Here is a 428,586-nt window from a genome sequence, read left to right on the forward strand (position 1 = left end):
CAGGGGCGGAACACACTCCGCTGTCATCCTCGGGCGCGCGAAGCGCGACCCGGGGATCCAGCAATCACCGACCTGCCTTGGTTGGCCCACAGGACGTATCAAGACAGGGGTTACTGGATTGCCCGGTCAAGCCGGGCAACGACACTGAATTCGCGGTAAGGGCTGCGCCCCGCCCCCATACTTAAGCGTCATACTGAGGTGCTCGGCGTGCAACGCCGAGCACCGAAGGATGGGACACACGCCGGGGCCACGCCTCCTTCGAGGCTCGCTACGCTCGCACCTCAGTATGACGGGGCTCGAGCACCGGAGAAGAGCAGTCCTTAGCCCCGGTCCTCGGGCATGCGGAGGCGCTCCAGATGAGAGCGCATGTCGATCACGGCGAGGTTCACGCCGCCGACATTGCTGGCCTCCCGCGCGGCTTTGGAGGCCAGGGTCACGATATCCTCGGCGTGCTCGTTGCCGGTCATGTTGGTGAGAATGCCGATGCTCGGGATGAGATAGATCTCCCTGGCATCGTGGATGATGGGCGCATCGAACTGCCGCTTGATGCGCGCGGCGAGATCGGCCGCGTCGGCATCCGCCTTCCCCGCCTCGTGCAGGACGACGAACTCGCCTTCACGCCAGGCGCAGAGAGAGTCGGCCGCTTCGAGGACATGGTCGATCCGGCCGGCCACATTGTCCATGGACCGGCTTTCGGAGAATTCGTTTCGCCCCGCAGTCTCGGGGGGCATGCCGGCAAGGCGGACGACGGCCAGGCTCGCAGGTGCCGCCAGACCCGCCCGCTTCCGCCGAAGGGCCATCTCCAGCCGGTCCAGGAAGACGGCGCGGTCCGGCAGCCTGGTGCCGGGATCGCGCGGCGCCTTCGCGCGGGGCGGCTCGCGCCGCTGGCGCGCGAGATCCGTCACGAAGCCTTCGACGCCGAGGAGCTCGCCGCTGATGGAGAAATTACCCTTTCCGTATTCGTGCACCCATTTCTCGATGCCCTGGGCGGTCCTGATCCGGTATTCCAGCTCGAAGGGTACGTTCTGGCACAAGGAGATCTGCACGCCGTTCCAGACCTGCTCGCGGTCCTCCGGAACGATCAGATCGGCATAGGTCAGCTGCTGGCTGTTGATGAGGGCCTCGGTGGGATAGCCGGTCAGGCGTTCGCAGCCCTTGCTCATATATTCCATCGTCCATTGCCGGTTGTTGCGGCAGCGATAGACAAAGCCGGGAAGGTTGTTGATCAGAGTCTCGACGGTGCGATGGCTGGCGGCACGCATGCTTTCCGCCCGCACCCGGGTGCCCACATCGGTGAGCGTGCCGACGAAGCCGATGCAGCGGTCGTTCTCGGCGATGACGGCCTGGGCGCCCGCCTCCAGATGCATCGTCTCGCCGGACCGGGTCAGGAAACGCAGGACGATTGTCTCCGCCGATTCTGCAGATTGCGGTTCGCCGCGCCGTGCCTCCAGAAAATCGAGCCAGCGTGCCTGATCCTGTGGATGCAGATAGGCGGAGCGCAGAAGCGATCGCGTCTCCTTCAGAGAAAAACCGGTGAGCCGCGACCAGGCCGCATTGACGAAGCAGAGCGTGCCGTTGGGATCGGCCACGAAGACCACCGTGTCGATGGCATCCAGGAGCGACGCAAGCAGCGGCATGGAGGCCGCACGCGGACCGGACGCCGTGGGCGCCGGAAACTCGCCTTCCTTGACCAGGAACTGGGTCAAGCTCTCGATATGGGCGGTCATGTCCACAGGCAGTCGGCTCTCAGTCAGTCCTGGTCCCCCGGTTCTTACCCGGCTATTGGCCCCGATGCCGCGCACGCGCGCATGGGTGTTTCGCTAGCTTAGCGCTTGACCAACGCTAGCAGGAGACGGTGCGGGAACAAATGCGGAGTACCCCCTGGGGGGTAGCGGGCGGGCAGCTCAGCTTGCAGTCAGAGCCCAGACGGCGGCTTCAAGGCGGGATTGCAGGTTCAGCTTGCGGAGCAGGTTCTTGACGTGAACCTTGACCGTGCCGTCGCTGATATTGAGCTCGCGGGCGATGTGCTTGTTGCTCTTGCCGGCGCAGATGAGGTGGAGGATCTCCCGCTCCCGGGCGGTCAGGCACTCCTCGCTGGGGGGCGGTGACGGCGCGGTGCCCTCCCGAAGCGCGCCAACGAGCAGGCTCATGAGAGGCTCCACGAAGACGGTTTCGCCGCGGACCGCCTGGCGGACCTTCTCCAGGATCTCCTCCGGCTCGGCACCTTTTAAGAGATACCCGTCGGCGCCCGCGCGGACCGCGCCCAGAAAATCGTTCTGGTTCTCTGAGACGGTGAGCATGATGACCCGCGCCTTCAGGCCCGATTGCTTGATGGCCTTCAAAGCCTCAAGGCCGCTGCCCTCCCCCATGTTGAGATCCATGAGGATGAGGTCCGGATCGAGCGCTCCGGCGAGGGCAGTGCCTTCGTCGGCGCTGGCCGCCTCACCGACGACTTCGATATCGGGCTCGCCCCCGATCAGCTCGGCGACGCCGCGGCGGAACAGCGGGTGGTCGTCGACAAGAAGGACGCGGCAGGATGGCTCGCTCATACGGGCAGCTCCACATTGACCGTCTTCGAGGCCGCGCCTCCACCGGGCAGGCTGACGGTCAGGCGCGTGCCCCCGCCGGCTCGGTCCTCGATCGAGAAGCTCCCGTCGAGGCTGCGGGCCCGTTCCTGCATGATGGACAGGCCATGATGGGACTGGGCGTCGCCGGTCGCTGGCTTCGTGCCGATGCCGTTATCGTCCACCGTGAGATGCACGGCACCGTCGTCCTTCAGGCGCAGCGAGACCCAGCAATAGCTGGCATGGGAATGGCGCACGACATTGCAGAGTGCTTCGCGAAGGATGAGCAGCAGCTGCATTTCATCGGCGACGGAAAGCTTGCCGGCGGAGAGCCGGTTGTCGAGATCGAAGGCGATGGAGCTGCGCCCTTCGAACTCCTCGATGGAATCCTCCAGGGCCTGAGCAAATGTCCGGCCGTGCATGGTCAGCCGGAAGGTCGTGATGAGCTCGCGGAGCTGGACCGATGCGGTGGTCAGCGTGCTGCGCAGCCTCTCCATGGCCTCGCCGGCCTCGCCCGGCTGCGCTTGGGCCTTATCCAACGCGCCTTCCTTAGCCAAAGCGGCTTGGAGCATGCTCACCTGGATCTTCATGTAGGCCAGGGACTGGGCGAGGGAATCGTGCAGCTCCCGGGCGATTGCCGCCCGCTCCTCGCTTTGGGCGTTGCGCAGCTTCATGCGGGCGGAGCGGGCGCTGTAGAGCACGCCGGCCAGATAGTCGCCATATTCGCGGGCCGCGTCGATCATGGCAGGGGAAACATGGCCGGCTTGGCCCGGCAGCCTCAGCAGGAGAATGCCTCGGCCGCTTCTGCCCTGCTCGAACCCCTGGATGAGGATGGTCGCGTCATCGTCCTCAGGATCTGCGCGGGTGATCGGGGCCGGCCCCGCGCGCTCCCTGAGAGACAGATCGCGCTGATCGTGAACCAACCGGATCCAGCGGTCGCGGTCCTCCGGCGTGGTCGAGGCGAGAAGGACAAGCTGGCGGCCGCTTTCGGTGCCGACGAAGATTGCGCCGGCTTCCGCGCCGGATAGCTGAAGGATGTGGTCGAGAACGAGATTGAACGGCTCAGCCGAATCCGGATCGGCGAGGAGCTGGGTCAGAACCTGATTGAGGAGGCGAATCTCGCCATGTGCGGCCGGCCGTGGCGGGGCGGCCTCCGGCGCCGGAGATTGCCGTTCCGGCGGGTCGACCCTGGACCGGTCGGCCCGCGTCGCCAGCCTGGCGCCACGGTCGGCGGTCATTTGAGCCTCTCCCTCATAACCGAACACCTCCCACCTGCAATTCCGGTCGCCGCAGCGAAAGTCACATCCGGAAAAGCCGTGGTCCCGTAGAGGTTTATCTCAATACCAGAAACGCGAGCGGGCATTGGCTCAGTCTACTGATCTTTGCAGGAATAGCATTGAATCATTCGCATCAACAGTGCCGGGGTCACTGGCTAGAGGGGCGGATGAGCCCGGCTTTCTGACCAGACCGGCTCGAAGCCGACGATCTCGGTGTCGGCATCCAGATTGGGGTTGAAGAGAAAGTTGTGCCACCAGGTGGCTTCGCGCAGCGGATCGGACCGATCGAGCTTGCGGACGTTGCAGCTGAGATCGAAGCGCCGCGAATAGGCCTGGAACGTGAGCACGCATTGGCGCGCTTCACGCAACCGCGCCAAGCCGGGCGAATCCGGCTGGAAGGTCGCCGTGAGGAGGCCTGCGAACTCTTCGGGCTTCTGATAATAATTTGCGGAGAAGAAGGTCAGCGCCTGCTCGCGGCGCTGGGCCGGGTCCATGGTCTTGCGCGCCATATGCATCAGCTCCGGCGTGACAGATGCTTCGGGCTTGCGTGGCATGACTGTGATGACGTGACCGAGCGGCTCATCCGCGCCCGCCGGGGTGACCAGCGGCATGATGGCGTCGTCGGGGCGGCCGCCGTTCTCCCGCATGACAATCTGCCGGACCCGGCATTGCCAGCGCTGGAAGGCATTCTTGAGCGGATTCTCGAACAGCTCTGATTGGGCTTGTGCCGACACACTCAAACTCCCTTTTTCACATCTCCCTCGAACGAAGGGTGCGCTCCCCCGCAAATCGCGGAGGAGCGCCGTCTTGAATCGGCCTTTTCGGCCTAGAGATGGAATATCTGGTTGGCGGCGATCACCAACCCGATACCCGTGGCCAGAGCGACGTAAGGCCAAATGCCCGCGCGACGGACGGTCAGGTCGCGAGAACTCATATGCAGATCGTCGAGCATTTCCTTCGGGAAATGACCGCCATCCTGAATGTAATGGCGGTATGCGAAGATCGGCACGATGAGCGCCGCGGCGATCACGCCGGACATCAGCGTGCCCTCGCCCCACACATTGGCACCCGCGCCCAGCAGCACCGCATTGACGAAGCTGAAGAACACGGCGGCGACCATGATCGGGGTCGGGCACCTCCACGGCCGGGGCGTCTCGGCGCTATCGATCCGATGGATCCAGCCTGCATGCAGGTTCAGGAAGTTGAAGATCAGATAGCAGCAGTTGGAGACGGCCAGGACGAACAGATAGTCCGACATCATCAGCAGACAGAGGTTGAAGCCTAGATCCGTCCACATCGCATGGGTCGGCGCGCCGTGATGGTTCACATGGTTCAGATAGCGCGGCAGCCAGCCGTCCACCGAGCCCTGATAGAGAGTCCGGGAGGAGCCGGCCATGGACGTCATCACCGCCAGCAGCAATGCCATGATCAGCATGACCACCATGAGCGAGAAGACCACGGAACCGCCGCCGACCATGTGCGCCATGGCGCCCGCGACGGCAGAGCCGTCGACGATGCCCGGTTCCAGCATGCCCTCAACGCCGAGCACGCCCTGGAAGGTCAGCGGAACCAGCGTGTAGACCAGAATGCAGAGCAGACCGGCCGATAGGATGGCCTTGCTGGTGTCCGAGCCGGGATTGCGGAACTCCGACGTGTAGCAAATCGCGGTCTCGAAGGCGTAGGCCGACCAGGCCGCGATGAACAACCCGCCGAGGAACAGCGTCCAACCGGAGATGTCCCAGGTTCCTTCCGTCACCGCGCCGTCAGCCGTGAAGGCGAGCGGCTTCAGAGGGAACAGGTTGCTCGCAAGCACGTCGCCCGTCAGCAGCGGCACGATGCCGACAATGAGGAGCGGAATCACCACCGCGAGACCGACGACCATCTGGAAACGGGCAGCCCGCAGAACGCCGCCGTGCTGGACGGCGAAGACGCAGAGCAGGATCAGAGCACCGATGACGAAGGTGGAGTCGATCCGGACCGTGAGCCCCTCCTTCAGCGCGTCGAGGCTGAAGAGGGTGATCTTCCAGGTCCGCAATGCCGATTCCGGGTCGAAGAAGACGTTCAGAATATAGCCCGCGGCCAGACCTGCGCCGATCGCGAGAACCGGCGTCCAGGCGAGCCAGTTACACCAGACCGAGATCGGTGCGAGCGACTTACCGTAGCGCACCCAGGCGGCTGCGCCGTAGACGGATGCGCCGCCGCTCTTGCTCGGGAAAAGCCCGGCGATCTCGGCGTAGACGAATGATTGAATAAAGCCGATGCTGACCGACAGAATCCAGACGACCCAGGACGGCGTTCCGACCGTTCCGGCAATACCACCAATCGAAAAGAGAACGAGCGCGGGCACGCCACTGGCGAGCCAAAACGCACCCTTCCAATCAATCGCTCTATGGAGAGACTCGCTCTCCACTGGCCCCGCTGCGGAGCCTGCTACCTCTGTTGTCATCATTCCCTCCCCTGGGAAGCAATCGCTACTGTTGCTAGATTTTCGGCGGCAAGCGCTGCGGGTGCTCCTTTCCTTACGCCGCCTATCCCTCTGTAGCCGCGATCTGCGCACCTCTTCCGCCGTTCGCATGGAAGAAGACGTGCGGGATCACGACGATCTCTCGCCTGGCTTTTGCCGATTGATTTTTTGGGCGAGAAAAAAAGAAAGGCCGGCGCAGAAATATTGCGCCGGCCGAATCCCCAATCCCGGCATCGCGCAGCCCGCTACGCTCCGGAAGATGGAGGGCTTGCCGGGGGGTGCGTAGCGGGCGGCGATGTCCGGTCCGGGAGTGCATGGCTAGAACTTCATGTACGCCTTGCGCAGGGTGACCAGCGGATGCCGGTCGGACATCTGGAACTTGATCAGCAGCTCGCGTGCGATCATGTCCCGGTCCTGCTGGTTGTCAGGAAGATCGATGGAATCCGGCACCCGGACCCAACCGTTGATGTTCCTGTCGAACACCGCGGGTTTGCCTTCCTCGTAGCCCATATGGATGTCTTCGAGCCAGTTGAGGTCTTCCCACCCCATCACCTCGATATACTCCTTGAGGAAGGGGGTGAGCCGGTCGTAGTCGGGCACGAGGTTGACGTCGTACCGGTAGCCGATGTGCTGGCCGATTTCCTTCTCGCGTTCCGATTCGAGGCCCGAGGAGTCTTTCAGAAACTGATCGACGTCCTTGATGTCCGAACCTCTGTATTGTGTTCCCGCCATCGGGTCCTCCTAGAGATGGTGATAGTCTTCGACGCCGACCGTGTAGTCCGTGCCGGCGAGCGGAACGCCCGCAATGGCCGAAGCTTCCATGGTCAGCGCGGCGAGATCTTCGGGCTCGAGGCTGTGGATGTTGGTCTTGCCGCAAGCGCGGGCGAAGAGCTGTGCCTCGATGGTGAGCGAGTGCAGGAAGTTGTAGACCCGCTCGGCGGCCGCATCGGGATCGAGGCGCGCGCGCAGCTTGGGATCCTGGGTCGCCACGCCGACCGGGCAGCGCCCGGTATGGCAGTGATAGCAGTGCCCAGCTTCCACACCCATTTCCTCGGGGAAGTCGGCTTCCGGGATGTCCTTGTTGCAATTCAAGGCCATCATGGCGGAGTGACCGATGGCGATGGCGTCAGCGCCGAGCGCGATCGCCTTGGCCACGTCGGCCCCGTTCCGGATACCGCCGGCATAGACCAGGCTGATCTCGCCGCGACGGCCGAGATCGTCGATCGCCCGCCGGGCCTGGCGGATCGCCGCCATGCCGGGAACGCCGGTGTCCTCGGTCGCAAGATGCGGACCCGCGCCGGTGGAGCCTTCCATGCCATCGATATAGATGGAGTCAGGATTACACTTCACCGCCATGCGGACGTCGTCGTAGACGCGCGCCGCACCCAGCTTGAGCTGGATCGGGATCTGCCAGTCGGTGACTTCGCGGATCTCGTTGATCTTCAGCGCCAGATCGTCCGGGCCGAGCCAGTCAGGGTGACGGGCGGGGGACCGCTGGTCGATACCGGCCGGCAGCGAGCGCATCTCGGCGACCTGGTCGGTCACCTTCTGGCCCATCAGATGTCCGCCGAGGCCGACCTTACAGCCCTGCCCGATGAAGAACTCGCAGCCATCCGCCAGCACCAGGTGGTGCGGGTTGAAGCCGTAGCGGGACTGAATGCACTGATAGAACCACTTGGACGAATAACGCCGCTCGTCCGGGATCATTCCGCCCTCGCCCGAGCAGGTCGCCGTGCCGGCCATGGTGGCACCGCGGGCCAGCGCCGTCTTTGCCTCGTAGCTCAGCGCACCGAAGCTCATGCCCGTGATGTAGATCGGGATGTCGAGCTCGAGCGGCCGCTTGGCCCGCGGGCCGATCACCGTCTTGGTATCGCATTTCTCGCGATAGCCCTCGATGACGAAGCGGGTCAGCGTGCCCGGCAGGAAGGTGAGGTCGTCCCAATGGGGTATCTTCTTGAAGAGCGAGAAGCCCCGCATGCGATACCGGCCGAGCTCAGCCTTGATGTGAATGTCGTCGATGACACGGGGCGGAAAGATAAAGGAGTCTCCCAACCGGTAGACATCGCGATCCGTCTTGTGCTTCGACGGCACCTTACCGTTCTCCATTTCTTGATCCTTTCCCTGACTAGAGGATGAGCTTCTTTTCGGACGGCTCGAGGTTGTCGTAGTTCCAGAGCTGCTTGCCGGCGACGATCTTGGTGAAGTGGTCGACGCCTTTTTCGGGAAGCATCTCGTACTGCGTGAGCTTCCGGGTCAGCCAGGCACGGTCGAGGTCCGTGAGCTCGGTGGGAACGGCGTCCACGCCGAGGGACTGAATGTCACCGCCGACATAGATGGTGCCGTCGTACATGGAGTCGCCGAGGTTCTTGCCCGCGTTGCCGCAGAAGACCATTCGGCCGCGCTGCATCATGAAGCCCGACAGGGCGCCGGTGTCGCCACCGACGATGATGCTGCCGCCCTTCATGTCGATGCCGGTCCGGGAACCGACGGAGCCGCGGCAGACCAGATCGCCGCCACGCATTGCGGCGCCGAAGGTGCTGCCGGCGTTCTTCTCCACGACGATCACGCCCGACATCATGTTTTCGCCGCAGGACCAGCCCACGCGGCCCTGGATGCGGACCATGGGACCGTCGATGAGGCCCACGCCGAAATAGCCGAGGGAGCCTTCGACGATCAGGTTGAGGCGGCTCAGGATGCCGACGCCAACGGAGTGCTTGCCGCGCGGATTCTTGATGACGATGGTGCCGTAGCCCTCCTTCATCAATTCGCGAATCCGCTCGTTGACCTCGGTGGTCATCAGCTTGTCGCTGTCGATCTCCGCTCGTTTGTTGAAGTCGACATCGGGAAGCCACGGATAGGTGAAGCGCTCTTCCTCCTCCGGCTTGAACTCGATGAACATCGAGCGTCCGGTGAGCTCTTCCGTGGTCATGCCGAGAGCCTTGACCCGGTCCTCCTGGGTCATCTCCCGGAGTTCGGTATCGCTTACGCCTGCCATACCCGCACCTCCTCATCGTAAGGGTCGTAAGTGTCGATCTCTTGCGGAAGGATGGCGCGGATCGCGACCTCCTCGGAGGCCATGGCGATCAGGTCGTCGCTTTCGTAGAGAACGAGAGGCTTGGCGGCCATGGTGTCCTTGGCCATGCCCAGCTGGTCCTTGGTGGCGACCAGATAGGTGAAGACGCCATCGATCTCGTCGATGGACTCGCGCAAGGAGTCCTCGAGGCTCGCGCCCTCGGCGAGATTGTGCGCGGTGTAGACCGCCAGCAGTTCGCTGTCGCAATGGGACATGAACCGGTGGCCCGCGCGCTCCATCTTGCGGCGCATGATCCAGTAATTGGTGATCTGGCCGTTATGGACGACGGAAACGTCGTTGTAGGGGAAGGCCCAGTAGGGATGGGCGGAGCGGATATCGACATCGGATTCCGTCGCCATCCGGGTATGCCCGATCCCGTGGGAGCCATCGAAGTGGCCGAGCTCGTACTGTTCGGAGACGGTGGTCGCGTCGCCCAGGTCCTTGATGAGCTCCAGGGAGTTGCCCAGGCTCAGGATCTCGACCTTGTCGACATCCTCGATGTAGCGGGCCAGGTTCTCCATGTCGCCGTCATAGCGGATGATGAAGCGCTGGGCGTAAGGCGTCGCTTCCTGGCGGTCGCGAACATCCACCCCCTTTTCCTGCATCCGCCGCTCGACTTCCTGGAGACGCTCCTCGACGATCTTCTCGTTCTGGAAGTCCACATGGGCGTCCATGTCGTCGGAGCGCTCATCGAGCTTCAGGCGCATGATGTACTCGCCCGGATGGGGCGGACCGTAGACCGCGAACCCGGTCGAGTCCGGTCCCCGGTGTTTCAGCGCCTGCAGCATGGAGGTCATCTCCTTGCCGACATTCGCGACCTTGCCTCGGTGCATGAGGCCGGCGATTCCACACATTTTGGTTTTTCCTCCTTCGATAGAGTGTTTTGTCGTGGCGGGCCGAGCCCGCTCCTTCGCGTTACGGCAGGTAGTCGAGATAGGTCTCGAGGTCCCAGTTTGTTGTGGTGTGCATGAAGCGTTCCCACTCGTCGCGCTTGTACTCGTCGTAGAGGCGGTACATCTCGCCGGGCATGGCGGATTTGACGACGTCGTCCTTGGCCAGCGCCTCGAGGGCGTCGCCGAGGGACATGGGGAGCTTCTCCACCTTCTTGCCTTCCTCGATGGCGGCGTAGATGTTGCGCTCCTCCGGCTTGCCGCAGGGGATCTCGTTGTCCAGGCCGTCATCCATGGCCTGCAGGAGACCGGCGCCCATCAGATACGGGTTCACCATGGAGTCCACGGAGCGGAACTCGAAGCGGCCGGGCGCGGAGATGCGCAGACCCGTGGTGCGGTTCTGGAAGCCCCAGTCCTTGAAGACCGGCGCCCAGAAGCCGGTGTCCCACAGACGCCGGTAGGAGTTCACGGTGGAGCAGCCGATGGCGGTGAGCGCATCGAGATGCTTGGTGATGCCGCCGATGGCGTACTGGCCGATCTGGCCGGGCATCTGGCTGTCGTCGCCTTCGGGCATGAAGGTGTTGTCGCCGCCGGAGCGATAGGTGAAGACCTCGTCCTGGCCGGCGCGGACCTTCTGGCCGAGCGGCTTGACGCCGTCCTCGCCGCCCTTCCACAGAGAGATGTTGTGGTGGCAGCCCGAGGCGGACACGCCCATGAAGGGCTTGGTCATGAAGCAGGCGATGAGGTTGAACTCGCGGGCGACCTGGGCGCAGATCTGACGGTAGGTGGTCAGGCGGTCCGCGTTGCGCACGACGTCGTCATAGGTCCAGTTGAGCTCCAGCTGGCCCGGCGCGTCCTCGTGGTCGCCCTGGATGATGTCGAGGCCCATGGCGCGGGAGTACTCGATCACCTTCATGTAGACCGGGCGCAGGCTCTCGAACTGGTCGATGTGATAGCAGTAGGGGTTGGAGTAGCCGCCGTTGGGCTGGCCGTTCTCGTCCTTCTTCAGCCACATCATCTCCGGCTCGGTGCCGCAGCGCAGATGCAGGCCGTGCTTCTCCTGGAAGGTCTCGTGGAGGCGGCGGAGATTGCCGCGTGAATCGGCGGTGAGGAAGGCACCCGGATCCTCACGCTCCTCGCGGTTGCGGAACAGCGTGCAGTAAAAGCGGCCGACGCGCTTGTCCCAGGGGAGCTGGCAGAAGGTGTCGGGCTCGGGGATGCCGACCAGCTCGGCGGCCTCGGGGCCGTAGCCGAAATAGTCGCCGTTGCGGTTCGTGAACAGATTGACCGTGGCGCCATAGACGAGCTGGAAGCCCTTCTTGGCGATGGACTCCCAATGGTCGGCCGGGATGCCCTTGCCGCAGATCCGGCCCGTGATCGACGGGAACTGCAGATAGAGATACTCGATCCCAAGCTCGTCGATCTGCCGGCGAACCTCTTTCACCAGCTCAGCGCGGCCGGGGGCGTCTACAAAATTCTCAATGTCCGTGCTCATAAGGCCATTCCATTCCCAAGCTTCAGTCTGAGCGTAACGTTGCTCAGAGGGAGACCTTTGGCAAGGCCAATCGCGGACCAATTTTTGGGCTTTTGCCTAAATATCGGGCGGCAGTTGAAGTGATGAAAAACAGGTCATGGCCTGAAATCGGGTGTCCGCAACCTGCTATTGGTCCTGTTATGGCAATAAAAACAATATGTTATGAATATGGATCGGAACGCCAGATTTGCGCCCAGCAGGGCGAAGCAGGTTCGTAAGCTGAGGGCAGTGGTTCAGAGGATTGTGTTTTGGTTCAGGAGGTCGTATAAAGAGCGAAACCAATCAGAGACCAATTCAGCAGGCAAGCCGCTATGACCGCTGTAACCTCACCGATTTCCGCCATGCGCGCGGGGCTGAATGCAGAGACCCTGGAGCCGGAGCGCGACGCCGAGCTGTCGCAAGACGATCCGCTTCGCGCGCTCAATGACCTGGCCGATCATGGCGAGGGGAAGAAACGTTCGGGGCGGAACGCGTCCTCGATCACCGATCAGCTAAAAAACGCCATTGAATCGGGCGTTTACAAGAAGGGGTCACAGCTTCCGCCGGAGCGGGATCTGGCCGAGAGCTTCGGGGCGGCACGCAGCACCGTGCGGCGGGCGCTGGACCGGCTGGAGCGGGCCGGCTTCATCTCCCGCAAGGTGGGTAGCGGTACCTTCGTCAATTGGTCGGCGGGGCTGGATGCGCTGGAGGATATCTCCGACGCGGTGAGCCCTCTGCAGCTCGTTGAGATGCGGTTCGCCATCGAGCCCTATATGACCGAGCTCGCCGTCCAGCACGCGACGCGCCAGGAGCTCAAGGCCATGGAAGAGCTGCTCGACCGGCTGGAGGCCCTGGAGCATGACAAGGATGCCTTCTCCAAATGGGATGCGGAATTCCACCTGTCTCTGGCGGAGGCCTCCCGCAATCCGCTGATCGTCTTTTTCTATAAGCAGATCAACGAAGTGCGGCTGCATGCTCAATGGGATATGCAGAAGGAGAAGACCCTGCACCCGGCGCGGATCGCCACCTATAACGATCAGCACCGCGAGATCTTCAATGCGCTATGCGAACGGGACGCGGAGACTGCGAAAGGTCTCATCCGCGAGCACCTGACGCTTGCCCGCAACGACCTCATCCACAATCAGAGCGACTAAGACTCAATCGGCTGAGGCGAAGCCCTGCTTCTTGCGCTCTACTTCTTGCGATTCTTGCCGAAGCGCATGTCGAGGCCGTTGCTGCAGTCGGTCTGCAGGAAAACGGACTGCACCGGCTCGGCATAGGAGTTTAGTCCGCCGGAATCGGCTACCTGCACATTGACGAAGCGGTTGTAGCAGATCTCCGTGGAGCGGATGTTCGGCGCGCGCTTGATGCGGATCGGATTCGGGCCTTCGAACACGTTGCGCATGATGCGGACCTTGGCGATCTTGCCCTTCCAGCCATTGATGCTAACGCCGCCGCCGACATTGTTGGCGAATTTGGAGTGCTCGATATCCACCTCGCGCACTACCTCATGGTTCTTGTTGGGCTCGATATCGATGCCGGCGCCAGGCGCCGTCCCTTGGGTGTCGCGGAATTCGGAGCGGGTGACGAGAATCCGGTTGCCGCTGATGATGGAGAGGCCCTGGCGGCGGTTGCCAAGCGCCCGCACGGCGCAAAAGGCGATATCGGCGGATTCTTTTAGGTAGAAGCCGTCGCCCCACATCTCGGTCGCGGTCACGCCTGCGATGGTGACGCGCCGAGCCTTGGGGCCGATCTCGATCCCCATGCCGCGCCCGCCATCTTTACCCTTGTGGTGTCTACGGTCGCCAAGGATCGTCCCGCCGACGATGTTGACGTCCGATGCGTTCTCGACCGTGAGGGCGGCATAGCTCTTGGAGTCGTTGGGGATGAGCTTTAGCACGGCGCGGTCGGCGAGCTTCAGGGTCATCTTGCTCTTGAGCGCCAGGGACTTCTTGCCCGTCGCGCGGACCATATAGGTGCCGTTGGGCACGTGAACCGTGCCGCCTGTGCCGGCCACGGCGTCGATGGCCTTCTGGATCGCGCGCGTGTCGTCAGTCCGGCCGTCGCCTTTGGCGCCGGTGTCCCGCACATTCACCACCCTCTTGGAGGGCGTTTGGATGGCGCAAGCGTCGGCGGTCGCGGCGTGCGCCGGCACGGCGAGGGAAGCTGCCAGAAAGGCGAGGATCGCGAGGAGGGGGCCGAAGCGCTGCATGGGGGATCCGGGGCTGGGGCAATCGAAATGAGCCCCAACCCTATACCGGATCAGCTCGTTTCCAGATAGCGGGCACGTTCGAAGCCGGAGACATGGGCGTGGAAGGCCGCAGCCTCGGCGGCGCAGCGGGCCGCGTAGTGCTTCACGAAGGCCTCGCCGAACAGCGCCTTGGCCGCATCGGACTGAGCAAAGCGCCGGGCCGCGGTCTCAAGCGACAGGGGCAGGGCACGGTCTTCGGGCACGTCCACCAGGCGGCCATTGCCCGTCACGGGCTCGCCCGGATCGGCCTTATTCTCGATGCCCCAGAGCCCTGCGCCCAGCATCATGGCAGCAGCCACATGAGGCTCGATATCCGCACCGGGAAGGCGGAACTCGAAGCGGGTTTCTTCCGGCGTATGGGTCACGACCCGGACGCCGCAGGTGTAGTTGCCGATGCCCCAATTGGCGGCGCGAGGCGCCCAGTTGCCCGGCCGCAGGCGCCGATAGGCGTTCACGGTGGGGGCGAACATGCTCATGAGCTCGGGCGTCAACGCCACGATGCCGCCGAGGAAGGCGCGGCCCGTCTCGCTCAGGCCGTGAGGTCCGTTGGGATCGGCGAGGGCCGGCTCGCCGTTCTTGTTCTTCAGAGAAAGGATCACGTGGCCGCACTGTCCGGGGAATCCGTCGTCGAGCTGGGCCACGAAGCTGGCCGTCATGTTCTCCTGGCGAGCCAGAGCCTTGGTGAAGTCCTTGAAGAGGGCGGCATCGTCGGCCGCTTTCACCAGCGGGTCGGTACCGAGGGTGTATTCCACGCAGCCCGGCCCGAGCTCCATGCAGTGATGGTCGAGACTGATGCCGGCGGCGCGGATCTGATCCTGCACATGGGCCAGGAAATCGGCGTCGGTGGCGGGCGCCACGGCCGACCAGCAGCGATTGTGGAGCATGGCGGGCTCGACATCGTCCCAGCCCTTGGCGCGCAGGGTCTCGCCGTCCTCTTCCAGGTAGATGACCTCGAACTCGAAGCCGCCGAACGGTTCCAGCCCCATCTCGCCGGCCTTCTCGACCAGGCGCTTCAGGGTGGCGCGGGGAGAGATGGCCGCGCTGTCGCCGCTGTAATCGGCGATGGCGAGGCAGGCATCGGCCTCGAAGGGATAGGGGCGGAGGCTGTCGGGATCGACGGTCACCGCCTCGTCGACATAGCCCTTGTCCTCGAAGCAGGTCTCGTCCGGCATCCAGTAGGGGAGGCAATCGATGAAGTGCCAGCCGTTCTTCAGGGCCTTCTCGAAGGCTTCCGCATCGAGCCTCTTCTCGCGGAAGGTGAGAAAGTCGAAGATGCCGAGATGGACGTATTTGCAATCGTCGAGGTGGACGGAAGCGGTCACGAGGAGACTCCAGGGTTTAGGCGGCGCAAAGGCTCATTGAATAGGTTTGCGCGGCACTATGCGAATGCGCGCCCCGTCCCACAAGCGACAGGGGCGCGCAACCACTGAATGGTCTCGCTCAAAAGTTCGCCTATGGCGCAACTGCGCGATCGAACAAGTCGGCTAACGCGTCTGTCCGGCTTCGTAGAGGAACCAGACCCGCCGCTCTGCCTCGTCGATATAGGGCTCCAGGATGCTGACGGTCGCAACATCGCCAAGCTCGTCGCAAAGGCCGTGGGCCTCGCGCATGCTGGCGGCAAGCTGAAGGTTGTCCTCGCGCAGCTCGGCGAGCATGTCCTCAGGCGTCACGAACTCCGCATCGTTGTCCTCGATGCGCTGGAGCCGGCTCACCTCGCCGATGGAATGAAGCGTGATGCCGCCAAGCTTGCGGACGCGTTCTGCAATCGGATCGGTGGTGGCGAAGATCTGGGCCGCCTGCTCGTCGAGCAGCAGGTGATAGTCGCGGAAATGGGGGCCCGACATGTGCCAATGGTAGTTCTTCGTCTTCATGTAGAGGGCGAACATGTCCGCCAGCAGCGCATTGAGCGAGCCCTGAATGTCCTTGATCTCGTTGGAGCCGAAATTAGAGCGGGTCTGCAGAGGAGCGGTACGGCGCTTGGCTGCGTCTTCGGTGCTCATGGCGTCTCCTTTATATTCTGGATGGCAGTCGATGAATCCGCAGGCTCTGAATGGCCCGAATATATGGAGATATAGTTACAGCCTGGCGCCCTCGCCATGCGGGCAGGACGAGCCGAGATGCCGCAGGAAAGCTTCCTGCGGATGGGGTGAAATCAGAGCGCTGGAGAGCGGCTTCCCCGGTTAGAACTCGACGTCGAGCTCTTCCAACTCGTCGGGCTCGGCCTTCGCCTCCTCGATCCATTCCGACATCAAAGGCCAGTTGAGGATCGTCGCGCTGTAGCTCGCGCTCGCCGGGTCCAGCTTCACGTCGTAGGTCTGGAAACGGGTGCAGACCGGCGCGTACATGGCGTCCGCAAGATTCGGCTTTTCGCCGAACAGGAACGGGCCGCCATAGGTCTGGAGGCATTCCTGCCAGATGGTCAGTACCCGGTCGATATCGGTCTTTACGCCGGTCCAGGTGCCGAAGGCGGGTAGCCGGGCTTTCAAGTTCATCGGCAGCGCCGAGCGCAGGTTCTGAAAGCCGGAATGCATCTCGCCGGCAATCGACCGGCAATGGCACCTTGCCGAGATATCCTCCGGCAGGAGGCCGGCATCGGGAAACCGCTCCGCCAGATATTCGGCGATCGCCAGGGTGTCCCAGACCCGGACCTGCTCGTGGGTCAGGCAGGGGACTAGAAACGAGGGCGAAAGCAGAAGCAATTCGGCCCGGGTCGACGGGTCGTCGGAGGGAAGCTGCTCTTCCTCGAACTCCAGCCCCGCCATCTTGCAGAGCAGCCAGCCGCGCAGCGACCAGGAGGAATAGTTCTTGCTGCTTATTGTGAGGACGGCCTCGGTCATGGTCGCCGGTTCCTTCGCTGGAGGTTGTTCACATAGGGGCGGCTTCTTGACACGCGTGTGTCAAAAAAGTGCTCGCTGCCACGCAAAGGATGCACTAGCGTTTGCCGGCTGCGCAATGGCCGCCGTCCCGAATCATCGCGGGTGCGGCGACCTGTCTGATAAGGAACGTATGCTGTATCGCGCTTACCAAGCCCAGAATCAGCTCTTCGAACCTGCCAAGACGATGGCCCGGACTTCGCTGGCCTGGATGGATGCGTGGCGCAACGCCACCCCGTTTCCGTGGATCGATGCGTTCGCTGCCGGCTTCGAGCTGATCGCGCGCGCCGAGCTGACCCATAAGCGGCCCGATTACGGAATCGACCATGTGACGGTGGGCAACCGCCAGGCTCAGGTGACCGAGGAGTCGGCGCTGACGCTGCCCTTCGGGACGCTGCTCCATTTCAAAAAGGATATCGAGGCGAAGCAGCCCAAGGTGCTGATCGTGGCGCCGCTTTCGGGCCATTTCGCCACGCTGCTGCGCAATACGGTGCGCACCATGCTGCCGGAGAACGACGTCTACATCACCGATTGGCACAACGCCCGGGATGTGAGCCTGGAGGACGGCGGCTTCGGCTTCGACGATTTCGTGGAATATCTGATCCGCTTCCTAGAGGAGATGGGGCCCGGGTCCCACATCGTCTCGGTCTGCCAGCCTTGCGTTCAGGCGCTGGTGGCTGTCGCCGTCATGGCGAAGGACGAAAACCCGGCTACCCCGCGCAGCATGACGCTGATGGCGGGGCCGGTCGATACGCGGATCAACCCGACCAAGGTCAACGAGCTTGCCATGGACCACCCGATCGAGTGGTTCGAGCGCAATCTGATCGCGACCGTGCCGTCGGACTTCGAAGGCGCTGGCCGCCAGGTCTATCCGGGCTTCATGCAGCTGACGGCGTTCATGTCCATGAACATGGAGCGCCACATGAAGACCCATCGGGATCTCTACGGCCACCTGGCCAAGGGCGAAACGGCGGAAGCTGAGCGCATCAAGACCTTCTACGACGAGTATTTCGCGGTCATGGACATGCCGGCGGAATTCTACCTGGAGACCGTTCAATGGGTGTTCCAGGAAGCGCGACTCGCCAAGGGCGAGCTCACCTACAAGGGAGAGCCCGTGGATCTGGGGGCGATTCGGAAGACCACGCTTCTGACTGTGGAAGGCGAGCGGGACGACATTTGCGCATTAGGGCAAACTGCCGCGGCTCAGGACCTCTGCACGGGCCTGAAACCCCATCGGAAGATGCATCACATGCAGCCCGGCGTCGGCCATTACGGTGTTTTCAGCGGCAGACGCTGGGAAAATCAGGTGTATCCGACCGTGCGCAACGTGATCCTGGCCAGCCACTAAGGCCAACCGGCTGACCTGGTGCACAAAATCAACGCGCTGGTAACTTCTCTGTTTTAGTGTCATTTTCGCGCTGCAATGACGGAACCAATCTGTTATGCGTTTGTTTTCCAGTTGCCGTTTGGGCCGGCGTGCCCGACGGACCATTGCAGGAGATGCGGACCTCATGTGAGGTTCGTTGTTTAGTCCAAGGGGGAACGGATATGAAAAATCCCGTTAAAGTCATCGCGGCCCTCGCGATCATGGCCGCTGGCCTGACGCTTGGTGGTTGCTTCCATCATCACCAGCAGGCTGTGGTCACCGAGCCGCTGCCGCCGGCAGCTCCGCCGCTTAAGTAAGCTGCGAGCTCAGCAGGGTTATACGAGCTTGGTCAGGGTGCCTAACGGCTCCCTGACCCGCTCGGTTTTAGTATCTGCGTAGCCCTGTCTCATACCTATTCCAAACGGCCCGGACTCTTCACGGAGTGCGGGCCGTTTTGCGTCTGGGGTCTCTCTTTGCGCCTTCGACCCTGTGAAGCCTAGGTGGTGAGCTGGCGTGAAAGACGCTTAGGCGGTCGCTCGTGGCTCTGCTGGCCTCAGTGGCCAGTCGCCGTCTATCAGGCGCGAAACGCGGGTCCGCGTTGACGGTGGGGACCTGCTCAGGCCGCCCAGGTGGGGCGTGAGCGGGCACGGATGGTGCCCACGGCGCCTCAGATCATCTCTTTGGGAGGAAGGCCGGTCAGAAGGGCCCTAAACGCAACGACGCCGCTCACGGGATGAGCGGCGTCGGCAAGTTGCGTCTTAGAAGTCGCGTCTTAAGCGTCCGGTCCGATCAGAGCCGGGCAGGGGCCTTGTTATTCGGCAGCCACGGTTTTTGGGCCGGCCTTGACCTCCTGGAGGCTGGTGAAGCCTTCGAACTCGGGATGGCCCTGATAGAGCGGCTTGTTGTTGCCGGCGCCCGCATGGGCCTTGCGGAAGGCCTCGGACTTGGTCCAGGCATCGAACGCCTCGTAGGACTCCCAGACCGTGTGGGAGGCGTAGAGGGTGTAGTCCTCGTGCTCCGGGCCTTTGAGCAGATGGAACTCGACGAAGCCCGGAAGCTCCTCGAGATGGGTCTCGCGGCTCAGCCACACATTCTCGAAATCCTTCTCCGAGCCCTTGTTCACCTTAAAGCGGTTCATGGCGATAAACATGGATTGCTATCCTCCTCAACGTCTCGCGGCCGGCAGCGGCCTTTCCTCTTCTCCAATATAGCGAACGCACCGGCAGGGGCGAATCCCACCGGTGCGTCCACTCAGCTCACATGAGTCCCGGCCGGCACTGCCACCGGACCGGTCCCATATTTCGTCCTTCCTAGAACTGCGCGCGGGCAGAGAGGTAGAACGTCCGGCCACGACCGAGGTCGATGTCCGTGTCGTCGAGTCCGGTCGCGATCGTGCTAAGCGCCGGCGTGTACGCCCGGTCGAATAGGTTCTCCACGGTGAGGCCGAGGTTCAACCACTCCCGCACCTGATAGTTGGTGAAGAAGTCGGCCAGCTCATAGCCCGCGAGATCCTGGCCGTCGCCGAGGTCGGTGGAGGAGACGAAGGTCCCCCGCATGCCGATCGTCCAGCGCTGATCCATCAGGCGGATACCGCCGGTGACGGTCGCGTAATGCTCCGGCAGGTAGCTCTCCGCACCCAAACCGCTTCCCTGGTGGGGGAGATCGGTGTGGGTATAGGTGTACGAGAAGCCACCGAATGCGGTCCCGGTATCGTAGAGGCCTTCCATTTCGACGCCATCGACATCGGAAACGCCGAAGTTGTTACAGAAATATGCGGTCTGGATGATGTCGATGCTGGGCGGTCCGAAGAAGCCGTTCGGGAAGCTCACATTCACATCCGACGGGCCCGCACACTCGGTGATGTAGTTCTCGACCTGCTGAGTGTAGTAGTCGGCCTTCAAGAGCAGCTTGTCCCCGGAACGGAAGACGCTTTCCTTCGCAACGTTGAAGCCGAACTCCCAGCCCTTCTGATATTCGGGCTCAAGGAACGGGTTCGGGAGGAAGGTCAAGTTGAGGGTCGGGCCACCGATTGGGATCGGATGCAGGCCGGTCATCAAGGTCTCCTGAACCGTCGGTGCGCGCATCGATTCGGAATAGGTCACGTAAGGCTGGAGCCATGGAGTGACCTGAGCCGCCAAGGTGACCTTGGGATCCCAGCTCGAATACTCGTTGTCGATGTCGTAGTCGCCCGCCGGCAGACCATACGGGTTGGTCGCCGCCAGGAAGGTGTTCCCGTTGAGGCTATACTCATTGTAGCGGAGGCCAGCGGTCAGATCCCAGATCCCGTAGGAGAAGGTGGTCTGATTGTAGGCACCAAGGAGATCGGACTCGCCCGCGGGGTTCACGCCGCCATTCTCGGTGCTGACGTCATCGCGGAAATATTCGACACCGAACTCGCTCGCCACCGCGATCTCACCGAGTTTGAAACGAGAGATATTCGAGGTGTTGAAGCCCCATCCCTTGTCCTGGATTACGCGATCCGTGCCGTCAGCAACGATGGGGGCGACCCCTGTGAAATAGTCGCCATAGTCCATCTCGACGTCGGTGTAGGAAAGCTGCGCCCGGAAATCGATCAGGTCGTTGGCTGCCGGCGCATAGGAGTAGTTGGCCGTATAGATGTTCGACTGCAGCTTCTGATCGTAGGAGTTGGCGACGAACTCGTTGTTGTAGAGAACGGTCCCGAACGAAAGACGCTGCTCTGGGGTAATGTCGATATGCACCTTGCCCAGGCCGGAGATCAGGTCTTCGCCGGTATAGGGGATCGTGACCCCGTTGCCGTTCTTGTAGTCCTTCTCGTCGTGCTTGCTGATCGCACCGGCGACGCTGATCTTGCCGGCCTTGGCTGCGGCGGCGCCCATCTCGGCCCAGCCGACACCGTTGCTGCCCCAGTTGAGCGAGGTCAGGGCACCGGAATTCTGCCCGTCCCTGATGATGTCCTGCACATCCAGGGTGCGGAAGTTCGCGGTACCCGCCAGGGCACCGCCACCGGTGGTGGTGACCGCACCGCGTTGGATATCGATTCCGGCGATGAGCAGGGGATCGACATAGGTGAAGCCGCCGGCCTCGTGGCCGGTAAAGCGGAAGTTCTGCCGGACACCGTCGATCATGGTGTTCACGCGGCCCTGGCCTTCGAATCCGCGAATATTCACCGCGATGCCTGGATTGCTGGTGCTCTCCCGCGTGAAAGTGCCGGGCATGGAACGGATGACGTTGTCCAGACGATCCGTGCCAAAGGTTTCGATTTCACCGCGTCCGGCCGTGCTCACGCTGGCGGGCGTGTAGTACGGCAGTTCGGCTTCGCTGATTACCTCGGTCTCGATCGTATCGGAGGTGTCGGCGGCCACCGGCTCGACCGGCTGAGGCGTGATGGCAGGTCGCGGTGTCGCGCGGCGCGTCACGGTGCGGGCCGGTTGACCGGCTTCGACGGTGATTTCCGGCAGGGTCGCTTCCTGACCGAAGGCCTGGCTGGACAGTCCCAGGGCCAGGGCGGATGCGGTCGCGATAAGAACGAGAGGCCCCCAGGGCACGCGGGACGTACCGCACGCTTCTGCGGGCCTGCGTGGATCTCTCAAGAAGTTCTGTGGTGCCTCGCCGTCCGGCTGGACGGACGAGGAGATGGCCGCGCCCAGGCGCGATCCATGGTGTGGTGACATCATGCCAACCCCCGTTGATCCCCAAATATTTTTGTTTTCGGGCTGGCTGGCTGTCCGCGACTCTACGCGCTAGCGGGCTCGCCTCACTCGTCCGGCACGTCTTTGCAAAAACGTCAGCCGGAACAGCCTGATCTCAGGTCAGGCTTGCGCAAGCTATAAATCATGACTATCAAAGTCAACAAAATGCATCGCGCTAAATCCTCGTATTGGCGAGGGAAATCGGCTTAGCCGAATGGCGTATCTTTTTTGCCACAGGCCGTCTCGAGAGGGTGGATTTTTGCCTCTCTGGCGGCAGTTACACAAAGGTGGGGTTCATGGAGTGCGCGCAATCCAGGAATGACGGGGCGTCATCTGAAGGAGAGGTGACCGCTCAAGAGGTGGTGCAGGGAAGCGCCGCGCCGGTCCGCTGGCCGATCGCCGAGATCTTGAAGGGCGGCCGGGTCGCCATCATCGAACATGCCGGTGAGGAATACCGACTCAGGCTCACCGCGAACGACAAGCTCATCCTTACGAAATAGAGGCTATCGATCATGACAGCAGCATCCTTGCGCGTGTCCGCCCGGGCCGCGCTGCTTCTCCTTACCCTCGCGGTCGGCGCCTGGTGGGTGCAGCCCGCACCGTCCCTGGCGGTGACCGTCACCGATGCGGCGGGAGATACGGTCGAGGTGGAGGATCTTTCCCGAATCATCTCCATCGGGGGTGACGTCACCGAGATCCTCTATGCGCTCGACAAGCAGGATCAGATCATCGCCGTCGACACCACGAGCCAGTATCCGGCGAAGGTGCTCGATGAGAAGGACGATGTCGGCTACATGCGCGCGCTCTCCGCAGAAGGCGTGCTGTCGATGAATCCCAGCGTGATCATCGCATCCGCCGGCTCCGGTCCGCCGGAGGTCGTGAAGCTCCTGAAGTCGTCTTCCGTGCCTTACGTGGAGGTGCCGGACGAGACCTCGCCGGAAGCGGTCGCCGACAAGGTCCGCTTCGTGGCCGAGGTCGTGGGCGAGCAGGAAGCCGGCGAGAAGATCGCCAAGAGCGTCGAGGATGATTTCGCGCTTCTCGCCGAGCTGCGGGAGAAGATCGAAACGCCCCAGCGCGCGCTGTTCATTCTCTCGGTGGGCGACGGCAAGGCGAGCGTCGCGGGCACGGGCACCGGCGCCGATGCCATCATCAAGCTTGCGGGCGCTGAGAACGCGGCCGAGATGCTTACGGGCTACAAGCCGGTGGTGAATGAGTCGGCGATTGAGCTTGCCCCCGATGCCATCATCACCATGCAGCATGGCGGACCCAGCTCGAACAGCCTGGAAAAGATCAAGGCCGTCAAGGGGATGGAGATGACGCCTGCGGTGAAGAACAACCGCGTCATCAGCATGGACGGGCTCTATCTTCTGGGGTTCGGACCGCGCGCCTCCAAGGCTGCCCGCGATCTCATGGCGAAGCTCTATCCGGAGCTGGATATCCCGCCGTCGGAAGGCCATGAGACCGCTCACCACAAGGCCGAAGCACAAGACGCAGACGCCGCGCAATGAGCGTCGAAAGCGCTGATAGGCCCCGGGCGCTCCCCATGACGGGGCGGGCCCGGCTGGTGCCTCGATTCCTGGCCGCATCCGCCGTGATCCTGCTGGTGACGGCGCTTCTGTCCCTATCCCTGGGGCCGACGGGAATTACGCTCACCTCCCTGCCGCGGGCGCTCGATGCCGCGTGGTTCGGGGCGGGCGATGCGGCGACGGCGCGGGAGCGGCTGGTGCTGCTCGATATCCGCCTGCCACGCACCTTGCTCGGCATGTTCGTGGGCGCTGGGCTCGCCGTGGCCGGGGCCATGATGCAGGGGCTATTCCGTAATCCCTTGGCCGATCCCGGTTTGATCGGTGTCTCGGCCGGTGCGGCGCTCGCCGCGGTCGCCACCATCGTGCTCGGCAATACGGTGCTCGGGCCCTTCATCGAGCCCTTCGGCATCTATGCGCTGCCGTGCGCGGCGTTCATCGGCGGGGCGGTCTCGACCACCATCCTTGTCGCCATCGCCGGCCGGCACGGGCAGCTCGCCATCGGCACACTGCTGCTGGCGGGCATTGCGCTCGGTGCGCTCGCCGGTGCGCTGACCGGTTTGCTGGCCTATGGCAGCGACGACCGGGAGCTGCGCGATCTCACCCTCTGGTCCATGGGCAGCCTGGGCGGGGCGAGCTGGCCCAAGGTCTTCGCGGTGATCCCCTTCGTTCTGCTGGTGCTGCTGGTCGCGCCGCGGCTGATCCGGGCGCTGAACGGCTTCCTGCTGGGGGAGGCCCAGGCCTTCCATCTCGGCGTCAACGTGGAGAAGACCAAGCGGCTCGCGATCCTGGCGACGGCGGCCTCCGTCGGTGCTGCGGTGGCAGTCGCCGGCGTGATCGGCTTCGTGGGCATCGTGGTGCCCCATGTGGTGCGCATCATTGCAGGCCCCGATCACCGCGTGGTGCTGCCGGGCAGCGCGTTGCTCGGAGCGACGTTGGTCCTCATGGCAGACATCTTCGCGCGCATCGTAGTCCGCCCGGCGGAGCTTCCCATCGGCATCGTCATGGCTGCGATCGGCGCGCCGGTCTTCCTGCATCTCGTTCTGAAGCGCGGCGTGGGAGGGTTCGGCTAGGCCATGCTGGAAGCTCAAGACGTTACTTTCGCGGTTGGGGCCAAGCGGCTGGTGGACGAGGCGGATCTCGTCGTTCCGCCGGGCAAGGTGGTCTCCATCGTGGGCCCCAACGGCGCCGGCAAATCCACGTTGCTGAAGCTGCTCTGCGGGGAGATCCATCCGACGGAGGGGACGATCCTGCTGGAGGGGCGGGATCTGGAGGAGGTCCCGGCAGGCGAGCTTGCCCGGCGCCGGGCGGTGGTCTCTCAGTCCACCGTCCTCTCCTTCCCCTTCACGGTGCTCGAGGTCGCGCTGCTGGGCGCGAGCGTTCCCGGGTTCGGCATGCGCGATGAGCAGATGGTGGCCCTGGCCATGGACTCCATCGAGGCGGTCGGTCTGAAAGGGTTCGAAGAGCGGCTCTATACGGAGCTTTCCGGCGGCGAGCGCCAGCGGGTGCATATCGCGCGCGCTCTCTGCCAGCTTGAGGCGCCCGAACGGCCCCCCGGCGAGACGGCCGCGTTCCTCCTCGACGAGCCCACCGCGAGCCTCGACTTTTCCCATCAGAGCATCGTGCTGGGGGAGGCGCGCCGTCAGGCGAGGCTCGGCCGGGCAGTGCTGGTGATCCTGCACGACCTCAATCTCGCCGCGGCCTATGCGGACGAGATCGTCCTGATGCATCGCGGGCGGGTGATGGCGCGCGGACCGGCCGAAGAGGTGCTGCTCGATGATCTCCTGACGGATGTCTATGGCTGCCCCGTGCGCACCAACACGGTGCCGGCGGACGGGGTGCCTTTCGTGCTGCCTTACGTGGGCGCATAGGCGAAGCCGAAGCCCATCCGGTACCCAAGACCGGGCCGTCCAGCCTTCCGTCGTGGCGCAAGACGTGGAACTTCAACCTGCGTGTAAAGCTTTCACTCGCAATTGCACGGTCAAGATGCCGTGACTTTTGGGAGGAAGTGAGAATGCGAAACACGATTATTGGACTTGCGAGCCTGGCCATCGCCGGGGTCGCGTTGTCGGGCTGTAGCGATCAGGCCGCGCCTGAATTCGCTGAGAGCGCTGCCATGTCGGACCTCTACGAGATCGAGTCCGGACGTATCGCGGTGGAGAGGGGGCAATCGGAAGCCATCCGGTCCTTCGGTCAGAAGATGATCGATGCCCACAGCGAAACCTCGGGCAAACTCAAGCAGATCGTCGAATCGGAAGATATCGAAGTTGATCTTCCAAACAATCTCGACGCGTCCCATCGGGACATGATCGAGGAGCTGGAAGAGGCTGAGGCGGCTGAGTTCGACGAGGAATATGCCGAGCAGCAGGTCGACGCCCATCAGGCGGCGGCCGACATCTTCGAGGATTACTCCGAGGATGGCGAAGACGGTGCGCTGAAGGACTTCGCCGGCGAGACCCTGCCGCATATCGAGGAGCATCTCGAAGAGGCCAAGCAGCTTCAGGATCGCGCTGACGAGATGGAGGAGAGCAAGGAAGGGGGCGATCAGGCGCCGCCGGCCGGCGACTCCATGCAGTAGATCGAGGCAAAGAAGCTAGAGCGAAGGGGCTGCCGGGATGGCGGCCCTTTCTTTATGTCCGGGTGGTATTGCGCTTCGGAAGTCCTTCTTTCGGAAGAGATTTTCGCCGGTTTTACCGGGCCAATAAGGTTACGGGGCGTTCACGCTAAAAGGTTCAATTTCTCGCCAAACGCCGTCTTCTTCTCTACCGTCTTGGTTCTTCTATAAGAAATGTGGGACCAGGATGTTGGGCAGGGCGGAGTCTTCTCCCAAAGGGACGCGGGAGGCAGCCGGGCGCGAACCGCTCGCGCTCGATCTCGACCATGCGCTTCTGAAGACCGATCTGCTGTTCGAGACGGCGGCCGCCTATCTCAGCGTCAATCCCTTGCGGGTCTTCCAGCTCATTCTCTGGCTGTTCCAGGGCAAGGCGGTCCTGAAGCGTCAGCTTGGCGAGAGGGTGCTGCTCGATGTCGACAGCCTGCCGGTGAACGAGGCGCTGGTCGCCTATGCGCGCCGGGCGAAGCGGGCCGGGCGGAAAGTCGGAATCGCCTCGGCCAGCGACGAGCTTTTGGCCCATCGATTGGCCAAGCGCTTCGACTTCATCGATTTCGTGGTGGCCAGCGACGGCAACAGCAACCTCAAAGGCCGCGCCAAAGCGGAAATGCTGGCCGAACGCTTCCCCCATGGCTTTGCCTATGCCGGCGACAGCCGCTCCGATCTGGCGGTCTGGAAAGAGGCCGATGCGATCATCCTGGCCGGGGCCTCGCCGTCCACGACCCGCGCGGCGGAACGGCTGGATAAGCCCATCGAGGCGGTATTTCCTCGGGAGCGGCTAGGGCCGAAAGGCTGGCTCAAGGCCGTCCGGGCCCATCAATGGGCCAAGAACCTCTTGGTCTTCGTGCCTTTGGTACTGGCCGGCATGGCTGCCGATCCCATGGCAGTGGCTCGGGCGTTTGCGGCCTTCGTCGCGCTCTCCATGATGGCGTCCGGCACCTATCTCATGAACGATCTGTTCGATCTCGCCGACGACCGGCGGCATTGGAGCAAGAAGGAGCGGCCGCTCGCGGCGGGCTCCATGCGGGTGTCAGACGCCATGGTGATTTCGCCGGCGCTTGTGCTCGGCGCTTATGGGATCGGGCTTTATCTCGGCTGGGGCGTCACGGCGATCCTGTTTGCCTATATGGCCACGACGCTCGCCTATTCGGTCTATCTGAAGCGCCAGCCAATCGCCGACGTCTTCACCCTGGCGCTGCTTTTCACCCTGCGGTTGGGACTCGGCATCGTCGCTGTCAGCGCGGAGCCCTCCGCCTGGCTGCTGGTCTTCTCCATGTTCCTGTTCATCTCGCTCTCCTTCGCCAAGCGGCAGACCGAGCTGCAGCGCAGCGGCATCGTGGGCGAGGAGATGCTGAAGGGCAGGGGCTATCGCGGCGGCGATGCGGGCTTCGTGCTCGCCATGGGGGTGGCGACCGGCATGACGGCGGTCACCATCATGGTGCTCTACATCATCAACGATGCGTTCAACGCCGAGTTCTACAGCCAGCCGCTCTTCCTTTGGGCGTTCCCGGCGGTGCTCTTCATGTGGATCTCGCGCATCTGGATGCTCTGCCATCGGGGCGAGCTGAACGACGATCCGGTGGCCTTCGCGCTTCGGGACCGGATGAGCATCGCACTTGCCGGTTTGATGGGAGCGGCGTTCCTGGCAGGCTGGCTCTCGTGAAACGCCTGATCCACGTCTCCAAGCGGCTCTCGCAACACCAGGGTGTGCGGTTTCTCGCCCTGGGCGGCTTTGCGGCCGCGGTGAACTGGCTGGTCCGGTTTCCGCTCTCTCTGATCATGCCCTTCGAGGCGGCGGTGCTGCTGGCCTACGCCATCGGCATGTCCGTCGGCTTCTCGCTCTATCCGCGCTTCGTCTTCCCGGGCTCCGACCGCCCGGTCTCCCAGCAGATCGTCATCTTCGTCGTGGTGAATTTGGTTGGCGCGGCGGTGGTCGTGGCGGTCTCCTACGTTCTGCTCCTGGCCCAGTCGGGATTCTCTTATCCGTTGATCGTGAAGCAGGGCCTGGCCCACGGGATCGCTATCGGGGTCGGAGCGCTGGCCAATTTCTTCGGCCACAAGAAGATCACCTTCCGGGTGCCGCCGCCCCAGAACGGGCCCGCGGGCTCCCAGGTCTGAACTTCCAAGTCTTACAAGCTAGGCTGCGAGCAGGCCGCCGATGGCGATCATCGCCAGGGTTATTCCCATGGAATAGGCGGTGAGGATGGAAAGCGGCGGGGCGTATTCGCGTTTCAGCCCGAGAGCGACGAACACCAGCATGATGGGCAGCCAGTCAAGCGCATAGCGTTGGGTGCTGTACTGGGAGAACCCGTTCGAGTGATAGAACAGGGTGACGCCCAGAATGAAGGCGCAGGTGATCAGCCCGATCCAGAAGGCGCGCGTCCAGCGGGCCAGGAAGGCGAAGAGCAGGGCGGGCGTCACAAGGAAGAGGGCCGCGCCGTTGTTGTCGAACTCCTTCAACTGGGTCAGGTAGCGCCCGGTGAACTCCACATGGGGTCCCTGGAAGAACATGTAGAAGGCGTTGAAGGGGAAATACTCCAACGCGAAGGGGCCGAGCTCGCGCAGGCGATGTTTGATGAAGCCGGGATCCTCGCCGGGCGTGTCCATCGAGATCGGAAAGAGATAGGCGTAGCCGGTCTCCAGCGGCGAGCCGAAGCGCACCCAGTTATAGGCGAGATAGGCTGCCACGGCGGCCACGGGGAAGGCGATCAACCGCAAGCCCCGGGCAAAGGCCGCCCGGTCGATATGCCAGAGGGGACGCTCCTCCTCCATCAGCAGCACGTAGAGGAACGGTAGATAGAGGATCGACATCTGCCGGCACAGGAACGCCAGCGCGATGAACAGCCCGGCGAGCAGCGCGCTGCGGCTGATGAGGGTCGCGTAAAGCGCGGCGGTCGTGAACAGGAAAGCCCAGACCTGGGCGAAGAACCAGATGTGGTCGCCGCGGAGGGTGACGAAGATCAGGGGCGTGGCGAAGAGGACCAGGAGCAGGAACAGCATCCGAAGATCACGGTCCTCGGTAAGCGTGCCGCCGATGCGCCACCAGAGCATGGCCGTGGCGGCGAAGGCGAACAGGGTGATCGGCATGAAGTAGTGGAAGTCCATGCCGAAGATCGCCACGAAGGGCATGGCGATGATCGCTGGCAGTGGCGGGAAGACGACATAGGCCTTGCCGTTGTAGATGGCGCAGTCCTCGTCGAAGCAGCCATTCACGTGGAGCTGGCCGTGGAGGAAGGCGTCGGCGAGGGCGACATAGGAGTTGCTGCCCGGCTCCTCCCGGAACACGGCCATGACGAGGACCGCAAGAAAGAGAAGCGTCAGCCCGGAAAGCAGGGCTGTGATGGTAAAGCGTTGTGCCGTCATATTCCCTCAGCCTTTGGCCGGGACCTTAGGTGGGAACACACTTCCGAATCGTGAATTTCCCGGTGACCGAGATATTCATCCGGGTTTGGCGTCGTATACGGAGGAACCTGCGCAGCTTTTCAGCGGCATTCGGCTTTCTGTCGCAGTGCTGCCCGGTTCCGTTGGCATCAAGCCTCGCCCGTTGTTATACGATTGCTCGCATCTCTTACTGTCTCCACCGCCATGGGTAGCAAATTAATGTCGATCGTCGCGCGCTCGAAGACTGCCTTCCGGGATTTCGTGCATGCGGAGTCGGCGGGCGGGTTGGTGCTTATCGGCGCCGCCGCTGTCGGCTTCATCATCGCAAACTCTGCCTGGTCGGAGGACTACACGCACGTCCTCCACACCAAGGTCGGCGGTCTCGATGTGCTGCATTGGATCAATGACGGTCTGATGGCGCTGTTCTTCCTGCTGGTCGGTCTCGAAATCAAGCGCGAGATGATCGAAGGCCAGCTGAACACCTGGTCGAAGCGCATCCTGCCTTGCGTCGCGGCGGTCGGTGGCATGATCGTACCGGCGGTCATCTTCATGATCGTCAATTACGACGTGCCGGAGGATTGGCGGGGCTGGGCGATTCCGACCGCGACCGACATCGCGTTCGCGCTCGGCGTGCTGTCTCTCTTCGGCAACCGGGTGGTGAACTCGCTCAAGGTCTTTCTGACCTCGCTCGCCATCATCGACGATCTTCTGGCGATCCTGATCATCGCGCTGTTCTATTCCGGCGATCTGTCTCTTCCCTTCCTCGGGGCGGCAGCGGGCGCGGCCGCTATCTTGTTCCTGATGAACTGGTTCGGCGTGATGCGCATCTGGCCGTATCTGATCGTGGGTGCCGGGCTATGGGCGGCCATGCTGTTTTCCGGCATCCACGCGACCCTCGCCGGCGTGATCCTGGCGCTTTCCATTCCGATCGGCGGTGGCCATGAGGCGGTCGGCGAGGACAACGTTCCTTCGCCGCTGCACGACATGGAGCATGCCCTTGAAAAATGGGTGGCGTTCCTGATCGTGCCAATCTTCGGCCTTGCCAATGCGGGCGTGTCGCTCGCCGGCGTCGGCATCAGTCATCTCATCGAGCCGCTGGCGCTGGGCATCATCCTCGGACTGTTCATCGGCAAGCAGCTCGGCATCATGATGACGGTCTGGATCGCGATCAAAACCGGCCTGGCGGCCTGGCCCGACGGGGCGACCTGGCGGCAGACCTACGGCGTGGCCGTGTTCTGCGGCATTGGCTTCACCATGAGTCTTTTCATCGGCTTGCTGGCGTTCCCCGATGTGGAGCGTGAAGAGATCACCAAGCTCGCCGTGCTTGTCGGCTCGCTGCTATCGGTGGCGTTTGGCTCGATGATCTTCCTCTTAGGCGGACGTCAGACCCTCGCCGAGGAAGAGGCGGAAGAGGGCCGGGTGCCGCGCTACTAGGCGCCGTAGAGCCAGTCGAACTGGCCGAGAGCCTTTTCCGCCGATTGCCTGGAAATCGCAAGATTGCGCGCCGCGGCGAAAGGCTGGCCGAGGTGGTAGATCCGTCCCAGCCTGGCCGACTGACGCGTGACGCGGGCGGCGCGCACCCGCCGCATGGCTTCGTAATGAGAAATCGCCTTGGCCGGATCGTCGCGGGAGTCCGCGAGTGCGTCGGCAAGGGCCACGGCATCCTCGATGGCCAAGGCCGCGCCCTGGGCCATGAAGGGCAGCACCGGATGGGCCGCATCGCCGAGAAGCGCGACGCGCTGGGTCGTCCAGCGCCGCAGCCCGTGCAGCCGATAGAGAGACCATTGCCGCCAGGTGCCCGCACGGCCGAGCAGGTCGCGGGCTGAATCGTGCCACTGGGTGGCAGCGCGCGTGACGTCCTCGGCGCGGGCTTCGGCGTTCCAGCCTTGCTGTGGCTGGCCGCCATGGGAGGCGAACACCACATTCAGCGCCTCGCCCCGTGCGACGGGGTAGGTGACGAGATGGCTGCCCCGGCCGAGCCACAAGGTCACCACCGGCGCATCGAAGGGGGCGGGAAGGTCCGTTGCCGGCAGCATGCTGCGGGCCGCCGTATGGCCGGTAAAGACGAGATGGGAGGTGGGGGCGATGGATTTGCGGACCGACGACCAGATACCGTCGGCGCCGATCAGCAGCTTCGTCTTTATCTCCCAGGGCCCCTTGAGGGCCACGTGGTCGTTCTGCTCGGCGACATGAGCGACATTGAAGCGATCGTGCAGCTCGATCCGTCCGGAGGCTTCACTGGCTTCGAAGAGGGCGCGTGCCAGGTCGGCCCGACGCATGGCGAGATAAGGCACCCCGTAGCGCTCCTCATAGGCCTTTCCGAAGGGGAGCTGCTTCAGCCGCTTTCCCGAATAAGCGTCGAAGATATGCAGGGCCGCGGGGCGGACGGCCTCGGCCTCGATGGCTTCGCGCATGCCCAGCGTCTCCAGACGGCGCACCGCATTGGCGCCCAGCTGAATGCCGGCGCCGAGCTCTTCTGCGAAGCCGCCGCGCTCCAGAACGCGAGAGGGTATACCGTGGCGTGCGAGCGCAAGCGCCGTGGTGAGCCCGCCGATACCGCCCCCGGCGATTGTCAGCGGCATGACGTCACTGCTCACGTGGGAAGGTCTTATGCGCCTGCAGGCTCGGTCGCCACATAGACGCAAGCCTCAGGTTCGGTTTCTTCCGGCGCGAGCTCCGGATCGTAGATGTAGAGCGTGGAGCAGTAGGGGCACACGAGCTGGGTGCCGCTGCCCATGTCGAGGAAGACATGAGGATGATCGAAGGGCGGCGAGGCGCCCATGCACTGGAACTCTTTGACGCCGATCTTTATGCGATCGACTCCCTTATCGTTGACGTAATGGGGCACCACTGTTTGTGCCATGTCTCGCGTCCCTGTTTACTCGGCGCTTTCGATGACGATCAGCATAATGGCCCGAAGGGGCGGATGGTAGGGGCGAATGCAAGACTCGCTGGTTGAAGATTCCAACTTCGCAGAATTCGATTCAGACGGCGTGACGATCCACTATCTGGATGTCGGCGAGGGCGATCCCGTCCTGCTGATCCATGGCTTCGCCTCCAATATCGAGGCGAACTGGGTCGCGACGGGCTGGGTCAGGACGCTTGTCGATGCGGGCAAGCGCGTGATCGCGATCGACAACCGCGGCCACGGGAAGAGCGAGAAGCTCTACGACCCGGAGCGCTACGGGGCGCCGGCCATGGCGGAGGATGCTGTGCGGCTGATGGACCGTCTCGGCATCGAGCGCGCCGATATCATCGGCTATTCCATGGGCGCGCGCATCGCCGCCTTCCTGACCTTCGCCCATCCGGAGAGGGTGCGTAGCCTGGTCTTCGGCGGTCTCGGGATCACCATGGTGCGCGGCATGATCGGGGCAGGGCCGCTGGCCCATGCCCTGGAGCAGCCCAGCATCGACGACGTCACCAACGCCACGGCGCGCTCCTTCCGGCGCTTCGCAGAATCCACCAAGAGCGACCTCAACGCGCTCGCCGCCTGCATGCGCGGACCGCGCGAAAAGGTGAAACCGGAGGCGCTGGCGGAGATTTCCGTACCCGTCTTCGTCGTGGTGGGCAGCGAAGATGTGATCGGCGGATCCCCGGGAGAGCTTGCAGCTCTCATCCCGAATTCCCAATATCTTGAATTGAAAGGCCGCGATCACATGAAGGCGGTTGGAGATAAGGAATTCAAACGGGCCGTACTCGACTTTTTAAGAGAGCGGCGTTAAGCCAGCCCCTAGCCACCCCTGATGGCCGTGGCTATTGGAGAAGCGGCCAGTTTGAAAGCGGCTAAGAGGTTTAGCCATGCACAAGACTGCAGCGGCACGGCGGCCGGAGCTCAAGAGGGTCGATCCCATCTGGAGCCGGCTGCAGGACGAAGCGGAGCAGGTTCGCGCCAACGAGCCGGCGCTCGCCGGATTCGTCTACGCGACCATCCTCAGCCATGCGAGCCTGGAGGATGCGCTCTGCCACCGCCTGTCCCAGCGCCTGCAGCATACCGTCGGCGACGCTGGCCTGCTGAATCGCACCTTTCTTGAGGTGATCGAGGCGGCGCCGGAGGTCGGCGAGGATGTGCGGGCGGATCTTGCCGCGTGGGCGACCCGCGATCCGGCCTGCGAGCGGGTGATCGAGCCGCTGCTCTATTTCAAGGGCTTCCATGCGCTGGAGACCTACCGTCTGTCCCATATCCTTTGGCATATGGGCCGCCGGGATCTGGCGCTCTATCTCCAGAGCCAGGCCAGCCGGGTGTTTGCCGTGGATATCCATCCCGCGGCGCAGATCGGCAAGGGCATCATGATCGACCATGCGACCGGCATCGTGATCGGCGAGACGGCCGTGGTCGGCGACAATTGCTCGCTTCTGCACGGCGTGACGCTTGGCGGCACGGGCAATGAGAGCGGCGACCGCCATCCCAAGATCGGCACCGGCGTAATGCTGGGGGCCGGAGCCAAGGTTCTCGGCAATATTAAAATCGGCGATTGCGTCCGCGTGGCGGCCGGCAGCGTTGTGCTGAAGGACGTTCCGGCCCGCCGTACCGTGGCGGGCGTTCCGGCCCGCGAGATCGGTTTTGCGGGCTGCGAGGAGCCGGCCATCGCCATGGACCAGTTCGTGGCCGGCATCGTCGACGATGCCGATTCTGAGTGAGCGGCCGGACCGTCCGGCTGCTTCCTACCGCTTAAATCAAAGCGCCCGCTTGGGCGCATGAAGGAGTTTTCGTGACCCGGGAAGAAATCATCAAGCTCGAACAGTATCTCCAGAAGAAGTTCCAGCTTCCCTCCCTGGAGGTTCGGCAGCGGCCCCAAAAGGACGACTCCTCCGAGGTTTATATCGGCGACGAGTTTATCGGCGTGCTGTTCCGCGACGACGATGACGACGATCTGGCTTACCAGTTCCAGATGGCGATCCTCGACTTCGATCTGGCCGGAGGCTAGGGGCTTTCGGAGGGCCTCACAGGCTCTGACCAAAATCTTATCGAACGCGTCTAAGCCGTTCTTTTGGAGCGGCTTTTTCGTGTCCGGCTTTCGATGGTTAACCAAGGGTAAAGATAATATCCACCGTCGCCGCTCTCCTGGATAAACTTCCTAAAATTCAGGGAAAATTCTAGGGGGCGTTGATGTCCACCCTTGGCGTCAATCTTTACATCATGGCCGTTGGATTCGTGACGGCGGGGATCATCTCAAGCTTCGTTCAGCTTGTGTCCGGCAAGCCTGCGCGCTTCGAGCTGGCGCCTGAAACCCTGGTGGGATCGATCGGCGGCGTGATGCTCGGGCTGACCGCAGGACCCGCCATCCTGATGCGCAATGCCTGGCGCGGCATGCGGATCGAGGCGAGGCCACCCTTCTGGTTCGTGCTTTCGCTGATGATCGCCGGCGTGTGGAGCCTTTTCTCCGGCGCCATCGTTCTCGTCGTCCTGATCAACGTCTAGCCGAAGCACGCGCCTGACAGACTCCGGATAAGAAAAGAGCCGGTCTCTGCTTGAGAGACCGGCTCAGTCCAGCCCGGCTGGGTCGGGGATGGGTGGGATGATCGCCGGGCTTCGGGGGGGGCTGCCATGTTCTGTGCGGCCGTCACTGCGGCCTCTCGGGCGTTTCTCCTTAGTTGCTCTGGGACGCGGAGACCGGTGTCTGGCCTTCCTGCTCCGGCGGCACCAGCGAGATCCAGATCAGCGGATTGCGCTCGGACTGCCGCTTGACGAAGCTGTAGGGCGTATCGCGCCAGGGCATGATCGCCTTCTGCTTATTGTCGAGGACGAGATCGCCCTGATCGGTGCGGACGGTGAGGACGGCGTGGCCCTCATTGTTCTCGTCGCGCACCACGGTGATGAGCAGGGCGGAGGTCGGCCAGCCGCGCTGCAGAAGCATCTTCCGCTTCAAAAGAACGTAATCTTCGCAATCGCCGCTGCCGGCCGGATAGGTCCAGCGCTCGGTCTCGCCGTAGAGCTCGAGATCGGTTTTCGGCGCCACGGCCTCGTTGACCATGCGGTTGATGCTGACCAGCTCGGCCGCGCGGTCCTCGGTCAAGGCGATGCGTCCGGCGAAGCGGCGCACCGGTGCGCAGTCGGCGCGATGCAGACGGCAAAAATTCACATAACCGATTGGCGGTAAAGTCTCGGAAAAGGTTTGCATCTGCGTAACCTTTTCGACCGCCTGTCCAGGCTCCAAGGAAATGACCCGTTCATTGGTCGCCTCGGCAGAAAAGGATGATGCAGACATCAAAAGTGCAAGTCCTAAAGCAAAGTGCCTCATTTCAGCCCCCGTTTATTCTTGATGGGGACTGTCTCACAAAGATTTTTACATCCGAATAAGTCGGAAAATTCGTTTCAACGCGAAGTCGAGATAAATTTGTCTAAAATTTTAGACAGTCTGGCCGTTCGATAAAATTTTATCGAATTTGGTACAAAGCATAAACCAAACGGGAAAATCGCAGCATCGAGCGCCGCCGGGGCAGAGCGCCGGCGAAAAGAAGCGGATTCTAAGAGGTCGAGAGAGCTAGAAGCCCCGGCGGTGCGCCGGGGACGAATACTTACCCGAAGGACTGCTCGATACTGTCCGGGTTCTGGACGCTGGCGAACTGGATGGCCACGCCCTTCTCGTGCTGGCGCACGATGAAACCACGCATGCGGCCCAGCACGACAACGGTGCCGATGGGTGGCTTGCGGTCGACGGCAATGGATGCGCCGCTCAAGGATACGTCGATCACCCTGCAGTCCAGGGTCTCGCCATTGGGAAGAATGAGCTTGGATTGCGGCTGGGCCGGCACTTTGCGCTCATGGGCGCGGGTGTCTGAGGAGAGGCCGAGATTTTCCTCGTTGACCGCCCAGGTCAGGAGGTTCGCGATCTTCTCCCGGCGCACCGGGGTGGCGGTGATCTCTATGGCGAAGCCGCCTTCGAAGCAGCGAACGACGGTGCCTTCGATGCGGCCGAAATTATCGAGATAGGCGACGATGCGCTCGCCCTTCTCACAGGCGACCGGGGCCAGCATGGCCATGCCGCCAGCAGACATGTTGATGATGCGGCAGGGGAATTCCTGCTTATCTTCGCGCATGAAGCGGCCGAAGATCCGCACGTTCACACGACGGTACTGCCGGCGATCTTCAACGATCTTGGGAGATTTGCGGTCGGCACTAGCGGTCGGCTCAACATCGTTGTGCGACCTTGGCTTGTGTCTGACCGGTGCTTCCTCGGTGTTGGGCGCGCTTATCATTTTTGGACCCTCGCCGCGGTTCCCATGGCGGCGGTATTCATGAGGAGCCTCTGTCCAGCGTGCCCAACCTAGGCCTTCTTCGTTAACGAAGGAATAAACGCCTGTAAGAAATAAAAAATCGTCGCTTCGGCGTGGGGTGGGGCGCCTCAGCCTTTCGGCTGAGACAGCCCGCCATCATAGACCTTGAAGCGCGGCCGGCCGTTGAGGCTCCCGGCGAAGCCCGGATCGTTGCCGGGTGCCGGCATGGCCGGCGCGGCTGCGGCGGGTTTGCTCATCGGCCAGTCGAGGGCGACGTCGGTCAGATCCAGATGGACGATCGGATCGGCGCCCAGCCAATAGTGGGGCTCCAGGGCGGTGATCGAGCCCAGGCAGCGGTTCACGCTATGGGAGGTCGCCGTCAGGGGCAGGAGCAGCATGGAGAAATTGCAGTGCCGGCCCTCCAGGGAGAGACCTTGAAAGCGCACATGGCCAACCGCACCTTCGCCAAACAGATTGGCAAGGAGAGAGGTCATGGCGTGGCGGTCGGCGCCGTCCCAGAGCGCGAGGAACTCGGTGCCCCGCAGCTCGCGGCCGAATTGATCGCAGATCCGCGTACCGGCGAGCCGGAACCGGAACTGGCCGGGTCCCGCATATTCCACAATGAACGTTTCCGCGAGCAGGGGCGCGATCGCCGCAGGCTCGATTTCCGCCCGGTTAGGGGCGATACGTCCGTTGCGCACGCGGTCCCAATAATCGTAAAGCTGCTTGTCTGTTGAACTCTGCATTTACCCACCCCAGGCTTACGCTACATCTTCACTGAGGCGCCGCCCATCTCAGGTCCAAACCAAGGTAAACGTCCCGATTTGGCACAATTCGTTAACAGCGCCGGCTCATTTCACAGGGGTGTTGCAGTGGTCGTGCCAGGGGGTGAACTCTCTGACAGATATGGAATTTTTGGCGAGATTGGCGGGGCACAGACTGTTCCGTTGGTTAACAGAAACGGGAATTTGCGCCGGAAGGGTAAATTTCTCCGGGCACAGCCGATGGTTGTGTTCGATTTAAGGAAATAGCGAACGGCCAATGTCTCAGAATGAACCAATCTTTAACGTTCCGCGGAGCGTTCTGGCACTGATGGTGCTGATGATCGCGGTTCACGCTATCCGCATCTCGCTACCCGACGAGACGGACATCACGGTTCTTCTATTGTTGGCGTTCATTCCCTCCCGCTACGCGGGCGAGGCGATGCTGCTGCCGGGAGGCTATCTGGCCTGCATCACCTCGTTCGTCACTTATACGATCGTTCACGGCGGTTGGCTGCACCTGGCGGTAAATCTCTTGTGGATGCTTGCATTCGGAAGCGCAGTGGCGCGCCGAATCGGGGGCCAGCGCTTCCTGATTTTTTCAGCCTGTGCAGGCGTTGCAGGGGCCCTTGTGCACCTGATGCTGCATTTCGGCGAGCAGGCGCCGATGATCGGGGCGTCAGCCGCGATCTCGGGCCAGATGGCCGGTGCCCTGCGCTTCGTGTTTCGGGCGAGGCCGGGCGCCTATGGCCCTGGTATGGGGCGGGATTTGGCCGCAGCACCTTTGGCCACTCTCGGCGAGACCCTCAGCGATCCGCGGATTCTGCTCTTTCTGGCGATCTGGCTGCTTCTCAATGGCGCCTTCGGGTTGAGCGCGCTTCCCATGGCGGGCGTGCCGTCGGGCAGCGGGGTGGCGTGGGAAGCTCATATCGGCGGCTTCCTGTTCGGTCTCTTCTTCTTCGGCTATTTCGACCGCCCGGCAGAGCCCATGCCGGAGCGGGACGGGACGGCTTGATCTCCCAGATTTTCCGATAATCGCACGGATTTTCGGCATCTCGCCGAGCCTAATTGGCTTGTCATGCGTTGTCCTACACGCAAGAATACGCGTTTAGACCGGGCGCCAAGTTCGGCAAGGGAGGAAGAAATGAATGTGGCGACTATCCTTAAGGATAAGGGGAGGGAGGTGCTCACCGCGCTTCCCGACGCGTCGCTACTTGAGGTAGCGAAGCTGTTGAGTACTCATCGGGTCGGCTGCGTGGTCGTGGCCGATGAGGCCGGCAAGGTTGTCGGCATTGCCTCGGAGCGCGACATCGTGCGTGCCATCGGGACGGAAGGGATCGGAGTGCTCGAGCAGCCGATCACGACCTGCATGACGTCGGACGTGGTGAGCTGCCAGGAGGCGGACACCATCGAGCAGCTCATGAGCGAGATGACCGCTCATCGCTTCCGGCATATGCCGGTGGTGGAGAAGGGCAAGCTCAACGGGCTGGTTTCGATCGGCGACGTTGTGAAGATGCGGATTGCCGAGGCCGAGATGGAAGCGGCGGCCATGCGCGAGTATATCGCGACGGGCTAGACCGCCAGGCTCCGAACAGTGTTCAGGATGTCGTCGAGGTGGCGATGGGTCGCCTCGGCGCCTTCCTGTATGGCCTCTTCGGCCCTGTGAAAGTCGAAGGGGCGGATCGAGCCGACCCGCGGATTGATCGTGACATCGGGCGGATCGCCCGCCAGCCGGGAGCGCGAGATGCGGTCCTGGGTGATGTTAATCGCATCCATCATGACAGATGAGATTCCGGGCGCCCCGTCGCGGCGGCCCAGCAACTGCCGCTGCAGGAGCCGCACGGCCGAGCTGCCCCTTTCCGGCTGCATCGCATCGTCGGGGAAGTCCCCGTTCTGGGTAATCGCCGCCTGGTCGGGAATGACGGTGCCGCGGGAGTAGACATCGGACGACAGATTGACGGCGATGACGAAGCGCGCGCCGAGCGCCCGGCAGACGGACACAGGCACGGGATTGACCAGGGCGCCGTCGATGAGCCAGCGGCCTTCGATCTTCACGGGCTTGAAGATGCCGGGCAGGGCGTAGGAGGCTCTCAGCGCATCCACCAGATTGCCTTTGCTCAGCCAGACCTCGTGACCCGTGCCGAGCTCGGTCGCCACGGCGACGAAGCTGCGGGGCAGATCTTCGATCTTGTACTTGGCGAGATGGGTCTCGAGACGGGCGCTGAGCTTCTGACCGGTGATCAGTCCGGAGCCGCCGAAATTCAGATCCATGAAGCCGAAGACGCTGCGCCGGGTCAGGCCGGTGGCAAATTCATGAAGTCCGTCGAGCCGGCCGGTGACGAAGCAGGCGCCGGCAACCGCACCAATCGAGGTGCCGGCGATGACGTCGATCTCGAGGCCTGCTTCGGCGAGCACCCGCAAGACACCCAGATGGGCCCAGCCGCGGGCAGACCCGCCGCCAAGCGCGATGCCGATTTTCGGTCTCGCCATGTAGCTCATTCTTCGCGACCTCTTGTCTTTTCCGCGCGCGGAGCGCGGAGACGACCTCAAGACGTCGCCGCGGCATCGTTGTGCTCTTTGCGGCTACACCAGAATATTGTGGAGTCTTTAAGGTTTGGTTGGGGCGCTAAGAAGTCGCAGAGCTTTTTATTTGCCGTAGACCTTCTTGGGATCGAAGAGGCGTTCCGCATCGGCGAAGCGCAATTCGCCGTTCGTCTCCCCGATGGGGGCGACCCGGTAAAAGCAGGAGCGGCGGCCGGTGTGACAGGCGGCGGGCGAGCCTACCATCTCCACCTTCATCAGGACGGCATCCTGGTCGCAGTCAGTCCGGAGCTCGAGAACCTTCTGGACGTTGCCGCTGGTCTCGCCCTTCTTCCAGAGCTTGCCGCGGGAGCGGCTGAAGTAGTGGGCCTCGCCCGTCTCAAGCGTCCGGTCGAGAGCTTCCTGGTTCATGTAGGCGAGCATGAGGACCTCGCCGGTGGTGGCGCAAACCGCCACCGCCGGCAAAGTGCCGTCGGGTCCGAATTTCGGTGAAAACCGCCTGGTTTCCTCGATCGTGGCGCTGGTCTCAGTGCCCTCCTTGGTCGGGGAGGGCATGGGCTACTTCCCGGATGAGACGAGGGTCATGAAGCGCGCCTGCTGGGCCGGATCCTCTTTGAAGATGCCGGTGAACTGGGTCGTGATGGTCGCCACGTCAGGCTTCTTCACGCCCCGCAGGGACATGCACTGGTGCACCGCCTCGATCATGACCGCCACGCCTTTCGGCTTGAGCACATCGTCGATCGTCTCGGTGATCTGCGCGGTCATCGTCTCCTGGGTCTGCAGGCGATGGGCGAACACATCGACCACGCGCGCAAGCTTGGAGATGCCGACCACGCGATCGGTCGGGAAATAGGCGACATGGGCCTTCCCGATAAACGGGATCATGTGGTGCTCGCAGTGGGAGTTCACCTCGATGTCGCGCAGCATCACGATGTCGTCATAGCCGCCGACCTCGTCGAAGGTGCGCGACAGGACGTCATGGGCGGACTCGTGATAGCCGGAGAAGAACTCCTCGTAGGAATCGACCACGCGCTTGGGCGTATCGAGAAGGCCTTCGCGGTTCGGGTCGTCGCCTGCGTAAGCGATCAGCGTACGCACGGCCTCTTCGGCTTTCTGGCGGTCCGGCCGGACGATATCCGACTGCTGCTCGGCTTCGCGGCGCTTTGGCTTCTCTACGAACGCATCCATCAAACTATCCTTGTCAGTCCCGACACCCAGGTCGTTATTCGCGTGAAGTTGGTAAGGGGGATAATGCACGCCTGAAACTCTAGCTCCCAATACCGATTTAGAGAATCGGGGTTATACCTTTAGGCTGAGGTCGAAGTTTCCAGTCGAAATACCCCGCCTGCACGCCCCATGCGCGGCCTCCGTCGCCGGGGCCGCCTGCAAACCAAATCAACAGAGCATATATAATGCGGTAGGCTGACGTTCAAGTTGGGGTTCATACGAACGGTTCAATGACTTTGCAGGATAACATCTACAGTCAGCGCATCTTGAGGCTGGCGGGAGACATTCCGCGCTGCGAGCGGCTGGCCTCCCCGCAGGCCAGCGCGACGGCCCATTCCAAGCTCTGCGGCAGCACGGTGAGCGTCGATCTCGCCATGGATGGCGATGTGGTGACCGATTACGGGCAGGAGGTGAAAGCCTGCCTGCTCGGCCAATCCTCGGCTTCTGTGATGGGGCGGGAGATCATCGGCTCCACGGCGGAGGAGCTGCGCGGCATTGCCGAGATCATGCGCAAGATGCTCAAAGAAGACGGGCCCGTGCCGACCGGGAAATGGGCCGATCTCGCGGCCTTGGAGCCGGTGAGGGACTACAAGGCGCGGCAGCCCTCGACGCTGCTCGTCTTCGATGCGGTGGAAGACGCGATCTCTCAAATCGAGGCGCAGCGGCAGGGGCGGAACCTGCCTCTGAGCCAGCGTCCTAAGAACCGGCAGGTCTCCCCCATGAGCCGCCCCGCCACGAGACAATCAACCTCCATCGGACAGAAGATCGCGCGAGCGGTCGTCACCGCCCCGATCCTGGCCTATCGCTACACGTTCTCCGGGCTCGTCGGTGGGCATTGCCGGCATCTGCCGACCTGCTCCGACTACGCCCGCGAAGCGGTCGCGGTGAACGGGGCGTGGCGCGGCGGATGGCTGACGCTCGCCCGGCTCTGGCGCTGCTCCCCGTGGGGAACCCATGGCTTCGACCCCGTGCCCGATATTCGGGGCGAAAACCATCCTTTCGCCCCTTGGCGCTACGGGCGTTGGCGACTATGTTCCGAGCGCTCGCCGGCAGACGGCGGGAAGGCGGAGCGGCGCGCTTAGCGGCTCCGGCCTGATTTTCAAAGACCAGCTCTTACCTGCGGTGGTTCGCAGGAGTGAGAGGAGAGAGATATGATTTCACTGACGTTTCCAGACGGTTCTGCACGCGAATTCGAGCCCGGCATCACGGGCAAGGCGGTTGCCTCCTCGATCGCGAAATCCTTAGAAAAGAAAGCTGTTGCGGTCGAACTCGACGGCGAGTTGAAGGATCTCGGCCAGCCCATCGAGGACGACGCCAAGATCCGCATTATCACCCGGTCGGATCCGGAAGCCCTACAGCTCATCCGCCACGACGCGGCCCATGTGATGGCCGAAGCGGTGCAGGAGCTCTATCCGGGCACGCAAGTCACGATCGGCCCCGTGATCGAGAACGGCTTCTATTACGATTTCGCCCGGGAGGAGCCCTTCACGCCGGACGATCTGCCCCTCATCGAAAACAAGATGGCGGAGATCATCGCCCGCGATCATCCCTTCACCGTGGAGGTGTGGGACCGCGAGAAGGCGAGACAAGTGTTCGCCGACAAGGGTGAGATGTTCAAGGTCGAGCTGGTGGATGCGATCCCGGAAGGGGAGAGCGTCAAGATCTATCACCAGGGCGACTGGTTCGATCTCTGCCGCGGCCCCCACATGGATTCCACGGGCCGGATCGGGAAGGGCTTCAAGCTCCTGAAGATCGCCGGCGCCTATTGGCGGGGCGATTCAAACAACCCGATGCTGCAGCGGATCTACGGAACCGCCTGGTCGAACGAGGACGAGCTCAAGGCCTATCTCGAGCAGCTGGAGGAGGCGGAGAAGCGCGACCATCGCCGGCTCGGCCGCGAGATGGACCTGTTCCACTTCCAGGAAGAGGCGCCGGGTGCCGTGTTCTGGCACGCCAAGGGCTGGACGCTGTTCCAATCCCTGATCGGCTATATGCGCCGGAAGCAGCAGGCGTGGGGCTACCGGGAGGTGAACTCGCCGGACATGATGGACCGGGCGCTCTGGGAGCAGTCGGGCCATTGGGAGAAGTTCGGAGAGAACATGTTCGTCTCCGAGACGCCCGACGAGCACATCTATGCCTGCAAGCCCATGAACTGTCCCGGCCATGTGCAGATCTTCAAGCACGGGCTGAAGAGCTATCGCGAGTTGCCGCTGAAGATTTCGGAGTTCGGCAAGGTGCACCGCTACGAGCCGTCAGGCGCGTTGCACGGGCTTTTGCGCGTGCGTCACTTCACCCAGGACGATGCGCATATCTTCTGCACCGAGGATCAGATCACCGATGAATGCGTGAAGCTGAACGAGCAGATGCTCGCCATCTATCGCGACTTCGGCTTCGAAGACGTGCGGATCAAATTCTCCGACCGGCCCGAGAAGCGGGTCGGCGACGATGCGGTCTGGGACAATGCGGAAGCCGCTCTGAAGCGGGCGGTCGAGGCGGCCGGTCTCGAATACGAGGTCAATCCGGGTGAGGGCGCGTTCTACGGCCCGAAGCTGGAATACGTGCTTCGCGATGCCATCGGCCGCGACTGGCAGTGCGGCACCATCCAGGTGGATCTCAATCTGCCCGGACGGCTCGGCGCATTCTATATCGGGACGGATGGCGAGAAGACGGTGCCGGTGATGATCCACCGGGCCATGTTCGGCTCGCTTGAGCGCTTCACGGGCATCCTGATCGAGCATCACGCGGGCCATCTGCCCCTGTGGCTGGCGCCGATTCAGGCGGTGGTCGCGACCATCGTCTCCGATGCCGACGAGTATGCGCAGGAAGTAGCCGCCAAGCTGAACCAGGCGGGCGTGCGCGCCGAGGCAGATCTTCGCAATGAGAAGATCAACTACAAGGTGCGCGAGCACTCGGTCACCAAGGTGCCGGTGCTGTTCGTGGTCGGAAAACGGGAAGCGGAAGAGGGCACCGTGTCGGTGCGCCGTCTGGGCAGCCGGGACCAGGAGGTCCTGCCGCTCGACGAGGCGATTACGGCACTGTGTCGTGAAGCAGTGCCCCCGGATTTGCGAACCCGCCAATCGAAGCAGGCGGCGTAGAGGACTCGCCGGCAAAGCCGAACGCCTCTCCGTCGCCGCCGGTCGGGAATTCCGGGGTCATGATCTTGCGCAGCGCCTCCGGGGAGGAGGGGCCGTCGGCGACGGCCACTTCCACCTGGTCGGCATTCCCCGCCGCGACGGTGAACTTCCGAGTGTAGCTGAGGCCGTTATGGCGGGCCACAACGGCGTAATCGCCGGCGGCGAGGATATGGGTCGGCAAGGCGCCGGCCCCTTCCTTCACGATGTCGCCGGTGGGCGTGATGATGGTCCAGCGCGTGTCGGCCAGCGCCTCGCCGCCTGATTCCATGACAAGCTTGAAGGTGACGGTCGCCGCTGCGTGTTTGACTGTCGCCACGGTCAGCTTGCCGGGCTCGACGGTGACGTCGGCGCGGACGGTCGCGTTGCAATCGCCATAGGTGGAGACGACGTGATAGCCGCCGGCGTTGAGCCGGATCACGCGGCTGGGCTCCACATCGGCCAGGATGACCCGGCGGCGGCCGAACTGATCCTGCTCGTCTGACAGGATGTCGAAGCGGAGGTTCGAGCCGATCTCAGTCTCGTCGGAAAGCTCCGCGGAGAGCTTCAGCCCCCCAGTGTTCAGAACGAAGCTCTCCTCCACGGACTTTCCGCGGGAGACCTGAATCTTGCGGGTCAGGTTGGAGAGGCCGTAAGCGGCATTGACCAGATACTCGCCGGGAGCCAGGGCGGCCGTGGGCTGGGCCTCGCGATGGGTGCTGACCAGCTCCTGACCGCCGGCGGGGGTGCCGGGGGTGAAGATGCGCCAGATCACGCCACCTTTGAGGGGCGGGCCTTGCTCGGTGAGCATGGCGCGGAAGCTGACAGGAACGGGCTTGCCGCTATCGTCGCCGTCCTCGGCTGGATCGGCGTTGGCGCGTCGGCTGGAGGACGAATCGTCCGCGCGATACGAATCAGCGCGGGGCGGCGATCCGAACAGCGTGTTGGTGGATGGCGGCCTGCTGGGAGGCGTCGCCGTCGTGGCGCCGCTCTGCAGACCAAGCGGGGCATCGATGGCAGACGAGTTCGAGCCTCCGCCCAAGATGCTTTGTGCGCTCGCAACTTGCGGCGTCAAAGCGATCAGAGCGGCGGCCAAAAGCAATTGCTTTAGCCGGGCCCGGCTGGTCCCCCTCATGCTCAGCATTCCGTCCCGCGTGCCATCGTAAGCAGGTCAGTCCCTCATTGCGGCGAAAGATCGACGCACAGGCCCGACCACAGCACCTACAAGAGTAGTAGATTTAGGCAGTGTTAAGGCCTGAATTCAAAACAAAAGCAAGGGGTGGCGCAATTGTGGACTGCGCCGTTTCGGCGTAGGAAGGCAGCGCAACCGCTTATCGCCCATGATCAATCCAAACACCACCAAGCCAATCCTCACCAATCCGATCGTCGATCATCTCCTGACCCGCCGCTCCGTCTCCGCCGCCCAGCTGGGCGAGCCGGGGCCGACGCCCGAGCAGCTCACGCAGATTCTCACCGCAGCGGCGCGGGTCCCGGATCACAAGAAGCTCGCGCCGTGGCGCTTCATCCTGTTTCGCGGCGAGGCTCGTGCAGCGTTCGGGGAGGAGCTTGCGCGGATTTTCGAAGCGCAGCAAGACGACGCGACGCCGGCGCGGATCGACTTCGAGCGCAACCGGTTCTTGCGCGCGCCCTTGGTGATTGCGGTCATCTCGCGGGTGGTCGAAAATGCCGCCGCACCCGCATGGGAACAGGAGCTTTCTGCGGGGGCGGCTTGCTTGAACCTGCTGCATGCCGCAAGCGCGCTCGGCTTCGGGGCGCAATGGATCACCGAGTGGTGCGCGTTCGATGCGGAGGTGGCGAAGGTCCTCGGGCTGGCCGCCAATGAGCGGGTCGCCGGCTTCGTCTATATCGGCACGGCGACCGTCAAGCCGGAGGAGCGGGACCGGCCGCAACTCGGTGACATCGTTACGGATTTTCCGGGCTGACGTTTCAGGCCCGATTGAGGGAAGCTCATGTTCTACGACGCCGTCGCCAATAGTCACGGGCTGCAATACGACCCGTTCAAGGCGCTGGTCGCACCGCGGCCCATCGGCTGGATCTCGACGCTCGGCAAGAACGGGGTCGTCAATCTCGCGCCCTACAGCTTCTTCAACGCCGTGTCGGAGAACCCGCATTATCTGATGTTCGGCTCCGGCGGCCGGAAGGACAGCCAGATCAATGCGGAGGAGACCGGCGAGTTCGTCTGTTCGCTGGCGACCTATCCCTTGCGTGAAGCGGTGGGGAAGACCTCAATGGCCGTCTCTCCGGATGTGGACGAGATGGCCCTTGTCGGTCTGACGCCGGCAGCCTCTCATCTCGTGTCGCCGCCGCGGGTGAAGGAATCTCCCGTGGCGTTCGAGTGCAAGTACTACAAGACGATCACCCTGCCGGGGCTCGACGGGGAGCCGGGCGACAACGCGATCATCTTAGGTCAGGTCGTCGGCATCCATATCGACGACGAAATGATCGAGCCGGATCAGACCGTCGACGTGACCAAGCTCAAACCAATCGCGCGGCTCGGTTATCGCGATTACGCGGTCGTCGATTCGGTGTTTTCGGTGGGCGACAAGAAGTAGCCGTTAGAGCGAAACGCGCTTGGCGTCTTCCGCTATTCGGCGGCGACCAGCCCGTCCAGCAGGGTATCGGTCCTGCGGGTCATCTCATCCACCAGCGCATAGGCCACCCGGTCGGCGATGTCCGGATCGTGACGCCGATAGACGCCGTCGATGGCCGCGACATGCTCCGCGGCGAGCTCGATATGGGCCTCGTTCGGCACCCAATGGCTGAGCAGCTTGCAAAGAGACCCGGCGAGCTTGGCGATCTGAGGCTGGCCCAGCGTGCCGGCCTGACCTTTCAGGGTGTGGGCGGAGAGATAGATGCCCTGGCGGGATTGAACGGAAAAGTCTTCCGCTTCGGCGGCGCGGCAGGCCTCGACCAGGGCCTGTACCTCTTCCCCCAGCCAGGAGCGGAAGGAGGGCGACAGGGCTTGGACGGCGGCTTCGGCTCTGCGTATGGAATCCGATGGCGAAGGCATAAAACTGAACTCTCGAAAATGAATTTACTCAAATATCGCGATGGCATGTCGGACGACATCGTGGCCGCTCCGGGGCGCGGAAGCGTGGCCGGTCCCCGTGATATGCGTCGCTGTTCCCCGTGACTGGAAGCTGCTCCCGAAAGGCGGGAAAGCGCGACGATGCTACACGAAGTTTAAGGTTCGTTGAATCGACCGGGGCCGTCCATCCACGGCCGATCCGGCTCAGTATTCGAACTGCTCCGACAGGATGCGCTCGGTGAGGCTGTGGCCGGAATCGAACATCATAAAGATGTCTATCTTGCCTTCCTGCTTCACGTCGACGGTGGCGATGTCCCGGAACTCCGTGTGGTCGGCCACGGCGCTGACTGGCCGTTTCTCCGCTTCCATCACCTCCACCCGGACGGTCGCCTCGTTTGGCAAAAGCGCGCCCCGCCAGCGGCGCGGCCGGAACGGGCTTATGGGCGTGAGCGCGAGCAGTTCGGCGCTGATGGGGAGGATCGGCCCGTGGGCGGAAAGGTTATAGGCCGTGCTGCCGGCCGGCGTTGAGACCAGCACGCCATCGCAGATCAGCTCGTTCAGGCGGACGGTGCCGTCCACGGAGATCTTGAGCTTGGCCGCCTGGTAGGTCTGGCGGAAAAGAGAGACCTCGTTGATGGCGAGCCCTTGATGCTCGGTGCCGCTGCAATCGAAGGCGGTCATCCGCAAGGGATGGATGATGTTGATCTCCGCCGTCTCCAACCGCTCCAGCAGACCTTCTTCCCGGTACTCGTTGAGGAGGAAGCCGACGGAGCCGCGGTTCATCCCGTAGATCGGGATACGGTCCGTCATGTGCCGGTGCATGGTCTGGAGCATCAGCCCGTCGCCGCCGAGCGCCACGATGGCATCGGCCTCGCCGACAGGTGCATTGCCGTAGCGATCGGTCAGCCGCTCTAAGGCCGCCTGGGCCTCCTCGTACTCGCTGGCGACGAAAGCAATTTTCTGGAAGCGTGACATATAAAACCGGTGGCGAAGCGGGCATGATGGAAGCGGCCATCATAAAGACGAGGCTTTGCGGCCAACGCAAGCCCGCTCACATGTTTCCGAGCATTTGTTTTCAAGCCATTCAGAGGGCAACCGAAAAGGGGGAAGGATGCAAGCCAGCGAACAACCTGTGCTGATCTATACGACTTTCGGGTCGCTCGACGATGCCAAGCGGGTGGGCGGCGCGCTGGTGGAGAAGCGGCTTGCGGCCTGCGTGAACATTTTCCCCGGGATGATCTCCATCTTCGAATGGCAGGGCGAGCTCGACGAGGACGCGGAGATCGCCATGATCATCAAGACCCGCCGGGGGCTGGCCGAAGCCGTGCTTGCCGAAACCACGGAGCTTCACCCCTACGAGGTGCCGGCGCTCCTCGTTCTGCCGACGGAAGCGGCGGGAGACGGCTATCGCGACTGGATTTTGGAGCAGACGAAATCAGTGTCGTGAGGCGCGTTGCTGCGGCCCTACGGCCCTCCAGATAGGCCGTAATCGCACGGCCAGCGAAAACCTATCTTAATCTTCGGCGTGTAACCTGATTGTTCGAGGGATGACGGCTCGCGGCGTGTTTCGCCTGCGGGCCCACAGTTTCGAGCAAGTCTGGAGTTGCGCGTGTCTTCGCTCAATCGATTGATTCAAGCGGATATCGCCGAATCTGAGCCCATGGAACGAGATGGGGTCGCGGCCAACATTCATCCCACCCGAGACGACCTTTTCCGCGAGACGCCGTATGACTGGGCGAAGCGGGTGGTGCTGGGCACCGCCTGGTCGCTGAAGCCCGGCAATATCGGCGATATGCCGGGGCTCACGAAGCTCTGGCTGAAGGATCAGCTGGGGCAGCTGCCCCGCATTCCTAATCCGCGGTCGAAAGCGCATGCGGGCATCGTGGTCGGTATCGCCCGCGATCTTTCCGTGCCGACGCTCATCGCCGCCGCCAAGCGGGGCATCTATCCGCTGGGTCATGTGGGCCACCCGAAATGGTGCTCGCCGGAGACCCGCGCGGTCCTCTTCTTCGAAGATTTCCATATTTCCAAGAGCGCGCGGCGCGCCATGCGCAAGGGCCATTACCGGGTCACCTTCGATCAAGCCTTCGACGAGGTGATCGTTGCATGCTCGGAGCCAAGGCCCGGACATTGGCATGTGAACTGGATCACGCCGGCGATGATGCACGCCTATGCGCGGCTGTTCGATGCGGGCTACGCCCATTCCATCGAGGTCTGGGACGATGACGGCAATCTCAAGGGCGGCGGCTACGGCGTCGCCATCGGCAATGTCTTCATCGGTGAATCCCTGTTCTCCCGGGAGCGGGACACCTCGAAGATCGCGGTCGCGGTGCTGATCCGCCACCTCGTGGAGTGGGGCTTCTCCTTCGTCGATACGAAGCTGATGAACCCGCTCATGGAGAGCTTCGGCTTCCACGAGGTCCCCCGCGAGCAATTCCTTTCCATGAACGAGAAGGCGATGTCGGCCCCCGGCCGGAAGGGGCGCTGGAAGGTCGAGATCGATCCCGAGACGGTGGCCGCCTGGCACCCGGACCGGGAGGCGAGCACGAAGCCGAAATCGGCTTCCACCTGAGTCACTTGTAGGAGCGTATGATGGTTTTTGGCGAAGTTCCCGCCACGCTGGGTCTGATGGCCCGCCAGGTTCTCGGTCAGACCGCCGAAGGGCGGGTGCTGCCTGATCCGAACCGGATCAACGAGGGCTCAGAGGGGCTCGCCGGGCTGTGCGGCGATCTCGACGTTTCCACGCTGCTTTCCGCCTATGCCAAAGGGTTCTATCCGCGCTCGACCTTCGGGCCGCAGAAATGGTGGGCGCCGGAAGAGCGCATGGTGCTTTTCCTGGAACAGTTCCAACTCGGCAGCCGGATCGCCCGGAAGCTTGCCGGCGGTTTCTATCGCATCGGCTTCGACGAGAGTTTCGGCGAGGTGGTCGAGGCCTGCGCGCGCCCCAACGGCCGCCAGGGTAAGCGCCGCTGGATCCGTGCCGATCTGTCGGCTGCCTTCCGCGAGGCTCACGATGCGGGTGTCGCTCATTCCGTCGAGGTGCGCGATTTCGAAGGCAATCTGGTGGGCGGCGCCTACGGGCTTGCCGTGGGCAAGGTGTTCTTCACCGAAGCGCAGTTCTCGATGCGTCCCGATGCAGGCCGCATGGGTTTGGCGGCTCTAAACTGTCATCTCCAGGCGCGGGGCTTTCTTGCCAACGATGCCAAGCATCTCTCCGGAACGCTCTGTCAGCAGGGCTTTTGTCTGGTGCCGCGGGGCTCGTTCAACCGGTTCTTGGAGAAGGCCTGCGCCGGGCCTGCAGCGCTCGGGTCCTGGCGGCTTGCCGACGGTGCTGGTGCCGCGGAACGTGCGCCGCAGACGGCCGCTTCTTTCGGAGCGGCGTAAGCGGCATTCCGGTCGCGCCTTTGCCGCGCGACGGGCCTCGGCTTTCCCCCTAGGCACTGCCCCCAAAACCTGTATAAGTCTGGCTTTGGCCGGTGTTGCATTCCGCATTTTGCGGCATGGGTAACCGTAACCTGCACGTTTGCGGACCATGGCCGGCGATGGCCCAAACGCTCCTGAACCAGAAGCGCTCTTGTCTCCGCTCCGCATTCCCATACTCAAGCGTCCCGATGGACCGCAGGCCGCCTCGCTCGGCCGCGATGTCCTTGCGGGCGGGATCGCGGGCGTGGTGCAGATCGCCTACTGCATCTCCTTCAGTGCGCTGATTTTCCAGGGCTCGCTGGCGGCCGGCTTCCCGTTGGGGCTGGCCTCGCTCCTGATGGGTACCATCGTTACCGGCGTCATCGTCTCGCTGACGACGAGCCTGGTGCCGTCCGATGCCGGTCCCGATACGCCGGCGGTCGCGGTGATGAGCGTGCTGGCGACGACCATTGCCGCGACGCTCGCCTCCCAAGGGGCAAGCCAAGAAACCATCATTATCAATGTGCTGCTGGCCCTGGTGGTCAGCACCTTTTTCACGGGCTTGCTGCTGTTCGGCCTCGGCGCCTTCCGGGCCGGGCAGTTCCTGCGCTTTGTACCGTATCCGGTGATCGGCGGCTTCCTGGCGGCGTCGGGCTGGCTGCTCATGACCGGTGGCATCGAGGTGATCACCGGGACAAGTCTGACCATCCAGCCGTCGAGCTGGTTTGAGACCTTCTCGGCGGAGAATGCCGCTCAGCTCGGAGTGGCTGGGCTGTTCGCGCTCACCATCGTGTTCCTGCGCCGCTGGGTGCACAGCTTCCTCGCGCTGCCCATCGCGTTCGTGACCTTCATGATCGTGATGGATTTCATCCTGTTCGTGCTGCTCGACACGTCCCATTCGAGCGGCTGGTTCCTAGCGAGCGTCGGCGAGCTGACGCCTTGGTCGCCGATCAAGGCGGCCATGCGCACCGATATCGATTGGACCGCCATGCTGACCAGCAGCGCCGAGATCGGGGCGGTTTGCGGCGTGACCGCCATCTCCATGCTGCTCGACGTCTCCAGCCTAGAGGTGGCGCGCCAGAAGACGGCCAATCTCGATCGCGAACTGCGGGTGAACGGACTCGCTAACCTGCTCGCATCCGTGTTCGGCGGCGTGGCGGGCAATCTGTCCCTCAACGGCAGCATCCTGATCAACGAGGCGGGCGCCGTCAGCCGGTTGAGCGGCGTGTTCGTGGCGCTCACCTGCGGGCTGGTGCTGTTCGTCGGGCTGGATGTGGGGATGTTCGTTCCCAAGGCGGTGCTCGGCGGGATGCTGGCTTATCTCGGCGTGGTGATCCTGGTGGAGGCGCTGTTCCATGCGCCGGCCAAGCGGTCCTATGCGGACTTTGCGCTGGCTTTGGCGATCACCATCGTCATCTGCTATTTCGGCTATCTGCTCGGCGTGGTGCTCGGTGTCATCGGCGCCTGCCTGATGTTCGCCCTCAGCTACAGCCGCATCGGCGTCATCCGGCGGCACCTGACCCGTCAGGAATTCGCCGGCAATGTGGAGCGGGCGCCGGATCAGGCGCGCATCCTCCGGGAGGAGGGCGGCCGGATCCACATCTTCTGGCTCTCCGGCTTCATCTTCTTCGGCTCCTCCAACGGGCTGTTCGAGCGCGTCCGGCGCACCATCGACGGGCAGGCAGCCCTGATCGACGGCGAAGCGGAGATGCCAGTCGGTTTCGTGGTGCTCGATTTCGGCTCCGTCTCGGGGTTCGATACCTCCGCCGTGCTCAGCCTGATCAAGTTGCGGAATTATTGCGACGAGACGGGCGTGACATTGGTCTTCTCCGGGCTCGACGACACGATGCGCGGCAATCTCGCGCGGGCCGGTTTCTTCGAGGACGGCCATCGCCACCGCAGCTTCCGGAGCCGCAACGAGGCGATCGAATGGTGCGAGGAGGAGTTGCTGCGTGAGCATGCGGCGCCCACCGTGTCTCATGAGACCTTTGAGAGCTGGATCAAGGCTGAGTTTGGCGAGCTGGCGGATCTCGGCCGCATCGAGCCTTATCTCGATCGCTGCGAGTTTCAGCCGGGCGACGTGCTTTTCCGCCAGGGGGAGCCCTCGGATTCCGTCGACATGATCGCGGAAGGCTGCGTAGCCGTGACGGTGACCGACGAGATGGGCCGGACGATCCGCCTGCGCCGCATGGTCGGCCAGACGGTGGTGGGCGAGATGGGCTTCTATCGCGATCTGCCGCGCACCGCCGACGTCGTGGCCGAGCAGCCGACGTTGGTATTCCGGCTCTCGCGAGAGTCGTTCGAAAAGATGCGGGAGAAGGACCCGGCGGCCGCCGCCGCCTTCCATCAGCTCATCGTGCGGCTGCTGGCGGACCGGCTGGATTTCGCGAACCGCGAGATCTCCGCGCTGCTTCTCTGACGATCCTCTATACGGCTATTTGCTGAGGGCTTCGGCGCTGCCGTCCCAATCGGGCGGGGGCGGGGTCTTCTTGTAGATGGCGATGCGCTCCAGATAGAGCCCGTAGAGGGTTTCCAGACCGTGGGGCTGCTCTTCTGAGAGGGCCTTCGCTGTCTCCTCCGCCGCCTTCCAATCCCGGGAGCGGAAGGCGTCGAGGAAGCCGTTGTGCCTGTCTCGGAAGGCCTTGAACTCCTCATCCTCTAGAAGCGCCTGATCTCCGAGCAGGGCGAAGATGCGAACCGCCTGGGTCTTGCCTTTCACCTTCAGGAGATCGAGCTCCAAGAAGGCGTAGCCGGGCGCACGCTCCACGGTGGATTCGCCGATCACCGCACCAACGCCATAGGTCTTGGACTGACCCTCGATGCGCGAGGCGACGTTCACGTTGTCGCCGATCACCGAATAGTCGAAGCGAATCTCCGAACCCAGATTGCCGACGCAGCATTCGCCTGTGTTGATGCCGATGCCAAGGGAGACGGGGCGGTAGTCGCGGCCGGTTTCCTTGGCGTGGTCCCGCCATTTGTCGTTCAGGCGGCGCATCTCTTCCATCATGAGGAGGGCGGCGCGGCAGGCATGCTCCGCATGGTCCGGATCGTCGAGGGGCGCGTTCCAGAAGGCCATGAGAGCATCGCCCATATATTTGTCGATGGTGCCGTCCTGGGCGAGGATGATGTTGCTGAGGGGCGTGAAAAGCTCGTTCAGAAATCGAGTCAGCTCTTCCGCATCAAGTCCTTCCGAAATCGTCGTAAATCCGCGCACGTCGCTGAAGAGCAGCGTCATGTTGCGCATCTCGCCGCCGAGCTTCAGGCGGGTGGGGTCGGCGGCCAGGCGCTCGACAAGGGCCGGCGCCATGTAGTGGCTGAAGGCGTTGCGGACCCGGTTCCGCTCATGCTCGGTGCGCAGGAACATCAAGAGGCTGCCGGTTAGGTAGATGGCCAGCAGCGACAGGGCCGGGAAGACGGGATCGACCAGCCAGCCGAGGCTCGAATAGGCGTACCAGGAGAAGCCGATCACGCCGGCGATGGCCGCGATCGCGATAAGCGCGCTGGATGCGGCGCCCGTCCAATAGATCAGGGCGGCGATCAGAATGCCCAGCACGAGGATGTAGAGGAGTTCACCCGGGAGCGCGAGGTCAGGCCGGAGCAGGAAGTTGCCGGCGATGATCTGCTCCACCGCCTGGGCGTGGAGCTCGACGCCGGGCACGGAGGGCTCCAGGGGTGTGGCGCGCAGGTCGAGCAGGCCGGCGGCGCTGGTGCCGATGATCACGATGCGTCCGGCGATCTCGGCTGCGGGGATGTCGCCTTCGAGCAGTTTCCAGGCGGGCAGGTACCGGCCGGGCGCGCTCTTGGAGAACTTCATCCACATCTGACCGTTCGGATCGGTCGGCACCTCGAAATCGCCGACACGGACGCGGGTTATGCCGGTCTGCTCACCAAAGGATTCAACGCCGCTCGCTCCCGACGACTTGATCATGTAGGTGGATGCGCCCTGAGCGACCCGGAGCATCTCGCCGGCGAAGGCGGGCAGAAGCTTGTCGTCGATGGTCACCAGCATGGGCATGCGGCGGATCACCTGATCGTGCTCGGGGATCCAATTCAGGGCGCCGGAGCCTTGGGCGGCCTCCTGAAGCTGGGGAAGGCTCACCGCGGCGCCCGGGAAATGTGGTGCGAAGAGCCGCGGATCGTCCCCGCCATGAGCGAAGCCCGCCTTGTTCGCCGGCAGCGCGCCGCCATTGCTGAGCGCGATGAAGCCCAGGATCACCGGGGCATCGGCGATGGACCTAGCAAAGAGCGCGTCATTGGCCGGCATGTTGCGCAGGGCCTCGCCGAGAGGGCCTTTGTCGGCGCCGTCCCAGTAGCGGGCGAGATTCGACGGCGACATGCGGTCTTCTTCCGGGAATACCATGTCGAAACCGATGGCCGCGGCACCGTTTTCCAGGAGCGTGTCGGTAAGCTCGGCGAGCAGGGTGCGAGGCCAGGGCCATTGGCCGAGCTTGGCGAGGGACTCCTCGTCGATATCGACGATGCGGACCGGGAGCTCCGGATTGAACTCTTCCGGGGCGATGCGCTGGAAGCTGTCGAAGGCGAGCGCGCGGAGGCGCGCCACGGGAGCGGGGTCCCAAAGGCGCAGGGCCAGGACGCCGAGGATCACCAATCCGAGGATCAGGGCATAGCTTAAGGCGGGTCTCATGATGCGGCCCCAGCGCAAGGCGTCGACGAAGAGCCGGGTAACCGGCGCGCGAAGCCTAGTGCAAGGGGCGCTTTTGCTCCAGCCGTCTCAAGCGCGAATGGGAGGCCGGTGTCAGCCCCGGCCGCTGGAGACGGTCTCGCCTTGCGCGTGAGACGCCATCTCGCGGCGATGCTCGACCGCCGCGGCACGGTCTTCCGGGGAGGGGAGCTTCTCGCCACTCATGGTCTCTGTCGCGAAGCGGCCGAACTTCTTCAGCAGACGCTTGGCCAGACGGCGATAGGAGAAATAGTTGGCCTCCAGCCGGTGGCGCTCGCTTTGGACGTAGCCCTTGTAGGATTTGTGGTCGGAGCCTTCGCGCTTCAGATCGGCGAACCACTCGGCTTTCGGGTCGCCTTTGTCCTTGGCGATCAGATAGGCGGCGATGAGCCGGGACTGGTCGTCGGCGAGGCGCCAGATGCTGCCATTGGCCTGGATCAACCCGACGGCGAAGAAGTCGTCGTATTCCGGGTGGAAGACATTCATGAACAGGATCGGCTTTCCGTCCTTATCGAAGACCAGGCTGTTGTCGATGAAGGGCAGGCTGATCTCGAAGCCGGTGGCGAAGACCACCAGATCCGCCTCCACCTCGCTGCCGTCGGAGAAGCGCACGATCTTGCCGTCGAACTCGGTGACGTCCGGCTTGATGTCGATCCGGCCATGGGCCACGAGCTGGGGCAGCACCGTGTTCATGGTCGGGTGGGTGTCCATGATGAGATAGTCGGGTGCGGGCAGGCCGAAATTCTCGTTCTTGCCGACGAAGATGCGGTGCCAGCGGGTGTAGAGCCGGTTGCGGATGGAGCGGGGGACCGGGAACTTCTCGAAGAAGTGGATCAGCCCGTCCATGGGCTTTCCGAGCATGAATTTCGGCACGAAGTAGTAGCCGCGCCGCATGCTCTGATGCACCGATTTGGCGACGCTGGTGGCGTCGACCACGATATCGCAGGCCGAGTTGCCGGCTCCGAGCACCACGACGCGCTTGCCGGCGAGCTGGCTCACGGAGCGGTAGTCGCGGGAGTGCATGGTCTCGCCGGTAAACTCGCCGGGAATGTCAGGCCGGCGCGGGATGTGGTGATGGCCGTTGGCCATGATCAGCCCGCGATAGAAGCGGGGATGGCTCTCGCCTTTCACCTTCACCCGCCAGCCACCGTCGATTCGGGTGGCTTCCTCCACATCGGCGTTCAGCTCGATCGACTGATCTATGCCGAACTCGCGGGCGTAATCCCTGAGATAGCTCAGAACCTGCTTGTGAGACGGGTAGGTCGGATAGTCGTCCGGGAAGGGAAAGTCCTCGAAGGCCGTGAACTTGCGTGAAGAAACCAAGAAGGTGGTGTCATACACGACACCGGTATTCGTGGCGGGATTCCACAACCCGCCGATATCCCCTTCGCGCTCCAGGCAGTCGAAGGGGATGCCACGCTCCTTGAACACCTTCGCGGCTGCCAGGCCCGATGGGCCGGCGCCGATGATGACGAACTTGTCGGTCTTCCCGCTGACGTCCATGACGCCCTTGCCTCCTCTTCAAAGCGGTCCGCGATTCCAGCTATCACATTGTTTTTACTTAAGCTTGGCGGACGCTCATACCTATAATTTACGTTTCGTCCTCAGCATCAACACAGTGAAAGGGCGAGAATTGGCCCAACAGCACTGTCATGTCGGTCGCAGTGTCGATTGTTCGCAGGTGCACAAAAAGAATTCGATCTAAGCTCACTAGAAGTGGATTTTGTTCGCAGGTGCACAAAAGACACTGTTGCGGGGTCTGAGTGTCACGGTAGAGTCAAACAACTGGGAACCTTTTCATGAACGGCGGACGAAAGATGCGTCTTCTGTTTTTGCTTACGGCAACGGCTCTGACCCTAGGCGTGTTCCGGTTGGGTAGTGCTGACGCTCGGCCCATGTGGCTGCCACAGGTCGAGAACCCTTACTGCAAGGTGGCGACCTTCGCGCTTCCCAGCATTCCCGAGCAAGCGGCCTCCCTAACCGACGATGACGGCGAGGGGATTATCGTGGTCAGCGGTTCGACCATGACCAAGGCCCCGGCCTACAGCCATTTTCTTCTCGCTCACGAGTGCTGCCATCATACTTTGGGCCACGTGAAAATGCTGAAAAAGGGGTTGGGCCAGCTTGGCCCGCAGCCCTTCTTCTACATCAAGCCGGCCTTGCGCAAGATGGAGCTGGAAGCCGATTGCTGCGCGGTGAAGCTTCTCAAGGCGAGCCACGAGGATGACAGCATCATCGCCGGAGAAGATGCGATGAGCGCATTTGGCGACGAGCCGACGGGCGCCCATTATCCGACCGGATCGGAGCGTGCGGCCAATATCGCGGCGTGTGCCGGGGTCGAGTGAGTCGCGGCTGCTAGGCGCGAGGCGCTCTCGAGGTTTCCAGGCTCGAATCATTTCCTTTCGGGCTGGTACCGAAATCCGTCACCTTCGCTCGCACGTATCTCCTGGGACGACGATCAGCCTGCTCGAATCATCCGTGGCGCCCTGTCACGGCAAGGGCATAGTCGGGCGCTTTGATATAGACTGTCGGCAGGTAGCCGATGTGAAGTTTGCCGACGTCGGAGTCGGAGGAAGCAAGAGTGTTTGGACGTCTCGGCAGCGTGGGTGTTTTTGCGGGTCGGTATTTGGCCGTCGGCCTGCTCGCCCTCATCGGGTTCGGAGCGGTAGACGGCGCATATGCCCAAACGAGCGAAACGGAGAATGCGGGCCCGCTCCGGGTCTGTGCCGATCCCGACAACATGCCGTTTTCCAACGAGGCAGGGCATGGGTTCGAGAACCGGCTCGCCGAACTGATCGCCGACCGTCTGGGCCGCCGGCTGACCTATAGCTGGTATCCGGAGGCGCGCGGCGGCATGCCCACCCCCTTCAGCAACCGGGATTGCGCGATCGTCATGGGGTATGCGCAAGGAACGGAGCTGATCGAGGACACCAACCCCTATTATTACACCTCCTATGTGCTGCTCTACCGGCGGGACGACGACAGCCTGGCGGGCGTGAAGAGGCTCTCCGATCCGAGGCTCAAGAACAAGCGGGTTGGGATCGTGGCGCGGACGCCGCCGGCGGCGCTTCTGGCGACCAACGGGCTGACCTCGAGCGCGGTGCCGTTCGAGAGCGAATCCGACGATGGCGCGCCGCGGCCGGCGCTGGAGATGATCCATGCGCTCGCCGAAGGCGATCTCGATGCTGCAATTCTGTGGGGGCCGATCGGCGGGTATTTCGCGCAGAACTCCCACGTTCCGATCCGGGTGGTGCCGCTGGTCAACGAGACGGCCGGTCCTGCGCTGATCTACGGGATCACCATGGGTTTGCCGCCCAACGATCCCCAATGGAAGCATCAGCTGAACAAGATCATCGCCGAGAACCAGGACGAGATAAACGCGATCCTGCTGAGCTATAACGTGCCGCTGCTGGCCCCGGATGGGGAGCAGATCAAGTCCGCAGAGCGCTAGGCGCTACTGCTTGGCGGTCTCGTAGATCTCGCAGCGGGTCTCGTCCTGATCGATCCCCAACGTATCGACCAGAACGTCCGGTGCGCTTGGGTGAGGGAAGCCCGGCTGGGGCGAAACGGACACCACCACATTGTCGGTGACCAGCAGGATCGGCTGACGGAACTGGCCGTCCCAGGCGCGATAGGTGTGCTTGATGCCCTTGAAGCCGTTGAGCTGGAATTTGTCCGAGTGGATGAAGTCGCGGATGGTGTCGAAATCCGCATTGCGGTTGCGCGTGATCGCTTCGCCCACAGACCGGGCGGCGATATAGGCGTGATAATCAACCGGCAGCATGATGCGGCTGTGCTCTTCCTCGAAATGGTTGTTGAGCTGGCGTGCGCCCCATTTGGAATGGGCACCGTGCCAGCTTTCGGGCATCAACCCCGCCGTGCCGACCACGGGACGCAGTGCATCGCCCCGATAGGGGGCGTAGGGGGACCAGGCGCGGCCTTCGTCCGCAACGACGATGACGTCGTATGACGCGACATCGTCGCCTTCGGCGGCACCCTGGCTCGGGCCGGGAATGGTGCCGATGTCGTCGCGGTCGCGGCCTGGGATATCCTTGTAATTGCGTCGGTCGACGATATTGCCGCCGAAGCGCTCCGCGGCGCGTTCGATGGCGGCTGCATAGGCCTGATCGCCCTTGGTGGGGCCGGCCACGAGAAGCCAGTCCGTCCATTCCTCGGCGATCAGATATTGGGCCAGAGCGTCGGCCAGCATGAACCGGTCGGGCGCGACGTGGAGCACGTTGTCCCGGCACTGCTCCTGGCGGAGCTCCGTCTCCGGCGCGCGGACATTGAAGAGGAGCACCTCCTTGTCCTTGGTTGCATCGGCGAGCGCCAGGAGGTCATCGGCCGGCGCATCGACGATCACGTAGCGGATGCCCTGATCCAGAAGCTCCTGCAGACCGGCGACCGCGTCGTCGTCAGGACCAACCCGCTTCTCCTTGACGGAGTAGTGATCGCCCAGGAATTGGCCGGCGGAGTTGTTCTCCCGCAAGGCGGTGTCGGCGCCGGCGAGGCCGATATCCTCAGGCTCCTTGTCGAGACGGGAGGCGGGCAGGGTGGTCGGTCGGGTCACCTTCTTGAGGTAGCCGATCTCCACCTCGTTCACCTTCTTCCCGCTCGTCTGGGCGGGGTTGAAGGCGTCCGCGGCCGGGGCGGGAAGCGCCAGCAGGACGGCTCCGAGAAACAGGATAGCACCGGCCAGCAGCACATGCGGGGCCGGGCGCGCCACGCGGGTAGAGGCCATCGCCAACTCCTTCACAACCGTTTACGGCTTTCGCCTTCAGGCAAAAGATCAGGAAGATTTGGTATCACCTCCGGGAATTCATGGCAATTTGTCGCAGGCAGGCTCGCGGGTGGTGCGGCCACAGCTCGCGCAAAAGTGAGGATAAGCGCGCTGTTCAGAGGGTTTTAAGCGCTGGCTTATGTTAGTTTTCGGCAATTCTTTTATGGGGGGCTTTTAAATGGAATTGTCTGTTGGAGATGCAATCAAGCAGGGCTGGGAGATCTTCAAGTCCCGCCCGTGGTTCTTCGTCGGCGCGTGCGTGATCCTGTTCATTGCGTCCGTCGTGGTCGGAATGGTCACCGAAGGCATCGATTCCGTGCTGATGGGAGACGCGCCGGTCGATCCGGAGGTCCCGAGCAGCGGCACCTTGATCGGCAACCTCGTCAACTTCCTGCTGTCGACGCTGATCAACATGGGCGCCATCGCCTTCTTCCTGAAGGCGTATGACAGCCTTTCCGACGTGTCCTACGGCGATCTGTGGCACCCGCAATCCTACCTGCCGTATCTGGCGGTCTCGATCCTGTTCGGCCTGATGATCGGCCTAGGCATGCTGCTGCTGATCGTGCCGGGTGTGATCGCGCTGGTGGTCTTCTTCTTCTCGCCCTTCATTGTGATCGATCGGGCCATGGGCCCCATCGAGGCACTCAAGGCGAGCATGGAGATCACGAAGGGCCACCGCTGGCAGCTGTTCTTCCTGGTGCTCGCCATTATTGGCATCAACATCCTGGGTGTGCTTGCACTGTTCATCGGTCTGGTCGTGACCATCCCGGTCACAACGCTGGCGATCGTGCATGTCTACCGGCTGCTGGGCGGCGGAGCCGTTGCGCGGCCCGCGGATGCCACGCTGTAGCTTGAGAGCTCATTGATTGGAGCCGGTCGCCTCTGGCGGCCGGCTCTTTTTTGTCGCCTAGGCACGCCTCTCTCCACCGGCCTCTCTCAGGCAAAGAAAACGCCGGGTCCATGGGGAGCCCGGCGTGAGGAGAGAACTCTTAAGAAGCGAAGTCTTGGGATGAGGCGCGCTATTCCGCAGGGGTGAGCTCAGGCTCCTCCTTCTTCGGCTTCAGTGCCTCGGCCGCATTTTTCGGATTGCGATACACGTAAGGCTTCAGGGGCCGGCGGGACTCCTCGCGGGCCATCGCGGTCATCTCGCCGTGATAGGGCGACAGGGCGCATGCGGGGTCCGTATTGGTCGGATCGCCGGTGATGGCCATGGCCTGGCAGCGGCAGCCGCCCCAATCGACTTCCTTGAAGGCGCAGGAGCGGCAGGGCTCTTTCATCCAGTCGGTGCCGCGGAAGGCGTTGAACGCCTCGCCGTGCAGCCAGATGTCGAGCAGCGGCCGGTCGGCGACGCTATCGAACTCGAGCTGCGGAATGCTCTCCGCCGCGTGGCAGGGCAGGGCGAGGCCTGCGGGCGTCACGTTCATGAAGCCCTTGGCCCAGCCGCCCATGCAGGGCTTCGGGCGCTTCGCGTAATAGTCGGGCACGACCATGTCGATCGTCAGGATGCCTTTCAGGCGCTCGCGTGCCGCTTCCACCACATCGACGGTCTGCATGGTCTGCTCATAGGTCGGCATCAGCATCGCGCGGTTGAGATAGGCCCAGCCGTAATACTGCACATGGGCGATCTCCAGACGCTGGGCGCCCAGCTCGATGGCGAGGTCGATATAGCGGCCGACATTGTGGATGTTCTGGCGATGGATCGGCGCGTTGATGGTGAGCGGCAGACCCATATCGGTGACCCAGTTGGCCGCCTCCAGCTTCTTCGCCGTGGCGCCGGGATAGCCGCCGATGCGCTCTGCGTTCTCCGCATCCACGTCCTGGAAGGAGATCTGCACGTGATCGAGGCCAAGCTCCTTCAGCTTCTCAAGACGCTCGCGCTTCAAGGTGACCGCGGCGGTGATGAGATTGCTGTAGAGGCCTGAGCGGGCGGCCGCGGCGACGATCTCTTCCAGATCCTTGCGGGCCGTGGGCTCGCCGCCGGACAGATGCACCTGGAGGATGCCCATCTCGCCGGCCTGCTCCATCACCGAAACCCATTGCTCGGTGGTGAGCTCCTTGTTCACCCGCTCCAGCTCGATGGGGTTGGAGCAATAGCCGCATTGCAAGGGGCAGCGATGGGTGAGCTCGGCCAGGAGACCGATGGGCGCGCGTGCGCACAGGCCGCCAAGCGGGTCCGAATCGCCGGTGACGCCGCTGGTCGGCTCGTCGTCCACCGTGACGGACTCCAGATGCTCGTTCTCGTCGCCTACGTGGTCCTTAAGCTCAGTCGTCATATTGCTCACCTAAGCGTTAGAAGGACTTCAGAAATCCTTTGTCGGCCAAGTCCTGCAGCAGCTCGATCACGTCTTTTCGAATGACGTCGACCGGTGCCGAATATTGCTCGGCCAGGGTCTTGGATATGTCCTCCACGCTGCTGGCGCCGTCGCAGAGCTGAAGCACTTCAACGGCGATCTTATCCGGCGTCAGAATCCTTTCCGGCGCCAGAAGAATCCATCTGTCGCGCCCCTTATCGTGACGGAGCTTCAGATAAGGGGGCAAATAGGGCTTGGTGCCTGATTCAACGATCAGGCGGCCAGGCCGGTTCGTTTCAGCCATCTTGCTCCGCCGGTACGAATGCGCCTGGGGGAATCATTCCCGGATCGTAATACGCCAAGTAGAGCGCATCGAGCTGTACCCAAAGAACATTGGTCTTGAAGCGGAGCGCATCAAGAACGCCGGCTTGGGCTTCCGGCGTGCGCGCGTGCTGCTTCACATATTCGAGCGCAAAGTCCGCATCGCGGGGCGCCTGAGTCAGCCGGCGGCGGAAATACTGCATCACGCTATCGTCGATGAAGTCGTAATGCTCCAGCATGCCGGAGATGCGCTCCTCGTGGATCTTCGGGGCGAAGAGCTCGGTCAGCGAGGAGGCAACCGCCTCAACAAGCGTCTTCTCGCGGACGAAATTGACATAGGCCTCCACGGCAAAGCGCGTAGCGGGCAGGGCGCCTTTCATGGACTTCACGTAGTCCTCGTCGAGACCCAGGCCGGTGGTCAGCGCCAGCCAGCGCTCGATGCCGCCTTCCTCACCCGGCGCGCCGTCGTGATCGGTGACGCGGTGGGCCCATTCCTGGCGCAGCTCCCGGTCGTAGCAGCGGCTCATCAGGGCGGCGTCCTTGCGCGGCACCGCCGACTGATAGCAATAGCGGTTCAGGGCCCAGGCTTGGACCTGGCCCTTGTTCAGCTTGCCCCCATGGAGCAGCTTATGGAACGGATGCTTGTCGTGATAGCGCTCCGCACCGATGGCGCGCAGCTCCGCCTCCAGCTCATCTGGGCTTAGAATCTTGGTCACGGTGTTTCCTCGGTCTTCTCTTGCATGGCCCGGGCGGGACCGATCCGCACCCGCGTCTCCTGCAAGTTTATTCTTGCAGCAGATCATAACCGAATCCGCGGGTTTGCGTCATGAACACGAGAAAACGCGAAGATGAAGAAATTCCAACAATCCGGCGGATTGTCTGGCGACCCGCGCAATGCCGTCGGGACGAAGAGCAGATGCCTCCAGAGACCTTTTTGTTGACGAATCAGAGGCTTACTGCGGCGCCCTAAAGCTCTCTCGGAGCGTGGGCCTGATCAGGCTCACGCTCTAGATCGAGATCTGCTCGTCTGGATCCACGTCTTCATCGTAAGGGTGAGACGGCAGGGTATCCGGCTCCTCCTCAGCTTCCGGGGCCCTTTCCTCGGTCTCTCCCTCATCCGATTCTCCCGCCTCAGGTGCGGCTTCCTCAGTGTCGGGTTGCGCCTCGGGCTCCTCAGCCTCAGGCGCCTCGGTGGCCTCACCTTCCGGCTCTTCCGCGGACGGCGCCTCTTCGGTCTCCGGTGCCTTCTCCTCGACGGGCGGCATTTCCTCGAGCGCATCGGCGTCCGGTTCCGGCGCCGTCTCGGCGTCTTCGTCGGGCAGGGGCGGGACTGGCGCCTTGTCTTCGGACGACGTCTCGTCTTCTCCCTCGAAGGTCGGTGCCGGGGGCGGGCCGGGCTCGGTGACGTCTTCGTCAGCCGGTCCAGTCTCTTCTGTTGCGGCCTCTTCCTCAGCCGCCTCTGGGCTCGCGTCTTCCGGCTCGGCAGGCTCCATCTCCGCTTCGACATCGGCCGGCGGGGCTGGGGCCTCTTCGGCTTCGGTCTCTGCTTCGTCCGTCTCGCTCGTCTCAGGTGGCTCGCCGCCATAGAGCGGGCCGTCGACCTCTGGCTGCTCGACGTCCTCGTCTGCCGGCGTGAGATCCTCGACGGACTCTTCGGCGGCTTCGTCCGCGCTCTCTTCACCCATGAGATCGTCTTCGGAGGCGAGAGGCCTCTCCGGCGCGGTCTCTTCGGTGGCGGGCGCTTCCGGCGTCGGCGGTTCCTGCTCAAGCGCCTCTTCGGCGATCTCGTCTTCCGTGGCGTTCGGATCGATCAGGTGGAAGGACTGGCGGAAGCGCATGGCTTCGTCGCTGCGCGCATGGCCGGGCGGGCCGGCTGTCACCAGCATGTAGATCCGGTCGCCGGACGGGAGCAGATCGATCAGATGGATCAGGTTGTTGGACTTGTCGATTGTGGTGGCTTCGTAGCCGTGCTTGCGGGCGATCCTCGCCGGCCCCTGCTTGGAGACGCTGGAGCCTGAGCCCTTGGCGTAGGCCTCCACCAGGCGGCGGTAGTAATCGACATTGGCATCCGGCGCGCGGCCTTCGGGGTATTCGAAGACGATGGCGTGGTAGGCGGTGCCGTCACCCGGATCGACCTGGTAGTCGTGTTGGATCAGCGGCGTGTGGCCGGCAACGGGCTTGGCGGTGATCTTGGGCTGTCCGGGCAGGGCGACGGAAAAGAGCTGTTCCGGCGCCTTGAAGACGACCCAGCCGTCTTCGGTCCAGCGGCGCTTGAGGGCCTCTCTGGCGGCCTGTTCGTCCTTCTTGGTCGGCAGCGGAGGGATGACCGGGCCTTCGTCGACCTCTGCATCCGGATCGGCGTTCGCCTCGTCACTCGAAGGATCTTGCGGGGGATCCTGGGCCCAGGCGGTGTCTGAAATCCAGTTTAACGGCTTCAACTGGGTTCCGGCTGGCGCACAAAGCCCTAGGCCGCCAATCGCCAGACTGGCGAGCGCCACAACGACAATCCGCATTCTGTCCCTCATTGCGCTTCGTTTGATTCTCATCTTTATCACAGGCCGCTCGGCTGGTCCCGATCACCGTGGGTTCGTACGAGCTTTAGGAACTCTCCTTGCAAGCCGTTGTTTGTAAGCCTGAGGGCAACAGCCAATATTTCCGGCACTTCACTCGTTTATGACAACACAAGAGAGCTTCGAAACACCGCCGCATCCCGAGAACGACGCGGGCGAAATGCGATGTGTGGGCGTCGAGATCGAATTCGGGGGGCTGGACGGCCGGCGGACGGCCGTGTTTCTCGCAGACGAGCTCGGCGGCACGTACCGCCAGACGGACCCGTATGCCTATGAGGTGACGGGCACGCCGCTCGGCGATTTTGAGGTGACCCTCGATACGAGCTACGCCCACTATCAGAGCAAGTCTCATAAGCTTCTCGACGAGGTGGGATCGAGGCTGGCCAATCTGGTCGGAGCCGCGGCGGAGTTGGTGGTGCCGTACGAGATCGTGACGCCGCCCGTGCCCATGGACCGGCTGGCGGAGGTCGCTCGGCTGTTGCGGCGCATGGCGGAAAGCGGGGCGAGCGGCACGGAGAAGAGCGTGTTCTTCGCCTTCGGCCTGCATCTCAATCCGGAGACCCCGTCGCGGAAGGCCGAGGGCATCATGCCCATCGTGAAGGCCTTCGCGCTGCTCAGCCCCTGGCTGTGGCGCAGCATCGATCCCGATCCGACCCGGCGGCTGTTGCGTTTTGCAGATCCCTACGATCCGACCTATGTGCGTCTGATCGCCGATCCCGACTATCATCCGGATACGGCGCAGATGATCGACGATTATCTGGCCCACAATCCGAGCCGGAACCACGATCTCGATATGCTTCCGCTGTTCGCCTATCTCGACGAGGCCCGAGTGCGCGCCAGACTTCCGAACGAGAAGATCAATGGCCGCCCGACCTTTCACTACCGGTTGCCCGATGCGAAGCTGGGGGATCCGTCCTGGAGCTTCGCCAAAGAATGGAACCGCTGGGTGGCGGTGGAGAGGTTCGCCGCCGATGCCGACCGGCTGGCGGCGGCGGGGCGTGCCTATCTCGCCCGAGCGCACGATGAGGAGAGCTGGGCGGAAGAGGTCGCCGAGTTCATCGGCTCATGACCGCCAAACATGTGAACCCCGGACATAAGAACCCGGAGATATGAAACCCAGAATCGGAGTCACAAGCTCAGCCCGCGGCGGCTGGCGCAGCTTCATGATGCATCGTCTGGCTCTGTGGCGGGCCGGCGCCAAGGCCGTGCGTCTGGTCGCGGGGCGCGGCACCCCCACGGACGACCTCGACGGCGTCATCATTGGCGGCGGCGACGATATCGGCGCGGAGTTCTATGGCGGCGCGATGCTGCCCGACGTGCGTATAGACCCAGAGCGGGACGAGCTCGAATTCGAGCTCCTGGAGAAGACGTTGCCGACGGATCTGCCTATCTTAGGAATCTGCCGCGGTGCGCAGGCGATCAATATCGCGCTGGGCGGCACGCTTTATACCGACATACACGAGGTGTACGAGGAGGCGCCGAAGATGCGCACCGTGCTGCCCCGTAAACGGGTGATCATCCTGGAAGGGAGCCGGCTGCACGAGATCCTCGATTGCTCGCCCTGCAAGGTGAACGCCTTGCACCATCAATCGATCGACAAGCTCGGAGAAGGGCTGAAGGTGGTGGGCCGCGATCAGGTCGGCATCGTCCAGGCTGTCGAGGGGGAGGCCGACCGTTTCCTGGTGGGCGTCCAGTGGCACCCGGAGCTTCTCTTCTATGCCAAGGCGCAGCAGCGGCTGTTCCGAGCGCTCGTGGAGAGCGCGCGGGCGCGTATGCGCGGCGAGACGGTGTTCGCCGAGGGCGCGCCGGGTATCGACTGCGCTGACGGGAAGGGCGCATGACGGAGCCCGATCAGCCGTCCGAGGAGGCCGGTGGACCGTCCCGCCAGACCCTTTCGCGCTTCAAGCTCGCCCTGGGTGCTGGGGTCTTCGTTCTGCTGGTCGCGGGAGCCTATGTCTTCCGGGGCGACATCACCTTGCCGACGGAAGACGAGATCAAGTCGCTCCTCGACAGCATCGGCATCTGGGGGCCGATCGCCATTATCGGGTTCCGCTGTTTGGCGGCGGTGCTTGCCGTGGTGCCGAGCTCGGTGGTCGTGATCGCGGCGGGTGCCGCCTTCGGACCCCTGCTGGGTACGCTCTATATCCTGATTGGGGCGGAGCTCGGCGCCGCCATCGGGTTTCTGATCGGCCGGGCGCTGGGCCGCGATTTCGTCGAGGAGCGCGGCTGGATCTCGGCGCTTGAGCGCACGAAGGTCGGCTCCTGGCTGTTGGCGTCCGATGCGAGCCAGAACCGGCTGACGTTGGCGGTGCTCTATTGCCGGCTCCTGCCGGGTCTCAATCTGGATGGCGTGAGCTATGTGGCGGGTGTCACGCCGCTGACCATGTGGCGCTTCCTGCTGGGCAGCCTCGGTGGCTTGCTGCCCTACACCTTGCTGCTCGCCTATTTCGGCGACGGGCTCATGGAGATGGACCCCGGCCAGATCGCCATCGCGCTGGGCACGCTCGCCTGCATCATCGCGGCGCCCTTCGTTTGGAAGGGCATCGCGCGACACAGGAGACGGAAAGGAGAAGGCGCACCGGCGGGGCCGGGCGCCTGAAAAGTCCTTTCGCGCCTACGCTACTTGGTGAAGTCGACGTCGCCGCGGGATTTCAGATCGAGCTTGGCGATGCACTCGTCGATCTCGCCGTCCTGATCGGCGCAGGCCGTCACGTCGTTGAGCAGAAGCTGACCGACCTTGTCGCAGGTTACGTCGCCGATATCGAACACCTTGAGGCTGGTCTTGTCGGCGGCGAGGGGAGCGGCTTCCACGGCGAGGCGCTTGGCCACGATGCCGTCGGTGTCGAAGACCACGAGATCGAGCTTCAGGGTCTTGAAGCTGCTGTCGGTCTCGTTCTTGAAGACGAGATAGGTGCGGCAGGCGCTGCCCTGGGTCTCGACCTTGTTGAGCTCCATGCTCAGCTTCGCAGCCTCATCGGCTGCCGGCTCGCCGGCCGGCGCGGCGGGATCGCTCTCCTGAGCGGAGGCGCCCATGGGCATGGCGAACACGCCGCCAAGGGCAATCAAAAGGGTCAGAAGTGCAGCAGGCACAAACTTCATCGGACTCTCCTCTTTCGCGTTTCCTCTCGCCGGCCTTCAGGCTGGCCGGGCGGGTTGTGCACCCGGTCTCCATCCGTTTCTCTATAAGGAGATGCGCCGGATGCCTAGGGGCCGCCGACATTCAATAAAATAGCTGCATAGATTTCATGTCGAATATGAAGCTGCCGGACGGGAAACGAATCTACGCCATCGGGGACGTGCATGGCTGTCTGGATCTGCTCGACGGGCTGCTTGCGAAGATCGCCGACGACATTGCCGAGCACCCGGAGGCCGACGCGGAGCTGATCTTCCTCGGCGACTATATCGACCGCGGGCCCGACTCCCGGGGCGTGATCGACCGGCTGACCTCAGGCGAACTCCCGGCACCCGCGACCTTCCTCATGGGCAATCACGAGGAGATGCTGCTCACCTTCCTCGAGCGGCCCGGCGAAGCGCGCCAATGGGCGGTGAATGGCGGGGAGGAGACGCTAGCCTCCTACGGCATTCCGCCCGGCGAGCTGCCCCGTCATCCGGAAGCGGCCCGGGACCGGTTTCTCAAGCTGATGCCCGAGAGCCATCTGCAATTTTACAAGGCACTTCAGCTCTCTATCGTGCGCGGCGGCTATTTCTTCTGCCATGCCGGCGTGCGTCCAGGCGTGGCTCTCGACCGGCAGGACCGGTTCGATCTCGTCTGGATCCGCGAGCCGTTCCTCACCTATGACGGGGATTTCGGGAAGGTGGTCGTGCATGGGCATACGCCGGTGAGATCGGTCGAAAGCCTTCCGAACCGCATCGGGGTCGATACGGGCGGTTTCATCTACGGCCGGCTCTCCGCTGTCGTTCTCTCCGGCGACGACAGAGCCATCATCGACGCCACGCGATAGCGGCCCGCAGGAACAGCACATAAAGGACAGGACATATGGAAAAGGCCCGGCACCCATTGGGCGCCAGGCCTTTCGCTTCCGCGATTCTATTCTAGGACCGGCGGCGATCAGTCGATGTTGATGTTGGCGCCCGGGACACGGATATTCACGTCCTCGTCCCGGTCGTGGTGGTCGCTGTGATCGTACCGGTCGTGGTCGTGATATTCGCCGTGCTCGTCGTAGCGATCGTGATGATGACGATCCTCGCCCGCATCGACCTCAACGCCGTCGCGGCCGATCTCCACATCGGCGGCCGATGCCGTCGACGCCATGGGGAGCACCGCGAAACTGGCGGTGAAAAGGGCTGTGGCCGCGGTGATACCTGTCAGCTTGTGCATGAGACTGGTCATTAACGTCGCCTTTCTGTCGGTTCGGTGGGCATAACTAACGGGTCGAGGCGGGAGTTCCGGGGGCCGCCGGAGACCGATCTCAATGCCTGCGTTTAAGCCTGAAATTGCAACCGATAGGGGCGACGTGAGGCTGAAAACAAAGACTTTTCAGCGTATTTATCCCGATCAATTACACGCAACCGTTTAGCGGAATAGCAAGGTTGTCGTCCTAACTTTCTCGAAAATGCAGGGAAGGTTCGGAGAAGTCTTGTGTCCGCCCGGATTTTGGTGATCGACGACGATCCGTTGATGACGGATGTCGCCAGTGCTGCGCTTAGTGCGAAGGGCTTCTCGGTCGACCAGGCCGAGAGCTGCCTGTCGGCCATCGATCTCATCAAGAAGAACGATTACGAGCTGGCGCTGATCGATTATCAGATGCCCGATATTGACGGGCTGACCTCGGCCCGGCTGCTGCAGTCCCTGACCGCGGAGACCCATGTCCCGCGGCTTGTCGCCCTTACCGGCAATATCGAAAAGCTCAGAGCCCAGAAGGGCGCCGAAGACGCCTTCTACGACGTGCTGGAGAAGCCGATCTCGCCAGCGGACATCGTGCGCTACGTGCAGCGGACGCTTGGCGAGACGGATCGCGGGCGGCTTGCCAACCTGGCGCGCAGCCTCTGGGAGCAGCGAGGTTTCAAGACGGCGCCGCGGGCCATCACGGTGCCGGTGCCGACCCGCGACCAGTCCACGGCGCTCAGCCTGTTTTTCCAGCCGGCGGAAGACGGTGAGGCCGATTGCATCGTACTCACCAAGGAAAGCGGCGTTTCCGAGCTGGAGCGGCTGCGCTTGCACGACGGAAATCACGTGCTTCCCGTGGTGGATCTCACGGGCAAGGTGCGGCTGGTCTCCGATGTGGCCCTGAATGCCGCGGCACCTGAGGACTGGGCGGAGACCGCCGATGCGGTGGCGAAGTTCGCCCGCAACCGTTTCCGGCTGGAGGACCGCTTCAAACGCGCAGAAAACCTCAAGGACCAGCTTCTCGCCTATCTCTACGTGTCGGAACGGGATTTCGCGCCCGACTACGATCCGTCCCATCCGGCTTGCATCAGTTATCCCGGCGGATTTCCGCAGACCGCGGTGGCGGCGGCGGAGGACCTGGTGATCCAGGGGCTGCTCTCCAGCCGCTTCGCCGACCGTTTCTATGTCTGCGGCGCCTGCCAGTCGAAGCGGCTGTCGGTGCGGGAGGAATGCCCTGGATGCCGCTCCGCCGATATCGAGGAAAGCGAGCTGATCCATCACTTCCGCTGCGCTTACCAGGCGCCGGAAGAGGCGTTCCGCTCCGGGGCGCAGCTGGTCTGCCCGAAATGCAAGAGCGCGCTGCGCCATTACGGTCACGACTACGACCGGCCGGGCAAGGTGTTCGTCTGCGGCTCCTGCGGGGCGTGGAATTCCGAGCCGGCCGTGGGCTTTATTTGCATGGATTGCGGCACCCATAGCGATGCCGAGGCGATCTCGCGCCAGGACGTTCACGCCTATTCCCTGACGGCCAAGGCGCGCCAGATGCTGACCGGCAACGCGCGGACCTTGCGGATTGAGACGGCGCCCGCGGCCAATGGGCAAACACCGGGGAGTGGGGAGGGGGACGTGCCGCCGCTTCCCGAAGAGCTCATCCGCGTCCTGCACGGGTCGGGACTTGATCCGGAGTCGGAGCGGGAAATCTTTCAGGTGGTGGAGGTCTTCTACGGGGCCGAACCCGGAATCGTAGCTCAGAGCGGGTACCCGGTCTTCGCAAAGCTGCGGCGGCTCTTCCTGGAGAACCTCTCCAACCTGCTGGCCGATTACGGCCGCGTGGTGCCAGGCGAACGGCGGGACTATCTGGTGCTTGCCGACGACGACGCCGCGAGCCTGGAAGCCTTTCTGACCAGAGCCTTCGCTCATTCGGAAGAGACTTTGGTCGAATCCCTGCGACCCGAATACCGGCTGGTGCCGCGACAGGAGATCGTTGCGGCGTCATGAGCGATATCGAATTCGGCCTTTCCATCATCACCGGGCAGAGCGGCCAGAGCCTCTTCGTGGTCTTCTGGTACTTCCTGCTGTTCGAGTTGCCGCGCTATGGCATCGCCTTCGTCGCGGTGAGCGTGGCGCCCCTTGCGGTGAAGCTTCTGCCGTCGCCGCGGAGTGCAGCGCCGCGTGTGGCGGCCTTCGACCGGCGAAGCGTCACAGCAATCGTGGCGGGCCACAACGAGGCCGACGTGATCGAGCGCTGCGTACGCTCGCTCCATGAGCAGTCTTTGCCGCCGCTCGAAATCATCGTGGTCAGCGACGGATCGCGCGATGAGATGGCGGAGATCTCCGCGCGTCTCGTTCGCGAAGGACTGCTGACCCGGGCGCTCTCCACGGATATGCGCGGGGGCAAGTCGGCGGCCATGAATCTCGCCATCGCGGCCAGCCGCGGGGACATCATCGTCAATGCCGATGCGGATTGCTCCTACGACCGGTTCGCGCTCGCCAATATCGTGGAGCCCTTCGCCGATCCCACAGTGGGTGGCGTCTCTGGCGATATCGTGCCGCGCAACGGCGATGCGAGCCTCACCGCCAAGATGCAGGCGATCGAATATCTGCTGACCATCTCCATCGGCAAGCTGGTGGGCAATGCCACGGAGCAGGTGGTGTGTATTTCCGGCGCCTTCAGCGCTTTTCGCCGCGACGCCCTGGACGACGTCGCGGGATTCGACGTGGGCGGCGGCGAGGATCTCGATATCACCATGCGTCTGCGTGAGAAGGGCTGGCGCGTGGTCTTCGCCGGCGAGGCGATCTGCTACACCGACGTGCCGGTGAAGACCTGGACCCTGATCCGCCAGCGGCTTCGCTGGGAGCGGGATTCGATCTGGATCCGGTATCGCAAGCATCGCCGGTTGTTGATCCCGTCATGGTCGGGCTTCCGCATGCTCGAAGCCTTCCATCAGTGGGACTTCCTGATCTTCGGCGTCCTGGCGGCGGTGATCTTTCCGATCTATCTGGTCTGGCTGTTCGGCCAGTACGGCGCGGTCGCTATCCCGATCCTGATCGCCATGCAGCTCGCCATGATGGCGGGCGACTTCATTCTGCTGGCCATGGCCGATCTGGTGACCGGTCGGCCGGTCTTCGCTCAGAACGCCGTCTATATGCCGGCCTACTCCATCTACACCGGCTACTTCATGCGCTTCGTGCGGCTCTACGCCTATTTCGAAGAAGTCTTCCTGTTCGGCTCCCGGCGCGACAACTACGTGCCGGCCAAAGTGCGCGCCGTGCGCCCGTGGTGACGTCATGCTGAAGATCCACAAACGTCCAAGCGTCGACAAGCTGGTGAGCGAGCAGCGGGTGGAGTCCGCCTCCTGGGGGCGGCGCATCTATCTGGGGCTGCTCGCGCTGCTCGGCCTCGTGATCCTGAACTACCTGTTCGGCGACATGGTCTTCCTGCGTGCCGAAGGCATTCTGCTGACGGACCGCGATGCGGTGGCGGCGACCTATCCCGGGCAGGTCGTGGCCGTGGAGGTCGCCGAAGGCGAGACAGTGGAGCAGGAGGACGTGCTGGTCCGCATGGAATCGGCGCAGATGGTGCGGGACATTGCCGAGCTCACGCTTCGGGCGGCCGAGATGAGCGAGCGAAAGGCGCAGCTTCAGGTGAAGCTGGGCGTCGTCTCCTCGCTGCTGCCGATCGCCGAACGTCACGTGACGGAGAGCAACGCCACACTCGATGCCTTCGACAAGCTCGACAACAAGGGGCTCGTCTCGAACGCGCGGGTGAATGAGGCGGTGGAGAACAAGTTCGATGCCGCCGAACGGTTGGCGGAGCTGAAGAGCCAATCGGAGATCCTCGAAACTCAGCTTCCCTCGGTGATGGAGTCCTACGACAGGGCGATCGGTGCCCTGAACGGTCTTAAGGCGCTCTACGATGATGGCATCGTCCGCGCGGTGCGTGGCGGCACGGTGGGGCCGAAGGTCCCGACCCAAGGCCAGGTGGTCAATTTCGGCGACGATCTGCTGACGATCTACGGTTCGAAGACCTATGTGCTGGCCTACCTGTCCAACGACTATCTGTTCGAGGTGGAGCCGGGGCAGAAAGTGCGCGTCAGCAGCGGTGCCCAGGCCGTCGACGGACGCATCGATGCGGTGCTCGGCGTGGCCGATACCCTGCCGCCGGAATTTCAGAATCTCTTCAAACCGCGGGATCGCGGGCGCCTGGTGCGGATCGCCCTGGACGGGGAAGGTTTCGCTGTCGCCCAAAAGGTGGAGGTGCGGGGCTGTTGGCTGATCTGCCAGGGGCGTGAGTGGCTGATGTCGGAGCGGGGTGAGGCGCAATGAACGCCGTCACGACGCTCACAGCACCGCCTCAGGCCGCGACGCCTATGGGCTGGTGGCGATACGCGCTGGTTTTCGCCGCGATATTCGGCGCATGTCTGCTCGGCGTGAGCCTCACGCTGACCGAGGGGCGCGTCGCCTCGGTCTGGGTCGCCAACGGATTGCTGGCGGCGATCCTGCTGCGGTCCTGCGCCGCTGGCCGGCCGTTTTCGGAGCGGGCGGGCATTGCCGGCGTGGGCTTCCTCGGGAACACGGCTGCCAATGTCGCGCTCGGCGACCCATGGCTGATCACATTTGGGCTGCCGGTCTGCAATCTGATCGAGGTCATGCTCTGCACGTTTCCGTTGCTGGCCCTCCGCGAGCCCCTGGATTTTTCCAGGCCGCGGGTCCTGTCAGCGTTCTCGATCGTCTCGCTCACCTTGGCCCCCGCCGTCTCCGGCGTGCTGGCGGCCGGGTGGCTCAGCCTCGTGGATGGCGCTGACTTCAGAGAAATCTTTTGGATTTGGTACCCGACCGACGCCTTGGGTCTGCTGATCGTCACGCCTATCGTGATGACGGTGCACAGGGCTGATTTCGAGGCGCTTCTCGCGCCGCGCATGCTCCTGAAGCTCGGCATCGTCCTGGCCGTGATGATGGCCGCACTGGCGCTCGTGTTCTGGCAGAAGAGCTTTCCGTTCCTCTTCTTCGCTTTTCCGGCGTTGCTCTTCGCGGTCTTCCAGCTTGGATTCCTCGGTGCGGCGATCGGCATCCTGCTGACGGCGGTTGCCGCCTATATCGCGACCAATAGCGGCTTCGGGCCACTGCTGCTGGCCCATGGCGACATGCGCACGACGCTTGTCATCCTGCAGATTTTCGTGGCGACGACGGCGCTTGAGAGCCTGGTCGTTGCGGCTATCCTCGATCAGCGCAAGAAGTTGCAGGAGCGTTTTCTCGAGGCGCTCCGGTTCGCTGAGGAATCTGCCCTGTCGTTGGCGAAGGCTCAGCAGGAGGCCGAAACAGCGCTCGTCGCGGCCAAGAAGGCGAGCGAGGCGAAGACGGATTTCCTGGCCTCGATGAGCCACGAGATCCGCACGCCGCTCAACTCGATCATCGGCTTCACGGGATTGGTGCTCGATGGTGAGACGATCTCCAACGAGGCGCGCCGGCGTCTGCTGCTGTCTCAGAACGCGGCTCATTCCCTCGTCACGATCGTCAACGACATCCTCGACTTCTCCAAGATCGAAGCGGGGAAGATCGATATCTCGCCCCGTGCCTTCCCCGTCGCATCTCTGGCGGACCATATGATTTCCATCGTGCATGGCAGCGCCGAAGGGAAGGATCTCGATCTCAGTCTTGAGATCAGTGACGACGTTCCGTCCTGGCTCTTTGGCGACGACAAGCGGATCGGCCAGGTGCTTCTGAACCTCCTGAACAACGCCGTGAAGTTCACCGACGAAGGCTCGGTCTCCTTGCGCATCGTCGATGAAGGCCAGACGGCGTTCGGTGAGAAGATTGGGTTCTACATCAAAGACACCGGCATCGGTATTCCGGAGGACAAGCGGGATCTGCTCTTCCGGCGCTTCTCCCAGGTGGACAACACCGTGCAGCGGCGCTTCGGTGGGACCGGGCTGGGGCTCGCCATCTGCAAGCGTCTCGTCGATCTGATGGGCGGCGAGATCGGCGTTGAGAGCGAGGCCGGCGAGGGCTCCACCTTCTGGTTCCGGCTCGTGCTGCCAAAGGCGGAGGCGACTGCACAGCCGACCCTTCCGGAGCGTCGGGTGAAGCTGCGCCCCTTGGACATCCTGCTGGTGGAAGACCTGCCCATGAACCAGGAGATCGCCGCCGCCTATCTGGAGAAGGAAGGCCACCGGGTTGACCTCGCCGACGACGGGGCGGATGCGGTCGAGGCGGTCCAGAACAAGCGCTACGACCTGGTGCTGATGGATATCCAGATGCCCGGGATGGACGGCATCACGGCGACGGAGAAGATCCGCGAGCTCGGCGGAGCATTCGCCACGCTCCCCATCATCGCCATGACGGCGAATGTCCTTTCCGAGCAGGTCGCGCGGTTCAAGGCGGCCGGCATGAACGATCATGTCGGCAAGCCTTTCGCCAAGCCGGATCTGCTGCGGACCATCGAGAAATGGGGGCCGAAACGGCCCCAGCCACAGGAGGAAACGATGGAACCCGCCAACACCGATGAAGCCGGCAATTTCGACGAACAGACCTTCACCGAGCTCGGCGCCCTGTTGGGCAAGGAACGGTTGGAGAAGCACATCTCGACCTTCGAGGCGATGCTCGCCGATCTCTACGTCAACGGCGAGGACCACGATTCCCTGGCCAAGGCGGCCCACAAGCTGAAATCCGTGGCCGGCATGCTGGGCTTCATGCGCGTTTCGGGGCTTGCGAGCGATTTGGAGCAGGCGTGCGAGAGCCCCGAGGCCGTCGATCCGGCACTTGCACGGCTGAAGGAGGCGGGCGATGAGGCCTCGGAACGTCTGCAGCGCATGCGGGCGGCCTGAGGGCGCTTCATCCTGAATTCTGCCGCATCTTCAGGCGATTAATCTCCTTCGCTTGAAAGCCGGTTGCGTATGGCTTCCGGTGCGGGCTACGATTCTTTCGAATCGGGTGCTTTGCGAGGTTGAGCGCGAAGCGCCATTTGGGATCAGAAATCGAGGGACGCGATGCGGCGGCTTGCAGCCTTCGCCTTGATTTGCGCGCTCTGGCCTATGCCGGTCATTGCGGCGGACATGGCGGCCGATACGGATGGCGACTCCGAGACCGTTGAGACGCCGGAGACGGCCAGTCCGCCTGCTGAGACGGTCGCACCTGAAGACGTGCCCGATGCGGCCAAGGCGCCGGCGGAAAAGCCGACCGCGCCGGCCGATCCGGAGCCTCAGGAAGATCCGGTGGAGCGGGGCCGAGCCCTCGCGGAAGCCAATTGCGGCCGCTGCCACGCCATCGGCGATAGCGACGAGAGCCCCGAGCCGAAGGCGCCGCCCTTCCGGGATCTGCACAAGCTTTATCCCGTCGAGTCCCTGGCCGAGAGTCTGGCCGAGGGGATCGTGACGGGCCACCCGGACATGCCGGCTTTCGAGTTGACCGCGCCGCAGGTGAACGCGCTGATCAGCTATCTGAAGACGTTGTAGGAGGGACTAGAGCTTTGCGAAATCGATTGAGCGTATCCCTCTTAATGATTGCTTTGGCTGGACTTGTCTGGTCGGGCGCTGCGTCTGCCGCAGGCATCGCCGTGAGCGGTAAGCAGATCGCGGAGCGATGGTGCTCCACCTGTCATCTGGTGGGTCCGAAACAGGAGACGGCCGCCGCCGTCGGCACGCCGAGCTTCATGGCGATCTCGAAGAAATACGGCGACAGCGTCGACATGCTGGCCGGCTTCCTCGCCGACCCGCATCCGCCCATGCCGTCGCTCTCCCTGACGCGCCAGGAGATCAACGATCTCATCGCCTATATCGGCAGCCTGGATAAGGGCGCCGAGAAGCCCGAGGCGGACGACGCCGAGTAGGGGCCGTACGGACCCGACGCCGCGAACCTAGCGTCTAGTTTCCGTAGCCGCCTTCGACCTCAGACGATCCTGGTGTATCGAGATCGGCACCTTCGTACATGTCGCCACCCCTATAGGCCGGCACCTCGTCGCCGGGCTCATTCCCATAGATATTCGGGTCGCGATCGTCGGCCCACTCGCCCTGATACTCGACTCGGGGCTCGGCCGCCTGGACGAGGGCTGGGGTCATTGCGGCCAGGATGAGCAATCCTCCGGCGAGGGCAAAATTCCGTTTGGACGTCATGTGGTTTCTCCTCAGGGTTTCTCCCTCAAGCACCGCTTTGAACCCCAGTAGAGAAATGACCGGGGCCAGGCTGCTGTTCCGCCGCGCACGCGCCGCTCGACGTATCGTCGCGCCGTGGAGAAGGGGGCGAACCTATCGGCACCTCATGTGTTGGCCCTGTGTACGTTCAAACAGAGGGAGGTGTCACAATGACCAAGAAGATCTTCCTGAGTGCCATGCTCGCCGCCGGCCTCATGTTCGCTGGCCAGACCGGTCAGGCCGAGGCTGCCATGGCGGCGCCGGGCCTTACGCAGGCTCCGGTTCAGACCAATGCCGTCCAGAAGGCGGCTTGGCGCTGCGGTCCGCGGCGCTGCGCGTGGGTGCCCGGCTATACGGGCCGCGTGCCGATGTATGCCCGCCGCTGGGGTCCGCCGCCGCGTCCTGCCTGTGTGTGGGAGCGCGGACTTCTGGGCCGCTGGAAGCTCGATTGCGACTAGGTCGCGATCGGACTCAAAGCATGAGAAAGAGCGTCGGCTCCGGCCGGCGCTTTTGTTTTGCCTACTGGCAGATCACCTCTTCGAGGCGGCGGGCCGCCGAGAGGTAGTCTTCGCCATAGATGGAAGAGTTTGAATCCTCGACCACCTGGATGCCTTTGCGCACGTCGGCGCAGCTCTGGGGGGAATTCGTATCGGCCATCGCCCGGTTGACGTAGTAGGTGCCGACGAGGTCGTTCTCGACGGGGGCGTCCTCGATCAGGCGGGTGCAGGCATCCATTCGTTCTTGCGGAGGGGTGTCACCGTCGTCATCGCGGCACAGCGCCTGATCCTTCTTGCCTTCCTCGATTTCGGCCATGAAGTCCTCGAACGAATAACCGTCGTCCTGAGCCCGGACGAGATCCGGTGCGGCCGAAGTGCCGAGCGCGGCAAGAGCGCCGAAAACGAGAGACGCAAACAGATATCGCGCGGTCATGACTTCAATCCCCCCTGAGTTCCCCTTCGATCTCCCTGGCGAAATCTTATCGCAGCGGGCGGAGCGATTCCATCGATGAGGGAGCGACTGAAGAAGCAACCGCGTTGGCTCAGGTCGCGACCGCAACGACGAGGACGAGCAGCAGGAGGCTTTCGGTCACCTCGACGCTCGTGCCCAGGCAATCTCCGGTGACGCCGCCGAGGCGAACCTGCCAATAGATCGAGATCGCCGGCACGATCAAAAAGGCGAGCAGGAGAGAGGGCGCCAGCCACAGGCTGAAGATGCCGAGGATGATGCCTGCAATGCCCGCCACCTGCCAGTCGATGGACCAGGAGAAGCGCTCGCCCGTGCCGCTCGCCAGGGGCGGTACCATGAGGCTCCAGATGAGCGGGCCCCACCGCGCCCAGGCGGGCACGAGGATAAGGGCGGGGAGAAACTCGGGACCGGTGAGGGCTGCCAGTAGCACCAGCTTGGCCATGAGCTGCAGGACGATGGCGATCACCCCGAAGGCGCCGATATGGGGATCGCGCAGCACCTCCAGAAAACGCTGGGGCGAGCGGTGGGCCGCTCCCATGGCATCGGCCACGTCGCCCATTCCGTCGAGATGGAGCGCGCCGGTGATCCCGACCCAGAACACGAGACCGAAAAGGGCGCCGATCCACGGCGAAAGCTGACCGCCGAGCCAGACGGAAAGGGCGAGCAGCAGGCCGACGATGAGGCCGACCGCGGGAAACCAGATGGTTGAGCGGGAAAATTCTTCCGGCCGGAAGTCCTCGATGACCGGGACGGGGATGCGGGTGAGGAACTGGCAGGCATGGCGGAAGATGCGCCACTGCTCTTCGGCCGCCGCGCGCCATTCGTCTTGTCCCTCAGGCCAGTCTACCATTGCGCCCCGGCTGTCATGGTTCGGCGATTACGGCTTCCGCGTCACGGCTGCACGATCTCGATCAGTTCGCCCCACATCGTCTCGTCTTCTGTGCGGCCGAAGCGCAGGCTTATCCGTGTGCCATAGGCGATGCGAAGCGTCCAGAGATGGGCGAAGGGAAGATTGCAGGTGAGTGCCAGGGCGGTGCGGATCGGGCCGCCATGGGTGACGACAAGCGCGGATGGCGCGGCGTCGTCGGACTCAGGGGCCGTTTCCAGGAGTTCGTCCAGGGCGTTGGCGACTCGGGTTCGCAAAGCGCTCCAGCTTTCGCCGCCCTCGGGCGGGGCCGCATCCTCGTCGCTGTAGAAGGCATCGAGCTGGGCAGCGATGGCGGGATCTTCGCGCAGGCCTGAGACCGGCTGGCCATCCCAGGCGCCGAAATCGAGCTCCGCCCAGTTGGAATCGATATGGGCGGCGAGGCCGCGCTTTGCGGCCAGGCTTTCCGCGGCTTCCCGCGCCCGCAGCAGTGGCGAGCTGACGATCCTGGGCCAGGTACGGCCTTCCGTCTGGGCTTCGAACTGGCGCCAACCGGTTGGCGAAAGCGGCGGATCGGTCCGGCCCAGCAGGAGGCCCGGCGGCTCCGTGGCCCCATGGCGGATGAGATCGATCAGCATGGGCCCGAGACGCTCGCTTCGTCGAAGGTGGCCATCCCGGCATGAAGGGCGCAGGCAAGCCGCAGCAGGGGCACCGCGACCGCCGCACCGGAGCCTTCACCCAGCCGCAGCCGAAGATCGAGCAGAGGCTCGGCGTCCAACGCGTCCAGCACGATCTGATGACCGCGTTCGAAGGACCGATGGGAGAAGATCAGCCAGTCCCGGCAGGACGGATTGATGCGGACGGCGGCAAGTGCTGCTGCGGTCACGATGAACCCGTCGACAAGCACAGGGATTCGAGCCTGGGCGGCGGCGATCATGGCCCCGGCGAGGGCTGCGATCTCAAGCCCGCCGACCGCTTCGAGAACGGCGAGGGGCGGAATGCCGCTCGGCACGAGCCCGTGGCGCTCCAGCGCGTCGGCGATGATGGAGGCCTTGCGCCTTATGCCGTCATCGTCGAGGCCGGCGCCCGCGCCGACAATCTCCAAGGGCGCCAGGTCGAGGAGTGCGGCGGCGATGGCGGCCGCAGCGGTGGTGTTTCCGATGCCCATCTCGCCGAGCACGAGAATATCCGGTGACGCCTTAAGCGCGCGGCCGACCGCACGCTGTCCTGCCGCCAGGGCATGGGCCAGCTCGTCTGCGGTCAGGGCCGGTTCGGCGGAGAAGTCGCGGGTGCCGGAGCGCGGCTTGTCGGCGACGACGCCTTGGAGATCGGCTTCGGCCAGCGAGCCCGCATCGACCACTTCGAGGCTTGCGTTCAGCTCCCGCGCCAGGACCGAGATGGCCGCGCCACCTTGGGTAAAGTTCTGCAGCATCTGCACCGTCACCTCGGACGGGTAGGGGGAGACCCCTTGGGCTGTCACCCCGTGATCGCCGGCGAACAGCACGATGCTGATCTTATCGGCGCGGGGCCGGCCGGTGTCCTGCAGGCCGGCGAGCCGGATGGCCAGCCGCTCCAGGACGCCGAGGGAGCCAGGCGGCTTGGTGAGGGCGTTCTGACGGTCGGCCGCCTCTCTTTCTCTTGTCTCCGACGGGCGCGGGCAGGGCGCGCGATACCACTCAGCGTCTGTCACGGATTTTCCTTTGGCCTCCCTCTTTCGTGAGGCCGGAATGGAGGACAGGGTGGAGCCTTCCGTCAAGCGGACCGTCGGTCACGCCGCGCGGCAGGTCTGAGAGCTGCCGAAGGAATGGTGCCGGCTGGAGGATTCGAACCCCCGATCGGCTGAATACAAATCGGTCGACCTGCGTCGTTGCAAATCATGTAAACCTCAGGTGATGGGTAGCTTCACGGAACTGGATTATCGCCCGACCCCGATGGGGGCCCTGAGCCTGCGCCGACGTCGGCACCCCTCTGCGGATGTCGATATTTACGAGATCAAGCTCGGCGATGAGTTTCTTATGTCGAGCCAGTTCACGGCCTCGGAGATCGCGCTGGCGCGGCTGGGCCTGAGCGAGCTCGCCGGAGACGGTCTGGATGTCGTCGTGGGCGGCCTCGGTCTCGGTTACACCGCCGAAGCCGTGCTCGAGGACGATCGGGTCGGGTCGCTCCTCGTGGTCGAGTTCATGGAAGCGGTCATCGAGTGGCATGAAGAAGGGCTTTTGCCGCTAGGCCCTGCACTCAGCGCGGACCCACGCGCTCGCATGGTATGCGGGGATTTCTTTGGTCTGGCGGCCAATGCCGACGGCTTCGATCCCAAAGAGCCAGGCCGGCGGTTCGATGCAATCCTGCTGGACATCGACCATGCGCCCGATGCCCATCTCGCGCCCGCCCACGCTCAGTTCTACACCGCGGAGGGCTTTGAAGGGCTCAAGCGGCATTTGAAGCCGGGCGGCGTTTTCGGTCTCTGGTCGAACGCTCCGCCCGCGGAAGACTTCGTTCAACACCTAGCATCGGTATTTTGCCGGGCCCGTGCCGAACCGGTGACGTTTCACAATCCGCTGCAGGATCGCGACTTCACGCAGACCGTCTATCTCGCTCGCGCATCGGAGGCGTGAGGGCGCGCCAACAGGCGATTGGTCCGCTGTGCGGGGATGGCAGGGAAGTGGTGCCGGCTAGAGGATTCGAACCCCCGACCTACTGATTACAAATCGGCTACTCGGCAAACCCGAGATCAAATCAGGCCCATCTCGTGGAACTTCGCCTCGATGATGGCCCGATCGAACGGGCCAAAGCGCCCAAGGAGCCAGGCGCCCTGTTTATGTGGCCCTGTAGTCGGAAAGGAACTCCCCATCCCCGTGCGCGTAGAGGCCGAAGGCGCCAGTAGGGCTGCTTCGTCTTTCTCCAAGGCATACGCCTGCAGAGCCCTCTGGGCTGTCGCTGTTGCTGCTGCTCGCGACTGGCCGCTACCGTCGCAGCCCATAATGCCGGCAGGAGAAACCCGATATGCACCGGCGGACTCCTGAGAAACATCACACGGCCAATAATAAGTGATGCTCACACAAACTGTGCTCCGGTTGATCGGTTACGATGATGGACTATTAAGCACGTGACCGCTGGATGCCGGGCGCAGCGTCAGTCTAGGAGCAACGATGACGTGATATATACCGAGGCAAGACTGAGTATTGTGAGCATGGTGCTAAAAAAAAGAACGTGGGGAAAAGGCTTATCGAGGAATAATATATCTGTTTTAGGGATCATTTTTTTTCGATTCTTGTATCTAGAGAACGATGAAAGTCTGTGTATACTTGTCTTGTGTTTTGAATAAGGCGCAGAGAAATTAATATTTATCCGTAAAACTGAGCTGTAATTGTAGATCCATACGTAGAGAAGCGTATTTTTATTCAAAACATCCGAATAACGTGACAAGGTCAATCCCGCACGCCTGTTGAAGGCAGACACAAAAAGCCCGGCCTTCCTCCGAAGAGGAAGACCGGGCAAAGCGCCCAGGGAGCCAGGCGCCCAAAAGAGTGGCCTATGAAAGGTGAAAGGAGTTCCCATCGCCAATGCGGAAAAGGGAACGAGAATAGCTATACGCTACAACCACGAAAAGACGTGTTCAAAATTGCTCTCTATAGTGGTGGAGCGTATTCAGAGAGTTGCGAACCGTCCTGCCCCACCCGGATTGGCTTTCGCTGCTCCATCCTAGACACGCTCCATCGGCTGTTCACGTAGCAGCAGGTCTTCCAGGAGAAATGCCGCTGGCCTGGCAGACATCATGATCGGTTTCAACCAGACGGTTCTGCTCGGACTGACGATGGCGAGTATCACCGCGCTATTCGGCATCGGACTAGCGCTGATCGAAAAATCGTTTCTGATCGCATCGCCCAAGCTTGGATCGAGCAGCGGCGCTTTCGACTAGGATAGCTTACGAAACGACTCATCCCGATCAATGGATGGCAGCTGCCTGCCGGACGGAGCATCAATCATCGTCACTCTTCTTTTGTCTGCGGAGCGACGTGTGGCTGGTCGTGGAGAACAGCGTTGAGCAGGGATTGGTGGACCTCAATCCTGCCGTTGTAAGAAATGAAACCGAGCTTCCTGAATTTGTTCATGAAGAAGCTTACGCGTCCGCGAGTCGTGCCGATCATCTGGGCCAGGGTCTCCTGGCTGATCTTCGCGATCACCGGCTGCGGCCCGGAATCGCTGCCGAAATTTGCCAGTAACAACAGCGTTCGGGCGAGCCGCTTTTCGCTCGAATTGAATAGCTGATCGACAAGATCTGCTTCCGTGCGTACGGCGCGATTCAAGAGGTGGATGATGAAGGATTCTGAAAATGCCGGATCGGCATGGATCATTCGGACGATCTCCGACTTGGCGATCCGGGTAATGCTCGCAGCCGTAATGGTCGTCGCCGTCGCGATGCGCTGCAATTGTCCGACAAGACAGCTTTCACCGAAAAACTGCTCTTCTCCCAGCAAAGCCACCACGGCTTCTTTGCCTTGGTCGGAGAGAACCCGAATTTTGACCTTGCCCTTGCTGATGTAGAAGACGGCGTCTGCAGTGTCGCCTTGAGAGAATACGTCGGTCCCCGGCTCGTACTCGATCTCCTTTTCTCCAATCTTAGCTAGCAGAGTCTGCACATCGAATTGTTGTAGTCGCTTGCTCGTCATAACCAGTTCGCTCGTCTGGAGCCCGAACTCCGTCTTCTCCCAAAAAGGATACCCTGCGCAATCCTGAGTTCAGCGGGCCCGCCATAGATAAGGGCGGAGAGAAGATCCCCGGCGAGGGAAGGCCGGTGGGTTGCAGCATCCTTAGATACACCAGCTTCATTCCGACCACGTGTTCAAAATTGCGCAGCGCCATGGGGAACACCCATGAGACTATCAATAGTTGTATTGCACAACCATGCGCGCCGATTCAGCCAGAGAACTGGTCCAAGTAACTTCGGAACAAATGCCCTACCCCAGGGCCGAGCTGCATTTGGAAAGAGTAGCAATTGGAATGGGCGCATTACCACCTGTGATAGGGATTCCCACCCGCATGACATGCCGCTGCCAAAGGGGAGTGGCATCGTGAATATCGGCTATGTCCAGGACGCCGCAGTGCCGAAGGATCTGCGTTCAGAACTCGCAGCATTTGATAATGCTGGTTGCGAGCGGATCGTGGTCGATAGCGCGGCGCGCGCGAAAGAAAGGCGTATGCTCAAGGTCGTCTTGGATAGCTTGAGCGCGGGAGACAGCCTGGTCGTTTGGTCGTTGAGTTGTGTAGCCGACTCGATGCCAGAACTCGTCCGTCTAGCGCTCGATTTGGAAGCGCGGAAGGTCCGGCTGATATCATTGGCCGAAGGCTTCGACACAAATGGAGAGGATGAGCGGGTCGTTATTAGTACTCTACGTCGATTGCATGCCTTCCAGGAAAGTCTGGCTACGCAGCGAGACGGTTCATCGCGCCGCAGGCCGGGACGGCCAAGAATGCTAAAGATGCAGGATCTGGATAAAGCGCGCCTGATGCTTGCCAACGGCGCTACGGTGGATGAAGCGGCGCGGGAGCTCAATATCTCGCGGGCCACCCTCTATCGGTACCTCCACCAGTAAAAACCTCTCCTCAGCGTAAAATCGAATCGTGAAGCGCAAGCTTTTGTCTATCGCCGCTCTCCGCTCCCATCCTCGCGCCGAATAAAACTGTTCTCCCTGCTGAGTCTGCGCCGCAGGCTGCACTCTCGCACCCAGGCAACCCGCGCAACTGTGGCGGCGAGGGGTGGCATCCGTTGCATAAATCACACAGCAACGAAGAATAGAATTCGATCACTACGGGGATCACTGAATGAAAAATTCTAAAAATAAAGAATATCGGCGTGATCGAAATCCGTAAACAACAGAAAGCACGGTGAAAATCAGAAATGTATTTCTCATAAGTGTCTAGAAACTGTATCATTAACGTATCATATAAGTTTTAAAACTAATAAGTAAATAATATTTCAAGATTAATTCGATCCTATACATAGAACGTTGCCCCAAATACTTAGGTAGCCTTGATCGGTTCCCGTAATGCGGGAAATCGGAAGCTGAAAGCATGAGGCTGGGGGGCTCGCATGCGCATTCAAACGAAACCTGAGGGGTTGTCTGAGACGGGCGCATCGTCATTGATCGCGTGGCCGCAACGACACGCGCTCCTGAGCGCCGCATTGATCGCAACGATCTGCGTTCTGTTAGCGGCGGTACTGACGGTCTCTGGTGCCCCGGGGGCATACGCCGCGAACTGTCCGACGAACGCTAGCTCAAACAATGTGTTCAACGATGGAAGCGACGGCCAATCCAACGCTGGGCTGCTGGGCACGCTGAACTGCACGAACAACACGATCGCCGGCAGCGACAATCTGCGACAAAACGGCAATGGGTTCGGAGGCGACGCACAGCTCCGTAATAACACTGTGCTGGACAACGGCAGCTCCAGTTCGATCAGGGGAAACGGAAGCGGAGCTGTTGGTGACGCCGTCATCCTGAACAACCTCGTCCAGGGCAGTACTTCGTTAAATGGAAATGGCGCCGCGGTGTTGGGGGCCGGCAATGCCCTCATCACTGGAAATCATGTGACTGGCGATGAGTCCGGCACTGGAAACGGCGCCTCCGCCGCCATTGGCAATGGCAGTGCGACGCTGATCGACAATGTTTTTGTTGGCAATGGGAACGGCAGCAGCAATGGCCGGACCATCGCAGGAACCGCGAGCGCATCGCTCATAGGCAACACCTTCATCGGCACCGACGCGGGCAGCGACAATGGCCGCATTACTGTCGGAGGTGGCGATGCTATCGCCATTCTCCATGCCAACTATATCAATGGAGACACTGCCGGGAATGGCAATGGCAGTGTGTTTGGCGGTCTGGGTACCGCCAGCGTCACGATGATCGGCAATAATATTCAGGGCACCGAGACCGGCAGTCAGAATGGCTCTGTCGGTCTCGGCCTTAACAATGAGGCCGTCGCCGTTCTTAAGGGCAACACCTTCATTGGGGATGGCTCTGGCAGCCATAACGGCTCGGTCGTCCTCGGCACCGGCGACGCCACGGCAACCCTGGTCGGCAATACCGTTATTGGCGCTGGATCGGCGAGCGATAACGGCGAGATTCTCACTGGGACCGGCAATGCGACCGCGACCCTGACCAACAATACGATCCACGGAGATAATTCCGGAAGCAACAACGGTCTTGTGCTCGTCGGCATCGGCGGGGCGACGGACACCATTATGGCCGACAACATAATCAATGGTGACGGCTCTGGCAGCGGCAATGGTTTGGCTGGTGCCGGGGGAAGCACCACGAAGGTGCTCGGCAACATCATCAACGGCGACGATTCAGGGTCAGGCAACGGGGCCGGCGGTACGGGCGGCAGGTCGACTGTTGCCAAGAACAATATCTTCGGCAATGGCTCGTTGAGCGGAAACGGCGCCGGCCTGGCTGGAACGGGTGATGCGAATGTGTCCAGCAACTTCGTCAGCGGTGACAATTCCGGCAGCTTCAACGGCGCCGGCGCACTTGGCGGCGAAGCCTCCGTTTCAAACAACGAAATCTATGGAAGTGGATCCGGCTCGCTTAATGGCGGTTCGCTCACCGGAACTGGTAGCGCCACGGTCGCGGACAACGACATCCACGGTAATCTCTCGGGGAGTGGCAATGGTGTGAGCACCGGCGGCAACGGCAACGCCAATGTCACTGGTAACGTCATCCGGGGCGACGCCTCGGGCAGCGCGAACGGCCTTGGCACAGGCGACACCAACGTGACCGTCGCCAACAACTATGTCGTGGGCAACGGTTCCGCTAGCGCCAATCTCGGCGACGTGACGGATAACACGATCTTTGGCGATCTGTCGGGCACGGGAAACGGCGACGGCTTCGCCTCAAATACTATTTTTGGCAATCTGTCTGGCTCCGCGAACGGTGAAGACTTCGCCGGCAATACCATCATGGGCAATTATTCTGGCAACCTGGCCGGAGACGACGTCCACGACAACACGGTGATTGGCGATTTTTCCGGCAATCTTTATGGCGACGGGGCGAGCTACAACAACGTTGTCGGTAATGGCTCCGGCAATCTCGTCCAGGGTTCGTCGAACAGCGTGGTAGGCAACCTGTCAGGCAATGATGTGGAGGGCGAAGGCAATGTTGCGATCGGCTTCGCATCCGGAAACGTTGTAGGGAGCAGTTACAATACTGCCGTCGGCGCATACTCTGGCAATTTCGTCACCGGCGATCAAAACACCGCTGTCGGCTACTTCAGCGGCAACGGCGTCACCGGCTATAACAATCTGGCCCTAGGGTCGTTCAGCGGAAACCTTGTGGAAGGCGACGGAAACCAGGCCAGCGGCGTCCTGGTCGGTAACCTGGTCGGCGGCGATTACAACCAGGCCTCCGGTTACCTCACGGGCAATCTTGTGACGGGCGACCAGAACCAGGCCTCGGGTGCATATTCCGGCAATGCCGTGAGCGGCGACAACAACCAAGCCTCCGGTGAGGGCTCCGGCAACATCGTCACCGGCAGCAACAATCTGGCGAGCGGTCTCGTCTCCGGCAATGCGGTCACGGGTGACGAGAACCAGGCGACCGGCGCCTATGCGGGTAACGCCGTGAGCGGCGACAACAACCAAGCCTCCGGTGAGGGCTCCGGCAACATCGTCACCGGCAGCAACAATCTGGCGAGCGGTCTTCTCTCCGGCAATGCGGTCACGGGCGACGAGAACCAGGCGACCGGCGCCTATTCCGGCAATGCCGTGAGCGGCGACAACAACCAAGCCTCCGGTGAGGGCTCCGGCAACATCGTCACCGGCAGCAACAATCTGGCGAGCGGTCTCGTCTCCGGCAATGCGGTCACGGGTGACGAGAACCAGGCGACCGGCGCATATTCCGGTAACGCCGTGAGTGGCGACAACAACCAGGCCTCCGGTGAGGGGTCCGGCAATATCGTCACCGGCAGCAACAATCTGGCGAGCGGTCTCGTCTCCGGCAATGTGGTCACGGGTGACGAGAACCAGGCGACCGGCGCCTATGCGGGTAACGCCGTGAGCGGCGACAACAACCAAGCCTCCGGTGAGGGGTCCGGCAATATCGTCACCGGCAGCAATAATCTGGCCAGCGGTCTCGTCTCCGGCAATGCGGTCACGGGTGACGAGAACCAGGCGACCGGCGCCTATGCGGGTAACGCCGTGAGCGGCGACAACAACCAGGCCTCCGGTGAGGGGTCCGGCAATATCGTCACCGGCAGCAATAATCTGGCCAGCGGTCTCGTCTCCGGCAATGTGGTCACGGGTGACGAGAACCAGGCGACAGCGGCATATTCCGGCAACGCCGTGAGCGGCGACAACAACCAGGCCTCCGGTGAGGGGTCCGGCAATATCGTCACCGGCAGCAACAATCTGGCCAGCGGTCTCCTCTCCGGCAATGTCGTCACGGGGGATCAGAACCAGGCGACCGGCGCCAATGCGCGGGTAATAACGTCAGCGGCAGCAACAACCAGGCCTCCGGTGAGGAGTCCGGCAACGACGTGACCGGAAACAACAATCTGGCCAGCGGTCTTCTCTCCGGCAATGTGGTCACGGGGGATCAGAACCAGGCGACTGGCGCTAATGCGGGTAATAACGTCAGCGGCAGCAACAACCAGGCATCCGGCAATGGCGCCGGCAACGACGTGACCGGGGATGAGAACCGGGCATCCGGTCCCCTCTCCGGCAACCTCGTAAGCGGCACTCGAAATCAATCCTCCGGTTCCAATGCGGGCAATCGCGTCTCCGGCAACAACAATCAGGCGAGCGGTGACGGCGCCGGCAATGACGTGGCCGGGAATGAGAACCGAGCATCGGGGCCCTTCTCCGGCAACTTTGTAACTGGCACCCGGAACCAATCCTCGGGAGCCAATGCGGGTAACAACGTGAGCGGCAACAATAACCAGGCGAGTGGTGATGGCGCCGGCAACAACGTGACCGGCAGTCAAAACCGGGCGTCCGGTCCCTTTTCCGGCAACTTCGTAACCGGCAATCAGAACCAGTCCTCCGGTGCCTTTGCGGGTAATGGCGTCTCGGGAAACAACAACCAGGCAAGCGGCCTGAACGCGGGTAACAATGTCACTGGCAACAACAACATTGCCAGCGGCTTGAACGCGGGCAACAACGTCAAGGGCGTCAACAACATCTCGATGGGCACCGGTGCGGGAAGCGGCAACGTTGCCAGTTACGCGGTCGCCATCGGCAACCAATCCATGGCGGCGGCGAATTCGGGCGTCGCAATCGGCAATGTCGCCTATGTCGGTGGCAAGTCCGGTGTTGCAGTGGGCGGCAGCGCTTACGCGGCAGGGCCCGACGATACGGCGATCGGGGCCGGCGCAACTGTCACCGCCGATCACAGTACCGCTATCGGTGCCGGTGCGGTTGCGACCTTGCCGAACCAGTTCGTCCTCGCAACAGCCAGAGACACCTATAAGACACCGGGCATCACGTCGGGATTGAGCCGTCAGCGTCAGTCCGGACCTCTTCAGGTCGTGACAACCGACGCCACAGGCAACCTCGCTTCCGATGGCGGTGAAATCTTCAGGAGACTCGACATCGCCGCTGCGAATATCGATGAAAACCGCTCAGGTGTCGCTTTGGCGCTAGCTGCGGTGAATCCCGATCTGACCGGCGACGAACGCTTCGGTATCACCGCGAATTGGGGTGGCTTTGACGGAGCGAGCGCCTTCGGCATGGGGTTTGAGGGCGTGCTTGGCCATGACTGGATCACCCCCGGAGACCGTGTGGCAGTGACGGGAGGTTGGGGCGTGGGTTTCGCCAATAACGCCGGGGACGATGTCTATGGCGGTCGCGTGGGTGCTCAGTGGACGTGGGGCTCTACGCGATAGTTGGGACTTGGCTCAAAAGGCTGCTAAACGGACTCCGCGGATGGCAATCTGGAGACGATAGTTAGCTCGTACGATGCTATGGTAGGACATGGTTCGGATCGTCCTGATGGGTCTTATCGCATCTGCACTGGTCCTTGGGTTCGGCCAAAGCTACGGCCAAGCCCAAACCGGAAGCTCGGGTGTAAAATCGGCGCAGAAACACTCGGTTGACAATGGGGCAGAGACCGGAACGGCACCAAGAAGTGATGCTATCCCGAACGGACCCCGCCTGATCGTGCTGATCACTTCAACGCTTATCGCTTTAAACCAGGCCAATTTGACCGGCAATTACAGCGTCTTTCGCGAGCTGAGCGCGCCGAGCTTCCAGATCGCGAATAGTGTCGGGCAACTTTCGGAGATCTTTTTGGATCTTCGGCACCGCAATTTCGATCTTTCGCCGATTCTGACACTGGAGCCTACATTGGTGAGGCAGCCAGAGATCGCTTCGAACGGAATGCTCCGCGTAAGCGGTTTCTTCCCAACCGTGCCGGAGCGCCTCAATTTCGATCTCATTTATCAGCGGGTTGACGGAAGATGGCTGGTTTTCGGAATCGCTGTCGATACGACGGCTGAGCGGCCGGCGAAGGCTACGGCTTATCCGCCGGAATTGCCAAGCCCTCCAACACGAAAGCCCCCGCACAAAGCCCAGGTGGGCCGGTGATTGTCATTTTGGGGCGGCGCAGGTTCCCAAAAGGCTGAAGATCCTTTGGAGCAGTCATGCCAACACGTCAGCGGTCGCGGTCAGCAGATGGGCTCATCCAGATCGGCCGCATTGGTCGCTACATGGTAACGACGATTCGGCCATAGCTCGCCTGATTTTAGATGGTGACCCCGGCTGGATTCGAACCAGCGACCCTCAGATTAGGAATGAGCCGAGAGCCTGCATGACTGTCGGGGGGAGAACACGTCTAGCGATTTAAGCAGTGGTTAGCGTGGTAGCTATTGGGTAGCTAGACACGTGGATGACCGTGGTTATCGTCAGCTAACATATTGAAGATAGTGGTGCCGGCTGGAGGATTCGAACCCCCGACCTACTGATTACAAATCAGCCGCTCTACCAACTGAGCTAAGCCGGCTTCTGTAGAGGCAGTCCTATCGAGCGCTCGCGGTTTCGGTGGAAAGCGGCGACGCGGCCCGGTGCGTCCTGGATAGCCGGGGAGGCGAGCCGCTTCAAGCGGGAAGGCGCGAGGCCGCCTCATCAGAGTTGCTGCAAGCGGCCGTCGCACCCCGCGTCCAACGCGGCGTTTTCACCGTCACAATCTCTTTTTCTTGCTTTGGCATCGATTTTTGCTGCCTCTAGGCGGGCATCGGGGCTTCCGTTTCGCCTATGAACCGCGCTATGTGGCGAGAAACGCATGCGCTGGGGGTGGCACGGTCCCCGCGCAGAATGCGGGATGAGGATCGGAGTTTCAGGCTGGTCTAGGGCTCTTGGGACATTCGTAGGCGGGCTCGCGCAAGGTGGGACGCTTGCGGAACGGGGAAGAAAGAGTCGTTTCAAGAGGATGGAAGGATTGAGTGATGCGCCAAGTGAGTAAGGATTTCGGCGGGCTGCGCGCCATGGCGAAAGGCATTTTTCTGGCCGGCGGCCTCGGGTTGGCCGTGGGCGCTGCAGCGCCGGCTCAAGCCCAGTCGATCGCAACGCCGGTGAAGCCGAATGTGAGCCTGCCGGGCGGTGCATCCTCGCTGACGGAGACCCATGACGACTGGACCGTCGGCTGTTCGGTGCAGGCGGATGGCAAGCGCTGCGTCATGAGCCAGGCGCTGGGCAACAAGCAGACCGGGCAGCGGCTGCTCAGCATGGAGCTCCAGCCCAAGGACGGTGCTATCGAAGGCGTGATCCTGGCGCCGTTCGGGCTTCGGCTGGCCAAGGGGCTTACGCTCAAGGTGGACGATCAGGAGCAGCTCGGCGAGCCCGCGGGCTTCACGACGTGCGTGGAAGCAGGCTGCGTGGTGCCGATCGCGTTCGATGCCGACCAGATCTCCAAGCTCTCTTCCGGCGAGACCCTCACCATCAATGCGGAGAACGGCTCCACCAGCGAACCGGTGAAGCTGACGATCTCTCTGAAAGGCTTCGATGCCGCGCGGAAGCGCTCGGCGGAGCTGATGCAGTAGGTTCCGGCTAGACGGCGGCGGACCTAGAAGGTGAAGAACTTGTAGGTCACGTCGCCATAGACGCCGATGCGATCGCTGGTGAAGTCATTGAGATCGACGTCGACACCGCTGGCGACGAATTCCTGGGTGCCGTTGGTCTCGGCGTACCAGTAGCGGAAACCGCCGGTGAGCGCCCAGTTCTCGGTCACGTCGACCTGGGCCGCCGCTTCGATCTGATAGCCCCAGCCCGTACCGTCACCCTGGATGTTCGGCACGGGGCCGAGATCGTCACGATAGAGATGGCTGTCCTCGTTATAGAGGCCGGCCACGGGGAGAAGCGCGAAATCGCCGATCAGGGTGATCCGGTCGAAGAACTTCGCGCGCACCTCAGCGCCGAGTCGCAAGGAATACCAGCTCATCTCGTTGCGGATCGCGCGGGAGCCGGGCGCGATCAAGTTGGTGCCGGCAGGGCATAGGGTGCCGCCGTTGCAGCGTGCACCGTAGGCGTCGGCCGTCTCGCCCCAATAGTTGAACCCGACGAAGGGGCTGACATCGATCTGTGGCCCTGCCGCGGTCACGAAGCTGAAGCGCTTGCCGATATCCACCGTGCCATAGAGCATGTTGTCGCCGTCGATGCTGCTATAGGTGTCGGAGAATTTCACTTGGCCGGAGAAATAGTCCTCGTCGTCGAGGCTTCCTCCGCTTAGCCAGCCGCCGCCGGCAAAACCTTTGAAGAACCACTGAGAGGGGTTCTCCGCCCGCAGGGTGTATTCGATGGTGCGGCCCTGCATGCCGTCATAGTCGAGGACGGAGGTGGGGCTTCCGAGGGATGAATCCACCCGCGCCGAATCGATGCTGTAGCTGGTGCTGCCCTCGCTCGCCCAAAAGCGCAGGCCCATCTGCCAGGAGGGCTCCGGCGTCGGGGGCGGGGGGATATAGACGTCCGGCTGGATCGGGTTCGCGCCGCCTTTGTAGATCGGGACAACGCCGCCATAGGTCTGGGCGTGGGCCGGCGCGCAGGCGATCCCATAAGTCAGCCCGAAGGCAAGTCCCAGAAGTAGGTGACGAAGGTCCAGTCTCATCTTTTCCCCACGGTTTAGGCAGGCGAGTCGCGGTTTGCGGTCTTGCACGCCAGAGTGGGGATCGGATGGTTAACAGCGGCTTAAAAGCCGGTTCGAAATGGAACAGCCCGGCCACGGAGATCTCCGCGCCGGGCTGTCATGGTCTTTTTTGCCGTTGCTTTCGGTTGCTTACGCGCACGCCGCTAACGACGGCTGGCCAGTAAGCCTGCGGCGAAGGCCACCGCGAGCAGGGTGATCGGGCTGGTCTTCCGCATGGCCTGATTGAGCTTCTTATCGACCATTTCCAGGCCTTCCGTGCCAGCGTCGACCATCATCTGCGGTTTCGACTTGGCGGGCCGTTCCCCGAAGAGGGGAATGGCTGCCAGTATGAAGCAAGCCAAGAGCAGCAATCCGCCCGCCACGATGCCGGAGGCCTCGAGCGGCGAGAATTCGGCAATTTCAACAAGCGCATGATATCCTGCCAGCAGACCGAAAATCAGCGCGAAAAGGAGAATGACGACACCGATGACGGCGACGATGGCCTGCCGCTTGATGGCGTCGACCTTCTCCTTGATCCGTGCTCCGATCTGCAGACTGGAGACCAGTCCAAGTAATTTTCCAAACATGAAATCCGGTCCTAGCGGCGGGTGAAGACGCCAAAGAGGAAGCCGAGACCGGCTGCAATGGCGACCGCCTGGAGCGGGTTCTTGCGGATCGCGTCCTCAGCCTCGTAGGCCTTCTCCATGGCCTTGTCCTGGGCGCGTCCCATCTGCCGATTGGCGATATCGGTTATGGAGTGGCGCAGGCCGTCGATTTCCTCACGGAGCGAGGCCACATGATCGGCCACACTTTCCGCCTCGGCCTGGGTGGCGCCAGCGCTGGTCGCGGTTTTCTTGGCACCAGAACGAAGATCATCAGTAGACATACGTTTATTCCCTTCTCTCGCAAAATCGGCGGTGATACCCGGTTAACTTGCCGCCGGGCCCGCAGTTCCATAGAATCGCCGCACTCTGGGCAGGTTCGGCCGACCGAAAGCCGCGCGACATCTTCCATTATGGACAGATGCGTCTTTACGCCCGATGAAAGCGGCTGAAAATACGATCATTTCTGGCGACGGGCCGGTTGACTTGCGGTAAGCTCGCGCCGGAATCGAGATCGCATCGGAGCAGGGGAAAACGATGCAGGGAAATCGCAAATGGGGCAGGCGGGTTCTCCTCGCTGCCGCCGCTCTGGGCTTTGTCTGGGCGGCAGCGCCCGATGATGCGCAGGCCGGGATGGTGCCTGGCGCCGGCGCCCTCGCGCAGCAAGGCGCGACCGGCGACCTGGTCGAGCCCGTTATCTTCTGGCATCGCCGGCAGCAGCAGGAGCTCTACTGCGTGGAAGGCCGCTACTGGTGGTACTACCGGCCTTATCAGGGCTCTGATGACTATGCGCGCTGCATGCCTTACTTCAAATATCCTGAACGGCCTGCAGGCCAATATCCGCCCCAGGGCGGCCTGAAGTAGCGGTTGGGGTCTTTTGGGGTCCATACCGTGCCAATTCGGGGCAGCCATTCAGAGCTGTTTTACGCCTAAGTTTCCGCACGTTAACGCGCCTGATACGGGTGCCGTTGCAGACTTCGCGCGCCATTCGCCGGCAAGATGACCTTGTCCAAGCGGGATGGCGTTTTCGTTGGAGTCCGCAAGATGAAGTTTGTTTTGAGTCTCGCTGCGGTGCTTGCGCTGGTCTTTGGGGCGACCCTTCTCCCGCTGGGCAACGAAGCGGAAGCCGGCTGCTGGAAGCTGCGTTGCGGCCGTGTTGCCGTCGTTCCGGCTCCGGTCGTGGTGGAGCCTGCTCCGGTGGTGCAGCCTGAAGTGGTCTACACCGTCCCGCAGCCCAACCCGATCCCGCTCCGCCGCGCCCGTCGCTGCGGCGGCAATTGCTATACGTCTTACCGCTATCCGCTCTATGCGGGCGGTTATACGGCCAACGCCTCTGTCGGCTGCGGTGTTGGCGTGCGGTCCTGCGGCTATTTCCGTCGCGACTGCTGGTACGACGCTTTCGGCCGCCGGTTCTGCAACTAAGCGGAAGCCGTTTTTTTTGGATATGAGGGAGGGGTTTAGCGCTCCTTCCTCACTCCATACTTCGAATTATTCATTCGTCCGATCACCTTGCGAGGCGGCCCAGTGCAGTGCGATGGCGCCGGCATTGGAGACGTTGAGGCTCGCAAGGGAGTCTTGCGTGCTGATGCGGCAGAGCTGATCGCACGTCTTGCGGGTGAGTTCGCGTAAGCCCCGGCCTTCGGCGCCAAGCACGATGCCGAGCGGACGCTTCGGCGTGACGCCTTCCAGGGCATCGGCGCCTTCCTCCGCGAAACCGATCAGCCAGAAACCGCGCTCCTTCAGGATCTCCAGGCTTTGGGCGAGATTTCCCACCAGAATCACCGGCACGAGATCGAGCGCGCCGCTGGCCGTCTTGGCCAGGGTGGCGTTCAACGGCGCGCTGTGGCGCTCCTGCATGATCAGCGCGCCGGCACCGAAGGCGGCCGCGGAGCGGAGCAGGGCGCCGACATTGTGGGGATCGGTCACCTGATCGAGAATCAGCACGATCTGCGTGTCCGGCAGGTCCTCGATGGAGAGGGCGGGCAGGGGCGAGACTTCCAGAGCGATTCCCTGATGCACCTGATCGGGGCCCAGAAGCTTGTCCAGATGCTTCGGCGTCACCGTCTCGACCTTGGTTCCGCGTGCCGCGATCGGCGACTCCAGCTTCCGCGCGGCGTTGGGCGTCGCCAGCAGGCGATGTACCTCGCGGGCGTCGTTGCGCAGCGCCGCTTCGACAGCGTGGAGCCCGTAGAGCCAGTGGGGCCCATCGGCGGCGCTACCCTGCCGGGAACGGCCTTGGCCGCCGGGCTGGGGGCGTCTGCGGCCGCCTGATCTTGGCGGAAAGCCATCCTTGCGGCCGGGTTTCGAGCGTTTGGCGGGGGAAGGGGGCATTTCGGAAATCCTGGCCTCGATTCTCCCCAAGGAGATGCCCTATCTTGCCGCTCAAGCCAAGCTGCCTGGATCGTCTGTTTCAGATTCTCGCCTAAGATTATTGCCAAAAATCGGTCGGGCAGGGCGGATTTGGAGTTGACAGGCGAGCCCCAGCTTTCCATAAACCAAGGTCTTTAACGGACCCTGCGGGCTAGCGGCGGGGCCTTTTTGCTTGGTTAGACATAACTCCGACAATTCGTCTTAAAGGAGGGGTGCCCGAGTGGCTAAAGGGGACGGGCTGTAAACCCGTTGGCTATGCCTACGTTGGTTCGAATCCAACCCCCTCCACCATCCCTTCCTTTGAGTGGGCGAATGCGGGTGTAGCTCAATGGTAGAGCAGCAGCCTTCCAAGCTGACGATGAGGGTTCGATTCCCTTCACCCGCTCCAAGTTCCTGGAGTGCCGGTGCGGAAGATCGGAAGCGAGGATTTGGCGCTCGAGCTTCGTAAGGCAAGCGCTGCCAGTTGAGCAGGTATCGAGACGGAAGAACGGGCAACGAGTTAGCGAGGCGGCGAGAGCTTGGCGTTGAAGCCGATAGGAGTGTAGCTCAACTGGCTAGAGCACCGGTCTCCAAAACCGGGGGTTGGGGGTTCGAGTCCCTCCACTCCTGCCACGGCAGGACAGGACTCTAACGGACGGCTCGAAGGCCTTCGAAGGCTGGAGGGCAAAGCCAGAGAGCTCCGGACGGTATTTCCGCTGAGCCCCGCCTGGTTGGGAAAACGAGAAGCAGCGCGGCCCATCAGAATTTCGGGCGAAGCGCTGAGAAAGCAATTTGAGGCGATGGCGAAGACGAACCCATTCGAGTTTCTGCAGGAAGTGCGGAGCGAGGTTTCGAAGGTTACCTGGCCGACCCGCCGGGAGACCGTGATCACGACCATCATGGTGGTGATCATGTCGATTCTGGCCGCGCTGTTCTTCCTGGCGGCCGACTACGTGCTGGGCAGTGCCGTCAGCTTCATTCTCGGACTTGGAGCGTAGAGCTGAAGCATGGCAATGCGCTGGTACATCGTTCACGCCTACTCGAATTTCGAGCGCAAGGTCGCGGAGTCCATCAAGGAGCATGCGGCGTCTGCGGGGCTTGAGGAAAAGTTCGAGCAGGTGCTTGTGCCGATGGAAGAGGTCGTGGAGATGCGCCGCGGCCGCAAGGTGGCCTCGGAGCGGAAGTTTTTTCCGGGCTACGTGCTTGTGAAGATGGAGCTCACCGACGAGACCTACCATCTGATCAAGAACACGCCGAAGGTCACGGGCTTCCTGGGCACGGACAACAAGCCGGTGCCGATCAGCGAGGCGGAAGCGACTCGGATCCTGCAGCAGGTGCAGGAAGGTGTGGAGCGGCCGAAGCCCTCCGTCAGCTTCGAGATCGGCGAGCAGGTGCGAGTGGCCGATGGGCCGTTCGCTTCGTTCAACGGTCTGGTGGAAGAGGTCGACGAGGAGCGGGCGCGGCTCAAGGTTGCGGTTTCGATCTTTGGGCGTGCGACGCCGGTCGAGCTGGAATACGGGCAGGTCGAGAAGCTCTAGGGCCGAAGGATACGGTCCGCGTAGGACAAGCGTAGAAAGAGACGAAGATGGCAAAGAAGATCGAAGGCTACATCAAGCTGCAGGTCCCGGCAGGACAGGCAAACCCTGCGCCGCCGATCGGCCCTGCGCTGGGTCAGCGCGGCGTGAACATCGCGGAGTTCTGCAAGCAGTTCAACGCGGCCACCCAGGACGTCGAGCCGGGCTCGCCGCTGCCGACCGTGATCACGGTCTATGCCGACCGCTCCTTCACTTTCGAGACGAAGACGCCGCCGGCGTCCTATCTCCTGAAGAAGGCGGCGAAGATCGGCAAGGGCTCCAAGGCTCCGGGGCAGGAAAGCGCCGGCAAGGTGAATCAGGATCAGCTTCGGCAGATCGCCGAGGCGAAGATGAAGGATCTCAACGCCAACAGCGTTGAGCAAGCGATGAAGATCGTCGAGGGCTCCGCGCGCTCGATGGGTCTCACGGTGGAGTAGAGACATGAGCAAGCCCGGTAAGCGTTATCGCGCGGCGAGCGAGAATATCGATCGCGAGGCGACTTATTCGCTGGAAGAAGCGGTCAAGATGATCAAGGACGGCGCCAAGGCGAAGTTCGACGAGACCGTTGAAGTGGCGATGAATCTCGGTGTCGACCCGCGTCATGCGGACCAGATGGTGCGCGGCGTATGCCAGCTGCCCAACGGCTCGGGCCGTACGCTTCGCGTCGGCGTTTTCGCCAAGGGCGACAAGGCCGACGAAGCCAAGGCCGCCGGTGCCGACGTGGTCGGCGCGGAAGACCTGGTGGAAGAGGTGCAGAAGGGCAATATCAATTTCGACCGCTGCATCGCCACGCCCGACATGATGCCGCTGGTCGGCCGTCTGGGTAAGGTGCTCGGCCCGCGTGGCCTGATGCCCAACCCGAAGGTCGGCACGGTGACCATGGATGTGGCTGACGCCGTTGCAGCCGCCAAGGGCGGTGCCGTGGAGTTCCGCGTGGAAAAGGCCGGTATCGTTCATGCCGGCGTCGGCAAGGCGAGCTTCGCCGAGAAGGCGCTGCTTGAGAACGTCCAGGCGTTCATCGACGCGGTGCTCAAGGCAAAGCCGGCCGGTGCTAAGGGCACGTTCCTGAAGCGTATCGCCGTGACCTCGACCATGGGGCCGGGTGTCAAGGTTGAGACGTCGAAGGTCGGAAGCGCGTAAGATTATGAGTTTCGGGGCTTCGGTCCCGGGAATGGTCCGTTCCTCTTTAGTATCTGGAACGGATCGAACCTGTCCGAGACTGCAGGTGTGGGCGACCACTTAAGCGCTTGAGGAAACTCAAGAGCCTGCATGAGACGGGGATACGAACGGTTCTATGGCGCGTACGGAGCGTATCTCCAATCGCGTCGGGAGATCGGTTTGAACCTCGGAAACGGCTTCAGCGCTCGCGAAGAGTGCCAAAGCGGACAGGCAATGGAGCGTCGCTTGGAAGAGCGGGGCGGCTTCTTTGCAGGGCCGCTTTTTGCGTATTCCGGGTGACAGGTGTGAAGCGGCTGAAGGCAGGACGCCTTCGGCCAAATTACGGAGTGAGCAGTGGATAGAGCTGAGAAGCGCGAAGTCGTAACGGCGCTTCACGATGTCTTCGCCAATACAGGCGTGGTCGTCGTGGCTCACTACTCCGGCTTGTCCGTCGCCGACATGACCGCTCTGCGTCGCCAAATGCGCGATGCAGGGGGCTCGGTCAAGGTGGCGAAGAACAGGCTGGTCAAGCTTGCGCTCGAAGGAACCGACGCCACGGGCATCTCGGAGCTGATGGAGGGACCGACCTGCATCGCCTATTCCGACGATCCGGTGGCGGCACCGAAGGTGGCCGTCAAGTTCGCCAAGGCCCACGACAAGTTCGTGATCCTGGGCGGCACGATGGGCACCACGATGCTGGATTCCAACGGCGTGGACTCGCTCGCCTCTCTGCCTTCGCTCGACGAGCTTCGTGGCAAGCTGGTCGGCCTCCTGCAGGCACCTGGCGGCAAGATCGCCCAGGTCGTCAATGCACCGGCCGGCAATGTTGCCCGGGTTCTCAGCGCATATGCGCAGAAAGGTGAAGCCGCTTGATGCCGTTACGCAAAAGCGACTTGAAACACTGATCGAGATTCGAACCGACAAGGACAAGAGTTATGGCTGATTTGGAAAAGATTGCTGACCAGCTCTCTGAGCTGACCGTGCTGGAGGCCGCCGACCTCGCAAAGCTTCTGGAAGAGAAGTGGGGCGTTTCCGCCGCTGCGCCGGTCGCGGTCGCAGGTGCTGCCGCTGGTGGTGGCGGCGAGGCTGCCGCGGCTGAGGAAAAGGACGAGTTCGACGTCGTCCTGAAGGAAGCCGGTGCCCAGAAGATCAACGTGATCAAGGAGGTCCGTGCGATCACCGGGCTCGGCCTGAAGGAAGCCAAGGACCTGGTCGAAGGTGCGCCCAAGCCGGTCAAGGAAGGCGCTCCGAAGGCCGAGGCCGAGGAGATCAAGAAGAAGCTCGAAGACGCGGGTGCGACAGTCGAGCTCAAATAGTTGGGTTGAAACCCGTCCGGGCGAGCGCCATATGTGCTCGCCCGGTCAACCCACCGAAATGGATGATTTGAGACGACTCACCTGAGCCTCCGCCGCACGTTAGCGGGGGTTCCGGCGAGCCGTCTTTGCGAGCTTAAGGGAAGAGGACTCTATGGCCCAGAAGCTGACGAATGGTCATAAGCGCTTGAGAAAAATGTTCGGCCGCATCCACGAAGTGGCCGAAATGCCGAACCTGATCGAGGTTCAGAAACAGTCATACGATCAGTTTCTGATGGTCGACGAGCCCGAAGGCGGACGGGCGGACGAGGGGCTGGAAGCGGTTTTCCGCTCCGTGTTCCCCATCAAGGATTTCGGCGATCGGGCGCAGCTCGAATTCGTCGGCTATGCCTTTGAGCAGCCCAAATACGACGTGGACGAGTGCCAGCAGCGCGACATGACCTTCGCCGCGCCGCTGAAGGTGACGCTGCGTCTGATCGTGTTCGATGTGAACGAAGAGACCGGCGCGCGCTCCGTCAAGGACATCAAGGAGCAGGACGTCTATATGGGCGACATGCCGTTCATGACCTCGAACGGCACCTTTGTGATCAACGGCACCGAGCGCGTGATCGTTTCCCAGATGCACCGTTCGCCGGGCGTCTTCTTCGATCACGACCGCGGCAAGACTCATTCTTCGGGCAAGCTGCTGTTCGCCGCCCGCATCATTCCGTATCGCGGCTCCTGGCTCGACTTCGAGTTCGACGCCAAGGACATCGTGCATGTGCGTATCGATCGTCGCCGCAAGCTTCCGGTGACGACACTGCTTTACGCGCTGGGGCTGGAAGGCGAGGAGATCCTCTCCACCTTCTACGACACCATCCAGTTCAAGGCGACGAAGGACGGCTGGAAGATGCCGTTCCGGCCTGAGCGCATGCGCGGCATCAAACCGATGACCGACCTAATCGACGCCAAGACCGGTAAGGTCGCCGTCGAGGCCGGCCGCAAGATCACCGCACGCCTCGCCAACAAGCTGGCCGAAGAGGGGCTGAAAGAGCTCCAGGTCACCGACGAGGATCTCTATGGCCGCTATCTGGCCGAAGAGGTGCTCAACACCGAGACCGGCGAGATCTACGGCGAGGCCGGCGAGGAAATTGATGAGAAACTCCTGGAGACCCTGAAAGAGCAGGGTATGAAGGAGATCCCGATCCTCGATATCGATCACGTCAATATCGGCGGGTTCATCCGCAACACGCTTGCGGCCGACAAGAACTCCAATCCGGAAGAGGCGCTGCTCGACATCTATCGCGTCATGCGCCCGGGCGAGCCGCCCACGCCGGAAGCCGCCAAGACCCTGTTCGAAGGCCTGTTCTTCGATGCCGAGCGCTACGATCTTTCCGCGGTGGGCCGCGTGAAGATGAACATGCGCCTCGATCTGGAGTGCCCGGACACGGTCCGCACCCTGCGCAAGGAAGACATTCTGGCGGTCATCAAGACCCTGGTGGATCTGCGCGACGGCAAGGGCGAGATCGACGACATCGACCATCTCGGCAACCGGCGCGTGCGCTCGGTCGGCGAGCTGATGGAGAACCAGTACCGTCTGGGTCTGCTGCGCATGGAGCGCGCTATCAAGGAGCGCATGAGCTCCGTTGATATCGACACGGTGATGCCGCAGGATCTGATCAACGCGAAGCCCGCGGCTGCCGCGGTGCGCGAGTTCTTCGGCTCCTCGCAGCTGTCTCAGTTCATGGACCAGACCAACCCGCTGTCGGAGATCACCCACAAGCGTCGCCTGTCGGCGCTTGGGCCGGGCGGTCTGACCCGCGAGCGGGCGGGCTTCGAGGTGCGCGACGTGCACCCGACCCATTACGGCCGTATCTGCCCGATTGAGACGCCGGAAGGCCCGAATATCGGTCTCATAAACTCGCTCGCCACGTTTGCGCGGGTGAACAAGTACGGCTTCATCGAGAGCCCGTATCGCAAGGTCGACAACGGCAAGGTGACCGACGAGGTCGTCTACCTCTCCGCCATGGAAGAGGCCCGCTACATCATCGCCCAGGCGAATGCGGAGCTGAACGAGGATGGTACCTTCGCCAACGAGCTGGTGACCACCCGTCATGCCGGTGACGTGGAGCTGACGCCGGCCGATCAGGTTACGCTGATCGACGTGTCGCCGAAGCAGCTCGTTTCGGTTGCCGCGGCGCTGATCCCGTTCCTGGAGAACGACGACGCGAACCGCGCTCTGATGGGTTCGAACATGCAGCGTCAGGCTGTGCCGTTGATCACGGCGGAAGCGCCGTTTGTCGGCACGGGCATGGAATCGGTCGTGGCCCGGGATTCGGGTGCGGCTATCGCCGCTCGCCGTGCCGGTGTTGTCGATCAGGTGGATGCCACCCGTATCGTCATCCGGGCGACGGAGGAGACCGATCCGTCCAAGTCGGGCGTCGACATCTACAACCTGCGGAAGTTCCAGCGCTCCAACCAGAACACCTGCATCAATCAGCGTCCGCTGGTGCGTGTGGGCGAGCAGGTCGGCAAGGGCACCATCATCGCCGACGGTCCCTCGACGGATCTGGGCGAGCTGGCCTTGGGCCGTAACGTGCTCGTCGCGTTCATGCCGTGGATGGGCTACAACTTCGAGGACTCCATCCTGATCTCCGAGCGCACGGTGCGCGAGGACGTCTTCACCTCTATCCATCTGGAAGAGTTCGAGGTGATGGCCCGCGACACGAAGCTCGGGCCGGAGGAGATCACCCGCGATATCCCGAACGTCTCCGAAGAGGCGCTCCGCAATCTCGACGAGGCCGGTATCGTCTATATCGGCGCCGAGGTGCATCCGGGCGATATCCTGGTCGGCAAGATCACGCCGAAGGGCGAGAGCCCTATGACGCCGGAAGAGAAGCTTCTGCGCGCCATCTTCGGCGAGAAGGCCTCCGATGTCCGCGATACGTCCCTGAAGCTGCCGCCCGGCGTGTCCGGCACGGTGGTCGAGGTGCGCGTCTTCAACCGCCACGGCGTGGAGAAGGACGAGCGCGCCATGGCGATCGAGCGGGAAGAGATCGAGCGTCTGGCGAAGGACCGCGACGACGAGCTCGCGATCCTGGACCGCAACGTGTTCGGCCGTCTGCGCGACGTGCTGCTGCACAAGCAGGTCGCCAAGGGCCCGAAGGGCTTCGCCAAGGACGCCAAGATCACCGAGGCCATGCTGGACGACGTCGAGCAGCACCAGTGGTGGGAAGTCGCGCTCAAGAACGAGAAGGCCATGGAGGAGGTCGAAGGCCTCCGCCGGCAGTATGACGAGGCGCGTAAGCGTCTTGAGCAGCGCTTCGTCGACAAGGTCGACAAGCTGCAGCGCGGCGACGAGCTCCCGCCTGGCGTGATGAAGATGGTCAAGGTCTTCGTCGCGGTGAAGCGGAAGATCCAGCCGGGCGACAAGATGGCCGGCCGTCACGGCAACAAGGGCGTGATCTCGCAGATCCTGCCCGTCGAGGACATGCCGTATCTCGAGGACGGCACACCCGTCGATATTGTGCTCAATCCGCTCGGCGTGCCGAGCCGAATGAACGTGGGTCAGATTCTCGAGACCCATCTCGGCTGGGCGTGTCGTGGCCTGGGTCACAAGATCGGCCAGGCTCTGGACGACTATCGCGAGTCCAATAAGGTCAAGCCGCTCAAGGACACGATGAAAGAGGTCTACGGCGACGACAAAAGGCTGGCGGAGCTCGACGACGAAGACGTCGTGGAAGCGGCGGAGCTGCTGCGACCGGGCGTTCCGGTCGGCACGCCGGTGTTCGACGGTGCGCACGAGTCCGATGTTACGGCGCTCCTGGAGCAGGCAGGTCTCGACGGTTCCGGCCAGGTCACGCTTTATGACGGCCGGACGGGCGAGGAGTTTGAACGTAAGGTCACTGTGGGCTACATCTATATGTTGAAGCTCCACCACCTCGTTGACGACAAGATCCACGCCCGGTCCATCGGGCCGTACAGCCTGGTCACCCAGCAGCCGCTGGGCGGCAAGGCCCAGTTCGGCGGTCAGCGCTTCGGCGAAATGGAGGTGTGGGCGCTGGAGGCATATGGCGCAGCGTACACCTTGCAGGAGATGCTTACGGTCAAGTCGGACGACGTGGCCGGCCGTACGAAGGTCTACGAGGCCATCGTGCGCGGCGACGACACGTTCGAAGCCGGCATTCCGGAGAGCTTCAACGTCCTTATCAAGGAAATGCGGGCCCTCGGCCTCAACGTGGACTTGGTTCAGCCCAAGCCCCAGGACGAGGCATCGGACCGGCCCCAGATTACCCAGCGCCCGGCGGCTGAATAGCCGGGCGCCTTTTCGCCGTTCGGGCGGTATCGAGCGGTGCGTGACTGTTTAGAGAGATGACGTCGGCGGCGACGGAGCAATGCCCTTGAACCCCCAAGGGGCATTCGGGAGAACGAAAAGCATGAATCAGGAAATCGTCAATCTCTTCAACCCGCAGACCCAGCAGCAGAATTTCGAGCAGATCCAGATCGGGATCTCGTCTCCTGAGAAAATTCTCTCCTGGTCCTACGGCGAGATCAAGAAGCCTGAGACGATCAACTACCGGACCTTCAAGCCGGAGCGTGACGGCTTGTTCTGCGCGCGCATCTTCGGTCCGACGAAGGACTACGAGTGCTTGTGCGGCAAGTACAAGCGCATGAAGTACAAGGGCGTCATCTGCGAGAAGTGCGGCGTCGAGGTTACGCTGGCCAAGGTCCGGCGCGAGCGCATGGGCCATATCGAGCTCGCTGCACCCGTCGCCCATATCTGGTTCCTCAAGTCGCTTCCTTCGCGTATCGGGCTGCTGCTCGATATGACCCTGAAGGATCTCGAGCGCGTTCTCTATTTCGAGAACTACATCGTGCTGGAGCCAGGGCTGACCACGATGAAGCCGATGGAGCTGCTCAGCGAGGAGCAGTATATCGAGGCGCAGGACGAGTTCGGTGAGGACAGTTTCACCGCCGGCATCGGTGCGGAAGCGATTCGCGATCTCCTGAAGGATCTCGATCTGGAGAAGATCGCCACGGACCTTCGCGAGGAGATCGCCGAGACGACGTCTGAGCTGAAGCCGAAGAAGCTCGCCAAGCGTCTGAAGGTGGTCGAAGCCTTCATCATGTCGGGCAACCGGCCCGAGTGGATGATCATGACGCAGATCCCGGTCATTCCGCCGGAGCTGCGCCCACTGGTCCCGCTGGATGGCGGCCGCTTCGCCACCTCGGACCTGAACGATCTCTATCGCCGGGTGATCAACCGGAACAACCGCCTGAAGCGCCTCATGGAGCTGCGCGCGCCGGACATCATCATCCGGAACGAGAAGCGCATGCTGCAGGAAGCGGTCGATGCGCTATTCGACAACGGCCGCCGCGGCCGCGTCATCACGGGCGCCAACAAGCGTCCGCTGAAGTCGCTGGCCGACATGCTGAAGGGCAAGCAGGGGCGTTTCCGCCAGAACCTGCTGGGCAAGCGCGTGGACTACTCGGGCCGTTCGGTCATCGTGGTGGGTCCGGAGCTCAAGCTTCATCAGTGCGGCCTGCCGAAGAAGATGGCGCTGGAGCTGTTCAAGCCGTTCATCTATGCGCGGCTGGACGCCAAGGGCCATGCTTCGACCGTGAAGCAGGCGAAGAAGCTGGTGGAGAAGGAGAAGCCGGAAGTCTGGGATATCCTGGACGAGGTGATCCGCGAGCATCCGGTTCTGCTGAACCGTGCGCCGACGCTCCATCGTCTCGGCATTCAGGCGTTCGAGCCCACCCTGGTCGAGGGCAAGGCGATCCAGCTTCATCCGCTGGTCTGCGCGGCCTTCAACGCCGACTTCGACGGCGACCAGATGGCGGTGCACGTTCCGCTGAGCCTCGAGGCCCAGCTGGAAGCCCGCGTGCTGATGATGTCGACCAACAACATCCTGCACCCGGCCGACGGTTCGCCGATCATCGTGCCGTCCCAGGATATCGTGCTCGGCCTCTACTATCTCTCCATCGCCATGGACAACGAGCCAGGCGAGGGGATGGCGTTCGGCTCGGTGGCCGAGATCCAGCATGCGCTGGATGCCAAGGTCGTCACCCTGCACACCAAGATCAAAGGCCGGTTCAAGACCATCGACGAGGACGGCAACGAGGTGTCGAAGATTTACGACACCACGCCGGGCCGCATGCTGCTGGGCGAGCTTCTGCCGAAGCAGCCGACCATCGGCTTCGAGCTGGTCAATCGTCTGCTGACCAAGAAGGACATCTCCCACATGATCGACGTGGTCTATCGCCACTGCGGTCAGAAGGAGACGGTGATCTTCTGCGACCGGATCATGAGCCGCGGTTTCGCCTATGCGTGCCGCGCGGGCATCTCGTTCGGCAAGGACGATATGCTGATCCCGGATACCAAAGAGGAGATCGTCAAAAAGACGTCCGACCTCGTGCTGGAATACGAGTCTCAGTACAACGACGGTCTGATCACCCGGGGTGAGAAGTACAACAAGGTCGTCGACACCTGGACGGAGTGCACCGAAGAGGTCGCCAAGGAGATGATGAAGCGCATCTCCTCGGTTCAGATCGACGAGGAGACCGGCCGCGAGAAGCCGATCAACTCCATCTACATGATGTCCCATTCGGGCGCGCGCGGTTCGCCCGCGCAGATGAAGCAGCTCGCCGGTATGCGTGGTCTGATGACCAAGCCGTCGGGCGAGATCATCGAGCGGCCGATCATCTCCAACTTCAAGGAGGGGCTGTCGGTTCTGGAGTACTTCAACTCCACCCATGGTGCGCGTAAAGGCTTGGCCGATACCGCGCTGAAGACGGCCAACTCGGGTTATCTGACCCGCCGGCTCGTCGATGTGGCGCAGGACTGCATCGTCACGGAAACCGATTGCGGCACCGATCAGGGCATCACGTCCCGGGCGGTGATCGATTCGGGCGAGGTGACCGTTTCTCTCGGCAAGCGTGTGCTGGGCCGGACCGTGGCGGAGGATGTGAAGCATCCTTCGACCGGCGAGGTCATCATCAAGAAGGGCACGCTGATCGCCGAAGAGGAGATGGAGCTGATCGAGAACTCCGACGTTCAGGAGATCAAGATCCGCTCCGCGCTGACCTGCGAGACCCGCAACGGCATCTGCGCCGCCTGCTACGGCCGCGACCTTGCTCGCGGTACGCCCGTGAACATGGGCGAGGCGGTCGGTGTCATCGCCGCTCAGTCGATTGGCGAGCCTGGCACTCAGCTCACCATGCGTACCTTCCATCTGGGCGGTGTGGCGAGCTCCAAAGTCGCGGATCAGTCTTCGCTCGAGGCCAACTACGACGGCAAGGTGAAGATCAAGCAGAAGAACGTGGTGGAAGACTCCCAGGGCCGTCTGATCGTCATGGGCCGTAACACCGTTCTGTCGGTGCTCGATGCCGACGGCAACGAGCGGGCCGTGCATCGCGTGCCGTACGGTACCCATCTGCGGGTCGATGACGGGCAGGAGGTCAAGCGCGGCGAGCGCATGGCTGAGTGGGACCCGTATACCCGTCCGCTGATGACGGAAATCGAGGGCGTCGTCGACTTCGAAGATCTGGTCGAAGGCGTGTCGGTCTCCGAGCAGCGGGACGAATCCACGGGTATCACCTCGAGCGTGATCATCGACTGGCGTGCGTCCCCGCGTGGTTCGGATCTGCGTCCGGCCGTGGTCATCAAGGACAAGAAGGGCAATATCGCCAAGCTGCCGCGTGGCGGCGAGGCCCGTTACCTTCTTCCCGTGGACGGCATCCTGTCGGTCGGTCCGGGCGGCGAAGTCACCAGTGGTGACGTGCTGGCCCGTGTGCCGATGGAGAGCGCCAAGACCCGCGACATCACCGGCGGTCTGCCGCGTGTGGCGGAGCTGTTCGAGGCGCGTCGTCCGAAGGATCACGCCATTATCGCAGAACTCTCCGGCATCGTTCAGTTCGGGCGCGACTATAAGAACAAGCGCCGCGTCTCGATCACGCCGGATGAGGAGGATGCGGAGACGGTGGAATTCCTCATCCCGAAGGGCCGGCATCTGTCGGTGCAGGATGGCGACCGCATCGAGAAGGGCGAGTACCTGCTCGACGGTCATCCGGCACCGCACGACATCCTGGCCATTAAGGGCGTTGAGGAGCTGGCCAACTACCTGGTCAACGAGATCCAGGAGGTCTACCGGCTGCAGGGCGTGACCATCAACGATAAGCATATCGAGGTCATCGTCCGGCAGATGCTCGGCAAGATGGAGATCCAGGATCCGGGCGATACGGAGTTCCTGAAGGGTGAGCAGGTCGATCGGATCGATTTCGAGGACGCCAACGCGCTGGCGAAGGAGGCCGGGAAGAAGCCGGCCACCGGTCAGCATGTGCTTCTCGGCATCACCAAGGCCAGCCTGCAGACTCGTTCCTTCATCTCCGCGGCTTCGTTCCAGGAGACAACCCGCGTGCTGACCGATGCTGCCGTGAACGGCAAGGTCGATACGCTCGACGGGCTGAAGGAGAACGTGATCGTGGGCCGTCTGATCCCCGCTGGCACCGGCGGCATGCTCAACCGGCTGAAGAAGGTCGCGTCTCATCGCGACGACCTTATCGCCGAAGAGCGGGCCAAGGTGGCTGCGGAGCAGGCGCCGGAGACGGACGAAGAATCGGCCGGCAGCGAAGAATCCGAGTCGGTTTAGCGCTTCGGCCTCGAAAGAGGCGATTCTGCAAAGACGATTCTCAGGGCCGGGGCGTAATTTGCGTCCCGGCCTTGTTTTTTGAGGCCTGAAGCCACATTTCAGGAGGCCGGCGCCGCTAATTCCAAGCGATTTCCGGCTCGTGAGACGGGGCCGGCGAGAAAAGGGCGATTTTCGCGGCTTTTTCTTAGGCCTCGGCCTTGACGATCAGAGAAACCGCCTGATACAAGGCGCCTGACTTTGACGGCAGGTGGTAACCCATCTCGCCATCGCCAAAAGGCGAACGGCGAGGGTTAAACACTGCCGGACCAACCGGATCAAATTCGGGTTCACGATCTTGATGGCTCGACCTTCAAGATCCTCTGGTTTCGGGGGCTGAAGATGCGCACGCCGCACTTCGGCTTCTGCTTTATGGGCGAAAGCCCTTTTTTGCATTGGGGCAAGCCCCAAAAAGGAACACGCGGCGGAGGCTTTCGGGCCGACGCCTTTGAAATCGGTAAGGCGATCGAAGCATGCCCACGATTCAACAGCTCATCCGCAAGCCTCGCAAGAAGGTGCTGAAGCGGAACAAGGTGCCGGCCATGCAGGCCTGTCCCCAGAAGCGGGGCGTCTGCACGCGCGTCTACACCATTACGCCGAAGAAGCCGAACTCGGCCCTTCGTAAGGTTGCGCGTGTGCGTCTCACCAACGGGCTCGAAGTGACGAGCTACATCCCGGGTGAGGGGCATAACCTGCAGGAGCACTCCGTGGTGATGATCCGCGGCGGGCGTGTGAAGGACCTTCCGGGTGTGCGCTACCACATCATTCGCGGCGTCCTGGACACCCAGGGCGTGAACGATCGCCGTCAGCGGCGTTCGAAATACGGCGCGAAGCGGCCGAAGTAACCAAGAGCCTGAGAGGTTCTCTGGCCGGCCGCCAGGACCTCGGATGAGATTGATTTGAGGATATAAAGAGATGTCCCGGCGCCATAGAGCAGACAAGCGCGAGATTATCCCTGACCCGAAGTTCGGGGATGTGATCCTGACCAAGTTCATGAATTCCATCATGAACCACGGCAAGAAGTCCGCCGCTGAGAGCATCGTCTACGGCGCGCTGGATACGGTCGAAGAGAAGACGAAGCAGAACCCGGTGGAGCTGTTCCATCAGGCGCTGCAGAACGTGATGCCCGCCCTGGAGGTTCGCTCCCGGCGTGTCGGCGGCGCCACCTATCAGGTGCCGGTCGAGGTGCGTCACGATCGCCGCCAGGCTCTGGCGATTCGCTGGATCATCGCCTCGGCCCGCGGCCGGAACGAGAACACGATGGTTGAGCGCCTGTCCGGTGAGCTGCTCGATGCGGCCAACAACCGGGGCAACGCCGTCAAGAAGCGCGAGGACACGCACCGCATGGCCGACGCCAACCGGGCCTTCTCGCATTATCGCTGGTAAGCGAAACAAGGATTTTTGAGATGGGACGCGAAACTCCCCTTAAGGACTACCGCAACATCGGGATCATGGCGCATATCGACGCCGGTAAGACCACGACCACCGAGCGGATCCTTTTCTATACGGGGCGCAGCCACAAGCTGGGCGAGGTCCATGACGGCGCGGCTACCATGGACTGGATGGAGCAGGAGCAGGAGCGTGGCATCACGATCACCTCTGCTGCGACCACCGCCTTCTGGAAGGACAAGCGGGTCAACATCATCGACACGCCTGGCCACGTGGACTTCACCATCGAGGTGGAGCGTTCGCTTCGCGTGCTCGACGGCGCGGTAGCGCTGCTCGACGCCAACCAGGGCGTAGAGCCCCAGACCGAGACCGTGTGGCGGCAGGCCGACAAGTATCACGTGCCGCGCATGATCTTCGTCAACAAGATGGACAAGACGGGCGCCGACTTCTTCAACTCCGTGAAGACGGTCAAGGACCGCCTCGGCGCCAACGCCATGGTGATCCAGCTTCCGCTCGGCGCGGAAAACGATTTCATCGGCCTGATCGATCTCGTCCGCATGAAGAGCGTCATTTGGAACGACGAGTCCCTTGGCGCCTCCTTCGAGGAGAGCGACGTTCCGGACGAGTACATGGAGCAGGCGAAAGAGTATCGCGAGGCCATGATCGAGCAGGCCGTCGAAGTCGACGAGGCTGCCATGGAAGCCTATCTGGAGGGCGAGGAGCCTTCCGAGGAGAAGCTCAAGGAGCTGATCCGCAAGGGCACGTGCAATCTCGAGTTCGTGCCTGTGCTGTGCGGCTCCGCGTTCAAGAACAAGGGCGTGCAGTCGCTGCTGGACGCCGTGGTCGATTACCTGCCGTCTCCGGTGGACGTGCCCCCGATCAAGGGCATCGACGTGAAGACCGGCGAGGAGACCACCCGCAAGTGCGACGACGACCAGCCGCTCGCCATGCTGGCCTTCAAGGTGATGAACGATCCCTTCGTGGGTTCGCTGACCTTCTGCCGGATCTATTCCGGCGTGGTGGAGACCGGTGGCAGCGTTCAGAACACGGTGAAGGACTCCAAGGAGCGCATCGGCCGCATGCTGCAGATGCATTCCAATCACCGGGAAGACATCAAAGAAGCTTACGCTGGCGATATCGTTGCGCTGGCCGGTCTGAAGGACGTCACCACGGGTGACACGCTCTGCGATCCTTCGAGCCCGATCATCCTGGAGCGCATGGAGTTCCCGGATCCGGTCATCGAGGTGGCCGTGGAGCCGAAGACCAAGGGCGACCAGGAGAAGCTCGGCGTGGCGCTCAACCGGCTTGCGCAGGAGGATCCATCCTTCCGCGTGACCGTGGATCACGAATCCGGCCAGACCCTGATTAAGGGCATGGGTGAGCTTCACCTCGACATCATCGTCGATCGTCTGCGCCGCGAGTTCAAAGTGGACGCCAATGTGGGTGCGCCGCAGGTGGCCTATCGCGAGACGCTCACCAAGCCGACCGATGTCGACTACACCCACAAGAAGCAGACCGGTGGTTCGGGCCAGTTCGCCCGGGTGAAGATGACCGTCGAGCCGTCAGAGGCGGGCGAGGGCTTTGTCTTCGAGAACACCGTCGTTGGCGGCAACATCCCGAAGGAGTACATCCCGGGCGTGGAGAAGGGCATCCGGAGCGTGCTGGAGAACGGCATCATCGCCGGCTTCCCGATCCTGGACGTCAAGATCACCCTGACGGATGGCGCCTATCACGATGTGGACTCCAGCGTGATGGCGTTCGAGATCGCCGGCCGTGCGGCCTTCCGCGAGGCGGCTCAGAAGGCGCAGCCGAAGCTGCTCGAGCCGATCATGCATGTGGAAGTCGTGACGCCGGAAGAGTATGTGGGCAGCATCATCGGCGACCTCACAAGCCGCCGCGGCCAGGTTCGGGGCCAGGAGCCTCGGGGCATCGCCACGGTGATCGACGCCATGGTGCCGCTGGCCAACATGTTCGGCTACGTCAACAACCTGCGCTCCATGAGCCAGGGGCGGGCGCAGTACACCATGCAGTTCGATCATTACGCTCAGGTGCCGCAGCAGGTGGCTGACGAGGTTCAGGCGAAATTCGCCTAGCAGAAGGTGGCGGGAAGACCGCCGCAGAACTTTTTTCTTCGTAGAAGGAATGGAGAGCCAGGATGGCTAAGGAAAAATTTTCGCGGGCCAAGCCCCATTGTAACATCGGGACGATCGGCCACGTCGATCACGGCAAGACGACCCTCACCGCCGCGATTACCAAGGTTCTGGCGGAAACGGGCGGCGCAACCTTCACCGCTTACGATCAGATCGATAAGGCGCCGGAAGAGAAGGCGCGCGGCATCACCATCTCGACCGCGCACGTGGAGTACGAGACGGAGAACCGTCACTACGCTCACGTCGACTGCCCTGGTCACGCCGACTATGTGAAGAACATGATCACCGGCGCGGCGCAGATGGACGGCGCCATCCTGGTGGTGTCCGCTGCCGACGGTCCCATGCCGCAGACCCGCGAGCACATCCTGCTCGCCCGTCAGGTCGGTGTGCCGGCGCTGGTGGTGTTCCTGAACAAGGTCGATCAGGTCGACGATCCGGAGCTTCTGGAGCTGGTCGAGCTCGAGGTTCGCGAGCTTCTGTCCAACTACGAGTTCCCGGGCGACGACATTCCGATCGTCAAGGGTTCGGCTCTGGCGGCTGTCGAGGGCAACAACCCCGAGATCGGCGCCGAGGCCATCCTCGAGCTGATGCGCGAGGTCGACGCCTACATCCCGCAGCCCGAGCGTCCGAAGGATCAACCCTTCCTGATGCCGATCGAGGACGTTTTCTCGATCTCCGGCCGCGGCACCGTGGTGACCGGCCGTATCGAGCGCGGTGTGGTCAAGGTCGGTGAGGAAGTCGAGATCGTCGGTATCAAGCCGACCAGCAAGACGACCGTCACCGGTGTGGAGATGTTCCGCAAGCTGCTCGACCAGGGCGAGGCCGGCGACAACGTTGGTTGCCTGCTGCGCGGTATCGAGCGCGAAGGCGTGGAGCGCGGTCAGGTGCTCTGCAAGCCGGGTTCGATCACTCCGCACACCAAGTTCAAGGCTGAGGCGTACATCCTCACCAAGGAAGAGGGCGGCCGTCATACGCCGTTCTTCACCAACTACCGTCCGCAGTTCTACTTCCGCACCACCGACGTGACCGGTGTGGTGCATCTGCCGGAAGGTACCGAGATGGTGATGCCGGGCGACAACTGCGCCATGACCGTTGAGCTGATTGTGCCGATCGCTATGGAGGAGAAGCTCCGCTTCGCCATCCGTGAGGGCGGCCGGACTGTCGGCGCCGGTGTGGTGTCGTCGATCATCGAGTAACGAAGTTGCGGCAGGGCGCGCCGCCTCTTGAAGGTGGCGCGCCTGTCCATTTGGGACGACCGGGATGCAAAGCCAGAACATCAGAATTCGGCTCAAAGCCTTCGATCACCGCATCCTCGATGCGTCGACGAAGGAGATCGTGAATACGGCGAAGCGCACGGGTGCCGAGGTGCGGGGACCGATCCCGCTGCCGACGCATATCGAGAAGTTCACCGTGAACCGGTCGCCGCATATCGACAAGAAGAGCCGCGAACAGTTCGAGATGCGCACTCATAAGCGCCTGCTCGATATCGTGGATCCGACGCCGCAGACGGTCGACGCTTTGATGAAGCTCGATCTGGCAGCCGGTGTCGATGTTGAGATCAAGCTCTAGAGCCCAGCTCTAAAGCGATTTGAGGAAAGTAACCGATGCGATCAGGTGTCATCGCACAGAAGGTCGGCATGACCAGGATCTTCACCGAAGCGGGCGAGCATATCCCCGTCACGGTGCTGAAGCTGGACAACTGCCAGGTCGTCGGCCAGCGCGTCGCGGATAAGAATGGTTATACCGCGCTGCAGCTGGGGGCGGGGCTCGCCAAGGCGAAGCGCCTCTCCAAGGCCGCGCGTGGTCAGTTCGCCGCCGTCGAGGTGGAGCCGAAGCGGCGTCTTGCAGAGTTCCGGGTCACCCCTGAGAACCTGATCGACGTCGGGGCGGAGTTCACGGCCGATCACTTCGTGGAAGGCCAGTTCGTGGATGTCTCCGGCACCTCGATCGGTAAGGGCTTCGCCGGTGCCATGAAGCGGCACGGGTTTGGCGGCCTGCGGGCCTCCCACGGCGTTTCCGTCAGCCATCGTAGCCATGGTTCGACCGGCAACAGCCAGGATCCGGGCAAGGTCTTCAAGGGCAAGAAGATGGCCGGCCATATGGGTGACGTGAAGGTCACCACCCAGAACCTTCGGGTGGTCAAGACCGACGTCGATCGCGGCCTGATCATGGTCTCCGGCGCGGTGCCGGGCGCCAAGGGCGGCTGGGTTCTGCTTTCCGATGCGGTTAAGCGGAATCTGCCGGACGATGCGCCGAAGCCGGGCGCCTTCAAGCTGGCCAACGGGTCGGCCAAGGCGGCTGCAGCTGATGCGCCGGCCGAAGCAAGTAACGAGCAGGGCGATGCGGGTGAAGCCGCGCAGCCTTCTGAGGGTGGGAGCGAGTAATGCAAGCCGACGTAACCACACTCGACGCGAAGAAGGCCGGCAAGGTCGACCTCTCCGATGAGGTCTTCGGCCTGGAGCCGCGCGAGGACATTCTGCACCGCATGGTGCGCTACCAGCTCGCCAAGCGGCGTGCCGGCACGCGCTCGGTGCAGGACCGCTCCGAGGTCACCGCGACCACGGCGAAGATGTATCGCCAGAAGGGTACTGGCCGTGCGCGTCACGGCAGCCAGCGGGTCAATCTGTTCCGCGGCGGTGGCAAGTCGTTTGGTCCGAAGCCGCGCAGCCATGCGATCGAGTTGCCGAAGAAGGTCCGGGCGCTGGCGCTGAAACACGCGCTGTCGGCCAGGGCCAAGGCGGATGCGCTGATCGTGATCGACAAGTGCGAGCTCAAAGAGCCGAAGACGAAGGAGCTGAAAGATCGCTTCTCCAAGCTCGGTCTCGGGTCTGTGCTGATCATTGACGGCGAGGAGGTGCAGCTGGCGTTCGCGCAGGCTGCCCGCAACCTGCCGAATGTAGATGTGCTGCCGGTGCAGGGGATCAATGTCTACGACATCCTGCGCCACGAGAAGCTGGTTCTTTCCAAGGCGGCCCTGGAAGCGCTGGAGGCGCGGTTCAAATGACCACTGCTTCTCTCTACGACGTGATTTTGTCGCCGGTGATCACCGAAAAGTCGACGGCGGCTTCGGAGTTCAACCAGGTGATCTTCAAGGTTCGCCAGGACGCGACCAAGGCCCAGATCAAGAAGGCTGTCGAGAAGCTCTTCGACGTGAAGGTCCTGGCCGTGAACACCATCGTGCGCAAGGGGAAGAACAAGCGGTTCCGCGGTATCCCCGGACGCCAGAAGGACATCAAGAAGGCCGTCGTGCGCCTCGCCGAAGGCGAGAAGATCGACGTGACGACGGGAATTTAGAGCTATGGCACTGAAGACCTTCAAACCCCGGACCTCGAGCCAGCGTCAGCTGGTGCTCGTCGACCGCAAGCAGCTCTGGAAGGGCAAGCCCGTGAAGTCCCTCACCGAGGGGCTCACCCAGAAGGGCGGCCGCAACAACCATGGCCGCGTTTCGGTCTGGCATCGCGGTGGCGGTCACAAGCGCACCTATCGCCGGGTTGATTTCAAGCGCCGCAAGTGGGGCGTGCCGGCAACCGTGGAGCGGATCGAGTACGATCCCAACCGCACGGCGTTCATCGCGCTGATCAAGTATGAGGACGGCGAGCTGTCATACATCATCGCGCCGCAGCGTCTGGCCGAGGGCGATCCGGTGATCGCGGACTCCAAGGCGGACATCAAGCCGGGCAATGCGATGCCGCTTGCCGCCATGCCGATCGGCACCATCGTCCACAATGTGGAGATGAAGGAAGGCAAGGGCGGTCAGCTGGCCCGCGCAGCCGGATCCTACGTCCAGCTGGTCGGTCGCGACGGAGACTATTCGATCATCCGGCTGAAGTCCGGCGAGACCCGTCTGGTTCGGTCGGGCTGCATGGCCACGGTCGGGGCGGTGTCCAACCCGGACAACGCGAATATCAATCTCGGCAAGGCCGGCAGGAGCCGCTGGCTCGGTCGCAGGCCCACAGTGCGCGGTGTAGTCATGAACCCGCACGACCATCCGCATGGCGGTGGTGAGGGCCGGACCTCGGGCGGTCGCCATCCTGTTACTCCGTGGGGTAAGCCCACCAAGGGCAAGCGCACCCGGAGCAACAAGGAAAGCGACAAGTACATCCTGCGCAGCCGGCACATGAAGAAGAAGAGAGGTTAGGGCGGTGACGCGTTCTGTTTGGAAAGGTCCGTTCGTCGACGGATATCTGCTCAAAAAGGCAGACAAGGCGCGCGAGAGCGGCTCCAGCGCAGTGATCAAGATGTGGTCCCGGCGCTCGACCATCCTGCCGCAATTCGTCGGGCTGACCTTCGGCGTCCATAACGGTCAGAAGCACATCCCCGTGCTGGTGACCGAGGACATGGTGGGACACAAGTTTGGTGAGTTCGCTCCGACCCGGACGTTCCCGGGCCACGCGGCGGACCGCAAGGCGAAGAGGAAATAGCGATGGGTAAGCCGCATCGCGAGAGGACTCTCGGCGAGAACGAAGCGCAGGCCGTAACCCGGCTGCTGCGGGTGAGCCCGCAGAAGCTGAACCTGGTTGCCCAGATGATCCGGGGCAAGAAGGTCGACCGCGCTCTGGCCGATCTCACCTTCTCGCGCAAACGCATCGCGCAGGATGTGAAGAAGACTCTGCAGTCGGCGATTGCCAATGCGGAGAACAATCACGATCTCGATGTCGATGCCCTGGTCGTCAAGGAGGCCTTTGTCGGCAAAGGGCTGGTGATGAAGCGGATCAAACCCCGGGCGCGCGGTCGTGCTGCCCGGATCCTGAAGCCGTTTTCGCAGATCACCGTGGTCGTGCGCCAAGTTGAGGACGCAGCGTAATGGGACAGAAAGTCAATCCGATCGGGCTCCGGCTCGGCGTCAACCGCACCTGGGACTCCCGTTGGTTCGCCGACGGTGAGGAATATGCCCGGCTGCTGCACGAGGACATCAAGATGCGCGAGCATATCTTGAAGTCCCGCAAGCAGGCTGGCATCTCCAAGGTGGTGATCGAGCGTCCGCACAAGAAGTGCCGGGTGACGATCCACACGGCGCGGCCCGGCATCCTGATCGGCAAGAAGGGCGCCGATATCGACAAGATGCGCAAGGAGCTGTCCAAGCTGACGGACTCCGAGGTGCACGTGAATATCGTCGAGATCCGCAAGCCCGAGATCGACGCCAACCTGGTGGCCGAGAGCATCGCGCAGCAGCTTGAGCGCCGCGTTGCCTTCCGCCGGGCCATGAAGCGGGCCGTGCAGTCCACCATGCGCATGGGTGCGCAGGGTATCCGGATCAACTGCTCCGGCCGTCTGGGCGGCACCGAGATCGCCCGCATGGAGTGGTATCGCGAAGGCCGTGTGCCGCTGCACACCCTGCGTGCCGACATCGATTACGGCACCGCGCTGGCGCGCACCGCTTACGGCATCATCGGCATCAAGGTCTGGATCTTCAAAGGTGAGATCCTGGATCACGATCCGATGGCTCAGGAAACCCGCGCAATGGATGCCCAGGAGGGTGGCCGTTCGGGCGGCGGACCCCGCCGCAACGCTCCGGCGTCGGCGTAAGGAATTGAAAGAATAGGCGAAGCGTTATGCTGCAACCGAAACGGACGAAATACAGGAAGGTCCAGAAGGGCCGTATCCGCGGCAATGCGACCGGCGGTACGGATCTGAACTTCGGAACCTTCGGCCTGAAGGCCCAGGAGCCGGCGCGGATCACTTCGCGTCAGATCGAGGCCGCGCGCCGGGCGATGACCCGTCAGATGAAGCGTGCCGGCCGTGTGTGGATCCGGATCTTTCCGGACACGCCGATCTCCAAGAAGCCGACCGAAGTCCGCATGGGTAAGGGCAAGGGCTCGCCGGAGTATTGGGCGGCCAAGGTGAAGCCCGGCCGGATCATGTTTGAGATCGATGGTGTGGGTGAGCCGGTGGCGCGGGAGGCCCTGCGTTTGGCCGCCGCGAAGCTGCCGATCAAGACCCGTCTCGTGATGCGAGTGGAAGGCTAGGAACGATGAAGGCCGAAGAGATCCACGATATGACGCCGGATCAGCTCAGCGACGAGCTGGTGAAGCTGAAGAAGGAGCAGTTCAACCTGCGCTTCCAGGCGGCGTCGGGACAGCTTGAGAACACCGCCCGCGTACGGCAGGTGCGGAGAGACATTGCGCGCGTGAAGACGATCACGCGTCAGAAGGCCGAAGCGGCCAAGAAGGCGTAAGGACGAAGAAGATGCCGAAGCGAATTCTGCAAGGTGTCGTGGTGAGCGACAAGAACAACAAGACCGTGGTGGTCAAGGTGGAGCGCCGCTTCACCCATCCGCTGCTGCGCAAGACCGTGCGCCGGACGAAGAACTACCAGGCGCATGACGAGCAGAACGCGTGCAAGGTCGGCGACACGGTTTGGATCGAGGAGTGCCCTCCGCTCTCAAAGCATAAGAGCTGGATGGTCGTTCCGCGGGATGAAGCAAGCGCTTAAGGGCGATAATTCGGGTTAGAGGATCATTGCAATGATTCAAATGCAGTCAAATCTCGATGTCGCCGACAATTCCGGCGCGCGCCGCGTCCAGTGCATCAAGGTGCTGGGCGGGTCCAAGCGGAAGTATGCCTCGATCGGCGACATGATCGTGGTGAGCGTCAAGGAGGCGATCCCGCGCGGCCGCGTGAAGAAGGGGCAGGTCATGAAGGCCATCGTCGTGCGTACCGCCAAGGGCGTGCGCCGTGCCGACGGCAGCCTGATCCGCTTCGACCGCAACGCAGCGGTGCTGGTCAATCCGCAGGGCGAGCCCGTGGGTACCCGTATCTTCGGGCCCGTGACCCGCGAGCTGCGCGCCAAGAAGCAGATGAAGATCGTCAGCCTGGCGCCGGAGGTGCTGTAGCAATGGCGTTGAAGCTGAAAGTCCGCAAAGGCGACAAGGTCGTCGTCACCAGCGGTAAGGACAAGGGCAAGCGCGGCGAAGTGCTGAAGGTGATGCCTTCGGAGAACCGCGTGCTGGTTCAGGGTGTCTCGATGATGCAGAAGCATCAGAAGCAGACCCCCTCCCAGGAGGCCGGGATCGTCGCCAAGGAGGCGCCGATCCATATCTCCAACATCGCCCTGGAGGACCCCAAGGACGGGGAGCCGACCCGGGTTGGATACAAGTTTTTGAAGGATGGGCGCAAAGTGCGGTTCGCCAAGCGCTCCGGCGAGGTGATCGATGGCTGAGGCAGTTTACGTTCCGCGGCTCAAGGAGCACTACAACGACGTGGTGCGTGGCGAGCTGACCAAGGAATTCGGCTATCAGAACGTGATGCAGGTTCCGCGGCTCGAGAAGGTCGTGCTGAACATGGGCATCGGCGAGGCTGTGGCAGACTCCAAGAAGGTGAATGCGGCCGCCGGCGATCTCGGCCTGATCGCAGGTCAGAAGCCGATCATCACCAAGGCTCGCAAGTCCATCGCCGGCTTCAAGCTGCGCGAAGGCATGCCGGTAGGCTGCAAGGTGACGCTCCGTAAGGCGCGTATGTATGAGTTCATCGACCGCCTGGTGAATATCGCGCTGCCCCGCGTGCGTGATTTCCGCGGGCTGAACCCGAAGAGCTTCGACGGGCGCGGCAACTTCACGATGGGCCTGAAAGAGCACATCATTTTCCCCGAGATCAACTACGACAAGGTCGAGGAGATCTGGGGCCTGGACATCATTGTTTGCACGACGGCAGAGAACGACGACGAAGCGCGGGCGCTGCTGAAGGGCTTCAACTTTCCGTTCCGCGGCGAAGCCAAAGCGGCTTAACGACCGCGAAGGAGGACTGAATGGCAAAGACGAGCATGGTGGAGCGCGACAAGAAGCGCCGCCGCATGTCGAAAGAATTCAAGACCCGCCGGGAGCGGCTTAAGGCGGTCGCAGCCGATCGTACGCTTCCCCCGGAGGAGCGTTTCGCAGCGCGGCTTAAGCTCGCCGAGCTGCCGCGCAACTCGTCGCCGGTGCGGATTCACAACCGCTGCGCCGTGACGGGCCGTCCGCGTGGCTATTACCGGAAGCTGAAGCTGTCTCGCATCATGCTGCGGGAGCTGGGCAATAATGGCCTGATCCCGGGCATGGTGAAGTCGAGCTGGTAGAGAAGGCTGGTAGAGAACTGGCATGAGCATCAATGATCCATTGGGCGATATGCTCGCCCGCATCCGCAACGCGCTCCTGCGCAATAAGTCACGGGTCACCACGCCGACCTCCAAGCTGCGTCAGCATGTGCTCGACGTGCTTCAGGAAGAAGGCTATATCCGCGGCTACGCGCAGGTCGATTACGACAACGGTCAGTCGGAGTTTGACATCGAGCTGAAATACTTCGATGGCGAGCCGGTGATCAAAGAGATCAAGCGCGTGTCCACGCCGGGGCGGCGGGTTTATTCATCCGTTCGGGATTTGCCGACCGTGGCCAACGGGCTCGGCGTGGCGATCCTGTCGACTCCTAAGGGCGTGATGTCCGATTCGAAGGCTCGTACCGAGAACGTCGGTGGCGAGATCCTTTGTAACGTATTCTAAGATTTGAACTTTTTCGGGTGAGACGAAGATAATGTCGCGTATTGGCAAAAGGCCGGTGACCATCCCGAGCGGCGTGACAGCCACGCTGGACGGGCAGCATGTCGCCATCAAAGGTCCCAAGGGCGAGCTGAGCCAGCATCTGGTGGACGATGTTCTGCTGAAGCTGGAAGACGGCGAGCTCACGGTTTCCCCGCGCGACGAGTCCAAGCGCTCGCAGTCGATGTGGGGCATGTCGCGGACGGTGATCGCCAATCTCGTGACGGGCGTCACGGAAGGCTTCACCAAGAAGCTCGAGATCACCGGCGTCGGTTACCGCGCCGCGGTGCAGGGCAAGACCCTGCAGCTCAATCTCGGCTTCAGCCACGAGGTGAACTATCCGATCCCGGAAGGTATCGAGATCCAGTGTCCGAAGCCGACGGAGATCGTCGTGTCGGGCATCGATAAGCAGAAGGTCGGCCAAGTGGCCGCGGAGATCCGCGCCTATCGTCCGCCGGAGCCCTATAAGGGCAAGGGCGTGCGCTATGAGGGCGAGTACATTCTCCGTAAGGAAGGCAAGAAGAAGTAGCCATGAGCGGGACAGGAACAGGCTTTACGAGGCGGCAGCAGCGTGTGCGCCAGGCTCTGAAGCGGACGGCAAACGGCCGCGCGCGGCTTTCGATTTTCCGGTCGTCCAAGCATATCTATGCGCAGGTCATCGACGACACCGAGGGCAAGACCATGGCGGCTGCCTCGACGCTCGATAAGGATCTGCAGGGCTCGATCAAGAAGGGCAGCGATGTCGCGGCGGCGGAAGCCGTGGGCAAGCTCGTTGCCGAGCGGGCGGCGAAGGCCGGCGTCAAAGACGTTGTCTTCGACCGTGGCGGTTATCTTTATCACGGCCGGGTCAAGGCGCTGGCGGATGCCGCGCGTGAAGCCGGCTTGAATTTCTAGGTTCCAGGGAAAGGGTTCTAACGTGGCACGTCCTCAATCGCGCGGTCCGCAAGGCAGAGACCGCGATGATCGTGACAACGAGTTTGTCGACAAGCTCGTCCACATCAACCGCGTCGCCAAGGTGGTGAAGGGCGGACGTCGCTTCGGTTTCGCCGCGCTGGTCGTCGTGGGCGACCAGAAGGGCCGGGTCGGTTTCGGCCACGGCAAGGCGCGCGAGGTGCCTGAGGCGATCCGCAAGGCAACGGAGTCGGCCAAGCGCGGCCTGCTGCGCGTGCCGCTGCGCGAAGGCCGGACCCTGCATCACGACGTGGAAGGCCATCATGGCGCAGGCAAGGTCGTGCTCCGCGCGGCGCCTCCCGGCACCGGCATCATCGCCGGCGGCCCAATGCGCGCCGTGTTCGAGACCCTGGGCATCCAGGACGTGGTTGCGAAGTCGGTTGGCACGTCCAACCCGTACAACATGATCCGCGCAACCTTCGATGCGCTTTCCCACGAGGACAGCCCGCGCAGCGTGGCGGCCCGCCGGGGCAAGAAGGTTTCCGAGATCGTGTCGCGCCGCCGCGACGAAGCCGGCGATGCGGCCGGTGCTGCGGACGTTTAACAGAAGCTCTTTTTGACGAGACAGGTTGGTCGAGATGGCCGAAGCAAAGAATAAGACCGTCACGGTCGAGCAGATCGGCAGCCCCATCCGGCGGCCGAAGGATCAGCGTCAGACCCTCGTGGGGCTGGGGCTCAACAAGATGCATAAGCGCCGCACGCTGGAGGATACCCCGGCCGTGCGCGGCATGATCGCCAAGGTAAGCCATCTGGTGCGCGTCGTCGAAGACGAGCAGAAGGCGTAAAGGTTGAAACGATGCGACTGAACGAACTGAAAGACCGTCCGGGTTCCACCCATTCCAAGAAGCGGGTGGGGCGTGGGCCGGGTTCCGGCCTGGCCAAGACCTCCGGTCACGGCATGAAGGGTCAGAAGGCCCGTTCCGGCGTTGCGCTCAAGGGCTTCGAGGGCGGCCAGATGCCGCTCGACCGTCGTCTGCCGAAGCGCGGCTTCAACAACATCTTCGCCAAGCACTTCAACGAGGTGAATCTCGGGCGTGTTCAGGCGGCGATCGATTCCGGCAGGCTCGACGGCAAGAAGCCGGTGAATGCTGCTGCGCTGAAGGATGCCGGTCTGATCCGCCGCGAGCTTGACGGTGTGCGTCTGCTCGGTCAGGGCGAGATCAAGGCCAAGGTGAGCTTCGAGGTGGCCGGCGCGAGTGCGGCCGCGGTGAAGGCGGTCGAGGCCGCCGGCGGTTCGGTTACGGTCGTGTCGCCCGACGAAGCGAAGAAAGAGAAGAGCGCCAAAGCGCCGGCAAAGAAAAGCGCGTCCAAGGCCAAGGCCGACGACGCTGCGTCTGACGGGGGTGAAGCCGAGGCCGATAAGGCCGGATCCTCTCAGTCAAAGGCGAAAAAAGAGGATTAGCGCGCGCAGCCCTTAGCGGCGCTTCGTCGCTCAAGGGTGCGGAAAGGGAGGCAGCGCCTCATGGTCTCTGCTGCGGAACAACTCGTTTCCAATTTGAATTTCGCGGCCTTTGCGAAGGCCGACGAGTTGAAGAAGCGCATCTGGTTCACACTGGGTGCGCTGCTCGTTTATCGGCTCGGGACCTATATTCCGATTCCGGGTGTGAACCCCGACGCGTTGGCGGATCTCTTCCAGCAGAACCAGTCCGGTATTCTGGGCATGTTCAATATGTTCTCCGGCGGCGCCGTGGGACGTATGGCGATCTTCGCCTTGAACATCATGCCCTACATCTCGGCGTCGATTATCATCCAGCTGCTGACCACGGTCTCGCCCCATCTTGAGCAGCTCAAGAAGGAAGGCGAGCACGGGCGCCGGCAGATCAACCAGTACACGCGCTACGGCACGGTGTTTCTGGCTGCGCTCCAGGGCTACGGCATTGCTGTGGGTCTGGAAGGCGCCGGCAATGCGGTGATCGATCCGGGCATGTTCTTCCGTCTGACCACGGTGATCACCCTGGTCGGTGGCACGGTCTTCCTGATGTGGCTCGGCGAGCAGATCACCGCGCGCGGCGTCGGCAACGGTATCTCGCTGATCATCTTCGCCGGTATCGTGGCGCAGCTGCCTTCGGCAATCGCCGGCACGCTGGAGCTCGGCCGCGAGGGCGCGCTGTCGACGACCTTGATCATCGGCATCCTGGTGATGGCCGTGGTCGTGATTGCCGTCATCGTGTTCATGGAGCGGGCCCAGCGCCGGCTTCTGGTGCAGTATCCAAAGCGACAAGTGGGCAACCGCATGTTCCAGGGCGATGCCTCGCATCTGCCTCTGAAGCTGAACAGCGCCGGCGTTATCCCGCCGATCTTTGCCTCGTCGCTGTTGCTGCTGCCGATCACGGTCGCGAACTTCTCCGCGGGCCAGGGGCCTGAATGGCTGACTACGGTCACCACCATGCTCGGCCGCGGCGCGCCGCTGCATATTCTGATCTATGTGGCGCTGATCATGTTCTTCGCCTTCTTCTATACGGCCGTTGTCTTCAATCCTGAGGAGACGGCTGAGAATCTGAAGAAGTATGGCGGCTTCATTCCCGGCATCCGTCCGGGCAAGCGAACGGCGGAATATATCGACTATGTGCTGACCCGCATCACGGTGGTCGGCGCGATCTACCTGGCAGCGGTCTGCGTGTTGCCGGAGATCCTGATTTCGACCGCCGGCGTGCCATTCTATTTCGGCGGCACATCGCTGCTCATCGTGGTCAGCGTGACCATGGATACGGTGGCCCAGGTACAAAGCCATCTGCTGGCGCACCAGTATGAAGGCCTGATCAAGAAAGCGCGGCTACGGGGCGCTCGTCGCAGATGAACCTGATCCTTCTCGGACCGCCTGGCGCCGGCAAAGGCACCCAGGCGAGCATGATCGAGGAGGAGAGGGGCTACGAGCAGCTCTCCACCGGTGACATGCTCCGGGCTGCTGTGGCGGCCGGCACGGATCTCGGCAAAGAAGCCGAGAAGATCATGGCGCGGGGCGATCTGGTGCCGGACGAGTTGGTGATCGGACTGATCGCCGAGCGCATGGATCAGGGAACCGGCAAGGGGAATATCCTGGACGGCTTCCCGCGCACTATCGCCCAGGCCGAGGCGCTGGATGCGCTGCTCGACAAGCGTGGTGAGAAGCTCGACGCCGTGATCGAGATGGAAGTGAACGATGAGGCGCTCGTTGAGCGGATCACCGGCCGCTTCTCCTGCGCCAAGTGTGGTGCGGGCTATCACGACGTCTATAAACAGCCCAAGGTCGCGGGTGTTTGCGACCGCTGCGGTTCGACGGAGTTCGTCCGCCGCAAGGACGATACGGAGGAGGTGGTTCGCTCGCGCCTGAAGGCCTATCACGAGCTGACCAAACCTTTGATCGCCTTCTATAAGGAGAAAGGCCGTCTTCACACAGTCGACGGCATGGCTGAAATCGGCGAGGTGCACGATGCCATCGCCAAAGTGCTCGATGATGTTTCCAATGGGAAGGAAAGCTGAGGTTGACCTTGTCAAGCGGAATCGTTAGAAGAGCGCCAATCCATCGTTGGAGAAAGAGCAACCGGTCCCGGAATCATTTGCGTTCCGGCGGTCGGTCTTTCTGTGCTTCACCGGACTTTTGCATTTGATTACAACACGTTAGCACGTGTTCGAGGAGATGACCCGTGGCCCGAATTGCAGGTGTGAACATCCCGACCAATAAGCGGGTCGAGATCGCCCTCACATATATCCATGGCATTGGCGATAGCTACGCCAAGGAAATTTGTTCCAAGACGAGCATTCCGTCGGAGCGTCGCGTCAATGAGCTGACCGATGCCGAGGTGAGCCAGATCCGTGAGATCATCGACCGCGATTATATCGTGGAAGGCGATCTTCGGCGTGAAGTGGCGATGAATATCAAGCGGTTGATGGATCTCGGCTGCTATCGCGGCCTGCGCCACCGGCGCGGCCTGCCGGTGCGCGGTCAGCGGACCAGCACGAACGCGCGTACGCGCAAAGGGCCGGCCAAGCCGATCGCCGGCAAGAAGAAGTAATCGAGGTCTTGATTTGGCCCGGACGGTTGTTAGCTAACCTCCGAGCGACGAGAATTGCGGGAAACAAAGCATGGCTAAAGAAAAAGCGCGTCTTCGCCGTCGCGAAAAGAAGAACATCTCGTCGGGCGTGGCTCACGTGCATGCGAGCTTCAACAACACCATGATCACCATCACGGATGCCCAGGGAAACACGATTTCCTGGTCTTCCGCAGGCACCATGGGGTTCAAGGGCTCGCGTAAATCCACGCCGTATGCGGCGCAGGTGGCGGCCGAGGATGCCGGCAAGAAAGCGGCCGAGCACGGCATGCAGAATCTCGAGGTCGAGGTTCGCGGTCCCGGTTCGGGCCGTGAGTCGGCTCTGCGCGCGTTGCAGGCTGCCGGGTTCACCGTAACCTCGATCCGCGACGTGACGCCGATCCCGCATAACGGCTGCCGCCCGCGGAAGCGGCGCCGCGTCTAACGCGTCTTCGCGTTTCGGCATTTTTGGCGCGCGCGGGTATCGCGGCGCGCTTCCGGGGCTTTGACGCCCCTGACATCGATCAAGAAAGGGCCACTAGGTGCTGCACAAGAACTGGCAAGATCTTATCAAGCCCAACCAGTTGAACATTCTCCCGGGTCGCGATCCGAACCGGTTTGCCATGGTTGTGGCGGAGCCGCTGGAGCGCGGCTTCGGTGTGACGCTCGGCAACGCGCTGCGCCGTATCCTGCTGTCTTCGCTGCAGGGCGCGGCCGTCACCTCGGTGCATATCGACGGCGTGCTGCATGAGTTCTCCTCGATCCCGGGCGTGCGTGACGACGTCACCGACATCGTCCTGAACATCAAGGGCATCGCGGTGCGCCAGCACTCCGACGGCATCAAGCGCATGATGCTGAAGAAGGAGGGGCCGGGCGTGGCCACCGCCGGCGATATCGAGACCGGCGCCGATGTGGAGATTCTGAACCCGGATCACGTGATCTGCACCCTGGACGAGGGCGCTTCGATCCGCATGGAGTTCACCACCGCGCTCGGCAAGGGCTATGTGCCGTCTGAGCAGAACCGCCCGGACGATGCACCGATCGGCTTCATCCCGGTCGACTCCCTGTTCAGCCCGGTGCGCAAGGTCTCCTATAAGGTCGAGCATACCCGCGAGGGCCAGGTGCTCGATTACGACAAGCTGACCATGGACATCGAGACGGACGGCTCGGTGAAGCCCGAGGATGCCGTGGCGCTCGCCGCACGCATTCTGCAGGATCAGCTCTCGGTCTTCGTGAACTTCGAAGAGCCGAAGAAGGAGCAGGCGCCCGAGACGCCGCCGGAGCTGGTGTTCAATGCCGCTCTTCTCAAGAAGGTCGACGAGCTGGAGCTTTCCGTGCGCTCGGCCAACTGCCTGAAGAACGACAACATCGTCTATATCGGCGACCTCATCCAGAAGACGGAAGCGGAGATGCTCCGGACCCCGAACTTCGGCCGTAAGTCCTTGAACGAGATCAAGGAAGTGCTGGCCGGCATGGGGCTGCATTTGGGCATGGACGTGCCGGATTGGCCGCCGGAGAACATCGAAGAGCTGGCCAAGCGCTTCGAGGATCATTACTAGAGCTCTCCGGCGTCGCCGGAAGAACGAAGAATTAGCGGCCAAGGCCGCACGCAGGAGGAGAGAATGCGCCATCGTAAAGCCGGAAGACGGCTCAATCGATCGGTCCCGCACCGCAAAGCGCTGCTGAGCAGCCTGGCGAATGCTTTGATCAAGCATGAGCAGATCGTGACCACCTTGCCCAAGGCCAAGGAGCTGAAGCGGGTGGCCGACAAGCTCGTGACCCTGGCCAAGCGCGGCGATCTCCATTCCCGCCGCCGGGCCTTCGCCAAGCTGCGCGACGACGCCATGGTGGCCAAGCTGTTCGACACGCTGGGTCCGCGCTATGCGGAGCGCCCGGGCGGTTATACCCGTGTCCTCAAGGCCGGTTTCCGCTATGGCGATTCCGCGCCTGTGGCGGTAATCGAGCTGGTGGACCGGGATGTAGACGCCAAGGGGCAGGATTCGGGTCCGACCCAGAACTTCGACGAGGAAGAAGCCGTCGCGGCCTAACGCGACGCTACTTTCCGACGTCAGACACGAAAAACGCGCCGCGGCGATTGCCGGGCGCGTTTTCTTTTGCCTGATCGGCTGGGTCTCAGCCGCGGGCTTTCCTAATTCTAGTCCTCGCCGACTTCGCCATGGACCTTCGGCGGGGTGAACTCGATGCCCTCGGCCTCTTCATGAGCGGCGATGGCGGCATCCTTGATGCCGGCGAGACCGTCCTTGTAGATGCCGGTGATGACTGCTTCGGCTTCCTCTTCGCTGGCGCCGTCCTCGTCGAAGTCGCCGGTCCAGTAGATCACGGTGCGGTTGGGCTCATCGTCCTCTTCCACCCAGATCTTGGACTTGTAGTTCTTTACGGGCAGGGGGCTTTCGATGATCTCGTAGGAGTAGCTGAGATCGCCACGATCGGTCAGCCGCTCGTAGATTTCGCCACCGTCGCCGAGGGTGAGCGTGCGAAAGGTATCGCCGTCCTTCTCGCTCTCGACGCAGTCGACAACGGCCGGATGCCAATCCTTGATGGCGCAGAAATCGCTGACCAGGGGCCAGACTTTGTCAGGCAGGCCCGGGGCTTCGGTCCGGCCTTTGGCGTCGGCTGCCAGCGCCGACGTTCCGCAGAACGCTGTGACGGCGGCAATCGCGATGGCGCTTCTCCATGTGGGCATATGTTTTCCTCCAAATCGTCTTTGTGTAGCTTGATAAACGTGAATCCCGGCATCCTAGTGGAAGCAACCGGCGGGGCAAGTGTGCGACGCCGGTCGTTGTTCCGTCATGCCGGTGGTTACGCTATACGAAGCCCATTGTTCCCGGGCCGTTAATTCGGAGCCTTTGCCATTTTTCTCATGAGATATAGCAGCCTCATCGTTTTGCTTCTTGCCGCGTTCATGGGGGCCAACAGCGCCTCGGCGGAAATCCGCGTGGTCCCGAAGAGCGATACGGCGCTGAAGCAATCCTTCGCGCCCGTCGTGAAGAAGGCCATTCCCGCGGTGGTGAACGTCTATGTGAGCCGCCGGGTCTCCCAGCGGGTCTCGCCGTTCATGAACGACCCGTTCTTCCAGCGCTTCTTCCGTGATTTCGGCATGCCGCGGGAGCGGGTGCAGAACTCGCTCGGCTCCGGCGTGATCGTCGGCGACGAGGGGATCGTGGTCACCAACAACCACGTCATCCAGGGGAGCGGCGAGGCGGAGATCACGGTCGCGCTCGCCGACGGACGAGAGTTTCCGGCCGAGATCATCCTGAAGGACGACCGGACCGATCTGGCGGTGCTCAAGCTGCAGTCGGACGGGGAGACGTTTCCCTCCGTGGCGTTTGCCGATTCCGACAGTCTGCAGGTGGGCGACATCGTGCTGGCCATCGGCGATCCGTTCGGCGTTGGCCAGACGGTCACGAGCGGGATCGTCTCCGCGCTGGCCCGCACCAAGGTCGGCATCTCCGACTACCAGTTCTTCATCCAGACCGATGCGGCCATCAATCCGGGCAATTCGGGCGGCGCGCTGATCGACATGGACGGCTATCTGGTCGGCATCAACACGGCCATCTTCTCCAAGAGCGGCGGGTCGCACGGCATCGGCTTTGCGATCCCCTCGAACATGGTCCATCTGGTGGTCAAGGCAGCGCTGGAGGGTGGCACGGTGCGCCGGCCATGGCTCGGCGCTTCGCTCCAGTCGGTCACCTCTCAGCTTGCCGACACGCTCGGGCTTGAGAGCCCCCGCGGGGCGCTGGTAAACGAGATCAATCCCGAGGGGCCTGGGGCCGCTGCGGGGCTTCAGATCGGCGACGTGATCGTCAGTGTCGATGGGCGCCAGGTGAAGGACCCGGAAGCGCTCCAGTATCGCCTGGTGACCAAGGGCATCGGCAGCACCGCAAAGATCGGCATCATGCGGGAAGGCCGGCCGCGCAACGTGACCCTGGAGCTGGTTCCGGCGGCGGAGATCCCGCCGCGCAACGCTCAGGTGCTGGAAGGGCGGACGCCGCTCACCGGCGCCAAGGTCGCCAATCTCTCGCCGGCCGTGGCCGAAGAGCTCGACATTCAGAACGAGGGGCCGGGCGTCGTGGTGATGGATATCGCCCGGGGCACGGTGGCGGCGCGCGTCGGCGTCAGGCCCGGCGACATCGTAAAGGTCGTGAATGGCACGGAGATCACCTCGGTGGAGCAACTCGTCACTCTGCTTTCCAACAATACGGGCGGCTGGCAGCTGCAGATCGCGCGCGGCGGCCGCATGTTGAGCCTTCAGATCGGGGGCTAGGGCGAAGCCATGTCCAGTCTATTCGAAGCCGCCGGAATGGAGCGGAACGCGCCGCGGCCCCTGGCCGACCGGCTGCGGCCGGAGAACCTGGCGGCGGTGATCGGCCAGGAGCATCTGCTCGGCGAAAACGGGCTGCTCACCCGCATGGTCAACGCGGGCCGGCTCGGCTCGGTGATCTTCTGGGGACCGCCGGGAACGGGCAAGACGACTGTTGCCCGCCTCTTGGCTCAGGTGACCGATCTCGATTTCGTGCAGCTCTCGGCGATCCAGTCGGGGGTGCAGGACCTGCGCAAGGTCTTCGACGCCGCCAAGGCGCGCCGCGAGCAGGGGAAGGGGACGCTTCTCTTCGTCGACGAGATCCACCGCTTCAACCGCTCCCAGCAGGACGCCTTCCTGCCTCATATGGAGGACGGCACCATCACGCTGGTGGGGGCCACGACGGAGAACCCGTCCTTCGAGCTGAACTCGGCGGTCCTGTCTCGCTCTACCGTCCTGACGTTCAAGCGGCTCGATGAGGACGCATTGAAAGAGCTGCTGGCCCGCGCCGAGGAGTTCGAAGGCCGCAAGCTTCCCCTGGACGACGATGCCCGCATCGCTCTGATCGACATGGCCGATGGCGATGGGCGGGCGCTCGCGACGCTGGCCGAGGATGTGCTGCTCGCCACCCATAAGGGCGTCGACAAGCCGCTCACCCGGGAGGAGCTGACCGAGCTGGTGCAGCGGCGGGCGCCGCTCTACGACAAGTCCCAGGACGGCCATTACAATCTGATCAGCGCGCTGCATAAGTCTGTGCGAGGCTCCGACCCGGATGCCGCGCTTTACTGGCTGGCGCGCATGCTGGCCGGGGGCGAGGACCCGCTCTATATCGCCCGGCGGCTGGTGCGCATGGCGGTGGAGGATATCGGCATGGCCGATCCCGTCGCGCTCGTGCACGCCAATGCCGCCAAGGATGCCTATGATTTTCTGGGCTCGCCGGAGGGCGAGCTGGCCTTGGCTCAGGTCACGGTCTATCTCGCCACGGCACCAAAATCGAACGCCGCCTATATGGCCTTCAACGCGGCGACCCGGACGGCCAAGGAGCACGGCTCCTATCTGCCGCCGAAGCATATCCTGAATGCCCCGACCCGGCTGATGAAGGACGAGGGGTACGGCGCGGGCTATGCCTACGACCATTCTCAGGAAGGGGCGTTCTCCGGCCAGAACTACTTCCCGGACGAGATGGAGCGGGAGCAGTTCTATCGGCCGACCGGCTACGGCTACGAGGAGCAGGTGGGCAAGCGACTGGAGCGCTGGGCGAAGATCCGGGCCGAAAGGTCCAGCAAGGGGGATGCATGACGATCTTCTATGTGGCGGCCGGCGGCGCCGTGGGGGCAAGCCTGCGCTATCTGGTGGGGGTGGCCTCCGGGCGGCTCATCGGCTTCGGCTTTCCCTGGGGCACGCTGGTCTGCAATGCGCTGGGCTGCTTCCTCATGGGCGTGCTGATCGAGCTCATGGCGACCAAGCTGACCGTGCATAACGATCTGCGCGCTTTCCTCGCCGTGGGGCTGCTCGGCGGCTTCACCACCTATTCCGCCTTCTCCGCCGATTTCGCGACGCTCCTGGGGCGGGGCGAGACCTATCAGGCCGTGTTCTACGTGGCGGTGACCCTGACGCTTGCGTTGGCCGGCGTGTTCGCAGGCTTCGCCTTCGTGCGGGCGCTTTAGGGTATGGCCGGCGTTGAGACCAAGGAAGTCACCCGGGACGAGGACGGGATGCGGCTGGACCGCTGGTTCAAGTCCCATTACGCGGACCTGCCTCATAGCCGGCTGGAGAAGCTGCTCAGGACAGGCCAGGTGCGGGTCGATGGCGGCCGGGTGAAGTCCCATACGCGGCTGGAGGCGGGCCAACAGGTGCGTGTGCCGCCCATGCAGGCCTTCGACGGCGGCCGGCCGCCAAAGGACAAGCCCCAGCTCAGCGCGGCCGACGCCAAGTTCCTGCGGGAGATCACGCTCTATGAGGACGACGATCTCCTGATCCTCAACAAGCCATCCGGCATGGCGGTCCAGGGCGGCAGCAAGACCACGCGCCATATCGACGGCATGCTGGCGGGGCTCGGCGACGGGCCGGAGACCCGGCCGCGGCTGGTGCACCGGCTGGACCGGGATACCTCGGGTGTGCTGGTGGTGGCCAAGCGGCGCTCCATTGCCGCGACGCTCGGCAAGGCGTTCCAGACGCGGTCGGTGCGCAAGATCTACTGGGCGGTGGTGCACGGGGTGCCGAAGCCGCCCCAAGGCAAGATCGATGCGGCGCTGGTGAAGGCCACGGGGCCGGAGGGCGACCGGGTGCGAAAAGCGCGGCCCGGCGAGCAGGAGCAGGCCCAGAGCGCGGTCACTTATTATGCGGTGGTCGACCGGGCAGGGGAGATCGCCTCTTACGTCTCGCTCAAGCCCGTCACGGGACGCCAACACCAATTGCGCGCCCATATGGCCATGTGCGGCCATTCCATTCTGGGCGACAGCAAATACCCGCCGGAAGAGGGGCAGGAGCTCCCTGAGGGCATCGCCAATAAACTGCATCTGCATGCGCGTCGTATCAGCTTTAAGCATCCGACGGGCGAGGGGATCGTGGACGTCACCGCGCCGCTCCCCGGCCATATGAAGGACAGCTTCGCGGCGTTCGGTTTCACGGAAAAAGGCAACGAGGAGGATAAGTGAGCGAGCCGAAAGGGAGCGAGCCCAAAAAGAGCCAGCCTCAAAAGGAGCGCATGAAGAAGTTCTACAAGGACGTCACGCTGGCGGCGGCGGATGGCGATAATGCCGCCGCGCTGCTGCTCGACGGCCGCACGGTGAAGACGCCGGGGCGGAACGCCTTAGCGCTGCCGACGGAGCCGCTCGGCGAGGCGGTGGCCGACGAATGGCGCGCTCAAGGCACCGAGATCATCCCTGAGACCATGCCCATGACCCGGCTGGTCAATACGGCGATCGACGGGGTGCGGGGGAACGAGCAGACCGTGGCCGACGATATCGAGACCTTCGCAGGCACCGATCTCCTCTGTTACCGGGCGGACGGCCCGGACGGGCTCGTCGCTCTCCAGGGGGAAGCCTGGGATCCGCCGCTCCGCTGGGCGGAGAAGCATTTCGGCGGCCCGTTTCATCTCGCCGAAGGGGTGATCCATGTGGAGCAGCCCGAAGAGACCATGGCTGGCGTGCGCGCCTCGCTTTCCGGTCTCGGCCCGTTTGAGCTGACGGCTCTGCATATCATGACCAGCCTCATGGGCTCGGCGCTGCTGGCGCTGGCCGTGGCGGAGGGTGAGATGGTGCCGGACGAGGCCTGGGACGCCGCCCATGTGGATGAGGACTGGCAAATCCTCCAATGGGGCGAGGACAAGGAAGCGTCTGAGCGACGGGCCCGCCGCAAGGAGGATTTCGACACCGCGGCGCGTATGCTGGCGCTGGTGCGCAGCGAGCCTTGAAGGTGCTCCCAGGGCTTGCCTTAGAGGCCTGCCATGCTATTCAGCGTGGCGCAGTTTTTCAGTCGGGTTGGGGAACGTCACATGAAAGAAGTCCTTGAAGAGCTTGAGATCCGCCGGGAGAAGGCCCGCGCGGGCGGCGGCCAGAAGCGTATCGACGCGCAGCACAACCGGGGCAAGCTGACCGCCCGGGAGCGGCTGGAGCTCTTGCTGGACGACGGCTCCTTCGAGGAGTTCGACATGTATGTCGAGCACCGCTGCACGGATTTCGGCATGCAGGAGACCAAGGTGCCGGGTGACGGCGTGGTGACCGGCTGGGGCACCATCAACGGCCGGGTCGTCTATGTCTTCGCCAAGGACTTCACGGTGTTCGGCGGCTCCCTGTCGGAGACCCACGCCCAGAAGATGATCAAGATCCAGGACATGGCGCTGAAGAACCGTGTCCCGATCATCGGTCTGTTCGATGCGGGCGGCGCGCGCATTCAGGAGGGCGTCGCGGCGCTGGGCGGCTATGGCGAGGTATTCCTGCGCAATGTGCAGGCCTCGGGCGTTATCCCGCAGATCTCCGTCATCATGGGCCCGTGCGCGGGCGGCGACGTGTATTCGCCGGCCATGACCGACTTCATCTTCATGGTGCGCGACACCGCCTACATGTTCGTCACCGGCCCGGACGTGGTGAAAACCGTGACCAAGGAAGAGGTGACGGCGGAGGAGCTGGGCGGCGCCTCGATCCACACCACCAAATCCTCCATCGCCGACGGCGCCTACGACAACGATGTCGAGACGCTGCTCCAGATGCGGCGCTTCATGGACTTCCTGCCCGCCAGCAACCTGTCCGGCGTGCCGGAGCTGCCGACCCGCGATCCGTGGGACCGGGCGGACCATTCGCTGGATACGCTGATCCCCGACAATCCGAACATGCCCTACGACATGAAGGAGCTGATCACGAAGGTCGTGGACGAGGGCGATTTCTTCGAGATCCAGGAGGATTTCGCCAAGAATATCGTGACCGGCTTCGCGCGCATGGAGGGGCGCACCATCGGCATCGTCGCCAACCAGCCCATGGTGCTGGCGGGCGTGCTCGATTCCGACGCCTCGCGGAAAGCGGCGCGCTTCGTGCGCTTCTGCGACTGCTTCCAGATTCCGCTGGTCACCTTCGTCGATGTGCCGGGCTTCCTGCCGGGCACGGACCAGGAATATGGCGGCCTCATCAAGCACGGCGCGAAACTGCTCTTCGCCTTTGCCGAGGCCACCGTGCCGAAGGTCACCGTCATCACCCGCAAGGCCTATGGTGGCGCTTACGACGTCATGTCGTCCAAGCATATCCGGGCGGATGTGAACTATGCCTGGCCGACGGCCGAGATCGCGGTGATGGGGCCTAAAGGCGCCGCCGAGATCCTCTATCGTGCGGACCTCAAGGACCCAGAGACGATCCAGAAGCGCATCGCCGAATACGAGACCCGCTTCGCCAATCCCTTCGTGGCGGCGGAGCGCGGCTATATCGACGAGGTGATCATGCCCCACGGGACGCGGCCGCGGATCGCCCGGGCCCTGCGCATGCTTCAGAACAAGGAAGCCGAGACCCCCTGGAAGAAGCACAATAACCTGCCGTTGTAGGACGACGTGTCGGGGTGCTGCAGCTTGGCTGCGATGAGTATGGTCGCCATCACCGGCGCTCTCGCTGGGGGAGCCGTCGGCTTCATCCAACGATATCGCCGGGCCGCACCCCCAAGGGACCCGAGACCCGGTAGCCAGAGACCATCTTTAGCCAGTGGTTTGGTGCGCGGTGAATCCAGTCGACGACCACAGGATCAATTCGATCCTTTTGAGGTAGTCCATCCGGATAAGAGCGCTCGCCGCTACGCAGGTCATAGTACTCCAGACTGTACGTTGGCAGGAACGAATTCAGGAGCGCTGAGACGTCTTCGAGCTGCTTGCGTTTGACCGTATCTCCGGTTGGGTACTGTGCCAGAAACTCGATCCGGCCGCGGCGGCAGTCGTCCGTCCTGCCTGCGACAGGTCCGAAGGCATCCAAAACCTCGTTGGCGGGTTGAACACTCGCACCTTGAGCAAACCCTCCAACACGCAGAATGAGATTGTCTGGGCAGACGTCTTCCAGCAAACATATGTCGGAGACTTGATCGAGTTGCTCCTCGTTTGGCGGTACCCCCGCCACAATCAAACAATCGAGAGTGCTGTAAATCTCCGCATCATCGATCACCTCCGTCAGGTTTTCGATCACGTCGGCCCCACGAAACGAGCCGGATCCATGCCGCCGGTATCGCACAATCTGCGATTGCGGGAGCAAAGCACGAATTGCTCGAATAGCCTCGAGCGCCGTTTCCAGCGTTGTGCCGTTGAGCCACGCCTCGAAGAAGCTCGTCTCGCCGCTAAGATCGAAGCATCGGTCCTCTTGTCCCCCCGCGAGGCGAGCGTTGGGTCTCATTTCGGAAATTGAGAGAAGCGGCGGCGTCTTGCCATTGATGGTTATCCCGACAAGCCGGCAAAGCTGGGCTGAGTGCACGGTCGCCCACCAGGGGCCGACCCGATCAGAGACGAAGACATCGTTTCCTTTATAACAATCTTCGCCTGGCGACTTTGCGACCATCACGCTCAGGAAGCCGTTCTCGTAGCGGAACAAGACCTCCCGGCCATCAGACGTTTCCGAATGAGCTATGACGGCGACATAAAAGTCTCGTTCATGGACCAAATCCAGAATGACCGAGGTGGCGGCCGGAGGCGGCGTTATGAATATGCTGCCGCAGGGGGTGTACATCTTCGAGCACTCTCGTCAGTCTTCAAGCGGTGAAACCGAGCACCTCAAGATCTCTATATGCCAGCGCAGCGTGTGGTGCCACAGAGAGTCTCCCTTAGCCGTTGTAGGGGGCGTTGTGCCGGGGCGGGTTTCAAACCGCTCAGACATCCTTACCGTACAACCCTGGGATGTACTCATAGCTCGGGGAGGAGAAAACGGTGAAAGCAAGAATGCGCATGGCGCTTTTGGCGCCGCTGGCTTTGGCGGCTGTCGTTGCAATGGCGCTGGCGGATGGGATTGTCTCTAGCGCGGAGGCTGGCTCTCCCAAGAACAGTGGCGGGTCGGGCGGAGGTGCCTCGAGCCTTTCCGGGACCGATCTCGGAAGCGGGCGTTTCAAGAAATCCGGCTCCCAGGGCGGAAGCGGCCTCAGCGGTACGGATCTCGGCAGCGGACGCCTGAAGAAATCGGGTTCGCAAGGCGGCAAGAACTAGCGCTCCATTCGTCGGAATCACGACCTCCCGTCGCGCGCGTACGCAAATGTCCGATTGCGGGCTCGCGGGCAACTCCGCTAAACTTTCAACCGTTCAGTGGTTCAGGGGGGATCGTTATGCGTTTGTCTGTTGCGATTTTGGGGGTCGGGCTGACCCTTGGCGGATTGGCTTTGAGCGCCACGCCGGCGGCGGCCTATACGTGCGGCGAGCTGTGGTGGCTCCGCAACCAGATCTATCACGCCAACGGCTATTGCTTTAAATCGCGCAACGCGATCAACACGTTCGGCAATTCGGGCTGCCTTTACGACAACGCGGGCTCGATGCCCATGTCGACGACGGACCGAAATGCGGTTGCGCAGATCAAGCAGCAGGAACGCTGGCAAGGCTGCCGATAACGCTGCTGATTGCTTCATCGTATCTGACGTCGTCGAAAAGCTCTTGGAGCCGCGATGGACGTGAGGGCAGGCGGGACTGCTCGGCTGAGCACGCGCGCGTTAAAACCGGCGTTGGGTGCGGTGCGCCCGCCATGGTTGCAAACTTCTAAACAGACGGGACATCTTGAGGCGCCTAATCGCTTGAGAACGCTTTTTAAACCCGGATAGCGAACAAAGCTTGCTCCTGCACGTTGTTCCTGAAGTTTATAGGAAGAACAAGCATTCCATGGAGGTACTTTATGAAGTTCACGAAATTTATTCCTGTTGCCGGCGCCGCTCTGTTGATGTCCACCGCGGTTTATGCGGCCGACGCCGAGATCAGCGAGAACATGAAGGTCGTCGATCCGGATATGGACAACGCTCTGACTCTCGATGAGGCCTATACGGCCGGTGCCAAGACCTTCAAGGCGCTGAACCCCGATGGCGACGACACGCTGGAGGCCGATGAGCTGAAGGGCCGTGTCAGCAAGCGTCAGCTGAAGGAAGCCGATCCGGACGATGACGGCTCCCTCGACATGAGCGAGTACAAGGCGCTGATCAAGAAGCGTTTCGAGGCGGCCAACCCCGATGGCGACGACACCATCGAGTCCGACGAGCTGGAAACCCGCAAGGGCAAGAAGCTTCTTGAGCTGATCCAGCAGTAAGAGGCCGGGCCTCATCGCGTGAGCTTGGCGGCACTCCTGCCGCCGGGTTTCGCGCTGCAATCGCGAAAGATAGCCGTCCTTCGGGGCGGCTATTTTTTTTGCGTTGGCTGTTGGTTTTCCGGGCAGGTCTCGGCCTTGGTGGCCCGCGGCCTAGGACGCCAGCGCCACGTCTTCCCGACCCGGGCTCTCCGCACGCAGGGAGGCGAGGACTTCGTCCGCAGACAGGGCCATACCGAACAGGGCGCCCTGGCCAATGGTGCAGCCATGGGCGGTCAGCCAGGTCGCATCGTCTTCCGTCTCAACGCCTTCGGCTGTGATCTGCATTTCCAGATTTTGTCCCAGACCCAGAATGGCGGCGACCAGCTTCCGGCTGTCCGCATTCATACGCATGGAGCGGATGAAGGAGCGGTCGATCTTGATCTTGTCGAAGGGCAGGGTGCGCAGCTGCGCCAGGCTCGAATGGCCGGTGCCGAAATCGTCCAGCGCGATGGTGATACCGGTGTTGCGCAAGGAGGCGAGGGTCTCCCTGGCGCGCTGTAGATGGGTCATCACGGCGCTTTCGGTGACCTCGATCTCGAGCCGGCCCGGCGGGACTCCGCTTTCGGTCAAGATGGCAAGGATCCGCTGGGGCAGCTCTTGCGCCGCTAGCTGGGTCGGCGACAGGTTGAGCGCCACTTTGAAATGGGACGGCCAGTTCTTGAGGTCGCAGCAGGCCTGCTTCAGGAGCTGGAAGGTCAGCTCGTCGATCATGCCGAGCTCTTCGGCGATGGGAATGAACACGTCCGGCGTGATCTTGTCCTGGCTGTCCGGCCAGCGGGCCAGAAGCTCGAAGCCGAAGAGGCTCCGATCGTCCAGATAGGCCAGGGGCTGGTAATAGGCCAGGAAGCCGCCGCCGTTCACGACGTCGCGCATCTTCCGCTCCAGGCTGGCACGAGTCTGCATCTCGCGGCCCATGGTTTCGTCGAACAGGTCGACGTTATGGTGCTCGGCATGCTTGGCGTGGTGAAGCGCCATGTCGGCGGCGCCGAGGAGGCCTTCCGGGTCGCTTTCGGGATCGCTGATGGCGACCCCGATGGTGGCGCTTATATCGAAATCGATGGAGCCCACCGAAACGCTTTCGCCGATCCGCGTGGCAATCTGCTCCGCAAGCTCAAGCTGAGCCTTTTCCGTTTCGATATCGGGGATGAGCAAGGCGAACTCGTCGCCGCCAACGCGCGCGGCCAAAGATCCGGCCGGCGCCAGCTCAGAAATACGCTCGGCGACAATGCGCAGGACCGCGTCTCCCGTGGCCTGGCCGTAAAGCCCGTTCGCCAGCTTGAAGTCGTTGAGGTCGATGGACAGAAGCGCGCAACGGCCGCCCCGGCCGCGGCTCTTGGCCAGGACGGTGCGGAGCTCCTCGTTAAAGACGTTGCGGTTCGGCAGACCCGTGAGCCCATCGACGCGGGCGAGGGATTGGGCCAGGCGCTTCGCATTGGCAAGCGATCTGTACGACCGTTTCAGCCGGTCGGTTGCGTTGAAGAGCAGCAGGGTCGGGACGATCAGGGAGATCGCGGCGAAGGTCGTGGAGGTGGCGATGAAGCGCCAGCGCTCGTGGGTCTCGAACTCGTGGTCGTAATGCACGCTCAAGAGGTCGCAGAGCAGCGCCTCAAGCTTGAACTCCCAAAGCGTCGACAGCACGAAGACCGTGAAAACGGTCAGCAGCAGCGCGCCCATGATCCGCGATCGCGTCAATGGCATGATGAACCCCTTCAGCAGGGCCAATTGACCATAGGGTCGCGAGGATGTGCTTAAGCCCTATGCGTAATTTGTACGTACTTCCCTAATTGGAGGTTTAGGCTGAGGTGCGCCAACCGGTTAATTCTGCTGCAGAAAATCGAGCATCACCTCATCGAAGCGCTCCCGGTTTTCAAGCTGGGGAAGGTGGCCGACGCCTTCGAAGATGACCGCCCGGGCATGGGGCATCTTATTAGCGATGGCCTTCGCGTTGTCGGCGTTGTGGCCCATCTTCGATTGCATCTCCTTCGGCGCGGCCCCCTTGCCAGGCGCCACATGGTCGTTCTCGCCCATGACGATGAGGACGGGCTGCTTCACGAAGGGCATGTCGTAGATGATCGGCTCCCGCAGGACCATCTGGGCGGAGTTGGCGAAGCTTCTCAGCCAGCGCGGAAACTCGGCGCTGTCGCGCATGCCCGTCCGGGCCCAGACGAAGGGATCGAGATCCTTATCCGGCAGGGTGAGATTGTAGCGGGTCTTCAGGCTCTCCCGGTAATCCTCCGGCGTGACCTTCGCCTCCATGTCGACCAGCGTCTCGGTCGGCACGGGCGGGACGTAGAGGCCGTAATCCTCCAGGCCGATGGGCCCGGTCATCAGCACCTTGCGGACCTTCTTGGGGAAGTCGCGGGCAAAGCGCATGGAGAGCATGCCGCCCATGGAGTGGGCGACCACGTTGACCTTGTCGATCTCCAGGGACTCCAGAAGCTCGGCGGTGTTGCGGGCAAGCTCGTCGAAATGGAGATCGAAGGTCGGCTTGGACGATTTGCCGAAACCGATCTGGTCCGGCGCAACGACCCGGTAGCCGGCCTCGCTCAAGGTCTCGATCACGGGCGCCCAGTAGCTCGATGGGAAGTTCCGCCCGTGAAACAGGAGTACGGTCCGGCCATTGGCTTCGTCCGTCGGCGCAACATCCATATAGGCCATGTTCAGATCCTGGCCGTCGCGGGTCAGCGGAAATAGCTTCACATCATAGGGGTAGGGGTAGCCTTCCAGGGCGATGCCCAAGGGCGGAAAGCCTTCATCGGCGGCCGTCGTCTCGGTGTCGGCGGCGCGGACAGTCTGTCCCAGGGGGAGGCTCATCAGGAGCATCGCCAGACAAGATATGACAGCGGATTTCCAACACATTTTCGTCATCGCGGTCCCTTTCGGTATGGCGAGATCGGCGCGAGCCTTAAGGATATCGAGAGGCGCCAGCGATAGGATCGAAGTCTGGGCGCGGCCCTTCGTTCCAGGGTTATTGCAAATCGGCCAAACCCTGCTATCCCGAGGCCTGACAGCGCCTCGACGGCTCAATTCCGCCGCCAAAGGCAGATATCCACTTTGCCCATAGTATTCATTTCGCTCCTGGGACGTCTCAGGCGGGTCTGAATTCCATCATGACCAAGCGCTTTATCATCGTTGCCATCATCATCGCGGTGTTTCTGGGCGGGCTCGCCTGGTTCCAGTTCATCTTCAAGCCGCAGATGATCGAGCAGTTCGTTTCCAAGATGCAGGGTGCCGCGCCCACGGTGACCACCGAGGTAGCGAAGCTCGAGAGTTGGACCCCGGAGCTCCATGCGATCGGCACCGTCACAGCCATTCGCGGCGTGAATTTGGCGCCTGAGATCTCCGGCATCATCGAGGACTATTTCTTCGAAAGCGGCGACGATGTCGAAGAAGGCAAGCTGCTGGTGCAGCTCGACGATTCCGTCCAGCAAGCGGAGCTTGCGGCGAACAAGGCGACCCTGAAGGACGCCGAGATCAATTACGACCGGCAAAGTAAGCTGGTGGACCGGGGCGCGGTCTCCCAAGCCGCTCTCGACACGGCCACGGCCGACCGGGATTCCGCACGTGCCGCGGTGGATCAGGTCAGCGCCGTGATCGAGCAGAAATCAGTCGAGGCACCGTTTGCGGGCCGGATTGGCCTTCGGACGGTGGAGAAAGGGCAGTACGTTCCCACGGGCGAGGGGATCGTCTGGCTGCAGTCATTGGATCCGATCTGGGTCGACTTCCCCGTGCCCGAGACGGAGTCGGGCCGCATCAAGCTCGGCGATGCCGTGCAGGTGCGGGTCGACAGCTATCCGGACAAGACCTTCGACGGGAAGATCACCGCGCGGGACGTTCGCGTGAGCACCGATACGCGCACGCTCATGCTGCGGGCGACCTTGCAGAATCCGGACAAGACGCTGCTGCCGGGCATGTTCGGCGACGTGACCGTCGGCTCCGGCGCGCCAAAGGAATACGTCACCGTGCCCAAGACCGCCGTGACCTACAGCCTCTATGGCGACGCGGTCTGGGTGGTGGTGCCCGGCGATAAGGAAGGGAGCCCGGAAGACGAGACGTCGGCGCCTGAGAGCGGTGGCGCCCAGGCGGCGGAAGCCGATCAGGGCGAGGCTGCAGAGGGCGATGCCGAGAACGCGGACGCGCAAGAGGACGATGCGGCGCCGAAACTGAAGGCGGAGCGGCGCTTCGTGCGCGTCGGCCCCAATCGCGGCGACCGTGTCGCTATTCTGGAAGGAATCGAGGCAGGGGACGAGGTGGTGTCCAGCGGGCAGCTGAAGCTGCAGCCGGATTCAGCCGTCGAAGTGGACAATTCGGAGCGCTTGAAGGCGCCGGCCGAGCTGCCGAGGCCCTGATCCCATGAGCTTCACCGACCTCTTCATCAAGCGCCCCGTGCTTGCCATGGTCGTGAGCCTGCTCGTGCTGCTGGCCGGCGCCCAAGCCGGCCTCAATCTGCAGATCCGTGAATACCCGGAGATGTCGAACACGACCATCACCGTCACCACGACCTATCCGGGCGCCAACGCGGAGCTGATCCAGGGCTTCATCACGGTGCCGCTCCAGCAGGCGGTGGCGAGCACCGAAGGCATCGATACGATGACGGCCACGTCGAGCCAGAACGTGTCGACGATCACCCTCAATCTGAAGCTCAACGCCGATTCCGACCGGGCGATGACCGACGTGCTGTCGAAGATCGCCCAGGTGCAATATCTGCTGCCGCGGGAAGCCAACGACTCCGTCGTCACCAAGGAGACGGGCGAGGGCACGGCGCTGATGTACATCTCGTTCTCCAGCGACGTGATGACCTCGTCCCAGATCACCGATTACCTGACCCGTGTGGTGCAGCCGCGGCTGCAGACCATCGGCGGGGTGGCGAGCGCGGAGATCCTGGGTGGCCAGACCTTCGCCATGCGCATCTGGCTGAACCCGGACAAGATGGCGGCTCTGAAGGTCACGCCGGTGGACGTGGCCCAGGCGCTGGATGCCAACAACTACACGTCTGCCGCGGGCCAGGTGAAAGGCCAGTTCACCGAGACCAGCATCGACGCCCAGACCGATGTGAGCGACCCGGAGCAGTTCGGCGAACTCGTCATCAAGACCGACGGCGATGCGCTGGTGCGGCTGAGCGATATCTCGGAGATCGAGCTCGGGCCTCAAAACGCCGATTCCTCGTCCGTGTTCGATGGGCTGAAGGCGGTGTTCATCGGTGTGGAGGCGACGCCCACGGCAAACCCGCTGACGGTGATCACCGATGTTCGCAACGACATGCCCAATATCGAGCGTGAGCTGCCGACGGGGTTGAACGCGGCCATCGCCTACGATGCGACGGACTTCATCCGCACCTCCATCTGGGAGGTGGTCACGACGCTGGGCGAGGCAGCGATCATCGTGATCGTGGTGATCTTCCTGTTCCTTGGAAACTTGCGCTCCACAATCATCCCCATCGTCACCATCCCGCTGTCCCTGGTGGGCGTGTTGGCGATGCTTTACGTGCTGGGCTACTCCATCAACCTGATGACCCTGCTGGCGCTGGTGCTTGCCATCGGCCTGGTGGTCGACGACGCGATCGTGGTGGTGGAGAACATCTACCGGCACATCGAGGACGGCATGAAGCCGCTCGATGCGGCGCTCAAGGGCGCCCGGGAGATTGTCTACCCGGTCATCGCCATGACCATCACCCTGGCAGCGGTCTATGCGCCCATTGGCTTCGTTTCCGGCGTCACGGGTTCGCTCTTCCGGGAATTCGCCTTCACGCTCGCCGGCGCCGTGGTGGTCTCCGGCTTCATCGCGCTGACCCTGTCGCCGATGATGTGCTCCAAGCTCCTGCGTCAGCACGACAATGACGGCAGTGGCTTCACCGGCGTTCTCGACCGCTTCTTTGGGCGGCTGAACGGATGGTACCGCCGCCGCCTGACCAGCTCCCTGAACTACCGGCCGGTCACCGTGCTGGTGATCTTCGGCGTGATCGCGGGCACGGCGCTCATGTATGTGACGGCTCAGAAGGAGCTCGCGCCGGACGAGGATCAGGGCATCCTGTTCTCCATCGTGAAGACGCCTCAATACGCCAATCTCGACTATCTCGAGCAGTCGACCGCGCAGCTCGGGAAGGTGTTCGACGAGCTGCCCGAGGAGGAGCATGTCTTCACCATCAACGGCATGGGCGGGACCCATCAGGCCTTCGTCGGCCTTCTTCTGAAGAACTGGGGCGAGCGCGAGGGGACCCAGGCGGACGTGCTGCAGCAGGTGCAGCCCCAGGTGAGCAAGGTGGCGCCGGCCCAGGCGCTGATCTTCTCGCCGCCGGCGCTGCCGGGCTCCACGGGTGGCGCCGATGTCCAGTTCGTTATCACCACGACGGAGGATTTCGAGAGGCTCGCCGAGGTCACCAACGAGATCGTGAAGGCTGCCGATGAGAGCGGCATGTTCATTTTCACCGATTACGATTTGCGCTTCGAGACGCCACAGATCTCGTTCGAGATCGACCGGGACAAGGCCAACAGCCTGGGCGTCTCCATGGCGGAGATCGGCCAGTCGCTGGCGACCCTGCTGGGCGGCAATTACGTCAATCTGTTCGATCTCTATGGGCGCAGCTATCAGGTGATCCCACAGGTGCCGCGCAAGTACCGGCTCGATGAGGATTGGCTGACGCGCTATCAGGTTCGGACGGCTTCCGGCGATATGGTGCCGCTCTCCAACGTGGCCCATGTCACCAAGACGGTGCAGCCCAACGCGCTGACCAATTTCCAGCAGCTCAACTCGGCGACCCTATCCGCCGTGCCGTTCCCGGGCCGGACCGTCGGCGATGCGGTGGCGTTCCTAGAGGGCAAGGCGGAGGAGGTCTTCCCGCAGAACTTCTCCTATGACTGGCAGGGGCAGAGCCGCCAGTACATCCAGGAGGGCAACACGCTGGTCTATACCTTCGTCTTCGCCCTGATCCTCATCTATCTGGTGCTGGCGGCCCAGTATGAGAGCTTCCGGGATCCGTTCATCATCCTGATCGCGCTGCCGACGTCGATGTTCGGGGCGCTGCTGCCCATCAGCCTGGGTCTCGGCTCCATCAATATCTACACCCAGGTGGGGCTGGTGACGCTGATCGGCCTGATCGCCAAGCACGGCATCCTGATGGTGGATTTTGCCAATCACCTCCAGGAGGAGGAAGGCTATAGCCGCCGGGATGCCATCGAGGAGGCGGCCGTGATCCGCCTCCGGCCCATCCTCATGACCACGGCCTCCATGGTGGTCGCCATGGTGCCGCTTCTGATCGCGGAGGGGGCGGGCGCGGCCAGCCGGTTCGCCATCGGTCTGGTGATTTTTGCGGGTCTCACCATCGGCACGATCTTCACGCTCTTCGTGACGCCGGCGATCTACACCTTCCTGGCGAAGGATCATGCCAAGATCAGAGGCGACGAGATGCCGGCCATGGAAGGCCCCGGCGATTTCGAGCGCGCCGAGGCCGATCGGCGGAAAAACGAAGAAGACCGGCATAAACCGTACTCTTCAGCCGCTGAATAAGGGCGTATGCGGAGGAACCATCTGGTTTACTCCGCGTCCTCTAACCTCTAGAAAGCAGTGCTCAAAAAGAAGGCTTGGGGGCGTATGTTTTCGAAAATCCTGATCGCGAACCGCGGTGAAATCGCCTGCCGCATCATGCGGACCGCAAAACGTCTCGGCATCAAGACCGTGGCGGTCTATTCCGACGCTGACCGCGATGCGGTGCATGTGGACATGGCGGACGAGGCGGTGAATGTGGGCCCGGCGGCAGCCGCGGACTCCTATCTGGTCATCGACAAGATTATCGCAGCCGCCAAGGAAACGGGGGCGGAGGCCATCCATCCGGGCTACGGCTTCCTGTCGGAGAACCCGGCCTTCGCCAAGGCGCTGCAGAAGGAAAAGATCACCTTCATCGGGCCGAACCCGCACGCCATCGAGGCGATGGGCGACAAGATCGAGTCCAAGAAGCTGGCGGCCGAGGCGGGCGTGAACACCGTGCCCGGCTATATGGGCGTGATCGAGGACGCCAAGGAAGCGATCAAGATCGCCGACGACATCGGCTATCCGGTGATGATCAAGGCCTCTGCGGGCGGTGGCGGCAAGGGTATGCGCATCGCCTATAGCAGCGAGGAAGTCGAGGAAGGCTTCAACGCCTCGAAGTCGGAAGCCAAGTCGAGCTTCGGAGACGACCGGGTCTTCATCGAGAAATTCGTCGAGGAGCCGCGCCATATCGAGATCCAAGTGCTGGGCGACAAGCACGGCAATGTCATCCACCTCGTCGAGCGCGAATGCTCCATTCAGCGGCGCAACCAGAAGGTTCTGGAGGAGGCGCCGAGCCCTTTCCTGGACGAGAAGACCCGCGAAGCCATGGGCAAGCAGTCCATCGAGCTCGCTAAGGCCGTGGATTACGACTCCGCCGGCACGGTGGAGTTCATCGTCGACAAGGACAAGAATTTCTACTTCCTGGAGATGAACACCCGCCTTCAGGTGGAGCATCCCGTCACCGAGCTGATCACCGGCATCGACCTGGTGGAGCAGATGTTCAAGGTCGCCGACGGCGAGAAGCTCGAAATCAAGCAGAAGGACGTGAAGATCAACGGCTCGGCCATCGAGGCCCGCGTCTATGCCGAGGATCCGTCCCGCAACTTCCTGCCGTCCACGGGCCGGCTGGTGCGCTATCGCCCGCCGGAAACGGGTGAGGAGAACGGCGTCACCGTCCGCATCGATACCGGTGTGGAAGAGGGCGGCGAGATCTCTATCTACTACGATCCGATGATCGCCAAGCTGGTGACCCATGCGCCGACCCGCATCGAGGCGGTCGAGGCCATGGGCCGGGCGCTGGATGCCTTCGCCATTGACGGGTTCCGCCACAACATTCCGTTCCTCGCCGCCCTGATGCGCCATCCGCGCTGGCGGGAGGGGGACATCTCCACCAAGTTCATCGCAGAGGAATATCCGGAAGGCTTCGAGGCGCCGCTCCCTGAAGGCGAGACGCGCGACGTGCTGATCTCCGTGGCTGCGGCCATCGACCATCTCAGCAATGCGCGCCGCCGCAACATTACCCAGCAGATGCTGGGCGAGCCGGTGACCTTCGCCGAGGAGCGTGTGGTCGAGCTCGGCGGTGCGTCGGAGCGGGTGTCCGTGACCCCGGGATCGGAAGATTCGGACGAGTCCCTCGTCATCGCGTTCACCGGCGAAGGCAAGGGCCGCAAGATCGAGCTCAATTCCAATTGGTGGTTCGGCGATCCGGTCTGGCAGGGCACCATCGACGGCAAGCCCGTCGCGGTGCAGGTGCGGGCCATCCTGAACGGCCACGCGCTCACCTATGAGGGTGTGGAGGTCTCCGCGCGGGTCTATACGGCGCGCGAGGCGGAGCTGATGGCGCTGATGCCCATCAAGGAGCCGCCGGACACCTCCAAGATGCTGCTCTGCCCCATGCCGGGCATGGTGGTCTCGCTTGCCGTGGAGGAAGGCCAGACGGTCGCCGCGGGCGAGACGCTGTGCGTCGTGGAAGCCATGAAGATGGAGAACGTCCTCAAGGCGGAGCGCGACGCCACCGTCTCCAAAATCCTTGCAGAGCCTGGCGACAGCCTTAATGTCGATGCTGTCATCATGGAGTTCGAATAGGCGGGAGCTTTAGCCGTGTCCGGCGAAAGCGACGACATCAGAACCGTTACGGTCCGCATCGAAGGCCGCGTACAAGGCGTCTATTTCCGCGCCTGGACCGAGCAGACGGCGAAAGAGCTGGAGCTCGACGGCTGGGTCCGTAATTGCGACGACGGCTCGGTGATGGCTGTGTTTTCCGGGCCGGCCGACGTGGTCGCCGACATGGTGAAGCGCTGCGAGGACGGCTCGCCGGATGCGCAAGTCTCGAAAGTGACCATCGTCGACGAGGGTGGCACGCCGCCTGATGGCTTCGAGGTCATCGCCTCGGATAACTACAAATAGCTCACGAGCGGCGCAGGCTCTCCGGCCAGGCTTGAAGCAGGGCCGCGTCCACCTTCTCAAAATCCGTATCGACCCCGAGCGCTTTTAGGCTGGTCGGCTTCGTGTCCTTCAGGCCGCAGGGGATGATGCCGGAGAAATGCTCCAGATCCGGCGCCACGTTGAGGCTGATGCCGTGGAAAGTGACGCCGCGGCTCACCCGCACGCCGATGGAGGCGATCTTGGCGCCACCGACGAACACGCCGATATCGCTGGAGGCCGGATCGACGGTGACGTCGAAGACGGCGAGGGCGTCTCTCAGCCAGGTCTGCAAGGCTTGTACATAGGCGCGGACGTCGCCGCCCCGCGCTTTCAGGTTCAACATCACATAGGCGATGCGCTGACCGGGCCCGTGATAGGTATAACGGCCGCCGCGGCCCGTTTGGTAGACGGGAAAACGGTCCGGATCGATCAGCTCGCTCGGATCCGCCGAGGTGCCGGCCGTATAGAGGGCAGGGTGTTCGAGCAGCCAGACGCATTCGCCGGCCTCACCGCTTGCGATATCCGCCACGCGGCTCTCCATGGCGTTCAGAGCGCGCGGGTAGGGGACGGGCTTCTTGCTGCGGAACCACTCGATCCCGGTCGCTTGATGGGGCTCGGAATAGAGTTCGGCGCCCAGAAGCCCGGTCGTCCCCACCATCCTTGCGAAATTGGCTGTCGGCATGGCGCCATCATGGGGGAGATTTCCAGCCCCTGCACCCCCATATAAGAAGACATATCAAGCTCTGTCAGCTTGCGCGCGAGGTCCGAGTTTGCTAATGCAGCCCGACCTTCGGGCTCAGGCTCGAAGCACGCGCTTCCGATTGAGCACGGAAGCTTCGCCTTATCTATGCGGTCGTGGCGGAAATGGTAGACGCGCAGCGTTGAGGTCGCTGTGGGCATAGCCCGTGGAGGTTCGATTCCTCTCGACCGCACCACTCTCTTCTTATTGGTGCACTACCGCCCTCGAGGCGCTCAACTGCGCGGCTTGGCTGCCGTCGCAGCCTGATGGCCTGCGGAACCTTCCCCGGGTTGGAAATCTTCCACTTTGGGCTGGCGGTTAAGGGCGAAGCAGCGTTTATTGGCGAAAATCTCAGGCCCGTAGGCGGTTTGTCCCGGCAAATCGTGCCGGCAGGCTCCGGTTCCGTCCCGTGGGCGGGATCTTCCGCGTCTTAAGCGTTCACATCGAGGTTTCGGAAAGGCGATGGACACCGTCCTGGACGAACAGAATCTCGTGCGCAACGAGGAGGGCGATTTTCGCTCCGAGTTCCTGCATGCCGTGGAAGCGGCGCTGGAAGCGGAGGATATCGCTGAGGTTCGTTCGCTTACCGGCGACCTCCATGAGGGCGACCTTGCGGACCTTCTGGAGCTTCTGAAGCCGGAAGAGCGCGACCAGCTCATCACCCAGCTGGGGCACGAGTTCAATCCGGCTGCCTTGAGCGAGCTAGACGAGGGCGTGCGCGACCAGCTTTTGGCGACGTTGCCGGCCGAAGTCGTGGCCGATGCGCTGCAGCAGCTCGACACGGACGACGCGGTCTATCTGCTGGAAGATCTGGCGGAGGAGGATCGCAACGCGATCCTCGACCAGCTGCCGCGGCTCGATCAGCTCACCCTGAAGAAGAGCCTGGAATACCCGGAAGACTCCGCCGGCCGCATCATGCGCACCGAGGTCATCTCGGTGCCGCCCTTCTGGTCCGTGGGCCAGACCATCGATTTCATGCGCGAATCGGAAGATCTGCCGGACCGCTTCGACGAGATCTTCGTGGTCGATCCGGCCTTCCACCTGATCGGCAGCGTCGCGCTGAACCGGCTGTTGCGGTCCAAGCGCCACGTCAATATCGAGGACATCACCGATCACGACCTACGCCCGATCCAGGCGGAGTCCGACCAGGAGGACGTGGCCCGGGAATTCGAGCGCTACAATCTCTCCTCGGCGCCCGTGGTGGACCAGGACAACCGGCTGATTGGCGTGATCACAGCCGACGACGTGGTCGAGGTCGTCCAGGAAGAGGCGGAGGAGGATATCCTGCGCCTGGCTGGTGTCTCCTCTAATACGGGCATGTCCGACAGCGTCTGGGGCACCACGCGTCAGCGCTTCGCGTGGCTTCTGGTGAATCTCGCAACCGCGATCCTCGCCTCCTATGTCATTAGCCTGTTCGACGCGACCATTGAGCAGATGGTGGCGCTCGCCGTGCTGATGCCCATCGTCGCCTCCATGGGCGGCAATGCAGGCACCCAGACCATGACCGTGGCGGTCCGGGCGCTGGCCACCCGGGATCTCGGCCGGGTAAACGCATTCCGCGTGATCGGCCGCGAGACGGCGGTGGGGCTCCTGAACGGGCTGCTCTTCGCTATCTTGATGGCGCTGGTGACCTATTTCTGGTTCGGCCGAACCGATCTCGGGGTGATCATCGCGCTCGCCATGATCGTCAATCTGGTGGTCGCCGGGCTCGCCGGCATTCTCGTGCCGTTAGGCCTCAACGAGCTCGGCGTCGATCCCGCCATCACCTCGGGTGTCTTCGTCACCACCGTCACCGACGTGGTCGGCTTCTTCGCATTCCTCGGCCTCGCGGCGCTCTGGCTCCTTTAGCCCGAACGAGGCATCATCCGTACTCTGACGTTTTGATTCTAGATTTCGGAGAGCGGAGACCTATGTCGATTGACGAGCGGAGCTGTGTAGAGGCCAACGGTGCATCCATTCCGGTGCTGGGATTCGGAACCTGGCAGCTCGAAGGCCAGGAGTGCGTCGAGGCCGTGAAGACGGCGCTGGCTTGCGGGTACCGTCATATCGACACCGCTCAGGTCTACGATAACGAGTCGGATGTTGGCGCAGGTCTCGCCGAATCGGGCGTGGCGCGGGACGAGGCCTTCGTCACCACCAAGGTCTGGATGGACCAGATGGAGGAGGCGCGGCTGCAGGGCTCCGTGGAGCTCAGCCTGAAGCGGCTCGGTCTCGATCATGTCGACCTGCTCCTGATCCACTGGCCGAACCCGGATGTGCCGTTGAAGGAGACCATGGCGGCGCTGTCGGAGGTGAAGCGCTTCGGCATGACGCACCATATCGGGATCAGCAATTTCCCTGTCGCGCTGATGGAAGAGGCGATCGCGCTGGCCTCGGAACCCCTGGTGACCAACCAGGTCGAGTATCACCCGCGCCTCAATCAGAATGTCGTTCTGGATGCCTGCCGCCGGGCTGGGCTCGCGCTCACCGCCTATTCGCCGCTCGGGCGTGGCGAGCTGCTCTCCAATCCGGTGCTGACGGAAATCGCCGACGGCCATGGCAAGGCGCCGGCCCAGGTGATTCTGCGCTGGCTGATCCAGCAGGAGGGCGTGGTGGCGATCCCGCGCTCGGGCAACCCTGCTCATATCGAAAGCAATTTCGACGTTTTCGATTTCGCCCTGAGCGACGACGAGATGGCGCGCATCTTCGCGCTGGCCCAACCCGACGGGCGGATGACCGATCCCGACTGGGCGCCCCAGTGGGACGGGTAGCGCGCGGAGCATGCGTCCCGCCTCCAAGGCTGCTATGAGTGGCCGGTTTCGTCCGCTGCGCATCGGTCTGGTTGAGGGATGTTCTTCTATCTCGCGAAGCTTCTGTGGTTCTTCCTGCAGCCATCCTGTCTGATCGCCTTCCTGCTTCTGCTGGGAACGGTCATGGTCTGGACCTACTGGGCACGGTGGGGCAGGCGGATCGTGGCGCTGGCGGCCTTCCTGCTGCTCGTGGTCGGGCTTTCGCCGCTGGGCAACTGGCTGGTGCTGCCTTTGGAGGACCGCTTCCCACGCACCGATCTTGAGGAGGGGCCTGCACCCACGGGCTTTATCGTGCTGGGCGGGGCGGAGCAGCGCTATATCGGCGAAGGGCGCGACGCGCCCACCCTGAATGAGGCGGGCGACCGGATCGTCGAGGCAGGGATGCTGGCGCATCGGTTCCCGGACTCTCTGGTGGCGATCTCCGGCGGCGATGCAGGCATGCTCTACCCTTCCGGCAGCGAGGCGCTCGGTACGGCGACCATCCTGGCCGAGTTGGGGATCAGCCAGGACCGGCTTGTGCTGGAGGATCAGTCGCGGGACACCTACGAGAACGCAAAGCTCACCAAGGCCGAGCTCGAAAAGCGGGAGCTTCTGGGGCCGGACGATCGCTGGGTGCTGATCACCTCGGCCGCCCATATGCCGCGTGCCATGGGGTGCTTCCGCCAGGCCGGGTTCGACGTTGAGCCCTGGCCGGTGGATTACCGCACCCGCGGGCCGGAGGATGCCTGGCGGCCTTTCGACAAGGTCTCCGAAGGCTTGCGGCGAGTCGACATGGCGACCCGGGAATGGGTTGGGCTGCTGGCCTATTGGATGACCGGGCGGACCGATGCGCTCTTCCCGGCTCCGGAGCAGCCGATCGATTCGACGGAGGTGCCAGAGCCCGAATCAGGGCCTCAGGAGGATGGCGAGCCGCTAACGGACGCCGCCTAAGCCTCCAGAAAAACGGGGAAAACCGTGTGAGGTGCCTTATTGCACGCCGCTTCAGACCGCTAGTCTCGGGCGTCCATGGCACTGCATCTCCTCAAGCTCTGCGTCGGAATCGACAGCCTGCAGCACTTGCGTGACTGGCAGGAGAAGCGGCTCGCTCAGCATCGCGCGGCGGGACGGCCGGCGGAGCTGATCCACCGCACCACCCAGACGCCCCGGCGGCGCGACGAAATCCTCGATGGCGGCTCGCTCTATTGGGTCATCAAGGGGGTGGTGCTGGCGCGGCAGCCGATCGTCGATCTGAGGCCAGGCACCTGGGATGACGGGCGGACCTGCTGCAGCATCGTCATGAGCCCGGAGTTGATCGCGACCCGAGCCCAGCCGCGCCGGGCCTTTCAGGGCTGGCGCTATCTGACGGACGAGGATGCGCCGGCGGATCTCCTGCAAGGAGATGGGCTTTCGGATATTCCCCAGGAGATGGTGCGCGATCTGAGAGAGCTCTGCCTGATCGGCGGGTAGGCGCTACTCCGCTTCCGATTTCCGATTCCGGCGCGACCGGGTTCTCTGCTTCGGCCTCACGGCGATATTGTCGATCAGCCGCGTCTTGCCGAGAAACGCCGCGACGAGCGCTCTCGCAGGCCCCTCCACAACGCCCGTTATGGTCTGCAGCCGTTCCGGATCGACCACTTCCAGATAATCGACCTTGAAGCCGGCCGATTCGAGCCTGAAAGAGCTCGCCGCGGTGGCATCCTCCACGGGACGGCCTTCGGCGAGGTCGGAGGCCATGTCCTGTAGGGTGCGCTGGAGGAGGGGAGCGAGCTCCCGCTGACGCTTCGTCAGGTAGGCGTTGCGGGAGGACAGGGCGAGGCCGTCCTCCTCGCGTTTGATGGGGGCGCCGACGATCTCCGCCGGAATGTCGAGATCGGCCACCATGCGCTTGATGGTGAGGAGCTGCTGATAGTCCTTCTCGCCGAAAACCGCGATATCGGGCGCGCATTGCAGCAGGAACTTGGCGACGATGGTGCAAACGCCGTCGAAATGGCCGGGGCGGGAAGCGCCGCAAAGCCCGTCCGTCAGCCCCTTCACATGGATGCGGGTGGCGAAGCCGGGGGCGAACATCTGCTTGGCATCGGGGATATAGGCAACGTCCACGCCGGCTTCCGTGAGCTTGGCGAGATCGCCTTTTTCGTCCCTGGGATAGGCGTCGAAATCCTCGCCCTCGCCGAACTGGGTCGGATTGACGAAGATAGAGACGATGATCTTCTCAGCGCCCTCGTCCTTCGCCTTCGCGATAAGGGAAAGATGGCCCTCATGGAGCGCGCCCATGGTGGGCACGAGGGCGATCTTGTGTCCCTCGCTCCGCCACTGGGCGACGCGGCGGCTGATGCCGTTCACGGTCCTGATTGTGCTGATTGCCGGTGCCATGAGCCGGTGCTTCCCCGATTGAAACCGCGGACGATAGCGCTTTCGCCTCCGAAGGCAAGATGGCGGGGACGGGTTCCAGGACGTACCGTCAACGCAGAGCGGGAAAAGGCGAAAACGCTAGAGTCGCTTTAACGCCTGTAGAGACTAAGATCGGGGCATGAGCGGCCATGAATGGCGTCGACGAGGCGAAATGAGCAGCGTGCAGGCGGACGAGGACGCAAGGGCCAAGATCCCGCCGCGAGACGGAATCGCGGCGCTGCTTCTGGCCGACGAAGACCGGCTGGTCGAGGAGCTGATCGATCAGGCCCGCTTCAGCGAGCCGGAGCGGCGGCAGATCGAGCGGGTGGCCCGTGATCTGGTCCAGGCGGCGCGGGCCGGGCGGCAGACTTATGGCGGCGTCGATTCCTTCCTGCATGAATACGGGCTTCTCACGGAAGAGGGGGTGCTGCTTCTCTGCCTGGCGGAGGCGCTACTGCGAATCCCGGACAAGGCGACCGCGGACCGGCTCATCGCCGGCACCATCTCGGCCGGGGACTGGGCCAAGCATCTCGGCCATTCGCCGTCTCTCTTCGTGAATGCCTCGACCTGGGGGTTGATGCTCACGGGGCGGGTGCTCAACTGGGGCACCAGCAACGGCAACGAAATCTCCAAGCGTCTCCAGCGGCTCGTCTCGCGGACCGGCGAAGGCGTGATCCGGGAGTCGCTCCGTCACGCCATGCGCATCCTGGGCGGTCAATTCGTGCTCGGCGAGACCATCGAGGAGGCGATTCGGAACGGCAAGGACGCGGCGGGCCGCGGCTATCGCTTCTCCTACGACATGCTTGGCGAGGCGGCACGGAGCGAGGACGATGCCCAGCGCTATTTGCAGCGCTACGCCCATGCCATCGAAGCGATTGCCGCCGATCAGGGCGAGCCGGCCAAACGGGATGGGGAGACGCTGCATCAGCGTTCCGGCCTGTCCATCAAGCTCTCGGCGCTCCATCCGCGTTATGAACCGTCGCAAGCCGCCCGGATGCAGGCGGAGCTGTTGCCGCGCCTGAAGCGGCTGGCGGTCGCCATGCGGGAGGCCTATCTGCCGCTTACCATCGATGCGGAGGAGGCGGACCGGCTGGATCTCAGCCTTTCGCTCCTGCAGCCGCTGTTCGAGGATCCGGATCTCGCGGGATGGGATGGGCTCGGCCTCGCAATCCAAGGCTATTCCAAGCGCGTGCTGCCGCTGATCGCCTGGCTGGCGGCCGTGGCGCGGGCGACCGGACGACGAATTCCGATGAGGTTGGTGAAGGGCGCCTATTGGGATTCGGAGATCAAATGGGCGCAAGTCGCCGGCCTCTCCAGCTATCCAGTCTTCACCCGCAAGGTGAACACGGATGTCTCCTATCTGGCCGCGACCCGGGCGCTGATGGAGCGGCCCGACTGCTTCTTTCCCCAATTCGCCACCCACAACGCCCATACGATCGCTGCGGTGCACCGGCTGGGCGAGGGGGCGGACTACGAGTTTCAGCGGCTCTTCGGGATGGGGGAGCCGGTCCACGAGGCGGTGATCTCGCCCGACAAGCTAGGCCGGCCCTGCCGCATCTATGCGCCGGTGGGCGGCCATAGCGATCTTCTGGCCTATCTGGTGCGGCGGCTGCTGGAGAACGGCGCCAACACCTCCTTCGTGAACCGGCTGGCGGATGACGAGGCGCCCATCGCGGCGATCATCGCCGATCCGGTGGAGAACGCGGAGGCTAACGAGCCGAAGGCCAATCCGCGCATTCCGCTTCCCGGTGAGATCTTCGCGCCGCGGAAGAATGCCGAAGGCCTGCCGCTCTGGGACAACACGACCCGCGAGCCTCTGATCGATGACATGCGCGATGTGCTGCAGGAGGGTGGGTTCGTGGCTGGGCCGATCGTCTCTGGCAAACTGATCGCGCGGGGCGAGCCTTATGCGATCACCTCTCCCCATGACCGGCAGATCGAGATCGGCCAGTGCAGAAATTCCGATAGCGACGCAGTCGAGGCGGCGCTGGATGCGGCGCAAGCGGCAGCACCGGACTGGGACCGGCGTGGTGGCGAGGAGCGTGCCGCCATCCTGGAGAAGGCGGCAGACCTGATGGAAGCGGATCGCCCGGCCATGATGGCGCTTTTGGTGCGCGAGGCCGGCAAGACGCTTGAGAACGCCCAGAGCGATTTGCGGGAGGCGGTGGACCATCTGCGCTACGCCGCTTCACAGGCGCGGGAGAACTTCGGGACGCCGAAGCGGCTGCCCGGACCGACGGGCGAGGAGAACCTGCTATCCCTGCATCGTCGGGGCGTGTTCGCCTGCATCTCTCCGTGGAATTTCCCGCTCGCCATCTTCTCTGCTCAGATCGGTGCGGCGCTCGCAGCCGGAAATGCCGTTGTGGCGAAACCGGCGGAGCAGACACCGTTGATCGCCGCCCGGGCCGTGCGGCTGATCCATGAGGCCGGCGTTCCGGTCGACATTCTTCATCTGCTGCCGGGGCCGGGCGAGGTCGTCGGTCAGGCGCTGGTGAAAGATGCGCGCGTGAACGGCGTCGCCTTCACCGGCGGCACGGACACCGGCATTGCGATCAATAGGGACATTGCGGCCCGGGAAGGGCCCGTCGTGCCGCTGATCGCCGAGATGGGCGGGCTTAACGCCATGATCGTCGATTCGTCGGCGCTGCCTGAGCAGGTGGTGGATGACGTGATCACGTCCGCCTTCGACAGCGCCGGTCAGCGCTGCTCGGCGCTGCGGGCGCTGTTTCTCCAGGAGGAGGTGGCCGACCGTATTCTGGAGATGCTCACCGGCGCAGTGCGGGAGCTCTCAATCGGCGATCCCCTCGACTATTCGACCGATGTGGGGCCGGTGATCGATCCCCAGGCGAAGCTGGCGCTTCAGGCCCATAAAGTGCGCATGCGGGCGGAAGCCACGGAGGTTCTCGATCTGCCGCTTCCCGACGATTTGAAGTCCGGCACCTATGTCAGTCCGGCGATCTATGAGATCGGATCGCTGTCGGAGCTGAAGGCGGAGGTGTTCGGGCCGATCCTCCATGTGGTCCGCTATCCCAGCGACGGGCTCGCGGCGGTCTGCGACCAGATCAATGCCAGCGGCTTCGGTCTGACCCTGGGGCTGCATTCCCGGGTGGAGCAGGCGGCCGAATACGTTGCCGCCCATGCGCGCGTGGGCAATTTCTATGTGAACCGAAACCAGATCGGCGCGGTGGTCGGCGCCCAGCCTTTCGGCGGCGAAGGCTTATCGGGCACGGGGCCGAAGGCGGGCGGGCCCAACTATCTGGAGCGTTTTGCCACCGAGCGGGTCGTGACGGTGAATACGACCGCCTCTGGCGGGAATGCCAAGCTGCTGGCCGCCACGGACGAGGAATGAGGCCGGGAAATTACCAATGAGGCCGCCATTGCCGGAATCGCAATGAGTTTCCATCTATAAGGGCGGTTCTTCCCGATACGTTCGCCAGGACAAGGAGCTTTGATGGCGAAATCGATGCGTCCGACGACGGACGATGCGAAAGATATTGAGGAGCAGCGCTCCAGCGATGAGGATGTTGCGGCTTTTTTGAAGCGCACCCAGTCGGTGGCGCCCCATGCGGGCGACGGCCGGCTGATCTTCGCCATGGATGCGACCATGAGCCGTCAGCCGACTTGGGATATGGCGCTGCAGCTTCAGGGCGATATGTTCGCCGCCGTCGACGAGATTGGCGGGCTCGACGTGCAACTCATCTATTTTCGGGGCTTCGGCGAGTGCCGGGCGAGCAAATGGGTGAACGATGCGAGCGCGCTGGCCCGTGTGATGAGCCAGGTGTCGTGCCGCGGCGGGTACACCCAGATCGGAAAGGTGCTGACACACGCCAAGCGTGAGACGGGAAAGCAGAAGGTCAATGCCGTGGTCTATGTGGGCGATTGCATGGAGGAGAGCATCGACGCGCTTTGTCAGAAGGCCGGCGAGCTTGGGCTACTCGGCGTTCCCGTGTTCCTGTTTCAGGAAGGGCGCGAGCCCCGGGCGCAAGTCGCCTTCAAGGAGATCGCCCGGCTGACCAAGGGCGCCTATTGCCCGTTCGATGCGGGCGCCGCTCACCAGCTTCGGGCACTTCTGAAAGCGGTGGCGGTTTATGCCAGCGGTGGCCGCAAGGCGCTGCAATCCTTCAGCGCCCGCGAAGGCGGCGCGGCCACGCAGCTTCTTGAGCAGATGGGCTGACCGATCGACATGTACGCGTTTCTTCTCGGGCTTGCCGTCTTCCTGCTCATCATGTTCGGCCTTCGCTATTTGGCGACCGCCGATACCAGCAAGCTTGCCCGCACGATCCGCAAATACAGCTGGATCGCGCTGTTCATCCTGGCCGGGCTCTTCATCATTCCGGGTCTTCTGATTCTCGCCATTCCGCTCGCCATCGTCGGCTACATGATGCTGCGGCGGCAGGGGATCCGCTTCCGTACCTTCGGCGGCGGGCCGTTCGGGCCTGGCGGCATGGGCGGTCTCGGCGGCGGCTACGGTCAGCGCCAGCGTCGTGCGGGCGGACAGAAATCCTTCGTGCGCACGGCCAATCTGGAGATGGAGCTCGATCACGGAACGGGCCGTGTGGACGGGCGGGTGGTCGCCGGCAAGTTTGCCGGACGCGCTCTCTCTGATCTTCAGATGAACGAGCTGCAAGAGCTTGTTGCCGAGCTGCAGCAGGGCGATCCCCAGGAAGCGGCGCTGATCGAGGCTTATCTGAACCAGCGCTCGCCAGGCTGGCAGGATGGCGCCGGCGCGGGCTCAGGCTATGCAGGCTTCGGCAACGGGGCCGGCGGGGCAGGGCAGCGTCGCAGAAGTGGTTCCGGCGGCATGAGCATCGATGAGGCCTATGAGGTGCTCGGCGTCGCCCGCTCGGCGACCGTGGCGGAGATCCGCAGCGCCCATCGCACCCTGATGAAGAAGGTGCACCCGGATCAGGGCGGCTCCACCTATCTGGCGGCGCGGATCAACGAGGCCAAGGAAGTGCTCCTCAGCGTCCGCTGATCCGCGACAGCCGATATGGCGTCAGCCGTTTCGCTTCCAGATATTGTCCACCGCCCAGGCGCCAGGCCCGGCGAAGACGAGGAACAGGAAGACGAAACAGAACAGGATGGCGCCGTCGCCGCCGTTCTGGATCGGATAGAACGCATCCGGCTTGAAGTGGAACATCCAGTAGGCAACTGCCATCTGGCCGGAGAGCAGGAAGGCGATCGGACGGGTGAACAGGCCGATGACCAGCGCCAACCCGCCAAACACTTCAAGAATGCCGCCGATTAGCATAAGCGGGGGCAGTTCGCCGCCGCCGCGGCCTTCGACTTCCGGAAATCCGAACAGCTTCACCGTGCCGTGCTCCATGAAGAGGAGCGCGGCGACGATGCGAAGCGCGGCAAGCGCGAAAGGCGCGTATCGATCGAGTGAGCTCAGCATAATCGTCCCTCGCTGTTGTCTCGTTATCCCCCCAAGACAAAGAGCAGCCTATGGCTTGGGGTGAGTCGCGGCAACAAAGCGCTTGGCAGCGAAGTGACGATTCTACGGGTCGAAATTTTCCTTATTGGGCCCGCATGGCGATGCAGTCTACCGACATCCGCTTCAGGCTGGAGCAGGTCTGCTGGGCGTCCGATTGCGAGAAATTCGCAAACCGGGCCCGGTACCATTGCTGGCTGCCGTGCTGGAAGCTGGTGGTGACCGGCTGATGGCCGGACAGGAGAGTGCCGGCCTTGTTCTGGATCATGCCGAGGCGGCGCTCGGCGTCTTGCGGCGTCGTGTAGGAGCCGACCTGAACGTGGTAGGGGCCGCCCGCATCGGACTGGCCGACTAGCTGCGGCTGCGGTGCCGGCTGCGCCTGGACCTGAGGTTGCGCCTGAGCGAGCGGATTGCGGACAGCGACACGCTGGGGCTCGGGCTGCTGTTGTGGCTGATAAGCGGCCGGACGCGCGGCGGGTGCTGCGCTGCCGCCGGCGGAAGCCACAGCAAAGACCGGCGGACGGCGCAGGGGCAGGCTCGGCGAAGCCACGAACGGATTGGTGGTGCTGCCGACGCTGGCCTTGGCCCAGTGCTTGTCGAAGAGATAGCGGACGGTCGCGTCGCGGCCGCGGCTGGTCGAGCCGCCCAGCACCACGGTGAGCAGATGCTTGCCGTCGCGGCGGCAGGAGGCGGTCAGGTTGAAGCCGCTGGCGCGGATGAACCCGGTCTTGATGCCGTCGGTGCCGGAATAGTTGCTCAGCAGGTGATTATGGTTCCGGTAGCTGCGGCCCTTATAGGAGAAGCTCGTCAGCGAGAAGTAGTGATAATACTCCGGGAAGTCGCGCATGATGCGCTCGCCCAGAATGGCCATGTCCCGGGCCGTCGTGACCTGGGCATTGTTCGGCAGGCCGGAGGCGTTCTTGAAGACGGTGTTCTTCATGCCGATGGCGCGCGCCTGCTGGGTCATGATGCGGGCGAAGTTGGACTCGGTGCCGGCGAGGTTCTCAGCCACGGCAGCGGCCATGTCATTGGCGGACTTGGTCACCAGCGACTTGATCGCGTCTTCGGTGCGAATGGTGGAGCCCGGCTTCAGGCCAAGCTTCGTGGGCGGCTGAGCGGCCGCGTGCGGCGTGATGGTGAGCTCGGAATCGAGCGTGATCCGGCCATCCCGCAGATACCCAAACAGCACGTACAGAGTCATGATCTTGGTGAGCGAGGCCGGGTAGCGCTTGGTATCGGCGGACCGGGCGAAGAGAACCTCGCCGCTGTTCAGGTCCACCACGATGGCCGAGCGGTAATCGGAGGCCGCTTGCGCCGGCGTGAGCGGCGGCAGCAGCATGGCCAGAGCCAGAAGGCTTACGAGAGCCAACATGGCGGTGCGATTGACGGTGCGATACAGCCGCTTCGCTCCGTCCGCTGAAATTCTGGAAATATCGCGCATGACGCTCAAAAATCCCCGTCGACTAACCTTCCCTTTGCCGCCCGCAGCCGCTCCGCCTATTCTTGGCGATACACCGGCGCTCCCAACTGCGGTCCTTTCCGCGTTCGGCGACACTGAAACACCGTAAAATCGGGGAATTGCCAAAGGGTTAAGACGAATTTTCTCTTTCTTCGTCATATTTTTGTGCAGTGCAACAAAATGGGTTGACGTTTTTTGTGCAATGCATATATTCTTCGCATACGCAATATTTCTCAACGTTACCGAGAGAGGGCATGATGTTGAAAGGTTTTGAAGAGTTTCAGAAAGCTGGCAAAGATGGTTTCGAAGCCAGTGTCCGCGCCATGGGCGAGTGGAGCAAAGGTTTTCAGGCCATCGCGTCTGAGATGACCGACTATTCGAAGAAGAGCTTCGAGGAAGGCACCCGCGCTTTCGAGCAGCTGGTAAGTGCCAAGTCTGCCGAGCAGGCGTTCGAAATTCAGTCCCAGTTCGCCAAGAAGGCGTATGACGACTACATGGCCGAGATGTCCAAGCTTGGCGAGATGTATGTCGGCATGGCTCAGGACGCTTATAAGCCGATGGAAGACAGCTTCTCCAAGAAGTCCTTCTAAGCTTACGTCCACTTAAGCTCTCGCGTTCGAGAGGCGCTCTCTGTTAATGGGGGCGCGACCAAAAGGCCCGGGTTTCGACCCGGGCTTTTTTGCGTTCAGGGATAGGTCGCGGCGAATTCGGTCATTCTCGATGCGCAAAAGGCTCCTATGTTAGACTGATCGGCGGTCGAGGATCGTCCGTAGTTAGACTGTGTCGTCGCTGTCGCGCGGGGTTGCGCGGCTTTGTGGGAATGGCACAGGATAGCAGTCGAGACGGGCCGGGCTTCGGCTGGCTTTGGGCCATCGGAGAAGGCGCCGGCCATGGGACGCAATATCCCAATTGGAATTTGGACTTAGCCACTTGGAATTTGGCTCGAGCCACTTGGAACATGAAGAACGAGACGCCACATAGAGGCTGACAATGGCGCGGAACGGCGAAAACGGCCGGGGCGACGACGACACCGGCACGAATATCATCACCAAGACTCGTCCGAAGACGAAGCGGCCCAGCTTGTACAAGGTGCTGCTTCTGAACGACGACTACACCCCTATGGATTTCGTCGTTTACGTCCTGGAGCACTTTTTCAACAAGGGCCAGGAAGAGGCGACCCAGATCATGCTGCATGTCCACCAAAAGGGCGTCGGCATCTGTGGGGTCTACACTTACGAGGTGGCCGAGACTAAAGTGGCTCAGGTGACGAGTTTCGCGCGTCAGAACGAGCATCCGCTCCAATGCACAATGGAAAAAGAGTGAGGATCTGACTTGGCTTCTTTTTCGACCAGTCTCGAACAGGCTCTGAGGCGCGCGCTGCAATACGCCAACGAGCGGAATCACGAATACGCGACGCTTGAGCACCTCTTGCTGTCGCTGATCGACGACCGCGACGCGGCCGCCGTCATGCGGGCGTGCGACGTCGATCTCGACCTGCTGCGCGACAAGGTCACCGGTTATATCGAGGAAGAGCTCGCCGGGCTTTCCGTCACTCAGCGCAGCGATGCGCAACCGACGGCCGGCTTCCAGCGGGTGATTCACCGCGCCGTGGCTCATGTCCAGTCTTCGGGCCGGGAAGAGGTGACGGGCGCCAACGTGCTGGTCGCGATCTTCGCCGAGCGGGAGAGCCATGCTGCGTTCTTCCTGCAAGAGCAGCACATGACCCGGCTGGATGCGGTCAATTACATCAGCCACGGCATTGCCAAGCGGCCCGGCATGTCCGAGCCCCGCACCGTGCGCGGCGTCGACGACGATGCGGCAACGGTCGAAGGCAACGAGGACAAGAAGCGCGGCGCCGATGCGCTTGAGGTCTATTGCGTCAACCTCAACGAGAAGGCCGAGGGCGGCAAGATCGACCCGCTGATCGGCCGCGCGAGCGAGATCCAGCGCACCATCCAGGTGCTCTGCCGCCGTCAGAAGAACAATCCGCTCTTCGTGGGCGATCCGGGCGTCGGCAAGACGGCCATCGCCGAAGGTCTGGCCAGGCGCATCGTCATGGGCGACGTGCCCGAGGTGCTGCAGGATGCCACTATCTTCCAGCTCGACATGGGCGCGCTGCTCGCCGGCACGCGGTATCGCGGCGATTTCGAGGAGCGGCTGAAGGCCGTCATGCGGGAGATCGAGAATTATCCCGGGGCCGTCATGTTCATCGACGAGATCCATACGGTGATCGGCGCGGGCGCGACCTCCGGCGGCGCGATGGATGCCTCCAACCTGCTGAAGCCTGCGCTTCAGAGCGGTGGCCTGCGCTGCATCGGGTCGACGACCTACAAGGAGTATCGCCAGCATTTCGAGAAGGACCGCGCGCTCGTCCGCCGCTTCCAGAAGATCGACGTGAACGAGCCGACCGTCTCCGATGCCATCGATATTCTGAAAGGCCTGAAGCCTTACTTCGAGGATTTCCACAAGGTGCGCTACACCAACCAGGCGCTGCGCACGGCGGTGGAGCTGTCGGCGAAATACATTCACGACCGGAAGCTGCCGGATAAGGCGATCGACGTGATCGACGAGACCGGTGCGTCCCTGATGCTGGTGCCGGAGAAGCAGCGGCGGAAGGTGATCGGCGTGAAGGAGGTGGAGAACACCATCGCGTCGATGGCGCGGATTCCGCCGAAGACGATCTCCAAGACCGACGCGGAGGTTCTGCGCCATATCGACCGCGACCTGAAGCGGGTCGTTTTCGGCCAGGATCAGGCGATCGAGGCGCTGGGCGCGGCCATCAAGCTGTCCCGGGCCGGTCTTCGCGAGCCGGGCAAGCCGATCGGCTGCTACATGTTCTCCGGCCCCACGGGCGTGGGTAAGACGGAAGTCTCCCGCCAGCTCGCCGAGCTGTTGGGCGTGGAGCTGCTTCGTTTCGACATGTCGGAATATATGGAGCGCCACACGGTGTCCCGTCTGATCGGTGCGCCTCCGGGCTATGTCGGCTTCGACCAGGGCGGTCTTCTGACCGACGGCGTCGACCAGCATCCCCATTGCGTGCTGCTGCTCGACGAGATCGAGAAGGCCCATCCGGATCTGTTCAACATCCTGCTGCAGGTCATGGATCACGGGAAGCTGACCGACCATAACGGCAAGAAGGTCGACTTCCAGAACGTGATCCTGATCATGACCACGAATGCGGGCGCGACGGATCTCGCGAAGGCGGCCATCGGCTTCAACCGAACCAAGCGGGAAGGGGACGACGAGGAGGCCATCGCGCGGATGTTCTCGCCGGAGTTCCGCAACCGTCTGGACGCGGTGATCCCGTTCGCGCCGCTGGGTCAGGATGTGATCTCCAAGGTGGTCGAGAAGTTCGTCTTCCAGCTGGAAGCGCAGCTCGGCGACCGGAACATCACCATCGAGCTCACGGATGACGCCAATCAGTGGCTCTCCGAGCGCGGCTACGACGAAAAGTTCGGCGCACGGCCGCTCTCCCGGGTCATCCAGGAGCACATCAAGAAGCCGCTCGCCGAGGAGATCCTTTTCGGCAAGCTCCAGGGCGGCGGCATCGTCCGGGTGCTCGTGGAGAAGAAGGACGGCCAGGACACGCTAGGCTTCGAGTTCCTCGACGCCAACGCGCCGGCCAAGCCGAAAGGCGAGGGCAAGTCGAAATCCAAGAAGCGCAAATCATCGCGCAGCAAGGAAGAGACGGCTTAGCCGCTCGATCTACAGAAGAATTGAAAAGGCCCGGCCCGCAGATGCGGCGCCGGGTTTTTTTGTGGTCGGTCCCTTCAGCGTGTCATTGCCCGGCTTGACCGGGCAATCTAGTAGGCACCGCCGCATGTTGGACCGCCGACCTCAGCGGTTACGGGATCCCGGCTTTCGCCGGGAGGACAGCCGTGCTTTGGGGGCCGCACTGCTCAGCGCTACGCCACGTCATCCTGAGGTGCTCGCGAAGCGAGCCTCGAAGGAGGCGTGGCCCGAGCGTGTTGCCCATCCTTCGAGGCTCGACGCGTTGCGCGCCGAGCACCTCAGGATGACGACGGTGGCTGTTGAAAGCGCCTCGGAATGGCCGGCTGTGCGTGGGGCTAAAGCCGAACGTTCGGCCGCTATGGCTGCTCGCCCAGGAATGCTTTGATCAGCTCCAGGGTCGCTTCCGGCTTCTCGACCATGGGAGAATGGCCGGCGCCTTCGACGTATTTCACGGTCGTGTTCGGGACTTGCTCGAACAGCTTTGCCGTTTCGACGGGCACGAGGCGGTCTTCCTGGCCGAAGATCACCAGGATCGGAATGGATGGATCGAGGGTCTTCAGCCGTTCGTAGGCCGGCTTTTCCTTCTGATAGAGAACGCTCTTATCGTGGGCGTGGGTGAAGGCCGTGTAGGTGAGCTGCTCGGCATCGGCCACGAATTTCTCTGGGACCGGGAAGCCCGGCGCGAAGCCCTGCGTCAGACCGCGCTTCACGACGCGTCCCGTTACGAGGTGATAGAGAAGCTGCCCCAGCACGGGCGTTAGATAGGCTTCCGTCGCCGGGTTGAAGCTCACGGAGAGGTTCGCGGGGCTGTCGATGAGCACCAGCCTGGAGACGAGGCCGGGGCGGGTTTCGGCCAGCTCGCCGGCCACCTCGCCGCCCATGGAATGGCCGATGACGGGAAGGGAATCGATCTCCAGCTTGTCGAGGACGGCGCCTGCCAGCTTCGCCTGGTCTTCGATGGTGTAGCCGGCGTGCGGCGCCTCGGTCCCGCCATGGCCGATCAGGTCCAGCCGGATCACTTTGTGGGTCTTTGCGAGGGCAGGGGCGATCTCGTCCCACCAGTCCAGCGCTGCCGAAAACCCGTGGATCAGAAGAAGGGGTGGGCCGTCGCCCTCGATTTTCACATTGGCGGTCACGACGGGCGTGTCGACGATCTTGCCGCCATCCCGCGGCGCGGCTTTGCGGGTCTCGCGATTGACGAGGATCGTGTTGGCCGCCAAGGCAACGGCGACGAGGCCGAGGATCAGAGCAGCTATCATCCAGCGCGATGATCCGGGGCCCATATCCTCTAGCCGATCGCCGTCCGGATCGTCTCGGCGGTCTTGGCGAGCTCGTCCTGGTCGGCCATGTCGCCGGCATGGGGCTTGAGGTCGACGCCCTCTTTTCGCGGCACGATGTGGAAGTGGAGATGGAAGACGGTCTGGCCGGCGGCCGCGCCGTTGAACTGCTGGATCAGGATGCCTTCGGCGCCGACGGCATTTTGGATCTGGGGCGCCAGTTTCTGGACCACTGCCATGGTTTTGGCCAGCACCTCGGGCGAGACGTCGAACAGGTTCTCGGCTTGCGCCTTGGGGATCACCAGAGTGTGGCCTTCCGAGCGCGGCATGATGTCGAGAAAGGCGAGGGTGTCGTCGTCCTCATAGACCTTGTGGCAGGGAATCTCGCCCTTCAGCATCTTGGCGAAGATATTGTCCGGATCGTAAGCCATTGCTCCCTCCCTTAAGCGTCCGATGATCGCCCGGGTTTTGGCATCTGCTTTGGGCCAGCGCAACGGCCCGGTTGTGGTTTTCCCGTAGGTTGCTTCCTCAAATTCTACGCGCTGCCGTCCTTCTTGTACGGGCTCTCTTCGGACAGGAATGCGATCTCATGGGCGATGGCCTCGCGTTCGCGCTTCAGGAAGCCGGCAATGGCCTGGGCCAGGCCTGCATCCCGGCAGTAATGGACGCTGTAAGTCTCGGTCGGCAGATAGCCGCGGGCGAGCTTGTGCTCGCCTTGAGCGCCGGCCTCCACAGTCTTCAGACCTTGGGCAATGGCGAAGTCGATGGCTTGGTAATAGCAGATCTCGAAATGGAGATAGGGGTGGTGCTCGGTGCAGCCCCAGTAGCGGCCGAACAGGGCGTCCGCCCCGATCACGTTCAGGGCACCGGCGACGTAGCGCCCGTCGCGATTGGCCAGGACCAGCAGCAGATCGTCGGCCATGGTCTCGCCGATCATGGAGAAGAAGCTGCGGTTCAGATAGGGGCGGCCCCATTTCCGCGCGCCGGTGTCCTGGTAAAATTCGTAGAAGGCATCCCAATGGGCTTCGGTGAGATCGGCGCCGGTGACCCATTCGATCTCGATGCCGTTCTCAACCGCCTGGCGGCGCTCTTTCCGGATCGCCTTGCGCTTACGAGAGGACAGCGCTCCCAGAAAATCATCGAAGCTCTCGTAGCCCTCATTCCGCCAGTGGAATTGCTGGTCGGTTCGCTGGAGGAAGCCAATCTCGCCCGCGAGCTCCCATTCGTCTTTGGTGAGGAAGGTGATGTGGACCGACGAGACATCGAGCTGCTCGGCGAAGCCGGCCGCGGCGCGGAGCAGGAGGCTCTGGCGCTCGGTGCGGTCCGGCCCTTCGGGCACCAGCAGCCGCGGGCCCGTGACGGGGGTGAAGGGGACGCTCGCCTGGAGCTTCGGATAGTAGGCACCGCCCGCCCGCTCATAGGCGTCGGCCCAGCCGTGGTCGAAGACATATTCGCCCATGGAGTGGGCCTTCAGGTAGCACGGCATGACGCCCTCGATCTCGCCGTCGGGCGATTCCAGGACCAGATGTCGGGGCAGCCAGCCGGTCTCGGCGCAGGCCGAGCCGGACTCCTCCAGGGCATGGAGAAAAGCGTGGGCGAGGAACGGGTTGCGCCTGCGGGCTGAGGAAGTGATTCCGGCTGCCCCGGGTGACGTTCCTTCGGCGCAGGCATCCCAGGTTTCGGGGTCGATCTCGGCCACGCCGGCGATGGCGCGAACGACGATATTTTCGATGTCACCCAACGTGTTGCGGTCTCAGGTTAAACCCTGATCTCTTCGAAAATTATGGCATCGGTGAGCGCTTCAGCCTTGGCGCGGTCGGCTTCGATCCGCACGGTCCAGGTCAGAAGCGGCAGGCCCAGCGACCGGGCGATCCGCGTCGCCGTGGTCGGCAGGGCCCGGATATCGTATGCGATGAAATGGGGTCTGGCGATGGATGCGGTCAATAAATGGCGCATGGCGAAGCGCTGCCAGATGCCGATCTGCTTCTGCCAGGTACGCCGGGACATCCATTCGGCGACGAGGCCCCGGGGCAGGTCAGGCGCGAGGGTGCGGAAGCGGGCGACGCAGTAGGGATCGAAAGACATGATCGCGACGGGGCCGGAATAGCCTCGAAGCGCTTCGGCGATATTTTCCTCGTAGCGGGGATCGCCGTTCCACTCGCTCTTGATCTCCAGGATCAGGGGCGCGCGCCCGGCGACGAGATCGAGCAGCTCTGGCAGGGCGAGGATGCGGTCCTCGGTGTCCCGCATGGGCAGGCGTCGCAAAGTCTCGACGTCGTGTTCGCCGATTGGGCCTTCGCCTTCTGTCAGCCGCTCCAGGGTCTCGTCATGGAAGACGACGGGAATGTGGTCCTTGGCGGATCGCAGATCGAGCTCCATGCCGTAGCCGGCCGCGATGGCCGCTTCAACGGCGGAGGCGGTGTTCTCGACGATGCCGGTTTTTCGATCGTGTAGCCCGCGATGGGCGATCGGCCTCTTCAGCCAGTCGAGCCCGCCGCTGTAAGCCATTGTCTCTAGACTCTTCTTCGGACTCTATTCGATGGCGAAGATCGCATCGACCTCGACGGCCGCGCCAAGGGGCAGGCTCGAACAGCCGACGGCGGCGCGAGTGTGGCGGCCTTTGTCCCCCAGCACCTCGACCAGCAAATCCGACGCGCCGTTAATGACCTTGGGATGATCGGCGAAGTCCGCGGTTGAATTCACGAAGCCTGTTAGGCGTACGGCCTGGGCGATTGTGTCGAGATCGCCGAGCGCGTTTTTGGCTTGGGCCAGGACGTTGAGCAGGCAGATCTCCGCCGCCTCCATGCCGTTCTCGATATCGAGATCGCGCCCCAGCTGCCCGGTGACGGCCACCTTGCCGTCGCGCATGGGAAGCTGGCCCGAGACATAGAGGAAGCCGTTGATGTGCAGGAAGGGCACGTAGTTGGCCACGGGGCTTGCGACCTCGGGCAGGGCGATGTTGAGCGCCTTCAGGCGTGCTTCGATTTCTCCGGCCATCGATCCTTCCGCATCTCTCGAAGTTTGCGTTTCAGCCCGCTCTAGGGCAGGCGGGGCGACCTTCAGTCAAAACCCGCAAACGCGCAAGCGGGTTCGCGAGGCTCTTGTAGATACGGGGCGTTGGTGCGACAAACCACCAAGCTGGCCATGCCGGCTAACCTGTTCAGGAGGCGTGTCTCTTTGTCATTCGCCATGTTCCGTAGCGTTCCCATAGCCTTCCGTCTTCTACCGCTCCTCCTGGTATTTGGCGGCGTCGCCACGAGTGCCGCTGCCGCCGGTGCGAAGCTGCAGCCCCATCGGGCGATTTACGAGATGCGGCTTGAAGATGCGCGCTCCGCTTCAGGGATCACTGGAGTCGACGGGCGTATGGTCTACGAGTTCTCCGGCTCCGAATGCGAGGGCTATACCCTCAACATGCGCATGGTCACCCAAATGACCGACAGCCAGGGCGAGACCAATCTCACCGATCTGCGCTCGTCGACCTGGGAGGACGGGCAGGGCAAGAAGTTCCGCTTCCAGTCGGCGCAGTACATGAACGACAAGCTGGGCGACGTCACCATGGGCCGCGCGCTGCGCGAGTCGCCCAACGAGGTCGAAGTACGCCTCACCCAGCCCAAGCATACCGAGCTCAACCTCTCACCCAAGGTGCTGTTTCCGACCCAGCACAGCCTGGCGGTGATCGAGGCAGCCAAGGCCGGCAAGACCAAGCTGGAGGCGGAGCTCTATGACGGTTCGGAGCTGGGCCAGAAGGTCTACGATACGACCTCTTTCATCGGCAATGTGCGTCCGCCGGGCAGCGATGACGATCTCGAACCGGCGGGGAAGGAGCGGGGGCTGGACAAGCTGCGCTCCTGGCCCATCTCGATCGGCTATTTCGAGACCAAGGGCGGCGACCTGACGCCCGCCTATCAGATCGACTTTCTTCTCTATGAGAACGGCGTGAGCCGCAAACTGGAGATCGATTACGGCGATTTCGCCATATCAGGCGATCTGAGCCAGCTGGAATATCTGCAGGAAGACGCTTGCGATTAGACGGTGATGGCAAGACCGTGCTTGCCGCCGGCCTCGTCTTCGCCTTTTTTGTTAAGACCTAAAGGGTTTGGTTACCGGTGCTAGTGTCCAATCGGGACAATAGGACGAGGGAACCCACACATGTTTTGGACGGCTTGGCCGCAATCTGGCACGACGGGGAAAACCGGTCGGGTTGGCGCGGTGGAAGACAGCGTCCCGCCGGGTCTAAAGCTCATGAGCAAGACTGTACTGATCGTGGAAGACAACGAGCTCAACATGAAGCTCTTTCACGATCTTCTCGATGCTCATGGGTACGATACCCTGCAGACGCGAAATGGCATGGAAGCGCTTTCGCTGGCGCGCGAGCATCGGCCCGATCTGATCTTGATGGATATCCAGCTGCCGGAAGTCTCCGGGCTGGAGGTCACCAAGTGGTTGAAGGAAGACGATAGCTTACGCGAGATTCCAGTCGTCGCCGTCACGGCATTTGCTATGAAGGGCGACGAAGAACGGATCCGGGAGGGAGGCTGCGAGGCCTATATCTCCAAGCCGATCTCGGTCGCGACCTTTATCGATACGGTGAAGCAGTTCATCGGCGAAGCCCGCTAGGAAAGTCATGACGGCCCGCATCCTCGTCGTCGACGACATCGATACGAACGTCAAGTTACTCGAGGCTCGGCTGACGGCCGACTACTTCGAGGTGGCTTGCGCGTATAGCGGCCCGGAGGCGTTGCAGATCTGCGCCCGGGAGCGTGTCGATGTGATCCTGCTCGACGTGATGATGCCCGGCATGGACGGCTTCGAGGTCTGCCGCCGGCTGAAGGCGGAGCCGCGCTCTCAGCATATTCCGGTGATCATGATCACCGCGCTCGACCAGCCTGCCGACAAGCTGCAGGGGCTCGAGGCGGGGGCCGACGACTTCCTCACCAAGCCGGTGGACGATATTTCCCTGATCACGCGGGTGAAGAACCTGGCGCGGCTCAAGATGCTGACCGACGAGATGCTCATGCGGGCCTCGACGAGCTCGCAGATGGGCATGGCGGCGATCGGCGAGAGCGAGCTTCAGCAGCTTTCCGACGGCGGCAAGATCCTTCTGGTGGAGGACCGGCCGTCCGCGGCCGAGCGTGTCGTCGATGCGCTGTCGCCCCATTACGACGTGGAGTTGGAGACCGATCCGTCGCGCGCTTTGCTGGAGCTGCCCGACGCCGGCTACGACCTGATGATCGTGAGCCTCGGCCTGCAGCATGCCGACGGCTTGCGGCTTTGCTCCCAGGTCCGCTCCCTGGACCGCACACGCCATCTGCCGATCCTCATCATCGTGGAGGAGGGGGAGAGCGCCCGCCTCCTGCGCGGCCTCGATATCGGCGTGAACGATTACATCAGCCGCCCTATCGACCCGGCGGAGCTGCTGGCGCGGGTGCGCACCCAGGTGAAGCGGAAGCGCTACGTGCACTATCTGCGCACACGGCTCGAAGAATCGGTCGAGATGGCGGTGCTCGATCCGCTGACCGCGCTCCATAACCGGCGCTATATGAACAGCCATCTTACGACGCTGTTCGACGAATCCGCTCAGAGCGGACGTCCGCTTTCGGTGCTGGTGATCGACATCGATTACTTCAAGGCGGTCAACGACACCTACGGCCACGACGTGGGGGATCTGGTGCTGAAGGATTTCGCCACGCGCATCCGCCGCAATATCCGCGGCATCGATCTCGCCTGCCGGCTGGGCGGCGAGGAATTCGTCGTGGTGATGCCGGACACGGATCTGGCGAACGCCTACAAGGTGGCTGAGCGTCTGCGCCTGGCCATTGCGGAGGTGCCGTTCGCCAGCGGTGAGGGCGGCCGCACTCTGGATGTCACGGCAAGCGTCGGCGTAGCGACCTTCGAGTTCCCCGACGACACGCCCGACATCATTCTCAAGCGGGCCGATCAGGCGCTCTATTGCGCCAAGCGCGACGGCCGCAACAAGGTCGTCGCGGACGCAGCCTAGTCGCCGCGGACCCCAATCCCTCCTATACTTTCAATGCGCTTTGCGATTCGTAGAGTCGTGATGCGGGTCTTGCCGCGCCAATACATGGCCTGCGGGTGGCTTGCCTTGGGAAATGAGGTGTTTCCGCCAACGCTTTACAATGACTAATATTTTAGCGTATTAAGCAAAAGATGAAGATTGTTATCGCCGGATCGTAAGCTGCGTTAGTATCCGCGACCGTCGATTGATAGAGGGATAGGACTTCTTTGGGGTGAGGGGCGCTCCCCGGAATTTTGTCCGACTGCCGCCTCGCCTGCATTTATTGGGATAGCCCTACGGAGTGCTCAGGTCCGCCGCATCTCCTGGGTCCGTGGGGTTCGGTCGGCCGAGGCGCGGTTTAAGTGGCCTCCTCGTTAGCGCCGCGTTTCGGTCGACCACCAAGTCAAACGGCCAAGCCCTCTTTGGTCTTTGACTTGCCGACCGGCCCCGCAGTTCACGCAGGAGCTACCCCGCTTGACCTGCATGGCTGCGGGGTTGGTCATTTCTGGGCCTTTTTGGAAGGCGTCTAGCAGAAATCTCAAAAACCGAAATCGGAAGCGCGCCGGTGCCGGCGCGCGCCGTGGAAGGCCGCTACTTGATTTTGGCTTCCTTGAACTCGACGTGCTTGCGCGCGACGGGGTCGTACTTCTTCAGAGCAAGCTTCTCGGTCGAGTTCCGCGGGTTCTTCTTCGTGACGTAGAAGTACCCGGTGCCCGCGCTGCTTACGAGCTTGATCTTCTGGGTGATTGGCTTTGCCATCGTTTTTCCTTGATCGGGCAGATATGCGCGGAGCGCACCCTACTCAGTGGTCTTGCGAAGTCAAGACTGATTGCTATCAGGATTGGGCCGGCGGCCAGGGCGCCGTTTCACCGGGTTGGCCGGGATCAGTTTCGCCAGGCTCTTCGACATGGTCCGGATCGAAGCCGTGCATCAGCAGGGCCCATTGCAGGCCGATGAGACCGCCCTTGATCGGCGGCAGCAGGAGCAGGGACAGGATCACGGTGAGCGGGAGCCACAGGCTCCAGTGGATCCAAAGCTCAGGATGGTAGGCCATCTCCACGGTCATCATCAGGCCGACCACGACATGGCCGACGATGGAGATGGTGACGTAGGGCGGGGCGTCGTCGGCACGGTGATGATGGAGCGCTTCGCCGCAATTGCCGCAATGGTCGGCGACCTTCAGGTATTTCGTGAACACCTTGCCTTCGCCGCAGGCCGGGCAGCGGCAGAGCGTGCCGCGCCACAAGGCTTCGGCCCAATGGCGCTCGCCTGTGCTGCGGCCGTCGATCTGCGCGGGCCGTTTATCCGTCTCGTGCGCGTGGGTGGCGTGAGACATCTCTTCCTCCAATTCGTTCGGGCGCACAGTATCGCGTGGCGGATGCGCCCGCCAGTCTCCATGGCGCTACCGATTGGCGCTACCGTTTGGCGCGCTTGGGCCGTTTGGCCGGTTTGCCCTTGCCGGGCTTGGGACCTGTCTTCTTGCCTTTTCCGCGGCCACGGCCATGAGCGCCGGGCTTGCCCCGGCCGCGGGTGCGGAAGCTCTTATGGCGCGCACCGCTCGGCTTGATGCCGATCTGCCGGCCTTCGGTGAGGATCTCGAAGCGGAGCGCACCTGCGGTTGGGATCGCCTCCACCAGCTTTACCTCGACGAAATCGCCGAGTTGATAGGCGCTGCCCGTGTCCTCGCCGACGAGCGCCCGGTGGGTTTCGTCGTGATAATAATACTCATCGCCGATAGTCGAGGCGGGGATGAAGCCATCGGCGCCGGTCTCCTTCAGCTGCACGAAGAGGCCGGAGCGGGTAACGCCGGAGATCTTGCCGTGGAAGCGGGCGCCTACCCGGTCGGCGAGATAGGACGCGATGAGCCGGTCGACGGTCTCGCGTTCCGCCGACATGGCGCGGCGCTCCGTGTCGGAGATCTGCTGGGCCGTATCTTCCAGTCTCTCGATCTCAGCGTCCGTGAGACCGCCGTCGCCCAGTCCCAGGGCGCGGATGAGCGCGCGATGGACGATCAGATCCGCGTAACGGCGAATTGGTGAGGTGAAATGAGCGTAGCGGCGGAGGTTCAGGCCGAAATGCCCGTAATTGCCGGGCGTGTATTCGGCCTGGGACTGGCTGCGTAGAACCACTTCCTGGACGAGGTCCGCCACGGGCGTGTCCTTGGTCATGTCCAGGATGCGATTGAACTGGGCCGGCTTCATCACACCGGCCTTGGCGAAGGTGATGTCCAGGGTGCGCAGGAAATCCGACAGTGCGGCGACCTTCTCGTCGGACGGCGCGTCATGGACGCGATAGACGAGGGGGGTGCTCTCCGACTCCAGGGTCTCGGCCGCGGCGACATTGGCCGCGATCATGAACTCCTCGATGAGGCGGTGAGCCTCCAGCCGGGGCGGCGACACGATGTCGGCGACCTCGCCCTTGTCGTTCAGCTTGATCTTGCGCTCCGGCAGATCCAGATCCAGCGGCGCGCGGTGGTCGCGCGCTTTCGCCATGGCCCTATAGGCCGCCCAGAGCGGCTTCAAAACCGGCTCCAGAAGTGGGTCTGCCTGATCGTCCGGATTGCCGTCGATGGCGGCCTGGGCCTGTTGATAGGTCAGGCTGGCGGCGGATTGCATCATGCCGCGGATGAAGCGATGGCTCTTCTTGTGGCCGCCCGCGTCATAGACCATGCGCACGGCGATGCAGGGGCGGGGCTCGCCCTCTACGAGCGAGCAGAGATCGTTTGAGATGCGCTCGGGCAGCATGGGCACGACGCGGTCGGGGAAATAGACCGAGTTGCCGCGGGTGCGGGCTTCCTTGTCCAGCGCGCTGCCCGGCGTCACGTAGGCCGAGACGTCGGCGATGGCGACCATGACGATATGGCCGCCCTTGTTGTTCGGATCGTCATCTGGCTCGGCCCAGACCGCATCGTCGTGATCGCGGGCATCGGCCGGGTCGATGGTCACCAGCGGGATCTTGCGCAGATCCTCGCGCCCTTCCATGCCCGGCGGCTTGGCGGCCTCCGCTTCGGCGAGCGCGGCTTGCGGGAACACGTCCGGAATACCGTAGGCGTGGATGGCGATCAGGCTGGTGGCGCGCTGGTCTTGCGGGTTGCCGAGACGCTCCACGATGCGCGCCGTTCCGGAGCCGTAACGGGGCGAGCGGGCAAGCTCGAAGCGGACGAGCTCGCCATCCTCCGCCTCGTTCCGCTCGGAGCGGGGGACGCGCCATTCTTTCAGCTGCTTGCGGTCGACGGGATCGATGACGCCGTCCTCGCCGCGGGCGCGATAGACGCCGAGCAGGGTGCGCGGGCCCGTGGAGAGCTTCTTGATGGGCCTGGCGAGATACGGGTAGGTCTCGTCCTTCTGCTTCTCGATGCGGGCGAGCACGCGGTCGCCGACGCCGGCGGCCTCGGTGCGCTGGCGGCTGCCGGCCACGAGAATGCGCGGTGGCGGGCTCACCTCCTCGTCCCAGGAGGCGGGGGTGGCGACGAACTCGCCATCCTCGTCGCGGCCGGTGATGCGGATCACGGTGACGGGCGGAAGCTCGTTGGGCTTTTGGAGGTTCTTCTTGGAGCCGCCGATCAGCCCCTCATCGGTCATCTCGCGCAAGAGCGCTTTCAGAGGGATGCGGTCGGCGCCCTTGATGCCGAATTCACGCGCGATCTCGCGCTTGCCGACCTTTTCGTCACTCGACTGGATGAAGTCGAGCACCTGTTGCTTGCTCGGCACCGAGCCTGACGCGGTCTTGCGGGTGGGTTTGGGGTTCGCCACAGGGGCCTAATCGGCCGTCTCTTCGACGGTCTCCTTGCTGCCGTTCTTCTTCGCTGCAGATTTCTTACTCGTCGATTTCTTCGACGTCGCCTTTTTCGCCGTAGATTTCTTTGCGCCCTTCTTGGCACCGCCCTTGCCGGTCTTTTCGGCCCGCGCGGCGATCAGCTCCACGGCCTCTTCCATGGTGATGGATTCCGGCTCCTTGTCTTTGGGGAGCGTGGCGTTGACCTTGCCATGCTTCACGTAAGGACCGTAGCGGCCGCTCATAACCTGGACAGGGCCTTTGAGCTCGGGATGATCGCCGAGTTCCTTGATCACGCTGCCGCCGCGCTTGGCACGCGAGGCTTCCTTCTCGGCGAGCAGGCTGATGGCGCGGTTCGCGCCGACGGTGAAGACCTCTTCCGGATTGGAGAGGTTGGCATAGGTTTTCTGGTGCCGGACGAAGGGGCCGTAGCGGCCGTAGCCGGCGGTAATGGGTTCGCCGGACTCCGGATGCAGGCCAATCTCGCGGGGAAGCGAGAGCAGGGCCAGCGCCCGCTCCAGATCGATGGCGCTGATGTCATCGCCTTTCGGAATCGAGGCCCGCTTGGGCTTCTCGCCATCCTTGGCTTCTCCGAGCTGGATGTAAGGGCCGAAGCGGCCGTCCCGGAGCGTGATCTCCATGCCGGTCTCCGGATCGGTGCCAAGCACCTTGCCGTCGGCGGAGGCGGCCGCATCGCCCTTGTCGCCGGTCTCGGCGAGCTGACGGGTGAAGCGGCAATCGGGATAGTTGGAGCAGCCGATGAAGGCGCCGAAGCGGCCGACCTTCAGGCTGAGCCGTCCGTCGTCGCAGGCCGGGCAGGCGCGGGGATCCTTGCCGGGCTCGGTCTGGGGGAAGATGTGCGGGCCCAAGATCTCGTTGAGGGCATCCAGAACCTCGGCAATCCGCAAATCGCCAATTTCCTCGACGGCGCCGGTGAAGTCGCGCCAGAAATCGCGCAGGACCTCGCGCCAGGCGAGATCGCCGGCGGAGATGCGGTCGAGCTTCTCCTCCAAATCGGCGGTGAAGTCGTATTCCACGTAGCGCTCGAAGAAGCTCTTCAGGAAGGCCGTGACCAGCCGGCCCTTGTCCTCCGGGTAGAGGCGCTTCTTGTCGAGGCGCACATATTCCCGGTCGCGCAGCACGTTCATGGTCGCCGCGTAGGTGGAGGGGCGGCCGATGCCGAGCTCCTCCATCTTCTTGATGAGGGTCGCCTCGCTATAACGGGGCGGCGGCTGAGTGAAGTGCTGCTCAGGCACGATCTCGCGGGCGTCGAGCTGATCCTTCTCGGCGAGCGGCGGCAATACGGCGCTGTCCTCGCTCTCCTGATCGTCGCGGCCTTCGTCGTAGAGCTTCAGGAAGCCATCAAAGCAGATCACCTGGCCGGTGGCACGGACGCCGTAGGTCTTTCCGTCGCTGCCTTCGACGTCGATATCCACCGTCGTGCGCTCGATCTCGGCGCTTGCCGCCTGGCTGGCAAGCGTCCGCTGCCAGATGAGCTTGTAGAGCTTGGCTGCATCGGCCTGCAGATACTTGGCCACGTGATCGGGCTGCTTGAACACATCTGTCGGCCGGATCGCCTCGTGGGCCTCTTGGGCGTTCTTGGCCTTGGTCTGATACATCCGCGGTGAGGACGGCAAATACCGCTCGCCAAACAGTTTTTGTAGCTGTCTGCGGCTCGCGCTGATGGCTTCGGGAGCGATCTGCACGCCGTCGGTCCGCATGTAGGTGATGAGGCCTTCGGTCTCGCCGCCGATCTCAACACCTTCGTAGAGCCGCTGGGCGATCTGCATGGTCTCGCGCGGCGAGAGGCCAAGTTTGCGCGAGGCTTCCTGCTGAAGCGTCGAGGTGGTGAAGGGCGGGTAGGGGTTCCGCTTGGTCGGCTTCTTCTCGACCTGGCCGACCGTGAAGCGCCCGCCTTCCAGCGCCGCTTTGAGCTTGGTCGCGGTCTCCTCGTCCGGGATATCGAACTTGTCGAGCTTCTTGCCGTCGGCCGCGGCGAGGCGCGCCTTGAAGGTCTCGCCCTGGGTGGTGGCGAGCTCGGTGGTGATGGACCAGTATTCCTGAGGCTTGAAGGCCTCGATCTCCATCTCGCGGTCGCAGACGAGGCGCAGCGCCACGGACTGCACACGGCCTGCGGAGCGCGAGCCCGGCAGCTTCCGCCACAGGACCGGCGAGAGGGTGAAGCCCACGAGATAATCCAGCGCGCGGCGGGCGAGATAGGCATCGACCAGGGGTTCGTCGATCTTGCGCGGATGGGCGATGGCGTCGCGCACCGCTTCCTTGGTGACCGCGTTGAAGACCACGCGCTCCACATCGACGCCCTTCAGCGCCTTCTTGCCGTCCAGCACTTGAAGGACATGCCAGGAGATGGCCTCGCCCTCGCGGTCGGGGTCAGTGGCAAGGATCAGCTTGTCGGCGCCTTTCACGGCGCGGGCGATCTCGTTCAGCCGCTTCTGGGATTTCGGATCCACATCCCAGTGCATCTCGAAATCGTTGTCGGGCAGGACGGAGCCGTCCTTGGACGGCAGATCCCGGACATGGCCATAGGACGCCAGGACCTGATAGTCCGAGCCGAGATACTTGTTGATGGTCTTCGCCTTAGCTGGCGATTCCACGATGACGATATTCATCCGGTTCCTGCCTGGGAGATTTCGGGGCGGCCGCGTCCGCTGCGTCTGGCCGCAGCCCTGCTACGCGCGAAAATGGTGTCTCGCGCCCAAGGTGTCAATTTCTGGTCTTTCAAGCGGTTGACAACTCAAAGGCGCATCCAATAATCAATACAACCAATAGTCGAGCTGCAACCGGTCCTCGCCTATCGGGGATATGGGGTCTGATTCTCCGGGAGGACAAGCTGGCAGGACAGGGGAGAGGCAACAATCGGGGCCGGAAAACAAGCCCGAGAGTTCGCAAGAGGACGGGCATGGCGAAACGCGATGACACGGTATTGCAGCTTGAGCGCTCGGAGGCCGCCGACTATCTCGCCGGCATGCTGAGGGGGCTGAGGGAGGTCGCAAATGGCGCCGATTTGCGCTTCCTCGGCTACCTGATCGAGGTGGCGATGCAGGAGGCTCAGGCCGAAAAGGCGCGGACCGATTCGCGCTGAGGGCGCTTCAGTCCTCCTCGATCACGGACACAAGCTGCTGACCGTGGCGCTCCAGTCGGCCGGCGAGATCCAATTCCAGAAGCACGATGTGCACTTTCCGGGCAGCGATTCCGGTGGCTCGGACGAGCTCATCGATATCGATAGGGCTGGGGCCGAGTGCTGCGAGAACCCGTTCGCGCTCCGATTGCTCGATATCGGGCAGGGGCTCCGGCGTGGCGTGCTCGTCGGCAGCTTCGAGAGCGCGCGGCGCGGCGGGCAGGCGGCCCATGATGGAGGAGAGGGCTTCGACGATGTCGGCGGTTCCGGTGATCAGGGTGGCGCCATCCTTCAGTAGAGCGTTGGTCCCGGCGGCCCTTGGGTCGAGAGGGCTGCCGGGCACGGCGAAAACTTCGCGGCCCTGCTCGCCTGCGAAGCGCGCGGTAATCAGGGAGCCGGATCGTTTGGCCGCCTCGATGACCGCGACGCCGAGAGAGATGCCGGAGATCAGCCGGTTGCGGCGCGGGAAGTCCTGGCCGCGCGGTTTGAAGCCGGGCGGCCGCTCGCTCATGAGCAACCCGTCCTTGCCGATCGCCGCATGAAGCTCTGCATTCTCAGGCGGATAGATATTGTCGATGCCGCCGGCGAGAACGGCGATGGTGCCGCGCTCCAGGCTGGCGCGATGGGCGGCCGTGTCGATGCCCCGGGCGAGACCGGAAGCGACGACGATCCCTTCCATACCCAACCCGGCTGCGATTTGGCGGGTGAATTTCTGGCCGATGGCCGAGCCGTTGCGCGCGCCCACGATGGCGACGATCGGCTGGTCGGCCAGCTCAGGCCGGCCCTTGATATATATGACGGGCGGGGGCGCTTCGATATTGGCAAGGGCCGGCGGATAGCCGGCCTCGCCGGTTACCACGAGCGTGGCGTCGATCCGCTTTGCGGCGGCAAGCTCGCGCTCCGCCTCTTCGCGTTTGCAGATCCGGATGGATGGACGGCCGCCGCGACGGGAGAGTTCGGGCAGGGCATCGAGGGCAGCTTCGGCGCCGCCGAACTGGTTGACCAGGGCGCGGAAGGTGGCAGGGCCGACATTTTCAGAGCGGATGAGACGAAGCCACGCCAACCGCTGGGTGTCGGTCAGGCGGGTGCGGATTTCGCTGCCGGCCTCACCGCTGCCCAATGCGCGTCTCCTCGCCGCGAATGAGACGGCCGATATTTTCCTGGTGGCGCAGGATCAGAAGGATGCTCAAGAGGACCGCGGCGATGGTCAGGGGTGGCGAGGCCATATAGGCGAGCAGCGCCGGGACGACCAGGGCCGCGATCAGGGCGGAGAGCGAGGAGTAGCGGGTGGTGAAGGCGATCAGAAGCCACACGGCGCAGAAGAGCAGGGCGGCGGGCCAGTAGAGCCCGAGAAGCACACCGATATAGGTGGCGACGCCCTTGCCGCCCCGAAAGCCGAGCCAGACCGGCGCGATGTGACCGAGGAAGGCGCCGATGCCTGCGGCGATCCCTGCGATGGGGCCGAGTAAATGCATGGCGAGCAGTACCGGGACGGTGCCCTTCAGCACATCGCCGACGAGCGTCGCCGCGGTGAGCCACTTATTGCCGGTACGCAGCACATTGGTGGTGCCGATATTGCCGGAGCCGATCTTGCGCAGATCGCCGAGGCCGGCGGCCCGGGTCAGCAGCAGCCCGAACGGGATCGAGCCGCACAGATAGCCGCCGAAGAACGCGGCTGCATAGATGAGCACGAGGCTCAAGCTCAGCTCATTCACGAGACCTTCCCCCCAGAGTCCCCGAAGTCCGGCTATTCGCCGGAAGCGGTATCAGCGTAGTTGTAGACGATGCGGCCTGCAACGAGGGTTGCAAGCGCGCGCCCCTCCAGGCGTGCCTGATCGAACGGCGTGTTCTTGGATTTGGAGCGCAGGTCTTCCGGGTCGACCACCCACGGCGTCTCCAGATCGATCAGCGCCAGATCCGCCGGCGCGCCGATGGCAAGCCGTCCGGCCTCCAGCCCAAGGATACCTGCCGGGTTGGCGGTCATAGCCCGGAGCAGGGTGGTGAGCGGAACCTCTTCGTTGTGATAGAGGCGCAATGCCACGGCGAGCATGGTCTCGAGTCCCACCGCGCCATAGGCGGCGTCGGCAAAGGGATGACGCTTCACATCGGCATCCTGAGGATCGTGAGCGGAGACGATGACGTCGATATCGCCGGAGGCGAGACCCTCGACCATGGCCTGCCGGTCGTCCTCGGCGCGCAGGGGCGGACGCATCTTGAAGAAGGTCCGGTAGGGGCCGATATCGTTCTCGTTCAGCGCCAGATGATTGATGGAGACGCCGCAAGTGACGGGAAGGCCCTTCTCCTTGGCAGCCCGGATGATCTCCAGGGATGCGCGGCAGGAGATTTCGGCGGCGTGGTAGCGGGCTCCGGTCATCTCTACGAGGCGCAGATCCCGCTCCAGCATGATGGTCTCGGCAGCCGCCGGGATGCCCTTCAGCCCCAGCCGCATGGAGACCTCGCCGGAATTCATCACGCCGCCTTCGGAGAGCGTCGGCTCCTCGACGGCATGCATGACGAGGATGTCGAAATCCTTCGCATAGGCCAGCAGGTTCCGCATGACCTTGGCGTTGGCGAGGCTGCGCTTGCCGTTGGTGGCGGCGATGGCGCCGGCCGCCCGCATCAGGCCGATCTCGGTCATCTCCTCGCCCCGCAACCCCTTTGTGAGGGCCGCGAGCGGATGGACATGGACGGCCGCCGTATCGCGGGCGCGCCTCAGGATGAAGTCGACCAGGGCCACGTCGTCGATGACGGGGTCGGTGTCCGGCATGGTGAGGATGGAGGTCACGCCGCCGGCAGCCGCGGCCCGGCTCGCGTCCGCCAGGGTGCCGCGATGCTCGTGGCCGGGCTCGCCGGTGAACACCATCATGTCGATCAGCCCCGGCGCCAGGACATGGCCGCCGCAATCGATCAGCACCGCATCGCCGCCGGCCTCGCCATGGATGTGCCGGCCGACATCAGCGATTCTGCCGTCGTCGACCAGAAGCCCGCCCTGCTCGTCGAGACCGGTGGCAGGGTCCACCAGGCGCGCATTGACGAAAGCGAGCCGCTTCGGCGTTTCGCCTGATGTGAGGGCTGGATCGTCGAGCGTCATCGGCGTCATTTCCGCAAATGGGGGATGAGGGCCTGCAGCACCGCCATGCGGACCGCGACGCCCATCTCTACCTGTTCGTTCACGACGCTGCGCTCGTCGTCGGCAATCACCGAGTCGATCTCCACGCCCCGGTTCATGGGGCCGGGATGCATGACGATAGCGTCGGGCTTGGCCAGCTTCAGCTTCTCGTGGTCGAGGCCGAAGAAGTGGAAATATTCTCGCTGGCTGGGAATGAGGCTGCTGGTCATGCGCTCGCGCTGGAGGCGGAGCATCATCACTACGTCGGCGTCGGCCAGGCCTTCCTCCATGGAGGTGTAGACCTCCACGCCGAGCTTGTGGATCGCGCTGCCCAAGAGGGTCGAGGGGCCGATGACCCGAACCCGCGCGCCCATGGTGTTGAGCAGCAGGATGTTGGAGCGGGCGACGCGGCTATGAAGGATGTCGCCGCAGAGCGCCACAATGAGGCGCGAGATGCGGCCTTTGTGACGGCGGATGGTCAGCGCATCGAGGAGCGCCTGGGTCGGGTGCTCATGAGCGCCGTCGCCAGCGTTGATGACCGAGCAATCGACCTTCTGGGAGAGCAGCTCCACCGCGCCGGCCGCCTGATGGCGGACCACGAGAAGGTCCGGCCACATGGCGTTCAGGGTCACGGCTGTGTCGATCAGGGTCTCGCCCTTCTGCATGGACGAGGTCGGGATCGACATGTTCATCACATCCGCGCCGAGCCGTTTGGCGGCGAATTCAAACGAGCTCTGGGTGCGGGTGGAATTTTCGAAGAAGAGATTGATGAGGGTCCGGCCGCGCAAATCGGTGCGGACTTCGCCGGGGCGCCGGATGGACTTGGCTGCATCCTCCGCCAGGTCCAGCAGCCCCTCGATCTCGGGCGCTTTCAGGCCCTCGATGCCAAGCAAATGGCGATGGGGAAAATCGATCGTGGGGGAGGGTGAAGCCGCGCTGCTCATCAAAAGCCACTCTATAGACCCGAGCCTCGGAGCCGACAAGACAGAGAAGCTCCAATCGTCAACCTCTCCTTAACGGTGCTGACATGTAAATGCGCTTCAGAGGGACCGGCAGCGGCTACGCCATTGCTGAAGCAATTGCCGTCTGCGCGGGCTTGCAAAGTGAGCGAATCGGCCGGTGAGGGATTTACCGCCAGTTGCGAATCACTGAGAATGCAAGAATTCCGAAGCTTATCCGAGATAAACGTTGCCGGTCTGGCGGAGGCTGCAACGTGAGGGGCCAGATTAAGTCATGATGAGCTTACCGTTTTTCCTATTTGCCTGCGGACTGGGCGCTGCCTGGTCCGATTGGCGAAATATGGCCATGGGGTTTTGGTTCGCGGGATTGGTCACTTTGCTGGTGCTGTTCCGGTTTCATGCCACGGAAGTCCTGAATATCGGCCTTTAACGGACGGCACCTAAAATGACCCCGGCAAATGCATTGCGGCTCAACGCTCTCGGCTTGCTCGCGATCTGTATCGTCCTGTCCTTTGCTTTTGCCGACCAGATCCTTTTCGACGATCTTCCTTGCCCGCTCTGCCTGCTGCAGAGGATGGGTTTCTTCGCCGCCGGATTCGGTATCGCGTTGAATCTCGTGCTGCGGGTTCGGACGGCCCATTACGGCATGGCGATTCTGGGCGCGGTGTGCGGTGCGGCGGTCTCGCTGCGCCAGATCGCACTCCATGTGGTGCCGGGGACCGGCTCCTACGGCGATCCCTTCCTGGGCTATCACTTCTATACTTGGGCGTTCATCGTCTTCTGCCTGATCATCGCAGGAACGGGCGTGATGCTGCTGTTCCAGCGGCAGTTCGTCGGCGAGCCCGAAGTTTCCGAGCTCGTGCTGATGGATATGCCGACGCGGCGGCTCGCCCAGACCGCGTTCCTGTTCTTCGCGCTTCTGGCGATCGCCAACGGCGTTTCGACGGTGGCCGAGTGCGGCGCTGGGATGTGCGCCGACAATCCCACGGACTACGAGCTTCTCGACAAAGACTAGGGCAGACTTCGGTTTGCGAGCGGTTGCCTAGGAGAGGGTTTTCAGACCTTTGAGCCGATCAAGTGCGCCCTGCAGGATATAGGCGGCGGCCATGCGGTCGACGACCTCGCCGCGGCGCTTGCGGCTGGCATCCGCCTCGATGAGATGGCGTTCGACGGCTGCTGTCGACAGGCGCTCGTCCCAGAACACCATGGGCAGATCCGTGTGCTGGCTGAGATTGCGGGCGAACGCCCGGGTCGACTGGGCGCGCGGGCCTTCGCTGCCGTCCATATTGACGGGAAGCCCCAGCACGATGGCGCCGACGCCGAGCTCCTGAATCGTCTTCAGGATGGGCTGGATGTCGGCGGTGAACTTGCTGCGCTTGATGGTTTCCACCGGCGTGGCGATGGAGCGGCTGACATCGGAGACGGCCACGCCAATGGTCTTGGTGCCGAGATCGAGGCCGAGGAGGCGCGCATCGCGGGCGACTTCGGCCGGTAGATCCTGGATCTCGAGAACCCTGGCGGCGGTTCCGGGTTGTGACCTTGTCAACGCGTTACGCTTTCCTATAGTCGCGGCGAAGCCTGACGCCCCGCAAAACCCACAAGATTTCAGAAGAGGCCTTCATGCAGATCACCTGGTTCGGCCATTCCTGCTTCCGCATCGATCTCGACAAGCAGAGCATCCTGATCGATCCCTTCCTGACCGGGAACGGCGTCTTCGAGGAGGCGGGCATTCCGGTGCGTGATGTGGCGAAGGATATCACGCATCTGGTGCTGACCCACGGCCATGACGACCATACGGGCGATACGGTGTCCATCCTGAAAGAGAGCGACGCCACTTTGGTCGCGAGTTTCGAGCTCGCCAGCTACCTGCAGGGGCAGGGCGTGGAGAAGGCTGAATACATGAACACCGGCGGCACGCTGGATCTGGGGGAATTCACGATCACCTATGTGCCGGCCTTCCATTCGTCCTCGACCATGGTGGACGGGAAGCCGGTCTATCTCGGCCCGGCCTGCGGTGTGGTGATCGCGCCGAAATCCGGCAAGACCGTCTATCACATGGGCGATACGGACATCTTCTCCGACATGGGGCTGATCAACGAGATGCATAAGCCTGCGATCGGCATCGTGCCCATCGGCGACCGGTTCACCATGGGGGCGAAATCGGCGGCACTCGCCTGCAAGCGGTTCTTCGAGTTCGAGACCGTGATTCCCTGCCACTACAAAACCTTCCCGATCATCGACCAGTCGGCGGATCCGTTCGTCGCGGAGATGGCGGGTGAGACCGTTCTGGTGCCGAAGGTGGGCGAGCCTCAGAGCTTCTAGGCTCATGCGTCTTTCTTGCGGCTGCCTGCGGCTTGACCCGGGCAGCCAATTTCCCGATACCTTCTCCGAAATCTCGAGGCCGTAGCCGGGGCTTATTTCGCCCAGCCGGCCGATCATCCAAGCAGGCCTTCAATGTCCGTCGACCGCGCGACCGTCCATCGTATTGCCAAGCTCGCCCGCATCGCCATTACCGAGGAGGAGGCGGCGCGGCTCGAAGGCGAGCTGTCCGGCATCCTCGACTGGGTGGCTCAGCTCGACGAGATCGACACCGCCGACGTGGAGCCCATGACGCGGGTGGTCGATATGACCATGAAGATGCGTGAGGACGTGGTGACCGACGGCGATTGCGCCGACGATATCGTTGCCAATGCGCCGGAAGCGGACGACGACTATTTCGTCGTGCCGAAGATCGTGGAGTAGGGGCGGCTTATGTCGGAACTGACGAATCTCACCATCGCCGCCGCCCGCGCCGGCCTCGATAAAAAAGAGTTTTCCGCGAAGGAGCTGGCCGAGGCTCATGTTTCGGCCATCGAAGCGGCCAACGAGGCGCTGAACGCCTATGTGCTGGTGACGCCGGACCGGGCGCTTGCGATGGCCGCGGAAAGCGACAAGCGGCTCGCCAAGGGCGAAGGCGGCGCGCTGGAAGGCATTCCGCTCGGCATCAAGGATCTGTTCTGCACCGAGGGCGTCGTGACCACGGCGTGCTCAAAGATCCTCGACGGCTTCACGCCCCATTACGAATCCACCGTGACGCGCAATCTGTGGGATGCGGGTGCGGTGATGCTGGGCAAGCTCAATAATGATGAGTTCGCCATGGGCTCGTCCAACGAGACCAGCGCCCATGGGCCGGTCGCCAATCCGTGGCGGCGCGAGGGTTCGGATGCGAAGCTCGTGCCCGGCGGCTCTTCGGGCGGATCGTCTGCGGCCGTGGCCGCCAATCTCTGCATGGGTGCCACGGGCACCGATACGGGCGGCTCGATCCGCCAGCCTGCGGCGCTGACCGGTACGGTCGGGCTCAAACCAACTTACGGTCGCTGCTCCCGCTGGGGCATCGTGGCGTTTGCCTCGTCGCTCGATCAGGCGGGGCCGTTCGCGCGCAACGTTGAAGATGCAGCACTGCTGCTCAACGTGATGGCGAGCCACGATCCGAAGGATACGACGTCCGTCGATGCCGCCGTGCCCGACTACACCGCCTCTCTGAAGGAGGGCGTGAAGGGGCTGACGGTCGGCATCCCGAAGGAATACCGGATCGACGGGCTGAAACCTGAGATCGCCAAGCTCTGGGATCAGGGTGTGGAATGGCTGAAGGCAGCGGGCGCGACCGTGAAAGAGGTGACGCTGCCCCATACGAAATACGCGCTGCCGTCCTATTATATTGTGGCGCCGGCGGAAGCCTCGTCGAACCTCGCCCGCTATGACGGCGTGCGCTATGGCTTGCGGGTCGAGGGCGACGACGTCATCTCCATGTATGAGAACACGCGCGAGGCCGGGTTCGGCGCGGAGGTGAAGCGGCGCATCCTGATCGGCACCTATGTGCTCTCGGCCGGGTATTATGACGCCTATTATCTAAAGGCGCAGAAGGTGCGGACCCTGATCAAGCGAGACTTCGATCAGGCGTTTGCCGATTGCGACGTGATCCTGACGCCGACGACGCCGGGGCCGGCGTTTGCGCAAGGCGAGATTTCCGGCGATCCGCTGGAGATGTATCTGAACGACATCTTCACGGTGACCGTGAATATGGCCGGGCTGCCGGGGATCTCGGTGCCGGCAGGGCTTTCGGGCGAGGGAACGCCGCTCGGCCTGCAGCTCATCGGGAAGCCTTTCGACGAGGCGACTCTGCTGCGGGCGGCGCAGGCGATCGAAGATGCTGCAGGGCCGCAACAGCGTCCCGCAGATTGGTGGACCAAAGCTGCGTAATTTTTGAGGAGTTCGGCGATGCCGGTACCTGCTGGGCGATGTGCCAATATGGAAGAGGTGCGCGAGGAGATCGACCGGATCGACCGCACCCTTGTGGATCTGATCGCTGAACGCTTCTCCTATGTGGACCGGGCGTGGCAGCTCAAGGCCTCGCCGGACGATGCGCGGGTGCCCTGGCGGGTGCAGCAGGTCATCGACAAGGTGAAGGTTCACGCCGAACGCAAGAATTTGCCGCCGGAGCTGGCCGAGGCGCTGTGGCGCCAGATGATCGGCTGGTTCATCCAGTACGAAGAAGAGAAGCTGCGGGCGAGCAGCGCCCAGTACGGACCGAAGGACTAATCGCGCGCGATGCAGGAGACGGTGGAAAAGAACGATCTTCTGATCGAGGGTGAGACCGGCGATTGGGAAGTGATCATCGGCATGGAGGTGCATGCCCAGGTCTCCTCCAACGCCAAGCTGTTCTCCGGCGCGTCTACGGGCTTCGGCGCGGCGCCGAATTCCCATGTCAGCCTGGTCGATGCGGCCATGCCTGGCATGCTGCCGGTCATCAATTCCGAATGCGTGGCCCAGGCGGTGCGCACCGGGCTCGGGCTGAAAGCCGAGATCAATCTCTATTCGGTGTTCGACCGGAAGAACTACTTCTATCCGGACCTGCCCCAGGGCTATCAGATCTCCCAGTACAAGCAGCCCATCGTCGGCGAGGGCGAGGTGATCGTCGATCTGCTCGACGGCACCCGCGTGGTGGTCGGCATTGAGCGGTTGCATCTGGAGCAGGATGCGGGCAAGAGCCTGCACGATCAGCATCCGAAGAAGAGCTTCGTCGATCTGAACCGTTCCGGCGTGGCGCTCATGGAGATCGTCTCGCGGCCCGATATCCGGTCCTCCGAGCAGGCCAAGGCCTACGTCTCGAAGCTGCGCACCATCCTGCGCTATCTCGGCACCTGCGACGGCAACATGGAGGAAGGTTCGCTCCGGGCCGACGTGAACGTGTCCGTGCGCCGGCCCGGCGATGCGCTCGGCACGCGGGCGGAGATCAAGAACGTGAACTCCATCCGCTTCATCGGCCAAGCCATCGAATACGAGGCCCGGCGCCAGATCGAGCTTCTGGAAGAGGGCGGCGAGGTCGTGCAGGAAACGCGGCTGTTCGACGCCAAGACCGGCGAGACCCGGTCCATGCGGACCAAGGAAGAGGCGCATGACTACCGTTATTTCCCCGATCCCGACCTGCTGCCCTTGGAGCTGACCCAAGACTGGGTCGACAGCCTGAAGGCGGATCTCTGCGAGCTGCCGGATGAGAAGCGCGAGCGTTTCATCGCCGATTTTGGCCTGTCGCCCTATGACGCCTCCGTGCTGGTGGCGGAGAAGGAGCGCGCCGACTATTTCGAAGCGGTGGCCGAGGGGCGCGACGGCAAGCTTGCCGTGAACTGGGTGAACAACGAGCTGTTCGGCCGGCTGAACAAGGAAGGCTTGGGAATCACCGACAGCCCCGTTTCGGCGGCGCAGCTCGGCAAGCTGATCGATCTGATCGCCGACGACACGATCTCCGGCAAGATCGCCAAGGATGTGTTCGACATCCTTTGGACCGAAGGCGGGGATCCTGCGGAGATCGTCGAATCCCGCGGTATGAAGCAGGTCACCGATACGGGCGCCATCGAGGCGGCCGTGGACGAGGTGATCGCCGCCAATCCCGACAAGGTCGAGCAGGTGAAGGAGAAGCCGAAGATGATCGGCTGGTTCGTCGGCCAGGTGATGAAGGCGACCGGCGGCAAGGCGAGCCCCCAGGCTGTGAACGACCTGCTGAAGGACAAGCTTGGGGTTGAAGAGTAGGGGCGCTGCTGCTTGCTGGCGGAGCGCGCGGCCTCTCGCCGCGTCATCCTGAGGCGCGAGCGAAGCGAGCCTCGAAGGAGGCGCGGCCCCGGGTAAGCTGCCTATCCTTCGAGGCCCGACGCGTTCCGCGTCGAGCACCTCAGGATGACGGTGTTTTTGGCGCGGCGCGCGCCACAGGTTATTCGTCATTACCGGGCTTGACCCGGTGATCCATTCCGCTGGCCTTTCGGCATGCTGAGACGTATCGGCATGGATGCCCGGATCAAGTCCGGGCATGACGACGGTGAAGGCCCAGACTCGATACTCAAGGAGACACCCATGACCCACGCCATGCGCGTTCACGAATATGGCGGCCCGGACGTCATGCGCTGGGAAGAGGTGGAGATCGGCGATCCTGGCCCGGGCGAGGCGAAGATCAAGCAGACGGCGATCGGCCTCAACTTCATCGACGTCTACACGCGCAAAGGTCTCTATCCCCAGCCGAGCTTCCCTTTCGTGCCGGGTTTCGAGGGCGCGGGCGAAGTTCTCGCGGTCGGTGAGGGCGTCTCCGATATCGCCATCGGCGACCGGGTGGCCTACGCGGGCGCGGTCGGGGCCTACGCCGAAGAGCGGCTGCTTCCGGCCGACAAGCTGGTGAAGATCCCGGACGGGGTGACGGACGAGGTGGCCGCCGCGGCGATGCTCAAGGGCATGACGGCCGAGGCGCTGCTGAAGCAGGTCTATAAGGTCGGCCCCGATACGGTGATGCTGTACCACGCGGCCGCCGGCGGCGTGGGGCAGATCGCCACCAAATGGGCGGCGTCGCTGGGCGCCACGGTGATCGGCACGGTGGGCTCGGCGGAAAAAGCCGAGATCGCAAAGGCGAATGGCTGCGCCCACGTTATCAATTACCGGGAGCAGGATTTCGTTGATGCGGTGAAGGAGATCACCGACGGCAAAGGCGTGGACGTGGTCTACGATTCCGTGGGCAAGGACACGTTCCCGGCCTCTCTGGATTGCCTGAAGAAGCGCGGGCTCTTCGTGACCTTCGGCAACGCCTCGGGCCCGGTGCCGGATTTCAGCGTGCTGCTTCTGAGCCGGAAGGGCTCGCTCTATATGACCCGGCCGTCGCTGTTCGACTATGTCGGCACGCAGGAGGCGTTGCTGGCCACGGCCAACGACCTGTTCGACGCGATCGAGACGGGGAAGACCGCAATCGAGATCGGCCAGCGCTATGCGCTCAAGGATGCCGGTCAGGCCCATGCGGATCTGGAGGCGCGCAAGACCACCGGATCGACGGTGCTCCTGCCGTAGGACGGCCGACTCTTTTTCCAAAAGATTTCTCATGGTTACGCGGATGTGAGCTGGAAGAGTCAACAGACTCTTTCAAAATCGCGTGTGTTTACCTTTGGGGCGCTAAAGAGGCCGATCTGTAAACCGAGATTACCATTCGGTTTCCAAGAAGTTATTTCGCGTTAATATCTACATTTAGACGTTGTTTATCTGACAAAGCCCATCATCCCCCTCGTCAAGACGCAATAAGAGGTTCGCTCTTCTGGAGATCAGCAAGAAGTAATCCGGAAGTTTTGGACAGCAGTTACGGGGGATGATCAATGGCTCGCTTTGAGATTTTTACAGAACAGACTGACACTGCCGCGACGAGCGGAGGGCCTGATGTTCTTTTCGCGCTCGGAATTCAGTATTCGACCGGCCGCGACGTGGAGGCCGATCTGGTGACGGCGCATAAGTGGTTCAACCTGGCCGCGCTGCGGGGCAACGACGAAGCCAAGCAGCATCGCAAGGAGCTGGCCGCGGTGATGTCGCCGGACGAGATCGCGCTGGCCCAGAAGGCCGCGCGGGAGTGGCTCTCCACCCACTAAGCTTTTCAAGCGACCCCATTGGGCTTGGTCGGGGGCCGGTCCAGAGGACAAGAAGAACGATAAGGGCAAGAACAAGAAGAAGAGAACAACAAGAAATGGCGCGGCCCTAAGTGGCCGCGTTCCCCACCGCTCCCAAAAAATAAAAATCGGAGCGGTCGGCGAGGGCAGGGCAGCGCTGCTGGGGGGCCGCGCAACGCTCAAGCTCTCCACGGGAGGCACAGATCGAGGGGTGACGGTTGGGGCCGTGGCCCCTCGAGCCGTTTCTGGAGGAGGGCGCCTAGCGCGAACGGCTTAGTTCGACGCGTCCTCGCTGCCGCAATTGAAGAAGAAAGACTTCATGCAGCGATAGGACCGGTGGGCGAAGGATTCCTCGCTCTCCGGCTCAGGGCTTGGGGCTGTCGCCGCGGGAGCGGATGGCCGCTGAGCGGAAGCCGGCGGTGGTGCCGCCCTTGGCGCGGTTGCCTGCGGGGACGGTGCGGCGGGTGCGGGCGTCTCTTCCGCCCCGTAGCCGAAGCGCGATTTGGTCCCATCGATCATGCCTTTGCCGAGATCGAACAGGGTGGAGCGCCCTTCCTCTTCGGGCGTGGCGAATTTCTGCTGCTCGCGGGACATCCGATTCTTGTAGTCCTGGACGCCCGAATTCTGCTGCAGCAGATCCGGCAGCGCCCCGCCGCTATAGGCGTAGACCTTCTCGGGGCCCCGGCAATTGGGATCGCGCGAAGCGGTGCATTTGGCGTGGCCTTCCGACTTGGTGGTCGAGAGCACGCAGAAGAGCTTTGCCGCATCGGAATATTGCTTGCCGACGCCGGTCACCTTGCAGCGATAGGTCTGGTTGGGGCCCGAGCAGCGCACGCAGAACTCTGCCGTCTGGGCTAAGGCGGCGGGGCTTGCGACAACGAGCAGGGCGACGAAGCCCGCAACAGCTGCTGCGCGGGGCGCGAAAACCGGTGCAAGGCGTTTTGGCATCTCTATTCGCAGGTGGCTCGTCGGTGTAGCAATCGAAACGAATTATACCACAAGACGCGCAATCAGGCTGCCCATCTGCGCGTGTGGGCGCCCCATATGTAATATGCCGGTGCAAGCCCCTTGCACGGGTGGCTTTCCGTCGAGTAGGAAGAGGTCCTTCAGGAGACGTGGCCGAGAGGCTTAAGGCGGCGGTTTGCTAAACCGTTATACGGTGATAAGCCGTATCGAGGGTTCGAATCCCTCCGTCTCCGCCATTTTTTATCTCACGCCAGTTCGCTTCGCTCACGGCTCCGATGGGGTGCCCTGACCGGCCGGCGGGCAGTGGCCCTTGCGAGCGCCTGGGCGCTCGGTTTTTCTCACTCACGGCAATTCGCTCCGCCCATGCCTCCGAGGGGTGGGGTGAGCGGCGGACGGTCAATGCCGGACAGCGTCGGCAATCTGCTGGAACATGGCGCGGTTCTCCGACAGCGCCATCTGTTTGAAGCGGGCGATGGCCGCGCGCTCTTCCTTAGTGAACGGGGCGATCTGCGATGGCGGCAGTCCGGCAGCCTTTTCCGCAAACGCTTCCGCGCCAGGCAGCAGCCTATGAGATAGCCCGACCTCCTCCAGCAGCGCCTCGACCTTCCAGGAGTTGGGCGGCACGGCGAAGAAGGGAAGTCCCAGATCGAGGGCGATGCAGACCGCATGAAAACGGCCGGCGAGCAGAAAGCCGGCTTCGGTCTGGAGCAGGCCGATGAAATCATCGAAATCCTCGACAATCTCCAGATAGCGGGCGCGATAGACGGGATCGGGATGAATGCGTGCAAGCGTGGTTCTCACCCGGTAGCGGAGCGCCTCCCGGTCGAGCAGGCCACGGCCCTCCGGCGGGCGGCTCCGCAGCGGCAAGAAGCGGGCGCCGGGCAGAGTCTCCGACAGGCGGAAGAGGGCGGTCGTCTCCGCCCCCATGCTGGAATCGGTGATGAACAACGTGTCGCCGCGCCGCTCACGGTCGGGCGCGCGGTAGGTGAGGGTGAGATCCGGGGCGTAGCCAGCCGTCATGCCATGCTCGGCGAAGCTCTGCTGGCTGTACCGGTCCCGGGCGAAGACGCACGTATAGCCCTTAAGACCTTCACCCAAGGAGGGCGGCAGGTCCTGACAGATCGTGTTGATCAGGAAGGCGGGGGGCCCGGCCGCTTGCGCCTTTGCCCCGAGCGCGGCGATGGCGTGGGCGCCCTTGGTGTCGTGATGGAGGGTTCCCTCGCCGTTCACGACGATCAGATCCGGCGCCTCGCCTTTGATGGTCTCCCAGGACGCGGTGAGGGGCAGGGTGTGGGCAATCCCGATCCCCGCCTCGCGCGCGAGCTCCGCCAGCTGCCGGTTGACCAGCGCGCAGCCGTGATGGCCCTTGGCCGCGGTATCGTTGACGAGGACAGCGCGCAGAGTTCGCGTCATGAGAGGACAGCAGCGCTTCTATTGGGTTGGCGGGCGGTCGGCCCTTCCTGTAGCGGAAGGGCCTGCGCCGCGCCAGAGGGCAATCGCTATAGGCCAATCGCTCCTGCCTCGCGCCAGTTCTGCGGCGAAGCCCCTATTCCTCCAGGAGGAAGGAGATCTTCGCGTTGACCCGGTATTTGACGATCTTGCCGCCTTCGACCTTGGCGTCGTGGTTCTTGATGTAAATCGATTTGACCTCGCGCACGGAATTGGAGGCCTGGCTCACGGCGTTTTGCGCGGCGTCTTCCCACCCCGTGTCGGATTCCGCGAGCACTTCGATGACTTTGAGCATGGACATAGGCTTTCCTCCTTTTGCGTTTCCTCCTTAATCAATGGAGGAAGGGGCGGTCGGGTTCAGGAGAAAAGTGACAGTCGCCCTAGGGAGTAACCTTTCCACCGCCGAAAATGCCGGTGGCCTCGTAGCGATGGCCGGTAACGCCCCAGTTTCCGATGACGCCCGCGGCAGGGACGGCGCCATCGCTGACGAAGGATCCGCGGGCCGTGCCCACGGTGCCGCTGCCGGCGAGGATGCCGCCGAAATGATTGGGGCCCGGCACCGCTTTCAGGCTATTGCGCCCGGTGCCGAAAGTGCGGCCATCGAAGTCTGAGATGGTCAGCTGGCCGCGGCGCTTCGCGAAATTCCAATCCATATCGAGATCGCCGGTTGCGCTATACTTTTCGCCCCGATTGATCACGTTGCCGAAGGCCGTACCGTGATAGCTGGCCGAGCCCGTGACCGGCAGTTCGTCGACGGGGGTGATGTCGCCGGCGATCCACCAGCCGTCGATGCGGGTGTTGGAGACCGAACCGGCGTCGCCGATATGCTCCGCCTGCACGCCCCAAGCGCCCCATTTGATAAAGTCGCACTGCTCGCAGATGGCCTCGGCGGGCAGGGGGGTATGACTGTTGGTGACCGCGGCGCTTTCGATCGTCCCAATGAGGCTCTGGCCGGTCACCTTGTGGCGGTTCTCCCGCCAATAGAGGGACGGGGGCCAGATGCGCAGCTTCAATTCATGATCCACGATCGAGAGTTCGCGCGCTGCCGTAGTGAATTCGGTGTCGCTCGCGTAGTCCGAGGTGGGGCCGAAGACGGCATTGTATTCCGTGTAGGACACATCGAGCAGGTCGGCGTCGTAGACATTGATTCCGGCGGAGACGGTGTTTCCCGCGGCATCCAGGATCAGGTGGACGTCCTCCGGAGACAGGCTCACGACCTTCTCGGTGCTGTGTGAGCTGCGTGGACCGAACCATGTTTGCCGGGTCGTCTCGGTTCGCGCGAAGCCCGATGCATAGCCCTGGAAGGTGCCGCCGACTTTCACCGGTCCCGACGGCGGATTGGTTCCGGGATCAGGTGGCAGACCGCCAGAAGGCGGCAGCCCGTCAGTCGGCGGCTTCTCACCGATTGTGGGCGGACCACCGCCGGGCGGTGGGTTGCCGGGCGGGGGCGGATTGCCGGCGTTTTGCTGAGGCGGCTTCTCTTCTTGCTTCTGGATTTCCTGATTGATCAGCGTCGTGGTCGCGTCGGTGCTCAGAGTTTGAACCGAGACCCAGTCCGTGGAGGTGTTGCCGCTCGATTGCCGGCCGGTCGTGCCGCCCGTCGAGGCGTTGGCCGCGGAATTGGTCGTGTTGCCGCCTTGTCCGAGGGCATAGACGCGCCCGCGCCCCCGAAAGGCATGGGTGAAGATGTTTGTATCGTCCGGCCCAGTCCTTCGAACTTTCGGGCCACCCGAGGCATCGATGGTGTAGCCGGGCTGGAAGGCCCGATAGCTGCGTCCGTTGCTGCCGGTCAGGACGAGCTCGTTGCCGTAGAGGAAGGAGAAAATTCGTCGCCCGCCGCCGATATAGGCCTGGAACATGCCGCCCCGGATGGCGAGTGCGCCGGAGGGTGTCTTCACCGTGACGCTATCTGCGTTCTTTGAGATCTTGCCGCCCACGAAGCGAATGGCGCCCTTGGAGAAGGTGGCGACGATCTCGCCTTGCTTCTTGGACGGGTCGTAGACGAATTTGTCGATTACCAAATCCGAGCCGGCACCGACCGTGAAGGTGGAGCCGTCATTGAGCAGGACCTGCACCAGCCCTTCGTCCGAGGTGTTGATACGCTCATTGAAGAAGATCGATTTGCCGATGCTCAGCTGCTCGCGCTTGCCGCCGTTGAGCTGGCTGAAGGCGTCGGGGTTGACGGCGGCGGCGGTGCCGACTTGTTCTGCGAAGGCTGAGGTAGGGAAAACGATGGCGGCGCAAAGCGCGCTCGCAAGAAGAGGCCCAGCCCACGCAGTCCGCGTGGAATTCCGAAAACAACCCATAATGATCCCCTCCCGTCCTCGGCCCGGGCATCAAAGAGCTGATATGGCCTCCGCAAGCTAGAGTAGCATATTTCTCGTGTGCGCTGCTGAAGAATGCAGGGGGAGTTTTCAAATGTGGGGATTGGGAGGGCCCGATCCGGCCGGGATTGACGCGGCCTATTGCGGGACCGGCCCAATGCCGGGCCCGGCAAAGATGCCGCCCGCTTGGTAGTTGTTAGTGTCTTTGATGGCCCAATTTCCGATCACCGCACCTGCCGGGCCGTTATGATTCACAAAAGCCCCGGATGCGAAACCACTCGGATTGCCTAGCTGGCCACGATTGCTCAGGGCACCGGTAAACAGGTTCTGGCTTCCGACTTGGTCTAGCTCTCCACCGAAGTGACGACCATCGAAATACATATTCATGTCTCCGGATCGATCAGCAAAGTACCAGTCTAGCGTAAAGCTGCCCGTTTCGTGGGTGCTCCGAGTGACGTTCTGGCCGTTGCTTTCAAGAACACTGCCGAGCACGTCACCCGCGTAACGCGCGTTGGCATTTTGCGCCTCTAGATTATCGATTTGAACGGGCGAAGTCAGCTTGTTGGACGCGACCCAGTATGTTGGGGCAGTCGTCGCCATGTAGTCGCTATACCCTCCTTGCCCTGAGCCAAATCCCATCGCTCCAGTTACAGCCCCCCATTTCATGAAGCTACATTGCTGACAGAAGCCTTCAGGCCCGCTTTCCCTAAAATTTGTTGCAGCGAAACTGTTTGGATAGGGCAGATAATCTGAATCGTAGACGGTCAGCGTCGGGGTGAAGTTGACGCCGTTGTCACTGGCGAAGCTGAAATCATACTTTGTAACCACGGGATCCCGGTAAGGTGCATCGTGCAGGATCATGCGCGATGTGGCGGAGCCATCACTGTATTGGACGAGATTGAAGTTGAAACCGCCATCCTCAGGACTGCCCACTGAGTTGATAAATCCCGCGGGCGTATCCGAATAAATTGTTCCGCCTGCGAAGCCCGTATACACAGCGGTTTTAGTCGGCTCGGTCGGCTCCGGAGTGGGATTCGGGTTCGGGTTCGGCTTCGGATTGGCTGTGTTTTCCTGATTCTGAATCTGCTGATTGATGATCGTCGTTGTCGCATCGGTGATGATTGTCTCAATGCTCTCAAACGGATCGATAGAGTTGTCGCGGGTCTGCTGGTTCTGGCTGTTGCCGGAATTGCCACCGGTGCCGTCACCACCTGTTCCATTGCCGCCGCCCGTGCCGCCGGCGACGGCCCGGCCGCTGCCGCGCAAGGAGTCCATGATCATGTTGGTGTCGGCGGCCGTCGTGGGCCGAACCCGCGGCGTTCCACCGGTGAGGTCGAGGGTGTAGCCCGGCTGGAAGACTCGATAGGTCTGTCCATTGGAACCGGTCAGGACGAGCTGATCACCGTAGAGGAACGAGAAGATCGCACCCTGGCTGTTAATGGAGCCCTGGAACATGCCGCCGCGGATGGCCAGCGCGCCCGACGGCGTCTTCACGGTGACGCTGTCGGGGCTCTTGGAGATCTTACCGCCGACGAAGCGAACCACGCCCTTGGAGAAGGAGGCGGCGATCTCGCCTTCGTTCTTGGACGGATCGTAGACGAACTTGTCGATCACCAGATCGGAGCCGGGACCTACGGTGAAGGTGGAGCCATCGACCAGCAGCACCTGCACCAGGCCTTCGCCATTGGTGTTGATGCGCTCGTTATAGAAGATGGATTTGCCGATCTTGATCTGCTTGCCGCCAGAGAATGCATCGGGCTTTACGGCGGCGGCGACGCCGACCTTGTTGGCGGAGGCGTCGGAGGGCAGGGCGAGGCTGGCGCCCAGCGCCAGACTGCCGAAAAGGGCGAGCGCGGCGAAAGGCGCTTTCCACGCGTTGCGCGCGGCTTTAGCAGTCCGACCCATGATGATCCCCTCCCGTCCTTGGCTGGGCATCAAATAGGGGCCGCGGCGGCCCTCTACAAGGCAGGGTAGCACAGGGGCGGTGCTTTTACCTCTGGGTATTGCCAAGGCGGACCTCAAAACGTCTTTTGAATACCGAAGATTAGGCTGAGATCGTCGAAATCCCGGATGTCGTAGTTCGACGATTGATCGCGGTATTCGACCTGGGGAATCAGCGCCCAGGTCTCCGCCACCGGAAGGATCATGGCTGTCCGGCCCCAGAAGGTGGTGTCTTCCTCACTCGCCGTGGGATCGATGGTCGGATCGGGCGAATCGTAGTCGCGGCGGATCACGCCCGCGCCCACCTGCCAGGTCCAGGGATAGCGGCCGGTCCAAAGCGGATTGGCGAAGGTCCAGGCCACGCCGCCGGAGAGCGCGATCTCCCAGTTGGAATAGAAATCCGCCGTCACGTCCTCGCGCTGGGCATAGCCTTGGGTGGTCAGCACGACCCCCGGGGCCGTGATGTAGGAATAGGTCAAGCCGAAGCGGGTCTGAGGGCCGTCGCGCAGGCTCGCCGTGGGCAGCTCCGCGGTGTCGTTGAACTCGCGCACGCGGGTCTCGAGGCGCGCATCCAGGAAGGCCCGATCCGCCGCGAAACTCGTGAGGCGAAGGCCGGCGCCCGGCGCGCTGAAATAGTAGTCGTTCCCCAGATAGGCCAGGTCGCCGATGGCGTAGACATAGCCGCGGCTCTTGGGCATGCCCCAGCGCTTGAGATTGTAGCTCGGGCCCAGGGTGGCCTCGAAGAAGTTCAGGTTGATGTCCTGAAGCACGTCGTCGAAGTACCACGAGTTGTAGGTCGTGAAGTCGAATTCGATGGTGTCGCCCTGACGCTCCCGGTCGTGGGAGTAGTGCAGGTTGCCGATGGTCAGGTTGCTCCAGCCAGAACGGCCCACGGCCTGGTCGTCGAGGGTGAAGTCGATGCCGTTCAGGGTCACCGTGTTGTTGGCAGGACCTGTGTTGGCATTACTCTCCCAACGGATGCCGGTGTAGATCGAGCCGGAGAAGGGCTCGGGCTCTGCCGTCACATCCAGCTGCTCGATATAGATCTGGACCTGCTGGGCGATCTCCGGCGGCGTTGCCGGGTTCACCTTGGCCTGCTGCAGATAGTTGCGGGAGACTTCGTAGGCGCCGAGCTTGTAGTAGAGGATGCCGAGCTCGAGCTGAATCTGGGGCGTGTTGGGCTGATAGATCAGCATGCGCTCCAGGGTGGAGACGGCGCCTTCCAGGTCGCCGACCATTTTGGAGAGCTTCACATACTCGAAAGCCAGGTCGAGATCGTTGGGCCGCGCCATCATCTCGACGAGCATGGCCTGGCGGCGCTGTTCGATCTGTGCGGGGGTGAGGGGTTCGCCTTTGGCCACAGTGGAAGAGGCGGCGAGCGCGGGAACGCTGCCACTCATCACAATGCAGAAGGCAGCCATAATGGCTGCCAGATAGCGATACCCAGCCCTCATCACTCAATCTACCAGCCCTGTTCGATCCGCCAAAAATACCGGAGGCCCCGGATGGCAGCAAGGTGAGGTAGCAGCTCAAAGGCGCTGTTTCTGCCAGTTGTGGCCGCAAGATCACGGAATTTGTGCAGATTCGGGACGCCGGGGCGGATGCGGATTGGTTAACGGGGTTTAAGTCTTTTTTTAATTGTCTGGAGCGATTGATGGACCATCGCTCCGGGGAGGGACCGTAAGGACCCCGGGGCTGCTTTGACGCGTCAATCAGTTCTTGCGTAGACGGGGTCCAAATTGAAACGGGTGGGGTTGCCCAATAGAGCGCCGCGCGTGGCCGGCGCGGTGCGCGCCATGTCCTATCCTGAGGCGGCGCAGCTTCTGCTTGCATTTCTGGCGGTCATCGGCCTCGCGGTCATGCTGAATGGCTGCGGGGAGAGCGGCAACGGCGAAAAGCTGGGGCCGCGGGTGATTCCGCTCGGCCAGCCCGTGCCGAAGGGCGGGGGACGCCGGGTCGTCGGCAAGCCTTACAAGGTGGCCGGCCGATGGTATGAGCCGAAAGAGGTCAACCACTACACGGAAGTCGGCACGGCCTCTTGGTACGGCGAACTCTTCCATGGCAGGCGCACGGCGAACGGCGAGATCTACGATATGAACCGGCTTTCGGCGGCCCATCGGACTTTGCCGCTGCCGGCGCTCGTGCGCGTCACCAACCTTTCCAACCGCCGGACCATCGTGGTGCGCGTGAACGATCGCGGGCCGTTCTCCAATAACCGGATCATCGATCTTTCCAGCCGGGCGGCCCATGCGCTCGGCTATCGGAAGGAGGGCGTCGCCAAGGTCCAGGTGACCTATATGGGACCGGCGCCGATCAACGGCGACGACAGCTTTGAGCGGCAGTTCCTGGCCCAGCAGCGCTGGACCCATTACGCCTCCAACGAAGATGGGCCGCGGATGGATATTCCAAAGCCCATGGCGCTCGGCAGCCTGCCGAAACCGCCGACACCCACCCAGAAACCGGCCCCGGCGCCGAGTCCGCAGCTCGTTTCGGCTCCGGCCCAATCCGCGCCATCGCCGCAAACCGTCTCGTCTGGCAGCGGGTACGCCATCCAGGCGGGCTCGTTCTCAGTTGAGGAGAATGCCATGCAGGCTCATCAGACCCTGGGCGGTATCGGCAGGGTCGACGTGGCCCCGGTGACCGTGAACGGCACAGTCTATTACCGGGTGCAGGTGGGACCGTTCGGTGACCGGATTTCAGCGGAAACGGCGCGGGCGAAGGTGGCGGCGGCGGGCTATTCCGGCGCGCGGGTCGTCAACCCTTGAAGGCGGCTTGTGGGTAACGCCCGACCGCAGTCCGATTGATTTTCGAGCGAGCCCACTCGATAGTAGGGTTAAGGACGCGCGCAAAGGGCGTTTCCCTGCATTCCATCACAATCAAGCTTGCCGTATCCCAACCCAATGTCACCAGTCTCGGGCTTTCGTAAGGTTTTTCAATCTGTTGCCGTGGCTGGTGCGGTGGCAGCAGTGGCGGCATATTTCGCGCTGACGGGGCTTGGCCTGGCCGCGTCGGCGGCCGAGTTCGCCACGGATGCGAAACACGCGATGTTGGTGGAGGCCGATACGGGGATCGTGCTGTTCGAGAAGGACGCCGACACCAAGATGAAGCCCGCCAGCATGAGCAAGCTGATGACGCTTGCGGTGGTCTTCCGGGAGCTGAAGGCCGGCCGCATCAAGCTCGACCAGGAGTTCAAGGTCAGCGAGCATGCCTGGCGGACGGGCGGGGCACCGTCGGGCACCTCGGCCATGTTCGCACCGATTCACTCCAACGTGACTGTCGACCAACTGATCAAGGGCATCACCGTGCAGTCGGGCAACGATGCGTGCCTGATCCTGGCGGAGGGAATCGCCGGGTCGGAGGAAAAGTTCGTCGCGATGATGAACGAGTACGCGAAGGAGATCGGTCTCACCAATTCGCATTTCGAAAACACCACCGGGCTGCCGGCGGAAGGCCATGTGATGACGGCCCGGGATATCGCGACGCTCGCGGAATATCTGCGGACGAAATATCCTGAGTATTATCATTACTTTAGCGAGCCGACCTTCGAGTACACCCGCTACACCTTCCGCAACCGCAATCCGCTGCTGGACGAGGGCCTCGGGGTCGACGGGCTGAAGACCGGCTACACCAGAGACGCGGGCTACGGGATAGTGGCGAGCGCCGACCGGAAGGGCCGGCGCATCAACGTCGTGGTGGCGGGGCTCGCTTCCAAGAACGACCGGGAGGCGGAGGCCAAGAAGTTGCTCCAATGGGCCTACAAGCATTTCAAACGCTACCGTCTCTTCGACGAGGGCGAGAAGGTGAGCCGGGCGCTGGTCTGGGGCGGCGAAAAGCACTACGTCCCGCTGGTGGGCAAGGGCGATATCGATGTGCTCCTGCCGATCTCCAACGATCCGCAGGTGACCGCCAGCATCGCCTATCAGGGGCCTGTGAAGGCGCCGGTAAAGAAGGGCGATCACCTGGGCTATCTGCGGGTGGAAGGGGTGGAGCTGAAAACGAAGAACGAGATCCCGCTCTATGCGGGGGAGGATATCGCGCCGTCGGGCTTCGCCTGGCGGGGGCTCGATTCTCTGTTCGTGCTCGCCTTCGGCTGGGCCCTTTAGAGGTTTAGAGGTTTCCCGATGCGGTTCGATAACGGACGGCTGATCACGCTGGAAGGCGGTGAGGGCTCGGGCAAGTCCACCCAGGCCGAGATCCTGGCCATGCGGCTGGCGCGTGCCGGCCGCCGCGTGGTGGCGACACGGGAGCCAGGCGGCTCACCGGGGGCGGAAGCGATCCGGGAAGCCATTCTGTCCGGCAAGGTCTCCAAATACGGTCCCTTCGCCGAGGCGCTGCTCTTCGCCGTCGCCCGCAAGGATCACATCGACTGTCAGATCGGCGCGGCCGTCACGGACGGCAAATGGGTGGTCTGCGACCGCTTCGTCGATTCCACTCGCGCCTATCAGGGCGCCATGGAAGGCCTGCCGCGCTCTATTCTTGAGTCTTTGGAGCGGCTTACGGTGGGCGACTTCATGCCCGATCTCACCCTGATCCTCGATATCGATCCGGAAGCCGGCATGGCGCGCGCCAATGCCAGGCGTGAGGAGGGGGAAGAGGTGGACCGGTTCGAACAGGAGGAGTTGCTGCTGCACGACCGGGTGCGCCAGGGGTTCCTCGATATTGCCGAGGAAGAGCCGGAGCGCTGCGTGGTGATCGACGCCAATCAGCCCGAAGAGATCGTCGCCGAAGATATCTGGGAAGCCGTGACGGAACGGCTCGGCGCCTGATGGCGGCGGCGGACAGCAAAGCCCGCGACGAGGAGCCCGATCGGCTGGCCGGATTTCCGGCGCCGCGTGAGACCCACCGGCTCTACGGCCATGAGGATCCCCGCGCGCAGTTCGAGCGCGCGCTGGGCGAGGACCGGCTCCATCACGGCTGGCTGATCTCTGGGCCGGAGGGGATCGGCAAGGCGACCCTCGCCTATACGCTGGCCCGGGAGGTTCTGGCTCATGATCGCGCCGGAGACGATCCGGACGACCCCGAAGGCCCGCTGTTTCATCAGGTGGCCGGGCGCGCCCATCCCAATCTCCTGATCCTCAACCGGACTTTCAATCCGAAAACCAAGCGCTATTCCCAATGGATCGGCGTGGATGAGGTGCGCCGCCTGCGGTCGTTCCTGGGCGGCACGGCGGCCCAATCCGGTTGGCGGGTCATTATCGTCGACCGGGCGGATGAGCTGAACGCCCAGGCCGCGAACGCGCTCCTGAAAGGTCTGGAAGAGCCGCCGGCGAAGACGGTGTTCCTGCTGGTCGCCACGGCCGAAGGCCGCCTGCCGGTGACCATCCGGTCGCGCTGCCGTTCGTTGCGGCTCCATCCCCTGGAGGACGAGGAGGTGGATCATGCGGCCCGGGAGGCTTTGGCCGCGGTCGATCACACGCTGGACGAGGAGACGCTTCAAACCGCCATTGCGCTGGCCGAGGGCAGCGTGCGCCGGGCGCTGGTGCTGACAGGGGGCGAGGGGATCGCGCTCTACGGCGAGATCCTTCAGGCCTTTCGGAATTTGCCAAAGCTCGACGCGGCCTGGCTACACAAGAAGGCGGAGAAGCTGTCGGCGCCAGGCAACACGGAGCAGCTGGAGCTGTTCTTCGCGCTGCTGCTGGGGCTGCTGGAGCGGTTGATCCGGGCGCGGGCGACGGAGACCGGCCGGCACGCGTCGGAGTCGGCACTGGCCGACGACCTCATTCGGGACGACGATCTCGGCCGCTGGGCGGAAGCCTGGGAGGCGATTGGCAAGGCCCATGACGAGACCCTCGGCCTCAATCTGGACCGGGGCGTGCTGGTGCTGGACAGCTTCTCGCGGCTTCAGAGCCTTGCTGAGCGCACAAACCGTTAGCCGCACCGCTCGCGAACGCTTGCGGGGGGCCGGGCGCACGGCTATGTCTCCGGCCATGTCTGGCGAAGATTCCTATTACATCACCACCGCGATCTCTTACCCCAACGGCGAGCCTCATATGGGCCATGCCTATGAGGCGATCGCCACGGACGCGTTCGCGCGCCACAAGCGGCTCCAGGGCAAGCAGGTCTATTTCCTGACCGGCACCGACGAGCATGGCATCAAGATGGTGCAGACGGCGAAGGCGGAGGGCATCACTCCGGCGGAGCTTGCCGACCGCAACACGCCGCGCTTCCGCGAACTGGTCGCGGCCATGAACTGCTCCCACGACGATTTCATCACCACCCGGGAGGAGCGGCACTGGGCTTCGGTGACTGAGCTCTGGAAGCGGATGGCCGACGCGGGCGACATCTATCTCGACACCTATGCCGGCTGGTATTCGGTGCGGGACGAGGCCTATTACGACGAGGACGAGCTGACGGAAGAGGGCGGCCAGAAGCTCTCGCCCCAAGGCACGCCGGTCGAATGGGTCGAGGAGGACAGCTACTTCTTCCGGCTCTCCGCCTATCAGGACAAGCTGCTCAGCTTTTACGAGGCCAATCCCGGCTTCATCGGACCGGAGACCCGGCGCAATGAGGTCGTAAACTTCGTGAAGGGCGGCTTGCGGGATCTGTCCATCTCGCGCACCAGCTTCGACTGGGGCGTGCCGGTGCCGGGCGACCCGAAGCACGTCATGTATGTGTGGGTCGATGCGCTGACCAACTACATCACGGGCGTCGGTTTTCCGGACGAGGAGAGCGAGCAGTTCAAGCGCTTCTGGCCGGCGGATGTGCACATCATCGGCAAGGATATCGTGCGCTTCCACGCTATCTACTGGCCGGCCTTCTTGATGTCGGCGGGCGTTGCGCTACCCAAGAAGGTGTTCGGCCATGGCTTCGTGAACAATCGCGGGGTCAAGATGTCCAAGTCTCTGGGCAATGTGGTGAACCCGTTCACGCTGGCGGAAGAGTTCGGCGTCGATCAGCTTCGCTATTTCCTGCTGCGCGAGGTGCCCTTCGGCCAGGACGGCAATTACTCCTCGGAAGCCATCACCACGCGCATCAACGCCGATCTCGCAAACGATCTGGGCAACCTCGCCCAGCGCTCGCTCTCCATGATCGCCAAGCATTGCGAGGGCAAGCTGCCGTCCGCGACCGGCTACACCAAGGAAGACGAGGCTATCCTGCTGGCCGCCGACAGTCTCGGCTCTCTGGTGGACGAGGCCATGGAGGCCTACGCGCCCCATAAGGCGCTGGAGGCCATCTGGAGCGTCGTGGCGGACGCCAACCGCTATTTCGCGGGCGAGGAGCCCTGGGCGAAGCGGAAGACGGATTTTGAGCGCATGGAGACGATTCTCTATGTGACGGCCGAGGTGCTACGTCAGGTGGCGATCCTGGCCCAGCCGGTGATACCGGTGAGCGCCGCGAAGCTTCTGGATCAGCTTGCGGTGCCTGAGGACGAGCGTGACTTCGAGGCGCTGGGCGAGCCCGGGCGGTTGACGCCCGGCGTCTCGCTTCCCACACCTGAAGGCATCTTTCCACGCTACGAAATGCCTGCGCAGGCCGAGTGAGCGACCCATGCATGTGATCGACAGCCATTGCCATCTCGATTTCGATTCGCTGGCGGAGGACCGCGAGGCTGTGCTGCAGCGCGCAGCCGACGCCGGCGTCGACCTGATGGTGACCATCTCTACCCGGGTGAAGCGCTTCGACGAGATCCGCGCGATAGCCGAGGCTCATGAGAACGTGTTCTGCTCGGTTGGCACCCATCCCCACAACGCCCACGAGGAGCTGGACGTGACGGCCGAGGAGCTCGTGAAACTTTCAGAGCATCCCAAGGTGGTGGCGATCGGAGAGGCGGGGCTCGACTATCATTACGACAACTCGCCCGTGGATGCGCAGGCCCAAGGCTTCCGGACCCATATCGCTGCGGCGCGGGAAACCGGCCTGCCGCTGGTGATCCATGCCCGCGAGGCGGATGACGATGTGGCCGCCATCCTGGAGGAAGAGACCGAGAAGGGGGCGTTCCCCTTCGTGCTCCATTGCTTCACCGCCGGGCCGGATCTCGCCAAGCGCGGCCTGGCCCTGGGCGGTTATCTGTCGGCCTCGGGCGTGCTGACCTTCAAGAAGTCCGACGCCTTGCGCGAGATCTTCGCCGAGGCGCCCATCGACCGGCTGCTGGTGGAGACGGATGCGCCGTATCTCTCACCAGAGCCTCATCGCGGCAAGACCAACGAGCCGTCCCGGGTGGTCCATACGGCGGCGAAGCTGGCGGAGGTCCGGGGCGTGAGCGAGGACGAGATCGGCAAGATCACCTCAGACAATTTCTTCCGTCTGTTCTCCAAGGTTCCGCGCGAAGCGGCGAGTGCCAAGGCCAATGCGGCGTAAGGCGCGGCGGTCTATCTCAGGCGGTCTTTATCCATGAGCTTGAAGATCACGATTCTCGGCTGCGGCACGTCCGGCGGCGTGCCCCGGATCGGCGATATCTGGGGTGATTGCGACCCCGACAATCCGAAGAACCGGCGGTTTCGCTGCTCGCTTCTCGTGGAGAAGGAAGGGCCGCAAGGAACGACCACCATCCTGGTGGATACCTCGCCCGACTTGCGCCAACAGTTGCTGAACGCCGGCGTCTTCTGGGTCGATGGGGTGCTCTACACCCACGACCATGCCGACCACACCCACGGGATCGACGATCTGCGTATGATCGCCTTCAACGGCCAGAAGCGGGTGAAGGTCTATCACGACGTCCATACGGGGGCGGTGCTGCGGAAGCGCTTCGACTACTGCTTCGAGACACCGCCGGGCAGCGACTATCCGCCGATCCTCGATTCGACCGATATCGAGCCGGGCAAGGCCTTCACCATCTCAGGGGCAGGGGGCGACATCGCCGTAATGCCCTATCTGCAGCAGCACGGGAGCGCCCACAGCATCGGCTACCGGTTCGGCAGTATCGCTTATTCGCCGGATACCAACGATCTGCCCGAGGAGAGCCTCAAGCATTTGCAGGGCCTGGATGTCTGGATTCTGGATGCTTTGCGGCCGAAGCCCCATCCAAGCCATCTCAGCGTCGATGAGGCGCTTGCCTGGGTGGAGCGGATGAAGCCGGCGCGGACCGTCTTCACCCATATGCATATCGATCTCGATTACGAGACCTTGATGCGAGATCTGCCCCAGGGCGTCGAGCCCGCCTATGACGGGCTCGTGCTTCATACGGAAGAGTAGGCTGAGCTTACGGCTTGTTGCCGATGGGTACGTTGACCGAGACTCGGCCCGAGGCGGACGGATCGAGCTCCGAATTCATGGTCTCGGTGTAATCCATGGTCGCGCGGATGCTGTAGTCGTCGGTCTTCGTGAGCGCGACACCGCCGCCGACCTTGTTGATTGGCGCGGCGTTGGTGAAGTCCGAATCGTCCACGTTGAGGCTGCTCTCGAAATATGCGAACGGCTCGATCTTCTTGTTCTCGCCCGCCTGGAAGGGCCGCTTGATCTCCGGCCGAATGGAGACGCGGGTCTCCTCGATATGCTCCGACCCCACGCCGGCAACGGGAATATCCGCATCCTCGGTGATGTGGGTGACGGCGCCGGACGGGGTGAGCTGCATCTTCTTGATGCCCCAGTTGCCGCTGACGCGGGCCTGGGTCAGGGAACGGTTGGTGGCGTAGCTCGCCGCATCCTCGCCGGTGCGGGCCACGTCGTTGGACTGGCCCCAAAGGGATTTGGCGTCGACGATGACCTTGTCGGTAACGCGATAGGCGGCGTAGGGGCCGGCCATATAGGCCTTGCCGTCGACCTCTTCGCTGGTGCCGACGACATGCTGATCGGCTTCGTCGGACTGAACCATGCCGCCGACCAGGGTATCGGAATTCAATTTGTAGTCCGCGCCGACATAGGTGGTCACCGCGTCGCCGTTGCGCCGCGTATCGCCCGACGTATCGAGGGATTGGCTCTGGCTGCGCACCCAGACGTCGACGGGCGGCGCCTGATGGCGCACGGGCTCGGGCAGCTTCACATCCTCGCCGCCGTTCTCCTTGGCCTCCTGCAGGCGCTTGCGCTCCGCATCGGTGAGGGCGGCGCGCCATTCATGCAGGCTCGTCTCGACCCTGGTTCCGCTGCCGGCTTCTTGCATGTTGAACGGCGTCTCGACATTGCCGTCGGCCTGCCAGTGATTGGTGTTCAAGCGTTTGGTGACCCGGTCCTGATTGGGATTGGTGGCAAGCGTCCGGCCGAAGCGGTTCTTGACCATGTCCTGGCTCATGCCGGGCACGGCCACGCAGCCGCTGGTGTTGGTGGTGGTGCAGGCCATCTGAGCATACGCAGGGGACGCCAGCACCGTCGCGCCGGGCAGGCTGGCGAGGATGGCGGCGCGAACACCGTTGAGAATGCTCTTCTTGGCTCTATCGGGCGCGCTTTTGGCGTGCGCCTTCTTTGTCTCGATCATGGTGGCCTCGTTCCCTCAAGACGGAAAATGTCTCGCCCTCCGTCTTGGGACAGGCTGCTTAACGGATTCTGAATCTAAGCAATTTCGAAGCGCTGAAATAGCAGGCCGCGACAAAATGCGCTGCCCAAATAGTTGGCAAATCCGCCTGAAGATTCAGCTGTTTAGAGAGGCGCCTCAAGACGCTGACCCGTCTCGGTCCAGGTCGGTTCGGCGAGTTTGATGAAGCTTTCCGCCAGGCTTTCCGCCGTTTTCAGGGAGGCCGGGTCCTCGCCGGGATAGGCCTCGGCGCGCATGTCGGTGGCGACCGCGCCGGGATCGAGGAGATTAACCTTGATGGGGGTCTCCGCCGTCTCGTTGGCATAGGTGAGGGCGAGGGCCTCGAGCGCGGCCTTGGACACGGAGTAGGGCGCCCAGTAGGCCCGGGCGCTGTGGGCCACGTGAGAGGTCACGAAGATGCAGCGGCCGGCGTCGGAGCGCTTGAGCAGCGGATCGAGGGTGCGGATCAGCCGCCAATTGGCGTTGAGATTGATGCCGATGGTCCGGTCCCAGTTGACGTCTGGCGTATGGGCCAGGGGCGACAGCCCGCCCAGCACGCCAGCATTGGCGACCAGGATGTCGAGGTGGCCGAAGCGCTCATAAAGGGCAGGGCCCAAAGCATCGACCCGCTTGTTGCTGCCGAGATCGAGGGGAATGATGCTGGCTACGCCACCTTTCGCGCGGATGGCGTCGTCGACGGGCTCAAGGCTCTCCTGTTTCCGGGCGAGCAGCAGCACATGGGCGCCTTCGGCCGCATAGGCTTCGGCCACCGCACGGCCGATCCCCCGGGAGGCCCCGGTGACGAGCGCGATACGGTCCTTCAGACGCTGATGGTTTTCGGAGGCAGCCAACCGGTTGCGGACGGCGTCTAGCCGACTTCAGCCAAGAAAGAGAGCTGCTTCTGGAGGGGCGGACCCTCCCGGTCCTGCAGCCGCGTCGGGTACTCGCCGGTGAAGTGATGGTCGGTGAACTGGGGATGCTCGTTGTCGCGGCCCTCGTAGCCCAGTGCGCGATACATGCCGTCCACGGAGAGGAAGGCCAGGCTGTCGGCGCCGATGAAGTCGCGCATCTGGTCCACCGTATGGGTGGCGGCGAGGAGCTTCTCCTGCTCCGGCGTGTCGATACCGTAGAAATCGGGATGGCGGATGGGCGGGCAGGAGACCCGCATATGGACCTCCGCGGCGCCGGCGTCGCGCATCATCTGCACGATCTTCACCGAGGTGGTGCCGCGCACCAGGCTGTCGTCCAGAAGGATGATCCGCTTGCCCTTGATGCGGGCCTGGTTGGCGCTGTGCTTCAGCTTCACGCCGAGCTGGCGGATCTGCTGCTCGGGCTCAATGAAGGTGCGGCCCACATAGTGGTTCCGGATGATGCCGAACTCGAAGGGAATGTCGGATTCCTGGCTGTAGCCGATGGCGGCGGGCACACCGGAATCCGGGATCGGCACGATGACGTCGGCGGGAACGCTGGATTCCAGGGCAAGCTGGCGGCCCATCTCCTTGCGGACGTCATAAACGGACTGCCCGCCCACGATGGAATCGGGACGGGAGAAATAGACATATTCGAAGAGGCAGAGGCGCGGCTCGTATTTCGGCACGAAGCGATGACTCTCGAGTTTCGCCTTGCCGTCCTCGCCGCGGGTGATGACGACGATCTCGCCGTTTTCGACATCGCGCAAGAATTCCGCACCGATGATATCGAGGGCACAAGTCTCCGAGGCCAGCACGTAACCGTCGCCCAGCTTGCCGAGGACGAGGGGGCGGATGCCGTAGGGATCGCGGGCGCCGACCATCTTCTTGTTGGTGAGGCCGACGAGGCCGTAGGCGCCTTCCATCTGGAGCAGGGCTTCCACGAAGCGCTCGATGAATTCGCCCTTCTGGCTGCGCGCTACGAGATGAAGGATGACTTCTGTGTCGGAGGTGGACTGGCAGATCGCGCCTTGGCGGATCAGCTGCTCGCGCACGGTGAGCGCGTTGGTGAGATTGCCGTTATGGGCCAGCGCAAAGCCGCCGGAATCGAGATCGACGAAGAGGGGCTGGACGTTGCGGAGCACATGGTCGCCCGTCGTCGAGTAGCGCACATGGCCGATGGCCGAATTGCCCTGGAGACGATCGATAACGGAGCTGGAGGTAAAATGGTCGCCGACGAGGCCCAGACGCCGTTCGGGATGGAAGCGCTCGCCGTCGCAGCTCACGATGCCGGCGCCTTCCTGGCCGCGATGCTGGAGTGCATGCAGGCCAAGCGCGGTCAGGGCCGCGGCGTCGGGATGATTGAAGATTCCGAAGACGCCGCATTCCTCGTGGAGGCGATCGGCGGCGAACCAATCCGAAGAGGTTCGAAGATCTCCGGCTTGATCATCGTCGGCATGATGATCGTCAGTGATTTTGTCGTCTCGGGTCTGGGTCACGGCTGTCCTTGTCTGCCCTTTGTAAATAAGAGCCGTGGCTGATGCGTCAATGACCCCCCGCGCGTATCGCGTCGACTCTGCCAGATCTTGTCGTGGCCCCTTCGCGACAGGGATTGAATGTGGCGCGGCGTCGCGCCGGATGTCATCGACCTCTCCGTGCGGCTTCGTTTCGGGACGCTACGCAACTAAGGTTTTGACTTCCTTTATTGTATCTCCGGCGTGGCGTCCGGCTCCGGTGCGGCCTCGGGAGCCGGTTCCGGCGCGGGTTCGGGCGGCGTTCCACCCTCGGCCGGGACGTCCGCGTCAGGGGCCGCGGCATCGGGCGCGCCTGTGGACGATCCGGCCTCATCGTCGCCCTGACCGGGCAGATGGGCTTCCGGGTTTTGCGGAATCAGCGATTCGATGGCGATTTGCGTCTGCTGGAGCAGGGGATAGGACTTGGCGTTCTCCACCCAGTCGGGCTGCTCCTTGGCGAGCGCCGTGAAGATGACGAAGACGATGGCGACCAAGAGGAAGCCGCGGGCCAGGCCGAAGATGAAGCCCAGCGTGCGGTCGAAGGCGCCAACGCGGCTGTCCAGCACATGATCCGACAGGCGCAGGGTGATCAGGCTCACCACGATGAGCACGACGATGAAGACGGCGATGCCGAAGACGATCTGCGCGGCCGTGTCGGACGGGAAATAGGGTTCGATGACCGTCCAGTATTTCGGGGTCAGGTAGAGGGCAGCGACGGCGGCAACGGCCCAGGAGAAGATAGAGAGAACCTCCCGGGTGAAGCCGCGCACCATGGCGAGGAAGCCCGAGATCAGCATGATCACGATGAGAATGATGTCGAGCCAAGAGATTGGCATGTAAGTGGCTCCCTCCGACCGCTTTAACGTTAACACGATTCCCGCGCATCAAGCATACTTGGGATGGCGGAGCAACGCTCCTAACCAAGCACTGCGGCAGTTTTTCGCCAAGAAGTGAATCCGTACCCGGACGATTATTCTTCCATATCGGCGTCGAACGGGCCGAACCGGGCGACCAGCTCCTTCAACTCGGAGAGCTCAACGCGCTCCATCCCGCCATCGTTCACTTGGGCATCGTTGCCTGCGGGGAGGATGGATCGGGAGAAGCCGAGCTTCGCCGCCTCCTTCAGGCGCTGCTCCGAATGGCCCACCCGGCGAATGGCGCCGGTCAGGCTGACCTCGCCGAAAAGCGCGGTGTGTTCGGGCAGCGGCGTTTCGGTGAGGGAAGAGAGCAGGGCGGCGGCGGCGGCCAGATCGGCGGCCGGCTCGGTCAGCCGCAAGCCCCCGGCGACATTGAGATAGACATCGTGGCCGGAGAGGCGCACGCCGCAGCGGGCCTCCAGCACGGCGATGATCATGGCGAGGCGGTTGGTGTCCCAGCCGACGACGGCACGGCGTGGCGTGCCGAGGGAGGAGGGGGCGACCAGGGCCTGGATCTCCACAAGAATCGGCCGCGTGCCCTCCATGCCGGCGAAGACGGCGGTGCCGGGGCTGTTCTCCTCGTGATCGGAGAGGAAGAGTGCGGAGGGGTTCGCCACCTCGGCGAGGCCCTCATAGCCCATCTCGAACACGCCGATCTCGTCGGTGGGGCCGAAGCGGTTCTTCACGCTGCGCAGGATGCGGAACTGGTGGCCGCTCTGACCTTCGAAATAGAGCACCGTGTCGACCATGTGCTCGATGACCTTGGGCCCGGCGATCTGGCCCTCCTTGGTGACATGGCCGACCAGGACGAGACAGTAGCCCTTGCGTTTGGCGTGGCTGATGAGGGCCGAGGAACAGCCGCGGAGCTGGGAGATGGTGCCCGGCGCGGCTTCCAGATTCTCCGCCCAAAGGGTCTGAACCGAATCGACGATCACCAGGGCCGGGGTCTCGCCGTCGGACAGGCTGGAGACGATATTAGCGACGTTGGTCTCAGTACCGAGCGCCACGGGCGCCTCGCTCAGGCCAAGACGGCTGGCGCGCATGCGGACTTGGGCCGTTGCCTCCTCGCCGGAGAGATAGACGACCGGCGCACCGTTCTGGGCGAGCGCCGCTGCGACCTGGAGAAGAAGCGTGGATTTGCCGATACCCGGCTCGCCGCCCACGAGAATGGCGGAGCCCGGCACGAGGCCGCCGCCGGTGACCCGGTCGAACTCGCTCAGATTGGTCTCGATGCGCGGCGCATCGCGGGTCTCGGTCTTCAGGGTTTCGAAGTTGGCCTTCCGCCCTTTGCCGCCCTTGATGGAAACGAGATTGGCGGTCGCGGGCGGAGTCTGCTCGTCCTGCTCCTCCACGATGGAGTTCCAGGCGCCGCAGGTGACGCATTTGCCGGCCCATTGGGAAGTGACCGCGCCGCATTCCTGGCAGACGAAGTTGCGTGATCGCTTGGCCATGAGTTTAAGCGTCTCCTCCGACATAGCGGCGGGGCGCGCGGCGGCAGAGATTGGTGAGGATCTCGTAATGCACGGTCTGGGCGTAGTCGGCGATGGTTTCCAGGGGCACGCGCGGGCCGATAATCTGCACCAGCGCGCCGCGGGATGCGTATTCCTCAGGGATGCCTGTCACATCGAGGGTGATCAAGTCCATGGACACCCGGCCCATGAGAGGCGCGGGGTGCGGTCCCAGATAGGCATTCAGCGGAGACTTGCCGTCGCCGGCGGAGAGCACCCACGAGATGCCGTCCGCATAGCCGATGGCGACGGTGGCAATCCGCCTTGGGGCATCGATGTGCCGGGTGGCGCCGTAGCCGATTGTCTCGCCCGCCGGAGAGGTGCGGACTTGCAGGATGCGGCTTTCCAGGGTGAGGACATTGGCGAAGCGGTGATCGGCGTCCGGCGCTGGCTGGCCGCCATAGATGGCGATGCCGGGGCGGACTTGATCGAAGTGATAAGCTTCTCCGAGCATGACGCCTCCAGAATTGGACAGGCTGGCGGGGGCAGCGGGCAGCCGGCGGCGAAGCGCGTCGAAGCGCGTGCGCTGTGCCTCGTTCTTTGGATGCTTCGGAACGTCGGAGCAGGCGAGATGGCTCATCACCAGGCTCAAGGTGAAGGCGTCGAGAAGGCTAAGATCCTCGGCGACCGCGTCCAGCTCGGCCTCAGGCAAGCCCAGCCGGTTCATGCCGCTATCGATATGAATGCCTGCGGGCAGGGGCGTGCCGATCTTTCCGCAATAGGCAGCCCATTCACGAATCTCTTCGATGCTGTTCAGCACGGGACGGATATCGAGCTCGGCGAAAAGGTCCGCTGTCCCCGGCATCAGCCCGTCGAAGGCGTAGATGGTCGCCTTGGGCAGAAGCTGCCGAAGCGCGCGGCCTTCGGCGATCGTCGCGACGTAGAATGTGCGGCAGCCTTCGCGCCAGAGGACCGGTCCGATCTTGGCCATGCCGAGACCGTAGGCGTCTGCCTTGATCACGGCGGCGCATTCGGACGGCGCAACGCGGTCCCGAAGATGGCGGTAGTTGGCGGCGACCGCGTCGAGATCGATGGTGATGAGGCCCGGAGCGCCGGCTGTGTCGTCGATGTCTAAAGCGGGCGGCGAAGCGGTCTTCGCCTCGTCCCTCACTCGAAGCGCTCCGGCAGCCGCTCGTCCCCCGCCAGATTGCCGAACTTCGTGAACTCCGGATTGAACTGGAGCGTCACCGTGCCCGTCGGGCCATGGCGCTGCTTGCCGATAATCAGATCGGCCTTGCCCATCACGATTTCCATCTCGTCCTGCCACTGGCGGTGCTCTTCGGTTCCCTCACGCGGTTGGCGTCGCTCTAGATAGTATTCCTCACGGAACACGAACAACACCACGTCGGCATCCTGCTCGATGGAGCCGGATTCTCGAAGATCAGCCAATTGCGGCCGTTTGTCGTCACGCTGCTCAACCTGACGGGAGAGCTGGGACAGGGCGAGGACCGGAACTTCCAGCTCTTTCGCCAGCGCTTTCAAGCCGGTGGTGATCTCGGTGATCTCCTGAACCCGGCCTTCGGAGGCGCGACGGGAGGAGCCTGCGAGCAGCTGGAGATAGTCCACTACGAGGAAGCCGAGGCCCCGCTGGCGCTTCAGGCGGCGGGCCCGGGCGGCAAGCTGGGCCACGGTGATGCCGCCGGTCTGGTCGATATAGAGCGGCAGGTTCTGCAGCTCCTGGGCCACCTCGACGATGCGGTCGAACTCGTCCGGGTCGATGCGGCCGCGGCGGATGCGCTCCGAGGAGATGGACGCTTGCTCGGAAATGATACGGGTGGCGAGCTGCTCCGACGACATTTCGAGCGAGAAGAAGCCGACCACGGCGCCGTCGAGATCCTTGCCCGTGTTGGGATCGGTGCGATGGCTCTTGGCCACGTGATAGGCGATGTTGGTGGCGAGCGCCGTCTTACCCATGGAGGGGCGGCCGGCGAGGATAATGAGGTCGGAGCCCTGGAGGCCGCCCATCTTCCGGTCGACATCGGAAAAGCCGGTGGAGAGGCCCGAAAGCCCGCCGTCCCGGGAATAGGCGTTGGCCGCCATGTCGATGGCGTCGGTGAGCGCGGCGGAGAAGGGCGAGAAGCCCTGGCCGTACTTGCCGGTCTCGGCCAGCTCGTAGAGCTGCTGCTCAGCGAACTCGATCTGGGTCGAGGGCGGCGCATCTATGGGCGAATCGTAAGCCGTGTTCACCAGGGTCTCGCCCACCTGGATCAGCTCGCGCCGGACGGCCAGGTCGTAGATGGTGCGGCCGTAATCCTCCGCGTTGATGATGGTGGTGGCGTTCGCGGCGAGACGGCCGAGATATTGCGGCACCGTCATGTCGCCGGCGGGTTCTTCGTTCTGGAAGAAGGTCTTGAGGGTGATCGGCGTGGCGCGCTTGCCGCCAAAGATCAGCTTCGCGGCGGCGCTGTAGATGCGGCCGTGCAGCGGCTCGAAGAAATGCGTCTCCTTCAGGAAGCTCGATACGCGGTCGCACGCCTCGTTATTGACCAGGATGGCTCCGAGAAGCGCTTGTTCGGCCTCGATATTATGCGGCAGCTCGCGAAATTCGGGGGAATCGTCGGCCTGCTGCCGGGGCAGAATCAGTGCGTTGCTCATTCAGCGGACACTAGCCAAAAACCGGGTCTTGGCTAGGCCAAGAAGGGTCCCGGGGAGGGCTGGAAGAGGATCATCAACGCTATACACAGGGCGGTGGAAAACTCTGTTCCACCGATTTGACAGCGTACGCTATTTCGCCGTCTTGGCCGGCTGTTTCATCGCCGTCGAACCGTCGCCGCGCAGTTCCCCCTCGGTGTCGAAGATGTAGTCGCGGGTGAGCGGAAGGCTCATCTGGTTCTTGCTGAGCTGAATCTGGAAGACCATGAGCCCCTGATAGCGGAAGGCAGTCTCCGAGCCTGCCAGGTAGAACTCCCAGACCCGGCAGAACTTTTCGCCGAAGCGCTCCGACAGGGTGTGCCAGGAGGCGCGGAAGCGCTGGCGCCAGTGGCGCAGGGTCATGGCGTAGTGAAGCCGCAGGATTTCCACGTCCGTCGACATGAGCCGTTCGCGCTCGATGGGCGGGAAGACCTCCGACAGGGCCGGGATATAGCCGCCGGGGAAGATGTATTTAGCGATAAAGGCGTTTGTGGTGCCGGGGCCGTCGAAGCGGCCGATGGAATGGATCACCGCCACGCCGTCATCGGCGAGCAGATCGTGAATCTTCCGGAAGAACGCGCGGTAGTGGTTCACGCCGACATGCTCGAACATCCCGACGGAAACGATACGGTCGAACTTGCCCTGAAGCGCCCGGTAATCGATGAGCTCGAAATTCACCGAGCGGGTCAGGCCGGCCTTCTCAGCGCGCTCGCGGGAGACCTTGAGCTGCTCCTCGCTCAACGTGATGCCGGTCACGTCGACATTGGCGCTTTGGGCGAGATAAAGGGCGAGGCCGCCCCAGCCGGAGCCGATATCGAGGACCTTCTGGCCTTCCTGCAGATCGAGCTTGGCAGCCAGATGGCGCTTCTTGGCGACTTGCGCATCCTCGAGGCTCTGGTCGGCACTCTCGAAATAGGCGCAGGAATACTGGCGGTCCTCGTCGAGGAAGAGGTCGTAGATCGCGCCGTCGATATCGTAGTGATGGGCGATGTTCCGCTTGGCGCGGGGCGCAGGATTGTACTGCTGAATCCAGCGGGTGATGTAGCGGAAGCTGTCGATGAACCGCGTCCAGCGGGGCCATTCGTAGGGGTCGAGATCCTGGAGAATGACCTCCAGAAGATCGTAGATCGTCCCTTGCTCGATGGTGAGGTCTCCGTCGGCGAAGGCTTCGCCGAGATTGAGACCGGGATTGAGCGCGATCCGCCGCTCCGTAGCGCGATCCTTGATATTCGCGACGACGGTCTTGGCCGAAGGGTCGCCGTATTCATAAGTCTTGCCGTCGGGGTCGATGACTTTCAGGTGACCCCGAACGACTATCTTCTTCAGAACGTAATCGAGCGGACGAAGCATAGGCGTATGCGTATCGGCAGTGTGATCTACCGAGCGCGATTCGCACCCGGCGACCCGGGAAATAATGGAAACTATCTCACAGGTGCCGGGTAACTTTACAGTCCGAAATTGTCGCGTTCGTTACGACTTGCTTTCTTCGTCGGAATCGTCGGCGGAGGTGTCGTCTTCCGCTTCTGCCTCATCTTCGCTCAGTTCAGCGGTTTCGGCGGCGAGTTCCTCTTCCGTCGTGTCGACGTCTTCGGGCACATCGGTGCCTTCTTCGAAGAACTCTTCAGCGGTCTCCAGAGCCTCCTGGCGAGCCTCTTCCTCCTCGTCCATCGGGCGGCTGACATCCTCACCGCGGGCCTGGCGCTCGGCTTCATCGGAGGAGCGGGCCACATTGATGGTGATGGTCGGCTCGACCTCCGGATGGAGCTGGATCTGCACGTCCTTCAGACCGAGGATCTTGATGGGACGGTCGAGCAGAACCTGACGCTTATCCAGTGAGAAGCCGCCCTCGGTCACCACCTCGGCGATGTCGCGGGTGGCGACAGAGCCATAGAGGTGGCCGGTCTCGCCCGCCTGACGGATCACGACGAAGGTCTGGCCTTCGATCCGCTCGGCCAGCTTCTCGGCTTCCTGCTTGGCTTCGAGGTTGCGGGCCTCAAGCTGGGCGCGCTGGCCTTCGAATCGCTCCTTGTTGGCCTCGGTCGCCCGAAGGGCCTTGCCCTGGGGCAGGAGAAAGTTGCGGGCAAAGCCGTCCTTCACGTTGACGGTATCGCCCATCTGGCCGAGACGGCCGACACGCTCTAGCAGAATGACTTCCATTGTACGCTCCTATCAAAAAACTCAGCTGTTCAGTCTGGGGTGTTCCGGTTCGCCGTCCGGCCACGCAGGTTCAGCATGGGTTCGGCGACACCGAGAATTGCGACGAGGATGGCCGGCCATCCGAAGAAGAAGATACCGACATAGACGGCGGCCAGGATGAGGCCGCGCACGGACATGCCACGGGTGGCGGCGTGGATCACCGCGAGGCCCTGCAGCACGAAAGCGAGAAGAAATGCGCCCGCGAACGCGGTGCCGACCAGGCCGATGGTGCCGGGAATAAAGCAGGCCGCCAGCGACCCGACGAGGGCGAAGAAGATGCCGTTGGGCAGCTCCAGAGCGTCGAGTTTCGGCCAGGGACGCAAGGCGCGGCCCGAAGCCTCCACGATCATGCCGCCGATCCAGAGATTCAGCAGCGCGGTGGTCAGCCAGCCGACGGAGAAGACGGCCGGCATGATCTGCGCCAGGGTGCGGCTCAGGGTTTCGATGTTCTCAGGGGTAAGCAACTCGCCTTTCGGATCGAGGGCAGCGCCGGTGGCCCCTTGAAGCTCGCTCTGGATCGCGTCGTGCAATGCCGTGTCATCGAAACCGAGAGCCACGATCACGAAGGTGGCGAGCACGCCTGCGATCACCGCGGCCCAGCCGACGAGCCGGCTCGTCGGATACCATTCGACCGCGATGGCGTTGGCGCCCTCCTGATTCTCGGGCGGCCGTGAGAGCAGCATGAGATGGCAGAAGAAGGCGAAGGGGGCGCCGAGGAAGATCAGGAAAACGATGCCGGCGATTGGCCCCAAGGTCAGGGAGATCACGAGGCCGCCGGCAAGCGCTGCCACAAGGGCTGCGCGGCTGCCCCAGCCGAATCCGGCCAGGCAGAGCGGCAGAGGCGCCAAATATAGGAGAATGCCGGCCAGCACTTTGGCGATCGCGGCCGCGCCCACAAGGGTTGCGGAGATGACGCCGGCGCCGAGGCCGATGAGATATTGCCGTGGCATTGGTCTAGCTGTCCCGCCTTCATCGGAAGGGGTTAGGGGCGGCCCCTTAGAGGGACCGGCCCAACCGCGATAGGTCTGTTTGCCCGGTTAGGGCGTGTTACTGCACCAGATAGGGCAGGAGGCCGAGGAAGCGGGCGCGCTTGATGGCGCGGGCCAGTTCCCGCTGCTTCTTGGCCGAAACGGCGGTAATCCGGCTCGGCACGATCTTGCCGCGCTCCGAAACGTAGCGCTGCAGCAGCTTGACGTCCTTGTAATCGATCTTCGGCGCTTTATCGCTGGAAAACGGGCAGGTCTTCCGGCGGCGATAGAAGGGGCGCCGAGGGGCTTGGGCCGCGTTCATGCGTCCTCCTTAGAAGTCTCTCTGTCGTCTCTCTTGCTCTCGGAACGATCGCGATCGCGGTCACCTCGATCCCGGGGCGGTCCGCGGCGGTCGCCACGATCCCCGCGATCACCGCGCCCGCGGCTGTCGCGGTCGTCGGAGCGGCGCATCTGAGCGGAAGGACCTTCCTCCAGCTCGTCGACGCGAATGGTTAGCACCCGGATGATGTCCTGGTGGAGACGCTCCTGGCGCTCCAGCTCGGTCATCGCCTCGATGGGCGCATCGATGTTCATGAGGGCATAATGCGCCTTCCGGTTCTTCTTGATCCGGTAGGCGATGGACTTGAGGCCCCAGTTCTCGGTCTTGCCGACGGAGCCGCCATTGTCCTCGACGATCTTCTTCAGCTCGTCGACCAGGGTGTCGACCTGCTGGCCAGAGATGTCCTGGCGTGCAAGCACGACATGCTCGTAAAGAGGCATGGATTGCCATTCCTTCTTTATATGCTTCGGCGCGAAGCCTCTCTCGAGCGCTTAAGAAGGAAGGCTCAAGAAGAGTTCTCAAGGAGCGGAGACACGGGAAGCCGACCTTTTTGCGTTCCGCAAACTGGCCTATCGCGCATATGGCGCAACCTTCCGTTCAGCCTCCGACCGAAGCGGTTTCAGGTGGGCGCTTTATAGCGGTGTTTTTGTGTATTGCAAGCGGCCGATGGTCTTCATCTCGGCCGTTGCTTTCACTGTCCGCTAGAGGGTCTCGTCCTCGCGCACCCGGGTCGTGCATTCCACCGTCTTTTCCTCGGCAAGCGAGTAGGCGATGCAATTGTCTTCCGCATAGACCTCGATGACGTCGATCTCGCCCACGGGCGCGTCCTTATAAGTGCCGCCTGCGGTCACCTCGGTGGGGTCTTCGTCTTCCGACGGTTCTTGCGGCGGACGGCCGCGCAGCTCGAAGGCGAAGATGCGGTCGTTCAGCTTGCCCGGCCGGTTGACCAGGGTGAGATCGGTGTAGCCGGGCCGGGGCGCGGTGGCCTTCACCTCGATGGCGATCAGCTTCGCATCGAGATCCTTCACGCTCACCTCGATGCCATCCACCTTCTGGAGAAGGCCGAGGGCAGGGTCCCGGGGCGCCTTTTCGGCGAACGGCCAGACCATGGGCTCGGCGGCCAGGGCGGCGCCTGAGGTGGCGAGGCCGATGAGCGCTGCCAAGAAAAGGGCCGAAAGCTTTGTCATCACGTCTCCTCCAAAAATATCAGTCGGCGGACTTGTGGCATAACCCGGCAAGCAAGACACGGGTTGCACGATGTCCGCCTTTAATAAAATACAGGACCTGCGTCCGCTTGGCACGGCGCCCACCTTGACAGGGTGGGCCCAAACGGTGTCTCTGGCGCGCTTCTTAGACGACCATCCCCTCGATAACAGGTTTTGAGCGCAGGATCGTTATGAGCAACGCATTCCTCTTTCCGGGCCAAGGCAGCCAGCAGGTTGGCATGGGCAAGGCGCTTGCCGAAAGCTTCGCGCCGTCGCGCGCCGTTTTCGACGAGGTGAACGAGGCGCTGTCCCAGGACCTGTCGAAGCTGATGTTCGAAGGGCCTACGGACGAGCTGACCCTGACGGAGAACGCCCAGCCGGCGCTGATGGCGGTCTCGCTCGCGGCCATGCGGGCGCTGGAAGACAAGGGCGTGTCCCTGGAGAAGGTCGCGACCTATGTCGCTGGTCATTCGCTCGGCGAATATTCGGCACTGGCCGCGTCCGGCGCGCTGAGCGTGGCCGACGCCGCACGTCTCTTGAAGACCCGCGGCCGGGCCATGCAGGAAGCCGTGCCGGTGGGCGAGGGCGCCATGGCGGCGCTTCTCGGCGCGGAGCTGCCCCAGGCGAAGGAACTGGCGGCGGCGGCGGCCGAAGACGATGTTTGCGAGGTCGCCAACGACAATGCGCCGGGCCAGGTGGTGATTTCCGGCGCCAAGGCGGCCATCGACCGGGCTATCAAGCTTGCGCCTGAATACGGCGCACGCCGCGCGGTTCCGCTGCCGGTGAGCGCGCCTTTCCATTGTTCCTTGATGGGACCGGCCGCCGATGCCATGCAGGAGGCGCTTGCCGGAATCGAAATCAAGGCGCCTTGCGTACCGCTGGTGGCGAACGTGCTTGCCGAACCGATCACAGACCCGGAAGAGATTCGCAAACGGCTAGTGGAGCAGGTCACGGGAACGGTCCGCTGGCGCGAATCCATGCTGTTTCTGCAGGCCAAGGACGTGAAAGCGGTCTATGAAATTGGGGCCGGTCGGGTCTTGACTGGGATCGCTCGCCGTTTTGAAGGTATTGACGCTAAGAGCGTCGGCACTGCCGAAGAGGTGGAAGCCGTCGCCGGCGAGCTTGCGGGCTGAACGCCTCGCGGCGAATAACAGGAGGAAACCGGTAGATGTTCGATTTGAGCGGAAAGAATGCGCTCGTCACAGGCGCCACGGGCGGCATCGGCGGCGCGATCGCCGAAGCGCTGCACGGGCAGGGCGCCACGGTGGCCATCTCCGGCACGCGGGCGGAGAAGCTGGAAGAGCTGGCCAAGAAGCTGGGCGACCGGGTGCATGTAATGCCGTGCGATCTGCGCGACCGTGCCGCGGTGGTGAAGCTCGGCGAGGATGCCGAAGAGAAACTCGGCCAGGTCGATATCCTGGTGAACAATGCCGGCATCACCCACGACAATCTTTTCATGCGGATGAAGGACGAGGAGTGGGACGACGTGATCGCCGTCAATCTCACCTCTGTCTTCACCCTGACCCGGTCGATCCTGCGCAACATGATGCGCCGCCGGGCCGGCCGCATCGTGAACATCGCCTCGATCAGCGGCGTGATCGGCAATCCCGGTCAGCCGAACTATGCCGCCTCCAAGGCGGGGCTGGTCGGCATGACGAAATCGCTTGCCCGTGAGGTTTCCGCCCGCGGCATCACGGCGAACTGCATCGCGCCCGGCTTCATCCAGACGCCGATGACCGATGCATTGACAGAGAAGCAGGTGGAGACTATTGCGGCTGCGATTCCGGCCGCGAAATTCGGTGTGCCGGAGGATATCGCGGCTGCCGTTGTGTTTCTCGCCAGCGAGGAGGCCGGTTACATCACCGGCGAAACCATGCATATCAACGGCGGGATGGTAATGGCGTAATCGTTGATTTAGGAGACTGAAACCGGATAAATCAGCCTCAATTCAAAGGGCCTTTCTTTGGCTCGAGGCTGCTGGCAATGTCCCGGAAAGTGTGTTACCCAAACGCCGCTTTGTGGGGCTAATCAAGGAAAAATCCCACTCGCTATCGACCCTACGATTTATCACCGCTCGGAGGTTTGTTAGGCCGTGAGCCGGGGCTCCAGGGGGGACGTGCGAGGCCTAAGGACTGACAGAAGGACTGTGAGGCGGACATGAGCGACATCGCAGAGCGTGTAAAGAAAATCGTGGTCGAGCATCTCGGTGTGGAAGCCGACAAGGTGACCGAGAATGCTAGCTTTATCGACGACCTGGGGGCCGACAGCCTCGATACGGTCGAGCTGGTCATGGCGTTTGAAGAAGAGTTCGGTTGCGAGATCCCGGACGACGCGGCAGAGACGATCCTGACCGTCGGCGACGCCATCAAGTTCCTGGAAAAGAACAGCTCCTAGGCGACATTCGCCTGCCGGGCGTCATAGGCGCCCGACATATCTCAGCGACCGGCCGCGCGTTTGCGGCCGCTAACCCGGATTCCATTTAGCGCCAGATGCGACGTGTCGTCATCACAGGTATGGGTCTTGTCTCGCCGATGGCTAGCGGCGTCGAGGCCTCTTGGAAAAAGCTGATCGAGGGCAAGAGCTCGGCGCGTCGCGTCAACGAGTTCGATGTCTCCGATCTCGCCTGCCAGATCGCGTGCCAGATTCCGCGCGGCGACGGCAGCGACGGCACGTTCAATCCGGACGATTGGATGGAGCCGAAAGAGCAGCGCAAGGTCGATGATTTCATCATCTACGCCATGGCGGCTGCGACCCAGGCTTTGGAGCATGCCGGCTGGAATCCGACGGATTACGAAGATCAGATCCGCACCGGCGTGCTGGTCGGGTCCGGTATCGGCGGTCTGCAGGGAATCGAGAAGAGTTCGCTTCTCTTCAACGAGAAGGGGCCCCGGCGGCTCAGCCCGTTCTTCATTCCCGGCCGTCTGATCAATCTGGCGTCCGGCTATATCTCCATCAAGCACGGCCTCAAGGGCCCGAACCACGCTGTGGTGACGGCCTGTTCGACGGGCGCGCACGCCATTGGCGATGCGTCCCGGCTGGTGGGGCTCGGTGATGCTGATGTCATGCTGGCGGGCGGCACGGAATCGCCGATCTGCCGTCTGGCGCTGGCGGGCTTTGCCGCGTGCAAGGCGCTCTCCACGCATTTTAATGACGAACCTGAGAAAGGGTCCCGGCCTTACGATCGCGACCGCGACGGTTTCGTGATGGGCGAGGGGGCCGGCGTGGTCGTGCTCGAGGAGCTGGAGCACGCCAAGGCGCGCGGCGCCACGATCTATGCAGAAATCATCGGCTACGGCCTGTCGGGCGATGCCTATCACATCACTGCGCCTTCGGAAGATGGCGACGGCGCCTATCGCTGCATGATGGCGGCGGTGAAGCGGGCCGGGATCGAGCCTGCCGATATCGACTACATCAACGCCCACGGCACTTCGACGCCCATGGGCGACGAGATCGAGCTCGGGGCGGTGGAGCGTCTGTTCGGCAACGCAGCCGGTAAGACCACCATGTCCTCGACGAAATCGGCGACGGGCCACCTTCTGGGTGCCGCCGGCGCGGTGGAGGCGATCTTCTCCACCCTCGCAATCCGGGACAACGTGGTGCCGCCGACGCTCAATCTCGACAACCCGTCCATCGACACCGCGATCGACCTGGTGCCCCATGAGGCCCAGGAGCGGAAGGTGGATACGGTCCTGTCAAACTCCTTCGGCTTTGGTGGCACGAACGCGTCCTTGATCTTGCGGCGCTACGACGCTTGAGGAAGACGGACGTTTCTCTTGCCAGCGCGTACCGGCTTTAGCCATATTTTGCCCCCAGGGGATAGACGGTGTTGCCACCACATTAAGGCTTTCGCCTCATGTCCATGACCGGCGGGGAGCGACCAGGCTCTGAACGAGACGATTCGCTCTCTCCAACCGATCAAGGGGAACGCAGCTTTGCACCGAGACCGCGCAGTCCTGCAGAGGCGCTTCAGCCGCGTCCCGCGCCGGCGCGGCCGGAACGCGAACCGCGAAACGTGCAAATGCATCCGTTCTTGAGAATAATAAACCGTATCCTGACGCTGATCCTCGTTGCCGCCGGCATCGGGGTGGGGCTGCTGTATTTCCTCAAGGTCCAGTTCGACAAGCCGGGGCCGCTGGAGACCGCGAAGATCGTGGTCATTCCGCAAGGGCGGGGCGTCAGCGCCATCGGCGAGCAGCTGGAATCTGAAGGGGTCATCGCGGACCGGCGGATCTTCGTCACCACCTCTCTCTACTTCAACTACCTGAAGGACAACTCCACCCTGAAGGCCGGCGAGTACGAATTCGCCGCTCATACCAGCATGCGCGACGTGCTGGACAAGCTGGTGGAGGGGAAGAGCATCCGTCACAAGGTGACCGTGGCGGAAGGGCTCACCAGCCAGCAGGTGGTGCGCAAGCTTCTCGATCATCCGGAGCTGACGGGCGAGATCACCGAGATTCCGCCGGAAGGCTCGCTGCTGCCCGACACCTATCTCTTCCGCCGGGGCGAAAGCCGGCAGGACATTCTGAAGCGTATGGCCCAGGCCCAGCAGGTCTTCATGGCCGAGCACTGGAAGGACAGAGCGCCGGATCTCCCGATCGACACGCCGCAAGAAGCGCTGATCCTTGCCTCCATCGTGGAGAAGGAGACGGCGGTCGAAGGCGAGCGCCCGCAGATTGCCGCGGTGTTCGAGAATCGGCTCAAGAAGGGGATGCGGCTCCAGTCCGACCCGACCATCATCTACGGTCTGGTCGGCGGCGAGGGGAAGCTCGGCCGGCCAATCCTGCAGAGCGAGCTCGACAAGAAGACCGTCTACAACACCTATCAGATCGACGGGCTGCCCCCGACGCCGATCGCCAATCCGGGACGCTCGGCGATCCTGGCGACCCTGAACCCGGCCGAGACGGATGCGCTTTATTTCGTGGCGGACGGGACCGGCGGGCATGCCTTTGCCGCCTCGCTCAGCGAGCATAACGACAATGTCGCCGATTGGCGCCGGATCCAGCGTCAGCGTGAAAAAGAAGAAGCCGAGCGTCAGGCTGAGCAAGACGGTGCCGCCAGCACCGACAATCCAACCGGTCTCGACGGGGATGCGGAAGCGGGGCTCGCGGCCTCTGCAGGCGGGGACGGCCAGCCGCCCGTGCCGAAGCGTAATCCGAAGCTGACGCCCAGTCCGTAGCGGACTGGCTTTCCCTGCCTTAGCGCCGCAAGGACTCTTAACGCTGCTCGCGCGTTGCGCCTGGAAGCGGGCGTCCGGTTTGCGTAAAACCGTGCGACTCGGCCTATAAGCCGGAGCAGAGCCGCAGGCGCGTTCCGCGCGCCATCCGATCAAGCCCGAAGCAAGGCGCCACCCATGACCGTGAAAAGCATGACGGGATTTTCGGCCAGCGACGGCGTCCACGCCGAGACGCGCTGGCAGTGGGAAGGGCGCAGCGTGAACGGGCGCAATCTGGAGCTTCGCTTCCGGATGCCGCCCGGTTTCGACGGGCTGGAGCGCGATGCCCGCCAGCGCTGCCAGGACGTGCTGGGCCGGGGCAATTGCTCGATCTCCTTGCGCATCCAGCGCGAAGCGATCACCACCGAAATTCGTTTGAACGAGGCGAGTTTGCGCCAGGCGCTCGCCGTGGCGAAGGCGGCTTCGGAGCTTGCGGCCATGCCGCCGCCCACTCTCGACAGCCTGCTTGCCATGCGCGGCGTGGTGGAGACCGTCGATGCCCAGGAGAGCGACGAGGCGCGGAAGGTCCTCGAAGCGGCGCTGCTGGCGGGACTCGATCAGATGCTGGAGGGGCTTGCGGCGGCGCGCGCAGCGGAGGGCGAGCGGCTCGCGGCCATCGTTCACGGGCAGCTCGACGAGATCGCCGGTCTGGTGGAGAAGATAACGGGCGCCGCCTCGCGTCAGCCCCAGGTCATTGCCGACCGGCTGGCGGAGCAGATCGCGCGGCTGACCGAAGGCGATACGGCGCTCGATCCGGAGCGGCTGCATCAGGAGGCGGTGCTGCTCGCCTCCAAGGCGGATGTCCAGGAGGAGCTGGACCGGCTGCGAGCCCATATTGGCGCAGCGCGCTCTCTGCTGGAGGAGCCGGGTCCGACCGGGCGGAAGCTCGAGTTTTTGGCCCAGGAGTTCAACCGGGAGGCCAACACGATCTGCTCGAAAGCGAACGATATCGAGGTCAGCCATGCCGGCCTTGCGCTGAAGAGCGTGATCGATCAGTTCCGCGAGCAGGTGGCGAATATCGAATGAGGCGCAGATGAGCGAAGAGATCGCGCGCAGGGGGATGATGCTGGTTCTGTCGTCGCCGTCGGGGGCGGGCAAGACCACACTGGCGCGCCGGCTTCTGGAGGACGAGGACGGGATCGAGATGTCGATCTCCTGCACGACCCGGCCGCCGCGGCCTGGGGAAGAGGAGGGCAAGGACTACTTCTTCGTCGATCACGACCGCTTCATCGAGATGCAGAGCGAGGATGCCTTCCTGGAATGGGCGGTCGTCTTCGACAATCGCTATGGCACGCCGCGCAAGCCCGTTGAGGATGCGCTGTCCCAAGGCCGGGACGTGCTGTTCGACGTCGACTGGCAGGGCGCTCAGAAGCTCCGTGGGAATGCCGCTCAGGATGTCGTCTCAGTCTTCGTGCTGCCGCCTTCGGCAAGCGCCCTGGAAGAGCGGTTGAAGCAGCGCGCCCAGGATCACGAGGATGTCGTTAAGAAGCGCATGCAGGGCGCCAGCAACGAGATCCAGCACTGGGAAGAGTACGACTACGTGATCGTGAATTCCGATGTGGAGCGGTCACTAGCTTTCCTGAAGGCAGTGCTCGCGGCGGAGCGCGTGCGTCGCGATCGCCAGACCGGGATTGCGCCCTTCGTGAAGACGCTCCTGGGCGATCTCTAGCCGGCCCGCTCCCGATTAGCGTTCCAAGGCGTTCGCCAGATTGCAGAAATCGGCGATTTCCAGCTCCTCGGCCCGGGCGGTCGGCCGGATGCCCAAGCCTTCGAGAACCGGCTCGATCTCCGGCGATAGCTTTTTTAGTGAGCCCCGGAGCATCTTCCGGCGCTGACCGAAAGCGGCGGCCGTCACCTTTTCCAGCATGCCGGGATTGCAAGGAGGGCTCGGTTCTGCCTTTGGGATCAGCTCGATCACGGCAGAGTCCACCTTCGGCTGAGGCGTGAAGGCGCGGGCCGGCACACCGAAAAGCAGGCGGCACTCGCAGCGCCAGCCGGCAAAGACAGCGAGACGGCCGTAGTCCTTGGAGCCCGGCTTGGCGACGATCCGCTCGGCCACTTCGCGCTGGAACATCAGCACCATACGGTCGAACCAGGGTGGCCATGGCTCGAATTTGAGCCAACCGATGAGGAGCGGCGTGCCGACGCTATAGGGCAGGTTCGCGACGATGCGGGACGGCGCAGGCAAATCGAGGCCTGCGTAGTCGAAGCCCAGGGCATCGTCCTCCACAATCTCCAGCCGGCCAGGATAAGCGGCTTGTATCTCAGCCAGGGCCGGAAGACAGCGGGCATCGCGCTCGATGGCCACGACCTTGCGGGCCCCTTCCATGAGAAGAGCGCGGGTGAGGCCGCCGGGGCCGGGACCGACCTCTAGAATCGTCGCGTCCTCGAGCGGCGCTCCGGCGCGCGCAATCCGGCGCGTCAGGTTGAGATCGAGGAGGAAGTTCTGACCCAGGCTTCGCTTGGCACGGAGATCGTGGGCGGCGATCACATCGCGCAAAGGCGGGAGCCCGTCCTCGGACACGCTCACGCGGCGGCGCCTTTTGCGGCCGCCCGCTTGGACATGGTGTCGGCAAGGCGCAGCGCCTCGATCAGGCTTGCCGGGCTCGCCCTGCCGCTGCCGGCGATGGCGAAGGCGGTGCCGTGGTCGGGGGAGGTGCGCACGAAGGGCAGGCCGAGAGTGGCGTTCACCCCCGTCTCGAAGGCGAGCGTTTTGATCGGGATGAGCGCCTGGTCGTGATACATGGCGAGCGCCACGTCGTAAGTCTCGCGCGCTGACGCATGGAACATGGTGTCGGCCGGGTGGGGACCGGAGACGTCGAGCCCTTCCGCCTTCGCCGCCTCGATCGCGGGCGCGATAATGCGCTCCTCTTCGTCGCCTAAGGTACCGTCCTCGCCCGCGTGGGGGTTCAGGCCGGTCAGGGCAAGGCGCGGCTGTTCGATCTCGAAATAGCGCCGGAAGCCGTCCGCTGTGATGCGGATCGTCTTCAGGATCAGCTCTGTGGTCAGGGCGTCGTGCACGGCCTGGAGTGGCATATGGATGGTGATGGGAACGACCTTCAGCGCCTTCGAGGCCAGCAGCATTACGGGATGAAGTGTCTCGCCAGGCTCGGCACCCAGGGCTGCGAGATATTCCGTATGGCCGGGATGAGGGAAGCCTGCGCGGGTCAGCACCACCTTGCTGATGGGGTTGGTGACCACGGCGCTGGCCAGACCGCCGCGGACGAGATCCACCGCCTGCTCGATGGCGCCCTGGATGGCGGCGGCGGCGGCCTCATCCGGCTTGCCGGGCTCGACCTTGCATCCGACGGCCACGGGCATGATGGGGAGGGCGCGGCTGAAGCAACCGATGGCTTCTTCCGGTTCCTCGATGATCTCGATTGGGACGGTCAGGCCGAGCAAATCTGCGCGGGCCGCCATCACGTCTGGGTCGCCCAGGAGAAAGAAGACGGGCAGGGCGTCCGCGTCGCGGCGTGTCCAGGCAGCAAGAGTGATGTCGGGGCCGATGCCGGCTGGGTCGCCCATGGTCAACGCAAGCGGGCGTTCAGTCATGAAGACGCTCGGGTTTGGACAGGCTCGAACATGGACTGGTGCGGTCGCCTATGAGGCGCGGGTCTTTTGGCGCGCGGGTTAGCGGCGCTCGATATAGGCGTCGTTCTTGAGATCGCGCAGCAGACGCTCGGCGCTGACCTTCATCTCCTTGGTCATCAGCTCGCGCTTAGCCGTGTCGCGCTCCATGGGCACGTCGGAGGTGCTGTCCTTGCCGCAGAGCACGTAGACATCCACGCTGCCCGACGAGATGGTCGGCGCGATCATGGAGTTCACGTCGGCATGCATGAGCATGGTGCGGGCCGGCTGAGGCACGCTGGAGGCCTTGGTCTGGCTGATGGTCTGCATGCGCGCACCGGGGAAATCCTTCACCAGGGCTTCGGTGCGCTCGCAGGTGCGGAACCGGGTACGCATGGTGTCGGCCTGGGCGAGCTGACGGCCAATGGACGCCTCACCCCGGGCCGGCAAGCGGATCTTCTGCAGCGCGAAAACGGTGTTCTGAGCGAGGCTTCCAGTGTCGGCCTGAGACAGGGCCTCGTCGATATCGCTCTCACCGACATTCACTGTGTGGCGGAATTTCTTCATGATCACATCCTGCCAGACGAGCTGGGCCCGGATGCGATCCTTGAGGGTTTTGATGTTGATGCCGGCCTTGCCGAGCGCAGCCGCCAGCCCCTCGCCCGTGAGCTTGTTCTTCGAGGCCATGTTGGACACGACCTTGTTCACGTCCGCCTCGTCGGGGAAAATCTTCAGCTCCTTGCCCTGCTGGATCTGCAGCCGCTCCTCGATCAGCATATCCTCCGCCTTCTTCTTGAGCTCGGCATTGGGCTGCTGCTGGGAGGTGATAGCCAGGAAGCGCGTACGCTGGTCGATGTCGTATGCCGAGATCGGGTCGTCGTTCACCAGCATGACGATGGACTGCTCGCTTTGGGCGAATGCGGGCAGGGGCACGGTCAAGGCCCAAGTGAGGGCGCACGCGGTCAGGGCGGCAAAGGCGAAAGGCCGCATCAGCCGCGCGGTACGCAGCGGAGTTGCGGTTGCTTCGCTGGGTCCGATGTAGCGGTTGCTCGTCATGGCTTCGCTAAGCGCCATTGCTAGTTGTTTGAATCGAACGTCGCAGCGTCGGTCTTCAGCTCGTAATCGCCCAGATACTTAAACGAGAACTGGGCCATAATACGTTCGTCCGGATCAATGTCGCGATCTTCGAAGTTCGAGCGCAGATAGGTCAGGGCGAAGGTGAAGCAATCGTCCTGATAGCGCAGCCCGACACCGTCCTGCAGGGTCAGATCGTCGACAAGATCGTAGCGGAGCTGGCCGAGAAGGGCCCAGTTGTCGGTCACCGCCAAAGCGCCGGAGGTGCGGACCTCCTCGCGGTCCTCCACGTAGAAGTCGGTGTCGCCGGGCACGTCTGCATAGTTCAGGCTTGCGGAGATCGGACCGTAATTAGCGTTGGCACCGAGATCGGTCCGGCGGATCGCGAAGTCGTCATCGGCGAACCGGCTCTGCGCGGAGAAGCCGAGATAGCTGTTGGCCTGAATATAGGCGCCCGCCACGTAATCCGACGTGTCGTTGTACAGGCCGGTGCCTTGTGCGAACGGGCTGTCACCGGCGAGCTGATAGCTCTGGCCGAAGACGGTGCGCATATAGGCGCCCGAATAGAGTTGCGCGGTGTAGCGCACGCCCACGTTGGCACGGGTGCCAGTCTCGATCCGGTCATAGCCTGAGAACTTGTCGATCTCGAACAGGATCGTGTCGTCGAACACGAGGCTGTTGGCATCTTCGTTCGGGATATCGTTCTGGTCGCCAACGGAGTTCGGCCGGGCAATCAGCTGGGCTACGGGCTCCATGACATGGGTGATGTTGCCGGTGGTGGCCACGAACGGATAGCGATACTCGCCGCCGGCCACCGCGTTGCCGCGCACCAGCGCGCCTTCGTCGCCTTGCGGGTAGTTCGAGATGTCGTAGGCATCGCCGCGCAGCCGGGCGAAGGGCGTGTAGACCTGGCCCATGCCGTCGATCATCTCGCGGCGCCAATCGGCCTCCATGATGACGCGATTGCTGTCCTCCGCATCCACACGGGACAGGCTCATGACGTTGGAGTTGAAGCTCAGCTCACCGCCGAGGATCGGCTTATCGACGATGTAGTCGTAGTCGATGATCGGATGGACCCGCGACTTGGATTCGTCGTCGTCGTAATAGATCAGCCCGTCGGTGTAATACGCCCGCATGCTCATGTAGTTGCGGTCGTGCAGGCCCTCCAAATAGACCTGGGAGACCCGGTCCGTCTGCAGATAGCTATCGAGCTGATAGAAGCGCCGGAACGTATCGTCGGATTCCGCCAGGATATCCCAGCCCCAGGACCAATAGGGGTTGAGGGCGAACTGACCCGCGGTCTTGATGCTGCCCCGGAAATCCGTGTTGGCCGGGCTGTCCGGGTCGCCGTTGTCGTACACGCCCGCCAGCTCCATGTGGTAGGAGCCGTTGGCGAAGCGATGGCGCCAATCGCCGCGCAGCAGCACGTTCTGCTTGGTGGTCACCATGGGCGAGAACGTAAAGTCGTAATGGTCCGACAGGGCGAAGTAGTACGGCGTCGTCAGGGTGTTCCCGAGATCGTTCGAGTGGGTGTAGACGGGCATCAGGAAGCCGGACTTCCGCTTAACCGTCGGATCGGCCGTCTGCAGATAGGGCGTATAGGCGATCGGCACGCCGAACAGATCGAAGGCGGCGTTGCGGAAGGTGATCGTCGCGTCTTCCTTGTTGTGGGTGATCTCCTTCGCCCGGATGCGCCAAGTGGGCGCCTTTTCTGGGTTCTCGCGGCACGGCTTACACGGCGTGAACCAGCCGTCGCGGAATTCCGTCACGTTGCCGGCCTGGCGCTGCGCGGTGTTGGCAACGATGCGGGTGTCGTCCTGGGTCACGACCTTCAGCGCATCGATGAAGCCGTCGCGGAAATCGTCGGTCAGCGTCATCTGGTTTGAGGTGATGACCGCGCCGTCTGGATCCTTGATGCGGACATTGCCTTCCGCCGACAGCGTGTTTGCGCTGCGGTCATAGACGACCCTGTCGGCCAGCAGGGTGTAGTTGCCGTAGTAGATCTCGACATTGCCCTTGGCGGTGACCTTGTTGGAGTCGTTGTCGTAGACCATCTCGTCGGCCTGCAGGAGCATCGGCGAGTTCTCGTCGATGTTCGGCGGGTTGACGATGTTGTTCAGGTTGTCCTCGTTTCGGGCCTGTGCCTGCTGGGGGAAGGCGAAGCAAGAGCCGAGAAGAACACCCAAAAAGACGGCCGATGCCAGGCGTGCAGAATCACGCTGCGCACGCGAGAAAATCTCGCCCATAGACGCAGCAAGGCCGGGCAGGGCCCGGCGAGTGACACGCGGCATACTCAATACAAAGGCCATCATCCGTCCTCCTTATACAGGAGAACCGTTACCGCAAGACTTGCGGCGATTATTACCGGGACCCAGGCAGCCGCGATGGCCGACGTGAGCCCTGCAAGAGCGAAATTCCTCGAAACTTCTGAAAAAAGGAAGAATCCGAAGCCCGCAACGAGGCCGACCACAGCCTGCATCTGGGCATTTCCCTGGCGAAATGCGCGCAAAGAGCAGGTGGCGGCGACCAGAACCATGGTCATCAGCAAGAAGGGCCGCGACAGGAGCAGGTGGTACTGCACGCGGTACTGGGTCGCGGGAAGGCCGGCTTTCTCGGCGATCTCAATGAAATTCGGCAGATCCCAGAAGGAAATCGAGAACACCGTGCCCAAGCTATCGCGCACCTGGGTGGGGGAGAGGTAGGTGCTGAGGAGATAGCGCTGATGCTGCTGAGGCTCGGCGCCGATGGGCGTGACCCAGGCGTTCTCCAGCTCCCAGCGGCCGTTCTTCAGGACCGCCTTATCGGCCGCGACCCGCTCGGTCAGGTTATTTTTCTTGTCGTACTGGAAGACGGTGACGCCGCGAAGCTCCAGCCCCTGGTTCAGGACATGGGTGGCCTGGAGCACGGACGGTCCGTCGACGCCATCTTCCCGCAGCCAGGCACCGCCCTTGTTGCTGCTGCTCATGACGGATTCGTCCTTGCCGAAGGCGGCGGTGTACATCTCCTCGGCCTGGGCGCGAGCCATGGCGGCGAGGGGGTTGTACAGCAACACGAATCCGACGCCGAGCACGCCGGCGACGAGAATGGCGGGAAGGGTGAACTGCCAGACGGAAATGCCCGCAGCACGCACCACGACCAGCTCGGACGAACGGCTGAACATCACGAACACGATGATGGTGCCGATGAGCACGGCGAAGGGCAGGGTGAGCTCTGAGAAGGAGGGCACGCGCAGCAAGGTGATGCCAATCAGCATCGCAGGCGAGATATCGCCGTCGTAATTGCCGGCGCGACGCAGCATCTCGATGAAATCGACGAAAAAGATGAGCAGGCAGCACAGGGTGAACACGGCGACCATAGCCACCAGGAAACGCACTGAAAAATAGCGCGCAAGTGTCCCTGCTGCACTGATGCCTGGCATCTGCGCTCTCACTTCGCCTTAATCCCCCGTGCGATCCCGAATTTTATGTTTGGGAGCTTGGACTTAAGATCCAGACTCCATTTGGATCGCAATTCTGGCGCCATTCTAACGTGCGCGGCCCAGGCCGCAACGAGAATCGCAGCTATTGGAATAGCATAAAGCGGCACGGCGGCCCATGGATTCAAGGCAACAAGGTTCGTCATTGTGATGCCTGCGATTCTGATTGCAACGGCCGTCCCGACCACGAACATGATCGGACCCCAGCGCCCTTGACGGGTTGTGCGGGCGTGCCCCAGCACGCTGACCGCGAGAAACGTGAACAGCATGGGGTAGAGCGGGGAGGAGAGACGCTCGTGGAGCTCTGAGCGGATCTTGCCCATGCCGCCTTTGACGTTCTCCGGATCCGGGTTGAGCAGCTCCCAGAGCGATAGCTCCTTGGGCTTCAGGGTCCGGTCGCTGTCTCCGGTGGGGGAGAAGGTCGAGATGTTCAGCATGTACTGATCGAAATCGACGATCTGCACGCCCTTGTCCGTCTCGCCATTGTTGGAGCGGTGCACCTGGCCGTCGAACATCACGAGATACGCGTCGCCGTCGTGCTTCAGGATGCGGCCGCGCTTGGCGAGATAGCTCATGGTGGTTTCGGGATCGCGCTCGTCATGCACCAGGAGACCCAGCATGTCGCCGGAATCGTCGCGATCGCGGATATGGAAGGTCAGGCCCGTCATGGGGCTGGAAAAACGGCCTGGCTGAAGGACTTGTGAGATCAGGTCCGTACGCACCTCGAGGATCAGATCGCGCAAGGCGCGGGAGCTGGCGGGCGTCACGAACACATTGATGAGCAGAATGCAGGCCGACACGATGGCGGCGAGGGTGAGCAGGGCGGAGCCGATGCGCCAGATGGTGCCACCGGAGGCTGCGGTGACGATCACCTCGCTGTCGCTGTTCATGCGGTCGAGAGTGTAGAGCACCGACATAAGCACCGCGTTGGGCGCGATCAGCCCGATCAGGCTCGGCAGGGTGAGCATCGTCATGTGAAGAAACAGGAGGATGCCCTGACCCTTGGAGGTCAGCAGGTCGAGCTGCTTCAGCGCCGTGGCCATCCAGACGATGCCCGTCAGCGTCAGGAGGATGAGCAGAAACGCGCTCGCCACCTGCCGGAACACGTACCGACTGAAAAGTGTTGGGCCGATGGGCATCATGACAATGTACGGTATCCCCCGGTCATGTGCCCCCCAATTGGCACCCCGTGGGTTCCCCCTCAGAGGCGCCGAAGAAATTGCGCCTCAGGCGATAAACACAGGGTAAAATGGCGGAAATTCGGCCATGAGCGCCGCTTGCTTTCCGCAGCGGCAACCGGTAGTTACGCCGAAGCATTATCTTGATCGCTGTTGCGCGATTGCATCATCCGCAGGGCCTCTTTTCTCGCGAATTTCCGCCGAAGGCTACCCTGCGCGGCAATCGGGCGCGGCCCGTCATTCGCGCGATCATAACGGAGCAGTCCTTTGACAGATCAGACAACGATTTCCTTCGCAAGCCTCACCGCCAAAAGCGACGGTGTCGTCGTGGTTTTTGCGGAGGAGGGGCCCAAGCTCACCGAATCCGCAAAGGCTTTCGACAAGGAGTCCAAGGGGCTTCTCGCCAAGGCAATGAAGGTGACGGATTTCAAGGGCAAGAAGGACAGCTCCGTCGATCTGCTGGCGCCGGCCAATCTGAACTGCTCGCGTATCGTGCTCGCCGGCCTCGGCAACCCGGAAGAGGTCGCCAACGAGGATTGGCTCAATCTCGGCGGGAAGGTGAGGGCAGCCGTCACCGGCAAGGAAGCGCCTGAGGCCCATGTCTTCCTGGAGGCGGTGAAGGCGGAGCTTTCGCCTGAGGATGTCGCCAGCTTCGCGCTCGGCACGGTCCTGCGCTCCTATGGCTTCAAGAAATACAAGTCCAAGAAGAATGCCGGCGACGACGGCAAGGCGACACCTGAGAAGACTCTCAAGAAGATCGTCATCCATTGCGCCGACCCACGGGCAGCTCAGCGCGCCTTCACCAAGGAAAAGGCCGTGGGGCGCGGGGTCAACTTCGCGCGCGATCTGGTCAATGAGCCGGCCAATGTCCTGACGCCCCAGGAATTCGCCAAGCGGGCCCGGACCCTCGCCAAGCTCGGCGTCGAGGTCGAGGTGCTGACCGAGCAGCGGCTGAAGCGGATGGGCATGAACGCGCTGCTCGCCGTGGGGCAGGGCAGCACTCAGCCGAGCCACGTGGTCGTCATGCAGTGGAAGGGTGCCGGCGAGAAGAGCGGGGCGCCCATCGCTTTCGTCGGCAAGGGCGTCGTTTTCGACGCTGGCGGCATTTCGCTCAAGCCCGCCAGCGGCATGGAAGACATGAAAGGCGATATGGCAGGTGCTGCCTGCGTCGTCGGACTGATGCACGAGCTCGCCGAGCGGAAGGCGAAGGTCAATGCGGTCGGTGTGATCGGCGTGGTGGAGAACATGCCTGACGGCAACGCCATGCGTCCCGGCGACGTGGTGCAGGCCATGTCGGGCACGACCATCGAGGTGCTGAACACCGACGCCGAAGGGCGCATGGTTCTGGCCGACTGCCTTTGGTACACCCAGGACCGGTTCAAGCCGAAGGCGATGATCAATCTCGCCACGCTGACTGGTGCCGTCATGGTGGCGCTCGGCAAAGAGCATGCCGGTCTCTTCTCCAACAATGACGAGCTGTCGGACGAGCTGATCAAGGCAGGGGAGGAGAGTGGCGAGAAGCTCTGGCGCCTGCCCCTCGGACCGAAATACGACAAGCTGATCGACTCCAAAGTCGCCGACATCAAGAACACCGGCGGACGGTGGGGCGGCTCGATCTCCGCCGCTCAGTTCCTGCAGCGCTTCGTGAAGTCGGAGACGCCGTGGGCGCATCTCGACATCGCCGGCATGGGGATGGGGAGCCCGGAGACCGACGTTAACCGCAGCTGGGGCTCGGGCTTCGGCGTGCGGCTGCTCGACCGTCTGGTGCGCGATCAGTACGAGAAATAGGGACAGGCGCGATCGGGCGGACGCTGATTGCATTCGCCTGATCTGTGCAATTTTAGCGGATATCGCCCCGGATCCGCATATCGCTATATTTTCCATAATATACCTTATGCGAATTTCGGATATGGGCGGTTTTGCAGGGGCGCGTGCGTAAAACGCTTGCAGCCGTCCTCTTCCCCTGCAGCGCTAACCTCTTCCCCCGAAACGATAAATCTGCCCCGTTCAAGCGCTCTACCGTGACGGGCTGAGGCGCACCTTCCCGTCATTCAGGAAGCACGACTTGTCGAACAGCGCGAGATCGAGCGGGTTCGGCAGACGCACATCCCCCATGTCCGGACAGGGCTTCCGCGTGGGATCGTAGCTCCGGTCGATCTGAGACAGGCAGACGACGATCAGGCCCCGCTGCTCCGCATACCTCTTCAGGCTTCGCACCTGCTCTTCCAAGCTTGGCGTTTCGCGGCGTTGATCGAGAAGCTGAAGGTAGTCGATGACGACCAGTGTCCTTTGAGGTGTCGTGCTCAGATTTTCGACGATGTGAGTGGCCGTTATGCGATCGGAGCAATCGAGAGAGAGAAGGCTGTCGTAACGGCCGGTCTCGAGCCCCAGATCGCGTAAGCGGATGGCGAGACTGTCCTCCGTCTCTTCGAGGCTGAAGATCCAGCTCGGTGCGCCCTGCCTCATCGCTTCCATGGCAAGCTCAAGGCCTAGGAGCGTCTTGCCCTGGCCCGGCCGTGCGCCGAGCAACATGAGCTCGCCGGGCCGCAGTTTCGGAAGGAGACGGGTCGCGGGGCCGGCTTGCGCGTGGCTCGCGGCGAGCAGGCTCCAGGAGCGATAGCCTTCCTGTTGGGCGATGCGGTCAAGAGCCGCGTGGAGCGGAATGCTCGCCTCGCGGGCGAGCTGCTTGGCCTGACGCTTGAGACGGTAAATGGGAGCGGAAAGTTGCGCGGAAAGCTTCATCGATAACCTCCTGATCCGAGCAAGATTTTGCAGCCCCTCCTTATGCGGATGCTCGAACAGTCGGTTCGGATGATCAGTCGGCCCTGTATGGAAGATACTTTCCCGAGTGGAGGGGGGAGGCTTGGGCCGCGCCTGGCGGCTATGATAGCCCGAGTCGTTCACGCTTGAGAATTTTCGAGCGCCCTTCCCCGCCTCCTCATCACGGATCGGTATCCATGGCCAACGAGACAGAGTTCGAGAGAGACGCCGACGGCCGCTACACGCTGGATGCACTGCTCGCCATCATGCGGCGCTTGCGGGATCCCGAGACGGGCTGCCCCTGGGACGCCAAGCAAGATTTCTCATCCATCGCGCCTTACACCATCGAGGAAGCCTACGAGGTGGCGGACGCGATTGCCCGGGACGATTGCGCTGGGCTCAAGGACGAGTTGGGCGACCTGCTCTTTCAGGTCGTCTATCACGCCCAGATGGCGGATGAGGAAGACGCCTTTGGGTTCGGCGACGTAGTCGACGCCATCGCCGCCAAGATGGTCCGGCGGCATCCGCACGTCTTCGAGGATCCCGCTCTAAGAGACAGCTTTTTGGGCTCCGGGCGCTGGGACGAGATCAAGGCCCAGGAGAAGGAAGAAGAGAAACGCGCAAATGGAGAGCAGGGCGCTCCCTCCTCTCTTCTCGACGACGTGCCCCTCCCCCTCCCCGCCCTCATCCGCGCGGTGAAGCTGCAGAAGCGGGCGGCCAAGGTGGGCTTCGACTGGCCAGACATGGCGCCGGTCTTCGACAAGGCGGAGGAAGAGTTCGGCGAGCTGAAGGAGGCGATCCAGTCGGGCGACCAGGCTCATGTGGAGGAGGAGTTCGGCGATCTGCTCTTCGTGATGGCGAACCTCTCCCGCCATCTCAAGATCGATCCGGAAGCCGCCCTCCGGGGCGCCAACGAGAAATTCCGCCGGCGCTTCCAGGCTATCGAGCAGGCCTTGAAGGACGACGCGAAGCCCATCGCGGACGCGACGCTGGAAGAGATGGATGCGCTGTGGGACGCGGCGAAGGAACAGGAGAAAGCGGGCGGCTGAGCCGCCCTGCTCTCTTTGTCTGCGATCCCGCAGGTCGTCTGAGTTCCCGCTGGCTTACGCCACGGGCTCTTCGGTCTCGCTTTCCGGCTCCAGTGCTGCGTGGGCCTCTTCCTTCTTCTCGAAGATATGAGGCGGCAGGCCGCGGCGGCTGAGCGCCTCCTGCATCTTCATGCGCATGAAGGCCGAGGTCGTGTAGCGCGTGGTGGAGGCGTAGTAGTGCTCCATCATGTGCTCGATCATGCCCGCATAGCAGTCGTAGAGGTCGTCGGCGATGCGGCAGCCGTCGTGATTGACCACGGCGTTGACCCGCGTTCCGGCCTTCTCGCAAGCCTCCACGAGGACCTTCTGGAGATCTTGGACGTCGGACTTCTTCCGCACGCTCCAGCCCTCCAGATTGAGGAACAGGATGTTGCGGTCAGGATCGTAGGAGACGCGCTCGGCCAGGTTCAGGTTGAGCAGATCGTCCATGAGATCCATGGGCTTCTCGCGGAAGATCTTTGGGTTCATCTGCACCGGCTTGTTGACGATCGGCTCGAAGTCCATGTGGGGCAGGATATCGCGCTCCACGTCGATGCCGGGCGCCACCTCGATCAGCTCCAGTCCTTCCGGCGTCAGAAGGAAGACGCAGCGCTCCGTGACGTAGATCACCGGCTGCGACCGGGAGGCGGCGTATTTGCCGGAGAAGGTGACCTGGTTGACCGCCTTCACGAATTTCCGGTGCTTGCCCTCCTGAATGATGCGCAGCTCGCCATCCTCCACGGCGATCTTCAGGCCGCCAGCGGTGAAGGTGCCGGCGAAGACCACGGCGCGGGAGTTCTGGGAGATGTCGATGAAGCCGCCGCAGCCGTTCAGCTTGCCGCCGAAGCGCGACGTGTTGACGTTGCCTTCCGCATCGCACTCCGCCATGCCGAGGCAGGTCAGGTCGAGACCGCCGCCATGGTAGAAATCGAACATCTGGTTCTGGTCGATGATGGTATCGGCGTTGACCGATGAGCCGAAGCTCGAGCCTCCGGCCAGCACGCCGCCGATGGCGCCGGCTTCCGTGGTCATGGTGAGGAAGGGCGTGACCTTCTCCTCGGCTGCAACGGAGGACACGCCGTCGGGCGCGCCCACGCCCAGATTGATGACGCCGTTCATGGGCAGCTCGAAGGCCGCGCGGCGGGCGATGATCTTGCGCTCATCCAGAGGGAGCCGCGGAATCGCGTCGACCGGAACGCGGATCTCGCCGGACAGCGCGGGATCGTACATAACCCCGTAATTCATCCGGTGCAGCTCCGCCTCTTCCGGCACCACCACGCAATCGACGATGATGCCGGGGATCTTCACGTCCTTGGGCTTGATGGAGCCCTGCTCCACGATGCGCTCGACCTGGACAATGACGATGCCGCCATTGTTGTAGGCGGCCATGGCCTGGGCGAGACCGTCGAGGGTCAGCGCTTCCTTCTCCATGCTGAGATTGCCGGAGGGATCGGCGGAGGTCGCGCGGATCAGCGCCACGTCGATGGGCGTGGCCTTGTAGAAAAGCCACTCCTCGCCCTCGACCTCGGTGACGCTCACGATGTCGTCCTTGGTCATCTCGTTGACCTTGCCGCCATCGAGGCGCGGATCGACGTAGGTGTGCAGGCCGACCTTGGAGAAAAGGCCCGGCTGACCGGCGGCGCAGGAACGGTAGAGCTTGGAGATCACCCCCTGGGGCAGGTTGTAACCCTGGATCTCGTTGTTGGCGGCGGCCTCGGCGACCTTCGGCATGCGGCCGAAATTCGCGGCAATCACGCGCTTCAGAAGGCCTTCGTGATGCAGCCGGCCCGTGCCCAGCCCCTTACTGTCGCCGGCGCCGGCGCACATGATCAGCGTCAGCCCCTTCGGCCCGCCTTCCTCGACAAAGCGTTTTTCCAGGGCGGCATGGAGTGCCTCCGGAATGCAGCTCTGGACGAAGCCGGTCGTGCAGATCACGTCATCGTCTTGGATCAGGGCGATGGCTTGGTCAGCTGTAATGACCTTGTCTTTTTTCATCTCGATGGCGTTTTCCCAGCATGCCAGCAGACTTCAGGCGTCCCGAGACCGTGGGCTCGGACACGTCTTGCGGCTTGTTCTCAGACCCCCTCCGCGGAGCGCGGAGGGCTCATGTCATACTCGGAATTTGCCTTCTGACTCAAGCATCTGTGGCAATGCGGTCTGCTGCAGCGCAAGACAAAATCGATGCTGCAGCGCAGTAAGGATGAATTATTCGGCAGCCGGGGGAAGGCGCTCCGGACCGGCGAGCTTGGCGAGCCTGGCCCGCTTCTCCGGCGCCACCCGGACATCGAGCTCAACGACGCCCTCACCGAGCTCGTTGCGCTCCACGACCTCGCAATTCTCGTAAATCCAATTGGTAAGCGCGCCTTCTTCGGGCCCCAGCTCGATCTGGAGGTTTTCCCGGGTGCGGTTGAGGCGACGCTCTATCTCGGCGAGCAACGCCTCGATGCCCTGCCCTGTTATGGCGGAGATCAGCAGCGGTTTGCCGCTATCCCGCGGTGCGGCATTGGTCGCCGCCGCCAATGCCTCTTTTTCGAGCAGGTCGATCTTGTTCCAGACCTCCAGGATGCGCTCCGGGTCCTCATCGGCGTCGATGCCGAGCTCACCGAGCACGCTCAGCACGTCGTCGCGCTGACCTTCGGAATCGGGATCGGCGATGTCGCGCACGTGCAAAATCAGGTCGGCCTCTTCCACCTCTTCGAGGGTGGCGCGGAAGGCTTCCACCAGCATGGTGGGAAGCTCGGAGATGAAGCCCACGGTGTCGGAGAGCACGGCCTTGGAGCCGCCGGGCAGATGGATCGCGCGGATGGTTGGGTCGAGGGTGGCGAAGAGCTTGTCCTCCACCAGCACGTCGGCGCCGGTCAGGCGATTGAACAGGGTCGACTTGCCGGCATTGGTGTAGCCGACGAGCGCCACAGTCGGGTACGGCACCCGCTCCCGGGATTTCCGGTGCAGCGCGCGGGTGCGGCGCACCTGGGTGAGGTCCTGGCGGATCGACGTGATGCGTTCCTGGATCATGCGCCGGTCCGCCTCGATCTGGGTCTCGCCGGGGCCGCCGAGGAAGCCGACGCCGCCGCGCTGGCGCTCCAGATGGGTCCAGGACCGGACAAGCCGTCCCTTCTGATAGGTGAGATGGGCCAGCTCCACCTGAAGACGGCCTTCTTTGGTCAGCGCGCGCTCGCCGAAGATCTCCAGGATCAGCCCGGTGCGGTCGAGCACCTTCACGTCCCAGGCGCGCTCTAGATTGCGCTGCTGTACGGGGGTGAGCGGATGGTCGACGATGGCAAGCCCCGCCTCTTCGGCGCGGATGATGCCTTTCAGCTCCTCGACCTTGCCCGAGCCGAACAAGGTCGAGGGTCTGGGATTGGGCACGGGCACGACGCCTTCGGCCACCACCTCAAGCTCGATGGCGCGGGTGAGACCGACCGCCTCCTCCAGGCGCGCTTCGGGCGAGCGGGTGGCCATGGCGTGGGCGCCGGGGGTGCCCCGGCTGCCGCTCTTGCCTTCCAGATGCGGAGAAAAGACGACAGCCCGGGTCGCATCGGGTGTGCGGACGGAGTCGTCTCCGCTACCGTCCTTACCCTGCTGGGTCTGCCGTCTCGGATCGTGTTGCCGCAATTACTCGCTTACTCGCTCGCGCCTTCCGTTTCGCCCATGTCGGTCAGCTGTATGGGCTGTCCCGGCATGATGGTCGAAATGGCGTGCTTGTAGACCAGTTGCGAATGCCCATCCCGCCGCAGCAGGACACAAAAGCTATCGAACCAGGTCACCACGCCTTGGAGCTTAACGCCATTCACCAGGAATATGGTGAGGGGCGTCTTCGTTTTCCGTACGTGGTTTAGAAATGTGTCCTGCAGACTCTGAGCGCGCTCTGTTGCCATGGGCTTCCCCGTCCCCTTCGTGGCTTATGGGCCTTTTTTTTAAAAGGCGCCTTGTCTTCCTTCTCCCTAGACCGGCCATTAGACGCGATGGAAGCCCGAATCTGCAAGCAAAGACTAGCGGATGCCCACTGTGCCGCTAGCGCGCCGTAGCGGTTCTTTCCGCGGCATTCACGCCGAGAGCGCGGAGCTTACGATGGAGTGCTGAGCGCTCCATGCCGATAAATTCGGCAGTTCTGGAGATGTTTCCCCCGAATCGGTTCACCTGGGCGAGCAGGTATTCGCGCTCGAAAATCTCGCGCGCATCGCGAAGCGGAAGCGACATCAGATGCTCCCCGCCGCCGCCATTGATGGAGAGCGGCACGGGCGAAACGATCTCGTCGGGCAGCATATCGGCGGTGATGGTGCTGTCGGGATCGCCGCCGACCAGAATCATCAGGCGCTCCACATTGTTGCGGAGCTGGCGGATATTGCCCGGCCAGTCATGGGACTGGAGCACGGCGACGGCGTCCTCGCCGATCTTGCGCGGCGGCAGGCCCGTGGTCGCCGAGATCTGCTGGATGAAATAGCGGATCAGGTCCGGGATGTCCTCGCGGCGGTCCGACAGACCCGGCACCTTGATCGGCACCACGTTGAGCCGGTGATAGAGATCCTCGCGCAGGTTTCCGGCGGCCATCTCCTTCTGCAGGTCGCGGCCCGTGGACGAGATGATGCGGACGTCCACATGTACCTTGGCGCCGCCGCCGAGGCGCTGGAAGCGTTGCTCGACCAGCACGCGGAGGATCTTCCCTTGCGTCTCCAGGGGCATGTCGGCGATCTCGTCGATATAGAGCGTGCCCTTATGGGCCTCTTCCAGGGCGCCGACCTTGCGGGGACCGGTCCCCTCCTCCGTGCCGAAGAGTTCCAGCTCCACCCGGTCCGGCACCATGGCGGCCGCGTTCATGACCACGAACGGGCCTTCGGCGCGGGCGGATTTGTCGTGAATGACGCGTGCAGCCAGCTCCTTGCCGGAACCGGACGGGCCGGTGATCAGCACGCGGCTGTTGGTGGGCGCCACCTTGTCGATGCTGTGTCGCAGCTGGGAGATGGCGGCGGAGTGGCCGATCATCTCCGTGGAATGGGGGCTGCGCTCGCGCAGCTCGCGGTTCTCCCGGCGCAGGCGCGAGGCCTCCAGGGCGCGCGAGGTGATCAGCACCAGCCGGTCAGCCTTGAACGGCTTCTCGATATAGTCGTAGGCGCCGCGTTTGATGGCGGCGACGGCGGTTTCGATATTGCCGTGGCCGGAGATGATGATCACCGGCAGATCCGGGTGCACCTGCTTGATAGAATCGAGCAGCTCCAGCCCGTCGAGCTTGCTGCCCATAAGCCAGATATCGAGGATCACCAAGGTGGGCCGGCGCTCCTCGATGGCCATCAGCGTCTCGTCGCTGTCCTTGGCGAGACGGGTCTCGTGACCCTCGTCTTCCAGAATGCCCGAAATGAGCTCGCGAATGTCGGCCTCGTCGTCGACCACCAGAATGTCAGATGCCATCGCTCACTCCCTCTTTTTCCTTTTTGCCCGCTTTAGGGGCCGCTTCGGCCTCAGCGGTGCTTGAGGTCTTCTCATCCGTCTCGCCTTCCGCAAGATCGGTATTGTCTTCGTTCTCCACCAGGGGCAGTTCGACCCGGATGGCGGCGCCCCGGGTCACGCCCTTGCGGCTCGGCGCGTCGGTGAGATGGAGCACACCGCCATGCTGCTCCACGATGCGCTGCACGATGGCGAGACCGAGGCCGGTGCCTTTCGTACGCGTCGTCATGTAGGGCTCCACCAGGCGCTGGCGGTTCTCCTGGGGCAGGCCGCAGCCGTTATCGATCACGCTCAGCTCGATATGGTCGCCCTTGACTTCCAGCTTGCCGATGACCTCGCCCTTCTCGGTGCGTTCGGGATCGGCTTCGAACGCACTGTCGATGGCTTCGCTGGCGTTCTTCACCAGATTGGTCACCGCCTGGGAGAGCAGCCTGCGGTCGCACATGGTGATGACGGGCTCGTCGGGCACGTCGAGCTCAAAGTCGATCTCGCTGCGGCTGACCTGGAACAAGAAGATTGCCTCGCGCAGGACCTCGCGGACGTCGTGGGGCTCCATCACCGGCTTGGGCATCCGGGCGAAGTCGGAGAACTCGTCCACCATGCGCCCGATATCGCCGACCTGACGAATGATCGTGTCGGTGCACTGATCGAAGATCTCGCGGTCCTTGGTGATGCTGTCGCCCCATTTGCGGCGGATGCGCTCGGCGGAAAGCTGGATCGGGGTCAGCGGGTTCTTGATCTCATGCGCAATGCGCCGGGCGATATCGGCCCAGGCTGTGGAGCGCTGGGCGCTGACCAGCTCGGTGATGTCGTCGAAGGTGGCCACGTAGCCTTCCAGCTCGCGACCCGTGCCCTTTGAGGTGACACGGACGGCGAAGTAGCGCTCCTGCTCGCCGACCTTCAGGGTGATCTGATCGGTGATCAGGCGCTTGCTCTGCTGCTTCCGGGCGCGGTCCAGAAGCGAGCCGAACTGGGGCACGATCTTCTCCAGCGGCTTGCCGGTCATCGCCTTGTTCTTGAGATCCAGCAGGGTCTCGGCGGACCGGTTCACCAGGGTGATCACGCCGGCGGTGTCGACACCGATCACGCCGGCGGTGACGCCGGAGAGCACCGCCTCCATGAAGCGGCGGCGCTCCTCGGCTTTGGCGTTGGCGCCGATCAGCTCGTCGTGCTGGTTCTTCAGATCGGCGGCCATGGTGTTGAAGGTGGTGCCAAGCATGGCAAGGTCGCCGTCGGCGCGGTTCACCGGCACCTCCACGGCGAGATTGCCTTCGGAGATCTGCTTGGCGGCGGTCATCAGCTTGCCGATCGGGGCGACCAGCCGGTTGGCGAACCACATGCCGATCCAGATGGCCGACAGCAGCAGGGTCAGGGCGATGGCGATATACATCAGGCCGAAGGCGACCTGGACGCCGGCGCGGCGCTGCTCCAATAGCTGATACTCGGTCACCGAGGCGCGGGTCTGGCGAAGCTGGGTGAGCACCTTCGCGTTCACCGGCCGGATCACATAGAGATAGGTGTCGTTGAAGTTCTCCAGCGCCTTGATGGCGCCGACCATGTTGGTCTTGCCGGGCGCGATGACGATCGCCTGACCGTCCTTGGCGAGCTCCATGGCCTTCGCCGGCGGTGGCCGGTACGGGAAGTCAGGCAAGGTCGCGGCGGTGGCGAGGATCTCGCCCTGATCGTCGATCAGATAAGCGATGGGCAGCGCCCGAATGGCGGCCTGGGCGGTGAGGAAATTGCCGAAGCCTTGGGGGCGCGAGCGCACCAGCCCTACCGCCTCGTCGATGTCCTTTGCCATGCCGAGGGTGTCGGCCCGGATCACCTGACCGTGCTCCTGGAGATAGGCCGTCGCCACGTCGATGGAATTCTGGATGATCGATTTGGTGCGGTCGGAGAACCAATGATCGAGGCCCCGATCGAGAGAGATGGTGGCGAAGATGGCCAGCAGAATGGCCGGCACCACGGCGATCACGCTGAACAGGCTGGCGATGCGCACATGGAGCTGGGCGCCGGCTGTCTGCCGCCGCCGCGCGCGCCAGAGCCCCGTGACCTGCCAAGCCAACACTGCGATCATGGCCAGCACCAGCGCGCCGTTGATCATCAGCACGCCGATGACGACCTCGTGGCTCGGCACGATGGGGGTCAGTCCGGTCAGGATTAGATAGGTGGCGAGGCCCGAGATGAGGGACAGCACCATGGTGATGAGGCCGAGGGTGAAGGCCATGCGCCGGCGCGACCAGCGCCGCTTGCGGCCCTTCACAGGGCTACCGCCGGTCAGAACCGGATCGGCGAGATCCTCGTCGGAAGCTGTGGTGGTCTCGTCGGCGGCTTTGGCCTCGGCGTCTTTCGCGCCGGCGTCCTCTTGGGCGTCTCGCTTGGTGACGGCGCTGCGCAATTTGTGAAAAACGCTACTCACCACTCCCCCAAACGGTCTGTGCAAAGCGAGCGGGCAAAGCGCGCACCAGGACTGCCAATAGGATGACGACCGCTGTACGGACGGCCGAAGTGTCCCTCAAAGACGCGAATCGGCCCCGCTGACGCAGCTCTGATGCAATAAGATCACATTGTGGCGCTTTGGCGACTGGCGAGGGGAATCTCGCAGTCTTTTCGCTCATCCACAAGTTTATGATTTCAACCGCCGGGCGAGCGGATCACCTTGATGCCTAAGTCCCTGATCTTCTTGCGCAAGGTATTGCGATTCAGGCCTAAGAGATCTGCAGCTCGGATCTGGTTGCCGCGGGTCGCCGTGATGGCGGCGGTGATAAGCGGAAACTCAACCTTCTTGAGGATGCGATTATAAAGGCCGGGGGGCGGCAGCTCCTGGCCGAACCCCATGAAATAGTCGTTGAGGAAGCGCTCGACGGATTCCGACAGATCGCCGGGCTGCTCGGCCTGGTTGTCGAAGGCCGGCCGCGTGGTGCTGGCGAGCTCCGCCTCCACCATCTCGGTGGTGATGATGTCCTGGGCGTAGATCGCCGAAAGCCGCCGGACCAGATTCTCCAACTCGCGAATATTGCCGGGCCAGTGATAGCGCTTCAGGCGCTCGATGGCGCCCGGCTCAACGCTCTTGGGCGGGAGACCTTCCTTCTCGGCGATGGCCAGGAAGTGGCGCACGAGGTCGGAGATGTCCTCCAGGCGCTCCCGCAAGGGCGGCAGGCGTAGCGGCACGACATTCAGCCGGTAATAAAGATCTTCGCGGAAGAAGCCCTGATCGATTTGCTGCTTCAGGTCGCGATTGGTGGCGGCGATGATGCGCACATTGGTACGGATCGGGGTGCGGCCGCCGACGGTGGTGTATTCGCCTTCCTGGAGCACGCGGAGCAGCCGCGTCTGGGCTTCCATGGGCATGTCGCCGATTTCGTCCAGGAAGAGCGTGCCGCCCTCGGCCTGCTCGAAGCGGCCGACATGGCGGTTCTGGGCGCCGGTAAAGGCGCCCTTCTCGTGGCCGAAAAGCTCGGATTCGATCAGCTCGCGCGGGATGGCGGCCATGTTGATGGCAACGAAGGGCCCGGTCTTGCGCTTGCCGAACTCATGCAGCGCGCGGGCGACCAGCTCCTTGCCGGTGCCGGACTCGCCGGTGATCATCACCGTGAGATCGGTCTGGGTCAGCCGTGCCAGCACCCGGTAGATGTCCTGCATGGCCGGGCTGCGCCCGATCAGCGGCATGCCCTCGTTGTCGTCGGGCGTCAGGCGCTGGGTCTTCTTGCGCGGCTCGGCGAGCGCGCGGCCCACCACGGCCACAAGCTCGTTCAAGTCGAACGGCTTGGGCAGATATTCGTAGGCACCGCGCTCTGTCGCCGTGATGGCCGTCATAAAGGTGTTTTGCGCGCTCATCACGATGATGGGCAGCTCGGGCCGCAGCTTTTTCACCCGCGGAATGAGCTCGAACGCGTTCTCGTCGGGCATCAGCACGTCGGTGATGACGAGATCGCCCTCCCCCTGGCTGATCCAGCGCCAGAGGGTGGAGGCGTTGCCCGTGGCGCGCGGCGAATAGCCGGCGCGGGCGAGCGCCTGGTTCAGGACGGTGCGGATAGCCGCATCGTCGTCTGCGATGAGAATGTTTCCCTTCGCCATGGTTTAGTCCTGGCCGTTTTCTTGGTTTTCGTTTGGCGCCAGATCGCCTTCCGCTGCCGGCATGAGGGTGCGGAAGACGGTCATCTTGGGCCGGGAATCGCATTCGATGATGCCGCCGTGGTCGTTCACGATCTTGGCCACCAGGGCGAGACCCAGGCCGGAGCCGGTCTGCTTGGTGGTGACGAATGGGTCGAACAGGTTCGGCATCAGATCCGGCGGAATGCCGGAGCCGTTATCCTCGACGGAGATCTCAAGCGGCAGGCTGACCCGCGAACGGCCGCCTTGCAGCGACAGACGCACGCCGGGACGGAAGGCGGTCGACAGAGTGATCTGAGCGTCGGGCTCGTCTCCAAGCGCCTCGGCGGCGTTCTTGATGAGGTTGAGATAGACCTGCACCAGTTTGTCCCGATTGCCCGGGACCGGCGGCAGGGATGGGTCGTAATTCTCGATAATCTTGATGTTGCGGGCGAAGCCGTTGGCGGCGACCTGCTTCACGTGGTCGAGCACGTCGTGGATGTTGACCGGCTCGCGCTCAAGCGGGCGCTCGTCGCCGAAGATCTCCACCCGGTCCACCAGCTTCAGGATGCGGTCGGACTCGTTACAGATCAGCTGGGTGAGCGCACGGTCGGATTCGTCGGTGTTGGTCTCAAGGAGCTGAGCGGCACCCCTTATACCCGACAGCGGGTTCTTGATCTCATGGGCCAGGATGGCGGCCAGCGCGGAGACGGAGCGCGCAGCACCGCGATGGTTGAGCTGGCGCTCGATCATCTGCGCAATGGAGCGCTGCTGCAGCATGATGAGCACCTTGCCGGGCGCATCGGGCACCGGGCCGGCATAGAGATCCACCAGCTTTGGCGCATCGAGACGGAAGGAGGAGAGCTCCACGCCGTACTCGTTGACGGTGCTGCCGGTCCGCTGGACCTGCTCGGCCAAAGAGATCACCGGGCTGCCGAATGCGACGACATCCCCGAGGGTATGCCGGCTCAGCACCGCAATGCTCATTTGGAAAAAGTCTTCCGCTGCGCTATTGGCGTATTCGATCTGGAGATTATCACCCACCACGAGAAGAGGATGCGGGAGCGCGCCCAAAAGCGCTTCGAGCGAATAGCTTGACGGGCCGGACGGATCGGAGGCCGGCGATTTACTCAAGGCCTGCAAAAGGACGGTTCCCCCTCGACCTATTCGCTATGCACAAATTTTGCGCAAGACGACAAGATGACATTTAATTGTGCACGATACGCAGGTTTGTGCCGCGGAGCAACACGGCAATCGTGCGGATGCGACAATGTGCTTAACCACCTGATTTTTATGACGAAGGGGGAGTTTTTGTGAGGGTTGCAGCGTTAATCGTGGCGGCCGGGCGCGGCCGCAGAGCAGTTCAGCCGGGCGGATCGGCGGCTGGCGCCGAGTCCGGTTTGGACGAAACGCCCAAGCAGTACCGGCAAATCGGCGGTGCGCCGATGCTTTCCCACGCCATCCGTGCGTTCAGCGATCATGGCTCGGTGGACGAGGTGCTGGTGGTGATCCATGAGGGCGATCAGGCACGCTATGACGAGATCGCCGAGGGCGTGTCGGCGAAGCTGAAGCCGGCGGTGGTTGGCGGCTCCCAACGGCAGGACTCGGTGCGCTCAGGGCTGGAGGCGCTGGCGGGAGATCCGCCGGACCAGGTGCTCATTCACGATGCGGCGCGGCCCTTCGTGGACGGGGCGCTGATCCAGCGGGTGATCGACAGCCTAAAGACCACTATGGGCGCCCTGCCCTGCCTGCCCGTGACCGATACCCTGAAGCGGAGCAAGAACGGGATCGTGACGGAGACCGTGGACCGGGCGGGCCTGTGGCGGGCGCAGACCCCGCAGGGTTTCCGGTTCCAGGAGATCCTCGATGCCCACCGGGCGGCGGCCGGGCTTAGCATGACCTTCACAGACGATGCGTCGATCGCGGAGTGGTACGGGCTGCCCGTTGCGCAGGTCGAAGGATCGGAAGCCAATCAGAAGGTGACCAACAGTGAGGATTTCGTTTTGGCGGAGGCGCGGCTGATGGGAGCGACCCAGCTGGATGGATTGCGGATCGGGTCCGGCTACGACGTACATGCCTTCGGCGAAGGCAATGCCGTGGTGCTGGGCGGCGTGTCGATCCCCCACGACATGGCCTTGTCGGGCCATAGCGATGCGGATGTGGTGCTGCACGCGCTGACTGACGCCCTTCTGGGGGCCATCGGCGATGGAGATATCGGCGTCCACTTCCCGCCGTCGGACCAGCAATGGGCTGGCGCCGATTCGTCCGTGTTCATCAAGGACGCGCTGCGCCGTGTGGCGGACCGGGGTGGCCGCATACTCAATGCCGACGTCACGATCCTGTGCGAGGCCCCCAAGATCGGGCCTCACAGGGATGCGATGCGCGGCCGCATCGCGGAGCTATTGGCTCTGGACGTGGATCGTGTTGGACTGAAGGCCACAACCCATGAGGGTCTCGGCGCGATCGGCCGGGGCGAAGGGATCGCGGCCATGGCGACCGTGACCATCAACCTCGCATAGGGACCAAGCGGGGCCACAGTGCATAGCGAACTGGACGATACGGAAACCATCTGCATCGGCGAGACGCTGGAGGCGCAGGCCGCCGCGGTGCTCGACCGGTGCCGCGAGCAAGGGCTGCAGCTGGCGCTGGCCGAATCGTGCACCGGCGGGTTGCTCGCCGGCACGCTCACGGCCATCCCCGGCTCCTCGGAAGTCGTGGACCGCTGCTACGTCACCTACTCCAATGTCGCGAAGATCCAGATGCTCGGCGTCTCGGGCGAGCTGATCAATGCCGAAGGCGCGGTCAGCAAGGCGGTCTCCTTCGCCATGCTGGAAGGCGTGCTGGAGCGGTCGCGTGCCGATATCGGCTTGTCCATCACGGGCATTGCCGGGCCCGGCGGTCAGGAGAGCGAGAAGCCCGTGGGGCTGGTTTATCTTGCCGCCGCCAAGCGTGGCGAAGAGCCGGTGTCGGAGCGCATGCTGTTCGGCGATGCCGGGCGCACGGAGGTCCGCTCGTTGAGCGTCGACCGCGCGCTGAAGCTGCTCGCTTCCATACTCTAAGCGGAATCAGTCGAGAAAAATCAGGCACTTATGGAGCGCGGCTTCATGGAAGGCGGCCCGTAGACCTTGTCCGCCCGTTCCTCGAAGGCTTCCGTGTATTTGCGCACCGCCTTGGCGAACAGCCCGCCCATGAGTCGTTCCAACATGCGCGACCGGAAGCTGTAGCGGATGTAGAAATGGATATCGCAGGACGTGTCCGTGAGCGGCTTGAAGTGCCAGCGGTTCTGCAGGAACGAGAACGGACCGTCGAGATATTCCACCAGGATCAGCCGCTCGGCCGGGTCGAGCACCACCTCGGTAGTCAGGCTCTCGCGGATCAGCTTGTAGCCCACCTGCATCTTGGCGATGACCACCTGCTTGCCGTCGCGATCTTCGCGGCGAACGATCTTCAGCTCCTCGCAGAGCGGCAGATAGCCGGGATACTTCTCGATGTCGGCCACCAGATCGAACATGTTGCGGGCGGAATGGCCGACGCGGTGAGTGACCTCGTAAGTATGCATGGAAACGGTATCGGTTCGGGTGTCGTTCAGGCGCGAAGCGCGGCTTCGCGGGCGGCCTTGAGCTTCGCGAAATCCTCGCCCGCATGGAAGGACGACCGCGTGAAGGGGCTCGAGGCTACGAGAAGGAAGCCCTTGGCGTAAGCCGCCTCCTTATAGGCTTCGAAGGCCTCCGGCGTCACGTATCGGTCGATGGCCGCATGTTTCCGGGTCGGCTGGAGATACTGGCCGATGGTGAGGAAGTCGATCTCGGCCTCGCGCATATCGTCCATGACGGCGAGGACCTCGTCGTCGGTCTCGCCCAGCCCCACCATGATGCCCGACTTGGTGAAGCTTGCCGGGTCGTGGCGCTTGGCGTCCTTCAGGAGCGCCAGGGAATGGCTGTAGTCGGCGCCGGGGCGGATGCGCCGGTAGAGCGACGGCACGGTCTCCAGGTTGTGATTGAAGACGTCGGGCTTGGCGGCCAGCACGGTCTCAAGCGCCCCGTCCTTCTTGCGGAAATCCGGAGTCAGGACCTCGACTGTGGTGTCCGGCGCATGATGACGGATCGCTGCGATGGTCTTCGCGAAATGGTCCGCCCCGCCGTCCTTCAGATCGTCCCGGTCGACGGAGGTGATGACGATATGCTCCAGGCCGAGATCGCCCGCCGCGCGGCCGACCCGCTCCGGCTCGCCGCCGTCCAGGGCGCCGGGCTTGCCCGTCGCCACGTTGCAGAAGGCGCAGGCCCGGGTGCAGATCTCACCGAGAATCATGAAGGTGGCGTGGCGCTTCTCCCAGCACTCGCCGATATTGGGACAGGCCGCCTCCTCGCAGACCGTGGAGAGGCCGTGGCTCTGGACGATCCTGCGGGTCTCGCGAAACGCATCGCCCCCCGGTGCCTTGACGCGGATCCAGGAGGGTTTGGGCACCACGGGCGTATCCGGAAGCCGCATCTTCTCCGGATGGCGCGGTCGGCCGGATTCCGGCTTCGGCCGCCTTCCCCCTCGCATGTCGATCAACGTCACCATATGGCGAACCGACCCCTTCTCAGTCCCGAATGCGGCGCCAGACGAATAGCACCAGAATAGCGCCCAGGGTGGCAACAAGCATGGAGCCCCAGAAGCCGTAATCATCATAGCCGAAGATTTGCTGGGCGAGCGTGCCGCCCACGAACGAGCCGGCGATGCCGACCAGCAGATTGGTGAGCAGGCCGTGATCGCTGGCCGTCACCTTCTCCGCGATATAACCCGCGACAAGGCCGATCATCAACATGCCGAAGAAACCGATTTCCGGTCCCATGATCTCCTCCGATCGAAGGCGGGTCCGTTGCTGCCCGCCCGATGAATATAGGCGCTTGCCCGTGAAGCGATAGTGTCGGCGGCTATGCTCTGAGCGCCTTATCGCAGCGGCTTCACCATAAGAATCCACTCGCCGCGGTCGTCTCCTTCGGGGGACGGTGCCTTTTCTCTGGCGGCTTCCGCATAGCCGGCGCGAGCATAAAGCCTGGCGGCGTTCTCGTTCCAGCTGCCCACGATCACGCTCAGCGCCGGCGCGGACGCTTCTCTGGCGCGCTCTTCGGCGATGGCGAGTAAAGCCTCGCCCAACCCGCGGCGACGGAACTCGGCGAAGCAGGCCAGGATGTTCACGTACCAGGAGCCGGGGGCCTTGGCCTCCAGCAGGACCAGAGGCCGGATGAAGTCCGGAACCTCGTCCAGATTTCCCATGTCGTACGGGTCGTCGAGCTGGAAGCCGACCAGAGCCGCGGCCACCTCGCCGTCGACCTCGGCCATGACGGCATTGCGGTAGGAGAACTCCCCCTCCTCCCGGCGGGCCCGGAAGCGGCCGAACTCAAGCACCGATTGCTCGGGCTCCTTCATGCCGCGCCACAGGGCCGACGGGATCCCCTCGCCTGCGATATCGATCAGGATGGCAAGCGCCGAAGAATCGTTCTGGGTGCCGGGCCGAAAGGTCGTCTTCGATGTCGGGTCGGTTGTCATTGGGCGCGTTATAGAGCGATCCGTCTCAGAGGGCGATCCTTCGAGAGCGATCTTTGGGGCGATCCTAGATCAGCATCATGACGGGATCTTCGACGAAGCCCTTGAAGGCCGCCAGGAGCTTCGCGCCCAGCACACCGTCGATCACACGGTGATCGCACGAGAGCGTCACGGTCATGGTGGTGACAGTCGCGATCTCTTCGCCGCGGGGCACGAGCTGCTTCTCCGCCTTTCCGACCGCCAGGATGCTCGCCTGGGGCGGGTTGATTATCGCTGAGAACTCCCGGATGCCATACATGCCGAGATTGGAGATGGCGGTGACGCCGCCCTGGTATTCATGGGGCGCGAGGCGTTTTCCGCGTGCGCGCTTGGCGAGGTCCTTCATCTCGTCGGAGATGTGCCTCAGGGTCTTGGTGTCCGCATCGCGCACGATGGGTGTGTGTAGGCCGCCCTCCTCCAATGCGACCGCGACGCCGACATCGGAGGCCTTGTGGAAGAGCATGCCGCCTTGCGTCCAGGTGGCGTTGGCTTTGGGCACTTTCTGGAGCGCCAGCGCCATGGCCTTGATCAGGAAGTCGTTGACTGAGATGCGGTACTTGTCCGGCCCTTCGGCGGGCGAGGCGGCGTTGACCTTCCTGCGGGTGGCGAGCAGCGCATCGAGCTCGCAATCGATGGTCAGATAGAAATGAGGGATGGTCGCCTTCGCCTGGGACAGCTTCTCGGCGATCATCCGGCTCATGGTCGAATGCTCGACCCGGTCGTAGCTCTCCGGCTCGTAGAGGGCGAGGATGGTCTCGTCGGACAGGGCTTGCGGGCTCGTGGCGGCTTTCGCGGCCGGCGCCTGTCTCGGCGCGCTTTCGATATCACGGGCGATGATGCGCCCGTTGGGGCCGGAGCCGGTCAGACGCGCCAGATCGATCCCCTGCTCTTTCGCGAGGCGCTTGGCGTAGGGCGATGCGATCAGGCGGTCCATGGCGGCTATCAAAGGTCCCGGGCGATCCACCACGCCTCGGAGCGGAACTCCTGGGGCAAGGTGTCGAGGATATCGTCGAGGATGCCGACCTCGGGTCCGAAGCGCTTCTCCGCCTCGTCCATATAGGCGTCGCGCACCGAGCCCGGCAGCGGCTTGCCGGTCCAGGGATCGAAGGGCAGCGTCAGGCGGGACGGGCCGCCATCGAAGACGGGCATGCCGAACTCGCGGAAGACAGGATCGTAGGCGATGGGTTGTTGGGGATCGCAGGCCGACCAGAGGAGATCGGGAAACTCCGCATAGAGCACCGAGCGGCGCGGATCGAGATTGAAGGCGTGGCGCACAGCGGCCTTATGGCCGGCCATGATGGCGAACATCCCTTCCCAGATCTCGTCCCAGCCGGCCTCGTCCCGGTGAAACGCGGCTAGGCGCTCCAGCACCGTCAGATTGGCCTCGATCTCCTGGGCGATCTCTTCCTCGGTCAGGTTGCGGGTCATGGGTGAGTCCTGGGTGATTTCCGGCAATCGTTCTGATGCTCAGTCCTTGTAGAGCACCTTCTTGGCCGCCGCGATCACCTGCTCGTTACGCGGCAGGGCCAGCTTCTCCAGATTGGCGGCATAGGGCATGGGTACGTCGGCGCCGGAGACGGTGAGCGGCGGGGCGTCGAGATCGTCGAAGCCGTCTTGCGTGACGCGCGCGCAAATCTCCGACGCGAGGGAGCAAACGGGCCAGCTTTCCTCGATGGCGACCAGGCGATGGGTCTTGGCGAGTGAGGCCAGGATCGTCTCCATGTCGAGGGGGCGAAGCGAGCGCAGGTCGATGATCTCCGCTTCAATCCCCTCCTCGGCGAGCGTGTCGGCGGCGGCGATGGCGTAGGTGAGCCCGCGGGAATAGGAGACGAGGGTCACGTCCTTGCCTTCCCGTAGGATCCGCGCCTTGCCGATGGACAGCACGTAATCGTCGAGCTTCGGCACCTTGAACTGCTGGCCGTAGAGGATCTCGTTCTCCAGGAAGACCACCGGGTTGGGATCGCGGATGGCGGCCTTCAGGAGCCCCTTGGCGTCGGCGGCGCTATAGGGCGCGATGACCTTCAGCCCCGGCACATGGGCGTACCAGGACGAGTAGTCCTGGCTGTGCTGGGCAGCGACCCGGGCGGCGGCACCGTTCGCGCCGCGGAAGACGATGGGGCAGCGCATCTGGCCGCCGGACATGTAGTGGGTCTTGGCGGCGGAATTCACGATGTGGTCGATGGCCTGCATGGCGAAGTTCCAGGTCATGAACTCCACGATGGGCTTCAGCCCGGCAAAGGCCGCGCCCGTGCCGATGCCGGCGAAGGCGTATTCGGTGATGGGCGTGTCGACCACGCGCTTCGACCCGAACTCCTGCAGGAGCCCCTGGGTCACCTTGTAGGCGCCCTGATACTGGGCGACCTCCTCACCCATAACGAAGACGTCGCCGTCGGCGCGCATCTCCTCCGCCATGGCGTCGCGGAGTGCCTCGCGCACAGTCTGGTCGATGAACTCGGTGCCTTCGGGGATCTCCGGATCGGGCGCGATTTTGGGCTTGGGCGGCGCCTTGGTCTCGGGCTCAGCCGGGCGTTCTCCCTCTCCCCTCGGGGGAGAGGGTTGGGGTGAGGGGGAGCCATTTTTCGACTTTGCCCCCTCACCCGCGTCGCTGCGCGCCGCGACCTCTCCCCCCTGGGGAGAGGTGTCCTTCTGTTCGGGAATCTTGATGTCGGCGGCATCCTCGCCCTCGTCGAGAAGAATCGCGATGGGCTTGTTGACCGGCACGTGCTCGGTGCCTTCTTCCACGAGCAGTTTGCCAACCTTGCCGTCGTCGAGCGCCTCCACCTCCATGGTGGCCTTGTCGGTCTCGATCTCGGCGATCACGTCGCCGGTCTTCACCGCATCGCCCTCCTTCACCAGCCATTTGGCGAGGGTGCCCTCCTCCATGGTGGGCGACAGGGCCGGCATCAGAACTTCTTGAGACATCGGCGCTTGCAGCTTCAGGCTTGAGAGGGCGGTTGGGATTCGACGAGCACGTCGGTCCAGAGCTCGTCCGGATCGGGTTCGGGATCTTCCATGGCGAACTCGGCGGCTTCGTTCACGACGGCGCGGATCTCCTTGTCGATCTTTTTGAGATCCTCTTCCGTTGCCACGCCCGCTTCCATCAGGCGCTTGCCGACCAGATCGATGGGGTCGTGATGCTCGCGGACGTCCTTGACCTCCTCGCGGGTGCGGTACTTGGCCGGGTCGGACATGGAGTGGCCGCGATAGCGATAGGTGAGCATCTCCAGGATATAGGGACCGGCGCCGTGGCGCGCATGATGCACGGCGCGGGCGCCCGCGTCGGCCACGGCCGAGATATCCATGCCGTCCACCTGCTCGCCGGGAATGCCGAAGACGGAGCCGCGATTGTAGAGCTTGTGGGCATTGGCGCTGCCCCGCTCCACCGATGTGCCCATGGCGTAGCGGTTGTTCTCGATCACGTAGACGACGGGGAGCTTCCAGAGCGATGCGATGTTGAAGCTCTCATAGACCTGGCCCTGGTTGGCGGCGCCCTCGCCGAAATAGGTCAGGCAAACCCGGTCGTTCTCCCGGTAGTGATTGGCGAACGCGATGCCGGTGCCGAGCGGCGCCGGCGTGCCGACGATGCCGTGGCCGCCGTAGAAATCCTTCTCCACCGAGAACATGTGCATGGAGCCGCCCTTGCCCTTGGAGTAGCCGTGACGGCGTCCGGTGAGCTCGGCCATAACGTATTTCGGGTCCATGCCGCAGCTCAGCATGTGGCCGTGATCGCGATAGGCGGTGATGACCTGGTCGCCATCCTCGATCACCGTGCGCATGCCGGTGACGATGGCTTCCTGGCCGATATAGAGATGACAGAACCCGCCGATATGGCCCATGCCGTAGAGCTGGCCCGCCTTCTCCTCGAAGCGGCGGATCAGGAGCATGGCGCGATAGGCGCCGAGGTTGGAGGTGTCGCCCTTGCTGCCGATCACCTCGTCGGCAACCCCCGCCGCGAAGCTCTCGGCGCGGCCGTTGCCGTTGCTCCCATTACCGCCTGCACCCGACTGGCCGTCTTCGCTCGCGCGTGAGGGCTCGGGCGCTCCCTGAGACAGGAAGCGCGGAATGGGATGATCGTATTGGCCTTGAGAACTCAACCGGGCCTCCGTCGGCTCAAGCAACCGGAGGCAGTTTTACACGTATCGTGTGCTGCTTACCACTGGGAGAGCGGCGCTTTGCCCATCAATCGGGCCGTCTGCCTTAGGGCCGCGGCATGAAGGATCTGTTGGGGACTCTCCGCTTCATCATCACGACCTCGTCGTTATGGGCGAGATCGAGAATCGCTCGGGCGCGCTCGTCGAGCATGTCGGGATCGAGGCTCTCGGGCCGCAGCAAGGCCACGTCACGTTCCAGGCGCTTGCGCACCTCTTTCAGGCCGGCGAGCTCACCCTGCAGCACCTCTTTGCGGGATTGCAGCTCCTCGCGGGCTTTCAGCCCGTGATCGCCGCTCTGCAGGCTGTAGCCGAAATATGCGCCGATCCCGCAAGCGAGAAGCGGGAAGATCAGTGACCGGACACCCATGAGAAACGCTTGAACCCCTCCCCGATGGCGCCGCGCTTAAACGCGGCGGCGAATCGGCAGTGTCGGGGAGAGAGGGTTAAGTGCAGGTTACGCGCCGCGCTTCAGGACGGATTTGCCGGCGTATTTCGCGGCCGCGCCCAGCTCTTCCTCGATGCGGAGAAGCTGATTGTATTTCGCCACGCGGTCGGACCGCGCCAGGCTGCCCGTCTTGATCTGCCCGCAATTGGTGGCGACCGCCAGATCGGCGATGGTGGCGTCTTCCGTCTCGCCGGAGCGATGAGACATGACGGCGTTATAGCCGGCATCCTGGGCCATCTTCACGGCCTCAAGGGTCTCGGTCAGCGAGCCGATCTGGTTCACCTTTACCAGGATCGCGTTGGCGATGCCCTTGTCGATACCCTGCTTCAGGCGGGTCACGTTGGTCACGAAAAGGTCGTCGCCGACGAGCTGGCACTTGTTGCCGATCAGCATGGTGAGCGCCTTCCAGCCCTCCCAATCGTCCTCGGACATGCCGTCCTCGATGGAGAAGATCGGATAGTTGGCGAGAAGCTCGCCGTAATACTCGGCCATGTCGGCGCCTTCGAGCTTCTTGCCCTCGCCGGCCAGATTGTACAGGCCGTCTTCAAAGAACTCGGTGGCGGCGACGTCCAGGGCCAGGAACATGTCCTCGCCGGGGGTGAAGCCCGCGTCCTCGATGGCGGTGATGATGAAATCCAACGCCTCGCGGGTCGAGCCGAGATTGGGGGCGAAACCGCCCTCGTCGCCGACATTGGTGTTGTAGCCGGCAGCTTTCAGCGCCTTCTTCAGTGCGTGGAAGGTTTCGGCGCCCATGCGGAGCGCTTCGGAGAACTTGTCCGCGCCGACAGGCACGATCATGAACTCCTGGAAGTCGATCGGGTTATCGGCATGGGCCCCGCCATTGATGATGTTCATCATGGGCACGGGCAGCAGGTTGGCCTGCTCGCCGCCGAGATAACGGTACAGCGGCTGACCCTTGGAAGCCGCGGCCGCCTTGGCGATGGCGAGCGACGCGCCGAGGATGGCGTTGGCGCCCAGCCGTTTCTTGTTGTCGGTGCCGTCGAGCTCCTGGAGCGCCTTGTCGGCGGCTTCCTGATCGGAGGCATCCTTGCCCTTCAGGGTCTCGGCGATCTCGCCGTTCACCGCATCGACCGCCTTCTGCACGCCCTTGCCGAGATAGCGGTTGCCGCCGTCGCGCAGCTCGTGGGCCTCGTGAGCGCCGGTGGAGGCGCCCGACGGGACGGCTGCACGGCCGAAGGCGCCGTCTTCCAGGGTAACATCCACCTCGACCGTCGGATTGCCGCGGCTGTCGAGAATTTCGCGGCCCTTTACGGATTTGATTGCGGTCATAGGGGGTCCTCGCCTTAAAAAGCGCGTCGTGGCGGCTTTACAGATTTCATGGAGGGCGCATCGGACCGCGCCCAAGGTTCCGTCCTCTTAACAAAGGGTCCGGAAAAGCGAAAGCGCGTTGTTACGTCGCTGTTACGTTGCAGGCCGCCTTCGGTGCACCATAAGCGGGATCATGAGCGCTTCCAAACCTACAAAACGGTCTGACAACTCTCTCGGCGCGCTGGTACTTTTCTCCGGCGGGCAGGATTCGACCGTGTGTCTCGCCCATGCCTTGTCCCGTTACGCCCATGTGGAAACGGTGGGTTTCGATTACGGCCAGCGCCACTCGGTCGAGCTGGAATGCCGGGCGCGTCTCCTAAAGGAATTCGCGGACGTATTCCCCGATTGGGCGGGCAAGCTCGGCCCCGACCATATGCTCGACATCACCGGATTCGGCCAGATCGCGGAGACATCGCTGACCGGCAAGTCGGAAATCGTGATGCTCGATAACGGCCTGCCCAGCACCTTCGTGCCAGGGCGGAACCTCGTCTTCTTCACGTATGCCGCGGCGCTCGCCTATCGCCGCGATCTGCCGGTGCTGGTGGGCGGCATGTGCGAGACGGATTATTCCGGCTATCCCGACTGCCGCAACGAGACGCTGCAAGCCATGGAGCGGGCCTTGCAGCTCGGCACGGAGAAAGATTTCCAGATCGACACGCCGCTCATGTGGCTCTCGAAGGCGGAGACGTGGGCTCTTGCCGATCGGCTGGGCGGGCAGCCCCTCGTCGATCTCATCATCGAGCACAGCCACACCTGCTATCGCGGCGACCACGAGACCCGCCACGATTGGGGCTATGGCTGCGGCGACTGTCCGGCCTGCGAGCTCCGCGCGAAGGGCTATCGAGAGTGGCAGGCCTCGCTTTAAGGCGCCGGCAGCTAGAGACTCCCCCGCTACTAATCATCCGCTGATTTCCCCAGCCCGCCGGTCTGCAGGTGCGAACTGCGACAGGGACAAATTCGCCCCATGCTTGGAAAAGTGGCATAGCTGTTGCCGCCGTTCGGCTGGTTGAGCCGGATCGGCACGACACGAAATTGGGAAAATCAAACGGAGAATACGCATGAAAGCTTTGATGCGACATGCGCCGCTCGTCGCGTTCTGTCTGACGCTCGGCGTTTTATTTCTCACCGAGGGTGTGCCCTGGGTGGTCGCTCAGTCCGAAGCAGCGCCGGCGACGGCGATGGTGACGGGCGGTGGCGGGGCTTCGGACACATCCGAAGCGGCCGTGACGGCGGATAAGACCGGCGAGACCATGGAGCTTGCCGCCAACGAGACCTCTGCCGACGACAAGGACGAGAAGTCCGCGGCACCGGCCAAAGGCGCCGCTGAGGCCGGCGATCAAGCCAGCGACGCCGTGGAATGCTGCGAGCCTGGCGACACCACCCCGCCGCTAGAGCTCGTCGAAAAAGTGCCACCGGGAGGTCTGCACAGCCCCTATCCCGATTACAAGAAAATGGCCGCGGACGATCCCAACCTGGTCAAGCAGTTCCGGCTTCCGGGCTGCAACGAATGCCACGGCGGCACCGGCGGCGGCGGGTTCTGCCCCGCGCTTAGCCAGGGTGTTTGGTTCTGGGGGAATACCGACGATGTGCTGTTCCGGCTGATCGCTCTGGGCTCCGACGGCTTGAAGGAGCAAGGCTTCCACAGGATCCAGTGGGGCACTGTTCATGCGGGCATGCCGCCCATGGGGCACACCATCAAGACAGCCGATCATCTCTGGAAGATCATCGCCTTCATCCGGTCCATCAATCCGGAAGGCACCAATCCTCCCGAGAAGGTGATCCCGGGCAAGATGGAGCTTGAGGACTGGGAGAAGTAAGCGCTTCTTGCTTCCCAATAAAAAGCGAGGCGGAAGATTTGCGTCCTCCGCCTCCCCGACTTCTATCGCTGTAAAATTCTAAGCTTAGAGATCCTGCACCGTCGGGCGGACGATCATCTCGTTCACGTCCACATCGTCCGGCTGGCCGATGGCGAAGGCCACGGACTCAGCGATGGCCTGGGAAGAGATCGCGATCTGGCCGAACCCTTCCACATTCTTCGCCGTCTCCTCATGGCTGATATGCTCCAGCAGCTCCGTCGCAACGGCGCCGGGCGAGATGGTGGTCACCCGGATATCCTTGTTCTCCTGGCGGAGCCCTTCAGAAATCGCGCGGACGGCGAATTTCGTGCCGCAATAGACGGCGCCGCCCGGGAATACGACATGACCGGCGACGGAGGACAGGTTGATGACCTGACCTGAGCCCTGCTTCTTCATGATGGGGAGCACGGCGGCGATGCCGTAGAGGGTACCCTTGATGTTCACGTCGACCATGCGGTCCCACTCGTCGACCTTCAGGGCCTCCAGCGGTGACAGAGGCATCAGCCCGGCATTGTTGACGATGACGTCGACCTTGCCGAATTCCTCCTGTGTCGCCTTCACGAAGGCTTCCACCTCGTCCCGCTTCACGACGTCCACGGACTTGAACGAGGCGGTGCCGCCAGCGTCTTTGATCTCTTTGACGATCTTCTCAAGATTGTCGGTGCGGCGGGCGCCCAGCATGACCTTGGCGCCTTGCTTGGCCAGGTGGCGGGCGGTGACTTCCCCGATGCCGCTGCTCGCGCCGGTGATGGCGACGACTTTTCCTTCGATATTCGACATGGTCACTCTCCTTATTCTCGGGGCGCCGAAGCGCCGGTGTCTGGTTGGGAAAGTGGCACCTGGCATTGGAAGGCGGTAGTCCGATCGTCCTCCAGTCTTGCCTAATCCTCCAGAGTTCAGGAGTCTCGCGAGACATCGCGCCTTGAAAGGCTGTAGATTTCCGCCATGTGCGATGACGGTTTCGTCAATATGGGGAAGCCGGAAGAAGGAGCATGCTATGGAAGAGCGCCGCCGGGAGTTCGCCGCTCTTGTTGATCGATTTTCCGAGGCGGACGGAGTTCAGGCAACCGCGATCCCGGGTCTGTTCCTGATCAAGAGCTCCACGCCGACCCTGCCCCTCCATACGGTCTATGATCCCGCGGTATGTCTCATCGCCCAAGGCAGCAAGCGTGCGATCCTAGGCGATCAGGTGCTCACCTACGATGCGGAGAAATATCTGGTGATCTCCGTTGATGTCCCGGTCGTCGGTCAGATTTTGGAGGCGACGTCAGAGCATCCTTATCTGTGCGTGAAATTCAATCTCGACCGTGAGGTCCTGGCGAGCCTGCTGCTCGACCAGGCGGTCTCGAGTTCCGGGCCCCAGGGGCCGGCCCCTGCCCTTGCGGTAAGCGCGGTGACGCCGGAGCTTACAGACGCGGCAATCCGCATGCTGCGCCTTTTGGAGTCGCCCGGCGATGCGAAGGTGCTCGCCCCGCTGATCGAGCGCGAGATCCTGTTCCGCCTGCTGCAGGGCGAGCAAGGGGCGCGAGTTCGCGAGATCGCCATGGCCGACAGCCGGCTCCAGCGCATCAACCGGGCGATCATCTGGCTGAACGCGAATTACCGCGAGGCGCTGCGGGTGGACGATCTGGCGGACATGGCGGGCATGAGCGCATCGGCCTTCCACAGCCATTTCAAGTCGATTACTGCCATGAGCCCGCTGCAGTATCAGAAGCAGCTCCGTCTCCAGGAGGCGCGCCGGCTGATGCTGCTGGGGATGCGGGATGCCGCCTCCGCTAGCTACGATGTCGGCTATAGCAGCCCCTCCCAGTTCAGCCGGGAGTACCGGCGACTGTTCGGTCTACCGCCGTCTCAGGATATCGAGCGCCTGCGCGACGTGCCCCAGAGCATGGTGGCGGCTTAGGCGGTCCACCACTCTCGAGCGTCATGCCGGACTTGATCCGGGCATCCATTCCGTTACGGCGCAGCGACCTCAGAGTTTCCATTGTAGTGCCGAAACTGCCGATGCGGAACGGCATGGATCACCGGGTCAAGCCCGGTGATGACGAGGCTGAGTGTTAGTCCGACGTTCGACGACCCAAGGGTTCCCTTGCGCATTGCGGCAGAAATCGCCAATTTCCGCCGCAAGATGACTTACGCCGTCAAAGAGATCTTCTACACGCTGCAGGGCGAAGGGGTGCAGGCCGGAAGGCCCGCCGTCTTCTGCCGCTTTGCGGGCTGTAATCTGTGGTCCGGGCGTGAGGAAGATCGCGCGGACGCCGTCTGCAATTTCTGCGACACGGATTTCGTCGGGACCGATGGGACCGGCGGCGGCAAGTTCCGCCAGGCCGAGCAACTCGCGAAGGCGTGCAAGGCGGAGTGGAAAGGCAATGGCGGTACGCCGCCCTTCATCGTGCTGACCGGTGGCGAGCCGATGCTTCAGGTGGACGAGGTGCTGATCGATGCGCTGCATGCGGCCGGCTTCGAGATCGCCATCGAGACCAACGGGACGCTGCCCGTGCCGCGCTCCATCGACTGGATCTGCGTGAGCCCCAAGGCGGGCGCGCCCTTGACGCAGCTTTCGGGCGACGAGCTGAAGCTGGTTTACCCGCAAGAGACCTTGAAGCCGGAGGATCTGCCGGCGCTTTCCTTTTCCCATCATCTGCTCCAGCCCATGGACGGGCCGGCGCAGACGCAAAATACGCAAGCAGCGATTGAATATTGCATGGCGCATCCCAAATGGCGGTTAAGCGTGCAAAGCCATAAAATCCTTGGTTTGCGCTAACTTGCTTTTGGCTTGCGCTAAATTGGCCGAGCCTCTGGCTTGGCGAACGGAAATCTCATAAACAGCGCCCATGCGGATCTATAAGGAATTCTACTTCGAGGCGGCGCACGTGCTGCCCTCGGCGCCGGACGGCCACCCGAACTCCCGGGTGCATGGCCATTCGTTCCGCGTGCGCGTCTCCATCGACGGGGCGCCGAACCCGGAGACCGGCCTGGTGATCCATTTCGAGGATGTCTCGAAGGCGATCTCGGAAGCGCGCGAGGCGCTGGACCACCGCTTTCTCAACGATATCGAGGGGCTGGAGCTGCCGACCCTGGAGCGCATCACCATGTGGCTCTGGGACCGGCTGCATAACCGGCTTCCCGGTCTGGCCGAGGTTGCCGTCTCCCGGGATAGCTGCCAGGAAGGCTGCATCTATCACGGGCCGCACCCGCTCGCGGCCGAGTAGCGTTTGCCGAATAGGAATTCCCCGATGGCCGACAAGGCCGATACGCCTAGATCCAAGGAAGAGCTGACCCAGCTCGGCCACAAGACCTCTATTCCGAAATCGCCCGAGGAGGCTCGGCTGGAGCGGGTTCCGAACCCCCATCCGGATACCCAGTATCTCGCCCGCTTCACGTGCCCCGAATTCACCTGCCTGTGCCCGGTGACGGGGCAACCGGATTTCGCCCATCTCGTGATCGACTACGTGCCGGCCGAGTGGCTGGTCGAATCCAAATCGCTGAAGCTCTACATGTTCAGCTTCCGCAATCACGGCGCCTTCCACGAGGAGACGACGGTCTCCATCGGCAAGCGGATCGTGGACGAGATCGCGCCGGCCTATTTGCGGATCGGCGGCTACTGGTATCCGCGGGGCGGCATTCCCATCGATGTTTTCTGGCAGCACGGCGAAGTGCCTGAGGGGCTTTGGCTGCCGGACCAAGGCGTCGCGCCTTATCGGGGGCGCGGCTAACGGAGTTTTTTATGGTTGCGATGGAGCACGATCTGATCATCACCAATGGCGACCAGGCGGGCGAGCTTTTGCGCTCGACAATCGCGGGCGCCGAGGTGCTGCCCTGGCGGGATGTGCTGCACGAAGGCCCGGTGCCGTTCACGGAAGACCGGGAGGAATTGGATGCGATCCGCGCCGACTATCTCGCCTCGCGGGGCTGGGCGACGCCGCAGCAACTGAAGAACGATTTCGAGGCGCGCAATCGCGGGCTGATGGTGTCGGAAGTGTTCGATCGGGTCGCGCTGTGGTTCGAGCACGATCTTTACGATCAGCTTCAGCTACTTCAGATCCTCGACTGGTTCGACGCCCATCCACGGGAGCCCGGAAAGTTGCTGCTGGTGCAGTCGTCGGAGTTCATCTCCCACATGACGGCGGAGGATCTCCCTGACCTGCGCGCCTCCGAGCAACCGGTCACCGAAGAGCAGCTTGCACTTGGCGCCCGTGGCTGGGCCGCCTTCCGCTCCGATACGCCGGAGGAATGGGCGGCGCTTCTGGATAGTGCCGATACGTCTCTTCCGTACCTGCGGCCGGCCGTGCTGCGCATGCTGGAGGAGCTTCCGGGACGCGATGGGCTCACCCGCACGGAGCGGCAGATGCTGCAGCCGCTCTATTTCACCGAGCTGAACCCGCCCCAGATGTTCGCCTTCTCCCAGCGACAGGAAGAGGCGATGTTCATGGGCGATTGGAGTTTCTGGGCCGTGCTCGATGGGCTCTCGCTCTGCGAGACGCCGCTGGTCGAGGGCCTGCAGAACATGTTCTTCAATCCGAACGATGCGGCCGGGACCCAGACCTATCTGAAAAGCTCTGTCGGTCTATCGGAGTTCGGCAAGGCGGTGGTGGCCGGTGGTGTCGATCGCTACTCGGAGAATTCCATTGACCGCTGGTGGGGCGGCACTCACCTGACCGACGACAATCTCTGGCGCTGGGACCAGGAAGCCCAGGAGCTGATCCCGCCGGGTACTCTCGACTGATCAGGCCGTCTCGGTCGTCGGCGTCTTGATCAGGTAGTCGATGGCGATGAGGTCGGTGAGAAGCGCTTCCAGCTCGTTCAACGGCACCATGTTCGGCCCGTCCGACGGCGCATTGTCCGGATCCTGATGGGTCTCGATGAAGATGCCCGCAACACCCACCGCGACGGCGGCCCGCGCCAGAGTGGCCACGAAGCGGCGATCGCCACCCGATGACGTCCCCTGCCCGCCGGGCTGCTGCACCGAATGGGTCGCGTCGAAGATCACCGGGGCCCCGGTCTCGGCCATGATGGGGATGCTCCGAAAATCGGTAACCAGGGTGTTATAGCCGAACGACACGCCACGCTCTGTCACGAGCACATCCTGATTTCCGGCATCGCAAACCTTGGCCAGGACATTCTTCATGTCCCACGGCGCCATGAACTGCCCTTTCTTCACGTTCACCGGCTTGCCCGTCTCGGCGGCGGCGACCAGCAAATCCGTCTGGCGGCAGAGAAAGGCCGGGATCTGAAGCACGTCCACGACCTCGGCGACTTTCTTGCACTGGCCGGGCTCGTGCACATCGGTGATCACGGGAAGCCCCAGCTCCTCGCGGATCTCGGCGAAGACGGGAAGCGCCTTCTCAAGACCGATGCCCCGCTTGGCCGAACCGGAGGTGCGGTTCGCCTTGTCGAAGGACGACTTGTAGACGAGGCCGAGGCCCAGCCCTTGCGCCATCTCCTTCAGCGCGCTCGCCATCTCCATGGCATGGTCGCGGCTCTCCATCTGGCAGGGGCCGGCGATCAGCGCGAACGGCTTGGTGTTGTCGAACTCGGCCTTGCCGATAGCGATGGATTTGTGGGGGTCGTTCTTAAAGAGAGCCATACGCGCTTAATGCCACTAATTCCGGGGAGGCGTCGAGAGTCGAAGATAGGAAGGCGCGGGCTCGATTACACCAGCCGGCTCTGCTCCACGGCCGCACCGATGAAGGAGGCGAAGAGCGGATGGGGCGCGAAGGGGCGCGATTTCAGTTCGGGGTGGAACTGAACGCCCACGAACCAGCGATGGTCCGGGATCTCGACGATCTCCGGCAACAGCCCGTCCGGCGAAAGCCCTGAGAAGCGCAGGCCCGCCGCTTCGAGCACATTGCGGTAGCGCATGTTCACTTCGTAGCGGTGGCGGTGGCGCTCGGAGATTTCCGTGCCGCCGTACATCTTAGCGACGCGGCTGCCGCCATCGAGCACGGCGTCATAGGCGCCGAGCCGCATGGTGCCGCCGAGATCGCCGCCGTTGCGGCGGATTTGAAGCTCGTCGCCCTTCATCCATTCGGTCATTACGCCCACCACCGGCTCCTCGGCCGGGCCGAACTCGGTGGAGCTTGCGTCCTTCAGGCCCGCGAGGTGGCGTGCGGTCTCGATCACGGCCATTTGCATACCGAAGCAGATGCCGAAATACGGGAGATTGCGGGTGCGGGCGAATTGGGCCGCCTCGATCTTGCCCTCCGCGCCGCGTTCGCCGAAGCCGCCCGGCACCAGGATGCCGTGAACGTCTTCGAGATAAGCGGCGGAATCCTGCTTCTCGAAGATCTGGGATTCGATCCAGCGCTGGTTGACCTTTACCCGGTTGGCGATGCCGCCATGGACGAGGGCCTCGCTCAAGGACTTATAGGCGTCCTTCATGCCGGTATATTTGCCGACCACCGCGATGGTGACCTCGCCGTCCGGATTGTGGACGGTCTCGGCGATCTCGCGCCAGGCGGCGAGATCGGGCGGCGGCGCATCCTTGATGCCGAAGGCCTCCAGAACCTCCGTGTCGAGCCCCTCCTCGTGATAGGCGCATGGCACGTCGTAGATGCTGGAGACGTCGCGGGCCTGAATCACCGATTCGGGCCGGACGTTGCAGAACAGCGCGATCTTGCGGCGCTCGTCCTCCGGGATCTCCCGGTCCACCCGGCAAAGCAGCACATCGGGCTGGATGCCGATGGAGCGGAGCTCCTTCACCGAATGCTGGGTCGGTTTGGTCTTCAACTCGCCGGCGCTCTGGATGAATGGCACCAGCGTGAGATGAATGAAGATGGAATCCTGGCGCGGCAGCTCGTTGGAAAGCTGGCGGATCGCTTCGAAGAACGGCAGGGCCTCAATGTCGCCCACGGTGCCGCCGATCTCGCACAGCACGAAGTCCACGCCCTCGTTGCCGGTGACGATGAATTCCTTGATGGCGTCGGTGACGTGGGGAATCACCTGGACGGTGGAGCCCAGATAATCGCCGCGGCGTTCCTTGGCGATGATGTCCTGATAGATGCGGCCGGTGGTGATGTTGTCGGCCTGGCTCGCCGGCGTACCGGTGAAACGCTCGTAATGGCCGAGGTCGAGATCCGTCTCGGCACCGTCGTCGGTGACGAACACCTCGCCGTGCTGATAGGGGCTCATGGTCCCCGGATCCACGTTGAGATAAGGGTCCAGCTTGCGCAGGCGGACCTTGTAGCCCCGCGCCTGCAGCAATGCGCCCAAAGCGGCTGAGGCCAGTCCTTTTCCGAGGGAGGAAACCACGCCGCCGGTAATGAAAATGTACCGCGCCATGGGCCTCGACCTTACACCGGAATCAGTTGCACGCGTAGTTTAAAGAACAGCCATCCACCGGCTTTGCGATGGATAAGTTGACGCGGGCGGAACGGCGCATATCGGCCTTCCGCCCTGCCCCTTTACTGGGACTGAGGCGCCTGGGGCGCGGCGGGCGTCTCGGGCGCCGCCGGGGCCGGAGCCGGGCTGGACGGGAGCGCCGGCAGATTCGAATCGCCGCCGATGGTGCCGCCTGTCAGGGGCGAGGTGCCGCCCGTATTGTAGCCCGCAAGAATGGTGAGCAGCAGGCTGGTGGCGAAGAAGGCCGCGCCTAGGACAGCTGTTGCCCGGGTGAGCACATTGGCCGTGCCGCGTCCGGTCATCATACCGCCGCCGCCACCACCGCCGCCGCCGATGCCGAGGGCACCGCCTTCGGAACGCTGCAGCAGGACGACCGCCACGAGGGCCGCGGCGATCATGAGGTGGATGACCAGAAGAATTGTGCTCATCAGAGGCTGTCCGTGAATCCAAAAAAGCGGCTCCAACGCCGGTCCGGCGCGAGCACGCTCGCGTTTCAAAGCGGGGTCTTAGCTAATCGATGCGCGCTTGGCTAGTGCTGACGACACGCTGGTCGGGTTTGCGCTCCGGCTCTTGGTCGGCCCGCTGCTGTTCTTCGGGCTCTTTTGCGGGCGGTTCGGGCCGGCGGATGGGCATCGGAACGATGTCCCAGTACTTCTTGATATAGCGCCCCTTGCGGCACTGAAATTCCAGCCGCTCCTCAAGCAGCAGATATTCACGCACCTTGTCGAGCTTGGCCGTATCGAGATTGGCCTTCACCCAATCGGGCCCATGATCCAGGGCGTCCTTGATCTCAGGCGTCAGCTTTGCGTCATGCTCCGCCTTCAGCTGCTCGCACGCTTCCTTGTCCAGGGGGAGCGCGGAGGCGCTTCCGCCCAACGCCAACGCGATGGCGAAGCCGGCGATAAGAAGTGTTGCGGCGCGCGCTACCAAGATCCTGCCCCTAGGTCAGACGGGTTCAGCCCCGAATTCGACACTTGATCGTTACCCCAATACGTTAGCGGAAGCTTGCTTCCGCAACCTCAAGGTGAAGTTGCGGTTTCGCTTCCGATCTAGGCCGAAGAATGGCGAAGATGATGGGGCCTGCCAACCGTTGTGGGGCTTAGAAGCCCCCAAACGTCACGAGTTTTTGCCGTAAGTTGCCAGAATGCCATAGAAATCGTCGGCTTTGAGGCTCGCGCCCCCCACCAGAGCGCCATTCACCTCCGGAACGGCCAGCAGCTCCGCGGCATTGGAGGGTTTAACCGAGCCGCCATAGAGAATCCGGACCGATTCGCCCTTATTCCCCAGCTTTTCCGTCAGATGACCGCGGATGAAGCGATGGACCTCCTCCACGTCTTCGATCGTCGGTGTGAGGCCGGTGCCGATGGCCCAGACGGGCTCGTAGGCGATGACCGTGTTGTCGCCATCGACGCCATCGGGGAGCGAGCCTTCGAGCTGCTCGCCGACAATGGCCAGTGTGATGCCGTCGCGGCGCTCCTTCTCCGTCTCGCCCACGCAGATGATGGCGGTGAGGCCTGCCCGGTGTGCGGCGGCTGCCTTCTCGGCGATCAGCGCGTCGGTCTCGCCGTGATCTGCGCGGCGCTCCGAGTGACCGACGATGACGGCGTCGGCCCCGGCATCGGCCAGCATCTCGGCGGAGATGTCGCCGGTATGGGCGCCGGATTCGGCCGTGTGGCAGTCCTGGCCGCCCAGCGCGATGGCCGTGCCAGCCAGCATGTCGTGGGCGCGGGCAATCAGGGTGGCCGGCGGGCAGATCATGACGTCGGCCATATCGAAGGGATGGTCTTTGAGCTTCTTGCCCAGGCTGGTGAGCTCGGCCAGCGACGTCTCAAGCCCGTTCATCTTCCAATTTCCGGCAACCAACGGTCTTACGTCCACGCTCTTCCCCCTCGCCTTTCAGGATGAATCCGCAATTCGACAACGCCTTCAGTGGCTTAGGCGGCTCTAAACGGCGTTACGAGACGCCCCTGTGCGGCTTGCCGCCTGAAACGTTGCTCCCTATGATGCCGCCGCCTCACCGGAATGTCCAAAGATTGCACTTGCATTGCCGCGCTTTGGCGTGGAATTCCGCACCGGTAGAAAACAATTCGAACGGTCGGCCGCATCTTCGATTGCGGGGATGATGGCGCCGGCTCCTAGGGAAGGTTAGACGCGTGGCTCTCGATTATATGCGCAAAGGCGCAAGCCGCTTCTTCGGTGTCATCCTCATCGGTCTGCTGGTCGTCAGCTTTGCGGTCTGGGGCATCGCCGACATCTTCACCGGCTATGGCAGCGCCACCCTGGTCAAGGTGGGCGATACGGAAGTCAGCCGGGATGATTATCTTCAGGTGCAGCGCGAAGTGCTGCAGTCCATGAGCAATCAGGCGGGCCGGACCCTCACCTTGCAGGAGGCGCGCGAACAGGGTCTCGATGCGCAGGTGCTGGAGCGGCTGGTCGGCGGCGCGGCCCTCGATACCCACGCGGCGGATCTCGGTCTCGGCATCACCGAAGACAAGCTGCTGGAAGAGATCATGCAGGATCCAGGGCTGCAGGACAGCTCCGGCAATTTCAACGGCGCCATGCTGCAGCAGTATCTCGCCCAGATGGGGATGAGCGAGCAGACCTTCCTGGACATGCAGCGGGAGCGGAACAAGCGGCGCCAGATCCTGGCGACCATCGGTCAGACCGTGGCGACGCCCAACCTGCTGATCGATGCGCTGGACACCTACAACAATCAGACCCGCACCTTGCGCTATGTGCTGGTGCCGGAGTCCGCGGTCGACGCTTCGCCCGAGCCGACGGAGACGGAGCTGAAGAGCTTCTACGAGAACAACCAGGCCGCCTTCACCCAGCCGGAGTATCGCACCATCGGGGTTCTCGCCGTAACGCCGGAGACCGTGAAGGACCAGGTGGAGATCACCGAGGACGAGCTGAAGGACGAGTACGAGGCCAACAAGGCGCAGTACGACACGCCGGAGAAGCGGCATGTCTATCAGATCTCGTTCGCCAACGAGGAAGACGCCAAGCAGGCCTATGAGGCGATCGAAGGCGGCAAGGAGTTTTTGGAAGTCGCAAAAGACGGCGGCATGAAGGAGCAGGACGTCGATCTCGGCGTGCTGACCCGCACCGGCATGGTCGATCCCGTATTGGCCGAGACGGCCTTCTCGCTCGAGGAAGGCAAAGTGAGCGAGCCGGTCACCGGTAAGCTCGGCGCCATCGCGCTTCTGAAGGTCACCAATATCATTCCGGGCGAGGAATCGGAGTTCGAGAAGGTGAAGCCGGAGATCGAGAAGGAGATCCTCGCCGACCGCGCGGAGAACGCCATTCTCGACATGCACGACAAGATCGAGGACGAGCGCGCCTCTGGCGCCACTCTGGAGGAAGTCGCCGAGAAGCTCGACCTTCCCTACGAGGAGGTAGAAAAGGTCGACGTCCAGGGCCGCACCGCCTCCGGTGTGGATAAGGAGCTGCCCCAGAAGGAGAAGCTTCTGGAAGGCGCCTTCGCCTCTGATGTCGGGGTCGAGAACGATCCGGTCGATGCGCGAGACGAAGGCTTCGTCTGGTTCGACGTGCTCGACGTCACGCCCCAGCGGGTGCGCCCCTTCGAGGAGGTGAAGACCGAGGTCGGCCGCATGTGGCGGCAGGATGATCGCCAGAAGCGGCTCGCCGAATACACCTCGAAGCTGGTGGACGAGCTGAAGTCTGGCGAGACCACCCTCGGCGACATTGCCGAAGAGCATGACGAGGACGTCGTCACCACCCAGCCTTTGAAGCGCTCGGGCATGGCGTTGAACGTGCTGCCCCAGGCGGTCGCCCAGGCCTTCTCCCTGCCGGAGAAGGGCTATGGCTCGGCGGAAGCGGGCGTCCAGGGATCGCGTATCCTGTTCCAGGTGGAAGATGTCATGGCGCCCAAGGAGCTGGATGGGCCTGCGCGGGCGGAGCTGGAGCGTCAGCTCAAGCTCTTCGTCAGCGACGATATCCTGTCCCAGTATTTCGGCGCGCTTCAGGATCGCTATCAGGTGACCGTCAACCAGGAAGCCATCAACCGGCTGACGGGGGCCGAGCAGCAGTGAGTTCGGACACGGCCGCTGGTGCACAGGCAGCCGAGGATGGTGGCGCGGAAACGGTAAAGCCCGGCTTCGAGGCGTTTCGCAAGGCGTATGAGGCGGGTGACGCGCAGGTCGTGTGGACCCAGCTCGTCGCCGATCTCGAGACGCCGGTCTCCGCCTATCTCAAGCTTGCTCATGAGCGGCCGAACAGCTTCCTGCTGGAATCGGTGGAAGGCGGCGCGACCCGCGGCCGGTACTCGATCATCGGCTGCGATCCCGATCTGATCTGGCGCGCTGTGGCCGACATGGCCGAGATGAACCGCGCCCCGGACGACGACGCTTCAGCGTTCGCGCCTGAGGATCTGCCGCCGCTCGACTCTTTGCGTGCGCTGCTCAAAGAGTCGGCGATCGATCTTCCCCACCAGCTTCCGCCCATGGCGGCCGGCGTGTTCGGCTATATGGGCTACGACACGGTGCGGCTGATCGAGGATCTTCCCAACGACAAGCCCGATCCCCTGGATCTGCCCACCAGCTTGATGGTGCGGCCGCGGCTGATCGTGATCTTCGATTCCGTGCGGGACGAGATGATCCTGATCACGCCGGTGCGCCCTGCTCCCGGCGAGACTGCGCAAGCCGCCTATGACGCGGCGCGTGCCCGGTTCGACGAAGCGCTTGCCAAGCTGGAAAGCCCACTGCCCCATCAGCCGCCGCTGGAAAGCACTGCGGAAGCACCGACGCCGCAGCACATGACGGCGCCCGAGGCCTATATGAAGAAGGTCGAGGTGGCGAAGGACTACATCACCGCCGGCGATATCTTTCAGGTGGTGCTGAGCCAGCGCTTCGAGGCGCCCTTCACCCTGCCGCCTTTCTCGCTCTACCGGGCACTGCGGCGGGTAAACCCCTCGCCTTATCTCTACTTTCTGAATTTCGGCGATTTCGCCGTGGCCGGCTCGAGCCCCGAGATATTGGTGCGGGTGCGGGACGGGGTCGCCACCATCCGTCCGATCGCAGGAACGCGTCCGCGCGGGGCCACGCCGGAAGAAGATGCGGCCTTGGCCGAAGAGCTGCTGGCCGACGCCAAGGAGCGTTCGGAGCATCTGATGCTGCTGGATCTCGGGCGGAACGATGTGGGGCGCGTCTCCGAGGTCGGCTCCGTGTCGGTCACCGACAGCTTCTTTCTCGAATACTACAGCCAGGTCATGCACATCGTTTCCAACGTGGAGGGCAAACTCGACCCGAGCCACGACGCGATCGATGCGCTGATGGCGGGCTTCCCGGCCGGCACGGTTTCCGGTGCGCCCAAGGTCCGGGCCATGCAGATCATAGACGAGTTGGAGGACGAGCGTCGCGGGCCATATGCGGGCTGCGTGGGCTATTTCTCCGCCAACGGCGAGATGGATAGCTGCATCGTCCTGCGCACCTCGGTGATCAAGGACGGCAAGATGTACGTCCAGGCCGGCGCCGGGCTGGTGGCGGATTCGGTGCCGGACCGCGAGCAGGCCGAATGTGTGAATAAGGCGAAAGCCCTATTCCGCGCGGCCGAAGAGGCTGTACGCTTCTCCGCGCGGGACCGGCGCGGCGGTTGAGCGTCTCACTATCCCGCTTTGGGATTTGCCGGAGCGCATCATGTTGAGACTGAGCCTTCTGCGGCACGCAAAGTCGAGCTGGAAGAATCCGGGGGTTGCGGATGTCGACCGGTCGCTGTCCTCGCGCGGCCGGGTGGCAGCGCCCCGCATGGGCGAGGCGATCGAGGAGCGCGACTTGATTCCGGATCTCGTTCTCTGCTCCACGGCGCGCCGGACCCGGGAGACCTATGATCTCGTCTCGGAGGGCTGGGAGCCGCCGCCGGCTGTCGAATACCGCGAGGGGCTCTATCACGCCGCTCCCGACAGTCTTCTCGACATCGTCCGCGAGCAGATGCCGGAGACCGGCCATCTCATGCTGATCGGCCACAATCCCGGATTCCAAATCTTCGGCTACGACCTGATCGGGCGCGGACCGCTCCATGCGCGGGAGCGTTTGAGCGCGAAGTTTCCCACCTGCGGGCTTCTGGTGGTCGACTTCAACGAAGGCCAGTGGGCCGATATCCGCTACGGCGCCGGCGAGTTGTCCCTGTTCCTGGTGCCGGCGGATCTGGGGCTTACCCCCTCGCCCATCGATCCCTAAATAATGGGAAGCGATACTTTTGAGGAGATCCGCCAGCCCGGCAGGCCTTAGTTTCCTTGACCTTCCGGGTGAGCGGGCATAACAGCTACGCCCATGCTCACGCTGATCGATAACTACGACAGTTTCACCTACAACCTCGTCCATTTCCTTGGCGAGCTTGGCGCGCCCACGCGCGTCTATCGCAACGACAAGGTGACGGTGGATGAGGTGCTGGCCGAGAACCCGGCTGCCATCGTGCTCTCGCCGGGCCCTTGCGATCCGGACCGGGCGGGCATCTGCCTGGAACTGATCGAGCGGGCCGGTGGTGATGTGCCGATCCTCGGCGTGTGCCTCGGGCATCAGGCGATCGGTCAGGCCTATGGCGGCAAGGTCGTCGGCGCGCCGGAGCTGATGCACGGCAAGCTTTCCAAGGTGCATCACGAGAACCGCGGCGTGTTCTCCGGGCTGGCGCAGGATTTTTTCGCCACCCGCTATCATTCGCTGATGATCGATCCCGACACCCTTCCCGATGCGTTGGAGGTGACGGCGAAGACCCAAGACGGCATCATCATGGGGGTGCAGCACAAGTCGCACCCGGTGCATGGCGTACAGTTTCATCCTGAGAGCATCGCTTCAGAACATGGCCACCAGCTCCTCGCCAACTTCCTCGACCTCGCCCGGGTCGAGCGGCGCGCAAAAACCGACGGAACCGAGAGCCGGGTCGGTGCCGTCTAGCGGCCCTGCCGCAGACCGCCCTCCGCTCGTCGATCTTCGCGAAGCGATCGCCAAGGTGATCGCAGGCCATGAGCTTTCCGAACGAGAAGCCACGGAAGCCTTCGAGCTGGTGATGGCGGGCGACGCCACGCCGGCTCAGCTCGGCGCGTTCCTGATCGCGCTGAAGATGCGCGGCGAAGCGGTCAACGAGATCACCGGTGCGGCCAAGGTTCTGCGGGCCAAGGTGCGTAAGGTCCATGCACCGGAAGGGGCCATCGACACCTGCGGCACCGGCGGCGACGCCAAAGGCACCCACAACATCTCGACCTGCGCGGCCTTTGTCGTGGCGGGGGCCGGTCTCCCCGTCGCCAAGCACGGCAATCGGTCTATCTCGTCGCGCTCGGGTTCGGCGGATGTGCTGACCGAACTCGGCGTGAATATCGAGCTGGAGCCGGACCAAGTCACCCGCTGCATCGAAGAGGCGGGGCTGGGCTTCATGTTCGCGCCTTCCCATCATGCCGCCATGCGCCATGTGGGGCCGGTGCGCAAAGAGCTGGGCACGCGGACGATCTTCAATCTGCTGGGGCCGCTGGCCAACCCCGCGGAGACGAAATTCCAACTCATCGGGGTCTACGCGAAGGAATGGGTCGAGCCGATCGCAGAAGTGCTGGGCCGTCTCGGTGTGAAGCGCGCCTGGGTGGTGCATGGCGGCGACGGGCTGGACGAGCTCACCACCACGACCGTCAGTCATGTGGCGGCCCTGGACCAGGGGCGGATCTCCACCTTCAACGTATCGCCGAAGAATGCCGGCCTGCGCGAGGCCAAGCCCCAGGATCTGCTCGGGGGCGACGCGGCGGCGAATGCGGCCCATATCCGGGCGGTGCTGGAAGGCATGGAAGGCCCCTTCCGTGATATCGTCCTGTTCAACGCCGGTGCGGCGCTGATGGTGGGCGGCAAGGCGAAATCCTTGCGGGACGGCGTCACGCTTGCGGCCGAGGCGATCGACAGCGGTAAGGCGAAGGCGGTGCTCGACAAGCTCGTCGAGATCAGCCAGGAGGGCGCGGACGCAACCGCGTGAGCCCATGGGCGATATCCTGCAGAAGATCATGGCGTATAAGCGCGAGGAGGTGGAAGCCGCGAAGGCTGCGCTGCCCTTCGATGCGCTGTGCCGCCGAGCCGAGGTGACGCCCCCGCCCCGTCCCTTTGCCGAACGTCTCAAGCAGGCCGCGGCGAACGGTTTCGGGCTGATAGCCGAGATCAAGAAGGCGAGCCCGTCCAAGGGGCTCATCCGGGAGGATTTCGATCCGCCGGCGCTGGCATGCGCTTATGCAGCCGGTGGCGCTGCGTGTCTCTCGGTCCTGACAGACGGGCCCTCCTTTCAGGGCAGCCCGGACTATCTCATGGCGGCGCGCGAGGCGGTCGACCTGCCGATCCTGCGCAAGGATTTCATGTGCGATCCTTATCAGGTGGCGGAAGCTCGCGCCTGGGGGGCGGACTGCATTTTGATCATCATGGCGGCGGTCGACGACGAGACCGCGATGACCCTGATCCGCACCGCGGCGGCCTTCGATCTCGACGTGCTGGTCGAGGTGCATGACGAGGCGGAGCTGACTCGCGCCTTGCGGCTCGATGCTCCGCTCATCGGCATCAACAATCGCGATCTGAAAAACTTCGAGACCAAGCTTTCGGTCACCGAGCGTCTGGCGCCGCGGGTGCCGGCGGATCGGACGGTGGTCTCCGAGAGCGGGTTGAGCAAGCATGCGGATCTGGAGCGGCTCGCGGGGTCGGGCGTTCGCTGCTTCCTGGTGGGCGAAAGCCTGATGCGCCACGACGATGTGACGGCGGCGACCCGGGCTCTCCTGAAGTCGGAAGAAATGGAGGCAGGACGATGAGCTCATCCTCCCTCACCCATATCAATGATCGCGGCGAAGTCCGCATGGTGGATGTCTCCGCCAAGGACGTCACCAGCCGGCTGGCGGTCGCCGAAGGCCATGTCTCCATGGCGCCTTCGACCCTCGATCTCATTCTCGAAGACAAGGCCCAGAAGGGCGACGTTCTTGCCGCGGCGCGGATCGCCGGCATCATGGCGGCGAAGCGCACCGACGAGCTGATCCCGCTCTGTCACGCGCTGGCCCTCAATAAGGTCGCCGTGGAGTTCGACGCGCAGCGCGAAGAGGGCAAGCTCAACGTCCAGGCCACGGTCAAGGTGGACGGCAAGACCGGGGTCGAGATGGAAGCGCTCACGGCGGTCTCCGTCGCCTGCCTCACGGTCTACGACATGTGCAAGGCGGTGGACCGGGACATGGTGATTTCCGGCATACGCGTGCTTGAGAAGGCCGGGGGCCGCTCGGGCCACTATCGCGCCGGGCCAGAGGCGGAGCCTCGGTAATGAGCCTGCTGCCGGTGGAGGAAGCGCTCTTACGCGTCGTGAAGGGACTCAAGCCCCTGTCCGCCGAAACCGTCTCTCTGGGACATGCCCGGGACCGGGTCCTCGCAGAGGCCGTCACCGCTAATCTCACCCAGCCGCCTTTCGATTCCTCCGCCATGGACGGCTATGCGGTCCGCGGCGCCGATGTGAAAGACTTGCCGGCAACGCTGAAGCTGGTGGGCCAGTCGGCCGCCGGCGAAGGCTATGCCGCCACGGTCGGTGCCGGGCAAGCGGTGCGCATCTTCACGGGTGCGCCGGTACCCCGCGGCGCCGATACGGTGGTGCCCCAGGAGAATGTGGACGCCGAGAAGGATACCGCCCGCGTGACGATCCGGGAGGCGGAGCCCGGCCGGCATATCCGTCCGCATGGTCAGGATTTCCATCGCGGCGAGACGGTACTCGAGGCCGGTGCCCTGATGGGCCCGCGGCAGATGATGCTCGCAGCCGCTGCCAACACCACGTCGCTCAAGGTGCGGAAGAAGCCGATTGTTTCGATCCTGGCGACGGGCGACGAGTTGGTGCCGCCGGGGTTCGATCCCGCGCCGGACCAGATCATCTCCTCGGTGCCCTACGGGCTTTGCGCTCTGGTGCTCTCAGCTGGCGGTGAGGCCGATATGCTGGGGATCGCGGAGGATACGCCCGACAGTCTGAGCAGCCTGATCGCGGCTGCCGCAGATTCCGATATCCTCGTGACCGTGGGCGGTGCGTCCGTGGGCGACCGGGATCTGGTGGGTCAGGTGCTTCAAGCCGAAGGCATGACACTGGATTTCTGGAAGATCGCTATGCGGCCCGGCAAGCCGCTGATCTTCGGTACGCGCGGCAAGCAGCGAGTTCTCGGCCTTCCCGGAAATCCCGTCTCCGCCATGGTCTGTGCCCATGTCTTTCTGCGGCCCATGCTGGCCCGGATGCTTGGGCTTCCAGACCGTGACGCGGTGCGCCAGACGGCGATCCTGGCCGGGCCTCTGAAGGAGAACGGGCCGCGCCAGCATTACATCCGCGCCACCTCGAAATGGAATGGGGCCGGCGAGCGGCTCGTCTCGCCGCAAACCTCCCAGGACAGCTCCCTGATGGCGGCCTTCGCCAAGGCGGATTGCCTGATCGTGCGGGCGCCCGAAGCGCCGGCGGCCGAGCGCGGCGAGACCGTCTCCATCCTGCCGCTTGATCTCTGAGCCCGTGCGGCGGCAGGCCTTCCGTTAAGGCCTCGGCAACCGAATCAGCCCAAAAGCTGAAGATTCTGAATGGCGTGTCGCGGGGGCACCTGGATTTTTCGCCGAGCCTCTTGCGGAACACAACTAGAACATGTAGTGTTGTTCATGCTTTGTCCATAGACCTCGTGGCTCGCGATCGTGAGGCAGAGGTTTGGGGCGACCGAATTTTTCTCAGGGGCGGATATGCTAACTTCGAAACAGAAAGACCTCCTCATGTTCATTCATGAGCGGCTGAAGGAGACGGGTGTGCCGCCCTCCTTCGACGAGATGAAGGAGGCGCTGGATCTCCGCTCCAAATCCGGCATTCACCGGCTCATCACCGCTTTGGAAGAGCGCGGCTTTCTGCGCCGCCTGCCCCATCGGGCGCGGGCGCTGGAGATCCTGAAGCTCCCCGAATCCATGCCCCAGCCGTTGGGTGCTGGGCGTCAGCGCGGCTTTTCGCCGGCGGTGATCGAAGGCAGCCTCGGCCGCAAGCCGGCGCTGGCCGATTCCGACGAGCCGCAGAACGTCTCCGTCCCCGTCATGGGGCGGATCGCGGCGGGTGTGCCGATTGAGGCGATCCAGAACCGCAGCCACTCCATCGACGTGCCGCCGGAGATCCTTACCAAGGGCGAACATTACGCTCTGGAGGTGAAGGGCGATTCCATGATCGAGGCCGGCATTCTGGAAGGTGATACGATCATCGTGCGCCGGTCCGACACGGCCGATAACGGCGATATCGTCGTGGCGCTGGTGGACGAGGAAGAAGCTACGTTGAAGCGTCTGCGCCGCCGGGGTGATTCCATCGCGTTGGAGGCCGCTAACCCGGCTTACGAGACCCGCATCTTCGGTCCGGACCGGGTGCGCGTGCAGGGCCGTCTCGTCGGCCTGATCCGCCGCTACTAGCCTCTCCCGACTATTTCCTGCTGATTTTGACGATCGCGGCGGTTTTTGCTGCCGCGCTCTCCGTTGCTCGTGTGGTCACGGCCCACGGCCGGTTTCCGCGCGCCTGCGCCACCGTTTCAATGCGGATGGTTTCTTCATCCAGATAGAGAGCGTGAGCGCCCCTCTCTTTCAGAGATCGTCGGTCCACTAGGATTGGCGGCCTGGTGCAGCTTCTCGGCACGTAGAACTTTGCAATCAGGATTTGCGCATGGCGGCAATCCTCTTCCGCCGCGCCTGGGCTCGTGAGAAAGGCAACGGGATGCTTGGCAAGAGCCGTCAGGCAGCCGAGGGAATCACAGGAGAACGCGTCATTCTTGGCGGCTTCCGACGCCTCACGGGCATCGCCATCCGCTTCCAGCCATTTGTGGACGCTGTAGTTCTTGTGGCTGTCCGGTAGAAGCGCGAGCCGGCCGTCCTCTCCCCGCACTGCCATGGCCTCCCCTTCCCGTTCGATCAAGAGATCGGGGCGTGGCGCGGCGCCGGCTGCGAAGAGGCCGAGTGCGATGGCTGCCCATCCCGCCTGGCGAAGGGTGCCGTGCCAGAGGCAGAGCCAGAGACCGCCGGCGACGATGAGGACGAGGCTCACGCCCGACATGCTGGGGACGATGGAGATGGCGCCGGGCCAGCTAGCGACCGTCGTACCGACCCAGACCATGGCGTCGAGCCCGTAGCCCATCAGAAGCAGCGGCAGGTGTTCTAGGTGGAATGGCATGGCGACGACGGAGAGCAGTGCCATGGGCATGACCACGAGGGCGACGATGGGCGCAGCCAGGAGGTTGGCCGCCAGCCCGTAATAGGCGACGCGGTGGAAGTGGTAGGCGGCGAAGGGCGCGGTGGCGAGGCCGGCGATGGTGGTGGTGACGGCCGTGGCCCAGATGGCTAGCCAGCCGTAACGCAATATCCGCCAGGTTCGACTGACATCCTGGGCTTGAGGCCGCTTGCGGCCCGCCATCGCCTCATACATGGCCACGAGCGCGATCACGGCAGCGAAGGACATCTCGAAGCTTGGATCGAAGACGGATTCTGGCGCCACGATCAGGATGGCCAGCGCGGCAAGCGCGACGTTGCGCATGGTGATGGCGGGCCGGTCGAGAATCACCGCGAGCAGCACGATGCTCATCATGATCCAGGCGCGGATTGTGGGGAGGGCCGCGCCGGAGATCGCCAGATAGAAGAGTGCGGCGGCGAGGGCCGCGACGGCCGCCCATTTCTTGATCGGGAAACGCAGGGCGATTGCGGGCAGGAAAGCGAGCAGCGCGCGGACGGCCCAGAACACCGTGCCGGCCATGAGCATCATGTGCAGGCCTGAGATGGACAGGATATGGGCGAGGCCGGAATCCCGCATGGCTTGCTGCACCTCGTCGGAAACGCCACCGCGGTCGCCGGTGATCAGCGCCTTTGCGAGACCCCCCTCCTCTCCCGGCAGGCTGGCATCGATCCGCGCGTTGATGGCGCTGCGGATCCGGTCGATCCCCACCCAGAGCCGGATGGAGGCCGGCGGGCGCGGCGCGTCTTCCAGAAGCGTGATGCGGCTCGTGCCATAGCCGACTGCCCCCAGCCCCATGAACCAGGCCTTGCGGCCGAAATCGAAGCCACCGGGTTCGGCCGGCTCGGGCGGCGGCAACAACGTCGCCCAGAGCTGAAGCGCATCGCCCGTCCTCAGTGTCTCGGTGAAGGTCTTGTTGACGCTGATGCGGACACGGTACGGGGTTTCAGAGGCGCTCCGCTTCTCCATGGCGAACAGCCGCAGGAGGAGCCGGTCCCGCTGGCCGTGGCGGTGCTCGACCTCCTCGATCCAGCCGCTGAGATGGGCGAAATCCGTCTCTTGCGTGATGACCGGCGCGCGGGCGAGCTCGGTGTGGAGCTTGGCGGCAGCGAAGCCGGCGCTCGCGCTCAGGAGCGCTGCGAGACTCGCCAGGGCAAACGCGTTGCGGCGAAAGACGAAGAGGAGTGCCCCTGCGGTACCTGCCAGGGAGAGGCTCTGGAGAAGCCCCGGCTCGGTCCTGAGGCTGAAATAAAGGAGGATGCCGCAGGCGAAGAAGACGGGGAGCCAGAGAAGCTTCCGCTCCCATTGGGCTTCGACGGCCGTGGCGAGAGCGGCCAAAGCCGAAGCGATCCGCAACCGGACATAGCGCGGTGCGAACTCGTCCCTCACCCTGTCGTCCGGCGCATACACCATGCCGGATGCTGGACACGAACGCGTGCCCACCCCCTACTCTCACGCGATGGGTGCAGTTTACACAACTGAGCCTCTTCGTCTCGGACTCTTACGCGACCGCGGGCGCTGTGCTAAACAGCCCTCCCGGCCGAGATCTGCCGGCTTCCGACACTTAAGACGAATTCACCACATGAGCGATCAGGTCATCACCCGGTTTGCGCCCTCGCCGACGGGTTATCTTCATATCGGCGGCGCGCGCACGGCGCTTTTCAACTGGCTCTACGCCCGCGCCAAGGGCGGCAAGATGCTGCTGCGGATCGAGGACACGGATCAGGCGCGCTCCACCGAAGGCGCGATACTGGCGATTCTCGACGGGCTGCGCTGGCTGGAGCTCGATTGGGAGGGGGAGCCGGTCTACCAGTTCTCCCGGGCCGAGCGGCACCGGGAGGTGGCCGAACAGCTGCTTTCCGAAGGCAAGGCCTATCGCTGCTATGCCACCAAGGAAGAGCTGGAAGCCATGCGCGAGCGTGCCCGGGAAGAAGGCCGGGCGCCGGGTTATGATGGGCTGTGGCGCGGCCGCGACCCGGAAGAAGCGCCGGAGGGCGCGCCTTATGTGATCCGCTTCATGGCGCCGGAGGACGGCGAGACGGTGATCGAGGATCAGGTCCAGGGGCGTGTCACCTTCGCCAACAAGGATCTCGACGACCTCGTGCTCCTTCGCAGCGACGGCTCCCCCACCTATATGCTTTCCGTGGTGGTGGACGATCACGATATGGGGATCACCCATGTTATCCGCGGCGACGATCATCTGACCAACGCCGCGCGCCAGAGCCAGATCTATGCTGCGCTCGGCTGGGAGCGGCCGGTCTTCGCCCATGTGCCGCTGATCCACGGACCTGACGGGGCGAAGCTTTCCAAGCGTCACGGGGCGCTCGGTGTGGAGGCCTATCGGGAAATGGGCTATCTGCCGGCGGCGTTGCGGAATTACCTGGTGCGGCTCGGCTGGAGCCATGGCGATGAAGAGATCATCTCCACCGAACAGATGATCGAGTGGTTTGACCTCGATGCCATCGGCCGGTCCGCGGCGCGGTTCGATTTCGCGAAGCTCGAGAATCTCAACGGCCACTATATCCGCCATACCTCGGATGAAGAGCTGGTGGAGGCCATCAAGGGGCTCCTGCCCCATCTGACCGGCGGCGAGGTGATGCTGTCGGCGCTGGAGCGGGACGGCACGGCCAAGCTGACCCAAGCCATGCCGGGACTGAAGGAGCGCGCCAAGACCCTGGTCGAGCTGATTGAGAATGCCGGTTATCTGTTCGCCGCGCGCCCGCTCGACCTGGACGAAAAGGCCGAGAAGCTGCTCGATGAGACGGGACGGGAGACTTTGGCCGCGCTTAAGCCTAAACTGGACGCGCTCGAAGACTGGTCGGCGGAGTCTCTGGAGACTTGCGTCCGGGGATTTGCCGACGAGACGGAGCGGAAGCTGGGCAAGGTCGCCCAGCCGCTGCGGGCCGCGCTGACGGGTCGCGCGACATCGCCCGGTATCTTCGATGTGCTGGTGGTACTAGGACGCGACGAGGCTCTGGGCCGGATCGGCGATCAAACGGATTAACCGAGAATGCCTAGAGTTTGGGCGTGCGTCTTTGTTGCGTTGCAGTAAAATGGCAGGAAGCTGTTTCTGCAGTGCAAAATGTTTGCTCTCGTAAGAAATTGAGGTGAACGGTCGAGCGCTTGTGACATTCGGGATTCCCCGCACGGGATTTTCCCGCCGATGTCCCGGTTCGGCCGCGCTAGGCGTAGGAGGCTTAGATATGAGCATCGCAGAACAATACGACGCTTCGTCGGATGCGAAAGACGCCCGTCTCAATATCGATGGCGAATCCGCGGATCTTCCGATCCGCAAGGGGACGCTTGGGCCTGACGTGGTCGATGTCACGAGCCTCTATCGCCAGACCAACAATTTCACCTTCGATCCGGGCTTCACGTCCACGGCGTCGTGTGAATCCAAGATCACCTTCATCGACGGCGACGAAGGCGTGCTGCTGTATCGCGGCTATCCGATCGATCAGCTGGCGGAGACGGGCAAGTTCCTGGAGACCTGCTATCTGCTGCTCTATGGCGAGCTGCCGACGAAGGCGCAGTTCGACGATTTCTCCACGCGCATCGCCTATCACACCATGGTTCACGAGCAGATGAGCCAGTTCTTCACCGGCTTCCGGCGTGATGCCCATCCCATGGCGGTCATGGTGGGCGTAGTGGGCGCGCTGTCGGCCTTCTATCACGACTCCACCGATATCCGGGATCCGGAGCAGCGGGAGATGGCCTCAATCCGCATGCTCGCGAAGATGCCGACCATTGCGGCCATGGCCTACAAATATTCCATCGGCCAGCCGTTCATCTATCCGCAGAACCATCTCGATTATTCGGCGAACTTCCTGAACATGTGCTTCGCCGTGCCGTGCGAGCCCTACAAGGTCGATCCGGTGCTGTCGCGGGCCATGGACCGCATCTTCATCCTGCACGCCGATCACGAGCAGAACGCCTCGACCTCGACCGTCCGGCTGGCGGGCTCTTCGGGCGCCAACCCGTTCGCCTGCATCTCCGCCGGTATCGCGTGTTTGTGGGGGCCGGCCCATGGCGGTGCCAACGAAGCTGCGCTCACCATGCTGCAGCGGATCGGCACCGTGGACCGCATTCCGGAATTTATCGCGCGGGCCAAGGACAAGAACGATCCGTTCCGCCTGATGGGTTTCGGCCACCGGGTCTACAAGAACTACGATCCGCGGGCGAAGATCATGCAGAAGACCTGTCATGAGGTCCTGGAGGCGGTCGGTCATGGCGACGACCCGACCCTGAAGGTCGCCCTGGAGCTTGAGCATATCGCGCTCAACGACGACTACTTCATCGAGAAGAAGCTCTATCCGAATATCGACTTCTATTCCGGTATAACGCTGCGGGCGCTGGGCTTCCCAACGGAGATGTTCACGGTGCTGTTCGCGATTGCGCGGACCGTGGGCTGGATCGCCCAGTGGAAGGAGATGATCGAGGATCCGTATCAGCGCATCGGCCGTCCGCGCCAGCTCTATACGGGGCCGACGGAGCGCTCCTACATCCCTATGGATGAGCGCGGCTAAGGCCGCGGGCGGCTAGATATCGGCGCGCGATGGCGCCTCTTGCTCTTCAGCGTATGACAGAACGATACGGGCCGCCCGAATGCTGGGCGGCTCATCTTTTTCGGTGACCAGGCGGATCACCTCGTCGAGGGCTTGTCTTTGCTCTTCGAGCTCCGGACCGCCCTGCAGAAGGGGCAGCAGCGCCTCAGTCAGGGCTTCCGGCGTGCAGTAATACTGCAGCAGTTCCGGGAACGCCTTCCTTCCCAGAATCAGGTTCGCCATGGCGACCATATCCACCAGGATGATGTAGCGGATATACGCGGCCAGCGGATCGACCTTGTAGGCGACCACCATGGGCGTGCGGCTCAAGGCGAGCTCAAGGGTCACGGTACCCGAGGCGGCAAGCGCCACATCGCCGAGCTTGAAGGCGGCGAATTTGTTGTCGGTGCCGCTCACGATGTGCGGCTTGAGCGGCCATGTCTTGATCCCCTCCTCCACCAGCGGCCGGACGCTTGCCATGGTGGGCAGCACGACCTCGAGGTTGGGGATCTTCTCCTGCAGCATGCGCAAGGCGTCGCCAAACGGCTCCATGAGGCGCTGGACCTCGGTGCCGCGGCTCCCGGGCAGGACGACGAGCACAGGCGCGTCTTCGGGGATCTTCAGCTCCTTGCGCAAGGGCGCCGGATCGAGGTTCTCCAGCTCTTCGACCCGCTCCACCAGCGGATGGCCGACATAGGAGCAGGCCGGGCCGCCGAGACGCTCATGGACCTCCGGCTCGAAGGGCAGGATGGCCAGCACGTGGTCGACATAGCGGCGCATCTTCTTGGCGCGGCCGGGACGCCAGGCCCAGACCGTGGGAGACACGTAGTCGATGATCGGGATATGGGGCGCCCAGCGCCGCACGCGCTTGGCCACCTGATGGGTGAATTCGGGGCTGTCCAGGATCACCAGCACGTCGGGCTGATAGGCGATGGCCGCCTCGGCCGTTTCGTTGATACGGCGGATCAGGAAGGGAAGCTGGCGCAGGATGGCGAGCGGGCTCATCACCGAGACGTCGCTCAACGGAAACAGGCTCGGACAGCCTTCCGCCTCCATGAGCTCGCCGGAGACGCCTGCAAGCTCCAGGGGCCGTGTGCTGAGCTGGCGGAGGCCCTGGATGAGCTTGGCGCCGAGCGCATCGCCGGAATGCTCGCCGGCCACGAGATAAAGCCGCAACGGCCGGTCGTCGGCCGCGTCTGTCTCGCGTTTAGCCATCTGCAGCCCGCTTCTCGCCGATGAGGAATATCCCCAGCTTGTTGGCCTTCGCGATGGCCTTCTCCCGCTCGGCGAGGTGGACGCTGTTGGCGGCGATCGCGATGCCGGCAAGCCCTGCCTCGGCGGCCATCTCCACCGTGCGCGCGCCGATGGTCGGCAGATCGATGCGCTCTTCCTGACCGGGCTTCGGCGCCTTCACCAGAACGCCGAGTTTCTTCTGGCGAAAGCGATAGCGCTTGGCTCTCAGATCGGCGCAGCGGGCCAGCATGGCGTCGGTCCCTTCGGCGGCTTCGACGGCCATAACATGCCGGTTCACCACGACAACCGCTTGACCGATATCGAGCTCGCCCAGGCGGTCCACGGCGGCGAAGCCCACCTCCATATCCGCGCGGTCGTGATCGCTCGGACCCTTCTTGGTGAGCAGCCCCTCATCGGCCAGGATCTCCGGCGCTACGGAGGAGGCACCGATGACGCGATAACCCCGCTCTTCGAAGAAGCGGACGATGCTGGACAGGATCCGGTCGTCGCCGCCGGTGCCGAGGGTCTTCAGGAACGGGATGATCTTGAGGGCGCCGCTGTCGACCTTGAGATGCTTGACGTCGGGGCGCGTGACCGGACCGATGATGACGATCTCGGTGCATGCGGCCTCTTCCAGCATGGAGAACAGCCGGCCGATCTGGCCCCAATCCATCCAGCCATGGGGATAGCGGGAGATGACCTCTTCGTCCGCTTGGCCTCTGAGGCCGATGACGAAGACAGGGCGGCCTTTCGCAAGCGCGGCCTCGGCAACCACGGACGGGAGATTGCCGCCGCCTGCGATGATCGCGAGCGTGCCCTTGCCCGTCTGGCTCGCTTCCGCGAGCCCGGGATCACTATCCGTGGGAGCCACCATGGTGGGGGATCAAGAACTGCCGATCGGTATCGGAGCGGATGAAGTCCAGGATCTTCTTCACGCGCGGGTTTTCGCCGAAGGCCTCCTGAACGGCGTTGCAGCGCTCGGTGAGGTTGCCCTCCGGGCCGAACAGCATGCGGTAGGCTTGGCGAAGCTGATGGATCTCCTCGCGCGGAACGCCTTTGCGCTTCAGGCCGACGATGTTGAGACCCGAGAGCGCGGCGCGGTCGCCGATGGCCATGCCAAACGGGATGAGGTCGGCGGTGATGCCGGTCATGCCGCCGATCATAGCGCCCTCGCCCACGCGGACGAACTGGTGGATGGCGGAGAGCCCGCCGATGATCACGTTGTCCGACAGGCGCACATGGCCGCCAAGGGTGGCGTTGTTCACCATCAGCACGTTGTTGCCGATCTTGCAGTTATGGGCCACATGGGCGCCGACCATGAACATGCAGTGGTCGCCGATCACCGTCTTCTGGTCGTCGCCGACACTGCCGACATGAATGGTGACATGCTCGCGGATGATCGCGTGCTCACCGATGATCAGCTCGGTGTCCTGATCCTTGTACTTGGTGTCCTGAGGCGGTTCGCCGAGTGAGGCGAACGGGAAGACAGTGGAGCCCTTCCCGATGGTCGTCTTGCCAGAGACCACGACGTGAGACTGCAGAGTCACCTCGTCGCCGAGGGTGACCTTGGGACCGACCACGCAGAACGGGCCGACGGTGACGTCGCTCCCGAGCGTTGCGCCGGCATCGACCACTGCGGTCGCATGAATATTGGCCATAAGGTGTGCGCCTACTCGACGTCGTCGACGATGACGGCGCTCACTTCGCCTTCGGCAACGATGTTGCCTTCGACGGTCGCTTCGCAGCGGAAACGCCAGACCTTGCCGCGATTGCGCATTTTCTGGACCCGGTAATAGACGGTATCGCCGGGGATCACCGGCCGGCGGAACCGCGCCCGGTCCACCGCCATGAGGTAGACGATGGGCGGCTTGGAGAAATCCTCGACGAAGCGCATGCAAAGCGCGCCGGCCGTCTGGGCCATGCCCTCGATGAGGAGCACGCCGGGCATGACCGGGTTGTCGGGAAAGTGTCCCTGAAAATACGGCTCGTTGGCCGTGACGTTCTTAATGCCGGTACACGACCGGTCGCCATCCATGTCGACAATACGATCGACGAGCAAAAACGGATAACGATGCGGCAGGAGCCTCATGATATCCACGACTTCAGCCGTGCCGAGCTCTGCCTTTACACCGCTCTCATTCATGCGGCCTCACTCCTTATACAAGCGGCGATTCCGTCAGCTGGCATCGCCATCTTCATTATCGCCCTGAATCTTCAATTTGCCTTCTGCCAGCCGGCGCAGGAGTGTTACTTCCCGAAACCACAGCCTCACCGGTTTGGCTGGAACGCCGCCCCATTTCGCCCCGGCCGGAACATCGCCCCGAACGGCACTGGTGGCAGCGATCTGAGCACCGTCTCCGACTCTGACGTGGCCTTCCACGCCGACCTTGCCGCCGAGAGCGACGAAATCTCCCAAAACTGCGCTGCCCGAAATACCGGTTTGTGAGACGATAATGCAATGCCTTCCGATGGCGACGTTGTGCCCGATTTGTACGAGATTATCAATTTTTGTGCCTTCGCCGATGACCGTATCCCTTAACGCGCCGCGATCGATGGTTGTATTGGCGCCGATCTCAACTTCGTCCTGAAGGATAACGCGCCCAATTTGCGGGACTTTTTTGTGCCCTTCAGCGCCCATGGCAAAGCCGAAGCCGTCCTGGCCGGTGCAGACGCCGGAATGAATGACGACCCGATTGCCCACCAGGGTGTGGATAAGGTTGGCGTTCGGGCCGATGTAGCAGTCGCGCCCGACATGGACCCGGTAACCGATGACGGCGCCGGCGGCGATTCTGGTGCCTTTGCCAATGCGGGCCTCCGGGCCGACGACAGCACCGGGCTCGACGACGACATCGTCTTCGATGGTGGCGCTGGGATGGATTGCGCCTTCAGCGGCCGGATGGGTCGTCCTGGGGATCACGGAATCCGGATAGAAGATCGAGAGCGCCTTGGCGTAGGCGCCGTAAGGATCCTTGATAGTCAGGCAGACCAGACCTTCTGGGGCCTTGTCCGCAAAGCGCGGCGCAACCAGGCAGGCCCCGGCTTTGGTGCTCGCGAACTCGTTCAGATATTTCCGATTATCGAGGAAGGTGAGATCGCTAGGCCCTGCCCCGTCTAGCGGCTTGATGTCGGAGATCTCCGTGTCACCGGTGCCGACGAGTTCGGCGCCGAGCTCTTTGGCAAGCTCGGCGGCCGAGAATGGACCCGCTTTTTGGAAGAAGCCGGGATGCTCCATGATTCAAAGCCTACCGATCACAGGTGAGCGGACGCCCCGGCGAGACACACTATGCGTTTGGGCTCGGACGGGAGCGTCCTAGAAGTTGGTCGAGGCGCCGAAGCGGAAGACCTCGAGCTCATCATAATCCGTATGCAGGAATGCATGGGCGATGTCAGCCCGCAATGGCCCGAGCGGCGAAGCCCAGATCACGCTGAAACCGGCCGATGCTCGCAGATCGTCGCTATCGGCGAGATCGTCAGCGAGGTTCTTGGCCAGAGAGCTGGCATCATAGAGCGAACCGGCATCCACGAAGACGGCGCCCTGCATGCCGAGATTCTCCGGAATGAGCGGCATCGGGAAGCGCACCTCGGCGGTGGCGGCATAGTAGATCTTGCCGCCCAGGGCGTCGTTGTCGGGCGAACCGATGTCACGCGGGCCGAAACCGGCGCGCTCAAAGCCACGGATCGTCTCGCCGCCCTTGAAGAACAGGTCGGTCAGACGCAGACAGCCCGGATCGGAGTTGGAGATGCTGGTGCCGCACTGATCGTCACCCCAGCCTTCGATGATGCCGCCCTGCAGACGGCCGGCGAAGGTCAACTTCTTGGTGATCGGATAGTAGCCGCGGGCATCCGCAACAGTCCGGATATAGTTCACGTCGCCGCCGATACCGGCCAGATCCTGAGAGAAGGACAGGAAGATACCCTGGGTCGGAGACTGGGGCAGATTCCGGGTGTCGTAGGCCAGCGTGTAGCCAAGGCTCGAGACGTTCGCCTCACCCTCTGACGAGGCGATCACAGGCGATGCGTCGGGCTGGACGTCGTAGACCTCCTCATGCTCGTAGGAATAGCGCAGGCCAAGGCGGGTATCCTCGGCGACCGGGAAGCCCAGCCGGAGGACGCCACCGGTATTGCGCTGCGAGAACGAGGCGACGTTCGAATAGTCCACGTCCTTGTGGAAGGCGTCGAAGCCGGCGGCAAGGTCGCGGCCCAGGAAGCGCGGTTCGGTGAAGCTCAGGTCGAACTGCAAGCGTTCCTGGCTGCCAGACACGCCCAAGCGGACATACTGGCCGCGGCCCATCAGGTTCCGTTCGGAGATACTGACGTCGCCGATGATACCTTCCGAGGTCGAATAGCCCACACCGAAGGAGAGTTCGCCGGTGGCCTGCTCCTCTACGGTCACGATAATGACCACGCGGTCGGGCGCACTGCCCTGGCGGGTGTCGACCTCGACGGATTTAAAGAAGCCGAGCTTGCGCAGGCGTTGGCGAGCGGCCTCCACCAGAAGCCGGTTATAGGCGTCGCCCTCGGACAGCCGGAACTCGCGCCGGATCACATGGTCCAGGGTGCGGTAGTTGCCGACAATCTCGATGCGCTCGATATAGACCCGCGGGCCCTGCTCGATCATGTAGGTGATGCCAACGGTCTGGGTCGCCGGATCGCGATAGAGGCGCGGCCGCACCTGGCTGAACGCGTAGCCCTGCTCGGACACGTCGACGGTCAGCGCTTCGACGGTCGTCTCGACCTTCTCCGCGTCGTACCAGCGGCCGGGCTTGGATTCGATATCGCGGCGCAGCGCCTCGACATTTACCGACGGCAGATGGGATTCGATATCGACCTGGCCGACGCGGTAGCGCGGGCCTTCGTCGATCACGAAGGTGATGTAGAAGCCCTTGCCATTCGGGTCCATGTCGGCGGTTGCCGACACGATGCGTGCATCGACATAGCCTTCCTTCAGATAGAACTGGCGCAGCAGCTCCTTATCGAGGTTCAGGCGGTCGGGATCGTAGATATTGGTGTTCTTCAGGAAGCTCAGCCAGTTGGTCTGGGTGGTCGAGATCACATAGCGGAGCTGTGAATCGCTGAAGGAGTTGTTGCCGATGAAGTTGATCGACCGGACCTTGGTCGTGGCACCTTCGCGGATCTCGTAGACCACGTCGATCCGGTTGTTCTCGACATTGATGATCTTGGGATCGACCGAGGCGGCGTACATACCTTGGCGGCGATAGACATCGAGAATGCGCTGTGTGTCCTGCTGTACCCGGGCACGGGTGTAGACGGAGCGCGGCTTCAGAGAGACCTCGGCCTGGAGCGTCTCGTCATCGACCTCGTCGTTCCCCTCGAAGGCCACCCGATTCACGATCGGGTTCTCCTCAACGACGATAATCACGGTGCCGCCGCTGCGCCGGATGCGGACATCCTTGAAGAGGCCCGTGGAGAACAGGGTTTTCAGAGATTCGTCGACCTCGGCCGGGTTGTAAGGATCGCCGACCGAGAACGTAAGATAGGCGCGCACTGTGGCCGGCTCGACACGCCGGTTCCCCTGCACCTGAATGGATGTGATGGTGCCGCCGGCCTGAGCGTAAGCAGACTCATCCCCCGTGGCGAAACCCATGCCGGCATAAATCGGCAGAGCGCCAAGCAACACCAGGGCCAAGAACATCAGCCCGCTAAACCAGTTACACCGCACCATTGCTGGTGATGTCCCCCTTCACGCCGATCCCCCACAGACGCGTATGCGAGATCGAAGCTGACCAGCTTTTGTGGCCCTTTTTTGTTTGCTGTCCCCAAGCGTGCGGCGGGTCTTGTCCCTCGCCCACCTACACAATGCGTCTAAGTCGATTACAAAGCCGTTTACGAAAAGCTGAGATGGATCAGATCATTCCAAGTTGCGAAGATCATTAGCATAAGAACGACCGCAAGGCCAATCCGGAAACCAACTTCCTGGCTCCGCTCCGATAGCGGACGGCCGCGGATCGCCTCCACCGCGTAGTAGAGAAGATGACCGCCGTCCAGCATCGGTATCGGGAAAAGATTTATCAGCCCGATACTGATGGAGATGATGGCAGCGAAGTTGACGACGGCAAGAACACCTAGGCTGGCTGCTTGGCCGGACACCTGGGCAATGCGGATCGGACCGCCCAATTGGTCGGGTTTTGCTCGGCCAACGATGACATCGTAGACGTAGCCAAGTGAGTGGCTAATAACGAACCAGGTCTGATTGACCGCCATCCCCATGGCGGTCAGCGGATCCTCGCGCTTCAGGGTCCATTCGCTGGCGCCAGCGTTGCGCTGAATCCCCAGTATGCCCATGGGAACCTTATTTCCGAAGCGGTCCTCGACCTCTTGCAGTTCCGGTGTGGCGGTGAGTCGAATCTCCTGACCGTCGCGTTCCACCAGGAAGGAAAGCTCCTCGCCGGGCTGGGTGCTGACGATTCGCTGCATCTCGCCGAAATTATCGATTCGGGTGCCATCGACCTCCAGCACCACGTCGCCGGGCTTGAAGCCGGCGGCTTCCGCAGCGCTGCCTTCGCGCACCACATCGACATTGGGTGCGGTCACCTGCTGCCCGAAGAGGCTGAACATCACCGTGAAGATGGCGATGGCGAGCAGGAAGTTGGCGATGGGACCCGCGGCGACGATGGCCGCGCGCTGAGCTAGGGTTTTCCCCTGAAAACTGCGCTTTTTGTCTTCCTCTGAAAGCTTCTCGAACGCCTCGCGCCCCTGCGCGCTGGCGGCGTTTTCATCGTCGATGAACTTCACGTAGCCGCCCAGCGGAATCCAGGAGAAGCGCCAGCGCGTGTCGTGCTTGTCGGTGAAGCCGACGATCTCAGGGCCGAAGCCGATGGAGAACACGCTGATATCGACGCCGCACCAGCGGGCCACTAGGAAGTGGCCGAGCTCATGGACGAACACGATGACGGTGAGCACCAGCAGAAAGGGGATCACATAGGAGACTAGCGTGTCCCCGAATCCCCAAAGCGCGCTCAAAATATCCATGAGAAACCTTCCTGGGAAACCTTTAACATTCTGATTTTACTGGGCCGAATATGGCCATTCAGGCGAAGGCGGGCAAGCACTCTCTGGCCCGGCGCCTTGCCTGCTCGTCGATGACAATGACGTCTTCGATGGTGGTCGGCTCGCGGCCGACGAGATCCGCCGATTCGGTGAGTACCCGCTCGACGATCTCCGTTATAGCGAGGAATCCGATCTCGCCGGCAAAAAACGCAGCTGCCGCCACTTCGTTGGCCGCGTTGAGCACGGCACCGGCGCTCTTTCCGGTCCGGAGCGCCTCACGGGCCAGGCGGAGTGCCGGGAACCGATCCGAATCGGGCGCTTCGAAGGTCAGGGTCGCCAGCTTGGGCAGGTCGAGCGGCGCCATGGGCACGGCCATGCGTTCCGGCCAGGCGAGGCTGTAGGCGATGGGGGTGCGCATATCCGGCGGGCTCATATGAGCCAGCACCGAACCGTCCCGGTAATAGACGAGGCAGTGCACCACGGATTGCGGATGGATGACGGCGTCGATTCGATCCGCCGGAAGGTCGAAGAGATGCTGAGCTTCCAGCATTTCCAGGGCCTTGTTCATCAGGGTCGCCGAATCGAGGGTGATCTTCGGGCCCATGGACCAGTTCGGATGCTTCAGGGCCTGCTCGGGCGTGACGCGCGCCATCTCTTCGCGGGTGTAGCGGCGGAACGGCCCGCCGGATGCGGTGAGGCAGAGCTTGTCGATTTCGACGCCTTCGCTCTGGCTGAGGAGCTGCATGGCGGCGGAATGCTCCGAATCGACCGGGAGCAGCCTGGCCCCGTGACGGCGTACCTCCGCCATGAAGACCGGGCCGGCGCAGACCAGGCATTCCTTGTTGGCGACGGCCACCGTCGCGCCCTGCTTCACCGCGGCATGAGTCGGCTCCAGCCCGGCGACGCCCACGATGGCCGCCATGGTCCAGTCCGCTGGCCGGGTTGCCGCCTCGATGACAGCCTGGCGGCCGGCAGCGGCTTCGATGCCGGTGCCTTCAAGGCGCGCGCGCAGGGCTTCGTAGCGCGTTTCGTCGGCGATCACGGCGAGCTCGGCATTATGATGGATGGCGAGCTCGGCCAGGCGGTCGACCTTCTCGCCGCCGGTGAGCGCCACGACCTGGAAACGCGCCGGATCGCGGCCGATGAGATCCAAGGTGTTTTCGCCGATGGAGCCCGTTGCGCCCAGCACCGTGATGCGGCGCGGCGCGGCGCTCTGCGAAGGCGCGGTGCGATAGGCTGAGCTGTTGAGAGGGATGGTCATTGCGATTGCTGTTCCGTCCCGAAATCTACCACTGAATCAGGCCTTGCCCCGGTGCGGCCATGTCGCGGAAGCCGATGGCCGCCGCGGCGAGGCTTGCGATTAGGAGGCCGTCGATCCTGTCGAGCAGCCCTCCATGTCCCGGTATCAGGCTGCTCGTATCCTTGGCGTTGAAGCGGCGTTTTACGCCGCTTTCCAGAAGATCGCCGAGAATTCCGGCCAAAGCGAGAACGATGGCGACAAGCCCTAGCGCGATTGCGTTGCTTTCCAGGAGGAACGCGCCGGCAAGAATTCCGACGAGAGCCGAGAAGAAAACGCCCGAGGCAAAGCCGGCCCAGGTCTTTTTCGGCGAGATGCGCGGCGCGAGCTTCGGCCCCCCGATCAGCCGGCCGCCCACATAGGCTGCGCTGTCGGCGGTCCAGGCGATCACCATGACGAAAAGCAGCGCGACGGTGCCGTATTCCGGATCGGAGCGGAGCCAGATCAGGGCCATGGCCGGCAGGAGGAAGTAGGCCAGGCCCGCCAGAGACCAGGGCAGCATGTGCTTCCGATAGCTCATGAGGATCGTGGCCACGACAGCCAGGCCCAGAACCGCGGTCGCCTCCAGATAGCGCGCCGTCTCGGTCAGCACGACGATGGCAAGGAGTGCTGCGCCCTGCATGAGGGCGAGCTTGTCGTGGCCGCTGCCCCGGACCATGCGGGCCCATTCCCAGTTCACGATGAGGCCGGCGACGATGACCAGAAGCGCGAAGGCCCAGGAGCCGGCAAGCACGGCGGCGATGGCGAACACCGCCATGAAGCAGGCGGAGATCACGCGGGTGAGAAATTCCGATTGAGCCTTGCGGGGCTCGGTGCCGGTGGCGGAGGCGTGGTTGGGTTCGTTCACGCGGTGGATCTCGCCGTGACGCCGCCGAAGCGCCGGCTGCGCTGGTGATACTCGGCGATTGCGCTTTCGAGAGTGTCGCGATTGAAGTCCGGCCAGTAGGTGTCGACGAAGACGAACTCGGCATAGGCCAGCTGCCAGAGCAGGAAATTGCTGAGACGGAGCTCGCCGCTGGTACGGATCAGAAGATCGGGATCGGGGATCCCGGCCGTATCGAGATTGGCGGAGACGGTCTCTTGGGTGACCTCTTCCGGTTTCAACGTCCCCTGCTCGACCTGCTGGGCGATTCTCTTGGCGGCGCGGGCGATCTCGTCCCTGCCGCCGTAATTGAAGGCGATGGTGAGGATCAGCCCTTCATTGTCCTTGGTGAGGGAGACGGCGTCGTCGATCATTTTGAGTACGTCGGATTCGAGCCCCTCGCGGGAGCCGATCATCTTGATCTTCACGCCGTGCTTGTGGAGGTCGGCGAGGTCGCGGCGCACGAACATGCGCATCAGGCCGAAGAGATCGCGGATCTCCGATTTCGGCCGGGACCAGTTCTCCGACGAAAAGCTGAATAGAGTGAGATGGGTGAGGCCCAGCTCCATGGCGGCCTGGACGGAGCGGCGGACGGCGTCGACACCGCGGCGGTGGCCTTCGGTGCGCGGGAGGCCGCGCTCCTGGGCCCAGCGGCCGTTGCCGTCCATGATGATGGCGACATGGCTGGGGCCTGGGTCATCGGCGGCTGGGAGGCCGGGCTTTTCCATGGCGAATGTCATGTCCTGCTCCCAAGTGAGGCCGAAAAACGTGAGGCCGAGAAAGATGTGAGGGCGAAGGTTCGCGTCACTGGACCCGTTCGCTCGACTAGACTTGCATGATCTCGGCTTCTTTGGCCGCGAGCGCCTCGTCGATCTCCTTGATCACCGTATCGGTGAGGTCTTGCACCTCGGTAGCGAAATCGTGGTGCTCGTCCTTGCTCATCTCCCCATCTTTTTCCATCTTCTTCAAGCTTTCCATGCCGTCACGGCGCACATTGCGGACCGCGACGCGGGCTTGCTCGGCGTATTTGTGCGCCACCTTGGCAAGGTCCGCGCGGCGCTCTTCGTTGAGCTCGGGCACCGGAAGACGCATGACCTGGCCCTCGACTGCGGGGTTCAGGCCGAGATCGGATTCGCGGATGGCCTTCTCGACCGCCGCCACCAGGCCCTTGTCCCAGACCTGAACGGAGATCAGCCGCGGCTCGGGCACGTTGACCGAAGCGACCTGGTTGAGAGGCATGGTGCTGCCATAGGCGTTCACCTGGATGGGGTCGAGCATGCTGGCGCTGGCCCGGCCGGTCCGGAGGCCGGCGAAGTCCTGCTTCACGGAGGTGAGAGCCCCCCGCATGCGCCGTTCGATTTCTCCGAGGTCAAATTCCGCCATCACAGCTCTCCCTATTCACCGGTTCCTGGCCCGGCTGTCCTTATCGTCTGTTCGTTGGCCGTCTGTTCGTCGCTTGGGGTCGGGGATCGTGGGTTTTTGCCCGATCGTTCCGGCCTACGACCCCATCTCGCCGCCAATGGTCGTGAAGGCGCCCTGCCCCTGCAGAACGCTCGCCAGACCGCCCTTCTCCTTCAAGGAGAAAACAACTATCGGAATCTTGTTATCGCGAGCAAGGGCGATGGCCGGCCCGTCCATGATGCGCAGATCCTTCTCGAGCACCTCGTGGAAGCTCAAGCTGTCGTAGCGCTCGGCATCGGGCACCAGCTTTGGATCGGCGCTGTAGACGCCGTCGACCTGGGTCGCCTTGAACAGCGCGTTGCAGTTCATCTCCGCAGCGCGCAAGGCGGCGGCCGTGTCGGTAGTGAAGAACGGATTGCCGGTGCCGCCGGCCAGCACGACGATGCGGCCTTTTTCGAGATGCTGGAGCGCCACGGGCCGAATGAACGGCTCGCAGACGGTCGGCATGGGGATGGCGGACATGACACGGGCCGAGCAGCCCTTGTCCTCAAGGGCGCTGCCCAGCGCGAGGCCGTTCAGTACGGTTGCGAGCATGCCCATGAAGTCGCCGCTCACGCGGTCCATGCCCTGAGCGGCGCCGGCGAGGCCGCGATAGATATTGCCGCCGCCGACGACGAGGCAGACCTCGGCGCCGAGCTCGACCGCCTCAGCTATGTCGGATGCGATGCGGTTCAAGGTGGCGACGTCGATGCCACCAGCGCCGGGTCCCATCAGAGCTTCGCCTGAGAGCTTCAGAAGAATCCGCTGATAGGTCAGCGGCGGCTGATGTGAGGCCATGGGGTCAGACTCCGGCCGCGCGATGTTCTCTCGCCGGGGAAGGCCGCAAACGGCTTCCGCCGGCGAGAATCGAAAACGTCACCGCCATGTTTCTAAGGGCGTGGCGCCTGCGCCGCAATTACTCGTCGTCCGCCTGCTCGATGCCTTCGCCCAGAGAGTAGCGATGGAAGCCGGTAATCTTGACCGGTGCGCCGACGGTCTTCGCCGCCTGCTCGACCGCCTTCTCCACCGTGAGCTCGGTGTCGATCACGTAGGTCTGAGACAGCAGAACGACCTCTTCGTAGAACTTGCGAAGGCGGCCTTCGACCATCTTCTCCACGACGTTGTCGGGCTTGCCGGATTCCTTGGCCTGTTCGGTCAGGACGGTGCGCTCGCGCTCCACCAGGTCCTTGTCGAGCTCGTCCGTGGTGACGGCCTGCGGGTTGGCGGCAGCGATATGCATGGCGACCTGACGGCCGAACTCGCCCAGGGCTTCCTTGTCGCCGGTGGATTCCAGCGCGACGATGACGCCCATCTTGCCCAGGCCGGTGCCCATGGCGTTGTGGATGTAATGGGCCACGACGCCGTCATTGACCGTGAGATAGGCGGTGCGGCGAAGCTGCATGTTCTCGCCGATGGAGCCCACGGTCTCCTTGACGGTCTCGGCTACGGTACCCTTGCCGCCGGGATAGTCGGCCTTTTCCAGGGCGTCGAGGTCGCCTTTCGCGCCAAGGGCGGCTTCGGCGATCTTCTGCACCATCTCCTGGAAGATCTCGTTGCGGGCCACGAAATCCGTCTCGGAATTCACCTCGACGAGGGCCGCCTCGTTATCCTTCCAGGACACGCCGATGAGGCCCTCGGCCGCCGTGCGGCCGGCCTTCTTGGCGGCCTGGGCGAGGCCCTTCGTGCGCAGCCAATCGGAGGCCGCCTCCATGTCGCCGTCCGTCTCGTTCAGGGCGGTCTTACAGTCCATCATGCCTGCGCCGGTCTTCTCGCGCAGTTCTTTCACCATGCTTGCGGTAATGGTCGCCATTCGATCCTCTAATGGAAAAGTTCGGCTCTAACGCTAAAGGGTTCGGTGCCACGTGTGGCCCGAACCCTGTATTGTGGCTCGAAACCTACTCTTGGGGTCGAGACCCTATTTGGCAGTCTCTTCGGCCTTAGCGTCCTCAGTCTTTTTCTCGTCGTCCTTGCCGGCTTCGGCCTCAGCGGGTTCAGCCTTGGCCTCGGCAGCGGGCTTCTCGTCCTCTTTCGCTTCCGGGGCGGCTTCCTCAGCTTCCGCCGCGAGAGCGGTTTCGGCTGCGGGCTCCTCGGATTCGCCGATATCGACGCCGGCGCTGCCCTGGGCACGCTCGATGCCGTCCAGAGCCGCACGGGCAATCAGATCGCAGTACAGCGTGATCGCACGTCCGGCATCGTCATTGCCCGGAACCGGGAAGTTGATGCCGTCCGGATCGCAATTGCTATCCACGATTGCCACGACAGGCATATTAAGCTTGTGGGCTTCGGCGATCGCGATGCTCTCTTTGTTGGTGTCGATGACGACCATGAGATCCGGCGGGGCGCCCATATCCTTGATGCCGCCGAGCGACCGCTCCAGCTTGTCCCTCTCGCGGGTGAGCTGCAGAAGCTCCTTCTTGGTGAGGCCGTGGGTGTCGCCCGCGAACAGCTCTTCCAAGGATTTCAGCCGCTTGATGGAATGGGAGATGGTCCGCCAGTTGGTGAGCGTACCGCCCAGCCAGCGGTGGTTGATATAGTACTGCGCGCAGGATCTCGCGGCTTCGGCGATGGCCTCGGAGGCCTGACGCTTGGTGCCGACGAAAAGCACGCGGCCGCCATTGGCGACGGTGTCGGAGATCTGAAGCAGCGCCTGGTGCAGCAGCGGCACGGTCTGAGTCAGATCCATGATGTGGATGTTGTTGCGCTCCCCGTAGATGTAGGGAGCCATTTTCGGGTTCCAGCGGTGCGTCTGGTGGCCGAAATGCACGCCAGCTTCCAAGAGCTGACGCATCGTCACGTCGGGCAGTGCCATGGGCCTGCGTCTCCTTTTTCCGGTTTCTTCCTCCGCGGGGGCTATGAAACGTCAGAGCCTTTCCTGGGCGCCTGCCGTTCACCGGAGCGAGAGCGGAACCGATTGTCGTGGAACCGCAACGCATCCCCGCGTGTGAGATGAGCCGGGTTATAGGGAGGACGCGGAAAATAAGCAAGCGTTGGGAATTTGCGATGTTTGTTTGCGCAGATCCCCGCGGGAACGCCCTAGAGCGCTTCGACTTCCGTCACACCATCGAGGATGGAAAGCGCGCTCTTGCGTTTCGGGGTCGCGTTGATGCCCTGGCCCAGCTCGAATTCCACCTCGCGGCCGAGATCGTCGAGGCGGACCACGACGCGCAGCGTGCTGCGCTTGCCGGCACCGTTTTGCCGGGAGAGCTCTTCGGCCAGCGCGCTCAAGGCTTCGGGTCCATCGACCACCACCTTCAGCCCCTGGGGCAACTTGGCGGCGGCTTCCTCCAGGGAGGTAACGTTGTTGATGCGGGCCTTGACCGTATCGCCGCTCTCCCCGTCCAGCTCCGCCTCCAGGTCGAGCAGCACGACATTGCCGGTCTCCAGAAGCGGGCGCCCGGCGGAGAGCGCTTCGGAGAAGATCACCGCTTCGAACTGGCCGGAGCGGTCGGAGGCCGCGACAAAGGCGAAGGCGTTGCCCCGCTGGCTCTTGCGCTCGCGCTTGGCGAGGATGGTGGCGGCGACCCGGCCGACGGTCTTCTGCTGGCGGGCTTTGGCGGCGAGTTCCGACCAGCTTTCGGCGCGGAGCCGTTTCAGCACGTCCTCGTAATCGTCCAGCGGGTGGCCGGAGAGGAAGACGCCCACGGCGTCGAACTCGTAGGACAGGCGCTCCGTGGGCAGCCACGGCTTGGCGGCGCGCAAGGGAATCGGCGGGGGGCCTTCAGCGCCCAGCACGAAGAGATCGTTCTGGCCGCCGGCCGCGGCTTCCAGGCTCTGATTTCCTTCGGCCATGATGCGATCGATATTGGCGTAGGCGACGGCCCGTTCCACGCCGAGACAGTCGAGCGCACCGGCATAGCAGAGGTTTTCCAGCGCCCGCTTGTTGACGTAGCGGGGGCTGACGCGCCTTGCGAAGTCGGAGATGTCCTTAAAGGGTCCCCTCGCCTCGCGCTCCTTCACAATATGCTCCACGGCGTGACGGCCGACATTGCGCAGCGCGGCCAGTGAATAGCGGATCGCGTCCTCGCGCGGCAGAAACGCCACTTCGGAGTGATTGACCGAGGGCGGCAGCACTTCGATGCCAAGCCGCTCCGCCTCGCGAACGAAGCCGGAGAGCTTGTCGGCATTGCCCATGTCGAGGGTCATGGAGGCGGCGATGAATTCTACCGTGTAGTTCGCCTTCAGATAGGCGGTCTGATAGGTGAGCAGCGCGTAAGGCGCGGAGTGAGATTTGTTGAAGCCGTACTCTGCGAACTTGGCGCAGGCATCGAAAACGGCCTGGGCGGTTCGCTTGTCGTAGCCCCGCTCCGCGGCGCCCTTCATGAAGCGGTCGCCCTGCTTTGCCATCTCTGAGCGGATCTTTTTGCCCATGGCGCGACGCAGGAGATCGGCCTCGGCAAGGGTGAAGCCCGCCATGTCCCGGGCGATCTGCTGCACCTGTTCCTGATAGGTGATGACGCCGTAGGTTGGCGCCAGGATCGGCTCCAGATCCTTATGGATGTACTCGATCTTCTCATGGCCCAGCTTGCGGGCGCAGTAGAGCGGGATATTGGCCATGGGGCCCGGGCGGTAGAGCGCCACCAGGGCGATGAGGTCCTCGAAACGGTCCGGCACCATGTCGACCAGGGCCCGGCGCATGCCCTGGCTTTCCACCTGGAACACGCCGACGGTCTCGCCCTTGGCCAGCATGTCGTAGGTCGGCTGATCGTCCAAAGGAAGCCGGACCAGATCGATCTCGTCGCCCTTGTCGCGAATGAACTTGGCGGTCTGCTCGATGACGGTGAGAGTCTTCAGTCCGAGGAAGTCGAACTTCACCAGCCCGGCATTCTCCACCCATTTCATGTTGAACTGAGTGGCGGGCAGCGGCGCGCGGGGGTCGCGATAGAGCGGCACCAGATCGATCAGAGGCCGGTCGGCGATTACGACACCCGCCGCATGGGTCGAGGCGTGACGGTAGAGACCTTCCAGGCGCTGGCCGATATCGAGGAGCTTGGCGACGATCTCCTCCTCGTCGCGGGCTTCCTGAAGCCGCGGCTCGCCCTCGATGGCCTGGGCCAACGTTACCGGGTTGGCCGGGTTGTTGGGCACCAGCTTGCAGAGCTTGTCGACCTGGCCGTAGGGCATCTGGAGCACGCGGCCGACATCGCGCAGCACGGCGCGGGCCTGGAGCTTACCGAAGGTGATGATCTGAGCGACCCGGTCGGCGCCGTAATGGTTCTGGACGTAGGTGATCACCTCGTCGCGCCGGTCCTGGCAGAAATCGATGTCGAAGTCCGGCATGGACACGCGGTCGGGATTGAGGAAGCGCTCGAAGATCAGGCCGAAGCGGATCGGGTCGAGATCGGTGATGGTGAGCGCCCAGGCGACGAGAGAGCCTGCGCCGGAGCCGCGGCCGGGCCCCACGGGGATCTTCTGAGCTTTCGCCCACTGGATGAAGTCCGCAACGATGAGGAAGTAGCCCGGGTAGCGCATGCGGATGATGACATCGAGCTCGAAGTCGAGTCGTTCCTTGTAATCCGCTTCCGTCTGGCCCGGCGCTAGCCCTTGAGCCTCCAGCCGCTTCTTGAGCCCCGCTTCGGCCAGCTCGCGCAGCTTGGCGGCCTCCGCCTCGGCCCGCTCTTCGGGAGATGCGACACCGGAGACGAAGCTCGGCAGCATGGGCGCCTGCTTGGTGGGGCAGTAGGCGCAGCGCTTGGCGATCTCGACGGTGTTGTCGATGGCCTCGGGCAGATCGGCGAAGAGCGCCACCATCTCCGCCTGGGACTTGAAGTAATGCTGGGGGCTTAGGCGCCGACGGTCGTCCACGGAGATATAGCTGCCTTCGGCGATGCAGAGCAGCGCGTCATGGGCTTCGTAATCGTCGGTCTCGGCGAAATACGGCTCGTTGGTCGCGACGATGGGCAGCTTCAGATCGTAAGCCGCCTGGAGCAGATGGGGCTCGACGGCCCTTTCATGGGGCAGGCCGTGGCGCTGCAGCTCCACATAGAGCCGGTCGCCGAACACCTCATGAAGGAAGCCGAGACGCGCGCGGGCCGTATCAGCATGGGCGCGGGCAAAGGCGCTGTCGATGGGCCCGTCCGGCCCGCCGGTGAGCGCGATGAGGTCTTCGGAATGCTCGGCAAGCTGCTCTCGGGTCACAACAAGCGTGCCGCTCTCGGCGCCCGCGATATAAGCCTCGCTCGAAAGGCGCATGAGATTGCGGTAGCCCAGCTCGCTTTTGGCTAGGAGCGCGATGCGCCCGTCGGGTAGGACCCGATCGGGCTCGGCCCCGGGGGTCGGCGGCTTCGGCGGATCGAGATTGACGGAAAGGCTGCAGCCGATGATGGGTTGGACGCCCTCCCCGCTCATGACCGTGGAGAATTCCAGGGCCCCGAACAGATTGTTGCTGTCGGTGAGTGCCAGCGCCGGCTGGCGGTCGTCCTTGGCAAAATTCGCCAGCTGATTGATCTTCAGCGCGCCTTCCAGCAGCGAATAGGCCGAATGGGTGCGCAGATGGATGAAGATCCGTTTCTGGCTCGGCGCGTTCGGCTCTGTTGTTTCGGGCTCTGGCATGCTGGTTCCGGCTCGGGGCGTACCCTCCTACACCTCCGCGATTCTGGGCGCCGGTGAAAGGCTCGCGGTGCCGCGTTCCTCCTCCGTCCCCATAATTCACGGGGCGTCAGCATGTTCTCATTTTGTTCTTGGCGTCAAGGCCGAACGCGGCCGGCGCGATTTGGTGGCTCTAATCGGTGGAAATTTCGGCGGTGACGATGGTCTCGTCGACCAGCTTGCCTTCCGACAGACGGATCACCCGGTCCATACGGCTCGCCAGCTCCATGTTGTGGGTGGCGATCAGCGCGCCCACGGCGGAGTTGCGGACGAGATCCAGCAGCTCGGCGAAGACCTTCTCGCCCGTGTGGGGGTCGAGATTGCCCGTCGGCTCGTCGGCCAGGAGCAGCGCCGGGTTGTTAGCCACGCCGCGGGCGATGGCGACGCGCTGCTGCTCGCCGCCGGAAAGCTGGGACGGGCGATGGTCGGCCCGCTCGGTCAGGCCGAAGGTCGCCAGCAGATCGTCGGCCCGGGCTTCGGCTGTTGCCCGGTCGCGGCCCAGAATCATCTGGGGCAGCACGACGTTCTCCGCGGCCGAGAACTCGGGCAGCAGATGGTGGAACTGGTAGACGAAGCCGATCTCCTGGCGGCGCATGCGGGTGCGGCCTTTGTCGTCCAGGGCACCGCAATCGACGCCGCCGATCATCACCTTGCCGCTCGCCGGCTGCTCGAGGAGCCCCGCGATATGGAGCAGCGTCGACTTGCCGGCGCCGGAGGGGCCGAGAAGCGCGACGGTCTCGCCGGGAAAGATCTCGGCGGAAGCACCGTCGAGCACTTTCAGCTCGCGCGGCCCCTGCTTGAAGGTATGGGTCAGCGCCTCGAGGCGAAGCGCCGGTTCGGTTTTGGATGCGGTGTCCACGAAATTACGCCTAGCCGTATCTCAGGGCTTCCACGGGATCGAGCCGGGACGCCTTCCATGAGGGGTAAAGGGTGGCGAGCACGGAGAGCGCGAGCGCCATGACGACGACGGAGATGGTCTCGCCCGTATCCATCTCGGCGGGCATCTGGGAGAGATAATAGAGCTCCGGCGAAAAGAGCTCCGTATTGGTCGCCCAGGCGATGAACTCCCGGATGCTCTCGATATTGAGGCAGACGAGGACGCCAAGCGCCAAGCCTGCCAGGGTGCCGACAACGCCGATGCTGGCGCCGGTGATGAAGAAGATTCGCATCACCGCCCCCCTGCTCGCGCCCATGGTGCGCAGGATGGCGATATCGCCGGTCTTGTCCTTCACCAGCATGATCATGCCGGAGATGATGTTGAGCGCGGCGACCAGAACGATCAGCGTCAGAATCAGGAACATCACGTTCCGTTCTACCTCAAGGGCGTTGAAGAAGGTGGCGTTCCGCTGGCGCCAGTCGCTGATGTAGATGGTCGGTCCTCCGGTATCGAGGATCTTGGGGCCAAGCTCGCCCACCTCGTCGGGGGAGTCGAGCACCACCTCGAGCACGGTCACGCTGCCCGGCTTGTTGAAGTAGCGCTGGGCCTCGTGGAGCGGCATGAACAGAATCGAGGAATCGTATTCGGACATGCCGAGCTCGAAGATCGCCTTCACGGGGTAGCGCTTCACCCTGGGCGCGGTGCCCAGCGCGGTCGAAGCGCCTCGCGGTGAGAGCAGACTCACCTCGTCGCCGACCTTCACGTTGAGATTGTTGGCGAGCCGGGAGCCGAGCGCCAGCCCCTCCCCCTCGTCGAAGCCTTCCAGCTTGCCGAAGCGGACGTTCTGGGAGACGGCGCCGAGTTCCCTCAGATCCTTCTCGGTGACGCCCCGGACGAGCGCGCCAGTCTGGGTGGCTGGGGTGGTGATCATTACCTGGCCTTCGATAAGCGGAATGGCGTGTTGCACGCCCCCGATGCCGTTGATGCGCTTGGCCACGTCCTTGTAGTCGGTGAAGTCGTCATCGAGGGGATGGACGACAACATGGCCGTTGAGGCCGAGCATCTTGTCGAACAGCTCCTGGCGGAAGCCGTTCATCACCGCCATGACGATGATCAGGGTGGCGACGCCCAAGAGGATGCCTAGGAAGGAGAAGCCGGCGATGACCGAGATGAAGCCTTCCTTCCGGCGCGGACGCAGGTAGCGCAGCGCCACCAGCCACTCGAATGGCGCAAACGAGCGGCCCGTTCCGCTTACCTTGGCTGTCTTGCTCGCATCGCTCATGCATCACCCCGTATGGCGGCTTCGACGTTTTCGCGCAGGCGTTCGGTCACGTCGTCGGGCGAAATTCCGATCTTCTCGCCGGTCGCCCTGTGCTTCAGCTCCACCTCGCCCGAGGCGAGACCCTTCGGTCCGACCACGATCTGCCAGGGAAGCCCGATCAGATCCATGGTGGTGAACTTCGCGCCCGCCCGATCGTCGCGGTCGTCGTAGAGAATGTCGAGACCTGCGGCCTTCAGGGACCCGTAGAGCTTTTCGCAGGCCGCGTCGGTCGCCGGGTCGCCAGCCTTGAGATTGATCAGGCCGGCATCGAAGGGAGCCACGTTTTGCGGCCAAATGATGCCCGCATCGTCGTGGGAGGCTTCGATGATGGCGCCGACCAGGCGCGAGACGCCGATACCGTAGGAGCCCATCTCCACCGGAATCAACTCACCGTCCGGCCCCTGCACCTTCGCGTTCATGGGCTCGGAGTATTTCGTGCCGAAGTAAAAGACCTGGCCGACTTCGATGCCGCGGGCCGAGATCTGCTTGTCTTTGGGCACTTCCTTCTCGAAGCGCTCCGGCTCATGGACGTCCTCTGTGGCGGCATAGAGCGCGGTGCGGGCCTCGACGTAAGAGGTGAGATCGCTCTCGTAATCGAGCTCGTCGGGGGGCGGCGCCATCTCCACCAAATCCTTGTGGCAGTAAACGGCGGACTCGCCCGTGTCGGCGAGGATGATGAACTCGTGAGAGAGATCGCCGCCGATGGGCCCCGTCTCGGCCCGCATGGGCACGGCGCGCAGGCCCATCCGCGCGAACGTCCGCAGGTACGAGACGAACATCTTGTTGTAGGAGCGGACCGAGTCTTCCTTGGTGAGGTCGAAGGAATAGGAGTCCTTCATGAGGAATTCGCGGCCGCGCATAACGCCGAAGCGCGGGCGGACCTCGTCCCGGAACTTCCACTGGATGTGATAGAGGATCTTGGGCAGGTCCTTGTAGGACTTTACCCCTGCCCGGAAGATCTCCGTGATTAGCTCCTCATTGGTGGGGCCGTAGAGCATCTCGCGCTCGTGACGGTCGGTGATGCGGAGCATCTCCTTGCCATAGGCGTCGTAACGGCCGCTCTCGCGCCACAGCTCGGCGGGCTGGATGGTCGGCATGAGAAGCTGAAGGGCGCCGGCGCGGTCCTGCTCCTCCTCCACGATCCGTTCGATTTTCCGCAACACCTTCTGGCCCAGCGGGAGCCAGGAATAGATGCCGGCGCTGGACTGGCGGATCATGCCGGCCCGCAGCATCAGGCGGTGTGAGACGATTTCCGCTTCCTTGGGATCGTCGCGCAGGATCGGAAGAAAATATTGGCTGAGGCGCATAGAGACTCTATCGGAACCAGCGGGATGAAATGGTCGGGCGAAAGGCCGGCCGGTCGTGTCGACTCGACTGTAGAAGACCGGCAACCTTGGCGCGCTAATAGCTTACTTTTGCGAAACGGCGCAATGGCGCTGCCTGCCTGCATACGAAATCGGATTGGTCCCCAAAAAGATGCGGCGAGAGGTCACAATCTGTGGTGACAATATGGCGCGGCTGAGTTAGTGTGCGCCCACAACGCGCTGAGGACGGGACTTAAAAACGATCTCGACTTGTTGCTCGTTGAAGAGATTGGACCAGCTCCAAGTCTCAGGTCCAAGTCTTGGGAGGAAACGCTCTAGCCGCGCACTAAATCTATTTATTTTTCAATATGCGCAGCCGTTCTACCGACGGCTCGACGGGCATTAAGATCCGGCGAGACAATAGAGGTGGAATGTTGAGAGTTATAAAAAAGCTAGAAGAGCGAGGCGCGCCGGCCTTGCTCTTTTTTTTGCCCTGCGTTCAGTGACGCGGGAGTTTTCGAAATGTGGCGGGATGGAGGCACCCGGCCCTAATACATGCTCTCGTAGCGCGGCAGGAACGGGATGTCGTCGAGGGTGACCACGCCCTGGAAGACGATGAAATAAACCCCGAGATAGATCAGCCCAGCGATAAGAGTGGTGGCGATGAGCTTTGGGATGAAGTGCGGCTTTGAGGGCGCGCTCTCCGCGGAGCCCGGCACGGTCCCCTCCTCGGTCTCGCCTTGCGGACGCACACCGAAGGGTAGGATCGCAAAGAGCGTGATCCACCAGATGACGAAATAGATGGCGAAGCCGAAGGCGAAGTTCATCTGGGTTGCCCCTTACGCCTGCTCCAGCTCCACGAGCGTGCCGGAGAAATCTTTCGGATGCAGGAAGAGCACGGGCTTGCCGTGGGCGCCGGTCTTGGGCTCGCCGTCGCCCAACACGCGGATGCCGTCGGCCACCAGCTTGTCCCGGGCCGTCATGATGTCATCGACCTCGTAGCAGAGATGATGGATGCCGCCGCCGGGATTGCGCTCCAGGAACTTTGTGATGGGCGAATTCTCGCCGAGCGCGCCGAGCAGCTCGATCTTGGTGTTGGGCAGCTCGATGAAGACGGTGGTCACGCCGTGCTCGGGCTGCTCTTCCTCCGCCGAAACCTTGGCGCCCAGGGTATTGCGATAGATGTCCGCTGCCGCCTTCAGGTCGGGCACTGCAATGGCGACGTGGTTCAGCTTTCCGATCATGTGGCGTTCGCTCCTCTCTCGCTTCGTCCGTGCTTTGCTGCCTCTTGTAATGGCTCAGGCGGCGTTTCGCCAGTGGGCCAGCTCTCCCGAAGCCAGCGGCCCTAAACCACTTGGACCATTACCGAGCAGATGGGCTTTTTGCCGACAGCCTGATTCACCGCCGCACGGACGGCGCGAGACAGCGCCTCGGCAACCATGGCGCGGTCCTTGCGGCGGGGCCGCGGGATGCTCTCAAGGGCTCCGATGGCGGCGTCGATAGCGATATCCTCCATGGGCTCGCCATCCCCATCCACCGATGCAACGCCGAGGATCGCCACCATGGGATCGGCGACGAGCTGGCCCTTGTCGGACAGGACGACGGAGACGGAGATTGTGCCGACGAAGCTAAGCTTGCGGCGCTCCCGGACATGGCCTTCGCCTTCGGACAGAATGATCCGCCCGTCGCGATAGAGACGGCCGGTGGGCAGCTCGTCGATGATCTTCGCGGGCTCCGGCGCGAGGCGCACCAGGTCGCCGTTCCGGATACGCAGCACCTCTTCGACGCCGAGGTCTTCGGCGAACTCGGCATGGGCTTCCAGATGAAGCCCCTCCCCGTGCACGGGAATAGCGAGCTTCGGCTTGAGCCACGAATAAAGCTGCTCGAGCTCGCCCCGGCGCGGATGGCCGGAGACATGCACCAGCCCGTCCTGATCGGTGAGGATCTCGATGGCCTTGTCGGACAGGCCGTTTTGGACCTTGGCCACGGCGCGCTCGTTGCCGGGAATCGTGCGGGACGAGAAGATCACCTGGTCGCCCGCGTCCAGGCTCACATTGGGATGGCTGTCATAGGCGATCCGGGCCATGGCGGCGCGGGTCTCGCCCTGGCTGCCGGTGCACAGTGCCACGACCTTTTTGGGCGGCAGGCTGTCGAACTCGGTTTCGGGGAGGAATCGGAAATCGTCGTCCAGGTAGCCGGTCTCCTGGGCCGCCTCGATGACGCGATACATGGCGCGGCCCACCACGACGAGTTCGCGGCCGGCCTGGCGGGCCGCGCGGGCAACGGAAAGGATGCGGGCCACGTTGGAGGCGAAGGTGGTGACGGCCACCCGGCGCGGGGCCTCGCGGATCATGGCGGCAAGCGTCTTGGCGACGTCGGCTTCCGAGGGCGAGATGCCGTCCCGGATGGCGTTGGTGGAATCGCAGATGAGCGCGTCCACGCCTGCGTCGCCGATCTCCTTGAGGCGTTTCTTGTCGGTCGGCGGCGAGGTGAGCGGCTGCTCGTCCAGTTTCCAGTCGCCGGAATGGAGTACGTTCCCCAGCGGCGTCTTGATAAAGACCGCGTTGGGTTCCGGGATCGAGTGGGACATGCAGATCAGCTCGATGTCGAACGGGCCGATCTTTCGGGACCCGCCCAGCGGCACGATATGGATCGGCACGTCGTCGGCGAAGGAGGTCTCCTTCAGCTTCGATTTCAGCATCGCCGCGGTGAAGGGCGTTGCGTAGACCGGCGCGCCGATCTTCTGCCAGAGATCGGGGATCGCGCCGTAGTGATCCTCATGGGCGTGGGTCAAGAGGATGCCAGCAATATTGTGGCGCTCTTCTTCCAGGAAGCGGATATCGGGCAGGATCACATCGACGCCGGGCTCGGCGTCGGTCGGAAAGGTGATGCCGATATCGACGATCAGCCACTCGCGGTCGCGCGGCGGGCCGAAGCCGTAGAGGTAGAGGTTCATGCCGATTTCCCCGATGCCCCCGAGGGCGCCGAAGACGAAATCGGTTTTGGGTTCAGAGTTGCGGCGAGACATTCAAACTTTCGATTGCGCGAACTTTGAGTTGCGGAAGGCGGGTCTTGCGCCTTCGTGACGGGCGCGCGACAGCTTTTACCCGGGTCTTACGCGCTTGGAAAGAAGACGTCACCTGCTGTAACACGCCGCTCCACGCCGTCCGCAGTCTTCAGACGCAGGGCGCCGCTCGCATCGATCCCCTCGAAGGTGCCTTCCAGCCGCTCGTTGGGAAGCTGCACGGAGACCTGATCGCCGATTCTGTTGGCCCGCTCCATCCAGGCCTGGCGGATCTCCTGAAACCCGGCACCGTCCGACCATTTCTTGAGCCAGCGGTCGGTCGTCTCGCTTAGCGCCCGCAGTGCGTCTGCCGGGGTGGCCTTCACACCGTGGGCGGCCAGGCTGGTGGCGGGCTTCGGTAGGGTTTGCGGATGATGGGCGAGATTGACGCCCGTTCCGATCACCACGGTGGAGCGGTCATCTTCGGTGCTGGCGGCGCTTTCCACCAGAATGCCGGCGAGTTTCTCCCCGTCCAGAAATACGTCGTTGGGCCATTTCAGGGTGAGGTTTTTCAGAAGCTCGCTGCGGTTCGCGTCGCCCATCAGGGTTGCGATGGCCTGATGGGCGGCGACACCCGCAACAAGGCCGAGCTGCACGGCGGTCGCCAGCGGGCAGCGCGGGCTTATGAGAAGGCTGGCGAAGAGATTGCCGGTCTGGGACTGCCAGTCGCGGCCAGAACGGCCCTTGCCCTTCGACTGACGGGCCGACCAGATCCAAAGTGGTCCGTCCTCGCCCGCGGTGGCGCGGCGCAAGGCCTCGGCATTGGTGGAGTCCGTCGTGTCCAGCCGGAGCAGCCGGTAGCCGTGGGGGAGCTTCGGTAGCGTTGTGGAGACCACCATCCGGCTAGAAAAGCGACCGGGCGCCGGCATTGGCGACGGCGATCAGCGGGCTGGGATAGAGGAAGAAGAGCAAGATCAAAAGCCCGCTCGCGGTAAGCACGCCGGCAAGCGGCCGCGGTACGGCGGCGAAGGGCTCCAGCGGCTCGTCAAAATACATGATCTTGATGATGCGCAGATAATAGAACGCGCCCACCACGCTCAGAAGCACGCCGATGACGGCGAGCGCATACAACTCCGCATTGATGGCGGCCAGGAAGACATAGAACTTGGCGAAGAAGCCGGCCAGGAACGGAATACCGGCGAGCGACCAGAGCAACGTTCCGAACATGAAGGCCATCATGGGATTGGTCTGGGAGAGACCGGCGAGCTGGTAGATGTCCTCCACGTATTTCCCGTCACGGCGGAGCGCCAGGATGAAGGCGAAGCTGCCCAGCGTCATGACCAGATAGATGGCGAGATAAATGATGACGCTGGCGACGCCCTCCTCCGTGCCGGCGGCAAGCCCCACCAGCGCGTAGCCCATATGGCCGATGGAGCTATAGGCCATCAGCCGCTTGATGTTGGTCTGGCCGATTGCCGCGAACGCGCCGAGCGCCATGGAGGCGATGGCGAGGAAGGCGACGATCTGCTGCCATTCGGGAATGGCGTCCGGGAAGGCGGCGAAGAGCGTGCGGACAAGAAGCGCAAACGCGGCCATCTTGGGGGCTGCGGCGAAGAAGGCAGTGACCGGGGTCGGCGCCCCCTCATAGACGTCCGGCGTCCACATGTGGAACGGCACGGCGGAGATCTTGAAGGCGAAGCCGGCCATGAGGAATACGAGGCCGAAGATCACGCCGAGATTGGGGGCCGCATCGCCGATGCTGGCTGCGATCGCCGGGAAGAGCGTGCTGCCGGCAAACCCGTAGATCAGCGAAGCGCCGTAGAGCAGCATGCCTGACGACAGCGCGCCCAGGACGAAGTATTTCAGCCCCGCCTCGCTGGAGCGCACCGAATCCCGCCGGAAGGCCGCCACGACGTAAAGCGCAAGGCTCTGGAGCTCCAGCCCGACATAGAGGGTGATGAGGTCGTTGGCCGAGATCATCAGCATCATGCCGGTGACCGACAGGAGCACGAGGATGGGGAATTCGTATTTCAGCTCTCCGGTCGAGCGCCAATAGTCGACGGACATGTAAAGGGTCACCGCCGCGCCGATCAGGGTGAGGATCTTCATCACCCGCGCGAATGGGTCGACGATGATCGCGCCCTTGAACAGGGTCTCGGTCCCCTCGCCCATGAGCACCGCCCCGCCGGCGAGGATGAGGACCAGGACGCCGAGCCCCAGAATGAGCGTGCCGGAGTCTTCTTTCCGCGCGACGCCCAGCATCAGCAGAGCCATGGCGCCGATGGGCAGTATCAGCTCCGGCAGAAGGGTTGTGAAATCGGCGGCGGACAAGAAGGACTCCTTACGGGGCGAAAGCGAAGCGGACATCGCCGGCGGCGGCGATGGCGTTCTGATACTGGTTCATGAGTTCCGTCACGGAGACGCTGGTTACATCCATGATGGGCGCCGGATAGAAGCCGAACAGGATGGTGAGGATGATCAGCGGCGTCATGATCGCGATCTCCCGCCAGCTCATATCCTCGATCAGCTTCAGGTTGGGCTTCTCGAGCTTGCCGAACACCACAGCGCGATAGAGGAACAGCGCGTAGCAGGCTGAGAAGATGATTCCGCTCGTGGCGAAGACGGCGACCCAGGTGTTCACCTGGAAGGAGCCCAAGAGCGTCAGGAATTCGCCCACGAAGCCCGACGTGCCGGGCAGGCCGACATTGGCCATGGTGAAGACCATGAAGCAGAAGGCGTAGATCGGCATGCGCGCGACCAGCCCGCCATAGGCGGCAATCTCGCGGGTGTGCATGCGGTCGTAGACCACGCCGACGCACAGGAACAGCGCGGCGGAGACGATGCCGTGGGAGATCATCTGGAAGATGCCGCCCTGGAGCCCCTGCATGGTGACCGTGAAGATGCCCATGGTCACGAAACCCATATGGGCGACGGACGAATAGGCGATCAGCTTCTTCATGTCCTGCTGGGCCAGAGCCACGAGCGAGGTGTAGATGATCGCCACCACGGAGAGCACGAAGATCAGCGGCGCGAACTCGGCCGAGGCAAGCGGGAACATGGGCAGCGAGAAGCGCAGGAAGCCGTAGCCGCCCATCTTCAACAGAATGCCGGCCAGGATGACGGAGCCCGCGGTCGGCGCCTCTACATGGGCGTCGGGCAGCCAGGTATGGACTGGCCACATGGGCATCTTGACCGCGAACGAGGCCAGGAACGCAAACCATAGCCAGGCCTGCATGGAGGCCGGGAAGTCGTATTGGAGCAGCGTCGGGATATCCATGGTCCCGGCTTCCCAATACATGGCCATGATGGCGAGCAGCATGAGCAGCGAGCCGGCCAGCGTGTAGAGGAAGAACTTGAAGCTCGCATAGACGCGGCGCGGACCGCCCCAGATGCCGATGATCAGGAACATCGGGATCAGGCCGCCTTCGAAGAAGATGTAGAAGAGCACCAGATCCAGCGCGCCGAACACGCCGATCATCAGCGTCTCCAGCACCAGGAAGGCGATCATGTATTCCTTCACCCGGGTCTTCACCGACAGCCAGCTCGCCAGGATGCAGAGCGGCATCAGGAAGGTGGTGAGGATGATGAACAGCATGGAGATGCCGTCCACGCCCATGTGGAAGTTGATGGGCCCGAGCCATTCGCGATGCTCGACGAACTGGAAGTCCGCGGTGGTAGGATCGAAATCCCGCCAGATCAGCAGCGAGATGACGAAGGTGATCAGGGTCGTCCACAGCGCGATCCAGCGCGCATTGCGGGCGGCGCTCTCGTCGTCGGAGCGGAGCAGCCCGATCAGCAGCGCGCCGAGGACCGGCAGGAAGGTGACCGTGGAGAGAATGGGCCAGCTATAGCTCATCGCTGCAGCCCTCCCCCGGTGAACATGAAGTATGTGATGAGAAGCGCCACCCCAATCAGCATGATGAAGGCGTAGTGGTAGATGTATCCGGTCTGGATGCGAACCACGCGGTTGGTGATGTCGACCACGCGGGCCGAGATCCCGTCCGGGCCCAGCCCGTCGATGATCTTGCGGTCGCCCACCTGCCACAGGGTGTGGGCGAGCCATTTCGCCGGCCGGACGAAGATCCGGTCATACAGCGCATCGAAATACCAGGCGTTGAGCAGGAACTGGTAGGCGCCGCGGAAGCGCTTGGAGAGGCCGAACGGGATCAGCGGCTTCACCATGTAGAAGTACCAGGCGAGAGCCAGACCGCCGAGCATCATGATGGTCGGCAGAAGGAAGATCAGCCAGGACACTTCGTGGTGCTCCGCCTCGTGGGTGACGATGGAGCCGCGCCAGAAGCTGGTCGCATCATGGCCGATGAAGTCGTGCATGAAATAGGCGCCGGCCCAGAGCGAGCCGATGGCCAGCACGCCGAGCGGTACGGCCATCACCCAGGGCGCGTCATGGGCATGATCGTAGACGTCCGCCTTCGCGCGGGTCTTGCCCTCGAAGGTCATGAACATCAGCCGCCAGGTGTAGAAGGAGGTGAGCGCCGCCGCGCCAAGCGTCATCACCCAGCCATACATGGCAATCGCCCCGTGGCCCGCCCAGGCGCCCTCGATGATGGCGTCCTTTGAGACGTAGCCGGAGGTGAAGGGGAAGCCGGTGAGCGCCAAGCTGCCGATCAGCATGGTGGCCCAGACGAACGGCATCTTCTTCCGCAAACCGCCCATGCGGCGCATGTCCTGCTCGTCATGCATGGCGTGGATGACCGCGCCGGCGCACAGGAACAGCAGCGCCTTGAAGAAGGCGTGGGTGAAGAGGTGGAAGACGCCCTGATCGAAATTGCCCAAGCCCAGCGCGGTGAACATGTAGCCCAGCTGGGAGCAGGTCGAATAGGCGATCACCCGTTTGATGTCGGGCTGCACGAGGGCGATCGTCGCGGCGAAGAAGGCGGTCGTCGCGCCGATGAAGGTCACGAAATCGAGCGCGAACTGGGACTGCTCGAAGAGCGGCGACAGCCGCGCCACCATGAACACGCCCGCGGTCACCATGGTTGCCGCATGGATCAGGGCGGAGACCGGGGTCGGGCCCTCCATGGCGTCGGGCAGCCAGGTGTGGAGCAGGAACTGGGCCGACTTGCCCATGGCGCCCATGAACAACAGCATGCAGATCAGGGTCAGGGTGTCGATCTGCATTCCTAAGAACGGGAATGTCGTGCCGGCCTGATCCGGCGCGGAGGCGAAGATCGGGTCGTACTGGATCGTGCCGAAAACGGTGAAGGTAGCGAAGATGCCAAGCGCGAAGCCGAAATCGCCGACGCGGTTCACCACGAAAGCCTTGATGGCGGCGGCGCAGGCGGACGGCTTTTCGTACCAAAAGCCGATCAGCAGGTATGAGGCGAGGCCTACGCCCTCCCAGCCGAAGAAGAGCTGGAGCAGATTGTCCGACGTCACCAGGGCCAGCATGGCGAAGGTGAACAGGGACAGATAGGCGAAGAACCGCTCCTTGTGGGGATCGTGGTCCATGTAGCCCACGGAATAGAGGTGCACGAGCGCGGAGACCGTGTTCACCACCACCAGCATGACAGCGGTGAGCGTATCGACCCGGATGGCCCAGGCGGCGGAGAGATCGCCGGACTGGATCCACTCGAACAGCTCGATGCGGATGTCCTGACCCTGGACGGTGACCTCGTAGAACGCCACCCAGGAGAGCACCGCCGTCACCATCATCAGGGTGATGGTCACCACCTCGCAGGCGCGATAGCCCGCCAGGCGTCCAAAGAACCCGGCAAACAGCGCACCGATCAGCGGCAGGAATAGGATCGCCTCGTACATAGTCGCGTCTTTCCCCCTACCCCTTCATCACGTTGACGCTGGCCACGTCGATGGTGCCGCGGTTGCGGAAATAGACCACGAGGATGGCGAGGCCGATGGCCGCTTCCGCCGCCGCCACGGTCAGCACGATGAGTGCGAAGACCTGGCCGATCAGGTTGCCCTGGAAGGCGGAGAACGCGACGAGATTGATGTTCACCGCAAGCAGGATGAGCTCGATGGACATCAGAATGACGATGACGTTCTTCCGGTTCAGGAAGATGCCGAAGATCCCCAGCGTGAACAGGATCGCCGCGACGGTCAGATAATGGGACAGGCCGATGGTCATTGGGACAGCCCCTTTCTGGACGGCACGCTGACGACCTCGACGGTCTTCTTCGGGTCGCGGGCGATCTGTTCCGAGGGCACCTGACGGCGCACATTCTCGCGGTGATGCAAGGTCAGCACGATGGCGCCGATCATGGCCACCAGCAGGATCAGGGACGCGGCCTCGAACAGATAGACGTAGTCCGTATAGAGCACCTGCCCGAGCGCAAGGGTGTTGCTGGTGCCTTCGACCACTGTCGGGCCTGAAACGATATCAGGGGCGGTGAACAGAGCGGTGATAACGAAGACGAGCTCGAGCAGGACGATGATGCCGACCGTTGCCCCGATGGGCAGATAGCGCAGGAAGCCGGCGCGAAGCTCAGCGAAATCCACATCCAGCATCATCACCACGAAGAGGAAGAGCACCATGACCGCGCCGACATAGACGACGATCAGCATCATACCGAGGAACTCCGCGCCGAGCAGCACGAAGAGCCCCGCCGCGTTGAGGAAGGCGAGGATCAGGAACAGCACGGCATGGACCGGATTCCGGCTGGCGATCACCATGAAGCCGGAGCCGACCAGGACGGCTGCGAACAGATAGAAGAAAAGGCTCGCGATCATGATCTGACGCTGATTCCCTTTGGGCTTTCCGCCGCCTCTTTCACGAGGCTTGTATAGTCAGAAGCCCGCACTCGATCCCCCTAAAATCTTCTGCGCCTATCTGTAAGGCGCATCCAGCGAAATATTCTGCGCGATCTCGCGCTCCCAGCGGTCGCCATTGGCGAGCAGCCGGGCCTTGTCGTAGTAGAGCTCCTCGCGCGTCTCGGTGGCGAACTCGAAATTCGGCCCCTCGACGATGGCGTCGACCGGGCATGCCTCCTGGCAGAAGCCGCAATAGATGCATTTCACCATGTCGATGTCGTAGCGGGTGGTCCGCCGCGTGCCGTCATTGCGTCGCGGCCCCGCCTCGATGGTGATGGCCTGGGCCGGGCAGATCGCCTCGCAGAGCTTGCAGGCAATGCAGCGCTCCTCGCCGTTCGGATAGCGGCGGAGCGCATGCTCACCACGGAAGCGCGGACTGAGCGGCCCCTTCTCGAAGGGGTAGTTCAGGGTCGGCTTCGGCGAGACGAAGTATCTCATCGCCAGCCAGAAGGCCGAGACGAACTCCAGCAGGAGCAATGCCTTGGCGGATTGCATGAGCTGCTTCATGAGCGGCCTCTCTTGATTTCAGACCTCATGCCCCACCCCCGAAGATTTTCAGGACCCCGGCGACGATGACCACCATGGCCAGGGAGAGCGGCAGGAAGACCTTCCAGCCGAGCCGCATGAGCTGGTCGTAGCGATAGCGCGGGACCATCGCCTTGACCATGGCAACCATGAAGAACAGGAAGCAGACCTTCAGGAGGAACCATACCACCCCCGGAATCCAGGTGAAGGGGGCGAAGGGAATGGGCGACAGCCAGCCGCCCAGGAACAGCACCGTGCCGAGACCCGCGAGCATGACGATGGCTACGTATTCGCCGAGCATGAAGAGCAGATACGGGGTGGAGGAGTATTCCACCATGAAGCCCGCCACGAGCTCCGATTCCGCTTCCAGCAGGTCGAAGGGCGGGCGGTTGGTCTCGGCGAGCGACGAGATGAAGAAGATCACGAACATCGGAAAGAGCGGCAGCCAGTACCAGCCCAGAGCGCCATAGGCCGTGTCCTGAGAGAGCACGATCTCCGACAGGTTGAGCGATCCGGCGCAAAGCAGCACAGTCACGATGACAAAGCCGATGGAAACCTCGTAGGAGACCATCTGGGCGGCGGAGCGCAGCGCGGAGAGGAAGGCGTATTTGGAGTTGGACGCCCAGCCGGCGATCACCACGCCATAGACCTCCAGCGAGGCCACGGCGAAAACGAACAGGATGCCGATATTGAGATCGGCGACCTCCCAGTTCTCCGCCACCGGGATTACCGCCCAGGCGGACAGCGCCAGACCCGCCGTCACCAGAGGCGCGAGCAGGAAGAGCACCTTGTTGGCGCCGGCCGGGATGACCGGCTCCTTGAAGACGAATTTCAAAAGGTCCGCGAAGGACTGCCAGAGCCCGAACGGGCCCACCACGTTGGGGCCGCGGCGCATCTGGACGGCCGCCCACACCTTCCGGTCGGCGTAGAGCAGGAAGGCGATGATCACCAGAAGGATGACGATCAGCGCAACGCTCTGAGCCAGGATCAGGAAGAGCGGCCAGCCATAGTCGTTCCAGAGCTCAACCATCGGTGCCGGTGGCTCCTTCTTCGGCTTCCGCATGCAGGGCGCTCAGCTGCGCCATGATGGCGGAGGCCCGGGCAATCGGATTGGTCAGGTAGAAGTCGGCGATGGGGCTCTTGAAGCCGCCCTTGGAGACCTTGCCGTCGGTTTTGGCCAGATTGGCGAGCGCGGCCGGTTCCGCCGGAGAGATTGTGCCAAGCAGGGCCAGATGCGGGTGATCGGCGAACATCTTGGACCGGAGCTGGGACAGGCTGTCATAGGGAAGCGTCTTGCCGAGGCGGGCGGAGAGCGCGCGGACGATCTTCCAGTCCTCACGTGCCTCGCCCGGCGGGAAGATGGCGCGGGCCGCGCTCTGGGGGCGGCCTTCGGTGTTCACGTAAAGGGCGTCTTTTTCCGTATAGGCGGCGCCGGGCAGGATGACGTCGGCGCGATGGGCGCCCCGGTCGCCGTGGCTGCCCTGATAGATCACGAAGGCATCACCCAGCCGGTCGACTTCAAGCTCGTCGGCGCCGAGCAGGTAGACGACATCCATGTCGCCCTTCTCGGCGGCGTTGAGGATTCCGTCGACATCCTTGCCGCCCTTGCCCGGCACGAAGTTCAGATCCAGCGCCCCGGTGCGGGCGGCCGCCGTGTGCAGCACGTTGAAGCCGTTCCAGTCCTTGCCCAGAGCGCCCATGGCCTTTGCAGCCTTGGCCGCCATGGCGAGAACGCCGGCGCCGTCGTTTCGGGCGAGCGCCCCCTGCCCCACGATCACCATGGGCCGCTCGGCGCCTTCGATCGTTTTCAGGAACTCGTGAGACCCGTCGGCGATCTGGCTCAACGTGTCGGGCCCAGCGCCGAGATATTCGTACGGGTAATGGAGATCTGCCTCCTCGCCGATCACGCCAACTTTGAGGCTATGGGGATCGGCCCGGTAGCGTTTGCGGATACGGGCATTGAGAATGGCCGCTTCCAGGCGTGGATTGGTGCCTACCAGCAGGATCGCATCCGCCTCGTCGATGCCGGCGATGCCGGAATTGAAGAGATAGCTGGAGCGTCCGAGTGCGGGATCGAGCTTGGCGCCATCCTGGCGGCAATCGGTATTGGGCGAGCCGAGGGCCTCGGCCAGCTCCTTCAGAGCGTAGGTCTCTTCCAAAGCGGCGAGATCGCCGACGATGGCGCCGAAGCGCTTGCCGTCCAGCCCGTCGAGCTTGTCGGCGATCGCCTTAAAAGCCTCGTCCCAGGTGGCCGGGCGGAGCTTTCCGTTCTCTCGAATGTAAGGCCGGTCGAGACGCTGCGTCCGCAACCCGTCCCAGACATGGCGGGTCTTGTCGGTGATCCATTCCTCGTTCACTGCATCGAACACGCACGGCAGGATTCGCAGGACTTCGCGGTCGCGGGAATCGACCCGAATGGCGGAACCGACGGCATCCATGACGTCCACGGAGTCCACCTTGGAGAGTTCCCAGGGGCGCGAGACGAAGGCGTAGGGCTTTGAGGTTAGCGCGCCCACGGGACACAGATCGACCACGTTGCCGGACAGCTCCGACATCATGCCGTGCTCCAGGTAGGTGGTGATCTCCATGTCCTCGCCGCGGCCGATGGCGCCGAGCTCCTCGACGCCGGCCACCTCGGTCATGAAGCGGACGCAGCGGGTGCAATGGATGCACCGGGTCATATGGGTGCCGATCAGCGGCCCGAGATACTTGCCCTCCACGGCGCGCTTGTTGTCGGCGAAGCGGCTGCCATCGAAACCGTAGGCCATGGCCTGATCCTGGAGATCGCATTCGCCGCCCTGATCGCAGATCGGGCAATCGAGGGGATGGTTGACCAGCAGGAATTCCATTACGCCTTCGCGGGCGTGTTTCACCATCTCGTTGTCGGTGTAGATGGTGGGTGGTGTGCCGTCGCGGCCCGGGCGCAGGTCGTTCACGCCCATGGCGCAGGACGCCACCGGCTTCGGCATGCCCTCGACCTGGACGAGGCACATGCGGCAATTGCCGGCGATGGAGAGCCGCTCGTGATAGCAGAAGCGCGGGATCTCGACGCCGGCCAGCTCGCAGGCCTGGATCAGGGTGATGCCGTCGGGGACTTCGACTTCGGCGTCGTTGATGATCAGCTTAGGCATGGGCTCACTCCGCCGCGACCGGCACGGAGGCCGGAATGGGTTTGGCCGCGTATTGGTCGATGCGCTCCTCGATCACGTGGCGGAAATTGCGGATGAGACCCTGGACCGGCCAGGCCGCCGCGTCGCCCAGCGCGCAGATGGTGTGACCCTCGACCTGCTTGGAGACGTCGAACAGCATGTCGATCTCGCGTTTCTCCGCCTTGCCTTCGGCCATGCGCTCCAGTACGCGCCACATCCAACCCGTGCCTTCCCGGCACGGCGTGCACTGGCCGCAGGATTCGTGCTTGTAGAAGTAAGAGATGCGCGCGATGGCCCGGACGATGTCCGTGGACTTGTCCATGACGATGACCGCCGCGGTTCCGAGGCCCGTCTGAAGGTCCTTCAGGGTGTCGAAATCCATGTCGAGATCGTTGCACTGGTCGGCCGGCAGGCAGGGCACGGACGAGCCGCCGGGAATTACCGCCAGCAGATTGTCCCAACCGCCGCGCACGCCGCCGCAATGGCGATCGATCAGCTCGCGAAGCGGGATGCCCATCTCCTCCTCGACCACGCAGGGCTCGTTCACGTGGCCTGAGATGGCGAAGAGCTTGGTGCCTGTGTTGTTGGGCTTGCCGAGACCAGCGAACCAGGCGGCCCCCCGGCGCATGATGTCCGGCACGGCGGCGATGGATTCCACGTTGTTGACGGTGGTCGGCGCCCCGTAGAGGCCGACATTGGCCGGGAACGGCGGCTTCAGCCGCGGCATGCCCTTCTTGCCCTCGAGGCTTTCCAGAAGGGCCGTCTCCTCCCCGCAGATATAGGCGCCGGCGCCGTGATGCAGGTAGAGATCGAAATCCCAGCCGTTCTTGTTGCCCTTGCCGATGAGGTTGGCTTCGTAGGCCTGGTCGATGGCTGCCTGGAGCCGCTCGCGCTCGCGGATGAATTCGCCACGGATGTAGATGTAGCAAGCATGGGCCCGCATGGCGAAGGAGGCGATCAGCGCGCCTTCGATCAGGAGATGCGGATCGTGACGCATGATCTCCCGGTCCTTGCAGGTGCCGGGCTCGGATTCGTCGGCATTGATGACGAGGTAGTTCGGGCGGCCGTCGGACTCCTTCGGCATGAAGGACCATTTGAGGCCGGTCGGGAAGCCCGCGCCGCCGCGGCCGCGCAAGCCCGACGCCTTCACCTCTTCGATCACGTCCTCATGGCCGCGAGCCAGGATCTCCTTGGTCCCGTCCCAAGCGCCCCGGGCCATGGCCCCTTTCAGCCCCCAATCGTGGAGGCCGTAGAGGTTGGTGAACATGCGGTCCTTATCGGCAAGCACTAGGAGTCATCCTTCTTGCTAGATTTTTCCCGCTCGGCGACCTCTTCGCCCTTCTCGGCAACCTTCTTGCCCTGGCCATTCTTGACAGGGTGCTCGGGCACGTCGGCTGCGCGCCGGTCGGCCGCCTTGGTGGGCTCCTTCGCCTCATCGTCCTGGAGCGGCGGGTTCACCGCGCCGGAATCTTCCGACATCTCGTAAAGCTCGTCGCTGGTCAGGCTGGTCGGACCGCTCGCCGGCGCCGATGTCTGGCGTCCGTTCTGAGGACCGGGGACGACCTCCCTGCCCTCCTTCAGCTCGTTCAGGATCCAGGCGAGCTTCTCGCCGTCGAGATCCTCGTAATAATCCTTGTTGATCTGGACCATGGGCGCATTGGAGCAGGCGCCGAGGCATTCCACCTCGATCCAGGAGAACAGCCCGTCCTCGGTAACGTGGCCGGGCTCACCGATCATCTCCCGGCAGGTCTTCTTCAAATCGTCGGCGCCGCGCAGCCAGCATGGCGTGGTGCCGCAAAGCTGCACGTAGTAGCGGCCCACGGGCGCCAGGTTGAACATGGTGTAGAAGGTCGCGACCTCGTAGACGCGGATATAGGCCATATCCAGCATGTCGGCGATGTAGCGCAGCGCCGGCTCGGGCAGCCATCCGCCCATCTGCTCCTGGGCGCGCCACAATAGCGGGATCACGCCGGAGGCCTGCTTCCCTTCGGGGTATTTTTCGAGCGTATTCTTTGCCCAAACGAGGTTTTCCGGTGTGAAAGCGAAAGCCTCGGGCTGCTCATCTGCAAGGCGTCGGACGCTCATGCGGCTGTCTTCTTATGCTCGCCTGCAGGCGGTCTCGTCTGCAAACGCGTTTGAAGGGGGCGGTCTCCGTCAGCACGTCGGCCCTTCCCAAAAGGCCGGTCCCCAAGCGGGGCGAAGCGAACGGTGAAGCACTCCCTAAATTGACGGCAGACGGCGATTTTTTGCCTTCCGCCAGAATCTCATCTCTCACGTTGCATCTTGCCTGTTGAGCCCGGTGAATCAAGGGGCCGAAACAGCGCGGGATGCAACTTACGCAAGCCTATCGGTCGACCTCCCCGAAGACGATGTCGAGCGAGCCGAGGATCGCCGAAACATCCGCCAGCATGTGTCCCTTGGACAGGAAATCCATGGCTTGCAGATGGGCGAAGCCGGGCGCGCGCAGCTTGCAGCGATAGGGCTTGTTGGTGTCGTCGGCGACCAGATAGACGCCGAATTCCCCTTTTGGCGCCTCCACGGCGGCGTAAACCTCGCCGGCGGGCACGTGATAGCCTTCCGTGTAGAGCTTGAAGTGATGGATCAGCGCTTCCATCGATTGCTTCATCTCGCCCCGGCGCGGCGGCACCATCTTGTGATTCTGCACCAGCACTTCGCCGGGCTCTGTGGTGAGCTTTTCACAGGCCTGCTTCATAATGCGGACAGATTGTCGCATCTCCTCCATGCGGATGAGATAGCGGTCGTAGCAATCGCCGTTCTTGCCGATGGGGATGTCGAATTCCATCTCCTCGTAGCATTCGTAAGGCTGGGACTTGCGCAAATCCCATTTGGCGCCGGAGCCGCGCACCATCACGCCGGAGAAGCCCCAGGCCCAGGCGTCGTCCAGATCGACGATGCCGATATCGACATTACGCTGCTTGAAGATGCGGTTGTTGGTGAGAAGCCCCTCGATATCGTCGAGCACTCCCAGAAACGGATCGCAGAAGGCATAGATGTCGTCGACGAGCTTGGGCGGCAGGTCTTGATGCACACCGCCGGGCCGGAAATAGGCCGCATGCATGCGGCTACCCGATGCGCGCTCATAGAAAACCATGAGCTTCTCACGTTCCTCGAAGCCCCAAAGCGGCGGCGTCAGCGCTCCGACATCCATGGCCTGGGTGGTGACGTTGAGGAGATGAGAGAGCAGCCGGCCGATCTCCGAATAGAGCACGCGGATGAGCTGGGCGCGCCGCGGGATCTCGACACCGACGAGGCGCTCCACGGCCAGGCAGTAGGCGTGCTCCTGGTTCATGGGCGCGACGTAGTCGAGCCGGTCGAAATACGGCAGCGCCTGCAGGAAGGTTTTGTATTCGATCAGCTTTTCGGTGCCGCGATGGAGCAGTCCGATATGGGGATCGACGCGCTCGACCACCTCGCCGTCGAGCTCCAGCACCAGGCGCAGCACGCCATGGGCGGCCGGATGCTGAGGGCCGAAATTGATGGTGAACTTCCGGTCCTCGGTATTCTCTGTCAGCGCTTCGGCGTCCTGCTTCTCGAAATCGCTATCGGTGGTCATGTTATCGGAGGTCATGCGCCGGCCTCTTCCGAATCCGCTTGTTGCACGGCTTGAAGCTTCTTCTGCATTCCGCGATCGAAACGCTCCCAGGTGACGACGAAGCGCTCGTGCTCGCCCTCCCCGATCACGCCGATGCCGTCATGGGCGCGGACATGAAATTTGAGACGCGGGCCGCGGACTTCGATGCATTCGGCATCGACAGTGACCGTTAGGCCGGGCGGCGTCGCCGATTGATGGGAGACGTTGATATGGGTGCCGAGGCTACCCTCGCCTTCGTCCAGATGGGGTGAGATGAGCTTGAGGCAGGTCCACTCCATGAGCCCGACCATGAAGCCGGTAGCGAAGACCTCCGGCATGGCCTGGAACTCCTCGGCCTCCGGATAGAGTTGCGGCACGGTCTTGGTGTCCGGGATCTTGTAGGAGAACTGCACCTGCAGGCCGGGAATCAGGGTTGGCCTCATGACTGCCGCTCCCCGGTTTCCGGATCGCCCGCCTTCTCATCGCCGGGAATCGCCTCGTCCATGCCCTCCCAGGGGCTCAGGAAGTCGAAATTGCGGAAGCCCTGCATGAGCTTCACGGGCTCGTAGACCACCTTCTTCGCCTCATCGTCGTAGCGCACCTCGACGAAGCCGGTGAGCGGGAAGTCCTTCCGAAGCGGATGGCCTTGGAAGCCGTAATCGGTGAGCAGTCGCCGTAGATCCGGGTGGCCGGAGAATAGCACGCCGTAGAGGTCGTAGGTCTCGCGCTCGAACCAGTCGGCGGCCGGGAAGACGCCGATGAGGCTCGGCACGGGCATCGTCTCGTCGGTGGTGACCTTCAGGCGGATGCGGTGGTTCAGGTCCGGGCTCAGCAGATGATAGACGACGTCGAAGCGCTCTTCGCGCTCGGGGTAGTCGGCGCCGCAAATATCGATGAGGCAGACGAAGCGGCATTTATCGTCGTCGCGCAGGAAGGTGGCGACCTCGACGATCTGGTCGCGGACCACATCCACGGTCAGCTCATTATACCGGACGCGATAGCCGGAAATGGAAGCGCCCAGCGTGTCGCTGAGATGCTTGCCGAGATCGTTCAGGGCGTCGTCCATGCTTAGGCTTACAGTTCTTATGCGACGCTACCGCTGAATGGTGCCGGTGCGCCTGATTTTCTTTTGGAGGAGCAGCACGCCATAGACCAGCGCTTCGGCGGTTGGCGGGCAGCCCGGAACGTAAATGTCGACGGGCACGATGCGGTCGCAGCCGCGCACCACCGAATAGGAATAGTGATAGTAGCCGCCGCCATTGGCGCAGGAGCCCATGGAGATGACGTAGCGAGGCTCCGGCATCTGGTCGTAGACCTTGCGGAGCGGCGCTGCCATCTTGTTGGTGAGCGTGCCGGCGACGATCATGACGTCGGACTGGCGGGGGCTGGCGCGGGGCGCGAAGCCGAATCGCTCGAGGTCGTAGCGCGGCATGGAGGACTGCATCATCTCCACCGCACAGCAGGCCAAGCCGAACGTCATCCACATGAGCGAGCCGGTACGCGCCCAGTTGATCAGATCGTCGGCCGTGGTGAGCAGAAAGCCCTTATCGGCCAGCTGATCGGAGAATTCGTCGAAACGCGAGACCTGAGGCAGCACGCGATCCTGAGGAATGCGCGGGCGGCCTTCAGCTTGCGCCTGATCGAGAATCGGGTCGTCGGTCAATCCCATTCCAGGGCTCCCTTCCCCCATTCATATATGAAGCCGATGGTGAGGATGCCAAGGAACACCATCATCGCCCAGAACCCGAACATGCCCACATCGTCGAAGGCGATCGCCCATGGAAACAGGAAGGCGACCTCCAGGTCGAAGATGATGAAGAGCAGCGAGACGAGATAGAATCGCACGTCGAACTTCATGCGCGCATCGTCGAAGGCGTCGAATCCGCACTCATAGGCGGAGACCTTCTCCGGATCGGGATTATTCGGCGCGATGAAGAACGGGACGAGCAGGAGAACGGCGCTGATGGCAAAGGCCACGCCGATGAAGATCACCAGCGGAAGATATTCTTGCAGCAACTCGTTCATGAAGCCGCCTCGCATGTCCCGGGAGCGGACCAAAGGCGTGAAAACTTCTGTCTGCTTCCCAGAGGCGAAGCGAGAGGTTTACGCGACCGTGCTCGCCCTCTTTCTTCGCCCGCAGACGTATCTATTGGTTAGCGCAGCGACGGGGGCAGACGCAAGGTGCCATGGGTCGCAGCGCAATCAATCATAGTCCCGAATTGGTCGAGGATTGTAGTAGAGGTGAGGAGCATGGATTTCCGAATCTCGGGCGATATGCTTGAGGCTCGTCGCTTATTGCCGCCTGATGCCGGGGGATACCAATTGACGGAATTGAGGATACTGCAGCCCTGCCCGGTCTGTGGGTCACAGTATACTGCCTATGTGCGCCAGGTGCCCACACGGCGGACTAACAGAGAGATTCCCCTCTACAGCTGCTTGGACTGCCAGAGCTTCTGGAACCCGTCGGGCTATCGTGAGGATGAAGCTCAGCTGCGCCGCGACCTCCAGTGGAACCTCTCCGTCCGCGATCGGAATACAGAAGCTGCGAATACCCTTTTCGACCGTCTCTCCCATGAAGGGATCGCGCCTCGCTCCGTGGCCGAGATCGGTTGTGGGATCGGGACGCTTCTCAATGTCGCTCGAGACCGCGGAATGGAGATTGTAGGCCACGACGTGAATGCTGTGGCGATCGAGCATGCCAAGACTGAATTCGGCCTTGCGCTGAGCTCCGCACTTTGGACGGCGGAAACGCCGACGCCGCCGGTCGATCTCTATCTCTGTATCATGGTCCTCGAACACATGGAGGACCCTGGGTTGCTGCTCAGGGAGCTTTGCAAAGCTGCGATGGCGCAACAGGCCGCCCTCTTTGTTTCGGTGCCTTTCCTCAACCGCAAAAAGTGGCACTTCATCCTGGAACCCGATCCGATGACGGCGGGCACCCCGTTCTTCGACAACGACGTCCATGTTACCCATTTTTCGAAGAAGGGCATGATAGCCGCCTTCGACCGATTCGGGTGCGCCGGGGCAAAGCCGTTCAGTGGCGGGTTATGGAATGGGGTTTTGTGGCAGCCGACCAGTGAGGCGACCAAGTCGGACAGCGCGACGCGTCTGTCATGGCTGAAGTGGCCCTGGAAACGCAACGCAGAGGCACAAGCGCGGAGCTGACCTTCATTCGACGCTACGTCTCGAAGCGCCGCCAATTTCTAAATCTTTTAGGGGAAATGGCGGGAGTGACGGGACTCGAACCCGCGGCCTCCGGCGTGACAGGCCGGCGCTCTAACCAACTGAGCTACACCCCCGCGGTGCCCTAATCGCAGCTTCGCGGCGAGGGCTTCCAGCGTGTAAGGCTTCCGATTCCCCAAGTCAACAAAACAGAGCCCGTGATGGACATCTATCCGTCATTTGTTGGTTGGTGAACGATGAAAGTCCCTGCCTCGCGCGATTTCTTGGGACGCGAAGCGTGGTGGGCGGTGAGAGGATCGAACTCCCGACATCCACGGTGTAAACGTGGCGCTCTACCAGCTGAGCTAACCGCCCGTCTCCGGCATAGATTCGCTATCGTGCTTCGCCACGCAAGCTTTGCGTGGGCGCTGCGCCATACGGACGCTGCCTAAACCGCCGCTGCCGAAAACTTTTCTAAAATCCGAACTGTGTGTTCGCTTGGTGTCGGGCCGAGAACATCACCCGCCCGGCGAAACGCAGGGCGCGAGCTTCGGCAGACGCCACCGTCCCTCAGGGATCGAGGGAAAGCCGCCCAGGCGCTTGCGCCTGGGCCAGCAGGCTAGCTGTTGCAGGCTTCCTTCAAAGCCTTGCCGGCGCGGAACTTCGGCACGCGGGACGCCGGGATCTCGACGGCCTCGCCGGTGCGCGGGTTGCGGCCGGTGGAGGCCTTGCGATCGGCGACCTGGAAATTACCGAATCCGACGATGCGGACGGTGTCGCCATTCTTCAGCGCAGACTCGATGGTCTTGAAGGTGGCGTCGACAGCCTTCTCGGCGGAGTCCTTCGAGATATCGGATTCCTTCGCCACTTCGGCTACGAGGTCAGCCTTGTTCATGGTCTATCCTTTCGTTCGGCCCCAAACCTCTGCCGCGCACCCGGGGCCGGCGGGGTGCGAAAGCGATTCTAACAAATGTGCTGTATGACTGGCCTAGAAAAGGCGGAAAATCAACAAAAATGGTCCGACTCATTCGCTGAGCCGGACCATAGAGAAACGACATTTTTGGGGCAGAGTTCACACTGCCTGTTTGTTTAGTGCGCGGTGAGGCCCGTGGAGGGGTCTTCGTTCTTCGGCGGAACGACCTCCTTGCCCTCGCCGCCGTCCTCAGACCATTCGATCCGCTGGGGCGGATGCACCAGGGCCAGAGGCACGACTTCGTCCATGCGCGACACCGTCTTGATATCGAGCTTGTTCTTAATCTCGTCCGGGATCTCCGTGAGATCCTTGGCATTCTCCTCCGGGATGATCACCGTCTTGATGCCGGCCCGAAGCGCTGCGAGCAGCTTCTCCTTCAGGCCACCGATGGGCAGCACCCGGCCACGGAGCGTGATCTCGCCGGTCATGGCGACATCGCGGCGGACCTTGATGCCGGTCATCAGCGAGATGATCGCCGTCACCATGGCGACACCGGCAGACGGCCCGTCCTTCGGGGTCGCGCCCTCGGGCACGTGGACGTGAATGTCCCGCTTCTCGAAGAGCGGCGGCTCGATGCCGAACTCGACGGCGCGTGAACGCACATAGGCGCTCGCGGCCTGAATCGATTCCTTCATCACGTCGCGCAGATTGCCGGTAACGGTCATCTTGCCCTTGCCGGGCATCATGACGCCTTCGACGGTCAGGATCTCGCCGCCGACTTCCGTCCAGGCGAGACCGGTAACGACGCCGACCTGATCCTCCAGCTCCGCCTCGCCGTAGCGATATTTCGGCACGCCGAGATAGTCCTCGAGATTCTCTCTGGTGATCTCGATGGAGGTCTTGTCCGAGGTCAGCAGCTCCTTCACGGATTTCCGGGCCAGCTTGGCCAGCTCGCGCTCCAGATTCCGCACGCCCGCTTCGCGGGTGTAGCGGCGGATCATCTCCATCAGCGCGGCATCGTCGAGGGTCATCTCATCCTCTTCGAGGCCGTGAGCCTTGATCTGGGCCGGCAGCAGATGCCGGCGGGCGATCTGCACCTTCTCCTCTTCCGTGTAGCCGGCGAGCCTGATGATCTCCATACGGTCCAGTAGGGCCGGCGGAATGTTTAGGGTGTTCGCCGTCGTCACGAACATCACGTTGGACAGGTCGTAATCGACCTCCAGGTAATGGTCGTTGAAGGTGTTGTTCTGCTCCGGATCGAGCACCTCGAGCAGCGCCGAGGCCGGATCGCCGCGGAAGTCCGCGCCCATCTTGTCGATCTCGTCCAGCAGGAAGAGCGGATTGGTCTTCTTCGCCTTCTTCATGGACTGGATGACCTTGCCGGGCATGGAGCCGATATAGGTCCGCCGGTGACCGCGGATCTCCGCCTCGTCACGGACGCCGCCCAGGCTCATGCGCACGAACTCGCGGCCCGTGGCCTTGGCGATGGAACGGCCAAGCGAGGTCTTGCCGACGCCGGGTGGTCCGACCAGGCAGAGGATCGGTCCCTTCAGGGCGTTGGTCCGGTTCTGGACGGCCAGATATTCGACGATGCGATCCTTGACCTTCTCCAGGCCGAAGTGATCCTCGTCCAGGACGTTCTGGGCGTCGTCGAGATCGCGCTTGACCTTGCCCTTCACACCCCACGGGATGCCCAGCAGCCAGTCGAGATAGTTGCGGACCACGGTGGCCTCGGCCGACATGGGGCTCATCTGGCGGAGCTTCTTCAGCTCGGCCATGGCCTTCTCGCGGGCTTCCTTGGAGAGCTTGGTCTTCTCGATCTTCTCCTCGAGCTCGGCCAGGTCGTCGCGGCCTTCCTCGCCGTCGCCGAGCTCCTTCTGGATCGCCTTCATCTGCTCGTTCAGGTAGTACTCGCGCTGCGTCTTCTCCATCTGACGCTTTACGCGGCTCCTGATCTTCTTCTCCACCTGGAGGACGGAGATCTCGCTCTCCATTAGGGTGAAGACGCGCTCCAACCGCTCGGAGACCGAGGTGATCTCGAGGACCTGCTGCTTCTCGGAAATCTTGATGGCGAGATGGGAGGCGATCGTGTCGGCCAGCTTCGAGTAGTCCTCGATCTGGTTCAGGGTCGCCAGCACCTCCGGCGAGATCTTCTTGTTGAGCTTCACATAGCTCTCGAACTGGCTGATCACGGACCGAGCCAGCGCTTCGATCTCGTCCTCGGTGCCCATCTCCTCCTCGACCGGGGAGATCTTGGCTTCGAAATACTCTTCCTTGTCGGTGAAGGAGTCGATCTCCGCCCGCTTCGTGCCCTCGACCAGCACCTTCACGGTGCCGTCGGGCAGCTTCAGCAGCTGCAGGACGGAGGCCAGCGTGCCGACACGGTAGATGCCGTCGGCGCTCGGCTCGTCGTCATTGGCGTTCTTCTGCGCGGCAAGCAGGATCTGCTTGTCGGCGCGCATCACCTCTTCCAGGGCCGCAATGGACTTCTCGCGTCCGACGAAGAGCGGAACGATCATATATGGGAAGACTACGATGTCCCGCAGCGGAAGCACGGGATAGATCTCCTGCCCGCCGCCTGTTTCGAAGTCTTGGGTTTCGGTCTGGTCAGTCATATTAATCCTGTCGGCAGTCCATTTGCGATGGTGGGCGGCGGCAATGGTTCGGCCTTGCACTCGCCCTTCGGTGATCCTCCCCCAGGATCGGGTTCCGCGAACATGTCCCGGCTGGCACCGGGATCGGACAGGCGGGGTACGCGCCAATCATCCACGGCTGTGTTAAATGGCGACCACGAAGCGCGAATTCAAGGAGACCGCCGGGGAAGCGAGATCGGGGTTTTCGCCCCGATCTCATGTGCTTAGACGGCGAACAGCAGACGAGTGCACATGTCGCGCCGCGTTTCCGCCATGATGGCGGGGATTCGGCGCCAGCAGCAAGTGTTTACGGGCGTGTATACCCGCGTCTTTAGGCGCTGGTGCCGAGTTCCTCGTGACGCTCGGAGTAGATCCGCAAGGGCCGTGCCTTGCCTTCGACCACCTCCGGGCTGATGACCACTTCCTCGACGCCCTGCATGCTCGGCAGCTCGAACATGGTGTCGAGCAGGATACCTTCCATGATGGAGCGCAGGCCGCGGGCACCAGTCTTCCGCTCGATCGCCTTGCGGGCGATGGTGCGGAGCGCCTCCTCGGCGAAGGAGAGCTGAATGTCCTCCATCTCGAAGAGCCGCTGATACTGGCGGACCAGAGCGTTCTTCGGCTCGGTCAGAATCTGGATCAGCGCATCCTCGTCGAGATCGTCCAGCGTGGCGATGACAGGGACACGGCCGATGAATTCCGGGATCAAACCGAATTTCAGCAAATCCTCCGGCTCGACCTCCTTCAGGATGTCGCCGGTGCGGCGCTCGTCGACACTGCCGACCTTGGCGCCAAAGCCGATGGAGGTGGAGCGGCCCCGGCCGGAGATGATCTTCTCAAGACCGGCGAACGCGCCGCCGCAGATAAACAGGATGTTGGTCGTGTCCACCTGCAGGAATTCCTGCTGCGGGTGCTTGCGTCCCCCTTGCGGCGGGACAGCTGCGACCGTGCCTTCCATGATCTTCAGAAGCGCCTGCTGCACGCCCTCGCCCGACACGTCGCGCGTGATCGAAGGGTTGTCGGCCTTGCGGCTGATCTTGTCGACCTCGTCGATATAGACGATGCCGCGCTGGGCACGCTCCACATTGTAATCGGCCGACTGAAGAAGCTTCAGAATGATGTTCTCGACGTCTTCACCGACATAGCCGGCCTCGGTCAGAGTCGTGGCGTCGGCCATGGTGAAGGGCACGTCGAGGATGCGGGCGAGCGTCTGGGCGAGCAGCGTCTTACCGCAGCCCGTGGGTCCGACCAGCAGAATGTTCGACTTGGCGAGCTCGACATCCCCGTTCTTGCCGGAGTGGTTGAGCCGCTTGTAGTGGTTGTGGACGGCGACGGAGAGGACGCGCTTGGCGTAGTCCTGACCGATGACATAGTCGTCGAGCACCTGGCAGATCTCGACCGGCGTGGGGACGCCGTCGCGAGACTTCACCAGCGAGCTCTTATTCTCCTCGCGGATGATGTCCATGCAGAGTTCGACGCATTCGTCGCAGATGAACACGGTCGGTCCAGCGATCAGCTTGCGAACTTCGTGCTGGCTCTTGCCGCAGAAGGAACAGTAGAGAGTGTTTTTGGAGTCGGTTCCGCTCACCTTGCTCATTCGCCTATCCAGTTCTTAGCTGCTGCTATTGCAGACGGAAACGGTCAGCCTGCGATGATTCGGCCTGTTATCCTTGCATGAAAGTTCCCGTTTCGGGGAAGGATATCAATCTGGCGACCCCCACCATACCGCAATCTGATCATGGTAGGTTTCAGGGATCAAGGATTGATTAATCGGGTGCTTCCGACTGTCGCCGGCCGCATCCAGGCTTAACCAAGCCACTCTTTCAGAAGGAAAATCCGCGCCACCCGCATCTGCCGGCGGAGGGGGCTTTTGCCGGTCCGAACCCGCTTCAGCGACGATGCGCCCGCTGGGGCGCGCCTGCGTTATTCGCTGGGCGTGGTGGACTGCTCGAGCACTTCGCGCTTCTGAATCACCTCATCGATGATTCCGAAGTTCTTCGCGTCCTCTGCAGTCATGAAGTAGTCACGATCCAGCGTCCGTTCAACGGTCTCGTATTCCTGGCCCGTGTGCTTCACGTAGATATCGTTCAGCCGCTTCTTCATCTTGATGATGTCCTCGGCGTGACGCTCGATATCCGAGGCCGTGCCCTGGAAGCCGCCGGAGGGCTGATGCACCATGACGCGGGCATTGGGAAGCGCATAGCGCTGGCCCTTCTCGCCGGCCGCCAGAAGGAGCGAGCCCATGGAGGCCGCCTGACCCGTGCACAGCGTCGCCACGGGCGGTCGGATGAACTGCATGGTGTCGTAGATCGCCATGCCCGAGGTCACCACGCCGCCCGGCGAGTTGATGTACATGGAGATCTCTTTCTTCGGATTCTCCGCTTCCAGGAAGAGGAGCTGGGCGATGATCAGGGACGCGATGTTGTCCTCGATCGGCCCGGTCACGAAGATGATCCGCTCCTTCAGCAGGCGCGAGTAGATGTCGTAGGCCCGCTCGCCGCGATTGGTCTGCTCGACCACCATGGGAACGAGGGTGTTCATCTGGATTTCCATCGGGTCTGACATCGTTCGTCCCTGGTTCGCTGAATGATCGGAATGTCCCGGCGGATCCGCCGGCTTCGGATTGGTCGCCCTTGCCAGCGGTCTCCCGAAAACGGGAATCGCTGCAAGGCCTGCAACGTGTTCGGCTACACCATATGGGAAGGAGCCGGCAAGGGTAACAGGGGGCCGGCTCTTTCCTTAATCGAGATTGCCCTAATCGATCTCGCTAGTGGTCGTGATCATGATCGTGGTCATGGTCGTGATCGTGGTCATGGCTGTGAGGCGCCATGCCGCCGTCCAGGCCTTCGTATAGCTCCTCGGCGGAGACCTTCTTCTCGTTCACCTTGGCGAGCTCGGCGATGTAGTCGATCACCTTGTCCTCGTAGAGGGGCGCGCGGACCTCGTTCAGGGCCTGAGGATTGTTGCGGTAGTACTCGTAGACCTCCCGCTCCTGGCCCGGGAACTGACGGATGCGCTCCAGCAGCGCCTGGTTCACCTCGTCGTCGGTGACCTGGATCTCGTTCTTGCTGCCCACTTCCGACAGGAGCAGACCGAGGCGGACCCGGCGCTCGGCGAGCTCGCGGTATTCCTTCTTCGCCTCCTCCTCGGTGGTGCCTTCGGCCTCGAAGCTCTTGCCGTGATGCTCGATGTCGTGGGTCACCTGATCCCAGATGGCCTTGAACTCGTTCTCCACCAGCTCTTCGGGAAGCTGGAAGTCGTGGGCCTCGTTTAGCTTGTCGAGCATCTGGCGCTTGAGCTTCATGCGTGAGGCGCCCTTGCGGTCCTCCTCGAGGCGGACCTTCATCATCTCCCGGAGCTTGTCGACGGACTCAAGGCCGAGCCCCTTGGCGAACTCATCGTCGAGCTTCGGCTCTTCCGGCTTGCCGACTTCCTTGACCTTCACCTCGAAGACCACCGGCGCGCCGGCAAGGCTCTTTTCCGGATAATCCTCCGGGAAGGTGACCTCGACATTCTTCTCGTCGCCGGCCTTGAGGCCGATCAGGCCTTCCTCGAAGCCGGGGATGAAGCGGTTGGAGCCCAGCACGAGCGGCGCGCCTTCGGCCTTGCCGCCTTCGAACGGCTCGCCGTCCTTCTTGCCGACGAAGTCGATGGTGACCTGATCGCCCTCTTCCGCGGCGGCGTCCTTGGCGACGTAGTTCACGTTCTGCTGGCGCAGGCGATTGAGCGCCTCGTCCACCTCGTCCTTGGTGACCTCGGCCACCGGGCGCTCCAGCTCGAGCTTCTTGAAATCCATCGGCTCGAAATCGGGGATCACCTCGAAGGACATGGTGTAGGCGAGGTCTGCATCGCATTCGAAGATCTTGTTGATCTCGGTCTCGTCCTCCGGCAGCGCGATCTTCGGCTGATAGGCCGGCTGCTCCTCGCGGTCGGCGAGCGCCTTCTGGCTCGCTTCCGTCACGGCCTGCTGGACGATCTCCGCCATCACCGAGCGGCCATAGACCTTCTTCAGATGAGTTTTTGGCACGTGGCCCGGCCGGAAGCCCTTGAGCTGGACTTTGCCCTTCAGCTCGTCGAGACGCTGATCGAGCTTCTGCTCCAACTCGTCGGCGCCGATGACGACCTTCAGTTCGCGGCGCAGGCCTTCGTTCGTGGTTTCGGTGACATTCATTCTGGCTGACCTATTGCTGACATCCGCCGGCGCCCGGACGGGTGCCTGCGGAAAAGCGGAAATTCGTGAAGCCTCGTGATTTGCGGTTGGTGCGGGCGGAGGGACTTGAACCCCCACGGCCGAAGCCACCAGAACCTAAATCTGGCGTGTCTACCAATTCCACCACGCCCGCAAAGTAAGGATCGGCTCGTTACTGACGCGCGCTATATCACAGCGTTCGAGCCGACGGCTAGCCCGAAGCTAACGCGATTTGCCGCTTCCGGTTCGAACCGCTTCTCGTCTAGCATTACCGGATGATGCCAGTTCGCCTCACGATCGCTTCTTCGATCATTGTCGGTGCCCTCATGTTGGGCAGCTCTCCAGGCTCGCCTTGGGCCGACCCCGTCGGCGAGGTGCGAGAGGTCCGCAAATCCGCCGAGGTCATTCCCCCCGAGAAGACAGCAGTTGCCGCCAAGCCCGGCGAGCCGGTGGCCGAGGCCGACACGCTTAGGACAGGCAGTGATTCCAGACTCCAAGTTGAGTTCGTCGACAACAGCATGCTCGTGCTCGGAGCGAGCGCTGAGTTGCTGGTCGACAAATACGTTTATGAGGCTTCCGCTGAGAGCGGAAGCGCGGTCCTTCAGGCGGCGCAAGGAGCCTTGCGTTTCGTCTCAGGGCGGCTGGAGCCCAAGGGCGAGATTTCGATCGATTTGCCCGTCGCCCATATCGCCCTTCGAGGCACGGAATTGTGGGCCGGTCCGAGCCGTGGCGTGACCGGCATCCTTCTTATCAAAGGCAGAGTCGAGGTCAGCAATGAAGCTGGTAGCGTGATCCTCTCGGAGCCAGGACAGGGAACCAATATCGAGTCTGCGAACGTTGCGCCGACCGCTCCCTCCGTCTGGCCGGAGGCTCGGGTGGAGGAAGCCCTGTCCACAGTTGCGCTTCCCTAGTCGTCGGCGGGAACCAAGCTCACTTGCCGCAGGTGGCCGGCCTAAAGTACGTTGCCGCTCCACTCACCAAGCGGGAAGCGGTCTCTTGAATTACAAGGACGGGATCATCGAGGCGATCGGCGACACACCGCTGATCAAGCTGAAGCGCGCATCGGAGGAAACCGGCTGCACGATCCTCGGCAAGGCCGAGTTCATGAATCCGGGGCAGTCGGTAAAGGACCGGGCGGCGCTGTTCATCATTCGCGACGCCATGAACAAGGGCCAGCTCAAGGCTGGCGGCACGGTGGTCGAAGGCACGGCGGGCAATACCGGGATCGGGCTTTCCCTCGTCGGCAACGCCATGGGCCTCAAGACGGTGATCGTCATCCCCGAGACCCAGTCCGACGAGAAGAAGGACATGTTGCGGCTGTCCGGCGCAACGCTGATCGAAGTGCCGGCGGTGCCTTACAAGAACGACAACAACTACGTGAAATATTCCGGGCGCCTGGCCGAGGAGCTGGCCAAGACCGAACCGAACGGCGCGATCTGGGCCAACCAGTTCGATAATGTCGCGAACCGGCAGGGCCATATCGAGACCACGGCGGTCGAGATCTGGGATCAGACCGACGGCAAGGTGGACGGCTTCATCTGCGCGGTGGGCACGGGTGGCACGCTTGCCGGCGTCTCCATGGGGCTGAAGGAGAAGAATCCGGACGTCACCATCGGTCTCGCCGATCCCATGGGCGCGGCCCTGTACAACTTCTATGAGCATGGCGAGCTGAAGTCGGAAGGCTCCTCCATCACCGAGGGAATCGGCCAGGGGCGGATCACCGCCAACCTGGAAGGGGCCGAGGTCGACACGGCCTTCCAGATCCCCGATGCGGAGGCCCTGCCCGTCGTCTTCAGCCTCCTGAAAGAGGAAGGTTTGTGCCTCGGGGGCTCCAGCGGCATCAATGTCGCCGGCGCCATCCGGCTTGCCCGGGAGATGGGACCAGGCCACACCATTGTCACGGTGCTTTGCGACTACGGCACCCGCTACCAAAGCCGGCTGTTCAATCCTACCTTCCTCAAGGAGAAAGGCCTGCCCGTGCCGGAGTGGCTCGACGGCGCGCCGGCTGAGGTTCCGAGCGTTTTCGTTTAATGGATTTTCCTGGATGGATACTTTGAGCAAATCTTGGTTGATCGAGACCGACGAGCTCCAGAAGGAGCTGAACGCGCCTGATCTCGTCGTGGTGGACGGCTCCTGGCACATGCCGTCGGAGGAGCGTAACGCCTACGAGGAATATCTCGACGAGCACATTCCGGGTGCGGTGTTCTTCGATATCGACGAGATTGCCGATACCAACAATCCCCTACCCCACATGCTTCCCTCGCCGGAGAAGTTCTCCTCGCGTATGCGCGCGTTAGGCATCGGCGATGGCGCCCGGGTCGTGGTCTACGATTCCGGCAATGTCTTCGGCGCCGCGCGGGTCTGGTGGACCTTCCGGGTGATGGGCGTGCAGGACGTCTACGTGCTGAACGGCGGGCTGCCGAAATGGAAGGCTGAGGATCGGGAGACGGAAGACGGCCCCCCGCCCTTGCGGACCGCGCGCCACTTCACCGCCCGGCGGCATATGGAGCTGGTGAGCGAGGCTTCCGATATTCTTTCCCATCTCAAAGACGGCTCGGTTCAGATCGTCGACGCGCGCTCGGCGGAACGCTTCGCCGGCAAGGCGCCGGAACCGCGCGAGGGCTTGCGCTCCGGTCACATCCCTGGCTCCCACAACGTTCCCTATAAGACGCTTCTGAACGAGGACGGCACGCTGAAGTCGGCCGAAGAGCTGCAGGCCATCTTCAAAGACGCCGGTGTCGAAGTGCACAAACCCGTCGTCACGAGCTGCGGCTCGGGCATCTCGGCCGCCGTGCTGGCGCTCGCTTTGGCCGTGATCGGCAACCGGCGCGCAGCGGTCTATGACGGCTCCTGGACGGAATGGGGCGCCAATCCGGATCTTCCCATCGAGACCAGCTAGATGAGCAAGCGCTCCGCCGCAGGCAAGAAACCTCAGACCAAACTCGGGCATCTGGGGCGCGATCCCGCGCTCTATCGCGGCTTCGTCAATCCGCCGGCCTATCGCGGCTCGACGGTGATCTTCCCGACGCTCGCCTCGCTGATGGCTGACGATCAGGAATTCTCCTACGGGCGGATCTGCACGCCTACGGTGAAGGAGCTGCAGGAGTCCCTAGCCGAGCTGGAAGGCGGCGATGCGTGCTTCCTGAGTTCGTCGGGGCTTTCGGCGATCACCGCCGTGCTGCTCGCCTTCGTCGAGGCGGGCGACCATCTGCTGGTGACCGACAGCGTCTATAAGCCGACGCGGCGCTACTGCAACGAGGTGCTGAAGCGGCTCGGCGTCGAGACCACCTATTACGATCCAATGATCGGGGCCGGTATCTCAGAGCTGCTGCGGCCGAACACGAAGCTCGTTTTCACCGAGGCGCCGGGCTCCCAGACCTTCGAGGTGCAGGACATCCCGGCCATCGCGGACGCTGCCCACAAGGCGGGCGCTCTGGTCGCCATGGACAACACCTGGGCGACGCCGCTCTTCTTCAAGCCGTTCGAGCACGGGGTCGATATCTCGATTCATGCGGCCACGAAATATATCGTCGGCCATGCGGATGCGATGCTTGGCGCCGTGATCGCCAAGGGCGGGCGCAGCGTCGAGGCGCTTTCCGCCATTCATGACGCAGGCGGCATGTGTCCGGGACCGGAAGACGTCTATCTCGGCTTGCGCGGCATGCGCACCATGGGGGTCCGCCTTGAACGCCATCAGACTTCCGCCATTGCGCTTGCCGAATGGTTTGCCGAACGGCCAGAGGTGGAGCGGGTGCTGCACCCGGCCTTCCCGGACTGTCCCGGTCACGAAATTTGGAAGCGCGACTTCCTCGGCGCGTCCGGACTGTTCTCCGTGGTGCTGAAGCCCATGTCGAAGGAGGCGCTGGCCGCCATGGTCGACGACATGGATTTGTTCGGCATGGGCTATAGCTGGGGCGGCTATGAGAGCCTGATCCTGCCCTTCGATCCCCGGGCCTACCGCTCGGCCACGACGTGGGACGCCAAGGGCCCATCCTTGCGCATCCATGCAGGGCTTGAGGATCTCGACGATCTGATCGCAGATCTCGAGGCCGGATTCGACCGGGCGGCCGCCAAGAGCTGATTTCCAGCCCGTTTTTCCGACGCATTGCCGCGCGGTTCTGGCGCGCCCCCTTTCACCGCCTCCTTTCCGTTCCGATATGCGGACTTGGACAAGGAGGTGCATCCATGGATCTGAAACTCGCCGGCAAACGCGCTCTCGTGACGGGCTCCACTCAAGGCATCGGCTATGCCATCGCCAAGGGCCTGGCCAATGAAGGCGCGATCGTCATCCTGAATGGCCGCAAGCAGGGCAAACTCGATGAAGCCGTCGCCAAGCTGAATTCAGAAGCGAAAGGCGAGGCCATCGGGATCGCGGCCGATGTCGGCACGGCGGAGGGCGCCGAGAAGCTCGCCAAGGAAGCCGGCAAGGTCGACATTCTGGTGAACAATGCCGGCATCTTCGAGCCTAAGCCCGTGCTCGAGATCACGGACGACGACTGGCAGCGCTTCTTCGACATCAACGTGATGAGCGGCATCCGCCTTACCCGGGCCCTGATGCCCCATATGCTAGACCAGGGCTGGGGCCGCGTGATCTTCATCTCGTCTGAGTCGGGGGTGCATATCCCGCCGGAGATGGTCCATTACGGCATGACCAAAGCGGCCAACCTCGCCCTGTCCCGCGGCTTCGCGGAGAGCTTCCCGGGCTCCGGCGTGACCGTGAACGCCGTGCTGCCCGGACCGACGCGCTCGGAAGGCGTTGAGACCTTCCTGGAACAGATGGGCGGCAGTGGCGACGATCCGGAAGCGGTGGAGCGCGAGTTCATCGAAGAGAACCGGCCGACCTCCCTGATCAAGCGGATGGCCACCGTCGAAGAGGTCGCCAACATGGTGGTCTATCTGTGCGGCGAAGGGGCCGCGGCCACCAACGGCGCGCCGGTCCGCGTCGACGGCGGCGTGGTCCGCTCTATGGTGTAGACGCAGCAATCAGTCCTGAACGATCCCATCCACGCTGCGCAGCGACTGAAGCGCGAAATCGGCGAAGGCCCGGACCGCGGGGCGCATGTGCCGGGTGGGAAGATAGGTGAGGTGGAGGGGCGTAGCGGCGACCTCGTAATCGGGGAGCACGCGGACAAGGCGTCCCTCTGCCAAATCGTCGGACACGAGCAGGGTCTGAGCCGTGCCGACCCCCTGCCCGCGTCTCAGGGCCTCGACCAGCACATGAGCGTTGTTCGTCTTGAGTATCGGATCGAGTGGCACGTCTACGGTTTGCCTGTCGCGCTTCAAGGTCAGGATGCCGGACGGAGACAGTACGGCGTCGGTGACGATCGTGTCGTGGTTCCGCAGGGATGAGACATCCGTCAGAGGGGCCGCGCGGTCCATATAGTCCGGCGACGCCACCAGGATGCGGGTGATGAGCCCGATCCTGGTCTGGATGAGGCTGTGATCGTCGAGCACCCCCATACGGAAGGCGATATCCAGGTTCTGCTTGAGCAGATCGGGCGGCTGATTCTCCAAGGTGAGCTGCACGGCGACATTCGGGTGGTCTTGCTGAAACGCCGCAACGATGCCGCAGAGATAACGTTCTCCAAGGCAGACCGGACAATGCAGGCGCAGCGGGCCAGAGATGTTGCCCTGCTCCGAGCGGATCGATTCCAGGGTACCGTCGATGGTCGCCAGGGCCGTGCCGGAGCCTTCGTAGAGACGGCGGCCGGCTTCGGTCGGGTGCACGGCCCGCCCATTCCGTTCCAGCAGCTTTGTCTGGGTGTGGGTCTCGAGATTGCGGACCAGCTTGCTGACCGCCGGCTGGGACAACTTCAGATCCCGTGCTGCTGCCGTCATCGAGCCTGTCTCGATTGTCCTGACGAAAGCGCGGAGCGCGGCGGTGAGATCCATCTATAACCTATTGGCATGATTGCTATGCGCATTCCATGCATAGACGATATGGGCCGCGGTGGCGAACCTCCCCTGTCATCGAACGCAGGAGGATCTCATGACCATTCCCCGCCGGGCCTTTCTCCAAGGCTCTCTTGCCGTCGCCTGCGGGATCGCAGCGCATTTAAACCGTGCCGCGGCGCAGCCGGACGAGATTGTCGCGGAGCGTCCTGCAGGGCTTCCGGACGGTGCGCGGAGCCGGTTCGCTCAGATCAACGGTATCCGAATGCATTACGTGACCATGGGATCGGGGCCTCTGGTCGTCCTGCTGCATGGCTGGCCGGAAACGTGGTTCTCCTGGCGCGAGCAGATGCGCTGGCTCGGCCAGGACTTCACCGTTGTCGCCCCGGATCTGCGGGGGTGCGGCCTGACGGAGCTGACCGCACAAGGCTATGACAAGGAGACGATCGCTGAGGATGTCCGAGGCTTGATCGACCATCTGGGACAAGGGTCCGCTCATGTGGTTGGCCACGACATGGGCGGCAAGGCGGCCTTCGTCCTGGCGCTTGTCCATCCGGAATCGGTTCGGAAACTCGTGCTCGCCGATTGCCTGATCCCCGGCACGGAGAATGCCGACGCGCTCGATGGCGGGGCGTGGCATTACGGGTTTCATATGGCGCAGGGTATTCCGGAGCTGCTGACCGAAGGCCGCGAACGGGAGTACATCGCCGCCCAGATCGCGCTGTGGACCCGAGGGGATGGCGCTATCTCCGAAGAGACGATTGCCGAGTATGCGAAGCATTACAGCAAGCCCGGCCGGATGACGGCCGGGTTCGACTACTATCGCGCCTTGCCGGACGATGCGGATCTCGTCGCCTCGTTCGGAGAGCGGCGCTTGGCCATGCCGGTCATGGCGATCACCGGTGAATACGGGGTGGGCGATACCCTGGCTCGCTCATTGGTCGGCCGAGCGGACGATGTGAAGAGCGTGGTTCTGGAGGATTGCGGTCACTTCGTTGCCGAGGAGAAGCCGGAAGCTTTCGCGCAAGCGGTTTCGCGCTTCCTGGCTGATTGATCCGGGCCATTTTCGACGGCCAAGCGCACTTAAGCCTGTCGCAGCTCTCTCCTCCTCAAATCCTCCGAAACGCGGTATCAGTCGCTCATTCGGAAGTGTGGCTTTGGGGGAGCGTCTGTCGGTGTTCGGGAGAGGTCGTATCGGGGGTGCGGGTTTTCGCCGTCTCTGGGCGCTGGCCGCTCTTTGGCTGATCGCGGTGGCGTCCGCCCAGCCGGCCACGGCTGCGCCGGAGAAGGTGCAGGTCGGGGCCTATATCAACGACATCCAGCAGCTCGACTTCAAGACGAACAATTACACCGTCGATCTCTATGTCTGGTTCCGCTGGCGGGATCCGGAGCTCAGGCCCGACCAGACCATGGAGTTCATGAACCGCTACGCCTCGGACGACAATCTCCGCCAGGAACTCATGGACGAGCCGGATGTCATGCCCGACGGCAGCCTCTATACGATCCTGCGCTACCAGGGGCGTTTCTCCACCAAGTTCAATCTGGAAGACTACCCCTTCGACACCCAGAACATGACCGTGGTGATGGAGGACACGCTCTCAGGCGCCGACAGCTTGCGCTATGCGCTGGACGCGCCGGACAGCGTCACCATCGATCCCGTGCTCACCCTGCCCGGCTTCCAGGTCGGCAAGCCGACCATGCGTGTTACCGAGCATACCTACCCGACCGGATTTGGAGATCTCTCCGTCGGCGAAGCGGAGCCCTATTCGCGGGTGATGCTGTCCATCCCGGTGAGCCGGCCGGTGGTCGCCATGACCATCAAGACCTTCGTGCCGATCCTGCTGATCATCGTGTGCGCCTCCCTCGTCTTCTTCGTGCGACCGGTCTATGTGGAGGGGCGCATCGGTCTGGGCATCACCGCCCTGCTCACCTTGGTGGCGCTGCAGCTCTCGGCCACCTCGGGCTTGCCGGATATCGATTATCTGACCCTGCTCGATAAGATCTATCTGCTCGCCTATCTCTTCATCATCCTGGCCCTGACCCGGATCGTCGCCACCTCCTGGAAGGGAGAGCTGGCGGAGCACGAGCGCGGCATCTCCATCAACGACCGGCGCTGGGTCGTCGGGCTGCTGACGGCTTATCTGCTTGCCAATGTGCTGGTGGCGGCCCTGAGTCTTTGGATCGACTAAGACGCGGGCGGAGGGAGCGCGCTGGCGATCCCGGCAGGACTTGAACCTGCAACCCCCTGCTTAGAAGGCAGGTGCTCTATCCGGTTGAGCTACGGGACCGGTCGCGTGCGGCCCTCCCGCGTGTAAGCCCCTAATGGGTCCAGCGGTCGGGACGGCCGTATTTGAAATTCTCCGCGTAGGATTTCGGCTTCACCTTGGAGGGATGAGTCTCCTCCAGGCGGAACGGAATGCCGTGGCGGGTGGCGTAGGCGATGGCTTCTTCCTTGGTGTCGAAGCGCATGCGGACCTGACGCTTGGTGTCGTAGGAGCTGGTCCAGCCCATCAGGGGCTCGATGACGTTGGGCGTCTCGGGCTCGAACTCGAGCACCCATTCGCGCGTGCCCGCCTTGCCGGATTGCATGGCATTCTTGGCGGGCTGGTGGATGCGAGCGACCATGATTGTCTCACCCTTCGCTTGCCGGCGCTCCCGGGCCGGCGGATTGGTCGGGGCAGCAAGATTCGAACTTGCGACCCCCTGCTCCCAAAGCAGGTGCGCTACCAGGCTGCGCTATGCCCCGATGACCGTGCCAAAACTTCAACGCGACCCCGTGACGAAAACACCGGCCGGTTCGAAGCCTCCTGCCTTGGAGATACAGGCTTCGCTTGGAATCGGCAAGATTGCCCCGCGTCGCAGAAGAGCTTGGCCGAAGAGCTTTAAGATCCGATTGCAACGTACCGCGCCGAATTCGTTATTCGCCCGGCTCGAATGTGACGGTATCGCCGACCTTTAGGCCGATACGCTTGGCCGTGCCCGCGGCGACCTCGAGAACGCCGATGGCCGGCCCGTTGGAGGGGATGGCATCCAGCGAGAACGGCTCGGTGCGCGTGGCGATCCGGTTGACCCGCCAGTCGGCGCCGATGAAGACCATGTCGAGCGAGATATAGGTGTTCTTCATCCACATGGTGAGCCGGTGGGGCTCGTCATAGAGGAAGAGCATGCCCTGGTCGGGCGCCAGATCCCTGCGGAACATCAGCCCCTTGCTGCGCTCGGCTTCAGTCTCGGTGACCTCGACCGTGAAGGGATAGGTTCCCGTTTCGGTCTCGAGCACGATTTGCCCCGTCCCCATGGCCAGGGCCTGGGGAAACGCGAAAAACGGTGAGAATCCAATAAGGAACACGGCCGTGATGATGCGCGCACTGACCGACACGGCGAGAAGCCCTTGTCCTAGTGGGATGAAGGGCCGGCGACGCCGTCGGGCCGCAGCTCCGCCGCGGAGAGCCCCTTGGGTCCCTGACCGAAGCGCACCTGAACGATCTGGCCCGGGCGCAGCTCGGTGAAGCCGAAGCGCCGCAAGGTCTCCATGTGGACGAAGATGTCCGAGGTCTGCGGTCCCCGTGTCAGGAAACCGAAGCCGCGCTGACGATTGAACCATTTGACCACCGCGCGTTCCCAGTCGCTTTCAGGAACGACCGCCGCGTGGGTCCGTTCCGGCAGCTGGGAGGGATGCACCGCGGTGGACTCGTCCATCGTGATGATCCGCAAGGCCTGCAGGCCGCGGTCGCGCTTGGCCGCCTCGCAAACGACGCGGGTTCCCTCATAGGCTGTCTGGTAGTTGTCGCGGCGCAAGCAGCTCACGTGAAGAAGCACGTCCGGCATGTCGCCGTCTGGTACGATGAAGCCGTAACCTTTTGATGCGTCGAACCATTTGATCGCGCCGGAGACCTCAACGACCTCGACGGCTGGATCTTCTTCTTCCCGGCTGTGGTCCTCTGGTTGTGGCGATTCCTTCGCCCTCATAGCCGCACTCCCCCGCTTGTACTTGGCTATTTAGACCGCTGACGCCCGCACGAATCAGCCGATCTCACCTTGGGCGAACATAGCATTGGGTCTTGGGGAGGCCAGTGAAAAATCCTTGGGAATCTTGGCTTCTCCACAAAGTCTCGGCGAGTTCCGAGATGCCCCGAACGCTCCAGTTTAAGCGCATGATCGGCAAGCAAGATCGGCGTTTCGAGACCCGTTTGACCCGTTTTGAAACGCGGATTCCGTTTTGGCGGCGGCGGGGGCTGCAAATGCCTCTAGCACCATGTAAATTCCCGTTTGAGATAGGGGGTGCGGCGGCCCTCAGAAGAATTGTGGACGTTGTGCAACATTCGTTGCGAAATCGCCCCAAGGCCGCCTCCGATGGTCTAGGAAACTCCCTGACGGAATTAGCACCTGGGGCCTGAGTCGCTATCAAGGCGGCATGATCTAAGGCCATAAACGGTGCGAGCGATTAAGGAGGAGACCTCATGAAATATCTGCACACGATGGTCCGGGTCGCCGATGTCGACGACTCCCTCGACTTCTACTGCAACAAGCTCGGTCTGAAGGAGACTCGCCGGAAGGAGAGCGAGAAGGGCCGCTTCACGCTGATCTATCTGGCTGCTCCCGGCGACGAGGAGGCGGAGCTGGAGCTGACCTATAACTGGGATCCGGAAGAATATTCGGGCGGCCGGAATTTCGGACACCTCGCCTATGAGGTCGACGATATCTACGCCACCTGCGAGAAGCTCCAGAAGGAGGGCGTCACCATCAACCGCCCGCCGCGAGACGGCTACATGGCGTTCATCCGCTCGCCCGACGGCATCTCCATCGAGCTTCTGCAGAAGGGTAAGCCCCAGCGGCCGCAGGAGCCTTGGGCGTCCATGGAAAATACCGGAAGCTGGTAGGAAAGATTATTCGGAAAAGCGGTGGCACCCCCTAGGGGAGTCGAACCCCTGTTTCCAGGTTGAAAACCTGGCGTCCTAACCGTTAGACGAAGGGGGCGTGCCGTCCGCGCCGAGCTTGGCGCCCAGCTGCGGTTCAAGGGTGCCCATATAGAAAACTTGGAGCCTCCCCGCAAGCGCACATCGTGCGGTTTTTCGCTCGCGATGCGGCGATTTTCGCGTGCGCGGCCCTCTATCGGGGCTCTGCGGCGTCCTCGATGGTGAGCTCGACGGTCTCGCGGCCCTGCCAGCGGTTGATTCGAAGGTGGCCTGCCACGTGAAGCGGACGGCCCTCGGCTTCCAGCAGCAGCTTGCCGAGAGGCGTCTCGGCGGCCCGGAAGGCGCAAGCCTCGAGGCGCGCGCCGTCGGGGCTCTGGAGCCGGCAGCGGATATGAGTGCCCTTCATGAGCCGGATACCGGTCACGCGATGGGTCGGAAAGGCGAAGCGTGGCCTTGGATGGCCCATGCCGAAGGGGCCCGCCTGCTCCAGCAGCGCCAGGAGCTCTCGTGTGGCGCCAGAGGCGCTCAGAGCGCCGTCCAGTAGCATCTCCCGGGCTTCGTCGGCGGCGGCCACGCCGCTCTCGAACTGATCTGAGAGCGTCTGCTCGAAGGATGTGAGCCGGTCGCGGCTGAGGGCGAACCCGGCGGCCATGGCATGCCCGCCGCCTTTTGTCAGGATCGCGTTCGAAACGCAGTCGCGGATGGCGCGGCCGAGATCGACGCCGGGGATGGAGCGGCCGGAGCCGGTGCCCTCGCCCGCCTCGTCCCAGGCAATGACAAGCGTTGGCCTGGCGAAGCGTTCGGTGACCCGGCTGGCGACCAGGCCCAGCAGTCCTTTGTGCCAGCCATCGCCATGGGCGATGAGCAGCGGCTTGTCGGGTTCGGCTTCGAGGGTGGCTTCGGCGACGGCGAAAGCCTCTTGAAGCATGCGGTCCTCGATCGCCTTTCGCTCGGTGTTCAGGGCTTCCAGCCTGTCGGCCAGGGCGCGGGCCTCCACATCGTCGTCGGTGCAGAGCAGCGCTGTGCCCAGCCCTGAGAAGCCTGTCCGGCCGCCGGCATTGATGCGCGGGCCGAACACGAAGCCGAGGGTGTAGCAGCTCGGCGCATCGTCGATCCGGGAGACGTCGGCCAGTGCCCGCAGGCCCGGGTTCTGGCGCAGCCTCAGGATCTTGAGTCCCTGGGCGACGAAGGCGCGGTTGATGCCCTTCAGGGGCACCACGTCGCAGATGGTGGCAAGCGCCACGAGGTCGAGGGAACTCAAGAGATCGGGCTCGGGCGTCTCGCCGTAGAAGCCCGACTGGCGAAGCTGGCGCGTGACGGCCACCAGAAACATGAAGACGACGCCGGCGGCCGCCAGATGGCCGAGGCCCGAGATGTCATCCTCCCGGTTCGGGTTCACGACGGCGAGAGCCGGTGGCAGATCCTCGTCTGCCTGGTGATGGTCGAGGACGATGACCTCGGCGCCCGCTTCGTTGGCCGTCGCGATAGGCCCATGTGCCGCCGTCCCGCAATCGACGGTGAGGATGAGCTTTGCCCCCTCCTCGCACAGGTCGCGCATGGCGGCGTCGGAGGGGCCGTAGCCTTCGGTGAGCCGGTCGGGGATGTAGTGAGCGGCTTTGCGGTCATGGTGGCGCAGGAAGCGCTCTATGAGCGTGATGGAGCAGGCCCCGTCCACGTCGTAATCGCCGAAGATGGCGATGGGCTCGTCGTTCCGGATGGCGTCTGCGAACCGCGCGGCCGCTTTCTCCATATCCTGGAGGCTCGCCGGATCGGGCATCAGGGTGCGCAGGGTCGGATTGAAGAAATCCTCGACCGTCTGAGGCTCGGCGCCACGGGCGGCCAGGACGCGCCCTAAGATCTCCGGCAGGCCATTCTGTTGGGCAATGGCCGTGGCGATGTGCTCGCGCTGCGGTGAAAGCCGCGGACGCCAGCGCCGGCCGCAGGCGGAGTGCTCGACGCCGAGAAAGGCGTCGGTCTCGTCCGTGATGCCGGCGGTTTCGGGCAAGGCTGCGCCCATAAGGCCATCCATGGTCGATTGTTCGGGGTTGCGCTCAGGCGCACCAAAAAAGTGTCGCGAAGGTTGCGAGCTTAACCGATTCGACCCGGGTTTCTGGGGCTGGGAAGTTCTCCACCGATGCGGCGCTCGGTCCTGACCCAGCGGTTCGTCTGGTTGGCCGACCGCATGACCACCGTATGGGTGATCACCGCCCGCGGCGTGAAGCGCACGCCTTCGAGGAAGGAGCCGGAGGTGATGCCCGTGGCGGCGAAGCTCACATCGCCGGAGGCCATCTCCGCGAGACGGTATTTCCGGTCGATATCGGTGATTTCGGCGGCCCGGGCCCGCTCCCGCTGTTGATCGTTGGCGGGATAGAGGCGGCCTTGCATCTGCCCGCCGATGCAGGCGAGTGCGGCGGCTGCCAGCACGCCCTCATGGGCGCCGCCGATGCCCATATAGACATCGATGCCCGTGGCGCGGGTGGCGGTGGTGTGGATAACGCCGGCGATATCGCCGTCGCCGATCAGGCGGAGCGCAGCACCCGTCGCCCGGATCTCCTCGATCAGCTTGGCATGACGCGGCCGGTCCAGGACGCAAGCCGTGAGGTTTTCGATGGGGACGCCCTTGGCCTCGGCCAGTCGGCTGAGATTTTCCGCCGGCGTCGCATCGAGATCGACCACGTCTTCGTCGTAGCCGGGGCCGATGGCGATCTTGTTCATGTAGATGGCCGGCACTTCCAGGAGATCGCCCCGCTTGGCGACGGCGATGACCGACATGGCATTGGGAAGCGCCTTGGCGCAGACCGTGGTGCCTTCCAGGGCGTCCACAGCAATGTCGACCTCGAGGGAACTCTTGGGATTGCCGACCTTTTCGCCGGTGAAGAGACGGTCCGCCTCGTCCTCCTCGCCCTCGCCGATGACGATGGTGCCGCTCGCCGGCACGCGCCCAAGCGCCTCCGCGGCCGCTTCGATGGCGGCGTTGTCGGCGGCCGCCTCGTCGCCCCGCCCACGCCAGTGGGCAGCCGCAACGGCCGATGCCTCGGTGATCGAGGCAATATCCAATGTGATCGTGGAGCCGGACTCCTCCGGCTTCGAAGACGGCAACATAGCCGCAGCCCTCCCTCCCAGTGGCCTTTTCTTATTTGTAACGGCCGAAAGGCGATTCTACGCGACTACTATAGACTCTCGATGCGTATCATTTGTGGTTTAGCCACCACATGCCCGTCTCCCTCGATCGCTGCAAGGGCTTTTTGGATCGCACCTTCCGTCGTCTCGTGGGTGATCATGACCACATCGACCGGGCCCGTGGGCTCTTCTCCGTCGTCCACACCGGGAATATCGGTGCGCGGACGGTGCTGAACGATGCTCTCCAACGAGATGTCCTGCTCGGCCATGCGGGTGGCGATCCCGGCGATGACGCCGGTCTGATCGTGGACCGTCAGCCGGAGATAGTAGCTGCCGGCATGGGTCCCCATCGCGGCCTGCGGGTAAGGCTTCAGATCGGCGACCTTTGTGGCGAACGGCGCCAGGACATGGCCGCGGGCGAGCTCGATGATGTCGCCCATGACGGCGGACGCGGTCGGGCCTGCGCCGGCGCCCTGCCCGCTCAGCATGACGTCCTCGACGAAGTCGCCTTCGACGACGACGCAGTTCTGCGCGCCGAAGGTCTCGGCGATTGGGGTGTGCTTTGGCACCATGGCGGGATGCACACGCTGTTCGATGCCGTGCTCGGTGGCCGCGGCGACGCCGAGCAGCTTCAGCCGGTAGCCGAGCCCGTCGGCCGCCTCGATATCGGCGGCGGCTATGCGCTCGATGCCTTCCACATAGATCTGGTCGAATGCAGTCTCTACGCCGAAGGCGAGGCTGGTGAGCAGCGCCAGCTTATGGGCGGTATCGAACCCGCCGATGTCGAAGGTGGGATCGGCCTCGGCGAACCCTTTGGCCTGAGCATCCTTCAGAGCGTCGTCGAAGCTCGTGCCCTCTTCTTGCATCAGGGTGAGGATGTAGTTGCAGGTGCCGTTGAGGATACCGTAGACGCGGGAGAAATCGTTCCCCTGCAGGCTTTCGCGCATCACCTTGACGATGGGAATGCCGCCGGCGACCGCCGCCTCGAAATTGAGGGCGACGTTGCTGGCTTCGGCAAGCCTCGCCAGGGCCACGCCGTGATGTGCGAGCAGCGCCTTATTGGCGGTGACCACATGCTTTCCGGCCTTGAGCGCCGCCTCGACGGCCTCTTTCGGAATGCCCTCTTCGCCGCCCATGAGCTCGACGAAGACCTCGATCTCCGGGTCTTGGGCGAGCGCGATGGGATCGTCGACCCAGCGATAGTTCTCGATGACCGCGTCGCGCTTCTTGCTGCGATCGCGGGCGGACACGGCCACGACCTCGACGCGACGTCCGGCACGACCGGCGATCTCGCCGCCATGGGCGTCGATCAACCGCAAAACGCCTGCACCGACCGTGCCGAGACCGGCCAGGCCCAATTTCAATGAATCCGGCATAGATAGAATTTAGCGCGCGTGATTTGCGTTGGACTTTATGGGGACCACGTTATGCAGCGCGTTCTCGGATTCTGAAAGAAGTTTCCGAATATTGCGGGCTGCCTGACGGGTGCGCTGCTCGTTCTCAACCAGCGCAATCCGCACATAGCCCTCGCCGTATTCGCCGAAGCCGATGCCCGGCGAGACGGCGACGCCGGCCTTCTCCAACAGCAGCTTGGAGAATTCCAGCGACCCCATATGGGCAAAGATCTCGGGGATCGGCGCCCAGGCGAACATGGTCGCCGGCGGGGTCGGAATATGCCAGCCGGCGCGGCCGATGGAATCGACCAGGCAGTCCCGGCGGGCCTTGTAGACCGCGCGGATTTCATCGACGCAATCCTGCGGGCCGTTCAGGGCGGCGGTCGCCGCCACCTGGATCGGCGTGAAGGCGCCGTAGTCGAGATAGGATTTGACGCGGGTGAGCGCCTGGATCAGCCGCTCGTTGCCCACGGCGAAGCCCATGCGCCAGCCCGGCATGGAATAGGTCTTCGACAGGCTGGTGAACTCCACCGCGACGTCGATCGCTCCTTCGACCTCGAGGATCGAGGGCGGCGGGTTGTCGTCGAAATAGATCTCCGCATAAGCGAGATCCGACAGCACGATGAGATCGTGCTTCTTCGCATACGCCACGACCTCCTTGTAGAAGTCGAGATCGGCGACGAGCGCCGTCGGGTTCGACGGATAGTTCAGGACGAGCGCGGTCGGCTTCGGCACCGAATGCTTCACCGCCCGGTCCAGGGACGTCATGAAGGTCGAATCGGTTGCCGCCGGCAGGTGGCGGATGACGCCGCCCGACATGATGAAGCCGAACTCGTGGATCGGATAGGTCGGGTTCGGAACCAGGATGACATCGCCAGGCGCGGTGATGGCCTGCGCCATGTTGGCGAAGCCTTCCTTGGAGCCGAGGCTAGCGACGATCTGGGTCTCGGGGTTCAGGGCGACACCGAACCGGCGCTGATAGTAAGCGGCCTGGGCGCGGCGCAGCCCCTGGATGCCCTTGGAGGACGAATAGCGGTTGGTGCGCGGGTTCTGGACCGTCTCGACCAACTTATCGACGATATGCTGGGGCGTCGGCATGTCGGGATTGCCCATGCCGAAATCGATGATGTCCTCGCCCCGGGCGCGCGCGGCGGCCTTGAGCTTGTTGACCTGCTCAAAGACGTAAGGCGGCAGCCGCCGGATCCTGTGAAAATCGTTGGTCATGAATCGCTCGCCACAAATCGTTCGTTACGGGCTTTGGCTATGATGGCTTGTTATGGCTTTTTCGCGCCGCTTCGGTGCCGGCGCTCATGAGCCCCGACCCTTCGGACATCATACGCCTAATTCGTCAAAAGGCTAATTTTTGGAGGCTTTTGCCTGATCTTTCTGAAGATCGGCGATAGCGTCTTTCTGCTCTTCCGCCGTCAGGGTGTCGTCATAGCTGCGCATCAGCTCCGAGAAGCGCGGTACGGATACCGAGCTGATGGATTCTGAGCAGCCGGACAGGCCTGCGGCAAGCGCAGCGACGATGGCGAACGGCAATAGGGTTTTCGCACTGCGGCGAATTTCACTGCGGCGAAGTTCCGAGCTTTTCACGGTCTTGTTTCCGACCATTTTTCTGTCAGTTCCCAATAGTCTTTGATTAACACGGCGCATTTCTGGGCGGAAGCCGAGGGTGGCTAAAGCCTGTGCGTTACTGTGTCTTGGCTGAAGAATTCGCTGAGAGCGCGGCTTTCTCGCAACAAATTTTGCTCCTGAGAAGGCAATTTGCTGCAACTGCGAGCAACACGGTCGCACCGAATCGGATCGTGGGAACCTTGTGGCTGCGGCTCCGTTGGACACTGCCTCCGAACATTTCGGAACGAAAGGGGCCAGCCATGATCAACCGCAATCCTCGGCATCCGAAAGATGGGCGCACCATTGCCGGCCGCAAGGCCCGGCAAGGCGAGATCGTGCTGAAAACCACCCCGATGCGCCTCGTTTTTATCGCGGGTTTCATCGGCATCGCCGTGCTCGCCGTCTTCTTCCAGTGGTATCTGTAAAACGCGGCTTTGCGCGCGTTCCCACGCTCCACCCGATTTCATCGGCCTGACGCAGGACCCGGTTAGCGAGTGCCCTGCCCGGCAGTTTCGCGAGTCGATTTTGCCGGTCGGGGTTTCAGGCAGGGGCGGATTGTCCCTATAGTCTGATTCAACGCTACTATTCGGGAGGCAGCGTAGGGTCGGCTATGCAGAAGCGGAACGACGAGTCCGGGGACCAGCAAGAACCGTATGGCGAGTTCGCCCGGTTCGACGAGATTACCCAGAATATCGTCAAGCTCTGCAACGAAGGCGCCCATGTGATGGGCGTGCTGGCACAGCGGAGCAGGCAGGACGAAGGCGCCTACAGCGTCGCGTCGGAGATCAGCGAGGCGACCAAGACCCTCGGCGAGGTCGCCAAGCAGTGGGTCAGCGATCCCGCGCGGCTGGCCGAGGCGCAGCGCGAGCTCTTCCAGTCCTATGGCACGCTGTGGGCGCGGACCGTACGCCGCATGATGGGCGATCCGGTGGAGCCGGTGATCCAGCCCGATCCCGGCGACAACCGGTTTCGCGATCCGGACTGGAGCGAAAACGAACTCTACGATTTCTGGAAGCAGGCCTATCTGTTGACCGCGCGCTGGGCGGAGGCGTTGACGCGCGAGACGGAAGGCATAGACGAGCAGACGCGCCACAAGGCTCTGTTTCATCTGAATCAGATCCTGACCGCGATCTCGCCGTCGAACTTCCCCTTCACCAATCCGGAAGTGGTCCGCACCACGCTGGCGAGCCGGGCGGATAATCTGGTGCAGGGCATGCATCAGCTTGCTGAGGATCTGGAGCGCTCCAAGGACATCCTGCGGATCAGCCAGACGGATCTGGACGCCTTCGAGGTGGGCGAGAATCTCGCCGTCACCCCGGGCAAGGTGATCTACCAGAACGACATCATGCAGCTGATCCAGTACTCGCCCGCGACCGAGCAGGTGTACGAGCGGCCGCTGCTGATCGTGCCGCCCTGGATCAACAAGTTTTACATCCTCGATCTCGTCCCGAAGAAGTCGCTGATCAAATGGGCGGTCGAGCAAGGCTACACGGTCTTCGTGATCTCCTGGGTGAACCCGGACGGAAGGCTCGCCCTCAAAGGCTTCGAAGACTACATGCACGAAGGCGTGCTGGAGGCGCTGGAGGTCGTGGAGCGCCAGCTCAGCCTGCACTACGTCAACGCCATGGGGTATTGCGTGGGCGGCACGCTGCTGTCGGCCACCCTCGCCTATATGGCGGCAAGGGGCGACGACCGGATCTCCTCGGCGACCTTCCTGACAGCCCAGGTGGATTTCACGCAAGCGGGTGACCTGCTGGTCTTCGTCGACGAGGGCCAGCTCGCGGAGCTCAACGCCATGATGGACGCCCAAGGCTATCTGGATGGGTCGCGCATGGCGGCGGTGTTCAACATGCTGCGGCCGCGGGACCTGATCTGGCCCTACGTGGTCAACAACTACCTTTTGGGGAAGAAGCCCCTGCCCTTCGACCTGCTCTACTGGAACTCCGATTCCACGCGCATGCCGGCGGCGAACCATGCTTTCTATCTGCGTGAGTTCTATCAGCACAACAAGCTGGCCAAGGGCGAGATGAGCTTGAGCGGCGTGCCCCTCGATCTGAAGAAGATCCGCATTCCCGTCTACCATCTGGCGGCGGAACAGGATCACATTGCGCCGGCGAAGTCGGTGTTCATCGGCTCCAAGCTATTCGGCGGGCCGGTACGGTTCGTACTGGCGGGCTCCGGCCATATCGCCGGGGTCATCAATCCGCCGGAGAAACACAAATACCAGTTCTGGAGCGCGGAGCCGGCCGACAGCTTCGAGGCATGGCGTAAGGCGGCCAAAGAGACCCAAGGCTCCTGGTGGCCGAACTGGTCGGAGTGGCTCTCAGAACGCTCCGGCGTGAAGGTGCCAGCGCGCGATCCGTCAGCCGGTCCCTACAAGCCGCTTGAGGACGCGCCGGGCTCCTATGTGCGCGTTCGTGTCTAGGCCGGCGCGGTCGCCTCAGAGATGACCCTCGATCCCCTCACCCTGTTCGGGCTGGCGGCCGTCAGCGCCATGCTGCTCACCTACGCGCTGGAGGACCGTAGCGCGTGGTTCGTGCTCGCCTTTGCGGGCGCCTGCCTGCTGGCAAGCGCCTACGGTTTCCTGCAAGGAGCGTGGCCGTTCGGCGTCGTCGAGGCGATCTGGGCGGTCGTGGCGCTGCGCCGCTTTTGGCAGCGCCGGCGGACCGAGGCGTCTTAAGCCGGCTTTATGGGAACAGCGCGAGCTGCTTCAGACCTTCCGCTTCGTCGAAGCCGAACATCAGATTGAAGTTCTGCAGCGCCTGACCGGCGGAGCCCTTCACCAGATTGTCGATGGCCGCCACGACGATGGCGCGCCCTTCCAGCCGGTCGGCGAAGACCGCGATCTGGCAGTAGTTGGAGCCGCGCACGTTCTGGGTCGCAGGAATGCTGCCGTCCTCCAGAAGCTGGATGAAGGGGGCATCGGCGTATGCCTTGCGCAGGGCGTCCCGCAGAGACTCCACCGTGGCGTCGCCTTCAAGCGCGACATAGCAGGTGCAGAGCTCGCCCCGGGCCATGGGCGCAAGATGGGGTGTGAAGTTCACCCGCACGGTCTCGTCCGCCGCCTGGCCGATCTCCTGCTCCAGCTCCGGGATGTGGCGGTGCTTTGCGATGCCGTAGGGCGCGAGGCCTTCGCCCGCTTCGGCAAACAGTGTGTTCTGCTTTAGGGACCGGCCGGCGCCGGTCACGCCCGATTTCGCATCGACGATGATGGCGCCGGCATCGATCTGCTTTTCCTTCACCAGCGGCAGCATGGCGAGCAGGATGGCGGTCGGATAGCAGCCCGGACAGGCCACGATCCGCGCATCCTTGATCCGGTCGCGGTAATGCTCGGTCAGTCCGTAGACCGCCTCATCCAGGAGATCGATCGCGCCGTGCTCGCCGCCATACCATTCGGCGTAGGTCGCAGGATCCCGCAGCCGGAAATCGGCGGACATGTCCACGACCTTCACGGAATCGGGGAGCTTGGCGATCTCCTGATGGGCCGCCGCATGGGGCAGACCGCAGAAGGCGACGTCGATCTCGTCCCAATCCACCTCTTCCGCCGTCACCAGATCCGGCAGGCCCAGAACGCCCAGATGGGGGAACACCTTGGCGAGCGGCTGACCGGCATGGCTCTTGGCGATCAGCGCCTTGATCTCGATCCCAGGATGGAGCGCGGCCAAGCGGATCAAGTCAGCGCCCGTATAGCCGGACGCGCCGAGAACGGCGGCAGCGATCTTGGACTTGGAAGCCATGGTGAAACCTTCGGCCTTGGAAATGCAGGTCAGATAAGCAAACGGCCCGGACAGGGATGAAGCTGCCGGGCCGCCGCCAAACCAAAATTTGGATGAGCGCCTAGCGCTTGGAGAACTGGAAGCTCCGGCGGGCCTTGGCGCGGCCGTACTTCTTGCGCTCCACGGTACGCGCGTCGCGGGTCAGGAAGCCTTCCTTCTTCAGGATGCTGCGCAGCTCCGGCTCGTAGCGGGTCAGTGCCAGCGAGATGCCGTGACGGACGGCGCCCGCCTGTCCGGAGAGACCACCGCCGGAAACCGTGCAGATGATGTCGAACTGGCTTTCGCGGTTGGAGGTGACCAGCGGCTGCTTCAGGATCATCTGCAGCACGGGGCGCGCGAAATACTTTTCGTGCTCCTTGCCGTTGACCTGGATGCGGCCGGCGCCCGGCTTCACCCAGACGCGGGCGACGGATTCCTTCCGCTTGCCCGTCGCGTAGGCGCGGCCTTGCGCGTCGAGCTTCTGCTCATAGACGGGAGCCTCGGGCGTTGCGGTCTCGCCCGTCAGCTCGCCGAGATCCTCGAGCGTCTTCGTCTCTTCTGCCATGATTACGCGTCCCTCTTGTTCTTCGCGCTCAAGGCGGCGACATCGAGCGTCTCGGGCGTCTGAGCCTCATGAGGATGCTCGGCGCCGGCATAGACGCGCAGATTCTTCAGTTGCTGACGGCCGAGCGGGCCTCTCGGCAGCATGCGCTCGACGGCCTTGTGCAGCACGCGCTCCGGATGCTGGCCTTCCAGGATCCGCTCCGCGGTGCGGCTCTTGATGCCGCCCGGGTGATTGGTGTGCCAGTAGTAGGTCTTGTCGGAGTATTTGTTGCCGGTGAAGACCACCTTGTCGGCATTCACGACGACAATGTTGTCGCCGCAATCCATATGGGGCGTGAAGCTCGGCTTATGCTTGCCGCGCAGCCTCGTAGCGATAAGAGCGGCGAGACGGCCGACGACCAGACCTTCGGCGTCGATCAACACCCAGGACTTCTCGATCTCGCTCGCTTTGGCAGAATAGGTTTTCATGATCCACTCGTTGCAAAAGTTCGGCGCTTCTAATCAAACTTAGAGTCTCCGGTCAACCGGAAAATCAGGAACTGGTTCGGAAAAAAGGTAATTAGATCGGTCTTTTAGCAGCGCGGTATAATAATACCACATGTACAGGCCGGCTCGCGAAACCGGCAATTGTCGTGTAGCGTCAAGCGCTTCGGCGATGGGTCGGGTAGTGCTTCTTCTGGGAGATGAGGGCAATGGATCAGATGGACACGGTGCCGGAAAGTGCAAAGCCGGCCGAGGGCGAGCCTCCGTTTGTGCTGCGGGAGGTCCGGGGCGCGGTTGGCGTGCTGACCATGAACCGCCCTGCCCAGCGCAATGCGTTGTCCCTCGGGATGATCGCCGCCCTCACCAAGGAAATCCGCGCGCTCGGCCAAGAGCCTGACGTCAAAGTCATCGTTCTGACGGGTGACGGGCCGGCCTTCTCCTCCGGTCACGACTTGAAGGAGCTGACCAAGCACCGGGCGGACGAGGATAACGGACGAAGCTTCTTCGTGAATGTCATGACCGCCTGCTCCCGGCTGATGCTCTCCGTGGTCCGCTCGCCGAAGCCTGTGATCGCCGCGGTGAACGGCATCGCCACGGCGGCGGGCTGCCAGCTCGTGGCGAGCTGCGATCTGGCGGTGGCTTCGGACGACTCCCGCTTCGCGACGCCCGGCGTGAATATTGGCCTGTTCTGCTCCACGCCCATGGTGACGCTCAGCCGCAACGTGCCGCGCAAGGCCGCCATGGAAATGCTGCTGACCGGCGAGATGGTGCCGGCGGAAGACGCCAAGGCCATGGGGCTGATCAACCGGGCCGTGCCTGCCGATCGTCTCATGGAAGAGACCATGGCATTTGCGGAGACCATCGCGTCGAAGCCGACGGCCACGGTCAAGATCGGCAAGGAAGCGTTCTACCGCCAGGCGGAGCTTACCCTCGACGAGGCTTATGGGTACGCGGCGACCGTCATGGTCGACAACATGCTCCACGCCGAGGCCCAGGAGGGGATCGGCGCGTTCTTAGAGAAGCGCAAGCCGAACTGGCCGGACGGGAAGTAGCGCGCACAGATGAGCGGCGGCCATCACGACAGCTACTCGAATCGCGAGATCCGGGAGATCCTCGACAGCGTGCGCACCATCGCGGTGGTGGGGGCGAGCCCCAAATCGTCCCGGCCGAGCTACTTCGTGACCAAATATCTGATGGCTAAGGGCTATGACGTGATCCCGGTCAATCCGGGTCATGCGGGCAAGGAGATTGCCGGGGCGAAGGTGTACGGATCCTTGTCCGAGATCGACCGGCCCGTCGACATGGTCGATGTGTTCCGCAATTCCGAGGATGCCTTCGGGGTCACGAAGGACGCCATCGAGATCGGAGCGAAGGTGGTCTGGATGCAGCTTGGCGTGCGGAACGACGAGGCTGCCAAGCTTGCCGAAGAGGCCGGGCTTACGGTCGTCATGAACCGCTGCCCCAAGATCGAATACGGCCGGCTTTCCGGCGAGATCGGCTGGACGGGGGTGAACTCCAAGGTGCTATCCAGTCGCCGCCCCGGCATGTCCGGCCGCGGCTTCCAGAACCGCTCGCTAAAGTCCGACTCCTAGCGCGAGAATCCCTCGGTCTCATCGCTCGTCGGGAAAGCCTTCCCTGCCCGGCTCTGCTATCATCTGCCCCATAGAAAAGCCGATAAGGCAATGTCGATCTGGGAGGAAAAGACGATGAGCGAAGAGCGGCAACCGGGTTTCGATACTCTGGCGATTCATGCGGGCGCACGGCCCGATCCCGCGACAGGCGCGCGGGTCACGCCGATCTATCAGACGACGTCCTATGTGTTCGACGACACGGAGCACGCGGCGGCGCTGTTCAATCTGGAGACCTTCGGCAACATCTATAGCCGCATCATGAACCCGACGGCCGCCGTGCTCGAAGAGCGGCTGGCGGCGTTGGAAGGCGGCACGGCGGCGTTGGCGACCGCTTCGGGCCACGGGGCCCAAAATCTGGTCTTCCATACGCTGATGGAGCCCGGCGCGGAGTTCATCGCCGCACGCCAGCTCTATGGCGGGTCGATCAACCAGTTCGCTTATTCCTTCGCGAAGTGCGGCTGGACGGTGAAATGGGCCGACACGGAGGATCCGGAGTCCTTCCGGGCGCAGGTCACCGACAAGACCCGGGCGATCTTCATCGAATCCATCGCCAATCCGGGCGGCGTGGTCAGCGATATCGAGGCGATCTCGAAGGTCGCCAAGGAAGCCGGCGTTCCGCTGATCGTCGACAATACGCTCGCTACCCCTTATCTCGTGCGGCCCGCGGAGCATGGCGCGGACATCATCGTCCATTCCCTGACCAAGTTCCTCGGCGGTCACGGCAATTCCGTGGGCGGCGCGCTGATCGATTGCGGGACCTTCGATTGGATGGCGTCTGGCCGCTACCCGACGCTGTCGGAGCCGTCCGAGAGCTATCACGGCATCACCATGGCCGAGACCTTCGGCAATTTCGCCTTCGCCATCGCCGCCAGGGTGCTGGCTCTGCGCGATCTCGGCCCGGCGATCGCGCCGATGAACGCCTTCCTGTTCATCACCGGCATCGAGACCCTGCCCTTGCGGATGCAGCGCCACTGCGAGAACGCACTTGCCGTCGCGCAGTGGCTTGAAGCCCACGATAAGGTTGCCTGGGTGAACTATGCGGGGCTGCCCAGCAGCCGCTTCCATGACCTGGCGCAGAAATACTGCCCGAAAGGCGCCGGCGCGGTCTTCACCTTCGGTCTCGAAGGCGGGTATGAGGCCGGCGTGAAACTGGTGGAGTCGGTCGAGCTATTCAGCCATCTGGCCAATATCGGCGATACGCGGAGCCTCATCATCCATCCCGCGTCGACGACCCACCGTCAGCTCTCAGACGAGCAGCGGGCGGCAGCCGGGGCCCGCGAAGACGTCGTGCGCCTGTCGGTCGGGCTGGAAGACAAGGACGACATCATCGCCGATCTGGATCAGGCGCTGGCGAGCCTCTGATCGCGCGCAGGTGCTGCCACGGGCACGCCTTTGACGGTGAGCCAGAAATGGAAAACTGCGAAGCCGAAGACCAGGACGGCGCCGGCCTGATGGGCGATGCCTAAGGGCAGCGGCACGGAGAGCAGCAGCGTCCAGACGCCGATGACCGCCTGCATCATGGTGGCGACGGCGAGCACCAGGGCGCTGCCGATCACCTCCGGCGGGCGTTTGGTGAGCCACAGCCAGACCGCCTGTAGAGTCGCCGCGGTGATCAGAGCATAAGCCATTATGCGGTGATCGAACTGCACGGTCATGGGATTCTCGAACATGTTCAGAATCCACGGGCTCTGATCGAACAGGCCTTCCGGCACGAACTGGCCAGCCATGAGCGGGAAGGTGTTGAAGCTGAAACCGGCGTCGATGCCGGCCACCAGGGCGCCCAGCAGAAGCTGCAGAAAGACGAGGCCGAGCAGAATGCCGCCGACCCAGGCCGGTGCGCTTGAGACCAGTGGCGCGCGACGCTTGCTGCTCAAGGAAAGGATCAGCCAGAGCGTGTAGCCGAAGATCAGCACGGCGATGCCGAAATGGGCGGCGAGCCGGTATTGGCTGACATCGACCCGGTCGACCAGCCCGCTTTTCACCATGTACCAGCCGACGGCGCCTTGCAGCCCGCCCAGGGCGAACAGACCGATGAGCCGGGGCATGAGCGGACGGGGAATGTAGCCGGCCGCCCAGAAGGCGAGGAACGGCAGGAAGAAGACGAAGCCGATCATGCGGCCTAAGAACCGGTGCGCCCACTCCCACCAATAGATGCGCTTAAAGCCCGCCAGATCCATGTCCGGATTGACATGGGTGTATTCCGGGATCTGCTTGTAGGCCTCGAAGGCCTGGTCCCAATCGGCCTCGGAGAGCGGCGGAACGATGCCGACGATGGGCTGCCATTCGGTGATGGAAAGGCCGGAATCGGTGAGCCTTGTCGCGCCGCCCACCAGGATCATGGCGACGATCATGACGGCCACGGCCGACAGCCAGATGCGCAGCGCCGTGCGGTGGCGCGCGGGCGCGTCTGTGACCAGCGGGGTTTCCGCCATTGCCGGTGTGGCCACGGTGCTCATGAATATCCTTTAGCGAGAGCGCATGGGGAACTCAATCGCTGCGCTCACGCGATAGTGCCGCACCGGCCGTGAGTAGCGCAGCGCTTTCGCTGAAAGCCCATTCGGGGGTATAGGACGGCCATGACCCGCCCTGCCCGCAAATTCTTCGGCATCATCGCTCTGGTGAGCTTTGTCATGGTCTATGTGGTGGTCGCCGCAGCCATCGGGTCCGGGCGCATTCTCGAAGCACCGACGCTGATCAAGTTCGGCTATTTCCTGGTGGCGGGCGTCTTGTGGGTGCTGCCGGCGGGCCTGCTGCTCCGGTGGATGCAGAAGCCCGATCCCAACGCGCCGCAGGATTAGTCTCGCAGCACAGCTAGGCCGCGTTCACCTCGCGGAAGCGGTTGTAGAGGGCGAACGGCGCGCCGGAGAGATAGAGCCCCGTATAGGTCAGGGACTGGTAGTCGCCGTTGAGCGAGACCCGCGGCAGGGCCGTCAGGTGGTTTTTGTGGGCCGGGAACACCATCCCCTTGCGCGTCGTGACGGCGGTCTTGAAGCCGAGCTCCTTGGCGATGTGAAACTCGCGCGGGCCTGCGCTGGTCTCGTCGCCGTAAGGGTATGCGAAATGCTCCGGCCATTGGCCCAGCTTTTCCGCTAGGCAGTCCGCGCCGCCTTTCATCTCCTCCCGCGCCCGGTCCGCCGGAAGCTTGGACAGGGCGTAGTGCCCTTTGGTGTGGGCGCCGATGGTGATCAGCGGGTCGTCCGCGAGTGTGCGGATCTCGTCCCAATCCATGATTAGGTCGCGGCACATCTCTTCCATGTCGACGCCGTAGCGCTCCGACAGCGCACGGACGACCTGGCGTTGGGTCACCTGATCGATGGCGCGTAGCCAGCCATAGATCTGTTCGAAAGCCTTCCACTTCTCGGCCTCGGTCGCCGTCGGCAAGCGCCACAGGCTGCCGTCCCGGCAGAGCTCGATCTCGTCGGCCCGGGCGATCACCTCCTGCAGAGCGAGCCACCAGAGCTCGCCGCGCCGCTCGGGATAATCGGTCGGGATGTAGATGGTTGCCGGCAGGTTGCGGCGCTTCAGAATTGGATAGGCGTATTCGAAATTGTCGCGATAGCCGTCGTCGAAGGTGAGGCAGGCGAAGCGTCGGTCGTCGCCGGTCTTGAGCCGCGTGACGGCTTCATCGAGGCTGACGATGTCGAGACCGGCCTGCTCCGTCTGATCGAGGACCGCTTCGAAGAACTCCGGCGTGATCTCCAGGATACGGTTCGGATTGAAGTCCTTGTCCTGTGCCGGCCGCACCTGATGCAGCATGAAGATCAGGCCGCTCCCTTCGGTGAAGGGGGAGAGAATGCGGGTCGCGCCGGAGTGATAGAGCCCCGACATGGCCGCCTTGAACATCGCCCTCTTAACCTTCGCCACCGAAATTCTCCCTCGCCTATCAACCATTAACGCCACCCGTGCAAAGGTCGAGCCGCGGTTTGGGGAATTCTGGCACAATCTATCTTTCGAAAGGTTTTCCGGGCTCGAAACTTGCTTAATGAGCGATCGGGTGGCTCAGGGGTCGGAAAGGTGTGTCAGTCTATGACGTCGACAGCGCTTCAGCGTACCGAAATAGGAATGAATATGCCGCAATACGGCACGGCGCAGCCATCTGAGATCGAGACGTCCATGGGGCCGGTCACTTTGGACGTCCGCCCCGACGTGGAGTCCCTGAAGGATATCTGGCTCGGCCTGGAAGAGGTCGCCCCCTACACGCCGAGCCAAACTTACGGTTATGCGCAAGCCTGGGTGCGCAATGTCCTGGCGCCCGACGGCCGCGAGCCGGTCATCGCCGTGGGCTCCGTCCATGGGCGCCCGGTATTCCTGTGGGCCTTCCAGACCGAACAGGCGCTCGGCCAGCCGGTACTCACCTGGATGGGGCAAGGCCACGCAAACTACAATATGGGGCTGAACAGCCCCGAAGCGGCGGAGAGGCTTCAGGCGGACGATCTGAAGCGCCTGCTTCAGCACATCGCCGAGCGGGCCGATGTCAGCGCGGCGTTGCTCGATGCCCAGCCCTTCGATTGGAACGGCGCGCCGAATCCTTTCGCGCGACTGCCCCAGCAGCCTCATCCCAGCGGCGGCTATGCGGTGGCACTCGGGGATTTCGAGAAGATCTATCTTGCGCGGTTCGGCAAGCAGTCGCGCCGCAAATACTCGCGCCGGGAGCGCAAGCTGGAGGAGGAAGGCGGCGCGGTCGTCTTCGGTTGGGGCGACACGGACGAGGAACAGCGGGAGCTGCTCGAGACCTTCTTCGAACAGCGGGAGCTGCAATTCGCCAAGATGGGCGTGGACGATCCCTTCACGCCGCCGATCCGGGAGTTCTGCCGGGATCTCGTGACCCTGCCCAAGGGCGACCCGGCCCGGTTGTGCATGGGCTATCTGAAGGTCGGGGATGTCGTGACCGCGACCTTCAGCGGTTCGATCTGCCGGGACACGCTCGCCGTCAGCATGTCGTCGCTCGCCGAGAGCGACATGATGCGTTACTCGCCGGGCCTCGTCTTGCTGCGCCGGGAGATCAAGTGGGCCTGCGACGAAGGCCTGTCCTATTACGATATCGGTGTCGGCGGGGCCCGCCATAAAGAGCGCTGGTCCGATGTCTTCCGACCGCTCTTCGATTCCTACATTGCGTTCAAGCCCCAAGGTCTCCTGGTAACCATGCCCCTGTCGGGCTGGTCCCGGGCCAAGCGGTCGATCAAGAACAACGACGTTCTGTGGCCCCTGGTGCAAAAGGCGCGGCGCCGGCTGTTCGGCAATCAGGGCGACAGCGGATCCGGCGACGACGATTAGGCCGCGCTAGCCTTCGTGTGGAGCGATCGATTGTGCGGAGCTAGCTTGCGGCGAGCCGCTGGCGGAGGCTATTGGCTTCGTCCTGCTCGGCGCTGACGGCGCGCTCGTAGAGCATGAATCGGCAGCCGAGCTCCTTCAGATCCGCCAGCCGGTTCTCTTCCTCACTGATCGTCTTCGGCGCGAACAGGGCCACGGCCGTGGTGAGCTCGCCATGGAGGGCCGATGCGAAATGCTCCGCCCGGTCGAAGTCGCTGTGGATCACAACGCAATCGTAGGTCTGGCGCAGCGCATCGAGGATGCGCACGAAGCTCTTCACCTCGCCGGGCGGGACCGGGAGGCTGGGGCTGCCCGCCGGGATCACCTGGAGCGGCGATTCGCTGTCCACCCGAAGCACGTCTTCGAAGGCGGCGACATTGGCCAGCAGCTCGTTGAAGCCGGGTGAGCGTTCCAGGCCCAGAAAGTCCGAAACGGTGGTGGAGCCTTGTGCCATGTCGAGCAGCAGCACGGTCTTGCCGCCGGCAGCCAGCGGACGGGCGAGCTGGATCGCCTCGGGCAAGGCGTTGGAGGCCGAGACAGGGGTGACGAGAGCGACAGGCGAGTCTCGGGTGTCGAGTTGCTCGGCGAAGCGGTCGCGCAGCACGTCGATATTGCGGATCACATCCCCCTTGCGTCTTGAGGCTTCCGCCTTGGGTCGCTCGTTAGCGGCGGCAGGGTGTCCGGACCGCTGGCGGAGATAGCGCTCCAAGGGGCTCATGCGGGCCGTCTCCGGGTCGTCCGGCTTTGCCGCGCCATTGCTCATGGCGATCGGAATGCTGGGGGTGGTGCTGGACGGGATCGGCATCCGTTCGCCGGAGTCCACATCCTCCGTGCGGGCCAGCTCGCGGCTCTTCTCGGCGGGCCCGTTTCCGTTGCTATTGGTTTTGACGTTGTCTTGGATGCTCTCCCGAGCCTCCGCAGCCTCCGGACGACGGAAGCGGGCCAGAACCTCCTGGACCGACCGGATCTGTTGCTCCGTGTCGTTCTCGCGGGATGCCTCGTCGTCCGAGTCGCCGGCGTCTTTGACCTCCGACTCTTCGGCCTTGGCGTCGTCGCTCTTGGGCTCGTCAGGCTCCGGCGTTTTCGCGGGCTCTGTCGGTACGACCGCCTTCGACTCCTCCTCGCGATTGAAGACAGGTTCGGGCGCCGGATAGGTTTCGTCCCGGGGCACGAGTTGACGATGGCGCGAGGTGGAGACGGCGGTGGCGCGGATCAGCTCCCGCGCCATGACATAGGCGAGCACCACCAGGGCGACCGCCACCATCACCAGAAGCGTGATGGGAAGCTTCTTGGGGAAGGACGGGGTTGCGGCCGGATAGGCCTGAGAGACGATGGTCGCGTTGGCCGGCACGGCGCCCACATCGCCGCGGGCGCTCGCATCGCGATAGCGGGCCAGATAGGATTCCAGGAGATCGCGGTTCGACTTCGCCTCGCGCTCCAGGGCGCGCAGCTTGATCTCCGCAGCACCCTCGCCTGAGGCTTGGCTCTTGGCGGCCTTCAGGCTACCCGTCAGGGACTGAACACGCGCATCGGCGACCTGGGCTTCGTTTTCCAGGCTCCGGGCGATCTTGCGGCCCTCTTCGCGGATCTGAGCGCGGACATCCGCCAGCTCGGAGTTGAGCTGCTGAATACGCGGGTGAGACGGAAGCAAGGTGGCGGAGAGCTCGGCGAGCTGACGCTGCACCTGAACCCGCTGCTCGATCAGGGCGCTGATGAGGCCGGATTTCAGCACTTCCGACGTCGCTTCGATCTCGCCATTCTCGGTCAGCATCTGACGAATCATGCGGGCGCGCGCCTCGGCCTCGGATTTCTGGGCTTTGGCGAGGATCAGCTTGCTATTCAGCTCCGAAAGCTGCTGTGCGGTCAGGTCGACGTCGCCGGAGCCAGCATAGATCCCCTCCTCCGCGCGGAAGTTCTCGACCGCCGATTCGGAATCGGAGACCCGGTCGCGCAAGGCCTCGATCTGGTTGCGCAGCCAGGCCGTTGCATCGCGGGTCTGGGTCAGCTTCGCTTCGCGCTGCCACTCGATATAGACCCGGGCCAGGCTGTTGGCGGCCTTGGCGGCGAGTTCGGGATCGCCCGACGTATAGGCCACGGCAATCACGGAAGACTTACCGAGCTGATAGACGGAGAGATGTTCGGCGAAGACGCCGGCCGTCTGATCGTTCTGGGATTTCTCAGGCGCTATCCCGATCAGCCCGAGCAGACGGTTCATGAGGCTGACACCCGCATCTTCCTTGAAGGAGGGATCGTTGGCGAGGTCGAGCTCATCGACGACCTTCAAGATGAGATCGCGGGAGGTAAGCACCTGCACCTGACTCTGAATCGCCTGCTCGTCGAGGGTGGACGAGGCCGGGGCGGACTGATCGCCCGTCGGACGCCGATAGGTCGATTCTTCGTTCTCGATAAGGATGCGCGCCTCGGACGTATAGACCGGGCGCATCATGGAGAGCGCGAAGAAGGTAATGACGCCTGCGAGCAGCGACAGACAGATGACCCACCACTTGGCGCGCCAGACGGCGCGGCCCAGTGTTACGAGGTCGATATCGTCGCTGCGCGAGAGGCTTGGCTCGGAGTGCATGGACTCACTTAAATCCCTGTTCGGTTGCAGCGTCATTACTGACTCGCCGCGGTAACCAAATGCTTAAGCGCTGCCCTGGTTCAGGACGGCTGGTGAGCATTCATTAACTATACATGCCTTAGACAAAAGGCATGAACAGGACGCGCGAAATTGGATTCGTTTTTGTCAGGCTCATGCTGCTGGCGATCGTGCTCGGCGTAGGGCTCGGGGGGTGTAATTTGCGCGGTTTTCCGCGGATGAACCTCCCTGCCCCGGTGTTTAACACGCCTTCGCCGCTTCCGCCTCCCGGACAGCATGTCAGAGCGCCTGCCGGAGCGATTCCCGGTCAGCCCGTGGCGCTGCACGGGACCTACCGGCTGGATAGCGGCGACGAGCTTCGCATCGTGGTCTTCGGCCAGCAGAATCTCTCGCGTGTCTACGCGGTCGACGGCAGCGGCTATATTTCCATGCCGCTCCTGGGCTCGGTCCGGGCTCGGGGGCTCACGACGCGCCAGCTCGCCTCGGTCATCACCCGGGATCTGGGCGCCGAATACGTGAAGAATCCGAAGGTTAGCGTCGAGGTGCAGACCTATCGCCCCTTCTACATCCTCGGCGAGGTGAGGCGGGCCGGCAAATATCCCTACGTGAGCGGCATGACGATCGAGGAAGCCGTTGCGACCGCGGAAGGCTATACGGAGCGCGCCAACGAGCGGAAGGTCCGGTTGACCCGGCGGTTCGATGGGGTCATGAGCACGGTCGTTGTGCCCAGTGACTATCCCGTGCAGCCAGGCGACACGATCTATGTGCTCGAACGTTTCTTCTAGCCGGTTCGATTCCCCAAAACAGCGGGCGGCGTCATGAGCCGCCCCTTGCGGGTCATCCATTGCCTACGGGCGCCTGTCGGCGGTCTGTTTCGTCATGTGCGTGATCTGGTTCGCGCCCAGGCCGAGATGGGGCTCGAAGTCGGCGTGATCTGCGATTCGCAAGGCGGCGGCCAGGCGGCTGAGGAAGCGCTTGCCGGTCTCGACGATCATTGTGCCTTGGGCGTGCGGCGAAGCCCCATGCCTCGCCAGCCCGGATTCGGTGATTGGCTGGCCATCGGTCAGGTGAAGCGGTTCGCCCAAGAGGCGGAGCCGGACATCCTGCATGGCCACGGCGCCAAGGGCGGCGCCTATGCGCGGCTGGCGGCGCGCTCCCTCAAGCGAAAAGGTGCGCGGGTCTACGCCTTCTACACGCCCCATGGGGGAAGCCTGCATTTCGATTCCGGTAGCCTCGCCGGCAAGATCTACATTGCGGCGGAACGGCGCCTCGCGCCTCTAACGGATGGGCTGCTGTTTGAAAGCGGCTACGCCAAGCGGGTCTACGAGGCGCGGATCGGACCGGTTCCCTGCCCCAGCCGCATCGTTCCCAACGGTCTCTACTTGCGGGAGTTCTACGAGCCCGCCATCGACGAGAACGCTGCCGATTTCCTCTTCATCGGCGAGCTGCGCGATCTGAAGGGCGTCGACGTGTTCATCGAGGCGCTTGCGCGGGTGAAGGCCATGGCGGGGATGCACCATGTGCGCGCCGTCATCGTAGGGGCGGGTCCCCACGAGGCGCGTTTCAAGACACTGGCGAAGCGGCGCAAGCTTCTCGGCCAGGTCACCTTCCCCGGCCCAATGCCGGCGCGCGTGGCGTTCGCCCGCGGCCGCTGCGTCGTGGTGCCGTCGCGGGCCGAATCCTTCCCCTATATCGTGCTGGAGACAATGGCGGCGGGCATGCCGCTCATCGCCACCGATGTCGGCGGCATTCCGGAGATGACAGCCGGCGTGCCCACGCCGCTCATTCCCCCCGGCGACGTCCAGGCGCTCGCCGATCAGATGCGTCTCTTCCTGATCGATTCCGGTCCCTTTTTGGAACGGTCTGCCGCATTGCAGGCCAATGCTGAGCAGCGCTTCACGGTGCTTGGCATGGCTGAAGACATCGTCGCCTTCTATTTCGACGTGCTGGAAGGCGATTCTGCACCTTCCCAGTAAGGTCTCACTAACCACGTTGCCATCGCGCCCTTCCGCAAGGCGCCAGCTTCACCGATCTCAAACGCCGCGCATGCCATAAGCACCTGTTTGGGGGGCAAAACTGGCATGTCTTGTGCCAGGATAGGTCCGGATCTCTCCGGCCACGGCCTGGTATGAGTAGTGTGAGCGTAAGCGAATGGGTGTGATGGAACCGGAACGCCGGCTGGATGACAAGAAGGGGCGCCGGCCCCGGAGTCTGCATGCGGGACCGCCCAAGGGGATGCCCGAGCGGCGGAAGCACCCGCGTCCGCCTCTGGCCGAGATTCGCCGTGCCGCGTCGTTGTCGCTTTTGCCCAACGCCGTGCTGGTGGGCGCCACCCGCGTCGTCGAGTTTCTGATCATCGCCGGGCTGGGCTTTGCCATTTATCTGCTGCATGTGGCGCAGGAGCCCGGGCAGCACATCGTTTATCTCGGGGCGGTGGTGACGGGCGCGCTGGTCTTCTGCGGGCTCGCGCAAGGCTTCGGGCTCTATTCGATTAAGTCCTTCCGGGAGTTCACCTCCAGCTATTCCCGCATCGTGCTTGCCTGGACGCTCGTGCTGGCGGCCTTCATGGCGGTGGCGTTCTTCGCCAAGGTCGGCGCGGAGTTCTCCCGCGTCTGGCTCGGCAGCTGGTACGTGTCGGTCCTCTCCCTGCTCCTGGCGGAGCGCCTGTCGCTTTTGATCCTCATGCGGCGCTGGCTGCGCGAGGGCCGGCTCTACCGCCGTGCGGTCATCATCGGCGGCGGCGAGCAGGCAGAGGAGCTGATCCGATCCCTGGAGGCCTCGCCCAACACGGATATCAGGATCGCCGGCATCTTCGACGACCGCGGCGACGACCGTGTCTTACCTTTGGTGGCGGGCTATCCGAAGCTCGGCAAGATCAAAGACCTGGTGGATTTCGCGCGGAAGTCCCGGGTGGACCTTCTGATCATCTCTTTGCCGATGGCGGCGGAGAAGCGGGTTTTGCAGATTCTCAAGACGCTCTGGGTGCTGCCGGTCGATATCCGGCTTTCGGCCCAGAACAACGCGCTGCGGTTCCGGCCTCACACCTATTCCTACATCGGCAATGTCCCGTTCATCGACATTGCCGACAAGCCGATCGCCGATTGGGACTTCGTCCAGAAGCGGGTGTTCGATGCGGTGCTTGCGGGCGCCGGGCTTCTGGTTCTGTCGCCGCTGATGCTGCTGATCGCGCTCGCCATCAAGCTCACCAGCAAAGGCCCCGTCTTCTTCAAGCAGACCCGCCAAGGCTTCAACAACGAGCTGATCGACGTCTACAAATTCCGCTCCATGTACACGGACATGACGGATGCTGAAGCCGACAGGCTGGTGACCAAGGGCGATCCCCGGGTCACGCCCATCGGCCGGCTGCTCCGCAAGACGAGCCTCGACGAGCTGCCTCAGCTCTTCAACGTGCTCAAAGGCGATCTGTCCCTGGTGGGCCCGCGGCCCCATGCATTGAAGGCGAAAGCGAAGGACCGGCTCTATGCCGATGTGGTGGATGGGTATTTCGCGCGCCATCGCGTGAAGCCCGGGGTGACGGGGTGGGCCCAGATCCACGGCTGGCGCGGCGAGACGGATACGGAGGAGAAGATCCGCCGGCGGGTGGAGCACGACCTCTACTACATCGAGAACTGGTCCGTGGTGCTGGACCTCTACATTCTTCTCATGACCCCGATTGCCCTGCTCAAGATGGACAACGCCTACTGATCGGCCGGGATAAGGTATGACGCCGATGAGCGTAAGCGATCTTCCTATAGGCCGGCTCGCACCGGCCGGGGCTCCGCCCCATATCAGCGCCGGGATCCGGCGGCTGGCGTTGTTCTATGTCTGGCTGACGATCGCGACCGTGGGGATCGTGGTGGCGGATCCTGCGCCGTACGACGCGCTGATCATGGGTGCCACGCTCATGATTCCGGTCGTCGGGCTCATGCGCGTCTCGACCGGGCTTGCCGTCTATTTCTTCGTTTGGATGGTGATCTGCGCCGGCGGCTATATTGCGACGACCCAGGCCGGCACTTTGGAGTTCTCCCTCCCGCACACGAACATCACGCTGTTCCTAGCGCTGACCTCGGTGCCGCTGGTGGGATTCGTGGGCGCGGATTCCAACGCCCGCGTCCACCTGCTGCTATCAGCCTATACGGTCTCCGCCGTGATCGCGGTGGTCGCGGCCCTCATCGGCTATTTCAACCTGTTGCCGGGCGCCTACGATATCTTCACCCAGTATGGCCGGGCGCAAGGCACGTTCGAGGATCCCAACGTCTTCGGTGCGTTCCTCGTGCCTGCGATCCTCTACTGTTTCTACCTGGTTCTCAATTCCTCCCTCACACGCGCCGCATTGGTCTCGGCGGTGGGCGGCTTCCTTCTGTTTGGCTGTCTGCTCAGCCTTTCGCGTGGCGCGTGGGCAAGCCTGTTCGTCGCGCTTCTCACCTTTTCCTTCTGCATGTTCTCGACGGCGCCCACGAACCGTCAGAGGGTGAAGCTCTTTCTCGTCCTCCTGATGGCTGCCATCGTGGCGATCGGGGTTGTGGCCGCGGTGCAGATGGCGCCGAACTATGCTGAGCTGTTTGGCGAGCGCACCTCATTCGAGCAGTCCTACGACATCGGACCCGAAGGACGGTTTGCCGGACATGTGAGGGCGATGGGGCTGATCGTTGAGAACCCGCTCGGCCTCGGCGCACTGGAGTACGCGCGGATATGGCGGCTCGGAGACGTGCACGAGGTCTATCTCAGCATGTTCCTCAACACGGGTTGGATTGGCGGGCTGCTCTATCTCGGGCTGGTGATCGCAACCCTGGCGCTGGCAATCCGCCGGGTGATCTACGACCGCGGGGGTGACGGCCTCAGCGCTGTGGCGCTCGGGGCTTTCGTTGCCCTGGTGTTGGAAGGGTTCGTGATCGACACCGACCACTGGCGCCATTTCTTCGTGATCATGGCCCTGATCTGGGGCATGGCGCTCGATATGCCGCCGAAACGGCGCGGCGCATCAGACGATCGCCCCGTTTGAGGACGGGTTCGTCTTCGAATTTCAGAAGATGGAGTGAGGGAGAAGAAGGCTGGTCGGAGCGGCGAGATTTGAACTCGCGACCCCCGGTCCCCCAGACCGGTGCGCTAACCGGGCTGCGCCACGCTCCGTACCTGTCGCCTTCAAGAGATGTGGGTATACACGGTCAGGCGCGCCAAGCAAGGCGTGTGTTCGCCTGACCGCTGGAAATCGGCCGCAGGGTTTGTGCCGCGGCCGTATCCGGTCTTCGCCGCCCTACTTCTTGGCGCCAGCGAGCAGCTCCCTGCAGGCCTGGAGCTCTTCGAGAATCGCGCTGATATAGGCGGCCCTGTTGCCGCCCGGCAGATGCTCGCCCGAGGGCGCCTCGAGCGGTTCGCTGGCTGTGGGGCCTTCCGCACGGCTCTTGGCGGCATCGGCCGCGACATCGGGAATCGGCGGCGTGCGCTGCTGGATCGGCGGCTCATCGCCATCCCGCGGCGTCATGACCGAGCGAGGCCCGTTTTCGCGCAGGATCTTCTGCACGCCACGGATCGTGTAGCCTTCGCTGTAGAGGAGATGACGGATGCCCTTCAGCAGGGCAACGTCCTCAGGACGATAGTAGCGGCGGCCGCCGCCGCGCTTCATGGGTTTGACTTGAGAGAATTTGGCTTCCCAGAACCGCAGAACGTGTTTGGGAACGTCGAGATCGTCGGCGACTTCGCTGATAGTCCGAAACGCCTCAGGCCCTTTCGGCATGGCTTACCCCCGCTTCTATACCCCCCAACCGCCGGCCTCCCGGCGGTTCAGGCGTTTTGCAATGGGCGCACCCAGGTTTGCCGGGCGCCGAAGCGAGACAGCGCGAAGCCCCCTATTCCGCAGCCTTCCGGCGCGAAAGAGCGTTGTTGATATATTGCTTCATGATGTTGCTTGCGCGGAACACCAGCACACGCCGCGGCGTGATCGGCACTTCCTGTCCGGTCTTCGGATTGCGCCCGATCCGTTCCCCCTTGTCCCGGATACCGAACGAGCCAAAAGACGAGAGCTTCACGGTCTCGCCGTTCTCCAAGCTGGACACAATTTCCTTGAGCACGAGTTCGACCAGTTCCGCCGACTCGTTTCTCGGTAGTCCAACCTTCTGGAACACGGCTTCCGCCAAATCGGCCCGTGTCAGCGTCTTCCCGCCCATTGCGATACTTCCCCCAGGTCGCGGGTAAGCCAAAATGCTAATCGAGCAACTCACGCAAGGTCAATGACCGTTGCGTCAAATTCCTGATTTTGCGTTCTTTTCGGGCCCAGGTGTGACATTCGCGGCACGCAACCTGCGCTACCACCTCACGAGAAGTGCACCCCAGGTGAAGCCACCCCCCATGGCCTCCATCAGCACAAGATCGCCGGGCTGGATACGCCCGTCCTGAACCGCAACATTTAGTGCCAGCGGGATGGATGCCGCCGAGGTATTGGCGTGCTTGTCGATGGTAACCACGATCCGTTCCGCCGGCAGCTTCAGCCTCCGGGCCGCGCCATCGAGGATTCGCTTGTTGGCCTGATGGGGCACGAACCAATCGATGTCTGAGGGCTCCAGACCGGACATTTCAAGCGCTTCGTCAATGGCTTCAGCGATCTTTATGACAGCATGTCTGAAGACTTCAGGCCCATCCATCCGCAGATAGCCGGCCGTGCCCGTGGTGCACGGGCCGCCATCCACATAAAGCTTGTCGCGGTAGCGGCCATCGGAGCGCAGGCAGGCGGCCAGGATGCCCCGATCGGTCGAGGCGCCGGGCTGCAGCTCCGCCTCGACGACGACCGCGCCGGCGCCGTCGCCGAACAGGACGCAGGTGTTGCGGTCCTTCCAGTCGAGGATGCGGGAAAACACTTCGGAGCCGATCACCAGCGCCCGCTTATAGGGGCCAGCGCGCAGGAAGTTGTCCGCTGTCGAAAGCGCATAGACGAAGCCGGAGCAGACGGCCTGGATATCGAAGGCCGCGCCCTGGGTAATGCCGAGCTCGGCCTGGATGGTCGTTGCGGTGGCTGGAAAGGTCTGGTCGGGGGTGGAGGTGGCGAGCACGATCAGGTCGATGTCGCTGGCATCCATCCCTGCATTGGCGAGCGCCTCCTTGGCGGCAGCCAGCCCCATGGTGGAGGTGTATTCGCCCTCGCCTGCGATACGCCGCTCACGGATGCCGGTGCGGGAGGCGATCCACTCGTCGTTGGTTTCGACGAATTCGGAAATATCCGCATTGGTCATGATGCGCTCGGGCAGGTATCCACCACAGCCCTTCACGACCGTTCTCAACACACTCACGTTGGCCAAACTCCTCGGGCTTAAGCGGCACCTTCGAGCTGGAGCTCGGCCTGGAAGCGGGCAACGTCGTCGGCGAGCCGGCGCACCACATCGCTGGAGGCCATATCGGAGGCCAGATCGATGGCGCTGGCGAAACCGGTCGCGTCGGTGCCGCCATGGCTTTTCACGACGATGCCATTGAGACCCAGGAAGATGCCGCCATTCAACTGGCGGGGATCCATCTTGTCTCGGAGCGCGCCGAACGCGCCCTGAGCCAAAACAGCTCCCATGCGGGCCAGAAGGGAGCGTCCCATGGCGGCCCGCAGGTATCCTGCGATTTGCTTAGCCGTTCCCTCTGCGGTCTTCAAGGCGATGTTGCCGGTGAAGCCGTCAGTGACGACCACGTCGACGGCGCCACGGCCGATATCGTCGCCCTCGACGAAGCCATGATACCGGAAGGACAACGGCGTCTCGCGGAGTGCCTGACCGGCCTCCTTGATGTGGTCGAGGCCTTTGATCTCCTCGACGCCGATATTGAGGAGCCCGATGGAGGGCTGCTCCAGATTGAACACGGCGCGGGCCATGGCCGCTCCCATGACGGAGAACTCGATCAGCTGGCGGGCATCGGCGCCGACATTTGCGCCGACATCGAGCACGATGCATTCGGAATCGATGGTGGGCCAGATGGCGGCGATGGCCGGGCGGTCGACCTGCTCCAGGGTGCGCAGGCAGAACTTCGCCATGGCCATGAGCCCGCCCGTATTGCCGGCGGAGACGGCGGCGTCGGCCCGGCCGTCCTTCACCATCTGCAGTGCAAGCCACATGCTGGAATGCCAGCGGCCCTTGCGGAGGGCCACGGACGGCTTCTGGTCCATGGTGACCACCACATCGGTGTGGATGATCTCCGAGCGCTCCTTGAGCTTCTTGTAAGGCTCCAGAAGCGGCCGGATCAGATTTTCGTCGCCGATCAGGAGGAAGCGCAGATCCGGATTCCGGACCAGCGCATCGGCCGCCCCGGGTACGACGACCTCGGGACCTCGGTCCCCGCCCATGGCATCGAGCGATATGGTGACAGGCGCACCCATTGTCTTCTTACCGATCTGGATGAATCATTTCGCGGCCGGACGGCCTGGCCCCCAAAAATGGCCCGAAGATACTCAAAAGCCCCTCCCTGACAACCCTCGTGACGCGCGCCATGCTCTTGAGGCCTAGTTGCGCTTCAGCTGTTCCAACACCGCAAACGGGTTCTCGCGCGTTTCTGCCGCATCGCCTTCGCCGCTCTTGCCCTCCTCCCATTCGAAGGCTGCGCCTTCGCGTCGGGGGTAAGGAGTAAGCGCGAGCGCGAAGGTTTCGTAGACCAACCGCCCCAGGTCGATGGTGCCGTCGACGATGGGTTCCGGCCATTCGGCCAGCGGATCGCCGGCGGAGCCCGCCTCGGCCTCCTCCCGCTCGATAGCGTGAATACGCGTCAGAGGCCAGAACTCGGCTTCGACAGGCATATCGATCATTTCGTCCACGGGCTCCAGGGTCACCACGCAGGTCTGGATCGCCTTCGCCTCCAAGCGGCCCTTGAGCCGTATCGACCCCCCTGACGCCTTTCGCAAGGTGTAGGTGAAGAGCAGGCGCTCCAGGCTTTTCAGATCCTGAAGGGAAGCGATCTCCTTCAGCTCGGCCTCGGTCGGTTCGATCACCTCCTCCTGGCCGTGGCGAATGGTCTCGACCTTCACGATCCGCTTGAGGGGGGATTCCTGATCGATCTCCGGGTCGGGTGCCGTCTTACGATTTTTCGACATCTGAGACCTCCGGGAATTGCACGTTTCCATCACGCAGGTCGGTGAAATGTTGTTCCGCCAGCCCTACGGTCACTTTGTGAAGATAGTCGCTCAATGCGCCGCTTGCAGCCTCGGCCTGTTCTTCCGGCATGGGAAGAAGCTCTGCCAGAGCCTTGCGGAAAGAGTCCTTTTCGGCGCCGTAGGCCTCTTCGAGCGCGTTGATCACGCCGTGAGTCTTAGCGCAGATATCGCGGACCCGCTTTGGCACCTTCAGGTCGCTCACGCCCATCTCGCGCAGCACCGTATCCATATCGGCGCTGAAGAGATCGACAAGCTCCTGGGCCATCTCCTGGGCTTTGGCTTGACCCTCGCCGCTTTCCGCCTGGAGACGGCGGAGAACGGCGAATATATGCACAGTCAGCATGGACAGGCGGCCTTCCAGGGTGTCGGGTACCCCGAACTCTGAGTAAAAGACCGGCAGCCGTGCCTGCGCCACAATCGCGTCATAGAGTTTTTCTGCATTAACGCGATTGGGCGAATGCCGTCTTAGCCAATTGAACGGGTTCATGAATTCGGCATCGATATGAGCGCTGGGGCGGACCAGTCTATAGAATTGATCAACCACTTTCGGCGATTCTTAGCCAGTGGCGCGATCTTAGACTGAAGGCCGGGCTGCATGCTATGTGGCCCGTCGGATAACGGACATTTTCTGCGAGAGGAATGGCTTTTCGTGCCAGGCACCGGAACCAAACGCGCAAATCCATCGATTTCGGCCCTAGCGGGGCTCTTCATGGGCGGCCTCATGCTGCCGCTGGCCGGCTGCGGAAGCGCTGCGACCATCGACCATCACGGCCATGTCTTCACCGACGTGGACACGTCTTTGGTGCGTCCGGGCATGACCAAGGAAGACGTTGAGCTGACGCTCGGCTCGCCGGACACCACGGGCACGATCAACGGCGATAGCTATTACTATATCTCGAGCACCCAGAAATCCGTCGCCTTCCTCAAGCCCTGGGAAATCGACCGGCAGGTGATCGCCGTCTACTTCAACGGCAGCGAACGGGTCCATCACGTCTCGCATTACGGGCTGAAGGACGGCATGGTCGTCGACTTCGCCAATGACGAATCCCCTGCCCGCGGCAAGGACGCCTCGATGATTCAGGAGCTGTTCGGCAACGTCGCCCAGCGTGGCATGTTCAAGAAGCAGCACGAGAACTCAGCGACGCCGGGTCCGGGGCTTTAGGCTCAGCCTGAAACCGTCAGCAAACGGCTTCTTCAAAAGCCTTCCGAATACAAGAACGGCCGAGCTCGAAACCGAGCCCGGCCGTTCTGCTATCTGGTTCTGATACGTCTAGTGCGCCAGGACGGCGAGCAGCAGAAGCGCCACGATATTGGTGATCTTGATCATCGGGTTCACGGCAGGGCCTGCGGTGTCCTTGTAGGGATCGCCGACCGTGTCGCCGGTCACCGCGGCCTTGTGGGCCTCGGAGCCTTTGCCGCCGAAATGACCGTCCTCGATGTACTTCTTGGCATTGTCCCATGCGCCGCCGCCGGCGGTCATGGAAAGCGCCACGAAGAGGCCGGTGACGATCACGCCGAGAAGCATGGCGCCCACGGCCGAGAAGGCCGCGCTCTTACCCGCGATCAGATAGATCACGAAGTAGAACACGATCGGGCTCAACACGGGCAGAAGCGAGGGAACGATCATCTCCTTGATCGCCGCCTTGGTGAGCAGGTCGACCGCGCGTCCGTAATCGGGACGCTCGGTGCCCTTCATGATGCCCGGCTTCTCCTTGAACTGGCGGCGGACCTCTTCGACGATCGCAGCACCGGCGCGGCCCACGGCCGTCATGGCGATGCCGCCGAAGAGATATGGCAGAAGGCCGCCGAGGAAGAGCCCGACCACCACATAGGGGTTGGAAAGGCTGAAGGTCGGATCGACACCCTCGAAATACGGGAATTCCGCCGGGTTCGCGGCGAAGTATTTCAGGTCTTCCGTATAGGCCGCGAACAGCACCAGGGCGCCGAGACCGGCAGAGCCGATGGCGTAGCCCTTGGTGACCGCCTTGGTGGTGTTTCCAACGGCGTCCAGCGCATCCGTCGTGTTGCGCACATCGGCCGGCATCTCGGACATCTCGGCGATGCCGCCGGCATTGTCCGTCACAGGACCGAATGCATCGAGCGCCACGATCATGCCGGCGAGGGCCAGCATGGTGGTCACGGCGATGGCGATGCCGAAGAGTCCGGCGAGACCATAGGTGACTAGGATGCCGGCGATGATGACCAGGGCCGGCAGCGCCGTCGATTCCAGGGAGATGGCGAGCCCCTGGATGACGTTGGTGCCGTGGCCGGTGACCGAGGCTTGCGCGATGGACTGCACCGGCCGGAAGTTGGTGCCGGTGTAATACTCGGTGATCACCACGATGAGGGCGGTGATGACGAGGCCGACCATGCCGCAGAAGAACAGCGACCAGCCGGTGAAGGTGGTGCCGCCGACGGCGAGTTCCGTGTCCATGCCGATGAGGAAGGCGGTGAGCGGCCAGAGCCCGATCAGAGAGAGCACGGCGGTGGCGATAACGCCTTTATAGAGCGCGCCCATGATGGACTGGCTGGCTCCCAGGCGGACGAAGAACGTGCCGATGATGGAGGTCAGAACGCACATGCCGCCGATGGCCAGCGGATAGAGCATGATGGAATAGAGGTCCGAGTTGCCGCTGAAATAGATCGAGGCGAGCACCATGGTGGCCACAACGGTCACGGCATAGGTCTCGAACAGGTCGGCGGCCATGCCGGCGCAGTCGCCGACATTGTCACCTACATTATCGGCAATGGTGGCCGGGTTGCGCGGATCGTCTTCCGGAATGCCGGCCTCGACCTTGCCCACCAGGTCGCCGCCCACGTCGGCGCCCTTGGTGAAGATGCCGCCGCCCAGACGGGCGAAGATGGAGATCAGCGAGGCGCCGAAGCCGAGGGCTACAAGCGCATCGATCACGACGCGTGAATTGGGCGCATAGCCGAGGAATTCGGTCAGCACGAGGAAATAGACGGAGACGCCGAGCAGCGCGAGGCCCGCAACCAGCATGCCGGTGATGGCGCCGGCGCGGAAGGCGATGCTCAAGCCCTCGGCCAGGCCGGTCTTCGAAGCCTGGGCGGTGCGGACATTCGCGCGGACCGATACGATCATACCGATGAAGCCCGCCGCGCCCGACAGGATCGCACCGATAGCGAAGCCGATGGCCTGGGGCAGACCGAGCAGGAAGAGGCCGGCGATGAAGATGACCACGCCGACGGCGGCGATGGTCATATATTGGCGAGACAGGTATGCGCGCGCGCCTTCCTGAATGGCTTTCGCGATTTCCTGCATCTTCGCGGTGCCGGCGTCGGCTGCGAGAACCGCGCGCGTCGTGACGAGTCCATAGACGATGGACAGCGCCCCGAAGGCAATAATTGCATAAAGAACCCAAGTCATAACCGGCTGCTCCCTTGTATGAGCATTGCTTCAATTTTGGAGGGAGTGCGCACGCGGAACTGCGTGCTTGGAGAGACCCGCCCATCCTCCCTTCAGGCGTGTTTCCCTTGCGCCTTTTCGGCGCGGTCTTCTTGGCGCCTTCAGGCGCGGTCGTTCCTTGCATTTGGGCGGCAAGTCGCGCGACTCTTCGCCGCGCGGAAAATGCCAAAGATGGCGCGCGGAAGCAACAAAACGCTTGTCCGTCAGCAAGATCGCGGTGGACGGGTTGGGGGCTATATGCCCTGGGAACGGCTCAAGGCAGCCCCGGCCTCAGAAATGGCTGAAGCTGCGCCTTTCCAGGTTCATGGGCGCGCCGTCCGCACCGATAAAGACCGCTGTCGTGGGCGGGCCGGCGTCGACGCTTCCGATCCGGGTGACGCGCACCCCTGCTCTTTCCGCGTCGATCTCGAAGGCCCGGGACCTGTTCGCGGGGATAGCGGCGAGGATCTCGTAATCGTCTCCGCCGCCGAGAAGCGCGGGCAGCAGAGCCGGGTCGCTCTGGCAGGCCTTCGTGGCGGGCTCTGACAGCGGTACCCGGGAGGCCTCGACGCGGGCCTGAAGACCGCTTGCGATGCAGAGCTTGTCCAGATCGCCACCCAGCCCGTCGGAGAGGTCGATGGCCCCATTGGCGTGATGGCGGAGCGCCGGAGCCAGCGTGGTCCGCGGGTGGGGCTCCCGGTAGCGGTTCACAAGATAGGCTGCCTCGTCCTCCGAAAGGCCCCAGCGCTCGGCCAGGCTCGGATACCTCAGAAGCCGAAGCCCGAGAGCTGCATCGCCGATGGTGCCCGAGACATAGAGGCCATCGCTGGGTTTGGCGCGGGAGCGCAGCACGGCCTGACCTTCCGGCACGCGGCCAATGGCCGTGATGGTGAGCGTCAGCGGTCCTGGGGTTCCGGTGGTATCGCCGCCGATCAAGGCCGCGCCCGCCTCCTCCTGAAGCTGCTCCAGCCCCTTCGCCAGGCCTTCCAGCCATTCCGGCGACTGCATCAGCGAATCGTCCTCCGGCAGACTCAGGGCCAGGAGATAGGCTATCGGCTCGGCACCCTTGGCGGCGAGGTCGGACAGGCTGACGGCGAGGGCTTTGTGGCCAATGGCCTCGGGCGGATCGCCGGGCAAGAAATGGACCGTATCAATCAGGGTGTCGGTGGTGACGACGAGGTCGTCGCGAGATCCGCCGCGAAGAAGAGCTGCGTCGTCGGTGAGGCCGAGGCTGGCGGGGTCGGTGGCCAGGGGCGCAAAGAAGTGCGCAATGATGTCGAACTCGCCGAGCCGTTCCCGATCCGGCGGGGGTGCCATCAGCCTTGCCCCTGCTCTGCGGTGACGCCTGGCGCATCAGGCGCGGGCGGCGCCAGCTCCTCTGGCCGCACTTCCTTGGCGATCCGGTCCAGCAGGCCGTTCACGACCTTGGGCTCGTCCCCTTCGAAGAAGGCATGGGCCAGGTCGACATACTCGTTGATGGAGACGCGGGCCGGCACGTCGGCGCGGCGCAGGATCTCGAAGGTCCCGGCGCGCAGGATCGCCCGCAGGATGCTGTCGATGCGGGTGAGATGCCAGCCTTCGGCCAGGCGCTCGTTGATCAGGGGATCGATGCGGCGCTGCTCGGCAACCACGCCTTGAATGAGATCTGTGAAGAAGGCTGTCTCGGCCGCGTGGATCTCTTCGCCGTCGATGGCCTCGCCGATGCGATGCTCCTGGAACTCCGCCGCGACCGCCGTCAGGTCGATGCCCGTCATGTCCATCTGATAGAGGGCCTGGACGGCGGCGAGCCGCGCGGCGCTGCGGGAAGCGGCGCGCTTGTTTGTCTTTTCGGGCTTCGTCATCGTCAGCGGCGGCTTGCGGAGGAGAAGTGGTGCTCCAGCTCCATGAGCGAAAGACAGGCGGCCGCAGCGCTCCCGCCCTTGTTACGGCGGTCGACGGCGGCGCGCTCCCAGGCCTGCTCGCGGGTCTCGCAGGTCATGATGCCGTTGCCGATCGGAACTGCGTGATCGACAGCAAGCTGATGCAGTCCGGCAGACGACTCCTTGGCCACCACGTCATAGTGGCTGGTTTCGCCGCGGATCACGCAGCCCAAGGCAATACAGGCACGATGCCGCCCGGCCCGTCCGACAAAGCCGTTGGCAAGTGCCAGGCTCAGGGCCAGCGGGATCTCCAGGGCGCCGGGGACGAAGATGCGCTCATATTGGACGCCGTACGTCTCGAGTTCCTCAATGGCGCCCTTCACGAGCTCCTCGGCAATATCTTCGTAGAAGCGCGCCTCGATGATGAGAACCGAAGGAGAGGTTTTGCGCGCCATGATTACTCCAGAGGACGATGGCCGGTTACAGTCAGGCCATAGCCTTCCAGACCGACGATCTTGCGAGGTGTGTTGGACAGCAGCGTCATCTGACGGACGCCCAGATCGAGTAGAATCTGCGCACCAATACCATAATCGATCAAGCGCTGCTGGCCCGGACTACCGTTTCCGTTTTTCTTGTCGATGCGGGCCGAGACATCTCCGGCATTGCTCTCGCGGATCAGGACAAGAACGCCACGGCCCTCCTTGTCGATAGCCTCCATGGCCTTCTCGATCAGACTTTCGCGATCGCCGGTCGCAGCCAGAGTATCGTTCAGAATGTTGAGCGCGTGCACGCGGACCAGGACGGGGCCGCCTTTTGAGACATCGCCTTTGACCAGGGCAATATGTTCGATGTTGTCGACGGTCGTGGCATAGACCTTGAGATCGAACTCTCCGCCGAATCCGCTGGTAATCTTCGACTCGCTCACCACGCGCACCAACTGATCGTAGTGCAGGCGATAGGCGATCAGATCTGCAATGGTCCCAATCTTCAGATCGTGCCGCTGCGCGAATTCGATGAGATCCGGCAGGCGGGCCATGGTGCCGTCGTCCTTCATGACCTCGCAGATCACGCCGGCCGGGATCATGCCGGCAAGCCGCGCCACGTCGACGGCCGCCTCGGTATGGCCGGCACGGACCAGCACGCCACCCTCCTTCGCCACGAGCGGAAAGACATGGCCCGGCGAGACGATGTCCCGGTAGTCGTTGTTGGCGTCGATGGCGACGGAGATGGTGTGGGCTCGGTCGTGGGCAGAGATGCCTGTGGTGACCCCTTCCCTGGCCTCGATGGAGACGGTAAAGGCCGTAGAGTGCCGGGTCTTGTTCGACCGGGACATGAGTTCCAGGCGAAGCTGCTCCACGCGCTCCTCTGTCAGCGAGAGACAGATCAGACCGCGCCCATGGGTCGCCATGAAGTTGATGACTTCGGGCGTGACCATCTGGGCCGGAATGACGAGATCGCCTTCGTTCTCACGCTCCTCGGCATCCACGAGAATGAACATCCGGCCGTTGCGCGCATCCTCGATCACCTCTTCGATGGGTGAGAGGGCGGCGTGCAGATCAATCTCTTGCGCTGTGTCTTGGGCGGTGCTCACGGGGTCTTCTTAGTCCTGCAATGGGGCTCGCGTCGGAATTATCCGGACGCATTCCCTTCAGCGAGCCGCTCTACGTAGCGGGCCATCATATCCACTTCCAGGTTCACCGGCGCGTTGGGCTCCAATGCGCCGAGCGTCGTGTGCTCCAGGGTAAATGGTATGACGTTCACCGAGAAGCGCGGCCCTTTGACATCGTTGACGGTCAACGAAACGCCGTTCAGCGCCACGGAGCCCTTTCTAGCAATATAGCGGGCGAGCTGGGGCGGACTTTCGAAAACCAGACGTCGGCTTTCGCCATCTGGCTTCACCCCGAGAAGAAGCGCGCAGCCGTCGACATGGCCACTCACCATGTGGCCGCCGAGCTCGTCGCCCATCTTGAGGGCGCGCTCCAGGTTGACGCGGGTTCCGGTCTTCCAATCCACCAGGGTGGTGAGCGCGAGGGTTTCGTTGGAAGCGTCGACGGAGAAACGGCTGCCGTCCGCCGTTTTCTCGACGGCGGTGACCGTCAGGCAGCAACCGTTGCAGGCGATCGACGCGCCGAGCTCGATGCTTGCCGGGTCGTAATGGGAAAGGATCTCGAACCGGGCGCCTTCTTCGCCGATCTCGGCTTTTCCGACCTCGCCGATATCGGTGACTATGCCGGTGAACATTTCGGCTTCCGATGCCATTCCGTCATGCGGTCCCGGCCGAAAGAGCGCTCGCCGGTCATGACGTAGTCGCCGCTGCCGGTGAGCTTGTCGATGCCGTCATCGACGAAGGGCAGCAGGCCTTGGGGCCCGACTTCCTCCACGCCTTGATAGATGAGAGCTTCGTCGACGAGGCCGGCGTCCAGGAAGCTTTTGGCGACGGCGGGACCGCCTTCCACGAGCACGCGGGTGATGCCCGCCATGGCGAGGCCCTCCAGGGCTTCGCGGACGCACGGAAAGCCTTCCTCGTCGCAATTGACCCGAAGGATCTCAGCACCGCGCTCCTGAAGCGAGGCCTCGTTGGTCTGGGGCTCGTCGGAACAGACGAACCAGACCGGCACCATCTCGTCGTCGAAAAGCTGGGCCTGTTTCGGGGTGCGCAGACGGCGGTCGAGCACCACGCGGACCGGAGAGCGGCATTCCATGCCGGGAAGCCGGCAAGTCAGGCTCGGATCATCGGTGGTGACGGTGCCGCGGCCCACGAGAATGGCGTCGCAGCGGGCGCGCTGCAGATGGGCATGGGCCCGGGCCGCCTCGCCGGTCACCCATACGGGGCTGCCATTGCCCTCTGGGATGCGGCCGTCTGAGCCGACGGCGAGCTTAAGGATGACCTCGGGGCGGTGCTCGGCGACACGCAGGATATGGCCCCGGATCATGTCGGCGGCAGCATCGGCGAGGACGCCTTCGGTCACCTCGATTCCGGCCGCCTTCATCTTCTCGATCCCAAGGCCCGCGGTTCGCGGATCGGGATCGCGCATGGCGGCGACGACGCGGCTGGGCTCGGCAGCGATGAGCGCCTCAGTACAGGCCTCGCCCCTGCCCTCATGGGCGCACGGTTCGAGCGTCACATAGACGGTGGCGCCCTTGGCGCGATCTCCGGCCTGGGCGAGCGCGATGGCCTCCGCATGAGGCCTGCCGCCTGGTGCGGTCACGCCGCGCCCGACGATCTCTCCGTCGGGGCCGACAATCACACATCCGACAGACGGGTTAGGCCAAGTCGTACCGAGGCCCCTGCGCGCCATAGCAAGCGCCTGGGCCATGTAATCTTCATCACGCATGGTCATGAGCTTCTAATGCGCCGTGCCGTTTCGGCTCCGGTCGCTAATCGTCATCCGGCGATAACTGATCTTCTGCATCGGGCGTCGGGCCGGCGAGTTCTCCCAGCACGGCCTCAAAGTCCTTGGCCTCGCGGAAATTCTTGTAGACCGAGGCGAACCGTACATATGCGACGTCATCCAGCGTCTTCAAGGCCTCCATTACGAGGGTGCCGATGGTCTCGGACGGCACGTCGTTCTCGCCCATATTTTCCAACCGGCGCACGAGCCCGCTAACCAGGCGCTCAAGGCGCTCCGGATCGACGTCTCGCTTGCGGGTGGCCATCTGAATGGAGCGCATCAGCTTGTCCCGGTCGAAGGGCACTCGACGACCGTGGCGCTTGATCACCGTCAGCTCACGGAGCTGAACGCGCTCGAAAGTGGTGAAGCGGCCGCCGCAATCTGAACAGATGCGGCGGCGCCTTATTGTGGAATGATCCTCACTGGGCCGCGAGTCTTTGACCTGCGTGGCGGTGCTGCCGCAATACGGGCATCGCATAGTGGCCAGCTCCCCCTCTTATTGCCCCGCCGAAGATCAGCTTAGCGATAGATCGGAAAGCTCTCGCAAAGCGCGATGGCGCGCTCCTTGACCGACTCCTCGACCTTCTGGTTGCCCTCCTCGCCGTTCTCGGCCAAGCCGTCCAGCACCTCGACGATGAGGTTGCCGATGGTCTGGAACTCCGAGACGCCGAAGCCGCGGGTCGTACCGGCCGGCGTGCCGAGACGAATGCCCGAGGTGATGGCGGGCTTCTCCGGATCGAAGGGAACGCCGTTCTTGTTGCAGGTGATATGGGCCCGGCCAAGCGCCAGCTCGGCAGCCTTACCGGTGAGCTTCTTGGGCCGCAGATCGACCAGCATGACGTGGGTGTCCGTGCCGCCGGAGACGAGATCGGCACCACCGCCGACCAGCACCTCACCGAGAGCCTTGGCGTTGTCGACAACCTGCTTGGCGTAGATCTTGAAGTCGGGCGACAGAGCCTCCTGGAAGGCAGCTGCCTTGCCGGCGATGACATGCATCAGCGGACCGCCCTGCAGGCCCGGGAACACGGCGGAGTTGATCTTCTTGCCGATGTCCTCGTTGTTGGACAGGACCATGCCCGAGCGCGGGCCGCGCAGGGTCTTGTGGGTCGTGGTGGTGACGACGTCTGCGTGGGGCAGCGGGCTCGGATGAACGCCGCCGGCGACGAGGCCTGCGAAATGGGCCATGTCGACGAGCAGATACGCACCGACCTCATCGGCGATCTTACGGAAGCGCGCAAAGTCGATGATGCGCGGATAGGCCGAACCGCCGGCGATGATCAGGGCCGGCTTGTGCTCCTTGGCGAGCTGCTCGACCTGGTCGTAATCGATCTCGTGGGTGTCCTCACGGACGCCGTACTGGACCGCGTTGAACCACTTGCCCGACAGGTTCGGCGGGGCGCCATGGGTGAGATGGCCGCCGGCCGCGAGCGACATGCCGAGAATGGTGTCGCCGGGCTTCAGCAGCGCCAGGAAAACTGCCTGGTTCGCCTGGGAGCCGGAATGGGGCTGGACGTTGACGAAGCTGCAGTCGAACAGCCGCTTGGCGCGGTCGATGGCGAGGTTCTCGACGACATCGACATACTGGCAGCCGCCATAGTAGCGGCGGCCCGGATAGCCTTCGGCGTATTTGTTGGTGAGCAGCGTGCCGACAGCGTCGAGCACGGCGCGGGAGACGATGTTCTCCGAGGCGATCAGCTCGATCTCGGTCTGCTGACGCTCGGCTTCGTCCTCGATGGCATCCCAAAGCTCAGAATCGGTATCCTCAAGATGCTTGGAGAAGAAGCCTTCTCCACGAATATCCGTGTTGCTCTCGCTTGCCGTCATCTCTTGCGCTCCTCGAAAAAACGGGCTCCCCAGTCCGATTGTGGACCTTTGCCGTGCTCTTGTCCAAAAAGGCAAAAACGCCCCGGCCATGGGTGGCCCGGAGCGATGCCATAAGATGATTTGATTGCCACTTAGCATATGTCGCGCAGGCTTACTAGCAACAGCGCTGAGTGGCAGATTGGCGCAATATTTAGCGCCTCTTCCAGCCATATCTTCGAGATACGGCTATTGGGACTACGATGAAGCGGTGCGCTTGGATCAGGCCGGAGAGGTGGCCGGTTCTTGCCTGAAGGCCGCGACTGCCTCGTTAGGCCTTACGCGGCGCGGGCCAGATCCATCTCTTGCCAGAGGGTGTTCAGCGCATCCATCAGGTAATCCATATCCTCATCGGTGTGATAAGGCGCCGGGGTCAGGCGGATGCGCTCCGTGCCGCGGCGTACCGTGGGATAGTTGATGGGCTGAACGTAGACGCCGAAACGCTCCAGGAGCGCATCGGTGAGCTTCTTGCAGCGAACCGGATCGCCGACCATGACCGGCACGATGTGGCTGGGGTTTTCCAGCACTGGGAGATTGGCGGCCGCCATGCGGTCCTTCAGCTCCCGCGCCCGCTCCTGAAGCTGGGTGCGCTCCACCTGGCTCTCTTTCAGATGGCGGATTGAGGCCACGGCGCCGGCCACGATGGCGGGCGCGAGCGAGGTGGTGAAGATGAAGCCCGGCGCATAGGACCGGATCGCGTCGATCATGTTGGTCGAGGCCGCGATATAGCCGCCCATGAGGCCGAAGCCCTTGGCAAGCGTCCCTTCGATGATATCGACCTCGCCCATGAGCCCGTCCCGGTCGGCGATGCCGCCGCCGCGAGGACCGTAGATGCCAACCGCATGGACCTCGTCGAGATAGGTCAGCGCATTGTGCTTCTTGGCTACGGCGCAGATCTCCGCGATTGGGGCGATATCGCCATCCATGGAATAGACCGACTCGAAGGCGACGACCTTCGGCGTGTCGTTGGAATATTCTGAGAGCTGCCGGTCGAGATCCTCGACGTCGTTATGGGCCCAGATGCGCTTCGGGCCACCGCCGTGGCGGATGCCCTCGATCATGGAGGCGTGATTCTGCTCGTCGGAGAAGATCACGCAGCCCGGCAGGATGCGGGCGAGCGTGGAGAGCGCCGCTTCGTTGGCGACGTAGCCAGACGTGAACAGAAGGCTGGCCGCCTTGCCGTGCAGGTCGGCGAGCTCACGCTCTAGCTCGACGTGATAATGGGTCGTGCCGGAGATGTTGCGGGTGCCGCCTGCGCCTGCGCCTGCCGTCTCGATGGCCTCGTGCATGGCCTTGAGCACCTTCGGGTGCTGGCCCATGCCGATATAGTCGTTGCTGCACCAGACCTTGATCGAGCGCTGGCCGTCAGCGCTGAAATAACTTGCATGGGGGAAGTTGCCGCGCTTGCGCCGGATATCGGCAAATTCGCGGTACCGGCCTTCCTGCCGAAGGGCGCGGAGGGCGCCTGCGAGCTCTTCTTCGTAATCCATTCGCTCGTATCTAGCTTGGCCGAAATGAGTCCGGCACTGGGTCAAATGCGACCACTGGCCTTTACCACATCATAGGCCTAAGCCGTAGGAGAATGGTCGAACCTATGGTCGCAGGGCTCACCTTTCTGGCACAGCAAGCCTACGAAGAGAATGCGTTTTCTCCGTTTGAGATAGGTGCTTTGGCGCGAAGGTAAAGGCTAGTAGGTCGACGCCGTCTGGGCGCCGCCGTCCTTGTTGTAGATATCGGGGCGGAAATGGGTCACGCCATCGGGCGTGGTCCAACCGTCGATATAAACGAACATGACCTGCACCTTGGAGCGAAGCTCGACCACTTCCTGCTCGCCGGTATGCTTTAGCTCCTGGATGCGCGGCAGATCCCAGCCGGGCACGTCGCGCAGCAGCCATGCGGCAAGCTGATCGACATTGTGGATACGCACGCAGCCGTGGCTCTCGTAGCGCAGCTCCTGGCCGAACAGAGCCTTCTCAGGCGTGTCGTGCATGTACACGGCATAGCGATTCGGGAAGTCGAGCTTGATGTAGCCAAGCGCGTTCTCTTCCCATGGCAGCTGACGGAATCGATAGCCGTAGACCGCGTCCCCGTACCAGTCCACTTGGTCCGACCTCAGGATCCGGCCAGAGCCATCGATCGCCTGCATGCGGTAGGTATCGAAGAAATCGACGCCGCTGGCGGTCAACTCGCGGGCTTTCGGAACGAGGTCGTTACGCACGATGCTCTTGGGCACGTTCCAGTACGGATTGAAGCTCACCCGCTGAATGGTGCTCTCAAGGGTCGGCGTCGCCAAATCGGCCTTGCCGACGACGGCCGTATAGCGGCCGACGACCTGCCCGTTCTCGACAGCTTCCGACTGGGCGGCCGGAATGTTTACGATCACGTAGCGGTTCTTGGTCTGAGGCACGGCCTTCTTCAGGCGTGTCAGGCTATTCTTGAGCTGCTGAAGGCGAACCTGGGCCGGCACGTTCAGCGCATCCACGGTCGGGCGATCGATCACGCCGGTGGGCGGAAGGCCGTGGCGCTCCTGGAAGCGGCGGACGGCCTGCACGAGGGTCTCGTCGTATTCGTTCGGAACGCTGCGCCCGTAAAGGTCGCCGCTGATCTCGAGACGCTGATGAAGGGTGACGATCTCATCGCCGTGAGAGCCGGGGCGAAGCGCCAGCTCGGGCACGCGCGGCCAGCCGCCACGGGCAACGATCTGCTCGTAGACGCCGATCGCCTGCTCCGTCATCTCGATGTTCTGGCGGGCAAGGGTCGGGAAGCCGAGCTGCGGGTTGCGCACCCACTGCTCCTTGAAGGGATCGGGGCCCTGCGGCTGCACCTGCTCCTGGCGGCGGCCGAACCAGATGCCCCTGCGGCTTCCTTCCGTGGAGGCCTGGGTTCCGCTGCTGGCGTTGGTCGGTTCACCGCCCAGCCAGTTCTGGAAGCCGTTCATGAAGTCGGCCCGGGCGGGCGTCATGCCAGCCACAGCGATAATCGCGCCGACGCCAGAGGCAATCAGTGCGGTCCGAAAATTACGATGCCAAGTGGTCATATGCCGCTCCCCGTCCTTGCGGCTCGGCTCCTGCGAAAGACATTAGCCCCTTCCGGTCCGCAAAACTAGCCGGTCAGGGTTAACAAAGATCAAGCTGAGCTATCGCCCCTTAAAGTCGCGGCCCGGTGTTGAGATGTCCCTCTCCCGGGCCGTGTCGTCGTAGGTCAAATGCTCGCTGGCCTTACGAGTTTCAATGGCTAGGGGGAGATTGCGGCTATTTTGCGTGGAGTGTGGACTAAAAAGCACAAACCGCCCGGGTGGTTTCCCACCCGGACGGCTCAGTTCGATCTGGTTTTTCGCCGCTCGCTTAGAGCTGGTAGCGGATCTGATCGGTCCAGAAGCGCTCCAGACGGATCAGCGACTTGTTCAGGCTTTCCAGCTCGTCGCCGCCGATGCCGCCCACCTTCTGGAGGGATTTCAGCTGACGGTCGTAGAGCTGGTTGACGATCTCGGAGACCGCCTGGCCCTTGTCGGTGAGGCTGACGCGGACCGAGCGGCGGTCCGTGGTCGAGCGCTCGTGATGGATGTATCCCGCTTCGACGAGCTTCTTCAGATTGTAGGACACATTGGAGCCGAGATAGTAGCCGCGGCTCTTCAGCTCGCCCGCGGTTACTTCCGAATCGCCGATGTTGTACAGCAGCAGAGCCTGGACCCCATTGACGTCCGACCGCCCCATACGGTCGAACTCGTCTTTGATGACATCCAGAAGCAACCGATGAAGACGCTCAATAAGCTTCAAGGAGATCAGATAGCGACCTTTGAGATCTTCTACCTCGCCTGAGCTTTCATGCGCACCAATGTCTAGCGCTACATTCATGACACCTACCCTCGTTGTTGTTTTTTTCCCCAACTTCAAGGGACTATAGGTGCGCTCAAGCTAAAATCACCTTAAGCGGAACGCTTAAGATTGCATGAAATTCTATCCTTAACTTTCGGTTTTTTGGAGCCGGAATCGCTTGGAATCAAAGGCCCGGCGTCAAATCCTCAAGGTAGAGCTCGTGGTCGGCCGGCTCGTCGAAGAGTCGATTTATAGCTTCGTCGTCAACTTTTGACAGGCTGTCGGGCTGCCAGGCCGCATCCCTGCCCTTGCCCACGATCCGAGCATCGACACCTTCGCGATAATCGGGGCTGGCGATGACTTTCTGGGTCAGCCGGTACTCCAGACGGAGCGCATCCGCCAGGTCGAGATCTTTGCCCCGGCGCATCTGCTGGAAGGCGATCTTGAGCGACGTCGGCGACTTCTTGCGGATCTCGGCTGCGGTCGCGTGGGCGAATTCGGCCTGCGGGCCATCCTCCGCATCGAGCAGATCCAGAATCTCTTCCACCGAGTCGGCGCCGAAGATCCGGTTGATGATGGGCGTCAGCCGGGCGAGCTGGCCTTCGCCGGGATCGCGATGTAGTCCGTCCAGAAGCTTGTCGATGGGATGATTGTCCCGGGCCGCATCCACGATGACGTGGAAATGGGCCGCCGGGATGCAGTGGCTCACCAGCTTCAGGCGATAGGCGTCGGCCCGGCCGATGATCTTGCCGGTCAGCGCCAGATAGAGCCCCATGTGGTGCGGCAGCCGGGACAGGAAGAATGTGCCGCCGGCATCGGGCAGGAAGCCGATGCCCACCTGGGGCATGGCGAGCCCGTAGTTTTCGCCGGCGATGCAGTGGGTGCCGAACAGGCTGATGCCGACACCGCCGCCAAGGCACAGCCCGTCGATCAGGGGCAGGTTCGGGCGGAAGAACTTCTCAAGGCGCCAGACATGTTGATAAGCGGCGCGGTAGAAGTCGCGAATTTCGTCCAAGGCCCCCTGCTCGCCCCATTTTTGAAGCACCTTAAGGTCACCGCCGCTGCAGAAGACCTTGGGATGGGTGGATTGCATCACGACGCCATAGATATGCGCCGCTGGCGACCAGGCGGAGTATTGCGCGCTCAACGCCTCGAACATCTCTTTGGTGAGGGCGTTGAGGCGGTCCGGCCGGTCGAGGGTGATGATCCCGGCGCGTTCGTTCTCCTCGAAGGTGATGCCGAGCGCTTCGCTCAAGGGGCGTCGTCCTTATTCTACAATGCTGCGGAAGCCAGTCCGGAAGGTCCGCGGCAGCTAGCACTTCGCGCAAAAAACCACAAGAGCCGGGCCCGCGTCAGCGCGGTCGATCGACCCGCATGAACCTTTTCCTGCCCCTCTCCCCTCGGCTGCTCGTGGCAGCCTGTCTTGCCCTGGCCGCAACCGGTCCGGTCTATGCGGAAGAGCCGCCGATGCCGGAGCGGAAACCTTCGCCATCGAAAGCGGCCGCTGCGGGAGCGGAGTCGGACAAGAAAGAGTCAGAGAAGAAGGGGCCACTTACACCGGATGAGCGGCCGTCGCTTGCCTGGACCAAGCCGGAGATCGAGGCGGCCAAGAAGGAATGCGCCGCCCTGCTCGACAAGATCGCCATCGATTACGAGCCGCTTGATCCGATCCGCGAAGGCGACTGCGGGGCGCCCGCGCCTATCCTGGTGAAATCCATCGGCGCCGATCCTGCGGTCACGATCACGCCGCCGGCGACCTTGCGGTGCCCCGTGGCGGCTGCCCTGAACGACTGGCTCACCAAGGTGGTACAGCCGGAAGCGCGGGCGCTGTTTCAGTCCCCCGTGGTGAAGATGCAGAACGCGGCCGATTACGATTGCCGTAATCGCTACGGCAAAGCGGGCGGGAAACTCTCGGAGCACGCTCTGGCGAATGCTCTCGACATTTCGATCTTCACCCTGGAAGCGGAGACCACGGTGGCGCTCGGGAGCTCCTGGCCCAAGACGGGCCAGCTTACCGCGAAAGCGCCGAAGGCCGCCCCGCCTCTGCCTGAGCGAAACCCTGAGCTACTGGCCGCATCGCAAGCGGCGGAGCGCAAGATGGACGAGGCCATGGGCGCCAAGGGGCCGAAATTCGAAACGGTGGCATTGCAGGCAGCCAATGCAGCACGAAAGACGACAACGGTCTCCATGGCGCGCATGGCGGGCGAGCAGATTCTCGAGGTCATGAAGGCCAGGATCGAGCCCCAAGCCATGGCGGCGCCCTTGCCGGCCCAAAAGCCGGAGAAACCCTTAGAGAAACCCTTAGAACCGGCGCTCAAGACGGAGCCCGATGCGGCCGCGCGGTTCATGGTGCAAGTCCATGCCGGAGCTTGCGATTATTTCGGCACGGTGCTGGGACCGAAGGCGAACGACGCCCACAAATCCCATTTCCATTTCGACATGATCGAGCGGCCTACCAGCTACTGCCAGTGAGGCGGAGCGCGCGCCTGAGTCATCGGGTTCGAGATCTAATGCGCTTCGAAACCCTAATGACGAGGGGTTGTGGTGCGACACCGGCTGGGATGCTAGCTTTAGAAGCGCTCTAGATTCACGTTGCGGCCGCCCCTACCTGTTTTCGAGGCGCCCCGTCCATCCAGAGACGACATCTAAGCCAATCGAGAATCGCCATGTCCGACGACAAACCTCTTTCCCTTCGCACCGAACGCATCAAACGCGCCGAGGAGAAGCAGCGCGTGACATCGCAGCCCGGCTTTCCGGCGACTCGGCTGCGGCGCACCCGGATGCAGGATTGGAGCCGCCGGCTTGTGCGGGAGAACCATCTCGGCGTGGATAATCTCGTGTGGCCGTTCTTCGTGATGGAGGGTGACGGCGTCCGCCAGCCGGTCGAGAGCATGCCGGGTGTCGAGCGGCTCTCCATCGATCTTGCGATCCAGGCCGCCCGAGAGGCCGCCGAACTCGGCCTGCCGGCCATCGCGCTTTTTCCGTACACGGAAATGGGCCTGCGGGACGCGGAGGCGAGCGAGGCCTGCAATCCTGCCAATCTGATCTGCCGGGCGGTGCGCGCCATCAAGGCGGAAGTGCCCGATATCGGCATCATCTGCGACGTGGCCCTCGACCCCTACACAAGCCACGGCCATGACGGGATCATCGTTGACGGCGAGATCGACAACGACCGGAGCCTGGAGGTGCTGGTGCGCCAGGCGCTGGTCCAGGCGGAGGCCGGCTGCGATATCCTGGCGCCGTCGGACATGATGGACGGGCGGATCGGCGCGATGCGCACCGCGCTCGAGGATGCCGGCTATATCAACACCAAGCTGCTGTCCTATGCGGTGAAATACGCCTCGGGATTCTACGGTCCGTTCCGCGATGCGGTCGGTTCCGGCGCCATGCTCAAGGGCGACAAGCAGAGCTATCAAATGGACCCGGCGAATTCCGAAGAGGCGATGCGCGAGGTCGCACTCGATATCGCGGAGGGCGCCGACATGGTGATGATCAAGCCCGGCCTGCCCTATCTCGACGTGCTCTACCGCGTGAAGAAGACCTTCGGCATTCCGACCTTCGCCTATCAGACATCCGGCGAGTACGCGATGCTGAGCGTCGGTGTCGAGAATGGCTGCATCGACCGGAACACGGCCATCATGGAGACGCTGATGTGCTACCGGCGCGCCGGTGCGGATGCGATCTTCACCTATTTCGCGCGCGAGGTCGCCGAGCGGCTGAAGGCGGAGGACTAGCCATCCAGCCCGATTGTTCCGGCTAGTTGGTGACGGTCACCGACGAGAACATGATGGCTTCGGCTGACTGACGGTCGAAATTGTCGCCGCTCAGCCCGAAACGCCAACCCCCTTCCGGCTGCTGACCGCGGAGCTCGCGAAGCTTCTCGTCATTGACGTAGAAGAGGACCTGGTCGCCATTTGCTTCGATCCGCAGAGTGTTTTCCTCGCCGGGCTCGGTCTTGATGGCGTCGGAGGTGACGTTCTGCACGATCACCTGCCAGCGGTCGTCCTCTTTGCGGGCGATCCAGTACTTGCCGGTGTTCAGAACGCCGAACTGGAAATAGTTCTTCGAGTCCTTACCCCAGAACAGGATGCCGGCGCCCAGGATGCCCGGCTCGTCCTCGGGCCAGACCGCATCGGCGCAGATCTCGACATCCTGGTCGATCTCGTGGCTGACATTGAGATTGGCCTGCATCTCATCGGGCTGCAGGTCGAAGGTGAAGATGCCGTCGGCGATCTTGACCGCGCTGTTCAGAGCCCAGCCGCCCGCGTCGTCACTGAAATCGTCGGAGAAGATCTGCTCGCCATCGCACTCGGCCTTCGCGGCGGCTGTCCCGGCCAGGGTGACACCCAGAAGGCAGGCGGCCAGCGCGAAACAAAAGCGGCTGGAACGATTCACGCGGCGCAGCATAACGGTCCCCTTCCCGAATCCGTGTCGGCAATTGTCTAGCGCCTCGCCGATAGATCGGCAACCGGGAGCGGCCTTTCGGGCCCGCAAGTACGAACGTGTCTCGGCTCGCAGTCGAATTTGGCCGAAACGCTTGTTTCGCCGGACGTGTTACCCATGTTTTGGTATGTTGGCAGTTGCAAACGATTGCGGAGATTCGGAAGGACCTCATGAGCGATACGCAGACGACCACCCGCGAACAGGGCACGCCCTTCAATCCGGCCTTCGACGTGGTCTCACATCCGGATCTCTTCGAAGGAATCCTACGCCGGCGCATCGTCGCCTTCGTCATCGATGCCATTATCATCACGATCCTCTGGGTGATCGTCGGTGTGGTGGTCTTCGTGCTCGGCATTCTAACGCTCGGCCTTGCCTGGCTGCTCTATGGCGCCCTCTTCCCCATCGTGGGACTCGGCTACAACGCGCTCACCGTTGGTGGGGCGAACCAGGCGACGATCGGCATGCGCACCATGGGCGTGAAGATAAAGATGTGGCATGGCGGGACGGTTTCGCCGCTGATCGGCGCGTTTCACGCCCTGCTCTTCTGGCTGTCGCTGACGATCTTCTTCCCGATCCTGCTGTGGCCACTGATCGACCGTCAGAAGCGTTGCCTGCACGACATCTTCGCCGGCGTCGTGGCGGTGCGGAATTCTTGATTTCGTGAGGGATGTAGCCGGTTTCTAAGGCGCAGCCGCTCGAGGCGCACGCCTTCTTGATTGCCTCTGGCGCGGCTCATCCCCTACACTTCTCAAAACGCTCAGGCGGTCTCGCCATTTGTGGCGGGGGTTTACGGCCAGTCTTTGAGGCGGAGCCAAGGTGACAGAGCATAAGAGCAATTTTCCCGAGTTCTACATTACCGCCCCGCAGCCCTGCCCTTACCTGCCGGGCCGCTACGAGCGGAAGCTCTTCACGCATCTGACCCCAGATAAGCCCGACGTCCTGATCGACAATCTCCTGAAGGGCGGCTTCCGGCGCAGCCAGAACATCGCCTACATGCCCTATTGCGATTCCTGCTCGGCCTGCGTGCCGGTGCGGATCGTGGCCGATGCGTTCGATCTCCGGCGCTCTCATAAGCGGATCCTGAAAGCGAACCGGGATCTGATGGTGACGCGCAAGGAGCCTGCCGCCGACAGCGAGCAATACTCCCTATTCCGCAGCTATATCGACTCACGCCACGCCGATGGCGGCATGGCGGAGATGACGGTGCTCGACTATTCACTGATGGTGGAAGACAGCGTGGTGGAGACATTCGCCAGCGAATACCGGCTGAAGCCCGATCCGGAGGGCGACGGCTCGACCCCGCTGGTTGCCATGTGCCTGTGCGACCGACTGAGCGACGGCATCTCCATGGTCTACAGCTTCTACGATCCGGAACTCTATTCCCGGAGCCTCGGCACCTACATGATCCTCGAGCACATCCGATACGCCCAGAGCCTCGGCCTGCCGTATGTCTATCTCGGCTACTGGATCGAGGGCGCACGGAAGATGCGCTACAAGAACCGCTTCCACCCGCAGGAGCACCTGACCGCCAAGGGCTGGGTGCGCTTCGACGGCAAGAGCGGCGAAACTGACGAGGCCTCAGGCTGCGGCGCCTGCGCCGACCGCAAGCTCGCCCCTGCCTTCACCGACTTTTAGATCATCGGATTCTAGACCCGCCGAGGGCTTTCGGCCCGCTTAGTTCTGTCCGTTGAAGCGCGGGCCGAAGCTGTTCGACTTTGGGAAGCCGCGCGGAGCCATGCGCCCGGCCTGAGCCCTTTCGCCCCACCATTCGGCGAGTTCTTCGGCGCTTTGAGTGAAGGTGCGGCCTGCCCCGTCGACCCAGGTCAACCCTTCTTTCTTGGAGAACGTTTTGGCGTCGGCCAGGCTGCCATCCTTGTAGCGCTGGAGGCGGACGCCCTTGCCCCTCGGCATCTCGGGCAGATCCCTCAGGGGGAAGAGGAGCAGCTTCCGGTTTTCGCCAATGGCGGCCACGCTGTCGCCGGTGGCCGGTGCGCAGACCAGCGCCTCGTCGGCGCCGCGAACATTCAGCACCTGCTTGCCCTTCTTGGTCATGGCGACGACCTCGTCTTCGGGCACCACGAAGCCGTAGCCGGCCGTACCGGCGACCAGAAGCTTTCGGCCGGGCTGATGGACCATCATCTCCACCGCGTCCGCCGAGCCTTCGATATCGATCATCAGGCGCAAGGGTTCACCATGGCCGCGCCCGCCGGGAAGCTTGTTCGCAGGCAACGAATAGAAGCGGCCGTTGGTGGCGAAGACCAGCAGCGTGTCGGTCGTGTGGGCCTTCACCGCCCGCATGAGTCTGTCGTCAGATTTGAAGGCAAGCGTGTCCGTGTCGGTCTGGTGTCCCTTGATGGCGCGGATCCAGCCCTTCTCGGAGAGCACGATTGTGATGGGCTCCTTCTCGATCATGGCCTCGACCAGATCGAGATCGGCCTCTGGCGCCTCGTCGAAGCGCGAACGGCGGCGGCCCAGCGCCGTGTCGGGGCCGAAGGTCTTCTTCGTCTCCTTCAACTCGTCGCCGATGCGCTTCCACTGCTTGTCTTCGGAATCGAGCAGCGCCTTCAGCTCCTTCCGCTCCTCGGTGAGCTTGTCGTGCTCCCGGCGGAGCTCCATCTCCTCCAGCTTGCGCAAGGAGCGCAGGCGCATGTTGAGGATGGCTTCGGCCTGGATCTCGGTCAGCTCGAAGGTCTTCATCAGCTCCCGCTTGGGCTCGTCCTCCTCGCGGATGATCCGGATCACCTCATCGAGATTGAGGAAGACGATGAGATAGCCCTCGAGCACCTCCAGGCGGTGGTCGATCTTGCCGAGGCGGTAGTTGGAGCGGCGCACCAGCACTTCCAGGCGATGGTCCAGCCACTCTCGCAAGGCCTGGCGCAGGCTGACCACGTTTGGGATGCGGCCCTTGGTCAGCACATTCATGTTGAGGGGTAGTCTGGTCTCCAGGTCGGTGACCTTGAAGAGGGATTCCATCAGCAGGATGGGATCGACCGTGCGGCTCTTGGGCTCCAGGACGAGGCGCACCTCCTCGGTGGATTCGTCGCGGACATCGGCCAAGAGCGGCAGCTTCTTCTGCTGCAGAAGCTCGGCGATGCGGGCCACGAGCCGCGACTTCTGAACCTGGTACGGAATTTCGGTGACGACGATCTGGTACGCGCCGCGGCCGAGGTCTTCGGATTCCCAACGCGCGCGGACACGGAAGGAGCCGCGGCCTGTCTTGTAAGCCTCGAGGATCTGATCGCGTGGCTCCACGATGATGCCGCCAGTGGGCAGGTCCGGCCCCGGCACGAATTCGACGAGCTTCTCGACAGTCGCGTTCGGGAACTTGATCAGATGGAGCGCGGCGTCGCAGAGCTCAGCCGCGTTATGGGGCGGGATGTTCGTCGCCATGCCCACGGCGATGCCCGAGGCGCCATTGGCCAGAAGGTTCGGGAAGTTGGCCGGCAGAACGACCGGCTCCATGTCCCTCCCGTCGTAGTTGGGGCGGAAGTCGATCGTGTCCTCGTCGATGCCTTCCAGCAGACGGGTCGCGACCTGGGTCAGACGCGCCTCCGTGTAGCGGTCGGCCGCCGGGTTGTCGCCGTCGATATTGCCGAAGTTCCCCTGCCCGTCGACCAGCGGATAGCGCACCGCGAAATCCTGGGCGAGACGGGCGAGCGCGTCGTAGATCGCCTGGTTTCCGTGGGGGTGGTAGTTACCCATGGTGTCGCCGACGATCTTCGCGCATTTGCGGAACTCACCTTCCGGCGACAGGCGTAGCTGCTGCATGGCGTAGAGCAGCCGGCGGTGAACCGGCTTCAGCCCGTCGCGCACATCGGGCAGCGCCCGCTGCGTGATGGTCGATAGCGCGTAGGCGAGATAGCGCTCTTCCAGCGCCTCTCGGAGATTGATCGGCTCGATTGGCGCCGAATCATCCGGCGTAATATCTTTTCCCATTGAATCCGGTTAGCCCATCGGACGAGCGACCTCAAGGCGGCCACTCGTTCCGTCACAGTCTATTTTCGATGCGGACCTCGCCGCCAAGCTGCCAAAGGACCGGGAGTTCATCTCGCCGCCCGAGGCGCAGGCTTAGTCCCTCTGAAGCCGCTCTGAGCCCCGCTAACGCGTGCGTTGCACGCTAGCAGTTGCCGTGTATACAATCTGTGCGTGCATTCAAGGCGCCGAATTGGGAGGGGGAATGAGCGACGCTGGTTCGGGGCAAAGCGGAAGCGGTCGCCCAGTAACAGGGTCCCACGCGAGGACGTCCCCGCCGCCGCATCCGCTGGATCGCTGCTGGTACATCTACATCAATGGGCAATCATCGGGTCCAACAAGCGGACACCAGATCCGCAGCTTGCAGGCGGCTGGGCAGATCTCCGGCGAAGACTACGTCTTTCCGGAAGGCGGGAACGAATGGGTCCTGCTCAAGGACGACGCCATATTATCGAGATTGCTGGACGATAAGGCGCCTCCCCCTCCGGCCATTGCTCCCCGTGAGGTTGCGCCATTGGGTACGCAGGAGGACATGGTTAGGCGCGCGCAAGACGCAGCCCATTTTTCCGCGGACGGAAGTGTTGGCCCGTATTCGCCCGGCGTCGCTGCGCTTCTATCCTTCCTGATTTGCGGTGCCGGTCAGATGTACAATGGACAGCTCGGAAAGGGCTTCCTCTTCCTGATCGCCTGTGTCCTCTTATGGTTCATCTTGCTAGGCTGGGTGGTTTGGATCATCGCGATCATCGATGCCTTCAAGACCGCGAAGCGCCTCAATATTGCTCATCACGAGCGCGTATTCGGAAAGGCCTAAAGACGCGCGAGGAGCCGCTCTCGCGCTGCCGGTAGCGGCTCGCCTTGGGGGCTGTAGAGGTCCCGGTCGAGGAAGTAGCCTGAGAGGCGGAAGCCGTCGGCGATGTCCTCCGGCGACGCCGTGGCTTCTTCGTCTATGAGGAAAGCGGGCAAGCGGAAGAGCTTGTCGGCGTATGGCTCGCCAGCCTCTTTGGAGACCGCCCTGCCCGATTTCGGCGACACAAAGATCAGGTCTTCCATGGTGCCGGTGGCGGCGCATTCGGACAGATCGATGCCGAAGCCCATATCGGCGAGGAATTCCAACTCCCAGCGGACGAGGCGTGCGGGCCAGACCTTCGGGTCATCGAGGGTTTCAAGCACCGCTCGGGCGCCGTGATAGAGCGCCGGATGGGGATCGCGCTCAGGCAGCATTCGTGCCATGGAGGTCAGGGATTCGATCCCTAAAAGCGCTGCGTGGTCGTCGAGCACGCCCGCCGCATAGGCCTGCATGAGCTCCACGGTGATGGAGCCGAGATGCTCCGGGAGGCGTGCCCGCCAGGTGATGTGCAGCAGGTTGCTGGGTTGGAGCAGCGGACGGAGACGGCGCGAACGGCCGCCCCGGACCAGTCCCAGATGACGTCCGTGCTCCTCGGTCAGAAGCTCGGCGATGGCGTTGGCTTCGCCAAGCGGCCGGGTGGAGAGAAGAATGCCGTCGTCGCGCCAGTCCATGGGGCGGATTAGGCCCTACTCGGTCGGATAGTCCAGCCCCATCTCGCGATAGCGCTCCGGATCCTCGCCCCAGCGTTCGCGGACCTTCACGAACAGGAAGAGATGGACCGGCTGATCGGCGATCTCGGCGATGTCGGCCCGGGCGGCCTGACCGATCTCCTTGATGGTCTGGCCCTTGGCGCCGAGCACGATCTTCTTCTGGCTGTCGCGCTCCACGAAGATGGTCTGCTCGATGCGGGCGCTACCGTCGCGCAAGTTCTTCCACTCGGTGGTCTCGACGGTCAGCGCATAAGGCAGCTCTTCGTGGAGCCTGAGAAACAACTTCTCGCGGGTGATCTCGGCCGCCGCCTGGCGGAGCGGCGCGTCGGTGAGCTGGTCCTCCGGAAAGAGCCAGGGACCCTCCGGCATCTTCACCGCCAGATAGGTCTTCAGATCGTCGACGCCGTCGCCGTTCAGGGCGGAGATCAGGAAGGTCTGTTCGAACTTGCCGGCGGCAGAGAGGTCGGCCACCACCTCCAAAAGCTTCGGCTTCTTGACCAGATCCACCTTGTTGATGACGAGCGCAGCCGGCGCTCTCATCCCGGAAAGCTTCTCGACCACCGCCATGGCCTTCTCGTCGGCGCCGCGCTTGGCGTCAACCACGAGCAGGATGAGGTCGGCATCGGCTGCCCGGTCCCACGCGGTTGCGGTCATGGCCCGGTCGAGACGCCGGCGCGGATGAAAGATGCCCGGCGTGTCCACAAGTATGATCTGGGTCTTGTCTTCCAGGGCGATGCCGCGCACGGGGCCGCGGGTCGTCTGGGCCTTGTGGGTGACGATGGAGATTTTGGCGCCGACAAGGGCATTGGTCAGGGTCGACTTGCCGCTGTTGGGGGCGCCGATCAGGGCGACGAAGCCGCAGCGTCTGTCGCCCTCCTCGCCCGTGGGCATGACGTTTTGTTCGTTGTTGTCTTCACTCATATCGATCGCCTATGGCTCGACGCTGTCCCAGACGCCTTCGCGGACCAGAACGGCGAGTGCTGCGGCCTGTTCGGCGGCGCGCTTGCTCGGGCCCTTGCCGCGCTCCGGCTCAAGGCCTTCGATCTGAACCTCGGCCGTGAATTCCGGCGCATGGTCCGGGCCTGACCTGCCGACCTCCTCATAGTGGGGCAGCGGCCGCTTCTGGCCTTGCACCCATTCCTGGAGCACGGATTTGGCATCGGCCGCGGCCACTTCAAGTTCGCCCAGATGCGGAGTCCAGTCGCGATGGATGATCGCGCGGGCGACATCATAGCCGCCGTCGCAATGAAGCGCGCCAAGAACCGCCTCGCAGGCATTGGCCAGGATGGTCATCTTGCGGCGGCCGCCGCTGCCGGCCTCGCCGTCGCTCATGACGAGATAGCGTCCGAGATCCCAGCCCTGGGCGATATCCGCGCAGGTCTGGGCCCGGACAAGGTGATTGAACCAGCGGGCCAGCTCCCCTTCTCGCGCTTCGGGAAAGCGGGAGGTGAGCAGCTCCGCGACCGCCAGTCCGAGAACCCGATCGCCTAGAAATTCGAGACGTTCGTTGTCGTCCTCCGCCAGCTCGACCGCTCGCGCGGAGGAATGGGTGAGCGCCAGCTTGAGCACCCCGAGATCGTCGAAGTCGTGGCCCAGCCGTGCGGCGAGTGTGTGTAGCGCCTTGTCAGACGTCTTGGCCAATCTCAGCGCACCAGATCGAAGATGCGCGAGCCGCGGACGGCGGTGGGCCATTTCCAGATCTGCCAGAAATGGGCGCCCTCGCCGAGGGAGAAGAAGATCACCTGGGCGTGGCCGATGAGATTCTCAAACGGTACGTAGCCCACCTCGTTGAGGAAACGGCTGTCGGTCGAGTTGTCCCGGTTGTCGCCCATCATGAAGAGATGGCCTTCGGGGACCTCGTAGACTTCGGTGTTGTCGCTGATGCCTTCCTGCACCGTGTCGAGGACGCGGTATGTCACCCCGTTGGGCAGGGTCTCGCGATATTGTGGCAGGTTGCGCACGCGCCCCGTGGGGCCTTCGAGCGCCAGATCCTCGATCCGCTCCTTCTTCACCTCTTCGCCGTTGATGATCAGCGTGCCGTGCTTCACCTGGATCTTGTCGCCGGGCAGGCCAATCACCCGCTTGATGTAGTCGGTCTTGTTGTCGGTCGGCAGCTTGAAGACGACCACGTCGCCGCGCTCGGGCATGGCAGCGAAGATGCGGCCAGAGAACAGGTCCGGGCTGAAGGGAATCGAGTAGCGGCTATAGCCGTAGCTGTATTTGGAGACGAAGAGATAGTCGCCGATGAGCAGGGTCGGAATCATGGAGCCCGACGGAATATTGAAGGGCTGGAACAGAAAGATGCGCACGATGAGCGCAAGCAGCAGGGCCGGGATAATGACGGTCGTAAAGCTGCTCTTCTGATGCGTCCGCTCCGCTTGGACACTCATGCGGAAATCTCCTCGTTGAAATGAAGCCGCCCGGCCTGAGGGTCATGCCTATAGACCTTCGCTTCTGCGGGCGCAAATCGCCCTCTCTACGCAGACGGCAAGCAACGCCAGGCCGGCGTCTAGTCCCGCATGTTCACCTTGAGCGCCTGAATGATGACGATGGCTTGTGCGGTGGGAAAATCGTCGGTGATGGTGAGATCGATGCGGGTCTCGTGGCCTTCCGGTGTGATCCGCTCAAGCGCCCGCAAGGCGCCGCCGGTGAGCTCCAGGGTCGGTCGGCCCGAGGCGAGATTGACCACGCCCATATCCTTCCAGAAGACGCCTTCGCGAAACCCCGTGCCCAGCGCCTTGGAGCACGCCTCCTTGGCCGCGAAGCGTTTGGCATAGGATGCGGCGCGGGCGGCGCGGGCATCGGATTTCGCCCGCTCGATATCGGTGAAGATCCGGTCGAGAAACCGCTCGCCGAAGCGCTCGATGGTCTTCTCCACCCGGCGGATGTCGATGATGTCGTTGCCGAGACCGATGATCATAGGGTTTCGTCCACGGAAACCTTGCCCGGCGTAGCGATGGCCTGGCGGGCCCGGTCCATCTGGCGGCGCATATGGCGCACGCTTTCGGCGAGCCCGACGAAGATGGCTTCGCCGACCAGGAAGTGACCGATATTGAGCTCGACGATCTCAGGGGTCGCGGCGACGGGCCCGATAGTGCCATAGGTCAGGCCGTGGCCGGCGTGAACCTCGAGGCCTGCATCCGCTGCCGTCTGGGCCGCCTTAACAAGGCGCGCGAGCTCCCGTTCGAAGCCGAGCTGGTCCTTAGCGAGACCCGCTTCGCAATAGGTGCCCGTGTGCAGCTCGACTGCGTCCGGGTCGACCGAGGCGGCCGCCTCAATCTGAGCTGGATCGGGATCGATGAACAGCGAGACGCGGATGCCGGCATCACGAAGCTTGGCCACAAAGGGCTTCAGGGTCTCCACCTGGCTTGCCACATCGAGCCCGCCTTCGGTGGTCAGTTCCTCGCGGCGCTCCGGCACCAGGCAGTTGGCGTGGGGCTTGGTGCGCAGGGCGATCTGCAGCATCTCCGGCGTCACCGCCATTTCCATGTTGAGCGGCTTCGAAAGCTGGACGAGCTGGGCGATGTCCTCGTCGCGGATATGGCGACGGTCCTCGCGCAGATGGGCGGTGATGTTGTCGGCGCCGGAATCGATTGCGAGCTGGGCGGCGCGCACGACATCGGGGTGACTGCCGCCGCGGGCGTTCCGCAACGTAGCGACATGGTCGACATTGATGCCGAGCCGGATAGGAAGTGGTTCAGAGGTCATCGGACTTAGTCGAAATGGGTCGTCGTCGGGCGCTTCATTGCGCCCCAATAGCCTGGTCCCGCTGGAGCTGGCGAAGCTGGAAGCGCTGCTTGCGGCGCTCCTGATACACCTGCACGGCCCAGCGGGTCGCGAAATAGAAGATCGCGAATAGCACAAGTCCGACCGGCACGCAGCCTACGATGGTTGGCTTCAGGATGGGCCAGATCTGTTCCCAGGACGAGGAGAAGAACTCGCCGGAGAAATCCGTATGGCTGTGGGTCCCGGCGGTGCCGAGAATCACCGTGCCGACCTTGAAGCTGGCGAACCAGAAGAAAGGATAGGTCAGCGGGTTGCCGACGAAGGTGCCCAGAAGGCTTGCGATGATGCTGCCGCCGATCATCCATGCGATCAGAGCCGCCCCGATCATGTGGAAGCCCACGAATGGGGTGGCGGAGATGAAGCAGCCGGCGGCAAAGCCCAGCGCGATCACGTGGGGCGTCGCGTTGATGCGCGTGACTCGGTGCTTCACATAGCGGGTCGAGCGCGACCAGCTCCGGCGAGGCCAGAGGTGCACCCGGGCCTTCGTCCAGAAGGATTCTGATTGTCGACGCGCAAACAGCATTCCGTCCTCAAAGCACTGAACCGCGCTCAAAAAGTGGCAACGCGAAGGGCTTGAACTAACGTATTTAGGTTAAAGCTCTTGTGAAAACAGATGGTGAGAGAATGTGGCGCGGATTTGTGGCGCCCGCCTGCCCCATTTGCAGCCGTTTTGCCTTAGGGTGACCGCGCTATTGACCTATCCGCTCAAATTTCGAAAGGCAATCGCCAGATTCCGGGCCTAATCGCCTGCCCGCTCGACGCTTGAGACCACGTCCATGGTGCGCAGCTTGGCGATGGTGGCGTTGAGGTGCTTCAGATCCCAGACATCCACGTCGATGGTCATCTCCGTATAGTCGGGGAGCTGGTTGGTCATGCGGATATTGACGATATTGCCGTCGGTTTCGGCGAAAACGCCCGCGATCTGGGCCAGGCTGCCGGGCTCATTGAGGACCACCAGTTCCAGGCGTGCGGGAAACCGCTGAGGATTGTCTTCGTCGATGTCCCAGGTGACGTCGATCCAGCGGTCCAGCTCCTCGTCATAGGCGTGCAGCGCCTTTGAGTGGATCGGATAGATGGTGATCCCCTCGCCCGGGGTCAGGATGCCGACGATGCGATCCCCCGGCACCGCGCCGCCTTCGTCGAAGCGCACGGGCAGATCGCCGCTCACCCCGCGCACAGGCACGCCGGCCAGCAGGTCGCGCTTGCTCTTGGGCGCGCCGGGCCAGCGGAATTTGAGGCCCATCACCTTGCCGAAGCCGAACCAGCCCTCGTCGTCGCCTTTCATCTTGAGCTTGCGCTTGGGTGCAGTAGGCGCGGACGACGGCGGGGTCTCCTCCGGATAGACGGCCTTCAGCACGTCTGCTGACGCAAGCTCGCCACGGCCGACGGCGGCGATGGCATCCTCCGTTGTCTTTTGGGACAGGCGGCCCAGCACCTCCCGTACGGCTTCTTCTGAGAACTGCTTGCCGTGCCGATCGAAGGTGCGCTGCAGGATAAGACGGCCGAGAGCGCCGTATTGGGCGCGGACCGCCGCCTTGGTGGCGCGGCGGATATTGGAGCGGGCCTTGCCGGTGATGGCGAGCTTTTCCCAGGCCGGGCGCGGCTGCTGGCCTTCGGAGCAGATGATCTCCACCTCGTCGCCGTTGCGGAGCGCCGTGGCGAGCGGCATGGGCCGTCCATTGATCTTGGCGCTCACGCAGGTGTTGCCGACATCCGTATGCACCGCATAGGCGAAGTCGATGGCGTTGGCGCCGCGGGGCAGCGCAATCAGCCGGCCCTTCGGCGTGAAGCAGAAGACCTGGTCCTGGAACAGCTCCAGCTTGGTGTGCTCCAGGAATTCTTCCGGGTTGTCGCCCTCCTGGAGCATGTCGATCAGGTGGCGCAGCCAGCGATAGGCGTTGCTGTCCGCGGGCTTCGCGACATAGTTCGAGCCGTTCGTGCTGTCCTTGTAAAGCGCATGGGCCGCCACGCCGTATTCGGCGATCTGATGCATCTGGTCGGTGCGGATCTGCAGCTCCACCCGCTGATGCTTGGGACCGACGATGGTCGTGTGGATGGACTGGTAGTCGTTGGGCTTCGGGTTGGAGATGTAGTCCTTGAATCGGCCCGGAACCATGTGCCAGCTCGTGTGCACCACCGCGAGCGCCCGGTAGCAGTCGGCGACCTCGTCGACGACGATGCGGAAGCCGTAGATGTCGGAGAGCTGCTCCAGGCTGATCTGCTTCCGCTCCATCTTGCTCCAGATGGCGTAGGGCTTCTTCTCCCTGCCCACGACCGTGGCCTTCACCTTGGTCTCGTCGAGCTTCTTGGTGAGGGCCGACTGGATGTCGTCGATCAGGCCCTGATGCTCTTCGCGTAACGTCTCCAGCCGCTTGACGACCGCCTTGTAGGCTTCCGGATGAAGCCAGCGGAAGGCGTGGTCCTCCAGCTCCTCGCGCAGCCACTGCATGCCCATGCGGCCGGCGAGCGGCGCATAGATATCCATGGTCTCCTGGGCAATGACCTTGCGCTTGGCCGGCTTCATGTACTGAAGCGTGCGCATGTTGTGGAGCCGGTCGGCGAGCTTCACGAGCAGCACGCGCACATCGCTGGAGATGGCCAGCAGCAGCTTGCGGAAATTCTCCGCCTGCTCCGCCTTCTTGCTCACCAGGTCGAGCTTCTTGATCTTGGTGAGCCCCTCCACTAGGGAGCCGATCTCGGGCCCGAAGAGGGAATCGATCTTGTCCCGGGTGGTCTGGGTATCTTCCAGGGTGTCGTGGAGGAGCGCCGTGGCGATGGTCGCATCGTCCAGGCGCATATCGGCGAGGATCGCCGCAACTTCGAGCGGATGGGAGAAGAAGGGGTCTCCGGAAGCACGCCGCTGATTGCCATGCGCCCGCATGGCGTAGACATAGGCGCGGTTCAAAAGCGCCTCGTCCGCGTGGGGCTCATAGCTGAGAACGCGTTCGACGAGCTCGTATTGGCGCATCATGGCGCGGGGACACCTCCGCTGCAGGATAGCAGCAGCTTATAGATGGCCGGTAAATTTTCGCTTTGAAGGCCCTGCGGCCGGGTGATCGCAGGGTTGCAGGCAAAAAGACCGGCCGGAGCGTTCACACCCGGCCGGTCGAATTCTTGATCGAATCCTTGAGCCGCATCCGCGCGGCGCATCGCCACTTGGAGGCGAGACCTAGCGGGACCGCGGACCCGCATTGGAGCCATCGGAGGGCGCCTGGGTCGCCATGCGGCGCAGCAGCTCTTCTTCGCTCATCTTGTCGATCTGTGTGTCGATCGACGGATCGTCGGCGCCAAGAAGCGGACGGCTCTCCGACTGCATGTCGGGAACGGCATCGGCTTCGGGCTCGTCCACCTCGACGTATTTCTGCATCGAGTGGATGAAGTCTTCCTTCAGATCCTCGGGCGAAATCTCGCCATCGCCGATCTCGCGAAGGGCGACGACCGGGTTCTTATCGTTGTCGCGGTCGACGGCGAGCGGCGCGCCGGCGGAAATGGTGCGGGCGCGGTGGCTGGCGAGCAGAACGAGCTCAAACCGGTTTTCGACCTTGTCGACGCAATCTTCGACGGTAACGCGTGCCATCGATAAATCCTTTTTCGGGAGTCGTGGAGTTCAGCCCTGTTTAGAAGGTTGTAGCGCTCGACGCAAGGGACCCGACGCCGCGGAAGCGGCCTTATGGCTCAAGGGCTTGTCTCGGAAAGTCGCCTCAGCCTGTCGTGGCGGGGGTTGCCCGGAAGCGCATCGAGAAGTTCGGTGACCGATTGCCGGAGCACCGGGTGGCGCCACTGAGGCGCGATGTCCTCCAGGGGAACGAGGACGAAAGGCCGCATATGGGTTTGCGGGTGCGGCAGGGTGAGCTTGCGCGGGCCGGCGCCTGCCATCACCGCATTGATGCCGCGCCAGCCGGAGATGCGGCCGCCGTAGTCCAGGATATCCAGATCGAGATTGCGGGCACCCCACGGGGCGTTTCGCCCCCGGCGTCCGGCTTCAGACTCCAGGCGCTTGAGCTTCCGCAGCAAGGCTTCCGGCGGCATATGGGTGGCAATCTCCGCAACCGCGTTGACGTAGGGCGGCTGGCCCGGCTGGCCGATGGCCTCGCTCTCATAGAGCGGTGACAGTCGGATTACAGACTTGCCGCCCCGGTCCAGCTCACGAACCGCGCGCTGCACAGCCTGAAGTGGCGATCCCCACGGGCCCGGCAGATTGGCGCCGAGCGCGATGAGCGCATTTCCCCTCACGCTGGCTTCCTCCGATGGAACCCGACCCGCAGGCAAATGGGTTGAATCAGTACTGTCATGAACCCGCTCGCTGTTTCCGCGTTTATTTCGCTAAATAGGAGTTTCAATGCAATTCTACGCCACGGAGCGCGTAGCCCTTTTTGTGGACGGCGCCAATCTATATGCGGCGGCGAAAGCGCTCGGTTTCGATATTGATTACAAACGGCTTCTCGCCCTTTTCGGATCGCAGGCCCGGCTTGTGCGCGCGCTTTACTACACGGCGCTCGCCGACGAGCAGGAGTACTCCTCCATCCGTCCACTGATCGATTGGCTCGACTATAACGGGTACACCATGGTCACCAAGCCGACCAAGGAGTTCACCGATGCGGCCGGTCGCAGGCGGATCAAGGGGAACATGGATATCGAGCTCGCGGTCGATGCCATGGAGCTTGCCGAATATCTCGATCATCTCGTGATCTTCTCCGGCGACGGCGATTTCCGCTCGCTGGTCGAGGCGCTGCAGCATCGCGGCCGCCGCGTCAGCGTGGTTTCCACCCTGATGACAAACCCTCCGATGGTGGCAGACGAGCTTCGCCGGCAAGCGGACCAGTTCATCGATCTGGCCGACCTTCAGGAGGAGATCGGCCGCGATCCGAATGAGCGGTTCAACAAGGAGCCGCGGCGGCGGCCTGAGCTCAACCCCCAGGATGACGACAGCTTCGAATCGGACGACGATCTGATCGAGACTTGAATCGGCTCCGGCTGAGGCCGACTCTGGCTGTAGGGAATTTTTGGGTTTAGAGGCCGCGCATCATGAAAATCGGATTTGTTGGGCTCGGCTCCATGGGAAGTGCCATGGCGCCACATCTCGTTGCCGCCGGGAAGCCGCTGAGCGTTCATAACCGCACCAAGGCGAAAGCGGACAAGCTGGTCGCCGACGGGGCTGTGTTCGCCGAAACCCCCGGCGATGCCGCCCGGGGCGAAGTCGTGATCACCATGCTCTCCGACGACGCGGCGGTGGAAGAGACCGTGTTCGGCAAGGACGGAATCCTGGAGGCTCTGCCCAAGGGCTCCACCCATATTTCCATGAGCACCATCAGTGTGGCGTTGTCGGAACGGCTCGCCGCGGCCCATGCCGAGGCCGGTCAGGAATTCGTTTCAGCGCCGGTGTTCGGCCGGCCCGATGCGGCAGCGGCCGGCAAGCTCTTCATCGTGGCGGCAGGACCGGCGGAGGTTTTGGATCTCTGCCAATCGATTTTCGAGACCCTCGGTCAGCGCACCTTCTTCTTCGGTGAGGAGCCGGCCAAGGCCAATCTGGTGAAGCTGTCGGGAAACTTCCTGATTGCGTCGACGATCGAGTCCCTGGCCGAGGCTTTCGCGCTTGTGGGCAAGGCGGGTATCGATCCCCACGCCTATCTGGAGCTACTCACGGAGACCCTGTTCTCCGCCCCCGTCTATAAGACCTATGGCGGGCTGATCGCCGACGAGCGCTACACGCCGCCGGGCTTCACCGCCAAGCTCGGCCATAAGGATGTCGGCCTGGCGCTGGATGCGGCGGAGGATCTGCAGGTGCCCATGGGAATGGCCAGCCTGATCTCGGAGCGCTTTCTCACGCTGATGGCCGCCGGCGCCGGCGATCTCGACTGGTCGGCGCTCGGCAAGCTCGCCAAGCGCGATGCCGGCGACGACAAACCTCTTTCCGACGGATGAGCGGCGCGGCACAGGCCCGCGTGGGCGCAGACGATGCGCCGCCCGAACCGGCAGAAGATTGTCCCCTCTGCCCGCGGCTCGTCGAATTCCGTCAAGACAACGCTGCGAAGCATCCCGACTGGTTCAACGGCGCTGTGCCGTCCTTCGGCGGTGAGGACGCGCGGCTTTTGATCGTCGGGCTTGCGCCCGGCCTTCAGGGCGCGAACCGCACCGGCGTGCCCTTCATGGGGGATTTCGCCGGCGATCTTCTCTATCCGACGCTGATGAAGTTCGGGCTGGCGCGGGGCGAGCATACGCCAGAGCAGCCGCACGCCCTGGAGCTGGTCGACTGCATGATCAGCAATGCGGTGCGCTGTGTGCCGCCGGCCAACAAGCCGACCACGGCGGAGATCAAGGAATGCCGCCGGTTCCTGGAAGCGCGGAGCGCGCGCCTGCCGAATCTCCGGATGATCCTGGCCCTGGGCCGCATCGCTCATGACAGCGTGGTGCGTACCTTGGGGCTGAAGCTGAAGGAGGCGCCGTTCGGCCACGGGGCGGTGCATGAAGTGGCCGGCCTCACCCTCGTCGATAGCTATCACTGCTCCCGCTACAACACGAACACCGGCGTGCTGACGACGGAGATGTTCGAAGCCGTGATCGGCGACATCGCCGGGCGGCTTCGGACGGGCTAGCCGAGACGGTTCAGAAGATCCGCGGCGTGGCCAGCCGGGTCGTCGACGGGTGCGAAGATCTCCTCGGCCCCGCCGTTCTCGATCAGAACCGTCGCGCGTTTCAGATAGATCTCGCCGCCGGTCTCGAAGGTTTCGGCCTCAAGCGCCGGCCAAAGTTCATCCTTTGCGTCGCTGAGCAGCGGGAATGGCAGGGACAGGCGTTCACTGAGCTCCTGCTGCCATGCGGTATCCTGGCGGCTGAGGCCGAACAGCGCGATGCTCATTTCTCGGAAGCTGGCGGACAGATCGCGGAAGCCCTCCAGCTCCGGTGTCGAGCCATGAGCGCCGGGGATATCGTCCCAGCGGGGCGGATTCGGCACGCCCGGGCGGCCGGTCCAGGGATAGAGGATGAGCAGCGCCCTGCCCTTGTGGGCACTTAGGTCGACCGATCCGCCTTGGGTCGACGGCAACGCGACGGACGGCAGCTTCAGACCTTTGCGCATGGCGGGCTGTCTAGCCCTGCTCGCGCATGATGCGCGCCTTCTGGCGATCCCAATCCCGCTTCTTCTCGGTCTCGCGCTTGTCGTGGAGCTTCTTGCCCTTGCCGATGCCGAGCTTCACCTTGGCGATGCCCCGGGAGTTGAAATACATGGTCAGCGGAACGACCGTGATGCCTTCCCGCTGGATGGCGCCGGCGAGCTTGCCGACCTCTTTTTGGTGGAGCAGCAGCTTGCGGCGGCGCTTGGGGTCGTGGTTCTCACGGCCGGCTTGCGCGTATTCGGCGATGTGGGAGTTGATCAGCCACATCTCGCCGTCTTCCGCGGAAGCATAGGACTCCGCGATATTCGCCTTGCCGTTCCGCAAGGACTTCACCTCCGAGCCTTCCAGCACCAGCCCTGCTTCCAGGGTCTCGCCGATCTCGTAGTTGAAGCGTGCCTTGCGGTTCTCGGCGACGGTTTTGCTCGTGCCGCGTTTCTGGGCCATTGGAATCGACCTTGGATGCGTCTTTCGGCGCTTAGCCGGAAATCAGCCCCGCCTTCACCAGGGCGTCGTCGACGCGCTGCCGTGTGGACTCTGCGATCGGCGCGAGCGGCAGACGGGTCTCGCCGCTGCACAGGCCGAGCCGCTCGGCGGCGTATTTCACCGGGCCGGGATTGGACTCCACGAAAAGCGCCTCATGCACCGGCATGAGGATATCCTGGATCTCCAGCGCGCGCTTGTAGTCGCCCTTCAGGCAGACCTCGTGGAACTCCGAGCAGAGCTTCGGCGCGATGTTGGCGGTGACCGAGATGCAGCCCACGCCGCCATGGGCGTTGAAGGCGAGCGCGGTGCCATCCTCGCCGGAGAGCTGGATGAACTCCGGCCCCATGGCCATGCGCTGCTGGCTCACCCGCTGCAGATTGGCGGTCGCGTCCTTCACGCCGATGATGTTGGGCAGCTCGAAGAGCCGCGCCATGGTCTCCACGGACATGTCCACCACGCTGCGCGGCGGGATGTTGTAGATGATGATGGGTAGATCGACGGCGTCGTTGATCGCCTTGAAGTGGAGATACAGGCCCTCCTGGGTGGGCTTGTTGTAGTAGGGCGTGACGACCAGCGCTGCGTCGGCGCCGGCGTTCTTGGCGTGCAGGGTCAGGCGGATAGCCTCCCGGGTCGAGTTCGAGCCGGTGCCTGCGATGACGGGTACGCGCCCGGCGGCCGCCTCGATGCAGACCTCGATCACCTCGTCATGCTCGGCATGGCTGAGGGTCGGCGATTCACCCGTGGTGCCCACAGGAACCAAGCCCTTGGTGCCCTCATTGATCTGCCAGTCGATGAATTTTCGATAGGCGTCCAGATCGAGCGCGCCATCCTTGAATGGCGTGATCAAAGCCGTGATCGAACCCTGGAAACGAGAGCGGGACACGAAAGCACTCCTGAGCTGAATTGAGAGATTGCCGGGCCGGAGGCCGGTCAGTTGAAAAATATGCCGGACAATAGGGATTTAGAATGGGTGCAGCAAGCACCGGCGCAAAACGTTACGACGGGCGCCCCGTTCCATCTTTCGGACGCATTTTCGGACATTGTTGCGCACGAAACTCCGAAAATTGCTACTATAGCGTGGTCGAAGCATTCCGCCCGACTCAGAAGGCCTCCCGCCGGGCACTCGCGACAGAGCGGTAGAGAACCGACAGGATGAAACGCATCGGCGTTCCCGCATTCGTCATTACCCTGCTCGTCTTGCTCACGGCGCCGCAATTTGCGCGTGCTGCCGACGACGTAAGCCTGCCTGAGCGCAATCCGAAGCTCACCGCCGACACGGCGAAACAGAGCGAGGAGACGACGGAGAAGGCCGAGGCCAGCGAAGAGAAGAGCGGCGAGGCGGACACGCCGGACAGCGACGAGGCGGAGACCGACAAGGCCGAAAACGACTCTCCCCAGACAGACAAATCCGAGACCGACACGGCGGAAAAAGAAGACGCCGGCGAGGACGCCAAGGACGAAGAGACGGTGAAGACGACCGCGTCCCTGCCGTTGCGCAATCCACTCCTCAAGGATGCCAGCGCCAGCGATAAGCCCAAGGGCGACGGGCCCGATTACACGCCCATGCTGAAGCCGATCCTTGAGTACAAGCTCAGCGATTCCGACATCGCCCACGTCAAGGACGCCATCAGCTCCGCCTATCACGATCGCGGCGATGAGGCCGCCCGCGCCATCGAGCGCCTGCAGGACCCGTCGGCGAAGGAGTTCGCCACGTGGTATGCCTATCGCAGCGACGATCCGCCGGCGGATGCGCGCACCATCGAGGCCTTCCGCCTCTCCCACCCCCTTTGGCCATTCCATGACGATCTGCGCGAGGCGGCGGAGCGCAAGCTCTTCATGGAGGATGCCGCTGCCAACGAGATCACCGCGTTCTTCGAGAACTCGCCGCCTGAGTCCGGCGCGGGCAAGGCGGCGCTTGCTGCGGCCTATCTGAAGGCTGGCGACAAGGAGAAGACCAAGCTCATGGTTGTCTCCGCCTGGCGGGAGCATCTGCTGGACAAGAAGGTGGAGGAGAAGATCCTCGCCGATTTCGGCAAGATGCTCAGCGAGGACGATCACCGGGCCCGCATCGACATGCTGATGTACCCGGACGATTCCAGTCTGGTGGACGAGGCGCAGCGGGTCGCCAAGCTGATCCCGGAAAAAGAGCGTAAGAAGGTCGAGGCCCGGGTCGCGGTTCAGAAGCGGCGCAGCAATGCCGGCAAGCTGCTGGATGCCCTGCCCGAAGAAGAATACGAGAAGGATGTTGGGCTGCTCTTCAACCGCATCCAATATCTTCGCCGCAACGACAAGGAAGACGAGGCGCTGAAGCTGATGCTGACGGTGCCCGACGACGACCCGGCCCGGCTCGGCGATCTGGATCAGTGGTGGATCGAGCGGCGGGTGAACTGCCGCATGGCGCTGCGGCTCGGCGAGTATGAAGCGGCCTACAAGATCGCCTCCCAGCACGGGCCGATAAAGGACGAGGACTATCTTGCCGAAGCGGAGTTCCTGTCGGGGTGGATCGCGCTCCGTTTTCTCGGCAAGCCAAAGAAGGCCCTGCCCCATTTCGTGAAGCTCCGCTCCGTGGCGGACGATTCCAAGACCCAGTCGCGGGCCGAATATTGGATGGGCCGGACGGCCCAGGCGCTCGGCGACCGCCGGACTGCCATCATCCATTTCGCGGCCGCCGCCCGGTATCCGCAGCATTATTACGGCCAGCTCGGGCGTCAGGCACTCGATGCGGCGCCTGCCAGGCTGGAGGTCACGGCCACGCCCGTGCCGACGGAAGAAGACGTGAACCGCTTCACCTCGCGCCATGCGGTGCGGGCCATCGGCGTCGCCATGGCGACGGGCTACGAAGCGCTGATGCCCTATTTCTTCATTTCGCTGGCGCGCACCCTTGAATCGCCTGCCGAGGTCGTGCTGCTGGCGGAGCTTGCGAAGGCCACCGACAACCGGCAGATCAGCATCCGGCTCGCCAAGATCGCCTTCAACCGCGACATGCCCGTGGGCGAATACGCGCTTCCGATCGGGGTGATTCCGAATTTCGTGCGGCTCAGCGACAAGGTGGACGTGGCGCTCGTCCATGCGCTGTCCCGGCAGGAGAGCGAGTTCAATGCCGGCGCCAAGAGCCCTGTCGGCGCGCGGGGGCTGATGCAGCTCATGCCGTCCACGGCACGGCTGGTGGCGCGTCAGTTCAACGTCAAATACTCCGCCTCGCGGCTGACCGAGGCCGCGTATAACGTTCAGCTGGGCGAGGCCCATCTCGGCGACCTGATCAACAATTACGACGGCTCCTACTTCATGGCGCTGGTGGCCTATAACGCCGGCCCTGGCCGCGTGAAGCAGTGGGTGGAGGCCTTCGGCGATCCGCGCGATCCCAATGTCGATCCCATCGACTGGGTTGAGAGCATTCCCTTCACCGAGACCCGCGAATACGTGATCAAGATCATGGAGAGTCTGCAGCTCTACCGCTCGCGCCTGCACGGCACTGAGAAGGCGTTGCAGCTCTGGCAGGATCTCAATCGCGGCAAGTCCCGCTCGTCTGCCGCCTCGGCAACAAGCGCTGAGGCCCTGCTCCGGCGTCAGGCCAGCACCGAATAGAGGCCTGTCGTCTCTTTCTGCAGTGACTCCCGCTCTGAAGGCTTGCCGCAAGTCCCGCTTTGCTTAAGACTGTCGAGCCTCGGCGGCGTCCTGCCGTCGGCGTTCCGGTGAGCTTTCCACCCCTGATTTCGAGGCCCGCTCATGCCCACGCCAGACGGCGAGTTGTGGCAGGATATCTTTTTCGTCGCGAACGATGGGTTGCGGCTTCATGCGCGCCACTATCCCGCGATGGGGCGGCGCGGCCGGCCCGCCATCTGCCTGCCCGGCCTGACCCGCAACGGGCGGGACTTCCACGATCTCGCTGTCGCCCTTTCCACCGACACGCACACACCGCGGGATGTCTACGCCATCGACTATCGCGGCCGCGGTCTTTCGGACTGGGATAAGGACTGGGAGAACTACACGCCGCTGATCGAGCTGGAAGACACCCTCGATTTCATGGCGCTGGCGGGTGTCCATCAGGCGGCGATCATCGGTACCTCGCGAGGCGGGCTGATCGCGATGGTCATGGCGGCACTGCGCCCTGCGGCGATCGGTGCCGTCGTCCTCAACGATATCGGACCGGTGATCGAAAGCCGGGGTCTGATGCGGATCGCCGGTCATCTGGGCAAGACGCCGACTCCGGAAAGCTGGGAGGATGCGATCGCCTTGGTGCGGGAGATGAACGAGCGGGACTTTCCCGCGATCCCCGCAGAGCAATGGGAAGAAATCGCCCGCGCCATCTTCAAAGAAGAGAACGGCAAGCCGGCGCGAGCCTACGATCCCGATCTCGGCAAGGCCTTCGAGGGCGTCGATCTCAGCCAGCCGGGGGCGGAGCAATGGGGCGCGTTCAGTGCGCTCACCCCCTTCCCGACCTTGGCGCTTCGCGGGGAGAACTCAGACATTCTCTCCCCGGAAACCCTGGCCAAAATGGGCGAGGTTCATCCCAATCTGGAAACTGAGACGATCGAAGGCGAAGGCCACGCGCCGATGCTGAAAGATCAGCGCTCCATCGAGACGGTTGCTCAGTTCCTGGCCGCCAACGATCCCACGCGCGGCCGCTAGGCCCTAACTCTCGTCGGTCGATTTCGGCGGCGTGGTCCGCGCCCGCGAGGTGCGGCTGGTAGACGTGCGCCGGGTGGTTCCGCTCTTGGTCTGACCGGACTTGCTTGCCCCCGATTTCGCGGTGGTGGATTTTGCCGTTCCCGAACGGGTGGTGCGCGGTTTGGAAGCGCCTGACTTCGACGCGCTGGTCTTGCTTGCAGCTGTCTTCGAAGTGGTGCGCTTGGCCGTCGACGATTTTGACGGCGAAGCCTTGGAGCCCGAGGTCTTGGCGGCAGTGGTCTTCGCCGTCGTGGTCTTCGTTGCCCTGCTCTTGGCAGCCGTGCTCTTGGCAGCCGTGCTCTTGGCAGCCGTGGTGTTGGACGTGCTGCTCTTGGCCGTCGAGCGCCGTGCGGCACCGGACTTGGTGGTGCTGCGACGGGCGCTGCCGCTGCGGGTCGTCGTCTTCGGCTTTGTGGCCTCCTGGGCGGCGGCCGGCTTCGTTTCGCTCTGCGTCGCAGCGCCGGACGACATGGTATCAGTCTTGGTGGCCGCGGGCGCGGTTTCGGCCATCGTCTTCGACGCGGCGGTGTCTTTCGCTTTCACGTCGCCGATCGGGCCCTTCGCCTTCTGCTGCTTGGCAAACAGCCAGCTGACCAGGACCAGCGCTGCGGCAACGAGCGCGAGTACGACTATGGTTACGGTTAGTTCGTTCATGTGCCCCCACACTTATTCTGTGCTTGTTCGACTTCTCGGTATTTTCGACTACTTGGCTTTTCGAGGTTCGGAAACGGTCTCACACCACCCGAACAGATATTCTGCCTGCATATTGCAGGAGTATTGCACTTAACAAGGCCCCGGGGAGATCTGCCGCCAGGGTCATCTTTCCAGAGATGGCAGCGTATTCGGAAGCGCCGTGTTGCGGCTGTCGACGATCTCCTTGATGCGCGGAATGATCGTGTTCGCGACATCGCCTGCGTGCCCCGCCTCTTTCCACCGGATATTCTCCGAGGAGCGGTAGGGCCGCGGGAGATCCTTCCGGAGCTGATAGGACATTTCCGTGGCGGTCGTCTTGTCGGGCGCCGTGCCGTCGATCTTCAGAGCGTCCTTAGACAAGGTCACCTTGCCGTCCTGGAGGCGGCTCAGAGCGGCAAGCGCTGCTCGTGCGGCGGCCTCCCAGTTCTCAGGAGCGCCGGATGCGATAACGAGCTGATCGTCGATAGCGCGGCCGCGGAAGGCGTTCCCGGCGAGATCCTTCAGATGAGCGTGCATCTCCTCGTTGGGAACGTTGCCGGCAAGTCGCAGAATATTGCCCTCAAGGGATGCGGTGAACAAGAACGGGTCGGCGACCGGCGGCGCGACGGCGATCTTCTGTACGCTGAGCCCCGTGGGAAGCGGTCCGTGCACGGCCTCCTGCAGCTCGGTGAAGTCGCCGGCGGATTTCGCCCGGCCGTCCACGGTCAACGCCACGTCGGACAGGCGCACATTTCCGCTCTTCATATGCGTGAGCTGCTTTAGGGCGAAGCTCACCGCACCAAGCCATTGCTCCTTGGGCGGCGCGCCCTCCGTGACCTTCATGCCGTCGTCGATTTCGAGATCGGCGAAGTGGGCTTTCGCCATACCCACGACCGTGCGCTGGTCTTTCTCGGACGGGACCGCGCCGCGAATCTTGATCTTGTTGTCGCTGCGACGGGCCATCCAGCGATAGGGCTCGACCTTGGAGGCTTCCTCGGCCGCTTCTTCTGCGGGCGTCTCGTCTTGAGCGGCGTCTTGCGCTGCGGCCTTCGATGCGGCTTTGCCGTCATCGGAGTCGCTGGACTTGGAAGTGCCGGACTTGGAAGTAGCGGACTTGGCTGACATGTCAGCACCGCCCGCTTCGGACGCCTCACTGGTTTCCGATTTCTCGGACTGCTTTGCGCCGGCTTTCTGCTCTGCGGCTTGCTCAGCACCTTGGGCAGAAATGCCGGTTTCCGCGCGAGCGCCGTCAGGCTCCGCCCGGCACTGATTGATCAGCGCACCGGCGACGAAGAGAACTGGCAACAAACTGACGATAGCCAAAGACAACAGGGTCGGCCGAACCGACATGGATAATCCACCCCTCCATGAGCGCTTTGCTTGGCTTGGGTCCCTGCTGTCCAAACCCACTCACCTGCGCGAAGCGTGGCGCAAATGAGACTGAAATATGACTCGCATCATGCCGCCAGCAAGACGGCTGTCAACTGCGACTGGCCCTGGCCGCAACGATGATCGGCCCTAGCCGAAAGGAATAGCATACGGCACACCCGACCGATCGTGCACGAAAAGCGACGACCCCCGAAGCCGAGTGGCGGGCGGTCTGCTTGACTGCGCCGCTTGCGACTATAGGTGAAGCGGCGGGGCCAAGCTAGGGACGTCTTGTTACATTTCGTGTCTAGAGTCCGTGCCTTAGACTGGCCTTAGAGATGGGCGGCCAAGCCGAGAATGCCGACGATGATGAGATAGATGGCGACGATATAAGCCAGCATGCGCGGCACGAGCAGAATGACCACGCCCGCGATAAGTGCGATCAGCGGATTGACGATCGCCGGATCGAAATTCTCCATCGGATAATCCCCCCTTCCATGTCGAAAGATTGCTGCATGATTCGTTCAGTTGCGGTCACGAGCTTACGGCAGGATCGCCACAATGTCGTGACCGGCGTCTCAGCTAAAGCACACGCTTTCGTTCTTTGTTCCGCACAGCCGCCCGCCTTTCAAAGGCGGCGACGACAGCTTACCTATATGCAGGTCGCGCAATCGGGAGCGGTCCCTGCTCGATCGATCAGAGGGTCTTGCCGCCCGGCAGCGCAACAGGTACCCAGCCGCTGACGGGGCATGCGGCCCTGCCGGATCGTGTCTGGGAGTATTCCCGTCCTGTCTGGGAATCTTGGAGAAGTAGCGCCGGAATGTCACTGGACGATCCCTCCTTTCTGATTGCCGTTCTGCAAATCATCTGGATCGACCTCCTGCTCTCGGGCGACAACGCCGTCGTTATCGCGCTCGCCTGCCGCAACCTGCCCCCGCGCCAGCGCCTCTCCGGGCTTGTGCTCGGCACGGCGGTCGCCATCACCATGCGCATAGCGTTTGCCGGCGTCATTACTAAGCTGATGACGATACCTTACTTGAAGATCGCAGGCGGTCTGCTGCTGCTCTGGATCGCCGTAAAACTGCTCGTGCCGGAGGCGGAAGACGACGACAGCAAGGTTGAGACCGGCGATACCCTCGGGCGCGCGATCCGGATCATCGCGGTGGCCGATATCGTCATGAGCCTCGACAACGTCATCGCCATCGCAGCCGCCGCCCGGGGCACGGTGGAGCTTCTGATCTTCGGTCTCCTGGTCAGCATCCCTCTGATCATGGCGGGCGCCGCGCTGGTGCTTGCCACGGTGGAGCGCTTTCCAATCGTGATTTGGGCCGGTGCCGCCCTGCTTGGCTGGATTGCCGGCGAGATTATCATCAGCGATCCCTTCATTGCCATGCATCTCGATACGGCCCATCACCCATCCGCCTGGGTGTTCGCCGGGCTTGCCGGAATCGTGGTGGTGCTGAGCGTCGGCTATCTGCGCCGCCGGCGCTGCCAACAGAACCCGGATTTCGTCTAGGGCGGGATCCTACTCTGAGGGCTCGCTTGGCACTTCGGGGGCTGGCGGCTCCTGGCAGCCTTCCAACCAGACATCGCCGTTGCCGTTTGGCTTGCAAGCCCCCGAAACGAGTCTCGAAATCCGCTGAACCCGTTCGTTCAAATCCGGATCGTCGCTGCCAAGCCGATACTTGCTGGGCGCTATCAGCACCGCGACGAGACTGAGGAACTCGTCATCGCTAAGCTCGCTCGGCGGCCGGTCATAGATCACGTTGCTTGCCCGGTGGAAGCCCGTGATCCATCCGTCAGGCCCCTGACCCATCTCCAACGTGTCGAGCCAGAGCGCTAGGATCTGCGATTTGCTGAGCTCGCTCTCGAGCCCTAGCGCGTAGCCGGTCTGTCGGATTTTTCCGATCCCGGGCCTGAACTGGTCGAAGGCAAGCCGTTTCGCGGCAGACTGGGTGATCGTCGTAATGCCTGCGCCGGGCGTGCTCATATCGACGCCGGAATGGTGTGCGAATCCCGGATCTTCAACCAGCAGCAGCTGCTGAAGCCGATCATCTCCGAGCGATTGCCCGCCGCGATCTTGAGCGATCAGCGTGTTTGCCCGCTCCTTCAAAGCTTCCGCATCGCTCACGGCATCGACGTAGCCAAGCACCCCATACCCTATGCCCGCCATAATGAGGACGATGAGAAACAGGACGGCAAATTTGAGAATCTTGAAGGTCAAAGTCACTCACTAAGCGTGCTATTGCTGCAAGCCCGCGTGGGGGTTGAAGGGACGCTTCGCGCCGCTCGCCCCGCCGGCCACATGATCGGCCACGAAGGCGCCGCGCTGGCCCATGGGCTTGGGTTCGCCCACCGTCGTGTCCTCGGCGGTCTGGAGCTCCAGCTCGGCATTTATCTCCGCGCCGAGCAGCACGATGTAGAACGAGAGATACAGCCAAAACAGCAAAATGATCACGGCGCCGAGCGAGCCGTAGATGCGGCCGTAATTGGCGAAGTTCGCGACATAGAGCGAGAAGCCGCCGGATGCGATCAGCCAGACGCAGGTGGCGAAGACGGAGCCCACGGTCACCCAATGCCAGTTGGGCGGATTGCGGCACGGTCCGTAGCGGTAGAGCAGCGCCAGAATCAGCAAGGTGGTCACGGCCAGGAACGGCCAGCGGGCCATACGAACGACCTTCTCGAAGAGGTCGGAGAAGCCTAGAAACTCCACCCAGTTCGGCACGTAGATGATGGCGAGCAGCATGAGCAGGCCGCCCAGGATGCCCACTACCGCGAAGACCGAGGCGCCGAAATAATATTGCAGAAGGCTGCGCTTCTCCTCCTCCTCATAGGCGATGTTCAGGGCGGCGAACATGGCCTGGGCGGCGAGGTTCGTACTCCAGAACGCAATCCCGAGGCTGAGGGCCAGGCTATAGCCGAGGGATTGGCCGGAAGCTGTCGCTAGGCGGTGGATCTGCTCCTCCACCATGACATAGGCCTCCTTAGGGAGAAGCGCGTCCAGCACGCCGAAATGCTGCTCGACCGTGGCGGGGCTTGCCATCAGCCCGTAAAGCGAGATCAGTCCTGAGAGTGCCGGGAAGATGGCGAAGAGCGCATAGAACGCGCAGCCGGCCGAGACGATGGAAAGATTGTCCCGGCCCGATTCCCGCCAGACCCGGTGGATGATCTGGATCCACCCGATGAGCGGGATCTGACTTGGCACACGCGCCTTGCGGCCATAGACGTCTTCCGGCTCGGGCGCCTCGTCTTCTGCGGTGGCAGTCTCGGTGCTCATGATGGGCGTCGATTCAGACCGCGTGCGGCCGTCATCCGGTTGCTTGGTCGATTCCGGCCATAATGGTCAGTTTTGCGCACACCCCGCCAGCAAAATGGCGTGCTCGTCCCCGGCTGAAGCCATGATCTTCGGAGTTTGTCGCTGCAAGCCCTTGACGGTGAACCGGCGGGGCGCTTTCTCTCTCGCCTTGAGGATGGGTGGCCGAGCGGTTGAAGGCACCGGTCTTGAAAACCGGCAGGCGTGCAAGCGTCTCGTGGGTTCGAATCCCACCCCATCCGCCAATCGAGCGCTGGAGAGTGACATGAGCAAAGTCTTCATCGTCGGCGGCGCCGGCAAGGTCGCCCGGCCACTCGCCAAGATGCTCGCCGAAGGGGGGCATGAGCCCCTCTCCCTTTATCGGAAGCCCGAGCAGCGCGAAGAGCTGGAAGCGCTCGGCGCCACGCCGGTCATGGGCGATCTGGCCGAGCTTTCCGAGAGCGAGCTGGCGGAGCTCATGAAAGGTAGCGATGCCGTGATCTTCAGCGCGGGCGCCGGGGGCGTCGGCATGGAGGTCACCAACGCCATCGACGGGCGCGGCCTGGAGAAGTCTGTCGAGGCAGCGAAGCTCGCCGGGATCGACCGGTTTCTGCTCGTCTCGGCCTTTCCCGAGGCCGGCCGCGGCAAGGAGCCCAAGGAAGGGTTCGAGAACTATATTCGAGTGAAGAAGCTGGCCGACGCCTATCTCGTCGCGAGCGGTCTCGACTATGTGATCCTGCGTCCGGGCACGCTGACCAACGATCCGGGCTCGGGCAAGGTGAAGGCGGATCTCGCTATTCCTTATGGCACCGTGCCGCGGGAAGACGTCGCCGGGGTCCTGGCCGAGTTGATCGATAGCCCCCAGGTCAGCCGGACCATCGTTGAGCTGACCGAAGGCGATACGCCGATCCCTGAGGCGATCTCGAAGCTTCCCTGACGAAGAAATCCTCCGCAGGCGGAGTATTTTGCCTGCCCGGGACCATGCCGCCACATTTTCGGCCAGCTCCTCCGGACATCCTACGCGTGTTCGAAGCTGCGGACTTCAACTTCGGGGCTGGCGCTTTCCGCATGATTCGCCGCCGGCCGGATTCGATCCGACTGGGGGCAGCCCATGCGACTTCTTTTTTCCTTCTTCCTCGTTCTCTTCGCCTTTACCGGTCCCGCGTTCTCGCAGGATGTCGAGGGGGCGAGCGACTATCCCGATATCGGCCGCTACGAAGGCACCAAGATCACCCGCTTCGAGCGCATCGAGTACGACACCCAGCGCATGCTGGTGGATGCGGAGAACAACGAGTTTGTCGATTACGAGGGCGAGGTCACCCACATCGTCTACGACGTGCCGGAAGGGACCTCCATGCTCCAGATCCGGCGGAGCTTCGAGGAGAAGCTGAAGGACGCCGGTTACGAGATCATCGTGAGCTGCCGCGAGATGGAATGCGGCGGGTCCAACCTCGGCGCGCTTCGGGCGACAGCCTGGAAAATGCTGCTCAACACCCAATACGAGATCGTCACGGCGGTGAAGGAGAGCGATGCCGGGACGGTGCGCGTCCAGATCCTCGTGACCCCGAAATGGATCAACATGAACGTGGTGGAGAACACCGCATTCGAGAACAAGATGATCGATGCCTCGGCGGTGCAGAAGGAGCTCGCCGCCCAAGGCAAGATGGCCTTCTACGACATCCATTTCGACACGGACAGCGCCATACTGAAGTCGGACAGCGACGAGACGATCGGACTGATCGCAGAGGTGATCAAGGCGGATCCCAACCTGAAGATCGTCGTGGTGGGCCACACCGATAATGACGGCAGCCTCGACTACAATATCGACCTCTCGCGGGCTCGGGCGAAAGCTGTCGCCGACCGGCTGATCCAGGCTCACGGCATCGCGGCCGATAAGGTGAATTCCGCCGGGGTCGCGTTCCTCGCACCGGTCACCACCAACAGCACGGCGGAAGGCCGGGCGCTCAACCGGCGGGTCGAGATCGTGGTCCGCTAGCGGGCGTGACTTAAATAGATAAGAGGGCGCCTGGACTTCGATGAGCCCGGGCGCCGCTCCCCGCCGACACGTGTCTCTCTCCATATCGCATCCCAGCTTGTGATGAATCGTTTCGTCGTCATTTCCGGCTGCTCGGGCGGCGGTAAGTCCACCCTGCTTGCCGCGCTTCAGGCCCGCGGCTACCGGACCGTGGAGGAGCCAGGCCGGCGGATCGTCGAAGACGAGACGGCACGGGGCGGCACCGCCCTGCCCTGGGAGGACAGCGTCGCATTCGCTCGGCGCGCGATCGCCATGGCGCAGGAGGATCTAGAGCGGGCCTCCGGCTGGCAGGGCTGGGTGTTCTTCGACCGCGGCCTGGTGGATGCGGCCAGCTATCTGCAGACGCTGACCGGCGAGGAGGCGTTGAGCCGGTGGTGTTCGACCAAGGACTATTACGGCCAGGTCTTCCTCACCCCGCCCTGGCCGGAGATCTACGCTCAGGATGATGCTCGGCGCCATGACCTCGATATGGCGGTGGCGGAATACGAGCGGTTGCTTCAGGACTATCCCGCCCTCGGCTACGAGACGGTTCTTCTTCCCAAAGACAGCATTGCCGCACGGGCGGAATTCATCCTCGCGTCGCTCGTCCTTGAGGCGTAAGCATCGCTTTTTGCCACAAACCGGACGGAGGCTCCCGTGGCAAAGGGCGAAAAGCGTGAGGCGATGCGGCGGAACGCATTCCGTCTGCTTGGGCTGATCTTCGTCGGGATCGGCGCCATTGGTGTCGTCTTGCCGGTTCTGCCGACCACGCCGTTTCTGATCATCGCGGCGGCCTGCTTCACCCGCTCATCGCCGCGGCTTGAGCAATGGCTGCTCGATCATTCCCATTTCGGCCCCCTGCTCCGGGACTGGCGTGAACGAGGTGCGATCCCGAGACGGGCCAAGGTTCTTGCGGTCGCGGGAATGAGCGCGGGCTTCGCCGCCTTCTATTACTTCAGCCACCCGGGATGGGTGCTGATGGGGAGCGTGCTGGTGCTGATGGGCGTCGGCGCGGGCTATGTCCTCACGCGGCCCGACTGAGCCACAAGAGGCCGGAGCGGCGCCAAGCGGGGTCGCCGGGCGCCGCCCAAGAAAAGTCCTTACTGGAACTTCTGCTGTTTCTTCTGGATGCGTTGGGCCAGCTGCTGATCCTGGCGGGCCGTGGCAGCGATCCTGTTGTAGGTCTCAAGATCGAGATTGGCCTCATTGATCGCCTGGATCATCTGCTTCTCGGCCGTCTGTTGGATCTGCATGGCCTCATTCTTGTCGCCGGCTTCACGCGCCTGGGCGCCGTATTTCATGTAGATCTTGCCCACGGCCACGGAGGCTTCGGCGAAGTTGTCGAGCTTCTGCTCGTCGATCTCGCCTTTGATGGGCTCGACTTGGGTCTTCTCGGGCGGCGGAGCGCTCTCTTGCGCGACGGCCGGCATGGCAATGAGCCCGCCCATGGCGGTCAGGGCCGTCATGCCGGCGATCAGCTTCATGCGCGTGGTGGTCAGGGTCTCGGTCCGTGTGTTGGGAGTCGTCATGACTTTCCCTCCTTTTCGGTCCTTTGGTTCAGCGGCACCCATCGAAGAGCGCCTCCTCTCCCAAGCATGTTGAGACAAGCCTGTTGGGAGCAGACAGGGGGACGGACGGCTCGCGCGCGCAAGAGTTCCAAAGAAACGCGTTCCATAGAAATGCGTCTCTAAAGCACGTGCAAGGACGCTTCCGATCCGGCCCTTCAAGCTGGTCCTTCCGACGGCAACCCGAAAAATCTGGGAGTAACGGGTCAGGCGAAACCCTGCGAAAGGCCCTACTCGAGATGCCCAGGCGCAAAGAGCGCATAGGTGAAGAGCAGGCCCAGCACGGTATGGATCGCCGCTCCGCCGCGGATCAGCGAGTCCGTAACGTTCATGGAAATGTAGATCAAAATAAGGGCGGCAATGACATTGTAGAACCACAGTCCGTAGGCGGTTCCCAGCCCCAAGGGCGTATCGAGCCGGTTATTCATGATGAGGGCGGCGAGGCCCAGCACCACCGTCACGATGCCGAGCAAGGTGGCCTGCTCCCGGGTGACGCCGCTAACGGTCACGCCACGCGCGACCATGACCAGGACGCTTATGCCGAAGACGAACTCGAAGCCGCCCGAGATAATCATCAGTGTGCGTAGCATTCCCCTGCCCTCATCCAGGATTCGTCAGGCGCGGAAAGGCGCCAGAACGCGGCCCTGTCAGTTGCGCCCTTGCGTGGGGCGCGGCCCCCAAATCATCCAGACCGTGACGATCACCGGAATTCCGAGGCTGGCCCACGAGACCGCGTCCCAGACGCCATCGCCCACCAGGGCAGCGATCAACCCGATGAGACTCAGGATACCGATCACCGTCGGAAGAAAGAAGATCTCCCCGAGAGTTTTCGTGCCCGTTCTTTTCGTGCGACGGGTCATTCGGCAGCCTGAGGTGCGGGGCCGGAGTCCGTCATGCGCTCGATCTCGGCGACGCGGGTTTCCGCGCTGACCTTCCGCTTGGCAAGCCACAGATAGATGCCGCTTCCAAGCACGATGATGGTGAGGATATCGAGAAGCGCCCAGACGATCTTAAGGGGCATGCCGCCATAGTCCCCGAAATGAAGTGGCTGGGACACGAGCAGCGCGGTGACGTACCAGGGCGGATTTTCGATATCCGTCACCTCGCCGGACTTCGCATCCACCAGAGCGGGCTTGAGAATGCGCGATGTCAGCGGCGTGTTGCCCTTCAGGAAGACGCCGTAGTGATGAGTGCTGGAGAACCCTGTGCCGGGATAGGCCACGAAGGAGGGCTGCATCTCCGGCTCGGCCGCGAGCGCCGCATCGATCGCCTTCTGCACCGAACCGATCTCTTCGTAAGGCGCCAACCCTTCATACGGCTTCACCATGGATGCCAGCTGATCCTGGCGCCACGCCATGAAGATCAGATCGGCCCAGGTGTTGATCACGCCGGTGCCGCCCACGACCAGGGCCCATGCGATGGTGACGGCTCCCATGAGATTGTGGAGATCGAGCCACTTGATACGGGCCGATTTCTCCTTCCGCACGGTCCCGAAATCGAGCCGCTTCATGAAGGGGGCATAGATCACGACCCCGGAGATAATAGCGACGACGAAGAGCAGCCCCATGGCACCGAGGAACAGGAGTCCCGGCAGGCCGACGAACAGGTCCGTGTGCAGCCGGAAGATGAAGAACATGATGGAGTTCTGGAAGTCGTTCTCGCCCAGAATCTTGCCGGTCCGGCTGTCGCCCACCAGCAGCCGCATGCCGTCGCGCGTGGCGTCTGGCTTCTCGGCCATGGTGACAAAAACCTGACCGGCATGATCGTCGTCCCAGCTTAGGAAAATGGGCGACTGGCCCGGGATTTCCGCCTTCGCGGCTTCCACGACCTTGTCCACCGAGCCCTCCGGTGTGCCGGCGGGCATCTCTGGTGCGTGGATGGTCTTGCCCAGAGCATCGTCGATCTCGTGATAGAAGATGAGCGGAAGCCCCGTGATGCAGAGCAGCAGCAGGAAGATCATGCTGACGAGGCTGGTCCATTTATGGATCCACACCCATGTCTTCATCGTCTTTGCCGTCATGCCGCCTCTTCAGTCTCTTGGAGTTTGCCGCCTAGCGCCTGCCGAATCCCTGTTTAAGGGCCGGCCGCGCAATGTTGAATGTCATAGTCAAATTAAACGGCTTCGGCCGTCCTTGACCAGCCCCAAGATCAGGTTCGGTCGGGTCAGCTTGCCGCGGAAGGCGCAACGCCGGGGATCTCAGTCCCCGGCGTTGCATAGTCTCTAAAGTCCAAGGCGTTTCCCTAAGAAGGCGCTTCCTAAGACAGTGCGGCCCCTAGAACTTGTAGGTGATGTTGCCCAGCACCGTCCGCCCCTCGCCGAGGAAGCAGTCGCCGCGCGCCAAGCAGGTTGTGACGTAGCGCTCGTCACCCAGATTGGTAGCGTTGATCTGATAGCGCCAATGCTCGGTGTCGTAGCTGAGCATGCCGTCGAACAGAGTGTAGGACGGCGTCTTCAGACTGTCCGCGCCGTCCCATGATGTGCCGACATAGCGCACGCCGCCGCCGACCGCGAAGCCAGAGACGCCGAACGCCGAGAAACGGTAGGTCGCCCAGAGCGATGCCTGGTTCTGCGGGACGGTTTCGACCCGGAAGCCAGCACGGTCTCCAGCGGTATATTCGGCATCCGTGTAAGCATAACCGGCAATCACATCGAGATCGTCGTGGAGCGTGAAGATCGTCTCGATCTCGCCGCCCTTGAACTTCGCCTCGCCGATCTGGATCTGGTTGAACGGATTGTTCGGGTCGGATGCCTGCAGGTTGCTCTGAGTAGTGTCGTAGAGCGAACCGTTCACGACGATCGGCTTGCCCGGCACCTGGTATTTGAAGCCGACCTCATACTGCTCGCCTTCCAGCGGATCGAAGGCTTGGCCGTAGAAATTGGTGCCGAAGATCGGATCGAAGGATTGCATGTAGCTGAAATACGGTGTCAGCCCATTGGCGAACTCGTACATGATGCCTGCACGATAGGTCGTGGCGTTCACGTCCTGGTCCGGAGAGCCTTCGGACGAACTCGTCACCTCGTCATTGCGGATGCCCAGCACGGCGATCCAGTTACCGAGCTTGATTTGATCCTGAGCATAGAAGCCGAGCTGCTCCGTTCCCGTCTCGGGAAGGTCAACCGCGATCGGCGGAATAAAGGGCAGGCCGTAATTCGGATCGTATAGGTCGAACGGGGCCGCAACGAAGCCGCTGCCCTGACGACTATTCTCCTTGAAGCGGG

Annotated in this window: 416 protein-coding genes, 14 tRNA genes and 1 pseudogene; 203 read left to right on the top strand and 228 right to left on the bottom strand. The window is 63.2% G+C overall.

The features are described from left to right. Window positions 1-320 precede the first annotated feature (320 nt). The 10 genes from ACFQ2F_RS07625 to ACFQ2F_RS07670 all read right to left on the bottom strand — a co-directional run bounded on the left by ACFQ2F_RS07625 (window position 321) and on the right by ACFQ2F_RS07670 (window position 11,763). A complete protein-coding gene (locus ACFQ2F_RS07625; protein ID WP_379090640.1) occupies window positions 321-1,727 on the bottom strand; it encodes a PAS domain-containing protein in 1,407 nt (468 codons plus the stop codon). A gap of 177 nt (window positions 1,728-1,904) precedes the next feature. Then, the gene (gene narL, locus ACFQ2F_RS07630) at window positions 1,905-2,549 is read right to left on the bottom strand and encodes a two-component system response regulator NarL (protein WP_379088072.1); all 645 of its coding nucleotides are present in this window, start codon (window positions 2,547-2,549) and stop codon (window positions 1,905-1,907) included. Continuing rightward, window positions 2,546-3,802, bottom strand: coding sequence for an ATP-binding protein (locus tag ACFQ2F_RS07635; RefSeq protein ID WP_379088075.1), 1,257 nt, complete (start codon window positions 3,800-3,802; stop codon window positions 2,546-2,548). The genes narL and ACFQ2F_RS07635 overlap by 4 nt, the downstream gene beginning before the upstream one ends. A 194-nt stretch (window positions 3,803-3,996) precedes the next feature. Then, window positions 3,997-4,575 carry a hypothetical protein gene (locus ACFQ2F_RS07640; RefSeq protein WP_379088078.1) on the bottom strand — a complete coding sequence of 193 codons (579 nt, stop codon included), beginning with the start codon at window positions 4,573-4,575 and terminating at the stop codon, window positions 3,997-3,999. 92 nt (window positions 4,576-4,667) lie between these two features. Beyond that, the gene (locus ACFQ2F_RS07645) at window positions 4,668-6,287 is read right to left on the bottom strand and encodes an APC family permease (protein ID WP_379088081.1); all 1,620 of its coding nucleotides are present in this window, start codon (window positions 6,285-6,287) and stop codon (window positions 4,668-4,670) included. 336 nt (window positions 6,288-6,623) lie between these two features. Beyond that, entirely contained in the window at window positions 6,624-7,037 is a 414-nt protein-coding gene (locus tag ACFQ2F_RS07650) for a hypothetical protein (RefSeq protein ID WP_379088085.1), read from the bottom strand. A 9-nt stretch (window positions 7,038-7,046) separates the two neighbouring features. Further along, window positions 7,047-8,411, bottom strand: coding sequence for an FMN-binding glutamate synthase family protein (locus ACFQ2F_RS07655; RefSeq protein WP_379088087.1), 1,365 nt, complete (start codon window positions 8,409-8,411; stop codon window positions 7,047-7,049). A 19-nt stretch (window positions 8,412-8,430) separates the two neighbouring features. Beyond that, on the bottom strand, window positions 8,431-9,300 hold the full coding sequence (locus ACFQ2F_RS07660) for a GltB/FmdC/FwdC-like GXGXG domain-containing protein (RefSeq protein WP_379088090.1): 870 nt from the start codon (window positions 9,298-9,300) through the stop codon (window positions 8,431-8,433). Further along, window positions 9,288-10,232 carry a glutamine amidotransferase gene (locus ACFQ2F_RS07665; RefSeq protein ID WP_379088093.1) on the bottom strand — a complete coding sequence of 315 codons (945 nt, stop codon included), beginning with the start codon at window positions 10,230-10,232 and terminating at the stop codon, window positions 9,288-9,290. The genes ACFQ2F_RS07660 and ACFQ2F_RS07665 overlap by 13 nt, the downstream gene beginning before the upstream one ends. A gap of 61 nt (window positions 10,233-10,293) precedes the next feature. Then, window positions 10,294-11,763, bottom strand: coding sequence for a glutamine synthetase family protein (locus ACFQ2F_RS07670; protein ID WP_379088096.1), 1,470 nt, complete (start codon window positions 11,761-11,763; stop codon window positions 10,294-10,296). A gap of 350 nt (window positions 11,764-12,113) precedes the next feature. Between ACFQ2F_RS07670 and ACFQ2F_RS07675 the strand changes: the two genes are divergently transcribed. Beyond that, entirely contained in the window at window positions 12,114-12,935 is an 822-nt protein-coding gene (locus ACFQ2F_RS07675) for a FadR/GntR family transcriptional regulator (protein WP_379088099.1), read from the top strand. Between the two features lie 38 nt (window positions 12,936-12,973). Here the strand turns inward: ACFQ2F_RS07675 and ACFQ2F_RS07680 are convergent, their stop codons facing one another. The 4 genes from ACFQ2F_RS07680 to ACFQ2F_RS07695 all read right to left on the bottom strand — a co-directional run bounded on the left by ACFQ2F_RS07680 (window position 12,974) and on the right by ACFQ2F_RS07695 (window position 16,869). Then, window positions 12,974-13,993 (bottom strand): glycosyl hydrolase family 28-related protein, encoded by a 1,020-nt coding sequence (locus ACFQ2F_RS07680; protein WP_379088103.1) that lies wholly within the window; start codon window positions 13,991-13,993, stop codon window positions 12,974-12,976. 50 nt (window positions 13,994-14,043) lie between these two features. Next, complete coding sequence (locus ACFQ2F_RS07685) at window positions 14,044-15,354, bottom strand: glutamine synthetase family protein (protein ID WP_379088106.1); 1,311 nt, start codon at window positions 15,352-15,354, stop codon at window positions 14,044-14,046. 162 nt (window positions 15,355-15,516) lie between these two features. Then, complete coding sequence (locus ACFQ2F_RS07690) at window positions 15,517-16,032, bottom strand: Dps family protein (RefSeq protein ID WP_379088109.1); 516 nt, start codon at window positions 16,030-16,032, stop codon at window positions 15,517-15,519. A 180-nt stretch (window positions 16,033-16,212) separates the two neighbouring features. Further along, window positions 16,213-16,869 (bottom strand): glutathione S-transferase family protein, encoded by a 657-nt coding sequence (locus ACFQ2F_RS07695; protein WP_379088112.1) that lies wholly within the window; start codon window positions 16,867-16,869, stop codon window positions 16,213-16,215. A 169-nt stretch (window positions 16,870-17,038) separates the two neighbouring features. On the opposite strand from ACFQ2F_RS07695, the gene ACFQ2F_RS07700 reads away from it, so the two are divergent. Both ACFQ2F_RS07700 and ACFQ2F_RS07705 read left to right on the top strand, forming a co-directional pair. Beyond that, window positions 17,039-18,253 (top strand): polyhydroxyalkanoate depolymerase, encoded by a 1,215-nt coding sequence (locus tag ACFQ2F_RS07700; protein ID WP_379088119.1) that lies wholly within the window; start codon window positions 17,039-17,041, stop codon window positions 18,251-18,253. Between the two features lie 200 nt (window positions 18,254-18,453). Continuing rightward, a complete protein-coding gene (locus ACFQ2F_RS07705; protein WP_379088122.1) occupies window positions 18,454-18,588 on the top strand; it encodes a hypothetical protein in 135 nt (44 codons plus the stop codon). Window positions 18,589-19,082: 494 nt separating this feature from the next. Here the strand turns inward: ACFQ2F_RS07705 and ACFQ2F_RS07710 are convergent, their stop codons facing one another. Both ACFQ2F_RS07710 and ACFQ2F_RS07715 read right to left on the bottom strand, forming a co-directional pair. After that, window positions 19,083-19,421, bottom strand: coding sequence for an antibiotic biosynthesis monooxygenase family protein (locus ACFQ2F_RS07710; RefSeq protein ID WP_379088125.1), 339 nt, complete (start codon window positions 19,419-19,421; stop codon window positions 19,083-19,085). A 160-nt stretch (window positions 19,422-19,581) separates the two neighbouring features. Beyond that, window positions 19,582-21,927: a TonB-dependent receptor domain-containing protein gene (locus tag ACFQ2F_RS07715; protein WP_379088128.1), complete on the bottom strand. Its 2,346-nt coding sequence runs from the start codon at window positions 21,925-21,927 to the stop codon at window positions 19,582-19,584. A gap of 359 nt (window positions 21,928-22,286) precedes the next feature. Here ACFQ2F_RS07715 and hemP point away from each other — a divergent pair, with 359 nt between their 5' ends. From hemP to ACFQ2F_RS07750, 7 genes are all read left to right on the top strand, one after another. Next, window positions 22,287-22,442, top strand: a complete 156-nt coding sequence (gene hemP / locus ACFQ2F_RS07720; RefSeq protein ID WP_379088131.1) for a hemin uptake protein HemP — start codon at window positions 22,287-22,289, stop codon at window positions 22,440-22,442. 12 nt (window positions 22,443-22,454) lie between these two features. Then, entirely contained in the window at window positions 22,455-23,450 is a 996-nt protein-coding gene (locus ACFQ2F_RS07725; protein ID WP_379088134.1) for a heme/hemin ABC transporter substrate-binding protein, read from the top strand. After that, window positions 23,447-24,538 (top strand): FecCD family ABC transporter permease, encoded by a 1,092-nt coding sequence (locus ACFQ2F_RS07730; protein WP_379088137.1) that lies wholly within the window; start codon window positions 23,447-23,449, stop codon window positions 24,536-24,538. The genes ACFQ2F_RS07725 and ACFQ2F_RS07730 overlap by 4 nt, the downstream gene beginning before the upstream one ends. Window positions 24,539-24,541: 3 nt before the next feature. Next, window positions 24,542-25,336, top strand: a complete 795-nt coding sequence (locus tag ACFQ2F_RS07735; protein ID WP_379088141.1) for a heme ABC transporter ATP-binding protein — start codon at window positions 24,542-24,544, stop codon at window positions 25,334-25,336. Window positions 25,337-25,479: 143 nt separating this feature from the next. Beyond that, on the top strand, window positions 25,480-26,043 hold the full coding sequence (locus ACFQ2F_RS07740) for a DUF4142 domain-containing protein (protein WP_379088146.1): 564 nt from the start codon (window positions 25,480-25,482) through the stop codon (window positions 26,041-26,043). Between the two features lie 223 nt (window positions 26,044-26,266). Then, window positions 26,267-27,739, top strand: coding sequence for a UbiA family prenyltransferase (locus tag ACFQ2F_RS07745; RefSeq protein WP_379088149.1), 1,473 nt, complete (start codon window positions 26,267-26,269; stop codon window positions 27,737-27,739). Further along, the gene (locus tag ACFQ2F_RS07750; protein WP_379088152.1) at window positions 27,736-28,194 is read left to right on the top strand and encodes a GtrA family protein; all 459 of its coding nucleotides are present in this window, start codon (window positions 27,736-27,738) and stop codon (window positions 28,192-28,194) included. Before ACFQ2F_RS07745 ends, ACFQ2F_RS07750 begins: the two co-directional genes overlap by 4 nt. An 18-nt stretch (window positions 28,195-28,212) precedes the next feature. On the opposite strand, the gene ACFQ2F_RS07755 is transcribed toward ACFQ2F_RS07750, so the two are convergent. Next, window positions 28,213-29,439, bottom strand: a complete 1,227-nt coding sequence (locus ACFQ2F_RS07755; protein WP_379088155.1) for a hypothetical protein — start codon at window positions 29,437-29,439, stop codon at window positions 28,213-28,215. Between the two features lie 237 nt (window positions 29,440-29,676). Here ACFQ2F_RS07755 and nhaA point away from each other — a divergent pair, with 237 nt between their 5' ends. Beyond that, window positions 29,677-30,891: a Na+/H+ antiporter NhaA gene (nhaA, locus tag ACFQ2F_RS07760; protein WP_379088158.1), complete on the top strand. Its 1,215-nt coding sequence runs from the start codon at window positions 29,677-29,679 to the stop codon at window positions 30,889-30,891. On the opposite strand, the gene ACFQ2F_RS07765 is transcribed toward nhaA, so the two are convergent. Both ACFQ2F_RS07765 and ACFQ2F_RS07770 read right to left on the bottom strand, forming a co-directional pair. Continuing rightward, window positions 30,888-32,039: an FAD-dependent monooxygenase gene (locus ACFQ2F_RS07765; protein ID WP_379088161.1), complete on the bottom strand. Its 1,152-nt coding sequence runs from the start codon at window positions 32,037-32,039 to the stop codon at window positions 30,888-30,890. The genes nhaA and ACFQ2F_RS07765 overlap by 4 nt on opposite strands. 26 nt (window positions 32,040-32,065) lie before the next feature. Beyond that, window positions 32,066-32,320 (bottom strand): zinc-finger domain-containing protein, encoded by a 255-nt coding sequence (locus tag ACFQ2F_RS07770; protein WP_379088164.1) that lies wholly within the window; start codon window positions 32,318-32,320, stop codon window positions 32,066-32,068. A gap of 76 nt (window positions 32,321-32,396) precedes the next feature. Here ACFQ2F_RS07770 and ACFQ2F_RS07775 point away from each other — a divergent pair, with 76 nt between their 5' ends. The 4 genes from ACFQ2F_RS07775 (at window position 32,397) to ACFQ2F_RS07790 (ending at window position 34,876) form a co-directional block, all read left to right on the top strand. After that, on the top strand, window positions 32,397-33,179 hold the full coding sequence (locus ACFQ2F_RS07775) for an alpha/beta fold hydrolase (protein ID WP_379088167.1): 783 nt from the start codon (window positions 32,397-32,399) through the stop codon (window positions 33,177-33,179). 76 nt (window positions 33,180-33,255) lie between these two features. Next, complete coding sequence (cysE, locus tag ACFQ2F_RS07780; RefSeq protein WP_379088170.1) at window positions 33,256-34,095, top strand: serine O-acetyltransferase; 840 nt, start codon at window positions 33,256-33,258, stop codon at window positions 34,093-34,095. Window positions 34,096-34,166: 71 nt separating this feature from the next. Next, complete coding sequence (locus tag ACFQ2F_RS07785) at window positions 34,167-34,382, top strand: DUF3126 family protein (protein ID WP_379088173.1); 216 nt, start codon at window positions 34,167-34,169, stop codon at window positions 34,380-34,382. A 182-nt stretch (window positions 34,383-34,564) separates the two neighbouring features. Next, window positions 34,565-34,876, top strand: a complete 312-nt coding sequence (locus tag ACFQ2F_RS07790) for a DUF6949 family protein (protein ID WP_379088176.1) — start codon at window positions 34,565-34,567, stop codon at window positions 34,874-34,876. A 169-nt stretch (window positions 34,877-35,045) separates the two neighbouring features. Here ACFQ2F_RS07790 and ACFQ2F_RS07795 read toward each other — a convergent pair whose 3' ends face one another. The 3 genes from ACFQ2F_RS07795 to ACFQ2F_RS07805 all read right to left on the bottom strand — a co-directional run bounded on the left by ACFQ2F_RS07795 (window position 35,046) and on the right by ACFQ2F_RS07805 (window position 37,418). Continuing rightward, window positions 35,046-35,576, bottom strand: coding sequence for a transglutaminase-like cysteine peptidase (locus tag ACFQ2F_RS07795; protein ID WP_379088179.1), 531 nt, complete (start codon window positions 35,574-35,576; stop codon window positions 35,046-35,048). A 397-nt stretch (window positions 35,577-35,973) separates the two neighbouring features. After that, window positions 35,974-36,552: a PilZ domain-containing protein gene (locus ACFQ2F_RS07800; RefSeq protein WP_379090642.1), complete on the bottom strand. Its 579-nt coding sequence runs from the start codon at window positions 36,550-36,552 to the stop codon at window positions 35,974-35,976. Window positions 36,553-36,800: 248 nt separating this feature from the next. Next, complete coding sequence (locus ACFQ2F_RS07805) at window positions 36,801-37,418, bottom strand: PAS domain-containing protein (RefSeq protein ID WP_379088182.1); 618 nt, start codon at window positions 37,416-37,418, stop codon at window positions 36,801-36,803. A gap of 295 nt (window positions 37,419-37,713) precedes the next feature. On the opposite strand from ACFQ2F_RS07805, the gene ACFQ2F_RS07810 reads away from it, so the two are divergent. Next, window positions 37,714-38,448, top strand: coding sequence for a rhomboid family intramembrane serine protease (locus ACFQ2F_RS07810; protein WP_379088185.1), 735 nt, complete (start codon window positions 37,714-37,716; stop codon window positions 38,446-38,448). 129 nt (window positions 38,449-38,577) lie between these two features. Beyond that, complete coding sequence (locus ACFQ2F_RS07815; RefSeq protein WP_379088188.1) at window positions 38,578-39,009, top strand: CBS domain-containing protein; 432 nt, start codon at window positions 38,578-38,580, stop codon at window positions 39,007-39,009. Here the strand turns inward: ACFQ2F_RS07815 and ACFQ2F_RS07820 are convergent. From ACFQ2F_RS07820 to folE, 3 genes are all read right to left on the bottom strand, one after another. Then, window positions 39,006-39,923 (bottom strand): patatin-like phospholipase family protein, encoded by a 918-nt coding sequence (locus tag ACFQ2F_RS07820; RefSeq protein ID WP_379088191.1) that lies wholly within the window; start codon window positions 39,921-39,923, stop codon window positions 39,006-39,008. The two genes, ACFQ2F_RS07815 and ACFQ2F_RS07820, sit on opposite strands and share 4 nt — an antisense overlap. A 156-nt stretch (window positions 39,924-40,079) precedes the next feature. Beyond that, on the bottom strand, window positions 40,080-40,529 hold the full coding sequence (gene hisI, locus ACFQ2F_RS07825; RefSeq protein WP_379088194.1) for a phosphoribosyl-AMP cyclohydrolase: 450 nt from the start codon (window positions 40,527-40,529) through the stop codon (window positions 40,080-40,082). Between the two features lie 3 nt (window positions 40,530-40,532). Next, window positions 40,533-41,162: a GTP cyclohydrolase I FolE gene (gene folE, locus ACFQ2F_RS07830; RefSeq protein ID WP_379088197.1), complete on the bottom strand. Its 630-nt coding sequence runs from the start codon at window positions 41,160-41,162 to the stop codon at window positions 40,533-40,535. A gap of 269 nt (window positions 41,163-41,431) precedes the next feature. Here folE and ACFQ2F_RS07835 point away from each other — a divergent pair. The 3 genes and pseudogenes from ACFQ2F_RS07835 to thrS all read left to right on the top strand — a co-directional run. Then, window positions 41,432-41,872, top strand: a pseudogene (locus ACFQ2F_RS07835) (iron-sulfur cluster assembly scaffold protein); the annotation flags it as partial. 48 nt (window positions 41,873-41,920) lie between these two features. Continuing rightward, entirely contained in the window at window positions 41,921-42,283 is a 363-nt protein-coding gene (gene yidD / locus ACFQ2F_RS07840) for a membrane protein insertion efficiency factor YidD (RefSeq protein ID WP_379090644.1), read from the top strand. Window positions 42,284-42,352: 69 nt separating this feature from the next. Continuing rightward, complete coding sequence (gene thrS / locus ACFQ2F_RS07845; RefSeq protein ID WP_379088199.1) at window positions 42,353-44,296, top strand: threonine--tRNA ligase; 1,944 nt, start codon at window positions 42,353-42,355, stop codon at window positions 44,294-44,296. On the opposite strand, the gene ACFQ2F_RS07850 is transcribed toward thrS, so the two are convergent. Next, on the bottom strand, window positions 44,229-45,446 hold the full coding sequence (locus ACFQ2F_RS07850; RefSeq protein WP_379088202.1) for a hypothetical protein: 1,218 nt from the start codon (window positions 45,444-45,446) through the stop codon (window positions 44,229-44,231). The genes thrS and ACFQ2F_RS07850 overlap by 68 nt on opposite strands. A gap of 205 nt (window positions 45,447-45,651) precedes the next feature. Here ACFQ2F_RS07850 and ACFQ2F_RS07855 point away from each other — a divergent pair, with 205 nt between their 5' ends. Together ACFQ2F_RS07855 and ACFQ2F_RS07860 are read left to right on the top strand one after the other, a co-directional pair. Then, window positions 45,652-46,254: a nitroreductase family protein gene (locus ACFQ2F_RS07855; RefSeq protein WP_379088205.1), complete on the top strand. Its 603-nt coding sequence runs from the start codon at window positions 45,652-45,654 to the stop codon at window positions 46,252-46,254. A 27-nt stretch (window positions 46,255-46,281) separates the two neighbouring features. Continuing rightward, window positions 46,282-46,884 carry a flavin reductase family protein gene (locus ACFQ2F_RS07860; protein WP_379088208.1) on the top strand — a complete coding sequence of 201 codons (603 nt, stop codon included), beginning with the start codon at window positions 46,282-46,284 and terminating at the stop codon, window positions 46,882-46,884. A 32-nt stretch (window positions 46,885-46,916) separates the two neighbouring features. Here the strand turns inward: ACFQ2F_RS07860 and ACFQ2F_RS07865 are convergent, their stop codons facing one another. Together ACFQ2F_RS07865 and ACFQ2F_RS07870 are read right to left on the bottom strand one after the other, a co-directional pair. After that, a complete protein-coding gene (locus tag ACFQ2F_RS07865; RefSeq protein ID WP_379088211.1) occupies window positions 46,917-47,342 on the bottom strand; it encodes an Hpt domain-containing protein in 426 nt (141 codons plus the stop codon). A gap of 222 nt (window positions 47,343-47,564) precedes the next feature. After that, a complete protein-coding gene (locus tag ACFQ2F_RS07870; protein ID WP_379088214.1) occupies window positions 47,565-48,335 on the bottom strand; it encodes an NAD kinase in 771 nt (256 codons plus the stop codon). A 136-nt stretch (window positions 48,336-48,471) separates the two neighbouring features. Here ACFQ2F_RS07870 and cutA point away from each other — a divergent pair, with 136 nt between their 5' ends. The 4 genes from cutA to ACFQ2F_RS07890 all read left to right on the top strand — a co-directional run bounded on the left by cutA (window position 48,472) and on the right by ACFQ2F_RS07890 (window position 53,181). Then, a complete protein-coding gene (gene cutA, locus ACFQ2F_RS07875; RefSeq protein ID WP_379088217.1) occupies window positions 48,472-48,807 on the top strand; it encodes a divalent-cation tolerance protein CutA in 336 nt (111 codons plus the stop codon). 213 nt (window positions 48,808-49,020) lie between these two features. After that, entirely contained in the window at window positions 49,021-49,932 is a 912-nt protein-coding gene (gene aat / locus ACFQ2F_RS07880; protein WP_379088220.1) for a leucyl/phenylalanyl-tRNA--protein transferase, read from the top strand. Window positions 49,933-49,949: 17 nt separating this feature from the next. Continuing rightward, a complete protein-coding gene (locus ACFQ2F_RS07885; RefSeq protein WP_379088223.1) occupies window positions 49,950-50,744 on the top strand; it encodes a leucyl/phenylalanyl-tRNA--protein transferase in 795 nt (264 codons plus the stop codon). A 190-nt stretch (window positions 50,745-50,934) separates the two neighbouring features. Then, window positions 50,935-53,181, top strand: coding sequence for a SulP family inorganic anion transporter (locus tag ACFQ2F_RS07890; protein WP_379088226.1), 2,247 nt, complete (start codon window positions 50,935-50,937; stop codon window positions 53,179-53,181). Window positions 53,182-53,196: 15 nt separating this feature from the next. Here ACFQ2F_RS07890 and ACFQ2F_RS07895 read toward each other — a convergent pair whose 3' ends face one another. Then, window positions 53,197-55,407 (bottom strand): CHASE2 domain-containing protein, encoded by a 2,211-nt coding sequence (locus tag ACFQ2F_RS07895; protein WP_379088229.1) that lies wholly within the window; start codon window positions 55,405-55,407, stop codon window positions 53,197-53,199. A 111-nt stretch (window positions 55,408-55,518) separates the two neighbouring features. Next, complete coding sequence (locus ACFQ2F_RS07900) at window positions 55,519-56,946, bottom strand: flavin-containing monooxygenase (protein WP_379088232.1); 1,428 nt, start codon at window positions 56,944-56,946, stop codon at window positions 55,519-55,521. Between the two features lie 392 nt (window positions 56,947-57,338). Between ACFQ2F_RS07900 and ACFQ2F_RS07905 the strand changes: the two genes are divergently transcribed. Together ACFQ2F_RS07905 and ACFQ2F_RS07910 are read left to right on the top strand one after the other, a co-directional pair. Further along, entirely contained in the window at window positions 57,339-57,788 is a 450-nt protein-coding gene (locus ACFQ2F_RS07905) for a hypothetical protein (protein WP_379088235.1), read from the top strand. 236 nt (window positions 57,789-58,024) lie between these two features. Then, complete coding sequence (locus ACFQ2F_RS07910; protein WP_379088238.1) at window positions 58,025-58,894, top strand: quinoprotein dehydrogenase-associated putative ABC transporter substrate-binding protein; 870 nt, start codon at window positions 58,025-58,027, stop codon at window positions 58,892-58,894. A gap of 3 nt (window positions 58,895-58,897) precedes the next feature. Here the strand turns inward: ACFQ2F_RS07910 and ACFQ2F_RS07915 are convergent, their stop codons facing one another. Then, a complete protein-coding gene (locus ACFQ2F_RS07915) occupies window positions 58,898-60,184 on the bottom strand; it encodes an ABC transporter substrate-binding protein (protein ID WP_379088241.1) in 1,287 nt (428 codons plus the stop codon). A gap of 217 nt (window positions 60,185-60,401) precedes the next feature. Here ACFQ2F_RS07915 and ACFQ2F_RS07920 point away from each other — a divergent pair, with 217 nt between their 5' ends. After that, window positions 60,402-61,073: a DUF975 family protein gene (locus tag ACFQ2F_RS07920; protein ID WP_379088244.1), complete on the top strand. Its 672-nt coding sequence runs from the start codon at window positions 60,402-60,404 to the stop codon at window positions 61,071-61,073. A 169-nt stretch (window positions 61,074-61,242) separates the two neighbouring features. On the opposite strand, the gene pqqE is transcribed toward ACFQ2F_RS07920, so the two are convergent. The 4 genes from pqqE to ACFQ2F_RS07940 form a co-directional block, all read right to left on the bottom strand. Further along, window positions 61,243-62,496 (bottom strand): pyrroloquinoline quinone biosynthesis protein PqqE, encoded by a 1,254-nt coding sequence (gene pqqE, locus ACFQ2F_RS07925; RefSeq protein WP_379088247.1) that lies wholly within the window; start codon window positions 62,494-62,496, stop codon window positions 61,243-61,245. A 16-nt stretch (window positions 62,497-62,512) separates the two neighbouring features. Next, window positions 62,513-62,818, bottom strand: coding sequence for a pyrroloquinoline quinone biosynthesis peptide chaperone PqqD (pqqD, locus tag ACFQ2F_RS07930; RefSeq protein ID WP_379088250.1), 306 nt, complete (start codon window positions 62,816-62,818; stop codon window positions 62,513-62,515). Continuing rightward, window positions 62,811-63,551 carry a pyrroloquinoline-quinone synthase PqqC gene (gene pqqC, locus ACFQ2F_RS07935; protein WP_379088253.1) on the bottom strand — a complete coding sequence of 247 codons (741 nt, stop codon included), beginning with the start codon at window positions 63,549-63,551 and terminating at the stop codon, window positions 62,811-62,813. Before pqqC ends, pqqD begins: the two co-directional genes overlap by 8 nt. A 291-nt stretch (window positions 63,552-63,842) precedes the next feature. Further along, window positions 63,843-65,348 (bottom strand): hypothetical protein, encoded by a 1,506-nt coding sequence (locus ACFQ2F_RS07940; RefSeq protein WP_379088256.1) that lies wholly within the window; start codon window positions 65,346-65,348, stop codon window positions 63,843-63,845. A gap of 160 nt (window positions 65,349-65,508) precedes the next feature. On the opposite strand from ACFQ2F_RS07940, the gene ACFQ2F_RS07945 reads away from it, so the two are divergent. The 3 genes from ACFQ2F_RS07945 to ACFQ2F_RS07955 are packed head-to-tail and all read left to right on the top strand — an operon-like array spanning window position 65,509 to window position 68,004. Continuing rightward, the gene (locus ACFQ2F_RS07945) at window positions 65,509-66,474 is read left to right on the top strand and encodes an amidoligase family protein (protein WP_379088259.1); all 966 of its coding nucleotides are present in this window, start codon (window positions 65,509-65,511) and stop codon (window positions 66,472-66,474) included. Between the two features lie 40 nt (window positions 66,475-66,514). After that, window positions 66,515-67,246 (top strand): gamma-glutamyl-gamma-aminobutyrate hydrolase family protein, encoded by a 732-nt coding sequence (locus ACFQ2F_RS07950; RefSeq protein ID WP_379088262.1) that lies wholly within the window; start codon window positions 66,515-66,517, stop codon window positions 67,244-67,246. After that, window positions 67,243-68,004, top strand: a complete 762-nt coding sequence (locus tag ACFQ2F_RS07955) for a TVP38/TMEM64 family protein (RefSeq protein WP_379088265.1) — start codon at window positions 67,243-67,245, stop codon at window positions 68,002-68,004. Before ACFQ2F_RS07950 ends, ACFQ2F_RS07955 begins: the two co-directional genes overlap by 4 nt. A 20-nt stretch (window positions 68,005-68,024) precedes the next feature. Here the strand turns inward: ACFQ2F_RS07955 and ACFQ2F_RS07960 are convergent, their stop codons facing one another. Then, entirely contained in the window at window positions 68,025-68,504 is a 480-nt protein-coding gene (locus ACFQ2F_RS07960) for a hypothetical protein (RefSeq protein ID WP_379088268.1), read from the bottom strand. Between the two features lie 146 nt (window positions 68,505-68,650). On the opposite strand from ACFQ2F_RS07960, the gene ACFQ2F_RS07965 reads away from it, so the two are divergent. Further along, window positions 68,651-69,367, top strand: coding sequence for a metallophosphoesterase (locus tag ACFQ2F_RS07965; protein ID WP_379088271.1), 717 nt, complete (start codon window positions 68,651-68,653; stop codon window positions 69,365-69,367). Window positions 69,368-69,474: 107 nt separating this feature from the next. On the opposite strand, the gene ACFQ2F_RS07970 is transcribed toward ACFQ2F_RS07965, so the two are convergent. After that, complete coding sequence (locus ACFQ2F_RS07970; RefSeq protein ID WP_379088274.1) at window positions 69,475-69,756, bottom strand: hypothetical protein; 282 nt, start codon at window positions 69,754-69,756, stop codon at window positions 69,475-69,477. Window positions 69,757-70,005: 249 nt separating this feature from the next. Between ACFQ2F_RS07970 and ACFQ2F_RS07975 the strand changes: the two genes are divergently transcribed. The 6 genes from ACFQ2F_RS07975 (at window position 70,006) to ACFQ2F_RS08000 (ending at window position 77,578) form a co-directional block, all read left to right on the top strand. Further along, window positions 70,006-71,751, top strand: a complete 1,746-nt coding sequence (locus ACFQ2F_RS07975) for a TackOD1 domain-containing metal-binding protein (protein WP_379088277.1) — start codon at window positions 70,006-70,008, stop codon at window positions 71,749-71,751. Continuing rightward, window positions 71,748-73,037 (top strand): glycosyltransferase, encoded by a 1,290-nt coding sequence (locus ACFQ2F_RS07980; protein ID WP_379088281.1) that lies wholly within the window; start codon window positions 71,748-71,750, stop codon window positions 73,035-73,037. The genes ACFQ2F_RS07975 and ACFQ2F_RS07980 overlap by 4 nt, the downstream gene beginning before the upstream one ends. Before the next feature lie 4 nt (window positions 73,038-73,041). Then, complete coding sequence (locus ACFQ2F_RS07985; protein ID WP_379088284.1) at window positions 73,042-74,079, top strand: HlyD family secretion protein; 1,038 nt, start codon at window positions 73,042-73,044, stop codon at window positions 74,077-74,079. Next, complete coding sequence (locus ACFQ2F_RS07990) at window positions 74,076-76,577, top strand: ATP-binding protein (RefSeq protein ID WP_379088287.1); 2,502 nt, start codon at window positions 74,076-74,078, stop codon at window positions 76,575-76,577. Before ACFQ2F_RS07985 ends, ACFQ2F_RS07990 begins: the two co-directional genes overlap by 4 nt. A 162-nt stretch (window positions 76,578-76,739) precedes the next feature. Continuing rightward, the gene (locus ACFQ2F_RS07995; RefSeq protein WP_379088290.1) at window positions 76,740-77,204 is read left to right on the top strand and encodes a c-type cytochrome; all 465 of its coding nucleotides are present in this window, start codon (window positions 76,740-76,742) and stop codon (window positions 77,202-77,204) included. Between the two features lie 53 nt (window positions 77,205-77,257). Then, the gene (locus tag ACFQ2F_RS08000; protein ID WP_379088294.1) at window positions 77,258-77,578 is read left to right on the top strand and encodes a c-type cytochrome; all 321 of its coding nucleotides are present in this window, start codon (window positions 77,258-77,260) and stop codon (window positions 77,576-77,578) included. A 34-nt stretch (window positions 77,579-77,612) separates the two neighbouring features. Here ACFQ2F_RS08000 and ACFQ2F_RS08005 read toward each other — a convergent pair whose 3' ends face one another. After that, entirely contained in the window at window positions 77,613-77,861 is a 249-nt protein-coding gene (locus tag ACFQ2F_RS08005) for a hypothetical protein (protein ID WP_379088300.1), read from the bottom strand. Between the two features lie 188 nt (window positions 77,862-78,049). On the opposite strand from ACFQ2F_RS08005, the gene ACFQ2F_RS08010 reads away from it, so the two are divergent. Further along, the gene (locus ACFQ2F_RS08010; protein ID WP_379088303.1) at window positions 78,050-78,337 is read left to right on the top strand and encodes a hypothetical protein; all 288 of its coding nucleotides are present in this window, start codon (window positions 78,050-78,052) and stop codon (window positions 78,335-78,337) included. A gap of 61 nt (window positions 78,338-78,398) precedes the next feature. On the opposite strand, the gene ACFQ2F_RS08015 is transcribed toward ACFQ2F_RS08010, so the two are convergent. The 4 genes from ACFQ2F_RS08015 to cobT all read right to left on the bottom strand — a co-directional run bounded on the left by ACFQ2F_RS08015 (window position 78,399) and on the right by cobT (window position 81,400). After that, complete coding sequence (locus ACFQ2F_RS08015; protein ID WP_379088305.1) at window positions 78,399-78,809, bottom strand: hypothetical protein; 411 nt, start codon at window positions 78,807-78,809, stop codon at window positions 78,399-78,401. A gap of 109 nt (window positions 78,810-78,918) precedes the next feature. Next, entirely contained in the window at window positions 78,919-79,695 is a 777-nt protein-coding gene (gene cobS / locus ACFQ2F_RS08020; RefSeq protein WP_379088308.1) for an adenosylcobinamide-GDP ribazoletransferase, read from the bottom strand. Between the two features lie 41 nt (window positions 79,696-79,736). After that, a complete protein-coding gene (locus ACFQ2F_RS08025) occupies window positions 79,737-80,348 on the bottom strand; it encodes a histidine phosphatase family protein (protein ID WP_379088311.1) in 612 nt (203 codons plus the stop codon). After that, window positions 80,342-81,400 (bottom strand): nicotinate-nucleotide--dimethylbenzimidazole phosphoribosyltransferase, encoded by a 1,059-nt coding sequence (gene cobT, locus ACFQ2F_RS08030; RefSeq protein WP_379088314.1) that lies wholly within the window; start codon window positions 81,398-81,400, stop codon window positions 80,342-80,344. The genes ACFQ2F_RS08025 and cobT overlap by 7 nt, the downstream gene beginning before the upstream one ends. A 202-nt stretch (window positions 81,401-81,602) precedes the next feature. Between cobT and ACFQ2F_RS08035 the strand changes: the two genes are divergently transcribed. Next, window positions 81,603-82,322: a spermine/spermidine synthase domain-containing protein gene (locus ACFQ2F_RS08035; RefSeq protein WP_379088317.1), complete on the top strand. Its 720-nt coding sequence runs from the start codon at window positions 81,603-81,605 to the stop codon at window positions 82,320-82,322. A gap of 1,160 nt (window positions 82,323-83,482) precedes the next feature. Further along, window positions 83,483-83,626: a hypothetical protein gene (locus ACFQ2F_RS08040; RefSeq protein WP_379088320.1), complete on the top strand. Its 144-nt coding sequence runs from the start codon at window positions 83,483-83,485 to the stop codon at window positions 83,624-83,626. A gap of 70 nt (window positions 83,627-83,696) precedes the next feature. Here ACFQ2F_RS08040 and ACFQ2F_RS08045 read toward each other — a convergent pair whose 3' ends face one another. Continuing rightward, window positions 83,697-84,377, bottom strand: a complete 681-nt coding sequence (locus ACFQ2F_RS08045) for a Crp/Fnr family transcriptional regulator (RefSeq protein ID WP_379088322.1) — start codon at window positions 84,375-84,377, stop codon at window positions 83,697-83,699. A gap of 402 nt (window positions 84,378-84,779) precedes the next feature. Between ACFQ2F_RS08045 and ACFQ2F_RS08050 the strand changes: the two genes are divergently transcribed. The 4 genes from ACFQ2F_RS08050 (at window position 84,780) to ACFQ2F_RS08065 (ending at window position 91,288) form a co-directional block, all read left to right on the top strand. Continuing rightward, window positions 84,780-85,301, top strand: a complete 522-nt coding sequence (locus ACFQ2F_RS08050) for a recombinase family protein (RefSeq protein ID WP_379088325.1) — start codon at window positions 84,780-84,782, stop codon at window positions 85,299-85,301. 497 nt (window positions 85,302-85,798) lie between these two features. Continuing rightward, window positions 85,799-89,245, top strand: a complete 3,447-nt coding sequence (locus ACFQ2F_RS08055) for a beta strand repeat-containing protein (RefSeq protein ID WP_379088328.1) — start codon at window positions 85,799-85,801, stop codon at window positions 89,243-89,245. Then, on the top strand, window positions 89,242-90,588 hold the full coding sequence (locus ACFQ2F_RS08060; RefSeq protein WP_379088331.1) for a beta strand repeat-containing protein: 1,347 nt from the start codon (window positions 89,242-89,244) through the stop codon (window positions 90,586-90,588). Before ACFQ2F_RS08055 ends, ACFQ2F_RS08060 begins: the two co-directional genes overlap by 4 nt. A gap of 88 nt (window positions 90,589-90,676) precedes the next feature. Continuing rightward, on the top strand, window positions 90,677-91,288 hold the full coding sequence (locus ACFQ2F_RS08065) for a hypothetical protein (protein WP_379088334.1): 612 nt from the start codon (window positions 90,677-90,679) through the stop codon (window positions 91,286-91,288). A 339-nt stretch (window positions 91,289-91,627) separates the two neighbouring features. On the opposite strand, the gene ACFQ2F_RS08070 is transcribed toward ACFQ2F_RS08065, so the two are convergent. Beyond that, a tRNA-Thr gene (locus ACFQ2F_RS08070) sits at window positions 91,628-91,703 on the bottom strand. 442 nt (window positions 91,704-92,145) lie between these two features. Here ACFQ2F_RS08070 and ACFQ2F_RS08075 point away from each other — a divergent pair. Further along, complete coding sequence (locus ACFQ2F_RS08075; protein ID WP_379088337.1) at window positions 92,146-92,739, top strand: invasion associated locus B family protein; 594 nt, start codon at window positions 92,146-92,148, stop codon at window positions 92,737-92,739. A 23-nt stretch (window positions 92,740-92,762) separates the two neighbouring features. Here ACFQ2F_RS08075 and ACFQ2F_RS08080 read toward each other — a convergent pair whose 3' ends face one another. From ACFQ2F_RS08080 to ACFQ2F_RS08090, 3 genes are all read right to left on the bottom strand, one after another. Continuing rightward, on the bottom strand, window positions 92,763-93,800 hold the full coding sequence (locus tag ACFQ2F_RS08080; protein WP_379088340.1) for an outer membrane protein: 1,038 nt from the start codon (window positions 93,798-93,800) through the stop codon (window positions 92,763-92,765). A gap of 182 nt (window positions 93,801-93,982) precedes the next feature. Beyond that, the gene (locus ACFQ2F_RS08085) at window positions 93,983-94,405 is read right to left on the bottom strand and encodes a hypothetical protein (protein ID WP_379088343.1); all 423 of its coding nucleotides are present in this window, start codon (window positions 94,403-94,405) and stop codon (window positions 93,983-93,985) included. Between the two features lie 11 nt (window positions 94,406-94,416). Next, window positions 94,417-94,704, bottom strand: coding sequence for a DUF883 family protein (locus ACFQ2F_RS08090; protein WP_379088346.1), 288 nt, complete (start codon window positions 94,702-94,704; stop codon window positions 94,417-94,419). 253 nt (window positions 94,705-94,957) lie between these two features. Here ACFQ2F_RS08090 and ACFQ2F_RS08095 point away from each other — a divergent pair, with 253 nt between their 5' ends. Both ACFQ2F_RS08095 and ACFQ2F_RS08100 read left to right on the top strand, forming a co-directional pair. Further along, window positions 94,958-95,284, top strand: a complete 327-nt coding sequence (locus ACFQ2F_RS08095) for a hypothetical protein (RefSeq protein WP_379088349.1) — start codon at window positions 94,958-94,960, stop codon at window positions 95,282-95,284. A 180-nt stretch (window positions 95,285-95,464) separates the two neighbouring features. Continuing rightward, window positions 95,465-95,842, top strand: coding sequence for a hypothetical protein (locus ACFQ2F_RS08100; RefSeq protein WP_379088352.1), 378 nt, complete (start codon window positions 95,465-95,467; stop codon window positions 95,840-95,842). A 66-nt stretch (window positions 95,843-95,908) separates the two neighbouring features. On the opposite strand, the gene rlmB is transcribed toward ACFQ2F_RS08100, so the two are convergent. Further along, on the bottom strand, window positions 95,909-96,751 hold the full coding sequence (gene rlmB / locus ACFQ2F_RS08105) for a 23S rRNA (guanosine(2251)-2'-O)-methyltransferase RlmB (protein ID WP_379088355.1): 843 nt from the start codon (window positions 96,749-96,751) through the stop codon (window positions 95,909-95,911). A gap of 245 nt (window positions 96,752-96,996) precedes the next feature. Here rlmB and ACFQ2F_RS08110 point away from each other — a divergent pair. From ACFQ2F_RS08110 to rplQ, 42 genes are all read left to right on the top strand, one after another. Next, window positions 96,997-97,081: transfer RNA gene (locus ACFQ2F_RS08110), tRNA-Tyr, on the top strand. Window positions 97,082-97,104: 23 nt separating this feature from the next. Beyond that, a tRNA-Gly gene (locus ACFQ2F_RS08115) sits at window positions 97,105-97,178 on the top strand. A 147-nt stretch (window positions 97,179-97,325) separates the two neighbouring features. After that, a tRNA-Trp gene (locus ACFQ2F_RS08120) sits at window positions 97,326-97,402 on the top strand. Window positions 97,403-97,569: 167 nt separating this feature from the next. Further along, the gene (secE, locus tag ACFQ2F_RS08125; RefSeq protein WP_379088358.1) at window positions 97,570-97,767 is read left to right on the top strand and encodes a preprotein translocase subunit SecE; all 198 of its coding nucleotides are present in this window, start codon (window positions 97,570-97,572) and stop codon (window positions 97,765-97,767) included. A 9-nt stretch (window positions 97,768-97,776) separates the two neighbouring features. Beyond that, window positions 97,777-98,307 (top strand): transcription termination/antitermination protein NusG, encoded by a 531-nt coding sequence (nusG, locus tag ACFQ2F_RS08130; protein WP_379088361.1) that lies wholly within the window; start codon window positions 97,777-97,779, stop codon window positions 98,305-98,307. 47 nt (window positions 98,308-98,354) lie between these two features. Further along, window positions 98,355-98,780: a 50S ribosomal protein L11 gene (gene rplK, locus ACFQ2F_RS08135; RefSeq protein WP_379088364.1), complete on the top strand. Its 426-nt coding sequence runs from the start codon at window positions 98,355-98,357 to the stop codon at window positions 98,778-98,780. A gap of 4 nt (window positions 98,781-98,784) precedes the next feature. Next, window positions 98,785-99,483 (top strand): 50S ribosomal protein L1, encoded by a 699-nt coding sequence (gene rplA / locus ACFQ2F_RS08140; protein WP_379088367.1) that lies wholly within the window; start codon window positions 98,785-98,787, stop codon window positions 99,481-99,483. Between the two features lie 372 nt (window positions 99,484-99,855). Further along, window positions 99,856-100,374, top strand: coding sequence for a 50S ribosomal protein L10 (gene rplJ, locus ACFQ2F_RS08145; protein ID WP_379088369.1), 519 nt, complete (start codon window positions 99,856-99,858; stop codon window positions 100,372-100,374). A 62-nt stretch (window positions 100,375-100,436) separates the two neighbouring features. Then, on the top strand, window positions 100,437-100,817 hold the full coding sequence (gene rplL, locus ACFQ2F_RS08150; protein ID WP_379088372.1) for a 50S ribosomal protein L7/L12: 381 nt from the start codon (window positions 100,437-100,439) through the stop codon (window positions 100,815-100,817). Window positions 100,818-100,968: 151 nt separating this feature from the next. After that, window positions 100,969-105,108, top strand: coding sequence for a DNA-directed RNA polymerase subunit beta (gene rpoB, locus ACFQ2F_RS08155; RefSeq protein WP_379088375.1), 4,140 nt, complete (start codon window positions 100,969-100,971; stop codon window positions 105,106-105,108). Between the two features lie 121 nt (window positions 105,109-105,229). Beyond that, on the top strand, window positions 105,230-109,444 hold the full coding sequence (gene rpoC, locus ACFQ2F_RS08160; protein WP_379088378.1) for a DNA-directed RNA polymerase subunit beta': 4,215 nt from the start codon (window positions 105,230-105,232) through the stop codon (window positions 109,442-109,444). Between the two features lie 509 nt (window positions 109,445-109,953). Next, entirely contained in the window at window positions 109,954-110,325 is a 372-nt protein-coding gene (rpsL, locus tag ACFQ2F_RS08165; RefSeq protein WP_069093628.1) for a 30S ribosomal protein S12, read from the top strand. A gap of 70 nt (window positions 110,326-110,395) precedes the next feature. After that, on the top strand, window positions 110,396-110,866 hold the full coding sequence (gene rpsG, locus ACFQ2F_RS08170; protein ID WP_379088382.1) for a 30S ribosomal protein S7: 471 nt from the start codon (window positions 110,396-110,398) through the stop codon (window positions 110,864-110,866). A 20-nt stretch (window positions 110,867-110,886) separates the two neighbouring features. Beyond that, entirely contained in the window at window positions 110,887-112,962 is a 2,076-nt protein-coding gene (gene fusA / locus ACFQ2F_RS08175) for an elongation factor G (RefSeq protein WP_379088385.1), read from the top strand. Between the two features lie 62 nt (window positions 112,963-113,024). Beyond that, window positions 113,025-114,215, top strand: a complete 1,191-nt coding sequence (gene tuf / locus ACFQ2F_RS08180) for an elongation factor Tu (RefSeq protein ID WP_379088388.1) — start codon at window positions 113,025-113,027, stop codon at window positions 114,213-114,215. Window positions 114,216-114,279: 64 nt separating this feature from the next. Continuing rightward, window positions 114,280-114,588, top strand: coding sequence for a 30S ribosomal protein S10 (gene rpsJ, locus ACFQ2F_RS08185; protein ID WP_069093632.1), 309 nt, complete (start codon window positions 114,280-114,282; stop codon window positions 114,586-114,588). Between the two features lie 35 nt (window positions 114,589-114,623). Then, the gene (gene rplC, locus ACFQ2F_RS08190) at window positions 114,624-115,403 is read left to right on the top strand and encodes a 50S ribosomal protein L3 (RefSeq protein WP_379088391.1); all 780 of its coding nucleotides are present in this window, start codon (window positions 114,624-114,626) and stop codon (window positions 115,401-115,403) included. Continuing rightward, window positions 115,403-116,023, top strand: a complete 621-nt coding sequence (gene rplD, locus ACFQ2F_RS08195; protein WP_379088394.1) for a 50S ribosomal protein L4 — start codon at window positions 115,403-115,405, stop codon at window positions 116,021-116,023. The genes rplC and rplD overlap by 1 nt, the downstream gene beginning before the upstream one ends. Then, entirely contained in the window at window positions 116,020-116,313 is a 294-nt protein-coding gene (locus ACFQ2F_RS08200; RefSeq protein ID WP_379088397.1) for a 50S ribosomal protein L23, read from the top strand. Before rplD ends, ACFQ2F_RS08200 begins: the two co-directional genes overlap by 4 nt. Window positions 116,314-116,317: 4 nt before the next feature. Continuing rightward, a complete protein-coding gene (gene rplB / locus ACFQ2F_RS08205; protein WP_379088400.1) occupies window positions 116,318-117,157 on the top strand; it encodes a 50S ribosomal protein L2 in 840 nt (279 codons plus the stop codon). A 4-nt stretch (window positions 117,158-117,161) separates the two neighbouring features. Continuing rightward, a complete protein-coding gene (rpsS, locus tag ACFQ2F_RS08210; RefSeq protein ID WP_069093637.1) occupies window positions 117,162-117,440 on the top strand; it encodes a 30S ribosomal protein S19 in 279 nt (92 codons plus the stop codon). Window positions 117,441-117,442: 2 nt separating this feature from the next. Further along, on the top strand, window positions 117,443-117,823 hold the full coding sequence (gene rplV, locus ACFQ2F_RS08215) for a 50S ribosomal protein L22 (protein ID WP_379088403.1): 381 nt from the start codon (window positions 117,443-117,445) through the stop codon (window positions 117,821-117,823). After that, the gene (gene rpsC, locus ACFQ2F_RS08220; protein WP_379088406.1) at window positions 117,823-118,545 is read left to right on the top strand and encodes a 30S ribosomal protein S3; all 723 of its coding nucleotides are present in this window, start codon (window positions 117,823-117,825) and stop codon (window positions 118,543-118,545) included. Before rplV ends, rpsC begins: the two co-directional genes overlap by 1 nt. A gap of 26 nt (window positions 118,546-118,571) precedes the next feature. Next, window positions 118,572-118,985, top strand: coding sequence for a 50S ribosomal protein L16 (gene rplP, locus ACFQ2F_RS08225; protein ID WP_379088409.1), 414 nt, complete (start codon window positions 118,572-118,574; stop codon window positions 118,983-118,985). Between the two features lie 5 nt (window positions 118,986-118,990). After that, window positions 118,991-119,194 carry a 50S ribosomal protein L29 gene (gene rpmC, locus ACFQ2F_RS08230; RefSeq protein ID WP_379088412.1) on the top strand — a complete coding sequence of 68 codons (204 nt, stop codon included), beginning with the start codon at window positions 118,991-118,993 and terminating at the stop codon, window positions 119,192-119,194. Between the two features lie 11 nt (window positions 119,195-119,205). Further along, on the top strand, window positions 119,206-119,451 hold the full coding sequence (gene rpsQ / locus ACFQ2F_RS08235) for a 30S ribosomal protein S17 (RefSeq protein ID WP_069093642.1): 246 nt from the start codon (window positions 119,206-119,208) through the stop codon (window positions 119,449-119,451). 31 nt (window positions 119,452-119,482) lie between these two features. Then, a complete protein-coding gene (gene rplN, locus ACFQ2F_RS08240; RefSeq protein WP_069093643.1) occupies window positions 119,483-119,851 on the top strand; it encodes a 50S ribosomal protein L14 in 369 nt (122 codons plus the stop codon). Window positions 119,852-119,853: 2 nt separating this feature from the next. Beyond that, window positions 119,854-120,177 carry a 50S ribosomal protein L24 gene (rplX, locus tag ACFQ2F_RS08245; protein WP_379088417.1) on the top strand — a complete coding sequence of 108 codons (324 nt, stop codon included), beginning with the start codon at window positions 119,854-119,856 and terminating at the stop codon, window positions 120,175-120,177. Beyond that, a complete protein-coding gene (gene rplE / locus ACFQ2F_RS08250) occupies window positions 120,170-120,742 on the top strand; it encodes a 50S ribosomal protein L5 (protein WP_379088419.1) in 573 nt (190 codons plus the stop codon). The genes rplX and rplE overlap by 8 nt, the downstream gene beginning before the upstream one ends. A 20-nt stretch (window positions 120,743-120,762) precedes the next feature. Further along, on the top strand, window positions 120,763-121,068 hold the full coding sequence (gene rpsN, locus ACFQ2F_RS08255) for a 30S ribosomal protein S14 (protein WP_379088422.1): 306 nt from the start codon (window positions 120,763-120,765) through the stop codon (window positions 121,066-121,068). A 22-nt stretch (window positions 121,069-121,090) separates the two neighbouring features. Then, window positions 121,091-121,489: a 30S ribosomal protein S8 gene (rpsH, locus tag ACFQ2F_RS08260; RefSeq protein WP_069093647.1), complete on the top strand. Its 399-nt coding sequence runs from the start codon at window positions 121,091-121,093 to the stop codon at window positions 121,487-121,489. Window positions 121,490-121,520: 31 nt separating this feature from the next. Then, complete coding sequence (gene rplF, locus ACFQ2F_RS08265; protein WP_379088425.1) at window positions 121,521-122,054, top strand: 50S ribosomal protein L6; 534 nt, start codon at window positions 121,521-121,523, stop codon at window positions 122,052-122,054. A 2-nt stretch (window positions 122,055-122,056) separates the two neighbouring features. Further along, window positions 122,057-122,419 (top strand): 50S ribosomal protein L18, encoded by a 363-nt coding sequence (gene rplR, locus ACFQ2F_RS08270; RefSeq protein ID WP_379088428.1) that lies wholly within the window; start codon window positions 122,057-122,059, stop codon window positions 122,417-122,419. A 22-nt stretch (window positions 122,420-122,441) separates the two neighbouring features. After that, on the top strand, window positions 122,442-123,020 hold the full coding sequence (rpsE, locus tag ACFQ2F_RS08275) for a 30S ribosomal protein S5 (RefSeq protein WP_379088431.1): 579 nt from the start codon (window positions 122,442-122,444) through the stop codon (window positions 123,018-123,020). A gap of 34 nt (window positions 123,021-123,054) precedes the next feature. Next, window positions 123,055-123,261 (top strand): 50S ribosomal protein L30, encoded by a 207-nt coding sequence (gene rpmD / locus ACFQ2F_RS08280; RefSeq protein ID WP_379088434.1) that lies wholly within the window; start codon window positions 123,055-123,057, stop codon window positions 123,259-123,261. An 11-nt stretch (window positions 123,262-123,272) separates the two neighbouring features. Further along, on the top strand, window positions 123,273-123,878 hold the full coding sequence (gene rplO / locus ACFQ2F_RS08285) for a 50S ribosomal protein L15 (protein WP_379088442.1): 606 nt from the start codon (window positions 123,273-123,275) through the stop codon (window positions 123,876-123,878). 60 nt (window positions 123,879-123,938) lie between these two features. After that, window positions 123,939-125,273 (top strand): preprotein translocase subunit SecY, encoded by a 1,335-nt coding sequence (gene secY, locus ACFQ2F_RS08290; RefSeq protein WP_379088444.1) that lies wholly within the window; start codon window positions 123,939-123,941, stop codon window positions 125,271-125,273. Further along, window positions 125,270-125,935 (top strand): adenylate kinase, encoded by a 666-nt coding sequence (locus tag ACFQ2F_RS08295; protein ID WP_379088447.1) that lies wholly within the window; start codon window positions 125,270-125,272, stop codon window positions 125,933-125,935. Before secY ends, ACFQ2F_RS08295 begins: the two co-directional genes overlap by 4 nt. A gap of 164 nt (window positions 125,936-126,099) precedes the next feature. Next, window positions 126,100-126,468 (top strand): 30S ribosomal protein S13, encoded by a 369-nt coding sequence (gene rpsM / locus ACFQ2F_RS08300; protein ID WP_379088450.1) that lies wholly within the window; start codon window positions 126,100-126,102, stop codon window positions 126,466-126,468. A gap of 70 nt (window positions 126,469-126,538) precedes the next feature. Then, window positions 126,539-126,928, top strand: a complete 390-nt coding sequence (rpsK, locus tag ACFQ2F_RS08305; RefSeq protein ID WP_379088454.1) for a 30S ribosomal protein S11 — start codon at window positions 126,539-126,541, stop codon at window positions 126,926-126,928. 97 nt (window positions 126,929-127,025) lie between these two features. Beyond that, a complete protein-coding gene (locus ACFQ2F_RS08310; RefSeq protein WP_379088457.1) occupies window positions 127,026-128,042 on the top strand; it encodes a DNA-directed RNA polymerase subunit alpha in 1,017 nt (338 codons plus the stop codon). 63 nt (window positions 128,043-128,105) lie between these two features. Further along, complete coding sequence (gene rplQ / locus ACFQ2F_RS08315; RefSeq protein WP_379088460.1) at window positions 128,106-128,531, top strand: 50S ribosomal protein L17; 426 nt, start codon at window positions 128,106-128,108, stop codon at window positions 128,529-128,531. Between the two features lie 107 nt (window positions 128,532-128,638). Here rplQ and ACFQ2F_RS08320 read toward each other — a convergent pair whose 3' ends face one another. Next, window positions 128,639-129,187 (bottom strand): SRPBCC family protein, encoded by a 549-nt coding sequence (locus ACFQ2F_RS08320; RefSeq protein WP_379088462.1) that lies wholly within the window; start codon window positions 129,185-129,187, stop codon window positions 128,639-128,641. A 177-nt stretch (window positions 129,188-129,364) separates the two neighbouring features. Here ACFQ2F_RS08320 and ACFQ2F_RS08325 point away from each other — a divergent pair, with 177 nt between their 5' ends. From ACFQ2F_RS08325 to ACFQ2F_RS08350, 6 genes are all read left to right on the top strand, one after another. Further along, window positions 129,365-130,768 carry a DegQ family serine endoprotease gene (locus ACFQ2F_RS08325; protein ID WP_379088465.1) on the top strand — a complete coding sequence of 468 codons (1,404 nt, stop codon included), beginning with the start codon at window positions 129,365-129,367 and terminating at the stop codon, window positions 130,766-130,768. 9 nt (window positions 130,769-130,777) lie between these two features. Continuing rightward, window positions 130,778-132,103 (top strand): replication-associated recombination protein A, encoded by a 1,326-nt coding sequence (locus tag ACFQ2F_RS08330; RefSeq protein ID WP_379088468.1) that lies wholly within the window; start codon window positions 130,778-130,780, stop codon window positions 132,101-132,103. Beyond that, complete coding sequence (crcB, locus tag ACFQ2F_RS08335; RefSeq protein WP_379088471.1) at window positions 132,100-132,471, top strand: fluoride efflux transporter CrcB; 372 nt, start codon at window positions 132,100-132,102, stop codon at window positions 132,469-132,471. The genes ACFQ2F_RS08330 and crcB overlap by 4 nt, the downstream gene beginning before the upstream one ends. Before the next feature lie 3 nt (window positions 132,472-132,474). Beyond that, window positions 132,475-133,461 (top strand): RluA family pseudouridine synthase, encoded by a 987-nt coding sequence (locus ACFQ2F_RS08340; protein ID WP_379088474.1) that lies wholly within the window; start codon window positions 132,475-132,477, stop codon window positions 133,459-133,461. A gap of 50 nt (window positions 133,462-133,511) precedes the next feature. Continuing rightward, window positions 133,512-134,219, top strand: coding sequence for an ATP12 family chaperone protein (locus tag ACFQ2F_RS08345; RefSeq protein ID WP_379090646.1), 708 nt, complete (start codon window positions 133,512-133,514; stop codon window positions 134,217-134,219). 81 nt (window positions 134,220-134,300) lie between these two features. Continuing rightward, on the top strand, window positions 134,301-135,833 hold the full coding sequence (locus ACFQ2F_RS08350) for an acyl-CoA carboxylase subunit beta (RefSeq protein ID WP_379088477.1): 1,533 nt from the start codon (window positions 134,301-134,303) through the stop codon (window positions 135,831-135,833). An 82-nt stretch (window positions 135,834-135,915) separates the two neighbouring features. On the opposite strand, the gene ACFQ2F_RS08355 is transcribed toward ACFQ2F_RS08350, so the two are convergent. After that, window positions 135,916-136,992 carry a hypothetical protein gene (locus ACFQ2F_RS08355; RefSeq protein WP_379088480.1) on the bottom strand — a complete coding sequence of 359 codons (1,077 nt, stop codon included), beginning with the start codon at window positions 136,990-136,992 and terminating at the stop codon, window positions 135,916-135,918. Between the two features lie 197 nt (window positions 136,993-137,189). Between ACFQ2F_RS08355 and ACFQ2F_RS08360 the strand changes: the two genes are divergently transcribed. From ACFQ2F_RS08360 to ACFQ2F_RS08370, 3 genes are all read left to right on the top strand, one after another. Beyond that, window positions 137,190-137,462, top strand: a complete 273-nt coding sequence (locus ACFQ2F_RS08360) for a hypothetical protein (protein WP_379088483.1) — start codon at window positions 137,190-137,192, stop codon at window positions 137,460-137,462. Between the two features lie 116 nt (window positions 137,463-137,578). Next, the gene (locus ACFQ2F_RS08365) at window positions 137,579-137,857 is read left to right on the top strand and encodes a YARHG domain-containing protein (RefSeq protein ID WP_379088485.1); all 279 of its coding nucleotides are present in this window, start codon (window positions 137,579-137,581) and stop codon (window positions 137,855-137,857) included. A 278-nt stretch (window positions 137,858-138,135) separates the two neighbouring features. Beyond that, a complete protein-coding gene (locus ACFQ2F_RS08370; protein WP_379088488.1) occupies window positions 138,136-138,540 on the top strand; it encodes an EF-hand domain-containing protein in 405 nt (134 codons plus the stop codon). 150 nt (window positions 138,541-138,690) lie between these two features. Here ACFQ2F_RS08370 and ACFQ2F_RS08375 read toward each other — a convergent pair whose 3' ends face one another. Then, complete coding sequence (locus ACFQ2F_RS08375; protein WP_379088491.1) at window positions 138,691-140,277, bottom strand: putative bifunctional diguanylate cyclase/phosphodiesterase; 1,587 nt, start codon at window positions 140,275-140,277, stop codon at window positions 138,691-138,693. Window positions 140,278-140,394: 117 nt separating this feature from the next. Beyond that, window positions 140,395-141,393: an alpha/beta fold hydrolase gene (locus ACFQ2F_RS08380; RefSeq protein ID WP_379088494.1), complete on the bottom strand. Its 999-nt coding sequence runs from the start codon at window positions 141,391-141,393 to the stop codon at window positions 140,395-140,397. Between the two features lie 296 nt (window positions 141,394-141,689). Here ACFQ2F_RS08380 and ACFQ2F_RS08385 point away from each other — a divergent pair, with 296 nt between their 5' ends. The 4 genes from ACFQ2F_RS08385 to ACFQ2F_RS08400 all read left to right on the top strand — a co-directional run bounded on the left by ACFQ2F_RS08385 (window position 141,690) and on the right by ACFQ2F_RS08400 (window position 148,509). Next, window positions 141,690-142,928, top strand: a complete 1,239-nt coding sequence (locus tag ACFQ2F_RS08385; RefSeq protein ID WP_379088497.1) for an efflux RND transporter periplasmic adaptor subunit — start codon at window positions 141,690-141,692, stop codon at window positions 142,926-142,928. Between the two features lie 4 nt (window positions 142,929-142,932). Beyond that, window positions 142,933-146,082, top strand: coding sequence for a multidrug efflux RND transporter permease subunit (locus ACFQ2F_RS08390; RefSeq protein ID WP_379088500.1), 3,150 nt, complete (start codon window positions 142,933-142,935; stop codon window positions 146,080-146,082). Between the two features lie 84 nt (window positions 146,083-146,166). After that, a complete protein-coding gene (locus ACFQ2F_RS08395; RefSeq protein ID WP_379088503.1) occupies window positions 146,167-148,188 on the top strand; it encodes an acetyl-CoA carboxylase biotin carboxylase subunit in 2,022 nt (673 codons plus the stop codon). Between the two features lie 15 nt (window positions 148,189-148,203). Then, the gene (locus tag ACFQ2F_RS08400) at window positions 148,204-148,509 is read left to right on the top strand and encodes an acylphosphatase (RefSeq protein WP_379088506.1); all 306 of its coding nucleotides are present in this window, start codon (window positions 148,204-148,206) and stop codon (window positions 148,507-148,509) included. 1 nt (window position 148,510) lies between these two features. On the opposite strand, the gene lipB is transcribed toward ACFQ2F_RS08400, so the two are convergent. After that, window positions 148,511-149,209 carry a lipoyl(octanoyl) transferase LipB gene (gene lipB / locus ACFQ2F_RS08405; protein WP_379088509.1) on the bottom strand — a complete coding sequence of 233 codons (699 nt, stop codon included), beginning with the start codon at window positions 149,207-149,209 and terminating at the stop codon, window positions 148,511-148,513. A gap of 167 nt (window positions 149,210-149,376) precedes the next feature. On the opposite strand from lipB, the gene ACFQ2F_RS08410 reads away from it, so the two are divergent. The 5 genes from ACFQ2F_RS08410 to ACFQ2F_RS08430 all read left to right on the top strand — a co-directional run bounded on the left by ACFQ2F_RS08410 (window position 149,377) and on the right by ACFQ2F_RS08430 (window position 153,501). After that, window positions 149,377-149,462 (top strand) — tRNA-Leu (locus tag ACFQ2F_RS08410). Between the two features lie 266 nt (window positions 149,463-149,728). Next, complete coding sequence (gene mgtE, locus ACFQ2F_RS08415) at window positions 149,729-151,114, top strand: magnesium transporter (protein WP_379088512.1); 1,386 nt, start codon at window positions 149,729-149,731, stop codon at window positions 151,112-151,114. A 62-nt stretch (window positions 151,115-151,176) separates the two neighbouring features. Next, a complete protein-coding gene (locus ACFQ2F_RS08420; protein ID WP_379088515.1) occupies window positions 151,177-152,016 on the top strand; it encodes an aldo/keto reductase in 840 nt (279 codons plus the stop codon). A 78-nt stretch (window positions 152,017-152,094) separates the two neighbouring features. Beyond that, the gene (locus tag ACFQ2F_RS08425; protein ID WP_379088518.1) at window positions 152,095-152,985 is read left to right on the top strand and encodes a YdcF family protein; all 891 of its coding nucleotides are present in this window, start codon (window positions 152,095-152,097) and stop codon (window positions 152,983-152,985) included. Window positions 152,986-153,060: 75 nt separating this feature from the next. After that, window positions 153,061-153,501 carry a DUF1489 family protein gene (locus ACFQ2F_RS08430; RefSeq protein ID WP_379088521.1) on the top strand — a complete coding sequence of 147 codons (441 nt, stop codon included), beginning with the start codon at window positions 153,061-153,063 and terminating at the stop codon, window positions 153,499-153,501. A gap of 3 nt (window positions 153,502-153,504) precedes the next feature. Here ACFQ2F_RS08430 and panC read toward each other — a convergent pair whose 3' ends face one another. Next, window positions 153,505-154,407, bottom strand: a complete 903-nt coding sequence (gene panC, locus ACFQ2F_RS08435) for a pantoate--beta-alanine ligase (RefSeq protein ID WP_379088524.1) — start codon at window positions 154,405-154,407, stop codon at window positions 153,505-153,507. 190 nt (window positions 154,408-154,597) lie between these two features. Here panC and putA point away from each other — a divergent pair, with 190 nt between their 5' ends. From putA to ACFQ2F_RS08450, 3 genes are all read left to right on the top strand, one after another. Further along, complete coding sequence (gene putA, locus ACFQ2F_RS08440; protein WP_379088527.1) at window positions 154,598-157,774, top strand: bifunctional proline dehydrogenase/L-glutamate gamma-semialdehyde dehydrogenase PutA; 3,177 nt, start codon at window positions 154,598-154,600, stop codon at window positions 157,772-157,774. A gap of 102 nt (window positions 157,775-157,876) precedes the next feature. Further along, window positions 157,877-158,599, top strand: coding sequence for a VWA domain-containing protein (locus tag ACFQ2F_RS08445; protein ID WP_379088530.1), 723 nt, complete (start codon window positions 157,877-157,879; stop codon window positions 158,597-158,599). A 9-nt stretch (window positions 158,600-158,608) separates the two neighbouring features. Continuing rightward, window positions 158,609-159,400 carry a DnaJ domain-containing protein gene (locus ACFQ2F_RS08450; RefSeq protein WP_379088533.1) on the top strand — a complete coding sequence of 264 codons (792 nt, stop codon included), beginning with the start codon at window positions 158,609-158,611 and terminating at the stop codon, window positions 159,398-159,400. A 21-nt stretch (window positions 159,401-159,421) separates the two neighbouring features. Here the strand turns inward: ACFQ2F_RS08450 and ACFQ2F_RS08455 are convergent, their stop codons facing one another. Both ACFQ2F_RS08455 and ACFQ2F_RS08460 read right to left on the bottom strand, forming a co-directional pair. Continuing rightward, window positions 159,422-159,823 carry a DoxX family protein gene (locus ACFQ2F_RS08455; RefSeq protein WP_379088536.1) on the bottom strand — a complete coding sequence of 134 codons (402 nt, stop codon included), beginning with the start codon at window positions 159,821-159,823 and terminating at the stop codon, window positions 159,422-159,424. Between the two features lie 121 nt (window positions 159,824-159,944). Continuing rightward, a complete protein-coding gene (locus ACFQ2F_RS08460; RefSeq protein WP_379088539.1) occupies window positions 159,945-161,300 on the bottom strand; it encodes a serine hydrolase in 1,356 nt (451 codons plus the stop codon). A 275-nt stretch (window positions 161,301-161,575) separates the two neighbouring features. Here ACFQ2F_RS08460 and ACFQ2F_RS08465 point away from each other — a divergent pair, with 275 nt between their 5' ends. The 3 genes from ACFQ2F_RS08465 (at window position 161,576) to clpA (ending at window position 165,014) form a co-directional block, all read left to right on the top strand. Next, complete coding sequence (locus ACFQ2F_RS08465; protein WP_379088542.1) at window positions 161,576-161,908, top strand: phasin family protein; 333 nt, start codon at window positions 161,576-161,578, stop codon at window positions 161,906-161,908. A gap of 400 nt (window positions 161,909-162,308) precedes the next feature. Beyond that, a complete protein-coding gene (gene clpS, locus ACFQ2F_RS08470) occupies window positions 162,309-162,641 on the top strand; it encodes an ATP-dependent Clp protease adapter ClpS (RefSeq protein ID WP_069093680.1) in 333 nt (110 codons plus the stop codon). A 9-nt stretch (window positions 162,642-162,650) separates the two neighbouring features. Next, window positions 162,651-165,014 (top strand): ATP-dependent Clp protease ATP-binding subunit ClpA, encoded by a 2,364-nt coding sequence (gene clpA, locus ACFQ2F_RS08475; RefSeq protein ID WP_379088544.1) that lies wholly within the window; start codon window positions 162,651-162,653, stop codon window positions 165,012-165,014. A gap of 392 nt (window positions 165,015-165,406) precedes the next feature. Here clpA and ACFQ2F_RS08480 read toward each other — a convergent pair whose 3' ends face one another. The 5 genes from ACFQ2F_RS08480 to ACFQ2F_RS08500 form a co-directional block, all read right to left on the bottom strand. Next, on the bottom strand, window positions 165,407-166,309 hold the full coding sequence (locus ACFQ2F_RS08480) for an alpha/beta fold hydrolase (RefSeq protein WP_379088547.1): 903 nt from the start codon (window positions 166,307-166,309) through the stop codon (window positions 165,407-165,409). Between the two features lie 29 nt (window positions 166,310-166,338). After that, entirely contained in the window at window positions 166,339-166,758 is a 420-nt protein-coding gene (locus ACFQ2F_RS08485) for an HIT family protein (RefSeq protein ID WP_379088550.1), read from the bottom strand. Between the two features lie 104 nt (window positions 166,759-166,862). Then, entirely contained in the window at window positions 166,863-168,068 is a 1,206-nt protein-coding gene (locus tag ACFQ2F_RS08490; protein ID WP_379088553.1) for a GNAT family N-acetyltransferase, read from the bottom strand. Window positions 168,069-168,085: 17 nt separating this feature from the next. Then, the gene (locus ACFQ2F_RS08495) at window positions 168,086-168,835 is read right to left on the bottom strand and encodes a glycerophosphodiester phosphodiesterase family protein (RefSeq protein WP_379088556.1); all 750 of its coding nucleotides are present in this window, start codon (window positions 168,833-168,835) and stop codon (window positions 168,086-168,088) included. Window positions 168,836-168,859: 24 nt separating this feature from the next. Beyond that, window positions 168,860-169,324, bottom strand: coding sequence for a RidA family protein (locus ACFQ2F_RS08500; protein WP_379088559.1), 465 nt, complete (start codon window positions 169,322-169,324; stop codon window positions 168,860-168,862). Between the two features lie 192 nt (window positions 169,325-169,516). On the opposite strand from ACFQ2F_RS08500, the gene ACFQ2F_RS08505 reads away from it, so the two are divergent. The 3 genes from ACFQ2F_RS08505 (at window position 169,517) to ACFQ2F_RS08515 (ending at window position 172,325) form a co-directional block, all read left to right on the top strand. Then, window positions 169,517-170,356: a cell envelope integrity EipB family protein gene (locus ACFQ2F_RS08505; protein WP_379088562.1), complete on the top strand. Its 840-nt coding sequence runs from the start codon at window positions 169,517-169,519 to the stop codon at window positions 170,354-170,356. A 213-nt stretch (window positions 170,357-170,569) separates the two neighbouring features. Then, window positions 170,570-170,944 carry a response regulator gene (locus tag ACFQ2F_RS08510; protein ID WP_379088565.1) on the top strand — a complete coding sequence of 125 codons (375 nt, stop codon included), beginning with the start codon at window positions 170,570-170,572 and terminating at the stop codon, window positions 170,942-170,944. Window positions 170,945-170,951: 7 nt separating this feature from the next. Next, window positions 170,952-172,325 (top strand): PleD family two-component system response regulator, encoded by a 1,374-nt coding sequence (locus ACFQ2F_RS08515; RefSeq protein WP_379088568.1) that lies wholly within the window; start codon window positions 170,952-170,954, stop codon window positions 172,323-172,325. Between the two features lie 609 nt (window positions 172,326-172,934). Here ACFQ2F_RS08515 and rpmG read toward each other — a convergent pair. From rpmG to topA, 4 genes are all read right to left on the bottom strand, one after another. Beyond that, a complete protein-coding gene (gene rpmG, locus ACFQ2F_RS08520) occupies window positions 172,935-173,102 on the bottom strand; it encodes a 50S ribosomal protein L33 (protein WP_069093688.1) in 168 nt (55 codons plus the stop codon). Between the two features lie 76 nt (window positions 173,103-173,178). Next, on the bottom strand, window positions 173,179-173,679 hold the full coding sequence (locus ACFQ2F_RS08525; protein WP_379088571.1) for a DUF983 domain-containing protein: 501 nt from the start codon (window positions 173,677-173,679) through the stop codon (window positions 173,179-173,181). 79 nt (window positions 173,680-173,758) lie between these two features. Further along, window positions 173,759-176,095, bottom strand: coding sequence for a ribonuclease R (gene rnr, locus ACFQ2F_RS08530; RefSeq protein ID WP_379088574.1), 2,337 nt, complete (start codon window positions 176,093-176,095; stop codon window positions 173,759-173,761). Window positions 176,096-176,101: 6 nt separating this feature from the next. Next, a complete protein-coding gene (gene topA / locus ACFQ2F_RS08535) occupies window positions 176,102-178,747 on the bottom strand; it encodes a type I DNA topoisomerase (protein ID WP_379088577.1) in 2,646 nt (881 codons plus the stop codon). 290 nt (window positions 178,748-179,037) lie between these two features. Here topA and ACFQ2F_RS08540 point away from each other — a divergent pair, with 290 nt between their 5' ends. Further along, complete coding sequence (locus tag ACFQ2F_RS08540; RefSeq protein ID WP_379088580.1) at window positions 179,038-179,220, top strand: hypothetical protein; 183 nt, start codon at window positions 179,038-179,040, stop codon at window positions 179,218-179,220. A 7-nt stretch (window positions 179,221-179,227) separates the two neighbouring features. On the opposite strand, the gene dprA is transcribed toward ACFQ2F_RS08540, so the two are convergent. The 4 genes from dprA to ACFQ2F_RS08560 are packed head-to-tail and all read right to left on the bottom strand — an operon-like array spanning window position 179,228 to window position 183,309. After that, window positions 179,228-180,376: a DNA-processing protein DprA gene (dprA, locus tag ACFQ2F_RS08545; protein ID WP_379088583.1), complete on the bottom strand. Its 1,149-nt coding sequence runs from the start codon at window positions 180,374-180,376 to the stop codon at window positions 179,228-179,230. After that, complete coding sequence (gene plsY, locus ACFQ2F_RS08550; protein WP_379088586.1) at window positions 180,363-180,971, bottom strand: glycerol-3-phosphate 1-O-acyltransferase PlsY; 609 nt, start codon at window positions 180,969-180,971, stop codon at window positions 180,363-180,365. The genes dprA and plsY overlap by 14 nt, the downstream gene beginning before the upstream one ends. Window positions 180,972-181,003: 32 nt before the next feature. Beyond that, the gene (locus ACFQ2F_RS08555) at window positions 181,004-182,347 is read right to left on the bottom strand and encodes a dihydroorotase (RefSeq protein WP_379088589.1); all 1,344 of its coding nucleotides are present in this window, start codon (window positions 182,345-182,347) and stop codon (window positions 181,004-181,006) included. Between the two features lie 5 nt (window positions 182,348-182,352). Beyond that, entirely contained in the window at window positions 182,353-183,309 is a 957-nt protein-coding gene (locus ACFQ2F_RS08560; protein WP_379088592.1) for an aspartate carbamoyltransferase catalytic subunit, read from the bottom strand. Between the two features lie 292 nt (window positions 183,310-183,601). On the opposite strand from ACFQ2F_RS08560, the gene ACFQ2F_RS08565 reads away from it, so the two are divergent. Further along, a complete protein-coding gene (locus ACFQ2F_RS08565; RefSeq protein WP_379090648.1) occupies window positions 183,602-183,754 on the top strand; it encodes a DUF5993 family protein in 153 nt (50 codons plus the stop codon). Window positions 183,755-183,769: 15 nt separating this feature from the next. Continuing rightward, a complete protein-coding gene (locus ACFQ2F_RS08570) occupies window positions 183,770-184,339 on the top strand; it encodes a disulfide bond formation protein B (RefSeq protein ID WP_379088595.1) in 570 nt (189 codons plus the stop codon). A 27-nt stretch (window positions 184,340-184,366) separates the two neighbouring features. On the opposite strand, the gene ruvX is transcribed toward ACFQ2F_RS08570, so the two are convergent. Then, window positions 184,367-184,870, bottom strand: coding sequence for a Holliday junction resolvase RuvX (ruvX, locus tag ACFQ2F_RS08575; RefSeq protein WP_379088598.1), 504 nt, complete (start codon window positions 184,868-184,870; stop codon window positions 184,367-184,369). A 74-nt stretch (window positions 184,871-184,944) separates the two neighbouring features. On the opposite strand from ruvX, the gene ACFQ2F_RS08580 reads away from it, so the two are divergent. From ACFQ2F_RS08580 to ACFQ2F_RS08610, 7 genes are all read left to right on the top strand, one after another. Continuing rightward, window positions 184,945-185,646, top strand: a complete 702-nt coding sequence (locus ACFQ2F_RS08580) for a metal-dependent hydrolase (protein ID WP_379088601.1) — start codon at window positions 184,945-184,947, stop codon at window positions 185,644-185,646. A 132-nt stretch (window positions 185,647-185,778) separates the two neighbouring features. Next, window positions 185,779-186,066, top strand: a complete 288-nt coding sequence (gene gatC / locus ACFQ2F_RS08585; RefSeq protein WP_379088604.1) for an Asp-tRNA(Asn)/Glu-tRNA(Gln) amidotransferase subunit GatC — start codon at window positions 185,779-185,781, stop codon at window positions 186,064-186,066. Between the two features lie 9 nt (window positions 186,067-186,075). Next, window positions 186,076-187,563, top strand: coding sequence for an Asp-tRNA(Asn)/Glu-tRNA(Gln) amidotransferase subunit GatA (gene gatA / locus ACFQ2F_RS08590; RefSeq protein WP_379088607.1), 1,488 nt, complete (start codon window positions 186,076-186,078; stop codon window positions 187,561-187,563). A gap of 18 nt (window positions 187,564-187,581) precedes the next feature. Then, on the top strand, window positions 187,582-187,902 hold the full coding sequence (locus ACFQ2F_RS08595) for a chorismate mutase (RefSeq protein WP_379088610.1): 321 nt from the start codon (window positions 187,582-187,584) through the stop codon (window positions 187,900-187,902). Between the two features lie 9 nt (window positions 187,903-187,911). Beyond that, the gene (gene gatB / locus ACFQ2F_RS08600; protein WP_379088613.1) at window positions 187,912-189,390 is read left to right on the top strand and encodes an Asp-tRNA(Asn)/Glu-tRNA(Gln) amidotransferase subunit GatB; all 1,479 of its coding nucleotides are present in this window, start codon (window positions 187,912-187,914) and stop codon (window positions 189,388-189,390) included. Between the two features lie 318 nt (window positions 189,391-189,708). Next, window positions 189,709-190,683 (top strand): quinone oxidoreductase family protein, encoded by a 975-nt coding sequence (locus ACFQ2F_RS08605; RefSeq protein WP_379090650.1) that lies wholly within the window; start codon window positions 189,709-189,711, stop codon window positions 190,681-190,683. A gap of 299 nt (window positions 190,684-190,982) precedes the next feature. After that, window positions 190,983-191,249 carry a hypothetical protein gene (locus ACFQ2F_RS08610; RefSeq protein ID WP_379088615.1) on the top strand — a complete coding sequence of 89 codons (267 nt, stop codon included), beginning with the start codon at window positions 190,983-190,985 and terminating at the stop codon, window positions 191,247-191,249. A gap of 291 nt (window positions 191,250-191,540) precedes the next feature. Here ACFQ2F_RS08610 and ACFQ2F_RS08615 read toward each other — a convergent pair whose 3' ends face one another. Continuing rightward, window positions 191,541-192,215, bottom strand: a complete 675-nt coding sequence (locus ACFQ2F_RS08615; protein ID WP_379088618.1) for a hypothetical protein — start codon at window positions 192,213-192,215, stop codon at window positions 191,541-191,543. A gap of 161 nt (window positions 192,216-192,376) precedes the next feature. Here ACFQ2F_RS08615 and ACFQ2F_RS08620 point away from each other — a divergent pair. Next, a tRNA-Ser gene (locus ACFQ2F_RS08620) sits at window positions 192,377-192,469 on the top strand. Between the two features lie 160 nt (window positions 192,470-192,629). Here the strand turns inward: ACFQ2F_RS08620 and ACFQ2F_RS08625 are convergent. From ACFQ2F_RS08625 to ACFQ2F_RS08645, 5 genes are all read right to left on the bottom strand, one after another. Then, window positions 192,630-193,646 (bottom strand): polysaccharide pyruvyl transferase family protein, encoded by a 1,017-nt coding sequence (locus tag ACFQ2F_RS08625; RefSeq protein ID WP_379088621.1) that lies wholly within the window; start codon window positions 193,644-193,646, stop codon window positions 192,630-192,632. A 133-nt stretch (window positions 193,647-193,779) separates the two neighbouring features. Further along, window positions 193,780-193,983, bottom strand: coding sequence for a dodecin family protein (locus ACFQ2F_RS08630; RefSeq protein ID WP_379088624.1), 204 nt, complete (start codon window positions 193,981-193,983; stop codon window positions 193,780-193,782). Between the two features lie 79 nt (window positions 193,984-194,062). Then, window positions 194,063-195,988 carry a FecR family protein gene (locus tag ACFQ2F_RS08635; protein WP_379088627.1) on the bottom strand — a complete coding sequence of 642 codons (1,926 nt, stop codon included), beginning with the start codon at window positions 195,986-195,988 and terminating at the stop codon, window positions 194,063-194,065. 156 nt (window positions 195,989-196,144) lie between these two features. Continuing rightward, on the bottom strand, window positions 196,145-197,911 hold the full coding sequence (locus ACFQ2F_RS08640) for a FecR family protein (RefSeq protein WP_379088629.1): 1,767 nt from the start codon (window positions 197,909-197,911) through the stop codon (window positions 196,145-196,147). A gap of 113 nt (window positions 197,912-198,024) precedes the next feature. Beyond that, the gene (locus ACFQ2F_RS08645; RefSeq protein WP_379088632.1) at window positions 198,025-199,368 is read right to left on the bottom strand and encodes a tetratricopeptide repeat protein; all 1,344 of its coding nucleotides are present in this window, start codon (window positions 199,366-199,368) and stop codon (window positions 198,025-198,027) included. A 333-nt stretch (window positions 199,369-199,701) separates the two neighbouring features. Between ACFQ2F_RS08645 and ACFQ2F_RS08650 the strand changes: the two genes are divergently transcribed. The 7 genes from ACFQ2F_RS08650 to ACFQ2F_RS08680 all read left to right on the top strand — a co-directional run bounded on the left by ACFQ2F_RS08650 (window position 199,702) and on the right by ACFQ2F_RS08680 (window position 207,079). After that, window positions 199,702-200,712: a septal ring lytic transglycosylase RlpA family protein gene (locus ACFQ2F_RS08650; RefSeq protein ID WP_379088635.1), complete on the top strand. Its 1,011-nt coding sequence runs from the start codon at window positions 199,702-199,704 to the stop codon at window positions 200,710-200,712. Between the two features lie 201 nt (window positions 200,713-200,913). After that, a complete protein-coding gene (locus ACFQ2F_RS08655) occupies window positions 200,914-202,050 on the top strand; it encodes a D-alanyl-D-alanine carboxypeptidase family protein (protein WP_379088638.1) in 1,137 nt (378 codons plus the stop codon). An 18-nt stretch (window positions 202,051-202,068) separates the two neighbouring features. Next, window positions 202,069-202,713, top strand: a complete 645-nt coding sequence (gene tmk, locus ACFQ2F_RS08660) for a dTMP kinase (protein WP_379088640.1) — start codon at window positions 202,069-202,071, stop codon at window positions 202,711-202,713. Then, on the top strand, window positions 202,713-203,819 hold the full coding sequence (locus ACFQ2F_RS08665; RefSeq protein ID WP_379088643.1) for a DNA polymerase III subunit delta': 1,107 nt from the start codon (window positions 202,713-202,715) through the stop codon (window positions 203,817-203,819). The genes tmk and ACFQ2F_RS08665 overlap by 1 nt, the downstream gene beginning before the upstream one ends. Window positions 203,820-203,874: 55 nt before the next feature. Continuing rightward, window positions 203,875-205,428: a methionine--tRNA ligase gene (gene metG, locus ACFQ2F_RS08670; protein WP_379088645.1), complete on the top strand. Its 1,554-nt coding sequence runs from the start codon at window positions 203,875-203,877 to the stop codon at window positions 205,426-205,428. A 7-nt stretch (window positions 205,429-205,435) separates the two neighbouring features. Then, the gene (locus ACFQ2F_RS08675) at window positions 205,436-206,245 is read left to right on the top strand and encodes a TatD family hydrolase (RefSeq protein ID WP_379088648.1); all 810 of its coding nucleotides are present in this window, start codon (window positions 205,436-205,438) and stop codon (window positions 206,243-206,245) included. 33 nt (window positions 206,246-206,278) lie between these two features. Continuing rightward, window positions 206,279-207,079: an MBL fold metallo-hydrolase gene (locus ACFQ2F_RS08680; protein WP_379088650.1), complete on the top strand. Its 801-nt coding sequence runs from the start codon at window positions 206,279-206,281 to the stop codon at window positions 207,077-207,079. Between the two features lie 7 nt (window positions 207,080-207,086). Here ACFQ2F_RS08680 and ACFQ2F_RS08685 read toward each other — a convergent pair whose 3' ends face one another. From ACFQ2F_RS08685 to ACFQ2F_RS08745, 13 genes are all read right to left on the bottom strand, one after another. Beyond that, window positions 207,087-208,295, bottom strand: coding sequence for an autotransporter outer membrane beta-barrel domain-containing protein (locus ACFQ2F_RS08685; RefSeq protein ID WP_379088653.1), 1,209 nt, complete (start codon window positions 208,293-208,295; stop codon window positions 207,087-207,089). A gap of 161 nt (window positions 208,296-208,456) precedes the next feature. After that, the gene (locus tag ACFQ2F_RS08690; RefSeq protein ID WP_379088656.1) at window positions 208,457-209,182 is read right to left on the bottom strand and encodes an SDR family NAD(P)-dependent oxidoreductase; all 726 of its coding nucleotides are present in this window, start codon (window positions 209,180-209,182) and stop codon (window positions 208,457-208,459) included. A 17-nt stretch (window positions 209,183-209,199) separates the two neighbouring features. Beyond that, the gene (gene purF / locus ACFQ2F_RS08695; RefSeq protein WP_379088659.1) at window positions 209,200-210,738 is read right to left on the bottom strand and encodes an amidophosphoribosyltransferase; all 1,539 of its coding nucleotides are present in this window, start codon (window positions 210,736-210,738) and stop codon (window positions 209,200-209,202) included. Window positions 210,739-210,941: 203 nt separating this feature from the next. Next, a complete protein-coding gene (locus ACFQ2F_RS08700; protein ID WP_379088662.1) occupies window positions 210,942-211,589 on the bottom strand; it encodes a CvpA family protein in 648 nt (215 codons plus the stop codon). 134 nt (window positions 211,590-211,723) lie between these two features. Beyond that, entirely contained in the window at window positions 211,724-213,121 is a 1,398-nt protein-coding gene (gene radA, locus ACFQ2F_RS08705) for a DNA repair protein RadA (protein WP_379088665.1), read from the bottom strand. Window positions 213,122-213,125: 4 nt separating this feature from the next. After that, the gene (alr, locus tag ACFQ2F_RS08710; RefSeq protein ID WP_379088667.1) at window positions 213,126-214,289 is read right to left on the bottom strand and encodes an alanine racemase; all 1,164 of its coding nucleotides are present in this window, start codon (window positions 214,287-214,289) and stop codon (window positions 213,126-213,128) included. Next, window positions 214,286-215,773: a replicative DNA helicase gene (locus tag ACFQ2F_RS08715; RefSeq protein ID WP_379088670.1), complete on the bottom strand. Its 1,488-nt coding sequence runs from the start codon at window positions 215,771-215,773 to the stop codon at window positions 214,286-214,288. Before ACFQ2F_RS08715 ends, alr begins: the two co-directional genes overlap by 4 nt. Before the next feature lie 129 nt (window positions 215,774-215,902). Next, window positions 215,903-217,159 carry a class I SAM-dependent methyltransferase gene (locus ACFQ2F_RS08720; protein ID WP_379088673.1) on the bottom strand — a complete coding sequence of 419 codons (1,257 nt, stop codon included), beginning with the start codon at window positions 217,157-217,159 and terminating at the stop codon, window positions 215,903-215,905. Between the two features lie 120 nt (window positions 217,160-217,279). Continuing rightward, window positions 217,280-217,966, bottom strand: a complete 687-nt coding sequence (gene rplI / locus ACFQ2F_RS08725) for a 50S ribosomal protein L9 (RefSeq protein ID WP_379088676.1) — start codon at window positions 217,964-217,966, stop codon at window positions 217,280-217,282. Between the two features lie 29 nt (window positions 217,967-217,995). Continuing rightward, window positions 217,996-218,955 carry a DUF2232 domain-containing protein gene (locus ACFQ2F_RS08730; RefSeq protein ID WP_379088679.1) on the bottom strand — a complete coding sequence of 320 codons (960 nt, stop codon included), beginning with the start codon at window positions 218,953-218,955 and terminating at the stop codon, window positions 217,996-217,998. A gap of 97 nt (window positions 218,956-219,052) precedes the next feature. Then, window positions 219,053-219,295, bottom strand: a complete 243-nt coding sequence (gene rpsR / locus ACFQ2F_RS08735) for a 30S ribosomal protein S18 (RefSeq protein WP_069093723.1) — start codon at window positions 219,293-219,295, stop codon at window positions 219,053-219,055. Beyond that, complete coding sequence (gene rpsF / locus ACFQ2F_RS08740; protein WP_379088682.1) at window positions 219,292-219,753, bottom strand: 30S ribosomal protein S6; 462 nt, start codon at window positions 219,751-219,753, stop codon at window positions 219,292-219,294. Before rpsF ends, rpsR begins: the two co-directional genes overlap by 4 nt. A 261-nt stretch (window positions 219,754-220,014) precedes the next feature. Further along, window positions 220,015-220,500, bottom strand: a complete 486-nt coding sequence (locus ACFQ2F_RS08745; protein WP_379088685.1) for a hypothetical protein — start codon at window positions 220,498-220,500, stop codon at window positions 220,015-220,017. A 209-nt stretch (window positions 220,501-220,709) separates the two neighbouring features. On the opposite strand from ACFQ2F_RS08745, the gene fabD reads away from it, so the two are divergent. The 7 genes from fabD to gmk all read left to right on the top strand — a co-directional run bounded on the left by fabD (window position 220,710) and on the right by gmk (window position 227,399). Continuing rightward, window positions 220,710-221,651 (top strand): ACP S-malonyltransferase, encoded by a 942-nt coding sequence (fabD, locus tag ACFQ2F_RS08750; RefSeq protein ID WP_379088688.1) that lies wholly within the window; start codon window positions 220,710-220,712, stop codon window positions 221,649-221,651. Window positions 221,652-221,686: 35 nt separating this feature from the next. Continuing rightward, window positions 221,687-222,424, top strand: a complete 738-nt coding sequence (gene fabG, locus ACFQ2F_RS08755; protein ID WP_379088691.1) for a 3-oxoacyl-[acyl-carrier-protein] reductase — start codon at window positions 221,687-221,689, stop codon at window positions 222,422-222,424. Between the two features lie 251 nt (window positions 222,425-222,675). Beyond that, window positions 222,676-222,912 (top strand): acyl carrier protein, encoded by a 237-nt coding sequence (locus tag ACFQ2F_RS08760; protein ID WP_069093727.1) that lies wholly within the window; start codon window positions 222,676-222,678, stop codon window positions 222,910-222,912. A 95-nt stretch (window positions 222,913-223,007) separates the two neighbouring features. Next, window positions 223,008-224,273 carry a beta-ketoacyl-ACP synthase II gene (fabF, locus tag ACFQ2F_RS08765; RefSeq protein ID WP_379088695.1) on the top strand — a complete coding sequence of 422 codons (1,266 nt, stop codon included), beginning with the start codon at window positions 223,008-223,010 and terminating at the stop codon, window positions 224,271-224,273. 263 nt (window positions 224,274-224,536) lie between these two features. Beyond that, a complete protein-coding gene (mltG, locus tag ACFQ2F_RS08770; RefSeq protein ID WP_379088697.1) occupies window positions 224,537-225,694 on the top strand; it encodes an endolytic transglycosylase MltG in 1,158 nt (385 codons plus the stop codon). A 174-nt stretch (window positions 225,695-225,868) separates the two neighbouring features. Continuing rightward, on the top strand, window positions 225,869-226,756 hold the full coding sequence (locus tag ACFQ2F_RS08775; protein ID WP_379088700.1) for a YicC/YloC family endoribonuclease: 888 nt from the start codon (window positions 225,869-225,871) through the stop codon (window positions 226,754-226,756). A 7-nt stretch (window positions 226,757-226,763) separates the two neighbouring features. Continuing rightward, the gene (gene gmk / locus ACFQ2F_RS08780) at window positions 226,764-227,399 is read left to right on the top strand and encodes a guanylate kinase (RefSeq protein WP_379088703.1); all 636 of its coding nucleotides are present in this window, start codon (window positions 226,764-226,766) and stop codon (window positions 227,397-227,399) included. Between the two features lie 15 nt (window positions 227,400-227,414). Here gmk and rsmA read toward each other — a convergent pair whose 3' ends face one another. From rsmA to lptF, 6 genes are all read right to left on the bottom strand, one after another. Continuing rightward, window positions 227,415-228,260, bottom strand: coding sequence for a 16S rRNA (adenine(1518)-N(6)/adenine(1519)-N(6))-dimethyltransferase RsmA (rsmA, locus tag ACFQ2F_RS08785; protein WP_379088706.1), 846 nt, complete (start codon window positions 228,258-228,260; stop codon window positions 227,415-227,417). Next, window positions 228,257-229,282, bottom strand: coding sequence for a 4-hydroxythreonine-4-phosphate dehydrogenase PdxA (gene pdxA, locus ACFQ2F_RS08790; protein WP_379088709.1), 1,026 nt, complete (start codon window positions 229,280-229,282; stop codon window positions 228,257-228,259). Before pdxA ends, rsmA begins: the two co-directional genes overlap by 4 nt. Window positions 229,283-229,360: 78 nt before the next feature. After that, window positions 229,361-230,371 carry a SurA N-terminal domain-containing protein gene (locus tag ACFQ2F_RS08795; protein ID WP_379088712.1) on the bottom strand — a complete coding sequence of 337 codons (1,011 nt, stop codon included), beginning with the start codon at window positions 230,369-230,371 and terminating at the stop codon, window positions 229,361-229,363. Between the two features lie 2 nt (window positions 230,372-230,373). Continuing rightward, window positions 230,374-232,557, bottom strand: a complete 2,184-nt coding sequence (locus ACFQ2F_RS08800) for an LPS-assembly protein LptD (RefSeq protein ID WP_379088715.1) — start codon at window positions 232,555-232,557, stop codon at window positions 230,374-230,376. Window positions 232,558-232,679: 122 nt separating this feature from the next. Continuing rightward, entirely contained in the window at window positions 232,680-233,789 is a 1,110-nt protein-coding gene (lptG, locus tag ACFQ2F_RS08805) for an LPS export ABC transporter permease LptG (RefSeq protein ID WP_379088717.1), read from the bottom strand. A gap of 8 nt (window positions 233,790-233,797) precedes the next feature. Further along, a complete protein-coding gene (gene lptF / locus ACFQ2F_RS08810) occupies window positions 233,798-234,988 on the bottom strand; it encodes an LPS export ABC transporter permease LptF (RefSeq protein ID WP_379088720.1) in 1,191 nt (396 codons plus the stop codon). Window positions 234,989-235,291: 303 nt separating this feature from the next. Between lptF and ACFQ2F_RS08815 the strand changes: the two genes are divergently transcribed. Further along, the gene (locus ACFQ2F_RS08815) at window positions 235,292-236,812 is read left to right on the top strand and encodes a leucyl aminopeptidase (RefSeq protein WP_379088723.1); all 1,521 of its coding nucleotides are present in this window, start codon (window positions 235,292-235,294) and stop codon (window positions 236,810-236,812) included. 228 nt (window positions 236,813-237,040) lie between these two features. On the opposite strand, the gene ACFQ2F_RS08820 is transcribed toward ACFQ2F_RS08815, so the two are convergent. Continuing rightward, window positions 237,041-237,766 (bottom strand): DNA helicase, encoded by a 726-nt coding sequence (locus tag ACFQ2F_RS08820; RefSeq protein ID WP_379088726.1) that lies wholly within the window; start codon window positions 237,764-237,766, stop codon window positions 237,041-237,043. Window positions 237,767-237,981: 215 nt separating this feature from the next. On the opposite strand from ACFQ2F_RS08820, the gene mazG reads away from it, so the two are divergent. After that, window positions 237,982-238,833, top strand: coding sequence for a nucleoside triphosphate pyrophosphohydrolase (gene mazG, locus ACFQ2F_RS08825; protein WP_379088729.1), 852 nt, complete (start codon window positions 237,982-237,984; stop codon window positions 238,831-238,833). 54 nt (window positions 238,834-238,887) lie between these two features. Here mazG and ACFQ2F_RS08830 read toward each other — a convergent pair whose 3' ends face one another. The 7 genes from ACFQ2F_RS08830 to ACFQ2F_RS08860 all read right to left on the bottom strand — a co-directional run bounded on the left by ACFQ2F_RS08830 (window position 238,888) and on the right by ACFQ2F_RS08860 (window position 249,519). Then, complete coding sequence (locus ACFQ2F_RS08830; protein WP_379088732.1) at window positions 238,888-240,846, bottom strand: acyl CoA:acetate/3-ketoacid CoA transferase; 1,959 nt, start codon at window positions 240,844-240,846, stop codon at window positions 238,888-238,890. A gap of 210 nt (window positions 240,847-241,056) precedes the next feature. Further along, the gene (gene hflX, locus ACFQ2F_RS08835) at window positions 241,057-242,466 is read right to left on the bottom strand and encodes a GTPase HflX (protein ID WP_379088735.1); all 1,410 of its coding nucleotides are present in this window, start codon (window positions 242,464-242,466) and stop codon (window positions 241,057-241,059) included. Window positions 242,467-242,474: 8 nt separating this feature from the next. Continuing rightward, entirely contained in the window at window positions 242,475-242,729 is a 255-nt protein-coding gene (gene hfq / locus ACFQ2F_RS08840) for an RNA chaperone Hfq (RefSeq protein ID WP_379088738.1), read from the bottom strand. Window positions 242,730-242,865: 136 nt separating this feature from the next. Then, complete coding sequence (gene ntrX, locus ACFQ2F_RS08845; RefSeq protein ID WP_379088741.1) at window positions 242,866-244,257, bottom strand: nitrogen assimilation response regulator NtrX; 1,392 nt, start codon at window positions 244,255-244,257, stop codon at window positions 242,866-242,868. Beyond that, the gene (locus ACFQ2F_RS08850; protein WP_379088744.1) at window positions 244,247-246,712 is read right to left on the bottom strand and encodes a sensor histidine kinase NtrY-like; all 2,466 of its coding nucleotides are present in this window, start codon (window positions 246,710-246,712) and stop codon (window positions 244,247-244,249) included. Before ACFQ2F_RS08850 ends, ntrX begins: the two co-directional genes overlap by 11 nt. A gap of 215 nt (window positions 246,713-246,927) precedes the next feature. Beyond that, entirely contained in the window at window positions 246,928-248,370 is a 1,443-nt protein-coding gene (gene ntrC / locus ACFQ2F_RS08855; RefSeq protein ID WP_379088747.1) for a nitrogen regulation protein NR(I), read from the bottom strand. 3 nt (window positions 248,371-248,373) lie between these two features. Further along, complete coding sequence (locus tag ACFQ2F_RS08860) at window positions 248,374-249,519, bottom strand: two-component system sensor histidine kinase NtrB (protein ID WP_379088750.1); 1,146 nt, start codon at window positions 249,517-249,519, stop codon at window positions 248,374-248,376. Window positions 249,520-249,698: 179 nt separating this feature from the next. On the opposite strand from ACFQ2F_RS08860, the gene ACFQ2F_RS08865 reads away from it, so the two are divergent. Next, window positions 249,699-250,904 (top strand): bifunctional 2-C-methyl-D-erythritol 4-phosphate cytidylyltransferase/2-C-methyl-D-erythritol 2,4-cyclodiphosphate synthase, encoded by a 1,206-nt coding sequence (locus tag ACFQ2F_RS08865; RefSeq protein WP_379088753.1) that lies wholly within the window; start codon window positions 249,699-249,701, stop codon window positions 250,902-250,904. 18 nt (window positions 250,905-250,922) lie between these two features. Then, a complete protein-coding gene (locus ACFQ2F_RS08870; RefSeq protein ID WP_379088756.1) occupies window positions 250,923-251,444 on the top strand; it encodes a CinA family protein in 522 nt (173 codons plus the stop codon). 20 nt (window positions 251,445-251,464) lie between these two features. Here ACFQ2F_RS08870 and ACFQ2F_RS08875 read toward each other — a convergent pair whose 3' ends face one another. From ACFQ2F_RS08875 to eno, 10 genes are all read right to left on the bottom strand, one after another. After that, complete coding sequence (locus ACFQ2F_RS08875) at window positions 251,465-251,944, bottom strand: type II toxin-antitoxin system RatA family toxin (RefSeq protein ID WP_379088759.1); 480 nt, start codon at window positions 251,942-251,944, stop codon at window positions 251,465-251,467. Window positions 251,945-251,970: 26 nt separating this feature from the next. After that, window positions 251,971-252,948 carry a lipoyl synthase gene (gene lipA, locus ACFQ2F_RS08880; protein WP_379088761.1) on the bottom strand — a complete coding sequence of 326 codons (978 nt, stop codon included), beginning with the start codon at window positions 252,946-252,948 and terminating at the stop codon, window positions 251,971-251,973. A 19-nt stretch (window positions 252,949-252,967) separates the two neighbouring features. Then, window positions 252,968-253,219 (bottom strand): GlsB/YeaQ/YmgE family stress response membrane protein, encoded by a 252-nt coding sequence (locus tag ACFQ2F_RS08885; RefSeq protein ID WP_379088763.1) that lies wholly within the window; start codon window positions 253,217-253,219, stop codon window positions 252,968-252,970. A 98-nt stretch (window positions 253,220-253,317) separates the two neighbouring features. Then, complete coding sequence (locus ACFQ2F_RS08890; RefSeq protein WP_379088766.1) at window positions 253,318-253,917, bottom strand: GNAT family N-acetyltransferase; 600 nt, start codon at window positions 253,915-253,917, stop codon at window positions 253,318-253,320. A 64-nt stretch (window positions 253,918-253,981) separates the two neighbouring features. Then, a complete protein-coding gene (locus ACFQ2F_RS08895; RefSeq protein ID WP_379088769.1) occupies window positions 253,982-254,887 on the bottom strand; it encodes a 2-oxo acid dehydrogenase subunit E2 in 906 nt (301 codons plus the stop codon). A gap of 8 nt (window positions 254,888-254,895) precedes the next feature. After that, the gene (locus ACFQ2F_RS08900; RefSeq protein ID WP_379088772.1) at window positions 254,896-255,381 is read right to left on the bottom strand and encodes a DUF6980 family protein; all 486 of its coding nucleotides are present in this window, start codon (window positions 255,379-255,381) and stop codon (window positions 254,896-254,898) included. Window positions 255,382-255,420: 39 nt separating this feature from the next. Continuing rightward, window positions 255,421-256,875, bottom strand: a complete 1,455-nt coding sequence (locus ACFQ2F_RS08905) for a pyruvate dehydrogenase complex E1 component subunit beta (protein WP_379088775.1) — start codon at window positions 256,873-256,875, stop codon at window positions 255,421-255,423. Between the two features lie 14 nt (window positions 256,876-256,889). Next, entirely contained in the window at window positions 256,890-257,885 is a 996-nt protein-coding gene (gene pdhA / locus ACFQ2F_RS08910) for a pyruvate dehydrogenase (acetyl-transferring) E1 component subunit alpha (RefSeq protein WP_379090653.1), read from the bottom strand. Between the two features lie 265 nt (window positions 257,886-258,150). Then, window positions 258,151-258,471, bottom strand: a complete 321-nt coding sequence (locus ACFQ2F_RS08915; RefSeq protein ID WP_379088778.1) for an FtsB family cell division protein — start codon at window positions 258,469-258,471, stop codon at window positions 258,151-258,153. Window positions 258,472-258,558: 87 nt separating this feature from the next. Beyond that, a complete protein-coding gene (eno, locus tag ACFQ2F_RS08920) occupies window positions 258,559-259,839 on the bottom strand; it encodes a phosphopyruvate hydratase (protein WP_379088781.1) in 1,281 nt (426 codons plus the stop codon). Window positions 259,840-260,011: 172 nt separating this feature from the next. Between eno and queC the strand changes: the two genes are divergently transcribed. Both queC and ACFQ2F_RS08930 read left to right on the top strand, forming a co-directional pair. Then, the gene (queC, locus tag ACFQ2F_RS08925) at window positions 260,012-260,743 is read left to right on the top strand and encodes a 7-cyano-7-deazaguanine synthase QueC (RefSeq protein WP_379088784.1); all 732 of its coding nucleotides are present in this window, start codon (window positions 260,012-260,014) and stop codon (window positions 260,741-260,743) included. Window positions 260,744-260,936: 193 nt separating this feature from the next. Next, window positions 260,937-261,695 (top strand): hypothetical protein, encoded by a 759-nt coding sequence (locus tag ACFQ2F_RS08930; RefSeq protein ID WP_379088787.1) that lies wholly within the window; start codon window positions 260,937-260,939, stop codon window positions 261,693-261,695. An 84-nt stretch (window positions 261,696-261,779) separates the two neighbouring features. On the opposite strand, the gene ACFQ2F_RS08935 is transcribed toward ACFQ2F_RS08930, so the two are convergent. After that, window positions 261,780-262,514 (bottom strand): SDR family oxidoreductase, encoded by a 735-nt coding sequence (locus ACFQ2F_RS08935; protein WP_379088790.1) that lies wholly within the window; start codon window positions 262,512-262,514, stop codon window positions 261,780-261,782. 217 nt (window positions 262,515-262,731) lie between these two features. Between ACFQ2F_RS08935 and ACFQ2F_RS08940 the strand changes: the two genes are divergently transcribed. The 5 genes from ACFQ2F_RS08940 (at window position 262,732) to ACFQ2F_RS08960 (ending at window position 266,460) form a co-directional block, all read left to right on the top strand. Continuing rightward, on the top strand, window positions 262,732-263,637 hold the full coding sequence (locus ACFQ2F_RS08940; RefSeq protein WP_379088793.1) for an AraC family transcriptional regulator: 906 nt from the start codon (window positions 262,732-262,734) through the stop codon (window positions 263,635-263,637). 225 nt (window positions 263,638-263,862) lie between these two features. Next, window positions 263,863-264,498: a 7-carboxy-7-deazaguanine synthase gene (gene queE, locus ACFQ2F_RS08945; RefSeq protein WP_379090655.1), complete on the top strand. Its 636-nt coding sequence runs from the start codon at window positions 263,863-263,865 to the stop codon at window positions 264,496-264,498. Between the two features lie 70 nt (window positions 264,499-264,568). Next, a complete protein-coding gene (locus ACFQ2F_RS08950; protein WP_379088796.1) occupies window positions 264,569-264,946 on the top strand; it encodes a 6-pyruvoyl trahydropterin synthase family protein in 378 nt (125 codons plus the stop codon). A gap of 24 nt (window positions 264,947-264,970) precedes the next feature. After that, window positions 264,971-265,450 carry a preQ(1) synthase gene (queF, locus tag ACFQ2F_RS08955; protein ID WP_379088799.1) on the top strand — a complete coding sequence of 160 codons (480 nt, stop codon included), beginning with the start codon at window positions 264,971-264,973 and terminating at the stop codon, window positions 265,448-265,450. Between the two features lie 11 nt (window positions 265,451-265,461). Continuing rightward, window positions 265,462-266,460, top strand: a complete 999-nt coding sequence (locus ACFQ2F_RS08960; RefSeq protein ID WP_379088802.1) for a DUF1835 domain-containing protein — start codon at window positions 265,462-265,464, stop codon at window positions 266,458-266,460. Here the strand turns inward: ACFQ2F_RS08960 and kdsA are convergent, their stop codons facing one another. The 5 genes from kdsA to tpiA form a co-directional block, all read right to left on the bottom strand. Next, on the bottom strand, window positions 266,461-267,321 hold the full coding sequence (gene kdsA, locus ACFQ2F_RS08965) for a 3-deoxy-8-phosphooctulonate synthase (RefSeq protein ID WP_379088804.1): 861 nt from the start codon (window positions 267,319-267,321) through the stop codon (window positions 266,461-266,463). 65 nt (window positions 267,322-267,386) lie between these two features. Next, entirely contained in the window at window positions 267,387-269,015 is a 1,629-nt protein-coding gene (locus tag ACFQ2F_RS08970; RefSeq protein WP_379088807.1) for a CTP synthase, read from the bottom strand. Window positions 269,016-269,137: 122 nt separating this feature from the next. Continuing rightward, window positions 269,138-269,503, bottom strand: coding sequence for a preprotein translocase subunit SecG (secG, locus tag ACFQ2F_RS08975; protein ID WP_379088810.1), 366 nt, complete (start codon window positions 269,501-269,503; stop codon window positions 269,138-269,140). Between the two features lie 82 nt (window positions 269,504-269,585). After that, window positions 269,586-270,005: a hypothetical protein gene (locus ACFQ2F_RS08980; RefSeq protein ID WP_379088813.1), complete on the bottom strand. Its 420-nt coding sequence runs from the start codon at window positions 270,003-270,005 to the stop codon at window positions 269,586-269,588. A 186-nt stretch (window positions 270,006-270,191) separates the two neighbouring features. Next, window positions 270,192-270,953 (bottom strand): triose-phosphate isomerase, encoded by a 762-nt coding sequence (gene tpiA, locus ACFQ2F_RS08985; protein ID WP_379088816.1) that lies wholly within the window; start codon window positions 270,951-270,953, stop codon window positions 270,192-270,194. Between the two features lie 275 nt (window positions 270,954-271,228). On the opposite strand from tpiA, the gene ACFQ2F_RS08990 reads away from it, so the two are divergent. The 9 genes from ACFQ2F_RS08990 (at window position 271,229) to lexA (ending at window position 280,483) form a co-directional block, all read left to right on the top strand. Then, window positions 271,229-273,127: a SurA N-terminal domain-containing protein gene (locus ACFQ2F_RS08990; protein WP_379088819.1), complete on the top strand. Its 1,899-nt coding sequence runs from the start codon at window positions 271,229-271,231 to the stop codon at window positions 273,125-273,127. After that, on the top strand, window positions 273,124-274,689 hold the full coding sequence (gene trpE, locus ACFQ2F_RS08995) for an anthranilate synthase component I (RefSeq protein WP_379088822.1): 1,566 nt from the start codon (window positions 273,124-273,126) through the stop codon (window positions 274,687-274,689). The genes ACFQ2F_RS08990 and trpE overlap by 4 nt, the downstream gene beginning before the upstream one ends. Before the next feature lie 40 nt (window positions 274,690-274,729). Continuing rightward, on the top strand, window positions 274,730-275,269 hold the full coding sequence (locus ACFQ2F_RS09000; RefSeq protein WP_379088825.1) for a SixA phosphatase family protein: 540 nt from the start codon (window positions 274,730-274,732) through the stop codon (window positions 275,267-275,269). A gap of 93 nt (window positions 275,270-275,362) precedes the next feature. Continuing rightward, a complete protein-coding gene (locus ACFQ2F_RS09005; protein ID WP_379088828.1) occupies window positions 275,363-275,983 on the top strand; it encodes an anthranilate synthase component II in 621 nt (206 codons plus the stop codon). Then, window positions 275,973-277,040 carry an anthranilate phosphoribosyltransferase gene (gene trpD, locus ACFQ2F_RS09010; protein ID WP_379088831.1) on the top strand — a complete coding sequence of 356 codons (1,068 nt, stop codon included), beginning with the start codon at window positions 275,973-275,975 and terminating at the stop codon, window positions 277,038-277,040. The genes ACFQ2F_RS09005 and trpD overlap by 11 nt, the downstream gene beginning before the upstream one ends. Window positions 277,041-277,044: 4 nt before the next feature. Beyond that, window positions 277,045-277,854 carry an indole-3-glycerol phosphate synthase TrpC gene (gene trpC, locus ACFQ2F_RS09015; protein WP_379088834.1) on the top strand — a complete coding sequence of 270 codons (810 nt, stop codon included), beginning with the start codon at window positions 277,045-277,047 and terminating at the stop codon, window positions 277,852-277,854. Next, on the top strand, window positions 277,851-278,351 hold the full coding sequence (moaC, locus tag ACFQ2F_RS09020) for a cyclic pyranopterin monophosphate synthase MoaC (RefSeq protein WP_379088837.1): 501 nt from the start codon (window positions 277,851-277,853) through the stop codon (window positions 278,349-278,351). The genes trpC and moaC overlap by 4 nt, the downstream gene beginning before the upstream one ends. Beyond that, window positions 278,351-279,559 carry a molybdopterin molybdotransferase MoeA gene (locus ACFQ2F_RS09025; RefSeq protein ID WP_379088840.1) on the top strand — a complete coding sequence of 403 codons (1,209 nt, stop codon included), beginning with the start codon at window positions 278,351-278,353 and terminating at the stop codon, window positions 279,557-279,559. Before moaC ends, ACFQ2F_RS09025 begins: the two co-directional genes overlap by 1 nt. A 222-nt stretch (window positions 279,560-279,781) precedes the next feature. Further along, window positions 279,782-280,483: a transcriptional repressor LexA gene (gene lexA / locus ACFQ2F_RS09030; protein ID WP_379088843.1), complete on the top strand. Its 702-nt coding sequence runs from the start codon at window positions 279,782-279,784 to the stop codon at window positions 280,481-280,483. A 10-nt stretch (window positions 280,484-280,493) separates the two neighbouring features. On the opposite strand, the gene ACFQ2F_RS09035 is transcribed toward lexA, so the two are convergent. After that, complete coding sequence (locus ACFQ2F_RS09035; protein WP_379088846.1) at window positions 280,494-282,701, bottom strand: ComEC/Rec2 family competence protein; 2,208 nt, start codon at window positions 282,699-282,701, stop codon at window positions 280,494-280,496. 169 nt (window positions 282,702-282,870) lie between these two features. On the opposite strand from ACFQ2F_RS09035, the gene gltX reads away from it, so the two are divergent. Both gltX and gltA read left to right on the top strand, forming a co-directional pair. Then, window positions 282,871-284,292: a glutamate--tRNA ligase gene (gene gltX, locus ACFQ2F_RS09040; protein WP_379088849.1), complete on the top strand. Its 1,422-nt coding sequence runs from the start codon at window positions 282,871-282,873 to the stop codon at window positions 284,290-284,292. Window positions 284,293-284,491: 199 nt separating this feature from the next. After that, window positions 284,492-285,814 carry a citrate synthase gene (gene gltA, locus ACFQ2F_RS09045; protein ID WP_379088852.1) on the top strand — a complete coding sequence of 441 codons (1,323 nt, stop codon included), beginning with the start codon at window positions 284,492-284,494 and terminating at the stop codon, window positions 285,812-285,814. Window positions 285,815-285,826: 12 nt separating this feature from the next. On the opposite strand, the gene lpxB is transcribed toward gltA, so the two are convergent. The 37 genes from lpxB to ACFQ2F_RS09230 form a co-directional block, all read right to left on the bottom strand. Continuing rightward, the gene (lpxB, locus tag ACFQ2F_RS09050; RefSeq protein WP_379088855.1) at window positions 285,827-287,047 is read right to left on the bottom strand and encodes a lipid-A-disaccharide synthase; all 1,221 of its coding nucleotides are present in this window, start codon (window positions 287,045-287,047) and stop codon (window positions 285,827-285,829) included. Then, window positions 287,040-287,939: an LpxI family protein gene (locus ACFQ2F_RS09055; protein ID WP_379088858.1), complete on the bottom strand. Its 900-nt coding sequence runs from the start codon at window positions 287,937-287,939 to the stop codon at window positions 287,040-287,042. The genes lpxB and ACFQ2F_RS09055 overlap by 8 nt, the downstream gene beginning before the upstream one ends. After that, complete coding sequence (gene lpxA, locus ACFQ2F_RS09060; protein ID WP_379088861.1) at window positions 287,920-288,723, bottom strand: acyl-ACP--UDP-N-acetylglucosamine O-acyltransferase; 804 nt, start codon at window positions 288,721-288,723, stop codon at window positions 287,920-287,922. The genes ACFQ2F_RS09055 and lpxA overlap by 20 nt, the downstream gene beginning before the upstream one ends. An 11-nt stretch (window positions 288,724-288,734) precedes the next feature. Then, the gene (gene fabZ / locus ACFQ2F_RS09065; RefSeq protein WP_379088864.1) at window positions 288,735-289,208 is read right to left on the bottom strand and encodes a 3-hydroxyacyl-ACP dehydratase FabZ; all 474 of its coding nucleotides are present in this window, start codon (window positions 289,206-289,208) and stop codon (window positions 288,735-288,737) included. A 33-nt stretch (window positions 289,209-289,241) separates the two neighbouring features. Then, window positions 289,242-290,297 carry a UDP-3-O-(3-hydroxymyristoyl)glucosamine N-acyltransferase gene (gene lpxD, locus ACFQ2F_RS09070; protein WP_379088867.1) on the bottom strand — a complete coding sequence of 352 codons (1,056 nt, stop codon included), beginning with the start codon at window positions 290,295-290,297 and terminating at the stop codon, window positions 289,242-289,244. Between the two features lie 78 nt (window positions 290,298-290,375). Continuing rightward, a complete protein-coding gene (bamA, locus tag ACFQ2F_RS09075) occupies window positions 290,376-292,748 on the bottom strand; it encodes an outer membrane protein assembly factor BamA (RefSeq protein ID WP_379088871.1) in 2,373 nt (790 codons plus the stop codon). A 161-nt stretch (window positions 292,749-292,909) separates the two neighbouring features. Then, window positions 292,910-294,055, bottom strand: a complete 1,146-nt coding sequence (gene rseP / locus ACFQ2F_RS09080) for an RIP metalloprotease RseP (RefSeq protein ID WP_379088874.1) — start codon at window positions 294,053-294,055, stop codon at window positions 292,910-292,912. Window positions 294,056-294,113: 58 nt separating this feature from the next. Continuing rightward, window positions 294,114-295,334: a 1-deoxy-D-xylulose-5-phosphate reductoisomerase gene (gene dxr / locus ACFQ2F_RS09085; RefSeq protein ID WP_379088877.1), complete on the bottom strand. Its 1,221-nt coding sequence runs from the start codon at window positions 295,332-295,334 to the stop codon at window positions 294,114-294,116. Between the two features lie 25 nt (window positions 295,335-295,359). After that, window positions 295,360-296,217, bottom strand: coding sequence for a phosphatidate cytidylyltransferase (locus ACFQ2F_RS09090; protein ID WP_379088880.1), 858 nt, complete (start codon window positions 296,215-296,217; stop codon window positions 295,360-295,362). After that, a complete protein-coding gene (locus ACFQ2F_RS09095; protein ID WP_379090657.1) occupies window positions 296,214-296,960 on the bottom strand; it encodes an isoprenyl transferase in 747 nt (248 codons plus the stop codon). The genes ACFQ2F_RS09090 and ACFQ2F_RS09095 overlap by 4 nt, the downstream gene beginning before the upstream one ends. Window positions 296,961-297,057: 97 nt before the next feature. Further along, a complete protein-coding gene (frr, locus tag ACFQ2F_RS09100) occupies window positions 297,058-297,615 on the bottom strand; it encodes a ribosome recycling factor (RefSeq protein WP_379088883.1) in 558 nt (185 codons plus the stop codon). A gap of 114 nt (window positions 297,616-297,729) precedes the next feature. Then, complete coding sequence (pyrH, locus tag ACFQ2F_RS09105) at window positions 297,730-298,470, bottom strand: UMP kinase (protein ID WP_379088886.1); 741 nt, start codon at window positions 298,468-298,470, stop codon at window positions 297,730-297,732. A gap of 118 nt (window positions 298,471-298,588) precedes the next feature. After that, window positions 298,589-299,482, bottom strand: coding sequence for a translation elongation factor Ts (gene tsf, locus ACFQ2F_RS09110; protein ID WP_379088889.1), 894 nt, complete (start codon window positions 299,480-299,482; stop codon window positions 298,589-298,591). 105 nt (window positions 299,483-299,587) lie between these two features. Further along, entirely contained in the window at window positions 299,588-300,481 is an 894-nt protein-coding gene (rpsB, locus tag ACFQ2F_RS09115; protein ID WP_379088892.1) for a 30S ribosomal protein S2, read from the bottom strand. 224 nt (window positions 300,482-300,705) lie between these two features. Continuing rightward, on the bottom strand, window positions 300,706-304,221 hold the full coding sequence (dnaE, locus tag ACFQ2F_RS09120; RefSeq protein WP_379088894.1) for a DNA polymerase III subunit alpha: 3,516 nt from the start codon (window positions 304,219-304,221) through the stop codon (window positions 300,706-300,708). Window positions 304,222-304,390: 169 nt separating this feature from the next. Next, window positions 304,391-305,116 (bottom strand): ABC transporter ATP-binding protein, encoded by a 726-nt coding sequence (locus tag ACFQ2F_RS09125; RefSeq protein WP_379088897.1) that lies wholly within the window; start codon window positions 305,114-305,116, stop codon window positions 304,391-304,393. 10 nt (window positions 305,117-305,126) lie between these two features. Continuing rightward, window positions 305,127-306,416, bottom strand: coding sequence for a lipoprotein-releasing ABC transporter permease subunit (locus tag ACFQ2F_RS09130; RefSeq protein ID WP_379088900.1), 1,290 nt, complete (start codon window positions 306,414-306,416; stop codon window positions 305,127-305,129). Next, window positions 306,413-307,762 (bottom strand): proline--tRNA ligase, encoded by a 1,350-nt coding sequence (proS, locus tag ACFQ2F_RS09135; protein ID WP_379088903.1) that lies wholly within the window; start codon window positions 307,760-307,762, stop codon window positions 306,413-306,415. The genes ACFQ2F_RS09130 and proS overlap by 4 nt, the downstream gene beginning before the upstream one ends. A gap of 545 nt (window positions 307,763-308,307) precedes the next feature. Next, window positions 308,308-308,586, bottom strand: coding sequence for a DUF1467 family protein (locus tag ACFQ2F_RS09140; RefSeq protein ID WP_379088906.1), 279 nt, complete (start codon window positions 308,584-308,586; stop codon window positions 308,308-308,310). A 12-nt stretch (window positions 308,587-308,598) separates the two neighbouring features. Further along, entirely contained in the window at window positions 308,599-309,003 is a 405-nt protein-coding gene (gene mce, locus ACFQ2F_RS09145) for a methylmalonyl-CoA epimerase (protein ID WP_379088909.1), read from the bottom strand. A gap of 101 nt (window positions 309,004-309,104) precedes the next feature. Then, a complete protein-coding gene (locus ACFQ2F_RS09150) occupies window positions 309,105-310,787 on the bottom strand; it encodes a ribonuclease J (RefSeq protein ID WP_379088912.1) in 1,683 nt (560 codons plus the stop codon). 86 nt (window positions 310,788-310,873) lie between these two features. Continuing rightward, window positions 310,874-311,692 carry a biotin--[acetyl-CoA-carboxylase] ligase gene (locus ACFQ2F_RS09155; protein WP_379088915.1) on the bottom strand — a complete coding sequence of 273 codons (819 nt, stop codon included), beginning with the start codon at window positions 311,690-311,692 and terminating at the stop codon, window positions 310,874-310,876. Then, a complete protein-coding gene (gene nuoN / locus ACFQ2F_RS09160) occupies window positions 311,667-313,130 on the bottom strand; it encodes an NADH-quinone oxidoreductase subunit NuoN (RefSeq protein ID WP_379088918.1) in 1,464 nt (487 codons plus the stop codon). Before nuoN ends, ACFQ2F_RS09155 begins: the two co-directional genes overlap by 26 nt. Then, window positions 313,105-314,619 (bottom strand): NADH-quinone oxidoreductase subunit M, encoded by a 1,515-nt coding sequence (locus ACFQ2F_RS09165; protein ID WP_379088921.1) that lies wholly within the window; start codon window positions 314,617-314,619, stop codon window positions 313,105-313,107. Before ACFQ2F_RS09165 ends, nuoN begins: the two co-directional genes overlap by 26 nt. Then, on the bottom strand, window positions 314,616-316,541 hold the full coding sequence (nuoL, locus tag ACFQ2F_RS09170; protein WP_379088924.1) for an NADH-quinone oxidoreductase subunit L: 1,926 nt from the start codon (window positions 316,539-316,541) through the stop codon (window positions 314,616-314,618). Before nuoL ends, ACFQ2F_RS09165 begins: the two co-directional genes overlap by 4 nt. Window positions 316,542-316,557: 16 nt before the next feature. Further along, window positions 316,558-316,866, bottom strand: coding sequence for an NADH-quinone oxidoreductase subunit NuoK (gene nuoK, locus ACFQ2F_RS09175; protein WP_379088927.1), 309 nt, complete (start codon window positions 316,864-316,866; stop codon window positions 316,558-316,560). Then, the gene (locus ACFQ2F_RS09180) at window positions 316,863-317,471 is read right to left on the bottom strand and encodes an NADH-quinone oxidoreductase subunit J (RefSeq protein ID WP_379090659.1); all 609 of its coding nucleotides are present in this window, start codon (window positions 317,469-317,471) and stop codon (window positions 316,863-316,865) included. The genes nuoK and ACFQ2F_RS09180 overlap by 4 nt, the downstream gene beginning before the upstream one ends. 93 nt (window positions 317,472-317,564) lie before the next feature. Then, window positions 317,565-318,056, bottom strand: a complete 492-nt coding sequence (nuoI, locus tag ACFQ2F_RS09185) for an NADH-quinone oxidoreductase subunit NuoI (RefSeq protein WP_379088930.1) — start codon at window positions 318,054-318,056, stop codon at window positions 317,565-317,567. A gap of 25 nt (window positions 318,057-318,081) precedes the next feature. Then, window positions 318,082-319,104, bottom strand: coding sequence for an NADH-quinone oxidoreductase subunit NuoH (gene nuoH / locus ACFQ2F_RS09190; protein ID WP_379088932.1), 1,023 nt, complete (start codon window positions 319,102-319,104; stop codon window positions 318,082-318,084). Next, window positions 319,097-321,205 (bottom strand): NADH-quinone oxidoreductase subunit NuoG, encoded by a 2,109-nt coding sequence (gene nuoG / locus ACFQ2F_RS09195; RefSeq protein WP_379088935.1) that lies wholly within the window; start codon window positions 321,203-321,205, stop codon window positions 319,097-319,099. Before nuoG ends, nuoH begins: the two co-directional genes overlap by 8 nt. A gap of 4 nt (window positions 321,206-321,209) precedes the next feature. After that, a complete protein-coding gene (gene nuoF / locus ACFQ2F_RS09200) occupies window positions 321,210-322,511 on the bottom strand; it encodes an NADH-quinone oxidoreductase subunit NuoF (RefSeq protein ID WP_379088938.1) in 1,302 nt (433 codons plus the stop codon). Continuing rightward, on the bottom strand, window positions 322,511-323,308 hold the full coding sequence (nuoE, locus tag ACFQ2F_RS09205; RefSeq protein WP_379088941.1) for an NADH-quinone oxidoreductase subunit NuoE: 798 nt from the start codon (window positions 323,306-323,308) through the stop codon (window positions 322,511-322,513). The genes nuoF and nuoE overlap by 1 nt, the downstream gene beginning before the upstream one ends. Window positions 323,309-323,567: 259 nt before the next feature. Further along, complete coding sequence (locus ACFQ2F_RS09210) at window positions 323,568-324,797, bottom strand: NADH-quinone oxidoreductase subunit D (protein ID WP_379090661.1); 1,230 nt, start codon at window positions 324,795-324,797, stop codon at window positions 323,568-323,570. Between the two features lie 11 nt (window positions 324,798-324,808). After that, window positions 324,809-325,258 carry a thioesterase family protein gene (locus tag ACFQ2F_RS09215; protein WP_379088943.1) on the bottom strand — a complete coding sequence of 150 codons (450 nt, stop codon included), beginning with the start codon at window positions 325,256-325,258 and terminating at the stop codon, window positions 324,809-324,811. Further along, entirely contained in the window at window positions 325,255-325,881 is a 627-nt protein-coding gene (locus ACFQ2F_RS09220) for an NADH-quinone oxidoreductase subunit C (RefSeq protein WP_379088946.1), read from the bottom strand. Before ACFQ2F_RS09220 ends, ACFQ2F_RS09215 begins: the two co-directional genes overlap by 4 nt. Window positions 325,882-325,908: 27 nt before the next feature. Beyond that, window positions 325,909-326,484 (bottom strand): NuoB/complex I 20 kDa subunit family protein, encoded by a 576-nt coding sequence (locus ACFQ2F_RS09225; protein WP_379088949.1) that lies wholly within the window; start codon window positions 326,482-326,484, stop codon window positions 325,909-325,911. Next, on the bottom strand, window positions 326,475-326,840 hold the full coding sequence (locus tag ACFQ2F_RS09230; protein ID WP_379088952.1) for an NADH-quinone oxidoreductase subunit A: 366 nt from the start codon (window positions 326,838-326,840) through the stop codon (window positions 326,475-326,477). The genes ACFQ2F_RS09225 and ACFQ2F_RS09230 overlap by 10 nt, the downstream gene beginning before the upstream one ends. A gap of 225 nt (window positions 326,841-327,065) precedes the next feature. On the opposite strand from ACFQ2F_RS09230, the gene ACFQ2F_RS09235 reads away from it, so the two are divergent. Beyond that, window positions 327,066-327,980, top strand: a complete 915-nt coding sequence (locus tag ACFQ2F_RS09235; protein ID WP_379088955.1) for a methyltransferase domain-containing protein — start codon at window positions 327,066-327,068, stop codon at window positions 327,978-327,980. Between the two features lie 57 nt (window positions 327,981-328,037). Here the strand turns inward: ACFQ2F_RS09235 and ACFQ2F_RS09240 are convergent. From ACFQ2F_RS09240 to ACFQ2F_RS09275, 8 genes are all read right to left on the bottom strand, one after another. Beyond that, window positions 328,038-328,114, bottom strand: a tRNA-Asp gene (locus ACFQ2F_RS09240). Between the two features lie 162 nt (window positions 328,115-328,276). Beyond that, window positions 328,277-328,352: transfer RNA gene (locus ACFQ2F_RS09245), tRNA-Val, on the bottom strand. A 244-nt stretch (window positions 328,353-328,596) separates the two neighbouring features. Next, a complete protein-coding gene (locus ACFQ2F_RS09250) occupies window positions 328,597-328,872 on the bottom strand; it encodes an HU family DNA-binding protein (protein WP_379088958.1) in 276 nt (91 codons plus the stop codon). 194 nt (window positions 328,873-329,066) lie between these two features. After that, window positions 329,067-331,505: an endopeptidase La gene (gene lon / locus ACFQ2F_RS09255; RefSeq protein ID WP_379088960.1), complete on the bottom strand. Its 2,439-nt coding sequence runs from the start codon at window positions 331,503-331,505 to the stop codon at window positions 329,067-329,069. Window positions 331,506-331,854: 349 nt separating this feature from the next. Then, window positions 331,855-333,120 carry an ATP-dependent Clp protease ATP-binding subunit ClpX gene (clpX, locus tag ACFQ2F_RS09260; RefSeq protein WP_379088962.1) on the bottom strand — a complete coding sequence of 422 codons (1,266 nt, stop codon included), beginning with the start codon at window positions 333,118-333,120 and terminating at the stop codon, window positions 331,855-331,857. Window positions 333,121-333,446: 326 nt separating this feature from the next. Further along, window positions 333,447-334,088: an ATP-dependent Clp endopeptidase proteolytic subunit ClpP gene (gene clpP, locus ACFQ2F_RS09265; RefSeq protein WP_379088965.1), complete on the bottom strand. Its 642-nt coding sequence runs from the start codon at window positions 334,086-334,088 to the stop codon at window positions 333,447-333,449. Window positions 334,089-334,290: 202 nt separating this feature from the next. Next, on the bottom strand, window positions 334,291-335,694 hold the full coding sequence (gene tig, locus ACFQ2F_RS09270) for a trigger factor (RefSeq protein WP_379088968.1): 1,404 nt from the start codon (window positions 335,692-335,694) through the stop codon (window positions 334,291-334,293). A gap of 87 nt (window positions 335,695-335,781) precedes the next feature. Then, window positions 335,782-335,866, bottom strand: a tRNA-Leu gene (locus ACFQ2F_RS09275). Window positions 335,867-335,987: 121 nt separating this feature from the next. Between ACFQ2F_RS09275 and ACFQ2F_RS09280 the strand changes: the two genes are divergently transcribed. The 5 genes from ACFQ2F_RS09280 to ACFQ2F_RS09300 all read left to right on the top strand — a co-directional run bounded on the left by ACFQ2F_RS09280 (window position 335,988) and on the right by ACFQ2F_RS09300 (window position 340,686). Next, a complete protein-coding gene (locus ACFQ2F_RS09280; protein ID WP_379088971.1) occupies window positions 335,988-336,623 on the top strand; it encodes a FecR family protein in 636 nt (211 codons plus the stop codon). Window positions 336,624-336,708: 85 nt separating this feature from the next. After that, on the top strand, window positions 336,709-337,743 hold the full coding sequence (locus ACFQ2F_RS09285) for a cysteine synthase A (protein ID WP_379088974.1): 1,035 nt from the start codon (window positions 336,709-336,711) through the stop codon (window positions 337,741-337,743). Between the two features lie 13 nt (window positions 337,744-337,756). Then, window positions 337,757-338,611: a 3-mercaptopyruvate sulfurtransferase gene (sseA, locus tag ACFQ2F_RS09290; protein WP_379088977.1), complete on the top strand. Its 855-nt coding sequence runs from the start codon at window positions 337,757-337,759 to the stop codon at window positions 338,609-338,611. Further along, window positions 338,612-339,793: a cystathionine beta-lyase gene (gene metC, locus ACFQ2F_RS09295; protein WP_379088980.1), complete on the top strand. Its 1,182-nt coding sequence runs from the start codon at window positions 338,612-338,614 to the stop codon at window positions 339,791-339,793. Window positions 339,794-339,897: 104 nt separating this feature from the next. Then, window positions 339,898-340,686 carry an SDR family NAD(P)-dependent oxidoreductase gene (locus tag ACFQ2F_RS09300; RefSeq protein ID WP_379088983.1) on the top strand — a complete coding sequence of 263 codons (789 nt, stop codon included), beginning with the start codon at window positions 339,898-339,900 and terminating at the stop codon, window positions 340,684-340,686. A gap of 9 nt (window positions 340,687-340,695) precedes the next feature. Here ACFQ2F_RS09300 and ACFQ2F_RS09305 read toward each other — a convergent pair whose 3' ends face one another. Further along, on the bottom strand, window positions 340,696-341,604 hold the full coding sequence (locus tag ACFQ2F_RS09305) for a LysR family transcriptional regulator (protein WP_379088986.1): 909 nt from the start codon (window positions 341,602-341,604) through the stop codon (window positions 340,696-340,698). Between the two features lie 97 nt (window positions 341,605-341,701). On the opposite strand from ACFQ2F_RS09305, the gene ACFQ2F_RS09310 reads away from it, so the two are divergent. Both ACFQ2F_RS09310 and ACFQ2F_RS09315 read left to right on the top strand, forming a co-directional pair. Then, window positions 341,702-342,658, top strand: a complete 957-nt coding sequence (locus ACFQ2F_RS09310) for an alpha/beta fold hydrolase (RefSeq protein WP_379088989.1) — start codon at window positions 341,702-341,704, stop codon at window positions 342,656-342,658. Window positions 342,659-342,779: 121 nt separating this feature from the next. Continuing rightward, a complete protein-coding gene (locus ACFQ2F_RS09315) occupies window positions 342,780-343,793 on the top strand; it encodes a hypothetical protein (protein WP_379088992.1) in 1,014 nt (337 codons plus the stop codon). A gap of 22 nt (window positions 343,794-343,815) precedes the next feature. Here ACFQ2F_RS09315 and ACFQ2F_RS09320 read toward each other — a convergent pair. The 5 genes from ACFQ2F_RS09320 to ACFQ2F_RS09340 all read right to left on the bottom strand — a co-directional run bounded on the left by ACFQ2F_RS09320 (window position 343,816) and on the right by ACFQ2F_RS09340 (window position 345,570). After that, window positions 343,816-343,892: transfer RNA gene (locus tag ACFQ2F_RS09320), tRNA-Arg, on the bottom strand. 31 nt (window positions 343,893-343,923) lie between these two features. Next, on the bottom strand, window positions 343,924-344,229 hold the full coding sequence (locus tag ACFQ2F_RS09325) for an ETC complex I subunit (protein WP_379088995.1): 306 nt from the start codon (window positions 344,227-344,229) through the stop codon (window positions 343,924-343,926). 44 nt (window positions 344,230-344,273) lie between these two features. Beyond that, a tRNA-Pro gene (locus tag ACFQ2F_RS09330) sits at window positions 344,274-344,350 on the bottom strand. 171 nt (window positions 344,351-344,521) lie between these two features. Further along, on the bottom strand, window positions 344,522-344,980 hold the full coding sequence (locus ACFQ2F_RS09335; protein WP_379088998.1) for a DUF192 domain-containing protein: 459 nt from the start codon (window positions 344,978-344,980) through the stop codon (window positions 344,522-344,524). A gap of 17 nt (window positions 344,981-344,997) precedes the next feature. Further along, window positions 344,998-345,570 (bottom strand): cold-shock protein, encoded by a 573-nt coding sequence (locus tag ACFQ2F_RS09340; protein ID WP_379089001.1) that lies wholly within the window; start codon window positions 345,568-345,570, stop codon window positions 344,998-345,000. 491 nt (window positions 345,571-346,061) lie between these two features. On the opposite strand from ACFQ2F_RS09340, the gene ACFQ2F_RS09345 reads away from it, so the two are divergent. Further along, a complete protein-coding gene (locus ACFQ2F_RS09345) occupies window positions 346,062-346,481 on the top strand; it encodes a VOC family protein (RefSeq protein ID WP_379089004.1) in 420 nt (139 codons plus the stop codon). 22 nt (window positions 346,482-346,503) lie between these two features. Here ACFQ2F_RS09345 and ACFQ2F_RS09350 read toward each other — a convergent pair. The 6 genes from ACFQ2F_RS09350 to ACFQ2F_RS09375 all read right to left on the bottom strand — a co-directional run bounded on the left by ACFQ2F_RS09350 (window position 346,504) and on the right by ACFQ2F_RS09375 (window position 352,807). Then, a tRNA-Glu gene (locus ACFQ2F_RS09350) sits at window positions 346,504-346,578 on the bottom strand. Window positions 346,579-346,710: 132 nt separating this feature from the next. Beyond that, window positions 346,711-348,534 carry a single-stranded-DNA-specific exonuclease RecJ gene (recJ, locus tag ACFQ2F_RS09355; RefSeq protein WP_379089008.1) on the bottom strand — a complete coding sequence of 608 codons (1,824 nt, stop codon included), beginning with the start codon at window positions 348,532-348,534 and terminating at the stop codon, window positions 346,711-346,713. Between the two features lie 71 nt (window positions 348,535-348,605). Further along, entirely contained in the window at window positions 348,606-349,619 is a 1,014-nt protein-coding gene (glpX, locus tag ACFQ2F_RS09360) for a class II fructose-bisphosphatase (RefSeq protein ID WP_379089011.1), read from the bottom strand. A gap of 68 nt (window positions 349,620-349,687) precedes the next feature. Further along, complete coding sequence (locus ACFQ2F_RS09365) at window positions 349,688-351,013, bottom strand: homoserine dehydrogenase (RefSeq protein ID WP_379089015.1); 1,326 nt, start codon at window positions 351,011-351,013, stop codon at window positions 349,688-349,690. Between the two features lie 9 nt (window positions 351,014-351,022). Continuing rightward, window positions 351,023-352,255 (bottom strand): LL-diaminopimelate aminotransferase, encoded by a 1,233-nt coding sequence (locus ACFQ2F_RS09370; protein WP_379089018.1) that lies wholly within the window; start codon window positions 352,253-352,255, stop codon window positions 351,023-351,025. Between the two features lie 132 nt (window positions 352,256-352,387). Then, entirely contained in the window at window positions 352,388-352,807 is a 420-nt protein-coding gene (locus tag ACFQ2F_RS09375) for a hypothetical protein (RefSeq protein WP_379089021.1), read from the bottom strand. Between the two features lie 101 nt (window positions 352,808-352,908). Between ACFQ2F_RS09375 and ACFQ2F_RS09380 the strand changes: the two genes are divergently transcribed. From ACFQ2F_RS09380 to ACFQ2F_RS09390, 3 genes are all read left to right on the top strand, one after another. After that, window positions 352,909-353,073: a peptide ABC transporter permease gene (locus tag ACFQ2F_RS09380; RefSeq protein WP_379089024.1), complete on the top strand. Its 165-nt coding sequence runs from the start codon at window positions 352,909-352,911 to the stop codon at window positions 353,071-353,073. Window positions 353,074-353,258: 185 nt separating this feature from the next. Continuing rightward, window positions 353,259-355,073 carry a PHA/PHB synthase family protein gene (locus ACFQ2F_RS09385; protein ID WP_379089027.1) on the top strand — a complete coding sequence of 605 codons (1,815 nt, stop codon included), beginning with the start codon at window positions 353,259-353,261 and terminating at the stop codon, window positions 355,071-355,073. Between the two features lie 21 nt (window positions 355,074-355,094). Beyond that, window positions 355,095-355,328: a hypothetical protein gene (locus tag ACFQ2F_RS09390; RefSeq protein ID WP_379089030.1), complete on the top strand. Its 234-nt coding sequence runs from the start codon at window positions 355,095-355,097 to the stop codon at window positions 355,326-355,328. Between the two features lie 7 nt (window positions 355,329-355,335). Here ACFQ2F_RS09390 and argC read toward each other — a convergent pair whose 3' ends face one another. From argC to rplM, 3 genes are all read right to left on the bottom strand, one after another. After that, window positions 355,336-356,385 (bottom strand): N-acetyl-gamma-glutamyl-phosphate reductase, encoded by a 1,050-nt coding sequence (gene argC / locus ACFQ2F_RS09395; RefSeq protein ID WP_379089033.1) that lies wholly within the window; start codon window positions 356,383-356,385, stop codon window positions 355,336-355,338. A 100-nt stretch (window positions 356,386-356,485) separates the two neighbouring features. Continuing rightward, on the bottom strand, window positions 356,486-356,968 hold the full coding sequence (gene rpsI, locus ACFQ2F_RS09400; protein ID WP_379089036.1) for a 30S ribosomal protein S9: 483 nt from the start codon (window positions 356,966-356,968) through the stop codon (window positions 356,486-356,488). Window positions 356,969-356,970: 2 nt separating this feature from the next. Then, on the bottom strand, window positions 356,971-357,435 hold the full coding sequence (gene rplM, locus ACFQ2F_RS09405) for a 50S ribosomal protein L13 (RefSeq protein ID WP_379089039.1): 465 nt from the start codon (window positions 357,433-357,435) through the stop codon (window positions 356,971-356,973). 224 nt (window positions 357,436-357,659) lie between these two features. Between rplM and ACFQ2F_RS09410 the strand changes: the two genes are divergently transcribed. The 3 genes from ACFQ2F_RS09410 (at window position 357,660) to ACFQ2F_RS09420 (ending at window position 360,443) form a co-directional block, all read left to right on the top strand. Further along, complete coding sequence (locus ACFQ2F_RS09410) at window positions 357,660-358,502, top strand: enoyl-CoA hydratase (protein ID WP_379089042.1); 843 nt, start codon at window positions 357,660-357,662, stop codon at window positions 358,500-358,502. A 9-nt stretch (window positions 358,503-358,511) separates the two neighbouring features. Further along, window positions 358,512-359,042, top strand: coding sequence for a CoA-binding protein (locus ACFQ2F_RS09415; protein WP_379089045.1), 531 nt, complete (start codon window positions 358,512-358,514; stop codon window positions 359,040-359,042). A 114-nt stretch (window positions 359,043-359,156) separates the two neighbouring features. Beyond that, window positions 359,157-360,443: an O-acetylhomoserine aminocarboxypropyltransferase gene (locus ACFQ2F_RS09420; protein WP_379089048.1), complete on the top strand. Its 1,287-nt coding sequence runs from the start codon at window positions 359,157-359,159 to the stop codon at window positions 360,441-360,443. Here ACFQ2F_RS09420 and ACFQ2F_RS09425 read toward each other — a convergent pair. Then, on the bottom strand, window positions 360,422-361,537 hold the full coding sequence (locus ACFQ2F_RS09425) for a COX15/CtaA family protein (RefSeq protein ID WP_379089051.1): 1,116 nt from the start codon (window positions 361,535-361,537) through the stop codon (window positions 360,422-360,424). The two genes, ACFQ2F_RS09420 and ACFQ2F_RS09425, sit on opposite strands and share 22 nt — an antisense overlap. 120 nt (window positions 361,538-361,657) lie before the next feature. Between ACFQ2F_RS09425 and ACFQ2F_RS09430 the strand changes: the two genes are divergently transcribed. Continuing rightward, complete coding sequence (locus ACFQ2F_RS09430) at window positions 361,658-361,879, top strand: DUF2842 domain-containing protein (protein WP_379089054.1); 222 nt, start codon at window positions 361,658-361,660, stop codon at window positions 361,877-361,879. A 13-nt stretch (window positions 361,880-361,892) separates the two neighbouring features. Here the strand turns inward: ACFQ2F_RS09430 and ACFQ2F_RS09435 are convergent, their stop codons facing one another. Further along, the gene (locus tag ACFQ2F_RS09435) at window positions 361,893-362,945 is read right to left on the bottom strand and encodes a polysaccharide deacetylase family protein (protein WP_379089057.1); all 1,053 of its coding nucleotides are present in this window, start codon (window positions 362,943-362,945) and stop codon (window positions 361,893-361,895) included. 198 nt (window positions 362,946-363,143) lie between these two features. On the opposite strand from ACFQ2F_RS09435, the gene ACFQ2F_RS09440 reads away from it, so the two are divergent. Beyond that, window positions 363,144-364,355, top strand: a complete 1,212-nt coding sequence (locus ACFQ2F_RS09440) for a GNAT family N-acetyltransferase (protein ID WP_379089060.1) — start codon at window positions 363,144-363,146, stop codon at window positions 364,353-364,355. Window positions 364,356-364,395: 40 nt separating this feature from the next. On the opposite strand, the gene ACFQ2F_RS09445 is transcribed toward ACFQ2F_RS09440, so the two are convergent. Then, window positions 364,396-366,972, bottom strand: coding sequence for an exopolysaccharide transport family protein (locus ACFQ2F_RS09445; protein WP_379089063.1), 2,577 nt, complete (start codon window positions 366,970-366,972; stop codon window positions 364,396-364,398). Between the two features lie 236 nt (window positions 366,973-367,208). On the opposite strand from ACFQ2F_RS09445, the gene ACFQ2F_RS09450 reads away from it, so the two are divergent. The 4 genes from ACFQ2F_RS09450 (at window position 367,209) to ACFQ2F_RS09465 (ending at window position 371,992) form a co-directional block, all read left to right on the top strand. Continuing rightward, window positions 367,209-367,775: a polysaccharide biosynthesis/export family protein gene (locus ACFQ2F_RS09450; RefSeq protein ID WP_379089067.1), complete on the top strand. Its 567-nt coding sequence runs from the start codon at window positions 367,209-367,211 to the stop codon at window positions 367,773-367,775. A 33-nt stretch (window positions 367,776-367,808) separates the two neighbouring features. Further along, entirely contained in the window at window positions 367,809-368,966 is a 1,158-nt protein-coding gene (locus ACFQ2F_RS09455; RefSeq protein WP_379089070.1) for a glycosyltransferase family 4 protein, read from the top strand. A gap of 184 nt (window positions 368,967-369,150) precedes the next feature. Continuing rightward, the gene (locus ACFQ2F_RS09460; RefSeq protein ID WP_379090663.1) at window positions 369,151-370,695 is read left to right on the top strand and encodes an undecaprenyl-phosphate glucose phosphotransferase; all 1,545 of its coding nucleotides are present in this window, start codon (window positions 369,151-369,153) and stop codon (window positions 370,693-370,695) included. Window positions 370,696-370,720: 25 nt separating this feature from the next. Further along, entirely contained in the window at window positions 370,721-371,992 is a 1,272-nt protein-coding gene (locus ACFQ2F_RS09465; RefSeq protein ID WP_379089073.1) for an O-antigen ligase family protein, read from the top strand. A gap of 50 nt (window positions 371,993-372,042) precedes the next feature. Here the strand turns inward: ACFQ2F_RS09465 and ACFQ2F_RS09470 are convergent. From ACFQ2F_RS09470 to ACFQ2F_RS09500, 7 genes are all read right to left on the bottom strand, one after another. Next, window positions 372,043-372,120: transfer RNA gene (locus ACFQ2F_RS09470), tRNA-Pro, on the bottom strand. Between the two features lie 124 nt (window positions 372,121-372,244). Further along, window positions 372,245-372,724 carry a MerR family transcriptional regulator gene (locus ACFQ2F_RS09475; RefSeq protein ID WP_379089076.1) on the bottom strand — a complete coding sequence of 160 codons (480 nt, stop codon included), beginning with the start codon at window positions 372,722-372,724 and terminating at the stop codon, window positions 372,245-372,247. 112 nt (window positions 372,725-372,836) lie between these two features. Beyond that, window positions 372,837-373,154, bottom strand: a complete 318-nt coding sequence (locus ACFQ2F_RS09480) for an integration host factor subunit alpha (protein ID WP_379089079.1) — start codon at window positions 373,152-373,154, stop codon at window positions 372,837-372,839. 138 nt (window positions 373,155-373,292) lie between these two features. After that, window positions 373,293-374,270, bottom strand: a complete 978-nt coding sequence (locus ACFQ2F_RS09485) for a beta-ketoacyl-ACP synthase III (protein WP_379089082.1) — start codon at window positions 374,268-374,270, stop codon at window positions 373,293-373,295. A 20-nt stretch (window positions 374,271-374,290) separates the two neighbouring features. Continuing rightward, on the bottom strand, window positions 374,291-375,334 hold the full coding sequence (gene plsX, locus ACFQ2F_RS09490; protein WP_379089085.1) for a phosphate acyltransferase PlsX: 1,044 nt from the start codon (window positions 375,332-375,334) through the stop codon (window positions 374,291-374,293). Window positions 375,335-375,457: 123 nt separating this feature from the next. Next, window positions 375,458-376,042 carry a YceD family protein gene (locus ACFQ2F_RS09495; protein WP_379089088.1) on the bottom strand — a complete coding sequence of 195 codons (585 nt, stop codon included), beginning with the start codon at window positions 376,040-376,042 and terminating at the stop codon, window positions 375,458-375,460. After that, a complete protein-coding gene (locus ACFQ2F_RS09500; RefSeq protein WP_379089091.1) occupies window positions 376,026-376,646 on the bottom strand; it encodes a ubiquinol-cytochrome C chaperone family protein in 621 nt (206 codons plus the stop codon). Before ACFQ2F_RS09500 ends, ACFQ2F_RS09495 begins: the two co-directional genes overlap by 17 nt. Window positions 376,647-376,811: 165 nt before the next feature. Between ACFQ2F_RS09500 and ACFQ2F_RS09505 the strand changes: the two genes are divergently transcribed. Continuing rightward, window positions 376,812-377,264, top strand: coding sequence for an outer membrane protein assembly factor BamE (locus ACFQ2F_RS09505; RefSeq protein WP_379089093.1), 453 nt, complete (start codon window positions 376,812-376,814; stop codon window positions 377,262-377,264). Between the two features lie 108 nt (window positions 377,265-377,372). On the opposite strand, the gene ACFQ2F_RS09510 is transcribed toward ACFQ2F_RS09505, so the two are convergent. The 13 genes from ACFQ2F_RS09510 to ACFQ2F_RS09570 all read right to left on the bottom strand — a co-directional run bounded on the left by ACFQ2F_RS09510 (window position 377,373) and on the right by ACFQ2F_RS09570 (window position 391,689). Continuing rightward, the gene (locus ACFQ2F_RS09510) at window positions 377,373-379,490 is read right to left on the bottom strand and encodes a sodium-translocating pyrophosphatase (RefSeq protein ID WP_379089097.1); all 2,118 of its coding nucleotides are present in this window, start codon (window positions 379,488-379,490) and stop codon (window positions 377,373-377,375) included. Between the two features lie 309 nt (window positions 379,491-379,799). After that, window positions 379,800-380,825, bottom strand: coding sequence for a thiamine-phosphate kinase (gene thiL / locus ACFQ2F_RS09515; protein ID WP_379089100.1), 1,026 nt, complete (start codon window positions 380,823-380,825; stop codon window positions 379,800-379,802). Further along, entirely contained in the window at window positions 380,825-381,349 is a 525-nt protein-coding gene (gene nusB / locus ACFQ2F_RS09520; protein WP_379089103.1) for a transcription antitermination factor NusB, read from the bottom strand. Before nusB ends, thiL begins: the two co-directional genes overlap by 1 nt. Window positions 381,350-381,351: 2 nt before the next feature. After that, window positions 381,352-381,822 carry a 6,7-dimethyl-8-ribityllumazine synthase gene (gene ribH / locus ACFQ2F_RS09525; protein WP_379089106.1) on the bottom strand — a complete coding sequence of 157 codons (471 nt, stop codon included), beginning with the start codon at window positions 381,820-381,822 and terminating at the stop codon, window positions 381,352-381,354. Between the two features lie 2 nt (window positions 381,823-381,824). Beyond that, a complete protein-coding gene (gene ribB, locus ACFQ2F_RS09530) occupies window positions 381,825-382,958 on the bottom strand; it encodes a 3,4-dihydroxy-2-butanone-4-phosphate synthase (protein WP_379089109.1) in 1,134 nt (377 codons plus the stop codon). 38 nt (window positions 382,959-382,996) lie between these two features. Continuing rightward, window positions 382,997-383,608 carry a riboflavin synthase gene (locus ACFQ2F_RS09535; RefSeq protein ID WP_379089112.1) on the bottom strand — a complete coding sequence of 204 codons (612 nt, stop codon included), beginning with the start codon at window positions 383,606-383,608 and terminating at the stop codon, window positions 382,997-382,999. Continuing rightward, window positions 383,593-384,702 carry a bifunctional diaminohydroxyphosphoribosylaminopyrimidine deaminase/5-amino-6-(5-phosphoribosylamino)uracil reductase RibD gene (gene ribD / locus ACFQ2F_RS09540; protein ID WP_379089115.1) on the bottom strand — a complete coding sequence of 370 codons (1,110 nt, stop codon included), beginning with the start codon at window positions 384,700-384,702 and terminating at the stop codon, window positions 383,593-383,595. The genes ACFQ2F_RS09535 and ribD overlap by 16 nt, the downstream gene beginning before the upstream one ends. Window positions 384,703-384,745: 43 nt before the next feature. Next, entirely contained in the window at window positions 384,746-385,237 is a 492-nt protein-coding gene (gene nrdR, locus ACFQ2F_RS09545) for a transcriptional regulator NrdR (protein ID WP_379089118.1), read from the bottom strand. Between the two features lie 41 nt (window positions 385,238-385,278). Next, complete coding sequence (gene glyA / locus ACFQ2F_RS09550) at window positions 385,279-386,583, bottom strand: serine hydroxymethyltransferase (RefSeq protein WP_379089121.1); 1,305 nt, start codon at window positions 386,581-386,583, stop codon at window positions 385,279-385,281. A 314-nt stretch (window positions 386,584-386,897) separates the two neighbouring features. Next, a complete protein-coding gene (gene hemA, locus ACFQ2F_RS09555; protein ID WP_379089124.1) occupies window positions 386,898-388,109 on the bottom strand; it encodes a 5-aminolevulinate synthase in 1,212 nt (403 codons plus the stop codon). A gap of 197 nt (window positions 388,110-388,306) precedes the next feature. Beyond that, the gene (locus tag ACFQ2F_RS09560) at window positions 388,307-389,656 is read right to left on the bottom strand and encodes a L,D-transpeptidase family protein (protein ID WP_379089127.1); all 1,350 of its coding nucleotides are present in this window, start codon (window positions 389,654-389,656) and stop codon (window positions 388,307-388,309) included. Between the two features lie 307 nt (window positions 389,657-389,963). Beyond that, window positions 389,964-390,473, bottom strand: a complete 510-nt coding sequence (gene ldtR / locus ACFQ2F_RS09565) for a transcriptional regulator LdtR (RefSeq protein WP_379089130.1) — start codon at window positions 390,471-390,473, stop codon at window positions 389,964-389,966. A gap of 145 nt (window positions 390,474-390,618) precedes the next feature. Further along, on the bottom strand, window positions 390,619-391,689 hold the full coding sequence (locus ACFQ2F_RS09570) for an enoyl-CoA hydratase/isomerase family protein (protein ID WP_379089133.1): 1,071 nt from the start codon (window positions 391,687-391,689) through the stop codon (window positions 390,619-390,621). A 119-nt stretch (window positions 391,690-391,808) separates the two neighbouring features. Here ACFQ2F_RS09570 and ACFQ2F_RS09575 point away from each other — a divergent pair, with 119 nt between their 5' ends. After that, window positions 391,809-392,906, top strand: a complete 1,098-nt coding sequence (locus ACFQ2F_RS09575) for an extensin-like domain-containing protein (RefSeq protein ID WP_379089136.1) — start codon at window positions 391,809-391,811, stop codon at window positions 392,904-392,906. Between the two features lie 188 nt (window positions 392,907-393,094). Beyond that, window positions 393,095-394,168, top strand: a complete 1,074-nt coding sequence (gene hemB, locus ACFQ2F_RS09580; RefSeq protein WP_379090665.1) for a porphobilinogen synthase — start codon at window positions 393,095-393,097, stop codon at window positions 394,166-394,168. Between the two features lie 22 nt (window positions 394,169-394,190). On the opposite strand, the gene ACFQ2F_RS09585 is transcribed toward hemB, so the two are convergent. Then, the gene (locus ACFQ2F_RS09585) at window positions 394,191-394,841 is read right to left on the bottom strand and encodes a hypothetical protein (RefSeq protein WP_379089139.1); all 651 of its coding nucleotides are present in this window, start codon (window positions 394,839-394,841) and stop codon (window positions 394,191-394,193) included. A gap of 206 nt (window positions 394,842-395,047) precedes the next feature. On the opposite strand from ACFQ2F_RS09585, the gene ACFQ2F_RS09590 reads away from it, so the two are divergent. Together ACFQ2F_RS09590 and ACFQ2F_RS09595 are read left to right on the top strand one after the other, a co-directional pair. Further along, the gene (locus ACFQ2F_RS09590; protein ID WP_379089141.1) at window positions 395,048-395,533 is read left to right on the top strand and encodes an RDD family protein; all 486 of its coding nucleotides are present in this window, start codon (window positions 395,048-395,050) and stop codon (window positions 395,531-395,533) included. Window positions 395,534-395,693: 160 nt separating this feature from the next. Further along, window positions 395,694-396,512 (top strand): arginyltransferase, encoded by an 819-nt coding sequence (locus ACFQ2F_RS09595; protein WP_379089143.1) that lies wholly within the window; start codon window positions 395,694-395,696, stop codon window positions 396,510-396,512. A gap of 39 nt (window positions 396,513-396,551) precedes the next feature. Here the strand turns inward: ACFQ2F_RS09595 and parC are convergent, their stop codons facing one another. After that, a complete protein-coding gene (gene parC / locus ACFQ2F_RS09600) occupies window positions 396,552-398,813 on the bottom strand; it encodes a DNA topoisomerase IV subunit A (protein WP_379089146.1) in 2,262 nt (753 codons plus the stop codon). A gap of 241 nt (window positions 398,814-399,054) precedes the next feature. Here parC and ACFQ2F_RS09605 point away from each other — a divergent pair, with 241 nt between their 5' ends. Beyond that, a complete protein-coding gene (locus tag ACFQ2F_RS09605; RefSeq protein ID WP_379089149.1) occupies window positions 399,055-399,660 on the top strand; it encodes a DUF4339 domain-containing protein in 606 nt (201 codons plus the stop codon). On the opposite strand, the gene recO is transcribed toward ACFQ2F_RS09605, so the two are convergent. The 10 genes from recO to folK all read right to left on the bottom strand — a co-directional run bounded on the left by recO (window position 399,657) and on the right by folK (window position 408,425). Then, on the bottom strand, window positions 399,657-400,367 hold the full coding sequence (recO, locus tag ACFQ2F_RS09610) for a DNA repair protein RecO (RefSeq protein ID WP_379089152.1): 711 nt from the start codon (window positions 400,365-400,367) through the stop codon (window positions 399,657-399,659). The genes ACFQ2F_RS09605 and recO overlap by 4 nt on opposite strands. Window positions 400,368-400,382: 15 nt before the next feature. After that, window positions 400,383-401,327: a GTPase Era gene (gene era, locus ACFQ2F_RS09615; protein ID WP_379089155.1), complete on the bottom strand. Its 945-nt coding sequence runs from the start codon at window positions 401,325-401,327 to the stop codon at window positions 400,383-400,385. Between the two features lie 9 nt (window positions 401,328-401,336). Further along, a complete protein-coding gene (rnc, locus tag ACFQ2F_RS09620; protein ID WP_379089158.1) occupies window positions 401,337-402,047 on the bottom strand; it encodes a ribonuclease III in 711 nt (236 codons plus the stop codon). 2 nt (window positions 402,048-402,049) lie between these two features. Next, entirely contained in the window at window positions 402,050-402,796 is a 747-nt protein-coding gene (gene lepB / locus ACFQ2F_RS09625; RefSeq protein ID WP_379089161.1) for a signal peptidase I, read from the bottom strand. 119 nt (window positions 402,797-402,915) lie between these two features. After that, window positions 402,916-403,326, bottom strand: a complete 411-nt coding sequence (gene acpS, locus ACFQ2F_RS09630) for a holo-ACP synthase (protein WP_379089164.1) — start codon at window positions 403,324-403,326, stop codon at window positions 402,916-402,918. After that, window positions 403,323-404,114 (bottom strand): pyridoxine 5'-phosphate synthase, encoded by a 792-nt coding sequence (locus tag ACFQ2F_RS09635; protein ID WP_379089167.1) that lies wholly within the window; start codon window positions 404,112-404,114, stop codon window positions 403,323-403,325. The genes acpS and ACFQ2F_RS09635 overlap by 4 nt, the downstream gene beginning before the upstream one ends. A gap of 34 nt (window positions 404,115-404,148) precedes the next feature. Beyond that, the gene (locus tag ACFQ2F_RS09640; protein WP_379089170.1) at window positions 404,149-404,667 is read right to left on the bottom strand and encodes a DUF2062 domain-containing protein; all 519 of its coding nucleotides are present in this window, start codon (window positions 404,665-404,667) and stop codon (window positions 404,149-404,151) included. Window positions 404,668-404,931: 264 nt separating this feature from the next. Beyond that, complete coding sequence (locus ACFQ2F_RS09645) at window positions 404,932-407,163, bottom strand: RelA/SpoT family protein (protein WP_379089173.1); 2,232 nt, start codon at window positions 407,161-407,163, stop codon at window positions 404,932-404,934. 198 nt (window positions 407,164-407,361) lie between these two features. Continuing rightward, the gene (gene rpoZ, locus ACFQ2F_RS09650) at window positions 407,362-407,769 is read right to left on the bottom strand and encodes a DNA-directed RNA polymerase subunit omega (protein ID WP_379089176.1); all 408 of its coding nucleotides are present in this window, start codon (window positions 407,767-407,769) and stop codon (window positions 407,362-407,364) included. 98 nt (window positions 407,770-407,867) lie between these two features. Further along, window positions 407,868-408,425: a 2-amino-4-hydroxy-6-hydroxymethyldihydropteridine diphosphokinase gene (folK, locus tag ACFQ2F_RS09655; RefSeq protein ID WP_379089178.1), complete on the bottom strand. Its 558-nt coding sequence runs from the start codon at window positions 408,423-408,425 to the stop codon at window positions 407,868-407,870. Window positions 408,426-408,531: 106 nt separating this feature from the next. On the opposite strand from folK, the gene ACFQ2F_RS09660 reads away from it, so the two are divergent. The 3 genes from ACFQ2F_RS09660 (at window position 408,532) to ACFQ2F_RS09670 (ending at window position 410,785) form a co-directional block, all read left to right on the top strand. Beyond that, entirely contained in the window at window positions 408,532-409,155 is a 624-nt protein-coding gene (locus ACFQ2F_RS09660; RefSeq protein ID WP_379089181.1) for a LabA-like NYN domain-containing protein, read from the top strand. Window positions 409,156-409,217: 62 nt separating this feature from the next. Continuing rightward, entirely contained in the window at window positions 409,218-410,114 is an 897-nt protein-coding gene (locus ACFQ2F_RS09665) for an NAD(P)-dependent oxidoreductase (protein WP_379089184.1), read from the top strand. Beyond that, window positions 410,111-410,785 carry a uracil-DNA glycosylase gene (locus tag ACFQ2F_RS09670; RefSeq protein ID WP_379089187.1) on the top strand — a complete coding sequence of 225 codons (675 nt, stop codon included), beginning with the start codon at window positions 410,111-410,113 and terminating at the stop codon, window positions 410,783-410,785. Before ACFQ2F_RS09665 ends, ACFQ2F_RS09670 begins: the two co-directional genes overlap by 4 nt. On the opposite strand, the gene ACFQ2F_RS09675 is transcribed toward ACFQ2F_RS09670, so the two are convergent. From ACFQ2F_RS09675 to dapA, 3 genes are read right to left on the bottom strand one after another with little or no spacing between them, the layout of a single operon-like run. Then, complete coding sequence (locus ACFQ2F_RS09675; RefSeq protein WP_379089190.1) at window positions 410,782-411,267, bottom strand: peroxiredoxin; 486 nt, start codon at window positions 411,265-411,267, stop codon at window positions 410,782-410,784. The genes ACFQ2F_RS09670 and ACFQ2F_RS09675 overlap by 4 nt on opposite strands. 10 nt (window positions 411,268-411,277) lie before the next feature. Beyond that, window positions 411,278-411,748 (bottom strand): SsrA-binding protein SmpB, encoded by a 471-nt coding sequence (gene smpB, locus ACFQ2F_RS09680; RefSeq protein WP_379089193.1) that lies wholly within the window; start codon window positions 411,746-411,748, stop codon window positions 411,278-411,280. Between the two features lie 31 nt (window positions 411,749-411,779). Beyond that, window positions 411,780-412,670: a 4-hydroxy-tetrahydrodipicolinate synthase gene (gene dapA / locus ACFQ2F_RS09685; RefSeq protein WP_379089196.1), complete on the bottom strand. Its 891-nt coding sequence runs from the start codon at window positions 412,668-412,670 to the stop codon at window positions 411,780-411,782. A 269-nt stretch (window positions 412,671-412,939) separates the two neighbouring features. Between dapA and ACFQ2F_RS09690 the strand changes: the two genes are divergently transcribed. Beyond that, the gene (locus ACFQ2F_RS09690; RefSeq protein ID WP_379089199.1) at window positions 412,940-415,372 is read left to right on the top strand and encodes a transglycosylase SLT domain-containing protein; all 2,433 of its coding nucleotides are present in this window, start codon (window positions 412,940-412,942) and stop codon (window positions 415,370-415,372) included. Window positions 415,373-415,513: 141 nt separating this feature from the next. Beyond that, window positions 415,514-416,416: an alpha/beta fold hydrolase gene (locus tag ACFQ2F_RS09695; RefSeq protein ID WP_379089202.1), complete on the top strand. Its 903-nt coding sequence runs from the start codon at window positions 415,514-415,516 to the stop codon at window positions 416,414-416,416. A gap of 3 nt (window positions 416,417-416,419) precedes the next feature. Here the strand turns inward: ACFQ2F_RS09695 and ACFQ2F_RS09700 are convergent, their stop codons facing one another. From ACFQ2F_RS09700 to ACFQ2F_RS09710, 3 genes are all read right to left on the bottom strand, one after another. After that, entirely contained in the window at window positions 416,420-417,109 is a 690-nt protein-coding gene (locus tag ACFQ2F_RS09700; protein ID WP_379089205.1) for a hypothetical protein, read from the bottom strand. Window positions 417,110-417,271: 162 nt separating this feature from the next. Beyond that, a complete protein-coding gene (locus ACFQ2F_RS09705; protein ID WP_379089207.1) occupies window positions 417,272-418,477 on the bottom strand; it encodes a hypothetical protein in 1,206 nt (401 codons plus the stop codon). A 350-nt stretch (window positions 418,478-418,827) separates the two neighbouring features. Then, a complete protein-coding gene (locus ACFQ2F_RS09710; RefSeq protein ID WP_379089210.1) occupies window positions 418,828-418,974 on the bottom strand; it encodes a DUF3096 domain-containing protein in 147 nt (48 codons plus the stop codon). Between the two features lie 341 nt (window positions 418,975-419,315). Here ACFQ2F_RS09710 and ACFQ2F_RS09715 point away from each other — a divergent pair, with 341 nt between their 5' ends. Next, window positions 419,316-420,011, top strand: coding sequence for a TerC family protein (locus tag ACFQ2F_RS09715; RefSeq protein WP_379089212.1), 696 nt, complete (start codon window positions 419,316-419,318; stop codon window positions 420,009-420,011). Between the two features lie 9 nt (window positions 420,012-420,020). Here ACFQ2F_RS09715 and ACFQ2F_RS09720 read toward each other — a convergent pair whose 3' ends face one another. Both ACFQ2F_RS09720 and ACFQ2F_RS09725 read right to left on the bottom strand, forming a co-directional pair. Next, window positions 420,021-420,719, bottom strand: a complete 699-nt coding sequence (locus ACFQ2F_RS09720; protein ID WP_379089215.1) for a transglycosylase domain-containing protein — start codon at window positions 420,717-420,719, stop codon at window positions 420,021-420,023. A gap of 18 nt (window positions 420,720-420,737) precedes the next feature. Further along, a complete protein-coding gene (locus ACFQ2F_RS09725; RefSeq protein ID WP_379089218.1) occupies window positions 420,738-421,772 on the bottom strand; it encodes a YihY/virulence factor BrkB family protein in 1,035 nt (344 codons plus the stop codon). Window positions 421,773-421,963: 191 nt separating this feature from the next. Here ACFQ2F_RS09725 and ACFQ2F_RS09730 point away from each other — a divergent pair. From ACFQ2F_RS09730 to ACFQ2F_RS09750, 5 genes are all read left to right on the top strand, one after another. Continuing rightward, window positions 421,964-422,053 (top strand) — tRNA-Ser (locus tag ACFQ2F_RS09730). A gap of 20 nt (window positions 422,054-422,073) precedes the next feature. Beyond that, window positions 422,074-422,724: an SDR family oxidoreductase gene (locus ACFQ2F_RS09735; protein WP_379089224.1), complete on the top strand. Its 651-nt coding sequence runs from the start codon at window positions 422,074-422,076 to the stop codon at window positions 422,722-422,724. Between the two features lie 174 nt (window positions 422,725-422,898). Next, complete coding sequence (locus ACFQ2F_RS09740) at window positions 422,899-423,783, top strand: OmpA family protein (protein WP_379089228.1); 885 nt, start codon at window positions 422,899-422,901, stop codon at window positions 423,781-423,783. Between the two features lie 102 nt (window positions 423,784-423,885). Further along, window positions 423,886-424,422, top strand: coding sequence for an AAA family ATPase (locus ACFQ2F_RS09745; RefSeq protein ID WP_379089231.1), 537 nt, complete (start codon window positions 423,886-423,888; stop codon window positions 424,420-424,422). A 63-nt stretch (window positions 424,423-424,485) separates the two neighbouring features. Continuing rightward, window positions 424,486-424,842, top strand: coding sequence for a YbaN family protein (locus tag ACFQ2F_RS09750; RefSeq protein WP_379090667.1), 357 nt, complete (start codon window positions 424,486-424,488; stop codon window positions 424,840-424,842). A gap of 59 nt (window positions 424,843-424,901) precedes the next feature. On the opposite strand, the gene ACFQ2F_RS09755 is transcribed toward ACFQ2F_RS09750, so the two are convergent. The 5 genes from ACFQ2F_RS09755 to ACFQ2F_RS09775 form a co-directional block, all read right to left on the bottom strand. After that, window positions 424,902-425,330, bottom strand: coding sequence for a DUF4168 domain-containing protein (locus ACFQ2F_RS09755; RefSeq protein ID WP_379089234.1), 429 nt, complete (start codon window positions 425,328-425,330; stop codon window positions 424,902-424,904). A gap of 266 nt (window positions 425,331-425,596) precedes the next feature. Next, entirely contained in the window at window positions 425,597-425,956 is a 360-nt protein-coding gene (locus ACFQ2F_RS09760; RefSeq protein ID WP_379089237.1) for a hypothetical protein, read from the bottom strand. A 57-nt stretch (window positions 425,957-426,013) separates the two neighbouring features. Beyond that, window positions 426,014-426,226: a hypothetical protein gene (locus tag ACFQ2F_RS09765; RefSeq protein ID WP_379089240.1), complete on the bottom strand. Its 213-nt coding sequence runs from the start codon at window positions 426,224-426,226 to the stop codon at window positions 426,014-426,016. Further along, window positions 426,223-427,386: a PepSY-associated TM helix domain-containing protein gene (locus ACFQ2F_RS09770; RefSeq protein WP_379089243.1), complete on the bottom strand. Its 1,164-nt coding sequence runs from the start codon at window positions 427,384-427,386 to the stop codon at window positions 426,223-426,225. Before ACFQ2F_RS09770 ends, ACFQ2F_RS09765 begins: the two co-directional genes overlap by 4 nt. A gap of 253 nt (window positions 427,387-427,639) precedes the next feature. Further along, a partial coding sequence (locus ACFQ2F_RS09775; RefSeq protein WP_379089246.1) for a TonB-dependent siderophore receptor occupies window positions 427,640-428,586 on the bottom strand: 947 nt, incomplete at its 5' end.

Origin of the sequence: Methyloligella solikamskensis (assembly GCF_042676065.1) — a bacterium.
GTDB classification, from domain to species: Bacteria; Pseudomonadota; Alphaproteobacteria; order Rhizobiales; family Methyloligellaceae; genus Methyloligella; species Methyloligella solikamskensis.

What these genes read in the sequence shown, in the direction of transcription:
- ACFQ2F_RS07625 (WP_379090640.1), bottom strand. Translation starts at nt 1,727, where the DNA reads ATGACCGCCCATATCGAGAGCTTGACCCAGTTCCTGGTCAAGGAAGGC.
- narL (WP_379088072.1), bottom strand. Translation starts at nt 2,549, where the DNA reads ATGAGCGAGCCATCCTGCCGCGTCCTTCTTGTCGACGACCACCCGCTG.
- ACFQ2F_RS07635 (WP_379088075.1), bottom strand. Translation starts at nt 3,802, where the DNA reads ATGACCGCCGACCGTGGCGCCAGGCTGGCGACGCGGGCCGACCGGTCC.
- ACFQ2F_RS07645 (WP_379088081.1), bottom strand. Translation starts at nt 6,287, where the DNA reads ATGACAACAGAGGTAGCAGGCTCCGCAGCGGGGCCAGTGGAGAGCGAG.
- ACFQ2F_RS07650 (WP_379088085.1), bottom strand. Translation starts at nt 7,037, where the DNA reads ATGGCGGGAACACAATACAGAGGTTCGGACATCAAGGACGTCGATCAG.
- ACFQ2F_RS07655 (WP_379088087.1), bottom strand. Translation starts at nt 8,411, where the DNA reads ATGGAGAACGGTAAGGTGCCGTCGAAGCACAAGACGGATCGCGATGTC.
- ACFQ2F_RS07660 (WP_379088090.1), bottom strand. Translation starts at nt 9,300, where the DNA reads ATGGCAGGCGTAAGCGATACCGAACTCCGGGAGATGACCCAGGAGGAC.
- ACFQ2F_RS07665 (WP_379088093.1), bottom strand. Translation starts at nt 10,232, where the DNA reads ATGTGTGGAATCGCCGGCCTCATGCACCGAGGCAAGGTCGCGAATGTC.
- ACFQ2F_RS07670 (WP_379088096.1), bottom strand. Translation starts at nt 11,763, where the DNA reads ATGAGCACGGACATTGAGAATTTTGTAGACGCCCCCGGCCGCGCTGAG.
- ACFQ2F_RS07675 (WP_379088099.1), top strand. Translation starts at nt 12,114, where the DNA reads ATGACCGCTGTAACCTCACCGATTTCCGCCATGCGCGCGGGGCTGAAT.
- ACFQ2F_RS07680 (WP_379088103.1), bottom strand. Translation starts at nt 13,993, where the DNA reads ATGCAGCGCTTCGGCCCCCTCCTCGCGATCCTCGCCTTTCTGGCAGCT.
- ACFQ2F_RS07690 (WP_379088109.1), bottom strand. Translation starts at nt 16,032, where the DNA reads ATGAGCACCGAAGACGCAGCCAAGCGCCGTACCGCTCCTCTGCAGACC.
- ACFQ2F_RS07695 (WP_379088112.1), bottom strand. Translation starts at nt 16,869, where the DNA reads ATGACCGAGGCCGTCCTCACAATAAGCAGCAAGAACTATTCCTCCTGG.
- ACFQ2F_RS07700 (WP_379088119.1), top strand. Translation starts at nt 17,039, where the DNA reads ATGCTGTATCGCGCTTACCAAGCCCAGAATCAGCTCTTCGAACCTGCC.
- ACFQ2F_RS07705 (WP_379088122.1), top strand. Translation starts at nt 18,454, where the DNA reads ATGAAAAATCCCGTTAAAGTCATCGCGGCCCTCGCGATCATGGCCGCT.
- ACFQ2F_RS07710 (WP_379088125.1), bottom strand. Translation starts at nt 19,421, where the DNA reads ATGTTTATCGCCATGAACCGCTTTAAGGTGAACAAGGGCTCGGAGAAG.
- ACFQ2F_RS07715 (WP_379088128.1), bottom strand. Translation starts at nt 21,927, where the DNA reads ATGATGTCACCACACCATGGATCGCGCCTGGGCGCGGCCATCTCCTCG.
- ACFQ2F_RS07725 (WP_379088134.1), top strand. Translation starts at nt 22,455, where the DNA reads ATGACAGCAGCATCCTTGCGCGTGTCCGCCCGGGCCGCGCTGCTTCTC.
- ACFQ2F_RS07730 (WP_379088137.1), top strand. Translation starts at nt 23,447, where the DNA reads ATGAGCGTCGAAAGCGCTGATAGGCCCCGGGCGCTCCCCATGACGGGG.
- ACFQ2F_RS07735 (WP_379088141.1), top strand. Translation starts at nt 24,542, where the DNA reads ATGCTGGAAGCTCAAGACGTTACTTTCGCGGTTGGGGCCAAGCGGCTG.
- ACFQ2F_RS07740 (WP_379088146.1), top strand. Translation starts at nt 25,480, where the DNA reads ATGCGAAACACGATTATTGGACTTGCGAGCCTGGCCATCGCCGGGGTC.
- ACFQ2F_RS07745 (WP_379088149.1), top strand. Translation starts at nt 26,267, where the DNA reads ATGTTGGGCAGGGCGGAGTCTTCTCCCAAAGGGACGCGGGAGGCAGCC.
- ACFQ2F_RS07755 (WP_379088155.1), bottom strand. Translation starts at nt 29,439, where the DNA reads ATGACGGCACAACGCTTTACCATCACAGCCCTGCTTTCCGGGCTGACG.
- nhaA (WP_379088158.1), top strand. Translation starts at nt 29,677, where the DNA reads ATGTCGATCGTCGCGCGCTCGAAGACTGCCTTCCGGGATTTCGTGCAT.
- ACFQ2F_RS07765 (WP_379088161.1), bottom strand. Translation starts at nt 32,039, where the DNA reads ATGCCGCTGACAATCGCCGGGGGCGGTATCGGCGGGCTCACCACGGCG.
- ACFQ2F_RS07770 (WP_379088164.1), bottom strand. Translation starts at nt 32,320, where the DNA reads ATGGCACAAACAGTGGTGCCCCATTACGTCAACGATAAGGGAGTCGAT.
- ACFQ2F_RS07775 (WP_379088167.1), top strand. Translation starts at nt 32,397, where the DNA reads ATGCAAGACTCGCTGGTTGAAGATTCCAACTTCGCAGAATTCGATTCA.
- cysE (WP_379088170.1), top strand. Translation starts at nt 33,256, where the DNA reads ATGCACAAGACTGCAGCGGCACGGCGGCCGGAGCTCAAGAGGGTCGAT.
- ACFQ2F_RS07790 (WP_379088176.1), top strand. Translation starts at nt 34,565, where the DNA reads ATGTCCACCCTTGGCGTCAATCTTTACATCATGGCCGTTGGATTCGTG.
- ACFQ2F_RS07795 (WP_379088179.1), bottom strand. Translation starts at nt 35,576, where the DNA reads ATGCAAACCTTTTCCGAGACTTTACCGCCAATCGGTTATGTGAATTTT.
- ACFQ2F_RS07805 (WP_379088182.1), bottom strand. Translation starts at nt 37,418, where the DNA reads ATGCAGAGTTCAACAGACAAGCAGCTTTACGATTATTGGGACCGCGTG.
- ACFQ2F_RS07810 (WP_379088185.1), top strand. Translation starts at nt 37,714, where the DNA reads ATGTCTCAGAATGAACCAATCTTTAACGTTCCGCGGAGCGTTCTGGCA.
- ACFQ2F_RS07815 (WP_379088188.1), top strand. Translation starts at nt 38,578, where the DNA reads ATGAATGTGGCGACTATCCTTAAGGATAAGGGGAGGGAGGTGCTCACC.
- ACFQ2F_RS07820 (WP_379088191.1), bottom strand. Translation starts at nt 39,923, where the DNA reads ATGGCGAGACCGAAAATCGGCATCGCGCTTGGCGGCGGGTCTGCCCGC.
- hisI (WP_379088194.1), bottom strand. Translation starts at nt 40,529, where the DNA reads ATGCCCTCCCCGACCAAGGAGGGCACTGAGACCAGCGCCACGATCGAG.
- folE (WP_379088197.1), bottom strand. Translation starts at nt 41,162, where the DNA reads ATGGATGCGTTCGTAGAGAAGCCAAAGCGCCGCGAAGCCGAGCAGCAG.
- yidD (WP_379090644.1), top strand. Translation starts at nt 41,921, where the DNA reads ATGAGCCGCCCCGCCACGAGACAATCAACCTCCATCGGACAGAAGATC.
- thrS (WP_379088199.1), top strand. Translation starts at nt 42,353, where the DNA reads ATGATTTCACTGACGTTTCCAGACGGTTCTGCACGCGAATTCGAGCCC.
- ACFQ2F_RS07850 (WP_379088202.1), bottom strand. Translation starts at nt 45,446, where the DNA reads ATGAGGGGGACCAGCCGGGCCCGGCTAAAGCAATTGCTTTTGGCCGCC.
- ACFQ2F_RS07855 (WP_379088205.1), top strand. Translation starts at nt 45,652, where the DNA reads ATGATCAATCCAAACACCACCAAGCCAATCCTCACCAATCCGATCGTC.
- ACFQ2F_RS07860 (WP_379088208.1), top strand. Translation starts at nt 46,282, where the DNA reads ATGTTCTACGACGCCGTCGCCAATAGTCACGGGCTGCAATACGACCCG.
- ACFQ2F_RS07865 (WP_379088211.1), bottom strand. Translation starts at nt 47,342, where the DNA reads ATGCCTTCGCCATCGGATTCCATACGCAGAGCCGAAGCCGCCGTCCAA.
- ACFQ2F_RS07870 (WP_379088214.1), bottom strand. Translation starts at nt 48,335, where the DNA reads ATGTCACGCTTCCAGAAAATTGCTTTCGTCGCCAGCGAGTACGAGGAG.
- cutA (WP_379088217.1), top strand. Translation starts at nt 48,472, where the DNA reads ATGCAAGCCAGCGAACAACCTGTGCTGATCTATACGACTTTCGGGTCG.
- aat (WP_379088220.1), top strand. Translation starts at nt 49,021, where the DNA reads ATGGAACGAGATGGGGTCGCGGCCAACATTCATCCCACCCGAGACGAC.
- ACFQ2F_RS07885 (WP_379088223.1), top strand. Translation starts at nt 49,950, where the DNA reads ATGATGGTTTTTGGCGAAGTTCCCGCCACGCTGGGTCTGATGGCCCGC.
- ACFQ2F_RS07895 (WP_379088229.1), bottom strand. Translation starts at nt 55,407, where the DNA reads ATGAGACCCGCCTTAAGCTATGCCCTGATCCTCGGATTGGTGATCCTC.
- ACFQ2F_RS07900 (WP_379088232.1), bottom strand. Translation starts at nt 56,946, where the DNA reads ATGGACGTCAGCGGGAAGACCGACAAGTTCGTCATCATCGGCGCCGGC.
- ACFQ2F_RS07905 (WP_379088235.1), top strand. Translation starts at nt 57,339, where the DNA reads ATGTGGCTGCCACAGGTCGAGAACCCTTACTGCAAGGTGGCGACCTTC.
- ACFQ2F_RS07915 (WP_379088241.1), bottom strand. Translation starts at nt 60,184, where the DNA reads ATGGCCTCTACCCGCGTGGCGCGCCCGGCCCCGCATGTGCTGCTGGCC.
- ACFQ2F_RS07920 (WP_379088244.1), top strand. Translation starts at nt 60,402, where the DNA reads ATGGAATTGTCTGTTGGAGATGCAATCAAGCAGGGCTGGGAGATCTTC.
- pqqE (WP_379088247.1), bottom strand. Translation starts at nt 62,496, where the DNA reads ATGACGACTGAGCTTAAGGACCACGTAGGCGACGAGAACGAGCATCTG.
- pqqD (WP_379088250.1), bottom strand. Translation starts at nt 62,818, where the DNA reads ATGGCTGAAACGAACCGGCCTGGCCGCCTGATCGTTGAATCAGGCACC.
- ACFQ2F_RS07940 (WP_379088256.1), bottom strand. Translation starts at nt 65,348, where the DNA reads ATGCGGATTGTCGTTGTGGCGCTCGCCAGTCTGGCGATTGGCGGCCTA.
- ACFQ2F_RS07945 (WP_379088259.1), top strand. Translation starts at nt 65,509, where the DNA reads ATGACAACACAAGAGAGCTTCGAAACACCGCCGCATCCCGAGAACGAC.
- ACFQ2F_RS07950 (WP_379088262.1), top strand. Translation starts at nt 66,515, where the DNA reads ATGAAACCCAGAATCGGAGTCACAAGCTCAGCCCGCGGCGGCTGGCGC.
- ACFQ2F_RS07955 (WP_379088265.1), top strand. Translation starts at nt 67,243, where the DNA reads ATGACGGAGCCCGATCAGCCGTCCGAGGAGGCCGGTGGACCGTCCCGC.
- ACFQ2F_RS07960 (WP_379088268.1), bottom strand. Translation starts at nt 68,504, where the DNA reads ATGAAGTTTGTGCCTGCTGCACTTCTGACCCTTTTGATTGCCCTTGGC.
- ACFQ2F_RS07965 (WP_379088271.1), top strand. Translation starts at nt 68,651, where the DNA reads ATGTCGAATATGAAGCTGCCGGACGGGAAACGAATCTACGCCATCGGG.
- ACFQ2F_RS07970 (WP_379088274.1), bottom strand. Translation starts at nt 69,756, where the DNA reads ATGACCAGTCTCATGCACAAGCTGACAGGTATCACCGCGGCCACAGCC.
- ACFQ2F_RS07980 (WP_379088281.1), top strand. Translation starts at nt 71,748, where the DNA reads ATGAGCGATATCGAATTCGGCCTTTCCATCATCACCGGGCAGAGCGGC.
- ACFQ2F_RS07985 (WP_379088284.1), top strand. Translation starts at nt 73,042, where the DNA reads ATGCTGAAGATCCACAAACGTCCAAGCGTCGACAAGCTGGTGAGCGAG.
- ACFQ2F_RS07990 (WP_379088287.1), top strand. Translation starts at nt 74,076, where the DNA reads ATGAACGCCGTCACGACGCTCACAGCACCGCCTCAGGCCGCGACGCCT.
- ACFQ2F_RS07995 (WP_379088290.1), top strand. Translation starts at nt 76,740, where the DNA reads ATGCGGCGGCTTGCAGCCTTCGCCTTGATTTGCGCGCTCTGGCCTATG.
- ACFQ2F_RS08005 (WP_379088300.1), bottom strand. Translation starts at nt 77,861, where the DNA reads ATGACGTCCAAACGGAATTTTGCCCTCGCCGGAGGATTGCTCATCCTG.
- ACFQ2F_RS08010 (WP_379088303.1), top strand. Translation starts at nt 78,050, where the DNA reads ATGACCAAGAAGATCTTCCTGAGTGCCATGCTCGCCGCCGGCCTCATG.
- ACFQ2F_RS08015 (WP_379088305.1), bottom strand. Translation starts at nt 78,809, where the DNA reads ATGACCGCGCGATATCTGTTTGCGTCTCTCGTTTTCGGCGCTCTTGCC.
- cobS (WP_379088308.1), bottom strand. Translation starts at nt 79,695, where the DNA reads ATGGTAGACTGGCCTGAGGGACAAGACGAATGGCGCGCGGCGGCCGAA.
- ACFQ2F_RS08025 (WP_379088311.1), bottom strand. Translation starts at nt 80,348, where the DNA reads ATGCTGATCGATCTCATCCGCCATGGGGCCACGGAGCCGCCGGGCCTC.
- ACFQ2F_RS08035 (WP_379088317.1), top strand. Translation starts at nt 81,603, where the DNA reads ATGGGTAGCTTCACGGAACTGGATTATCGCCCGACCCCGATGGGGGCC.
- ACFQ2F_RS08040 (WP_379088320.1), top strand. Translation starts at nt 83,483, where the DNA reads ATGATCGGTTTCAACCAGACGGTTCTGCTCGGACTGACGATGGCGAGT.
- ACFQ2F_RS08045 (WP_379088322.1), bottom strand. Translation starts at nt 84,377, where the DNA reads ATGACGAGCAAGCGACTACAACAATTCGATGTGCAGACTCTGCTAGCT.
- ACFQ2F_RS08055 (WP_379088328.1), top strand. Translation starts at nt 85,799, where the DNA reads ATGCGCATTCAAACGAAACCTGAGGGGTTGTCTGAGACGGGCGCATCG.
- ACFQ2F_RS08065 (WP_379088334.1), top strand. Translation starts at nt 90,677, where the DNA reads ATGGTTCGGATCGTCCTGATGGGTCTTATCGCATCTGCACTGGTCCTT.
- ACFQ2F_RS08075 (WP_379088337.1), top strand. Translation starts at nt 92,146, where the DNA reads ATGCGCCAAGTGAGTAAGGATTTCGGCGGGCTGCGCGCCATGGCGAAA.
- ACFQ2F_RS08080 (WP_379088340.1), bottom strand. Translation starts at nt 93,800, where the DNA reads ATGAGACTGGACCTTCGTCACCTACTTCTGGGACTTGCCTTCGGGCTG.
- ACFQ2F_RS08085 (WP_379088343.1), bottom strand. Translation starts at nt 94,405, where the DNA reads ATGTTTGGAAAATTACTTGGACTGGTCTCCAGTCTGCAGATCGGAGCA.
- ACFQ2F_RS08090 (WP_379088346.1), bottom strand. Translation starts at nt 94,704, where the DNA reads ATGTCTACTGATGATCTTCGTTCTGGTGCCAAGAAAACCGCGACCAGC.
- ACFQ2F_RS08095 (WP_379088349.1), top strand. Translation starts at nt 94,958, where the DNA reads ATGCAGGGAAATCGCAAATGGGGCAGGCGGGTTCTCCTCGCTGCCGCC.
- ACFQ2F_RS08100 (WP_379088352.1), top strand. Translation starts at nt 95,465, where the DNA reads ATGAAGTTTGTTTTGAGTCTCGCTGCGGTGCTTGCGCTGGTCTTTGGG.
- rlmB (WP_379088355.1), bottom strand. Translation starts at nt 96,751, where the DNA reads ATGCCCCCTTCCCCCGCCAAACGCTCGAAACCCGGCCGCAAGGATGGC.
- secE (WP_379088358.1), top strand. Translation starts at nt 97,570, where the DNA reads ATGGCGAAGACGAACCCATTCGAGTTTCTGCAGGAAGTGCGGAGCGAG.
- nusG (WP_379088361.1), top strand. Translation starts at nt 97,777, where the DNA reads ATGGCAATGCGCTGGTACATCGTTCACGCCTACTCGAATTTCGAGCGC.
- rplK (WP_379088364.1), top strand. Translation starts at nt 98,355, where the DNA reads ATGGCAAAGAAGATCGAAGGCTACATCAAGCTGCAGGTCCCGGCAGGA.
- rplA (WP_379088367.1), top strand. Translation starts at nt 98,785, where the DNA reads ATGAGCAAGCCCGGTAAGCGTTATCGCGCGGCGAGCGAGAATATCGAT.
- rplL (WP_379088372.1), top strand. Translation starts at nt 100,437, where the DNA reads ATGGCTGATTTGGAAAAGATTGCTGACCAGCTCTCTGAGCTGACCGTG.
- rpoB (WP_379088375.1), top strand. Translation starts at nt 100,969, where the DNA reads ATGGCCCAGAAGCTGACGAATGGTCATAAGCGCTTGAGAAAAATGTTC.
- rpoC (WP_379088378.1), top strand. Translation starts at nt 105,230, where the DNA reads ATGAATCAGGAAATCGTCAATCTCTTCAACCCGCAGACCCAGCAGCAG.
- rpsL (WP_069093628.1), top strand. Translation starts at nt 109,954, where the DNA reads ATGCCCACGATTCAACAGCTCATCCGCAAGCCTCGCAAGAAGGTGCTG.
- rpsG (WP_379088382.1), top strand. Translation starts at nt 110,396, where the DNA reads ATGTCCCGGCGCCATAGAGCAGACAAGCGCGAGATTATCCCTGACCCG.
- fusA (WP_379088385.1), top strand. Translation starts at nt 110,887, where the DNA reads ATGGGACGCGAAACTCCCCTTAAGGACTACCGCAACATCGGGATCATG.
- tuf (WP_379088388.1), top strand. Translation starts at nt 113,025, where the DNA reads ATGGCTAAGGAAAAATTTTCGCGGGCCAAGCCCCATTGTAACATCGGG.
- rpsJ (WP_069093632.1), top strand. Translation starts at nt 114,280, where the DNA reads ATGCAAAGCCAGAACATCAGAATTCGGCTCAAAGCCTTCGATCACCGC.
- rplC (WP_379088391.1), top strand. Translation starts at nt 114,624, where the DNA reads ATGCGATCAGGTGTCATCGCACAGAAGGTCGGCATGACCAGGATCTTC.
- rplD (WP_379088394.1), top strand. Translation starts at nt 115,403, where the DNA reads ATGCAAGCCGACGTAACCACACTCGACGCGAAGAAGGCCGGCAAGGTC.
- ACFQ2F_RS08200 (WP_379088397.1), top strand. Translation starts at nt 116,020, where the DNA reads ATGACCACTGCTTCTCTCTACGACGTGATTTTGTCGCCGGTGATCACC.
- rplB (WP_379088400.1), top strand. Translation starts at nt 116,318, where the DNA reads ATGGCACTGAAGACCTTCAAACCCCGGACCTCGAGCCAGCGTCAGCTG.
- rplV (WP_379088403.1), top strand. Translation starts at nt 117,443, where the DNA reads ATGGGTAAGCCGCATCGCGAGAGGACTCTCGGCGAGAACGAAGCGCAG.
- rpsC (WP_379088406.1), top strand. Translation starts at nt 117,823, where the DNA reads ATGGGACAGAAAGTCAATCCGATCGGGCTCCGGCTCGGCGTCAACCGC.
- rplP (WP_379088409.1), top strand. Translation starts at nt 118,572, where the DNA reads ATGCTGCAACCGAAACGGACGAAATACAGGAAGGTCCAGAAGGGCCGT.
- rpmC (WP_379088412.1), top strand. Translation starts at nt 118,991, where the DNA reads ATGAAGGCCGAAGAGATCCACGATATGACGCCGGATCAGCTCAGCGAC.
- rpsQ (WP_069093642.1), top strand. Translation starts at nt 119,206, where the DNA reads ATGCCGAAGCGAATTCTGCAAGGTGTCGTGGTGAGCGACAAGAACAAC.
- rplN (WP_069093643.1), top strand. Translation starts at nt 119,483, where the DNA reads ATGATTCAAATGCAGTCAAATCTCGATGTCGCCGACAATTCCGGCGCG.
- rplX (WP_379088417.1), top strand. Translation starts at nt 119,854, where the DNA reads ATGGCGTTGAAGCTGAAAGTCCGCAAAGGCGACAAGGTCGTCGTCACC.
- rplE (WP_379088419.1), top strand. Translation starts at nt 120,170, where the DNA reads ATGGCTGAGGCAGTTTACGTTCCGCGGCTCAAGGAGCACTACAACGAC.
- rpsN (WP_379088422.1), top strand. Translation starts at nt 120,763, where the DNA reads ATGGCAAAGACGAGCATGGTGGAGCGCGACAAGAAGCGCCGCCGCATG.
- rpsH (WP_069093647.1), top strand. Translation starts at nt 121,091, where the DNA reads ATGAGCATCAATGATCCATTGGGCGATATGCTCGCCCGCATCCGCAAC.
- rplF (WP_379088425.1), top strand. Translation starts at nt 121,521, where the DNA reads ATGTCGCGTATTGGCAAAAGGCCGGTGACCATCCCGAGCGGCGTGACA.
- rplR (WP_379088428.1), top strand. Translation starts at nt 122,057, where the DNA reads ATGAGCGGGACAGGAACAGGCTTTACGAGGCGGCAGCAGCGTGTGCGC.
- rpmD (WP_379088434.1), top strand. Translation starts at nt 123,055, where the DNA reads ATGGCCGAAGCAAAGAATAAGACCGTCACGGTCGAGCAGATCGGCAGC.
- rplO (WP_379088442.1), top strand. Translation starts at nt 123,273, where the DNA reads ATGCGACTGAACGAACTGAAAGACCGTCCGGGTTCCACCCATTCCAAG.
- secY (WP_379088444.1), top strand. Translation starts at nt 123,939, where the DNA reads ATGGTCTCTGCTGCGGAACAACTCGTTTCCAATTTGAATTTCGCGGCC.
- ACFQ2F_RS08295 (WP_379088447.1), top strand. Translation starts at nt 125,270, where the DNA reads ATGAACCTGATCCTTCTCGGACCGCCTGGCGCCGGCAAAGGCACCCAG.
- rpsK (WP_379088454.1), top strand. Translation starts at nt 126,539, where the DNA reads ATGGCTAAAGAAAAAGCGCGTCTTCGCCGTCGCGAAAAGAAGAACATC.
- rplQ (WP_379088460.1), top strand. Translation starts at nt 128,106, where the DNA reads ATGCGCCATCGTAAAGCCGGAAGACGGCTCAATCGATCGGTCCCGCAC.
- ACFQ2F_RS08320 (WP_379088462.1), bottom strand. Translation starts at nt 129,187, where the DNA reads ATGCCCACATGGAGAAGCGCCATCGCGATTGCCGCCGTCACAGCGTTC.
- ACFQ2F_RS08325 (WP_379088465.1), top strand. Translation starts at nt 129,365, where the DNA reads ATGAGATATAGCAGCCTCATCGTTTTGCTTCTTGCCGCGTTCATGGGG.
- ACFQ2F_RS08330 (WP_379088468.1), top strand. Translation starts at nt 130,778, where the DNA reads ATGTCCAGTCTATTCGAAGCCGCCGGAATGGAGCGGAACGCGCCGCGG.
- crcB (WP_379088471.1), top strand. Translation starts at nt 132,100, where the DNA reads ATGACGATCTTCTATGTGGCGGCCGGCGGCGCCGTGGGGGCAAGCCTG.
- ACFQ2F_RS08340 (WP_379088474.1), top strand. Translation starts at nt 132,475, where the DNA reads ATGGCCGGCGTTGAGACCAAGGAAGTCACCCGGGACGAGGACGGGATG.
- ACFQ2F_RS08345 (WP_379090646.1), top strand. Translation starts at nt 133,512, where the DNA reads ATGAAGAAGTTCTACAAGGACGTCACGCTGGCGGCGGCGGATGGCGAT.
- ACFQ2F_RS08350 (WP_379088477.1), top strand. Translation starts at nt 134,301, where the DNA reads ATGAAAGAAGTCCTTGAAGAGCTTGAGATCCGCCGGGAGAAGGCCCGC.
- ACFQ2F_RS08355 (WP_379088480.1), bottom strand. Translation starts at nt 136,992, where the DNA reads ATGTACACCCCCTGCGGCAGCATATTCATAACGCCGCCTCCGGCCGCC.
- ACFQ2F_RS08365 (WP_379088485.1), top strand. Translation starts at nt 137,579, where the DNA reads ATGCGTTTGTCTGTTGCGATTTTGGGGGTCGGGCTGACCCTTGGCGGA.
- ACFQ2F_RS08370 (WP_379088488.1), top strand. Translation starts at nt 138,136, where the DNA reads ATGAAGTTCACGAAATTTATTCCTGTTGCCGGCGCCGCTCTGTTGATG.
- ACFQ2F_RS08375 (WP_379088491.1), bottom strand. Translation starts at nt 140,277, where the DNA reads ATGCCATTGACGCGATCGCGGATCATGGGCGCGCTGCTGCTGACCGTT.
- ACFQ2F_RS08380 (WP_379088494.1), bottom strand. Translation starts at nt 141,393, where the DNA reads ATGAGCCTCCCCCTGGGACAGACTGTCCGCGCCGCCGACACCGAGACG.
- ACFQ2F_RS08385 (WP_379088497.1), top strand. Translation starts at nt 141,690, where the DNA reads ATGACCAAGCGCTTTATCATCGTTGCCATCATCATCGCGGTGTTTCTG.
- ACFQ2F_RS08390 (WP_379088500.1), top strand. Translation starts at nt 142,933, where the DNA reads ATGAGCTTCACCGACCTCTTCATCAAGCGCCCCGTGCTTGCCATGGTC.
- ACFQ2F_RS08395 (WP_379088503.1), top strand. Translation starts at nt 146,167, where the DNA reads ATGTTTTCGAAAATCCTGATCGCGAACCGCGGTGAAATCGCCTGCCGC.
- lipB (WP_379088509.1), bottom strand. Translation starts at nt 149,209, where the DNA reads ATGCCGACAGCCAATTTCGCAAGGATGGTGGGGACGACCGGGCTTCTG.
- mgtE (WP_379088512.1), top strand. Translation starts at nt 149,729, where the DNA reads ATGGACACCGTCCTGGACGAACAGAATCTCGTGCGCAACGAGGAGGGC.
- ACFQ2F_RS08420 (WP_379088515.1), top strand. Translation starts at nt 151,177, where the DNA reads ATGTCGATTGACGAGCGGAGCTGTGTAGAGGCCAACGGTGCATCCATT.
- ACFQ2F_RS08425 (WP_379088518.1), top strand. Translation starts at nt 152,095, where the DNA reads ATGTTCTTCTATCTCGCGAAGCTTCTGTGGTTCTTCCTGCAGCCATCC.
- ACFQ2F_RS08430 (WP_379088521.1), top strand. Translation starts at nt 153,061, where the DNA reads ATGGCACTGCATCTCCTCAAGCTCTGCGTCGGAATCGACAGCCTGCAG.
- panC (WP_379088524.1), bottom strand. Translation starts at nt 154,407, where the DNA reads ATGGCACCGGCAATCAGCACAATCAGGACCGTGAACGGCATCAGCCGC.
- putA (WP_379088527.1), top strand. Translation starts at nt 154,598, where the DNA reads ATGAGCAGCGTGCAGGCGGACGAGGACGCAAGGGCCAAGATCCCGCCG.
- ACFQ2F_RS08445 (WP_379088530.1), top strand. Translation starts at nt 157,877, where the DNA reads ATGGCGAAATCGATGCGTCCGACGACGGACGATGCGAAAGATATTGAG.
- ACFQ2F_RS08450 (WP_379088533.1), top strand. Translation starts at nt 158,609, where the DNA reads ATGTACGCGTTTCTTCTCGGGCTTGCCGTCTTCCTGCTCATCATGTTC.
- ACFQ2F_RS08455 (WP_379088536.1), bottom strand. Translation starts at nt 159,823, where the DNA reads ATGCTGAGCTCACTCGATCGATACGCGCCTTTCGCGCTTGCCGCGCTT.
- ACFQ2F_RS08460 (WP_379088539.1), bottom strand. Translation starts at nt 161,300, where the DNA reads ATGCGCGATATTTCCAGAATTTCAGCGGACGGAGCGAAGCGGCTGTAT.
- ACFQ2F_RS08465 (WP_379088542.1), top strand. Translation starts at nt 161,576, where the DNA reads ATGTTGAAAGGTTTTGAAGAGTTTCAGAAAGCTGGCAAAGATGGTTTC.
- clpS (WP_069093680.1), top strand. Translation starts at nt 162,309, where the DNA reads ATGGCGCGGAACGGCGAAAACGGCCGGGGCGACGACGACACCGGCACG.
- ACFQ2F_RS08480 (WP_379088547.1), bottom strand. Translation starts at nt 166,309, where the DNA reads ATGATAGCTGCTCTGATCCTCGGCCTCGTCGCCGTTGCCTTGGCGGCC.
- ACFQ2F_RS08485 (WP_379088550.1), bottom strand. Translation starts at nt 166,758, where the DNA reads ATGGCTTACGATCCGGACAATATCTTCGCCAAGATGCTGAAGGGCGAG.
- ACFQ2F_RS08495 (WP_379088556.1), bottom strand. Translation starts at nt 168,835, where the DNA reads ATGGCTTACAGCGGCGGGCTCGACTGGCTGAAGAGGCCGATCGCCCAT.
- ACFQ2F_RS08500 (WP_379088559.1), bottom strand. Translation starts at nt 169,324, where the DNA reads ATGGCCGGAGAAATCGAAGCACGCCTGAAGGCGCTCAACATCGCCCTG.
- ACFQ2F_RS08505 (WP_379088562.1), top strand. Translation starts at nt 169,517, where the DNA reads ATGTTCCGTAGCGTTCCCATAGCCTTCCGTCTTCTACCGCTCCTCCTG.
- ACFQ2F_RS08510 (WP_379088565.1), top strand. Translation starts at nt 170,570, where the DNA reads ATGAGCAAGACTGTACTGATCGTGGAAGACAACGAGCTCAACATGAAG.
- ACFQ2F_RS08515 (WP_379088568.1), top strand. Translation starts at nt 170,952, where the DNA reads ATGACGGCCCGCATCCTCGTCGTCGACGACATCGATACGAACGTCAAG.
- rpmG (WP_069093688.1), bottom strand. Translation starts at nt 173,102, where the DNA reads ATGGCAAAGCCAATCACCCAGAAGATCAAGCTCGTAAGCAGCGCGGGC.
- ACFQ2F_RS08525 (WP_379088571.1), bottom strand. Translation starts at nt 173,679, where the DNA reads ATGTCTCACGCCACCCACGCGCACGAGACGGATAAACGGCCCGCGCAG.
- topA (WP_379088577.1), bottom strand. Translation starts at nt 178,747, where the DNA reads ATGAATATCGTCATCGTGGAATCGCCAGCTAAGGCGAAGACCATCAAC.
- ACFQ2F_RS08540 (WP_379088580.1), top strand. Translation starts at nt 179,038, where the DNA reads ATGGCGAAACGCGATGACACGGTATTGCAGCTTGAGCGCTCGGAGGCC.
- ACFQ2F_RS08555 (WP_379088589.1), bottom strand. Translation starts at nt 182,347, where the DNA reads ATGACGCTCGACGATCCAGCCCTCACATCAGGCGAAACGCCGAAGCGG.
- ACFQ2F_RS08560 (WP_379088592.1), bottom strand. Translation starts at nt 183,309, where the DNA reads ATGAGCAGCGCGGCTTCACCCTCCCCCACGATCGATTTTCCCCATCGC.
- ACFQ2F_RS08565 (WP_379090648.1), top strand. Translation starts at nt 183,602, where the DNA reads ATGAGCTTACCGTTTTTCCTATTTGCCTGCGGACTGGGCGCTGCCTGG.
- ACFQ2F_RS08570 (WP_379088595.1), top strand. Translation starts at nt 183,770, where the DNA reads ATGACCCCGGCAAATGCATTGCGGCTCAACGCTCTCGGCTTGCTCGCG.
- ACFQ2F_RS08580 (WP_379088601.1), top strand. Translation starts at nt 184,945, where the DNA reads ATGCAGATCACCTGGTTCGGCCATTCCTGCTTCCGCATCGATCTCGAC.
- gatC (WP_379088604.1), top strand. Translation starts at nt 185,779, where the DNA reads ATGTCCGTCGACCGCGCGACCGTCCATCGTATTGCCAAGCTCGCCCGC.
- gatA (WP_379088607.1), top strand. Translation starts at nt 186,076, where the DNA reads ATGTCGGAACTGACGAATCTCACCATCGCCGCCGCCCGCGCCGGCCTC.
- ACFQ2F_RS08595 (WP_379088610.1), top strand. Translation starts at nt 187,582, where the DNA reads ATGCCGGTACCTGCTGGGCGATGTGCCAATATGGAAGAGGTGCGCGAG.
- gatB (WP_379088613.1), top strand. Translation starts at nt 187,912, where the DNA reads ATGCAGGAGACGGTGGAAAAGAACGATCTTCTGATCGAGGGTGAGACC.
- ACFQ2F_RS08605 (WP_379090650.1), top strand. Translation starts at nt 189,709, where the DNA reads ATGACCCACGCCATGCGCGTTCACGAATATGGCGGCCCGGACGTCATG.
- ACFQ2F_RS08610 (WP_379088615.1), top strand. Translation starts at nt 190,983, where the DNA reads ATGGCTCGCTTTGAGATTTTTACAGAACAGACTGACACTGCCGCGACG.
- ACFQ2F_RS08615 (WP_379088618.1), bottom strand. Translation starts at nt 192,215, where the DNA reads ATGCCAAAACGCCTTGCACCGGTTTTCGCGCCCCGCGCAGCAGCTGTT.
- ACFQ2F_RS08625 (WP_379088621.1), bottom strand. Translation starts at nt 193,646, where the DNA reads ATGACGCGAACTCTGCGCGCTGTCCTCGTCAACGATACCGCGGCCAAG.
- ACFQ2F_RS08630 (WP_379088624.1), bottom strand. Translation starts at nt 193,983, where the DNA reads ATGTCCATGCTCAAAGTCATCGAAGTGCTCGCGGAATCCGACACGGGG.
- ACFQ2F_RS08635 (WP_379088627.1), bottom strand. Translation starts at nt 195,988, where the DNA reads ATGGGTTGTTTTCGGAATTCCACGCGGACTGCGTGGGCTGGGCCTCTT.
- ACFQ2F_RS08640 (WP_379088629.1), bottom strand. Translation starts at nt 197,911, where the DNA reads ATGGGTCGGACTGCTAAAGCCGCGCGCAACGCGTGGAAAGCGCCTTTC.
- ACFQ2F_RS08645 (WP_379088632.1), bottom strand. Translation starts at nt 199,368, where the DNA reads ATGGCTGCCTTCTGCATTGTGATGAGTGGCAGCGTTCCCGCGCTCGCC.
- tmk (WP_379088640.1), top strand. Translation starts at nt 202,069, where the DNA reads ATGCGGTTCGATAACGGACGGCTGATCACGCTGGAAGGCGGTGAGGGC.
- ACFQ2F_RS08665 (WP_379088643.1), top strand. Translation starts at nt 202,713, where the DNA reads ATGGCGGCGGCGGACAGCAAAGCCCGCGACGAGGAGCCCGATCGGCTG.
- metG (WP_379088645.1), top strand. Translation starts at nt 203,875, where the DNA reads ATGTCTGGCGAAGATTCCTATTACATCACCACCGCGATCTCTTACCCC.
- ACFQ2F_RS08675 (WP_379088648.1), top strand. Translation starts at nt 205,436, where the DNA reads ATGCATGTGATCGACAGCCATTGCCATCTCGATTTCGATTCGCTGGCG.
- ACFQ2F_RS08680 (WP_379088650.1), top strand. Translation starts at nt 206,279, where the DNA reads ATGAGCTTGAAGATCACGATTCTCGGCTGCGGCACGTCCGGCGGCGTG.
- ACFQ2F_RS08685 (WP_379088653.1), bottom strand. Translation starts at nt 208,295, where the DNA reads ATGATCGAGACAAAGAAGGCGCACGCCAAAAGCGCGCCCGATAGAGCC.
- ACFQ2F_RS08700 (WP_379088662.1), bottom strand. Translation starts at nt 211,589, where the DNA reads ATGCCAATCTCTTGGCTCGACATCATTCTCATCGTGATCATGCTGATC.
- radA (WP_379088665.1), bottom strand. Translation starts at nt 213,121, where the DNA reads ATGGCCAAGCGATCACGCAACTTCGTCTGCCAGGAATGCGGCGCGGTC.
- ACFQ2F_RS08715 (WP_379088670.1), bottom strand. Translation starts at nt 215,773, where the DNA reads ATGAGCAACGCACTGATTCTGCCCCGGCAGCAGGCCGACGATTCCCCC.
- ACFQ2F_RS08720 (WP_379088673.1), bottom strand. Translation starts at nt 217,159, where the DNA reads ATGCTTCGTCCGCTCGATTACGTTCTGAAGAAGATAGTCGTTCGGGGT.
- rplI (WP_379088676.1), bottom strand. Translation starts at nt 217,966, where the DNA reads ATGGAAGTCATTCTGCTAGAGCGTGTCGGCCGTCTCGGCCAGATGGGC.
- ACFQ2F_RS08730 (WP_379088679.1), bottom strand. Translation starts at nt 218,955, where the DNA reads ATGCCACGGCAATATCTCATCGGCCTCGGCGCCGGCGTCATCTCCGCA.
- rpsR (WP_069093723.1), bottom strand. Translation starts at nt 219,295, where the DNA reads ATGAACGCGGCCCAAGCCCCTCGGCGCCCCTTCTATCGCCGCCGGAAG.
- rpsF (WP_379088682.1), bottom strand. Translation starts at nt 219,753, where the DNA reads ATGCCTCTTTACGAGCATGTCGTGCTTGCACGCCAGGACATCTCTGGC.
- ACFQ2F_RS08745 (WP_379088685.1), bottom strand. Translation starts at nt 220,500, where the DNA reads ATGACAAAGCTTTCGGCCCTTTTCTTGGCAGCGCTCATCGGCCTCGCC.
- fabD (WP_379088688.1), top strand. Translation starts at nt 220,710, where the DNA reads ATGAGCAACGCATTCCTCTTTCCGGGCCAAGGCAGCCAGCAGGTTGGC.
- fabG (WP_379088691.1), top strand. Translation starts at nt 221,687, where the DNA reads ATGTTCGATTTGAGCGGAAAGAATGCGCTCGTCACAGGCGCCACGGGC.
- ACFQ2F_RS08760 (WP_069093727.1), top strand. Translation starts at nt 222,676, where the DNA reads ATGAGCGACATCGCAGAGCGTGTAAAGAAAATCGTGGTCGAGCATCTC.
- fabF (WP_379088695.1), top strand. Translation starts at nt 223,008, where the DNA reads ATGCGACGTGTCGTCATCACAGGTATGGGTCTTGTCTCGCCGATGGCT.
- mltG (WP_379088697.1), top strand. Translation starts at nt 224,537, where the DNA reads ATGCATCCGTTCTTGAGAATAATAAACCGTATCCTGACGCTGATCCTC.
- ACFQ2F_RS08775 (WP_379088700.1), top strand. Translation starts at nt 225,869, where the DNA reads ATGACCGTGAAAAGCATGACGGGATTTTCGGCCAGCGACGGCGTCCAC.
- gmk (WP_379088703.1), top strand. Translation starts at nt 226,764, where the DNA reads ATGAGCGAAGAGATCGCGCGCAGGGGGATGATGCTGGTTCTGTCGTCG.
- pdxA (WP_379088709.1), bottom strand. Translation starts at nt 229,282, where the DNA reads ATGACTGAACGCCCGCTTGCGTTGACCATGGGCGACCCAGCCGGCATC.
- ACFQ2F_RS08795 (WP_379088712.1), bottom strand. Translation starts at nt 230,371, where the DNA reads ATGGCGCTTAGCGAAGCCATGACGAGCAACCGCTACATCGGACCCAGC.
- lptG (WP_379088717.1), bottom strand. Translation starts at nt 233,789, where the DNA reads ATGCCAGGCATCAGTGCAGCAGGGACACTTGCGCGCTATTTTTCAGTG.
- lptF (WP_379088720.1), bottom strand. Translation starts at nt 234,988, where the DNA reads ATGATGCCCATCGGCCCAACACTTTTCAGTCGGTACGTGTTCCGGCAG.
- ACFQ2F_RS08820 (WP_379088726.1), bottom strand. Translation starts at nt 237,766, where the DNA reads ATGAAGCTTTCCGCGCAACTTTCCGCTCCCATTTACCGTCTCAAGCGT.
- mazG (WP_379088729.1), top strand. Translation starts at nt 237,982, where the DNA reads ATGGCCAACGAGACAGAGTTCGAGAGAGACGCCGACGGCCGCTACACG.
- ACFQ2F_RS08830 (WP_379088732.1), bottom strand. Translation starts at nt 240,846, where the DNA reads ATGAAAAAAGACAAGGTCATTACAGCTGACCAAGCCATCGCCCTGATC.
- hfq (WP_379088738.1), bottom strand. Translation starts at nt 242,729, where the DNA reads ATGGCAACAGAGCGCGCTCAGAGTCTGCAGGACACATTTCTAAACCAC.
- ntrX (WP_379088741.1), bottom strand. Translation starts at nt 244,257, where the DNA reads ATGGCATCTGACATTCTGGTGGTCGACGACGAGGCCGACATTCGCGAG.
- ntrC (WP_379088747.1), bottom strand. Translation starts at nt 248,370, where the DNA reads ATGGCGAAGGGAAACATTCTCATCGCAGACGACGATGCGGCTATCCGC.
- ACFQ2F_RS08875 (WP_379088759.1), bottom strand. Translation starts at nt 251,944, where the DNA reads ATGCATACTTACGAGGTCACTCACCGCGTCGGCCATTCCGCCCGCAAC.
- lipA (WP_379088761.1), bottom strand. Translation starts at nt 252,948, where the DNA reads ATGGTGACGTTGATCGACATGCGAGGGGGAAGGCGGCCGAAGCCGGAA.
- ACFQ2F_RS08885 (WP_379088763.1), bottom strand. Translation starts at nt 253,219, where the DNA reads ATGGGACCGGAAATCGGTTTCTTCGGCATGTTGATGATCGGCCTTGTC.
- ACFQ2F_RS08890 (WP_379088766.1), bottom strand. Translation starts at nt 253,917, where the DNA reads ATGACAACCGACCCGACATCGAAGACGACCTTTCGGCCCGGCACCCAG.
- ACFQ2F_RS08895 (WP_379088769.1), bottom strand. Translation starts at nt 254,887, where the DNA reads ATGGACCGCCTGATCGCATCGCCCTACGCCAAGCGCCTCGCGAAAGAG.
- ACFQ2F_RS08900 (WP_379088772.1), bottom strand. Translation starts at nt 255,381, where the DNA reads ATGACCCGCAACCTGACCGAGGAAGAGATCGCCCAGGAGATCGAGGCC.
- ACFQ2F_RS08905 (WP_379088775.1), bottom strand. Translation starts at nt 256,875, where the DNA reads ATGTCTCAAGAAGTTCTGATGCCGGCCCTGTCGCCCACCATGGAGGAG.
- ACFQ2F_RS08915 (WP_379088778.1), bottom strand. Translation starts at nt 258,471, where the DNA reads ATGGGTGTCCGGTCACTGATCTTCCCGCTTCTCGCTTGCGGGATCGGC.
- eno (WP_379088781.1), bottom strand. Translation starts at nt 259,839, where the DNA reads ATGACCGCAATCAAATCCGTAAAGGGCCGCGAAATTCTCGACAGCCGC.
- queC (WP_379088784.1), top strand. Translation starts at nt 260,012, where the DNA reads ATGAGCGCTTCCAAACCTACAAAACGGTCTGACAACTCTCTCGGCGCG.
- ACFQ2F_RS08930 (WP_379088787.1), top strand. Translation starts at nt 260,937, where the DNA reads ATGAAAGCTTTGATGCGACATGCGCCGCTCGTCGCGTTCTGTCTGACG.
- ACFQ2F_RS08935 (WP_379088790.1), bottom strand. Translation starts at nt 262,514, where the DNA reads ATGTCGAATATCGAAGGAAAAGTCGTCGCCATCACCGGCGCGAGCAGC.
- ACFQ2F_RS08940 (WP_379088793.1), top strand. Translation starts at nt 262,732, where the DNA reads ATGGAAGAGCGCCGCCGGGAGTTCGCCGCTCTTGTTGATCGATTTTCC.
- queE (WP_379090655.1), top strand. Translation starts at nt 263,863, where the DNA reads ATGACTTACGCCGTCAAAGAGATCTTCTACACGCTGCAGGGCGAAGGG.
- ACFQ2F_RS08950 (WP_379088796.1), top strand. Translation starts at nt 264,569, where the DNA reads ATGCGGATCTATAAGGAATTCTACTTCGAGGCGGCGCACGTGCTGCCC.
- queF (WP_379088799.1), top strand. Translation starts at nt 264,971, where the DNA reads ATGGCCGACAAGGCCGATACGCCTAGATCCAAGGAAGAGCTGACCCAG.
- ACFQ2F_RS08960 (WP_379088802.1), top strand. Translation starts at nt 265,462, where the DNA reads ATGGTTGCGATGGAGCACGATCTGATCATCACCAATGGCGACCAGGCG.
- kdsA (WP_379088804.1), bottom strand. Translation starts at nt 267,321, where the DNA reads ATGGCTCTCTTTAAGAACGACCCCCACAAATCCATCGCTATCGGCAAG.
- ACFQ2F_RS08970 (WP_379088807.1), bottom strand. Translation starts at nt 269,015, where the DNA reads ATGGCGCGGTACATTTTCATTACCGGCGGCGTGGTTTCCTCCCTCGGA.
- secG (WP_379088810.1), bottom strand. Translation starts at nt 269,503, where the DNA reads ATGAGCACAATTCTTCTGGTCATCCACCTCATGATCGCCGCGGCCCTC.
- ACFQ2F_RS09000 (WP_379088825.1), top strand. Translation starts at nt 274,730, where the DNA reads ATGTTGAGACTGAGCCTTCTGCGGCACGCAAAGTCGAGCTGGAAGAAT.
- ACFQ2F_RS09005 (WP_379088828.1), top strand. Translation starts at nt 275,363, where the DNA reads ATGCTCACGCTGATCGATAACTACGACAGTTTCACCTACAACCTCGTC.
- trpC (WP_379088834.1), top strand. Translation starts at nt 277,045, where the DNA reads ATGGGCGATATCCTGCAGAAGATCATGGCGTATAAGCGCGAGGAGGTG.
- moaC (WP_379088837.1), top strand. Translation starts at nt 277,851, where the DNA reads ATGAGCTCATCCTCCCTCACCCATATCAATGATCGCGGCGAAGTCCGC.
- ACFQ2F_RS09025 (WP_379088840.1), top strand. Translation starts at nt 278,351, where the DNA reads ATGAGCCTGCTGCCGGTGGAGGAAGCGCTCTTACGCGTCGTGAAGGGA.
- lexA (WP_379088843.1), top strand. Translation starts at nt 279,782, where the DNA reads ATGCTAACTTCGAAACAGAAAGACCTCCTCATGTTCATTCATGAGCGG.
- ACFQ2F_RS09035 (WP_379088846.1), bottom strand. Translation starts at nt 282,701, where the DNA reads ATGGTGTATGCGCCGGACGACAGGGTGAGGGACGAGTTCGCACCGCGC.
- gltX (WP_379088849.1), top strand. Translation starts at nt 282,871, where the DNA reads ATGAGCGATCAGGTCATCACCCGGTTTGCGCCCTCGCCGACGGGTTAT.
- gltA (WP_379088852.1), top strand. Translation starts at nt 284,492, where the DNA reads ATGAGCATCGCAGAACAATACGACGCTTCGTCGGATGCGAAAGACGCC.
- lpxB (WP_379088855.1), bottom strand. Translation starts at nt 287,047, where the DNA reads ATGGCTAAACGCGAGACAGACGCGGCCGACGACCGGCCGTTGCGGCTT.
- ACFQ2F_RS09055 (WP_379088858.1), bottom strand. Translation starts at nt 287,939, where the DNA reads ATGGTGGCTCCCACGGATAGTGATCCCGGGCTCGCGGAAGCGAGCCAG.
- lpxA (WP_379088861.1), bottom strand. Translation starts at nt 288,723, where the DNA reads ATGGCCAATATTCATGCGACCGCAGTGGTCGATGCCGGCGCAACGCTC.
- fabZ (WP_379088864.1), bottom strand. Translation starts at nt 289,208, where the DNA reads ATGAATGAGAGCGGTGTAAAGGCAGAGCTCGGCACGGCTGAAGTCGTG.
- lpxD (WP_379088867.1), bottom strand. Translation starts at nt 290,297, where the DNA reads ATGGAGCATCCCGGCTTCTTCCAAAAAGCGGGTCCATTCTCGGCCGCC.
- bamA (WP_379088871.1), bottom strand. Translation starts at nt 292,748, where the DNA reads ATGGTGCGGTGTAACTGGTTTAGCGGGCTGATGTTCTTGGCCCTGGTG.
- rseP (WP_379088874.1), bottom strand. Translation starts at nt 294,055, where the DNA reads ATGGATATTTTGAGCGCGCTTTGGGGATTCGGGGACACGCTAGTCTCC.
- dxr (WP_379088877.1), bottom strand. Translation starts at nt 295,334, where the DNA reads ATGACCATCCCTCTCAACAGCTCAGCCTATCGCACCGCGCCTTCGCAG.
- ACFQ2F_RS09095 (WP_379090657.1), bottom strand. Translation starts at nt 296,960, where the DNA reads ATGGAAAAGCCCGGCCTCCCAGCCGCCGATGACCCAGGCCCCAGCCAT.
- frr (WP_379088883.1), bottom strand. Translation starts at nt 297,615, where the DNA reads ATGGCGGAATTTGACCTCGGAGAAATCGAACGGCGCATGCGGGGGGCT.
- pyrH (WP_379088886.1), bottom strand. Translation starts at nt 298,470, where the DNA reads ATGGCCTCACATCAGCCGCCGCTGACCTATCAGCGGATTCTTCTGAAG.
- tsf (WP_379088889.1), bottom strand. Translation starts at nt 299,482, where the DNA reads ATGGCGACCATTACCGCAAGCATGGTGAAAGAACTGCGCGAGAAGACC.
- rpsB (WP_379088892.1), bottom strand. Translation starts at nt 300,481, where the DNA reads ATGGCACTGCCCGACGTGACGATGCGTCAGCTCTTGGAAGCTGGCGTG.
- dnaE (WP_379088894.1), bottom strand. Translation starts at nt 304,221, where the DNA reads ATGCCAGAGCCCGAAACAACAGAGCCGAACGCGCCGAGCCAGAAACGG.
- ACFQ2F_RS09130 (WP_379088900.1), bottom strand. Translation starts at nt 306,416, where the DNA reads ATGAGCGATGCGAGCAAGACAGCCAAGGTAAGCGGAACGGGCCGCTCG.
- proS (WP_379088903.1), bottom strand. Translation starts at nt 307,762, where the DNA reads ATGCGCCTCAGCCAATATTTTCTTCCGATCCTGCGCGACGATCCCAAG.
- ACFQ2F_RS09140 (WP_379088906.1), bottom strand. Translation starts at nt 308,586, where the DNA reads ATGAACTTCGCCTTCGGCTTCGCCATCTATTTCGTCATCTGGTGGATC.
- mce (WP_379088909.1), bottom strand. Translation starts at nt 309,003, where the DNA reads ATGATCGGAAAGCTGAACCACGTCGCCATTGCAGTGCCCGACCTGAAG.
- ACFQ2F_RS09150 (WP_379088912.1), bottom strand. Translation starts at nt 310,787, where the DNA reads ATGTCTCGCCGCAACTCTGAACCCAAAACCGATTTCGTCTTCGGCGCC.
- ACFQ2F_RS09155 (WP_379088915.1), bottom strand. Translation starts at nt 311,692, where the DNA reads ATGCCGGCGCCCGGTCGCTTTTCTAGCCGGATGGTGGTCTCCACAACG.
- nuoN (WP_379088918.1), bottom strand. Translation starts at nt 313,130, where the DNA reads ATGTCCGCTTCGCTTTCGCCCCGTAAGGAGTCCTTCTTGTCCGCCGCC.
- ACFQ2F_RS09165 (WP_379088921.1), bottom strand. Translation starts at nt 314,619, where the DNA reads ATGAGCTATAGCTGGCCCATTCTCTCCACGGTCACCTTCCTGCCGGTC.
- nuoL (WP_379088924.1), bottom strand. Translation starts at nt 316,541, where the DNA reads ATGTACGAGGCGATCCTATTCCTGCCGCTGATCGGTGCGCTGTTTGCC.
- nuoK (WP_379088927.1), bottom strand. Translation starts at nt 316,866, where the DNA reads ATGACCATCGGCCTGTCCCATTATCTGACCGTCGCGGCGATCCTGTTC.
- nuoI (WP_379088930.1), bottom strand. Translation starts at nt 318,056, where the DNA reads ATGAAGCAGCTCATGCAATCCGCCAAGGCATTGCTCCTGCTGGAGTTC.
- nuoH (WP_379088932.1), bottom strand. Translation starts at nt 319,104, where the DNA reads ATGGTTGAGCTCTGGAACGACTATGGCTGGCCGCTCTTCCTGATCCTG.
- nuoG (WP_379088935.1), bottom strand. Translation starts at nt 321,205, where the DNA reads ATGCCTAAGCTGATCATCAACGACGCCGAAGTCGAAGTCCCCGACGGC.
- nuoE (WP_379088941.1), bottom strand. Translation starts at nt 323,308, where the DNA reads ATGAGCGTCCGACGCCTTGCAGATGAGCAGCCCGAGGCTTTCGCTTTC.
- ACFQ2F_RS09210 (WP_379090661.1), bottom strand. Translation starts at nt 324,797, where the DNA reads ATGACCACCGATAGCGATTTCGAGAAGCAGGACGCCGAAGCGCTGACA.
- ACFQ2F_RS09215 (WP_379088943.1), bottom strand. Translation starts at nt 325,258, where the DNA reads ATGAGGCCAACCCTGATTCCCGGCCTGCAGGTGCAGTTCTCCTACAAG.
- ACFQ2F_RS09220 (WP_379088946.1), bottom strand. Translation starts at nt 325,881, where the DNA reads ATGGACGACGCCCTGAACGATCTCGGCAAGCATCTCAGCGACACGCTG.
- ACFQ2F_RS09225 (WP_379088949.1), bottom strand. Translation starts at nt 326,484, where the DNA reads ATGGGATTGACCGACGACCCGATTCTCGATCAGGCGCAAGCTGAAGGC.
- ACFQ2F_RS09230 (WP_379088952.1), bottom strand. Translation starts at nt 326,840, where the DNA reads ATGAACGAGTTGCTGCAAGAATATCTTCCGCTGGTGATCTTCATCGGC.
- ACFQ2F_RS09235 (WP_379088955.1), top strand. Translation starts at nt 327,066, where the DNA reads ATGGATTTCCGAATCTCGGGCGATATGCTTGAGGCTCGTCGCTTATTG.
- ACFQ2F_RS09250 (WP_379088958.1), bottom strand. Translation starts at nt 328,872, where the DNA reads ATGAACAAGGCTGACCTCGTAGCCGAAGTGGCGAAGGAATCCGATATC.
- lon (WP_379088960.1), bottom strand. Translation starts at nt 331,505, where the DNA reads ATGACTGACCAGACCGAAACCCAAGACTTCGAAACAGGCGGCGGGCAG.
- clpX (WP_379088962.1), bottom strand. Translation starts at nt 333,120, where the DNA reads ATGAGCAAGGTGAGCGGAACCGACTCCAAAAACACTCTCTACTGTTCC.
- clpP (WP_379088965.1), bottom strand. Translation starts at nt 334,088, where the DNA reads ATGTCAGACCCGATGGAAATCCAGATGAACACCCTCGTTCCCATGGTG.
- tig (WP_379088968.1), bottom strand. Translation starts at nt 335,694, where the DNA reads ATGAATGTCACCGAAACCACGAACGAAGGCCTGCGCCGCGAACTGAAG.
- ACFQ2F_RS09280 (WP_379088971.1), top strand. Translation starts at nt 335,988, where the DNA reads ATGATGCCAGTTCGCCTCACGATCGCTTCTTCGATCATTGTCGGTGCC.
- sseA (WP_379088977.1), top strand. Translation starts at nt 337,757, where the DNA reads ATGGATACTTTGAGCAAATCTTGGTTGATCGAGACCGACGAGCTCCAG.
- metC (WP_379088980.1), top strand. Translation starts at nt 338,612, where the DNA reads ATGAGCAAGCGCTCCGCCGCAGGCAAGAAACCTCAGACCAAACTCGGG.
- ACFQ2F_RS09300 (WP_379088983.1), top strand. Translation starts at nt 339,898, where the DNA reads ATGGATCTGAAACTCGCCGGCAAACGCGCTCTCGTGACGGGCTCCACT.
- ACFQ2F_RS09305 (WP_379088986.1), bottom strand. Translation starts at nt 341,604, where the DNA reads ATGGATCTCACCGCCGCGCTCCGCGCTTTCGTCAGGACAATCGAGACA.
- ACFQ2F_RS09310 (WP_379088989.1), top strand. Translation starts at nt 341,702, where the DNA reads ATGACCATTCCCCGCCGGGCCTTTCTCCAAGGCTCTCTTGCCGTCGCC.
- ACFQ2F_RS09325 (WP_379088995.1), bottom strand. Translation starts at nt 344,229, where the DNA reads ATGGTCGCTCGCATCCACCAGCCCGCCAAGAATGCCATGCAATCCGGC.
- ACFQ2F_RS09340 (WP_379089001.1), bottom strand. Translation starts at nt 345,570, where the DNA reads ATGAGGGCGAAGGAATCGCCACAACCAGAGGACCACAGCCGGGAAGAA.
- ACFQ2F_RS09345 (WP_379089004.1), top strand. Translation starts at nt 346,062, where the DNA reads ATGAAATATCTGCACACGATGGTCCGGGTCGCCGATGTCGACGACTCC.
- recJ (WP_379089008.1), bottom strand. Translation starts at nt 348,534, where the DNA reads ATGGGCGCAGCCTTGCCCGAAACCGCCGGCATCACGGACGAGACCGAC.
- glpX (WP_379089011.1), bottom strand. Translation starts at nt 349,619, where the DNA reads ATGTTGCCGTCTTCGAAGCCGGAGGAGTCCGGCTCCACGATCACATTG.
- ACFQ2F_RS09365 (WP_379089015.1), bottom strand. Translation starts at nt 351,013, where the DNA reads ATGCCGGATTCATTGAAATTGGGCCTGGCCGGTCTCGGCACGGTCGGT.
- ACFQ2F_RS09370 (WP_379089018.1), bottom strand. Translation starts at nt 352,255, where the DNA reads ATGACCAACGATTTTCACAGGATCCGGCGGCTGCCGCCTTACGTCTTT.
- ACFQ2F_RS09380 (WP_379089024.1), top strand. Translation starts at nt 352,909, where the DNA reads ATGATCAACCGCAATCCTCGGCATCCGAAAGATGGGCGCACCATTGCC.
- ACFQ2F_RS09385 (WP_379089027.1), top strand. Translation starts at nt 353,259, where the DNA reads ATGCAGAAGCGGAACGACGAGTCCGGGGACCAGCAAGAACCGTATGGC.
- ACFQ2F_RS09390 (WP_379089030.1), top strand. Translation starts at nt 355,095, where the DNA reads ATGACCCTCGATCCCCTCACCCTGTTCGGGCTGGCGGCCGTCAGCGCC.
- argC (WP_379089033.1), bottom strand. Translation starts at nt 356,385, where the DNA reads ATGGCTTCCAAGTCCAAGATCGCTGCCGCCGTTCTCGGCGCGTCCGGC.
- rpsI (WP_379089036.1), bottom strand. Translation starts at nt 356,968, where the DNA reads ATGGCAGAAGAGACGAAGACGCTCGAGGATCTCGGCGAGCTGACGGGC.
- rplM (WP_379089039.1), bottom strand. Translation starts at nt 357,435, where the DNA reads ATGAAAACCTATTCTGCCAAAGCGAGCGAGATCGAGAAGTCCTGGGTG.
- ACFQ2F_RS09410 (WP_379089042.1), top strand. Translation starts at nt 357,660, where the DNA reads ATGGATCAGATGGACACGGTGCCGGAAAGTGCAAAGCCGGCCGAGGGC.
- ACFQ2F_RS09415 (WP_379089045.1), top strand. Translation starts at nt 358,512, where the DNA reads ATGAGCGGCGGCCATCACGACAGCTACTCGAATCGCGAGATCCGGGAG.
- ACFQ2F_RS09420 (WP_379089048.1), top strand. Translation starts at nt 359,157, where the DNA reads ATGAGCGAAGAGCGGCAACCGGGTTTCGATACTCTGGCGATTCATGCG.
- ACFQ2F_RS09425 (WP_379089051.1), bottom strand. Translation starts at nt 361,537, where the DNA reads ATGAGCACCGTGGCCACACCGGCAATGGCGGAAACCCCGCTGGTCACA.
- ACFQ2F_RS09430 (WP_379089054.1), top strand. Translation starts at nt 361,658, where the DNA reads ATGACCCGCCCTGCCCGCAAATTCTTCGGCATCATCGCTCTGGTGAGC.
- ACFQ2F_RS09440 (WP_379089060.1), top strand. Translation starts at nt 363,144, where the DNA reads ATGAATATGCCGCAATACGGCACGGCGCAGCCATCTGAGATCGAGACG.
- ACFQ2F_RS09445 (WP_379089063.1), bottom strand. Translation starts at nt 366,972, where the DNA reads ATGCACTCCGAGCCAAGCCTCTCGCGCAGCGACGATATCGACCTCGTA.
- ACFQ2F_RS09450 (WP_379089067.1), top strand. Translation starts at nt 367,209, where the DNA reads ATGAACCTCCCTGCCCCGGTGTTTAACACGCCTTCGCCGCTTCCGCCT.
- ACFQ2F_RS09455 (WP_379089070.1), top strand. Translation starts at nt 367,809, where the DNA reads ATGAGCCGCCCCTTGCGGGTCATCCATTGCCTACGGGCGCCTGTCGGC.
- ACFQ2F_RS09460 (WP_379090663.1), top strand. Translation starts at nt 369,151, where the DNA reads ATGGAACCGGAACGCCGGCTGGATGACAAGAAGGGGCGCCGGCCCCGG.
- ACFQ2F_RS09465 (WP_379089073.1), top strand. Translation starts at nt 370,721, where the DNA reads ATGAGCGTAAGCGATCTTCCTATAGGCCGGCTCGCACCGGCCGGGGCT.
- ACFQ2F_RS09475 (WP_379089076.1), bottom strand. Translation starts at nt 372,724, where the DNA reads ATGCCGAAAGGGCCTGAGGCGTTTCGGACTATCAGCGAAGTCGCCGAC.
- ACFQ2F_RS09480 (WP_379089079.1), bottom strand. Translation starts at nt 373,154, where the DNA reads ATGGGCGGGAAGACGCTGACACGGGCCGATTTGGCGGAAGCCGTGTTC.
- plsX (WP_379089085.1), bottom strand. Translation starts at nt 375,334, where the DNA reads ATGGGTGCGCCTGTCACCATATCGCTCGATGCCATGGGCGGGGACCGA.
- ACFQ2F_RS09495 (WP_379089088.1), bottom strand. Translation starts at nt 376,042, where the DNA reads ATGTCGAAAAATCGTAAGACGGCACCCGACCCGGAGATCGATCAGGAA.
- ACFQ2F_RS09505 (WP_379089093.1), top strand. Translation starts at nt 376,812, where the DNA reads ATGGGCGGCCTCATGCTGCCGCTGGCCGGCTGCGGAAGCGCTGCGACC.
- ACFQ2F_RS09510 (WP_379089097.1), bottom strand. Translation starts at nt 379,490, where the DNA reads ATGACTTGGGTTCTTTATGCAATTATTGCCTTCGGGGCGCTGTCCATC.
- thiL (WP_379089100.1), bottom strand. Translation starts at nt 380,825, where the DNA reads ATGGCACCCCCGCCGGATCGGGAACGGCTCGGCGAGTTCGACATCATT.
- nusB (WP_379089103.1), bottom strand. Translation starts at nt 381,349, where the DNA reads ATGACGAAGCCCGAAAAGACAAACAAGCGCGCCGCTTCCCGCAGCGCC.
- ribH (WP_379089106.1), bottom strand. Translation starts at nt 381,822, where the DNA reads ATGGCGCGCAAAACCTCTCCTTCGGTTCTCATCATCGAGGCGCGCTTC.
- ACFQ2F_RS09535 (WP_379089112.1), bottom strand. Translation starts at nt 383,608, where the DNA reads ATGTTCACCGGCATAGTCACCGATATCGGCGAGGTCGGAAAAGCCGAG.
- ribD (WP_379089115.1), bottom strand. Translation starts at nt 384,702, where the DNA reads ATGCGTGATGAAGATTACATGGCCCAGGCGCTTGCTATGGCGCGCAGG.
- nrdR (WP_379089118.1), bottom strand. Translation starts at nt 385,237, where the DNA reads ATGCGATGCCCGTATTGCGGCAGCACCGCCACGCAGGTCAAAGACTCG.
- glyA (WP_379089121.1), bottom strand. Translation starts at nt 386,583, where the DNA reads ATGACGGCAAGCGAGAGCAACACGGATATTCGTGGAGAAGGCTTCTTC.
- hemA (WP_379089124.1), bottom strand. Translation starts at nt 388,109, where the DNA reads ATGGATTACGAAGAAGAGCTCGCAGGCGCCCTCCGCGCCCTTCGGCAG.
- ACFQ2F_RS09560 (WP_379089127.1), bottom strand. Translation starts at nt 389,656, where the DNA reads ATGACCACTTGGCATCGTAATTTTCGGACCGCACTGATTGCCTCTGGC.
- ldtR (WP_379089130.1), bottom strand. Translation starts at nt 390,473, where the DNA reads ATGAATGTAGCGCTAGACATTGGTGCGCATGAAAGCTCAGGCGAGGTA.
- ACFQ2F_RS09575 (WP_379089136.1), top strand. Translation starts at nt 391,809, where the DNA reads ATGAACCTTTTCCTGCCCCTCTCCCCTCGGCTGCTCGTGGCAGCCTGT.
- ACFQ2F_RS09585 (WP_379089139.1), bottom strand. Translation starts at nt 394,841, where the DNA reads ATGCTGCGCCGCGTGAATCGTTCCAGCCGCTTTTGTTTCGCGCTGGCC.
- ACFQ2F_RS09590 (WP_379089141.1), top strand. Translation starts at nt 395,048, where the DNA reads ATGAGCGATACGCAGACGACCACCCGCGAACAGGGCACGCCCTTCAAT.
- parC (WP_379089146.1), bottom strand. Translation starts at nt 398,813, where the DNA reads ATGGGAAAAGATATTACGCCGGATGATTCGGCGCCAATCGAGCCGATC.
- ACFQ2F_RS09605 (WP_379089149.1), top strand. Translation starts at nt 399,055, where the DNA reads ATGAGCGACGCTGGTTCGGGGCAAAGCGGAAGCGGTCGCCCAGTAACA.
- recO (WP_379089152.1), bottom strand. Translation starts at nt 400,367, where the DNA reads ATGGACTGGCGCGACGACGGCATTCTTCTCTCCACCCGGCCGCTTGGC.
- era (WP_379089155.1), bottom strand. Translation starts at nt 401,327, where the DNA reads ATGAGTGAAGACAACAACGAACAAAACGTCATGCCCACGGGCGAGGAG.
- lepB (WP_379089161.1), bottom strand. Translation starts at nt 402,796, where the DNA reads ATGAGTGTCCAAGCGGAGCGGACGCATCAGAAGAGCAGCTTTACGACC.
- acpS (WP_379089164.1), bottom strand. Translation starts at nt 403,326, where the DNA reads ATGATCATCGGTCTCGGCAACGACATCATCGACATCCGCCGGGTGGAG.
- ACFQ2F_RS09635 (WP_379089167.1), bottom strand. Translation starts at nt 404,114, where the DNA reads ATGACCTCTGAACCACTTCCTATCCGGCTCGGCATCAATGTCGACCAT.
- ACFQ2F_RS09645 (WP_379089173.1), bottom strand. Translation starts at nt 407,163, where the DNA reads ATGATGCGCCAATACGAGCTCGTCGAACGCGTTCTCAGCTATGAGCCC.
- rpoZ (WP_379089176.1), bottom strand. Translation starts at nt 407,769, where the DNA reads ATGGCACGCGTTACCGTCGAAGATTGCGTCGACAAGGTCGAAAACCGG.
- ACFQ2F_RS09660 (WP_379089181.1), top strand. Translation starts at nt 408,532, where the DNA reads ATGCAATTCTACGCCACGGAGCGCGTAGCCCTTTTTGTGGACGGCGCC.
- ACFQ2F_RS09665 (WP_379089184.1), top strand. Translation starts at nt 409,218, where the DNA reads ATGAAAATCGGATTTGTTGGGCTCGGCTCCATGGGAAGTGCCATGGCG.
- ACFQ2F_RS09670 (WP_379089187.1), top strand. Translation starts at nt 410,111, where the DNA reads ATGAGCGGCGCGGCACAGGCCCGCGTGGGCGCAGACGATGCGCCGCCC.
- ACFQ2F_RS09675 (WP_379089190.1), bottom strand. Translation starts at nt 411,267, where the DNA reads ATGCGCAAAGGTCTGAAGCTGCCGTCCGTCGCGTTGCCGTCGACCCAA.
- smpB (WP_379089193.1), bottom strand. Translation starts at nt 411,748, where the DNA reads ATGGCCCAGAAACGCGGCACGAGCAAAACCGTCGCCGAGAACCGCAAG.
- ACFQ2F_RS09690 (WP_379089199.1), top strand. Translation starts at nt 412,940, where the DNA reads ATGAAACGCATCGGCGTTCCCGCATTCGTCATTACCCTGCTCGTCTTG.
- ACFQ2F_RS09695 (WP_379089202.1), top strand. Translation starts at nt 415,514, where the DNA reads ATGCCCACGCCAGACGGCGAGTTGTGGCAGGATATCTTTTTCGTCGCG.
- ACFQ2F_RS09700 (WP_379089205.1), bottom strand. Translation starts at nt 417,109, where the DNA reads ATGAACGAACTAACCGTAACCATAGTCGTACTCGCGCTCGTTGCCGCA.
- ACFQ2F_RS09705 (WP_379089207.1), bottom strand. Translation starts at nt 418,477, where the DNA reads ATGTCGGTTCGGCCGACCCTGTTGTCTTTGGCTATCGTCAGTTTGTTG.
- ACFQ2F_RS09710 (WP_379089210.1), bottom strand. Translation starts at nt 418,974, where the DNA reads ATGGAGAATTTCGATCCGGCGATCGTCAATCCGCTGATCGCACTTATC.
- ACFQ2F_RS09715 (WP_379089212.1), top strand. Translation starts at nt 419,316, where the DNA reads ATGTCACTGGACGATCCCTCCTTTCTGATTGCCGTTCTGCAAATCATC.
- ACFQ2F_RS09725 (WP_379089218.1), bottom strand. Translation starts at nt 421,772, where the DNA reads ATGAGCACCGAGACTGCCACCGCAGAAGACGAGGCGCCCGAGCCGGAA.
- ACFQ2F_RS09735 (WP_379089224.1), top strand. Translation starts at nt 422,074, where the DNA reads ATGAGCAAAGTCTTCATCGTCGGCGGCGCCGGCAAGGTCGCCCGGCCA.
- ACFQ2F_RS09740 (WP_379089228.1), top strand. Translation starts at nt 422,899, where the DNA reads ATGCGACTTCTTTTTTCCTTCTTCCTCGTTCTCTTCGCCTTTACCGGT.
- ACFQ2F_RS09745 (WP_379089231.1), top strand. Translation starts at nt 423,886, where the DNA reads ATGAATCGTTTCGTCGTCATTTCCGGCTGCTCGGGCGGCGGTAAGTCC.
- ACFQ2F_RS09750 (WP_379090667.1), top strand. Translation starts at nt 424,486, where the DNA reads ATGCGGCGGAACGCATTCCGTCTGCTTGGGCTGATCTTCGTCGGGATC.
- ACFQ2F_RS09755 (WP_379089234.1), bottom strand. Translation starts at nt 425,330, where the DNA reads ATGACGACTCCCAACACACGGACCGAGACCCTGACCACCACGCGCATG.
- ACFQ2F_RS09760 (WP_379089237.1), bottom strand. Translation starts at nt 425,956, where the DNA reads ATGCTACGCACACTGATGATTATCTCGGGCGGCTTCGAGTTCGTCTTC.
- ACFQ2F_RS09765 (WP_379089240.1), bottom strand. Translation starts at nt 426,226, where the DNA reads ATGACCCGTCGCACGAAAAGAACGGGCACGAAAACTCTCGGGGAGATC.
- ACFQ2F_RS09770 (WP_379089243.1), bottom strand. Translation starts at nt 427,386, where the DNA reads ATGACGGCAAAGACGATGAAGACATGGGTGTGGATCCATAAATGGACC.